The sequence below is a fragment of the Prochlorococcus marinus str. MIT 0919 genome (genome assembly GCF_027359375.1).
Taxonomy (GTDB): Bacteria; Cyanobacteriota; Cyanobacteriia; order PCC-6307; family Cyanobiaceae; genus Prochlorococcus_D.
Genome location: NZ_CP114779.1, coordinates 1 through 461373, shown reverse-complemented (window position 1 = coordinate 461373; position 461373 = coordinate 1). Strand labels below are relative to the sequence as shown.

Genomic DNA, 461373 nt, shown 5'->3' with positions numbered 1-461373 from the left:
CTTATATCTTTAGATGCTTTATTAGTTCTACACCAATTCCCTATTAATTCAGGTCTGTACAAAAGATAATCATCAAAGGCTTCACTAATTGATTTAGCCAATTGCCACTTTTCTGCAGTAATACTTAGGTCTTGATCACTATAATTATCTAGCCAATTGAGTAAAACAGCGGCTTGATTTTTTTTAAGTAGCTCAGGTAATGATTCGATAATTCTCCAGGTAAGTTGCTCTGCACTCCAAGGATTATCTTTTCTTGTAAATTCTGAGCCTAGAAAATCATGAGCTAGTTTTCTTAAATATGTACCAGGGAAGGGGAAATTAACCAAGGCATTTATGCCATTAACTGAAGCAACTTGTTCGCTAAGCCATCTACCAGTTGGCCAAGTATTAACAATTACATCTACTTCTTCAAATAAATCTGGAGGAGTTAGTCGTAGTTGCTCTGCCAACACCTCCGCCAACCACTCAGCTCTATTGCTCCTATAGATTGTTAACAAGGTTCCTGAATAGTAGAAAGTGTTACAGAGATGTTTTGAAGATCGTAATTTTAAATTGTCTTTTAGTCATTTTACTAATTCTGAAACTTTGTGCCTATAAAAACATCTCTATTCAACTATTTTATAAATAAATTGTCTTGGCGAGGGTTTTTTACAAGTTCTTTCATTTCTCTAACAGCGTCTTTAAGTCCGACTGCCAATGCTCTAGCAACTATCGTATGTCCGATATTTAGTTCTTCTATTCCATGGATAGAGGCTATTGGTTCAACATTTTGATAGGTAAGACCATGCCCAGCATTTACATGCAAACCAAAAGATTTAGCGCGTGCAACACTCTCTTGGATTTTGGCTAATTGCTTTGTTTCCTCCTCCCGCTTTGCATTCGCATAGCAGCCTGTGTGTATTTCAATCCATCCCGCTCCAATTTCTTTCGAAGCTTCGATTTGACTCTCTAGTGGATCAATAAAAAGGCTGACTTCTATACCTTCGGATTGAATTCGATCAACTTTTGGTTTTAATAGTTTTGTATTTTTAAAAACATCTAGCCCCCCCTCTGTGGTTATTTCTTCTCTTCTTTCAGGTACAAGAGTAACCATATTAGGTTTTGTTTTAATAGCTATTGCAACCATTTCATCTGTCGCAGCCATTTCTAAATTCAACTTTGTATGAATAGTTTTTCTTAAAAGACTGACGTCTTCATCTTGAATATGTCTTCTGTCTTCTCGAAGGTGAACTGTAATTCCATCCGCACCTCCAAGTTCAGCAAGAAATGCCATTTGTACTGGATCGGGCTCATTTGCTAGGCGTGCCTGTCGCACGTTTGCAATGTGATCAATGTTTACTCCAAGACTTGCCATAAAAAAAATCACTCATCTAACAGTTTATTAACTGACTTGCACACATTTAATTAAATTGTTTAGCCGCTGCTTTAACTGCCCAATATCTTTAGTAGGGAAATATTTCCAGACTCTACTTCTCAAAAAAGCTTTTTAGCATTTTATCCTTCTTGAGCCAGGTTAATCGCGAACAACATTTATGCCTTGGGGTAGATCCCCTCTGGAGCAAACTTGCAATGCTTGCAACTCAAGATCTAGCCCTAAAGACTTTCTTTAGTAGAACAATTGTCTTAGGAAAACAATATTTGCCATTAAATGGACCTTTGGTTTTAGCTCCAACTCATCGTTCTCGATGGGATGCTCTTATGTTGACTATGGCAGCTGGAAGGAGGGTTTCTAATAGAGATTGTAGGTTTATGGTTACTCTTTCAGAAATGAAGGGTTTGCAGGGCTGGTTTTTAAATCGATTGGGGTGTTATCCAGTAGACCAACTAAGACCATCACTTATTTCTTTGAGGTATTCAGTTGATTTAATGATGGCAGGGGAGCAATTGGTTGTTTTCCCAGAAGGTCGAATTAATCGAACAGGTGAACCTTTGAAATTGGAGCAAGGTTTAGTGCGTCTTTCACAGCTCGCTTCTAAGAGAGGTGTTGACGTGCAAGTTTTGCCAATAGGCCTTGCTTATAGTGAAGTTATTCCTAAACCTTTTGGAACGGCTGCGATTAGTTTCCAAGAACCTATAGGAATCTCTAAATTAGGAAAGGAAGCAGCTCACGAATTTAACGTCACGCTATCTCAAAGGATGCATGCAGCTGAACAAGCTGCCCTTAGAATTGTGGGACGTATTTAGTAAAAGTCTAAAGTCATCTTAAATCTCTTTTGTATATGAGTTGTCGTCATCCTTTAGCAGCATGTGCCATTTTTGCAGGTTTGCTTTTCTCTGATATTTCTGCATTCGCTGAAACATCTTCTCCTGAAAATTACAAAGTTCTTTCTACTGAACGATCAGGCTTGAATCTAGATACTGTTCAAACTTTTTTGGACAAAGGTGATGACTTATTTTTAAAAGGTGATCTAGACAAAGCAAGAGTTGAATTTGATAAAGCTCGGGATGTTTCCAAGCAATTACTTAGTTTTTATAGGGATATTGGAAGTGCCTTTAAAGGAATGGATGCCCGAATTCCCCGTGAAATGGATTCAAATGGTCGGAAAGTACTTGGAATGCTCGCAAAAAGTAACCTTAGGCTGGCCAACCTATTTCGGAAGAAAAACCAGCCAGAAGTTGCTGTTCCTCTTCTAGTTGAAGTGGTCCGAGTAATGACACCAGCAAAAGCTGAAGGTCAACAGGCATATCAAGCTTTGGTTGAATTGGGATTTGTGAATATTCCGTATGCTGGTGGAAGAAAAAATGTTTACTAAATAAAATTTTATAAATGGTACATTCCAATCAAGTTATTGAATCAATTAAAAAGGTTCTACCTGATGCAAAAGTAACTGTTGAGGATTTAAGCGGAGGTGGTGACCACCTACAAGTAAATGTAGTTTCACCATCTTTCATTGGTCTTTCACGAATCAAACAGCATCAATTAATCTATGCAGCTCTTAAGAATGAGCTTGCTTCTGAAGCGATTCACGCTTTAGCTCTAAATACATCTGTCCCTAAGCAAAATTAAAAATGGATTTAAATACACGTACTCAAATTGAGTCTTTAATCCAGTCCAATCCAATTTTTGTCTTTATGAAAGGCAATAAATTGATGCCTCAATGTGGGTTTTCTAATAATGTTGTGCAAATCCTGAACTCATTAGGAATCTCTTTTGAGACTTTTGACGTTTTATCGGATGCGGACATAAGAGAAGGTATTAAAGAATATTCCAATTGGCCTACAATCCCTCAGGTATACGTAAAGGGCGAATTTATCGGTGGTTCTGACATCTTAATTGAGATGTATAACTCTGGAGAACTTAAGGAGAAGTTAGAAATTGCTTTGGCTTCTTAGGCTTTTAATCCCTTTTTAAAAAATAAAGGTTGTTTATATCTCCATCTGGACCAACAAAGCTAGAAGGATCCAAAATCCATCTATTTACGAGTTTTTCAAGCTTTTCTTGGTCTTTAGAATTTAGTCGTTTTGTTTTTCTTAATGCATCTATGTATCCATCTGCATAAAGCTTGAGTTCTGATGGGCTATGGTATCTGCTGATCAGTTCTTGGCATGCATCGCATATTGCTTGGAAATGCTTAATAGCTTCTGGGTCTTCGAATGTTTGTGATGTCATTTTTTGCTATTAAGGCTAGGTTTTTTCTCATCTAGCCTATTAATTGGTTATTTTAAAGGAGCTTTGTTCTGGCCTGTGACAACAACTTCAGACCTACTTTCGGATGAGCAAAGCGCTCAGTCTTTAACTAGTAGTTTTGCTATTCAACCAACCTCTGAAAGCCCTTCGAAGGTATTGGTAGTAGAGCCTCACCCAACTTTGCGAACGGTTTTGGTCCAAAGGCTTAGGCAGGATGGTCATCTTGCAGCAGCGGTTGGCTCAACGGAAGACGCAATAGATTTATGCAGAGATCAGTCCCCTGATCTTCTTGTAAGTGCTGAATTGCTTGACAAGAGTTCAGCTTTGAACCTTGCTCAACAACTTGGTTGCCCTGTAATAGTTTTAACAGCAAGAGCAGGTGTGGAGTCTCTAGTAGGGCTTTTAGATGATGGTGCAGATGATGTTCTTCGGAAGCCGTTTGGTCTTGAGGAGCTTGCAGCGCGATGTAGGACTCTTTTAAAGAGAGGGAGAGTTGGACTTCAAGAACGAGTGACTGTTGGCCCGCTAGAAGTTCATCTTCTTTTGAGGCAAGTAACTCTAAGAGAGAAACCAGTTGAATTAAGTCCTAGAGAATTTGCTCTTCTTTGTGCTTTGCTTATGCCACCTGGAATGGTAAGAAGCAGGCATGAACTTCTAAGAATGGCCTGGCCACCATTTAGTGGAGGACCTCGATCTGTAGATACTCAAGTCCTTACGCTTAGAAGAAAATTAGAGCAGGCTGGTTTAGGAGATGGAGGAGGTATCACTACTGTTAGACAACAAGGTTACAGATTTAGCCTTGATAGCCTGCCTGGCTAGAAGAATATAAATACCAACAAATTATCAATTAAGACAAATTTGATTATTTTGCACAATTACATTTACATTTTTTTTGTTTTTGTAGAGATCTTGAATTAATGCCTTTGCGATAAGATTTTCCAGTTCATTTTGAATAGTCCTTTTCAAAGGTCTTGCCCCGTAAACTGGATCGTATCCCTTTGAGCAAATCCATTTAATTGCTTCAGTGCTAATATTTAGCTCAAGCCCCTTACCTTTAAGTCTTTCGCTAATCCTTTCAAGTTGGATTTCTACAATCTTTTCTATATCATCTTTATTCAGACTATTAAAGATTATCGACTCATCAATCCTGTTAAGAAACTCAGGCCTGAATACTTTATTTAATTCCTTTTTTATCAATATATCAATTTCCTTCTGTTTAGATACATCATTTGACAACTCAATGATTGATTGACTTCCAATATTGCTTGTCATGATAATTATTGTATTGGTGAAATTTATTGTCTTTCCTTGATTGTCAGTAACTCTACCCTCATCAAGTATTTGTAGCATTAAATTAAATATTTCTGGATGAGCTTTTTCTATTTCATCAAATAACAATACTGAATAAGGACGCCTTCTTACTGATTCTGAAAGTTGCCCACCTGCTTCATAACCTACATATCCAGGAGGAGCACCTATTAGCCGACTGATGGAATGTTTCTCCATGTACTCTGACATATCTATTCTAATTATTGCCTTATAACTATCAAACAATTCGTATGCTAATGATTTAGTAAGTTCTGTTTTCCCCACTCCAGTTGGACCTAGAAATAAGAAACTTGCAATTGGCTTGTTTGGATCACTTAAGCCTGTTTTGGATCTAAGAATTGCATTAGAGATAGATTTAATTGCATTCCCTTGTCCAATAACTTTACTGCTTAACTTATTATTTAACCCAAGTACTTTTTCTACATCAGATTTTGTAAGCTTTGATATTGGTATTGAGGTCCACTTAGAAATTACCTCTGATATATCATCTTCTGTCACTTGCTCTCTAAGGAGTGATTTGTTACTAGATTTTATTTCATTTTTAATTTGATCTTCTTTTAATCTGAGTTCATTCTGTAATTTAACTAAAGTCCCAAATTCTAGCTCTGCAGCTTTGTTTAAATCATAATCTCTTTTTGCTTGTTCAATAAGTAATTGTACTTTTTCTATTTCTTCTTTTATTAAAGAGAGTTCACTTATTGAGCTTTTTTCTTTTTCCCATTGTTTATTTAATAAATATTGCTTCGAAATTAAAACTTCTAATTCAATCTCAATAATGGAAAGCCTCTCTTTGCTTATAGAATCTGACTCTCTTGTTAAAGATAGTTTCTCCATCTGTAATTGCAGTATTTTTCTATCAATTTCATCTACTTCCTCAGGCTTAGATGTTATTTCCATTTTTAATTTTGCCGCTGCTTCATCTATAAGGTCTATAGCTTTATCTGGTAAAAATCTTTCAGCTATATATCTATTACTTAAGGACGCTGCAGCGACTAAAGCATTGTCCGATATTCTTACTCCATGATGAACTTCATACCTTTCCTTGAGTCCCCTAAGTATTGATATAGTGTCTTCTACTGATGGTTGACTTATAAGAACTTGTTGAAATCTCCTCTCTAGTGCTTGGTCCTTCTCAATATGAATTCGATGCTCATTAATAGTTGTTGCACCAATACATCTCAGTTCACCTCTTGCCAACATTGGTTTTAATAAATTACTTGCATCCATTGAACCTCCTGCTGCTCCAGCGCCAACGACAGTATGTATTTCATCAATAAATAGAACTATCTTCCCTTCCGAGGAAGTTACCTCTTTTAGAACAGCTTTAAGTCTTTCTTCGAATTCTCCTCTGTATTTTGCACCTGCTATCAGTGCTCCCATATCAAGAGCAATTAATTGTCGTTTGTTCAGTACTGATGGGACGTCACCATTCACTATTCTTTGGGCTAGACCCTCAACTATTGCTGTTTTCCCTACGCCTGGCTCGCCAATTAATACTGGGTTATTTTTTGTTCTTCTGCTAAGGATCTGAATAGTACGGCGAATTTCTTCATCTCTTCCAATCACTGGGTCAACTTTGCCTGCTAAGGCTTCATTGGTAAGATTTCTGCCATATTTCTCTAAGGCTTGATAGTTGTCTTCTGCATGTTTGTCTGTCACTTTTTGATTACCTCTTATCTCCATTATTATGGAATAAAGGACCTTCTTATTTAGATTTACTCTGCTGAATATCTTTTCACAGCATCTTTTGTCTGTGCATAGTGCTATTAATAAATGCTCAACAGATATATAGCTATCATTTAGAGTAGCTTTCTCCTGATCAGCTCTGTCTAATGCCTTGTTTAAATTTTCACCTATAAATATAGATTCTGCCTTCAATCTTAATTTAGGTTGTTTATCTAAATATTGACTTGTAGTAACAGTGATAATTTCTGTTGATACGTTGGTTTTTTGTAGAATCCTCTTTGTAAGATCGTTTTCTGTTATGAGTGATAGAAGTAAATGCTCTGTTTCAATATATTGTTGGTAATTTTCTTGAGCAATTTCTTGGGCTTTTAAAATAGCACTCCAAGCATTTTCAGTAAATTGTTCTTGTTTGGGAGTCATCAATATTTTATTTAATTCTCTCGTTATTATGTTCAAGCATTTAAATCTTTAAGTGGGTTTACCGAATTAAAATAGATCGGTAATCATTAAGAGGTTCGGTTTTTACTTTGTAGGATTTGTTTTAGAACGAATTTTTTAAGGGTTTAATTTTGCTTTGCAAATGCCATTCATTAATTCTCTCGCTTGTTAAATCTTCTCTAAGATCGTTGTAGTTAATTTTGAATCCATATTTAGAAGCCAAGGTTAATAATCCTTCTTTATCTCTGCATCCCATTAATTTTGTTCTCAAGGACAAATTTCGTCTTGATGCATAAATAAAATCAGATAACTCTTCTTTAGACATGGGGCTCAAGTCTTAATTAATTTTATCTTATATAATCCTTTAAAAATATCAACTTGCCAATAAAAAAGGCAATAGCCCTTATAGGGCTACTGCCTTTTTGCTAATAAAACAAAATTAATTAATTAACAACTACCTTTCCTACCATTCCAGCACCTCTATGAGGCTCACAATAATAGTCATAGGTACCAGCTGCTGAGAATGTTTCTTCCCAAGACTCACCAGGAGCAAAGGCTAGATCTGGATGACTTAGTTCTTCATGCCCTTCAAATACTGCATTGTGAGGGGCGAGTTTATTGTTTACGAATTTAACAGTGTCACCAGTGCTAATTGTTACTGTGCTTGGCTCGAAAGCAAGCATTCCGGCATCAGTACCAAGCTTCACTTCTACAGTTTTGGCTTGTGCAGAACTAATCCCAAAAGAAAGAACTAGAAGCAATGCAAAGCTTGCTGTGACTATTGAACGAAGGATAGATAACATGTGAACTTAATTTTTCTTCTAGTATAGTAACCGCTTTATAGAATTTTTGTCTTTCTTGGCAAGCCAGATTTAAATAATATTTCTTTGAGGGTTTTGGCAAAACTTTTCCCCCCAAAGCTTTCTGGGTTCGTTACTGGTTTGTGTACAAAATGCCTTTGCTTAATGCTAAATCTGTCCCAACTGCTGATTTTTATTGGAAGAATTATTATTAATGCTCTTATTAACCATCCCCAAAGGGGGAGACTAGGTGTCTTTCTTAAACCTCTCCAATGTAGGAGTGTCTCTATTGCCTGATCAATTGATATGGCGGGCTGACCTAGAACAAGCTTAGGTATTTCTTTTGAGGAGCTTTCTAGAGTTGGCAATTTGTTCTTTGTACAAAGCTGTCCGCATATGAATGCTATGTCAGCTGCATGAATGAAATGAAACCTAGAGTAGGCTTTGAACCATCTAGCAAGCCAAAGCCAAGAAGCGGCTTCATTTATTCCCTCAGTTAAATAACTTCTTGGATAAATTCCCTTTCCATCGCACCTCCCACCAAAAACAAGAGTAGGAAAAATAGCGATTGTTTTTTTGGAAAGCTTATGATTCTCAAGTTCTTCCAAGCATTTGGCCTTGGTTTGGATGTATTCTGTACCATAGGCCAATGCTTCAGGTAAAGGTTTGAGAGAATTATTGAGAATGCTTGCAGTGGAAAAATAGATAATTCTTTCTATCTTTAATGGATTCAGAAGAGAAAGCATTTTCTTGACGGCAATTAAATTGACTTCATTTGCTCTAACTGGATCACCCCAAGCAGTTGCTGTATGGATCACATGCGTTATTTCAGATAATTCCTCGCGAAAAACTTCTATTTCTCTTAAGTCACTAATTAAAAGATTTACTCGATCTTCATTTTGATCAACAGAAGTTAATTTGCGAGGGTCCCTAAGTAATAAATATAAATCTGCTTGGGTATTTTTTAAAAGCCAGTTAGATGTGTATTGACCTACGCAGCCAGTTGCCCCAGTTATTAGAATTTTAGTCTCTTTCACATTTGTCCTATTAAATCGTTTACATTTTTACCAGCCTCAAAGAATACTCTTGCATTTTCTTCAGGTGTCCCAGGAAGTATTCCATGACCAAGATTAAGAATGTGTTTCCTTCCTTTGGCTTTTAAAACAGTATCTACAATCCTTGCTCTGATTGCTTCTGGCGTCCCAAAAAGTAATCCTGGGTCAATATTTCCTTGTATTCCTATATTTTTAGGAAGTCGAGAACAACCTTCCGCCATATCAACTGTCCAGTCCAAAGATATAAAATCAATACCGGTACTAGCCATTCTTTCTAAGACACCCGCACTTCCTGAAATGTACAAAATCATGGGGGTCTCTGGATGTGTTTCTTTTACTAGATCAATTACCTTCTTTTGATAAGGTGCAGCAAATTTCTCATAATCTATAGGGCTTAATTGTCCAGCCCAGGAATCAAACATTTGTACCACTTGAGCTCCAGAATTAATTTGATACCTCAAATAGATTGCGATCGATTCTGCAAAATGGTCTAGCAATTTGTGCAGTAATTCTGGCTCTTGAAATGCCATCGATTTTATAACTGCATAGTTCTTGCTGCTTTTCCCTTCAACAACATATGCTGCAAGAGTCCATGGAGCACCAACAAAACCTAGTACAGCGGCTTGATTGCCAACACTTTCTCTTAAGCGTCCAAGAACTTCACCAACGAAAGAAAGGCTTTGATCAGGGTTTAATTGCTTTAAAGAATTTACTTGTTGAAGATTTCTAATTGGATCTTGTATTAAAGGCCCTTTGCTTTCGACGATATCAAAATCAATTCCCATCCCAGGTAGAGGGGTAAGTATATCTGAGAAAAGAATTACACCATCAGGTTTAAATTCCCGAAATGGTTGCATTGATATTTCGTAAGAAAGATCTGGGTTCTCTGAACGTTCTCTAAAACTTGGATGTCGATCCCTGAGGTCTCTATAAACTTTCATATATCTTCCAGCTTGACGCATCATCCAAACAGGTGGCCTGTTTACAGATTCTCCTCGGGCGGCCCGAAGTAATAATGGTAGTGAGTCGGTCATGCGTCCTTCATGTCAATGGAAAAACTTACTTGAGATAGACCTCTAAAAGTGCTTTAAAAGACTTTTAAGACGTTCTTCGTCACACCTTTTTGGATTTCTCATGCTTTTTTTTAGTAAAGCAGCTTCCTATATCCATAGATTACTTAAGAGATGTGGTTTCCTTTGGATCATGCTTAAGAATGAGAACACTTAAAGCTGGTAGAGCAAGGTCAATTGCATGTGCATAATCATGTATGTTGCATTTTTCAGAAAACTTGCCTCCTAAGTTGCCCGTATTAGATCCACCATATTTATCTGAGTCAGTGTTAAATATTTCTTTGTAATAGCCTTCAATAGGAACGCCCACTCTGTAGTTTTGGTGAGTCTCTGGAGTGAAATTAGCTACAACAATTAACCATTCCCCATTCTTACTCTCTCTTCTCATAAAGCTAATTACCGAATTCTTATTATCTTTGCAATCTATCCATTGGAATCCATATTCGTTAAAGTCCTCCCTCCATAAGGCGGGTGTTGATTTGTAAAGTCTATTTAAGTCATCAATTAATCTTTGAATACCTTTATGGGGTTGATACTCTAGAAGCTCCCATTGAAGATCATCCCAAACATTCCATTCTTGCCTTTGGCCAAATTCCATCCCCATAAATATTGTTTTCTTCCCAGGATGTGTCCACATGTAAGCAAGCAATGCTCGAGTATTTGCATATTTTCTCCAATCATCACCTGGCATTTTATGAAGTAAGTGGCTTTTACCATGCACTACTTCGTCATGGCTTAGAGCAAGCATGAAATTTTCTGTGTAGTTATAACAAATTGAAAAAGTTACGTTGTTTTGATGGAATTGCCTAAACCATGGATCGATTTCAAAGTAATCGAGCATGTCATGCATCCATCCCATATTCCACTTGAGATTAAAACCTAGCCCACCTGAATCAGTCGGCTTAGTTACTCCTGGCCATGTAGTTGATTCTTCAGCAATAGATAGGGCTCCAGGAAAGTGTTCAAAGAGAACATGGTTTGCTTGTTGAAGGAATTTCACTGCTTCGACATTTTCATTGCCACCATCATCATTAGGGATCCATTCTCCTTCTGGTCTTAGATAATCTCTATAAAGCATTGAAGCTACAGCATCAACACGAATACCATCTATATGAAACTGTTCAAACCAAAAAACTAAATTAGCTACTAAGAAATTCCTTACTTCATTCCTACTGTAGTTAAATATCAAAGTCCCCCATTCTTTATGTTCACCTATCCTTGGGTCTGAATGTTCATAAAGGTGTGATCCATCGAAGAATGCAAGACCATGCCCATCCTTTGGGAAGTGACCTGGGACCCAATCAAGAATTACGCCAATCCCTTCTGAATGACATTTATCTACAAAATATCTAAATTCGTCTGGGCTTCCATATCTACTTGTTGGCGCATACCATCCAGTAACTTGATATCCCCAGGATCCATCAAAAGGATGTTCGGAAATTGGCATTAGTTCAATATGAGTAAAACCTCTTTCTTTTACATAAGGAATAACTTTTTCGGTTAATTCAGGATATGTAAGAAGTCTGGTCCCTGGTTTTAGATCAGCTGCAGGAACTGGTTTTCTTTCTTGCCCATTTCCTTCTATGAATGGTCTATCTGCTTGTGCATGCATCCAACTCCCTAGGTGCATTTCATATACAGATATAGGCTTGTCTAAAGGGTTGTTTTCATCTCTTTTTGATATCCATTCTTTGTCTGTCCATTTGAAAGAATCAATCTTTGCGACAACTGAACTTTGTGCAGGCCTTACTTCATGCTCAAAGCCATATGGGTCTGCCTTCTCATAGCAATGTCCCTCTTCAGTACGTATTTCGTATTTATATAAAGTCTTCTCTTTTACATCAGGTATAAATAATTCCCAAATCCCTCCAAGTCTTTTTTGCATGGGATGTTGGCGACCATCCCAGGAATTTATTTCGCTGATTACAGAAATACTTCTAGCATTAGGCGCCCATAAACAAAACATTACCCCTTTGATCCCTTCCCTATCGCAGAGGTGTGCACCCATCTTCTTCCAAATGTGATGATGGTTACCTTCAGCGAAAAGATGTCTGTCAATTTCTCCCATCCATTCTTCTCTAAATGACCACGGGTCATATTGTTTATGCTCGATACCACCTCTGAAGACTTTAAATTGGTAATTATTCCCAGGGTTTTTATCTAGTAAGGTTTCGAATATCCATGGATGATTTGGATTTGATAGGACAATTTCAGAATTCTCAATTACAACCTTAACGTTATCTGCTTCTGGCATCCAAGCTCTAACAATCCATTTGGTTTCAAATTTATGAACACCTAAAACACTAAATGGACTGTCATGTCTGCAGTCAGCAAGCTTTTGACCTTCATCAGACATCCAGTCAACAACAAAACTGGTGGTCATGATTCAAGGGCAATGTGGAACAGGAGCTTATCTGATTAGGTGCAATCTTGTTTGATTATTTGGACAGATGTGGACAGATTTCAAGCTTGGCTTGCTTAAGGTCTAAGAAAATTGTCGTTATCAATGAATGGATTGAGGGAGAGCCTGCATCTTCCATTGAAAGACCAGGGTTTACTCCTATTGCTGGCCAGCATCCACCTGCTATCGATAAGCGAAGTCGACAGCCTTTTGAAATAGAAGCAAATAGTGGCTGCATCGATATTTCCTTTAAACTAGAAATATTTGCTTCAAGATCTTGTATACGTAGTGTGCCTGTTGAGAGCTGATCAACTCTTGTTTGACTTTCATTCACTATCGATAAAGCAACGCATAAATCAAAGCTTTCTCTATCTGTATGAGCAAAGATCTTAAGTTTAGGGATGCCTTCTATATCAAATGCGTTTTTACAAGGATTTGTTGTGAAGGTGGCTACATCATTCCTTTGATCAATTTCGATTCTATTAACTAAGCCTGGCTCCGGACTTAGATGCCCACCAATCCCAGGAGTAGGACGCCAAGGATCATAAACAATAACTTGTAAACCATTGCTTTCTTTATTGGTAATTAGTAACCCATCATTAATATTAGAAGAAGCATTCCCTGTACTTTTAAGACTAAAATTAATTACTGAACTTTTAATATTCTCGTTAATAAACCATTGTTTACTTGTTATATTCCAAATCTTCTTCAAAGGTTTAGGGCTTAATTCTTTATTTGATGTCTTGAGGTGCTTATTGAAAAAATTTAAGTGTAGTTCTTGGACACCATTCCACCATTTTAAATGTGTTGCAGGACCGATATGTAGTTCTGGTATTCCACCTACTTCAAGGGATTGTTTATAGATATCAAGTATTCCATTTAAATGTGGGTCCCACCACCCTCCAATTATCAACATTGGACTTTGTAACCATTGTTTTAAAGGAATATGAACTAACCATTCTCCCTGCTTATTTTTGGAGGCTTTGAACCATTTGTATGCCATCCCCTTAGGGTCATAAGTTTCTAGAAGCTCAGGACCTTTAGACAGATAGGAATGGTTTGCCAAGCTTTCTCTAATCTGGTTCCATCCAAATTCATTGTTTTCCCTTTTTAATTTTTGAGCAGCTAATTGTAATCCCCATGCCAATCCTAGATGCCACAAATAAGCTCCTCCTTCACAACTCCAATGAATTTTTTCATTTAATCCTGTCATGGCAGGAGCCATGCAATCTGGAGGAGGCGTCCCTTTCTCAGCTACTAATTGCGTAAACCCTTGATAAGAGAATCCATATGTTCCAATTTTACCGTTGCATTCAGGTAATGATCTTACCCATTTAAGGGTTTTAGTTGTGTCTGAAGCTTCCTGAGCAAAACCAGAGAAGGAACCTGTTGAATCTCCTTGGCCTCTTACATCTTGGATTATTACTAAATATCCATGACTAGCAAACCAAGTAGGATGGGCATATGTAATTGTCGATGCAATTTCTTTTCCATATGGCTGCCTCATGAGTAGTGCAGGCCATGGACCTTGTCCTTTTGGGAGCCATATTCTTGAAACGAGCTTGTCGTTTTCACTGATTAAAAGTTCTTCTACCCTGCTATTTATTTGATCCACAATGGCAAACCTTGTCACTTAACATCAGGGCAGTGAATTCCTATTACGTATATAGAAAGAATTTCGGCATCAGTTTCAGACAAGTTTTTTGTAAGGCTAATTTCTTTTATCGCCTCTTTCGAACCTATTGAAATACCCTCTGAATTGAGACTGCGAAATCTCTTGCACATTGAGAGTGCCTCTGAAGGATTATTTTTAACATTTTCTAAAAGACTTGGTTTTGCAAAAGCTTTATAAGTGCTAAAAAAAGTTGCAAGGATGATTAGTGCGGCATAGCTTTTCATAGCACTTTTTATTTGCATGTTTATATTTCAGACCTGACAATAGGCTAAATGAGAAAGCATTAGGTCACTTGATATTCTGCCTAATTTTAGCTTTGCGTATTAATTCGCTTGCTCTTTTAAGCGAAATCACAGGTTCTCGACCTGTTTTGATTAGCCGCTCAAAGCGACCTGTTTTTAAAAATAATTCTTGTGGTGTCAGGTTTAGCAAAGCTTTTATGGATGCTATTCCTGAATGCATCAAGAGTGCAGCTTCGTTTTCAGAAAGCTTCAACTCGCAAACTAATAAAGCTATGCATCGTAGGCGTCTTAGATTTCTGCTCGAACAGTATTCATCTCTCACAAGATTCAAAATCTCATCATCACTTAATTGTTTGATACCCTCCCAGCTATTTATTTTTTTTAAGCCAAGTTTTTCTTTTTCCCTGCGAAAGTTTTTAGGAATTCTATTCAAAAACATTTATATCATCGTCGTTATTATTTTCCAATAATAGATTCTCTCTTGTGCTATCACTTTTACTAAAATCAAGACTATTTTTACTATAAGTGCTTGTGTCAACAGTTACTGTTGTTTGATTTCTTATATCTCTAATAACTTCTCCTAGAATTACTGGTTTACTAATACCTGGTTCTAAAGATTCTATTTTCCTAATTCTTACATGTACATTTGCACCATTCCTTCCACCACCTTTCAAATTCCCAGCTATTTGTTCCAAGGATACCTGAGTTGACTCATTAGGAAAATCCTCAGAAGCTTGGGCTACAACAAGATCATAGCCATTGTCATAAACGATTGGAGTGTAAATAGCACCTTCTACAACTGTTGGAGGGGTGTAACTTTCTGAGAATGCCCAGCAACTTCCTGATAATAAAAGCGTAAATACAGTTGCTCCTACAAGCCTGAATTTGAAATTCCAACCTATAAGGAATGAAATTATTGTTATGGCAGCAAGACCTAATCCTGACCATGCCAATAATTCGGTTGCTTGTTGTAGGAGCTGAGAAGTTGACATAACCTGGTTAACAATACATTCACTCCTTATAGTTCGTCTGCCCCTCAAAGGCATCCATTACTCCATGGGAGTGAAACCTAGGTTATTAAAATTTAAACGATTGCTTCTCCTTGGGGGATTGGTAGTTTGTGGTGGCTCGTTTTTTTATGTTGCGACTAATAGAGCCCTGAAAAATTATGTTGATCGTAATACACCAATTTTAGAGAAGGAATTATCTGCTCAACTAGGGCATCCTTTAAAAATAGGACCTTATAAAGGTCTTCGTTCTTGGGGAATTGCGATTGGTCCAACAAGTTTACGGAGAGGTTCACACGATAATTCAAATATAAGTTTCTCCAGCTTGAAAATACAGTTAGCACCATTAGCAAGCTTAAATTCCAGGAGGCCAGTCGCGATATTGACACCTAGTCAGGCAAAGATTAATTTGAGGTCTAAAAAAAATAAATCTTATTGGGTTTTTGGAGAAGAAGATCTTACGAATATTCCAAATTTCGATTTAAAGATTCGTTTTGAAGATCCGGCTCGTGTCTCCATTGGCTCAAAAGAGGCTGAACTCGCTATTAAGGGTGATTTTCACCTGGATTTTAAAAACAAACATATTTCAACTAATTCACGATTTGACTTTGGTGACAATGGATTATTGGTCTTTGACGGAAGTGGGCATTTTAGTGACTTGAACTTTCAGGCAAAAACTCGTGCAAAAAATTTAAAACTTGGAGTTTTACAAGATGTCTTTTTGAAACGTCGAAAACATATAGCTAAAGGGATATTAAATGGAGGTATTTACTTTGCTGCTCAAAATGGGAGTCTCAATTGCAATGGACGCCTGACCTTAAAAGACCTAAATCTTTACAATGACCTCAACGGTTATAATTTCACTTCTAAAAGTACATCTATTGGCTGTCGTAATGATGTTATAAACTTATCTTCATCCGAGTGGGACTATGGTCCTTTAGAAGGCTCAATTAAAGCAACCTTACCTCTAAAGAAATTACCTAATTATCAAATTAATATAGACACCCTTGCAAGTCTTAAAAAGATAGATCAATCTGTTCTTAAGGTAAATGCAAATATTCCACTTCTCTTATCAAAAAATTCTTTAGATATAGGTCAAATGATCGCCAAAATAAGTCTTGATTCTTTTAAATTGTCTAATTTTGAACCATCTCTAGGGATCCCACTAGATGGCAAGCTCTCATTAGATGGCACTGTTAGTGGCCGCTTTAACTCCTTAAGTTCAGACATCGCAATTGTAGTAGACAACCCTCAATTAGGCGTTGTACGTATGAATGAAAAATGGATAGGCAAGTTGACTGGAATTATAGATAAAAATACATTGATAACGCTAGATACTGATGGTGCCCCTATCCCTGGGAGACTTTCTGTTCAATTTAATTCATTTTTTACACTAAATAGACTTTCTCTTACCAGACGAGCGGGTGAAAATTATGGCCCACTTATACTTAAAAAGAATGAAGATGAATATGTATGGAATGCAAAGGATTTTAGGCTAGATCGGATTGAGGTCTCAACACCGCTGAAAAAGAATTTTCAACGTGTTTATGGTGCATTAAATGGTCAAGGGAGTATCAAGTTCGATCCTTTATTTGTTGAGGGTGAAATTGTATATAACGCCTTAAGAGGTATTGGCTTTCGAGAGCTTGCAATTGCTGGCAAATATTCCGAAAAAAATTATTCTTTAACCGGAAGCTTCCTTCCAGATATAGGTCAAGGTACGATTGATATTATCAGTGATGGTCGCATTGGTGAGAAAATTTGGGCTAAAGCAAGTGCGTCCAACCTTAGCCCTGCCTGGTTGGTTGAGAATGCTATAAAGCTCTCTAGCATTGATGTCGAACATGCATTGGCAACTGGGAGTGCGAAAGATCTAAAAGGACTTGTAATTGCTTCGCCTTCGTGGGCTCTGGATAGTCAATTGATCAAATGGGTTAATGCACGCATCTCCGAGGACAAGGCCAAGAAATTAAAGGCTAAGAATACTATTATCAACCCTCAAATTTTAGATGGTAATTTAAATGCATTTGTAGAGGTTCAGGGTGAGAATCTTAAGAATTTAAACTTAGACATCAAATCCTCCGGTAAAATCTGGATTAGGGGTGAGGATCTTAATGTCACAGAAATTAAGCCATTTACTGCGACCTTTTCTGGCCCATTAAATGAAGATTTAGGTGAATTTTCATTAGTAAATATTCCCTTTTCCTTGTTGTCATTATTCATCCAAACACCTGCTTCATTGACAGGTATGTTTGGTGTTAATGGAAGGTACAGGATAAAAAATGGATCTCCTGAAGTTACGGCTGAACTTGTATTAAATGAAGCACAAATATCTAAACAACCATTTTCACTTGAAAAGGGGAAAGTCTCTATTCTTTCATCTTTGATGGAACTTGACCTCTCGCTTAAAAGTCAATCCTCTCTAGAACCAGTAACTATTTTAGGTACAGTACCTTTAAATAACTATTTGCCTTTTGATTTGAGAGTTAAGAGTCGTGGTGATGGACTAACTTTCTTAAGTGGTTTTACAGATGAAAATACTAAGTGGATCAATGGTACGGCCGACCTATGGTTATTTATAAGAGGTACATTAAAGGAACCAATTGCAAATGGTTACTTTGTCATAAAGAATGGTGATTTATCTATAGGAGACAAAGAGCTTCGCAATCTTAATAGTGAAATTTTCTTTGACTTTAATAGGCTTGAAGTGCAACAGCTAAGTGCTGATATTGGGAAAAGAGGCAAACTTAGTAGTTATGGCGGCATCGCTTTTTTTGAACAAGAAAAGAAGGAAAAAGAGCCTCTTCAACTTAATCTACAAAATGTTGATTTTAGTGCCAATACATCTACATTTAGTCTTTCAACAAAACTGACACTTAGAGGATCTTTGGCTAAGCCGATAATTGCTGGAGAAACGTTTATAAGTAATGGAGCAATTTCAACTAAACGCAGTCTCACCTCTCCTAGTAATCGTATTAATAATAATGGCAATACACAAGCAACTTCAAGACAGAACCTGCCTGAACAGCAATGGAAACGAGATAAGCCTCTTGTTCTTTTTATTCAAGATGACAAATCCTCTTACACGACTAATGCATTGTCATATACCCTGCCACAAGTATTCTCTAAAATAAGTTTTGATTCTTTAAAGTTGTATTTAGGACCCGGCCTCCGATTAGTCTCGCAGCCGATAGCAACATTCAATGTTGATGGTCTTTTGAGCTTATGCGGTCCCTTAAATCCTCAAGGGATGCTTTTAAGGAACAAGACCTTGAAATGTTTAGTAAATGAAGACTGGGAGGAAGGGCAAGAGAAGTTTAAAAAGCTTGCAGTCACTGGAGTTGTTAAACTAACTAATGGCTTGGTTAATTTATTCACTACGAGTTTCTCTCTTAAACGAAACGAGCAGAATGTTGCTGTTTTTACACCCTCTAATGGATTAACACCATATGTGGATTTAAAAATGACTACTCGTGTCCCGGATAAAGTTCGAGATCAGAATACTTTGCCTTCTGATGATGAATTGGCCTTAAATGGCTCTGGCTTTGGTGGAATAGGAGGCTCTCGATTTATCAAAGTTGAGCTAATTGTTGCTGGTCGTGCAGATCGTATGGCTGAGAATTTTGAAATTCGTAGTCAACCACCTCTTCCAAGAAATCAATTGCTTGACCTTATAGGTGGAAATTCTTTAACAATGCTGTTGAGTGGAGATGAAACACAAGTACTAGCAAACCTTTTCAATAGATCCTTTGTCTCTCCAGTGCTTGGGAACATAAGCGGTGGTTTTAGTGAAAAATTGCAATTGTCTGTTTACCCAGCCTATGTACGAGGCCCAGACGTTTCAAGTGAAGGTGATAAAGGTCAAGCAGAATATGCTGATCATGATTCCTTTCAGAAGGCCTGGGTTACTGAGGTAGGCATTGATATAAGCGAAAGAATTAATTTTTCTATTCAGGCAACCCCCTCTCGTGAAGATGTCCCTCCTCAAGGAACTATCAAATATCAATTTAACCCAAGCTTAGGAGTCCTTGGTTCAGTAGACAATGATGGTAATTGGCAAAGTGAATTCCAAATATATTTAAGGTATTAAGTGATCAAAATAATATTCTTAACTTTATACATAGAAGTAGTTATCAAAATATAGTTGGCAATAACTTATAACGTAAATATAATCAAACATCGAGCTGAATTTGTGAATAGGTAAAGCTTATCTTGAGATTCCCCTGGGAGAATGTCTATCTCGAATTGGATTATATAGTTGTCTGAACTTTGAAAAGCATTTACTACGTATTTAAATGGATGCTGATAACAAGAGCTAAATTTCGTTTTGTAGTGTTAATTTGGCTTTATACCGATGTACGATTTAATTGTATCTTTGATAGGTGATAACTTAGTAAACCTTCTACAAATTAATGAATGATTCTCATAAGGTACCTGAACCGTCTGACGAGCTCCTCGAATTAGCTCTTTCAACAAGAAAGGCTTCGATCTCTTTGGGACAGAGTGGGAATACTACAAGGCAAGAAGCCTTAAAAGCGATTGCAGATTCCTTAAGAGACAAGGCCAAAGAAATCATTGATGCCAATCAGCAAGACGTAAAAAGTTCTTTAGAGGCTGGTCTAAGTCAGTCCCTGTTGTCAAGGTTAAAGCTCACCGACAGGAAGTTAGAAGCAGCTATAGAAGGCGTTAGGAAAGTATCACTCCTGCCTGATCCCGTTGGTATATGTCAGCTAAAACGCGAACTTTATAAAGACCTATGTCTTGAAAGGCGTACTGTGCCTTTGGGTGTCCTTGGGGTTATTTTTGAAGCTAGACCTGATGCGATGATTCAGATAGCTTCGCTAGCCATTCGGTCTGGTAATTCGGCGATCCTTAAGGGAGGTAGTGAAGCGAAACGTACAAACCAGGCAATTATGACTGCTATTCAGTATGGGTTAAATAACTCCTCTGTTAGCTCAAAATCTATATGCTTACTTACTACTCGTGAGGAAAGTATGGCACTACTTCGAATGGAAGGATTAGTTGATTTGATTATTCCACGTGGAAGTAATGAATTAGTTAAATTTATTCAAGACAATACAAGAATCCCAGTACTAGGTCATGCAGATGGTATTTGTCACTTATATGTCGATTCCTCAGCAGATTTGACCAAGGCATTGAAGATTGCCGTTGATAGTAAATGTCAATACCCTGCGGCATGCAATACTATTGAAACATTATTAGTTCATAAAGACATAGCACCTTCGTTTCTTGCAGAAGCTATACCTGCCTTCAATAAATCAGAAGTAAAGCTTTTAGGGGATAAAATGGCTTGTTCTTTTGGTGTTTTGGAAGAAGCACATAGAAGTGATTGGTCAACAGAGTATCTAGATTTAGTTCTTTCAATAAAAGTTGTTGAGACTATTGATGATGCAATTCAACATATAAATCGTTATGGATCACGTCATACCGAATCAATCGTTGCAGAAGATAAAAATGCCGCTGATAAGTTCCTTCATTCAGTTGATAGTTCAGGTGTATATCATAATTGTTCTACACGCTTTGCAGATGGTTTTCGTTATGGTTTTGGGGCCGAGGTAGGTATTAGTACACAGACACTTCCTCCGCGAGGGCCTGTTGGTTTAGAAGGGCTTGTTACTTATCGCTACTACTTAAGAGGCGATGGACATATTGCTGGTGACTTTGCGTCTGGTAGTAAAGAATTTATTCATAGGGACCTTCAATTGTGAATAGTCTTAGCAATTCAGGATGTATAAACGTTCAGGGTTTGAATCTTTGGGCGCATGTAGGTGCTTTAGAGAAAGAACGTACTTTAGGACAATACTTCTCCCTAGATTTTTGTGTTTGGATAGATTTAGAGAATGTCTTGTTAGATGATGATGTCTCTTCAACTGCAGATTATAGTATTGCAATAAAGGGATTGCAGGAGCTTTCCTTTACCATTGAATGCAACACTATTGAGAAATTTAGTGAGGCAATTTTAAATTACTTAGAAAGCTTGTATGGTTTGGTGCCAGTTAAAGTCTGTCTCACAAAATGTAGCCCACCTATAAGTGGCTTTTCTGGGAAGGTGTCTGTTTATAGAACAAGAAATTTTCAATCTGATGAAAAATGCGCTTTTTAAAAAGGCCTTTGGTTCTAATACATGGGTTATGGGATACACCTTCAATTTTTGATCGTTTAATACATTGTTTAGATGTACCTCACCGAATGATTTATGCACCGCATTTGCCCCATCAATTTGGTAGAAGATCTATTTTTGAATTGGCTACAGATTTTGAATCTTTAATTTGTAGACGTTTTGCTAATAACGTCTCTATAGACATTCTTGGTTTCTCAATGGGTGGACTGATTGGAAGGACTTGGTTGCAAGAATTAGGTGGTGCTAATAGGACCAGTCGCTTTATAAGTGTTGGCTCACCACAGAATGGGACTCTTACTGCACAACTTGTTCCTTCTTTTATCTTCCCGGGTATTGCAGATATGAAACTAGGTAGTCAATTAATCATTTCTCTTGATAAGAGTTCACATGCTTTAGATAATGTTGAATGTATTAGTTATTTTTGCGGCATTGACTTAATGGTTTTTCCGGGTTGGCGAGCCACCCTTCCCTGTGGAGAAACTAAATCTGTTCCAGTTCTTTCTCATAAGGCATTAATTGCTCGTTCCACTGGAGTTGATTCTTTGGTAAAAGAAATCTTTAACACGAATTAAAGCCCAGTGTGTCTAATTAAGGCCTTGGTATTAGCTGACCTACCTCTGAATAGCCTGAATACTTCAGATGGGTGTAGGCTCCCACCAAGACTTAAGACCGTTTCACGGAATTTTTTGCCTTTAGCTTTGATTTCATCTTCATGATCTATTCCCACTTCTTCAAAAGCTGAAAAAGCGTCTGAGCTAAGCACTTCCGCCCATTTGTAAGAATAGTAACCTGCTGCATATCCTCCAGCAAATATATGACTAAAGGCGCATAGAAAATTATCTTCGGGGATAGGCCTACATACAGTTGTCGTCTTTGCAATCTCCCTCCTAAAGTTGTCAGGGGTTATATTAAGGTCTTTATTCCATTGACTATGTAGCCTTATATCGGTCAAGGCAAAATGTATTTGCCGTAAAGTCGATAAGCCTGCATTGAAAGTTTTGTTTAATCTCAATTTCTTTATTTCTTCTTCTGGTAATTCCTCTCCTGTTTGCCAGTGCTTAGCAATATCTTTAATTGTTTTGGCCTCTAAACACCAATTTTCCATAAATTGACTTGGTAATTCAACTGCATCCCATTCGACATTGTTAATACCTGCAGCTTGTGGCTCTTCAACGGTTGTAAGCATATGCTGTAGCCCATGACCAAATTCATGAAAAAGCGTCTCCACTTCTTCAAAGCTCATAAGACTAGGCGTGTCTACTGTTGGTGGTGTTTGGTTGCATATTAAATAGGCAATTGGTAAAGTTATGGATTCATTAGTTAATACGTCTCTCGTTAGACATTCATCCATCCATGCTCCTCCTCGTTTGCTTTGAGGTCTGGAATATGGATCAAGATAGAAGGAAGCTATTTTTGAATTGTCGGAATTATATACGTCAAATAGATCAACATCTTTATGCCATTTAGGGAAGTTTCCATTAGCAGGTTTGATTGTGATGTCAAAAAGTCGATTGCTGAGTTTAAAAAGGCCATTTAGTACTTGAGGAAGGGGAAACCATGGCCTTAAATATTCTGAGTCCAAATTAAATTTTTCTTTTTTTAGTTTTTCTGACCAATAGTTAATATCCCAAGGCTTAATAATGTAAGTGTCTTGATGTGTTTCTTTTGATGCGATAGCAGTAAGTTCTTTAAGTTCCTTTTTTGCTGATTTAATCGCTGCAGCTCGCAATTCTTCTAGTAATACCTCTACTTCATTTACATCGGTTGCCATTTTATTTGCGAGACTAACTTCGGCCCATGTTTCATAACCAAGAAGTTTTGCTTGGCTAGTTCTCAGGGTAAGGATTTCTTCAATTATTTCTTTATTATTTTTATCTCCATTACTGGCTCTACTGACGTATGCCTTAAATACCCTCTCCCGTAAAGATCTGTTGTTTGCATATGTGATTATAGATATATATGTTGGCATATCTAAACTAATTAGCCAGGGGCCTTGTTCTGAGGTAATTGAGTGATTTGATAAATTTGGGAGAGAGTTTTTTGCCGCTTCTGAAAGTGCCTTTCGAGTCCTAAGTGGTATTCCATCCATCTCAGTAGGGCTCTCAATTAATAGAGTCCATTCTTTTGTAGAGTCAAGTACATTATTGCTAAATAAAGTTGATAATTCTGCTAGCCTTTCACTATTGGAATTGAACTCATTTTTCTTTGAATTCTCTAATCCTACACCCCTTTGACTCATCTTCGTCAATTCAATATCTAAGATACGTTTTTGAATATCATCAAGTTTTTGATGCCTTTCTGACTTAAGTATAATTAACGCTTCATATATTATTTGGCTTTGTCCAATTTGATTAGAGAAACGTACAATATCTGGCTGTATACTGGCAAATACTTCTCGCATCTCTTCCGAATTACATACACCATTTAGATGTCCAACAGCACCCCAACTCCATCGAAGAGATTCACCTATTTTGTAGAGAGGTATCATTGTATTTTCCCAATTCAGAATTTCTTGTTCGTTGGTTTTAGTTTTAATAGCCGTATGAATTTTTTGTTCTTGCAATTTAAAATCGTAAGAAAGTTTTTTTAATAGATTTGGAAGATTAGCTTTTATTTGCCCGGGAGTGATTTCTTCATAATTTGGTATTCCCTCGCCAACTAGAATGGCTGCTTTTAAATCTTTTTTATTCATTTGAGGTCAATTAATTACTTGACTTATTGATAATAAGGTTTGTGGCTCCAATGCATTTGCTAGTGCATTTGTAGAGTTTTCAAATAAGTTGGTAGCAACCTTAGGCCAGAAACCAATTATTAAAGTTGGAACTAAAAGGCTAAGACCTATTGATAACTCTCTCGAATTCATTTCTGTAATCGTTGCCAAAGCTGGTATCCTTGGCCCAAAAAACACTCTTCTGCACATAGATAAAAGGTATATTGGAGTTAATACGAGACCGATTGCGGCAAATAAAATTGTTATTGATCTAAAAACAGATGTAAAACCTTCTTGGCTTGTAATGCCTAAAAAAACTGTTATTTCACTAACGAAACCACTCATACCTGGCAGAGCAAGTGATGCTAAAGAACTGATTAGAAATAATGCAAATGTTATAGGAAGTACTTTTGCTACACCACCCATATTTGGTATAGAAAGAGTATTTGTCCTTTCGTAGAAAGAACCCGTTATAAAAAACATTGAAGCGGCAATAAGACCATGGCTAATCATTTGCAGCATAGCCCCACTAAGACCTAGAGCATTTACAGCACCAATACCTAACAAAACAAATCCCATATGACTTACTGAACTACAAGCAATTCTTCGTTTTACATTATCTTGTGCAAATGCATTAAGTGCACCATAAATTACATTTACTATCCCAATTATTATTAATGCAGGCGCAAATCTCAAATGAGTTTCTGGGAACATCTGTACATTAAACCTAAGCAAGGCATATCCACCCATTTTTAAAAGTATTCCTGCAAGAAGCATGGATACTGGGGCGTTTGCCTCACCGTGAGCATCTGGGAGCCAAGTATGTAAAGGGAAAATGGGAAGTTTTACACCGAAACCTATCAAAAATCCAAGGTAACAAAGTAAAGCAAAAGTTCCTGAAGGCTGTCTTAAGGTTAACTCTGTCATGTTCAAGGTGAAGTCAGAACCTGACAGTGCAAGTGCAAGCCCACTTATTAAAATTAAAAGTGAGGCTAGAGCTGTATAAAGTATGAATTTAGTTGCGGCATATAGTCTTTTTTTTCCGCCCCATATAGCTATTAAGAGATAAACAGGTACAAGTTCTAGCTCCCAAGCTAGGAAAAATAGGAGAAAATCTTGTGATAGGAATACTAATGATTGGGCAGAAGCTTGTATTAGCAGTAAAGAGAAATAGAGCTTTGGCTTATTTGTTATGTTCCAGCTTGCTAATGCTGCAAGGAGTGTTATTAAACCACTTAACACCACAAGAGGAGCTGATAGACCATCTGTGCCAAGCGACCACTCGAGCCCTATAGAAGGAAGCCAGCTAATCCTTTCAACCAATTGAAGATCACTTGACTTGTTGTCAAATGAAAAGAGAAAAGCATAAATTATGAGCAAGAAGTCAGTTGCTAAAAAGGCTATTGCCAAATTTCTATGAATACTAATATTCTTATTTTTATCTTCCTGGAAGATTTGCAATATGAGAGCTCCTATTGCAGGAACAAGAACTATTGCTGAGAGCAAAGGGTATTGGGTTTGGGACGCAGCAATTATGCCCATTTTGGCGCCCATAGATTAAAGGATTATGACACCTAACTTATCAGCCTTTGTGCCTTTGTATGAGTATAACTACTTATTAGATTTATTTATACCAGCTGCTGCCTGAGGTTTGAAGACTTAAAAGAGGCGCTCTGCTAGCAACTCCTTCGACTTCCCATGCTTTTACCATCGCATGACTAATGCGTTTGCCTAGATCATCTTTGTATAAGGCGAGAATGCTTGGACCTGCTCCACTTATTGCGCAGCCAAGAGCTCCTGAATTAATAGCCGCCTCTCTTACTGCCAGACCTCCTTTTATTAACTTCCATCTGTATGGTTCATGCAGTCTGTCATGCATACCTTCAGCTATTAAATCTCCTTTGCCGGTTCTCAATCCATTTAGTAGAAGAGTAAGAGATCCTAAATTTGTAACAGCATCACTTATTGGGACATCCTTGGGCATTACCCTTCGAGCTTCACTGGTACTAAGTCTCAATGAAGGTATCGCAACAACAACCTTAATTGAACTATCCCATTCGCATCTAACTATTCTCCATTGATCAGAGGCTCCTTTGGCCGTAAAACATAGTCCTCCTAATAAAGATGGCACTACATTGTCTGGATGACCTTCTATATCTATTGCAAGTTCAAGAAGCTTTTCTTTGCTCAAGGGGCAATCAATCAGTGCATTTGCCCCGACTAGGCCTGCAACAATTGCAGTGGCACTACTTCCAAGGCCTCTTGCAGGAGGTACAGCAAGCTTTACACGTGCTTCTAATGCAAAAGGCTCAACTTCAGCAGCCTGCCATACTCTTTGAGCAGCTTTGTAAAAGAGGTTCTCAGGACCTCCTCGCAAATGATTACCTTCTGTACTTTCCATAATTAATTCAAATCTTTCACAATCACCGTCAATCCGTTGGATCGAAAAAATATTTTTTAGATCTAAAGCCGCCCCAAGACAGTCAAACCCTGGTCCAAGATTTGCCGTTGTAGATGGAACTTCAACAAATACTTTTTTGCCTATGACCGGCTGAACCATTTTTTTATTTTTTATTTGAATTTATTTTGACACTCGAGCTGGCTATTAAATGAGCTTTGCACGCTGCACTAAATAGACCTATCTCGGGATCTGTCAAAATAAATATAGGTAGCTCTTTAATAAACTCCGAAAAGCGTCCCTTGTTTGTCATGGCTGACTTAAAAGTTGCAGAAGTTATTCCATCTATATTTTTTGAAGCTGGTCCTCCCGCTATCCATAGGCCACCTGTGCAAAGTTCATTCAATGCAAGATCTCCAACTGCTGAGCCATAAGCACTTAGCCAAATATGTAGAGCTTGTAGCATTAATTTGTCACCTTTTTGCGCATAAGAACTTACTAGTTGTGGTAACTTTTCAAGTTCATCTTTAGAGGGATCTATGGTGAATTTTCTCAAAGGGTGTCCCTTTCCATCAGATTTTAATAATCTCCAAATTGCTATATACCCAAGCCCTTTGCCACTTACAATTCTTTCAAGGGAAACCCTTTCTAAAGAAAGGTATTCTTTAATCCAATTAGTTAAATCCCACTCTTCATTTGTTCTGGCAGCAAATTCTTTATGACCACCTTCACTAGGAAGAGATATAAAACCTCCTTCAGTTATTACTCCTCTTGCGATGCCAAGCCCAGTTCCAGCACCAATAATCGTAAATACATTATTACTGTGATTTGAATTGTAATTTATAACTTTAGTATTTTGAATACTTATATATTGTTTATCCTTTAGGAAGGGTATTCCATATGTTAGTACTGAGAAGTCGTTTACTAAACCTAACTTTTCAAGACGAGATGACAGCCTAATTTCTTCTTCGTTTAATATCCATGGAAGATTAGTTGTTTTTATAATTCTATCTTTGAGGTTACCTGCTACACCAATGCATCCATATTTTGGAAGTGTAAGATTTCCAGGCAAAGATTCAATAAAATCAGTAAGAAGTTCGTTAAAGGATGGCCAATCCTTAGAGGAGTATTTCTTTTTATATAATTGCTTTAAACCATCTTTATATGTATAGATACCAAGAAGTGTTTTAGTGCCACCTATATCGCCTGCTAAGAGATTCATGCTTGAAAATTTAGTAGTGGCTTCTGCATTTATTTTGCTATATTAATTCATTATCAAGATATCTTTTATGATTGATCTCGTCAATTAGACTTTTCTGAAATTGATTTATTGAGAATAGAAATAAATTCATTTATATTCATAGCACCTTTGTCCTCATTCCCTCTTGCCCTCACAGATATTGTGTTTGTAGCTTCTTCTTTGTCTCCAATAACCAATATATAAGGCGTCTTATTTATTGTATGTTCTCGTATCTTAAAGCCAATTTTTTCATTCCTAATATCCAGTAACACCCTAAAACCCTGATCCATTAGTTGTTTATAAACCTTATTAGAAGTAGAGGAGTTCCTATCTGTAATTCCCATTACTACAACCTGTATAGGCGCTAGCCAGGTTGGGAAATTACCTGCATAATGTTCAATTAAAATACCTATAAACCTTTCAAAAGATCCTAGGATTGCTCTATGGAGCATTACAGGGACTTTCTTTTCATTATTTTCATCAATGTATTTTGCTTGAAGGCGATCTGGCATAGAGAAATCAACTTGTATTGTCCCGCATTGCCATACCCTATTTAGACAATCCTTGAGAGAAAATTCTATTTTAGGTCCATAAAATGCACCTTCTCCTGGTAAGTAGGACCAGTCAAGTTGTTTTGCATTAAGAGCATCTTCAAGAGATTTTTCTGATTTGTCCCAAATAATCTCACTTCCAACTCTCTTTTCAGGTCTTGTTGATAACTTTATAATTACTTCTTTAAAACCAAATGATTTATATACTTCAAATACTATATCTATAAAAGAACATACTTCGTCTTGAATTTGGTCCTCTGTGCAAAATATATGAGCATCATCCTGTACAAAGTTCCTTACACGCATAAGGCCATGCAGGGCTCCAGATGGCTCGTTCCTATGACAGGACCCAAATTCTGAAAGTCTAATAGGTAAATCCCTATAACTTTTTAAACCTTGGTTAAAAATTTGAACGTGACATGGGCAATTCATAGGTTTGATTGCATATTCTCTATTCTCAGAAGTAGTTGTAAACATATCGGCTTTAAATTTGTCCCAATGACCAGATTTCTCCCAAAGAGATCTGTCAACAGCTTGCGGTGTCCTAACTTCTTGATACCCATTCTTGGTAAGAATATTTCTAATATATTTTTCCAGTACCTGGTAGATAGACCAGCCATTAGGATGCCAGAATATCATTCCAGGTGACTCCTCTTGAGTATGAAAAAGATCTAATTTCTTGCCGAGCTTTCTATGGTCTCTTTTTTCTGCCTCTTCTAATGTTGTTAAATACTTATTTAGCTCTTTTTTGTTATTCCAAGCAGTTCCATATATTCTTTGAAGCATTTGATTGTTGGAGTCTCCACGCCAGTAAGCACCTGATACTTTCATTAACTTGAAAGCTTTTAAATGCTTTGTATTAGGGACATGAGGACCTCTGCACATATCAATATATTCCTGATGTTTGTACAACTTTATAATTTCTCCATCTGGTATATCTTTTATTATTTCTAGCTTATAAGGCTCATCTCTTGATTTAAATACATCTATTGCCTTTTGTTTGCTTACTATCTCAACTATTACAGTATAGTTCTGAGATATAAGTTCATTAATTCTTGATTCGATTTTGCTTATATCTTCTGGTACAAAGTTTCTTTTATAATAGATATCATAATAGAAACCATTCTCAATTACTGGACCTATAGCCATTTTAGCTTCTGGATATAATTGTTTTACTGCATGCCCTACTAGGTGTGCAAATGAGTGTCTTACAATGTTAATTCCTTCTTGGTCTTTGGCCGTAATAATTTTTATTTTTGCATCATAATTTATAGGTATTGATGCGTCTATTTGTTGATTATTTACTAATCCAGCAATAGCTGCACTGGCTAACCCTGGACCAATAGAGTAAGCAATATCTGCAATTGAAGCAGGGTCCTCGAAGTATTTTTTTGTACCATCTGGCAATGTATAGGTTGGCATGATGTTAACTTTCTGAAAGAAATCCTAAGGAATTTTTGACTCTATTTAATGTCTCATTAGCGATTTCTTTTGCTCTACTATCCCCTTCTTTTAATATTCTATTTAGTTCTTGTTTGTCGTTGACAAGTTCTGTATATTTTTCTTGTATTGGTTTTAGCGAGTTTATAATTGCATCTGTCAGAAGAGGCTTGAATTTACCCCAACCTATATCCGCACATTCCTTTTGAGCTTTTTCTTTCCCTAAACCACTAACAATTGCGTAGATTGATAATAGATTATTGGCTTCAGGTCTTTGAGGATTACCAAGTTCCAATCCCATAAAAGAGTCTGTTTTTGCGCGCTTTATTTTTTGTTGGATAGTTTCTGGAGAATCTAATAATGCAATACGACTATTTTCATTTGCATCACTTTTACTCATCTTACTAGTCCCATCAGTAAGGCTCATTACTTTTGCACCATCTCTAATAATAAGTGGCTTCGGTACTTTTAAAATTTCTTTTTCTCCTTTGGCAAATTGAGAGTTTATCCTTTGCTGAGCGATATCCCTAGCTAGTTCTAAATGTTGTTTTTGATCTTCACCAACAGGGACTAAATCACTATCATATAAAAGAATATCTGCTGCCATTAGTACTGGATAATCTAATAGTCCTATTGAGACGTTATCTCCTTGTTTGATGGCTTTTTCTTTGAATTGAATCATTCTTTCCATCCAATTTAAAGGTGTAACGCAATTTAATAACCAGCAAAGTTCACTATGGGCTTTTACATGGCTTTGAATAAAAATTGAACACAATTTGGGATCCATTCCACAAGCAACATATAAAGCTGCTGTCGACAAGGTGTTTTTAGTTAATTCTTTTGGGTCATATGGAACAGTTATTGCATGAAGGTCAACTACACAAACAAGAGTTTCATAGTCATTTTGTAGGTCTACCCAGTTTCGAATAGCACCTAGCCAATTACCAATGTGCAGAGCACCTGTTGGCTGAACACCGGAAAGAACTCTCTTTTGATTCACAGATTACGCTGCCTTGTTTTTTGAAGTATCCTCATTGTTCTTTTATGAGTTCTCTGAAGAATTTAAATCATTATCTGAAACTTCTTTAGATGCTTCAGGTAGGACCTCCTGAGTGGAAACCTTATTATGATCTTCTGAATTTTCAGCTTCTTCTATATTTGTTTGTTCTTGTGAATTTACACTTGGTTTGTCTGGCCTGGCAAAAGGATTTGGCTTTGGATTTTTATTGAAATTCCCTTCGAAATTCTTTTTGCCATCCCTTTGATTAAAACCCTTGTGATTGTAATTACCTCTTTGTTCTTGATTTTGGTATTCACTTAGAATTTCCTCAAGTTTGCCTTCTTGAAGCATTTGAGCAAGTGTTCTTAATGCAAATCCAAGAACGGCAACAGTAGAACGAAGATTGAAAGCCTCTTGTAGAGAGCGCGCTGCTTTCATTTCGTTGTCACTTAAACGTATTCGAAACCCTCCAGTGTCACGGTTGCCAGGGGGGCGTCCCCCTCTAAAACCTCCTCTCCTTCTGTCAAAGTTGCTTGAGTTTTGTTGAGGATCTCCGTAGGAATCGCTCATAACCTTTTTTTTTAATCAAAGGCAAGTGTGCCGCATCGTCGGCCTAATTGAGAAGCTTTATTTAAAGTCGTTTAGCACATTCACACTTACGAGATAACTAATATCTATCGAGTTCAAATCTGAATGAATCCCTTCTCTTAGGTTTTCCTTTGTAAAGCCAGGCTTTTCACTCTCTTTTGAGCGTAGAATTTGCCTTAATATTTTGAATGAGTTAATAAGAAGTAAGAGAAAGTAAAAACTGTGAAAATTCTTCCATCCTCTCCTGTAACAATTCCCTCACTACCTGCTGGGAAAGTTGGTTTTGTCTTGGGGGGCTTGATTTTTACTGAATGGGCAATTAACGACCTTATTCACTTGCCAGCAGGCGGTCTCGCGGTAATTGCAGCTGGTGCAGGTATTTGGTTCTTGACCAAACAAAAGTCCTCAAATTTTAATTCTCCCTCTAGTGTTAAAGGTTGGGTTGATCGTTGCAAGGATGTATTAGCTCAATTTGAAGAACTAGAAGAACATGAACAATTTTTGAAAAATAACCCTGAAAGAATTCTTGTTTTAGAGCAGATACTTAAAAGAGACAATCCACAGAAGCTCTGTTTGCTTGGTACAAATGGAGTTGAATTGCCAGAAATCGAAAGTATTCAATCTTCAATTAATGAATCAAATGATTTAAACCTTTCTTTCTTCCCTTCTTTACCGATTCAAGCTTCCTCATGGGAAATTCCCGAGCAGCTTTTTAAGCAAGATGCTCTTATATATAACTTGCCTTTACCCCTAAGAGCTGTTGACTTGCTTTGGTTGAAGAATATTCCTGATGACCAGCCTGCCTGGATAATGATCACGTGGAAGGATGCAGACACTTGGGATAATCATTTCAAAGCCCTTATATCTCAGCTGCCTGAAAGATGGGCTAATCGAATCTTGAAATATAATGGTGATAGAACAACTATGAAGGATGTCCTGAGACCAGTTAGGCGTTTTCTAGATCACCCTAGTAAAAATATTGATTTAACCCGTCAAAGGTTGCTATCTAAATTTCATACCGTTTTGCAGTCCCATTTAGAGCAAATTAGAAGGGAGAAGTTTAAAGCCATTCAAAACCGCTCACAATGGCTTGTAGCAGGAGCTGTATTCGCTTCTCCAGTGCCCTCTACTGACCTTTTGGCTGTTGCAGTTGTAAATGGCTTGATGATTCAAGAAATGGGGAAATTATGGTCATGCAATATTCAACCTGATTTATTGAAAGTAGTTGCAAAGCAGCTTGCGATTGCAGCTCTTGCTCAAGGAGTTGTTGAATGGAGTGGTCAAGCATTACTGGGATTTGCAAAATTACATGGTGGCACTTGGATCGCTGCTGGGACAATGCAATCTTTAAGTGCTGCTTATTTAACTAGAGTTGTTGGACGATCAATGGCAGATTGGATGGCTTTAAATAATGGTGTTTCTAAACTTGATTTAGATTCACTTAAGCTTCAGGCACCGGAACTTGTTTCTAAAGCTGCTGAATCAGAAAAGGTAGATTGGTCATCATTCATGACTCAAGCTAATAATTGGTTGAAAGATCAAATTCAAGAGCCTATTTCTCAATTAAATCCTTCTTAGAATATTAACTTAAAAGCTTAGGATTTGTTTATATGAAACTTAAACTTTTAATTATAAGGTTATTAAAATTAGATTATCTTTCTATTAAATCTTTTATAGGATTTATTATATTCATATCTCTTTCTTTTCCTACAATTGGTTGTAGGCAAAGTACTAAAATTGAAAACAAATTAATTAATTCAGAAAAGCCTCTCGTCTTAACTACATTTACTGTTTTAGCTGATATTTCTAGGAATATTGCTGGTAACAGATTGATAATTCAATCAATTACTAAACAAGGCTCAGAGATTCATGGATACCAACCTACTCCTAGTGATTTAATTAGGGCCTCCAAAGCCGATCTGATTGTAGAGAATGGCTTAGGACTTGAGTTATGGGCAAAAAACTTTATAGCCTTAGCAGGTGATGTACCTGTAGTTGTCTTAAGTGAAGGGATGAAACCATTATTTATTTCTAGTGATATATACAAAGGAAAGCCTAATCCCCATGCCTGGATGTCACCCAAGAGAGCCATTTACTATGTAGATAGATTACTTGATGCATTTATTTCTCTAGATCCTGCTGGCGAAGAAATCTATAAACGAAATGCTGATCTTTATAAAAGGAGGTTGGATCTACTTGATAAGCAATTAACAACTTCCTTGAACGCCATCCCAGAAGATCAAAGATTAATAGTAAGTTGCGAGGGAGCCTTTAGTTACTTGGCTAATGACTACGGATTACAGGAAGCTTATTTATGGCCTGTTAATGCTGAAAGTCAGGTCACCCCTAAGAGAATGATGAATCTTATAAAAGTTGTAAAAGAAAAAAAAGTTCCTGCAATCTTCTGTGAGAGTACTGTTAGCTCCAAAGCACAACTGGAAGTAGCACGTATTACTGGAGCAAAGTTTGGTGGTACGTTCTATGTTGATTCTTTGTCGGATGATGATGGTCCGGCACCAACCTTTATTAAGCTACAAATGCATAATGTAAATCTGCTCTTGCAAGGATTAGGAAAGTAATTTTTCAAATATGAAGGATTTATTTGGCACTAGTCCTAAAGGTGATTTCTACCGAATAGAGGCAGAAGAGATATGTGTTGATTACAACGGCACCCTTGCTTTGTATGACGCTAGCCTGAAGCTTCGTTCTTCATCTATATGTGGTTTGGTTGGAATGAATGGCGCAGGCAAATCTACCCTTTTCAAGGCTTTAATGGGTTTTGTCCGTCCTTCAAGGGGGAAGATAAGAATTAATGGACTTTCAGTGGCTAAGGCTCAATATGATCAGGCAGTAGCTTATGTTCCTCAAAATGAAGGGATTGATTGTTCTTTCCCTGTAAGTGTTTGGGATGTTGTCATGATGGGTAGATATGGGGCGATGAATTTCTTGAGAATCCCAAGGGAATCAGACAGGAGGGCTGTAATACATGCTCTAGAAAGGGTTGATCTTACAGATTTTATTCATACGCCAATCGGGGCTCTTTCAGGTGGGCAAAGAAAGAGAGCTTTCTTGGCCCGAGCTATTGCGCAAAGAGCCTCGGTGTTATTACTTGACGAACCTTTCAGCGGGGTTGATGTTCGTACAGAGAAGCTTATGGCTGATTTATTCCTTCAATTTCGTCAAGATGGAAGAACAATTTTGATTTCTACTCATGATTTAAGTCATGTAAGAGAATTTTGTGATCTTGTTATTCTTATAAATAAAACGGTTTTAGCATATGGGGAGACATCAGAAGTATTTACCTCCGAAAATCTTTCTAAAACATTTGGAGGTATCCTTCCTGAAACTATCTCTGGACCTGCTTCAACAAATATGTTTAAGCAATGAACCCTAGTTATATATTTCTCTTTTCAACTCCTTTTTCCTTTCTGCTCGACCCCCTAACTCATGAATTCATGAGACGGGCTCTTTTTGTAAGTGCCCTAGTAGGTGGCGTATGTGGCCTCCTCTCTTGTTACATGACTCTTAAGGGATGGGCATTGATGGGAGATGCTGTTTCTCATGCCGTTATGCCTGGAGTCGTGGTTGCGTATGCTCTTGGCTTGCCTTTCTCAGTTGGAGCTTTCGTATTCGGTGTCGGTTCTGTCGCTTTGATTGGATTTGTTAAACAAAAATCAAGAGTTAAGGAAGATACTGTAATTGGGTTAGTCTTCACTGGCTTCTTCGCACTAGGATTAGTTTTAGTATCTAAAATTAAGAGTAATATTGATTTAGTGCATATACTCTTTGGGAGTCCTTTAGGTATATCTAATTCAGATTTAAAGCAAACTCTTTTTATATCTTTTCTTGTTGTAGCAGTATTGTTAATTTATAGACGAGATTTAATGCTATATTGTTTTGACCCAACTCATGCTAGATCCATTGGTATAAATACTGGTTTCTTGCATTATTTATTGTTATCAGTGTTGTCATTAGCAGCTGTTGCAGGGCTTCAAACAGTTGGAATAATTCTTGTTGTAGCAATGCTTATTACACCAGGAGCTACAGCCTATTTATTAACTGATCGTTTTGATAGAATGACGATTTTAGCAGTACTTAGTAGCTCTATATCTAGTGTATTGGGAGTGTATATCAGTTACTGGTCAGATATAGAAACAGGTGGTTCTATAGTCCTTGTTCAGACTATTATTTTTTTATTAGCATTTCTATTTGCGCCAAGATATGGGATCCTAAAGTTTAACAATCAAAACTAATATTCATATTAAGTACATGAAAGAAAGCATAAGTACTAAGAAAAGTGTTAATAAAGAAAGCCTTAATTGGCCATGGTGGCCTCTGTTCCCCTTGTATCCATATGGCTTACGAAAAACTTTCTTCAAGGAGATTGTTCCAAATAAGATATGGTCTTTTGAGCAACTTCAGGGTCTTTATTATGTTGCAGTGCCTGTTCGTTTAACGGTCATTAAGACAGCAGAGGGGCTAATGCTAATAAATCCCTTGCCTCCTACTGATGAGCTCATTCATGGAATTCATGCTCTTGAAGATAAGCATGGACCAGTAGTTTCAATTGTTCTGCCAACAGCTTCTGGTTTGGAACATAAAATTTCTATGCCAGCTCTATCAAGATCTTTCCCAAAAGCCATCTTATGGGTTTGTCCAGGTCAATGGACTTTCCCGATTAACTTGCCTCTCTCTTGGATTGGTTTGCCCAAAGCTCGAACAAGAACTTTGTTTATTGATGGCCTACCCCATTCAGAATCATGCGATTGGATATCTCTTGGTCCTTTAGATATAGGCTTGGGAAGGTTTCAAGAAGTTGCTTGTTTTCATAAATCTTCTGGTTCATTAGTGGTTACAGATGCATTGGTTGGTATTGACGCTAGTCCTCCCGAGCTATTTGACTATGATCCAACGCCTCTGTTATTTCATGCGCGTGAATCAGGCGAAGAGCCTTTGGTAGACGATCCCTCTCTTAGAAGAAAAGGGTGGGCCAGATTAGTTTTATTTGCCTCCTTTTTGAAACCCGAAAAATTGTCAATTCCTCCAATTTCAGTTGTTATAAAAAATGCATTCAAGCCTGGTTTGAGAACTTTGAGAACGCATTATGGTATTTATCCATTCCTTTGGGATAAGGATTGGGAGAATTCAACGAAGGAATTACTTGGTCAAACTAAACCCCTTTTACAAGTTGCCCCTGTTTTAGAAAGACTTGTTTTCCCAAGGGCAAAGTCTGAGTTCTTGAAATGGCTTGATAAACTTATTAAATTAAAGGGCATGAGAACTCTTATCTCTTCTCACTATTCAGCTCCTATAGCTTTCAATACTTATGATTGTAGACAGTTAATTAGAAAAATAAGTTTGTCTAATTGGTCTAATGGTGAAGGTAATAGGTCTTTTTTAGATTCAGTTGATAAAAATCTCCTAAAGAAAGGAGTAGTACCAAGAGACCCTTTGGCTATTTTTAAAGATTAAGGTCTTCTGGATCAATAGACATTTCTTGATCAGATAATAAGGATTCTTCTAATTCTTTTCTTTGCTCCATTTGCCTAAGAAAATAACCTGTCATCATTGCTGATGCGAGAAGATTTGCGAACTGATCTCTTGAAGAAGTTACTTTTACTTCGAACTGGTCTCCAGGCAACATTCCTAGAAGACCCTGAACATTGTGCCTAATAATATCTTGTATATCTGTACTTGCTGATTTTGCTACTCTTTGCAGAACATCCGGTGATTGATCTTGTAGGTACTCGATAAGAGCATTACCTTCATGACCATCATTGTTATCTGTAGTTAAAAACTCCGGGTTAAACATCCTGTCATCTCTCAATCTATTTAAGACCTTATCGCATAATGGTCTTTTGTAACCTGATTTTCCGATGGAGAGAACCGAATAGAACCAAAACTTTGTAAAGGCCAATATCTAAAAACAGCCGTCCCAATAATGTTCTCTTTTGGTAATGCTCCCCATAAATGTGAATCTAGACTGTTGTTTCTGTTGTCTCCAAGTACCCAATACGAATCTGCTGGAACTGAGATTTGATTCATTTCATACTGGATTGATTCTTTTATCCATGGTTCATTTATTACAACTCCGTTTCTGACTAAGTTCCCTGAGTGAACTTCTATTTTGTCTCCCGGGATTCCTACAACCCTTTTTATAAGTGCTGAATTATTCTCATAGCCAGCATCAACTAGTGCTTTAGGAGCCCTGAAAACAACAATTAATCCCCTTGGATAATTTTCATTATAAATTCCTTGAATCTTGGGGCGAACTTTTTCAACCAATATTTTGTCTCTTATTTGCAATGTAGGTAACATCGATCCTGATGGTATCCATCTAGGCTCAATTACTTGCCATCTCAATATAAGGGCTAGCAATACCCAAAATACAATGCTTATAAAACCGTTTTTCTTTATTTGAGTGTTGTTTGTATTTGATGAAGTCATTTAAAATTTCTTCAGTTAGTAAATATTTGGAGTTTTTATCAGAGGATTGTATTAGTTACTGGTCCTTCCCTGTCTTTATCACGCACGAATTTATTTATATGTCTAGAGCTCTTGAGAGGCTTAAAAGCCTTAGGAGTGTCTGATTTTGTATTGTGTCCTGGAAGTCGTTCAGCACCTTTGGCAATAGCAGCTGGCGGTTTGTCTAAGTCTTCTGAGATAAACCTTTTTACTGCTATTGATGAAAGGTCAGCAGGATTTCTCGCTGTTGGCCTTGCTGCAGCTAGAGGTCGTGCGAGCTTAGTTATCACCACGTCAGGAACTGCAGTTGGTAATCTTTTGCCTGCCGCTATAGAAGCAGATCGGTCTTGTATCCCAATCATTTTTATTACGGCAGATAGACCTTCACGATTAAAGAATTGCGGATCAAATCAGACTGTTAATCAGGAGGATTTCCTCAAAGCGGTTTCTCGTTCTGTTTTGTCTGGCCCAGCAGAGGGGGTCCATAAACTTGATTCTGATTCTCTTAGGGAACTTCTATTAAAAACATGCAATTCTCCTGGTTTACCACCTGGGCCAATTCACTTTAATTTGCCTATTGAAGAACCCCTTTACCCTTCATTGGTTCATCAAAAGGAAGTTTGGGAAGGTTGGAAGCCTAGTTCATTTTATTTAAATAATTATTGCCCAGAGATTCCTGATCATATAGATGAACAGGAACCTTCTGTATTCACTGAACTAGACGCGTCGCATCCAGGAATAGTGATAGCAGGCCCATGGAGAGGATCACCTCGTAAACTTAAGAATTACCAAAAATGCCTTGAGAGATGGCATGAAATAAGTGGATGGCCAATTTTTGCTGATCCTCTTTCTGGTATCTCTTTCACTCAAAAAGGCTTAATAAAATATTGGGAATTAATACTTTCCTGTGAAGTTGATTTTTCAATTCAAGGGTTGCAAATACTTAGATTAGGTCCTCTTCCTGCAAGTAAAATTCTTGAGCATTGGTTGAGTAATGTGACTGCAAAACAAATACTTATAACGGAAGATGATGATAGGCCTCTTGATCCTTTAAAGCTTGCGAGTCAATACTCAAAAGGGTTTGCTAATTGGTTTGACTTTTTCCTGAACAATCCCTTAAAAAATGATAAGTCAAATATTAATAAATCAAGTAAAGAACTCACTACTAAAATTTTATCCTTTGATAAAGAGGTTGATTTATTATTATCAAATATATTCACTTTAGAAAATAATATTAGTGAGCCATTATTAGCTTATTCTATTCCTAAAATAGCACCTATAGATATATCGATAATGCTTTCTGCTAGTTCTCCCGTTAGAGATTGGATAACTTTTTCTGGTTCAGATATTAAATCAAGAAGATGTTTTAGTTTTAGAGGTGCTTCTGGTATAGATGGAACCCTATCTTTAGCAGAAGGATTGGCTTCTTCCCTGGGTCCTACACTTCTAATTACTGGTGATTTAGCATTGCTTCATGATACTAATGCTTGGCTATTTGCTCAGTCCAACAGAATTCCTTTGATAGTCCTTTTAATTGATAATGAAGGAGGAGGTATTTTTACTAAACTAAATAGTGAACCATTATATAAAGGAGACTTTGATGAACTTTTTATAATGCATCAATCTGTTGATCTTATTGAATTAGCTTCGGCATACAAAATACCCACTAGAGAAATTACTTGTTTTAATGATCTTAAGCCTTCTTTGGATTGGGGTTTTGCTCAGAAGAGAACTGTTTTACTTCGCGTTTCTACAAACTCTTCAAAAGATAATTCGCTTAGGAATAATATCTTAGATAATGTTTATACACAGATTAGAAGCTCCATTACAAAAACTACAAATCATTCTTAATCAATATGGCTAGTGATTTTCACACTGATACACCAAGAAGGAAAGTCCTTCCAGGGAAGGAGATCCTTGATTGGATCCCCTGCGGTAATTATGAGGATATTTATTTGGACAAAAGTAAAGAGGGTATTGCAAGAATTGCAATAAATAGACCATCAAAACGCAATTCTTTTAGGCCTCAAACAGTACAAGAGCTCTGTCACGCATTTACCCATGTTCGTGATGACGAAAAGATTGGGGTAATTTTATTTACTGGTGTTGGCCCAGCAGAAGATGGAGCCTTCGCTTTTTGCGCTGGTGGAGATCAGAGTGTAAGAGGGGATGGTGGTTATTTAGACGAAAAAGGTTTGCCGCGATTAAATGTCCTTGATCTTCAGAGAATTATTCGAAGTATTCCAAAAGTTGTTATTGCCCTTGTTTCTGGTTATGCCATTGGAGGTGGTCAAGTCTTACATCTTCTTTGTGATCTGAGCTTGGCGGCTGAAAATGCTATTTTTGGGCAAACTGGACCGAAAGTAGGGAGCTTTGATGGTGGGTTTGGATCAGGCTATTTAGCAAGAGTAGTAGGTCAGAGAAAAGCTAGAGAAATTTGGTTTTTATGTAGGCAATATTCAGCAGATGAGGCGTTAAGTATGGGTTTGGTAAATATTGTTGTTCCTCTTAATGATCTCGAAGCACAAGGCATTATGTGGGCTAGGGAAATACTAAGAAATAGCCCCACTGCGATACGGTGTCTTAAAGCCTCTTTTAATGCTGAAACCGATGGATTGGCTGGGATTCAGGAATTTTCTGGTCATGCAACTCATATTTTTTACAGAACAGAAGAGGCTAAAGAAGGCCGTGATGCTTTTTTAGAAAAAAGGAAACCTGATTTTTCAGGATTTGATTGGTTACCTTGAGCGCTTATTATTCCCTAACCCTCTAAAACTAATCCTTTTTTTATTCAATGCGCGTTCTATTTGCTGCAGCTGAATGCGCCCCGATGATAAAAGTCGGAGGCATGGGAGATGTTGTGGGCTCCTTACCCCCAGCTCTTGCCCGCCTGGGTCACGATGTTCGTTTAATAATTCCTGGTTATAGCAAGCTTTGGAGCTTGCTTGAAATTCCTGAGAAGCCTATCTTTCGTGCTCAAGCTATGGGTGCAGAATTCTCAGTTTATGAAACAAAACATCCTTCCTCCTCTTTGCCTTTGTATTTGGTTGGTCATCCTGTATTTGATCCAGAGAGAATTTATGGAGGAGATGATGAGGATTGGAGGTTTACATTCTTTGCAAGTGCTACTTCTGAGTTTGCATGGAATTACTGGAAACCTCAAGTTTTACATTGCCATGATTGGCATACTGGAATGATTCCAGTTTGGATGCATCAAGATCCAGAAATAAGTACTGTATTTACTATTCATAATCTTAAATATCAAGGACCATGGCGGTGGAAGTTAGAAAGAATGACTTGGTGCCCTTGGTACATGCAGGGAGACCACACAATGGCAGCGGCAATGCTTTATGCAGATAGAGTGAATGCTGTATCGCCTACATATTCAAAAGAAATACGAACTTCAGAATATGGAGAGAGACTAGAGGGATTGCTAAATTATATATCTGGGAAATTGAGAGGAATACTTAACGGGATAGACCTTGAGGAATGGAATCCTGAGACTGATAAATCATTGCCATCGAATTTTAGTGTGAAGGATATTTCAGGTCGTAAAAAGAATAAAGAAGTCCTTCAATCACAAATGGGATTAGAAGTTAACCCTGACAGGTTCCTGCTTGGAATGGTAGGGAGACTTGTTGATCAGAAAGGTGTTGATTTACTTCTACAAGTTGCGCGACGTTTGCTTGCTTATACCGACTCGCAAATTGTAGTCCTTGGAACAGGTGATTCATTATTAGAATCTGCATTATGGCAATTGGCAATTGAGTACCCTGGTCGATTTGCTGTGTTCTTAACTTATGATGACTACTTATCTAGGTTGATTTATGCAGGTAGTGATGCTTTTCTGATGCCTAGCAGATTCGAACCTTGTGGTATTAGCCAAATCTTAGCCATGCGTTATGGCTCAATACCAGTTGTTAGAAACGTAGGTGGTTTGGTTGATACCGTTTCTCCCCATGATCCCATTAAGGATGTTGGCACGGGATTTTGCTTTGATAGATTCGAACCAATTGATTTTTATACAGCCTTAGTTAGATCATGGGAAGCTTTTCGACATCGTAAAAGTTGGGGAGAGTTGCAGATACGAGCGATGAATCAAATTTATAGTTGGGATAGATCCGCAATAGAATACGAAAATATGTATAAGGAAGTTTGTGGTGTAAAGGAACCTTCCCCTGATGCACATGAAGTGGAAAAGTTCTCTGTAGGACAGGAAGCAGACCCTTTATATGAATCAATACCTAAGAAGTAACAAGGATATATTTTGCTTAATCAGGTTATTAATATCTAATTAAATGCTTTTTTCTTTAGGAGATTTAGAAAAACTATGGGGAAAACCTATTACGCCTATACCTTCATCAATTTATAAAAAACAAATTCATTGTGTATTTACAGATAGCCGTAGGGTAGTTGAAGGTAGTTTCTTTGTCCCTCTTAATGGCGAGAGATTCGATGGCCATAATTTTTTGCAGGAGGCCTATAAACGAGGAGCAATAGCTACAGTTGTGGCAAATATATTTAAGGATTCGATACCGGACGGATTTATTTATTGGAAGGTACAAGACACCTTATACGCCTACCAGCAACTTGCCCAGTTATACAGAAAAAAACTAAACATTCCTGTTATTGCTATTACTGGGTCAGTTGGCAAGACGACAACCCGTGAGTTGATTAAAGCTACATTAACTAATCTGGGAGAGGTTACTTCTACTCAAGAAAATAATAATAATGATGTTGGTGTACCTTTAACTCTATTTAACGCAACATCAAATGATGCTGCCTTAGTTGTAGAGATGGGTATGCGTGGATTAGGACAAATCAAGCGACTCTCAAAATGCGCTTTGCCGGACATGGCTGTTATTACAAATATTGGCAACGCTCATATTGGCTTGTTGGGCAGTCGTGAAAATATTGCTATAGCAAAATGCGAGATAACTTCTTACCTGAACCCTAATGGGATGGTTGTCATGCCTGAGGGGGATAACCTTTTAGAAGATACTTTAACTAGAGAGTGGAAAGGTCAAATTGTTAGAGTAGGGCTTAGAGAGACTCCAGCATCATCTAATAATTTAAATATTTTATCTAAATGTAAGCCTGTTAAATATTTTGGCCAGCTTGATTTGGCCAAAGGTTTACTCGTCGTTAACGGAGAAACATATGTTTTACCACTTGAGGGCAAGCATAATGCTATGAACTTTATGTTGGCTTTGGCTGTAGCTTTTGAACTTGGATTGAAACCATCTTCTATAAGGAAAATGATTTTGTCTCTTCCCGCGGGGAGAAATAGTCTTTTAAAATTTGGCAACCTCTCAGTTTTGGATGAAACTTATAACGCTTCTCCTGAGTCAGTACTAGCATCTCTAGATCTTTTAGTAACTAAGCCGGGCCGTCGTTTTGCCGTCTTGGGCACCATGATGGAATTAGGGGATAAAAGTATGGAATTCCACTCTTTAATATTGGAAAAAGCCGTTGAATTACAACTTGAAGGAGTTGTCCTAGTTTCTAAGGAGATATATGTAAAACAATTAGCAAAAATTGGTAAAAATCTTGCTTTATTTCATGTAGTTGGTGAGCCTGAAGAAGCTTTTATTCTATTAGCATCTAAATTGAAGGCTGGTGATAATTTGCTTTTAAAAGGTAGTAGAAAGGTTGGTCTTGAAAGATTATTACCGTTGTTGAAATCAATGAATCTCTAATCTTTACTTTGCCAACCCTCCCTTACCAATTGTTTTGACCTTGCAATTGCTAATGATCCATCTGGAACATTTTTAGTTAGTGTTGAACCAGCACCTACAGTAACACCTTCCCCTAAAGTTATAGGCGCGATAAGTACACTATTAGCTCCTGTTTTGCAAAAATTTCCTATATATGTCTTGTTTTTATTGTACCCATCATAATTCGCCGTAATAGTTCCTGCTCCAATATTTACCTCTTTTCCAATCTTTGAATCACCAATGTAACTTAGATGGTTTACTTTTGTACCTTTACCTAGTTCACTTTTTTTTATTTCTACAAAATTGCCAATTCTACAATTGTCAAATATAACTGCTCCTGGTCGTAAATGAGAGAATGGACCTATTGAAACACTATTGCCAATATTTGATTCTTTTATCACTGAGTAAACTGCTTTTACATTGTTTCCTAGAAAAGAATTTTCTACCAATGTATTAGGTCCTATAATGCAATTATCTCCTATACGACACTCTCCTCTTATGTGTGTCTGTGGCTCTATAATTATGTCCCTACCTAAATGACAATCTTCACTAATTGTACAGCTTTTAGCATCAATGAAAGTAACACCAATATTCATCCATTTTTCCCTTAACTCTATTTGGATTAATTCCTCACAATTAGCTAATTGTGACCTGTCATTAATACCAACAACCTCACTTGAATTTTCCACACAAAAATGCATAGCTAAAGGCAAATTTTTGATTACATCAGTTAAATAAATTTCATTTTGCTCGTTGTTACTTGATAATTTTGGCAGAACAGACCTAAGTGCTTTCCACTTGAAGCAGTACACTCCCGAATTGGTTAGATTGTTTTTTCGCTCTTGTTCTGAGCAGTCTTTATCCTCAACAATTTTTCTTACTATACCTTCTCGATTTCCAAATACTCGACCATATCCTTTTGGATCAGATAGGCTTGCTGATAAGAATGTAACATCTGCTTTTGAGGATTTGTGTTTTGAAATTAATTTTTTAAGTGTAGATGTTTTTAATAAAGGAACATCACCATTGAGTACCAATAAATCACCTGCGAAATCTTCTAATAAAGGAATGAGCTTTTGCACTGCATGACCAGTTCCAATCTGAGGCTCTTGAAGTACGTATTCAATCTTTGAGAGTTTATTCAGATGCTGCTTGACTTGGTCGGATTTATGTCCAACAACAACTATGCAACGATCTGCTTTTAAGTCATTGCAGCTACCAAGTACTCTTTTTATAAGGCTTTTACCTGCCAACTTTTGTAGAACCTTAGGCAGGTTACTGTGCATTCGAGTCCCTTTCCCGGCAGCAAGAATTGCTATTGCAAGCATAAGAATTTCGTATTTTGATGGAATTTAGTTCTAATGACTAGTTTATGCATTGATCCATTTCTTTTTCCAGGAATTGGTGCTTTTTAATGAGCTTGACTTTTGTTCTGCCTCTCTCCTTTTATGAATTTTATATGATGTCGAATTACCTGATGGATCCCTGTATGGAACTGAGGCACGTGTTTTAAGATGCTCTTCTTCCATAATGGTTAAGGGCCTAAAATAATGACTTGAATTGGATTTGATTTGTTCAGAACCAGGAAATATTCCTATTGTTCCTGAAGTCCAATCTTGTTTATTAGTTGTAATGGGTAAAAGGGACATAATCTCTAGTCCGGAATCCCTTAGTGTTTTCCTTATAGAAGCAGCAGAGGAATATGTAATTAAGCGTCCATTTTTAGCAAGTCTTTGAGATAGATTTACAAGAAACTCAGCACTCCAAAGTTCTGGGCATTTTACAGGTGAAAATGCATCAAGCATGATGAGATCAAAGCGATTATTGATTGGAATTTCTTTTATCCCTTTCCTTGCATCACCCCAGATAATTTCCCCTTCGAAACCCTTTTCATTCCAGTAGCCATAACTGTTTATTGAATCAAGCATACGTAGTTCTCTGCTGGACCAGCTCTCTCTATAGGTTTTATTTTTTAACGCAATTTGCAATGGCCTTTTGTCAATTTCAAGTCCCCACCACTTAAGTTGTAAATCTCTTCTTTGACTTGGTTCAAGCAGTACGCCAGTGTTGTAGCCAATACCAAAGCAAACATCTAGAACAGTGATGCTTTCTTTGTTTGGATGTTGGCTTATTTCGGCCGGGTTTAGAAACTTCTCTGTTGCTTCTTTCCTAGCACCTGTTTCGCAATGAAATGATTCTCTATACTTATTACTTCTTAGGCTAAGAGTTCCATCTAGAGTCGTAAAAGAGATCAACTCTTTTGAGGAATTCTCTTTGTAATGATTGCTTTTACTGTCTAAGTCTTTCAAAGTCCTTCCAAAAATCTGGGTACGAAATTGAAGCCGCATCACTTCTCTTAATTGTCGAAGCTGACTCGGCAACCATTGCTGCTATAGCTAGACTCATGGATATCCTATGATCTGTTTCGCTGTCTAGATCACACCCTGTTAATTTCATCGTTCCATGAATTGTTAGGCCGTCAGGGTATTCATCAATATTTGCTCCCATTCTCTTTAATTGCCTCGTCATTACTTCTAATCGGTCAGTCTCCTTTACTCTAAGTTCTTTTGCACCTCTAATATGACTAGTTCCATTACAGAAACATGCCGCAACCGCAAGTATTGGTATTTCATCTATTAGTCGAGGAATTATTTCAGAGCCTAGAGAAAATGGTTTAAGCGTATTGCTGTGACATACTTTTAGATCCCCTACTGGTTCTCCTGCTACCTCTTTTGCATTTATAATTTCTATATTTGCCTCCATTTTTTTTAGAACATCAAGAATTCCTGTACGTGTAGGATTTAACCCTACATTTTCTATAGTTAATTCTGAGTTTGGTGTAATACTTCCAGCAATTAACCAAAATGCTGCAGAGCTTATATCGCCTGGAATGACAATGTTTTGAGCCGACAGCTTTGAGCCAGGTGATATGTTTATATGTCTTCCTCTCTCACCAGATACCTCTAGATTGGCTCCAAAAGCTTTTAACATTCTTTCGCTATGATCTCTTGAGCATGAAGGTTCAATTACTTTTGTTGATCCTTCAGCTGTTAACCCAGCTAACAGAATTGCTGATTTGACTTGAGCACTTGCTACAGGGGTGCCAATAACTGCACCATGCAGTCCTTTCCCGATAATTGATAATGGAGCCAAATTCCCTTTACATCTTCCATTAACTGTTGCTCCCATTAGTCTTAATGGTTGACTTACTCTTTGCATTGGTCTTTCCTTTAGTGAATCATCACCAGTCAGCACAAAATGTTTATCTTTGCGACCAGCCAATAAGCCAATTAACAATCGCATTGTTGTTCCTGAGTTGCCGCAATCAAGTACTTCACTAGGCTCTTGTAATCCATCTAGACCTACTCCATTTACTTTTACAATTTCACGATCCTTTATTGGACTTATTTTTACACCCATTTTTCTTAAGCAGTTTGCTGTGCTTACGGGATCTTCAGCTGGAAGAATGCCGTCAATTGTTGTTTCGCCCTCAGCTATTGCACCAAAGAGAAGAGCTCTATGAGAAATGGATTTATCTCCAGGGACCTTTACTCTTCCTAAAAGCTTTCCTCCAGGTTCTATTTCACGTATTGATGGATGGGTTTCGTGTTTATTCAATTTTCAGATATTGGTCTTTTAATAATATTATTTTATTAGTTCGAATTATTTATTAAATACATATTTAATTGCATTTATAAGTTCTTGATCTCGTTTTTTCTTAAAAGACTATCAAGTACATACCCAAATAATGAAGGATCTACTTTATTGGTCTCTAGATCAGATAAGCCTAGCTCATCCCATCTTTTATCAACATTCATTTGCATCTTTTCTGAATGTTTAAGAGGTTCGCCCCATTCATGATTTTTTTCGGGACCTATTTTTGTCGTAGCATCTATTGCCATTCTTCCTCCTAGCCCTATTTTATTACTAGCAAAATCTAAACTGTCGAAAGGAGTGTTTTCCATAATTAATAAATCCCTTTGTGGGTCAACTAAACTTGATAGTGCCCAGACGACTTGCCGTGGATCTCGAACATTAATTGTTGAGTCAACAACAACAACGAATTTTGTATACGTAAATTGAGGGAGAGCACTCCAAAATGCCATTGCTGCCCTTTTTGCTTGACCTGGGTATGACTTATTAATTGAGATAACTGCAAGCTTATAGCTTAAAGATTCCATTGGTAAAAAGAAGTCGACAATTTCATTTACCTGGCTACGGAGTATTGGTGTATATATACGGTTAAGAGCTATTGCCAGCATGGCTTCCTCTTTGGGCGGCCGACCACTGAAAGTAGTATGAAAAATCGGATTCTTTCTGTGAGTAATACAATCTATTCGAAGCAGGGGAGATCTCTCCACTCCTCCGTAGAACCCCATGTGGTCCCCAAAAGGGCCGTCATCTAATTCTTCTCCAGGTGTGATAGTGCCTTCCAAGACTATTTCGCTATGACTTGGCACTTCCAGATCTACAGTTTTGCATCGTGTCAGTCTCACCCCTTCTCCTGCATATAGCCCAGCAAAAAGCCATTCACTTAATTGGACGGGGATAGGAGTTGCTGCAGCCATAATTATTAATGGGTGTACTCCTATCGCTACTGCGACTTCTAATTTCTTTCCCATTTCGGCAGCCTTTTTTAGATGACGTGCCCCCCCTCTAACGCTCAACCAATGTATGGTCATTTCTTTATTTGATTGCTTTTGTAATCTGTAAATCCCTACATTAGGTATTTTCGTTTCAGGATCTTTTGTTATTACCAGCCCAAATGTGATTATTTCTGAAGCATCTTTTGGCCATGGCTTTATTAATGGGAATTTGCTTAGATTTACATCTTCTCCTTTTAGAATATTTTGATGGCAAGGTGGAGTTAAATCAAAATCTGGACGTGCTCTAACTAGGCTCCATAAAATATTACTTGCTTCTATAGTTTCACCTAGGCCCTTAGGAGGCTTAGGTTGTTGTAAAAAAGAAAGTTTTTCTCCTAACTTTTCAAGATCTTCGACTTTTTCAAGACCCATGCTCCAAGCAACTCTTTCTGTTGTGCCTAACAGGTTTATTGCAACTGGAATGGATGATCCAATGACATTCTCAAATATTAGTCCTGGGCCACCAATTTCAAGAACCCTATCGCTTATCGCTGCAAGTTCAAATTCAGGATTTACTGGCTCTTTGATTCTTCTTATTTGTCCTTTCTTTTCTAGAAGAGATAGGAAGTCCCTCATGTCTTGAGAGCCAGGTCCTTGACGAAAAAAATTCATTTGAGTCAGGACTAACTTTAAAATATTTATTTACTCTGACGCAGTAAGCGACAAATTGTGAGTATGAACCTTTTTTATTTTCATGTGTCTAATGATGTTCCTTTAGGGCATCTGCCTCAGGCTGCCGTTGTGATTGATGTTCTTAGGGCTACAACAACAATTGCATGTGCTCTAAATAACGGAGCAGATTCTGTTGAAACCTTTGCTGATATTGAAGATCTTAAAAAATCTGCTTCAAATTGGCCAAATTCATCAAAAATTCTTTTAGGAGAAAGAGGTGGTAAACCTTTAAAAGGCTTTGATTTAGGTAATTCACCTAATGATGTAACAAGTGATCTGGTAAAAGGCAAAAGGCTTTTTATGAGTACTACAAATGGGACACGGTCTTTGAGCCGGTTAAAAGAAGTTCCTTCTCTATACACCATGTCATTAATAAATAGGAAAGCTGTTGCTGATCAGTTGCTATCTAAAAAGCCAGAAGAAGTCTATTTACTTGGTAGTGGATGGGAAGGTTCTTATTCTTTAGAAGACTCTCTTGCCGCTGGTTCTCTTGCCTCTTACCTTTTAGAAAAGGATTCAATTAATGTAAATATTTTGAATGATGAACTTAATTCTGCATTGTCCCTTTGGGCTTATTGGAAAAATGATCTAGAAGGTTGCTTACGCAAAGCTACTCATGGACAAAGACTGGAAAGACTTGGAAACCATGATGATGATTTTGCGACTTGTTCAGCCCTAGATAAAATTGAAGTTGTTCCTTCTCAGAAAGAACCTGGTGTACTACGTTCATTATGAGATCTAAGTTTTATTGCTTTTAAAATCTTGACGGACTTTTTGGCAGCAGCCTTGCAATTGACAAGCACTTCAGATGTTGATGCGAATTTATCTGCAGCAGAAGAACAAATTGAGATTGCAGCTCGTAGGGGTGCAGATTTGATTGGCTTGCCTGAAAACTTTGCTTTTATCGGAGATGACCAAAAACGTATAGAAATTGCATCTTCTTTGGCAGATAAGTGCAAAAGGTTTTTGGTAACTATGGCTAGAAGATATCAAATTGTCCTTTTGGGCGGGGGCTACCCTGTTCCTTCAGGAGATGGATTGAGAACTATAAATAGGTCAGAACTGATTAGTCGTGATGGTCAGGTATTAGGTAGGTATGACAAAATCCATCTTTTTGATGTTGATCTTCCTGATGGAAATAAATATAGAGAGTCTGAAACAATTGTTTCTGGTACTGAATTGCCTTCTGTTATAAACGTTCCTGGCTTATGCAAGGTAGGGCTGTCTATTTGTTATGACGTTCGTTTTCCCGAATTGTATCGACACCTTATTGATCAAGGAGCAGAACTTTTATTTATTCCAGCAGCTTTCACTGCATATACAGGCAAGGATCATTGGCAAGTTTTACTTCAAGCAAGAGCTATTGAGAATACAGCATATGTTGTAGCACCAGCTCAAACTGGAGAACATTATCGAAGGAGACAAAGCCATGGTCATGCAATGATAATTGACCCCTGGGGTACCGTCCTTGCAGATGCTGGAGTTCAGGAGGGGGCTGCTATAGCTCCTGTTGATAATTCAAGAGTTAAAAGTATAAGAGAGCAAATGCCAAGTATTAAGCATAGGAAATCAGAACTTTTTTAAATTAATGCGTATTTCTAAATTCGGATTAGTTTCTTGTGTGTTTTCAAGTGTTGTAGCGGTTAGCAATTTAGTTTTTCCATTGTCTTCTGAGGCAGCAAGTTCATTAGCTGCATGGCTAATTAGAAGTAATGGAGTCCTTGAATTTAGGACAGCTAGGGATACGAAGTTAAAAGCCTTCTATCAATCTTCTAGTGATGGTAAAGGAGACCGTGTTTGGATTGATTTTCCAGGGGAATTGATACGACCTAGGACTCTCCCTGGGAATGGTCCTATCAAAGAAATACGACTTGGCAAGCCAAAAGATGGGTTCACTAGGTTTGTTATTGAATTCAACCCATATGTTGATATAAACCCATACAAGTTGATTTTGAAGGGAACAGCTCCTGATCGATGGGAACTTGATTTCATCACTCTTCCTGCTAGGGGTTTGAAGCAGATTGGTGAGGGTAATATAAGTAAGGCTTTACCAAAATCCTCAAGATATTCTTCCTTAAAACCATTCAAGAATCTAAAGCTTTCAGCTCTTCCAAATGTCACTAAAAATCGATTTCTTGTTGTAATTGACCCTGGCCATGGAGGACCTGACTCAGGAGCTATTGGTATTGGTGGTCTTAGAGAGTCGGAAATTGTTTTAGATGTTTCTAAGCAAGTAGTAGATATCCTTTATAAGAAAGGGGTTAAGGCTAAATTAACTCGAAATTCTGAAATAGATTTAGATTTACCTCCAAGAGTTAATATGGCTAATAGAATAGGAGCAGATGTTTTTGTAAGTATTCATGCAAATGCATCTAGAGGCTTTCAAAAGGATGTAAATGGTTTAGAAACATATTATTTTTCTGGATACCAAGGTTTCAAATTAGCCAAGAATATTCAAAATGAGATCTTAAAAGCTGATCCTAAATCTCCTGATAGAGGAGTTAGACAAGGTAGGTTTTTCGTTATAAGAAGGACAAATATGCCTGCAGCTCTGGTGGAAATTGGATTCTTAACAGGTATAGATGATGCAAGAAGTCTTTCGCAAGCAGATCATCTTAAAAGGGTTGCTTTTGCAATTTCTAAAGGCATACTCAAATATCTGAAGGAGGCTTATTGACATCCACTTTAGGACTTTTTGATAGTGGGGTAGGCGGCTTTAGCGTCCTCAAGAGTATTTTGCAACGTCATGCAAATTTGAATGCAATCTATTTAGGTGATACAGCCAGAATCCCTTATGGCACAAGGAGTTCAACTGAAATAAGAGACATTGCTCTTGAAGTTGTCAAATGGTTGGATCAACAGGAAATAAGTGCTCTGGTTGTAGCTTGTAATACTACGAATTCACTTGCAATGGATATCGTTAAAGAACATTCTTCAGTACCAGTGTTTGGCCTTATAGATTCCATAAGTAAATGTTCTCTGAAATCCAGAATTGGAGTTCTGGCTACAACTTCAACAGCGAAATCACATGGTTATACTAAAAAAATAAAATCCATAAACCCAGATATATTCGTTATTGAACAAGGTTGCCCTGCATTTGTCCCTTTGATAGAAACTGGACAAATAAATACAGAAGATATGTATAAATATGCAAGAAAATACTTAGAGCCTCTTATTCAATCTGATGTGGAAATAGTTCTATTTGGTTGTAGCCATTACCCTCTATTGGCAAATATTCTCCGTGAGTTACTCCCTAAAAACATTGAATTGTTGAATCCCGCAATTGATCTTGCTAAGAGATTAGATGACTTGTTTGGAATTCCATCTACTGCCTTAGATACACCCCCCAGTTTTTCAAACGTTAGCTTTTCTGTTACATCAGATCCTGAGGGTTTTGCAAGTAGGGCACAGTATTGGTTGGGTATCCGACCAAAAGTTGAATTAGTTTCTCTGCGAAAAAAGGCTTGTGTCTTCTAATATCTTTATAGAAAGGATTTGTATGGCCACTGTTACAGAACTACTTCAACCTGTAGAACTGGATCTAGAGCATTTGCTTACAGATCTGAGAAGTTTAATTGGTGCTGGCCATCCAATACTGCAAGCGGCTGCTGAGCATTTGTTTAGTGCAGGTGGAAAGCGAATAAGGCCTGGAATTGTTCTTCTTCTAGCGAGAGCTCTTTCTCCTGATGGTCAACTTTCACCAAAGCATAGGCGTTTGGCTGAAATTACTGAAATGATTCATACCGCTTCCTTAGTCCATGATGATGTGGTAGATGAGGCTTCTACTCGTAGAGGAGTCCAAACGGTTCACAATAGGTTCAATCATCGTGTTGCAGTATTAGCTGGCGATTTTTTATTTGCACAAGCAAGTTGGCATCTTGCCAATTTGGATAACCTTGAAGTAGTAAAGCTTCTTAGCAGGGTAATCATGGATCTTGCTGAAGGCGAAATCAAGCAAGGCTTATATAGGTTTGATTCTGGGCAAAGTTTCTCCACTTATCTAGAAAAAAGTTATTGTAAAACAGCTTCTTTAATAGCTAATAGTTCGCAGGCAGTTGGTGTGCTAAGTGATATTTCTAGTGATCATATAAAATCTCTATATCATTTTGGTAAACAGCTTGGCTTGGCGTTCCAAGTTGTTGATGACATCCTTGATTTTACAGGTAATGATAAGCAATTAGGCAAACCAGCTTCTATTGATTTGGCTAGTGGCTATCTAACCGCTCCAGTTCATTATGCTATTGAGGAACATCCATTCCTAGAGACTTTAATTGCTAGAGAGTTTTCTTCAGAAGGGGATTTAGATCAAGCTTTAGACCTAGTTAGAAACTCTCAAGCCATAAAACGGTCAAGGGCTTTGGCGGAGGGATTGGCTAAGGATTCCTATGAATCCATAAAATGGATCCCTGAATCAGCATCTCAAAGAGCACTTCTTGAGTTGCCAGAATTTATTTTAAGTAGAATTTATTAAATAATATTTAATTGAAGAACTTGTTTTTCTTCCTTTAACCTCTTTATTTGCTTTTACTCAGTTAATAACATGAATAATAATTTTGAGTTTATAGCTTGTTTATAAAAGTATGTATGTTTAAAAGATTTTATATATCCTTTGGGTATTTTTTCTAAAATGAAATTAATGGCTTAATAGCCTCCTGCTACTCTTTTACATTAGTGTCATGCCTTCCGACCCATCTATTTCTATTGAGTCGGTTCTACAAGAAGAACGAGTATTTGAACCTGCTTCGCATGATGTTGACCAAGCAAGGATTAAGGGTATTGATTCATATGAAAAATTGGTAAAAGAGGCAAATAATGACCCGGATAAATTTTGGGGAGATGCAGCTTTAAAAGAATTACATTGGTTTGAGCCTTTTCATACCGTTCTTGATTGGTCTAATGCTCCTTTTGCTAAATGGTTTGAAGGTGGCAAGACAAATATTTCATTTAATTGCTTAGACCGACATATCTCAAATGGAAATGGTGATAAAGAAGCAATTATTTGGGAAGGTGAGCCTGGTGAAGTTAGACGTTTTACATATAACCAGCTACTAAAAGAGGTATGTAAGACATCAAATGCACTAAAAGAACTTGGTGTTAATAAGGGAGATCTAGTTGCCCTTTATATGCCTATGGTTCCAGAAGCTGCAATAGCAATGTTGGCATGTTCTCGAATTGGAGCGCCGCATTCAGTAGTTTTCGGAGGTTTTTCTGCAGAAGCTTTAAGGGATAGATTAATAGATGGTCAGGCAAAAGTTGTCATCACTGCTGATGGCGGTTATAGGAAAGATAAGATTATCTCTCTTAAATCTGCTGTCGATGCAGCTTTGGCTGAGAATGCTTGTCCAAGCGTTAAATCCGTATTAGTTGTTGAAAGAACAAAAGATTCAATCACTATGGAATCTGGACGAGATATCTGGTGGCAGGATATCGTGCCGATGCAAAGTGATTTCTGCTTGCCAGAATATATGGATAGCGAAGATAGATTATTCGTTTTATATACTTCAGGATCAACAGGTAAACCAAAAGGAGTAGTTCATACAACAGCAGGGTATAACTTATGGGCTCACCTTACATTTCAGTGGATCTTTGACATTCGCGATAACGATATCTATTGGTGTACTGCAGATGTTGGGTGGATAACTGGTCACAGTTATATTGTTTACGGACCTCTTTCCAATGGAGCAACTACCCTTATGTATGAGGGTGTTCCACGTCCCTCTAATCCCGGTGCATTTTGGGAAGTTATTGAGAAGCATAAGGTTAGTATTTTCTACACTGCACCTACAGCGATTAGGGCATTCATGAAAGCGGGACGATCAATACCAGATAAATATAATATGTCTACTTTGCGATTACTTGGGACAGTAGGTGAGCCGATTAACCCTGAAGCATGGATATGGTATCGAGATGTTATCGGAGGAAATAAGTGCCCAGTCGTAGATACATGGTGGCAGACTGAAACCGGTGGTGTAATGATAAGTCCTCTTCCAGGTGCAACGCCAACTAAGCCTGGATCAGCTACTTTACCTTTACCTGGGATAGATGCTGATATCGTGGATTCAGAGGGCAACTCTGTTCCGGCAGATCACGGAGGTTATTTAGTAGTCAAAAAGCCTTGGCCAGGAATGATGCGAACTATTCATGGAAATGAAAAAAGGTTTAGGGAAAGTTATTGGGAATATTTGAAATCTAGTAAAGGAGAATTAATGTACTTTGCTGGGGATGGTGCAAGAAAGGATTCCGACGGTTATTTTTGGGTTATGGGAAGAGTAGATGATGTAATTAACGTCTCAGGTCACCGTTTAGGAACTATGGAAATCGAATCTGCTTTAGTAAGTCACCCATCAGTGACAGAGGCAGCTGTTGTTGGACGAGAACATGAATTGAAAGGAGAAGCAATCGTAGCTTTCGTGACTTTAGAGGGGGCGACTGTCCCTAGCTCCGATTTAGTTAATCAATTAAGGACTCATGTTGGATTGGAAATTGGAGCCATCGCTAAGCCGGAGGAAATTCGTTTTACAGATTCATTACCTAAAACTCGAAGTGGGAAAATTATGCGCAGGATACTCAGATCTCTTGCTGCTGGGGATGAGGTTAAAGGAGATACAAGTACTCTTGAAGACAAAAGTGTTTTGGAGCTTTTGAGAAAATAGATTTTTTTAGATAGGTTTTTCAGCCGACCATACCCTTGTCATGAAATGAGATTTGCTATCCAGGTCTATAAAGCCTGCGTCTTCCATTCGCTGATTTATATCATCTTTGACATAGTCTAAATAATATGGCTCATGAAAGATTTTTCTAAAGTTCTCCATTACAGGAATAAATTCAGGAGAATCACTCATTTGAATAGAATCAGCTATTACTATGGTTCCGCCTGGTTGAAGTATTCTAAAACATTCATTGATAACGTTTTGTCTGGCTTGTCTTGGTAGTTCGTGGAATAAGAAAACGCAACTTATGCCATGAACACTATCGTCAGGCAAAGGTACTTTTTCTGCATTGCCTTTTATTAATTGAACCATATCTCCTTCTCTGTTATTTAAATATTTGCTTGCTTTTTTTAAGTAGGCACCAGAAAGATCTAATCCTAAAAGTTCTAATTTTGGGAATGCTATCCTTAACTGTTGAAGTGTTCTGCCAGTACCTGTTGCGATGTCAATTACTTTTAAGTTCGATTGGTGATTATTTTTAAATTTATTTAACCCCTTATTTAGTGGGGCAATTATCCTTCTCCTCATAGAATCTGCCGTACCATTAAATAATATCTCTACCTGAATATCGTAGATTTCTGCTGAATAATCACTTAAATATCCATCGGTTTGGTGGTGAAAGTTTTGTAGGTAATATTCTGGATAATTTGTTTTATTAACATCTTTTGGTAGATCTTTGATGTTGTTTTTTCTTCTTCTATTCCATGTAGAAGGCATATCAAGCCAAACTAACGGATACTTTGCAAACCATTCAAGCCATGGGGCTTCGAATAATAATGATTTTGGATACAGGCCTAACTCCGCTTCGTTCCAATCTGTTTTTTCCAGCTCTGCCATTGATTTGCGAAGTTCCTCAAGTAAATCCTTCCCTACCTGTGTTGTTTGTGGAATTGCTTCAGGCGCAAAAAATTCCATTAACTTTGTACTGAGTCCTTTATGTGCTAAGCCAGCAAGGCTTTTGCCTTGTTGAAGGGTTAGATAGGCGAGTTTTGTAAGATTCTGTTCTGCCATGAAGTTATTTGCTGCTTATATTCCAGCAGATTTTCTTATTTTCCGAGAGGATCAATGCGCTTTTTAGCAGAAATCATCAATTCTTGTAAATCAAATTCTTACAATTTACAGAATTCTTTGGGGATCATCAATAGGACCTCCCTGATCTCGTCCCAGGAGTAATTCGGCTCAAGTATCTGAAATTCATATTTGTTTCTTTTAATCAAATTTGCAGCAGTTATGGATTCTTTGCAGGTTGATTCCCAATTCAGCTTTTCCATCTGCTCTTCTAGAGATTCAAGCTTCTTGTTGAAGATTAATAAATCTCCTGCACTTTTTTGAAGCCTCTCTTCTTTTTCATGTTGAATATATTTTGAGGAAAAGTATATAGATGTTGTTATTGCAGCGATAAGAACTATTAGTTTTCTTAACTTATTCGTAAATAGATTTGATGAGAATTTGATCAATTTTTTAAGTCTCATGTATAAATTTACTTGGGTCTAACTAAGCTTTGTAATTAGACCCTTTCTGCTCTATTGTTCAGCTTTAAATTTTATATAAAGTACTATTTTATGCATCGTAGTACATAAAGAATTCATGAGGATGTGGACGCTGTCTTAGCTGTTGAACTTCCTCATACTTTATTTCTATAAAGTTATTTATAAAGTCTTGATCAAAAACACCACCAGCTGTGAGGTATTCATTGTCAGATTTGAGAGCGTCTAATGCGTCGTTTAAAGATGAAGGTACTGTAGAAATTCTCTCTAGTTCCTCTGAGGGAAGCTCGAAAAGGTCTACATCTACTCCATCACCAGGATCAATTTGATTTTTTATTCCATCTATTCCCGCCATCATCATTGCACTAAAAGCTAAGTATGGATTTGCCATAGCATCACCTGATCGGAACTCTAACCTTTTTGCTTTTGGGCTTGGACCAGTTAAGGGAATTCTCACAGCTGCAGAGCGGTTACCTTGTGAGTAAACCAAATTAACTGGGGCTTCGAATCCTGGAACTAATCGCTTATAACTATTTGTTGTTGGATTTGTAAAAGCAAGGAAAGAAGGTGCATGTTTCAGAATTCCTCCTATATACCATTTAGCAGTCTGAGAAAGGTTTGCATATGTCCCCTCTCCAAAGAATAAAGGCTGACCACCCTTCCATAGGCTTTGGTGTACATGCATTCCTGTACCGTTGTCATTCCACACTGGCTTAGGCATGAATGTTGCTGTTTTCCCATACTTTTTGGCAACGTTTCTGACTACGTATTTGTAGGTCATGACATTGTCCGCTGCATTGATCAATGAAGCGAACTTCATTCCTAATTCATGTTGTCCAGGTCCAGCCACTTCGTGATGATGCTTCTCAATTGGAATTCCCAATTGAGCCATCAATAGAAGCATTTCAGATCTAATGTCTTGAGCTGTATCATTTGGGGCTACAGGGAAATACCCTTCTTTGTATTGAATTTTGTACGCCAAATTACCTCCTTCTTCCACTCTCGCTGTATTCCAAGGTGCCTCAATAGTGTCAACGCTATAGAACGAGTTGCCTTCACTTGAGTTGTATCTGACGTCATCAAATATAAAAAACTCGGGTTCAGGACCAAAGAAAGCTGAATCGGCCAAACCAGTTGAGGATAAATATGAAAGTGCTTTTTGGGCTAATGCTCTTGGGCATCTTGAATAAGGCTCACCACTTCTTGGCTCTTGTATAGAACAAATTAGACTGAGAGTCTTATGACGATAGAAGGGATCTATCCATGCAGTACTGGCATCTGGCACCATTGCCATATCAGACTCGTTTATAGCTTTCCAACCCCTAATTGATGACCCGTCAAACGCCAGACCGCTTTGAAAGGCTTCCTCGTCGACCATATCTGACGTTACGGTCAAATGCTGCCACTTCCCGTGGATGTCTGTGAATTTTAGATCTATAAGTTCTATGCCTTCATCTTTGATTTGACTGAGAACTTCTCTAGGGGTTTTGCTCATGGATTTTTATAAAACCTTATTGATCTGAAAGTAATTAGCGTTCGTAACTAGTTTTGTATCAATAAGTACCTTTTTGCACACTTTCCTCATAAAAAGCCATCTCTTCTTATTTTTTTTTATTATTTACATGCTTTTTTCCGTAAAAAACAGTTATTACCCATTGCAATACCTAAAAGAAATTCACGACCTGGCCTATAGGTGTTTAGGCTCATGTAATAGATAAGCTCTTTCTGGTCTTGACGACTACAAAAGCCATCCCCTCAGTTGATAAATCTCACAGATTACCTGTGCACAAAATTATTGTTCCTGAAAGGCTTCTGCTCGGCCCAGGCCCTTCAAACTCAAACCCTGAAGTCTTAAAAGCAATCTCAAATCAACCTGTAGGCCATTTAGATCCTTACTATGTAAGTCTTATGGCGGAAGTTCAGGAGTTATTGAGATATGCCTGGCAAACAAAAAACAGGTTAACCCTTCCTATGAGTGGGACAGGAAGTGCTGCAATGGAGGCAACCATTGCGAATGTAATTGAGCCAGGTGACCAAGTTTTAATTGGTGTTAAAGGCTATTTTGGTAACAGGCTTTCAGATATGGCAAGCAGATACCGAGCAAAAGTCGACACCATAGAAAAAAACTGGGGAGAAGCTTTCTCTCTAGAAGAAATAGAAGCTGCTCTTTTAAAATATAAACCTTCTTTATTTGCTTTAGTTCATGCTGAAACTTCAACAGGTGTTTGTCAGCCTATGGAAGGGATAGGTGAACTTTGCAGAAGTCATAATTGCTTGCTTCTTTTAGATACTGTTACTTCTCTTGGTGGTGTACCTCTGTTCTTAGATGATTGGAAGGTTGACCTTGCATATAGCTGTAGCCAAAAGGGATTAAGTTGCCCCCCTGGCTTGGGTCCTTTCACTATGAATGAAAGAGCTGAGGAGAAATTAAATAACAGATCAGATAAAGTACCAAATTGGTATTTAGATGTTTCTTTATTAAATAAATACTGGGGTAGTGACAGGGTTTATCACCATACGGCCCCTGTAAATATGAATTTTGGGATGAGAGAAGCTCTTCGTTTGCTGATGGAGGAAGGTTTAGAAAATACATGGGAAAGGCACAGAGAGAATGCAGAAAATCTCTGGCATGGTTTGGAAGAAATCGGTTTACATCCCCATGTAAAAGAGGAATTACGTTTGCCGACCCTAACAACAGTTCGAATTCCAGAAGGCGTTGATGGCAAAGCATTTGCTACTCACTTGTTAAATAATTTTGGCATTGAAATAGGAGGAGGGCTTGGAACACTTGCAGGTAAAGTTTGGAGAATCGGTTTGATGGGATATAACTCTACGAGTACCAATGTTGAGAAAATATTAGATATTTTCAAATCAGAAATACCCAAATTTAAGGCGTGATATCCGTTTTTTTTCACGCTGTGCCTTAAACCAAGAACTTAAAAGTATTTCGGCTTCAAATTGAAGTACCCCTCTTTCAATTTCCATTTTGTGGTGAGAACTCTTCAGTTTTGATAGGTCAATACTTCCTCCTAACCCACCTCTCTTTTTATCTTCAGCCGCGAAAATAACTTTACCCATCCTTGCCTGTATGAGTGCCGCTGCACACATTTGGCATGGTTCAAGAGTGCAAATTAATGTGCATTCATTAAACCTCCAATCATCTTTTAATAAGGAAGCCTGACGAAGAGCCACTAACTCAGCATGACCTAATGGGTCACGATTTTCATTTCTTGTATTTTTTCCATGTCCAATACAATGCCCTCTTTCGTTCAGAATTACTGCTGCTACAGGAACTTCACCTTCGTCTCCTAATGCACTTGCCCTCTTCAGCAGTCTAGTCATCCAGGATCTTGTTTTTGTTTCTTCAAGCTCGATAGGTTTTGCTATTTGCATAATTTACGAATATACATTGATAAATAAAGCTTCAACGTTGGAGAATGGTTGTTGAACTTGTTTAACTATTGATTGGCAACAAAGATATAGTCAAATATCCAGAATTGGATTATTTCCCGTCACCAGATCAATTTGATCCAGACTTGCAGTCATTTTTAGAAGATGCTTCTGAAAAACTTTGCAGGTGGTTCTCAAGTGCTAATAAAACTGGACCTTTACCAACTTATAGATATTTACCTGAAATTGCCCCTCGTGTAGAAGGTCTTTCTTATAAAGAATTGTTGGATGATATTCAGGAAGTTATGAATGGCTCATATCAACCTTCTCATCCTGGCGCATTAGCTCATTTAGACCCTCCTCCACTTTCTGCTTCTATTGTTGGCGATATGATATGCGCTGGACTTAATAACAACCTATTAGCTGAAGAACTATCTCCAAGTCTTTCAAAATTAGAGAGAAATCTTTGCAAGTGGATTGCTCGAAAAATTGGGATGCCCGCATCAGCTGGTGGCGTAGCAGCTAGCGGAGGAAGTTTAAGTAATCTTATGGGTTTAGTTTTGGCCAGGCACCAATTGGACCTTTCTTACGATTCTAATATTGTTGTTTTTGCTAGTAGCGATGCTCATGTTTCTATTTCCAGGGCTATTAAGATAATTGGTCTTCCACAAAATGCCTTATGTGAAATTCCAACGGACTCAAATGGCGAAATCATTATTGAATCTTTGCGACAAGAAATCATTAATTCAAGAGCCCAAGGTCGCAAGTGTTTCGCAGTAGTAGCTACAGCAGGAACAACTGTTAGAGGAGCTGTAGATCCGATAGCATCACTTTCTACCCTATGTAAACAAGAAAATCTTTGGTTGCATGTTGATGGAGCAATTGGAGCAGTCTTTGCTTTATCTGATGACACTAGTTCTGTTGTGCCAGGTTTGGGTTTAGCTGATTCAGTTACTATTAATCCTCAGAAACTAATCGGAATTGCAAAGACATCTTCTTTATTGCTAGTGGCAAATGCCACACAACTTTCTTCCTGTTTTTCTATTGGGTTTCCATATATTGAGCCTTCTTGGGGGGATTCTCCTCATGGAGGAGAAATTGGGCTCCAAGGGTCTAGGCCAGCCGAAATCCTTAAACTTTGGCTTGGCCTTCGTCAACTTGGAGAGAATGGCATCTCTTTTCTTCTTAGTAGTTCTCTTAAGAGAAGAACATATTTCCAAGAAAAATTGGATGCTAACTTGTTAAATATAATTTCTGGACCTTTGCATTTAATTTCATTTACTCCCAGTGATTTAAACACTTACGATGCTGAAAAATGGGCACTTAAAACTAAGAAGGATCTGATCACTTGTAATTTTATGCTTTCAAGGCCATTCCACAAAGGTAGATATTATTTAAAGGCTGTAATGGGTAATCCAAATACTAAATTTGAGCATCTAGATAAACTTGCATCTTTAATAAATAATTCTCAATAGACTTATTATGAGTGAAAAGAATAAGCGAGGTAAAATTGTTGCAATAATTACTGGAGCTTTTTCAGTCTTAATAGCATTCATTTACTTGATCCTTATTGTAATTCTTGATGCGAGAGGTCCTATGGCTCCTCCTCCCCCTGAGGCATTCGGTATGGTGGCAACTCCTTCCTTTCCTTTTTCTTTAAGGGCTCTACAACACGTTTTAATGCTGTTTCTATGAAAATCCTTAGATTTAAATCCTTACTATTTAAATCATAATGTTTTTGAACGACCTCTTGTATGCCACCATCACCCCAATCTTGGTCCTGTCCAAAATAAGTTATAAAGCTTTCTCCAGCAACCTTCGTAAGCCAGGCAGCTGTAATGCTCTGAATAGCACGTGATATTAATAGAGTCGGTAGACTTAAATTTAAAGAGTTACTTATAAGTGAAACACCACCCTTTACAATTCCAAGTCCTGCAAGAGTCCTCCCAACTGACAAAGCTAATTCTTGAGCACGCATCTTAGTTAACTCTACTCCAAAGATTCGTGAAATCTCCATTACCATTTGGCCATTAACTGCCGCTGCGCCAATCAGATCAACACCTGGCAGTGGATTTATAACAACAACTCCACTGCTAATCCATGCATAACGGTCTACGCACTCTATGGCGACTTTTTTTCGTTGTAAATTAAGAAGTTGTCTACCTGAATCTCCAAGATTTTTACATTGCAAAAGAATATTGTTAGCTATCAGCTCTTCACCTTCTTCATGCAATACCCTCGAAATTTGTTTAATTAGTAGGTCAATCTCTGGGACTGGTTGTATTGGGTAACTTCCTGGCATAGGGATCGATTGAGGCGAAGCAGTCGCAGGGATCACCTCTTTAGGACTTATAAAATTACTTGTACGTTTCCTTAGGAGTAATAAGAGCCTTTTTACATCCTCTTCCCCTCTTAAATCACATTTGTTAAGCACTAACAGTAGGCGCTTTCCTCCTTTAGCAAGACTGGAAATTAATTTCATTTCAAGTTCTCGTAAATCTGTGTCCACGACAACGATTATTAAATCTGCATGTCTAGCTTTATATAGCGCATCTTTTTCTCGATCGAGCCCAATATCTCCGCTTTCTAAGATGCCAGGTGTATCAATTATTTGAATCCCTCTGCTTAGACCCTTTAATCTCATTCTATATACCTGACTCTTTTTAGTGGTTCCCATCTCTGCAGAAACTTCACCTACAATTTCATTAAGCATTGATCTTACAAGAGAAGTTTTCCCACTTGATCCACTCCCAAATAAAACTATTACTAAATCTCCTCTTAATAGTTCTTCCTCTACTAATTGTTTTCGTTGGTTTAAAGCTTCGGCCTCAACTTTACTTTGTATCCTTTCGATAAGCCTATCGATACTTTCTAGGCTTTTCTGAGCAGCTTGCCTTCTATCTTTAGGTACTTGTTTTGGGGAACCCTTTTTGTAAGGATTTATAATATTGTTAATTACAAAATTTTTCCACCAAAACCAACCTTTCTGATAAAAAAGTAATCCTAGAAAGAAGCATGTAAGTACTACTGATAATGGATTGATCAGTTTAAGTATTGCTGCTATTACTCCAGAGAGGATTAGGACTAAAAATAATCCGACTATCACAACTATTATTTTCTTATTGCGTCTTTTCATTTTCAGGAAGTTCTTATCATGTGTTTAAGTTGTCTAAATATGACGAATATGATTGTATCCCTTTGATTTTATTATTTTGCTCAAAAAGAGCAGAATTACTCCTATATTAATTGCAATGTCTGCAATATTAAATATTGGAAAGTCTATGGGTATTAAGTCTATAAAGTCAATGACATAACCTAATAACCATCGGTCGATACCATTCCCAATGCATCCTCCTAATAGAAATGATAGACCTAGCCCTTGCAATTTATGCATGGGCTTAGCATAGCGGGTATAAATTATAATAACGCTTGAGGCTATTAAGCTTATTATGGCTAGTAGTAGAGTAGAGCTAGAAAGTATGCTAAAAGCCGCACCATAGTTTTTTGCTATTCTAAATTGAATCAATTTTGGTAATACAACAAATATTTCTCCATCTTTTAGAATTGAATAAATAAAGAACTTGCTAATTTGGTCTATTAAAGCAACGAGACAGCCTATTAAAAGAATATAGTTTCTATTAATTATGTGACTTTTATTCATCTTACTAATATGAATTTAAGACTTTTAGAAATTATTGCTATAGCTGGGCATACTATAAATTGGGATGGCAAAGTAGAGATAGTATATATATAAATAAGATATAAAAAACCCTCAGACCATCTAGAGGTTAATGACCCAAAGATTATATTGACAATGCCAACTGAGTGTATTACCAATAATCCTAAAAGTGCATAATAAGTTAGCTCAATTAGTGAAGTTTGTTTTTTACTTTCTGAGAGCTGACCTACAAGCCATATTGCTGGAATAAACCCTATTAGATAACCCATTTCTGGTGTCATCAAATAACCTGTACTCCCCCCCCCATGAAAGATTGGCAAATAAAAAATGCCAATGACAAGGTAGGCAACTGTAGATATGAACCCTGTCTTTTTCCCACAAACTAAACCAGTAATCATTAAAGCAGGTATTTGCCAGCTGCTAGGGAGAGCTATTATATTCGCGGATAAATCAGTTTTTGGAACTAGTAAAGCAGTAGGTATCATCATACCCATTATTATGAAGAGCAATCCTGCTATAGCCCCACTCCATAAAAATAAGACTTTCAACAGTCGTAGGCAATTACTATTATCCTGCAATACCAAAACCAGATTTGCTAGCAATAGAAATATATTTTTTTTCTCAACAAACCAACTTATGTAGTTTGAATGATGAATTATATTTGAATAAAGATTCAAATTTTAACCGTTTCAGTTACATGAAGGTATCAATTGGAGATAGGGTCTCATTGACAATTGCTCTGCCTTATTTGAAGACTACTGATCCAATGCCTATGCTCAGGCCTCCAGACTTGGTTTCCATGGATGAGTTTGGAGTTGTCGTTGGATTAAGAGCAATCAATTTAGTTGAAGTTCGTTTCAGAAGAGGAACATTCTTAATACCGTTAGATAACTTATCTCTTGTATAATGAGACAACTAGAAAGGCTTATGTAGCCATTGGGATTGAATTTTGTTTAATGAATTTTGATGGCCACAGATACTAAGCTTAGGTTTTTGTAAATATCTGTTTGCTATTTGATTTATTTCCTTGGAAGTTATTGAATTTATTCTGTCAATGCAAGTCTCATCATAATCAACTCTCATTTTGAATCCCATTAGCTGAGCCTTCCTCTCAGCTCTTTGACTAATAGTTTGTGAATTTTGTGCCATGTTCCCTTTAAATTTTGCTCTTATCAAATGCATATCGTCTTCAGATAACTCATTTTCCATTAAGCTCCTCCAGCAGGATATAAGAAGTTCGAAAGATTTATTTGCTTTTTCTTTAGTCGTAGATGCGTGCACTATAAAAGGCGCATTATATTCTCTAATAGGGTGATATACCCCTACGTCATATGCAACTCCATACTCTTCTCTCAATTTTCTGAATAGTAAGCTCGACATCCCTGAACCTAAATAGCAACTTAAAAGTCTGAGTAGTAAATCATCATTATGAGAATGAGCTATCGTCTTTGTTCCAAGTATGAGTACAACTTGAGATATATCTTGCTTTGTTAGCACTATCGTCTGCTTATCTTCTTCTTGTTTAAATTTTTCGATCTCATTCTGTCTCTCTGAAACATTTGACGCTCCATTGGTTAAAAGATTTATTTTTCCAATTGTTGATATGTCATCAATGTAACTTTCAGGTATTGAACCAGAAAGAATTAATGTCTTTTCACTACTAGGTAATTTTTTTGCTTTGCCTACAATATCATCTCTGTTTATGAGTGCTATATTGTCAATACTACCTAAAGGGTCATGACCATATACCGAACCTTTGTAGACAAGTTCCCTCCAGCTATTGAAGGCTAGGTGGAAAGGACTCTCATTTTGTCTTTTTAATCCTTGAATAGATAACTCACGTTCAATATTAATTTGACTAGTCTCAAGAATTGGAGATGTAATCATCCATCCTAGTAAAGGTAATATTGTTGAATGATCTTTTGCAGCACATTTGAGACTTATTAACAAGCCATCCTCAAATGTATCGCATCTCAATTCAGCCCCAGAGCCTTCAATTAAATCTGCTACTTCTATGTGGTTATAAGGACCACAACCTCGATTGATTACGCCACCTAGTATTTGATGCAGGCCTTTTTTAGAATAAGGATCTGCTCGGCTTCCTTCTCTTATCCATAACTTTCCCGCTAGAATGCCTGTTGTATTTCGTGGATCAAGAAGTAACTGAACGGGTGACATTAATTTTTGCCTTTAGGTTTAGCTAGTAGTGTGAACCCGAGCTCAGGCTTCAAATGATTAAATATGTTCTTTGTCAATAAATTGCTAGACCATGTACTTACGTATTCTAGAGGTTTAAGGAGGGGTTGATTTCTTGACCATAGCGCTTGGACTCCTGCTAATGATGCAACTTGACTTGGTAATTCAAGGCCGAAGCACAGGCTGTTTTGGACCAGTTGACATGCTCGTTTTAATTCTTTTTCGCTAGGTGGATTATTAAAACTATCTTTTAGAATTTTATTAATTTCATCTTCAACTTCCCTTAAATTACTTTCTATACAACAGGCCTCTAAAATAACTATTCCACCTTGTTCAAGTGCTGTTATATCCACATCTATAGATTCTACAATTTGAAGTTCTTCTCTTAATTTATGTACAAGACGACTACGCCTACCTTCGCCAAGAATAGTCGTTGCTATATCGTAACCCATTATTTTCATCTGATCACTTGCTGGTGGAATTGGCCATGCCATTAATATCCTCGCAGATTCTAGCCTTCTTATTTCTATTTCTTTGTGTCCAGAGCAGAAAATTAGTTGTTTTGATAAAGTCTCTCCTGCTTCCAAATTTTGTTGAGAAGTCAATTTACTTAACTCAGTATTATTAATAATTTCTTTTATGTTTGATGGAATTTCCCCTGCAATTGATAAGGTAATATTATTCGCTCGATAGAAATTTCTATGAAATTTTCTTAATGAGTTAGGAGTTATATTCCTCAGACTTTTAGGATTACCTAATATACGTCTACCATACGGATGTTCTTCCCAACAATTTTCTAGGAAAATTTCAAATATCTGATCTTCTGGCTGATCGTTACTTTGAGCAATTTCTTCTAACACCACATCCCTCTCCAAATTAAATGCTTTGTGATTAATAGACGGCGAAAGCACGAGGTGAGTAAGCAATTGAACGGCCTGTTCAACATTTTCAGAAGGTACCAATACATAAAAGTGAACATCATCTAATCCAGTGGCTGCATTACTTGCTCCTCCTAAAGCTTCAATCTTTAAGTCAAATTCCCCTTCTTTTAATTGATTTGTCCCTTTGAATATCATGTGTTCTAGGAAATGTGCCATGCCTTCCTCACCTTTCTTCTCAAAGGAACTTCCTGCTTTGCACCAGAAATCAATACATGTAATAGGGGCCTCTTTCATAAAAACAGAGACACATCTAGCCCCGTTGTCTAGAGACCACATTTCTACTGTCGGCCCTTGGATCAATTTTTTAGATTTATTTGATGTTCCATTCTGAACCTTTTTGGCATATTCTTGATTACTTGTTTCTATAACTTTTAACTCTGGAACCTCTTTTAGAGTCAGTTTCAAATCTAATCAGGCTGAAGAGAAACGGCTTGACAGATTTAATTCCCTTGGACTTAGATCCAAAACTAAGGAATATATATGGAAAGCTGGCAGACGATGAATTACTTATTGTCAATGAGGTTCACAAATCTATTGGGTTCAGAAAGATTCATTTGGAAATAGCAAAGATTGGGTCAGCCTTGGAAATATTACACTGTGTTTTCTTTCCCGACCCAAGGTTTGATCTCCCCATCTTCGGAGTGGATATTGTTGCAGGAATAGATGGCATTTCTGCTGCAATAGTTGATCTATCTCCTGTTGATGAATCACTTCCTAGTTCTATAAGGAAGAATTTAGAAGAATTGAATTTCCCATTTTTTAAAAATACTAGAAAACTACCTGAATGGGGAGATATCTTTTCTGATTACGTGCTATTTATAAGACCACAGGGGAGTTCAGAAAAAAAGAGCTTTCAAGAGATAGTTAATTGGTTTTTGGATATACTAATTTTTAATGCTAAATCCATTAAGCCCGATTCAGTATCTTCACCACTCACGATTGCACGATATAATAGGCAGAGGAATTATTGCCTTCAACAAAAACGCAACGACAAGACCCGCAATGTTCTAGCGAAGACGTTTGGTCCAAATTGGGCAGACGAATATATAGATATGGTTCTTTTCAATTGTCCGAAAGATTTCTTAGAAAAATTAATTTGAAAACCATTTGGTTCCCTACCATAGGAATCCTATTAATAGTTGCAGTTCTAATTTTAAATAGAAAGAATGAGACCCTCCCTGAAGAAGCTCCTGTTTCATTAAGTGCGGTAAGGGTAGTTGAAGCAGTAGCAGCTCTTGGGCAGTTAACCCCCAAGGGAGAATCAAGAGTATTAGCTGCACCTGTTAGTAGTTTCGGTGGCACACCTAGAATTGCAGAATTATATGTAGAGGAAGGTGATCCAATTAAAGAAGGACAAATACTTGCCATTTTTGATAATAGATACAGACTTTTGGCAGATCTAGAAATTAGTCGAGTTCAGTTGCAAACAATAAATAGCAATATACTTTTTCAAGAACGAGAAGTGGCCAGATACAAGAAAACTTCTCAAGAAGGAGCATCTTCAGAATCACTTTCAGAATCTAAGGAAGATACTCTACAAATCTTGCTTGGTAAGAAACAACAAATAGTTGCTGAGATTAAAGGAATAGAAGTTGACCTGAGTCATACACAATTAAAGAGTCCAATTAATGGCATAGTTTTACGAATTAACTCACGCGTAGGAGAACGTCCAGGCTCAGAAGGTGTTTTACAAGTTGGATCAATTGACGTTATGGAAGCTTTGATTGAAGTCTATGAATCCGATATCAACAGGGTAATCGTTAATCAACAAGTAACTTTAATTAGTGAAAATGGAGGTTTTGATGGAACTCTTTACGGATATGTTTCTAAAATTAGCCCTCAAATTCGGCAACGAAAAGTTTTATCAACAGACCCAACAGGAGACGCAGATGCAAGGATTGTTGAAGTACGAGTTATTCTTGAAGAATCATCATCAGCAAGAGTTTCAAGATTTAGTGGCATGAAAGTTATTGCCAGATTTAGCTCACAGTGAATATAAAATTTTGGATAAATAGGCGAATTCCACTGGCGTGGTTACTTTTAACTCGCCAACCTGTACGTTTAGTTGTAGCAATAGCAGGAATATGTTTCGCAGGTATTCTTATGTTTATGCAGTTGGGGTTTAGAGATGGATTGTTTGATGCAAGCGTGACTGTTCATAAACTATTTGATGCTGACTTGGTATTAATGAGTCCACGCTCAATGAGTTCAATCAGCATGAGTGGATTTCCCAGAAGAAGACTTGTTCAAACCATGGCTCATAAAGATGTAATTGGGATTACACCGGTTAATTGGAATTTTCTTTTGTGGAGGAACCCTCAAACATTATCCACCAGATCAATACTCGCTCTTGGTTTTGAACCTAATGATGCACTTTTAACTGAACCAAACTTTGCTTCAAAAGCACTCTTGCTTAATAGTAAAGGCCGAGTTTTGTTTGATGTTTTATCTAGAGATGAATTTGGACCAGTTGCTAAATGGTTCCAGGAAGGCAAAACAGTTGATACAGAAGTGGCTGGTAAAAGTGTGCGCGTTGTAGGTTTAGTTAGTTTAGGACCATCTTTTGGAGCTGATGGAAATTTAATTACTAGTAGAGAAACCTTTTTGCATCTTTTACCAAGTACTTCTCCTGGGAGTATAGAAATAGGACTTGTCAGATTAAATCCATCTGCTAATAAGGAAAATGTTGTTAGATCATTAACATCTATCTTGCCCAATGATGTAAAAGTTTTAACAAGAGATGATTTTATCGAATTTGAGAAAAATTATTGGCGGAGTAGTACTTCAATAGGATTTATTTTCACTCTTGGAGCTGGAATGGGATTTATAGTTGGTTGTGTAATTGTTTATCAAATCTTATATAGTGATGTTAGTGACCATTTGCCAGAATATGCAACTTTAATGGCAATGGGATATCGTTTGAAAACGCTATTTGGTGTGGTTGCTAGAGAAGGTTTGTTCCTTTCTGTTTTAGGTTATATACCTGCTTATTTGAGTGGTCAAGGTTTGTATGCATTAGTTAGAAGTTCTACAAAATTACCTGTTGCAATGGATTCTGGGAGAGCGCTACTAGTTTTTTTACTAATACTTTTTATGTGTATGACATCAGCTTTCTTTGCTATGCGTAGGCTTGTTGATGCAGATCCAGCCGAGATTTTTTAATTCTAAATATCATGATTAATAGTAATTAAGTTCACTAAATGAATCTATATTCTCATTCTGTTGATATTCAGGAACTCAGTCATTGGTATGGCAAAGGATCAATGAAGAAGAAAGTTCTACATTCTATTTCTTTAACAATTTCCCCCGGCGAAGTTGTTTTATTAACTGGTCCATCTGGCTGCGGGAAAACTACTTTGCTTACTCTTATTGGTGCTTTGCGTAATGTGCAGGAAGGTCAACTGTTTGTTTTAGGGAGACAGCTTAAAAATTCATCAAGAAAAACTCGTCAAATCTTACGAAGAAATATTGGAATGATTTTTCAGGGACATAATCTTCTTAGATGTTTAACCGCAGAGCAAAACGTTCAAATAGGAGCTGATTTACTAACTGGGTTTTCTTATAGAGATCGCAGGAAACAATCTAGAAATTGGTTAAAAGAAGTTGGCCTCACAGAACATATGAATAAACTTCCACACGATTTATCTGGAGGTCAAAAACAAAGGGTTGCGATAGCAAGAGCTTTAGCTGCAAGACCTAAATTGTTGCTTGCAGATGAACCTACGGCTGCGCTTGATAGCGGTACAGGCAGAGAGGTTGTTTCATTACTTAAACGCCTTGCATTAGAGCAATCTTGTGCGGTTTTGATTGTTACTCATGATCCAAGGATTTTAGATGTGGCAGATCGTCTCTTAAAAATGGAAGATGGAAGATTAATTGCACTTTCATGAGTAAAGTAAGCGGACATAGCTTTTAAAAAATGTCTAAGCGAAGAAATCTCAAGAAAGAAAAACAAGAAAGGAATAGAGCCTATGCCAGAAAATTTAAGAAGCGTAAACTAAGTTCTCGTGGAGAAGGAGCAGGTAATGGTGTTACAGGCACTGCAAATAATGGTGGAGCCGCCGATTAATTCATTAAAATATCTTTGTTCTTCTCTAGATCTAAAAATTAATTCGAACAAATAACCATAAAGTAAAATCTCAAGCATGCATATAAGTGTAATTATCCCTACATACAATCGGAAGCCTATTTTAGAAAAGTGCTTAATAGCGCTTGAAAACCAGAAATATTCAGCATTAATTAATGACTATGAGGTTGTAGTAGTAGACGATGGTTCTACAGATGGTACACCTGCCTGGATTAAGGAAAATAAGAATATTTTTAAGCATGTTACTTTGATAGAGCAAGAACATCAAGGTCCAGGTCAAGGACGCAATAATGGGGTTTTACATTCAAAAGGGGATGTTATTGTATTTATAGATAGTGATTTAGTCGTAACGGATTCTTTCTTAGAGTCTCATGCCCTTTCTCTTAGTAGGTTTTGGAGAGTAAATCCTAATAGAAATTGCTTTACTTACGGCGCTGTTGTCAACACTTCTAATTTTGATAATCCTATTTCCGAACCCCATAAATTAAGTGATTTGTCATGGGCTTATTTTGCTACAGGAAATGTGGCAATTGACAAGAAAGTTCTTCTATCAGCAGGGTTATTTGACCCAGCATTTGTTTTATATGGCTGGGAGGATTTAGAGTTAGGTGAGCGCCTTAGAAGTTTGGGTGTAAGACTTATTAAATGTCCTAACGCTGTTGGTTATCACTGGCATCCATCTCTAAAGTTGTCTCAAATACCCGACTTGATACGAGTAGAGAAAGAAAGAGCAAAAATGGCACTTGTTTTTTACCGAAAACATCCAACTCTTCGAGTACGTTTTATTATTCAATACACATTTTTACACAGAGTTCTATGGGAAACACTAACAATTGGAGGCCTTTTTAATGTATCTAGGATCAAACCTTTACTTTATATATTTATTAAATATGGTTACCCAGCATTGGCCATGGAGATTTTGCGAATTCCGTTGAACTTAATTGGGGTTCGTGCAATTTATCGTGAAGCCAGGAAACTTGGGCTGCGTTAAATCAAACTTTTTGATAGATTACTTGAGTACTTTTACTCCGCACACCTGACTGTTTCGGGTGATCATTAGCTTTTACTTCTTTAAAGCCTAAAAGCTAATCCCTGTCAGGTGGAGGCCAACCCGAAACCTAAAAAGATGGCTGTTGTAACTCTTTCAGAGATGATGGAAGCTGGTGCTCATTTTGGTCACCAGACAAGAAGGTGGAATCCTAAAATGTCCCGCTATATATATTGTGCAAGAAATGGAGTCCATATCATAGACCTCGTGAAAACGGCTGTTTGCATGAACAATGCATACAAATGGACTAGAAATGCCGCTAAAAGTGGCAAGCGTTTTCTTTTTGTTGGTACTAAAAAGCAAGCTTCAGAAGTCGTAGCGCAGGAGGCGGCAAGATGTGGTGCTTCTTATGTTAACCAGAGATGGCTTGGTGGAATGCTTACTAATTGGACCACAATGAAAGCAAGGATTGATCGCCTTAAAGATCTTGAAAGAATGGAATCAAGCGGAGCTATAGCGATGAGACCTAAGAAAGAAGCTTCGGTTCTGCGCCATGAATTAGAAAGATTACAAAAATATCTTGGTGGTCTGAAGGGAATGAAAAGATTGCCTGATGTTGTTGTTCTTGTTGACCAACGACGTGAGACCAATGCAGTTCTTGAAGCTAGAAAGTTAGATATCCCATTGATTTCAATGCTTGACACAAATTGCGACCCTGACTTATGTGAAGTACCTATTCCTTGTAATGATGATGCTGTTAGATCTGTTCAACTTGTTCTAGGGAGACTTGCTGACGCTATAAACGAAGGTCGACATGGTTCAAATGAAGGCAGAGGGGGGCAACGATCAAGATAACTATCTCTTTATATGCTTTATTGTCGCAAAAGCTATTTATAAATAAGCGGCCAAATTTATTCACTTATTACTAAACATTTTCTAAACCCATGCCGGACATAACAGCCAAGCTTGTAAAAGAACTTAGAGACAAGACAGGAGCAGGCATGATGGACTGTAAAAAAGCTCTTGTTGAATCTGATGGTGATATGACTAAGGCAAATGAATGGCTTAGGCAAAAAGGTATCGCTAGTGCAGAAAAGAAATCTGGTCGTGTTGCTGCAGAAGGATCAATTGGCAGTTATATCCATACAGGTGCTCGAGTAGGGGTTTTAGTCGAATTAAATTGTGAAACTGACTTTGTCGCTAGAGGTGATTTGTTTCAGGGATTACTAAGGGATATATCAATGCAAATAGCCGCTTGCCCAAATGTTGAATATGTAACTGTAGAAGATATTCCTTTGGAAATAACTAATAAAGAAAAATCTATTGAAATGGGTCGTGATGATTTATCCGGTAAACCTGACCAAATCAAATCGAGAATTGTAGAAGGAAGGATAGCTAAAAGACTTAAAGAACTAGCCTTGGTTGAACAGCCTTTTATTCGAGACACATCTATTACGGTAGAGCAACTTGTTAAGCAGGTTGCTGGTCAGATTGGAGAAAATGTGAAGATCCGCCGATTCACGAGATACACTCTTGGTGAAGGTATAGACATTGAGGAGACTGATTTTGCAGCAGAAGTTGCTTCTATAAGCTCTAATTGATTATTAAATAAACGACATTAATTGAGTGGCTAATTTAGATCCTTTTAAACAAATTGAATTGCTTAGAAAGCAATCTGCATCTTTTAGGCCTGATTTATACAAATTATACGCCTTATATCTCCAATTCCTTAGAGAATCTTTGCCTAATGTGGTGCACCAATCCGTTATAGAGTTAATAAATATAAGTTCTAATCATTTAAGTGACATGCCCGAAAAGAGCTTCCAAGTTTCTTTTCAGGCTAAAGTAGATGAACTCGTTAACAAAGCTTGTTCCTTAATTACAATAGAGCATTTAATTGATCTAGCTAATACTGTAGAGAAGGAACAGAAGCATTATTTGGACAATATTAAAAACCAACTTGCTAAAGAAGAACAGAATAACTCTGAACTGTTAGAAGAATCAAAACCTACTATAGAATCTATTGAGCTTGGACTTGGCTTACCTATTAGTGAAAAATTAGATATTGATATTTGGGATACATCTAACACTACTCAATTCCAATCCACTAACAGCGTAAACCGAGGAAAAGATACAGGCCTTCCTCTTAACAGCAACGATAGTGTTGTTAACGATATTGAATATAGTCCAGGAATTAATAGTAGAAATGATATGGATATATTTAAATCTATATTTTCTATGGCTGGAGATATATTTGCTTCTAATAATAATACTAAGAAGACTAATGACGATATTTCTGGCGATAGTAAGGCAACCCTTAACGACGATCTATCCACATCTTCTCTCCTCCCAGAGATGCCAGAAGAAATTTTTCATTGGGCAAATTCTATAGAAACTTCATTAGTTATTAGGCTAAGGAACTTGTCTCATTTAATTAATATTGAACTCCTTAGGATCGGTTTAATTAACAGCTATATTCCTACTTCACTTTTTGAAGGAGTTTTATCTGGACAAATACAATCACTTCATGCTCCCTCAAATATCCTTAAAATACGTATCCCACTTCAAGACAATGCAGTAGATGCTTCTTTAGATGTTCTATGCATTTTTGTTCGTCCTTCTGAGCTTGAATTCGATAATTTCAAGCTTAGGCAGTGTAGGCAAAAGATAATTGATCAACGAAAAAAATTATCTAAAATGGTCAGACAGCAACGTTATTGGAGTAAGCGTTCTTTAGCTAAAGAAGTTAAGGAGAATTGGTGGCAAATACCACTAAAATAATTTACATCTCAACTAGTAGGGACTTATAGAAACAAGAAACTCTCAATTAAGGAAATGGCTAAGGCCCTTACAGCAGGCCTTAATATTAGAGTCTGAGAACGAATTTCACAATGTAAAAGGCAGGGTTGAAAATTTTAATTCTTTTTTATCTAGAGAACTTTTAGCTATTGAGCATGAATTTCTTTCTGAAGACCAGATTAAACATTTAACTTTCTTATCAGAGTCTTTTGGTGACTATGTTTCATTATCTGATAGCCAAAGACGTAGATTAGTTGTTGATACTAAGAAATTCCTTTATAGGCTTTCAAAAATTTACGCCTCCCCTTCGGAGATAAAGCCTCCCCGATTGAATATCTCGCCTCTTAGAGCTGATTCCAAGTCAGACAACACTACAAATAAATCAAAGTTCTCCTTAGAAACCCCCCTTTCCCATGTCAATGGAATAGGAACAAAAGGATCAAGTACTTTGGCAGGCTTTGGAATGATCTTGATACGTGATCTATTACTGCACTTTCCAAGAGATTATATCGACTACTCTTCATTGAAAAGGATCAATTCATTAGTTGTTGGTGAACATGCCACAATTGTTGTGCAAGTGAGAAGAGTTAATTTCTTTACTAGTCCACGAAACAAAAACCTATCTATTCTTGACTTGCAGGTTCAAGATGTTACTGGTCGAATAAAAGTAACACGGTTTTTTGCAGGAAGTAGACTTTCTAAAAGTAGTTACCTTTATAAACAGGCAAAACTCTTTCCTGTAGGATCTACCCTCGCAGTTAGTGGTTTAGTAAAAGACGGTAAGTATGGGAAATGCTTTGTTGACCCTATTCTTGAGCTCCTGGAGAGAAGTAACTCGATTGTTAAATCCAATGTGATAGGTCGCTTGCTTCCTGTTTATAGTCTATGCGAAGGATTAACAGCTGATAAATTTCGTAGATATATTAATTCGGTTTTGTCATTAACTTCTTCATGGCCAGAACCTTTATCTCTAGAACAACAGAAGAAATTATCTCTTATGTCCATACAGGAAGCGATGTATGAAATCCATTTACCTACTAATAATGAATCATTAAAACAAGCTAGACGAAGAATAGTTTTTGATGAGTTCTATTTTTTGCAATTAGGCCTTTTACGTAAAAAATATCAAGTAAGTACAAGCATTGCTCCTTCTCTTGAAATTACACATTCTCCTGAGACTTTATCTAACCGATTTTTGAAGCTTCTACCATTCCATTTAACCAGTGCTCAGCAAAGGGTTCTTGATGAAATTAAATCTGATCTTTCTTTAACAGAGCCTATGGCCAGGTTGATTCAAGGAGATGTAGGGAGCGGAAAAACAGTTGTTGCAATATCGGCTCTATTACATGCAGTAGAAGCTGGGTGGCAGGGAGCTTTTATGGCACCAACAGAAGTTCTAGCAAATCAACATTACAGAAATCTCTGCAAATGGCTTCCACAATTGCATGTAACCGTGGAGTTGCTTACTGGTTCAACAACTATTGCGCGCCGCAGGAATATTTTGAATGATCTTTCATCTGGCTCTCTTAAAATCATAGTAGGCACACATGCATTAATAGAGGATAATGTTTCTTTTGCTCGTTTGGGTTTAGTTGTTGTTGATGAGCAGCATCGTTTTGGGGTCAATCAAAGAAATATGTTACTGAATAAGGGCCTTCAGCCTCATTTGCTTACCATGACGGCAACTCCTATACCAAGGACTTTAGCCCTTTCAATTCATGGAGATTTGGATGTAAGCCAAATAGATGAATTGCCTCCCGGAAGAACGCAAATTAAGACCACATTATTCTTTAATAGTCAACGTAAACGTATTTATAGTTTAATTAGGGATCATGTCTCGAGTGGGCAACAAGTTTATTTTGTTCTTCCACTTGTTGAGGAATCAGAAAAAGTTGATTTAAGATCTGCAGTTAATGTATTTCATGACTTAAATGAGAAAATCTTCCCTGAATTTAGCGTTGGTTTGTTGCATGGCAGAATGAAAAGCCATGAAAAGGACTCTGCAATAAGAAATTTTTTATCAGGAGAGCTAAATATCCTTGTATCTACAACTGTTATTGAAGTAGGTGTAGACGTTTCAAATGCCACGTTAATGATAATCGATAATGCAGATCGATTTGGGTTATCCCAACTTCATCAATTACGTGGCCGAGTAGGCAGAGGAGCTAAGTCATCAGAATGTGCTCTTGTTGATTCAGGAAAGAATCCAATGTCAATTAAAAAATTAGAACATTTAGTTGCAACTAACGATGGATTTCAGATATCTGAAATAGACCTAAGCTTAAGGGGGCCAGGACAATTTCTGGGTACCAAACAATCGGGTCTTCCTGATTTTGCGTTGGCTAATTTGATTAATGATTCAGCAGTATTAGAACTTGCAAGAAAAGAAGCTTTGTCAGTTTTGGAGGATGATCCTAATCTTTCTAGAAATAAATTCCTTTCTATGATGCTTGATGCACATCTGCAAAGGTTTGTAGGCCAAATGAAATTGAATTAATAATTTTCCACAATGTTGAGTCTCAATCAAGACACGTTGTACAAGAAAAGCGCTTGAATGTATTATTGGTCACAATGTTTTTAGTGAAATTGTAATATTTATTTTTTTTTAATATTAGAATTCCTTTGACTACTATTTTATGAGCCCTGTTACTGCAGGCTTTTATGGGGGTAATAACATTAACTAATGTGTAAAATTGTCAATCCTTATTTTTCGCGAACAATATCTGAATTTCACTTGTAAAATTATTAAAATCTTAATCAGTCCTTTTTCACGAGATTAGTTTTGTGGAAAACACACCCCTGGCTGTGGAAAGTCACCTTGTATTGGGTGTAAATTCGTGACTCGACCTTGGAATCATATACCTATCTCTCCGTCTGATGACCCTTTGGTAGAGCTTCCTGGTACCATTCTTCGACTTGAGCCACATCCCTATTTTGCTCTTGGTGCTCCTTATGGAGGAACACTTCACCCTTGGTTTCTAAGATCAAGGGTAGTCACCAAATTAATAAACGCTCAGAAATTTCTTTCCGAGAAAAAATTTTCTTCTTATAAGTTGGGTATTTTTGATGCTTGGAGGCCCATTCGTGTACAAGAGTTTATGGTTGACTTCGTAATTAAAGATCAATGTCTTAAGAAGGGGATTGAATTTTCACCCCTTAACCCAACTACAGATTATCTCAATGTCATAGATGAGGTTAAGCAGTTTTGGGCTCAGCCGAGTACAAATCCATTAACTCCTCCACCTCATAGCACTGGAGCAGCTGTGGACCTAACACTAGTAACACACGATCAAATACTTGTTGATATGGGCGGGGATATCGATGCCTTAGGTGATATCTCACACCCTCAATATTATGCGAGTCATCGAGACATGCAAACATCTTCTAAAGCTATTTTATTTCATTCAAGAAGAAATCTTTTGCGGGACATTATGCTTGAATCTGGCTTTGTACAGCATCCTAAGGAATGGTGGCATTTTAGTTATGGAGATCAACTCTGGGCTTGGGAATCAAGTTCGCCTTGCGCTTTATATGGTGCTTATGAATTAACAGACAGTAGGCCTTGAATTCTTTGCTCACCTATTTGAATCAGATGGTCGCCAAAACTGATATTTGCCTTTGAGTTTTTCCAACTAATTAATAAAGGAGTTATTGTTTCTTCTAAGGACGACAATGTCATTTTTTGTAAAAATGGTTTTGCTAATCTTTCAAGGTTTGGACTGCCTCCAAGCCATAGTTGATATTGATCTGCACCACTACCAACCAATGCTAACTCTGCCATATATGGTCTAGAGCAACCATTTGGACAACCAGTCATTCTAATAAGGATTGTTTTATTAATTCCTATTTCCTTAAGAAGAACTTTCATTCTTTGAAGAATATCTGGCAAAGCTCTTTCGGCTTCTGTTATTGCTAGCCCGCATAGGGGAAGTGCCGGACAAGCTAACGCATGCCTTGATATTGCTTCAGGCGATTCAGGACTACTAATCCCTATTCTACGAAGATCATCTTTAATGGATTTAATTTGAAATTTCCCAATGTTGCAAAGGAGAAGATCTTGGTTGGGTGTAAGACGGATTTCTAATTGGTACTTATTAATAATTTCTTTTAAACCCTTTTTAATCTCTCCGCTTATCCTTCCTGATAAAAGAGGTATGCCGACAAAAGCTTGGTTTTTAGACTGGCTATGCCAGCCAAGGTAGTCTTTCAGCTCAGCTTTTTTTTCTTTCTTTAATGTATGAATTGTATATTTAAAATATTCCGCCTTAAGTTTCTGTATAAACCAGTCTATTCCTTTGTCGTGGATTAGGTATTTCATCCTAGAGTGCTTTCTAAGTTTTCTGTCTCCATAGTCTCTTTGCAAGGCGAGTATTGATTGTACTAATTCAAATATACGGTCACCTTCTATGTAACCAAGCGGCTTGGCAGTTTGAGCAAATGTCTGTTCATTGTTATGTGTACGTCCCATGCCGCCACCAACATAGACGTTACAACCCTTTAACCTCTGCTTGTCATCAGTAAATACCACTATGCCTATGTCTTGTGTTAATAGATCAACAGAATTGTCACCAGGTACAGTAACTGCACATTTAAATTTTCGGGGTAGATATGTTGCTCCATATAGAGGTTCTTTTTCATCTCCGCTATATAATTGCCCTTTGAATTGTTTTTTTCTCATTTCTATTACTTTTTCTGAGGGAGCTATTTTATAACTCAAATCTCCATCAGCCCAAAGCTCAAGATAGGTGTGTTCTGCTTTGCTAGGACTCAGTAGATCAGCAATGTCATTAGCCAGCTTTCTTGCAGCTGGATAGCCATCTTTGATAAATGGAGCCGCAGGAGCCATTACATTCCTATTTATGTCGCCACAGGCAGCAAGGGTTGAACCCATGGATTTAACAATTGTATTTATGACGGTTTTTAGGTTTTCTTTTCTAATTCCATGCATTTGAAAAGCTTGCCTAGTTGTGACCCTAAGGGTTTGATTCCCAAGTTCTTCAGAAAGACTGTCTAGAGCACAGAATAATTTTGCCGATATCAATCCTCCTGGGCATCTAAGTCGTAGCATCATTTGCCAGTCTCTACCTTTCTCTTTACTTCGATTCTCCCTGTGATCCTGTTGATAACTGCCGTGAAACTTTAATAGCTGTACCGCATCATTTGTAAAATGGTTAGAGTCATTTCTTAATTCTGTATACAGAGGTTCTCGCAAGTAATCACTATCAGCCTTAAATTGCTCGAACTTTGACCGATCCTGGCCATTTGCAATACAAGGTGACAGAGGACCATCATCCATATCAGCTGATTTTTGGATTCTTTTTGTCACGAATTAGCTTTTTGGCTATCTAGCTACATCAATAATACTTTTTTAACTCGTTATTCAATAAAGTGTGATATCTATCTAATCTTTTGTTTGTGTCCTCACTATTGCTGGAGATCGGAACAGAGGAATTACCGGCAGATTTCGCTCGACTTGTGATTCCACAGCTAGAACAGATGGTTGCTACTGATTTTAAGTTAAAAAAATTGGATTATGGATCAATCACCTGCTCAAGTAGCCCAAGAAGAATATCGGTTTTAGTTGAGGGTTTGCCACCTAAGGCACCTGATTTCATTGATCAGAGGAAAGGACCACCCGCAGCTAATGCTTATAAAGATGGCCAGCCCACTTCTGCTGCAATAGGTTTTGCGAAAAGATATGGTGTATTGCCCGAGAACCTTTTGATCAAAAAGACCTCAAAGGGTGATTTTGTATTTGCAGAAATTTTAGAAGTTGGTTTAACAACTCAGGATCTATTAGTCGAACTAATACCTAAATGGATTGACGATTTACAGGGTAAAAGGTTTATGCGATGGGGTGTAGGAAGTCTTCGCTTCTCTAGGCCTATAAGATGGCTTGTATGTTTACTTGATAAAAGCATTCTCCCAATTGAACTTTCAAATATTGACCCTAAAATTAAGTCCAGTAATATTACTCGAGGTCATAGATTATTCAATCAGGCTATAACCATCGCAGAGCCAAAAAAGTATATTAACTTGTTAAAGGATTCAGGTGTAATCATTAACCGAAAAGATAGGTTAAATCTTATTAAATCATTGGTTGAAAAAGAATCACTTAGCCTTAAGGCTTATCCTGATCTGCCAGAGAACTTATTAGAAGAGCTAACAGATATAGTTGAATCACCTTTCTTAATTAAAGGCCAATTTAACAGCTCGTTTCTTGAACTTCCCCCTGAGGTCCTTATTAATGTTATGCAAGTTCATCAGAGATATATTCCTTTATATTCATCAAATGAGGAAAAAGATCCATTACTTTTGAACTCGAAAAATACATTAGAATCAAGTTTCTTTTGTATTTCCAATGGACTTCAAGACTCTTCAGAAAATATTACGAATGGTAATCAAAGAGTTCTAATAGCAAGATTTTCAGATGCTAAATTCTTTATAGATATTGATTTAGCTATAAAAAGTAAACAAAGAAGGGAAAAACTTTCAAATGTAGCTTTTGCAGAAGGCCTAGGAACCTTACTTAATCGCGTTGAACGTATAGAATGGATAGCATCTAAATTATCTAATTTTATAGGTATTTCTTCTTCGGAAGCATCTCATTTAAATAAAGCAGCCTATTACTCAAAACATGATCTTGTTAGTCAAATTGTTAGTGAATTCCCCGAATTACAAGGAGTAATAGGGGGTAAATACCTTCTTTTTGAAGGAGAGGATAGAAAAGTTGCTCTAGCAGTTTATGAACACTATTTACCGAAAGGTGCAGGAGACTTCTTACCTAGTTCCTTGATAGGTTCTTTATTAGCAATTTCAGATAAAATGGAAATTTTACTCAGTATTTTTGCTAAAGGCGAAAGACCTACAGGATCTTCTGATCCATATGCTTTACGTAGAGCAGCTAATGGTATCTTGCAAATTATTTGGGACAAAGATTTACAGTTTGATTTTGCTACTTTTATAGACCAAGCATCCACCTATTGGCAGTCTCTTTTCCCAGCATTTAATATTAGCAACTCTCGATTATCTCTAGAAATAAAGCATTTTTTCCAATCTAGGATTGTTAGTTTGTTGGAGGAAATGTCTTTTGACTATGACTTAGTGCAGGCTGTTTCTGGTAAATCACTTAAAATTGATACTTTATTAACAGATTTAACTGAAATATCTAATAAGGCAAATCTTTTAGTTGAGATGAGAGCCTCCGGAAGGCTTTCTAGCCTCCATTCAGTCGTTACACGAGCATCAAGACTTGCGGCAAAAGGAAATCTAGACTTGGAGGTCTTGTCTTCAGAAAATATTGTAAATCCTCAATTATTTGAGAAACAATCCGAGGTCAAATTATTTGAATTATTAAACAAGATTGAACCTATTGTTAAATCTTCCGATAGAGATAGGCATAGGCTTTTAGCTGAATGTCTTGAATCTGGTAATGAAACATTGGCCAATTTCTTCGACGGTCCAGAAAGTGTGATGGTAATGGTAGAAGATAAGAAAATACGAGATAATCGTTTAAATTTATTATCTATATTACGTAATCAAGCATTTACTATCGCTGATTTTGATTTGATAAAAGCTTAGAAAATTTACTTAAGCTGCTCATTTTTAACTTTAATTCCACCCTTAATAGTACTTACAGCAAGCATCTTTTTGACTTCATCGTCCTCCCTTACAGCACTTGGAACTGGTTGATATGATTTTGGAGCCAAAGCTCTACCTCTAAGAACTGAACCAAGCGTAAGGAAAGTCAATTTTAATTGTTGCCAAGGCTTCATAGCTACAACTGTTTTGTATAAATAACTATCAAAAGTAAGTCTTTGAACATCCATGTCATCACACATTTCTACAAATGCTTCCCTAGCACCATCATTTGAATAGAATATGTTTTGAAGTATTTCTAAAACCTTATAAGTCGCACCATATTTTTTATCCCATTTCTTTATATATTGCTTGAGTTGTTGTTCTGAAGGAACTTTTTCTCCTTTATTGCTCGCCACAACAATTTCCTCTGCACACATTCGACCACTTTTCGCAGCAAAATATATTCCTTCTCCTGAACTCTTAGTTACATATCCAGCGGCATCTCCTACTAATGCCATTCTTCCGACTACTCTTCTTGGCCTTGGATGTTCAGGAATAGGATGAGCCTCAACCTTAATTACTTCGCCATTTACTAACCTTTTCTTTGCTCTGTTCCTCACACCTTCTTGAAGACTTTTTATCAATGATTGGTTCTTCTGCATAGTGCCAGTTCCCACAGCTACGTGATCATATTTAGGAAATACCCATCCATAAAAATCCGGAGAAACATCTGTACCTACATACATCTCGGCCAAATCTTCGTAATAGCCCATTTCCTTTTGAGGAAGTTTAATTCTTTCTTGGAACGCAATAGCGACGTTATAGTCGCCGGCATCCATTGCTTTTGCTACACGGCTGTTAGCACCATCAGCTCCAACTATTAGATCAACTTCAAGGGTTTTTGTTTCTCCTGTAGATTCACCGCTTTCAAAATCTGAGTATGTAAGTTTATAAGGACCTTGCCTATTATTTCCAGTCTCTATTTTTGTTACCAGTCCATTAACTAATTTTGCACCTAGCTCCGCTGCTCGCTCTCTCATAAATGCGTCCATTACTTCTCTCCTGCACATACCTATATATTCATTCTCGGTCTTTCCATATACCTTATCAAGACTAATATCAACCTCTCGATTAGAGGGTGAAATCATCCTCATATTTCTTACCTTTCTGTCAATTATCGAGTCAGGTAAATCAAATTCAGAAACCATGCAAAGAGGAATAGCACCACCGCATGGTTTTGCGTTATCCAATTTTCGTTCGAATAACCACGTATTTATTCCTGCTTTTGCAAGAACTTCTGCTGCACAGGAGCCACTTGGCCCCCCTCCGATAACTGCTACGCGCAACATCTTTTTAAATTAAACTTGATATCTTTCTAAAAACTTACATCTATATACCTTTTCTCGTCTCAACTAATGTGCAAGACCGTTACGATCGAAACATGAATTTTAAGTTATTTTGTGAGTCGGGCAGATACAGCTCGTAATAAATCCAGTGATGAGATACCTCTCGCGCTTAGGTCTAGGCCAGTCAGGCCTAATAGAGCTGTTTATAAAAAATTTCTATTGATTGCTCTTTCTTCAATTGGTTTGTTTTCTTTTTTGTGGATATCCAATTTCTTATCAATTAGAGATGTTTTTTATAAACAAATAGCAGTTAAATCATTGAATGATGAGCGTTTGCTTGGGCATTACCCTTACCCAGAAGCTTTAAAGAAGGATCTTGTTGAAGTTTATCCAGGCTTAGAAGTCCATAAAGATACATATTTTGCTCTAGATAGAATGAGATCAGCTGCGTCTAGAGATGGAATCAAATTGGTTCTATTAAGTGGTTTTAGATCTGTTGACTTGCAAAGATCAATATTTTATGAAAACAAGTCTTTAAGAAATCAGATCGCAATTGAACGAGCTAGAGTTTCTGCTCCTCCAGGCTATTCAGAGCACAGTACTGGATATGCAATAGACCTAGGGGATGGTACAAGAAGGGATACCGATTTTGAAGTTTCATTCGAGGCAACACCAGCATTTCGTTGGCTTAAGGCCAATGCTGCTAAATATCACTTTATACTTTCTTTCCCTAAGGGAAATAGCCAGAAAGTTAGTTATGAACCTTGGCATTGGAGATTTGAGGGCACAGTTGAGGCTCTTGAACAATTTAAAAGGACCAATCAAGAGTTATTACGTCAAAGCTCAAAATATTGAAAATGACTTTTTTAGTAAATGTACTCACTTTGAGATATTGTTTCGGCACTTGTTACTGCTTTATTTTTGGGACGGCGTTTATTAAATGAATTCTGATAGACCATCAATTCGCAATATTGCAATAATTGCTCATGTTGATCATGGCAAGACGACTCTTGTAGACGCTCTTCTCTCTCAATCAGGTATCTTTCGAGATAATGAGTCTGTACCAACCTGTGTCATGGACTCTAACGATCTTGAACGAGAGAGAGGCATCACAATACTTTCTAAAAATACAGCTATCACTTTCAAGGAAACCCGTATAAACATTGTAGATACTCCTGGCCACGCAGACTTTGGTGGAGAAGTAGAACGTGTTCTTGGGATGGTAGATGGTTGCTTGTTAATTGTTGATGCGAATGAAGGCCCCATGCCACAAACTCGTTTTGTTTTGAAGAAAGCACTAGAGAATGGACTCAGGCCCATTGTTTTTGTTAATAAGATTGACAGAGCACGAGTCGACCCTGAAATCGCTGTTGACAAGGTTTTAGACCTTTTTATTGAATTAGGAGCAGACGATGATCAATGTGACTTTCCTTATCTATTTGGAAGTGGTCTAGGAGGTTTTGCAAAGCCTGATATGAAAACTAAAAGTGAAAATATGATGCCATTATTTGATTCTATTATTAGACATGTACCACCTCCAATTGGAGATAAGGACAAACCTCTCCAGCTTCAGATAACTACATTAGATTACTCAGATTTCCTTGGAAGAATTATTATTGGGAGAGTGCATAATGGTTTTATTCGTAGTGGCCAAAAAGCATCTCTTATCAAAGAGGATGGCACAATAAAACAAGGTAAGATATCAAAATTATTAGGATTTGAAGGCTTACAAAGAATTGAGAAGACAGAGGCTTATGCAGGAGATATTGTCGCTGTAGCAGGTTTTGATGATGTAAATATTGGAGAGACTATTGCTTGCCCAGATGAACCAAATGCTCTTCCTTTAATTAAAGTCGATGAACCAACTCTTCAAATGACATTTGTTGTAAACGATTCACCTTTTGCTGGGAAAGAAGGTAAATTTGTTACCAGTCGTCAATTAAGAGAAAGATTATATAAGGAATTACTTACAAATGTAGCTTTGCGCGTAGAGGATACTGATACCCCAGATTCTTTTTCAGTAAGTGGCAGAGGCGAACTACATCTTGGAATTTTGATAGAAACAATGAGAAGAGAAGGTTACGAGTTTCAGGTCTCCCAGCCTCAAGTTATTTTCAGGGATATCGATGATATAACTTGTGAGCCCTATGAGACACTTGTTCTTGATATCCCAGAGGAATCGGTTGGTATTTGCATTGAGAAACTAGGTACTAGAAAAGGAGAAATGCAAAATATGTTTAACAGTAATGATGGCAGAACTCAGCTAGAGTTTCTTGTTCCTTCAAGGGGCCTAATTGGCTTTAGAGGAGAGTTTATTAGGGCTACAAGAGGAGAGGGAATAATGAGTCATTCTTTTTTCGAATATCGTCGAATGATGGGTGAATTTGATTCACGTAGGAATGGTGTTTTAATTTCGTTTGAGGAGGGTGTTTCTACTTTTTATGCTCTTAAGAATGCAGAAGATAGAGGTCAGTTTTTTATTAAGCCAGGCACTAAAGTATATAAAGGCATGATCATAGGTGAGAATAATAGACCTCAGGATCTAGAACTAAATATTTGTAAAACCAAACAACTTACTAACATGCGATCATCTGGTGCCGAAGAATTAGATACTTTACAGTCCCCTATAGAGATGAACCTAGAAAGAGCTTTGGAATATATTGGACCACAAGAAATGTTGGAAGTTACGCCAGAGTCAATCAGGCTAAGGAAAGTATCAACCAAGAAAAAATAAAATGAATGTATACAATCCTCTATTTAACGAGGAAAATATTTTACAAGATACACGATTTGCTGAAGCAATTAATCTATTTAATTCTGGTGAGTGGTACTTAGCCCATGACTTGTTCGAGGAGATTTGGCATGAAACAAATGGATTGCCAAGAATAACCATTCAGGGAATTCTTCAAATTGCAGTAGCTCAAGTTCACTTGGAAAGCAATAATATCAAGGGAGCTATGATCCTTTATGGTGAGGGCTTGGGAAGATTGAAAAGACCAGATTCGCCACATTTAGGGTTAAATATTAAAAATTTATGTGAGATAGTTGAACTTAGGTTGCATAGTCTTCAACATCAAAACAATGTAAAGGAATTGGCAGTTCCAGTAATTATTAAAAATATCTACTAGTCTTAAAAACGCGAAGATATAGTTTTTATTTTAATAATAAATTACTTGCTATATGTATATCTGGTGAAGTAGTTTAGAAGAATGAGTCTGCAACTAAAAAAAATAACCTTATCTATTTCAGGTAGAAAGGTAGTAAATAATATTTCTTTAGACGTTCTTCCAGGAGAAGTGGTTGGTCTTTTAGGCCCTAATGGAGCCGGGAAAACTACAACATTTAATTTAATCATTGGATTGCTTAGCCCAGATATTGGCGGTGTTTTCCTTGAACATCAGCAAATTACAAACCTTTCCATGCCCCACAGGGCTCGTTTAGGTGTTGGATATTTACCTCAGGAATCAAGTGTGTTTAGGCAGCTAACTGTTCAGCAAAATCTAGATATAGCTCTGGCTCAAGGATCTACATCTCACTCTCACTCTCGTATACGCCGAGAAAGAATTGTAGATGAATTTAATTTAAGCTCTTTTATTCAAAGACGGGGTTATCAACTTTCAGGCGGTGAACGTAGAAGATGCGAAGTCGCAAGGGCTTTAGCGTTAGGTCAATCAGGTCCTAAGTATCTACTCCTTGATGAACCTTTTGCAGGTGTTGATCCTATGGCGGTAGTTGATTTACAGGGACTTATTCAAAAACTTAAATCTAGGGGTATGGGCATACTTATAACTGATCATAATGTACGAGAAACTTTAGCTATTACGGACAGGTCTTATATATTAAGTGACGGCAAAATTTTAGCCTCAGGCTCATCATATGAAGTAGCTAATAACCCTTTGGTCAAGACTCATTATTTAGGTAAAGATTTTAAATTATAATTTCTAATTACATGAAACCTTTAACTCTAACAATATCTTTCCTACGGTCATTTGTGAGGAAATGGCGGCAGATACCACTCCTAGATAGGTGGCTTTTAAGTGAATTATTCCCTCCTCTATTTTTTGCTATCTCCGCATTCACAGTGGTTTCTCTGTCTGTCGGTGTCATGTTCGATCTTGTTAGACAGATTGTTGAATCTGGGTTGCCATTTAATATTGCATTAAGAGTTTTTCTTTTGAGAATACCGGGATTTATGGTTCTTTCTTTCCCGATGGCTGTTCTTATGGCTACTTTGCTTGCCTATAGTAGATTGTCATCTAATAGTGAATTAAAAGCGCTTAGAAGTATTGGTATATCTACTACAAGAATGATAGCACCTGCGATGGTACTTGCTTTATTAATTACATCTTTAACCTTTATATTTAACAATAGTATTGTTCCACGTTCGAATCGAGCATCAGAATATATACTTCAAAATTCTCTTGGTAAAGCTATCTCAACCCAGATAGGCGAAGATATTATTTTTTCAAAGAAAGGTCGTGTTGAAGGATTTGATGAAGATAAAGGAAGGAAGACGCTTACGCATTTATTTTATGCTGGTAAAATTGATAAGAAACAAATATTAAATTTAACGCTTTTAGATTTTTCTAAAAAAGGATATACGCAAATGATAGTTGCTGAAAAGGCATTATGGAATGAGTCGCAAGATTTTTGGGAATTTTTTGATGGGATGATTTTAACTCTGTCTCCTAATGGAAATTCTACTACTACTAAATTTGAGAGTTATTCTTATCCCCTTGGTACTGGGCCCATAAATATAGGTTCTATCCCAAAGGATGCAAATGATATGACCGTTGCAGAAGCTTTACAGGCTGAACAACTTTATATAAAAAGTGGAAATATTAAAGAAGCGCGAAGAATGAAAGTAAGAATTCAAGAGAAATTTACCTTGCCCATGGCTTGTATTGTTTTCGCTTTGATTGGTTCTTCTCTTGGTGCAAAGCCAAATACCTCAACAAGTAGAAGCCAAGGTTTTGGTTTGAGTGTTGTCTTAATACTTTTTTATTATGTTTTGAGCTTTACTTTTAGTTCTTTTGGAGTAAGTGGTGCTGTAAACCCTGTCATTTCAGCATGGGCTCCAGTTTTTATATCGCTTCTTAGTGGAGCCTATTTATTAAAACAAGCTAATTAAAGCCATTCATAATAGAATAAGAACATATTTAACAATAATGACTATCCCTTTTATCACTAGTTTCGATGATCCTTCATTAATTCTTGGTTTTATATCCTTTTTATTTATATTATTTGCCTTGCCTTTCGCGTTTTGGGGCATTGCTTCTAACCGTACATCGTCCTTTGTGAAAGTATTTATAGCCATCTCTAATCTTACTCTCGCTTCTCAATTAACTTTAAGGTGGCTTCAATCTGGTCATTTCCCTGTAAGTAATTTATATGAATCACTATGCTTTTTAACATGGACCTCTACATTACTCCAACTGTTAATAGAAAGAAACTATAACTCTCCCGTTATTCCAGCACTTTTCACGCCATTTTCCTTATTGACTATCTCATTTGCTAGCTTTGCCCTTCCAGAGCAATTACAACTTACAGGAAATTTAGTTCCAGCTTTAAGATCTAGTTGGCTAGTTATGCATGTAACAGTAATTATGTGTAGCTACGCTGCTTTAATGCTTGGCTCTCTTCTTTCCTTGGCTGTTTTATTCACCAATGTTTCAGAAGAGCTTCAGATTCGAGGCAGCTCAATAGGCATTGGTGGATTCAAAACCAACTTCTCTAATTTAACAAAACCTCTTGTCGAAAACTCTTCTAAATTATTCTCAGATGCTGAGTATTTAGATAATTTGAGTTATAGGATTATAACTTTAGGTTTTTTACTTTTAACTTTCGGTCTAATTAGTGGTGCTGTTTGGGCTAACGAAGCTTGGGGTACTTGGTGGAGTTGGGACCCTAAGGAAACATGGGCTTTGATCTCCTGGTTAGTGTATGCAGCTTATTTACATGCGCGAATAACAAAAGGTTGGCAAGGTAGAAAGCCAGCCTTAATAGCTTTGTTCGGCTTATTTGTAGTAATTATATGTTATCTAGGAGTGAATTTATTAGGAATCGGCTTGCATAGTTATGGTTGGTTTTTATCTTGATTACTTTTCAAATTAATTTATTAATTTTTCGAAAGTACATTCCCTGATTGTGCATCAATCGCTACCTTCCGCAGTTCATCACAACCTTCTTTTAAAGATGGATATGCAAACATACCGCTACCAGCTATGAAACAATTAGCTCCTGCACCTGCGCATTGAGATATTGTCCAATCTGCTTTAATTCCTCCATCTACCTCTATATCTACATCTAATGATCTGCTTGTAATAATATTTCTCAACTCACTTATTTTTTCTAGCATTGTTGGAATGTAAGCTTGGCCACCAAAACCTGGATTAACTGTCATTACAAGAACATGATCGACCATATCTAAAATATTTTTGACCATTTCAACAGGTGTATGAGGGTTTAACGCTACAGAAGGTGATCCTCCAAGTTGTCTAATTTTACCAAGGATCCTATGGAGATGAACATTTGCTTCTACATGGGCAATTACAACACCAGGTTCACCGTTGGGACCTTTTGTAGCATTTACGTATGCTTCAAGCATCGTTTCGCAGTTGTATTGACTAACCATTAGTTGAGTTTCGAAAGGTACATTGCAGTATTTTCTGCAGGCAGCAATCATTTCGGGGCCAAAAGTTAGATTTGGTACAAAATTTCCGTCCATTACATCAAACTGAATTCTGTCTACGCCTGCATTCTCTAGGTCTTTTACGCACTGGCCCATATTGGCCCAATCAGCTGGTAGTACAGACGGAATTATCTGTACAGGCCTATGTGGGTGAGAACCGATGGATGTGTTTGAAGAGGTCATTATTTTTATGATTGGATGTCAGAGATTCTATTGATTCATTGATCATTTCAAAGAGTTATTCCTTCCACTGATAAAGTTGTCCCCGCTCGACCAATAATTCAGGTAAACGGAAATTTCTATTGATTGGTTTTTTTACTAATCACAAGAATCCATCCTTTCTGGCCTAGCTCTAAATTTCCCCCAACTTTTGTTTCCAGTGGATCGCACTCTAATTCAAGAAATTCTCGAGGTTGTAGAACAGGCAGCAATAGCTTCTGCTCAGTTAACAGGCTTAGGCAAAAAAGACGAAGCTGATGCTGCAGCCGTTGAGGCAATGCGAAAGCGCATGGGTCAAATTGAAATGCAAGGGAGAATAGTTATAGGAGAAGGAGAAAGAGATGAAGCTCCTATGCTCTATATAGGCGAAGAAGTAGGAACAGGCTCTGGTCCAGGTGTGGATTTTGCCGTCGATCCTTGTGAAGGGACAAACCTTTGCGCTAATAACCAAAGAGGGTCAATGGCAGTTCTTGCTGCATCTGATAAAGGTGGCCTCTTTAATGCTCCTGATTTTTATATGAAGAAACTTGCTGCTCCTCCTGCAGCTAAAGGGAAGGTTGATATTCGTAATTCTGCTACTGAAAACATTCGTATACTTTCTGAATGTTTGGGCTTATCCGCTGATCAGTTGACAATTGTTGTTATGGATAGAGCTAGGCACAAAGAATTAATTTCTGAAATTCGTTCCACTGGAGCTAAAGTTCAGCCTATTTCTGATGGAGATGTTCAGGCAGCTATTGCTTGTGGCTTTGCAGGTACCGGCACTCACTGTCTAATGGGTATCGGGGCAGCTCCTGAAGGTGTTATATCAGCGGCAGCGATGAGGGCTCTTGGCGGACATTTCCAAGGACAGCTTGTCTATGACCCAGCAATTGCAATGACTTCTGAATGGGCTGACTATACAAAGGAGGGTAATATCCAACGTTTAAATGAAATGGGTATTACAGATATTGACAAGATTTATGAAGCAGAAGAACTTGCTTCCGGGAATAACGTTGTGTTTGCCGGTAGTGGAATTACAGATGGTTTGCTCTTTCATGGGGTGAAGTTTGAGAAAGATTGCACTCGAACTAGTAGCCTTGTAATCAGTACTCTTGATGACACAGCGCGATTTACTAACACTGTCCATATCAAGGATGGCGCACAAAGCATTGCTTTGAATTAAAACCATTTAGCCCTTTTGGAATTAGTTTTATGAACATTGCTGTCGTCGGTCTTAGTCATCGGACAGCACCAGTTGAAGTCCGAGAAAAGCTCAGTATTTCTGAAAACGATATTGAAGGAGCATTTAATGCATTAAAACTAAATCAACAAATTGTTGAAGTTTCAATACTTAGTACTTGTAATAGGCTCGAAATCTATTCATTTGTAAGAGACTCCGAACAAGGAATAAAAGAATTAAAGAACTTTTTAAGTTCTCATTCAGGACTAGATAATGCTCATTTAGAGCCTCATCTATTTTCATATAAACACTCTGAAGCAATTCGACATGTAATGAGGGTCGCTGGTGGTCTCGACAGTCTTGTTTTAGGAGAAGGTCAAATACTCTTACAGGTTAAAAAAATGGTTCGATTAGGTCAGGAAAATCATTCTATGGGGCCAATACTTAATAGACTCCTGACCCAAGCTGTTAGCACTGGAAAAAGAGTAAGGAGCGAAACAAACTTAGGTACAGGAGCAGTATCTATAAGTTCAGCAGCTGTTGAGCTTGCCCAACTTAAAATAGGCCAAGCTCAGGGCAAGGATGAGCTAGTTAGTCTTTCCTCTGAACGTATATCTGTGGTTGGTGCAGGAAGAATGAGTCGACTCTTGATACAGCATTTATCTTCAAAAGGATGCGCTGATTTAACGCTTTTAAATAGAACTCTTGAACGTGCAGAATCGTTGGCGAGTGATTTTACAGAACTAAATATTAAGTGTAAGCAGCTTGATCAGTTGGATGATTGCTTGCAAAACTCAAGCTTGGTATTTACTAGTACAGCTTCAGACAAGCCTATAATTGATGCTTCTCGAATAAGTTCTTTAAACATTAAAGGCAAATTACGATTGATAGATATAGGAGTCCCAAGAAATATTTCTGACGATGTTGGAAGCATCATTGGAATAGATTCTCATGATGTTGATGATCTTCAAGAAGTAGTTTCACGAAATCAGGAAGCTAGGCAATTAATAGCTCAAGAAGCAGAAAATTTAATAACTGAAGAAGTCACAACTTTCCTTCAGTGGTGGGCAAGCCTAGAAGCTGTTCCAACTATTAATCTCTTGAGATCAAATTTAGAATCTATAAGAAAAGAAGAGTTGCAGAAGGCTCTAAGCCGCATGGGACCAGATTTTTCAGCCAGAGAACGTAAAGTTGTAGAAGCTCTGAGTAAAGGGATAATTAATAAGATCCTTCATACTCCTGTAACAAACCTCAGAGCTCCTCAACAAAGCGCTCAACGAAAAATCGCTTTAGAAGTTATTTCATCGCTTTTTGAACTCGATTCAACAGATTCGAAATAATTAAAAAGTTCCCTGTAATAAATTTTCTCCTATAAATCTTTCCGAAGTGTCTGTTTTATTTTTATTTTCGTCAATCATCCGTTAGGTTTGCACCGCAAAGCCTATTAGTGGAACGGAATGAAGCGTGTCCTGGCAATCATTCTTGGAGGAGGTAAAGGTTCTCGCCTTTATCCTTTAACCAAAATGAGGGCAAAGCCTGCCGTCCCTCTTGCAGGTAAATATCGATTGATCGATATTCCAATCAGTAATTGCATTAATTCGGACATCAACAAGATGTACGTCTTAACGCAGTTCAATAGTGCTTCTTTGAATAGGCATATTTCACAAACCTATAATTTAAGTTCTCCCTTCGCTCAAGGTTTTGTTGAGGTTTTAGCAGCACAACAAACACCTGAGAGCCCTTCCTGGTTTGAAGGTACTGCCGATGCGGTAAGGAAATATCAATGGATTTTTCAGGAATGGGATGTTGACCAATATTTAATTCTTTCTGGTGACCAGCTCTATAGAATGGATTACAGCCAATTTGTTAATCATCATCGTTCTACTGGAGCAGATTTAACAGTCGCAGCATTGCCAGTTGATGCAGAACAAGCAGAAGGGTTTGGTTTAATGAGAACCGATGAAGATGGAAATATAAAAGAGTTTAGAGAGAAGCCAACAGGCGATTCTTTGAAGGCAATGGCAGTAGATACCTCGAGATTCGGATTAGATGAAGAATCATCGAGAGATAAACCCTACTTGGCTTCAATGGGAATTTATGTTTTCAGTCGAGAAACGCTTTTTGATTTGTTAAATAAGTACCCATCTTACAAGGACTTTGGTAAGGAAGTTATACCTGAGGCTTTAACTAGAGGGGATTCTTTAAAGAGTTATGTTTTCAATGATTATTGGGAAGATATAGGAACAATAGGAGCATTTTTTGACTCAAATTTAGCGCTTACTCAGCAACCAAAACCTCCTTTTAGTTTTTATGATGAGAAGTTCCCTATATATACACGTGCTCGATATCTACCACCTTCTAAATTGGTTGATGCGCAAATAACTGAATCAATAGTTGGTGAAGGTTCAATACTTAAATCATGTAGTATCCATCATTGCGTTTTAGGAGTTAGAAGCAGGATAGAAAGTGATGTTGTATTAAAAGATTCTCTTGTAATGGGATCAGACTTTTATGAATCAGGAGAAGAGAGAATTGCTCTCCGATCTGGAGGTGGCATCCCTCTAGGAGTAGGAAAGGGAACAACTGTCAAGAGAGCTATCCTTGATAAAAACACTCGTATTGGAGATAACGTAACTATCGTGAACAAAGACAGGATTGAAGAAGCTGACAGACCTGAAGAGGGTTTTTATATCAGAAACGGTATTGTTGTTGTTGTAAAAAATGCAACTATTTCTGACGGAACAATTATTTGAAACTATCTTTAAATATTTAAAACAAAGTTTAAATTATCCAGTTAGTAGAGATTTCATAAAGTAATTCATCATTCAATGCTGACATTTATGTCTAAATAGCAGCACTTTCCCAAAGCTTTAGTCACACTTGTCAAAGTTGAATTTTTGTCTTTATGTCCAAGGCTCATTTTGGTTTGGTTGGTCTTGGCGTTATGGGAGAGAATCTCGTCCTTAATGCTGAAAGGAATGGATTCTCTAGTGTTGTTTTTAATAGAACTTATGCAAAAACGGAGGCTTTCCTTCAGGGAAGGGGCGCTGGCAAGGCAATATCTGGTGCAAGCAACCTACAAGAATTTGTAAGCAAACTAGAGCGCCCTAGAAGAATATTGTTAATGGTGAAGGCTGGACCGGCAACCGACGCTGTTATTAATGATATCTCTCCTCACCTAGAGAAAGGAGACCTTTTAATTGATGGTGGCAATTCATTATTTTCAGATACTGAAAGGCGTGTTCAACAACTAGAAAGTAAAAGTTTCGGATATATCGGAATGGGAGTTTCAGGTGGTGCAAAAGGAGCTTTTGAAGGTCCTAGTATGATGCCAGGTGGCACCAAAGAATCATATGACGCTATTGAAGGCTTGTTAACTAAAATGGCAGCTCAGGTAGACGATGGCCCTTGTGTTGCCTACATAGGTCCAAGAGGATCAGGACACTTTGTTAAGACAGTTCATAACGGCATCGAATATGGCATTCAACAAATCTTGGCTGAAGCATACGATTTGATGAAGAGGTCACTAAAAATGTCTTGTGATGATATTGCAAATGTTTTTAAAGATTGGAATGAAACTGAGGAACTTTCTTCTTTCTTAGTTGAGATTACAGAAATTTGCTTAAGAACAAAGGACCCTTCCGATGGCTCAAATCTTGTAGAAAAAATTGTGGATAAGGCTGGTCAAAAGGGTACAGGGTTATGGACCGTAGTTAGTGCACTGCAATTAGGTGCTTCAGTTCCAACAATATATGCTGCTCTTAATGCCCGTGTTATGAGCTCCTTAAAAAAACAAAGAGTTCTGGCAGACTCAATGTTTAAGTCTCCCTCGTTAGACACATATGAATTAGGCACATCCTCAAATAACACTACGGCCATTATGGATGCTGTTGTCTTGTCTACTATTGCAAGTTATGCACAGGGCATTGAAATTATGACTTTAGCATCAAAAGAATATGACTACAATTTGAGCATGCCTAAAATTGCACAAATTTGGAAAGGCGGATGTATTATTAGATCAAAATTGTTGAAGCGTATTCAAGAAGCTTACAATTTAAATCCAGCACTCTCAAACCTCTGTATGGATCCTTGGTTTTGCACTCAAATCCAAAAAAGGCTGCCAGGACTTTCAAAGGTTGTATCTCATGCCAGTAGTCTTGGAATACCAGTCCCATGCTTTAGCAGTACATTAGACTATTTAAATAGCTACAGAACTTCTCGGTTGCCTCAAAATTTGATACAGGCGATGCGTGATTGCTTTGGCTCCCATACCTATGAGCGTATAGATATGGATGGTGTGTACCACACTGAATGGTTGTAATAATTTAATATATGTCTACTTACACTATTCAATCATTCCCTGATAAGAATTCTCTTGCGATTAAAACTTCAGAGATTATAAAGCACCATATATTGCTTAATTTAGAACAACATGCCAGATGCCGTATAGCTCTTTCTGGTGGTTCTACTCCTTCTGCTTCATATTCTTTACTTGGCAAGGAAAATTTGGCTTGGAATAAGGTAGATGTATTTCTTGGTGATGAAAGATGGGTTGATTATGATCACCCTTTAAGTAATGCCTTGATGATTAAAAATACACTGCTTTCATCTCCTCCAGGCTCAGAAGCGAACTTTTACCCAATTCCTACAACCCAGCTGGAAAGTCCTAAAGCAAGTGCATCTGCATTTGAGATGTTATTAAAATCCTTCATTGACAAGGGTACTCCTCTTTTTGATTTGGTTTTGTTAGGTCTTGGAGAGGATGGCCATACAGCTTCTTTATTCCCTGGAACGCATTCTCTTCATGTACTTGACTCATTGGCGACTACTAGTAGTGGTAATAACCAAGACAGGGTTACCCTTACATCTACTGCGATTAATCTCTCTAGAAAAGTTATTTTTTTAGTGAGTGGTAGTTCCAAAAAGCTTGCTCTTAAAAGACTTGTAGATCCGTATGAAGAATATACAAGAACACCTGCAAAACTTATCAGTACATCCGCTGAAATATTAATACTTGCCGATTCAGCAGCAACAGCTCATATATAGATCTTGTTGGAATCTAGAAATTTTATTTATAATTAAAGTATTGCTTAAAACTGGTATTTCAAGATTCAAATTTCTTCTACCATCCCTTTTTCTGATTGGACTCCTTTAAATGACACCATAATGGGGGGTGCAAGCCAATCCAATTGTGAACCACTTTCTAATGGACTTCTATTAAAAGGTTTTCTTATTGAAGAAAATGGTGGTTTTGTCAGTTGTCGTTCTCCTGTTTTGGAGCCCCCATTAGATCTGTCACCTTTTAAAGGTATAGAAGTTAAGATAGATGGATATGGTAGAACTTTAAAATTTGCGATTTCGTGTAAAACTCAGTTTATGAATTTTATGCCTGACTTTTATGATCGAATTAAGTGGGTTGCTGAATTCAAGACTCAGAAGAATGGCACATCAATAATTAGATTACCTTTTGAAAAGTTCCAGCCAACAATTCGTACTAGGCCGGTCACTTCAAATATGGACTTCAGAGTTAACCATGTAAATCAGTTTCAACTCCTTTACTCGAAGTTTGGTATGGCTGGCAAAGCAAATGAATCTTTCTTGCAGGGCCCTATTCAAATTCTTTTAAGGTGCTTAAGTGCCTACATTTGAACTCTTGGATTTAAACCCTTTGACAGAAATAGCAAAGGTCGCTGATTTATGCTTTAAGCCATGGAAGCATTCTGTTGTTGATATCTCTACTGACGATGATTCTGTTCAGAATGATCAAAACTCTTTAGATTTAATTGTCATTATTGAATGTAGAGATGTGCATGGAATTCGTTTTAAGGAAAGAGATCTAGAATGTGAAATATTTAGAAGTGGAAATGATTTAAGTATTACATTGTCGTCCTCTAATTCAGAAGAAGCAGCTATTCTTTGGCAAGGAAGGCATCCTGTTTGGATGGACCCTACGACGGGTAAACGTTGTCATGCCCCACAGGACAACCCATCTTTAGAGGCTTTTACAAGAAGACTAAGAAGTTTGTTTTTATTAGAGAGGGATAATTAATTAGATTTAAGGATTGTCCGTTACTGCTCCTTTACTAGAGCTACTAACAAGTCGGGCATATTTCCCCAAAACTCCTGAATTGTATTTAGGTGTAGGCTTCTCCCAGCATTGTTTTCTCTTTAACAGTTCACCCTCTTCTACATGCAACTCTATTGATTTATTATTTGCATCTACTGTAATTAAGTCTCCTTCTTTAACAAGAGCAATATTTCCTCCAACTGCTGCTTCTGGGGCTATATGACCAACTACAAGACCATAAGTTCCACCACTAAATCGTCCGTCAGTTATTAATGCTACTTTGTCACCAAGACCTTGACCGACTATCGCAGATGTTGGAGCTAGCATTTCCCTCATGCCGGGACCTCCAACTGGACCTTCATTCCTTATAACTACAACATCTCCAGAGTTGATTTTGTTGCTTAGTATTGCTTCTAGACAATTTTCTTCGCTTTCAAAAACTCTTGCTGGGCCCTTTAACATAGGAGTTTTTATGCCACTGATTTTTGCCACACAACCTTCTAAAGCTAGGTTCCCCTTCAAAATAGCAAGATGTCCTTTTTTATAGATTGGATTTTGTAGTGAAGAAATTACTTTTTGGTTTGTGGGAGGAATGGAAGGTACTGAACTTAATGATTCCTCAATTGTTATTCCCTCAATAGTTAAGCATTCTCCATGAATTAAACCTTCATTAAATAAAAGCTTCATGACTTGAGGAATGCCTCCTGATTTATGTAGATCTACAGTGACGTACTTACCACTCGGTTTTAAATCGCAAATTACTGGTACTTTTTGACGGATTTTCTCAAAATCATCAATATCAAGTTTTACTCCTGAAGATTTTGCAATTGCAAGTAGGTGAAGAACAGCATTTGTAGATCCTCCTATTGCCATAACAACGCTTATTGCATTTTCAAATGCTTTTCTTGTCAGAAGATCCCTTGCTCTAATGTTTTTCCTTATTGCCTCTACCAACACTTGAGCACTCTTTTTTGCGCTCTCTGTCTTTTCTTCATCTTCTGCAGCCATGGTTGAGCTATATGGAAGACTAAGGCCCATTGCCTCAATAGCGGCTGACATTGTATTTGCAGTAAACATACCTCCGCAACTACCAGCTCCAGGTATACAGTTTTTTTCTACAGCAATTAATTCTTCTTTAGTTATTCTGCCACTGGTTAATTTTCCTACAGCTTCAAATGCACTTACAACAGTTAAGTCAGATCCATTTAGCTTGCCTGGCTTTATAGTTCCTCCATAAACAAAAATTGCAGGTATATTCATTCTCGCCATGGCGATCATTGCCCCTGGCATATTCTTATCGCAACCTCCAATTGCAAGAACAGCATCCATACTTTGTGCATTGCAAGCTGTTTCTATTGAATCGGCAATTACCTCTCGTGAAACAAGTGAGTACTTCATTCCTTCTGTACCCATAGATATTCCATCACTAACAGTTATTGTTCCAAATAACTGAGGCATTGCCCCTGCTTCCTTAGATGCCAATTCTGCATGCTTAGCTAGGTTGTTTAAGCCAATATTGCAAGGTGTAATTGTGCTATATCCATTTGCAATACCAATAATTGGTTTATCAAAATCGTCATCTCCGAAGCCAACAGCTCTTAACATTGCCCTGTTAGGAGACCTTTGGATCCCCTGCGTTATGGCATTTGATCGAAGCATGATTTGTCTATAGGAGTTGTTTCGTGATTTGGCTGTTTAATCTTGCTCGCCTAGCTCTTCGAGTTGTCTCCTGACATCAGCAATAGCATTGTTTAGTTGCTCAACTCTTTTTTCGAGGTTGTCGCTTTTTTGTGTGCCAGAAATTGTTGAAGAAGTATCGATCGCCTCTGAACCATCCTGGATTCTAGGTGCGTACAACATTGCCCTCTGCTTTTTAGCTTGTTGTCTTTTGTCGGCTTCTGAAAAAAGCCATAGTGCAAGTCCAGCTGCTCCCAAGACTGCTCCACTAATTAGTGAGCCTAAGGTACTTGTTGTTGATTCTCGATATTGATCCATAGAAAATATTATCCTTTTTTATTCTAATGCTATTAAGCAACTCTAGTATTAATTCTATATTGAGGATCTCCAATACCTGGTATCAATTCATTCTCGTTTGCTATATCTGGATCTATACAAGTTGAGTAAATGGTTAGTTGGGGAAAATCCTTTGCGATATTTATAAGTCCTTCATTTGACGTCAAGGCAGTGATAACTCTGATTTGATCCATTCCAATTCTATATTTTACGAGAGTTTCAAGGCTTGGAAGTATTTCATCTCCTTTTATAATTTGGTCAACGTAAATAATCACACCACTTTTGTCATCAATATTATGTGGAATAGTATCTAAGCATAATGTTGCGTTTGGTAATAGTTCCCTTGCTCCCATCCATAATTGCAAGCCATTTTTGAATTTTGTTAAACCTAATATTGGAATAGCACTATCGATAATTATTCCCTCAGTTTCGCTTTTGTTCGTATCGATTTTTTCAGTTCTATATGGTATCCATTCTCTTAAAGCTTCATAAGTCAACCACTTGCCTATTTGCTCTAAGCCAGTCGAATATATTGGACCAGGAGTTGTTTTGTGGCGAAGTATAGATAGCCAATGGCCTATTAATGGATGTGGAGGAATAACAACACGTAGTGTCATGGACATGATTCTTTTTGGCTTATTTGCAATAACGTGAATAAATAAACTACTAGTTAAGAGTACTTTTTACTTTCTATGAAACATAAAAATTCTCTATTTGCTTCTATCTCAAGCCTTGTTTTGGCGATAATGATTGCCTTCCTCTTCATCCCTGCTAGCGCCTCTTGGGCGAAGAGACCTCCAGAGATTAGAAATCAAGAAGAATTAAATATCAGCAAAGATATGCATGGTCAGGATTTAAGTGGACTTGAATTTGTTAAATTTGACCTAAGAAATATAGATTTTAGTCAATCAGACTTAACAGGAGCCGTTTTTAACAATAGTAATTTGTCTGGAGCTATCATGACTGGCTCTGATATGCATGATTCCTTGGCATATGCAACCAATTTTGATGATGCAGATCTTTCAGATGTGAATTTTACAAATGCTCTTTTAATGGAAAGCTCTTTTGATAATGCTGCTATTAAAGGGGCAGATTTTACAGACGCAGTTATTAGTCGAATTCAACAAAAACAACTTTGCAGCATGGCTGAAGGCGAAAATTCAACTACAGGCGTTGATACCTCTTACAGCCTTGGTTGTTAATTAATCAAATTCTCCCTCCCATGCAAGAAAGATTACCTGTAACTGTAGTAACTGGATTCCTCGGAGCTGGTAAAACAACTCTTCTTAGAAATCTTCTCCAAAAAAGTGGTTTAAAACTTGCCGTTGTTGTTAATGAATTTGGAAGTGTAGGAATTGATGGAGATTTAATTAAAAGTTGTGGTTTTTGTCCAGAGGAAGAAATTGAAGACCGTTTGGTAGAGCTTAATAATGGATGTCTGTGTTGCACAGTTCAAGATGATTTCCTCCCAACGATGGAGAAGCTTATCGCTAGATCTCAAAATCTTGATGGAATAATTATAGAAACCAGTGGATTGGCTTTACCCAGACCTTTGTTGCAAGCTCTAGAATGGCCAGAGATTAAAACTAGCCTATTTGTTAATGGGGTTGTAACTCTTGTTGACTCTGAAGCATTATCTTTAGGTAGCCCTATAGGTGATCTTTGTTCATTTGAAAAACAGCGGAATGAGGATAAAAGTCTTGAACATATAACACCTGTCAATGAATTATTTCATGACCAATTGAAATCTGCTGACCTTGTTCTTTTAAGTCGTGCTGATCTCGTTAGCTCAGAAACTATAAAGGCAATAACAAAATCTATAACTTCTTACGTGAGAGATGGGACCGCGATTTTACCTATCAGTCAAGGAGATATACAACCATCATTAATTATAGGATTATCTAAACGATTGAGTGTGTCCCAACCGTTTAGATCTAACTCTGAGAATTCCCATCATGATCACAATCACATCGATGTAATTTCAGACTCTCTTAGATTTGAGTCTGAAATTGATCAACTAGACATAAAAGAAGCGTTAGTTAAGATCTCTATGAAATATCAAATACTTAGGTTGAAGGGTCGGTTCTGGTTGAGCGGTAAAATATTACCTCTCCAAGTTCAAATGGTAGGTCCGCGTTTTCATGCTTGGTTTGAGGATGCTCCTCCTAACACCTGGAAGCCTAAAAATGGAGGTGCCGACTTAATTGTATTAAGCCTTAAGCAAGGAGCTTCAGAAGCCATTTACAATTTTTTTAATTAATTTTTTATATATTTGGTATTTATATAACTTTTTGGTTGCATTATTCTTGAAAGTAGCGATTCTCTAGTGAGAGTTGATTCTTCTTTTACTTTTCGTCTGCTTTTTCTGCGGTGAGTACATCTTTCACATCTCATAAGACTGAATTAGCAAATTCTCCCGTTAGTCAGCCCCTCAAGTTTGTAACTTGCTCAGATTGTGGTGGTAATGGCTACAGAAAAACAGGTCCTAATTGCTATCACACATGTCTGAAATGTCTTGCAAGGGGATTTAAGACTATTATTGAGGATTAAGAATTTCTTTAAAAATAACTTCTATGAATCATTTATCTTTTAAATACATTCTCTAAATAACACTTTTAGAGAACTACCACTACTAAGTAACAGTGTCACATTTTCATGCAAAGGTTTTTGTAACCCTTCGCCCCTCAGTTTTAGATCCAGCTGGAGAAGCAACAAGATCTGCAGCTTCGAAACTTGGTCTTGAAGGGATAAACAAATTACGTATTGGTAAGGCTATAGATATTGATTTGTCTGCCGAGTGTGAACAAGATGCTCAGGAAATCATTAAATCCCTAAGCGATCGTTTATTAGCTAACCCAGTTATAGAGAATTGGACTTTTGAACTTTCAGAAACTAAATCTGAAATTCTTAATTAATAATTATGGCTATAGGAATAATTGTTTTCCCTGGATCTAATTGTGATCGGGATGTTAGGTGGGCAACAGAGGAGTGTCTCGGATTACCAACAAGATTTATTTGGCACGAGTCAACGGATCTTAGTGGTTTTGATGCGATTGTTCTTCCTGGAGGTTTTAGTTATGGAGACTATTTAAGATGTGGAGCAATAGCAAGGTTTGCTCCAGCAATATATTCCTTGAGTGATTTTGTAAAGAAAGGAGGTAAAGTTCTTGGTATTTGCAATGGTTTTCAAATTCTCACAGAGTTAGGGATATTACCTGGAGCTCTCACTAGAAATCAACATTTACATTTTATTTGTAATACAATTGAATTGTCTATTTGCAGTTATAGGACTGATTGGTTCTCTACTTATCCTCAAGGAGAGATCATTAAACTACCCATTGCACATGGAGAAGGTAGATATCAATGTGATATTGATACATTGAAAAGACTAGAAGATGAAGATTCTATCGCTATACGTTACAAAGACAACCCTAACGGATCTATTTCTGATATCGCAGGAATTACTAATAAGAATGGTAATGTTCTTGGATTGATGCCACATCCGGAGCGTGCAACTGACCCTTTAATGGGTAATATATTTGGTGCAAAAATTCTACGAGGTCTTCTTTCGCAATAATTATGTTCAAAATTTCTTATTAAAAAAGGGGGGAATGTTACCCCCCTTTTTTTGGTTAAATTGCAGCTAGTTTGTTATGCAGCAACTGATGTCTTAGGTTCAAGTGAACCTTTGGCATAAAGCCCAGCATAATAATTAATGCTTTGCTGTTTGATCTTACTTGCATTACCAGCGCACCAGAATTGTTGGTACCTGTCTAAACAAACTTGCTTCATGTATTTTCTAGCAGGTTTGTTGAAATGTCTTGGGTCAAAGTTCGTAGGATCTGCAGATGCTGCTTCTCTTACTGCTGCTGTGAAAGCAAGACGATTATCAGTATCTATATTTACTTTCCTTACACCATTCCTTATTCCTTCTTGTATTTCTTCAACTGGAACTCCATAAGTTTCTGGAATTGCACCACCATACTTATTAATCATGTCAAGCCATTCTTGTGGAACTGAACTAGATCCATGCATAACAAGATGAGTATTGGGTAAGGCTTTATGTATCTCTGCAATTCTACTTATCGCAAGTACTTCTCCTGTTGGCTTCCTTGTGAATTTATAAGCGCCATGACTTGTTCCAATAGCTATTGCTAATGCATCTACCTTGGTTTTCTGAACAAAATCAGCAGCTTCAGCTGGGTCGGTGAGCAACATGTCCTTTGACAACTCTCCTTCAAAACCATGACCGTCTTCAGCTTCTCCCTTTCCGGTTTCTAAAGATCCAAGACAACCCAATTCGCCTTCAACGCTTACACCTACTGAGTGTGCAAAATCAACAACTGTTTTTGTTACTTCGACGTTGTAGTCATAGCTTGCGGGTGTTTTTGCATCAGCCTCTAATGATCCATCCATCATTACTGATGTGAATCCGTTTATAGCTGCTGAATAACAGGTTGATGGATCATTCCCATGATCCTGATGCATAACAACAGGGATATTTGGATATGTTTCTGTAGCCGCAATGATTAAGTGGCGAAGAAATATCTCACCTGCATAGCTTCTTGCTCCTCGAGATGCTTGAAGTATTACAGGGCTGTCGGTTTCTGAAGCAGCTTCCATTATTGCTTGTACCTGCTCAAGGTTATTGACATTGAAAGCAGGTATTCCATAGCCGTTCTCAGCAGCATGGTCAAGAAGGAGTCTTAGTGGGACAAGAGCCATTTGTTTTAGTAGTCAGGTAGACCCAGCCCTTAAGTAGTCCAGGTCAAACGGACCAGGACTTTAGAAGATAAAGGTATGAAATGTCACGTACTCATGAGATAAAAATATCTCTTTTGAGTAAAAGTTATATATTTCTTTGTATTTGCCAATTCAATATTTATAGCCAGCTACAAAAAGAGCTTCATCTGACGATGGCTGAGACCCTGCACTATAACAGCCTTTTGATGCCTCTGAATTTGCTCTAGCTCGTGCCTTTAACGCTTTCTGTCCATTTTTAACGTCAGTGCCTTTCCATTCCTTTAAGCAGGAATGTTGTAATGCCCTTCCGTAAGAAAAACCGATATTCCATTTGGCTTTTCTCTTAACTTTGTTCATTAAATTCAAATATATGGATGCTGCTTCCTCGCTTAAACCACCAGATAGGAAGACAATTCCAGGCACACTCGCTGGGACAGATCGTTCCATTGTCCGAATTGTAAATTCTGCTATTTTTTCTGGATTTGCCTTGTCAGTACATTCCGCGCCTTGAACTGTCATCGAAGGTTTTAAAAGAGTTCCTTCTAGGAAGACATTGTTCATCTGACATGCCATATAAACCTCCTTTATTACTTCCTCTTGTATTTCTGCTGTTTTATCTATTTGATGAGAGCCATCCATAAGAATCTCAGGCTCAATTATTGGAACTAGCCCAGATTCTTGAACTGATCTAGCGTATCTTGCAAGACCCCATGCATTTTCTTTTATTGAAAGATTTGATGGGCATCCATCATCAGTAATTTGAAGGACAGCTCTCCATTTAGCAAAGCGAGCACCTTGAGAATAATAATCTGATGCTCTTTCCACTAAACCGTCTAGTCCTGAACAGAAAGTTTCAACATCATTGGCTCCAGAGAGAGGTCGTAGTCCTTTATCTACTTTAATTCCTGGAATTATTCCTAGCTTTTCAAGCTTTTTGACCATTGAATCACCATCAAGGTGATTCTGATAAAGAGTTTCTTCAAACAGAATCGCTCCACTTATATATTCACCTAATCCTTCAGTAGTAAAAAGCATGCCTCTATATGCTTTTCTATTTTCCTCTGTATTTTCAACATTTATTGAAGAGAGTCTCTTCCCAATAGTTTTAGTAGATTCATCTACTGCTAAGATTCCTTTCCCAGTTTTAGATAGCAAAAGTGCTGTTTGCTTTAATTCGTCTTTGTAATAACTTAATGTCATTGGGCTCAAATTATTCTTGTAGATCATTTCATGCTTAGCCTCTTCAGTAATGAACTAAATAACATTTCTAATGTATAAAAAACTACATTTTATAGAGGCATATTTGCACATGTTAATTTAATAGTTTCTAATTATTTCTTTTCTACATAAAGTTCCCCTGTTGTTACTTTACAGATAATTTAAGACCTGAAAGGTTGGACTCTTTCATTTTTTCACAAACTTTTTGGCTTTCTAAACCCTCTTGAAGTCCTGGTATTATCGGTTTTTTGGTTCTTATACTTTCTGCCCAGAGACTATGTATCCTTTTTACAGGGGCTACTCTTCCATCTTCCCAAGTTTTATTAAATAAATATTCTTTGTCTGGATTAATAGATTGCGCTTGCTTCTCACGATCTCCTACCCATAGACCAAAGCCATGAACATAATCTTTTTGATTATTGCTTCCTAAAACTAAATTACCATCACTTCCATATACTTCTAACCAGAACCCTCTTCCATTTAATGATGTTGACGAAAGACTTATTTGACATGGTATGAGTTCAGTCGAGTACATATTTTCAAGTTCTACATACGACAAGCAAATATCTTCACTAGTTACGTTTTTTAAAATTCCATTAGATAAGGACTTTCTATTAGTGATTGAGGTGGAATTCAGTGCTGAAACATTTTTAGTTGGGCCTATTAGCCAATGTAATATGTCAATTGCATGTGTTCCAAGAGCTCCTATTACGCCTCCACCTTTATCCGAATCAGAATACCAATTCCAAGGCCTACTATAGTCCGCCCTGCTACTCATTATCCATTCTAACTTTATTAACCAGGGATTGCCAATTGCGCCACTATCTAATATTTTCTTAGCATGTAGAAAATGAGGCACTACTCTATATTCAAAATCAACAGCTACTGAAAGTTGTTTTTTAAGAGCTATTTTCTGCAACTCTATAATTTGAGCTGATCTCAAGGCAACTGGCTTTTCAAGTAGTAAATGTTTTCCATAACTAAGCGCTTCCTTTGCTAGCAGGAATCTTGGTTCTGGTGGTGTTGCTATTATTATTCCTTCAATATTTTGATCCTTTAATATTGAATCCCAATTGTCGTAGAATTTTATTTCATGCTTTTCGCCCCATTCTTTGAACTTATGTTTATTAGGGTGCCAGATGGCAACTGGTTCCATTTCATTGCTGTCCAATAAGGCTTTTAAATGTACTTTTTGCCCAAATCCCATTCCTGCTATGGCAACAGGTATTTTCTTAGCAGAATCCATGATTAAACTAGGTAAATGCTTTTTTGCAAGAATCATCAATTACGCGCTTGATTAATATATCCCCATCTGGTAATGACCATTTACTATTATTTTCACTTGTTATTCCATTAACCTCTATATCTCGATATCGCTTCCCGTTACAATCTATATCCATTCTATAAATTATTTCTTCAGTATAACTTTGATTAACAGGAACAAATTTACTAACAATTATGATTTCACTTTCATCTAATATTTCAAGACTTCTGATATCCCAATATTGCTTTCCATTGTAATTATTAGCTACTTCTGTCCACTTGATAGGTGTTCCATAGACTTCATTTAAGGGAAAAAATAAGACCAATACTAGGACCATTAAAACAATGTGATTGATCATAATAACTAGATGTTTAAATGTACTAAATGTGGATTTTGTTAAATAGTACAACCATGTAATTTTAGAATCTTACTCAGAGTCTTTTTAAGTTTTGTTCGGGGTATTATTTTATCTACGAAACCATGTTCTAACAAATATTCAGCAGTTTGAAAATTGTCGGGCAGTTTTTCCCGTAGTGTTTGTTCTATAACCCTTCTTCCTGCAAAACCTATCAGCGCTTTTGGTTCGGCAAGTATTAAGTCTCCAAGCATAGCGAAGCTAGCCGTTACCCCACCTGTTGTTGGATGAGTGAGCAAAGGCATATACAAGAGGCTTGCCTCTCGATGTCTTTCAAGCGCTCCTGAAATTTTTGCCATTTGCATAAGGCTAAGCATGCCTTCTTGCATCCTGGCTCCTCCTGAAGCACAAACAATAAGAAGAGGTAGCTTTTTATCTGTTGATTTTTCTATAAGGCGAGTTATTTTTTCTCCGACTACTGACCCCATTGATCCGCCCATAAATCTAAAATCCATAACTGCTAGTGCAAGTGCTATTCCTTCAACCTTGCATAACCCAGTTATCACTCCATCTTTCATTCCAGTATTTGCTTGACTTTCTCTTAGACGATCTGCGTATGCTCTGCGATCTTTAAATCCAAGAGGATCTGTAGGAGTTAAATTTCTGTCGAGTGTAATAAAACTATCTTTATCGGCAATTAAATCTATCCTCTCATCACTATTTATCCTGTTGTGGTGACCACAGTTGCTGCATACGTTGGCATTTTCAAGTAGGTCTTTTCTATAAACCACTTGGCTGCATTCCGGGCATTTGCCCCATAGACCATCACCTTCATCAGTCTCTTGGGTGACTTTGCCAACAAACTGATCTTTTCTTCTTGCTGCAAACCAATCAAATAAAGACACAGGAAAAATGTTTCTTCTAATTGTTTAGCATTACTATCCTATCTTATAGCGATTTTGATTACTTGATGATAATTACATTGAACACAAAATTACACGCATTTATCTATTCAATTTACCTTTTTCTTCAATCATTTTGTGGATTATAGGTGTCAAAATTAGTTCCATTGCGAATCCCATTTTCCCACCATTAACAACGATACTAGTTGGACTTGACATGAAAGAATCATTAATCATACCAAGTAAATATTGAAAGTCTATTCCCCACTTTTCTCTTGCTCCTTTCCTAAAATGAATTATTACGAAGCTTTCATCTGGAGTAGGAATATTTCTGCAAATAAATGGGTTTGATGTATCAATTGTAGGTACTCGTTGAAAGTTAATGTCTGTTTTGCTGAATTGTGGGCAAATATGATTGATATAGTCAGGCATCCTTCTAAGGATTGTTTCAACAATTGTTTCTGCCGAATACCCTCTCTCAGCATTATCTCTATGTATTTTTTGAATCCATTCAAGATTTGTTATTGGTACAACGCCAACGAGGAGATCAGCAAGGGATGCGACGTCATACCCTTCTCCAGAGACACCGCCATGAAGACCTTCATAAAAAAGAACATCAGTACCTTTAGGAATATCTTCCCAAGGAGTGAATTGCCCAGGACTTAGGTTTGTACCTAAACGACTATTATGTTCTTCTGCTTCTTCTTGACTGTGGAGGTAATAACGCTTTTGACCACCTCCTGTTTGTCCATATTCTTTGAACAATTCTTCTAATTTGTCGAATAAATTTGCTTCAGGTCCGAAGTGAGAAAAGTTTTCTCCTTTTGCAAGAGCATCAGACATCGCTTGCTTCATAGGTGCCCTTTCGAATCTGTGATAACTATCTCCTTCAACTACTGCTGGAATTATTTCTTCCCGAGCAAAAATATGCTCAAAAGCTCTCTTTACTGTGCTTGTTCCAGCTCCTGAAGAACCAGTTACAGCTACTACCGGATGAAGCTTCGACATCTAGAACTAAAAGATTACTTAAAGATTTTCGCAGGTCATATGACCATGTGATTATTTTTGACAGACACTTTTGGATCTTGTTATTTAATCAAACTGAGATTTTCAAGAATTTTCTTCCCCATTTCTTTGCATCCCAATGGATTTGAGTTGTCTGAAGCTAAATCTTTCGTTCTATATCCCTGTGCCAATACATTGTCAATTGCATCTTCTATATCTTGAGCTGCTTTAAATTCCTTCAAAGCTATCCTTAACATCATTGAAGCAGAAAGAATCATAGCTATTGGATTAGCAAGATTTTTGTTTGCTATATCTGGGGCTGATCCATGTACAGGCTCGAACATTCCTGGTCCATCTGAAGATAATGAAGCAGAAGGCAACATTCCGATAGAACCAGTTATCATTGCCGCTTCATCGCTAATAATGTCACCAAATAAATTTCCTGTGAGAATTACATCAAATTGATCTGGTTTCCTTACCAGTTGCATTGCAGCGTTATCAACATATTGATGTGTTAATTCTATGCCTCTAAAAGCTAGTTGAATTTCGTTTACTCTATCTCTCCATAATTGGCTTACATCAAGAACATTTGCTTTGTCAATTGAACAGACTTTACCTTTTCTATCTTTTGCTAATTCAAATGCAATCTTAGCTATTCGATCAATTTCAACAGATGAATAACTCATAGTATTAAATGCTCTTTCCCCTTCCTCAGAACTGATGCGTCCTTTTGGTTTGCCAAAATAAATTCCACCTGTTAATTCCCTAACCACTATCAGGTCTACCTTTTCTACAATCTCTGGTTTCAATGTACTTGCACTAATAAGTGATGGAAATATCTTTACGGGCCTTATATTTGCAAATAAATTCAATCCTGATCTAAGTTTAAGCAGACCACTCTCTGGTCGAGATTCTCTTGGTAGCTCGTCAAACTTCGGATTACCTATTGCGGCAAGAAGGACAGCATCACTTGATTTACATGCTTGAAGTGTTTCGTCTGGCAGGGGGTTGTCAAAGGCCTCAATAGCTGAACCCCCAATTAGCTTAGTTTTGAATTCAATATTGAAATCATATTTTGCACTTACGAATTCAAGAATAGGTGTTGTTGCCTCTGTTATTTCAGGACCGATTCCATCACCCGGAAGCAAGACGATTTTGTGTGTTCTCATTTTGCTGGTTGAAATTTTATGGGAAAAAGGTTAATGACTTTTGGGATCCTTTGCATTTCTAATGGACTTGGCAATGTCGGGTAATTTTTTAAAACTTGCTGAACACCTAAGCCATAATTTGTTCGGCATTGCTGGGAATCCGCTAATTACTTGGCCAGGTTCAATGTCTGCATGTACACCACATTTAGAACTTGCAATTACTCCATCACCAATTCTTACTCTATTACCTACACCTACTTGCCCAGCAAGTATGACCCCATCTCCAATTTTTGCTCCACCTGCTACTCCCACTTGTGATGCCATTGCACAATTCTTTCCAACAGCAACACCATGTCCTATTTGAACAAGATTATCTAACTTAGTGCCTTTGCCTATTCTTGTTTCACCAACAGAGGGCCTATCTATTGTTGAACAGGTTCCTATCTCAACAAAATCTTCTAGAATTACATTTCCTGTTTGAGGCATTTTCCTCCACCCATTTTTTGTAGGAATAAAACCAAAACCTTCAGAGCCTATAACTGCATTAGAGTGAATGAGACAATTGTTCCCAACAATAGTTTTTGGATGTAAGACGCAGTTTGCATGAAGTTCCGAATTGGAACCCACTATCACATTGTTATATATAACTACCCCTGGATGAATTAAACTTCCTTCACCGATTTTACAGTTATCACCTATAAAAACATTTGCACCTATACTTGCTTCTTTTGAAATATCTACATTTGACCCTATTACTGCTGTTTCGTGAATACCAGGCCTTGCAACCATTCTTGGGTTTAGTTCGTCTAAAACCTCAGCAAAGGCTAATTTTGGATCTAAACACGATGCCCAGGCGATTCCTTTTTCATTTGCTAGGTCTTTAATTTTAGTTTGGTTAGGTATAAGTATTGCTGAAATATTGGTTGAAAATATACTTTTCAATAAATAGCTATTTTCTTCTAGAAAGCTTATTTCACCAACTTGACCTTTATCTAATGATGAGGCTTTTAAAATATCAGGATCGTTACAAATATTTTGGTCCAAAATATTTGAATCTCCCTGACGAAGTTTCTTTAGTAATTTACTAAATAGCATGATAAGTTAATTACTGATTGTTAGTTAATAAGTTCACTTAATAAAACCAGTACATCTCTATGAATTACAATAGGTGACTTTTCAGAATTATTTTGTTTATTTATTGAATTATTAATCGCGTCACTACTCATTGAACTAATACCTCTTCCAAGTTCTACTCCTTCCTGGTCTGTCAACTTGACTGCTTGATTTGCAGAAAAATTACCGATTACATTATTCACGCCAACAAGAAGAAGAGAGGCTCCTTTATTCTGGATAGCATAACAAGCTCCTTTATCTAAAGATAATATTCCTACCGGATGCAATGCATGTGCAAGCCAGCTTTTTTTATTCCCTATTGGTTTTGGGTTGGGATGAAATACTGTTCCACCACGATTTCCTTTAAGAATTTTAGAAAGCATTTCAGGATCTCTACCATCTGCCAATTGAACTCTTATTCCGCTTTCTGTTGCAATACGAGCTGCAATAAGCTTTGTTTTAATTCCACCTGTACCCCAGTCGGAGCTAATAGTAGATGAAGACTCTAAATCTAATAACTCTTTTGGATTATGTATGTCAGTTATTGGCTGTGCAGTAACTGAAGACTTAGGATCTTGCGAATAAAGTCTATCTATATCAGTTAAAAGTACCAATTCGTCAGCTTTTATTGATGTTGCTACAAGAGCTGACAAGGTATCGTTATCTCCATAACGCAATTCGTCGTTAGATACTGCGTCATTTTCATTAACTATAGGCAAAACATTCCAATCTAATAATCTTTGCAATGTTAAGGAGGCATTGCGGTAAGTCTCTCGTGACTCGAAATCTGATCGTGATAGAAGTATTTGAGCTACCTTGAATCCATAAGAGCTCATTAATTCTTCGTATAAGGACATTAATTGAACTTGTCCAATAGAAGCTGCTGCTTGCAAAGAGGCTAGATCTCTTGGCCTTGATTTAAGCTCAAGTCTATTACATCCTAGGCCTACAGCTCCACTGGAAACTATTACAATTTTATCTCCACTTTTAATAGCATTTGATAATGACAGACAATACTGTTCTATAACTTGCTTGGTAGAGTAATTACTATTTCCCCTTAATAGACTAGTACCAACTTTTATAACCCAATTAGTCATGGAAGCAATCTAGATATAATCTTAGACAGAATAATTTCAACATTTTGGAGATTACTTTCTTTATCTATAAATCCATTTTTTCCTATTGGCTTTACTAAAATTGTATATATTCCTAATCTATTACCACCCAAAACATCAGTGAGTATGCGATCACCTACTATTGCTATATTAGAAGGATCTAAATCCAAAGCATTAATTGCTGACAAAATCGATTTTCTACGAGGCTTTAAAGCAGAATGTATATAATCCAAATGTAGTTGTTTTGCAATATTACTTATTCTTTCCTTTGAAGGATTATTACTTATAAGGAATAGCTTTAGGTCCTTTTTCATTACTTCGATCCAAGTGATTATACAGTCATCTACCTTATTATAATTACCTGCTATCACTGTTCCATCAACATCTATTAATAGACCTTTTATGCCCCTGGATTTGAGGTCATCTTTTTTAATGTGACTAAGTAGATTTCCAGTTTCCCAATTCGGTAATAGTAAATTTCTTGTCATGAAATTATAATTCTCTTTCTTCAAGTTCTGATTCAATACGAGGCTGCATTGCATCAAACTCTTCCCCTTCAAGAACAGTAGCCCCCCCTTCTTCTAATTTGCCGACGACGAAGAAGGGATCTAAAGGTATATATAGTCCATATTCGTTGTCTTCATATTTAAAGCTGATTAATAATTCATAGGTTTCTGATTCGTCATCAAGGTCTTTATCTTCTAACTCTTCAGGTTCAGGTTCTTCTAATTCGCCAGATACGGTTAGGGTGACAGCAGATCTTATTAATTGTAATTCGTGTTCTTGTAGAACAACATTTGCAACTTCTAGAATAGGGTCATCATTCTCAATTGTGATTATCAATTCAGGATCACCTTCATCTAATAATTTAAATAGACATACAGGAGTATCAACTGGTGTCAATAGTACATAATCAATGCTATCTATAGGAACAACTTGCTCTAGAAAGCATAAAAGTTCTCTACCTTTGCTATCTCTTACTAATAATGTAGGAACATCGCTATTTTCTTGACTAATTTGTTCAGACATAATGTGAATAATACGTTTAAAGGTTTTTATTCCTAATAATTAGGAATGTAATGGTTTTAAATTGAGAAATTGCAATTCGGGCCCATCTTGTAACCATTGGGATAAGAGAATGCTCGCAGCTGCACTATCTAGTGATCCACTTCTGTCATTATATAGCTTGTACTTTTGAGCTGCTTCCCATGTACTGCTATGTTCATTAACCCATGCCAATGGTAGTTGAAGTTCTTTTGCTAATTTGCATCCATATTTCTTGCAATAAGTAGATTGTTTGGTTTTAACCCCAGATTTATCAAGTGGTAATCCAACAACTAGACCTTTTACATTCCTTTTTATGCATAGTTTTTTAAGTTCCGTTAGTTCTTGCTTAAAGGATGACCTGTGAATAGCCCCAAGTCTTGTAACAGTTAGTCCTAAGGGATCACAACCAGCAAGACCTATACGTTTTTTGCCAATATCTAGGGATATTACTGATTGAGGTTGTGGCCCGGGCATCTTTAGCGTGGTTCCAAACTTGGGGACGGTAGGGGAGGAGTTCGTGGATTTAACTTCTCAATCATTTTGTTTATGCTAGACGTTGATGTATTCAACTTTCTAACATCAATGCGTTTTAGGGTGCTTTTACCTAATAGAATATATTCATTAGCTTGCTTGAAACCTAGGCCTTTTAGAATCTCATTAACTTTGATATCTTCATTAGAGACTTCAATACTAAATGCTCTATTTCTATCTTCAAACTTCTTAATTAAATAACTTATATTACTTTTAATTATACTATCAAATGCTAAATCTCGTACTAGTTTTAGGTGTAAATCTTCATCAATACTAACCTGTAGAATCAATCCTAAGATTATATTTTTTGTATTTAGCCTATACTGGACTAATGCACCACAATAATTATTTATACGTTGTCCAACATCACCTGGATCCCTGTTAATAATCATTCTTACACTAGATGTTTCTGAAACTTGCTCCAACCTCCAGATCTGATTTATATTTTTCTGATTAAGGCTTTCCCAATTAGCATCAAAATCTAATTGAGATGTATATTGTGTTGAGTTGTTGAGTTTACTCTTGGCTTCAATCAACCACTGTGTATATGTTGATAAAGGCTGAAAACCAATCTCCCTTAGATTACTTATGTGATCTTTATCATTAATTTCGGATTTGGCTATTAGATTTTTTGATTTAATAGGAGAGATGCTACAAGCTGATTTAAGTAAGACACTTTTAGCTTTCTTAACTGTGTTATATTTTGGCTTATTAAAGAATCTAGGCTGTGAGATTGACCAACAAGTCCCTGTATTATTTTCTGGAGAAAGAGCTACAAATCCAAGAGGGATAGATTCTTCACTTATCACTAAGCATATTGGTTGTCTTGAGGTGAATAATCTAGAAAATTGCCTTTCTGTCTTACCTATTAATCCTTTCACAAGTAGTGTTTGTAGCCATTTAGATGTTTTATGTTGTATATACGGACTAAAATCCAAAACATGCTTGAGGTTCAAAAAGTCCACAATTAGGTTTTTATCGGGGTTGTCGACCAATTTCTAATCAGAGATCTTTCTATAAATGTATCTATACTAAAGGCTTTTTGCTTAGATTATCTTTTAGAGGCCTAAGAATTAGTAGAGGTGTTTTCTCATCTCCATTACCTGCAGGATTAGAAGTAAGAACATGTTTTAAGAAAGGAACAAGCCTTGGGTTACTAGTTGCTAATACTTTTACTTTTCCTAAATCATTAACATCTACTACAGAGACATCTAGTCCTAGCGCTTCAGTCGCTTTACGACAAAAGTTCTCTGGATTGTTTGGCCCCAATACGATTGTCTGATCATAAGGAGGTGTTGTACCAGTTATGTCATCTATTAAACGAGCCTGTTTACCAGCTAAGCGGTAAAAAATACCTTTTATATTTGCTAGCTTGAAAACGGCTCCTATAAACCATGCTGCAATTACGCGAGTAGGTCCTACATCATTGATAAGTGTTTGCATCCCACATGCAGTAGCCAAGCTACTTGTTGGATGAAATGCTCTACATAGAATTTTCGAAAGTAAGCCTGTTTCTAACATTTCAGGGAGAAAATATCTGCCTTGCATTATTGCTAACGGTGTCTCACCTATAATTATAAGGTCGCCTGGATTAGTTAGATTAGAAGTATATCTATTTAGAATATCTATTGGGTCATCTAATAACCCTAGTATATGAGTTTTTATTGGTTGAATGATAACTTCATCATATTTGTATGTTGGTACAGTAATTTGCTTTGAATTATTTGAGGAATTTAGAGGTACAGTAAAACCTTTTTTATATTTGTTGTAACCTGAAGGTCCATATTCTATCCAATCTAATTCTACCCATATAACATCTATTGATTCTATTAAATTTGATTTTGTATTAGATTTGATGTTTATAGTAAAATTTGCTTGAGTGGAAGATTTAGATTTGACTATATATGCCTGCCAATAATTATCCATACGATTTGGAGCATCTATGTGTGAAGTATTAACTTTGGTTGTTATATTAAATTGGTCCAATTGAACTAATGTGTCTTTTGCAAGAAGATTTGGCTTGACTGAGAATTTTGGAACCATTAACTCTATACGTTTATTATTATTTGAGAAGTTTACGATTCCTGTAATAGCTAGTTGATTGTCATTGAAAATTAAATTTATCTTACTTGGATATATTGCTAATGAAGATTTCTTTGCTAAAGCATGTGATATTTCTAACAGTAGTATAAGGATAAATGGGATTAAGAGATACATCTTAACTGTTAAAGATTTTATTTTCGTGGATCAGTATATCCATCTTTAGAGGCATCACTATTATATTCATTAAAACTTTTAATTGTAATAGTAAAATCAGGTGTATTCAAACCTGTAGATTTTGTTATGGCTTGATTTATTTCTTCAATGGAAACCTGTCCTTCTTTGTCAAGTTGTATATTGCCCTCTCCATCGAGTACGACAATCTGAGGAATATTCCCATGCCAATAAAATGAAGGATTCGTTGGATCTTTGGAAGCTTTCTGGTCTAGTTCGTCTGTAGTTAAGGGTAGTAAATCAATAGATGAAGTCCAGAGTAATTTTAGTCCTGATACGACAGGCGCGAATTGCTTACTATCTGCACTATCATCTAAATAAAAAACTATTACTGAGGTTCTATGATTCTTGAGTGACTCAGCAATAGTTGACTGTGGAGGAACTAGTGAGCCATTCCCTGCATAAATCGGAAATATATTTCCATCAAAACTGTTAGTATCTCTAGCTGCATTTACTGGTATGGCTAAATAGAATATAACTAAAAGCGATGATAATAACGAAGTTAAATTTTTAATCATTTTATAGACATAATAGAATAGACGAAGTAAGGATTGCTTATCTATTGATTGTTCTACCCATACCTTGTGCAATTCCTTTACCAATAAGTCCTATAGCACGGCCTAGGACGTTTGTTAGCAATACAACCATTAAATCTCCAATATGCTTAACAATAGACTGCACTTGGGGAGATAAAGCATCTCTAGTTTCAACTAGTAAAGTTACTTGTTTTTGAAACCAGGGCAACTCATCCAATTCATTGTCTCTAGGCTCAGTTATTGTGAATGATTCGATAGAACTCTTATTCAATCTATAGAGCTGGCGCTTACTCTCATAAAGTTGAACTGGTCTTTTGAAGAGTTCATTAATACGATCTTGTGTATTTAACTGATTCCTAAATCTTTCTAGTTCTCTAGTAGAAATTAATTGGTGTTTTAGGATGTATTGTCTTAGAGCTGACCATTCATAACAAGTATTTAGAAGTTCGCTGCTTACAATATCTGCTGTTCTAATTAACCAGTTAGAAATAAGTATTTCTATTTTTAATAAAGCTTTTGGATGGTCTGATGGCAAAAATTGTCCGTCAACTAATAATGGCTTATCCAATACTAACGTATCAAGCATATTGTCTGGTTTAGGTAATTCCGAATCGCTTGCATCTAAGGAAACCATATCATTTAATTGGTCAGCTATGATTACACTATTACCTTTATAATCTGCCTTAGAATATTCATCTGCAATGTCTCTTAAGGTTTGTCTTCTGAGAACCTCCTGCAATAAATTCCATTCAGTATATAATTCATCTCCTTCATACTCACAACCCTTGAGTTTTGAAATAAGCTTTTCAAGTTGTTTTATAAGTGACAAGTAGAGGGCTCGCTGTTTTCTTGAAATTAAGGCCTCGGAAGCAAATATAGTATTAGTTTTATTGAGCAATTCATGATTTAGTGACTGCCTGATCCTTGCAAATATTGTTTCTCTAACTGTAGTAGATTCTGTGTTTGGTAATGTTATATCAGTATCATAATCATTATATGGGTAGTCATTTTTGCTTGTATCAACCTCAATCTCACTAGATAAAGAAATAGGCATTGGTCCCCAAATCCATAGCAGTAAATTCTTAGCTGCTTTTAATTCTCTCAATCTAGCGTTTACGATTGATCTGTTTAAAATATTACTTCTTGCTCTTTCTTTTATACAATTTAATTTTGCAATGTCTTTATCTATATCAGTGATACCTGATTTTATAAGGAAGTCAAGAATAGGTGAGTTCAGGGAGGCTTTGGTCTTTGAAACATCAAACGCATTTGTTAATTTAATCACCCTGCCGCCATTTAAAAGTGTTTGTATTGATGAATTTAGAGTTGCAATATCAGGATCTTGGACAATACCCTGACAATCAAGCTCTAATAAATTGCTTGGAGGTATTAAAAATTTAGAAGGGAGAATTATAAGGGTTGGTGATTTACTCCATCTTCTTGAAAGTCTTTTAATTTCTATTTTAATATTCTCAGGTGACTCAATGGTGTCTATAGACCAAATTACTAATGAGGGGTTCCTTGTAAGAAGATCATTACTAAGTACAACATTAATTCCAGGGTTACCCGAAGATAATTGCTTTGCTAAACTTTCACCAAGAAGAGATGGCGCTATCAATAGGATCTGAGTGTTTTCCTCCTCTTTCAAATTTTCACCTATATACTTCTAATTAGAATTTAACGACTATTCTTCTAATATTCCAGTCCTAATCATGTAAGTTTCAATATCCTTGAAAAAGAATATCAAGTATTCAGAGAAGAATTTGCCTGTGTATCCTCTAAATCGATATTTGATAAGACTTTTATAGCTTCTGATAAGTCAACTTTCTTATCGTAGAGTGCTCTTCCAACAATAACTCCATCTACACCAAGTTTTTTGAAAGGAAAAAGTGAAATAATATCTGATAAGGACCCAATTCCACCTGAGGCAATTATCGGTATTTTAGTTGATGAAGTAATTTCTCTAAGGCTTCTCAAATTTGGACCATTTAATGTCCCATCAGTTGATATATCTGTATAGATAATCGCTGAAACCTTAGAATTTGAGAACCGTGCAGCCAAATCGATTGCTTTCACTTGGCTTTCTTCAATCCAACCTCTTGTTGCTACTCGTCCATCTCTTGCATCAATCCCAACAATAATTTTCCCGGGGTAATCATTGGCAAGTTTCTCTACCTCTTCGGGATTTTCTATTGCAACTGTACCTAATATAACTTTATCAATTCCATAACTTATTAGTTCTGAAACTCTATCTCTGCTTCTGACCCCTCCGCCTACCTGTATTGGGATATCAATATTCTCTGCAATTGATCTAATAGTTTGGTTGTTTTGAGAATCTCCAATTTTTGCACCATCTAGATCAACCAGATGCAATCTCTTTGCTCCAAGTTCTTGCCAAGTGATTGCTTGATCAACTGGGTTACTACTAAATTTAGTTACTTTAGAATAGTCTCCTTGAATTAGGCGAACACAATTGCCGTCCAGCAAGTCAATAGCTGGGATAATATCCATAATAGAAAATGTATCTTTATCTATCCTGCATCTTCAAGCAACTTTTTGGTTACCCATAACGCGCTTCAATAGATAAGTTCATTTGCTTTAGGGTTTTGAAGATTCTTGTTATGGGAGGAACTCGCTTTGTTGGAAAAGCATTAATTCAAAAATTCGCAGAGGAAAATCATGATATTTTTATATTTACTAGAGGAAGAAATGAACTTCCTGGTTTTGCAGAACATATAAAAGGGGATAGGGACACAGACGATATTAATAAATTAAATGGAATGAAATTTGATGTAATAGTCGATAGTTCAGGTAGAGAATTAGAGCAGACCAAAAGAGTTATTCACCAAATTGGCTATCCTAATAATAGGTTGATTTATATAAGTTCAGCTGGAATTTATTCATCTAATTATAAATTGCCTATCAAAGAGGATGATATGCTAGATCCAAATAGTCGACATATTGGAAAGGCCAAAACAGAGCAGTGGCTAAAAAGAGAAGGTATTCCCTTTACTTCTTTTCGTCCCACATATATTTACGGACCTAATAATTACAACCCTATTGAAAAATGGTTCTTTGATAGGATAGTGAATTTTAAGCCAATCCCTATGCCTGGGGATGGAAATATTATTACCCAGCTAGGTCATGTTGAGGATTTGGCAATTGCTATTAATTTAAGTATAAGTAATAATAAAACTATTAATGAATGCTACAATATTAGTGGAAAGAAAGGTGTTACTTTAAAAGGGCTTATTTACGCTGCAGCTAAAGCTGCAAATATATCTCTTGACGATTTAGATATACGTTCCTTTGATTATACAGAATTGGAACCTAAAGCCCGAAAAGCATTCCCTGTTAGGCTCAATCACTTTTTAACTGATATTTCCAAAATAGAAAATCACTTGAGGTGGACACCATCCTACACATTGGAGAATGGATTAAGTGACAGTTTTAATAATGACTATGCTATTTCTGCTGCAACTAATCCTGATTGTTCTTTAGATAATTCTTTAATCGGGGATTGATATATACTAATGCCGAAATGACACTTGTATATAATGAAAGCCAATAGAAAAGAATACCTATATTTTGCAAGTTAAGATTAGACTCTAAATCTATATTAAAAGGTAATATCAAGAAAAATATTGAGCAAAATTGAAAAAAAGTTTTAATTTTGCTAATAGGAATAGATGGTTGACCACTCTTTTCTGAGGAACGTAGAAGAGTAACAGTCAACTCTCTACTAATTAGTAACCATAGAGACCAGAATGGTATTATCATATTCTGAGTTAGCCAAAGGTATATAAGTATTACTAACAATTTATCCGCCAAGGGGTCTGATACGGCTCCGAATTTCGAAGTACACAGAAATTTTCTCGCAAGATATCCATCGAAGAGATCAGTTAATGACGCAATTAAAAATAAGAACCAGGCAATGGTTAAATTATTATTATTCAAAGCTATACATATTGGTATGGTTAAAAAAATTCTTGATAATGTAATAAAGTTGGGTATGGATGATCTCAAATGTTGTAGCCTCCTGAACTAAGAGTGATTTATTCTAAATGAAAACCAGTAGTAATTTACTAATTTTTGATATCTATATTGATTTATATTAGATATCGTGGGATAATTGATTATGTGACCTTCTAATTTATGACAGTATTCTTACTACTTTTTCTTCTCGCATCATTGTTCGCGATGGTTTTCATCGTCAAAAAGCTTGAACAGAATTAATAAAAGCAAGTAAAAACCTTATTCCCAATATGCCAAATATTACACTTATAAATTCAACATCAGCATTTGATCTAGAATTAAAGCCTGGAGATGATATTAAGGAAGAAATAATAACTATAACAAGCCAACATGACCTGACTGGATACATTGGAGGAGTTGTTGGCAATCTATCAAAGGCAACATTTAAATGTCCAGCCACAGATCGCAATTCCGTTTCAGAAGGTAATCTCGAAATAATTTCGTTAAATGGAACATTTTCTGGCTCTACTTGTCATTTGCATTTAAGCTTTTCAGACTCGGAATGTAATGTATTTGGTGGGCATCTAGAAAATGGTTCAATTGTACTGAAGTCAGCAAATATTCTTTTGTCTATTTTAGATAAATCAACTATTAAGAAAGAACAGCATATTTCTAAACATACTGGTAAGACACGTCTTCAACTTGCGATAATTTCTAACTGTCCATGGTCCTCCAGAGCAATTAGAATATTAAATTCAAATAATGTACCTTTTGACTTAGTTAAAGTAGATAATGACATTGCATTTAACTCTATTAAATCAAGAAGTAATTCTACAACTTTCCCTCAATTATTTCTTGATGATAACTATATCGGTGGTTACCAGAAACTTAGCCAACTTTTAGATTCCGGCCAAATTAGCTCATTAAAATGACTTTTCCGACTCACAATATTTCTTTTTGGTCGGGAAAACCTTTTTGGTGTAGACCATGGTCAATACTATTAACAGGTCTTGTTATTATTATTTCCACTTATTTTTTTATAGAAATTCTATTTGTAGATATTTTAATCACCTCACTAATTATAATATGGTGGGTTTTATTTTTGTATTATGTTCCCAAAATATATACTAATAGTTTGGACTCAAGTTCCAGCATAGACAATGAATAATAATAACTTTATTATTAGAACACTCAAGTTAACTGATATTAAAACCATTACTAATTGGGCTAGAAACGAAGGTTTTGCCCCTGGAATTGGAGATGTAAGAATCTACAAGAATACAGATAGTCAAGGCTTATGGGTAGGTTGCCTATGTGATAAGTTGATAGGCTCAATTGTAGGAGTAAAGTATAATAAATCCTATGGTTTCCTAGGTTTATTCATTGTTCAGAAGGAATATAGAGGGAGAGGTTATGGTATCAATCTATGGAAACATGTACTAGATAAGTTAACTGATATAGAATGCATTGGCCTTGAAGCTGCTCCCGACAGAATTACTGATTATTCCTATTGGGGTTTTAAATCATCTTCGAAAACTACTAGATGGCAATTTATTGTAAACAACAAATCTGTGATTAATCAATTAAGGTTAACTACGGATATTTCCGGGTTGGTCTTATTACAGGACTCTGAAATTACAGATAATGTAATTCAACAATACGATGCAAATAAGGAACCTACCCCTCGTCCGCATTTCTTATCAGATTGGTTATTTCATACCTCCGGTACTGTTCTAGCTCTGGTAAATAGTGAAGGCAATTGTTTGGGATTTGGCAGAATAAGAAAATGTTTATTAAAGAAAGGTATAGGTTGGAGAATAGGACCACTTATCGCAGATACCCCTGAATTAGCTTCAATATTGATACAATCCTTTCTTGTTAGGCATCCTGGTATTGTTTTAATAGATACTCCTGGGCTAAATCCAACAGCAAACAAATTAATGAGTTCACTAGGCTTTACTTCGATTTCGCATACTGTGAGAATGTATAAAGGGAGTCAACCTCACATAACAATGAATGAAATTTATGGACTTGCTTGCTTAGAACTTGGCTAGTTTTACTCCCTTAATAATTTTTTTTCTGCAGATAATTCCTCTTCAAGTTGATTTATAAGTTTGGCGACTAAAGATTGAAACTCTGGTTGGCAACCTTTAAAGGCTGCTTTATGCCTAATATGCTCGTTTCTAGTTCTTAGATCCGTAAGCATTAACTGAAGTGAATCTATCTTTGGACTTGTTTGCATCTTAAAATTTATTGACTTGTTTATATTATCCTTGAAATGATTGTATGGCCTGCTTCATTGAAATATTCTTTATATCCTTTGAGCTTGTAATCTCAATAATTTGATTTATTGATTCCTGAGTTTTTAGTGCTTCTATACAACTCTTAGCAACTAGTCTCCTAGGTATATATCCCTCTTCTTGAGTATTTGCTTCAGTATATAAAATTGATAGATTCTTTAAATTATCTTCTTGTTCGTTTAATCCTCCAGGCCTAATAATCGTCCAGTCTAATCCGCTCTTTTGTAATGCTTTCTCTCCTATGGCTTTGAACAAGAGGATGAATCCAAAGAGATTTAAAGGATGTATTAACCTTCCGGTACATAATGAGCTAACCAAAATAATTCTCTTAATCCCTACCCTTTTACAACTTTCTACTTGATTTGAAACCCCTCTAGCGTCAATCTTGCATGGACCGGTAAGGTCTATGCTAGGTCTAGCACCTGTTGCGATAATGAGTGAATCGCAATTTTGAAGAGCTTGATCTAATGATTCTTTCGAAAAGATTGAAATTTCTACTTTCTCTTCTGAAAGCAGGGATTCTGGCAATACAGATCCAGCTCTAATTAATAATAAAACCTTGTAATTATTCTTTATTGCTTCTTCCGCAATTCTATATCCAGTTTTTCCCGATGCTCCACTGATTGCTATTTTCATTAACTTGATTGAATTAGTCTATTTCTTTTATTATAGTAACAATTGAATTAAAAGGTTAGATTTCTTGGTTAAGCCTTAAGTGTTTTAATTGGTTGCCTTCGTTTAGGATATAGTTCTGTACAAATTGGGCACTCTAAACCATAACACGATCTTGCTGTGCAGTATTCTCTCCCATAATAGATTATTTGGAGATGGAGTTTATTCCATATATTTATAGGAAATAACTTTTTCATATCTTTTTCAGTTTGTGTAACACTTTTCCCAGATGTAATTTTCCATCTCTGGGCTAATCTGTGTATATGTGTATCGACAGGAAAGGCTGGTATCTTGAACGCTTGCGAAATTACAACACTAGCCGTTTTATGACCTACCCCTGGTAATAACTTTAATTCTTCAATATCCCTTGGCACATTGCCAGAATACTTCTTAACTATCATTTTGGATAATTCAAGTGCGTATTTTGCCTTTTGTTTGGCAAGGCCTAGTTGTTTTATATACTCGTATATTTTTATTTGACTCAAACGACACATTTTCTCAGGACTATCGTATTTACAAAACAAGTCCTTTGTAACTTCATTCACCTTCTTATCTGTACTCTGAGCACTTAGCATTACAGCTATTAGTAATGTGAATTCATTGCTATGATCCAAAGGAATAGTTGGGTTTGGATAAAATTGATCTAATCTCTTGATAATTACTGCAGATAATTCTTCTTGGCGCATTTATATTATTGATAATTTCTAATTATGACGAGTTAATTCTACCATATAGAAAACGTAAGAAAATATAAAGTTATTTTTCTATTTTTTATATTGTTTACCTTCTCTTTTATACAGTATATATTATTATAATTACATGGTCTTATACTTCATTTCTCTTTTTTGACAGTGCCCGATATTCATCTAGGTATAGATAATGTAAGCCATAAGTATGGTCAGTCCGCTAATACTGAGCACGTAATTAGATCAATTAACCTCTCTTTGATGAGGGGTGAACTTCTAGGCTTGTTAGGTCCTTCTGGTTGTGGCAAAACCACTTTGTTGAGAATAATTGCTGGTTTTGAAAGACCACTCGAAGGATCTGTCACTTTAAACAATTCAATTATTTCATCTAGTACTTACGTTCTTCCACCTGAACAACGTGATATTGGAATGGTGTTTCAGGATTATGCTTTATTTCCCCATTTAAATGTTTGGAAAAACGTATGTTTTGGTTTAAAGCATAGAAAAGATACCCCACGAGCTTCTTGGCTTTTGGAACTTGTAGGTTTAGAACATTTAAGAAATAAGTTTCCTCATCAGCTTTCTGGTGGCCAACGTCAACGTTTGGCTTTAGCCAGAGCATTGGCACCTGGTACTTCCTTACTAGTTTTAGATGAGCCTTTCTGCAGTCTTGATGTTGAAGTAAGGCATACCTTACGGAATGTATTGTCCAACGTCCTAAAGTCTTGCTCTGCCACAGCAATTCTTGTTACTCACGATCCGCAGGAAGCATTAGGTATTTGTGATCGTGTTGCTGTCATGAAGGATGGAACTTTGCACCAATGTTCTTCTCCCTCCGAAATGCTTTCTAAGCCAGCTACTCCTTTTATAGGGAAATTTGTTTTCCAAAATAATATTATTCCTATTGATTTTGTAAATTCATCAATTTCTACACCATATGGAACAGTTATTGTTAAACCTCATCTGCTTGTTGATACGCCAAGGTTTCTAATGTTTGACGAAATGTCATTAGAAATAGTTCCCAATAACACTGGTTTAGGACTTGTTGAAAGTAAGGAATTTCGTGGATCCTATTGGATAGCTAGAGTTAAGGTAAATAATGAAATTCTAAGAGTTTGGCTTTCTCTAGATACTGATATCAAAATAGGAGAGCATTGTGATATAAATTTTGTTTCTGGAAAATATAGCTTTTTATATCCTGGCTGTATTTCTTGTATTTTGAAATCTAATGCTTGAAGACTTTACAACTTATTTATTTCGCACAAATACATTTTCCTCCTTTCCAATTCGAACACTTCTTCTTTTTGCATTGCTTTTTTTTATTTTTATAGAATATATTATTGCCTAATTTAATACTTAAAATATGATGTTTCATTATTTAGAATAAGCCTTCATAAAAGCTATTGAGTTTCATTCTCACTTTACAAGTATCTCTTTATATTCAGCATGATCCAATACGAACTGTCATTTTATTAATTATCTTGTATTATTTGAACAGATTCACATACTTATCACCCTAATACCTACATATTTTCCCCCTTTTAAGCCATGAATGACATAGCAACCAAAACTCTTTCAATAAACTCAGGGCCTTCTGGAAGAGCTATGGCTCAACCAATGGAAACTTCATTAGTTGAAGCCCTATATCAACATTTAAGTATGGAGCGTAACGCTAGTGCGCAGTACTTTGCTATTTCTCTATGGTTCGCTGAAAGAGAATTCCGAGGTTTTTCTCACTTCTTTAAGCATGAAGGTTTAGCAGAACATGAACATGCTTCTAATTTTGCTAATTATTTAATAGCCAGAGGCCAATCAGTACAACTTAATGAGGTGATTGCTCCTATTCAGAAGTGGAATTCTATATATGACGTTATAAGTCATGCTTTTCAGATGGAAGCAGAAGTAACTACTTCACTGCACCAGATATATTCAATGTCAGAAAGAGCTTTAGATACCCGAACTAATGTTTTCCTTGACCCAATAATAGATAGTCAAACAAATTCCGAGGATGAATTTGCTTATATCTTAGGTAAAGTCAAATTTGCAGATGAACAACCATCTGCCATTTTGATTATTGACAATGAGTTGGCTAATAAAAAATAAAAATTTAAGCTGCTACTTTAAGTGGTCTTCTACATAGTTCTAAGAGAAGTAGAGTTGATAAACCAAGTGTTGTTGATTTTAGGCTAAAACTCTTTGCAATATTTTTGAGTTCACTTTGTCGTTTGGTTAATAAGAATAGTTCTTGAGATAACCTCTTCTTTAGATTTTTATCATGGCAACAATCAAGAGAATTAACAATAGAGGTATATCTAAACCTTAGTTGGTCTACCTCTCTGCAAAGACTGCTTATTAACGAATCAGAAGTTTGGAGTGTATTTCTCATGTTATTAAAGGGTTAAAGGAGCTGCTTCTACAAATTCAGGAGCCAAGCTTATTGTTGTTTCACCTGTAGGGACTAATAAAAGATCTGCTGATCTAAGGCGACTGATTAACCTTGTTGATGTGACTCTTGTTGAGCCAATTAACTCCCCAATACGTTCGTGAGTAAGACGAAAAGGTAACTGACACCAGTCACCGCATCTTCTGCCCAATCTATTGACTAATAATGCTAATAAAGCTTGAAGTCTTTGTTCAGCATTACCTAAATGTCTAATTCTTAATAACTGAAGTGTCCATTCGTTAACTGCGTCATAGCCATTTGCCTCAGAAGCTTCAGTGTCACTTTTAAAGCAAAGTGGAGTTAGAGCTTCTACGCATATTCCTTCACTGCACAATCTAGCTGTTCTTAATTGATCTCCATTTTGAAGAAAGGCCAATGTCATTCCTTCAGTTTCCTCACAAGGACAATAAACTCTCGCTATTCCATCAAGAACTTCTAGACAGGAACCTTCTGACCTTGCTGAAGGGTCTATTAGTACTGTTTGACCTGGTGTCATCCTTACTTTTGGAACGGGACCATCAGGGAGAAACCTGTAGTTCATTTATTCAAATTCTTTGCAATTGAGAATCCATATCAAATTACATTAACGGGTAGCCTTTTTGCAACCGATTCTCAATAGCAACAAGTCAATTGAGATTTTACGTAAATTTTATACGTAGAATTAGGTTTTTTTATACATTTATGTTTGAGAATCGAAATTTAAATTGGAATCAATTGCAAGACGTTTTTTTTAATTAGGCAGTTTATCTGATCTATTCTTTCTTCGTATAAAAAAAGGGTCCATAAAGGACCCTCAGGAGAAAATAGCAATTGTATTGATGGAGTAATTTTCTAACCGGCAGTAATTTTCGCGTCTTCCATATTGTCAAAAGCCTTTCCGACTCGTCTAAAGTCAAATCCCATTCCTCTTAGAGCGTGCCATAAATGGCCTTGCAGGTAAAAGAAACCAAGGAAGAAATGAACATTAGCTAACCATGCACGAGATGTATGCATAGTGGCCGGTAGGTCTGTTGCTGTGTCAGCAAAATAAGGTGCGAATTCGAACTGTAATTTAAGGACTTCGCCATAAAGATCAGTTGGGTAAATAGTGGTATTTGTTGAACACCAAAATGCTGCTACAAATGCCATATAAGCTACTCCCGCTAGTGAATACGAGAGAACCGATTCGGCAGATAACAGTCCTTTACCTTTAAATTCAGTGTATTGACCATATTGCTTAGTAGCTATATGGAATGCGCCTCCAATGATCAGGAAGAATGCCAAGAAGGCATGACCACCCATTACATCTTCCAAACTGCTAATAGAAAGGAAGTCTGCTTGGTGATTCCAAATCATTCCAAGGTCAAGATTGTAGTTAACAGTTCTGGTAACACCCTGAGTGGAATCATAAATTCCGTGGATTCTTGCCCATTCAACAAATTGAATGTTACCAAGCCCAAGAAATATTAAATGATGGCCAAGAATAAAGGTCAACCTGTCTGGGTCATCCCATTCAAAATCGAACTTTTTGGCTCTTGATCCTTCTGGATAACTTCCTAGATCACCTTCATATCTCATTGAATGCAATAGGCCACCAGCACCTAGAACACCAGAAAAAATAAGATGCAAAACAGCTACGACTGTACAGCCATAGGGTTCTGTGATGACTCCATTTGAAACACCTCCAATACCTAGACCAGCTATGTGAGGTAGGCAAATTAAATGTTGATTACCCATCGGTATAGATGAGTCGTAACGAGCTAGCTCAAAAAGAGTGAAGGCTCCAGCCCAGAACATCATTAAGCCTGCATGAGCAGCATGAGCGGCTATGAATTTTCCTGAACGGTTTGTTGTCCCTGAGTTGCCTGCATACCATGCATAGGTAACGTTAGGGTTCCCGTAGGTCTGCACGAGAATAATTTTAAACGGCTTTATAAAATTATTTGAAATTTGAACTTTAACTATTCGCATTTCACATTGTTTATCACTAATGTAGTTTTTATACAGGGCAATGTATTTATCAGCTATTCCCTGTGTCTAATATCATTCAGAGCTATGTTAATTGCCGCTAATTACTGAAATTTCATCTTTTACAACGTATTAAATTTACTCTGTCAGACAATTGAACAATTTATCTGGTACTGCAATTAAAGAAATCATTGGCGGATTTTTTCCAGAAAGTATTTCCTCGAAATTAAACCTATATATTCTTTTAGGTGTTTTTGGAGATTTTGATAGCATTGAGTATGCGCAATCATTAGTACCCTTTCTTGATGCAATAGATAGAGCAGGGATAGACATGTTAGTAGTAGGTATAGGTGATGAAAAAGCAAAAGCCAGTTTTTCGGAATATACTTTATTTCCCAAATCTAGACTCAGGAATGTTAGCCAAGCCGATATTCATGACAAGCTCGGCCTAGAAAAAGGATTGAAATTTACTCGCTATCCTTTTTTAAATTTGCTTTTAATGTGTACTGGTATTAAATCACCTGGAACAATTCGTGAAGTAATAAGAGGTTACACTGGAGACGATAATGCTAATAAACTTTTTAGGGATGATGACATTATAAGCTTTAGCAAATTAATTGAATTTAAGGCAAAAAATTTTAAGCTGATTAGCAAAAAGTCAACTCTTAGGCCCTTTGAGCTTTCATCATTACGTCTAATGAATATGATTGAAGTTCTGAGCAATTGGTCAGACTATATACCTAATATTACTGATATTACTCAAAGAGGAGCCACCTTCCTGATAGGAGAAAAAGATGAGATTTTATATTCATATAAATCTAAGGCACTTTTAGACTTCTCTGAAAGAATGCAAAGACCATTATTTTTTCTTGATAACATATTAAATAATTAACTATGCCTGGTAAAAGATGCCAAAATTGTGGCTCTAACACATTAATAGCAGACAGAGCTCTAGGAGGAAGGCTTATATGTTCTAATTGCGGTTCTAAAAATATAGTTTCTGATATTAAGATTGTCAGATCAAAAAAACTCTTTTTTTGTCTCATCCTGCTTTTTGTAATCTTTATATTGATAATTCTTGCTTAGGTATTAACAGGTGTTGCATGCCAGAATCCATTGATTTTGGATACTTCTAAATTATAATCATAGAGATGACTAAGAATGTCTGATGTTATCACTTTTTCTGGTTTATCGTCGGCAATTATAACTCCTTTTTTTAAAAGAATAACTCTATGTGTGACATTTAATATGCAGCCAATAGAATTAGTGGTGTATAAGAGGGAAATTCCACTTCTAGAGATTTTATTTAGCATTAGTATTATTTGAAAAAAAGATTTTAAATCCAAGAATGATGTGGGCTCATCTAAAATAAGTATATCTGGAGAATTTATTATTGATCTAGCTAGTAATACTCTCCTTTTTAAACCATCGGATAGTTCTCGAAAATATTTGTCAGATATTTCCAATTGGTGAGTCTCTATAATATTATTTAAGGTATATATATGATCAGATGTTATCAGTTCGGGATTAATAAGTCCAAAAGTGCCTTGAAAACCAGAAAGTATTACGTCCTTCGCTAAACAATTCTCTTTTATCCGATCCTGAATATCAGTTAACAAAAAATTAATTTTGTTTCTGAAATCCCAGATATTCAAATTAGTCGAACCACATACTTTGATCTCGGAACTTTTCTTATATAATGGATACTTTAGTTTTGTAATTGCCCTTATTAATGTGCTTTTTCCTGAACCATTGGGGCCTAATATTGCAGTATTCTGATTGTAATCTAGTTTTAAATCTAAATTTTTAATTATAGTCTTGTTGTTAAACTCTAAATCAAGGTTCTTTATCTCTAGCCAATACTTATTCATAAAAGTCTTTGACTCCAAATTATATATAATTGCCAACTACTAAATAAAAATATTAATAGGTAGAGCCAATTAAGCCAGGCAGGCCTTCGATTTTGACTCATTAAAGAATTAATATAATAAGACCTATCGGTATTAGTAACCTTAGAAGAAGATTTGCATATATATCTATTTTGTTTTGTTTATCTAGCTTTGTGTTCGCTGGTGGATACAACATTGATATGTCCTGAAACACAGTATTAGTATCTGCGTTTGTTGGATGTAATTGCCAGGGTTGATCTATAGCCGTTGAATTTTTGAACCAATCCCAATAGTATTGAACCATTTTATCTTCACCTAACAATTTAACATTATCTTTTTCTACATAACCCATCTGATTATTATAGGTCTGAGTTCTTAAAATCATATAATCCTCTGAAAATACTTTATAAAATACTCTGTGTTGAAGTTGCCTAAAGAGTAATATGTTAGTAAGCACTTTATTTTTCATAAACTTACGATAATGTCTTACTATGACTCTGGATTGATTCTTTGAAAGTGGGATATGATCTAAGACTTGTATATACCTAGAATCCTTAGGTTCTCCCTTATAAATGACTATTCTTCCAGGAGGTAGAAATTTTATTCTAATAAATTCACCTTTTTGTTTATCCTTATACTTATATTTACTTTCAATCTGATCTTTCTCTTTGGTGATTTCTTGATTGAAACTTGTAATAACTTCCCTATTTACATCATTATCTGGAATTGTATCTCCATGAACCCAAAATAAATGCAGGATATCAAGATGATTTTCGATAATCCTCGCCCAATCACATTTAAAGTCGACACTTACCTCTTCATAAGCATAATCATTCTCTTTAAATCCATAAGAATCTATTAAACGGGATTCTAAACTATCTTTTACATCAAACTCGCTTAAATTTGTCTTAGCTCTTCCTGTATAATATATATAGATATAGTTGCTTACCTCCTTGCATATATATTGATATAAGTGAATCTTTGAAGCGTAGTTATCATAATTTTCGTCTACAATATGATTACAAGTTATTCTGCTTAGATTGGTACATTCACCGTTGGACGAAAAGCGTGCTCCATGATATGGACAGACTAGTTCTCCATTAACTACCTCACCATCGATAAATGAGGCGCCTCTGTGAGGACATAGATCCTTTACGCATCTAAGATTACTTTCTTTATCTCTATATATAATTAAGGGCTCATTATACATAGTAAAAAAATAAGGTTTATTTCCGTCTTTTAATTGCGTTGTAGTACAAACGGCATACCAGCCTAATAGTCCATTCTTTAATTGATTATTTGGCTTTGATGAGTTAACTTCTAACCTTTTCTGATTATTTGATCCCGATAGAGTTTTATCTATGGATTTTTGTGTTCCAATGTTGACCTTTTTAAATTGTGCTACACCTTCTTCGCTCATGGTTTGATGACCATTTATTAAAGCCAGAATTTCTGGCTTTAAGAATAAATCCGATACTACCGTACACCACGAAATAGGTGGGGATAGAAAGCTGAATTAAAAAGATCTGTAGCTTCATTAAACACTTTTGTTATATCAATCTTTTCTTTGTTTCATTTTGTATGAATATCACAAGCTTTTAAAATTATATGCTGAGAGTTACTTGGAACTTTTAGCAGGGTTTCGTGCTCTCGATATAGGTAGTAGCATCGTCTAATTCATTGAAGAACTTGCAGGAGCCTAGGTAGCATCCCAAGTACCTCATGAAAGATCTTTTCCCTCCGGTAAGCTGGTACTTATGTATTGTCGCTCCATGGGTTGAAGTGAAGACAAGCTCTGGGAGTGTTTTCATTTAAAAGAATATTTTCCCAAAATTGCGCTTATCTTACTTTTGAGCAATAGGTATTTTTCACTATTTATCTATTCTTAACTTTATTTTTACAGCAGCTCCTTCTGCTTTGAGTAAACATTGTGGCCGTAAATTTCCACATTATTTACTAAATATAAATAGAAATAGGATAAAACCCTTATTTTCACGACCTTTAGGCCTATACGCATCATCAAGTGTTATAATCATATATTATTACGATTTTAGTCTAATTATAATTATAGCTACATACTTATCTTTTTTTTTATCAAAACTAATTTGTAAGAAAATATACTAAGTGTTGGGCTTTAAGTATATTTATAGGTTAAATTAATATCAAGTTCTTGTAAAACTTGAATTCAACAATTCAGTCTTGGATAGGAGATCAATCAATCTTAACTTTTTTTAATAGATGGAATTGAGAACATATTCAATTAAGCGATGTAAATTTTCTCCCTTGTTCTCGCAACTTTTGTATATCTTGGATCAGTATTTTATTACATATCAACGTGCAGACCTACGGAGACCCAAACGTTTCCTATGCATGGTATGCGGCAAATGCTGGTGCAGTTACTAACAAATCCGGCAGATTTATTTCCTCGCATATTGCGCATACTGGCCTGATTTGCTTCGGAGCCGGTGCAAACACTCTCTTTGAACTAGCTCGTTACGACGCCTCATTGCCAATCGGACAGCAAGGCCTAGTTGTATTGCCTCACCTAGGAGGACTAGGAATAGGTGGCATTGCAAATGGCGTTTTCACTGACACTTATCAGTTGTTGGTTGTAGCTATACTTCATCTCATTCTTTCCGGTGTATACGCAGCTGGTGGAATGCTTCATGCCTTTAGGTATGAAGAAAAGTTGGAGAATTATCCTGAATCTTCAAGAGCTAACAAATTTAAGTTTGATTGGAACGATCCAGACAGACTTACTTTTATTCTTGGCCACCATCTTCTCTTTTTAGCAGCTGGAAACATACAGTTTGTTGAATGGGCAAGAGTTCACGGAATTTACGACCCAGCAGTTGGTGCAGTTCGTCAAGTTCAGTACAACCTAGACCTTGGAATGATTTGGAATCACCAAGCAGACTTCCTTTCTATTAGCAGTTTGGAAGATGTAATGGGTGGTCATGCCTTCTTGGCATTCTTTATGAGTATTGGTGGTATCTTCCATATTCTTACCAAGCAATATGGCGAATACACAGCTTTCAAAGGTAAGGATATCTTATCTGCAGAGTTCGTTCTTTCAACATCATTAGCAGGAGCTGCTTACACATCATTCGTAGCTGCTCTTTGGTGTGCAACCAATACAACTATCTACCCTGTAGATCTTTATGGCGAAATCCTTCAGTTTAAGTTAAGCGTTGCACCTTATTGGGTTGATACCGACACTTCACTAGCTGCAGATGCTCATACTGGTCGTGCATGGTTGACTAATGTTCATTACTACATTGGTTTTGTATATTTACAAGGTCACTTCTGGCATGGACTTAGAGCTCTAGGCTTTGATTTCAGAAGCATCACTAAGTTGTTTGACAACTTTGAAACTTCAGCGACAAAGTTAAACTAGTTTTAATATCTAAATCTAGTTTTCTATAAAATAAAAAAGTCCTGCATCAGCAGGACTTTTTTTTTTGGATTTACCTTATGTATTTCCAAACATGTGATTTTTGGTCTTACTAAATATTTACCAAAAACCAAAAAAGCCTGTCTTAGACAGGCTTATCTTTGGTGGCGGGGGGGAGATTTGAACTTCCGACCTTCGGGTTATGAGCCCGACGAGCTACCAGACTGCTCTACCCCGCGACGATGTATTCAGCATACATGGTATTGAATGTCATCAGGGTGAAAATTCAGGTTTCCTGAAAACGCAAATTGCCGTGAACTTCAAGTTGAAGGCCAGGCCACATCTTAAGGAATTGGTTTTCTAATTCATCTAAACCAGTAGGCGTAAGCCAATCAAGCTGTTTTAGAAGATGAAGTGCTACAGCGTGCTTCGCTCTTTTAGATCCATCCTCAGCTTTTATTGCTATTCCCATGCCTTCAGAATATCTGCTTAAGCATTGAATACCCTCCGCTCCCCCTTTGCTGATTAATTGGCCATGCGCTCTGGTTATCAACTCTGTATCAAACCTTTCATGACCAGCTATCAGGAATGGATTAGATAGTATTGCTCTATTTATCTGTTCTAAATCTGCATTTTGCGAACTGCTTAATTTGGCGTATAAGCTAGCCATTTGGGACAACTTCATTATTAGTGTTGGAGCTCCACAATCATCCCTAGCAGATACCAATTCATATTTGGATATACCCAGTAATTCTGATAAGCGACGGGAAATTTCGTCTTGAAGTGGATGAGAAGGTTCTAAGTATGAATCTGTAGGCCAATTCATTTTTTTGCATGTGGCAATGAATGCAGCATGCTTTCCTGAACAATTATGTTCTAACTTACTTTTTTTTCCATTAGGTACTGGACATTGCAATTGCTCCACTTCTATATCGGAATTCCATAGAATTTTAAAAACCTCTCTTGAGTGTTCCACAGAGCCTGAGTGTGAAGCACATGCAATTGCTATGCCCTGATCAAAACATTTAACCTTTTCAGCTGTACCACTACTAACGAAGGGAATCGCTTGAAAAGGCTTTAGGGCTGATCTTATAAAGGTGGAATATTCTGGGTTACCTGCCGCCATAAGAGTTCTGCCTTTATCATCACAAACAACTGCGTGTACTCTATGAATTGATTCAACATCTGTACCCCTTACAAGCTTGACTTCAATAGGTTCTATTTCTCTATTTGTTTTACTGGTATGGGAAAGATTCTTATTCATACTAATTTGTAAATAAACCCATAGGAAATGATCAAGGCAATAAAAGTAATAATAATATTCTTAATAAGTTTATATAGATAAGATAACACCGGACTTACTTCAAAGGAAGCTATAAGCTTATCTCTATCCTGCATATCTTTCGTTTTTACCCATTTTTGCCCATCGTGCCAATCTGACTCCTCATATTCTATATGTCTAAGATATAATCTATTATGTATGTAGTTCCATACAATTATTTGCCTAATTAACAATAATATAGGAACTATAAGTGAACTTATACATGTTAAAAATATTAATTGCATTAAGTGGGATTTTAGGTATGCACTAGCATTATAAATTATGCAAAAAATAGGAAATATAATAATGTAAGAAAGGAAGAGGAGCTTGATAAAAGCAGATTTATCTAAAAGAGGAAGTTTTAAAAACCATGAATTACTAAATTCTTGGTATTCATGAAGAGGTATTTGGCCAGAAGGCACAGGGCAATAATTAGCTGGAGAGTTGCTCATATGAATCTATTAATAGTCCATTACTCCAGAATGACTCCAATTCATAATAACTTCTTTCTTTAGGTTGAAAGATATTAATAATCACTTCCCCATAGTCTAGTAGAGCCCATTTAGCTTCTTGAATTCCTTCTTTTCTCAGCGGTAAAAGATTTGCCTTATTAGCTAAGCAATCTTCTACAGACTTACTTATCGATCTAACTTGGACATCTGATAGCCCCTCAGTAATTAAGATCCATTCTGCAATACTCGAAACCTTGTCAATATTAATTAACTTGATATTCTTAGCCTTTTTCTCATCACAAGCTTTAGCAGCGAGAAACAATATTTCTTTACTATCCATAAACATTTTCACTTGTAATAGATTCTCCCGACCCTTGCTGTTCTGCCATTTCTGCTCGTGCCTTTTCTGCACTTCTCCTTAAAGCATCAAGTCTATTTTCATAAAATGATCTTTGCTTCTTCTTCCGTGTTTTATCAACAAGCTCCTTCAAAGCACCTCCGAGACTCTTATATGCATTAGGTACGCTATAACCGAATCTACAAGCTAAATCAATAGCTCTTTCATCAGCTGAGATAGCGTCTTGCAACCTTTTTTCTGAATTATTTTTTAAATAAAGTCTGTAGCCAGCAAAACCTGATAAGCCTAAAGCCATCAGAAGAAGTAACCCATCCTGAACCCACAGTTCACCAATTGCGCCCCCAAGGCCAATAGCAAGAGCTGCCATTTCCCATCCATCTCTTGGGATAGTGTCATTTTGAATACGTCCTACTTCATGCCAAAAAAGTAGGTTTCTGTGATCTTGAGCCAAAAATTCCCATTGCTCTAGATCGAGTTGTATTTCAACCTCATCACTTCCAATTTCTTCAAGAGTGATTAAAGGTGGATCTATAGCGGCTGAAGCCTCTATAAACACCCAACTTTGATTTTCTGGTGGCAGCAACGCTTTCAGTCGCTGAAGCTCGCTCATGGTTCTTGTTTCAAAGTTAATCAACTTAGCTAGTATTTATATTGTAACTAGCTTTGGAATGGCCGATTTAAGTCAGCTATTTGTGAAGCTAACCGATTTAGAGCAAATTATTAAAGCCAATGCCACGGCGTAAAGATATACGTCGCATTCTCATTCTAGGTTCTGGTCCAATTGTTATAGGCCAGGCATGTGAATTCGATTATTCAGGTACTCAGGCTTGCAAAGCCTTAAGACAAGAGGGCTATGAGGTTGTATTGGTAAACTCAAATCCGGCTTCAATAATGACTGATCCGGAAATTGCTAATAGAACCTATATAGAACCCTTATCCTTTGATGTAATTAAACAAGTTATAGAGGTAGAAAAACCAGATGCTCTTCTTCCCACTATGGGGGGGCAAACAGCATTAAATATCTCAGTTGAACTAGCAGAGAAAGGTGTCTTAGACCAATTCGAGATAGAACTGATTGGAGCAGATTTGACCTCAATCAGAAAAGCAGAAGACCGACTTCTTTTCAAGGAGTCAATGAAAAATATAGGTATTGCTGTTTGCCCATCAGGTATAGCTTCAACTATTGACGAATCTATAAATGTAGGAAAAGAAATAGGTTCTTTCCCCAGAATAATACGACCAGCATTTACTTTAGGTGGAAGTGGTGGAGGAATTGCTTATAACCAAGAGGAATATGTTTCTATTTGCAAGCAAGGGCTAGAGGCTAGCCCAATGAATCAAATTCTTATCGAAAAATCACTTTTAGGCTGGAAAGAATTTGAACTAGAGGTGATGAGAGATATTTCAGACAATGTTGTGATCGTATGCAGTATAGAAAATTTAGACCCAATGGGTATTCATACAGGAGATTCAATTACAGTAGCTCCTGCACAAACGTTAACTGATAGGGAGTATCAAAGACTTAGGGATTATTCTATAAAAATAATAAGAGAGATAGGTGTAGCAACTGGAGGAAGCAATATTCAATTTGCAGTAAACCCACTCAATGGTGAAGTAGTTGTTATAGAAATGAATCCAAGAGTAAGTAGATCATCCGCCTTAGCAAGTAAGGCAACCGGTTTCCCTATAGCAAAAATAGCAGCATTATTAGCAATTGGATATACATTAGATGAAATAACTAATGATATAACGGGCAAAACCCCAGCATGTTTTGAACCTACTATTGATTATATAGTGACGAAAATCCCTCGTTTTGCCTTTGAGAAATTTGGAGGTAGTTCTAATATTTTAAATACCTCTATGAAGTCAGTTGGAGAAGCAATGGCGATAGGAAGGAGCTTTGAAGAATCATTCCAAAAGGCAATAAGATCACTAGAGATTGGCTTACACGGATGGAGCAGTAATGACAATGATCAACTAATACCTATAAAAGAAATTGATAAAGTTTTAAGAACACCATCTCCAGAGAGAATTTTCGCAATAAGAATGGCAATGTCACACGGGAAGACTGACCAAGAGATAAATAGTGTTTCGAACATAGATTGCTGGTTTCTTTCCAAGCTGAGAAATATCTTTAATGCTGAAAAAAATATTCTTAGTGGTAAACAAATATCACAGATAAGTGAAAATGAACTCTTTGAGCTGAAACAGTTAGGTTTTTCAGATAAGCAAATATCACTGTTGATAGATGTGGGCGAATTTGAAGTCCGATCTTTAAGAAAAAAATATAATGTAGTGCCTACATTTAAAACTGTAGATACATGTTCAGCGGAATTTTCCTCGTCAACACCCTACCATTATTCTACATATGAAAGACCTTTAAAGCAATTAATTAATAAAGACATTATCGAAATAAAGGAAACTTGTAGAGAGGTAGACGTAAGCTCCAATAAGAAAGTTCTTATTCTTGGTGGAGGGCCGAATCGAATTGGTCAGGGTATAGAATTTGACTATTGTTGCTGCCACTGTTCATATCAATTCCAAAAGGAGGGATTCTCTACGATAATGATAAACAGTAACCCAGAAACAGTATCAACTGATTATGATACAAGTGATATTTTGTATTTCGAACCACTTACATTAGAAGATGTATTAAATATTATTGAATATGAATCTCCTGAAGGAATAATTATACAATTCGGTGGTCAAACACCATTAAAACTAGCAATGCCAATATTAAATTGGCTTAATACAGCAGAGGGTAGAAAGACAAAAACAAGAGTGTTAGGCACCTCGCCAATATCTATAGATCGTGCAGAAGATAGAGAACAATTTGATTTGATACTCAACCAATTAGGGATAAGGCAACCCAAAAATGGAATAGCTAGATCAGCGATAGAAGCCCTCGAAATAGCAAAATTGATTTCTTATCCTTTAGTAGTACGTCCATCTTACGTTCTTGGTGGTAGAGCTATGGAAATTGTTTATGACGATGCTGAATTAAGGAGATATATGAAGGAAGCAGTTAAAATAGAGCCTGAACATCCCGTTCTTATAGATCAATATTTAGAGAACGCAATTGAAGTTGATGTAGATGCTTTATGTGATTCTAACAAAGAAGTTATTATTGGTGGATTAATGGAACATATAGAGCCAGCTGGTATACATTCAGGAGATTCTGCCTGTTGTTTACCTTCAGTTTCTTTAAGCCAGAAATCTATATCTATAATTAAAAAATGGACAAAGTCGATATCTCTTTCTCTTGATGTACTAGGTCTAATTAATTTACAATTTGCAGTTCAAAAAGACCTTAATGGAAACGAGCAAGTATTTATTATTGAAGCAAACCCAAGGGCATCAAGGACAGTACCATTCGTCTCCAAAGCAACGGGGATTCCCTTGGCAAGAATTGCCTCAAGTCTAATGTCAGGCAGATCACTCTCTGAGCTTGGAATAAACAAAGAACCGCAACCACCTCTTCAGGCAATTAAAGAAGCAGTAATGCCATTTAAGAGGTTTCCTGGAACAGACAGTGTACTTGGACCAGAGATGAGATCCACCGGGGAAGTAATGGGATCAGCCTCATCTTTTGGTATGGCGTATGCAAAATCAGAACTTGCTGCAGGGGAAGCTCTTCCTGTATCAGGAGTTGTATTTTTATCTACACATGATAGGGACAAACAATCATTAGTAATCGTCGCTAAAAATCTTATTAATCTCGGATTTAAATTAATAGCAACTTCAGGAACATCAAGTTACCTTAAACGATCTGGAATAAACGTGGAAACGGTCCTTAAGGTTCATGAAGGTCGTCCAAATATAGAGGACCTTATTAGATCAGGGAAAATACAATTAATTATAAATACACCAATTGGGAGGCAAGCAGCATTTGATGATAAATATCTTCGCAGAGCAGCGTTAGACTATTCTGTACCTACTTTGACAACAGTGGCTGGGGCTAAAGCGGCTGTTGAAGCAATAACCGCACTTCAAAAACAACGTATAACAATAAATGCCTTGCAAGATATCCACAGAATTTAACTCTCATTTACTTAAATAGGATTTATCTCCTTAAGCTTTTCATTTAATTCTCTTGCCATAGATTGCCTGCCAAAAGCTAGGACTTTAAGAGTATCCTCATGAAGTCTAAGTTGATTATCAGCTACCTGTAATCCTTTGATGAGTTCTTTGATATCGTTAGGTAATGTTTTAATTTCATATCTTTTTCCTTCAAAAGTTAAAATTGGTTCAGAATCGTTAATTGGCACATTATCCATGGTTTAAGTTAATGATTAGAAGTAGTAAAATTATATTTTTTATAATATCGTAGAATCCTACTTTGAATTTCTAATAAATTGCTTTTGACATAAATCACTATACATGCCACCTCTGCTAATGAGATAATCATGAGTTCCTATTTCCTCTATAGTGCCTTTATTTAAAAAAATAATTTTATCTGCTTCTTGAACTGTAGACAACCTATGAGCAATTATAAGTACTGTCCTACCTTTCATGGCTTGTTTTAGCCCAGTTTGTACAGCAGATTCAGCTTCTGCATCTAAAGCACTAGTAGCTTCATCTAATAAAAGAACTAAAGGATTGCCTAGTATTGCTCTTGCTATCGATATCCTTTGGAGTTGACCACCTGAAAGATTAGTACCTCTTTCTTCTATAAAAGTATTATATTTATTTTTCAAATTCATAATAAATTCATGTGCATTGGCAATCTTAGAAGCCTTTATTACTTCTTCTTCAGTGACGTTTCTGCCAAAACTAATAGCCTCTGATATTGTTCCTGACAAAATATTTACTCGTTGAGGTACTATTGCTACCTTTCTCCTAATATCTGATATTTTGAGATTTGATAAATTAATTTCATTAAACAATATTGACCCCCTATTTGGCAAGTTAAATCTAAGTAACATCGAAAAAATTGTACTCTTTCCTGAACCAGAAGGACCTACAAGAGCTGCAACTTCTCCTGGATTAATATCAAGATTTAAGTTATTGATTACCTGGATATCATTGTTATAAGAAAAACATACATCTTGAAAGCTAATATTACATATCTTCTCAGGCAGAATTATATTATCTTTTGATTCAATAGGGTCCATTGTTTCATTTTCTATTTCAATTAGTCTTTTTAATGATGCCTGCCCTTGTTGAAGCTCATTGAAGTTAGTAGTTAAATGGCTTATAGGATCAATCAACATTATTAAGGCAGCGAAGAAGCTACTAAAACCTTGACCATCTATATCGCCACTTTGTATTCTCAAAGCTCCAAAGGCTAAAACAAAGAGTATTCCAAATGCTTCTATAAAACCAATAACTGGATGTTGCAAGGCTAGTAACTTAAGTGTTTTAAACCGTGCCTTTCTATGAAGTTCTACTTGTTGGTCAAATCTAGATTGGAACCAGTCTTCAACTCCAAAAGCTCTTATTAAGGGCAAGCTTTGTATCCCTTCACTTAATAATCCGGCTAAGTTGCTCACTTGTTCTTGACTCTTTTCGGCTGTAAATAAAACTTTTTCACCAAACTTACCAACAAGAATAGAAATTAAAGGAGCTAAAAGTAGAGTTGCAAGTGATAGTTTATAGTCTAAAATAAGCATATATCCAAATACTGCAATTAACTGGAGCAAACAGGGCGCTGTATCTTGAATAGTTTTATATATTACTTCACCTACTCTATCGGCATCTTCTGTAAGTCTATAAGCTATATCACCAGATGAAAGTTTCTCAATGGATTGTATTTCAATTTTCTGTAACTTCTTAAACAAATCCTGCCTAAGTTGTTGACTTAATATTAATGAAGGTTTAGCGAGAAGTGTATCCTGAAAAAATTGTGCAAACTTCTGAATTAAGAAAACAATTAATGCTTGGCTAATTACAGTAATTACAAGTTGGAAATCTCCTGAACCGATTGCAGGTATGAGTTTTCCTGCAAGCCACGCTAAGATAGGCCAGCAGAGAACATACACAATCATTGCTAGAGCACCCCAAATCAATTCCCTTTTATGAGGGAATAACTTTGGAATGAACCGTCGAAAACTAATTTCAGAGGCTGTGTTCATTTCTTCAATTCAACAACTCTATTTACAAGACATTCGGATGAAATTAGACCAATTTTTAAAATGGAAGACATTTGTTGAAAGCGGTGGACAGGCCAAACACCTTATAAATTCTGGTTTAGTTTTTGTAAATGGCAATAAGGAGACTAGACGGGGGAGGAAATTGATTCATGGGGATTTGATATCTTTTGGCAATATTCAACACATCTTTTCAGAAGGAGACACAAAGCCCTAAGTTGGGTAATTGAGATATACAGGTAAGGCGTGAGGAAAACGGTAATCGCTGGAAACTGGAAAATGCACATGACATGTGCACAGGCAAAGGAATTTGTAGCGACTTATCTGCCTTTGGTCAGAAATACCCAAAATGACAGGGAACTTGTTATTGCCCCACCCTTTACAGCCCTCTCAACTCTATCGGACTGCACGCAAGGATCCAATCTTCATATATCAAGTCAGAATGTGCACTGGGAGGATAATGGAGCATTTACAGGGGAAATTTCTCCTACCATGCTTTTGGAATTGAATGTTAGATATGCAATTGTCGGCCACAGTGAGCCACGAAAGTATTTCAGTGAGAGCGATGAACAAATTAATTTAAGGGCAAGGTCAGCTCAGGCAAATGGTCTAATACCAATAGTATGTGTTGGAGAAACATTTGAACAAAGAGAAAGAGGCGAAGCAGAAAGAGTAATCAGAAGGCAGGTTGAACAGGGTTTAGAAAAGACTATTAAAGAGAAGCTTGTAGTCGCCTATGAGCCAATATGGGCTATTGGTACAGGGAAGACATGTGAGGCCAATGAAGCTAATAGAATTTGCGGATTAATACGTCAATGGGCTGAATGTCCAGACTTGATAATTCAATATGGTGGATCAGTTAAACCTGGAAATATTGATGAATTGATGACTATGAGTGACATCGATGGTGTATTAGTGGGTGGTGCATCATTAGACCCGAATAGCTTTGCAAGAATCTCTAATTACGAAAAGCTTAAATAGAAATATTTGGCCAAAACACTGGAGAGAAAAAACATGCATAATGGCAGTTATAAACTTGACACCAGATTCGTTTAGTGATGGTGGCTCATATCAAACGATAGATTTAGCAATTAAGAAAATAGAATCATGCATCGAAGATGGAGCAGATGTACTTGATTTAGGAGCTCAAAGCACAAGACCAGGAGCAAAAATAATTGAAAGTCAGGAAGAATTGGACAGGTTGATTCCAACCCTTAAAACAATCAGAGCTAGATTTCCTGAACTTATAATTTCGGTTGATACTTTTTATAGCAAAGTAGCCCAAAAGGCTATTGATTTAGGTGCTAATTGGATAAATGATATTAGCGGCGGGAGAATTGACCCAATTATTCTTGAGATTGTAGCTAATGCTTCCTGTCCTTTCATAATTACTCATAGCAGAGGTAATAGTCAAACAATGAATAACCTTGCTTACTACAAAAATGTATGTAATGAAGTTTGTGATGAGTTAAATAAGCGTACAGTTATTGCTATTGATAAAGGAATAAAAGAAGCAAATATTATTTGGGATCCAGGTATAGGTTTCGCAAAAGATACAGAACATAATTTGCAATTACTTAGTAATTTAGAATTTTTTACGAAGAAAAAGTATCCATTAATGGTTGGACCTTCACGTAAAAGGTTTATTGGAGATGTGATTAACCAACCAAATCCCTTATTAAGAAGTCAGGGCACATCAGCAGTTATATGCAGATGTGTACAAGCAAAAACTGACATTGTTAGAGTACATGATGTTAAGGAAACAAAAGAAACAATTGTTATGTCTTCTAAACTCTGGACTTAAAGTTGCTAATCTTTATTGACGCCTTCGATTTTGTCCTCAACTTCTTGGTAAAGCTCTTTTAATTGTTCAATGTTTTCATCTGAGGTATCCCAATAACCTCTTCCATTTACCTCGAGAAGTGTTCCAACAATCCTTCTGAAGCTGTGAGGATTCAATTCCATTAACCTCTTCCTCATTTGAGGATCATTTATAAATGTTTCATTAGACTCCTCATAAACAAAGTTATCAACCTGACCACTTGTAGCACTCCATCCAAGAGTGTAATTAAGTCGATTCGATACTTCCCTTACACCTTCATACCCAGAATTAAGCATCCCTTCATACCATTTAGGATTAAGTAATTTTGTACGGGAATCTAATCTAATTGTTTCACTTAAAGATCTAACTTGTGCATTAGCTGTAGTTGTATCAGCAATAAAACTATTTGGAGTTTTACCATCTTCTCTCAATGATTTTATAAGATTTGTTGGATCAGAATCGAAGTAATGACTTACATCTGTTAATGATATTTCTGAGGAATCAAGGTTCTGAAATGTCACATCGGCTGTTTTCATTACCGATTCAAATACATTCCGGTTTTGACTCATTTCACCTGGATTGTCTGCATCAAAGGCGTAAGTCTTACGTGATAAATACATTTCTTGAAGATCATTTTCCTCTTCCCATGAAGAATTCTCGACAGCTAAATTTACATTCGAACTATAACTTCCGCTAGCATTAGAGAATACTCTACAAGAGGCTTGTCTAATATCAATACCTTCTTTTTCTGCTTGTTCAAGGGAATGCTTCCTAACAAAGTTTTTATCTAAAGGTTCATCTGCTTCAGCTGCCATTTTTACTGCTTGATCAATTAATGCCATTTGATTAATAAAGAGATCCCTAAATACTCCTGAACAATTAACTACGACATCTATTCTCGGCCTGCCAAGTACTTCTAAAGGTATGAGTTCTAGTTTATTTACTCTTCCTACAGAATCCGGTTTAGGCTTAACTCCTACAAACCAAAGAATTTGTGCCAATGATTCTCCATAAGTTTTAATATTATCTGTTCCCCAAAGAACGCAGGCTATTGTTTCAGGCCAATTACCTTCTTCTTGCCTTTGTTTTTCTATTAATTTGTCTACAACACCTTTTGCAGCGGCAACTGCAGCGACAGTTGGTATTGATTGTGGGTCTAGAGCATGAATATTTTTACCACTTGGTAGAACAGCTGGGTTTCTTATGGGATCACCGCCTGGACCAGGAAGAACATAATCGCCATCCAAAGCTTTTAAAAGACTATCCATTTCCTTATCCGCACATATTTGAGTTAAACAGAAACTCAAATATTTAAAAAGATTTTCTAGTTCTATAACATTTATTTTATTAAAACCATTTTTCCTACAACTTGTTATCCAAGGTGAATCAATTTGAATACCGAGGTTGCGTAAAAAGTCTAAAAATCTTGTCCACAAATTTTTGTCAAGAGTAACTCTACCTTCCTTACCAGTTAAAGAGAAAACTAGAGATTGAACTGCAATTCTAGCTGTATCTGTAATATGTTTATTAAGCTCTACGTCCTTTAAATTGCCATTATTATTTCCTTTATAAATATCTTCGATAGTTCTATCTAAAGATTCAGCCAATAAACCCGGCAAGGATCTGATTTGCTCTTGTTCTCTCTCCAAGGATGCAATATTTACTAAAGTTGCTATTGCTTCTTCTGCTGTAGGCGGTTTACCAATTGTATGAAGCCCACAAGGCAATAATCTACTTTCTATCTCCATTAATTGTCTATAAACAGAACCAACTATTTCATCTCTTTCATCGAGTCCAATAGTTGAGGCATCTTCGCTAGGAAATCTTATATCTTTATCTAGATTACATTGTTTAGAAGTATCTATTATTGCATTGACAATTTGTACTCCTCTTGAACTTTCACGTAACTGTTGATATGAACCTACCAACTCACTTAATTCCTTAAGTCCTTTATAAAGCCCAGCATTCTCTGCTGGTGGTGTTAAATAACTAATGGTAGATGCATAACCTCTCCTTTTTGCAATCGTAGCTTCAGATGGATTATTTGCTGCATAATAATAAAGATTAGGTAGTCCACCTATTAAGGAATCAGGATAGCAAGTTTCACTCATTCCCATTTGCTTACCGGGCATGAATTCAAGAGACCCATGAGTTCCAAAATGAAGCACTGCATCAGCATTCCATATTTTTTCTAGGTAGGTATAATACGCTGCAAACCCGTGATGAGGACTTGCACTCTTAGAGTAAAGCAATCTCATTGGATCACCTTCATATCCAAAAGTAGGCTGTACACCTACGAAAACATTCCCAAAGTGGTATCCGTAAATTAATAAGTTTTGTCCGTCACTATTTAAGTTCCCAGGAGGCTTACCCCAGTTTTCCTCAAGTCTTTCCGAATACGGAGTTAATCTTTCATATTCTTCTACATTCATTCGATGAGCAATCGAAAGTTCTGGAGAACCTTCTAAGGCTTCAGGGTCATTGATTAATCTTTCCATCAATGATTTTGGGTTATTAGGCATATTTCTTACGTCATACCCTTGCTTCTTAAGTTCTTCTAAAACTCTAAAAATTGAACCAAATACATCAAGATATGCTGCTGTCCCAACATTACCTTTATCAGGAGGGAAACTAAATACTGTTATAGCTAATTTCTTCTCTTTTCTGTCTTTGATTCTTAAGGATGACCACCTTATTGCCCTTTCAGCAATTGCATCTACTCTGTCTTGTAAAGTATGCGCCTTTCCTGTCGCATCATCTCTTCCCGAAAGCACGATGGGTTCAATAGCTCCATCAAGTTCAGGTATTGCTATTTGAAGTGCTACTTGTACTGGATGAAGTCCTAAGTCACTAATCTCCCATTCCTGCGTTGTTTGGAAAACTAATGGCAATGCAACCATATATGGTCTATTCAACTTCTTTAATGCCTCTACAGCCTTCGGATGATCTTGTCTAGCCGGTCCACCTACCAATGCGAAACCTGTAAGCGATACGACTCCATCAACTAAAGGTAGTGAATTATTAAGTGGGTCATAGAAAAAAGTCTCTACTGGCTTTGAAAAATCTAATCCTCCACAGAAAATAGGGATAACTGTTGCCCCTCTAAATTCAAGTTCTTGAATAATTGCAACATAATGTGCATCATCTCCGGTGACTATGTGACTTCTTTGTAGGACTAAACCAATGACTGGTCCTTTTTTTGATTTGATTGATAAATCTTTTCTGCTAGCTGTCCAATTTTGATATTCATTGATATCTTCAAACATTTGTGATGACAATGGATGCCAAATACCTAAATCAGGGAAAACCTCAGGTTCTTCAACATCATTACTACCATTTTCACTTATATTCTCATCTTGTAAGACATATTTTCTAGATATCATTAAAAGAAAATTCTTTAAATTTTCTGGTGTTCCACCTAACCAATATTGAAAGCTTAAAATGAAATTACGAGCATCTTGAGCCTTATCTATAGGTAAATATTTAAGAATTGATGGAAGTGTATTTAAAAGTTTAATCATTGAATCCTGAAAAGCAGCTCCATCACTTTCCTTCTTCTTCTTCATAAAGTCACCAATTATACTTTTACTTTGACCTAATTGAGCCATAGAGAAAGTACCAAGTTTATTTAGCCTCATAACTTCAGGCATAGATGGGAAGATAATTGCTGCCTTTAAGTTTTCTCTATAAGGTTCAACTGCTTCGACAACTTTTTGGGCTAAATCTTCTATGAAAATTAGGGAGCCAATGAAAATATCAGCTTGAGCTATATCTGATTTGAAGTCATTAAAATTATTTTCGTTTCGAAGCTCTTCGATTAAATATCCATTCAACTCAATTCCTATCTCACTATCCATTTTATTTAGAGCTCTTGCTGCTTCAGATAAGGCATTTTGGTATTGAGGTTCTAAAACAAGGTATACAGCCTTAACTACGTATTTATGAGTTTGTCCCTCAACAGGCGATACTCTCCTATTGGCCGAGCGAACCTGAGTAAACATATCTTTCTAAGTATTTTGACCAAGCCTACTTTTATAAGGCGCAAACTGTGGTTTTTAATTGATTGCTGTTACAACTAATTTGAAAAACATCTGATTTACGTACTTTTTAAATTAATGACTAAAACAGAAAATACCAAAATCCCGATTCTTGTGGCAGGTGCACTTGGGAAAATGGGTTCAGAGGTAGTCAAAACTATTTCTGTATCAGAAGATTTTTCCTTAATAGCAGCAATTGATCTAAACAGAGATAAAGAAGGTCAAGACATTGGAGATGTTTTGAAAATAGGTAAACTAGATATTCACCTCAATAGTGACTTTGAAGGCTGTCTTTGCAGTGCAAGTCAGGCGTATAGAGACTCATCTCCTTTAAATACACCAGTCCTTATTGATTTCACACAGCCATCTGTTGTTTATGAACACACTAGAGCGGCAATTGCCTATGGAGTACACCCAGTTATTGGAACAACAGGATTAACCCCAGAACAGATAAAAGAACTTGAAATTTTTGCAAGTAAAGCATCTATAGGTACAGCAATTATTCCAAATTTCTCAATTGGCATGGTACTTCTTCAGCAAGCCGCCTCAGCAGCAAGTTATTTTTATGATCATGCAGAATTAATAGAATCGCACCATAACCAGAAAAAGGATGCACCTAGCGGAACTTGCATTAAAACAGCAGAGTTAATTGAGGAGTCTCAAAAATTCTTTAACAACGTCTCTCAAGAGGAGGAGGAATCTCTAACAGGATCAAGAGGAGGGAAGAGACAGAGTGGTTTGAATATCCATTCGATTCGATTACCAGGCTTAGTAGCACATCAAGAAGTCATTTTTGGATCAATTGGTGAAACATATGTTTTAACTCACAACACAATTGATAGGAAAGCTTATATGCCGGGTGTAAAGATTGCTGCTAAAAAAGTGAGGGATCTTAGTAATCTCGTATACGGATTAGAAAAGTTAATTTAATGATAATAAAACTAAAACCAGGTGAACTACAGAAATTGATTCCTGCTGTGGCAACAGGCAAACAATTCAATTCCTCTTCAGGAGATCCTCAAAAAATCCTACAAAGATTCATGATCTCATCTATAGGAGGAGTATTAATTCTATTAATTAGTCAAAGTCAAGTTACAAGCCAACTATATCCATTTTGGCTTATATTAGGTGTAAGTTGTTTACTTTATATATTATGGGGGCCTATTTTAGAAGCTAGTTTGAAGAATTCAGAATTAAGAAAATATAATAAGGCAGCATTATTCCAGGGAGAGATAACGAGTATATACACTAAGGAAAAAATTATCAATCGTCATGAGCAGGCTAATAAACTAGGTGAACTAGAATTAATTGAAAATAGGAGGACATGGATGGTTCTTGAACTTAGTGATGAAGATGGTTATTTAGTAGATTTAAAATTTCCCTTAGAAGATAAACATCAAAATATTAGAGTTGGTTCCAAGATTAGATGTCTTATCTTTTCCATTAATAATACCTATGAAAATCAAATAGTTACTAGCGACGCATGGCTACCCAAGCAGAAACTATGGGTTGGTGAATACCCTTATTTATTAAGGCCTGCATTTGAAGAATTATGCTTTTACAGAATTAACGAAGAAAGTTATTGATGAATTACATTCTCCCGTATAAAAAGATTAAAATAGTTGGTGCAGGTCCTACAGGATCACTATTGGCCTTAGCCCTTGCCAACTTAAATATAAAAATTTATTTATATGATAAAGAACCTTATAAAAATATAGTTAATAAAGATAAAACATATGCTATTACACAATCTTCATACAATTTCTTTAAAGAAATTAATATTTGGAGTGAATTAGTCTCTTCCCTCCAGGAATTCAATAAACTTATAGTAAGGGACAATATTATTAATGAAGAAATAAACTTTAATATAAAGGATATATATAAAGATAATAAAGATTGTCAAGCTCTAGGTTGGATAATAGAGCATACAAAGCTAATGGAATGCATAGCTAATCGTATACATAACCAAAAAAATATTCAATTTATACAATCAGTCGAAGGAATCAATGAATTAGACGAATTTGATTTGTGTATATCCGCAGATGGTTTTAATTCAAAAGCCAAGAAGTTATGTTCTGGGTTATCATTTTCTAATGTTTACGACCAAGCATGTATTTCTTTTAAAGTATTACTTAGAGGAATTAACGACACTACAGCAATGGAAATATTCTGTAAGGATGGACCATTAGCCATACTTCCATTAGGCAAGAATTTCTACCAAATAATTTGGACCTCATCCCATGCAATATGTCATAAACGTATTCAATATAGGTATTCCCAATTATTAGATGAGTTAGCAAGGTTCCTACCTGGCGGGGTAGAAGCTGATTACATAGTAAATTCTCCTAAAATATTCAATACAGCTTTATCAATTACACTCTTTATAAATAAAAAAAGGCAGCTTTTAATAGGAGAATCTTTTCACTGTGTTCATCCAGTCGGCGGGCAAGGGCTAAATCTATCTATTAGGGATATATCAGACTTGTACCATATAATAAGGAATTTACGTTCAAAAAACCTTACTTATAATAATGTTTCCTTCAAATATCAATTATATAGACTGCCAGATATCATTTCTGTAGCTTTTTCAACACATTCATTGCTTAAGTTTTTCTCAAATGATTACCTAATATTTATTTATTTTAGAAAATTAGTCATGAAGTTGATTCGCAAGTCTAGGTTAATTAAAAAACTTATATTATCCCAAATGACATATGGCTTTCTTAAGTTTAATTGATAGTATTAATTACATAAACGTATAAATAGATTTGGTACATTCAAGTCAGCCACCAGGGATGCCAAGTGATGAGCTATGTCTCTACCTTAAGAGAAAATTTGCTCTTACTGACAAAGCAATTGAGTTAGGAATCAAAAAATCCATAGAAGAAAATGCCCCACTTTCAATTATTCTCTGGTCTTACGGATTGATTACTGTATCCCAATATCAGACCCTCCTGGATTGGATTAACCAAAATTGAATACAACTACTCCATGATTCGTTTATGGAAATAGTAAATCTTAAACCTCTTATTTTAAGTTAGGGGATTGATATTTAGTTAGTCCTTTGCAACTAATTCTACAATGCTTGCTATGATGAGCATTAAGGACATTTATTATTTAATGCAAGAGGATATCAACTTTAAGAAACCACCACGAACTCCATCTAGAGCCCGCATTTCTAGAAGTGGTTTTCAAAGACTTGATTTATTATTACTAGCTATTGAGTCTATTGATGTAAATGCTCCGCAAATAATAGTCACTGCTATTAGGCAACTTGATTTAGTTAAAGCCTTCCCAAATACTGTTGAATTGTGGAAATTCCGTTGTAATAATCCTATGAGAAAGGCTTCTATCCGAGTAAAAGCCTCAAGGGATTCAGAAGATTCAATATTACTACTCTTGTCATTTCTATCAGATCATTTCTACCCACGTCTACGACAATTATTATCAACCAAAGAATCAACATTAGAAAATGAAAAGAGATGGACATCATTTAAAACCAGACTAAATGAATTAATAGAGGAAAGAATGAATATAAGTAGAGAGGCAGTTAAGTCCTATCTAAAACCTAATAATAACGAATTTTACAAAGAGATTATCTTTTCACTAGCCTTATCTTCAGGGCCAGGAGGCATGAACCGCTTAAGAGCGTCATTAATGGACAATTATAAATGAAGCAAGTATTTCGTTATGACAAAGGTGCAACAAGACTCGAGGTAGAAGGCATAGCGGATTCATCTCTCGGTCAGAATGAAGACTCTATAGGTATTTTATTCAATTGGAAACTAAATATAATAGGTAGACCTCAACTGGAAGGTAAAAAGGAACATATCCAATGTTTTATGAATGTGGTCCTTCAATACTCAAGATATAGACTCTCCGGACTTAAAAAGTCATTTGGTTCTGATACCGATTTTGTAACTATTAGTCCAGATCAGCCTCTGCATAAGCTTCTATTACGAAGTGGCCAAAACAATGTAGAGCCCATGAGCATATTGCTAGATGATGCAGAACTAGCTGACTTAACAAGGTGTTTTGACTTTCTTCGGAATGATCCAAGAGTTCATATCAAATGGGGTGTAAACGAGGATAGGCGATTGGGAATTATTGAGTTATTTAACCTCGGGAGATTTTCTAAAAGATTACTTTCACCTGTAATAGGACTACTTTCAATTACCCTCACCTCCTTTCTATTCTTATTAATACCTAATACTTCATATGAAGTTCCTACAGAGGACCAAAACCACAAAGTACAAAATTTACCAACTAAACTCTAGGCGTTGACTATTTAGATTTACTTGTCAAAATTGAACTAATTGTCGATTTCCATTAAAAGATAATCATGAATTTAAATGGAAAGAGAACAAAAAAGAAAGATAACCCTCACTACATTTTCAGAGGAAAGTCGAAAAGAAAGCCTAAGAAGCAATTAAGACAAATAATTGAAGCTTCACTAATGCTTTTAATTGGAATAAACCTTGTACTTTTTTTAAATCAAGTGCCAGGAGTTTTTGATTTCAACATATTTTTCGCTGAAATATGGCTTAATGTCTTCGAAAGCCTTAATCAATTAATAAGTTCCTTAGCAAAAATAAGTGGCGCAGTCATTGTTTTTATCCTTCTTATAAGTAGCTTATTTCTGATAGTTGGAGGGACTATAAGGTTACTTAGAATCCTACTTCTTATACAAAAACAGAAGTCAAAGCCAAAAGATAAGGTGTGACAATTGATTTCCTTGTATCGAACTTGTAATGCAGAACAAATACGACAAAAATATATCTAACCATGTAGATGTAAATTATGCTTTTTCAGATTTAACTTTTTTTATAAGTTTTTTCTTTTCTATATGTAAACTAGTTAAATTATTTTTAACCCAATCCGTTTTATGGGTAGTTATAGGAATTGCTCTTATTTTGGTATTTGCACTTTTCACAACTGATAAATTAGATACTAAAAAGATAAGATATCAACTTGGATTACCAGCTATCCTGACTAAATTTATATTTATTATTTCTCTTTCAATATTGCTAATATCATCTGTTTCATTTCTATTTGATATATATATATTATTTAATATTTCACATATATCAACATTGTATCCTCTCCTTATTATAATTCCTCTTCTATTCCTAGGTTCTACTATTGGTCTGTTAACAAAATTAAAGTAGTAATTGTTATGAAAATTTCTTAATATTTAATTGTAGTACTATCAAAAATGACTTAATTTAAAGAATATTAAGCAGAACTAATGACTTACACATTAATAAAGTTTAGCTCTGATGATTGTGGAACTTGCCATAGAATGGGACATTACGACTCTTCTGTGACTAAGGAGCTAGGTTGTGACTTTATCAATGTCATGTTGCAGGATACGAATGTATATAGAAAATACCGTAAAATCCTTCTAGCTCAATACCCAAGCAAGGAAGGAATGGGATGGCCCACCTATTTGTTAGTTAATAACATTAACGATGATTTTGAAATTCTCGGTGAAATTAAAGGAGGTATGCAAAAAGCAGATTTTCGGTCAAAGTTGACAAACCTCTTAAAACAAAAAAATTAACTAATCAAACTTTCCTATTTCATTTTTCATCTTCATAAACCAATCCTTTAATTCACTTATCTGCTTTTCTGTTGCTTGTAAGCCCAAACCTCTAACTACTACTTCATTAATATTTGACCCCTTTTTATAAATAAATCTAGTATGCAAATTGCTAGGGATACCATTAAGAAGTAACTTAAAGGCAGATTTCTCCATTTTAGTTTCGAGAAGAATATTTGGTTTTACAAGCTTGATACAACTTATCCCGCACGACTTTGCTAACAACTTTAATTGCATTACTTCAATTAAAGTGATTACAGGTGCTGGTAAAGAGCCATATTTATCTGACCAATTAAGACTCAATTCTATAAGTTTGTTAGAAGTTTCGCAGTCTGTTACAGCTTTGTAGGCTATAATCTTTTCTTCACTGTCAGAAATCCAACTATTTGGGATAAATGCTGTTACTTGTAAATCTATTTTAGTTTCATCGACTTTAGGTATTGTTTGTCCTTGTATATCTGAAATTGCTTCATGTAAAATCTCCATATACATTTCAAAACCTATTGCCTCCATTTGACCACTTTGCTGCATACCTATCAAATTACCAACTCCTCTTATTTCCATGTCTCTCATGGCAAGCTGATAACCGCTACCTAATTCACTAAACTCTTGAATCGCTTTTAATCTACGTATAGCTTTTTGATTAATTAAGACCTCTTTTGGGTAAAGCAGCCAAGCATGTGCCTGAACACCACTTCTACCTACCCGTCCTCTTAATTGATATAGCTGTGAGAGTCCAAAAGAATGAGAGTCTTCAATGATTATAGTATTTACTCGAGGAATATCTAAGCCACTTTCTATAATGGTTGTACACAACATTAAATCAGCTTCTCCATTATTAAAGGCAATCATTGAATTCTCTAAATCTCCTTCATCCATTTGACCATGAGCAATTAGTAAATTAATATTCGGGACCATTGATTTTAATTCTTTCACAATATCTTGTATACCTTCGACTCTCGGTACGACATAAAAGATTTGACCACCTCTGTCAATTTCCTGGCAAATTGCACTTCTTATTGCTTCTTTCTCATATGGTATTAGATGAGTTTTAATAGCTCGCCTTAATGGTGGAGGGGTTGTAATTAGACTAATTTCTCTAACCCCAGAAAGGCTCATATATAAGGTTCGTGGTATTGGTGTTGCTGTAAGAGTTAGAACATCTACATTCGTTTTAAGTTCCTTAATACGTTCTTTCTGACGAACCCCAAATCGTTGCTCCTCATCTATAATTAAAAGACCTAAATCCTTAAATTTAACAGTTTTACCTAATAATTGATGGGTACCAACTATTGCATCTAATTGACCACATTCAAGTTCTTTAATGATATTTTTTCTTTCATTATTAGTTTTAAATCTATTTAATAGTCCAATTTTAATAGGATAAGGAGCAAATCTTTCTGTAATTGTTCTCCAATGCTGTTGAGACAATATTGTTGTAGGGGCTAATAAAGCAACTTGCTTTCCAGCAATAATTGCTTTGAATGCAGCTCTAATGGCAACTTCAGTCTTGCCATATCCAACATCTCCACAAATAAGTCTATCCATAGGCTTGGGACGTTCCATATCGGTTTTAACGTCGCTAACTGCTTTGATTTGATCGGGTGTAGGTTCATATTGAAAAGAATCTTCTAGTTCGCCTTGCCATGGTCCATCAGAAGGAAATTTATATCCCTTGACCTTTTCTCTCTCTGCATACAGTTTTACGAGATCTACTGCTACTTTACTAATAGCTTTTCTAGCTTTTTGGGTAATAGAATTCCAACTACTACCTCCCAACTTATTAACCTTAGGTGATTTGTCTGTAGAAGCTCTGTATCTACTTAAGGATCCAAGTTGATCTGCTGCAACTCTTAAAGTGCCATCTTGATATTCTACAACTAAATAATCTCTACTAACATTATTCATAGCAAATTTTTCAATTTTAATAAATTTACCGATACCATGATTTCTATGAACAACAAAATCTCCTTTTGTAAGTCTACTAGCCTTTATTGACTTACTTACAGCACTTTTACGTCTACGAACGTAACCACTATAACCAAGAAATTGTTGGCCGAAAATTTCCTTATCTGTAAGAATTAGTATTTTCCAGGGAGCAAAGTTAATACCTTCCAACTCTAAGCTAGAAGGACACTTAATAACTGTTGGGGCAAGTAATTTATGATTATCAAACGAAGCATTTATGTCTTTAGTTTTATTAAACTGAAATACATGACAATCATGTTCTTCCAGTAATGCTATAGTTCTAGAAGGTTGTGCTGATAGTATGTATATTGAATATTTTTGAGTTAAGAAGGTATTTATAAACTGAGCAATCCTACCAAATTGATTCGCCATAACTTCAATTTTTTTAGCAGCAATCTCAAATTTATTATTAGAAGAATATTCATTAATAAAATTAGTTGTTTCATAACCAATATATGTATCTAAAGAAGCAAAGTTTAATGCTGCTGACCTTTGAAGATTATTATTTATATTCGAAATATCTAATTGAAGATTGCTTTCAACAGGGGCGATAAGGCTATTATAAGTATCATTCACATGTTCTACCCAAACTTGGGAATGAGTAAAACAATGATTCCTTTCATCAACTAAAACAATAGTATTTTCAGGTAAATAGTCTAAAAGGCATGAAGGTTTCTCCCAGGCAAATCCAAGTAAAATACGAATATATTTAGGTAAATTATCTAGTGAAAGTGAGTCTTTATATGCTTGAGAAAAAAATCTGTCAGATTCTACATTATCTGTATCTCTTAGCTTGTTCCTTATTAGATAACTAAGGTTAGTTGGAGGAATACATATCTTATTAATAGTATCAAGAGATCTTTGAGAAACAGGGTCAAACTCTCTTATTTTATCAATTTCATCCCCATACAACTCAATCCGTATAGGGAACTCATTGCTGACAGGGTAAATATCAATAATATCCCCTCTTCTACTCCAATGACCTTCCTGATCAGTTGTGTTTGTCTTTTTATAACCTATAGAAGTAAGTTGAGTTGAAATAGTCGAACTATTAATTTCAATTCCTTTTTCTAGAAGAATACATTGTTTAACAAATTCTGATTTAGGAGGCAAATGTGGTTGCAAGGCTCTTTCGGTAGTTATGATTACAAAATTGCGATCTCGGGGGTTAATTAAGTCTGTTATAACTTGTATTTGGCCCCAAAGTATCTCTGATGTTGGGTCATTCTGTTCATAAGGGGAAATCTCAGATGTAGGATATAGATGTACAGTTTGACAACCTATTCCTTGGAAGAGAGCATTCCATCTAGATGCTTCTTCTAAAGTAGAGACTACTATTAGCAAAGGATTTTGTTGATGTAATGATATTGAACTAGCTAAAAAAATCTTAGCTGACATGCCTCCACCACTTAATGTTAACCTTTGATCTCTCGACATTCTATTTATCAACTCCTTTGTAATCAGGGAATTAGATAAGTTTTCAATAATTGGTAAGAGAGACATTTTTATATATAAATAAAAGTAAAAAGTTTCTAATTAGTTAGAATGTCTGCTTAACATTAAATTGAATAATAATAACTGTTTAATATCCAATTCAGATCTACTATTTACGTTGAATTTTTCAAAAAGAAAGGTCCTTGCTTTTTCAGTATTCCAATCTAAACTAGATAATAAGTTGTTAGAGGAATTAATTACATAATCCCTCTCAATATATCTATTAATATCTTCTGGATTAGCACCTTCATTAAGTTTTGACAACATTTCTATAGCCAATAGCATCTCATAATGATCAGTAATTCTATTTCTGCTTCTTACGCCTAGGATTTTGCTTAAAAATATATTTTCCGACTCGCGATCCCAGCCAAGGCGTTTGACAATAGTATCTAATTGATCTAATTCTTTGCTCCAGTCTTCAACAGGAACATCATTCTGGGCAACTGGATTTCCTGAATTATGCTGGGGGAGACTAGTCTGATCACCTGATTTAGCAACTTTCTTATATAGAGAGGTTGGATCCTTAAGTTTAGCCCTAGATAAAGGTGTCTCAGGATTTGATTTAAACCTTTCTGTAAGTCTTTTTATAGCGTTATCCTCAGCTTCATATACGGTTGTGCCCTGTCCCAGAGCACTTTCTCTATGACCATTGTCATCTATGCTCACCACCTTCACAATTATCAAATCTTCAATAATATGAACTAGTTCCGAATCATATCCCATGTTTTTACTAAATTTATCTAACCTAAAGTCTGGTTAAATTCAAACATTATTTTACCTCATACTAAGACTGTATTTTCTAATTTATGGACTCTGCGTCATTAAATTTATTTACACCTGTATTAGATGGTATAGATCGATGGGCCCAACTGGCTCCCCTTTTACCAGTGATAGTAGTATTAGAATTAATACTTTCTGCTGATAATGCAGTTGCTCTAGCTTCAATATCAAGAAAATTACGAAATATCAGTCTTCAAAGAAAGGCTTTGAATATAGGTATATCTATATCTCTAATTCTACGAATAATATTGTTATTAACAGCCAATATAGTGATAAAGTATACAATTATCAGAGTAATAGCATCTATATATCTATTTTACTTGGTCATATACTACTTTGTTCAAAAGAAAGACCAAAGTATTAGTGACAAAAACGTAACTACAGAAGATGATAATCATAATACACTTATTTCAACAATACTCCTTCTATCTATTACAGATCTTGCATTCTCGATAGATAGTATTACTACAGCTGTAGCTATTAGTGATCAAATTCTGGTAGTTATCATTGGTACCTTAGTAGGTGTAATTGCTTTAAGGTTTACAGCAGACTTTTTTGTTAAATGGTTGGAAATATACGTTAATTTAGAATCTGCTGGGTATTTGGCTGTAGGACTAGTTGCAGTGAAATTAATTATTGAAACTGTATTTAGAACAAATGATATTACAGATTATAGCTTTTATTTCATACTCATTATTATTTTTATTTGGGGATTCTATACGAAAAAAGAGACATCTTAATAATCTCTTATAAGTAGCCTTCAATATGTAAAAAGAAAATATAGAATTCTGCGAAGCAGTAAATGCGAACTAGGCTTTATAAAGTTGATCTATCTCAGTGACAGATTCTGGGAACGAAGGTTCTCGTCGAATATCCGTTGACCTCCCAAATAATTTAATAGAGCGCTTTGACGAGCTGAAAGTACAATGGGGCTTACGAAGAAGAGGAGCAGTGCTAGAAAGACTACTTGAAGTTGTATTAGGGGATGATAATGATATAGAGCAGGGAAAGCAGGATAATAATTATCTAGATAATAAAAGTAATTTACAAAGTTATTCAGGCATAGTTCAATCAGAGGAGTACAACGAAGAAAATGCAATTGTTCTTATAACTTCATCGGAAATAGAATATAGTGAAGGAGAAATTAAGAACTCAATTCAACCAGAAAATGAACAACCTCTAAAAAAATATGGAAGCGTAAATAGTGGAATTAATCTACCAGGCTTTGTAAGAAAGAAAACAGAAGGTCTTAGAACTAGTCTAGGTAAAAACACTACTAAAGTTATAAATAATGAGCCTATCCTTCATAACGTAAAGAAAGACTATGTGGACAATTGTCTTAAAGAGACTATGAACCATTGGATTTCATTATATGGAAGCAAACCAAAAGAAAACGTTGTAGAGGCAGCAATGATTTGGTTAGCAAGAGATATTTGGTCACATTTGGAAGGGACAGAAAATCTACCTTTTACATGGAAGGCCGCTACATCAGAAATGGAAAAGTTCTGTACTGGCTGGGCAAACCTAGAACCGAAATTTGATCGCATTATCGTTATTGCTGGAGTATTAGAAGACCCGTTTGCAACGGATACTCTAAAAAATAGAATTCCAACATTAGTAAGACGTTTCGTAAATAGCTTTAAGAGACGACAAAATGTGACCTCTTTTCAAACACTAGAGTCAACAATGACAATTCATGGGGCATTAAAATTATTAGATTTGCCAACCACTGCAGGAGCGTCGTTGTCCCTAGCAACTATAAGAGAGGCATATAAATCTAAGGCTGTAACCAATCATCCAGATTCAGGAGGATCAACAGAGATGATGCGCAAGGTAAACGAAGCCTACCAATTGCTTAAAGAACTTTATAGAAAAAAATAAACTACAATCATCTCAGTCTAGTCCCAGAGTAAGACTAGAGATAAGACCAATTCTAGAACCGTAAGATAGGATTGTGAGCAATGCTTATCCCATGGCAGGATTGACGAAATACATTCATCTCTCTCTCAATACCTTATATACAATAAAAGCTTGGGATTAATATCCTGCATTCAATATCACTGATATCAGGATAGACTTATTATGAGTCTAGAATCTGGTCTAATAATAGATTGTTAAGGATGGATTAAATCTTCAAGGCTGGTTGGCTGAAATCGCTCAACTTTTTTATTCGTGGTTAAGATATTAATTCCAAAAACCATATAAAATTAAATGTACAAATATACATAAGGTAGGTCAATACAAATAAAAAAGGATTGCCACCCAAAGTCCACTTTTTGTCCACAGAAAATCTAACTCCTCTAATTGACCGTATTGCAATGATTTATAGGGTTGCGTAACTGTTATAATAACAGTTACTCCCAACTAGTATTCATAGAAAGGATTATCTGCAGAAATTCCTCTCTAGTCTCAGCCTGGTCTATATATTGGTCTCGCTATGAGTACCGTTTGGTATCAAGTAGATTTTATATTTAGCTCAGCAATTCATTCAAGCAAATAAATTGTTCCGCAATTAGTTCAGATAAATTACTTTCTATATGATGCATTTATTTCTCTCCCTAGGCTCAGACTAGACCCAGTTCAAGACCAAATATGGGTCTCTTGTGAGAATAGTGAAACATCTATTTCCTTATTTCGGCATCAAACATATCAGTTAATGCATTCTGTATTTTTGTATGTAGTGGATTTATATCCTTTTCTTTGAGAGTATCCTTTTTATCTCTATAAGTAAGCCTAAAAGCCAAACTAACCTTTCCTTCCCCAATGATGTCGCTTTCAAACCTATCTATCAATTCAGCATTCTCGAGTAAGGGAGAGCCTAATTTTTGAATGTGCTTCGTAATTTTAGAAGACACACAATCTTTAGAGACTATGCACGCTATATCGCGTTGCATGTATGGAACAGTTGGGTATTCCTTAAAGCTTACATTTAATTTATTCTTTCTTGTTGCCGCTTGCAATAACTTTTTCAAATCAATATCAAATATAAAAGTATTGCTATTCAGGCTTAATTTCTTACTTAGTTTTGGATGTATTTGTCCAAAACATCCAAGATTGCGACCTTCCAAAATTAATGTAGAGGCACGTCCTGGATGAAGCCTATCATCGTTTATTAGGGGAATATCCGTTATAGAAAGCTTGAGTCCTTCAAGCAGTTGCGATAATTTCCCTCTTGCTTTGTAATACCCTAGTTCTTTTTGCTTTCCTCCACTTGACCATTTCTCTAAAGTTTGATCTCCGGTCAAGAGGCCGCTCAAAATATCCTTTTCTACAATCATAGAATCCTCTTCAATATATATTTTAGCTATTTCATATATCCAACAAGAGTCTCTTCCTGCATGGATATTTCTTTTAGATATAAGTAAGTGCTCTTCCCATAAATTTAATCGTAAGTGACTTGTTTCTGCTAACAATGGATTTGATATAGGAATAAGAGTCTCATTCTTTTTAGCTCCAACCAGTGAATATGTGACTACTTCATAAAAGCCAAGGTTGGATAAGCTATTGGAAATCAGTCTTAAAACTTTCTGATTAGCTGTTAAGCCACCAGGTAATAGTGGTTCTGGAAGGTTGACATCAAATTTGTCATAACCAACAAGTCTTGCGACCTCTTCAACTAAATCAATTTCTCGGGTTAAATCAAAACATCTATTAGGAGGAACTTTTACATCCCAACCATCTTCATTTGTAGAAACAATACATCCTAATAGCTTTAATGAATCAGTTATTTCATGATCATGAAGTTTCCTTTTAGAATTGTAAATTAGTAAAGATTGATCATTGTTATCAGAATTACTTTTAGATTGTGGTTTATCTTTAATCAGACCTAATAGTTCCTGTAATCGATTCCGACGTAATTTAATACTTTTTATTTTTGATGTAAATTCATTTGTAGTCCACCTACTGCAAAGTTTACATTTAAAAACCTTATCTAACAAATCTATAGCTCTATTACTAGCTTCAATTGTTAACAAGGGTGAAATTCCCTTTTCATAACGGCTACTAGATTCTGTTCGAATACCTATATCTCTAGATGAAATCCTAATAGAGGGCGAAGTAAAAACTGCTGCCTCTAACCAAATATTTTTTGTGTTTAGGTTAACGCCACTATTCAATCCTCCACTAATTCCAGCTATTGCGATAGGTATTCCCCCGCAAGTTATAACAGGAGACTTATCTGATAACAAATGCTTGTTGCCGTCTAATGTTAAAAATTCTTCGTTATTTTTGGCCATTCTGATACCAAAGTCTGAACTTATAGCTTTTCTTCCTAATAGTTTATTCAACAAATCAGCATCAAAGGCATGCAATGGCTGACCATACTCGACCATAACGTAGTTAGTTATATCTATGACAGCATTAATGCTATTTATTCCAGCATTTTTTAATCTATCTTTCAACCAACTAGGAGATGAAAGTCTACCATTTACTCCTTCAATATAATTTATTGTGTATATCTCATTAGAGGAAATAATCCTTTGGTCAATAACATCTGGCTTGAATAACTTGAGTTCGCCCTGATCTTTTATATGGGGACATTGCAAGGAAGAACCTGTGATAGCAGATAATTCTCTTGCTATACCAAGCATAGACATTCCATCTGGTCTATTAGCTGTAATAGCGAAGTCGAGTACAACGTCATTTAAACCAAGCAACTTAGAAGGGTCATCAGTTAAAAGAGGAGTCTCAGATAAGATTTCCTCAATTATCGCAATCCCATCACATTTAGATTGAAGACCTAATTCGTCCAAGGAACAAATCATCCCTTCACTTTGTATTCCTCTAAGTTCACTTGACTTTATTTTAATTCCAAGCTTAGGAAGGAACGCACCTTCTCTAGCTACTAATACATGTATTCCCTCTCTAACATTTGAAGCGCCACAGACGATTTGAAGAATTTGTTCTCCAGCTACAAGTACTTTGCAAACCTTAAGTTTATTAGCGTTCGGGTGGTTGCTAATTTCTTCAATTCGGCCTATAACAATATGTTCAAAACCTTGTGCTAAATCTGTTATATCTTCGACTTCAAACCCAGCTATAGAAAGCGATTCTGCTATTTGCTCGACATTAAAATCGGTACTAACAAGTTCTTTTAACCAGGAGAGAGATACCTTCATTGTCTAGATATGTATGGCATAGATCCTACTTTTAAGCAGTAATTTTTTTGAAATTACAAATAGCTTGTAAAGTCATGGCTTGTTAGCTTATATCTAAAGCGACCTTAAATTCGCATGACCGCAAATAAGGTCCATCGGCATCCATTAACAAAGAGTGCATCGAAAGGCGTTAGAATAGATCTAAACGTTCATGAGGTGTACCATTCTACGCCAAACTAAAGAACAGGACTATTGCAGCTGACAAGTTGTTCAAAAAGTTCTTTCCAGATTTCAAACAAACCACTTCACTTTAGGCTTGTTTGTAAAGCTAAAAACTTGAAAAACATTAATTATGCCTAATTCAGTCTTTAAAAAGAAACTTTCTCCAATCAAGCCAGGGGATCCAATAGATTATAAGGACGTAGAAACCTTGAAAAAATTCATAACGGAACGTGGAAAGATTCTCCCTAGACGAATGACAGGTCTCACCTCAAAGCAACAACGTGATTTAACACTCGCCGTTAAGAGGGCTAGGATAGTCGCATTACTACCTTTTGTTAACCCAGAAGGCTGATATGAACTTTTAATTTTTGAAATTACAAGTTACAGATAGTCCTGTTGCAATGAAACAGAAGAACTCTAATGAATCTCTAGTAGAACAAATTAAGGATATAAAGAATAAGAGTCTAGAACAGATTGATTATAGCCTGAAAGACCTAACAAGTTTAAAAACATACACTATTGATGATATAAGAAGCAAAGAAATTGATGATGCTATTTCGTTAGAATATTTAGACAATAGTTATAGGTTATGGGTTCATATAACAAGTCCCTGTGAATATTTCGATATAGCAAGTCAATTAGATGTATATGCAGAGGAAAGAGCTGCAAGTACTTATTTGGCAACAGAAACCATTTACATGATGCCATATGAAATAATAAGTGATTTGTTATCTCTAAAAAAAGATAGAATCTCTTATGCTATTAGCGTATTTGCTGATTTAAATAGTGATGGCAGCATTAATAATAGTGGAATCTTTAGAACTATAATAAAGCCAAGCCTTAAACTAAGTTATGATGACGCAGATGAAATACTAGATATACAACCAAAAGAAGAATTAGCCCTAGTCAAATTTAAGGAAATTCTAAAGAGAAGACGAAACTGGAGATTAAGAAATGGAGCTATAATTATTGAAGAGCCACAAGGAAAATTTATATTAGAAGGTGAGAAGATAACACACGAAATTATCGAGCCTACAGAGTCTAGGAAGCTTATAAGTGAGTCTATGATTTTATTTGGTACAATAATCGCTAAATATTGTAGATCAAATAACATTAGTATTCCCTTTAGAGTACAAGGAGGTATAAATAAAAATAACGATTCCTATTATACTGGGAATAATAAGCATGTAATAAACTTTATTACAAAGCAAACACTTTCTAAATCTTATATATCTTCAATTGCTGAAAAGCATCATTCTTTAGGTCTTGACGAATATGTACAAGCAACTTCACCTTTAAGAAGATATATAGATATTATAGTACACTTTCAATTAATAAATGACTTAAAGTCTACAAAATTGATGAACCAAGATATTATAAATAATAAAATTAATAATTATACAGTAAAAAATAGACAGATAATTCAGCGTGTAAGGGATAATAATAGAACCATTGCAAACAAATGGTTTCTGAATAATAATAAAATTTGTTGGGCAGCAATATTTTTAAGATGGCTTCATAAACCATTAAATATTGCCCTTATCTACTTTAGTGAATTGGAAATTGATATCGCTTGTAAACTAGATGGCTGTCAAAATGCTGTATTAGGCACAAAACTAGAACTAAAATGTTCAAGTTCAGAACTAAAGAGTGACAAAATCAGCTTTGAGGCTCTTAAGGTATTAGGATGATTATAATGATTGTACTAATTATCATAATAAAATGAATAATTCCTCTAAGCAATCAGTTATATGAATTTTACTGTTACTACACCACTATATTATGTAAATGATAAACCTCATTTAGGAAGTACATACACAACTATTGCTTGTGATGCGTTGGCAAGATTTCAACGCTTGCAAGGTAATGAAGTCAATTTTGTAACGGGGCTCGATGAGCATGGTCAAAAGATTCAACTTACAGCTGAATCAAATAAAATAAGTCCTTTGGATCACTGTAATAAAGTTGCTAATTTATATATTGATTTATGGAAAGAGTGGGATATAAGTAACAACAGGTTTATTCGGACAACATCATCAAGACATAGTCTTCTTGTCAATCAATTCTTTGAAAGAGTGAAGGATTCTGGGGATATAGTCCTTGGGAATCAAAGAGGTTGGTATTGCATTGGTTGTGAGGAATATAAAGACGAACCCCAGCAAAGTATAAAACCAATCTGTCCATTGCACTTGAAAGAACTTGAATGGAGAGATGAGGAGAATTTATTCTTTAAGCTCTCAAATTACCAGAGTAAAGTTGAGTCTTTAGTCAGCAAACCAGATTTTGTACAGCCAGATTCTCGAAGAAATGAGATAATTAATTTTGTATCTCAGGGTCTCAGAGACTTTTCAATCTCACGCACAAATGTTAAGTGGGGCATACCGGTACCTGGCTATAAAGGCCATACTTTCTACGTTTGGTTTGATGCCCTTTTAGGCTATTTGAGCTCATTGGTTACTACAGAAACGGAAATAGATATTGCTAGCCTTAATGAATTAGGCTGGCCAGCAAATATCCATGTAATTGGTAAGGATATTCTGAGATTTCACGCAGTATATTGGCCAGCGATGCTTATGTCAGCCGGTTTAGATATACCAAAAAAAATATTTGGCCATGGATTTCTCACTAGGGAAGGACAAAAAATGGGTAAAAGTCTAGGGAATGTTCTAGACCCACACTTACTTCTTGAACAATATGGAAAAGATCCTATTAGGTGGTATTTATTAAGTGATTTTAAATTTGGACAAGACGGAGATTTTCAAAAGCAAAGGTTTATGGACTTAGTTAATAATGATCTTGCTAATGTTATTGGCAACTTATTAAATAGAACATCTAGTATGTCTAGAAAATGGTTTGATAATACTACACCCACTTTATATTATAACGATAAGTCTAATCTACAGAACCTATCCTCTCAAGCGATTAGTAAAACAATAGAAGCCTATGAAAAATTGGATTTCAAATATGCATGTGAGAGTATTTTACAATTAGCTAATGAAGCAAACTTGTATTTGAGTGAAGAGCAACCATGGAAATCAATAAAGGACCCACTTAAAAGAGATATAGTAGCTACTCAAATATACGCTGTTCTTGAAACATGTAGGATAATAGGATTACTACTACAGCCGGTTATCCCTGAAACGAGTGAGAGTATTCTTAAGCAATTAGGTTATTCAGAAGTACCAAGTATTTGGACTAAAGAACTAGTTTGGGGATTATTAGTTAAAGGGAAGGAACTACCGATACCTAAACCTATTATCAATAAAATCGATTTTTAACAATGGATAGACTTAGTTCACTTAATAAACTTATCCAAATACCATTAGTGATTATATTAGTATTTCCTAGTTATAGCTGTAGGACTAAAGACCTTGTTAAAGACAATACACTATATGAAATGAAGAGTTTTACATTAGATCAAACTAGTGATAAAGGGGAAAAGTTGTTTAACCTTAAAAGTCCTAAAGCATTTATTGATAATGTTGATAAAATAATAAATACAAATAAAACTGATATTACTTTATTCGAACTAGATCAACCTACCTATAAAATAGACGCTGACAAATCGAAAATTAAAATGAAAGGAGATCATATAATACTTAATGGTAATGTTGTTATGAAAAAACTGAAGCAACAGAAGATAAGAGTTACAGCAGATCAAGTAGATTGGTACTCCGAAACATCATTTATAAAGTTTTCTGGTAATGTTACTGGAGAATTTAAAAATAGTACAATAAAATCAAAAGAAGCAAATTATTATTTAGATAAACAAGAATTACACTTTGAGGATTTAACTGACTTCTTCGTTATTGATCAAGAACGTAAGAGAAAATATTTCAAGGTAGAAGCGAAAAAAGCATTATGGGACGGAAATTCAGGTATTTTTGAGTTTTTAAATAATGGAGAATCAATAAACAGTAAGGTATTAATAAAAAATTAATATCAATCATTCATCACATTTGCTATAAGTTTCTGAGACCATCCTTCTATCCATTTTTCATCTGATTTAGTAAAACACCTTGCCTTCCAACCACCAATAATAAGAAACCCATTCTGTGCTAAGGGATAAATTAAAACTGAGGGTAGGTTTGGTAATACAGGATCAAATTCTGAACTTCCTGGGTAAAACCTTGTATTTACTAGTGAAACTAATAATTGTTCCCTTTGGGCTCTAAGACATATATCCTTTGGGACAAATTTAATATGTGAAATCAAGCCTCTTCGTAATATTGTATCTCCTTCCCAATAAATCAAAATAGTAGATGCAGCCGTTGCTGTTAAAAGCATTTGACTGCCCCAGGCTAACTCGAGCTTCTGAGATGTCGTGAGATCTTTTTCAAGGAAAAAGCCCTCTACCCCTTGTAAATCCTCCCTCGTAATTTTCTTGGGGTTAATTTCAGACCACGTTATTCCAATTAAGAGGATTATTACTGAAGCAAGGGCGGATAAGACTTCTGATCTTTGAAGTGATGGGGTTATCCTAGAGATAGAAAAAAAATTGGCAATATTAAGGAGAGAAAAGATAATGCCTAGACTAATAATAATGTTTCTACTCATAGTTTATTAATTAAATAAATATCGATGCCTAGTATTCTTGTGAATTAATTATAACAAATCCTTCGTGGTAGGTTAGTACAATCTTAATTTTATAGACAAAATTGCCTGTTAATGCGAAAATAGGGGTAATCGACCTATAGCTCTGTGATTAATCAAAAACTACTTTTACAAATTCTATCAATATGTTTAGTGGGATTCATTATCATGATGAATCCTACAATTTCAATAGCAAACGACCTATCTTTCTCTTCGCCACTACCTAATAATACTCTCTTAGCATCACTTAAGTATGAGGCAAAGGAAAACACTTCATTAGAAAATCCAATACTAGATCCAAATTTTAATACGCTAAGAAATAAAGATATGAATAAAGGACAAGCCGTTATATTAGTAGGAGGAATACTACTTATAGCTGTATTGGCTCCATTAGTTACCTGGTGGTATTTCTCTAATTAACTACATAGTAATTTGAAATACCTATACAAGAAAGGTGTAGTTCATGTCACAGGGCCTGCTAGGAGTGGAAAGAGTAGATTTGCAGAAAATTTTCTTAAAAACTTAGACAAAGTAGCTTATATAGCAACATATCCAAAAATAGAAGATGATATCGAGTGGAAATTACGTATAGAAAAACATAAAAAACGTAGGCCAAAGGATTGGCTACTATTTGAAAACTACAATGATATCAATGATATTTTACTCAATGAAAACGGGCAATATAATTTCCTAATTGATTCACTTGGTGGCATAGTTTTTAGCTGTCTAGATAGAGATGCAAAATACTGGGAAAAAATTACATGTCAATTCATGGAGTTAATTTTTTCATATCAAAAATTAATAATAATAGTCAGTGAGCAAGTAGGCTGGGGTATCTCACCTCCAAGTAAAGAAGGTAATTTGTTTAGAGATAGATTAGGTTCATTATCTGAAAGTATTTCATCGAAGGCTGAAGACAATTGGCTAGTTGTTAACGGAAGGGCATTAAATCTTAATGAGTATAGTATTAAAATAGAATGAGTAGTATTCGTATAGCACTTTATGAGCCAAGGATACCTCAGAATACTGGTAACATTGGCAGAACATGTGCTGCTTTTAAAATACCATTAGACCTAATATGTCCACTTGGTTTTTCACTTGATAGTAGGTATCTTAAAAGAGCTGGATTAGATTATTGGGATTATATAGATCTTAATATTCATAAAGATTTTAAAACATTTTATAAATCAATCCCAGGAAGAAGGTTAATAGGATTCAGCAAGACTGGAGAAACTAAACTTCAAAAGCTGTTATTTGTTCAAAATGATGTACTCCTTTTTGGAAGAGAGGATATAGGACTGCCAAATAACGTTAGAAGTCATTGTGACGTACTAACCTCTATACCTATGCCTGGTGAAGCTAACAGTGAAGGGAAAAATGGAGTAAGAAGTCTAAACCTTTCATCAGCTTGTGCTATTGGCGCGTATTCAGCCTTATTTGCGATTAAAGGTAAGACCCTTTAATTTTGATTGAATTAAAAAAAATAGTTGATTCAGAATTTTCTTCTATAACCATTCAAAAAATTTAATAAATAAATTAAATCATACTGTTTTCAAAAAATACAAAAGAAGGAAGGGCAGAAGCTACTAAAGGTAATTCAGCATAATAGGGATTGAACAATGTCTTATGAGATTGCGATAATTTGCATGAGTACAAAATGCTTGGTGATGCACCGGGTAGTGATTAGAATATAGTAGGAACATTCATCGATAAAAATCACCTGTAAGCTTTGTAGTATTACGGGGACTCAAATCCATGAGATTCCTTCTGTCAGTGTAGCTCAGCTGGTTAGAGCACAGCATTCATAACGCTGAGGTCGGGAGTTCAAGTCTCCCCACTGACACTTTATTCATACTTTTAATTTCCTTGATAAGGAATGAGTTTATTCCAAAGCTAGGTTTAGAAGAAAATTAAATATGATCAAGAATTATTTATTAAAGCCATCTTAACTCAAATGAAGTCTTTTCTCTACTCTTCTTCTCTTAGTAGAAGATAGCTATAATATATTTAGTATCTATACCTGTAAATCTACTATAAGGCTCTTATATATTAACTATTTTTGTATACTTTTCAGAGTATATTTAGCTTACCTAAGATCTATATCATTAAGCCTTTCTATAAAGGTTTTATTTATTTCCTTTTCTCCCAGTAATATTTGATCATCTTGATTCTGATATTGATCTATATTATTCAAGTTACAACGGTAAGTAGAATGTGAATCTTTTTTTTCTGGCTTATCTTCAGAAGTAGTTCTACTATTACTACTTTCTATATTGTTATTATAAAGAGTAGTATATGATTTTTCATTAGCTGTTAAATGACTTTTATTGTTTATGATAGACTGCTTTTCTTTAGATTTATAATTCGTTTGCTGCTTGTTATCCTTATGATTTGACCTTTTTATAGGGTAAGCTTTTAATTCTGACTTTAATTGAGATAAAAGCCTAAAATGAGATAGTGAATTATATTTTCTTAAAATAGAATTGTCCCAAAAAGAATTTGGCATCACTTTGTTTTTTATGATATAAAGATTTTAAAGCATAAGGTATTTCATAAGGACATTGTCTAGTTGTATGATGAAAGACAACTAGTCCTATAACCTTGGACTGAAAACCTCTGGTTTAACCTACAACAAATCACACGTTTAAAACATTATGTCTAACGAATGTATCCAAGTTGGTCAGAAAGCCCCAGATTTCTCAGCTACTGCAGTAATTGACCAAGAGTTTAAAGACATTAAACTAACTGACTACAAAGGGAAGTGGGTAGTACTTTTCTTTTACCCTCTTGATTTTACTTTTGTTTGCCCAACTGAGATAACAGCCTTTAGTGACAGGTATTCTGATTTCTCTTCTAAAAATACGGAGATACTAGGCGTTTCAGTCGATAGCAAATTCAGTCATCTAGCTTGGATCCAAACACCTAGGAATCAGGGAGGTATCGGAGATATAAACTACCCGCTAGTCTCAGACTTGAAAAGAGAAATTTGCTCTGCATACAATGTCTTAAATGAAGATGGTGAAGCTGATAGAGGCCTATACCTTATAAACCCTGAAGGAATTATTATGCATTGCACTATTAATAAGGCTCCGGTAGGAAGAAATGTAGATGAAACATTACGCACTCTCCAAGGCTATCAATATGTTGCTTCTAATCCTGACGAGGTATGTCCTGCCAACTGGACTCCAGGTGACAAAACAATGCTTGAAGACCCAGAAGGAAGCAAAGAATATTTTTCAAGCTTATAAGCCTTTAGTTCCCATTAGTCCAAAATAATACATAAAAATAGCTGGCAGTAAAACCAAGCCTTTAAAAAAATGATTTAAATATACCCTTTGAAGTTTAATGCAATACCAATCAGATATTGAGTCAAAGTTAATAAAGTACCTATATATTGCATAGATTAAATTAAATGTAAAAAAAGCCGTAAATGTACAAATAGGTTGAATTAAGAACGATATATTTAAACTTTCTATAGAGTTTTGATGAGCTAAGATGTGAAAATTTGTATTTACAGTCCAAAATCTCATATAAGTAATAATAAAAATAATATAAGAAAGAATTAAAGGTATGTTCGAAAGCCTCTTGAATATACTAAATATAAAAAGAATAATAAATAAAATAAAATGAACTAAAATGCTTAAGGAGTAATAGTTTAAAAAGGGTATATTGATACTATTATTTAATGTGTAATCTGAAAATGAAAAAATTAATAAGTTAAACAAATATGAAAATGATAGATAAATAGATAAAGACAAAGATATTAATAATATGTTAAATGAGTTGCTACTTATCAACTTTTTAGTAGGTTTGTTATTGATTTTGTTGTTTAAAAGAACATTCCAATCTAAATTCCATTTATACAAATATAATGATGTTAATAATATAAAAAAAAGCGTGATGGCAAATGATAATAAATGATATTGATGAAATGAATTTGCTATATTATGAGATAGTTTAATAGTTTCAGATGTAGATAAACCTAAGACAAAGCAAGTAAGCAATAGATACGGATAGTTATATTCTGAACTAATAAACCTGAGGAACATATAAATATTTACTTAGAGGGAGTTTGCTTACGATCTATATCAACAATGTGAATAAATTTATCATAACTTAGGGTCTCAACTTCTAGGAGTTCCTCGGCTAATAGATCCATTTTATTCATTAATGGTTTTAGAAGTTCAATTGCTTTACTCATGGCAGTATTGATTAGTGAAACAATCTCTTTATCTATAGCATGTATAGTTTTTTGAGCTATAGGCTTAGATGATCGGACTAAGGCGCCAGATAAAAATGTTGATCTTTCATTTAAATCTAATGAAACGGGTCCTAAAGTAGAAAAACCATATTTTGTGACCATCTCTCTTGCTAATAATGTTGCTTCTTGAATATCATTTATTGAAACTTGAGTGATCTCATTCTTACCGAAAACTATAAGTTCAGCTGCTCTACCCCCTAATGCTCTAATTAACCTTGACAAAAGATAACCTTTTGTAATTAGTCCGCTATCTATAATTTCCTCGTCTGGAGTGAATCTAGTAAAACCAGATATACCTCGTGCATTAGGCAGTATGGAAATTTTATCAATCTTTTCCGTAGAAGGTAAAGAATAAGCTACTAAAGCTCTTCCAGCCTCATGATAGGCAAGTACAATTTTATTTTTTGAATCACTTAATGGAGATTTCATTGGTCCCAATGACAATTTGTCTAGGGCTTCATTGAGTTCATTATTGCTAATTCTATTTTTGTTTTTTCTAGCTGCTAATATTGCTGCTTCGTTCAAAAGATTACTTAAGTCGGCACCTGAGAAACCAGAGGTTTTAAGGGCCAGTGGAGCTAAGGTAATATCAGGTTCTAACGGTTTAGTTCTTGCATGTACAGAAAGTATATCTAGTCGTCCTTGCCTATCTGGCAAAGGAATATCTATAGTTCGATCAAAGCGTCCTGGCCTTGTCAAGGCAGTATCCAATACGTCAGGTCTATTAGTTGCAGCGATAATAATGACTCCTGAATTATCAGCAAAACCATCAATTTCAGTAAGCAATTGATTTAATGTCTGTTCTCTTTCATCATTGCCTCCTCCTATCCCTTCTCCACGTTGTCTGCCAATTGCATCTATTTCATCTATGAAAATAATGGACGGAGAATTAGCTAAAGCTTTTTTAAATAAACCTCTTACTCTACTTGCTCCTACTCCAACAAATAATTCAACAAATTCAGATGCTGAAATGGAAAAGAAAGGTACATTTGCTTCTCCAGCGATAGCTCTAGCTAGTAAGGTTTTCCCTGTACCAGGTGGGCCTACTAATAAAAAACCTTTAGGCAATTTTGCCCCAATTTTCTCAAAAACCTCAGGAGATTTTAGGAAGCTAACAATTTCTTTTATTTCAATTAGTGCCTCTGATATTCCAGCAACATCATGGAATCGTGTATTTAAATGATTAGGTTCATCTATTGAGTCCTTTGAATTTAGGAATCCGAAAGTTTTATTGGCAATATTAGAAGATCTGCGAATTAATAAAGTTATTGCGATAAAAAAGATAAAAAAAATACTTAAGCTTCCAAATAAGGAGGCTAAAGCTTGTTCCTGCCTTAGATCCTTGACTGTTAAAATAGTATTATTTTCTTGAGCTAGTCGTAATATCCTTTGGTCATTTGGCAAAACAGAAACTTTGGCGCTTGAACCATCGTTGTAAGTTACTACTACCTCTCTTCGAGCAGGTATATACACAAGAGATTCTATATTACCTGAGGAGATATCTTTTAAAAGGTTGCTGTAGCTTGACATTGCAGATGTGACTTACATCGATTTAAAGAATGATTGAACTCTAATAATTCTATTATATATCTAATCTTATAATTAGCTAAACAAACAAAGAATTAGAGATAAGCCACAAAATACATTACAAACAAGATAAGGTATTGACTAAATGGCTAATTGCAATGGATTATAGAAGATTGGTACAAAGTACAAAGCTATGGCAGTTCCAAAAAAGAAAAAATCTAAAGGCAAAAGGAACCAACGTCATGCCGTTTGGAAATCAAAGGCTGGGTTAGCCGCACAAAAAGCATTATCTCTAGGAAAATCTGTTCTAACTGGCAGGGCTCAAGGATTTGTATATCCGATGGATGAGAAAGAAGATGAAGATGAATAGAATAAAAAACTTGGCAAATAGAGTCACGATCCCAATTTAAAGGCTTCTAGCACAATCGCATAAGTGATACCTATACGAAAATTATCAAGTGAAATCAAAAATATTGAGCTACTCTTACTAAATCGTGATTTCAAACGAATAAGAATTTCAATAAATAAAACCAGAATAGCAACAACAAAAATTCTTTGGCCGGATTCCTGCAGGTAATATGGTGCAAGACTACTAGCAATGTAGAAACCTATTAATAAACTTAGCAAGCTAAGAGCTCTTATTTTCCAGGGACCTAGAAAATAGTTAAAAGCAAAACTGCGAATACCTGATGATAATTCATTATAATTTGTATTGTGTTTAACCATGATCTTAATTAAGCAAAGAAGATAATAATTGAAAATTAATAGTGCTTGCTTTATATGAACCAGAAAAGAATTTGTTCGGTTTATTATAGTCTCCTAAATGGTCAACCACTAGTTCGGCACTAAAAAAACTACTTGAAGGTTCCTTGATCCATGGAGAGAGTGAAACAAGGCATCTTAAGCCAGCTGACTTGGCTGCTGTCAATCCTTCTAATGAATCCTCAATAGCTAAACAATTTTTTGGGAGTGAACCGGATAATTCAATAGCTTTTAAATAACTTTCAGGATCTGGTTTTACGGTATTAACAATGTCAGAGCTTATCAAACCATCAAATGGATATCGATGACTATCAAAGGAAGAATTTATAAGGGTTTCAGCAGATTTATGGCTACTACTAGTAACTATATATTGTTGAATTCTTTTATCCATAAGTTCATTAATTAGACGATTTACTCCTGTACGATTTTGAATAGAACCTGATATAACCAATTCTTTATAATAATTTGTTTTTGTAGAATGAATTTCGTTTATAAGACTTTTGGATAAATCTAATCCCTTTATTCGAGAATATTGACTTATTCTATTCTTACCACCAGGATAAACCAACAAATCTATATATTCCTTTTTACTCCAATGCCAATCTAAAGAATGAGAGCTAAATGCTTTATTAAAAGCTATTCTATGTCCAAATAGCTCCGTATCTGCTATAGTACCATCTAAATCCCAGAAAACAGTTTCTAATTTGTTCATCATTAATTCTATAATGAAACAATATTACTTAAATATATAGTTAACTTATCTCAAGACAATTGAAAAGACAAGAATTTAACTGGCAAACACCAACAGAAATTGAATCTACTTTTACAATACCTTATGAATTCCCAAGGCAAATTCAGGAAGTCCTTATTAGAAGAGGTATATCGGACTTAGAAGATTTTAAACAATATATCGAACCTGCTAAACTACCAAATCCAAATAAGCATTTTAAAGACCTTGAGAAGGCAACTAAACGGATAATAAATGCTCGTCAAAATAAAGAGAAAATTGCAATATGCGGAGATTATGATGCAGATGGCATGACAAGTACAGCATTATTAGTAGATTATTTTAGAAAGATAGATATTAATGTTACACCAATAATCCCATCACGTAAAGATGATGGCTATGGGATAAATGAGTCAATAATAAATCGTATAAATCAATCTAATATAAAATTAGTAATTACAGTAGATAATGGAGTTTCAGCATCTGGAGCATTACTACTAGCTAAAGAGAATGAGATAGATGTTATTGTCACAGATCATCATATAATAAAGGAAGATCTTCCATCTATATTTTCCTTAATTCATCCAAGCAAAACACCTGACGAGTCTCCATATAAATTTCTTGCGGGAGTTGGCTTAGCATATTTATTAGCTGAATCAATAGCACAGAAGACATCAACAGAATACCAACTTGGATTTGCCAGAGATCTTTTTTGTATTGGAACAATAGCTGATATGGCAACATTAAAAGGAGCGAATAGATACTGGTTAAAGAAATGGATGAAACATTTAAAAAATACTGATTCGTATGGTTTACAAGGGCTAATAGGCAAATCAAAATTAAAAAATAAGATAATTACTTCAGAAGATATAGCTTTTCAACTAGCACCAAGAATAAATTCAGTAGGTAGGATAAGTGAACCAAGTTTAATCCTGGAATTATTTCTTGAATCCAAGAAGGAAAAGGCGGATAAACTCGCAACTGAAGTGGAGAAAATTAATAAAGAGCGAAAATTACTATGCAAAACTACAGCCAATGAAGCAATTGATATTCTAGAGAAAGATAATTTGAAGTTAAATTCATTTATACTTCTTGCTCAATCACATTGGCATCAAGGGGTAATAGGTATAGTAGCCGCAAGAATAATGGAAAGGTATAATCGGCCGACTGCAATCCTTACTAGTGATAGTAATGGAACCTTAAGAGCTTCTGTAAGGGCTCCCAAAGGTTTTAATGTGTTTGAAGCTCTAGATAAATGCAAACTTTATCTAGAAAAATATGGCGGTCATGCCGCAGCTGGAGGTTTCACGGTAAAAGCCGAAAATATATCTAATTTAGAGAAAGATCTGAATAGTCACGCTGAAAGTTGGCTCATATCAAACACAAAAAGAGTAATTAAACCAGATTCATATATAAAACTCTGTGAAATAACAAAAGATTTTTGCATAAAAATACAAGAACTTGAGCCATTTGGACAAGGCAATTCGAAGCCAATTTTCTGGACTAGGGGCTGCAATGTACTAAGAAATCAATACCTATACGGTGGATGTCAAAAGATAGAGATAGAGCAAGGAAAAACTATATTTGAAGCAATAAATTGGAATAATAGTTTAGCAGTTAATTTGCCTAAAAAAATTGATATAGCTTTTTACATTGATTATGATAAGTTAATAGAAGAGGACAAATTGCAAATAACATTGTGCGGAATAAAAGAATACAAAAATATAGAATCCTTTAATATAAACAATAGGAGGTATAAATGTAGTAAAACCAACGAGGGTGGATTATTGATTGAGAATGAAAAAGGAGAAGAGCTTACCTTTACAAATAGGTGTAATTATAATGAAATAGACAATAGCTATATTAAGAGTTTAGTTTATACATCTATATCTATACTAGGTTTGTAGTATATAAAGCAATTATTTATTATAAAAAGAGTACCTGATATTAGTGGCCTTTTTAAAACTTATTTGAATTTTAAATCAATTAGCCCTATCTTCTGTAAAAAATTAGAGCGATGATAGCTGGTCCTGAAAGAGCTACAGCAACAAAAGGAAGTAAATTTCCCATTTTTGTATAAGGATTGAATTTATAATAAAATTATATACGACTGAAGGGATGGCTGAAGATGAATTATATTTTTTGTAATTTCATCATGAAATCCCCACGAATACTGAGTTCTCGGAGATAGAGAATGAAACCAAAAGCTCATAAATGGTCGTGCATTGCAAATTGTGGCGCATGTTGCAGACTGGCTCCCGAGGAACGAAGTGAAGCAGTACAAGCACTTTCTACTGCTGAAGAAGAAGAATATTTCAGAATGGTTGGTAATGATGGCTGGTGCCGTCATTACGATAAGGCAAATAGAAAATGTACTATTTATGATGAACGACCCAGTTTCTGTAAAGTAGAAAATTTCTCAAAGTTCTTCGAATTAAATCAATATACAACCGATTATCTAGCAATAAAATCATGTAAAGAGAATATACGTTCAATCTATGGAGGAAAAAGTACAGTACTTAAACGGTTCCAGAGGAACCTAGATAAAACAAATAAATAAACATCATGAATACTCTTAATGCTAATAAAAATGAAAAAAAGCAAGATGAAAAGTTTGCCATAACACTCATTACTACATTCTCAACTGTATTCATTGCTGAACTAGGAGACAAAACACAGGTTGCAACTTTATTATTATCAGCAGAATCTGGGCATCCATTAATTGTCTTTATTGGAGCTGCTTTAGCACTAATTATATCCAGTTTATTGGGTGTACTTCTTGGCAAATACATTTCTAATAGGATACCAAGTAATGTATTTGAACTGTTATCTGGTACGCTGATGATATTAATAGGTTTTTGGTTATTAATAGATACTTTTCTCTTTAAAAGCTCACCTTTTGATCTTCTATGAAAATTATAGATCCCATACTACTCTCAACATTTACTACTATTTTGCTGGCTGAGTTGGGAGACAAGACTCAAATTGCGACAGTTGCCATGAGTGGAAAAAGTAATAAGCCTTTAGCTGTATTCATAGGTTCATCCACCGCGCTAGTTCTAGCATGCCTACTAGGAACACTAGCCGGGGGTTCCATCTCAAATTTCATTCCTACAGTTCTGTTAAAAGCCCTTGCAGCAGTAGGGTTTTTATATATTGGAGTAATTTTGGTGATTAGTTCAACAAAGCAAGTAAACGAATAATTTTATGAGTACCAAGAATCACATCACTTTATAGCTACTCAATGTATCTATATTTTATGTGCATTTTGAAATATAATTTTCACTATAGATTACATATAAGTTACCACCACTCTTAATTGATCATGCTTTCGGTAGCCAAAATTCTAGAACTGCTACCCAATGAACGGGGTATAGAGGTCAATAAGCTTGAGAAAATGCTCAAGCTTTCCAAAAAAACTGAAAAGCATCAGTTAGAGATAGGTCTGAATGCTTTAGCTAAAATAGGACTTATCGAAAAAGAAGCTGACAACTCAATAAGAACCGGAATAGTAGAGAATGCAATATCAGGCTTTATTAGATGTAGTAGCAAAGGTTATTGTTTTCTTGTAAGAGACGATGGTCAAGACGACATATACATTAGAGAACAATATTTAAATCATGCATGGCATGGAGATAAAGTATTAGTGAAAGTATTACGTGAAGCAATAAAGAGAAGATCTCCTGAAGGCTCTGTTATATGTGTACTAGAAAGATATAATCAATCTGTACTTTCAACAATTGAATTAATTGATAATGAACTAATAGCAAATCCCTTGGATGAAAGAATACTAGCCAAAATTTCTCTTACACCAAACAGTGAACTTAAAAAAGAAATATTAGAAACAAATAATATATATGAAGTTAAGATAAATAAATATCCAATCGGACAATATAAAGCCAGTGGATCAATAGTTAAAACATTAAGTCTTGAATCTGGTTACCAAGGTGATATTGAGATAATAAAAGCAAAAAATAATATACCTATAGATCAGGATCATACTAAAATATCAATAAAATCCCCATCAACTAAAAATAGAAAAGACTTCACCGACCAAGACTGTTTAATATATACAAGTTGGGTCTCTAAGAAAAGCCCAAGCTTATTATGTATATATACAGAGCCATTTAATGGAGGATCTAAAATATATATCCATGTTCCTACAATTGCGGAAAGAATTGGTGCTAACAGTAAATTACATAAAATACTTGAATCGAAAGCGGAAACTCTTTTTCTTGGGGATAGTTGGGTGAACCTGCTTACTGAGGACTTACAAAAAGTATCAGGTTTTACTACAGAAAAAAGTAACGAAGCAATAACACTAGAATTACATATAGATAAAGATGGTAACTTCCTAGAATGGCAATTCCACCTTTCGAAAATTCAACCAAAAGCAATTATTAATGATGAACAACTCGAATTAATTTCAAAAAGAAAGCCATCCTCTAGAACTACACCTTTAAAACTTAAACCTATCAAGGCTTTCATAAATCAAGTAGAGACGACAGCTTTTACCAGTAAAATATTAAATACAAAACTTTATAGTATAGGATCTATAAGTATAGAATCCAGTAATATCAATCACGAAAAATTAAAGGATAATCTATATATCAATCCAGGCATATCATATAAAGCATGGACACCTAAATTAGATCTGTCACAAGCAAATTCAATAGTTAATGTTTTTACTCGTATAGCTAATATAATTTGGAATAGGCATCACACTTCACTTAATCTGCCAGGTATTTCTCTCTCAAGCAAAAATATAGATACTAATCAACTTAATGAAATAGTAAAATCTGCAATAATATTGAATGCAAAAGTCGAGTTAAATGAAGAAGGTATAACTAGTCTTCCTGACTTTGTTGAATCAATTTCTACTATAGAAAATAGAAGTATTATTGAAAAGGCACTCAAAAGCTCTCTACCATTAAAACAGTTTTATTTATATGAGCCCATAAGCTCTAGTACTATAAACAAATCATCTAATTCAAGTAATGATCCATTGGAAGAGTCACCATGGTCTTCGCCATTTATGTCATATAGTGATATTGTTAACCAACATGTAATTTTTAGTTTACTATCAGAGGCTAAATCAAAACCCAGAACAAAAGAAAAGACCCTCTTTGGTCAGAAAGGAGTTCATCAATCCATAGATTGGGAGTTTTTTAGCCAAATACAAATAACATCCTTTAATAAACTATTAAACAATAGAACAGTAAGAATTCTAAATTCTTCGGCTAAAAGGTCAAACTCATTTTTTATAGATTTACTTTCAATGATAGAAACAAGATCTATAGAAAGTAAAATAGGGGTAACATTAGATGGACTGGTAACTGGGGTTCAAAGTTATGGCTTCTTCGTAGAAATTGATTCTTACCAGATTGAAGGTTTAGTACATGTTAGCTCTCTAGATGATGACTGGTATGAATATAGGTCTAGGCAAAACATGTTAATAGGCAGAAAAAGTAAAAAGACATATCAAATTGGAGATAAAGTAAAAATAAAAGTTCTCAGTGTTGATCTTCTAAAAAATCAAATAGATTTAGATGTTGATCTCAAATATTCTAATCAATTAGATCTCACTAAAAAATAAATCTAGCGTTATGATATTAAGTTAATGTATAAATTAGTTTTTGCAATTACAGGTGCTTCTGCTCAACCTTTAGCTGAAAGAGCTTTAGAGCTATTATTAAATAATAACATAGATTTACATCTAATTATTAGTAAAGGTGCCTATGAAGTATGGAGTTCAGAACTAAAAGTAACATTGCCTATAGATCCAATCAAGCAAGCTGAATTTTTTCGTAAAAGAATAAATACTAACAAAGGTAGTTTAACTTGTTATAAATGGAATGATAATGCAGCTTCAATAGCAAGTGGAAGTGTAAAAACTGATGGTATGGTGATTCTTCCTTGTACAATGGGTACTATTGGAAGGATAACTAATTGCTTCTCATTAAATTTAATAGAAAGATGTGCTGATGTTCATCTAAAAGAGAGACGAAAACTCGTAATTTCACCCAGAGAAAGTCCTTTTAACATAATCCATTTAAGAAATATGCTTTCATTAGCAGAAGCAGGAGCAGATATAGTTCCTTGTATACCAGCATGGTATGGAAAGCCTACATCACTCGAAGATATGGTTGATTTTATGGTAGTTAGATTATTTGATAGCTTTAATTTAAATCTGAAACCAATAACAAGATGGAAGGATTCAAATTATGAGTAATTTAAAACAAATTACATTAACAATAACTCTATTGCCATTAATATTTCTTTTGATAGTGTCTGGAATTAATTTAGAAAAAAAATCTAAACTTAGAATACTAATATGGACTACTCCAGAGATATCAATTGGTACGTCAATAGCAATTACAAGTTCTTTGAGTTTTATCGTAGGGATACTACCTTACTTACTTTTGATTGATCCAAAAATAAAAAAACGGAGAAAAGTAAAACTTACACAAAAGGATATTTACTCAAGTCAGGTTTATGAAAGTGATGATATAGAGGAAAAGACAGACTTGCATAATGTAAATGAAAACGAAATTAATTATATAGAAAGGGATGTCAGAGACCCTTTGCCAACTGTATCTGTTTCATATCGAGTGCTAAATCAACCTAGCAAACAAAATGCTAAAGATGTTAGTAGTTCTTCAAGTCTATATGAAGAGGAATCAAAACTTAAATCAGCTCAACCCTGTAATTATTCAGATTCAACAAATAGTTCAGATAACGATTGGAATAATGAACTCGATAACAATTGGTGACTTATTGTTTACATTGTAAAATAGAGATTTACAGCCTATAATCTAACTAGCAAAAAGATTTACCTTGGAAGAAAGCAAAGGCAACGAATTAATCAATAACAATGTCCCACAAGGTAAAGATATTAACATCTCTCCTGACGAGAAAAAAATAAAGCCCCCTAAGCTTGAAGACAAGCCATTCGAGGATTTTATTAAGGATGATTTTATTCCTGGGCTCCAGTCATCTTTGAAGAAACATGGCTTAGACAACTCAACTATTGTCTTAAAAGAGGGAGAAAGACCTGTAACAGGAGGCACTTGCTGGCAAGTTGAAGCTAGCCTTCCTCAAGGTAGAAAATTTTGGGTTTGTTTCTCTAGCAATAAACTTTCAGCTCAAAAGTATTTTTCACTTGCAGAATCAGGAAATCAGCCAAGCCTCCTTGAATCCTTCCTCATTGACGAAAGGAAAATCACACTCCCACTACTGATCTCACGAACTCTACAAAGATTAAATGGTCAGAAGTGGCTCGGCAAAAACTAGTCTCTCATTAGGATTTATGCTATATGACAAAATCAACTCACATGAGCTTGTCACGACAAAGTTAATCAATTAAGTAATTTTTTCAAAAAATTTCCGTTTATAGCACTAAAATCACTTATCAAATCAAGAGCAGATAATGACTGCAACAGTTTCAGCGGGAAGTTCAACAGATTCCTTAGGAAGGAATGAACTTCCACCTCATCTTGACGAGAACCTTTTAACCCCAAGGTTTTACACTACTGAATTTGAGAAGGCTGCTAAAACAGATCTTGACATAGCCAGAAGAGATTTTCAGGCTATGTTCAACGAAATGGAAGCCGACTACAATCTAAAACACTTTGATAGGAAAGCATCTCTTGAAAGATTAAATGAGTTGTCCCCAGAAGATAAGTCAGTATATGAAAGCTATTTAGTGAGATCAGTAGTATCTGAATTCTCTGGCTTCCTTTTGTTTAAGGAGATCTCTAATAGATTTAAAAAAGCAAACAGGCCAGAACTTGGTCAGTTTTTTCAATTCTTAGCAAGAGATGAAGCACGTCATGCAGGTTTTCTTGGGAGAGCACTAAAAGCCGAAGGAATTAATATTGATCTCCCAAACCTTCCAAAGAAAAGAGCTGCAACATTCTTCCCTCTTAGCTGGGTACTCTACTCTTTATATTTATCCGAAAAGATAGGTTATTGGAGGTACATTCTTATAAATAGACATCTAGAGTCTAATCCTGAAAAAGCTTGTGCACCTTTATTTGATTTCTTTGAGCCATGGTGTCAAGACGAAAATAGGCATGGTGACTGTATAAATATGATGATGAGATGTTGGCCAGGAATGACAAAAGGATTAAGGGGTAAGCTTTTAAGCAGGTTTTTCCTTTGGTCAGTATTCCTAACTCACACACTAACTGTTTGTGAGCGAGGTGATTTCTACAAATTACTTGCAATTGATCCTATAAAATTCGATGAAGAAGTAATTATTCAAACAAATAATACTTCTAAAAATGCTTTCCCATGGGTATACAACTTTGATGATGGCAAATTCTTAGAGATGAGAGTACAAATTCTAAATGCTTTTAAAGATTGGAGAACAAGCCAAACATTATCTAAGCCAATCAAATTTATAAAATTTGCCACTCTAATTTTAAAACAATTTGCTTTACCAATGGAAAAGACGGAAGCTGTCAGATACGGATAAAGTAAGTTATTATTGATATATTAAAAAAGTTAGCATTATAATTATCAATTTAATACTACATATCAAAGGGGTTGCCGGCTTCTTTGTTTATGTTCTCAAGAAATTTACCAAATTGAATTTCGTAAACTTCGTCTTCTTGCTGAGTTTCAACTTCAAGAGGTCCATTCGCTCTAGCTATGCAAAGTAAAGCGTATCCATAATCTTGCATTTGCTTGGAAAGGCCAATACCTAGTGACTGATCTAAAGTTCCTGAAATAATCTTAACTGCGCAAGTTGTACAGCATCCATTCCTGCAAGAGAAGGGAAGATTTTCCCCTTGAGATTCAAAAAAACGTAGAATGTATTCACCATCTGGTACATCTAAAGTTATTGTTTTCTTAAGCTGCCTGTTGTGGACGGTAATCTTGTGATATTCCATGATCTTATGTATTTAGTTTAAATACTTAATTAAGCATACTAATATCTCTAATTTCAGCCGCGGGTGGAAGTTCCATCGCATTTTGAAGTAATTCAGACTTTTCCATATTTAATGGCTTAATTTCTCCACCAAACCTTAGTCTCAACCAATCTATTGCGGTTGGATCTTCAGCTACAACTGCTTCTGAGCTAGATTCTGAAATTTTATATTTGGCTACCAATTCGGGTGATAAATACCAAAAAGGAACATCTGCGCCTTTCCTGTTCCTTCTTTCTGAAACAGTTTCTCGCAATTGTCCATTGCCAGTTAATTGGCCAGCTGGAGCAACTAATGCATATAAATTGAATTCATTCATGAAATAGTCAATACTTGGCTTAGTTAATCCTAGATCGAAGACCTAAAAATAAGGGTGTTTAAATAAATTTGTTTTTTATAAGGTCATTTTTGCTCATGATTACGTAAAATATTTATCTAAGTAATACTTTTTTGACTACCTCAAATACTTCATCCCCAGATTTTCTTGATATAGAATCCTTGGAAGGGAATCTAAAGGTAAATCTTGAGGAGCTATTAAATTATGGCGTATCAGCAGGAGCTGATTTAGTAGAAATATTTCTAGAGCATGTTGATAACACAGGAATATTAGCTGAGCAAGACATTATTACCAGCGTTAGTCCATCTATTGGGAAAGGAGTTGGAATAAGAGTATTCTCTAATAGAAAAGATGGTTTTGTCTCAACTAATGATCTCTCAAGAGCAGGATTAATACTCGCGCTTAATCAGGCTCTAGCAATGCTTGGATTGGAAATAAATATAAAAAAGACAACGAATTTCAATGGCCTGAAAAAAGTATCAAATTACGGATTGTACAAAGGAGATCTATCAAAAGATTGTCCGAAGTTGGAAGATTCCACACGAAGAATTCTTGAAGGGACAAGTCTTTTACAAAAATATGGAAGTCATATACAAGTTAGAAGGGGAACTTATTCAAGAACAATTCAGGAAGTTGTTGTAGCTGCAAGTGACGGAACTTTTGGAAGAGATTTAAGACTTTATCAATCAGTAGGTCTAAATGCATTAGCATCTGATAAAGAATATAGATCGAGTATTGGGAGAAGATATGGTTCTACAGGGGATCCAAATCAAATACATAACTGGGATATAGACCAGTCAGCTCAAGAAATATGCGAAAGTCTCAAGAATATGCTTTATGCAAAATATGTTGAAGCAGGACAAATGCCTGCTGTATTGGCTAATCGTTTTGGAGGGGTAATATTCCATGAAGCTTGCGGGCACCTACTAGAAACAACCCAAATAGAGCGAGGTACAACACCATTTATAAATCAAATTGATAAACAAATTGCAAATGAATCTGTTACAGCTGTGGATGAAGGGATATCAGAAGGGGCATTTGGGTCAATCTCAATGGACGATGAAGGAATGGAATCTCAAAGGAATGTACTTATAGAGAAAGGAATATTAAAAAGATTTATAAGTGATAGGGCTGGTGAAATGAGGACTGGATTTAAAAGGACAGGCAGCGGACGAAGACAAAGTTATGCATTTCCAGCTGCTAGTAGAATGAGAAATACTTATATATCATCAGGTCAATATTCACCTGATCAATTAATAGCAAGTGTAGACAAAGGAATATATTGTAAATCAATGGGAGGTGGAAGTGTTGGAGCAACAGGTCAATTTAATTTTTCAGTCGAAGAAGGTTATTTAATTGAGAAAGGAAAATTAACAACTCCTGTAAAAGGGGCAACATTAATAGGAGAAGCAAAAGAAATATTACCAAGGATATCTATGTGTGCTAATGATCTGGATCTTGCTGCAGGTTATTGTGGTTCAGTAAGTGGAAATATAAATGTAACTGTAGGACAACCTCATATCAAAGTAGATTCCATTACTGTAGGAGGAAGATAATGCCAGAAAACACACAAACAACTGTCTTAGATCCTAAATTAATTAGAGAAAGTATAGATTATCTGGCTAATAGGCTTTCAATAAAAAAATGGGATCTAAGTGCGTCTTCTAGTAAAGATATATCTGCTCAGGTTTTCAAAGGAGAAGCTAAGCAACTAAAAGCATCTCAAAGAAGTGCAATAACATTAAGAGTATGGAATAAAAATAATCTTGTAGGAATAACTAGCACTTCAGACTTATCAAGAAATGGTCTAGAACTTGCTCTTAAAACAGCTTATGAAGCTAGTAATTATGGTAATAAGAAAGAAATACCTGACTTCTCTCCAATGGCGAGAACAGTTCTAGAATCTTTTGAAAGACCATTACATAAATCTGTTGGTGTTACGGAATTATTTAATAGGCTAAGAGATGCTGAACGATTATTACTAGCAAAACATAGGTTAATAAGTTCTATTCCATATAATGGATTTGCAGAATGTGATTATGAGAGAGTCTATTTAAACAGTGATGGAGCTTTAAGAAGCTTAAGGAATACTCACGCAAGCATTTATTTATATGCAAAGGCGCACCAGGATGGAAGGAAACCAAGAACAGGTGGATCAATAAGAATAGGTCATGGTTGTTCTGATATTGATGTACAAGAATGCATTAATGAAGCAGCTGAAAAAACAATAAGCCACTTAGACTATGAACCTATAGAGACTGGAAAATACCTTATTTGCTTTTCTCCAGAAGCATTCTTAGAATTAGTGTCTTCTTTTAGTAATATATTCAATGCTAGATCTATAATAGATGGAACAAGCTTATCTACAAGAGAAACACTTGGTCAGCAAATAGCTTCACCGCTACTTAATATTAATGATAATGGATTACATCCATCAAATATCGGTGGTTTTAATTTCGATGGAGAAGGAACACCCGTACGAAACATATCATTAGTTGAAAATGGGATACTTACAAATCTATTGCATTCAGAATCAACTGCAAAATTATATGATGTAGAACCAACCGGACATGCGGGAATTGGATCAAAAGTTTCAGTATCACCAGACTGGTTAATAGTTAGTAGAACAAAAGATTATAAAGTTGCTAATACCCTAAATCATAAGAAGACAAAAATCGAATTCATACTTATTGAGAACCTACAAGCATTACATGCTGGGATTAAGGCAACTCAAGGAAGCTTCTCATTGCCATTCGATGGGTGGCTAGTAAGAGAAGGAGTAAAAAAATCAATAGAGTCAGCAACAATTGCCGGGGATATAAAATCATTGTTAAATAACATAGTTCAAATAGAGGAAGAAATAAAAAACACACATTCTGGTATTTCACCCCATGTATGGGTAGAGGGGTTATCAGTTACAGGAGAAAAGTGAAAATTGTTTTTTGGGGCACGCCTAACTTTGCAGTTCCAATTCTTCAATCATTGTTAGACTCTAAACATGAAGTAATTGCAGTTGTAACCCAGCCAGATAAAAGAAGAAATAGAGGGTCCAAGCTAAATAGTTCACCTGTTAAGGAATTAGCAAATAAAAATTCTATAAAAGTAATAACTCCAAAAAATATAAAATCAGAAAAAGATATACTGTCAGAAATAGAATTTACTAATGCAGATATATTTATTGTTGTAGCCTTTGGTCAGATACTCCCTAAAGAAATATTGAGGAAGCCTAGTTTAGGATGTTGGAATATTCATGCTTCTCTACTTCCTAAATGGAGAGGAGCGGCACCTATTCAAAGATCTATATTAAATGGAGATAAAGAAACTGGTGTAGGAATAATGCTTATGGAAGAGGAATTAGATACTGGTCCAATATTGTTAGAAAAAAAAATAGATATAGGAATTCTTAGTAATCTACAGAGAGTTACTAAGGATTTACAAGATATATCATGTATAGCATTAAAAGAAGCTCTTGAAATTATTGAGTCAAGTGGTATTAACAAAGAATTAAACCTAGAAAGTAAACTGAAATTAACATCACAAAGCTTATTGAATAGAAATTTATGCTATGCAAAAATGATAAACAAATCAGAATTGGCAATCAATTGGAATGAAAAATCGATAGACATTCATAGAAAAGTAATGGGTTTTTCTCCTAGTGTTTTTACCTTTTATAAAGCGAAAAGGATAAAAATAAGTAGTACTGTTCCTTTAGAATATAACTTAAAGCCTGTATTGAAAAATTACATTGATCTTATCGAAAAATATAGTGTTAAGAATGGCAGGCCAGGAGAAATTATAGGTATTGAAAAAGGTATAGGTATAATAGTCAAAACTAAGTCCTCTGCGATTATTGTTCAAAATGGACAAGTAGAAGGTAAAAGGTTGGTTTCATCAGATGTACTTATACAACAACTGTCTTTTTCAGTCGGAGAAGAGTTTTCATAGTTCTAGTTAAATCGTAAAAAATTCTATTTTTAGAGTTGAAAAGTCACAGATGCAGCAATAACCTATTAACATATACATATTAGAAAAATTAAGAAGATGATCACTGAATTTTGTTCTGCAAACGATACCAAACAGAAAAGGAGGCTTTTTCTTCATGAACGTAAACTGGAAATTCTTATTTATTACAGAGATTCACTTGAGCGAAGGATTGCTGCACTAAATGCATCAATAGAGACGCTACAAATGCAAATAAGTAGGGATAAAGAAGTTCAGTAAATTTGCTTATAGTTATATAATAGGAAATACAACATTTTCCAACAGACTGACAGGTCCATTTTTTTCAAGCCAGTCTAAATTAGAATTATCACGGCAAAGTAAATAACCTGCAAATCCTAAAGCATTAATACTAAAGCCATATGCACATTCTTTTGACCTTCTGATTAATGCCATCCAATTAGAAGTAATCAATAAATTGTAAGGATATTTTGGCTTTAAATCTTTTTCTGGACTTCCGATATCCATTTTTTTGCACATTCCTAGATAGTTTTCATAAAGGTAGTCACCATTATGTAAAAGATTAGTGTGGCTAATTAATCTAACATCACAACTTCTAGAAAGTATTGAATCAGAAATTGTTGATGAATTTAACAGATTAGTAAACCAATTATCTCTGGGGCAAGCAGGTGATTCTGTTGTTCTTCTAAGAAGTTGCAAATGCCTGTGAGGTTGACTCGCGCCAGCTAACGGACCACTATTAAAAAACCATAAACCTTTGGTATCTTCATTGACTTTGGATAGAGCACTCCAATCATTAAGAGTTAGCCATCCATCCTGTGGCTCCCAATTTTTTGTAATTAACAACATATGACCTGGCTGAACAGGATACTTATTCAAAATTAATACATGCTTGTCTAATATATTAGATATTTCTAAATTAGTATCCCAAGGATGAAAAGGATTGTGATGAGGTCCATAATTAAGCGTGTTAGGAGTATAACTAGAGACAAGGGTACGTATTTCGAATATTTCTTCTCTTGTATTAGGAAAATATCTAGTTAAAGTTTCTAAAGGTATTAAGGATTTGACAGCAATTGCTGTTTTCGTTAACTCTAATGCTTTATTCCAGAATAATTCATGTGTCACTTGCCTATTTAAATCGGGAAAGGAAAACCTTTTGCTTATAGCAAAATATAATGATTAATAGAGCAAGATTAATGAGATTTCTATCATATTTAAATGAAATCAAATAAATTAGTGCGATTTAACAAATTTTAAAATGGCGAATCTCTAAGATTTATATCGCTCAAAATGACTAACGACTGAGCCTTAACTAAAAGCTTTACTCGATCACAAAGCCATCCTTAAGAGCTTTAATAGTTGATGTTGGATACAGATGGGCTCAAAATGTCTTCTTAATCCCTCTAAACGAATAGCGAGGCAAATGGGAGGCCTGCCTATCTCATTCCAGATGGGTTTAAGCAAATGATATGAGAAGACCTTTTGTAGATTGTTTTGGAACTGATCAAAACATAGACCTAAAGAATGAAAACTAGAAATATTCTCCATTTAAAAATTGCAAATTCGCCTAATTAGGCAAAAAAGTGAAAATCCCTTTCAGGGAAAGGGATTAGACAATTAGCATGACCAGAATATGACTTTGAAATTACAAAATAGTGACACATTCTGCTGAAATAAGGTTGACGAGTGCGGGGGGTAAAGGTTTAAAGATCAAACAGTAATATCTCTTAAATGGAGTGGGAGTTTTCTGAAGACGCTGCTTTCTTAGCTTTATGCGATGCATTTCGCGAAAGCGGGGAAACCTCAGCGATGGAGTTCTTAGCAAATGGAGAGGGTGCCTTCCATTTTCAAGAACTTACTCAAAATGCCGCTGGGGAAGGAATAGACCTCAGCGACTCTGATGTAATGGACGATTTTCAGCAAGAAGTTATTGAAACTTTAGAGAAACTCTGCAATGATTGACTTAAATTAAAAATTTCAAGCACTAAAATACTTGGCCTGACTATGTAAAGCAATTATTGCTGTTGTACTCTGTTCAGGATGTAACTGGTCTGTCTCGTCAATACTTAGGCCTATACGGGAAGCTTCAAGCCATTTAAGTTGCAGGCTTGAATCACTAACTGTTGGACATGCTGGATAGCCAAATGAATATCTACAACCTCTATATTTCTGAGCTAAAATCGCTTTAAGTTCAGCGGGTTCAAATTTAGAGAACCCACATTCCTTTCTAATCAAAGAGTGATTATATTCCGCTAGTGCTTCTGCTAGTTGGACAATAAGACCATGAAAATATAAATAGTCCGTATACTTATTTTCTCTAAATAGTTGTTCAGCAAATTCACTAGCCTTATGGCCCATAGTAACTGCCTGCATGGGTAGAAAGTCTATAGGTTTGTCATTTCTAAGATCAGAAAAGAAATCAGAAATACACAGTCTATTTCCAGATTTTTGTCTAGGAAATTGGAATTCTCCTAAATATTCACTAGCTTGTTCATCAAATACCTTTAAAGAATTTTGAAATCTACCGCATGGGAAATAGCCATATACAAGTGATGGGTTAACAAGTTTTTCTTCTTGTATTTTTAATAGCCATTTATTTAATATTGGGACAGCTTTTGAACTGAGAAAATCCTGATATTCTGATTTTGATTGATTTTTTGTTCTCTTTAATTGCCATTGACTAGAGAAAAGAGCATTAAGGTCTAAATAAGATGAAAATAAATCAATAGGCAGATTGTCAGATTGAATAACTTTGGAACCTGTAAAAGGAGGAGAAATTGATGGCTCTATATTAATAAAAGAAGATCGATGAAAAGTGGTCTTCATATTAAATTTTTTAGAAGCCTGTTTATTATTATTATTATTAGAGGAAGAAGTTGTACTAGCCTTAGGAAGAATATCATTATGTTCATCACATGATTCTAAGAATCCTTGAAGATTATCCCATTTTGAATTAGATTTTGCTGACATATATAAATCCATGAACCTTAAGTCTGTAAATGCATCCTTGCCATAGATCACAACACCATTATATACAGAATTACAATCTTGATTAACAAATTTAGGGGTAAGTGCTGCTCCTCCTAAAATAACAGGTACAGATATATCCGCTTTATTTAGGGCTTGTAAATTATCCTTCATGAAAGCAGTAGATTTAACTAGCAGGCCACTCATTGCTATACAATCAGCATTAAATTTCTTTTGAGCTTCTATAATTAAAGAAATGTCCTGTTTTATACCCAAATTAATCACTTCATAGCCATTATTACTTAAAATTATATCTACTAGATTTTTACCTATATCATGAACATCTCCTTTAACAGTTGCTATAAGAAATTTTCCCTTTGAAGAGTTAAGGTCTTCTGTTTTCTCCATATAAGGTTCAAGTATCGATACAGCATATTTCATTGTCTCGGCTGATTGTAAAACAAAAGGTAGTTGCATTTGTCCTGAACCAAACAATTCACCAACTACTTTCATTCCATCCAAAAGAAAGGTATTAACTATCTCTAGCGGTTTGTAATCACGAAGTGCTTCAAATAAATTTTCTTTAAGGTCCTGTTTTTCCCCTTCAATAATATGTGTTTTTAGTCTTTCATCTATAGGCAATAAATTAAGATCTTTTGTAGAAGAGAGTGACTTATTTGTAACCCCATCAAAAGCAGTAGTTAATGCTGTCAATGGGTCATATGTACAGATAGTATCTTTAAATACTCTCTTGTCATAAATTAGATCGAGGCATATTTTTAAATTCTCCTTCTTAATTTTATTTAAAGGAATTATCTTTGATGGTGAAATTATCGCTGAATCTAAACCTGCTTTAATACATTCAGACAGAAATACTGAATTTAGAGTAGCTCTAGCTGGTGGGGTTAATCCAAAACTAACATTAGAAATTCCTAAAACAATATTTACATCAGAAAACTTTGACTTAATCTGTTGTATAGCTGTAATAGTTTCCTTAGCATTACTTCTATCTTCCTCTATTCCAGTAGTAATTGGGAGAACTAAGGGATCAAAAAATAGATCTGATGGTTTAATACCATAATTTATTGCTGCTTCATATGACCTCTGTGTAATAGTAAATTTCTTTTGAGAAGTTCTGGCCATTCCGTCTTCATCAATAGTACCAATAACTACTGATGAACCATGAGTTTTAGCTAGGTCTAATATATTAAGAAATCTAGTGGGACCATCTTCAAAATTCGTAGAGTTAAGAATACATTTACCTCCTGCTATCTTTAAACCACTCTCCATCTTTTCTGAATCAGTCGAATCAAGCATTAATGGGAGGTTGATATTAGTAACTAGTTTTGAAACAAGATTATGCATATCAGAGACTCCGTCTCTGCCTACATAGTCGACATTGACGTCTAATATATGTGCATTCTCTTTCAACTGGTTTTTTGCTATTGAAACCAAACCATCCCAATCATCATTATTAAGAAGTTCTCTTACTTTTTTAGATCCACTTGCATTTAAACGTTCTCCTATTATTAAAAATGAGTTGTCCTGTTTAAAATTAGTTTTCTCATAAATGGATGAAGCAGATGGTTCAATAATCCTTGAAGATTTAGACTCTAAAGTATTTAAAATCTTTACTTCATCAACTAGTTCACATAGAGATCTAATATGTTCAGGTGTAGTACCACAGCAACCTCCTACAACTCTAACTCCTAAATCATTTATAAAATGCATAAGTTGCATTTTTAATTCTAAAGGTTTTAATCTATAGTGAGCTTTTCCTCCAACATTTTCAGGTAATCCTGCATTAGGAATACAACTAGTTATAAAAGGAGAGTGTTTAGAAAGGTACTTAATATGTACCTTCATTTGTTCAGGGCCTGTTGCACAATTTAATCCTAGTATATCAATATCAAATGGCTCAAGAATTGTAAGAGCTGCTGATATCTCGGTACCAATTAACATAGTACCTGTAGTCTCCATTGTTATAGAGACCATCTTAGGTATATTTATACCGTGAGTTTTTTGAACAGAGTAAATTGCTTTTAGAGCTGATTTAATTTGCAATACGTCCTGACAAGTCTCAACAATTAATAAGTCAACACCACCTTCTAATAAAGACTCTATCTGCTCTTTATAACTTAATGTCATTTCATCGAAGGTTATATGACCTAAACTAGGCAACTTAGTAGTAGGACCTATTGAACCAGCAACGAATCTTGGTTTTTCTACAGTAGAGAATTCTGCTGCGATTGATTTTGCTAACTTGGCATTTAAAAGATTTATATTATAAGCTTGACTCTCTAAACCATACTCTGAAAGTACAACTGAAGTTGCTCCAAAAGTATTAGTTTCGATAACATCACATCCAGCATGAAGATAATCGCGATGAACTTTTTCTACTGCTGAAGGGCAATTTAGAATAAGAGCCTCATTACAGCCTTCAAGATTATTGCCACCAAATTGCTTTGCTGTTAATTCTTGCTGTTGGAGTGCAGTTCCCATTGCACCGTCAAAGACTAATACTGTATTATTTTTTGAAAGATGAGAACGAAAGTCCATATTTATATGTAGTAACTACGTAATATATATGTGCAAATAGTTTAGCAATATAAAGTTATTGAATGTGATCATTTTAGTCAACTTTTATTCTATTAGCCCATGAATCAAATTTATCTGAATTACCCTCAGTTATAGAAATAAGTCTATTACGTATTTTTGACATTATAGGGCGTTGGCTATTTAATACTGTTGATTCGATTCTTTTTATTGGTGTTATCTTTGCTGCTGTACCAGTTAGGAATACTTCATCTGAAATAAATAACTCTGTCTTATCTACAGGTCTTTCTATAACCTTAATACCCATATCTTTAGCTAACTCAATAACACTAGCTCTTGTAATACCTTCTAAAATATCTTGATCTACTCCGGGCGTAATTAGGTTAGAATCTCGAACTATAAATAAATTCATACCACTAGCCTCGCTAACTTTACCTTGTGAATTTAAAAGCAAAGCTTCATCGAAGCCTGTTAACGTTGCTTCTGTTTTGGCTAATGAGCTCGTGATATAAGCTCCACTTATTTTCCCTCTCAAAGGTAATGAACAATCCTGCTGTCTCGTCCAACTGCTTATTCTGCAGGTAACTCCTTCAGGAGACAAATAGTCTCCAAGTTCTAAGCCATATATGAAGAAATCTGTTTCAATATTGTGCAGTCTAGGGGCTATTCCCAAGTCACTTGTATATACGAAAGGTCTTATATATATAGGTTTATTAGGTTTATTGGCTCTGAGGAACAAAGTAAGACTTCTAAGTACTTCTTCCTCATCAAGCTCAGTTAAGAGTAATTTTGCACTCTGGCACAACCTCTTGATATGTTTATCAACTCTAAAAAAAAGAAAAACCCCTGGGGATTTTGGATCAGGTATAGCTCGCATACCTCCAAACGCAGCAGTACCATAATGAAGAGCATGAGTTGCTATAGAAACCTTTGCATTATCAAAGGGTATACATTCACCCCTAAACCAAGCAAAAGGCAAAAAATCATGCATCACTGTTCAGTACCGCCAAAATAGAATTTTTGCACTTTCCACTTTTTCGCATAAGAAAGGATTGAGGTAAATGATCTAATGCACCGCATAGCCAGTCTCCCAGGTGAAGACTCCTCTGAGAATTTAGCACTTGTAGAACAGCCTTCAGCTCCGGTACTTCTACTTACAAGTGCCAGGACTGACATCTCCACATTAGCGAAAGTTCTCAATAAAGAACAAAATGAGCACTGGGGCAATCGATTAAGGGCATTGCCACTGGAATATCTAACACATAAGGCTCAAATCGATCACTATGTTTCCACAACAGCATTATATGCAAAGATAATTATTGTCAGAATTTTAGGAGGAAAAGGGCATTGGTCGTATGGACTAGAAAAACTTAAACAATGGAGTAGAGAAGATAGTACTAGAAAATTAATTGTTCTATCAGGAACAAAAGATCATGAAATAGAACTAAATGGAATAAGCAATATACCTTTGAAACTAAGCCTAATACTTGGAAGATTAATCAGAATAGGGGGATTAATGAATTTAGAAGAATTCTTAAGAGTAATAGAACAAATACTGCTTGATAAAAGCATTTCAACTTCAACAATAAATATTACACAAGTAGATGATCCTCAAATATGGGATTGGAAAGAAGAAAAAGGAAATAGGGTAGGTATCATTTTATATACTTCATACTTGCAGGCAGGGAATGTAGAACTTATAGAAAGGTTAAATAAAGAATTAAGAAATAATGGTCTTGTTCCTAGGGCACTTTGGGTAAGTAGTTTAAAAGACAAAGAAATACAGAAAAAAGTCCTTGAATTATTTCAAGTAGAAAAAGTTAATTGTGTAATTAGTACCACGTCATTTGCTACTGTTAATTCAGAGGAGATATATTCAGAAGGATTAATATGGGACGAATTAAACAAGCCTATATTTCAATTACTCATATCAAATAGGAATAAGAAACAATGGTTAAGTTCACATAGAGGTTTAACTCCAATAGACTTTTCACTGCAAATCGTATTACCAGAACTCGATGGAAGAATAACTACTAGAATCGGAGCTTTTAGAGAAAAGTTAACTAAAAATGATAGCTTGTCAATAACTATAGAGAATTATAAAGTAAGTGACTTCGGTATAAAATGGATTGTAAAACATATTAAATCATGGCTTTGCTTATCTGAAAAGGAGAATTCAGAGAAAAAAATATCTTTAATACTGGCTAATTACCCTATAAAGGATGGAAGGATCGCAAATGGTGTAGGTCTAGATACACCTCAAAGCCTAGTAAAAGTATTAAGCTGGTTGAAAGAGGATGGTTATTATTTAGGAGAAAAGGTAATCCCAGATAATGGAAAAGAATTAATGAAACTAATATTATCAAAAAGAACAAACTCTCCAGAATCTTTTAACAGGAAACCACTTGATTATTTAACCTTAGATGAATATATGAATGAATGGAATTTTAATGATAATATTACTAAGTTAAAAATAGTAAAAAAATGGGGTGAACCAAACAATAATTTGCAACTTGAAGAAAAGGGTTATCCTATCCATGGTATTAGATTTGGCAATGTATGCATATTAATCCAGCAATCTAGGGGGTATGAGCAAGATAATCTAAAGGATATACATTCTCCAGATCTACCTCCAAACCATAATTATTTAGCTCAATATATATGGATTGATAAAGTATTCAATTCGGATTGTATAATTCACTTTGGGAAACATGGTACCGTGGAATGGCTCCCTGGCAAAAGTGTTGGTTTAAGTAAGGAATGCTTTCCAGAAGTTGCCTTGCCAAATATTCCACATCTATATCCTTTCATTGTTAATGATCCAGGAGAGGGATCCCAAGCAAAGAGACGTACTCAAGCGGTAATAATAGATCATTTGACCCCTCCTATAGGAATGGCAAAATTATACGGAGATCTAATTTTAATAGAGACGCTTATAGATGAATACCAAGAGGCAATTCTTGTTTCTTCTAATCGAATAGAGGAGATAAGAAATAAACTAATTTCATTAATTAAGAGCAACAACCTATCAAACAGTAAGTTGTTTGACAAGTTAAACAAATCACCAACTATCGAATTTGAATCACTTCTAGAAAATATAGAAACATATCTTTGTGAATTAAAAGAATCTCAAATCAGGACAGGTCTCCACATATTTGGTAAAGACCTTGAGTACTCTAAACTGTGTGAAATGTCATTATGTATTTCTCTCGCACCTAGATTATTCCATAAAGGTCTTTCTCAATCATTATCTGAATACATTGGTCTGGAATTCGACCCTTGGTCTGACAAAGAAGGGGAATTATTACTAAAGAACGATATTGAGAGTCTATCTAATTATTCGATTAAAAAACCAAGAATTATAGGAGATGGGACTACAATTATTAATGATATTTCCCTAAAGATAATAGAATTATTAGTAAGTAGGATAAATGGTCAAGAAGATAGTAATAAAAAACGGAGTAGGCACACAAAACAAACTTATATAGCAAATAAATTTATTGATGACTCTGAAAATTCAGAGATTGTTCAATATATAAGTGATAAAATTATCAAGAAATTAAAAATATCTCCTAATAAAGAGAAAGAAGCATTATTATCCTGCTTAAAAGGTCATAGAATTAAAAGTGGGCCTTCAGGTGCTCCATCACGTGGCAAGGCAGAAGTATTACCTACTGGACGTAATTTTTATAGTGTAGATCTCAGAGGTTTACCAACAGAATCAGCATGGGATCTTGGTAAAAGAAGTGCGCAAAAAATAATTGATTTATACCGCCTAGAAAACGGTGAGAATTTATCGAATTTAGCTATGTCTGTATGGGCAACATCTACTATGAGAAATGGAGGTGAAGAGATTGCGCAGATGTTCTCATTAATGGGAGTTAAACCTATTTGGGACTCATCAACTAGAAGAGTAATAGGAGTAGAGGCAATCCCTTATTCAGTTCTAGAAAGGCCTAGAGTAGATGTAACACTTAGAATCTCTGGCTTATTTAGAGATGCCTTCCCGAACCTTATAAATTTAGTTTGCGAGGCTCAAAAGGTTATTGCATCACTAGATGAAAGTTCAGAAATTAACCCACTAGCAAAAATTGTTAAAGAAGGAGGTTCTCATGAAAGAGTATTTGGTTGTGCTCCAGAAACATATGGCGCTGGTCTTCAAGAACTAATAAACCTAGGGAATTGGAATAATAAGAATGATCTGGCTGATACGTATTTAGAATGGAGTAAATATATCTATAAAGATTCAGAGACACAAAAGCCATCAAAAATAGAATTGGAGAATTGCTTGAAAAGAGTTCAGGTAGTGTTACATAGCCAAGACAATAGAGAGCATGATATTTTAGATTCAGATGATTATTATCAGTTCCATGGAGGATTAGCAAGTGCCGTAGAAAGAGTAACTAAGAGTAAAACTAATATATATTTTTCAGATAATGCAAACTTTAGCAAGCCAAAGGTTCACAGAATAGAAAAAGAAATTGATAAAGTAGTAAGAACTAGATTACTAAACCCTAAGTGGATAAATGGAATTATGAGTCATGGATATAAAGGAGCATTTGAAATGTCTGCTAGTTTAGATTATTTGTTTGCATACGATGCAACTTCTGAATGTGTTCCTGATTGGTGCTATAAGGGTATTTATAAGCATTGGTTAATCAATGAGAAAGTAAGCGAATTTCTGTCCAAAGAGAATCCTTGGGTCTTGAGAGATATGGCTGAAAGGTTATTAGAATCTCATAACAGAAAACTTTGGAAGTCTGCTTCTGATGAAGATTTAGATAATCTCAAGAGGATAATAAATCAATCAGAGAAGATTATCGAACTAGAAAGATATCAAAGCTAGAGTATTACCTAGAAAATAAAGAATAACCGTGAGAATCAGTGCCACAAGAAGATAACAAATCTAATGATTTGACAAGTTTGTCAATAGAACTACACAAATACATTGTTGGCTTCCATTGAGCAGACATATCATAATCATACCAAGTTTCCACTCCATCTATACCAAGAGAATGTGCTTCTAGTATTAGTTCCTTGTAGTTAAGTCTATATCGAGCTGGATGAGCCAAAATAGAAAGGCCTGAAGCGTTGCGAATAGAGCTGATAACATTGGAGGCATGAAGATGAACTCCTTGAGGTGCATCTCCTGTTGTGTATGGCTTTAAATAGGATGAAGTTGGATCAAAACCTAAACCTAATACATGAACCAGGCATCCTTTCAATAAACAACTGATCTCAATACCACTCCAAAAATTAATTGAATTGTAAATAGAATTATGCTGAAATAACCAATTAGTAATTAATGGGAAAGAGTGAATGGAGTGATGATCTGTTACTGCTATGTTGCGAACATTATTTAAACATGCTTGATGAATTAACTCCTCGGGTCTCATGCTGCCATCACTATATATTGTATGGCAATGAAAATTAATATCGTTAGGACAACTTTGTGGATTAACTTGTAGTAGTAGATTTCTTAATGTTGAGACATCATTTTTCATATTAATGAATTATTTTTCTTGTAATAAACGTCTATATCTAGCATAGAATTGGATAGATAAAGCCATAAATATTATTAGTGCTACGATAAACCAAGTAGCGGCTCCAGTTGGAAAATTATTTTTAAACACAACAAGCATAACAACACTAACCAATAACAAAGTAGGTAATTCATTCAGAACTCTTAATTGCTTACCTGACCATCCGCAATCATTCTTCTGGAGTTTATTCATAATACGATAACAGAAAAAGTGATACAAAAGCAAGGCTAAAACGAATAACAACTTAGCTTGCATCCACAATTGATTGAGCCATGCTGGTTGCATATACAAAAGACCTGCCGCCATAGTTACAGTTAGAATCATTCCAGGCGTAGTAATAATATTGGCGAGCCTAAGTTCCATTAAGGAATACTGTTTATCAAATGCTTCTTTTATGTCTGGTGATAATTCCTTAGCTTCTGTATGATAAATGAAAAGCCTAACAAGATAAAACAAACCTGCGAACCAAACAACAACACCAATTATATGGAGAGCTTTAAACCATAAGTAAGCCTCTGGAGGCAGGTTCATGCTAAAATTAAATATATACATAATTATATTAAATTAAGATAGAAGTAGCTAAATTTATATACATAGCTTATTAAACAATAGTTATCAAATGCTAGCTAATACAGAATATTTATTAAGGATGGAAATACTTCCAAATAGATAATGCTGTGTCATTCCCAAATCCTGATATAGAAGATATCTCATCAATAGTTGCCAATTGTATAGCGTTAACAGAATGAAAGTGTGATAACAACAAACGTATTTTTTTGGGGCCTAAGCCAGGGATATCAATTAACTCTGATCTCTTTAAAGATAACGACCTCTTTTGTCTATGGTAACTTAAAGCAAACCTATGTGCTTCATCTCTAACTCTTCGCAAAAGCTGTATACCTATCTGATCTTTGTCTGTATCTAAGAAATTTTTTTCGCCTGGTACATAAACGACCTCGTTTTTCTTAGCTAATGAACAAACATTGATATCAGATTCAAGATTTAACTCTCTTAAAGCTTCAACAACAGCCTTTAACTGACCTTTCCCTCCATCAATCATTATTAAATCTGGCCAGTCGGTAATAAGCAAAGGATCAAGTTTGCTTTTTTTGAGATTTTTTATATTACTTAAATCTAAGCCTTCTGATTTAAACCTCGACCATCTCCTAAATCTCCTACGTATAACTTCAGCTAATGCCATATAATCATCGCTATGTCCACTACTTATTGAAGAGCTTTTTATAGAATATTTTCTATAATGTTGTTTAGCAGGTATACCCTCTACAAAAACCACCTGAGAACCTACTGCATTTGAACCTTGAAGGTGACTTATATCATATCCCTCTATTCTTCTTGGCAGTTGATTCAATTCTAAAGCCTGAGCCAAATCCTCAATAGCTTCATTCTGCCTTGATTGCCCCTCAGATATTCTATTGAGTTCTAAAAAGGCATTTTTTCTAACAAGCTCAATTAAATCTTTTTTTTCACTGCGCTTGGGTTTATGTATTTTTATTTTTTTACCTCCCAACTCTGAAAGCCATTCTTGGAAATATTCAAGTTGAGGTATATCTATTTGAATAAGTATCTCTGGAGGTATTTCGACGGAATCAACATAACTATAATGTTCTTCTAAACATTTCCTAATGATAACGTCTGAATTTAGATTTATTGAATCATAAATGTAGCCAATGCGTCCAACTAATTTACCAGCACGCATTTGAAATAACTGTATACAACATATTGATTTGCTGGAGGCAAAAGCCACAACATCTCGGCTAATAGTCGAGTCTGGCAGAGTGACTTTCTGTGACTGACTAACTTGAGCTAAACTTCTAAGTTGATCTCTAATTGAAGCTGCATGTTCAAAATTTAATTGATCAGAATATATTTTCATTTGTTTTAGAAGAATCTGTTTAAGTTCTTCTGTTCTTCCATCAAATATCATTGCTATCTTTTTAATTATCTGATGATAATCAGAAGAACTAATTAATTTCTGACAGACTCCAGGACATCTATTAATAGAATAGTTAAGGCATGTCCTATCTTTATATAGAGGCCTAGGCCTCTGTCTTAAAGGAAAAACTTTTTTAACTAAAAATAACGTTTGGCGTAAACTTGTGACATCTACAAAAGGTCCGTAGAATCTGTCTTTAAGATTTCTCTTTCTTCTTTTGCGAGTGATAAATATTCTAGGGTATTCCTCACTCCATGTAATGCAAAGATATGGATATTTTTTATCGTCTTTTAAAAGCACATTAAAATAGGGTTGATGAGACTTAATTAAATTAGACTCTAAAGTAAGTGCTTCTATTTCAGTATCTGTGACTATAAATTCTATGTCAAAAACCTGCCTTACCATTAACGATATACGGGGTGTCAATTCTGCATTCGAATTAAAATAAGACCTAACGCGTGATTTCAATTTTTTAGATTTTCCTATATAAAGCAAATTATCTTCTTTATCTCTCATTAAGTAGCAACCTGGCGATTGAGGAATATTTGCTAAAACCCTTTTGCACCTTTCTTTATCAATAATTAATGATTTAAATGACAGACTTGTGGCCAAGGTTTATCTAGCCTCCATAAGACCATCCAGTTGAAGAAAGGTTTAAAGCTTCTCCATCCTTATTTAGATTAGCTGAAAGAACTTCTGCCACAAAAACTGTATGGTCACCATGTGCTACCTCTCCAACTACCTTACATTCGATTCCACCGATAGCATTTTCTAAAAGAGGAAGATCGAATTCTCCATCCTTGTAACTAGTGGATTCGAATCTCCCCCCTAAACCCTTTTGAGGTTTAAAGAAAACAGCTGCTAAATCCTTTTGATCAGAACGTAGAACATTAAGAGCAAAAAGCTTTGTCCTTTGGATTATTCCATGACTTGAGCCTTCGGATCTAACAGCCATAACAACTAGAGGAGGAGTGAAAGAGCCTTGGGTAACCCAGCTAGCTGTAAACCCATTAATTTCATCACCTTCTCGAACTGTACAAATAAAAATCCCATGCGGTATCTTTCTAAGAAGAACCTTTTTTGCTTCTAGGTCAAGAGTCATAAGCTTTCGATCAATAAATCAACTTTAGTCATTATCAAGGAATAAGATCAAATTAGATAAAACTATTCTATGAAAGCCCTATATCCTGGAAGTTTTGATCCACTTACATTAGGGCACCTTGACCTTATCAAAAGAGGCTGCAAACTATTTGGTGAAGTAGTGGTAGCAGTACTAGAGAATCCAACGAAGACACCAACATTTAGTTTGCAGAGACGAATGGAGCAAATTAATGAGGCAATAAAAGATATCCCAGGTGCAAAAGTCTGCAGTTTTAAAGGGTTAACAGTTCAATGCGCAAAGCAAAGACAAGCAGATTTAATCTTAAGGGGGTTAAGGGCAATGAGTGACTTTGAGTATGAATTACAAATTGCCCATACAAATAGTTCTCTAGATTCTTCAATAGAAACACTTTTCATGGCAACAGAAGCACATCATAGTTTTTTAAGTAGCTCTGTAGTTAAAGAAGTTGCTATGTTTGGAGGGGAAATAAAACATATGGTGCCAAGTATAGTTGCTGTTGATCTAGATAATATTTATAAAGCAAAGATTACTGAAAGCAAATAGAATCAGTATTAATTGTGTTTAATATCTCTGCGATTACTGGGTCAACTTCACTTAATCCATTAGAAATAATACTTATATAATTTATAATATTATCTCGAAAGAGATACCCAGAAACTGATCTTACACCATTTAAAGTACCAGTTTTACCATAAAAAATACCGTGTAAATTAACAGAATCTGGAAAGTACTTTAAAGTACCTCTAGTTCCTAATATGGAAAGAGAAGAAATATAATAAGGACTATATCTATGCTTATCCATAAAATAAAGGAGGTGAGAAATTCCATTTGTAGTAGCAAGGTTATCCCTGGAAAGACCGCTTCCATCAGAAACAGAAAAACTTTCAGAAGGTATTGGCAAACTTCTAATCCATTTTTCAAGTATTAATGCTGCCTTTGAGGTATCCCAGGTATTAGAAGTAGTTTTTAACAAAACCTCTGAGGTGAAGTTATGACTCTCAGAATTTGATAATGCTAACAATGAAAAGAGGGGCGCAGATTCAATTTTATTAATTAACGAAAAAGACTTAGAACGATTGAATAATTGATTATTATTAGATTCAATTGTTGAGAACCTAATTGGATAATCTAAAAAGGAGCGAACAGTATTCTTAAACCTGTCTAGAGGGTACATAAAGGAATATTGACCGGAATTACTTGTTAAAGCTAATCTTGTAATAGGGGCTCCATATGACTCGTATCTATCTGCATAAGCCCAAGTATTAGGCCACCAGGTTGAACGCGGTTCTTCTTTAATCAGGATATTGAGTTGATTAAGTCCATGCTTTACGGAGTGTTCTTTGATTGATTTTGTAAATTGCTTAACACTAGAAAAGCTTAAATCAGGATCCCCTTGACCTGTAAAGATATAATTACCATTTTTGGATGCATATAGAGCTGTTTCTAAGATATGTGTTGGACCTAACTTATCCAAAGCAAATGCTGTAGTTAATAATTTTTGATTTGATGCTGGAATCCTCTTTACATCTCCATTAATATGGGAAGTAACATTTCCATCAGAGTTAATAGTTGTTATACTCCAATTATCTCTATTTAAAGAAATAATTGACTCCAATTTATTCTGAAGTGAGGGACATATTTCAATAGATTCCTTGAAAGGCTTTATTAGTAATAATAATCTTCTAAAGTTAAATCTTAGAAAGGGTATTTGAGTAAGTAGCTGAAAGATAATTATGAAAGTTAGGAGAAATAATGATTTCTTGTAGAGGTTAGTAAACATGATATTATATTTAAATTAGGAATTGATTAAAAGAAGTGTCAATTTCTTCATCATTTGGCTTTTTATCAAATGAATTGACATATTGATAGCCTGCATTAGATCTATAAAACAATGTCCATTTATATGGATACATATACATAAGCGCTCCCATATTAAGAGGTTTTAGAAAATAGCTAGGGGCCCAAGAAGCGACAAAGCCAGATTTCCTATCTCTTCCAACACTACCTATACCTACAGCTGTATCTTGTAAGCGTCCATTAAACATTAAGATTGAAATATCAATACTATTACAAAGCTGTGAAAACTCCTCGAAATCGTACGGCTGAGGAGATACAGCAATTAATATATTAGTATCTTGATATAAGTTCTTATTTGATAAATAGTCCTTGAAAGTTATAATATTAGACTTGAATGTTGGAAAATCGCGTTGAGCCAAAGCTGATGAGCCAAAATCAGGAAACAATAATAATGGCTTTATATCATGAGATAAGAGAGTATTAGCTAGTCTTATGACAATAGGTGTAAGCTTTAATCCCTCAAAGAATAAGTTGGCTGAAAATTTAGTCCGGGGATACTTTTGCAAATAAGTTAAGGTTGACTGATATAACTGAGTTTCTGCTTGCTTAAGATCTTGGGGTAGTATGAGATTCATAAAGAGTAAGATATTTAGCCTATAAATTCCTTAAAGATTGTATGGCATCTTTAAGGATTGAAGGTACTAAATTAATATCATCATTAGAAATCCATGGGCCAAGGCTTATTCTTAAGCCAGACTGGCGAAAGGGTTTATTTACGGATATTGCTTCCAAAACATTGCTGTCAAGAGTAGTACCAGACTTACATGCAGTGCCACTACTGACATAAACCCTTCTTTTAGATAGTTCACGTACAAGATCTCTACCTAAAATTGGTTTACAAGAATCATTGGTTACTATATAGGAAAGATGGTGAGGTAGGCGTTTTTCAGGATGTCCAGTAAATCTAAGAAAATCGAAATCCCTTAGCAAATTTCTAAGTTCTTTGGTTAGTTTTGAAGTAGTGCTCTCTTCTATAATTGTCTCATCGTTAATTAATTTGATTTTAGAACTCATACAAGATAAAGCCTTTGCCATTCCGGCAATAAGAGGAACTGCAGGCGTTCCGGATTTAAAAGCAATGGCAAATTCATTATCTCCGCTATAAATAGAAAATTTATCTGTTATTTTTGGACCTAATATCAACATACCTATTCCTAAAGGTCCTTGAAGTTTATGAGCAGAAAGAGAGATGTAATCAAAATCAAGTTGATCCAAAGGTAAAAGTCCTTGAGAAATCAATTGAGTTGCATCAGAATGAAAGGTAATACCTCTTTCCATACATTCTCTAGAAATAATACTTACGGGCTGGATACTACCAATTTCACTTTGAGCCCATATTATTGAAACAATTTTAGTTGGGTGTGATAAAAGTTCTTCTAGGCAATTTAGTTTTAATATACCTTTATTATCTACAGGCCAAATTGCAACATCCCATCCAATACTTTTCAAGTAATTTGCTGCTAAGTATACAGAAGGATGTTCTACGGCACTTATGACAATACGTCCAGGCGTTAAATTCTGGTAATTATTATTTAAGGCTAACTTTATAGATTCAGTCGCTCCAGAAGTGAAAACCACTTGTTCTGATCTAATATTCATCAGGGTAGCTATCTTGTTTCTAGACCTTTCTATAATTTCTGAGGATCTTAATCCATAATTATGAAGACTTAATGGATTTCCCCAAAAAAGGCTTTGAATTCTAGAGACCTCTCTTACTACTGATTTTAACGGTGGAGTACTAGCACACGCATCTAGATATAAATGGGTATTACTTTTCATTAGGAAATTGTTAGTTGGCCTTTATAGACATATTCTGCTGAGCCAGACATATATATAGACTCTCCAAATTGAGGCCAATGAATACTAAGTTCACCGCCTGGTAATTTAACAACTGAATTTTGACTACATTTACCTAGCTTGGAAAGAATAGCCACTATTGCACATGCCCCTGTTCCACAAGCAAGAGTAGTTCCACATCCCCTCTCCCAAACTAAGGCTTCTATATAATTTTCTCTAATTATTTTAATAAAGTGAACATTAGTATGTTTGGGAAATTTTGGATGTATTTCTAATTCTGGACCAAGAAGATTGATATCACAATCATAAAGCTGATCTACTTCTACTACTGCATGTGGATTTCCCATACTTATTGCAGAAACAAATAAGCTTTTCTCTCCGATGGTTAACCAATCTTGAGGTATTCCATTTTTACCAATTTTTAAAAATGTTGGGATTTCAGGAGGGGTAAGGATTGGAACTCCCATATCTACTACAATATTATTATTAATATCTAATTTTATAGGAATATCTCCCGCTAAAGTTTCAACCTTAAAATCATCAAGGAGTTTTTCAGGTGTATTATCCAAAATATATTTAACCAAACATCTAATTCCATTGCCGCACATTTCCGGTTCTGTACCGTCTGAATTAAATATTTTCATTTTAACATTACAATTATTAGTATTAGAGGGTAAAATTAATATTATACCATCAGCACCAATGCCAAAATTTCTATTAGTGATTTTTTTAACAAAATCCTTTTTAGGGGAAGTAATATTATAAGGTAGATTACTATCTTGCCCATCTATAATTATAAAGTCATTACCTATTCCATGATATTTTTGAAAGTTAATAGGTTCCATTCTGATTCTCAATAAAACAAGTTAGCAAAAATAGTAAGTTAAGGTTCTAGTTCTTTGTTTGTAAAATACCCCCTAGATGGCCCAACCAAGGGTAATATTAACCTGTAAAAGTCTTAAGTATCATTTTAATCAAATTAAGTGACAGGTTCAACAACAATAAAACCAGACTCTAATTTCTCACAAGAGAGCTATAACCCTCATAGTATTGAGGGTAAATGGCAGAAAGAGTGGAATTTGCAAGGGCTATATAAAACACAAGAGCCGGTTGATAAGCAAAAAAGTTTTTACGCTCTGTCGATGTTCCCATATCCTTCTGGGAATCTTCATATGGGCCATGTGAGAAATTATGTAATAACGGATGTCATTGCAAGGCTACAAAGAATGAAAGGAGATGCTGTACTGCATCCTATGGGATGGGATGCTTTTGGCTTACCTGCAGAGAATGCTGCTATAGAAAGGGGGGTAAGGCCTGATTTGTGGACAAAGAAAAATATCTCCCAGATGCGTATAGAACTTAATAAACTTGGGTTATCTATAGATTGGGATAAGGAGATAAATACTTCTGAGAGCGAATACTACAAATGGAGCCAATTTATATTTCTTGAACTATATCAAGCTGGTCTTGCTTATCAGAAGTCTGCAAATGTTAATTGGGACCCAATTGACAAAACAGTCCTTGCAAATGAACAAGTCGATGCTGAAGGTAAATCCTGGAGATCAGGTGCCATAGTTGAGAAAAAAGAATTAAAGCAATGGTTCCTTAAAATTACAGAATACGCTGATAATTTGCTAAGAGATTTAGAAAATTTAGATGATTGGCCAGAGAAAGTTAAAACAATGCAACAGAATTGGATTGGCAAGTCTAATGGTACAAAAATAGATTTTAAAGTAGAAGATCAAAGCAAAGAAATTATAAGTATATTTACAACCAGGCCAGATACACTATTTGGTTGTACTTATATTGTTATGTCCCCAGAGCATCCTTTGGTAGATAAAATAATTGCCAAAGATTTAAAAGACAAATTAAAAATATTTAAGCAAAATATAGCTAGTCTAACTGATAGTGAAAGGACTGTAGGTAATAAAAGTAAACTTGGCATGGACCTTGGCATAAAAGCTATAAACCCTATTAATAATTCATGTATACCAGTCTGGATTGCAAATTATGTATTAGCTAGTTATGGGACTGGATCAGTAATGGGAGTACCTGGTCATGATGAAAGGGATTATGAATTTGCACATATATATTCACTTCCTATAAAGTATGTAATAAAACCCTTAAAAGAAGGCTTAAATAACAAGCAAGCTGCATATACTCAGCCTGGAATAATGATTAATTCCAATGAATTTAATGATTTAAAATCTACAGATGCCAAAACACTTATTACAAAAAGAGGAATAGAGTTAAACTGGGCACAAAAAACAACAACCTACAAGCTAAGAGATTGGTTAATCTCTAGGCAACGATATTGGGGCTGTCCAATCCCAATTATTTATTGTTCACATTGTGGTGTTGTTCCGGTAAAAAAGTCAGATCTACCAGTTGAACTACCTCTCGAAATCAAATTATCTGGGAAAGGTAAATCGCCTTTATTAACTTCCGAATGGATAAATACTAATTGTCCAAATTGTAAAAGAAAAGCTACAAGAGAATCCGATACTATGGATACTTTTATTTGCTCTTCGTGGTATTTCCTAAGGTATCTAGATCCTAAAAATAAAGATAAACCATTTGACAAAGAACTGGTTAACAAATGGATGCCTGTAAATCAATATGTTGGCGGCATAGAACATGCAATTCTGCATTTGTTATATTCTAGGTTTTTAACTAAAGCATTGAGTAAGAGGAACTTAATATCTGTTAAGGAACCTTTTGTAAAGTTATTAACTCAAGGCATGGTACAAGGAATTACATTTAAGAATATCAAGACTAATAAATATATAAAAACATCCGATATTACAGACACAATAAAACCTAAAGATCCAGTTACAGGTGAGCCACTACAGAAAATATATGAAAAAATGTCAAAATCAAAATATAATGGAATTGAACCATCTGTAGTTATAGATAAATATGGTGCAGATACAGCCAGAATGTTCATACTTTTCAAGGCTCCACCTGAAAAAGATCTAGAATGGGAAGATGCTGATGTTGAGGGCCAATATAGATTCCTACAAAGGATCTGGAAACTAGCGAGTGAATGTAATCAATTAAATAATATAAACCTAAGCATGGATTATTCATACAACATAGAAGAACTTAATGAGAGCGAAGTCAAACTTAGACGAATTACTAACCTAGCAATAAAAGAGGTATCAATAGATTTAAATGAAAACCAACAATTTAATACTGCTATTGCCGAAATAATGAAATTGAGCAATGGCATGAATGACCTCTTTAAAAAATGCAATAACCCTATAATAAATGAATCACTAAGTATATTGTTAAAGTTACTATCTCCTTTTGCGCCTCATATTTCAGAAGAATTATGGAAAAAATTAAAGGGAAAAGACAGTATCCACAAACAGAGCTGGCCAAGCTATGATGAATTAGCTCTTGTAAAAGATAGTTATGAACTTGTTATACAAATAAATGGAAAGCTTAGGGGTAAAATAATAGTTAATTCTTCAGCAAGTAAAGAAGAGCTTGAAAATTTAGCCTTAGAGAGTGATATTTCACGTAAATGGTTACAAGGTAAAACTTACAAAAGAATTATTGTTATACCTAATAAATTAATTAATATAGTTTGTTAGGTAGTTCTAGTGATAGTAATTTCACCAGGTTTACTCCATAAACCATTGACAGCATAAGTTTGACTGTTAGAAGTTAAATGCCTCAAAATCAAGAAAATAGATTCAGGTGATGATTCTTCAATTTCAGTAGATAATTCTTCGATAGAATATGTTTTTCCGTCTAGTAATAGTTGTTCGACTTTACTCTGCAAAAATAATACATCAGCTGCAGCTTTCTTACCTGCTTCTACACCAGGTTGATGATATGCATTTATGTTAATTAGTTCGGCATATAAGCCAACTGCTCTTTCGAAAAGAGCAATTAACGCACCTAACGAACAAGGGTCAAATTTTTTAATTGAAATAGTAATACTTTCCCGGTTATTTTGACTTAATGCTAAACGAGTCCCTTGAAAGAAGCCTGATAAAAAATCTCCAGGGGATTTACCTTGAATAAGAGGTAGATTATTGTCAGTCAAAACTTCTATGAAGGTTACGAAGAAGTTATCAAGTCCATCACGTAACTGCTGAACATATGCATGCTGATCTGTTGACCCTTTATTCCCATAAACAGCAAGCCCTTGGCAGACCTCTTTAGAATTTCTGTCCAACTTCTTACCTAAAGATTCCATAACGAGTTGTTGAAGATATCTGCTGAAAACTTCTAAAGAATCTCGATAAGGTAAAACAACCATATCTTTTAAACCTCTAGCTTTTCCAGATGAATACCAAGCTGAAGCCAACAGTGCAGATGGATTCTCAGAAACGATTGTATTTCTAGTAATTAAATCCATTTTGGAAGCTCCTAAAAGAAAAGATTTAATATCAGAATTGATAAGACCTAGTGGCAACAAGCCTACAGCTCCAGTAATACTTGTTCGACCTCCTACCCAATCTGGCAAATCAAATGACTTTAGCCATCCTTCAGAAGTTGCTAAATTGTAAAGACGACTTCCTTGCATGGTTACAGCAACTGCTCGGGAAGACCATTGTAGATTTTTATTTTTGACATAATTTCGAGCTTGATCCATTGCAATTTGAGGTTCTGGTGTGCCTCCAGATTTACTAACTACAACAAATAATGTTTTTGAAATATTCTCACCTAAAGAATTAAGTGTCTTTTCCAAACCTATAGGGTCAACATTATCTAAGAAATGAAAATTAAGTCCTTGATTTAATTCTTGGAGTGATTGAGTGATTAAAAGTGGTCCAAGACCACTACCTCCTATTCCAATCCAAAGAACATCTGTAAATGATTCACCTTCTTCTGTTTTAATCAAAGAAGATAATATTCCCTTTGAAAAATCAATAATTTGATCGATTTCTTCACTTATTAATTTAGTTATATCTAAAGTTGGAGCAAGTTCTGGACATCTAAGCCAATAGTGACCAACCATTCTTTTTTCATCTTGATTCGCTATTGATCCATTTTCTAAAGAAGAAAGTGCCTCAAAGGCTTTTATAAATTTTGGTTCTAGCTCTTCAAGATGGTTCTTATTAATTTTCATTCTGCTTATATCTAGCCAAAAACCAAGCTGCTCATCATGCCATAAAAGCTCTTTAAAGCGATTCCATTGATCTTGGCTATTAGTAGGGTTAAAGTCAGGTAGGTTCATATTTGAACGATAAATTAAAAAGCCAAGTCAGTATCAGATACAGTATGATATATCCCAGGATAAATTACTTGCTTCATCAACAAAACACAGTAAATAAAAACATTAGCAAGATACATTAAAATATAAATGTGCTATATTATAAGAAAATCAAGGATTATCACAGAAATAAGTTAATATATAATGAATATAGATTCAGGTAAAAGCTTAATATTCCCTAAGATCGATAAACTCCCAAGTTTTAAACCAAAATTAAGATTAGGAGTTTTAGCTTCTGGAAAAGGAAGTAATTTTGAAGCCATAGTAAAATCAACACTAGATAAAAAACTAGATGCAAATATCCAATGTCTAATAGTTAATAAAAAGAATTGTGGTGCAATTGAAAAGGCCAAACATTATAAAATACCTTTTCATTATTTAGATCACTCTAGTTTCAAATATCGAGAAGATCTAGATAATGAAATCATTAGATTATTACAGATTTATGATGTTGAAGGAATAGTAATGGCTGGCTGGATGAGGATCGTTTCCTCTGTACTAATAAATAAGTATCCAGAAAGAATAATTAATATACACCCTTCGCTCCTTCCGAGTTTTAAAGGTAAAGATGCCTTAACGCAAGCATTAGATCATGGTGTAACTATTACTGGTTGTACTGTTCATATTGTCAAAGAAGAAGTAGACGCCGGTCCCATCTTAATTCAATCTGCAATACCAATACATAAAAAAGATAATGAAAATTCTCTCCTAAAAAAAATACAAGAAGAAGAGCACAAAATACTATCTACAGGTATTGCTTTAGCGGCTATTAAATGGAGAAATATTGCTAAGGATAATAAGTAGTTAAAGGTAACCCCAAGTCATGATTATAGCCTGACATAATATTAAGGATTTGTATTGCCTGTCCTGCCTGACCTTTCATAAGGTTGTCAATAGCTGAAAGGATTATCAAACGACCATTTCTTTTGTCAACCTGCAGTGAAATTAAAGCCTTGTTTGTATACCTAACCCATTTAGTAGAAGGGTACATTCCTACTGGAAGGATATCTACTGTATTGTAATTTCGATAAAATGCATCTAGGACTGTCCGACAATCCTCTGCCGTTAAGCCTGGGTCTCTAAGCCTTGAATAAATAGTTGATAAAATGCCCCTAACCATAGGCACTAAATGAGGGGTAAATTGAAGCTCTATAGATTTGCCAGAGACCAAACTAGCCTGTTGTTCTATTTCGGAAGTATGTCTGTGACCTAATACTGCATATGGGGAAATAGATTCAGAAGATTCAGATAGTAATAGGTTCTCTTTAGGAGATCTTCCAGCTCCAGATGTTCCGCTTTTGGCGTCAATAATAATGCTCTCATTCTCAATTAAGCCCTGCTTAAGGAATGGCATTAAAGGCAATAATGAAGCTGTTGGATAACAGCCAGGACTTGATACTAATCTTGCAGTTTGAATTTCTTGCTGGTTCCATTCTGGAATGCCATAAATTGCTTCTTTACAAAGGGAATCGTCATTTCTGTCGAATTCATTGGATTCATTCTTGTAAACATGCTTCCATTGATACAAAGAGCGGTAACGATAATCAGCAGACAGATCAATAACTCGTACATTACGACTTAAAAGTTCTGGCGTTAATTGTGATGAAAGACCATTAGGAAGACTCAAAATCGCAAAATCCGCTTTGTTAGAAATAGCGTCAGGATCTGGAGTCTGAACTTCTAAATCGGTATTAAGTTTCAGGAAAGGTGAGATATCATTCCATTGACGACCAGCCGTCTTGTGACCTGCTATTAATGAAATTTGAAATTTAGGATGTGAGCTTAAAAGCCTGATCAACTGCATGCCTCCATATCCTGAAGCACCTATGATCGCGACGCGATTTGCATTATTGTTTGTATGAGACATATGAAATTCAAATAGGAGGTCCAAATTTTAATGGACTTTAAATAAGTGCCTAAATCCTTATTATGACTTTATTCAGCTAATTCTTTACTTACAAGGAGAAAACTTGAAATCAGAAGAGTCTATAAATATTATTTTTGATCCCATCGCGGATGCATTAGCAGCTATTCGTAATGGAGAATGCATTGTTGTAGTAGACGATGAAAGCCGAGAGAACGAAGGTGATTTAATTTGCGCTGCTCAATTTGCTACTCCTCAGCAAATAAATTTCATGGCCACTGAGGCTAGAGGGCTGATATGTCTCGCAATGGATGGAGAGAGGCTGGACAAGTTAGATCTACCTCTAATGGTCGATAGAAACACAGATTCAAATCAAACAGCCTTTACGATAAGTATTGATGCAGGACCAGAATATGGAGTATCAACTGGTATATCAGCCGAAGACAGAGCAAACACAATACAAGTAGCTATAAATCCGAATACAAAACCAAATAATTTAAGACGACCAGGCCATATTTTCCCCTTGAGAGCAAAGAAAGGAGGAGTCCTAAAAAGAGCAGGCCATACCGAAGCGGCAGTAGATTTATCATTATTGTCTGGTTTGGCACCTGCAGGGGTGATATGCGAAATACAAAATGTTGATGGTTCAATGGCTAGATTGCCAGAATTACAAAAATACTCAAAAATATGGGGCTTAAAAATTATTAGCATTGCTGACCTAATTCGATATCGATTAGAAAATGAGAGGTTTGTCTATAGAAAAGCAATAACAAAACTTCCAAGTTTATTTGGAGATTTCGAGGCGATTGGTTACCAAAATGAATTAGATGGTACTGAACATGTTGCTTTAGTAAAAGGTAAGGTTGGTGAATTTAAAGAACCGGTACTTGTAAGGATGCATTCAGAATGCCTTACTGGAGATGCTTTTGGATCTTTAAGATGTGATTGTAGACCTCAACTAGAAGCTGCCTTATCTCGAATATCGAAAGAAGGTGAGGGTATTGTGGTTTATTTAAGGCAAGAAGGGAGAGGTATAGGCCTAATCAATAAACTTAAGGCATATAGTTTGCAAGATGGAGGTTTAGATACAGTCGAAGCTAATGAGAAATTAGGTTTTCCAGCAGATTTAAGGAATTACGGTGTAGGTGCTCAAATACTTTCGGATCTAGGAGTTCACAAATTAAAGTTGTTAACCAATAATCCTAGGAAAATTGCTGGCCTAGGAGGTTATGGAATCAAGGTAGAAACAAGAGAACCACTCGTAATTTGCCCTGGGGATCATAATGCTGCTTATCTGGCTGTAAAAAGAACAAAACTAGGTCATTATATAAATGAAAAAGATATCGAAGAGACACAGAAGATAGGAAAATCTATAATATTACATTGGGATGGTATATGTAAATTTGATAGATTATCTAAGCTAGAGAAAGAAATAAATATATATGCAAAAGGTCTAAATTTAAGATTAGTTTCAGAAACCAACCCTAGATTAAATGCATTACTTGAAAGGCCTTTATTATTATGGAGACTTATGCAAGATATTAAAAATCAGGATGATGATATAAATACAGACAAAATTTATATTATCCTAAAAGAAATATCTTCATGGGATACAACATCAAAGATAGGAATACTTATATCAAAGAATAAAGAACAAGCATTTCATCCATCTCACAATGTACAAAATATCTATTACCCTATAGAGGAGCTAAATTCAGATATAATTAAAGAATCTATTGTTGAACACGACATTGAAGATGTCTCAGTTGGATTGAATTGGCTAACTTAAGAATATGTTAATCGTTAATGGTCACTTTGATAATTCTAGATCCATCGACCAAGGACAAAACGACATCCATATCAGAAGTATGCCCGAAAACGGTATGAACACCATCTAAATGTGGCTGAGATTCATGGACGATAAAAAACTGACTTCCACCAGTATTTTTACCAGCATGTGCCATTGAAAGCGATCCAGGAAGGTGCTGCTTAGTGTTAATTTCACAATCAATCTTATACCCTGGCCCTCCAGTCCCAGGCATTCCTGTCGCTCCTTCGCGAGTATTAGGACACCCTCCTTGAGCCATGAAGCCTTTTATAACTCTATGAAAAGCTAGGCCGTCGTAAAAGCCCTGGTTTGACAATTTTACAAAGTTAGCAACGGTATTGGGAGCATCATCACTAAACAATTCTATGTTGATTAATCCTTTATCAGTTTCAATAATTGCTTTAACCATTAATTTAGAATTAGACTAAGTTTTTTTATTATAATGGAAAATTAATTACATGTCTATAATCTTCTTATATCAGAAAGCTTATTAAAATATAATACTAAGTTTCAAATTTTCTTAAAAGAACTTATTGATTCTCTTAAGTTGAAATTATTATTTTCTAATAAGTGTTCAGCCGAATCTAAATCCAACTCAGTAAAGGCTATAAGAAGAGCTAACTTAACAGAGCCTTTGGATCTTTCTAATAGAGCTATAGACTCTGTACGTTCTAAATTTGCTAAATCAGATAAAATTCTAATTGAGCGGTCTAATAGCTTACTGTTAGAAGCAGATAGATCAATCATTCTATTCTTATAAACCTTTCCTAGGCGAACCATTACACAGGTAGAAATTATATTTAGAACCATTTTTGTTGCTGTTCCTGCCTTAAGCCTTGTCGAACCTGTTAGTACTTCAGGTCCAGTAATTATTCTGATATCGATATCAGAATTAAAAGAAGCCTGTTCTTTTGGAACAGAAGCAATTGAGATGGTTAGAGAGCCTATAGATTTTGAATGGTCGATAGCAGAAGTTACATAGGGAGTAGTTCCACCTGCTGTTATACCTACTAAGCAATCTTTGCTAGAGAATCCCTTTTTGACTAAATCAGAAATTGACAAGCTTTGGCTATCTTCTAAGTCTTCTGAGCTTCGAAGGAGTGAATTGTAGCCGCCAGCAATAATACCTTGCACCATCTCAGGGGGAGTGCAAAAAGTAGGTGGGCATTCGGCTGCATCAAGGACTCCAAGACGTCCTGACGTACCTGCACCTATGTAAAATAATCTTCCTTTATTTTTTAACCTAAAAGATATTGAATCTATAGCTGAAGCAATAGTAGGTATAACCTTCGATACTGCAACTTGAGGCATCAAGTCTTCTTTAGAAAATAATTCAACAAGTTCTAGAGTACTTAAATTATCTAAATCATAAGAATTCTGATTCGACTCCTCTGTTAATAAATGCCCTCTATTGGAAATTTCCATAAAATCAAGTATTGAATATGCTGATTTTATTTTATAAAAGATCTTCTAGCTTTTTTCTAAAAGAATCTATATCTGATGAATCTTTTTTATCTGTACAATCATCTTGTTGCGAAATAGTTTCATCCTGCCATAAACTTACATCTAAATTACTTTGTGGTGGAGATAAAAGCAGTCTTTCTTCATCGGTTTTAGGTATGAACCCTTTATGGACTAGTTTTGAAGAATAACCAGAATCCTTACAAAAAATCTCAACTTCATCACTATTAATTAGTTCAATATTAGGACGAGGAAAGTCTTGGGCTTCTAATAAGCCACAATATCTATCTGCATCATCTCGATCTTCAAACATTAAAACTATTGTTTCTCCTTTTAATTCTAAAGAGTGAATTCCTTCATTCTCTGTGCCTGACGAATAAAGAAGAATATATACAAGCATAGCTTAAATTTATATTGTATAATTAATTATATAAATTGTTCATGCCTTAAATCTGTCGAAAGACAATTCTTGTAGTCTTCTGTATAAAGCTAATTCAGCCTCTGAAAGATCTTCTGGTATGACAACAATAATTTCTACAATTTGATCTCCGCATAATTCTTCATATTGTAAGCCTCTCCCTCTCAATCTCAATAATCTGCCTGAAGATGAATTAGGTGGGACTTGTAAAGTTACAGGTCCATTTAGAGTTGGAACCTCTATAGCACATCCAAACAATGCATCCTGAGGGAATAATTCAAGTTTATAAAATACTCTTAGACCATCTATTCTTAAATTATCTTCAGTTTGGACGCGAAGTTGTAAAAAATGATCTTCGCCACCTATAACAACTCCAGAAAGTCTCAATCTCCAACCATCGCCTGCAAATGGTGGCGTATTAACTTCAACAAGAGTTCCATCTACCAACTCAATTTGTATTGATGATCCTAATAGGGCCTCTTCTGGTGATAATTCAACAAGTGTTTCAATTTCAGTTGCTTTTCTTACAGGAGGGGATGGCTTTGGAGACTTAGCAGGGACAAAATTTGATTGATCATATTGAGAACTATTGTTATATAAATCATCCTCTAGTTCATCCTCTAGTTCATCCTCAAATTCATCCTCTAATTCATTTTCGAAATTATTATCAGGTTCTGTTTCTTTTGATTGATATTTATTATATGGATCATTCTCTATTTCTATACCTAAAACAATCTTTATATATTCATCATAAGTTGGGAAACCATTTGAAAAAATATCATCAGAAGCCTTAAAAGAAATATTTGAAGATTCCCAGGAGGCTCTTTTCTTAGGGTCAGAAAGAACTGCGTAAGCTTCATTAACTAGTTTAAAACGATCCTCTGCATTGACATCATTTACATTTAAATCTGGATGCCATCTTCTAGCTTCTTTCCTAAAGGCTGTCTTAATTTGTATAAGATCACTACCTGGAGAAATACCAAGTATCGACCAATAATCTGGTTTAGTAGTAGATGTCATTATCCCATTGATCTAAATCTCTACGTCTAGAAGTTGAGTTTGTATCTCGTCGACTGGGAGTGTAATCCCAAGGATCGTCATCCCAATAATCCTCTGAGAATAGTTCGTCTTTTAATGAACCAAAAGTGTTTCTAATGCCTTGAATTGGATTTGAATCGGAATTTTTTTCTGCTGAAATCCGTCGATTTAAACCAAAAAGAGCTTCTTGCAGTGAAGAAACTGCTAAATCCAACTCGGAAAGATCATTACGCTCGAGGGAATCTTCCACATCCCTTATAGAGACTTCAACGGCGCGTTGCTGGCGCTCTGCACCATAGGGACCTAGCTCAATTGATGCATCTCTTAGCCGCCTTTCAGCTTGAGCTAATAAAGTCAAGGCATTGTTCCTTTGATCTATTGAAGCCCGTTTACGTCTGTCTTCGTTTGACTTTTCTTTAGCTTCTATAATTAATTTTTTAACTTCATTTTCATTAAGATTAGTACCTCCTGTAATACTTACTGATTGCTTTCTACCAGTAGTTCTATCAGTTGCACTAACTTCTAATAGACCATTTGCATCTATATCAAAAGCAACTTGAACCTGAGGGATTCCTCTTGGAGCAGGTGGGATCCCACTTAAACGAAATTTCCCAAGTGACTTGTTATCAACAGCTAATTGCCTTTCTCCTTGCCAAACATGTATCTCTACAGAGGATTGATTTGATTCAGAAGTACTAAAAACATCTGCTTGCCTAACTGGAATTGGTGTATTTCTTGGAATTAAAACTTTCATTAGACCTCCTACTGTTTCCAAACCTAAAGAAAGCGGAGTTACATCATTTAAGAGCAGGTCCCTAAGTTCACCAGTTAATATTCCTGCCTGAACTGCAGCTCCAATAGCAACAACTTCATCTGGATTAACAGATTGACAGGGAGTAATGGGAACAAAAGATTTTACTAATTCTTGAACCATAGGCATCCTTGTACTGCCTCCAACTAAAACAACTTCATCTATATCATTTGTTGTCCAATCTGAATCTCTAAGTACAGATTCAACTGGATTTAAAAGTCTACTTAATAATTCTGAGCAAAGTTTTTCAAAAGTTTTTCTATCTAGTTTGGTCTCAATATGAAGTGGGCCTTCCTTTCCAGTAGCAATAAAAGGCAACGAGATAGGTGTTGTACCTACACCAGAAAGTTCTTGCTTGGCTTTCTCGGCTGCTTCTGAAAGTCTCTGAAGAGCCTGACGGTCTCTTCTTAAATCAATTTGATATTGCTTTAAAAAATCTTCAGCAAGCCAATCAACAATCTTTTGATCAAAATCATTTCCTCCAAGTTGGGTATCACCAGAGGTTGCCTTTACATCAAAAACTCCATTGGAAATTCTCAACAATGAGACATCAAAAGTACCTCCACCCAAATCAAAAACAAGGACACGGGAAGAGGAGCTCTTATCAAAGCCGTAAGCCAATGCAGCAGCTGTAGGTTCATTTAGAATTCTGTCAACATTTATACCTGCTAATAAGGCAGCATCTCTTGTGGCCTGTCTTTGGGCATCATTAAAGTAAGCAGGTACTGTTATTACAGCAGAATCTATAGATTCACCTAGATAAGTTTCTGCGTCATCAATAAGTTTTCTGATAATACTTCCAACTAATTCCTCCGGTGCATACTCTCTTTCAGTAACAGGGCAAACAGCTCTAACATTGCCTTGATCATTGGATTTAACGGTGTAAGGAACAGAAAGGCTGTTTTCATCAAGTTCATCCCAGCCCCTACCAACAAAGCGTTTTAAATTAGAAAAAGTGTTACGAGGGTTTAGTACTAGTTGTCTCCTTGCTTGCTGACCTACCAACAATTCAGATTCTTTTGTATAACCAACTACTGAAGGAGTTGTTCTTGCACCTTCCGCGTTGGCTATCACGCAGGGTCTACCTGCCTCCAAAACTCCTATGACGGAGTTGGTAGTACCAAGATCAATTCCAACGATCCTGCCCATAGCAGTAACTATTGAACCCCCACGGTAACGACGATTAAGAATAGAACCAATTTTATTTTGTACTGATGTCCACAAATATTTGTTTGCTTAAGAATTTATTAGTGAAAAAAAACAATATATCAAATAAATTTATTTTAAGTTCGATCATGAGAAGTGACTGATGCGACACCAAAAAAATATACCAATAAGACCAGACCAATCACTGAAAAGCTTCTTGACAAAGGCTTTAAAAGACTCACTGTAGTTTTGGCCTCTATGGTTGCAGTTGTTCTAATATCAATACTCGCAGTAGTTTTTATAGAATCAATCGGATCAATGAGTAGATATGGATTTAAATTTTTAATTACTTCAGACTGGAACCCCGTTACTGACGAGTATGGAGCATTTACAGCAATTTATGGAACCATGCTGACTTCTTTAGCATCTCTTTCAATAGCTGTTCCATTAGGGGTTGGAACAGCAATATTCATTACTGAAAATATAATTCCTCAAAGAATAAGGACGCTTATTGGGTTAATGGTAGAACTTCTGGCTGCAATACCTTCTGTAGTTCTTGGGCTTTGGGCAGTATTTATTATGGAACCTTTTATAAGGCCTTTTTTACTTTTTATATATCAAAAATTTGGATGGATTCCATTCTTCAGTTCAGAACCAGTTGGACCAGGACTTGCACCTGCAATACTGATTTTGGTTGTGATGTTATTACCTATTATCACTTCAATTGCAAGAGATTCATTAAATCAAGTACCTAGTAGATTAAGAGAGGCAGCATATGGAATCGGAGCAACAAGATGGAGCGCAATATTTAACGTGATTCTGCCAGCAGCAATATCTGGAATCACAGGTGGGATATTACTTGCACTTGGAAGAGCGATGGGAGAAACAATGGCAGTAACAATGATAATAGGAAATTCAAACAACTTTAGTTGGTCATTATTATCTCCCGGTTATACTATATCTGCAATGTTGGCAAATCAATTTGGCGAAGCAGATGGCAGCCAAGTATCTTCACTAATGTATGCTGCATTTGTACTGATGTTATTAACATTAGGAGTAAATATACTCGCTCAGTGGATTGTGAAGAAATTAAGCCTTAAATACTAATCAATTAATTCTATAATGATGAATAAAGACCTAACATTCAAACCAGGACTTAAACGCAATATAACTAATAGATTGTTTACGATATTAGCATTTATGTTTGCGTCAATAGCAATACTTCCATTAATTCTGGTTCTATTCTATGTTGCAATAAAAGGATTATCTATTATTAGTCTTGATTTATTAGTGCTAGAGCCACAGCCACCTGGCGATGACTTAACTACAGCAGGTGGTATTGGTAATGCAATAGTAGGAACAGTAATAATTACAGGGATTGCTTCTCTAATTGCAATACCAATAGGAGTAGGTGGTGGTATTTATCTTGCTGAATATGCGAAAGAAGGTATTTTTTCAAAATTCATAAGATTTGGTACAAACGTTTTATCAGGTATACCTTCTATAATTGCAGGGGTGTTTATATACGCACTAATAGTTGTTACCAAAATACTATTTGGAAGTATGTTTAGCGGGGTTGCAGGGGGAATTGCTCTTTCAATACTTATGCTTCCTACAGTAATTAAAACAACAGATGAGGCCCTAAAACTTGTTCCAGATGACCTTAGGAGAGGTTCATTAGGATTGGGTGCATCAATGTTTACAACTATCATAAGGGTAACATTGCCAAGTGCATTTAGATCAATTAGCACAGGTATTGTTCTTGGAATAGCTAGAGCAGCAGGAGAAACTGCTCCATTAATCTTTACTGCTTTATTTTCTTACTATCATATAACTGGTATTCAAGATATTCTATATGAAATGAGCTCATTATCAGTTCTTATATATAACTTTGCGCTGGAACCTTATAAAGCCCAAAATGATTTAGCATGGGCTGCTTCATTTGTACTTGTTATAATATTGCTAGGAATTAACTTACTTTCAAGATGGATAAGTAGTATTGCTGCAAAAAACTAACTTATTCCTAAAATAAAACTAATGAAGTATGTAACTAGATGAAATCCCAAGTAAATAAAAAAAAGAATAAGGGGATCTCAATCTCATTTCAAAATGTAACTATAAGTTATGGAGAATTTGATGCTGTAAGGAACGTTTTCTTTGACATTCCTAAAGCAAAGGTAACTGCTCTAATTGGCCCTTCAGGCTGTGGAAAGTCTACTGTTCTTAGAGCCATGAATAGAATGAATGATTTAATACAAGGATGTTCCTTAAAAGGTCGAGTTCTTTTTGAAGGTATAGATATTTATGATAAAAATATTGACCCTGTTGAAGTTAGAAGAAAGATTGGTATGGTTTTCCAGCAACCAAACCCATTTCCAAAAAGTATCTATGAAAATATTGCATTTGGTGCAAGGATCAATGGATACACAGGGAATATGGATGAACTGGTTGAGAGCTCTCTTCGTAAAGCTGCTGTTTGGGATGAGTGTAAAGATAAACTAAGTGAAAGTGGGTGCTCATTGTCTGGTGGCCAACAACAAAGATTATGTATAGCTAGAACAATTGCAATTGAACCAGAAGTAATACTTATGGACGAACCATGTTCTGCACTTGACCCTATATCAACTTTGAAAATTGAGGAAACAATTCATGAACTTAAAAAAAGTTATACGATAGTAATTGTCACCCACAATATGCAACAAGCATTAAGAGTAAGTGACATGACTGCTTTTTATAATGCTGAAGAAATAGAAAACTCTTTAGGTGGAAAAGTTGGCTATCTTGTAGAGTTCAATGAAACTGAAACTATATTCAAATGTCCTTCACAGAAACTTACTCAAGATTATGTTTCTGGAAGATTTGGGTAGAGACCTTCACTAACATGAAGGTTAAAAATAAATAGTTATCCCTTTAGAAATGAAAAAAATAACGGAGAGAGAGGGATTCGAACCCTCGATAGAGTTGCCCCTATACAGCATTTCCAGTGCTGCGCCTTCGACCACTCGGCCATCTCTCCAAGAAATCTCTTATGAGTTTTATGAATCTAGCAGGGAGTTAGAATAAAGTTAAATATAAATAACCAAATAATCGGATAATGAAAACATACCTAAATTTCATATAGCAAATGGAAAAACTTATTTGCATAAAAGCTTTTGAAAAGTCAGGTCTCAAAGAGTCTGACTTACTCTTTTTAACTGAGATAGCTAAAAAAGCAGCTATAAAAGGAGGAGAAATATTAATGAGGTATTACGGTGATATAAATACCATAAAAACCAAAGGGAGAATTGGAGACCTTGTTACTAATGCAGATATAGAAGCAGAAGAAGAAGTAATAAAACTACTAAGTGATGCAACTTCTGAAATAGGTATTCTGGCTGAAGAGAGTGGATTAAGTGGTAAAAAAAAAGATTTAATGTGGTGTATAGACCCACTTGATGGAACTACTAACTTTGCTCATGGTTATCCATTTTTTGCTACATCAATAGGTCTAGTTTTCAATGATCTACCTATACTTGGAGCAATTAATGTTCCATTTTTAAAAGAGCTTTACTCAGCTTGCCCCACTTTAGGTTCTTTTTGCAACAACAAACAACTTAGGGTTTCAGAAACAACTTCATTAATTGATTCACTTTTAGTGACTGGATTCGCTTATGACAGACAATCAGTTGTAGATAACAACTATGCGGAATTTTGCTGGATGACTCATAAAACAAGAGGTGTTAGAAGAGGCGGCGCAGCAGCAGTAGACATGGCGTTTGTGGCTAGTGGAAGATTAGATGGTTACTGGGAAAGGGGTTTATCAAAATGGGATATAGCTGCTGGCGTTCCAATTGTTGAATTAGCTGATGGCAAAATTAGTGACTACAAATCAAATCAGTTTGACCTTAACAATGGAAGAGTACTAGCTAGTAATCGATTAATCGAGAAAGAGTTAATTCAAGAACTTTTGAAGATAAGGCCATTTGATGAGAAGTCATATACTCAAAACAACCCAAAATAAACTAATCATTCATTTCTAAGAAGTTTATGCCAATACAAAATGTCTCTGGTAGCAAGGACCTAAATCCTCAACAAGTCGAGGAGAACAATTTTCTGTTATCAAAGCTTGCAGATGTATATAAGAGATGGGGTTATCAAGAAATTTCGCCAACAAAGGTTGAGACTCTAAAAACATTAACTGCTGGTGGAGCTATCAAAAGCAAAGAAGTACTAAAAATTGTCGGTGATGAGCCATTGGGCTTAAGGCCTGAAATGACAGCGAGCATTGCTAGAGTAGCTGCAACTAGATATGCTAAAAGGCCAAGACCATTAAGACTTTGGACCTCTGGAACAATCTTTAAAAGCAGGCAAGAGAGTGACGGGAAAGTCTCGATAGATGAAAACTTACATAGTGGTGTCGAAATTTTTGGCGACCAAAGTATGGAAATAGAGGTCGAATTATTATCTCTATTGATGGATTCACTAAAAGTTCTAGAATTAAAAGATTCAGTAAATCCTGTACTACTGATAAGCCATACTTCCTTAATAGAAATAATAACTAAACGTTATAATGAAAATATTAAGTATAAAATTAGAAATATACTTACAGGTTTCAATTTATTAGAGCTTGAGAGCTTGGACATAGATAAAAAAGATATAAAGCATCTTAAAGATCTATTAAAACTAAGAGGAAAGCCTGAATTTGTAATAAAGCATTTGACAGATATTTATGGAGAAGAAAAATCCTTTAAGGAGTTAAGCTACCTTTTTGAAATAATTAGTCAAATGAGTAATTCGTGCAACATAGAGATACAATTAGACCCTACATTTATGCCACATTATAAACTTTATAATGGAATTACTTTTCAATTAGTATGCCAAGGTAATAATTGTCCAAAAGTTATAGCATCAGGCGGTAGGTATGATGAACTAGTGAGGATATTTGATGCTAACAATAAAGAACACAGTGGTGCTGGCTTCAGCTATTCAATTGAAAAAATAAAAGAGTTAGATATATTGAGTGAACAAATTAAAAATAAGACTGAAAAGATACTTATAGCGTATTCTCCCTCCAAGAATATAAAAGATGCGCTTCGGTCTCAACATTTGTTTCATCTAGAGGGTAAAATTGCCATTATTGAACTTAAATCATGTAAAAACGAAAATACAGCCAAAGAGTTGCTAAAACTAAGAGATTGCAACAAACTTTACTGGATTGATAATTAAGCAAAACATGCCACATACTATAGTTAAGGATATTTGCGAAGGGGAAGGTACATGTGTTAATGCATGTCCAGTAGCCTGTATAAAACAAGGAATTGGTAAAAACATTAAATCTAAAAATTACTATTTCATTGAATTTAGTACTTGTATAGATTGTGGGGTATGCCTTGAAGTTTGCCCAGTCAAAGATGCAGTAATATCAGAAGAACGGCCAGATTTGCAAGGCAACCAAGGTAATTAGGTACGGTGAATACTCCTATCGTGAAATTCAACAAGTCAATAAAACGACTAAAATTCAGAAAATAAGAGGTTTTTTTATGTCCTTAATTGAAGAAGGTCGCATTCAAATTCATACAGAAAATATATTCCCCATTATCAAAAAGGCTGTATATTCAGATCATGAGATATTCTTAAGAGAGCTAGTTAGTAATAGCGTTGATGCTATAAACAAAAGACGTATGGCTTCTATAGCTGGTGACTGCGAAGAAGGTGATCAAGGTAAAATAAATATTACTATTGATAGAGAAAAGAAGACATTAACATTCTCAGACAATGGTATTGGAATGAGCTCAGATGAAGTTAAGAAGTATATTAATCAAGTTGCCTTTTCAAGTGCTGAGGAATTCCTGGAAAAATATAAGCAAAATGATGAAGGTATTATTGGACACTTTGGACTTGGCTTTTACTCTAGTTTTATGGTTGCGAAAAACGTAGAGATAATAACTAAATCAGCAAATACCGACCATGAAGCTATTAAGTGGGCTTGTGATGGTTCACCAGCCTTTGTTCTTGAAAAAGCAGAAAGGGAAAAACCAGGTACAGATGTAATCCTTTATTTGTTGGAAGACGAATTGGAATATATAGAACCTTCAAGAATCAAAACACTTATTCAAAAATATTGTGATTTTATGACAGTAGAAGTATGCCTAGAAGGAGAAGTTATAAACAAAATGGATCCTCCGTGGAAAAAAAGTCCTAGTGAACTTAAAGATGAAGACTATATAGAACTGTACAAATACTTATATCCATTTCAAGGTGATCCTCTTTTATGGATTCATTTAAACACAGATTATCCTTATGATCTTCAAGGGATACTTTTCTTTCCAAGAATTTCCGGCAGAGCAGACTGGGAACAAGGTGAGATAAAGCTTTATAGTAACCAAGTATATGTAAGTGATTCAATAAAAGAAGTTGTACCTAGGTATTTATTGCCACTAAGAGGGGTTATTGATTCAACGGATATACCCCTGAATGTAAGCAGGAGTGCTCTTCAAACAGACAGGAAAGTAAGGTCTATTGGAAATTTTGTTGCAAAGAAAATTGCCTCTAAATTGAAAGATATAAAAGAAACATCTCCCAAATTTTATTCAAATATTTGGGATTCTATAGCACCCTTTATAAAAATAGGAGCTATGGAAGATGAAAAGTTTTCAGAACAAGTAAAAGACCTTATAATTTTTAAAACTACATATCATGGAGAAAAAGATGAAGAAGTCATAAACAATGAAAAAGATAATTTTACCACTTTAAATAGTTACATCAATCGCCTCAAAGATAGTTCAAGCAAACGAATCCTTTATTGCACAGATGAAATTGGTCAAGCCAATGCACTGGCTCTATGGAAAGATCAAGGTAATGAAGTGCTTCTAACAGAAATGGTAGTAGACTCTCAATTCATACCATGGCTTGAAAGTAAAAACGAAGAAATTAAGTTTCAAAGAGTCGACTCAGAACTTGATGAAAGTATTACTGAGAAGAATCCCGAAATAAAAACCCAAGACGGAGAGAGTCAGTCCGAAAATATTAAGGAGTTAATTAAAAACGCTTTAAAAAATGAGAAGGTGACTATTCAAGTCCAGTCTTTAAAAGGTAAAAACCCTATCCCTGGAATGATTCTATTGCCAGAGCAAATGAGAAGGCTCAATGATATAGGCGCTCTTATGGAGCAAAAACTGCCAGGGCTTCCTGAATATCATGTACTACTAGTAAATAAAAACCACCCCTTAGTAGAAGGCCTTCTAAAACTAAATTCAACTGGGATTATCGTAGAAAAGAGTGGTAAGTCACAAAATGAAGAGCTTACAGAGGAAATAGCTCAACACATCTATGACATGGCACGTTTAAGCATAGGTGGGCTTAGCCCTAAAGAAATTTCTGAGTTTCAAGCTAGAAACGCAAATATAATGGGCAAGCTGATTTCCAAAGCAACTTGAACTACTGATTATTTGTTATCATATTTTCTATACAAATACCCTACTCGGAAGAACTAAATGTCAAGAGTATGTGATCTGTCTGGTACCAGGGCTAATAATGGAATGGCTGTAAGTCATTCCCATATCAGAACAAAGAAATTACAGCAAGCCAACCTTCAAAATAGAAGGCTTTGGTGGGAGGAAGGAAAAAAATGGATAACTGTGCGCATAACTACTAGAACACTCAAATCAATTCAAAAAAAAGGCCTAGATGCATATGCCAAGTCAAAGGGTATTAATCTAAATAAAATTTAAGGCTATAGTTATATTATACTTAAATGAATTTTTTAAATAGGTTTTTTTTTAGATTAATAGCTAGTTTAATTGTTTTTCTAATATTTTCTAATTCAATATATGCCGTTGAGAATATAACTCCAGATATAGGTAATAAAGCCCCTGAATTTATACTGGAAGGGTATTCATCCCAATTTCCAGAAAAGAATTTATGGAAACTTTCGGATTTATCTAATACATGGGTTGTTCTATATTTTTATCCAAAAGACTTTACGAATGGATGTACAATTGAAGCAAAAGGTTTTGACAAGTTAAATAAAAATTTTATCAATAGGAATACAACAGTAATAGGCATAAGCAATGATCAGGTAAATGAACATGAGTCATTCTGCTCAAAAGAAAGTCTATCAATAGTTCTTTTAACAGATGAGGATGGAAAAGTTAGTGAGAAATATGGTTCTTGGAACCCTCCCTATAGCAAGAGGAATACATTTCTTATAGATCCAGATGGAAATATAAAATATAAATGGCTGGGAGTTATTCCATCTAAGCATCCTCAAGAAGTATATAAAAAATTAATAGAGTTAGAGAAATAAGCTATGCATTCATTATCACTAGGAACTTGGGTAATACATATGGCAACACTTATAGAATGGACATTAGCAATTTTTCTGATTTCAAAAGTTGCTGAAAAAACAAAAATCAAAGCATACAATTGGCTTGCTATAGCAATGCTCCCAAATTTAGCCAGTGCCATGGCCGCAATTACATGGCATATATATGACAATTCTGAAAAACTTATTGGCTTAGTTGTAATACAGGCAATACTTACCACACTGGGGAATATATGCCTTGCTATTGCAGCATTACATCTTTTGCGTACCGAGAAGAAGAAGGCATGAACTTTCTTGATTCCTTATCTATTTTCACATCATTTGAATCAATAGATCCAGGTCCTTTCTTCGTTATTTCCTTAATACCTTACTTGGCATTTCTGTACTGGGCACAACAAGGCTCTTTAATCCCAAAAACTTCATTGCTGGGATTTAAACTAACTCTGTTATTCGTTTTGGTTTCTATAATATGCTCTGTTTTTGCTAAAACACTTTACAACCAAGATTTATCAAATGTAGACCCATTGCATGGGGGCGCAGAACTTTTCTTAGCCATAAGCGATGGCTTAGTAGTGCTTGGATTTTTTAAGCTACTTAATGAAAAGAGTTGAAAACTCTTAAGAGCTAGGACTAGTTTGTGGTCAAATGCGCTTTATCGACGAGAATATGTATGGTGATTTAAATGTGTAATGATCACAACCTTATTAGCTACAGCAGATCCCGTGACTTTTCATTGGTCTCCTAAGTGTGCTGTAGTAATGATCCTCTGTAATGTTCTGGCATATGCAATTGCCAGGGCCAACATCGCAAAGCCTAATGAAGGCTTTGAACTACCAAACTCAAAATACTTTGGTGGATTGAGTCATGCCTCTGTAGTTGCAGCAAACTGCTTAGGACATTTATTAGGGATAGGCTCAATCCTAGGGCTGGCAGCGAGGGGTGTCTTATAAGTTGAAATACCCCTATTTTTTATCTCAAACCAAATAAATAGGGTATCAACCGCAGGCCAAACCTTCCAAATTTATATTCAAATAAGACATTACTAATGTCCTCCGCGTTTGCTTTTTTATAAAGTCCGTGGAGGATTTTAATTATTCTCTTGTCTGCTTTTTTATCAGATAGTCCCCACCAAGTTTTCTTGGCTATCTTGTTCGAAATAATCCAACGCCATCCAAACTTTCTATTTAGGTCATGCTGATATTTGGATAATTTATAAAATTCATTGATACTATTAAATTCATTCCCTTTGCAAAAGTCAATTAATATTCTTGACAAAATATTTGCACTTGTAATTGCATGTCGAATGCCTTCTCCACCTAAAAGATTTGAAGTGCTAATCGCATCGCCAACTCCCAAAACTCGGCCCTGGAAGTGAACCTCAGAACGCATAATAGTACTTCTAATTATTCCCCCATGTTTATCAAGTATTGGCATATCATTAAGACTGTTGGCTTTTAATAAGCTTCTTAATTGAGATAAATTTGATCCCATATTGTTATATGGTGGTAACTGACAAACCCCTATTTTAATTCTATTATTTGACATCGGGAATATCCAACCATATCCATGTTTAATCCATTGCGAACCAATGAAAAAACTAAGACTTGAGCCCCATTTCTTAAAACTTTGTTTACTACATTGTAGTATCCACTCTATTCCATTCCCAGCGAGAAGCTGATCTCTTTTGTCGTGATTTACTCCAAGTAGAGAGCGCTTATAGCCTGTTGCATCAATAACAATATTTACTTTAAGCGTTTTCTTAACACCATTTTTCGAAACTAAAAAAACAGAAGCATGACTTTCAAAAGAAATAACTTTTAAAACTTTCCACCCTAAAAGAAGATTTACGCCAGATTGTTCAGCTTTTTCCCATAAGTATTGTCTATATTTTGCGAAATCCAAGACAACTCCCAAGTTGTCAACTGAACTCCACTGAAAGCACTGTGCATCTGGTCCATAGATATGCCAATTTGACCAATAACTTGATATGGCTTTATGAGGAATTAGATTCTCATTAACTGCACTTATAGGTATAGCAGCACTAGAGAAAGCGTTTTTCGCAGGATCATCTAATCGTTCTACAAGTATTACATTTAAACCAAAATCCGAGAGGATATTTGCCAAAGTAGACCCTGCTGGTCCGGCACCTGCAATTAAAACACTCACTAATTAATTAAGTTTATATAGATTGAGAGCTTTTATTACTTAAAAATAATTTCTCTGAGTTATCCCATCCAAATCTTTTTTTAATTGATTGAGTCATTTTATCCGGCGTTAAGCCTAGTGATTCCTTGCTTTGTTGTGGGCTTGCATGATCAACCAATTTATCAGGTATACCAATTCTGAATGTAGGTACCATAAGATCTTGATCTGAAAATGACTCAACTACTGCTGATCCAAACCCACCTAAAAGAGTTCCTTCCTCCATGGTCACAACTTTCCCAATTCTTCTGGCGAGCGGATGAATCAGAGCTTGATCGAGAGGTCTTAAGAAGCGGGCGTTAACGACTGTAGTACTAATACCTGAGTCTTTAAGTAAAGATGCTGTTTTAATAGCTGGAGATACCATTGCCCCATAAGCCAAAATCAATAGATCATCTCCTTCTAGAAGAAGTTCACCTCTACCAATCTTCAAAGGTTCCCAACCTTCTTCCATCAAAGTAACTCCTTCACCTGGCCCTCTTGGTATTCGTAAAGCACAAGGTCCATCATGCTCTAAACACGTAATCAACATTCTCTGGAGCTCGCTCTCATCTTTTGGAGCCATAACGGTGAAATTTGGAACAGATCTTAAATAACTAAGGTCATATTGGCCTTGATGAGTTGGTCCATCAGCTCCAACAATACCTGCTCTATCAAGGACAAAAGTAACTGGCAACTTCTGTATACCTACATCATGAATTAATTGATCAAAGGCTCTTTGAAGAAAAGTACTATATATAGCCACTACGGGTCTCAATCCATCACAAGCCATTCCAGCTGCAAGCGTTACAGCATGTTGCTCAGCTATCCCAACATCAACATATTGATCAGGTATGGCCTTTTGCAAGAGATCTAGTCCTGTACCTGTGGCCATGGCTGCTGTTATTCCGACAACTTTATTATTCTGCTCGCATATTTTGACCAATGTTTGACCAAACACCTTGCTATAACTAGGAGGTTTAGGAGATTTTGAAGGAATAGACTTTCCAGTAGTTAAGTCAAATGCAGATTGGGCATGGTATCCAACCTGATCTACTTCAGCATATGGATAACCTTTACCCTTAGTAGTAGCAACATGTACTAGAACTGGTCCTCCTACTCTATGAGCAGCCTGAAAACTCCTAACCATCTGCCCAATATCATGGCCATCTATTGGGCCCATATAAGTAAAACCTAACTCCTCAAAAACAGCACCTACTTTAGGAACAGCCAACCTCTTTACACTTCCTGTTAGAGATTTAAGCTCTGGTGGTATGTCCTTCCCTATAAAAGGTAAATTTTTCACACTTTCTTGAACACTGTCAGAAATAAACTGAACTGGTGCACTATGCCTCATACGATTCAGATAAGTTGATAACGCTCCGACTGGGGGCGAAATCGACATATCGTTGTCATTTAAAACAACTAGAAATGGAGTATTAGGAAGATGCCCAGCATGATTAATAGCTTCTAATGCCATTCCACCAGTGAGTGCTCCATCTCCTATTACCGCAACGCATTTATAACTTTCTCCAAGCCTATCTCGAGCAAATGCCATGCCTAATGCCGCTGATATAGACGTGCTTGCGTGACCAGCTCCAAAATGATCAAAAACGCTTTCTGTTCTTTTTAAATAGCCCGCAACACCATCTTTCTGTCTAAGAGTATTGAAATTTTCATAACGGCCTGTGAGCAATTTGTGAGGATAAGCCTGATGTCCTACATCCCAAACAACTTTATCCACATCCAAATCAAGTGTCTGATATAAAGCAAGTGTCAACTCAACTACTCCAAGCCCAGGGCCTAGATGCCCTCCACTTGTTGAAACAACTTGAAGATGCCTTTCTCTAATCTGGCAAGCGATGTCTTCAAGCTGAGCAGTAGTCAAGCCATGCAATTGATTTGGATGTCTAACATCGCTCAGGCGCATAACCTTTTAATTTATTTATAACAATCTACGAGGTCTTTACTATTTTCGTCCAAAATCTTACTTAATCGAAAATTGCTTAAAAAAAACAAATAACTGCTGAAATTGGCATAATCAAGTAATGGAGGACTATTTGCAAAAAATCCTAAGAGCTCACGTCTACGATGTAGCGGTAGAAACCCCTTTAGAAAAAGCAAAAATTCTAAGCAAAAGATTGAAAAACCAGGTTTGGTTGAAACGGGAAGACCTTCAATCTGTATTTTCATTTAAGTTAAGAGGCGCTTATAACAGAATGACTCATCTAACAGAGGAGGAATTACAAAAAGGGGTTGTTGCCTCAAGCGCAGGAAATCATGCTCAGGGCGTTGCACTAAGTGCTGCTTACCTAAAATGTAAAGCTGTAATTGTCATGCCTATAACAACCCCTGAAACAAAGGTTTCAGCGGTTCGAAATCTTGATGCCGAAGTAATCCTCCATGGAGATACCTATGATGATGCTTATCACGAGGCTAAAAGAATAAATCAAAAGGATGGATTGGTATTTATACATCCTTTTGATGATCCAGAGGTAATAGCAGGGCAAGGAACTATTGGTAGAGAAATTCTTTCTCAAATTGAAACTCCCCCAGATGCAATCTACATAGCAGTCGGAGGGGGAGGACTAATTGCTGGAGTTGCGGCTTATGTTAAAAATCTCTGGCCTAATGTAGAAATAATTGGAGTAGAACCCTATGAAGCATCTGCCATGACAGATTCTTTAAAAGAGGGTAAAAGGATAGAATTGAAGGATATAGGTCTGTTTGCAGACGGAGTTGCCGTTAGCAAAGTTGGAGTACATACCTTTGAGTTAGCTAAAAAATATGTAGACAGGATGATAAATGTGAGCACAGATGAAATTTGTGCAGCAATAAAGGATGTATTTGAAGACACTAGATCCATTCTTGAGCCAGCTGGAGCCCTATCAATAGCTGGTCTTAAATCTGATGTTCTAAATAAAAAATTAACTGGAAAGAGCTTGGTTGCTATAGCCTGTGGCGCAAATATGAATTTTGAAAGACTTAGGTTTGTAGCAGAAAGAGCAGAGCTTGGGGAAGAAAGAGAAGCAATGTTTGCTGTAGAGATACCAGAAAAAGCCGGTAGCCTAAAAAACCTCTGCAAGATTTTAGGAAAAAGAAGTCTGACAGAATTTAGTTATCGAATGTCAGAAGCTGATAATGCTCAAATATTTATGGGGGTAGAGGTAAAGGGTAAATCTGATAAAAACGAACTAATTCATCAAATAAGATCTTTTAACTTTAAATGTCTTGATCTTAGTGAAGACGAACTATCTAAAGTTCACTTGCGACACATGGTTGGCGGAAGGCTGCCAAAAGCATTAAATAATTTGTCCAAAAGGGATTCAAGTGAATTGCTTTACCGCTTTGAGTTTCCAGAAAGGCCAGGGGCTTTAATGCAATTCGTCGATTCCATGAGACCTGAGTGGAGCATAAGTATTTTCCATTACAGAAACCATGGTGCTGATATTGGGAGAATTGTCATAGGGGTAATTGTTGACAATCATGATATGAATAATTGGAAAGCCTTTCTAAAAGAGATTGGATATAAAAGCTGGGATGAAACAAAAAATCCAGCTTATAAACTCTTCCTAGGTGCACACAACGGCTAATCAAGTTATTTTTTAGATAATCAATTGCTTTTTGACCTATCAAAAAAGATGTCGCCCCATTAAAGAGCAATGTCATGCAAGACATCTCACTACCAGCAAAGTTGGAAGCTGTGCTTTATTTAAAAGGGAAACCTCTCAGTATTTCAGAAATGGCTGAGATCGTAGAGCAATCAGAAAAATTGATAGAAGAGGCATTATTTGCATTAATGGCAGGCTATTCTCAAAGAGATACAGCTCTTGAAATAAATGAAAAAAAGGGCAAATATAGTCTTCAACTTCGCTCAGGTCTAGGAGAACTAGTGAAAAATCTCCTGCCAGTTGATATGACTGGCGCAACTTTAAGGACTCTTGGAACAATTGCTTTGAAGAAGAGAATACTTCAGTCAGAGCTTGTTGATTTAAGAGGCTCAAGTGCATATGAACATATAAAAGAACTTGTAGAAAAAGACTTTGTTGAAAGGAAGCGCCAGCGCGAAGGCAGGTCCTATTGGTTAACCCTTTCAGAAAATTTCCATAGAACATTCTCAGTACTTCCTGATATCAAATCAACCAATGACCAGAAAGTGGCCTAAAATAATCCAAATTACTTAAAAGATGGCAGCAACTATTATTTCCAATATTTTTGGGGTTCTAAATCAAACACTTTTGATTTATTCCTACATATTAATTATCAGAGTATTGCTTACCTGGTTCCCAAATTTAGATTGGACAAATCCTATTTTGAGCAATATTAGTGCAATTACAGATCCTTATCTTAATATGTTTAGAGGTATAATCCCTCCTTTAGGAGGCTTAGACATATCTCCTATACTTGCATTCTTAGTTCTTAATCTATCAACAAGCTTAATAAATAATATCCGATTCGCTTTCTTAAATAGCAGTCTATTAAATTACTAATCTTAATTTGCATATCACCTCATATCACCACTGCCCTTAATCCTTCCTCTTTTGGCTCTGCTAGACAACTTATCAAGATTTGTTTGTGCAACATCTTCCAGGGTGAATCCAAATTCTGTAGATAATTGAGCCAAGTACCATAAAACATCCCCAAGTTCATATTTTATTGAATTTTTAACTTCACTATCAAATTTTCCTTGGTTGTCTCTCAATACCTTCTTAACTTTATCAGCGACTTCTCCAGCTTCGCCTACTAGGCCAAGTGTTGGATAAATAGGGTTTTTCCCTGAATTTGGGTAAAGAGCTGTCTCTCTTGATTTGTGTTGGTACTGATTCAGGTCCATGATAAGTAATTAGAAAAGCAAAGAGGAATTTCCGTGTACTCCAAATCTTATTTTTCTGAGTATCAAAGGTCCAGCTAATGACAAAAATACCTTTTAGAAGAAGAACTAAGATCGTTGCAACTATTGGTCCTGCAACAGAAAGCCATGAGAAGATTTCTGAACTTGTCAGAGCAGGAGCAACAACCTTTAGGCTGAATTTTTCTCACGGAGACCATAGTGAGCATCAGCAACGCATTAAAACTATTAGGGAAGTAGAAGCGGACTTGGAAGTAAAAATAGGGATTCTCCAGGATTTACAAGGTCCCAAAATAAGGTTAGGCAGGTTTAAGGATGGACCAATCAAGCTATCTGCAGGGGATGAATTCCTTTTGACATCAAGAGAAGTTGAATGTAATCAAAAAGTAGCAAATGTTACCTATGAAAAATTAATTGATGAAGTTTCAGAAAATAAAAGGATTCTCTTAGATGATGGCAGAGTAGAGATGGTTGTTGAAAAAATAGATAAAAAGGCAAAAACTCTTCATTGCAAGGTTGTCGTTGGAGGAATACTTTCAAATAACAAAGGTGTAAATTTCCCAGATGTTCAATTATCTATAAACGCTTTAACAGAAAAAGATAAGAAAGATCTTGCATTTGGTCTTTCTCAAGGAGTTGATTGGGTCGCCTTAAGTTTTGTAAGAAACCCAGCTGACATGAAAGAAATAAAAGAATTAATAAGATCTCATGGCTTTACTACTCCAGTAGTAGCCAAAATAGAAAAATTCGAAGCTATCGACCAAATCGATTCAATACTCCGTTTATGTGATGGGGTAATGGTTGCGAGGGGAGATCTAGGGGTTGAAGTCCCTGCCGAAGAAGTTCCTTTACTCCAAAAAGAATTAATCAAAAAATCGAACAGTCTTGGGATACCCATTATCACTGCAACTCAAATGCTTGATTCAATGGCATCAAGTCCAAGACCAACTAGAGCAGAAGTTAGCGATGTCGCAAATGCAATTCTCGATGGTACAGATGCAGTAATGCTTTCAAATGAAACTGCTGTTGGAGACTATCCAATTGAAGCAGTGAAAACGATGGCAACTATTGCTAGAAGGATTGAGAAAGATTATCCCCAAAGAGCCCTAGAGAGTCATCTTCCTAGTACCATTCCTAATGCTATAAGTGCAGCTGTGAGCTCTATTGCTAGACAATTAAATGCAACCGCAATATTGCCTTTAACCAAAAGTGGATCTACAGCTCATAATGTTAGTAAATTCAGACCTCCTACTCCAGTTCTTGCTATTACAAGTGAACCAACTGTCGCCAGAAGACTTCAATTAGTTTGGGGTGTAAGACCATTAGTAGTTCCAACACAAGAAACAACAACTAAGACTTTTGGTTTGGCTATGGAAATAGCACAAAATTATGGTCTACTCAAACCTGGCGATCTTGTTGTCCAAACGGCAGGCACACTCACTGGCATAAGTGGTTCCACTGATTTAATAAAGGTTGGGATAGTTAACGATGTTATTGCTAGAGGTAAATCTCAAAGTAATAATTCAATAAGTGGCAAAATAAGATTAATAAAAGAAATTGTTGATCTTTCAGAAATAAAGCAGGGTGAGATAATAGTTATTCATAAAAAATTGGTTGATCTTCCAAAAGCAATTAAATATGCAGCTAGTATAATTTTTGAAGGGGAGAAGAGCAAAGGAGTCACATTAGATGTACCTTATATTGAAGAAGTTGAAGGAATAACTGATATCGTAAGGAATGGAGATATAGTTACAATAAAGATGAAAGATGGTGTTATTTATAGAGGTAACTCGCAAAGTATATCGCCAAGATTGTAATTGAATAATGTCAAGGAAGATATCAATTAAAGAGATTTTGTTAATGTCAGTAAGGACATTAAGAGCAAATAAGCTGAGAAGTTCCTTAACAATGTTAGGTATTATAATTGGCAATGCATCTGTAATAACACTAGTAGGGGTAGGGAAAGGTGCGCAAAATCTGGCCGCGAACCAACTTAGCAATTTAGGTGCAAATGTACTTTTTATAGTTCCAGGTAATAATGACACAAGGCGTAGAGGAATAGCTTTTCCAAGAAATCTTGTACTAAAAGATGCACAAGCAATAAGAGAGCAAGTCCCAACAGTCAAAAGAGTTGCACCTCAAATATCTTCTAACGAGGTTATTCAATTTAAGTCCAAAAGTTTTAGTTCATCAATTCTTGGAGTTACTCCAGATTTCCTACAAGTTAGAAGTTTCGAGATAGCTAATGGAAGGTTTATATCCAAGGAAGATATAAATTCTGCAAGAAATGTTTCTATAATTGGCTCCGATTTAAATTCGGAGTTGTTTAAAAATAGTAAAGCTATTGGAAGAAAGCTAAGAATAAAAGATCAATCTTTTGAAATAATAGGAGTTATGGAACCTAAGGGAGCAGTTTTTGGAAGCAATCAGGATAAAAACGTATATATACCTCTTTCAACTATGGTAAATAAGATCACTGGCAAAGACCCTACATTTGGTGTAAGTTTAAGTTTTATAAGCATAGAAGCAATCAATGAAAAATCAATCAATCCTGCTAAGTTTCAAATAACTAATCTACTTAGGCAAAGACATAAGATAAGTAAGGATGATGATTTTGCAGTTAGGTCACAGAAAGATGCACTAAGCATTGTCTCCTCAATAACAGGAGGCTTAACACTTATGCTAGCTGCTATTGGTGGAATATCTTTAATAGTTGGTGGCATAGGAATTATGAACATAATGCTCGTATCTGTAAGTGAAAGAACTGAGGAAATAGGATTAAGAAAAGCCTTAGGTGCTAGAAGTACCGATATTCTGCTTCAATTCCTTATTGAATCTCTAATACTTTCTATTCTTGGTGGTGTTGTGGGGACAATTGTAGGTATAGGTTCAGTTGGCTCAATAGCTCTTGTAAGTCCTTTACCAGCAGAGATTGGGGCAAAAATAATACTAATCACAGTTTCATTATCTGGATCTATTGGTTTAGTCTTTGGAGTATTACCAGCAAAAAGAGCTGCAAAACTTGATCCAATTGTTGCCTTAAGAAGTTTATAAAAATTACCTAGGGTTACATCATCTCCTAAAAACTTTTATTAAATACAAGCAACCATTAAAAAAAACCAACAGTCAAGGGGCAAATCACCCTAGAATAAAAAAAAATCTTTATTTATGAATCAGAGATTAAGGCTAATACTTCTTTGGTTGCTCCCTATAGGCATGATTGTCCTAATAAGTTGGCAAGTTCTTGGGAATGGAGGGACTCAAGTAATCAGTCAAAGCAATTCTTCTCTTAGTTCAAGAAACTCTGCAGTCTCAAGAATGAGTTATGGAAGATTCATTGACTATATAAATTCAGGTCGTGTTACCTCTGTAGATATTTTTGATGGTGGTAGAAATGCAGTTGTTGAAGCTATAGATCCTGAGTTAGACAATAGGGTTCAAAGAATAAGAGTAGACCTTCCTGGCTTAGCCCCAGAACTTATAAATAAGCTTAAGGAGGAAGGCATAAGTTTCGATATACATCCAACAAAAACACCTCCACCTGCCCTTGGAATAATTGGTAACCTCTTCTTTCCAATTCTTTTAATTGGAGGATTAATATTTTTAGCTAGAAGGTCGAATTCAATGCCCGGTGGACCTGGGCAGGCTATGCAATTTGGTAAAACAAAAGCAAGGTTTGCAATGGAGGCGGAAACAGGAGTGAAATTTGATGATGTAGCAGGAGTAAATGAAGCAAAGCAAGATCTAGAAGAGGTGGTCACATTTTTGAAACAACCAGAAAGGTTTACTTCTGTGGGTGCTGAGATACCAAAGGGGGTTCTACTCGTAGGTCCTCCTGGGACTGGTAAAACACTTCTAGCAAAAGCAATTGCTGGCGAAGCAGGGGTACCTTTCTTCTCTCTATCAGGTTCAGAGTTTGTTGAAATGTTTGTTGGAGTAGGAGCAAGCAGAGTAAGAGATTTATTTAAACGGGCAAAAGAGAATAGTCCTTGTTTGATTTTTATTGATGAAATAGATGCAGTTGGAAGACAGCGAGGTGCGGGAATTGGCGGAGGAAATGATGAAAGAGAGCAAACTCTTAACCAATTGCTTACAGAAATGGATGGTTTTGAAGGAAATAGTGGGATAATTATTATTGCTGCAACAAATAGGCCGGATGTTCTAGATTCAGCATTGATGAGACCTGGAAGATTTGACAGACAAGTATCTGTAGATGCACCTGATATAAAAGGTCGACTATCAATACTAGAAGTTCATTCAAGGAATAAAAAACTTGACAAGGTTTTATCTCTTGAAAATATAGCAAGAAGAACTCCAGGTTTTACAGGAGCAGATCTTGCAAACTTGTTAAACGAGGCAGCTATACTTACAGCCAGGAGAAGAAAGGATTCAATCAGTATTTTAGAGATAGATGATGCAGTAGACAGGATAATTGCAGGAATGGAAGGTCAACCTTTAACTGATGGAAGAAGTAAACGATTAATTGCATATCACGAAGTGGGACATGCAATTATTGGTTCACTTGTAAAAGATCATGACCCTGTACAAAAGGTAACTCTAATTCCTAGAGGTCAAGCAAAAGGTCTTACATGGTTCTCTCCCGATGATGAACAAATGCTAGTTAGCAAGGCTCAATTAAAAGCAAGAATAATGGGAGCCTTAGGTGGAAGAGCAGCGGAAGATGTTATTTTTGGAGACGGAGAAGTAACTACAGGAGCAGGGGGAGATATTCAACAAGTTGCATCAATGGCTCGTCAAATGGTTACAAGGTTTGGGATGAGTAATTTAGGTCCAGTTTCACTAGAAAGCGGCTCGCAAGAAGTTTTTATTGGAAGAGATTTAATGACCAGAAATGATATTTCTGATGCAATAGCCAAACAAATAGATGACCAAGTTAGAAAAATAGTAAAAGGCTGTTATAAAGAAACACTAGAAATAATCAGAAACAACAAAACAGCAATGGATAAACTTGTAGATATACTTGTTGAGAAAGAAACTATGGACGGAGATGAATTTAGAAAGGTTCTATCAAACTATTCAAATATTCCTAATAAAAAGAAAGTAGAAAATGAGTAATTGCAAAGTAAATAGACAAGTAAGATATATTATAAAAATCTAAACAATATTTACAGGTCTCTTGCTAAAGACATTATCTATTAACCCATACTTAAGTGCTTCTTCAGGAGACATATAAAAATCTCTATCAGTATCTTGTGAAATTCTTTCTAGAGGCTGATTAGTTCTTTCAGCTAATTCTTTATTAAGGCGATTTTTAAGGAAAAGAATTTCATCTGCTTGTATACGTATATCGCTTGCTTGGCCTCTTGCTCCACCTAAAGGTTGATGAATCATGATTCTCGAGTGCCTAAGACTACTCCTCTTTCCTTTGGCACCGGCACACAGAAGGAAAGCTCCCATACTTGCTGCGAGGCCGACGCAGACGGTTTGGATGTCCGGCTTAACGTGTTGCATCGTATCGAAGATACCAAGGCCATCATAAACAGAGCCGCCTGGGGAATTTATATATAAAAAAATATCTTTTTCGGGATCTTCAGCTTCCAAGAATAAGAGTTGAGCAACTATTCTATTAGCAGAATCACTGGTAACTGGCTCTCCAAGGAAAATAATTCTTTCTCTTAAAAGGCGAGAGTAAATATCAAAGGCTCTTTCCCCACGACCTGTTTCTTCAATTACAATCGGTATCATTTTAAATTGATCGGTTTCCACGATATTAGCTAGCCAAGTCGTAGAGCTATGGTCTTTTAAGAATTAAATTAAGAAATTGGGTGAAAGACAAACTGTATCTGAAAGTAAAGCCATATTCCACAAGGAGTTCCCTTTTGTTGTTCCTGCAGTCTATAGAAGACTTATTGACGAATTGATCGTTGAATTAAATCTTTTAAGCCACCAAGAAGATTTCGAACCAGATGGTATGTTTTCACTAGGTTTAACAAGTATTTTCAACGAATTCTCAAAAGGATATCAACCTGAAACACAGAAGTCAAAAATTCTTCCAGCAATTTGCAAAGCAACAGGATTATCATTCCAAAAGATCCAAGACTTTTCAAATAATGCGAAAGATCTAGCCAATAAAATAAGTATTGAAGAAATAAAAGACGCTTCTAAGGGGAATAAAAACAAAGAAGAAGCTAATTTAATAAAAGGTATTATTAAGGTGAATAATCATTACTCAAGAATTATTGCTATTGGATTGTTCAAATTTTATGAGGCCATGGATGTGCTAAAAACAAGCAGTCAAGACGATACTCTCATAAGAGACTTGAGTAGTTATATCGGTATAAAGAAAGAAAGGTTTGATAAAGATGTAAGTATATATAAAAGCAACATAGATAAAATTGAAAAAGCGCTGGAACTTATACAACTAAATATAAAAGACGAGAAAAGGAGATCTAAAGAAAAGAAGGAAAATCAAGAAGCTAACACAGAATAATTAAAATTATTTGTTAGGAATTTTATTTCTTCGTTTGTCTTTGAAATCAATAAAAGTAAGGTAAATAATAGAAAAGGTTATAAATAGAAGCAAAAATATAACCAAGAATGATATATATGAGCTTAAACTAAGATTAAAGATATAATCAAAAAAGTTAGAAATCAATTGTTCCATCACCATTCCTACCCCAAACTACCATAGCTATAGAAAAGGTAAAGATAGCAGCTAAAGAAGCCCAAGCGAAAGTAAATAGCATTTTAGACCTATTTTTTAAAATTATAGCGCATCAAAAAAGCTATATTCAAATTGGGAGGCAAATTAAGAAAAACCAAAAAAAATGGGAAGGGTCGTACTAAATCACAGCACACATATAAATGGCCTAATAAAAATCCTAAAAAAACTTTCAAAAAATGAAAAGATAAAATCAATAACTCCTGCGGTAATTTCAAATGGGAAGAAGGCACGCCCTAGACTGGAATTAAGAGTAACTAGAAAGGTGCTTGGTGGATATAAACTAATTGCAAGGAAGGGGTCAATGGCTCAAGTTGTCTACATAATTGCAAGTCTTGACAAGCCAGAGCTAGAGGAACTTATAGCAAATAATATTAATGATTAGTTTATAACGCAAGAATGCAAATGAAAACAAGAAATAATATTAGTAGCTATTAGAATTAAAAAATATTATAATTAATTCATGATGATAAGAAAAATGGAAAAATCATATTGCTCTATCTTATTAATTCTTATAGGATTCAACTATTGTATGCCAACTTACGCAATAGAGAAGATAGAGATAATACGTTTTTGCAAACGCTCAAGAAACTACACAATGTGCGTTAGAGAGTTTGAGAGTCTAAAAAAGATTAAGAATAGTGATAATAAGAAAGGTGGTCCTATTAGAATAAGAGTTATACCTTATAAGAAGTAAAAATCTAACTTGAAGAGTTTAATTATCTACTATTTTTATTGAGTGATTACAAATATAATCTACCATGATTTTCTCAAATTCCAACCTAGGCATTTCCCAGCCAAGCCAGGAAAGGTCGCTAGAAGTAACATTTATAAGTCTTTTAGGACAGTTTATTGCTATGTAAAAAAGGTTACCCGTTTTTGATGAAACAGGGAAAATAGTATTGTTTCCTTGTGATCTAATATAATTTGAATAAATGATTAAGGGCCCAAAATTAGGTAAGTTTTTCTTCTTAGTTGTAGCATTTGATAGTAATATAGAATTTGAAAGTGGATTAAATGCTACAAGATTATGATTAGAGAATAGAGATGAGGATAAAGCAAAATTAAAATCAGAATAAAGAAATATGTTGACAACTATAATAAAAATGTTATCTCTTGTTAATTTAGTAAAAAGTGACATCAAATTTCATACTCATTTATAAATTTCTTTAATGAGTCTTCATATAAAAGCATTAGAGTATCTGAATCTTCGGTAAAGCCAGTCGAGTCATATGTAGATTTAATATAAGAAAGTTTGGATTTGACTGCATAAAAGGCTGTAGTATATTCATCCCTAATATCATCTTCCTGTATGTCATTGATTTTAGCCAAAATAAGCTCTACGTCCTTTAGTGACTTTGCAATCTGCTTTTCGTAATCCTTAGACAACTTTCTTCTTTTTTTAGCCATGGATATAAAGCTTTTTTTGACATTACAATAAATATTATCCAAATTCAAGGCTTATTAATTAGTACCTATGATTTCATGAAAATCGAGTTAAAGTTAAAAAATCACAATTTTAGTGTTCATGAACGCTAAATTCAAGATATATTTAATTTAATTAACTAGAAAGTAATGAGTGAATCCAAGGCAAGCCCCAAAAAAGATAAGGCAGAAGATAGAAATGAAAAAAATGGGAAAAGGAACCATATATTATCTAAAAACAAAAATCAAAAAAGATTGCCTTTGTGGGTTGAGGTATTTTTTGTCCAGTTAGGATTACCAGAAAAGTGGTTAATTTCAATACTTGCAGTAAAAAGGAACGGGTTTAATAACTTTAAAGAAAATTTGGCAGCAAATAAGCTTATAGTGATTGTAGGTATAGTTTTAATATATTGCTATCCAATAATACAGTTAACAAAAAATCAGAACGATTGCGTTAGAGAAAGTATGGATGTATTAAAAGAGAGCTCAATCTCTAATAATTCAGTTAAGTCGGTAGCAGTAAACTATTGTAATGGTGGGAAGTTATTAAACAATTAAATTAACTAATTACTTTTTCTGTATTCACTGGGAAGCTTGAAGGTTGGCTTAGTCTTTGATTGCCCACCTTCAATAAGGGAACTAAATAGATTTAAAAACCTGCCGAGCACAGGAACCCATATTTTTTCATAGGCAAGGGATAAAATCTTATACAAAGCAAAAACAAGTATGTTCCCTTAACGCTACTCTGAAAAAATCTAAATTAGCTTAAACTACAGAATTATGATACAGTTAGAAAATATAAAGTTAATATTATAAATTAACTTTTTCACATCTATCAAAAATTTTAAAAGCTATGGCTACAGCTAAAGAAAAAAAAGAGGAAGTAAAAAAACACCTTAAAAAACTAAGGGCAGAGCTTAGGACAATACATCTTGCTGTAACAGATGAACTAAAGCTACCAGAAGCAGATGAAATAAAGAATCTAATGACAGATATGGAGTTATTACTATCTGTAGTCGACCCCAAATCTGCTAAAAAATCTAAGAAGTAGTAAATATATCTCTAAAAATAATAAGGACTAAGCATTACAAGAGGCTCAAAAGGAATTTAAGTAGTAATATAAACATATAATTTTAAAATTCTATATGAATAGAAAAAATCTCAAACTTTTATTTGTAGTCCCAATAGCCACCCTTATTGCTGGATGTCCAGTTAAAGACTATATAGAAGATTTTAAAACCAATAACTTGGGTAAAGAGTCTATAAAAAACAAAATTGAAGTCAAAGAGACTTTAGAGGTTTCAATTTCGTGTAACAAAGACACAATACAAGGCTATTTAGATGAAGGCTGGACAATTAAAGATTCAACAAGTAGTGAGGTGGCATGTAGTTGGAAAACACAAAAAGCAACCAAGAATTGTAATGAGAAATTAGATAAAGCCTGCAAGATAACAGTCCCTGATATCATTGGTGAAGAGATAAGGTACACCTTAGAAAGAATAAAAACTGATGATTCTGAGTAAACGAAACCTGTTTTCCCACCTGCCTAATTTAATTTAAAACAAAAGAAAATAGAAAAAAATTTGAATTCTAATTAATTATCGTTATGATTAAAAAAACTGTTGATGCATTTATGAGAATGCTTACTACGGAAACCAGAAGAAAGATAGAGATTATAATAAAAAATTTGGAGAAAGGTGAAAATGTAACTCTAAAGGAGCGTATAGAATTAAATAAGTATGCTACACATATTCCATTTATTGCAGGCAAAGTTAATCAAGCAATGAGGATGAGGAGCACATTAGAAGAAGAAGGTTTAATTTAGTCAAATTTAATCAATAATGGCAAAATAGAAATTCAACCTATGAGAATTAGATTTTACTTAGTATCTCTTATATCTATTGTTTTTGGTGGTTATCTATACGCCACTCCATATTTTTCTATCATTTCACTTAAAAACGCAATTGAAGATAAAAATAGCGTTGTTGCTAGTAGATATATTAATTACAAAACAGTACGGGAAAGCCTAAAGAAAGAAGCAAAAAAGGTTGTCATTGCCAATCTTACTTCTAACAGTTCATCACGAAAATATTCTTCATTAGAACTAATATTATTAGAGCCAATTATCAATAATCTTACAAACATATTAATAGAGTCAACTGTCACACCTAGTGGCTTAAACTATCTACTAAATACTGGAAGTCTTGCTAATTCAAAAAGCATTTCAGGTGTTAATGACTTATCTTATAGAGAAGATACAAATATTTCCCAGGAACCTAAACCTAAGACTAATGAGAACGATATTTTTCTTGGTTACATTTCTATTAATAAGTTTATATTAAAAAAAGATATTGAATCTCAAAGAAGAACAATTACAACCTATTGGGATAGGTGGAGGTTTATAAATTGGAGACTTTCACAGATTAAAATAGTACCCTATCCCTAAAAATTCTTAATCGTAAATACGCCAAGTGCGATCCATGCTTTATAATTTCTTTAGGATCTTCACTACACATGAACTTCTCTTTGCTAACTGCCATGGCTGCAATTGGCCTGATCCTTATGAGTACTACCTTCTTAGTAGTTGTTTCTATAGGGTAAAAATCTAATCTGAAAAGGAAATAGCAGTAAATTATTTCATACAGCTCAAATCTTTTTGAGCTAATAAGATTCATTCATTGCAAAAGACATGTTCCATACACTTTAGAGTGTTAATTTTATGTCATAGAAGTATCAACCGATACATCTAAAAATAATAGATCTTTTAGAAAATAATAAATTCAAACCAAAATGTCATACGAAGCTGGAAGTAGGGAGTGCAGAATGATTGTCGAGGCAAAAGACAATCTTTTAAAAGTCATGACCTCCCTAGAGAATCTAGAGTCTTCAAACCATCTCAACCTGAAGCTAAAAGCTATATATGAAGAATTAGAAATTATTCATGAGAAAAGAAAAGATCTTGAATCAAAGAAAAATCCTCTTTGACTTGCACCACCAAGTAACTAATGATTAATTAATATCATCGGGAGTTCTTAAGTATATTAAACGAGAAAATGTCTTATCATTAGATTGGCTCCTAAGGAGAATATATAAAAAATTGCTTTTTATATATTCTCAACTTCCAAGCATGTTCCTTCAGGCTGGGTATTCAAGATTCAATCTACCCTCTACAAATTGATAATTGTAATATTTATCACATACTTATGCAGTAGACGTTACAGCAACTGCATACTCAAAAGCAGATTTCTTTTTTTTTATATCTATAATTGGGTGTCCTTAGTGTGAGGAATCCAAATGAAGCTATTCCAGCAATTGCTGGTGGCTCCTGCTGCTTTGGGTCTTGTGGCACCTTTGGCTGCTAACGCAGTTGAAGTAAACATCAATGATGTTGCAAATTACGCCAACCCCGAAGAACAGCTTGTTGAAACCACAGCTCAATTCTCTGATGTTGTACCAGGAGATTGGGCTTATACAGCTCTTCAGAACCTTAGTGAAAGCTATGGTTGTGTAGATAATGCTTACAGCCAGAGCCTTAAGTCTGGTCAAGCTCTTACTCGTTTTGAGGCTGCTGCATTAGTTAATGCATGTCTTGATGGTGGCCTAATGGCTAGCGGACATGGTTTAACTTCTGAAGCTTCACGTCTTACCAATGAGTTTGGTTCAGAAATGGCCATTCTTAAAGGACGTGTAGACGGTCTTGAGTACAAACTTAACGAATACAATGCTGGTCAATTCTCTTCGACCACATTGATGTCCGGTGACGCAGTCTTCTCATTAGGTGCTGTTGACGGATCTACTGCAGGTGAAAAGCTTCACTCTGTTTATGCTTACGGTCTTAACTTAACTACAAGTTATACAGGTAAGGATTCACTAGACGCAAGAATCATCGCTGGTAACTCAGGAACTGAACCTCTTGCTTCTTTAGATAGTGCAGAGAGCACAACTAACCAAGCTCTTACCATTGACGAGCTTTCATATACATTCCCTGTTGGTGACTTCACAGTTACTGCTGGACCTGTAATGAAGCAAGACGGTGTTATCTCAGCAACACTGTCAACTTACTCAGACGCTTTCTACATTTCTAACCAACCTTATTCAACAGGTGGTACAGAAACTGGAGCTGGTGTCGGTGCTACATATTATTTTGCTAACGACTGGAATGCATCTCTATCTTTCGTAGGTGCTGACTCTTCCGACGCTGATAATGGTATTGGTACAAGAGAAGGTGATGATGTAATCACAGCTTCACTTGGTTATGACGGAGACACCTGGGGTGGTGGTTTGCTTGTCTCTGAAGGAGACAAGAATGGTTCCGATGCAGACTATGACTCATGGGGTTATGGTGTTTATTGGTCACCAGAAGGCAACTACCCAACATTCAGCTTTGGTTTTGACACCAAAGACAATGAAGGTACAGCTGATGAAGAAGCTTGGACAATTGCAGTTGATTATGCTGGATTCGGTCCAGGCACACTTAGTGCTGCCTACCAAAGCGTAGACGACGAGACAAACCAGCTAGCAAAATACGAAGTTTATTACAACTGGGAAATTGCTGATGGTATCGCCATACAGCCTGGCCTCTTCACAAACGAAGTAGCTAACGCTGATGACGAAATTGGTGTTGCTGTAGAAACTTTCTTCAAGTTCTAAGAAGCACTTTTCTCGCCAATAAAAACCCCTCACATTTAAAGCTCCCACTTTGTGGGAGCTTTTTTATTAATTGATTCCAACAGGATTAAGCTATTAATTCCTAGATACATGATCTTGTACTTATATTGGTTGCAATGTTTGCTTACTTGAAAACCCTATAAGAAATTAGCAAAATAGAATTCAGAACCAACTATCCACACAAAGAATCCAGAGAAGGCTATAAAGGGACCAAGGGCATATGGTTTGCCTATCTCTATCTTTTTTAAAGTTAGGCCTATGATTGCATAAGTAGCAGAGATTATAAAAGTCAATACTATTGCTATATAAGTGCACTTAATTCCAAGCCATAAACCAAGCATAGAAATCAGTTTCGAATCACCTTGGCCTAAAACTTCCTTAGAATAAATTTGTCTTCCTACTAATCGAATAAACTCAAATATTATATAAGAAAAGAATGCTGCTAAGAAATGATCAAAAAGATAAGAAAGATTAAAGTTAAAGTAAATTAAACTAACTAATAAATAAATAGTTCCAAACATATATCCAAGACTTATTAAACTCTGCGGAAGTATTAAATGAGTAATATCAATAAATGTAAGCGACAATAAAATACATACTAATATCCAACCTGATACCAAAACAAAGAAGTTTAATCTTATATCTTCAGTATATAAATAACTAAAATTACAAATTACAAATAATAGTGCTGTGAATAATTCAACAATAGGGTATCTAGGACTAATTACTCCATTGCAAGAATTACACCTACCTTTTTGCATCAACCAACTTACAATAGGAATATTCTCAAACCAGAAAAGCCTAGATCTACATCTGGGGCAATAACTTCGAGGTAATATTGGCGATTCACCCCGAGGTAGTCGCCAAATCAGGACATTAATAAAGCTGCCAAAGCATAGTCCTATTAAAAAAGAAGCAACAAAAATCACTGTCATAAGTTGTATCCACTGAAGTTTCTTGACATACCTTTTCTAATCAATCATATTATTAGTATGTTTAATTTCTCTCGTAAAAAAGTGAATCTCATTCAAGCATATCTAACAAGCCCACGAGTTCAAAAAATCCTAAGCGAAAAGTCATCACAAAAAGGCTTTTCACTTGTTGAGCTAGTTGTTGTAATTGCTGTGTTAGCAATTCTATCAGCAGTTGCCATTCCAGCTTTTGTTGGAGTTCAAGCCAATGCAAGAGCATCAGCTATAAAAAATGGTCTCGTAAATACATTAAAAGAGTGTGTTGTGAGGGAAGCGAGTATGGACACAACAACGCTGTCAGATGCTCAATCTGCGAATGGTAGTTATTCTGGCTACAAAATTATTGCGACAGTAGCAGCTGATGTCAGTGGTGCTAAGGGAAATGGTTGGTCCTCTGCTGATACATGTTTTGCAGCCAAGGGTCAGGCTGATGCTGCTAGTACAACAGATGCAGATTTCGTAATTTCCATGAAAAAGGCTACAGGAGAGATATACAAATGGTGTGAAAAGGAAGCACCAGGCTGTACTTCTTCTAAGACTTGGAAATAATTAAGTTTATTCCTATTTCATTTTCAAAAAGGCGTCTAGTTATTCTAGATGCCTTTTTTCTTTTTAATTAATCCTATAAAACTGAATGAGAACTCTACAATTAAAAACTATGGTTAAATTTTTATTGTTATTTATCTCCCCAGTACTACTAATTAGCTGTGTAAAAAACAATACAGACAATACTCTTGACAATACCAAAAGCCTTGAATCCCTTATAGCAGCTAATAAGAAAACCATCCAAACTATTAATGATACAAAACCCTCCAGAGAAATAGATACCAGTTTTATTCCATTAAAATCAGCCAAGAAATTAAAGTCAGACACCAATTTTGGGAAAACAGACCCATTCTCTGCTTATTCGGACTCATCTAGCAATATACTTTCCAATAGTCTAAAGTTAAAAGGAATAATATATACAGATAAAGTTAAATATGCTCTTATAAAATATAAAACAATGAGTGGTCAAATAAAGCAAGGTGAAATTGGTGGTCAAACAACTAAGTTATTACCTATGGGAGTTAAGGTGAAAGAAATTGATGTTAAAAATCAAGTTGTTGTTTTAACCTTAAAAGGTAAAAATTATCAACTTTCATATTAAGCATATTTAAATAACAACCTTATTTAAATAGATACAAAAGCAATAATTTTACCTTTTAGAACTTGGTTCTCATTGACAAGTTAAAACTCTTGACTTTTTCATGAGTTGTTGCTAGGTGTATAAAAGGAACATATATATATGTCTCTTCTTCAAGCATATTTAATGTTGAAGGTTCTTATGAAGAAGAAATTAAAATCATTATTTGATATACGTGCTTCAGAGCCCGAAGGATTCACCATAGTTGAAGTTGCAGTAGTAATGGGTGTAATTAGTATTCTAGGCAGCTTTGCAATACCAAATGTTCTTAACACAATAAAGCTTTCTCGGATAGAAGAGGCTAAGGCTTTAATGAATTCTTATGCCGCTGATTGCCTTGGACAATATAGGATTTCAACTGATATAAAAGAATTCAATAAAAAAGCACCTGAAAATCTAAGCAAAGAAAAATTGAAAACACTTGGATATTCCGTTAATCCAGAGAAATCAAAATGCAGCGCACTGTCTATCAAGCCTCTTAATGAAAGGGATAAAGACCTTTTATATCAAATGGGATTCCAAATTTATGAAGATAATGAAATTGGCTCAGTAAAAGTGTTTAAAGAAGCAATCCCATCTGACAATCCAAATCCTAGATCTCTTCCTTCTTGTAGAGGTTGGGCTGGAGATAATTGCGGACTGAGTCCTGAAGCATTGGCAGCTATTGCACGCTTAAAACAAATAGCGATAAACAAAGCAAATTGTGGATCTGAAATAACAAAGAAAGGAATGGATAAATGGACAGGTCCAATAAAAACTTGGGTACCTCCTGAAAAAGGAAATGCCAAGGATCTTGGCTCCTGTAAATTTTTAGATCCACCTAAATGCATGTTTGAAGGGAATGAATATAGAAATTGCGAAGAAGTAGAAGCAGCTAGAAAAAGAAAGTATGGAGCTTTATGCGAAGAATGGCAAAGATCCAAAGTAGTCAACAAAGCATATATAACTTCAAACGCAAATGGTGAGACTAAAAGTCCAGAATGTGCTGGGCAATTATTTTGGTTCCATACAGGCCAACAATTTGACACTAAAGAAGACTTCGAAGAGAAAAAAGAATCAGTCAAAAAAACGCAGTGTGATATAGATAAATCAAATAAAAAGAATACACAATTTACGGGTATTTATAAAATACAACCCGCCGATGGAATAAAAGAGCCTTGTGGAACTACATATCATTTTTGTAAAGGAGAGGCATTGACATCTGTTGAATATCAAAGTTCATCTTGCAATAAATCATCTGGTGGTGGTGGTGGTGGTGGTGATGGTGATAATGATCAGAAAGAAGATGATCGTGGTAATGTATGTCCAAACAAATCGTATAGAGATAATCAAGGTATAAAATGTTGTCCAGGTAGGATAAATAGAAATTGCATAAAATCAAGAAGTTATAGGTCGAGAACTAACATGTGTAAGTGTTGGTATTAATATATGGCTCAAAATTCTATAACTACAATAAGAGATTTAGTTGATAAGTACTTTTCACTTCAATGGTGTAGAGATAATTTAGTTGTACCAATTGGAATTGAACCTTCATTACCACCTAATCCATCTATCATTACAATAGCAGTAGGAAACATAGTATTTTTAGGTACAATTGGCAATACGATTAAAGATCGTGTAAAGCAATCAGGACTTGAATGCAAATTCGTAGAGAAATCTCCAGATAAGATACAAGAACTTCTTGATTTAGCAGCTGAAGAAAGATTTATAAGTGGAGAAAGTATAGAAATATCTGAGTTTACAGAAGAAGCTGTAATTGCGGCACTACAAGACTCTGCAATAGAAGATAGTGAAAATGAATTTTCTCTTGAATTTGACGAAATAGAAGAAGAAGAGATGGTAGATGATGCATTAGATCTGGGCAATGAAATGCTGGAAAGTAAAACTCAACGAGCGGCAGGCATGATACTTATAAATGCTCGTAAATCTAATGTCTCTGATATACATATAGAGCCAAAAGATGAAAATTACAAAATAAGAGTAAGAAGAGATGGAGTTATGCAGAAGTATCTTGCTATGCCAAAAAGAGCTGGTATACAATTAGTAGCTTGTTTAAAGAACATGGCACATATGGATATCGCCGAAAGAAGAGCAAGCCAAGATGGAAAGATATTACGAAAATATGAAGGTAATCGATTAGAATTCAGATGCTCAACTGCCCCTGGCAAACATGGTGAGGGGATGGTTCTCAGAATATTAAATAGTGAAGCAGATCAGCTTGATTTAGATGTACTAATAAATATTGAAACTGTAAGAGAAGATTTTAGAAAGATTATAAACAATAGTAATGGCATTGTAATTGTATCTGGGCCAACAGGATCAGGTAAATCGACAACACTAGCAGCTGCTCTTCGAGAGAAGGATAATGGAGAGTTGAAAATTGTAACGGCAGAAGACCCAATAGAATATGACCTTGCTGGAGACATAATGCAGCATCAAGTAAATAGAGCAAAAAATCAAACTTTTGCAAACTTACTTAGGACCTTTTTGCGGCAAGACCCAGATGTAATACTTATTGGGGAAACTAGAGACCCTGAAACTGCAGAGTCCTCTATGGATGCTGCGGAAACAGGCCATTTAGTATTTACTACTTTGCACGCAAATACTTCATCAAGTTCCTTAACAAGGTTATTAGATATGGACGTGCCTAAATACAAATTAAATGCTTCTGTAAGGGGGGTTTTAGCCCAAAGATTAGTAAGAAGAGTATGCACTGAATGCAGTGTAGAAAGACCCATTCAGGATCACGAAGCTAGACTTACTGGCATAAAAGGAAACACATCAATAAGGTACGCGTCTGTATTATCTTCAGAAGAAAAAGAAAAAAGGAAAAGAGAGAATACCCTTTGCAGGCAATGTTCTGGAACAGGATATAAAGGTAGACTTGGAGCTTATGAATTATTAGTAATAAATAGACGAATACAAAATGCTATTTCAGCAAATAAAACAGAGAAAGAGATTGAAGAGTTGGCTGTCGATAGCAATAATATGCTTACTTTGAAGCAATATGGAGTAGAATTAGTAAAGAAACAATTAACGACACTTTCAGAACTTGAAAGAGTTTGCAAAAGTGATGACTAGTTCCATTGCCTAATTAAGTATGTCAATATCAAAAGAGATCGTTGCCTATGCAATACAAGCTGGTTCTTCAGATATTCATTTAGAAGAAGGTTCACCTATAGCTGTAAGAGTTAATTCTGATATAAAGATAAGCCCTCAGAAGTTAAGAAGTAAAGATATGGATGAACTTCTTTTAGAGTTGTTAGATAAAGAGAAGATTAGCGAATTTAATGAAACTGGTGATGTAGATAGTTCTACAAGTATAGAAGGTTTATCAAGATTAAGAATAAATGCATATATAGCAAATGAAAAAAGATGCTTAACTCTCAGACTTCTGCCAGATAATTTACCCAAATGGCAAGATCTTGGTTTACCAGAACCATTTGTTAAACTTTCTACGCTTGAACGCGGAATGGTCTTATGTACTGGTCCTACAGGTTCAGGTAAATCTACAACCTTAGCTGCTTTTATTAATTGCATATTAGAAACTCAGAAAAGACATATACTAACTATCGAAGATCCAATTGAATTTATCTTTGAACATACTGAAAATTCAATTATTCATCAACGAGAAGTTAAAAGAGATACCGATTCATTTGCAAGGGCATTAAAGGCGGCCTTAAGAGAAGACCCTGATGTAATTTATATTGGAGAGATGAGAGATTTAGAAACAATCCAACTGGCTATTACAGCTGCGGAAACAGGGCATTTAGTATTAGGTACTCTCCATACATCCTCTGCTGCGAAAACAGTAGAAAGAATAGTTGATGTTTTTCCAGGAGATCAACAAGAGCAGGCACGGCTACAAGTCTCAACATCGTTAGCAGGGATAATGTCGCAAACCTTGTGTAAAAATACTTTAGGGAAAAGATCACTTGCATATGAACTACTAATAAATACTCCTGCTATAGGAAATTTGATAAGAGAGAAAAAAGTTAGTCAAATATACTCACAAATTCAAACTGGTAGCAATGATGGTATGAATACATTAGAGCAGTGCCTTAATGACCTCGTTATTAAAGGCCTAATTACAAAAGAGCAAGCTCTAAACAAAGCCTCTGTAACAAAAGCTATAGACTAAGAAGATATAAAATTATGGCTGAATATGGTAGTAAAAAGACATTAACTCAAGCTAATACTCAAGCTAATATCAATAAAACTGATAATGCATTCCTAAGCATTACATTGTTTAATGAAGAAGCGAAGCCTAACCCTAAGTTAAAAGTACCTCAAAAGGAACTTCTAGTTTTCTTCAGGCAATTATCAGTGATGCTCCAAAGTGGGGTTCCACTTGCACAGGGTTTAGAATTATTATCTGAAAATATGATAAATAAGAAGTTCGCCGTATGTATATATGATATTTCCAGAAGATTAAGTGGTGGTCAAGAACTTTCTAGTTGCCTAAGAGTTTATCCAAGAATATTTGCACCTATAACAGTTGGATTAATTGAGGCTGGAGAAGCTGGTGGAATACTATCTAAAGTTCTCGAAAGAGTGGCAATATTGCTAGAAGCAAAGGCTAAATTAAAGGGTGAGATAACTGGGGCTTTAGTATATCCAGTAGTTGTATTTGCACTAGCACTTACTATTAGCCTTGCTCTATTAATATTTATTGTACCGACATTTAAAGAACTTTTTGATGGTCTTGGTGCAGAACTACCAGCTTTGACAAGCTTTATGTTATTGCTATCAAGTATAGTAACCTCTACAGGTTTCTATTTAGGTGCGCCAATAATAATTTTTACGCTCATTTATCTCTTTAAAAATATTTACAGTACAAAGAAAGGGAGAATTTTAGTTGACAGTATAACCTTAAAAATACCCTTATTTGGCGACTTAATCCTCAGATCAGAGATAGCATCATTTAGCGATACATTAAGCACATTAGTTAATTCCGGTATACCTTTAGTAGAAGCATTGGAGAGATGCCTATCAGCATCAGGGAATGAAATAATTAAGCAAGCATTAACTAAATCTATAACATTGATTCAACAAGGTCAGTCTCTAAGTTATGCACTGTCCTTATCTAAAGTAATGCCCAAACTATTATTTTCAATGATTAAAATTGGTGAAGAGACAGGTGAATTATCTTATATGCTAGAGAACCTGTCTAATTTCTATAAACGTGAAGTTGAAGAAACAGTTTCTGCATTGACAAAAGCGATGGAGCCATTAGTTATAACTGTAGTTGCGTTAATTGTAGGAACAATAGTAATCGCTTTATATCTTCCAATGTTCGATTTGATAAATAAAATGGGATGAGTGAAAATAATTTAATTTAGATTCGATCTAATCTTTATCATCCAAATCAAGAAAAGAGGGATCTAATTTAAATTCCTTAGAAAGATCTTCATCTTTATTAGAATTTTTTTTGCTTTGTTTAGAATTATCTTGATTTATTTCCTGAGCATTAGCTTCTAATCTATCTACTCCAAGAAACGAGGGATCCATTTGGAAATTTGAATCTAAAGTTGATTCTTTTATCTCTGATTTAGATTTGGACTTTGGAATTGGTGATAATTTGTCTACATTAGTTTTTATACCTATATTTGATGATACATTTAAAGAAAGATTAGTTTTTGAGTTTATGTTGCTGGACGTATTTGCATCTTCCTTATAATCAATTTCTCCAGGTAGAGTCATATCAAGATTTTTTTTAGAACTTTTTTCCTCTTGATAATGCGGAAGTTTAGACAAGTCATTATTCTGTTCCTGAGATGATGATGAAGTACTAAGGGTGTTTGCTATGGAGTTTGGGAGAGGCTTACTTGATGGCTTCTTCTTCATTGAAGAATCATCTTTGGTGATTAACTTTTCTGAGCCATTAAATTGTTTGTTGTCTTGATCAGTCTTTCCTGTAAAACTCTTATTTAATTGAGCATCATGGGAAGTATTTTGTGCTGGTACTTTATTAGAGACATCTAAATTTTTATTATTATTGTTAGTTAATTCTGAAGGGGTAATACTTTCATTCCTGGGAGTTACAACACTTCGTAATTGATTATTTTGTTTACTAGAGGTTTTTCTATTTCGGATAGACTTAAATTGATTATTTTTTAAGAAAGATGATATTTTACTGGGATTTTCAGGTGAATAGTCCTCTATTATATTGCTATTAATTGACAAACTAGTTTTAAGAGTTGGAGTAAAAGCAGAAAGTGAAAGGCCTAATCCTAGCAACCTAGATAACTCTTGCTCATTGAATTTCTCAGGGTCATAATTGACATTACCAATGCCTGGCGAATTTATAGGTGAAATTAAACTTACTGGCAGATTAAGTGATTCACCTAAAACCCTAACCAAACCAAGATGTTGGCTATTTGGACCTGTTAGAAAGAGGGAAGCTTGACCCTCTAAAGAAAGAGTGGTAGCTAATTCACCTAACAATTGAATAATTTCACGTACTAAGACTCTTATATCAAGTTTAGATATTCTCAAGGATTCTTCATCAAAGCGAGAAGTAAAACTTCCTTGCTTAGCAGTATCTACTTTCTCTTGCTGTAAACTATCTTGTTCTTGCTTTAAACTTGGTGTAATAAAATTTCTTATTGCTGCCAATCTTGAAATATAAATAGGGCCTTGGCTGTCTGAAACAACGACATGGGTACATTCACTAACTAAGTCAAGTAAGATAATATACTCATTAGTATTTAAAGAGGATAGGTGAGGATTAAGTAATCTAAGCTGAGCGGTAAAGCTAACATCTAAATTGAGTACATCTAATTGTGATTTATTTACTGTTTCTAGTACTGCTTCGGTAGATTTTTTTGGTATAGAAGTTAATAAATAACGTTTATATTCAATTTTATTCTTAATTAATGGAAGTAGATCTGTAGAATTAATATCAAAATCAATCTGGGAAATAGGGATCGGTATTTGAAGACCTGAGGAAGGGTTTAATACATAATCAAATGCTTCATCTATAGACAATTTAGATGGAATATCAATAAGCCTATTATAAGAAATGTCTGCTGATAAAACAATAGATGCTCTAAGAGATAATATATTTAAATCAGTAATAGTTTCTTTAATTAAGTCGGCCATTAAATCTGGTGAAGTAGGAATAGATTTATCTAAGGCTTCTTGAGGAAGAACTAACCTAATAAACTTGTCAAAATTTATTTCGTTATTTTTACCAGAACTTGCTACAGCTAAATTAATAGAATCATATCGGAAATCCATAAGGATAACTCTATGAGATATTTGTTTACGGTAAACAAGTAGACTACTAATAATATCCTTAATAGTTATATTAGATAAGTTAACTTTTGCTGGTGTGTTTGTCATGCGATTTTTCTTCTAACAATAAGGACTAGGTCTGCAGAAAATCCGTCTCACTGGTAATGATTCTCCTGAAACACCATGTATAGGGACTGCAAAGAGTATATAAATACCAGGCTTAGATTTATCTGAAGTTGATGAAAGTGATGCTAATGGACTTTCAATCATATTGGTACTGCTAGTAATACATATATTATATCCAGCTGGAACTAGAGGTCTATTTTTCCCAGGTAGCTCCCACACTTCGTAAGGATTATTTGTACATTGAAATTTGTCTAATTCCTCCCTTGAATAACCTGGTTGAGCAAGTATATCGGTAAGATTATCCATTATAACTTGCAAATCATTGAAATCATTTAGATAATCGTAAGGTTTAGAGTTAACAGATTTTGCCATAGGTTGAAAAAAGCCTGCTGTAAATTGAGAAACGAGGACAAAAACAGCTGTAAAAGTAGTTAACATAGCAATTGCCAGTGTAACTTCAGGAATTGTCATCCCGTTATTCTCAGATTGATTAATAGTATTAGTCATAAGTACTTAAGTTGGTGTTTACTGAGCTTTATTATCTAAAAGGAGCTGGTCAATTTTTACATAAATTTCCTGGCTTAAGATATCACTATCAGTTGCTTTATTATATCCAGCATATTTTAAAATATTTTTTTCATAATTAGTCAAAGGATACCTTTTGGTGTTATCCAAAGCATTTTGTCCTAAACGAATAGCTATCAAAAGAGATGATGTTGCTAAAGACATAATTACAGCTCCTAATATAGATTGAATCATTTCTATTGTTCAAAAGTACATGTATTATAATTTTTATTTTTTATACAAGAGTAATATTTATACTTCTGATTAATATCTGTGATAATTATTCGATGATTGGTAGTTAAATTTTCTATTAGACATGCATTTAAAAATCTACTATGATTAGAATCTATATATTTTCCTGTTGATGGATTTAGCTGACCTAGCTTATAGTCAGTCTTTGAATTTTGAGTTAATACACTTTCACATATGTTGCTTGGCTTAGTAGAGCCATTTTCAGTATCTATCAGAATTTTAATAGCATCTTTATCAAAGTCCTTAGCAATAGAATTTAACTGGTAGTTATTTGTCTTGCTGTAATTATATGTATAAATATTATTAATATTACTTGCTACCTTGAGCATAACCATAATGCCGCTCATCATTGCAATCCCTAAACCAGCGTAAAGATAAGTCATATTATAATTTATACAATAAAGATATAAAATAAAAATTCATTTGGAGGGCATAATATTTTGTCTACCATATGCATAAATTAGAAATTTTAATTGTAATGAATTTGATGTTGAGTTAATATCATTTTGATCTGATTCAAAAATAAAGTTCTTAGTAATTATTATATTTTCAATGAGCTCTAAATCCCTTATAAATTCTAAAAGGTTAGTATAAGGAGCAGATAAAATAATTTCGGCAGTGTATTTTTCCAAGCCTTTGGAAAGCAAAGGGTCACCGTTGACGTTATCAGCATCACTCAACTCTTCTGATGGTTTAAATCTTTCTATACTTGATGGTTTTAATTTGACAATATCAATTAAATTAATACTACAAAGGTAATTAATTTCTGCAAGCAATGTCTCTAGGTTATTGTTACCAGCCAAAAGAGTAATTAAATTATTATTTTGGGTCTTAAGTTTTGTATATTTAGAGTTTATAATTTGAAATTGAGACTTTAACTTATTCAAATCAGATTTTTTACGTTGATACTCTCTTAATTCAAAATATGTTTCATTCATTGATAAAGCTGTTGGAAGTAAAAGACCCACTAATAGAAAAAAAGCTAATAAGATACCTGAGAATACCGGTATATAAAAAGCTGCCCTCTCGGGTGTTAATAATCTATTGCGTGAATTAATTTTAATTGAAGAGTAGCTCATATAGTAAGTCCTAACTTATCTAAATATTCAACCCTATTAGCATTCCCAAGAGAACCAAGTCTAATCAAAGTCTCGGAGTCTAAGGTTTGTAATTCTGAATTTACTGATGCTCTGATTGTAAATTTCAACTCGGCTGATTCTTCTGAGCTTATAGATGTATTATTTCTTTCTATATTTTGAATAAATACTTCATTATCAAAAAATATAGAATCTGATATATTTAATGCAAAGAGATTTACTAATTCCAATCCGTTCTGCTCTTTGACAGAGCCTTTGAATTCTACAAAGTTTGATTGTATAGTTAAAAGAGATAACTCTATATTAGTAGGAATAATATTGCTGATTTCTGTTAAAAAAGCTGAACTTGAAATTATTTTACGTATATTACTAGCAAGCTTTTTATTAAAACTTGCAATCTTTTTCATTTGTGAGGATTTATCATTCAATTCATTTTGTAAGTTGTTATATTCAACAACAAATGCTGAGATCTCTTTCTTTTGATTTTCATACCCAATTTTTCTTGAATAAAGGGCTCCAGTGATCAATAAAACAATAGACATAATTATCCCTCCTATATAGCTTCCCTTAGCAATTAGTTCTCTTTTCCTAGCAAAGAAGTTTGTTTCAATTCCTCCTTGTTCTCGTCTATTCTTTAATAGATCTATTCTGTTGAAATTATTATTTTTATTTTGCATAGTTAGTTATTCTCAATCTCCAAATTTCCATTAATAAAATTTGCACTGACAGTATCTTTAATAACTTTTGGAGTTACAAGTATTATCAACTCACTTTTCTTTCTGACAGTTGAATTTGTTCTAAATAATCTTCCAAGCAAAGGTATGTCTCCTAGAATTGGTGTCTTAGTAATAGCTTTTGTATCATCCTCCTTTATAACGCCAGTAAGTACCAAAGTATCTCCATCCCTAACTCTTATAGTCCCAGTGTCTAATCTTCTAATACTCAAAGTTGAGATATTTCCACAATCACCTATTGATTGAGTTTCAGAAACTGCTGATATACTCGGGCTAAGGCTAAAGGAAACAAAGCCGTTATCATCAATCTTGTGCACTTTTGCACCAAAGGTGATTCCAGCTATAGAACTAGTGGGTTCACAAAGGTTTGATCCATCTTCTTGAGGAGTAACAGAATAATTTGTAACTACAGAAGTACCTACTTTTACAAAAGCTTCATTGGCATATGGCCTGCCAATTGATGATTCAGATATACCATCAGATGCAGACACTTCTGCTCCACCCAAAACTGATTCTTGTGTCTCGCCTAAGATTAATGTTGGATTCGCAAGTATTTTGGCATTATTAGTCAATACCTTTGACCTGAACCAGCCCATAAACTTTCTACTAGCTAAACTGAACGAATCTGTAACAGCAAAATCAGCAGGGCTAAAAGACTTGTTCCCGAACATATACATTAATCCCTTTGACTCGGAATTAATAATATAATTATCTCCTATTCCATATTCAAAAGCATTCTTCATATCAGTAGTGTTATTTAAAAGTACATCAATTACTTTTACAGATAAAGCTACTTGTCTCTGGCGTAAATCTAACTGTTTTAAATACTTTTCTGCTATAGAAATCAAATAAGGGTCCCCTATCAGAGTAACTGTCTGTAGTCGACTGTCAGTAGTTCCAATCAACCCCTTAAGTGGCCCTGAATTAGATGTATAACTAACTATTTCAGCTCCTGTTGAAGAAGATGTTGATTCCGTTATTCCATTTGTCGATTCAGAGCCATTAAACATATTTGTCTTTGTCCAAACTTTTTTCATCTCAGCTCCAAGACTTCCTAAATAATCTGCCGCGGAAGAAGCAGAAGTCTGGTTTAATCTATATACTTTTGAGACCTGAGGTCCAAAGCTTTTACTTAGAATATTTTTACCAACCATAAGGATATTACCCTCTTGTTTACCTTGAAGTCCTGATGCCAAAAGTATGCTATTTAAGATTTTCTCATATTTTTCCTTCTCGAAAGATAAGGTGATATTGGGATTTTCAGAATTTTCAGAGTTTTGAGAGTTATCTGGAACATATAAAAAGCCATAATTGCCTAATTTGGATAATGTAAGCAATGAATCTATAGGATCGGCATTTATTAATGTGATACTAGTTTCGGGACCATTTATATCTACAAAACCTCTACTATTAATAAAAATTTCACCAACGGCCATATCGCCTAAAGGAGGTGCCTTAGGTCTCCTAATTTTAACTTTCTTCTTAGTTGCATTATTACTATTACTAATATTTCTAGATACTTTATCTATATCTTCACTGTCTTCGGAGTCGATAGAGTTGGCTATAACAGGAGAAGAAGAAGCTAAGTATAAAATTAATATACCTAATTTTAAAAATCTCTTACTAAGTTTCCTTAATGTGGATAATTCAGCAAAGTATTTTTTACTCATATTATTAATTACCGATAAATGAATTAAATGGTGAAGGTAAATCCTCAGTTATTATTGGCTCATCTAATAATTGGTTTTTCATAGCCTCTTCATAAAGCATGTGCATAGATTCAGCATCCCAATTGGATGTTGTGTCAGGGAAGGCGAATCCTGAGAACTGACGTCCTGTACCAATCCCAAACAACTCTTTTAACTGATAATTAGCTTTTTGAGAAGAGACTGTTGGTTTTGTATGCCCGTAAGCCTCATTGTCAAATCGTTCTGGTAGATCTACAGCTGTAGCTTCTGAAAAATTATGGCTAATTAAATCACCTGCCAAAGTTGTGTTAGCAAGAGAGGTAAAGGCGCTAAGAAGTAAAAGGTAAAACCCTAATAAATTCCAATAATTACTTTTCTTTTGTTTTCTCCTCATTAAGGCAATTGCTTTGACCTCGAGATTATAGTTGCTAATAAAATATTAACTATAAAAATTTATCTCAAGCCATATAATCTTAATAATCACTTTCGCAGGTATATAAATTTATGCCCATCTCGTTGAGCCTACTAGTAATTTTCATTCTATCTATCTTTTTAAGACTATGGGCTAATTTCAGCATCCGCTATCTTGCAGGCGTCGATCTCAAGCAAATCAGCATTTTGAAAATTATTCAGCATTGGCTGATTTCCTTTGTAATAGCTGCAATCGTTTTTAGAGGTCTTAAAATATTTTATATATTTCTAAGCTAAAGCCTTAAATCATTCAAATTGAATCATCATTACTCATTACAGTCTTATCTTCAAAAGCTGAGGGTTTAACAGTTGCCTTAACACAGTCAGCATTAATCGTTTTGATCTCGCCTGTATCAATATTACTCACTTGGAAAAGCGTGCAAGCACTAAAGGACCTTGCACTTCCTACACAATAAAGGACTACGCCAATATAGGGATCCAAAGTAGCGTCATCTTCAATCAAAACGTAGTCTCCACAAGCAACATCACGAAAATCGAATCCATGAGTCACAACAGTCTTTGGCAATACTAATGTACTAATGATAATTCTTTTGTATCAGCTATGGAATACTGGCGCAGCCATTAAAGCAAATTAAAACATTAGCAAAATGAAGAGGCTTTCACGGATATGATGAATATCTGTTTGTAGTCCTAAATGTTGCGTAAGATATTCTTTTACGCATCTAAAAAGTTCACTTATTAGCTTAGTAAATGGAAAGAATAATTAGTTCTAGTCGTAATGAGCAGAAGTCAAAAGTAGTTTTTTGGGGTTTAATTATTTTAATTTGGCTAGTCTCTACCTTTTTAGATAGAAACTGGTGGCTAAATAGTAATCAAATACCTTCTTGGGATCCAGCTGATTACTTAAACAGTGCGATGTCAAACGGTAGAGCTTTAACAGTGTTACCGGGTGGAGAATGGGAAGGTTTTAGAGGTTTAATCAATCACTCATCAAAAATCCCACCTCTAGCATCTTTTGTAAATGGAACAATAATAGCTTTGGCTGGGGATGCTCCCTATAAGGCTGCATGGAGTCTTAGCCTTTGGCATGCTCTATTAATATATAGTGTTGCTGGTATAGGAATAAAACTAAAGGGAAGATACTTTGCTTTATTATCAGTTTTATTTGTTGCTATAGCTCCAGCTCTCGCATCGTTAAGATTAAACTATGTATTAGAAATGCCAGTTTGTGCTAGCAGCACATTAGCTTTATGGCTACTTGGAAACTGGGCAGATCCAATAAAGGGTGGGAATAGAAATCAAGCAATTATTGCTGGAATAAGCTGTTCAATAGCTTTATTGATAAAACAAAGTTCATTACTAGTAATTGTACCTCCTATTATGTGGTTAACTTTTATGGTAATTAAGCCTAGCAAAATTAAACTCAAAGATTTTTTTATATTTTTTGTTATTATTATAGGCAGTGTATTGCCTTGGCTTAAACATAATTGGATAACAGTTATTAGTGGTACAAATAGAGCTGTTATAGCTTCTGCTGCAATTGAAGGCGATCCTTTGATTTCTTCTATAGACAACTGGTTGTACTATGCAAAAGTAATTCCTCAACAAATAGGATTATTCTTCCTCTTAATTGGTTTAACTGGTCTAATATACGCATATTTGCAATCAATGAAAAAATATGGTAAGTCTAATCTAATAAGTATATATATATTTAAATCTGACTATTTCTTCTGGAATTGGTTAATTTTAAACTCTATAGCTTGCTGGCTTCTTACTACACTAGTACCAAATAAGGATCCTAGGTATATAACACCATTACTTCCATACATCATCATTTTTCTATCTCTTGGTTGGTTTTTTATCCTAGAATTTGTTCTAGTCAAAAATAATAAATATAAATTTCTAGCTAATATTCTTTTAATTCCAGCGATCTATCTTGTAACAAATCCTTTATTCCAGGCAATGAGAGTTTCAGTTACAAATAGTGATAGGGAATGGCAAATTAGCAATATAATTAAAGAGGTGAGTTTACTAATATCTTCTACAGAAAAAGAGACCTTAGTTGTAGTTCCGAGCTTCGCAGAATTAAACCAACACAATCTTAGTTACTATGGCAGAAGAAATGGAGGTAATATTTTAGCAAGGCAACTAGGGAGGCACATAACAGACATAGAGCCTTGTCTAAATAGATGTAATTTAGTATTACTAGCTGAAGGTGATTTAGGCGATGATAATTCTGTAAGGGAGTCGGCTTACAAGTTAGACAAAGCAATAAGAGATAGTAAAATATTTTACAAGGCGAAAGAATTCGAAAGGGTCAGAGGTGGGACTTATTCATTATGGATGAGAAAATCTAATTACAAAAACAAAAGCAACTTTGCTAACGAGTTCGCTACTTTAGCTAAAGGCATGGAGAATGGTCCCGCTGGGGTAAAGAATGTATTTGATGTTATTGCAGTTGAACACATGATTGATGGTCATAGAAAGTATCAAAAAGTTGCCAAGCTAGAAGCATTAAAGAATTTAAAAGAAAATCCTAAAACTATCAACTCAAGATGGACATTAGGATTAATCGCTATCTTAGAAAATAAACCTAAGGAAGCTGACATTCATTTTGCTGCACTCGAGCAAGAGCTGATAAATAATCCTTGGCCAAGCGCATATCGAACAATAGTCAATATTGCAGGTTGGAACCCATTGAAAGCGAGCTATATTGCAAACAAGGCTTCACTTAAGCATAATAATTATGTTTTGATTGGGCTTAAAGATGCTAGTGAAATACTATCTGGGAAAGTATGGAGTATAAAAAGTGCATATATCTCAATCCCAAAGGCAATTGAATATATAAACAAGATATCCAAAGAAAGTAATTAGTAATTGAGAGGAATTAACATTTCAAATGCTAAGCACATTGATGATTAGGCTAAAATGTAAAACTTAACCAATCAGGCTTTGCAAAATGATTAGTATGTTAAATTAAAAGAAAAGTAGAATTATATGTTGGAACATCTGGCAGATGCAACATGGAGGAACCCAATATTTATGTTGGTTTTTTTTGGTGCTATTTGGTATTTACCAGGAATAGTCATAAGAAGAATGGCCGAGAAGAAAGCTAAGGCAAATAAAGAGAGAGTTCAGTCCGAAAAGATAGCTCGTCTATATCCTAGAGAATAGAAAACCTAAGTTTGGTAGGCATTGACTTGAAGTCAGGAAGAAAATGATATATCTATTGGATTTTTAACTTTAATTAGGAGAGGCTAGAAATGCTGGGTCATATACCTGCTGCATTAACCCCCCATCTCCACCATTATCATTATTATCATCATCATCAAAACCAGAAAAAAGTATCTTTATCCCTAGAAAAGCAAATGATCCAGATAGTAGAAGTACAAGTAGGTCGTTGTTCACGTTCTTAAAAATTTTAAGCACACTAAAGGATTTTTCTATTGAATGGGGTTGAAAAGGCCAGTTAGAAAAATAACACTAGGTCCTGGGTGTCATAGAATTGCTTGATGGTTTAAAGTTTGATGTCAAACATCTCAATAAGCCTCTATAAATTGATGAACAGAATAATTTTATATTTAGAGAATAAGCATGTTTGGCGATTCATATGAACGTAGGGATAATAAGATGGATATATTCAATAAAGGAATTTTGTAAAATCTTAAGCCTGTTATGAAAATAGTACATCTAGTTATTTCTGGGTTATTCGCAATAATGCTCTGGTGGCAGTATCCTGTACTTGCCAGTGAGGAAATAGAATTCAAAACATATATGAATAGCTGGAACGAAAATATAGAAAAAGCAAGTAGATATCTTAAAGAAGCTGAAGCTGAATTCAAGAGAGGTGATGAATTGCAAGGCTGCGTAAAACAAAGACAAGCTGCTAAGTATGGAATTAAAGGTACTGAATCGCTAATAAAAGCCTTTGAAATAAGTGAAAGTACGAGTGATTTATCAAATATTCAATCTGGTTTGGATAAATGGAAAGAGTTACGTGATTTCTGCTAAACAGAATAAATAATTAAGCTGAAATTTCATTATTAAAGAAGGAAGGCTATAAAAATCTAATAAAAGCAAACGATTTAAGGGGCAGAAATCTATAAAAAAATTATGGCCAAGAGGTAATAAGTAATTTTACTCATACGCAATGGTCATTATTTTTGCCATTTTTAAAGAGGTTCTTATTTTTTTAATGGGACGTACGTTAAAAAAAAAGCAGCTTGGGGTCCTTCAATTTTATTTAATGACACTAGCTATTGTCTCGATATTTTTTGGAGCCTATAAGTTCTGAGCACAAGTATTGTTTATCGATAGAAATTAAATATAGCGTACTTTATTGAACCTAGAAATTCAATTTCTAAGGTAATAAAAAATATTATAATGCACTCTTTAATTTAATATGTTGTAATTAGTTCTCGATTTTTCCTTTCAATATAAACCCTTTGTCCACTAGCTCTTGGTAAAGATACCGAGCTTGAAAAGTAAATACTTGCTCTTCTATATCACCCCTCCTTATGTGGAAATAATTGCTATCTAACTTATTTCTACTAAAAGTTACTTCTAAGATCCCTTTTTGCATTATCCATTCATCATTACTTTCGTGTATCTGGTTAGGGCCTCCATCCCAAGGTGCTATTTCAGGATACTTTACTTTTTTCATTAAGCTAAGAAACTATCGATACTATAATAACAAAGAATCTTCAAAAGTAGCAATAGAAAAGATACCTAGAGTTAATAGGATGCAGGTTTGAGCAAGTAAAGGCTGAGAAGGTGAAGGATTTCGAAGCTACGAAATCAGACAATTATTTTTATCAATATTAATAGATTATTAGCATAAAGGAAAAATAAAGGTTTTTAGAGTATGGAAATACTACTAAAATGTTTCTCAATTATAATGAGTTATCTTTCCAAATTGTAATCATATTTTATAAGGTTAAGATACTATTCTTTGGCCTGGAATAATTCTACTAGCTTAAAGAATTCTTCCTTATATTTAATCAAAAGTTGGACATCCGAGAAACCATCCTTTGTTAATAAATTAATAAAGCTAAGTTTTATTGAATTAATTTCTTTCTTACCTTTAACTTTACCCAGAATTTCATCGTTATACAAAAAGTCGAGCCTATTTAAAAGTAAATTGTATGCATCACATTTAGATTCACTACTGAATTTAGTACCATCTATTGCAGTAAATGATTTACTAGATTTACTACTAGAAGAAAACAAAAACCAAAAAAATAAAATCGTGCCAGTCAAACCAACGATTAGTAGTAAAATTTGAACAACTGGATTATCCATTTAAAATTTCCTAGTATAAACACTCTTATTATAATTAAAACAGCAGGACATCATGTTGATTGAGATCTTTAGTCAAAGTACGCCTATCCTGGTCATACTTCTGATCATTCTGATTGGCAACCTTGCCATTAGAAGCTTTAGTAAATCAAAAAAGTAGTCTCTTCTCAAAAAATTCTCAAATTAAAAGCTTTCACAGCTTTATTTATAAATGCTGCGGTGAATAAGTGATTATAGAGTTTTAGCAGGCATTTAAGACTTTTAATCTTAGAAAGTGATTGTTCTCATAAGATAAAGGCATATTAAATACTTTCATTCAAACGAAATCGTTGTCAATCAAAGGTTTATTGCAAATAAAAGAAAAGGATATTTGGACTAATACTCTTATTGAAAGTTTGAGCTAAAAGTACTTGCTTAGGCAGAGAATTCTCGTTTTACTGAGACAAATGCATAATCTCATGACAATTAACGAAAAAATTCAAACTGCAGAGCAGAGAATCAATGAACTACAATTATTGATTAATCATTGGAACGCCTGCAATGGTTTGGATTCAATAAAGGATTCAAAAGTAGTCAGATTGGAGAAAGCAAAAGAAACAAAAACCTGTGCAGCTTGAATTGACAACACTCTGCCTAGCAATTACTCGCAATGAGCGGCTTTCTAAATCATTATTTATTTTTCATTCAAGGTAATGGCTATCCCTAGTAGATGTTCACGTGTCAATGCCGAATATGATAAGTCACTACTTAAAATAAAATCAGGATAATATGACACTAGAGTCAAAATACCTATATGAAGGTCGTCGTATCTTGGCATGCTGTAAGAAATAAACTATCGTTCATTTCTTAAATCAATGCATTGGGGTTTTGTGACACTTTTTTTTCTTTGGATTGTGCATAACTTGGCAATGTTGAATTACAGAATATATCACCACGGAAAGAAGCAGATGGCAGAGAATGAAGAAAAGCGCTTAAAAGCAATAGAGCGTCTCTATCCAAAAGGTACTTATATCGCAAGATAAATCAATCCTTTTTTATTGGCGAAAGGCTATCATCAGCACTCTTTATACAAGATGGTCCTCACGAGAATGGTGCTTCAAATATTCTACCTAACTCATTTCCAATAAAAAACAACAAAATACTTGCATTTCTCGATTTATCTATTATCTTCTAGTGTGATGAATGATAAAAATGTCTAAAATTTCAGCAGCACCCTGTGAAACCATATATATAGCTGATGTAATGGCATGCAATGTAGTGGATGGTTGCTTGTCAAAAAATGATGCTTATCTTTTATTTAGAAAGCATGGTTCAGCCTATGAGGAGTTCGTCAAGAGGTATGGTGAGGTATTAGATGCAAAGTCTATCCTTGAATGGCTGGGGTATTAAGTTCCTAAACCTCGCGCAAAAAAAAAACATTATAAAATTTAAGCAATTAACTAACAACTGCCTATAAATTAATTTTAGTTATTCTAAGAGCAATGCTTCACCAGGCAGATTTTCTGAGAGAAGTGGAAAATAGCTTGAGCTATAAACCATACAAAGAATCCCTATTAGCAACTTGTGATGAGAATGGAGTATTAACTATAGAAGACGCAAATAAAATGCTTGCTGATCATGGTCATGATTTTGAAGAGGTACTAGAGGATCCTTATGACAGTGACCAAATTAAACTTCGAGAAAGAAATGCCCATGAATTACTTGCTTGGTTAGGGTATTAAATTTTATTCTAAAATAAAATGACCTTCTTATTGATTATACAGAAAGATTTTTTTATTAAAATAAATTTACTATTTATTGAATCAAATAACATTTCCATTGCCAGCCTAACCCCATTAATAATTAAATTTATATGGGTAGTAGCCTTCCTAGGCCCTGTATCAATTGCAATAATAATCTATATCCTTAAACAAATTGAGAAAGAAAATCCAGAAAGGGTTCGCTGGCGTTAAACGAGCAGCTATTTAGCTATCTTCTTTTGCATTTAGGAAGAGAGTAATAGAAGTAATCTGTCTATAATAAAAATTATTTGGAATTTTTTAATCTAATATTTAATACAATCTAAAAAATAAGTTTCTTTGTTATAGGTGTAATTATAGATTATTTAAATTACAAATGATTAAAGAGTGATGTCTAAGTTGATATGATTATTCCAATCTGGATAAATTAGTTTTACTCAATTAAAAAACAATCAAGGTATATGATTGATAAGTTTACCCTCGAAGAATGTAAAAGAGACCCAAAAGTCCTTAGAGCTAAAATAAAAAGTCTTGCGTATGCTATCGAACAATCTCAGAAAATGATTGATGAATCTCTAATGAGTGCAAAATCACTTACTTTCCTCAAGCGAAAAGTTGCTGATTCTCAACAAGATCTAGAAATCCTATACTTGCTCAAGTAAAATAAATCTTCTTATAAGAGATAAAAGATTAATTAGTGTTTTCAAAATATTTAGCATGCTCTTTAGATTGCTAAATATTATGCGCAAAATATATCTCTTATTTTATAACAAAGTTAACCATATGCATAAAATTCGATATTAATCGAAGTCTTAATCTATAGATTATAAAATTACGTTATTAGTGGGAATATTACATTTTTAAATTCTGTAAAGGGCTGATCAACATATTTTATTTTGCTTGTGAAGCAGTACTAGAAGCTCTTCTTGCCCGTCTGGCTTTTCGAGGTTTCTTTTCTGTAGTAATAGGTCCTAGTTTTTGCCCAACGGCTTTTGTTTTATCGGTATTTTTGACAACTTTTTTAGATTCGGAAGTTTTTTTTGTCTTTGATTTATTAGAAACTGTTTTAGGTGTTGGCTTCTTAGCACTTGCTACCTTACGAGTACGATGTGAAAGAATTAGAGCCCATTCTTCAGAGCTGATATTAGCGGGCTTGTTGCCATGTACCTCAGTTTGTTTTGCCGCTTTCTCAATATCTTTTATTAAATTTTTCCAAGAAGCAGCATAGCGCTTATCAGATTGAGATTTTGCTGCGCTTTCCACTAAAGTCTCGACTACACCTTGAGCAGTAACTTTCTTACGTCGCCGATTAAAAATTTCTTTCTGTAGTGAAGCAATCATGGCATCAGCCTTAGCACTCACTTTAATCGTTAGTTGAGACATTTAAAGTAGTTATCTATTTCTAACATCTAGCACAAATTGGTATATCTTCAAAGTAGGCAAGCTTCATAACTTCTGTTATTTAGAAAGTTATGATTTGATTAAAAGCTTTTGCATGCGATAACGCTTAAAACATACACCTGCGATCTTAATCGATTCTGGACTCACAACTTCCCATCCTAGCCTTAGAAATAATGGGTAACTTATCAAACTTGCCTCGGTAAACAATCTCTTGTGACCTTCAATCGTTGCGTCTGTCTCTATTTGCTTTAAAAGTCTGGTCGCATGACCTTTTCTTGAATAAGAACCTAGCGTATAAAGCAGAGCTACACGGTTTAATGGATGGCGAACCACAAAGGAAACAATCTTTTCACTATCAAGAATTATCCAACCATGTCCTAAATCAAAAACCCTATCAAATAAATTTGGTAGCCATACCTTGTCAGACCATACTTGAATCTGTTCAGGAGTATAGACACTAGATTTTTGGTCTTCTATAGCTTGAGAATAAACAATCTTTAGTAAATTATGATCCTTTTTATTTATAGGTCGAATCGAGAATTGATTTGATGAAGGCACAGTAATCAACTTTTATGATGAAAAGGTACACGAACAAAAAATAACTATAGGTTCTATTTAATTGCTTCTTTAATTAAGAACCACCCTGCCGTGAGGCCTCAGAGCATCGACCTGGGAAAACCAGAAGAGGAGTCAAAGTGGAGATCCGTTTCCAATTACATGACTGGTTTACTTCACTGTCACGACAGACTCCTCAAATCGAAAGAGAGTCAGATCAGAGCACTTAAGGAAGGCCTTCACCAACAAAGCAGTTCTAGGCAAATCTAATTGATATTGGGAACATTTATAGGCCATATGGACCGTATTTTTTGGATGAGTTCTCTAGCAGTTTTTATTCGTTTAGAAGGATCTTTCTCCATCAAAGGAATGGTCATATGTCCTAATTTGCGACCAGGTGTTTCTTTCTCCTTTGAGTACCAGTGAAGCTTAGCTCCTTTAATTTTCCTTAACTTAGTTAAACGTTCTTTCAGCGAATTACCTTCTATAGGTAAGCCCAATAAATTAACCATTAAAGAGCCTGGTACTTCTAGACTAATTGAGGGAGTGGGAAGACCAGCAGCTATGCAAATTTGTTGATCAAACTGACTACTGCTACAGGCATCAATAGTAAAGTGTGCTGAATTGTGTGTCCGTGGAGCTATCTCATTTACAAGCAATCCTTCATCACCGTAAAAGAATTCTATTGCAAGTACACCTACATAATCTAGTTCTCTCAACAAGGAGGCACCTACGTTATAAGCCATAGCTTGAGTAGCATGACAAACATTTGCTGGAGCTAAAACCCAATCACAAACTTGTTTATGCTGGAAGGTCTCGATTAAAGGGAATGAATTAATACAGCCAGACGAATCTCGACTAGCAACAAAAGCTAACTCTTTTTCATAGGAAATCCATTTTTCCAATAACCATGTCTCTGGATCCACAGTAATTAGAAGTTCCTTTAGCTCCTTATAATCGTTAATTTTCCTAGTGCCCTTACCGTCATAGCCTCCACGCCCTGATTTAGCCATTAGTGGGAAACTCCATCCATCAGGAAGTTTTAAACTCGTTATTTTTAAACAAGAAAGTGAAAACCATTCAGGACTAGGAATATTTAATTTATTCAAAAGTTTGCGTTGGGAAATTTTATCCACAAGTGGACTCATGGACTTCAATTCAGGCTGGAAGAGAACTCCTTGCTCCTCTTCTAAAAGACTTAGTGTTTTTACATCTATCCATTCATTTTCAAAAGTTATACATCTACATTTGCTTGCCAAATCTCGAGTTCCATTAATATCACTAATATCAGCAAGAACTAATCCATTAGCATAAGAAACTGCAGGGTCAGTTCTTGAACCTGTTTGTACAATTAACTTGATGTTCCTTTGTGCAGCAGCTTTTGCAAGCATTTGTGCTAGCTGACCACCTCCTACAACACCAATCTTCTGGCATGAATTGCTATTACTAGTCAATGAATCATTTTTCATACATCCAAATTAAACAACTCAGCCTAAAGAAGTTAGGCGATCAACCTTAAAAATCATCTCTAATATTGTGAATCAAAATACTATTCGTATTAACGTCAAATTAGAACGCAATCCATACGAGGTTGTGATTGGAAGAGAAAGCCTAAAGAAGATAGGTGCTGAACTTATAAAGTTAAAAATCAAGGAGAAAACAAAAGTTCTTGTAGTAAGCAATCCAGATGTGGCGAATCCTTATGGAGAATTGTTTATTAAAAACCTAAGAGACAGTGGCTATGAAGCTCATTTGCTTGTAATTGAAGCAGGGGAAGACAAAAAAAACCTTAGAGCAATAGAACAAATTCATGACGTCGCATTTGAGAAAAGGCTAGAAAGAAGTTCTCTAATGATTGCCTTTGGAGGAGGAGTCATAGGTGACATGACAGGCTTTGCTGCTGCCACATGGCTGCGTGGTATTGATTTTATTCAAGTCCCTACCACATTGCTAGCTATGGTTGACGCATCAATCGGAGGTAAAACAGGTGTAAATCATACAAAAGGTAAGAATCTAATAGGTTCTTTCCACCAACCAAAGCTAGTTTTAATAGATCCAAATGTATTAAAGACTCTGCCTGAACGTGAGTTTAGAGCAGGCATGGCAGAAGTTATTAAATATGCAATTATTGGGGATGAAGTATTATTTAACAACTTAGAGAAGATTCCTGACTTGACTAAATTATCAAATATTAGTGACGCTAATTTATTAGAAGTACTAAATAGATCAGTGCGATCCAAAATAGATATCATTGTTAAAGATGAATTTGAAAGTGGAATTAGAGCAATATTAAATTATGGACATACTTTTGGTCATGTAATAGAAGCGTTATGTGGTTATGGAGTATGGCTTCATGGAGAGGCTGTATCGATAGGAATGGTAACAGCCGGTGCACTTGCTCTTGAAAGAGGTCTATGGAGCAAGAAAGATTATCAACGACAAGAGCACGTGCTGAAGAGAGCAGGTCTCCCAACAGTTTGGCCAGAGATGAATTTAGCAAATGTCATTAGATCATTAAAAAGCGATAAAAAAGTAAAAGATGGTGGAGTTCGTTTTATTCTTCCTACTAAAATTGGTCAAGTAAATATTTATAGTGACTTCAGTGAAGATGAAATAAAAGAATGTTTATCAAAACTAAAACAAGCTTAAATCATTTTGGGTCGTTTAAAAATTTGGTTTTGAGAGAAGACTCTTCTTCTACGTTTGCTTTATTGAACTCAAATACATGCCATTTAAAATTGCCTAAGCATCTAGGGTCTACAAGTCTTAAAAGTGCTTCTCTTTTTATTAAAGCATTCCCCAGTTGGTTAGATTCTAAAAAGCTAAGTTCACTTATTTTCTCTGCCAAACCTAATGCGAGAAGTGCTTCCCCTTGTTTTAAAAATCCACAAGATTTCCAATTATTTCTTGATGCTTGTAATTGCATAGATTCAATACATAAATGAGAAGTGATATCACATTCTCCTGGGTCATTGAGTATATTTGAAGAGGCTATTTGATTCTTATATGAAATAATAGTGCCTGAATTCCTTATTGGATTATAATAGCGGCTTGACTCAAGTGCATAATCAATAACTAAGATTATTCCATGATTAAAGATACTAGCCAAATTGCTAAACCAATTTTCATAGCCTGTATGAAGCTCAGTGGACCAGCCCTCCTCTGCACCCTCAGGAGGAATACTAAATCCAATCTCTAATGTTAATTGATCTAAAAATTCAATGAGCATTGGAGGTAAATCTAAATCAGTGTAGTCATAGTAATATTTATTACCTTTCTCGATCAATTTTAGGCCTTGTTGAAAGACTTTATCTTTTCTTAAAATAATCCTTTCAACAGGGAAGGTATCAAGCAGTTCATGAGCAATTAACACTCCATTAATACGGTTGTTAGATAATTCTTCTAATGTTTTCCAATTAATAGACACATCATTTATAGACTGTAATTTTAATTGCTGGCGCTTTTTCATAGCCTCATTTATCTCAATTAAAATAAATTCAATATGAGAGATAAGAGAAGGTGAAAGTTTCCTAAATGCAGAAATCAAGCCCAATGTAAGATCCCCTTCTCCTGCCCCAGCATCTATTAAGGTCAATTTATCTGATGTTTGCTTTGTATTTTGGAGTTGCTCAAACCATTCAATTAGCTGGATAGCAATAAATTCTGCAAAATCTGGGGATAAACTTGGAGATGTCACAAAATCTCCTTTTTTCCCAATAGAAATGGTTCCCCGCGAGTAAGCTCCATGATCACTATCATTAAGAGCTAAGTCCATAAAATCAAAAAAAGTAAGTACTCCGCCAGCTTCCTTAAAGCGGTCAACCAACCAGTCAGGACATTTCTCAATCATGCAATCCATTCAAGACAATAAAAATAATTAAAGATACCCATGAAAATTTTTTCTAAACTAGTTGTAATTTCAAGTATTTTCTACTTCATATTTTCATTAATACTAACTGATCCGGTTTTTGCATATAACAACCCTGATCTACTACCAGACCATGAAACTCCTGTAATTGACTTAGCAAAATCCTTCAATAAGAACCAGGTTGCTGATTTAGAGGAATCATTAATCAACTACGAATCAAATACCGGGTGGAAAATAAAAGTCCTTACTCAATATGAAAATACACCTGGCTCGGCTATTAAAGATTTTTGGGGACTTGACGAAAGGACTCTTCTTGTCGTTGCTGATCCAAGAGGTGGTAATTTGCTTAACTTCAATGTTGGAGAAGCTTATTTTGCTCTTATGCCAAGACTATTCTGGGTTGAACTACAAACACGCTTTGGCAACCAATTTTACGTAAGAGATTATGGGGAAGGAGGCGCAATAATTGATGCAATCAAATCTGTTGAGCTTTGTCTTGATCGAGGTGGTTGTCAAGTCGTACCTGGACTTCCTAAAGAGCAATGGCTTTGGACCTTATCTACCTCAATACTAGGTGGAATCATTGCTGGGATTGCATCCTCACCACGTAAAGAGAATGAATTTATTGCATGGAGATGGCTACTATTAATATCACCTTTATGGATAATACTTTTTGGTGTATTTGGAATCACTCCAGTAATAACTAGAACCAATGACATCCTTCCACTATTGAGAAATGTAATGGCATTTCTAGGGTCCAGTATTGCAGGATATTGGTTTGCTAGAAACACTTTAGCCAAGGATTTCAATACATAATAAAAACAACAGATCCAATACTTCAAAGTGCAGTATTGAGCAAAGTTTCTTGATACGCAATAGAAGCATCTTTTCGATACCACCTATGAGAAGCATGAGCTATTTGGCCATCTAAGAATTGCACCCATGAAAAATGAGAAAGCAATTCGCCAGATTCATCTATACCCTTTCTAGGAACAGATGCTGCATTTAAATAAATCGTACCTAAACTATCTCGATAGTAAGTTTGCCTATAACCTTTGCCCAATCTTAATTTGTGATGCATATGGCCAAAGACAACAAGGTCAATACTTCTTTCTTTACGAATTAGATCTATAGCCATAGCCAAATCTTTATCACCCCAATCTAATGAGGGATTTTTCCAATCTCTTCCACAAATACTAAAAGCCTCAGAACCCAACCCGCTAGGACCTGAATGAGCCAACAGAATTAAAGGAATTGATTTGGATGCATTTTGAGACGCTTGGAAAATCCTTATTGCTGATTCTTCCAATGAAACTGGTCCAAAGACTCCTTTGACCTGGGTTGTCAAAAAGTAGCCGCCTCCTGGACTACAAGGACGGCCTCCTACTACAGATATAGGTGGATAATCCCAATCTCGTAATCTCCATGAACAATTACTATCTCCCAAAATTGCCAATTGAGACTGCAATTGATCACCAGAAGCATCAGCCCCTCTATCGTGATTACCAAGCATTACAGCCGAAGGTAGTGGCAGGTTTGCTTATTGACTTAACTAACCTGAAATCACCCTCTCCAAGATCTCCTACAAAAAGAATTGCATCCGGATTAACCTTTAGCAGAAGTTCACGATCATCATCTCCCCAGGCCCCATGAAGATCTCCAGCAATTGCGAGATTAATTACTGACAAAACTTCTTAGCTAACAAGCTATTATACTGCCCCAAATTGCTCAAAGACTCTGTATTTAGAGAAAGCTCTCCAAAAGACGGATACTCCGACTCACTTATCGAGGGAAGTGTTAAGGGAAAAAGTTGTGCGCCTTTGTGAAGAAAAAAACGCTCTAATTCTTGCTCACTACTACCAAAATGAGGAGATACAAGATATTGCTCATTTCATTGGAGACTCACTTGAACTCTCAAGAAAAGCATCGAAAACAAATGCGGATGTGATTGTCTTTTGTGGTGTTCATTTCATGGCTGAAACAGCAAAAATATTATGCCCAGAGAAAATAGTTTTAATACCAGATATGGATGCTGGATGTTCTCTAGCAGATGACTGTGAAGAGAATGCATTTAAGGCCTTTCGGGAAAGATATAAAGATCACTTCGTAATTAGCTATATAAACTGTTCCGCAGCTATAAAAGCTCAAAGCGATTTAATATGTACAAGTAGCAATGCTGTTGACCTAGTAAATCAAATTCCTAAAGATGTAGATATATTATTTGCTCCAGATAAGAACCTAGGTAGGTGGGTTGAGAAGCAATGTGGTAGAGAAATGACTTTATGGAATGGTTCATGCATAGTTCATGAAACATTTAGTGAGGAGGAGGTTATTAAATTACAATTAAAATATCCCAATTCAGAAATTATTTCACACCCAGAATGCGAGCAAAATCTGTTAGATTTATCTAATTTTATTGGGTCAACAAGTAAACTACTAGAATACGTCCAGAAAAGTAATAATCAGGAATTCATAGTTTTAACAGAACCTGGCATTCTGCACCAGATGAGAATAAAAGAGCCCACAAAGTTATTTATAGAAGGTCCTAGTATAGACGGTTGTAGTTGCAATGAATGTCCTTATATGAGACTGAACAATATTGAGAAATTAATAACTTGTCTAGAAAATTTGGAACCAAGTATTGAAATGGATGAAAATACAAGGCTAAAGGCATATAAACCTATTCAGAAGATGTTGGAAATGAGCAAGTAAGAAGTAATTAAAAAATGGGAATTTCTGATCTTGAGCAGTCTCTTTTCTTAGTTGTCTTAGGAGGTAAACATAAAAATTCTAATACAGAGGTGCATGATGCAAGATGGGTAGTTGGTATAAATATTAGAGAGACTTTTAATCAGTTGAAAAGTCAATGGTTTGGCACTCTTAAAGGTTTACATATTGATAGCTTTATTAAGATCAAGTACATAGATGGCTTTCTAGTTAAATTAACAGAAAGAGTTAACTTTGAAGGCATTGAAGATGACAAAGATAGAAGTAATAAATTATGGTTTGTTAATATAGGAAGTTATAATTCAAAAGAATTAAATGAGAGGCATTCATTTAATTTTGTAGTCGCAAGATCAGGTATTGATGCAAGGAAAAAGGCTAAAATCAAATTATTAAAAGATAAAGAGATTGGTCATATTGATAATGTCAAGCTTGTGCAACAAATAAAAGCTAACGATTGTATACTAGAAGAAGAGATAAACTGGGAAGTATCACTTATTCGAGATGAACTAAACAGAGATCAAGAAATGATTCCAGATTGGTATGGATATATGAGGATAGACAAATAATTTCAACCTCAATAAGATAAAGCATACTTTAAATTGGAATTAGTTGGAAGATAAGTTGTATCAATTGCCTTTGATAATATTCTAACCAATTCATTTTCAGCAACAACATACTGATTATCTTTCGGGGTTCCCAAATCAGAACTAGTTAAGGGATTATTATTTTTGATATTAAGGGTAACTTCTATATCAGGTTTTATTCCATTTTTATTAATATCTGTGCCTTTAGGTGTTAAGTATTTTGCAACAGTTACAGTAATACCAGATCCGTCTACCAAGGGTCTTACAGATTGAACTAATCCTTTGCCAAAAGTTTTAGACCCTACAAGTATCCCTCGTTGATTATCTTGAATTGCTCCTGACAAAATTTCACTAGCACTTGCAGAGCCTTGGTTAACTAATACTACAAGAGGTTTTCCTGTTAAAGCATTTCCATTAGCACGTCTTACATCCTTTATTCCATTTCTAGTTTGAGTGCTAACTATTATTCCTTTATCTAACCATTGCCTAGAAATATCTATACTTGATTCTAAAAGACCTCCTGGATTACCACGCAAATCTAATATATATCCATCGGAATTAGCAGATTCCAATTTGCCAATTGCTACCCTCATTTCTTTTGCAGCATTAGCACTAAATTGTTTCAAGCGTATATAACCAACCTTTGCACCAATACTAGTCGAGTTAATTCGACTAATAACTGATCGAATCTCTATCCTTGATCTTACTAAAGAGAGTTTAATATATTTTTCGCCTCTAAGAATTCCCAATGAAACAGTTGTACCTTTTTCCCCACGAATTAATTTAACGGCATCTTCAATTCCCATTCCTTCAGTATTATTATCATCGATAGATATGATTATGTCATTAGGTTGAATACCTGCATTGTATGCAGGCGTATCCTCTATTGGGGAAACTATTACAAGCTTATTTGTCTTTTCATTTAAGGAAAGTTGTATACCAATTCCCATTAATTCACCTGATGTATCTATTCTCATTTCTTTATAATCTGCAGGGTCTAAAAAACGGGTATAAGGGTCTTGCAAGGTTAACAGAGTATCTTTTATTACTTGATGAGCTTCTGAAGAGTCAAAATATGTGTTTGATAGAAGTTTTTTCCTAATACCTAACCATTCCTTTTCTGTATATGCTCCTGAAGAGTCTAAAAAATCTCTATAAATAATTTGCCAAACTTGATCTATAACTTCTTTAGGACTATCTCTAATAGTTAAAGATGACTTTTCAGGCAAAGCCGAGACTGGAGATACAACTATTATGAAAATAAATAAGGCTCTAGCTAATTCTCTTCTAGCCCTAGAATTAAAACAATTATATAGCAAGTTTGTATCTAATTTAAGTTTCATGATTGTTTTGGTTCAAACCATTTACCATCTTGTTTAATTAAATTCACAAGTTCATTAACGCCATCTTCTTCTGGAACTTTCTTGATCTCATCTCTACCTCTATAAAGAGCTATAACACCCTTACCTTTGCCAACATATCCATAATCAGCATCTGCCATTTCTCCAGGTCCATTAACAATACAACCCATGACTGCTATGTCTAAACCTGTTAAATGTGATGTTGCATCTCTTACTTTTGCTACTACTTCTTCTAGGTTAAATAGAGTTCTACCACAACTAGGGCAGCTTATATATTCAACCATAGTTTTTCTTAAACCTACTGTCTGCAAGATTGAATATGCAACAGGTATTTCTTTCTCGGGAGCCTCTGTTAGCGAGACTCTTATCGTATCGCCTATTCCTTCAGACAAAAGTGTTCCTATTCCAACTGTGCTTTTAATTCGACCATAATCTCCATCTCCAGCCTCTGTTACTCCTAGGTGAAGTGGATAGCTATAACCTTCTTTATCTAAAGTATCTGCCATCATTCTATAAGCAGCAAGCATAACTGGAGGCCTAGAAGCTTTCATTGAAATAACAATATTATGAAAATCTAATGAATCACAGATTCGAACAAATTCCATTGCAGATTCAACCATCCCCAAAGGGGTATCTCCATAAGCAAATAACATTCTTTCTGCTAATGACCCATGGTTTACACCTATGCGTAGAGCTTTATTTTGAGATTTTAAAGTATCAACAATAGGTTTGAAATTTTTTACTATTTTGTCTTTGATTCCATTTATTTCATCTTTAGAAAATTCAGTTCTATTTGGATCTGGTCTTTCAAAAACAAATAGGCCTGGATTGATTCTTACCTTGTCGACATGCTTTGCAACTTCCAAAGCTATTTTCATACCATTGTGATGAACATCTGCTACAAGGGGTACTGATTGATAAGTTCTTTCTAATTTCTCTTTAATTTCTCCAACTGCTTTTGCATGAGATAGAGAAGGTACTGTTAAGCGAACTATTTCACATCCTATTTCATGCAATCTACGAATAGCTGCTGTAGATCCTTCAACATCCAGTGTATCTTCATTGATCATTGACTGAACGCAAACTGGATGGTCACTTCCTATTGCTATTCCACCAACCATTACTGTCCTTGTCTTACGTCTAAGAATTTGTGTGCTGTAACGACGTGAGGTTACGTCTGTCAAAGTTGTGGATGAATTTGGAGTCATAAATCACTAATCGGTACAACAGCCAAAAGGGACTTCGCTAAAGATGATTTAACTGTGTCCACTTTTTTCTGACCTCTTCTAAATCTAATCTTGTTAGATCAATAGGCGCACCTTCCGCTTTGGAGGGATTTCTTAATAGATATGAGGGGTGGAAAATTGGCATGACAGGTATTCCCTTCCAATTTTGCCATGTACCTCGTAATAGAGTTAGTTTGGTCTTAATACCTAAAAGAGCATACGTAGCAGTTGCTCCAGCTAAAACAATTACTAAAGGCTTCACATCTTTAATTTGCTCCAGGAGCCAAGGGAGGTGAAGCCGAATCTCCTTTTGGGTAGGCTTTCTATTCTTTGGTGGTCTAGTTTTTAAGACGTTACATATAAAAATCTCTTCTTCCTGATCAATTCCAGCAATTTCTAATAAATTATCTAATAATTTCCCTGACCTCCCTACAAAAGGCTTACCAGAAATTTCTTCATTTGCTCCAGGAGCCTCACCTACAAGCATTAAACGAGACAGTGCATTACCTCTGCTTATAACAAATCTGTTAGATCCACATTGAAAAGCAGGTGGCATATTCTGAGAATGCAGCTCTGAAAAAGCTTTTTTAACCACAAAGCAAATTAATTAGTTTTGACATTTTAAGAATTAATTGGGTAAATATTGAGGAACAAAAATCAAAAAGTTATTTCCTTGAGGATCTGCAATCCAAGCTTCCGAACCGAAAGACTCACTAAATGGTCCATCAGAGAGTTTCCCTCCAAGCTTAGAAATTTCTTTAATCCATTTCTTTATCGCAGAAAAAGAGTCTGAAGATGGCTCCTTAGCGAAACAAATAGAAACAGAAGATTGAGGTCTTGTAGTTAAGTGCTTATCTCGAGAAGGAGTATAAATCTGTAATTTACAAATCTTTTTATAAATGACCAGATAATGCTTATTACTCAATCCCTGAACAATCTCTGTTCCCAAAAGTAAGCTGTAGAACTGTGCGAGCTTAAGTGGATGGTCAGAAGCAATTAAAAAGCTAGTTTCATTTACAATCATCAAAGAATTTATATAGTTGATAAAGTTTTTTTAGATGGCAAAATCAGGCACAATGTCTTGATCAAGATAACCTCAAGGAGAAAATACCAGAAAATGCATGAACATGAGCTGATATCCGAAAGGGCAAAAAGTTTAGAACCATCAATGACGTTGGAAATAAATGCACTTGCAATGTCACTAAAAAAAGAAGGCAAGGATATATGTAGTCTTAGTGCAGGAGAACCAGACTTTCAAACACCTGATTTCATTGTAGAAGCTGCTATAAAAGCGCTTAGAGATGGCATAACACGTTATGGTCCTTCAGCAGGGGATCCAGAATTAAGGCAAGCAATTGCCAAGAAAGTAAGTGATACAAATAATTTCCCAACAACAGAAGAAAATGTGCTTATTACAAATGGTGGGAAGCAAGCTATTTTCAATCTCTTTCAAGTGATCCTTAACAAAGGAGATGAAGTAATTATTCCCTCCCCTTACTGGCTTAGCTACCCAGCGATGGCAAAGCTAGCTGGTGCTGTCCCAAAAACAGTAATGACAGCACCAAAGGATGGTTTTAAATTAAATCTACAAAAATTAGAATCACAAATATCAACTAAAACAAAGTTGCTAATCATTAATTCTCCAGCAAATCCAACTGGAAGAGTTATGCAAAAAGAAGAGCTTAATGGTATTGCAGATATATTACGAAAACACCCTCACGTATCAATAATGAGTGATGAGATATATGAATTCTTAATATCAAAAGAACAGATACATCACAGCATAGGAGCTATTGCTCCGGATCTGCAAAAACGAATATTTATCGTCAACGGGTTTGCAAAAGGTTGGGCAATGACTGGGTGGAGAGTTGGCTATTTAGTAGGTCCCAGAAATGTTATAAGAAAGTCAATTGCACTACAAAGTCAAAGCACAAGTAATGTATGTAGTTTTGCCCAGAAAGGAGCTCTAGCAGCAATGCTGGGACCTAAAGAATCTGTACAAGCAATGGCCACAAGTTATAACGAACGTAGAGAAGTTCTTACAAATGGGTTAACTGAGATTGATGGTCTTACTCTAATGCCACAAAAAGGGGCATTTTATGCATTCCCAGAATTACCAGAGTCATGTCCAGACTCAATAAGTTTCTGCAAGTTAGCTTTAGAGAAAGAAAACTTAGCAATAGTTCCAGGCATTGCATTTGGCAACGATCGCTGTGTAAGGTTATCTTGTGCAGCTTCTTTAAGAACAATTGACACTGGTATTACTCGATTAAAAAATCTCATAAAAAAGATCTCACTCAATTAATGAGAATCAAATCACTTCCTAACTACTCTTTAAAAAGTCTTTTTTGGTTAGTTTTATTTTTAATCTTTCAATTTTCAGGCAAAACCTGTTTTGCTCAGGAAAAATTGATCTTGAGTGCAATACCAGACCAAAATCCTGAGCGATTGAATCGTCTACATACAGCACTCGCTGAAGAGCTTAGTGAAAAACTGAATGTAAAAGTTATATATAGACCTATTATCAGCTACGCTGCAGCCGTAAGTGCCTTTAGGACAGATAATATAGACTTGGTTTGGTTCGGAGGATTAACAGGTGTTCAAGCAAGAATTCAAAAACCTGGTGCCCAAGTCATTGCTCAAAGAGATATTGACGCAAAATTTCGTAGTGTTTTTATAGCAAATCACAAAAGTAAAATACCTGATATTAAAGGTATTTCAGAGCTTAAGGTTCTAAAAGGAAAGCGTTTCACATTTGGATCGGAAAATTCGACCTCAGGTAGATTGATGCCACAGTATTACCTAAAGCAAGCAGGGGTTGCAATTGAAGATTTCAAAGGAAGAAAGCCTGGTTTTAGTGGGAGTCATGATGCAACATTAGCTCTGGTTCAGAGTGGATCTTATGAAGCAGGTGCTTTAAATGCACAAATCTGGGAAAAAAATCTAGAGAATGGAAAAGTTGATATCAAAAAAGTAAAGGTTATTTGGCGCACACCTACATATGCAGATTATCACTGGTTAGCACAACCAAATCTTGACTTGCGCTTTGGAGAAGGTTTTACAAAGACATTAGAAAAACAACTACTTAGCTTTAACAAAGAAACAAAAAGGCAACGATTAATTCTAGAATTATTTGGCGCAGACAAATTCATACCTGCTGAAGCATCCCAGTATAAGGAGATAGAAATGATTGGGAGAGAACTAGGTAAAATTAATGACTAAGCTTATAGGAGTAAATAATGTAAGTGTCAGTAGTGGATCCAAGATAAGACTTAAAAATATAAATTTATCGATACATGCAGGAGAAAAAGTGGCGTTGATTGGCCCAAGTGGTGCTGGCAAGACTACTCTTATTGAAGTAATTAATGGTTCATTAAAACCAACCACTGGGGATATTTCATGGAAAGGTAGAGATATAAATAAAATTACAAGAGATCAAAAAGTTCGTATAGGAACTCTGTGGCAAGATCTAAGATTAATAAATGAATTGTCAACCTGTCAAAATATCAATGCAGGTGCTTTAGGTAGACATAATTTTCTTTGGGCTATAGGCAACCTGCTGAATTTAGTCAACCAAAAGGCATGCATAAACTGTCTTAAAGCAGTCCAATTGCCATTAGATATAATCAATATTTCCGTAGAAGACCTGTCAGTTGGACAGCGACAAAGAGTAGCTATAGCAAGGTTACTACGTCAACAAGCAGATCTTGTTCTTGCAGACGAGCCTTTATCAAATCTCGATCCTAAAAGAGCAAACCACATACTAGATCTATTCCTGAAACAGAAAGTAATTCATTCACTACATCTTCCTGATACTTGCCTAATAAGTCTGCATCGCCCTGAAATACTGAATAGGTTCACTCGTATTATTGGAATAAAAAAGGGTCAAATTTCTTTGAATTCTCCAATAACAGAAATAAGAACTGATCACATTGCATCAATATACAAATAAATGTGAAAAGATTAACTATTGCAAAACCATTTTTAACGGTATTACCTGCGCTAGCAATAGTACCTGTATTCATAGGAATAATTCATGGTTTCCATGCCGGAGGGATGGACATTGTTTATAGATTCTTTACTGCTAGTATTACTCCTTCCTTAGATCAACTTGTAATTAAAAGTGCTCTACAAGGCCTTCAAACAACAATTTTTACAGCCTTGTTTGCTTGGAGCATAAGTATTATAAATGCTATATTTTTTGGAATTATATGCTCTAATCTCTTTTCAAGTATATTTGAAATCCCTAAATTCTATACTAATATTATCAAGTACTTCCTAATACTTCCAAGATCAATTCATGAAGTGATTTGGGGATTGCTTTTACTGCAATTATTTGGCTTAAATCCTTGGGTTGCTATTTTTGCGATAGCGATACCTTATTCATCTTTAATGTCTAGGGTAATTTGCGATCAGATTAATACATTAAACGAAAAAGAATTCATTGCAATAAAAGATTCAGGTGCTAATCCATTAGAGGTATTAATAATAATATTAATACCAAAGATTCTTCCTATTATATGGGTTTATGGTTTTTATAGACTTGAATGTGCACTTAGGGGAGCAACAATGCTTGGAGTATTTGGTTTAGGAGGCATAGGAACTGAATTAAAGTTAAGCATTCAATCGCTTCAATTTAATGAAATGTGGACTTCTCTTTGGCTACTAGCATTAATAATGATAATTTTAGAAAAATCAGTGGAATATATGCAGCAACGAAAAATATCAAAAAATGGTAATGACAAATATCTAATTTTTACAGTATTTATTATTTTAGGATCATCTTTAGTCAGTTTTTTTGCACTAAGGTATATAAACAATGACTTCGCTGTTCCAATTAGTTTTCACCCTATTGCAATGCCTAGTGTCAACTCTATAGTTCTATCTTTTAGAACTTTACCAATGTTCAATTTAATTGGTGAAACCCTAGTGCTGACAATACTAGCAGCAGGAATAGCTATTGGGACGCCTCCTATACTACTTATTCTTTGTCGAGCTAAGCTTTTAGAAGAGTTGATCACCTATGGTTGGTTGTTTTTTAGATTAATTCCTGCTCCTTTATCTGCTCTTTTAATACTTTTCTGTACTACCCCAGGAATTTCAGTAGCCTCACTAGCATTAGGCCTTTACAACATGGGTGTAATGGGGAGGCTTTTAAAAGAAAATATAAATAAGAATACCGATGTTTTTTATCATGGATTTTTCGCTGCCGGGGCGAGCGAACGAGCTGCTTGGTTGTATGGGAAGCTATCGTCTCAAACTAATAGCTATTTAGCATATTCTGCATATAGATCAGACGTAATATTGAGAGAAACAGCTGTTATGGGTTTAGTAGGTGGTTCTGGACTAGGATGGCAATTACAAGAATCGCTAAGTTCTTTTAACTGGTCAGAGGTTTTTGTGATATCAGCAATGTTTACACTTCTTACAATAATTGGTGAGACATCAAGCTATACCATGCAAAGGCAATGGCAGAGTAGATTAAATATAAATCAAGGTTTTCATCTCAAGGCAGTATCTCAATAAGAATGGATAAAGCACCTAAGCAGTTAATTGTTATTGGAGATAGCTCAGCATATGGATGGGGAGATGTAATTCAAGGAGGTTGGTGCGAAAGGCTTAGGCGCAACTGGATGAAAATAGAAGGTGCCCCTATAATTTATCCATTAGGTATTAGAGGTGATGGCCTGGAAAAAGTAGCAAAAAGATGGCGTTCAGAATGGCAATGCAGAGGTGAGCTTAGACGAAATTTACCTGACGCATTATTGCTTACAATAGGGATAAATGATACTGCAAAAATAGGAAGAAAAGATGGAAGGCCTCAACTCTCGTCCGACGCTTTTAAATTCGGATTAGGCAGCTTGTTGAGAGAGATGAGCAAAGAAGCAAACGTCATGGTGATGGGACTGACAGCCGTTAAAGAAAGTGAAATGCCATTTGCTAAATGTCTTTGGTACTCAAACCATGCTTGCGCTCTTTACGAACGACAGATAGAAAAAAGCTGTCTAGATTTTGATATCCCCTTTCTTCCTATTCATCAAGCAATGTTAAATGAGCCTTTATGGGAAACATGGCTACATTCGGACGGAATTCATTTGAACCCATTAGGACATGAATGGGTCTACAAAAAAATACTTAATTGGCCAGCAATGATAAAATGGTCTGAAGTGTTATTGCCATAAGAATATAAATCGACTATTTAAAAAGTATTTAAAATTAAAGCCTTTCAATGAGATTCAAAAAAGAATAAGGTATGAAGTACATATAGCTATCAATGAGGCAAAGCTTGTCTGAAAGCTATTAACCAACTCATTGCTCAGCCAATTAAATCGAGATTGAATAGTAGCTCCTATAACACTTTCTACAAGAGTTGATATAAAGCCAGCTATAACCACTATTGCAAATTCCTGTGCACTTGAGACGAAAGAGAGAAACATCATTACAAGGGTCATCAAGAAACAGCCTAAAAGACTGGCCAATGTACCTTCAAGGCTTATAGCTCCATCGGTACCAGGCTTTACCTTTTTAAAGGACGTTATTAAAAAAGTTCGGCGTCCCCATCTTTTCCCAACTTCACTACCAAAAGTATCTGCCAACTTTGCAGAGAAACTTGCCGCAAAACCAATTAATAAAATTTCTTTCTCAACAAAATTTGAACTTGTATATAACATTGCTAAAAAAGTACCTGTAGCGGCCGAGCCCCATACATTCTCTGGTCCCCTTCTGCCGCCTCTTGCTTCTGCAATCCCTTGAGATTGCTTAAACTTAAATCCTAGTTTAGTAACAATTGAACCACATAAAAGGTAAACAACTACTGATAGCCATCCTTTCCAGCCAAGACAACCCCAAAGGATCGTACCAAGTGCACCGGCATGTAACCAGCCGGATTTAGTAAGCATAGGTAACCTTTGAGCAATCAAAATCAAAATCAAGTTAATGCTAAAAGCTATTAACCACTCAGATTGCAAGGGAATTGATGAAAACACAATTTTTAAAAATAACTCTTAGAAAGGGAAATATCTTAGTTAACTCTAGTAAAAAGTTGAAGAAGCGTCTAATGATTAAATCTTCTCCATGATGCCATTAATTGAGAAGCTGAAACTGCTGCTGTAGATGTTCTTAAAATTGACTGACCAAGTTGAACATTGCTACAGCCCTTCCTTCCAGCCAATCGCAACTCATCCTCACTCCACCCCCCCTCAGGTCCTATAATTATCCACACATCACTATTATCTCTAGGCGTTGTTTTTAACCACGATTCAAATTCGACATACTCATCTATTCTCGTAATACCTAGCGATAAAGAAGAGTTTAACTTTGAAATATGATCGATCCAATCTTGAAACTCAATAGGAGTTCGTAATTCTGGTTTCCAAAGCCTTTCAGATTGTTCCACAGCCTCAGAAATAATAGACTCCCAACGACTAAATTTAGAAGAACCTATTCGTTTTACACAACCTCTTTGTGAGGTTAGTGGTTGAAAAATATCAATTCCTATTTCCGTACCCATTTTAAGAACTTCCTCAAAGCCGTTTTTAGGCACAACAACAGCTAGAGATAGAAGTGGAAGGATTCTCTTTTGAGTTTGTTCTGGACTTTTATAAGACGATAATATTTTCAGTACTGCTGATTGCAGGAAACACGCCTTCCACAAATTACCCTTGCCATCAACTATAAAGATTTCATCTCCTTTTCTTAAGCGTATTACCCTAGCAAGATAGTGAAGCTCTTTTTTAGTTAATAATAAAAAAGGATTTTCTTCATCTAATAAATCCAATCTTCGCTGATCAATTAATAGACGTCTATATTCAGCCACAACAATTAGTTATCGGAAGTAAATATAGCATCTGGGTGTTCCTCAACCGGCCAATCATCATTACTTCCGCCAATCAGCATCTGATTAACTTCAACAACATCACCAGTTATTTGTAAAAACATATTTATCAACACATCAATCGCAATCGCATCACACGTACCCAAGTCTACCCAACACCTAGCCCACTCTCCTTGATATTCTAAATGGCCTAAATTATGCATTAGTGCTGGCATCACATTGATTGCTTCTTGAGTTTCATAGTTCATCCAACTAAGATCTGAGCCAGCTTCATGAGCTTGAAGGTTCTCTGCATTAAATCCTCCCAGTCGACCTATAACGTACCAACTATCGAAAACACCATCAAGATAACTTCTCTCTCCTTCACTGGGAACATCAGAAAAACGGAGCCAGATCCAACAATTAAATGGATCGATCTCACGAAAACGAACTTCCATAACCATTCCTAGTTTTTTTAACTAATGAAAAGTAGGATACTATTGTTTTGTATGACTTTAATTGATGCAAGGGAAACAAATTCTTTATAGACATTTCCACTTATAATGCTAGAACTAAAAAATATTTGTTATCAACCTGCCACCTCTTCGGTACAAGTACTTAAGGGAATTAGTTTTAAAGCAACAACTGGCATGCCATTGATAATTGCTGGTGCTAGTGGAAGTGGGAAAACCAGTCTTTTAGAAATAATTAGTGGGCTCACAAAACCCCAAAATGGAATAGTCAATTGGCATAGGAAAAAAACAAATGAGAGAATTCGGCGGGCGATTAGTGGCGTAGTGTTTCAATTCCCAGAACGTCATTTTATTGGATTAACTGTTCTGCAAGAGTTAAGGGTCGGCCATCGACGACTATCTGTAGAGGTACAAGAAGAGGTTTTAGAAAAAGTAGGCCTAAAAGATCTAGACTTAAAACAACCACCAGAATGCTTAAGTGGAGGCCAACAAAGAAGGCTGGCAATTGCCGTTCAGTTGCTTAGGAATCCAAAAATCCTTTTACTAGACGAACCCACAGCAGGTCTTGATTGGTCGGTCAAAGATGAGGTTTTGGACTTAATCAAAGAACTTTCATATGAAAAAGTCTTAATAGTTGTCACTCATGAACCTGAAATAATCTCAGGTTCGCCAATCTACACTTATAGACTTGATGAGGGCAGATTAAATACATCAGAAAATTATGCGCAGTGAATTAAAAAAATGACTGATGCCCTTGTAAGAGCCACAGCTGCAGATGGAGGGATAAGGCTTGTTGCTACTACGACCACACAGGCAACAATTGAAGCTAAAAGAAGGCACAAACTTTCCTATTTAACTTCTGTGCTTCTTGGAAGAGGGATGAATGCTGGCTTATTATTGGCGAGCTCAATGAAAGTATCACATGGGCGAGTAACGCTCAGATTTCAATCAGATGGTCCTATAAAAGGATTAGTCATTGATGCAGGAAGAGATGGCACAGTAAGAGGATATGTAGGGAATCCTTCTCTAGAACTAGACCTACTTGAAGATAGCAATGGGGGGTATTTATTTGACTTTGCAAAAGCAGCAGGCACAGGTTATCTCAATGTTGTCCGTGATGAAGGAAAAGGAAATCCATATACCAGTACAGTCGAATTGGTTAGTGGCGGTATAGGAGAGGATGTTGCCTCATATCTTCTACATTCAGAACAAACCCCATCTGCTGTTTTTGTCGGAGAGAAAATCCAACATAATGAACTAATTTGTACTGGGGGGTTACTTGCTCAAATTCTTCCAAAAGCTTCAACAGACACATCATTAATAAATCTCTTAGAAGAGAATTGCAGAAAGATAAATTGCTTTAGCGACATACTTTTAAAGAATAAGGATAATCTTCAAGCACTAATTAAAGAACTTTTTAGTAATCTAGACCCACAGCTAATTGAAAGTCCAAAATCTTCTCAGGAAATTAAATTTAAATGCAGGTGTTCTAGATCTAGAAGCATATCTGCCCTTACATTATTAGGTCATGAAGAATTAAATGAAATAATTACTAAAGATAAAAAAGCTGAACTGACTTGTGAGTTTTGCAAAGAAGTCTATGTAATAAAAGAAGAAGAGTTACAGCTGATTAATGAGAAATGAATTCACTTCAAATCTTTTCCGTTATCCTAAGCTAACAACAAGGTTCCCATCCAAATAATAATTAGTGAAATAAAACCTTCTATTTTATCAGGTGAAAAAGAGCTTGGGTGATTTGCCATACTATCAATTCCTCCAGCAACAAGTCCTCCTAAGATCAACCCAATTGATAAGAATACAACGCTCCAACCTAAAGACTGGAATATACCAATACCACGTTTAACCTGACTGATAAACAATCCAATTGTTGATAAAGAAAGAATTATCTGAATACTTTCATCAGGAGATATTAACAACAGTACCAAAGCCAAGAAGCCAAGTGCCAATCTAATAGTTAAGCCCTGTCCTTCAGGAATGAATAGATTTGGAAGCAATCTTTTATCACTACCCTTATTATCTGAGAAGTCAAATTTACCTATGCGCGTAAGCAAGGACTTCCTTACAACTGTTCCAATTTGATTGCTAGACTTTTCTTTTATGGAAGCATCTACGGCTGCATTGCTAACTTTCCCTAACTGCCGCGCTTTCAGACTATCCATCAATAGAGCATCATAAGATGACTCAATCTTTGCCTTAAGTATTGGATCATCTACTATCTCTGAAAGCCTTGCATCTCTTGCCTTCTGAACCTCATCAAAACTTGCTCCTGGTTGCAAACCAAGCATTTGATAAGCATCTTCTGAGCTTTGATTAGAATTGAGATCTTTTTCAGCCAAAATCGCAAATAATCCAATTTACTCTGAAAGTAACTTTCAGCGTAGACAAAGGTAAAGCTTTAATTTACAGAGTTATTGGATCTACACCACTAACAACCGGGGCAACAGAGCTTAAAGCTAAGGACGGATGGTCTTCTTTAAGTTGATTGAGATTCCATTCATTTTTAAAAAGCAACACTGGTCTATGCCATGAATCCTGAACCGTTTTGCAATTAAAAATTCTTCCGACCAATTCAAGCGAAGGCCACCCTCCAACAACCCACCTGGCAACTTGAAACCCTAGAGGTTCAAGTCTTGTTTCCACACCATATTCACTTTCAAGTCTATGTTGGACCACTTCTAATTGCAGTTGTCCAACAGCAGCCAAAATCGGATCTCTTTTACTTTGATCACTGTCATAAAGAATTTGAACAGCCCCTTCTTCCCTTAATTCATTAACACCTTTTCTAAAATTCTTGAACGCCGAAGGATTAGGGTTGCGAAGCCAACTAAATATTTCAGGGCTAAAGCATGGGATACCTTCATATTCAACTCGTTTTCCAGTATAAAGAGTATCGCCTATTGCAAACATTCCTGGATTATTTAGACCAATAACATCTCCAGGGTAAGCATCCTCAACAACAGCACGATCCTGCGCAAAAATTTTCTGGGGTCTAGATAGACGAATATTTTTCCCCGTCCGAGCATGCTTAACAGTCATATCTTTCTCAAAACGACCGCTACAAACCCTCACGAAAGCGACCCTATCTCTATGCTTTGGATCCATATTTGCTTGAAGTTTAAAAACAAAGCCACTAAAAGATTCGCTCAAAGGGTTTACAGGGCCATCAAAACTATTTCTTGCTACAGGACCTTGGGCCAATTCCAAAAAGCTATCAAGAAATAATTTCATGCCAAAGTTTGTCATTGCCGAGCCAAAGTAAACAGGAGTTAGTGCACCTGATCGAATTTCCTCCAAGTTTTTTTCTGCTCCTGCTGCATCTAATAACTCAATTTCTTCAAGGGCTTTTTCCAAAAGATCCTTTTCAATCAGATCATCAATTGCAGGATCATTTAACTTCAAACGTTTTTCAATAGACTGCTTGCCACGCTCTGCTTTTGAATAAACAAGGATATCTTTAGTACTCCTATCAATAAGTCCTCGAAAGAACTCACCACTACCAATTGGCCAATTAACAGCCCAAGTTGAAAGTCCTAATTCAGACTCAATTTCGTCCAATAAGGCAAGGGGTTCTTGCCCAGGCCTATCCATTTTGTTTATAAAAGTAAAAATGGGAATATTTCTTAAGCGACATACCTCAAATAACTTTCTAGTTTGTGGTTCAAGACCTTTTGCTGCATCTTCAAGCATGACTGCATTGTCAGCTGCTGCAAGGGTTCTATAAGTATCTTCAGAAAAGTCTTGGTGACCAGGAGTATCTAATAAATTTATTGTGGTTTGACTATAATCAAACTGTAAAACAGTAGAAGTAATTGATATTCCCCTTTGCTTTTCAAGTTCCATCCAATCAGATGTAACCTTCCGTTGTTCACCACGTGCCTTTACAGCTCCTGCCTGTTGAATAGCTCCTCCATAAAGAAGAAGTTTTTCTGTCAGTGTTGTTTTGCCTGCATCCGGGTGAGAAATAATCGCAAAGTTCCTTCTGCTCTCTACGGCTTTAGCAAGGTCGAATTTACCTAATAATTCTTCTTTTGACCTTGAAGGACCATTTTGAGGAGATAAGGAGTTCATTAAAATTCAATCAATCTTCCATTACCTAAAACGAATCAGCAGATCCCAACAATTTCAAGATAGCGGTCATTCAGCTCAAAAACTTTCAAGTGATCTAAACCGGCTATCTTCAGTTGATCCTTTACTTCTGAGACAGTAAAAGCAGCATAAAGGGAAGCATGATAATCATCAATTAATACTTGAGGAGCCTTTGGAAGATATTTTCGTTGCAATGCCAATACCTCCTTCGCTGAAGAAGGACGCCTCAAATCCCTATGGACCTGAAGAGAACCTGAGAAGGAAATCCTTTTAATAGCCTCCCAAAAATTACTTGGATTATGCATATGGTGCAGGAGACTATTACTAATAACAAAATTTGCGAAAGGAATTTTGTTTGAACCTTCTGAACACATTTCCGAAATATTTTGCTTTATATAAGTCATTCCGGACAATCTCTTATTTTCTCTTGAGGAGTATTTTCTTTTAATTGCTACATCAATCATCTCTTGAGAACCATCAATGCCAATGACCTTTGCCATTGGCCATTTAAGAGAAACTCTCTCAGTAATATTTCCTGGACCACAGCCAAGATCCACAATTACGTTGTTAACGCAAATTTGCTTGCCAAACCTGCAGATATATTTCTCAATATCAGATACAAACTTCTTGTCCCCAATAGAGAAATCAGCCTCTGAATAAGCCTTTACATTCAAAGGGCTGTTCATTAGCTCAGGTTCTGTAACACGTTTCACTCGTAAGCGCGGGTACTGTAAGCATTCTCATTTATACACTCTTAATGGTGTTAAAAAAACTTGCAGACGCTACTTGTGGCGTTAGCGTGCTCTTACCGACCGAATAAAAGATCTTGACACTCGCAACTAATCGTTCTGAAACCAACAGTCAATCATCCAATCAATTAAAGGATTTCCCTTCCACTGCTCCTGCGGCCAATCCAGTCTTTTATAGGACATATAGCCGAAAGAACTCACAGGGTCGTGAAAGCTGGGCTCAGGTAAGTGAACGAAACCTAGGAGGATTGCGTGAACTTGGTGGACTTAATAAAGAGGAGCTTGAATTAATGGCTCGCATGCAAACTGAAAAGAAAGCCTTACCTTCTGGGAGATGGTTATGGATTGGTGGAACGAAATGGATCGAACAAGAAAAGAATTTTTCAGGGGCTTACAACTGCACTTCAACAAACCTTGTTGATTGGGAAGCCTTTGGATTAATGATGGATCTCGCCATGATGGGCTGCGGAACAGGAGCAATAATTGAACCTCATTTAATAAATAAACTCCCTGTAGTTAGGAACACACTAAAAATTAGAAGTGTTTCAAACATAGGAATTACAGAGTCAAGTAATAGGCAAGAGAAAACTAGTTTTAAAGTTGATGGGAACGAAGTTCTGATAAAAGTAGGAGATAGTAGGAGAGGGTGGGTAGACAGTTATCAATTTCTTCTTGAACTAAGTAGTGACAATAGTTTTGAATCCGAACCAATTTATATTGATATTGACTTAACTGATATCAGACCAGCTGGTGAGTCTCTCAAAGGTTTTGGAGGGATGGCAAACCCAGTTAAATTAAAGGATTTATATGAACGGGTTTCAGGGATTTTAAACAAAAGTGTAGGAAGAAAACTTACCTCAGTAGAGTGCTGTTTACTTATTGATGAAGCCGCTGTAACCATTGTTGCTGGAAATATTAGGCGTAGTGCTGGCATGCGCCAATTCTTATCAAGTGATTTATCAGCAGCTGGAGCAAAAGAGAATTTATGGCAGCAAGACAAAGAAGGTAACTGGCGTATAGATCCTGAAAAGGACGCTTTACGAATGGCAAACCATACTCGGGTGTACCATTCTCGACCTACTCTAGAAGTTGTAACAGAAGCAGTAACCAAACAATTCCACTCGGGTGAGGGAGCAATACAGTTTGCTCCTGAGGCTATTGCGCGTGCAAATGCAGATATCCTTTCTACGCAGGAGCTGCGTGAAGAGTTTATTGAAATTTACTGTTCTCAAGGAAGAGAAGAAGCTGGGAATTGGCTGCGAGAGAAATATGGCGAAATTGATTTATACGAACTAGAGCATCGCCTTGGTAGATACGGACTTAATCCATGTGGAGAAATACTTGGCGCAGATTTTCACTGTAATCTTGCTGAAGTTCATCTCAATCAAATAAGTCCTTCTGATGAAGAAGGCCAACGTGATGCCTTTAAAGCAGCTGGCCTATCAGTAGCATGCTTACTTAATCACAATTTCGAAGTTGATAGATATAAAACAAGTCGAGCATTAGATCCAATTGTTGGCGTTAGTTTTACAGGTCTTTTTGATTTCTTTGTTCATGCATTCGGTACAAAATGGCTTCGATGGTGGGAAGCAGGAAGGCCTAGTACTGAAGAAGGAAAAGAATTTAAAATTAAAGAGGCTGCATACTTGAAACGTTGGAGGGAAATTGTTAATGAAACTGTATGGAATTATTGCGACAGACATAGTCTTCGTCGCCCAAATAGATGTACAACAGTTCAACCAGCGGGAACTAAAAGTTTACTAACAGGAGCAGCTCCTGGCTGGCACCCTCCCAAAGCCCAAAGATTTATTCGTAGAATTACATTTAGGAAAAGTGATCCTGTAGCAATGGCTTGCATGGATTATGGCTACACAATTGTTCCATCACAGTCTGATAAAGATGAAAATGGGCGCCTCCTTAATGATCCCTTTGATCCAAAATGCACAGAATGGCTTGTTGAGATACCAACTGAGGTCAGCTGGGCGAATATTCCAGGGGCTGATGAAATCGAAATCAACAATTTTTCTGCTCTGGCACAATTCGATTTTTATATGCAAGTTCAAAGTAATTACACCGATCACAACACCTCTGCAACTATCGAATTCCGTGAGGAAGAAATCAAACCTCTTTCAAAAGCAATTTATGAAGCAATACAAAACAACCATGGATATATTTCAGCCGCATTACTTGCAAGGTTTGATGCTAACGCTACTTTCCCAAGACTACCCTTTGAGCCTATAGATGCTAAGACCTACGAAAAGCTTCAATCAGAAGTAGTTGAGAGAAGAGTTAGTACAAATTTCTTCGAAGCACTTGGCCGTTATGATCAGGGAGAGCTAACCGAAGCAGGTCCCGCTGGATGTGATTCAGATAAATGCTTGCTTCCTCTGGAAAGTCCAAAATAGTAATTAGAGCCTAATTTTTTAACAAGATGGAGATTTTGCAAGGATTTCCATCTTTAAATAAAAAAATAATTGGCAGATCCTTAATTAAGAGCTAAGTGTGTGTAAGAAGTAATTCATTTGTCCGAGGTCAAAATGACAACAACTGCTCAAAAGAGTTTTAAAATAATGAGCAATGGGACCCACGATGCACTAATAGACCAACTGAGAGCCTGTAATACACCAGAGGAAATATTGGAGTTTGAATCCTGGTTTAACTCCAATGCCAATGGATTACGTTTGTATTCCGTAATATGCGAACTGCTAAGGGAACGATCTATTTCAAGAGCAACAGCATCTAAATGGTTTGAGACACTTCTAAAAGATAGAGACAATAAAATTGATAATTTAAAAGTTTAAACAACAATCTGAATTCAATCGAGGGTGCCTAAAGAGTCAGAAAGGGAAAGGTCCTGTAGCGCCTGAGGATGAAGTAAACCCAGTCAGAGCCCATATACCAAATGAAAACAAGCCACAACCAATAAAAAACATTAGATGGGATATATAACGAATCTTCTCTTTTTCAGAGATTTCACCTTCCATAGGCAAATCACCTAAAAAACGAGATTGATCACTCTTTGAACTTGACATGAAAACTGAGTATATATAAAGCAGATTATGGCACAGAATATAGATATCGAACTAATATTCAAATTGGCTGAAACCTTTTTGCTTATCAGCAAGAAGCATTGCTAGGATTGAATGATTGGATCGTCCAGTCCAAATTTGGAGGGGTGGTCGAGTGGTTGATGGCTCTGGTCTTGAAAACCAGCGATGTGAGAGCATCCGTGGGTTCGAATCCCACCCCCTCCGTGCCTAAGAAAAGACAACTATGTTCAGTTCATTGCTGGACATAGTTGTCTTTTCTTAAGTTATTTGCAAAATTTTTATAATAGTAATTACCTTTTCATGGCCTAATTATCTCAATATATTCTTGGCAGGCCTTAATTATGAGCGCATATTTCCTTTAAACCAATAAAATTCAAATCCATTACAGATGTGCAGGAAAAAATTTCAATAACAAAGGGATGAACCTAGCCAGGTCTCTATCAATTTACTGGCAAGTTACCTTAATGCGGAAGAATGACATAAGAAGTCTCGAATCATTTATTTATTACAAAAAGTCTGTTCAAGCATTAAAATAGATCCTCAATATAACTGAGTGCTTCTAAAAGTAATGTGATTTTCATTGCAGCTATGGAAGTTCAATCGATAAAAAGGATAATTTTGAAAAAAGAGCTCAAAACCTTTTAAGAAAAGGCACAGAAAGAGCATTAATTGCTTAGATTAAGAGATAGGCTGCAATTGAGGCAAAATGAAGAACTCTATTCAACTCCATAAAACGGCGGTGATTCAAAAAGTCACTAAGGTTGCATCTATTCTATTTCACTCATTACTTGTTAGTACAATTCTTTTTTTTGGTTGGGTTGAAAATGTAGGTGCTTTCGAAGAGATGGCCTCAAAAGTAGTTGCTGATAGCGATTCGAAAGAAGTACCTAGTGGCCCTAAGACGGGTTTTATAGAAGAGGAAAATCAAAAAATAAATGAGGAGGAAATTAATACTTATCCAGACTTGGGCGATGATCAAGTCTTCCCTTTTGCTGCAGGCCTAGATTCTTACTGATAATCACTAATGCTTATCAAACTAGTGATTAAATTTAAAACACTTATATCTTAATAAAATACTAGATATATTCCTATATTTTATTATAAATATCTTTATAATTTCTGGACATTAAAGAAATAGAAAAATTACATCTTTGGATAATCTGAGCATTTTTCCCTAAATTCATTCTTAATTCATAATCATTAGAAATTTTCCTTAAGTAGTTAATAGCTTGACTTATATTTCCAAGGTCATAGAAATAACCTGAGGAATCATGAGAAATAGTATCAATATTACCAGGAACTTTAGAAGCAACAATAGGAAGACCGACAGACATTGCTTCCAAAACTGACAAGGGGTGTGCCTCCCTGAAAGAAGTAGTTAAATAAATATCTGCAGACTTCAAGTAATCAATAATATTATTTTTATACCCCGTCAAAACAATATTTCTAATTTTTCTATTGGCAATTATTTTCTTTATTGCCGGAGTTAATGGTCCATCGCCTAACATACAGAAAATCATTTCAGGAGTTAAGCTGGCTATCTCTATAAACTCAAATAAATTTTTAACTTCAACAAACCTTGATGATGTGATTACTATTGTTTTTTTTATATCTTTTAATATGGAATGCCTAATATGTTCTTTAAGGAAAAAGCCTGACAAGGGAGTATTTTGAACAGCAACACCATTAGCTATGATTTTAATATTTCTTTTAGGTAGAAAGTTATAACTTGCAGCCATATCAAGCTCTGATTTAGATACGAAAATATTATAATTATTAAGCTTTAATGTAATTTTCTCATATAAAAGATAAATAGTCCTAGGAATATAATCCTTACCTGTTACATGTATACCGTGAAAAGTATGAACTAGTTTTACGCCTGTAAATACCTTAACTAGTCTAGCAATAGCGCCTGCACCTTTTCCGTGTGAATGGACTACTTGAACTGAATTAATAAGTATAAATTTAATTATAGATAGAATATCTAAGAAGGCAATTTTTCGCTCATTAATAATAATTATTTTTCCAGTGATAGTTTTCTTTAATTCATTTATATATAAATATGTTGATGGACAAGCAACATTAATATCAAAAGTATTGGAAAGCTCCTGTGCTAAGTTAAATAATTGTTTAGGGCCACCTCCATTGGAGCTAGAGGTAATCATCAAGATGTTTTTTCGCATAATTTTTCAAAAAAAGATGTACATAAAGGTCACTTAAATTGATAGTCTAGCGAGCTTTTATTTCTATAAAACCTAGAAAGAGCTCTCATGATTAAAATTGGCTTTAACTTATTTCTGCTTGAAAACCTCATTATACAGAGAAAGGCTACCCAAAAAGAATATCAATGATGTAATAAAAAATGTGCTTTGCTCTGCTTTACTGCCTTGCATATACAAACTAACTTGAATAAAACCCTTATTGATAATAGAAGCCATTAAAAACCAACCAAGGAGCCAACAAAGTAAATAAATCAAGTGTTTAATGTATTTATTCATAAAATCATTTGTGCATAGATCATTTAAGTTTATTCATGATTATTACTCAAGTATTCGAATCTTATCTAAAAAAATACTAAATCTAATTAAAGATAATGATACTTAAGGATTCTTAACTAGGCGTAATTATAAAAAGCTTTTTGTTTTTTTTTACTTCAACTCTTTTAGTTAAAAATTTTCTATGCAACCAAGCAGAAAAGGGTGTGATAATTACACCCAATTCTCTAGCCAATTTCTTGAGCCGTTGCAAATCAGCACCATATCCTGAGGATTCTATCCAAGTAGCCATAGTAGCGATATCATGCTCTATTAAGCGGATTACATTCCTGGGAATCATTGAATAAGTAATGTTCGTCCTATAATCTTCTTTTAAAGATTGAAGTACTACTGCCATTTGATTTCCAGTTAAATCTTCACCTGCAAGGTTAATTGCTTGTCCCAAAAGTTGACTTGGTTTTAATAATGCTGCTCTTGTCCATGCTCCTACATCATCAACAGCGATAGTTTGCCATGGGAAATCAGGTCCAACAACACCAGCAAACGTACCATTATTTATATTTAAACCAGGAAAATCAATATAAAAATTTTCATAATAACTAACTGGTCTAAGAATTGTTGTTATTTTACTGAGACCAGCTTCAGCAATAAACTCTTCTAGTTCCCACTTATTTAAAAAATGTCCAGGAGCAGGTACTAAATCATTAACTTTTGCGCCTTTACATATAGAACTAAATACAAAATGCTTTAAAGATCCCTTATCTTTTGATTTTTTAATAGCTTCTATAAGATTTCTGCCTTGAATCATTTCATAATCTCTAACAATACTTCCTCTTAATAATCTCCACCCTTTTGTTGGAGTTGTATTCCCAAATACTGCATAAGCATCTTCAAAAATATTGTCCAAAGTATCTCTTTCTAATAAATCTGCTTTGACTAATTCCACATTGGGATAAGCCAATAATTTCTTAGCTCTTTTAGAAGAAGGATATCTAGTTAATGCTCTAATTCTAAAAGCATCTGTTTTTGCTAAATGCTTGACAACTCCTTTTCCCTGAAGGCCTGTAGCCATAGTTACAACAACAACTGGTTTCGCTAATGGCTTTTCAGTTTTCTTGTAATCGTTTTGGCTATAAAGCCTGTTTCCTAAACCTGAGGGCACCTGCAAAGAGAAAGGAGCCTAAAATATAAAGGGAATATAACGGAACCGCGAAATCATATTTTACGCCTTCAACGGTCATCCCCAGAGCCTTTAAGCGTAAAATATTTTGGCATCTGGCTAGAATGGATACAGACTCTATGGACAATCTAATTAGAATCCAATAGAATTAAAATAGCTCGATTCGTTTATGGAAAGAAGCTGGAAAAAATCAAAGGAAGAGTGGCTTGGTAGCACTATTCTTTCTAAAGAAATTTCCTTGTGGGCTCTAGCCGCAGTAGCAGAGGCCGAGAAAGAGATTTATTCTCTCGAAGCGTCTCTTGAAACCAATGAAAAAGACTTAGCAGAGAAAAAAGCTAAATGTCTTAAAAGAACTATAAAAAATGAGTTTGTAAAAATAGAGAACTCCTTAGATGATTTATCACTTAGCACTCCCAATTCTTATAAACTTCAAGTCTCAATTCCTGCAAGTCTGAATTATTTAATGAAAGCTTGGGCGGCTGCGGAAGGCAGAGATCTTTCCAGTGTTGCTTTGCAATGTCTAGAAACAGGTTTGCGAGCAATTCAAAGCAAGGGATCAATTCCTTCAGCAGCCATGAAAAGATATGACATAGCATGCGAGAGAAGGATAGCATTGGCCGAGATAAACAATGCATTGGAAAATTACGAATCTATTCTTGTAGAAAGGTAAACAAAACCAATGAAATATCAGTTATATCAAAGAGCCTTAATCAAACCTGTAATGCAAAGCATTGCACATATAAACGTATATAGAAACAAGAAAAAATCTAAAAACAATGTAATTTTATATAGCCTATATATTAAAGACAAGGATATGATAAGAATTGGTTATGCAGATAATATCCACAGTCTTAACAAAATCATTAAAGAGGATATCAACTATGAGTTAGTAGATCAAAGAATTGGAACAAAAAGGGAATATGACTTAATTAAAATAACAATCAAAGAGACAGTTCCTGATTCTGGAATCCTAGATGATAATTATAGTAAAAATACTTTAAAAATTCTAAGTTTACTAGGTTGGCCTGTAGGAATCAACAATAATACATATAAAAAGAAATTATATGCTTCTTAGATTTGAAAGAAACTATCTTTATCTATTGAGTATTACAGTCAAGGGTATCTATAGTTTTTTTATTACTTACAGGGTTTACTCCATTTGCTATTGAACATAGATACTTATGTTCTTCTCCAGTTATTAAAACATTAGTAAAGTCACTTCCAGATATATTGACATTTTTAAAGCGAGTACTAAATGCAAATGCGTCTTCCAGGAAAGCATTGCTTAAATTAGTGCCTTCTAAAAAGGCAGAATCAAGAGTTGCATTGCGCAAATTAGCGTTACTCAAATCAGTATCTTGCAACTTTGCTCCAAAAAGACTGGCACCTTCTAGATCACTTCCCGAAAGATTGGCATTTTGCAAATTAGTTAGATAAAAAGTTGCCCCTCTAAGGTCAGTATTAGAAAAGTCAGCTCCTACCAAAGACTGCTTCCCATAATCATTCTCTAGGGCTAAGACGGGCTTGAACGGTATGAATAAAAATAAAATCAGGAAAATGCAAAAGAATCTATTTATCATGAAAGCAACAGTTTTACAGAAGCTAATCGATTTTTAGCTTCATTAGCACAATACAGGTATTTAATTTTGACTACAACATAACTAGTTACTAAAGAATCTGAAATAAATATATAAATCTTGTTAACAATTACATAAGGATCCGCTAAAACTATAAAAAAACTTCAGATGCTTTCCCCATCAACTCTTAAAGAATTAAAAGATATCCTGAACAGAATTTCTCGTGGAGAATCTATAAACCTCGAGGAAAGGCTTTTAGTTCAAAGAGTTGCAGATAAAGATCAATCAGTTAGTTCTTGGTTAAGGCGTGCTCAAAGGATGCAATTAGATGATAGAAGTAGAGATTCAGTAGATGATTTAATTCAAAACCTTGATTTATGTTCATCTGAACCAAATTCTTATTACAAACCAGATCAAGAAGATCTTGGAGACTGGTTCATGGGTGCACCATCTTGGCTAGGGAGAAGCTAATTTGAATTAAGTGTTTTTAAGCAAAAGTGATTTATTATTATAAAATTGTTCTTGGATTATTTAATAAGAAGTACCATAGAAATAACCTTAAAGGTCAGCAGTAAATCCCGCATATAAATTGTGATTGAACATCAATACGAAGCAATAGTGATTGGTTCGGGTGCTACCGGAGGTGTTGCTGCCCTCACACTAGCCAATGCAGGCATAAGAGTTCTAGTAGTAGAAGCTGGTCCTAAACTCACTCTCAAAGAGGCCATGGGTGCAGAGCCAGTAAATACATTAAAAAGGTTTTTAGGAATTATAAATGGAAAACATCGAGTACAAATCCAACACCCAGGCTATTGGAAAGCTAATCCATCTTTATATATGAATGAAAAAGATAATCCTTATTTTCACCCTGCATCAAAACCTTTTATTTGGACTCAAGGAAGACAAGTAGGTGGAAGAAGTCTTACTTGGGGAGGAATTACTCTCAGACTCTCCAATGATGATCTTAAAGCAGCCACCAAGGATGGTTTTGGCTCAGAATGGCCTATCGGTTATAAAGACCTAGAGCCTCACTATGATGAATTAGAGAATCTTCTTCAAGTACATGGAAGTAAAGATGGTCTAGAGCAGATACCAGATGGAAATTTTATTAACAACTTACCTTTTACCCCTGAAGAGTCATTTTTTGCTGAAGAGGTGAGATCAAAGCTCGGTTATCCAGTAATCCACTCTAGAGGTTTTGATGTTCATTCCGTTGCAAATAATCATTGGCCTAGATCAAGCAGCTTAGGAAGTACATTGAAAAGAGCATTGGAAACTGGAAAAGTAGAATTGCTTACAAACCATATAGCTGATTCCTTAATAATAGAAAAATCAGAAAAGTCTGCCAAAGGTATAATAGTAGTAGATGTTAAAAATTTTTCTAGGAGAATACTGAAAGGGAAACTAATAGTTTTGTGTGGTTCAACTATTCAGAGCTTAAGATTTCTACTGAATTCACAAGAAAAGTGTTCTAAAAAAGAATTAATAGATGAATCTGGGAAATTAGGTTGTTACTTGATGGACCATATTTCTAGCTGTAGATTTTTCTCATTTTCAAATAAAAATTCAACTCCTAATAAAATATACAAAACAAATACTCCGCTTTCTGGAGCTGGTAGTTTTTTTATTCCTTTTGGGAGCAAATTAGACCCCCATAATGAAATTGATTTCATAAGAGGTTACGGTATTTGGGGAGCCATAGGTCGATTCGAACCTCCGGAAATATTAAAAAAGCGTCCTAATGCAAAAATTGGATTTTTAATTGGTCATGGAGAGGTACTTCCATATGAAGAGAATAAGGTTACTCTCTCAAATAAACTTGATAAGTGGGGCATCCCCATTCCAAAAATAAACGTTGAATGGCGACAGAACGAATTAAAAATGGTTAACCATATAAATAAAACAATAGAAAGAACAATCTCAGCTGCTGGCGGTGAAATATTTCCTTTAAAAGAGCTTGTGATGATGCCTTTTATTAGTCCAATCATGGATAAAGCTTTGGCAATTCAAAAAGCGCCTCCTCCTCCTGGGTACTACATACATGAAGTTGGAGGAGCACCTATGGGTGAAAATCCTTCATCTAGTGTTTTAGATCCTTTCAATAGATTATGGAACTTTTCAAATGTACTTGTGGTAGATGGTTCATGCTGGACAACCTCATCTTGGCAAAGCCCTACTCTGACAATGATGGCAATCACAAGAAGAGCATGTATTCAAGCCACTAAGGATTTGAAAGCTTAAACAAATCATTTAGATATCTCTCCGTCACACTCCTATCATCACAACCGCTCTGGAATAAGAAGTTTGCCAAAGCAGAACTCATAACACTGTATTGGTCCCAATTGGGATTATCGCCAATAAATTCCTTCATGCCTTGATATAGCGCCTCAGGTATTTCAGTCTCAATACTTATACATTCGTTTATCTCAATTTCAGGAAGAGATAAATCTGATACTTCAGTCAAGCTTTCTAGAGGTGCATCTGATACTTCAGTCAAGCTTTCCAATTGGTTTAATTCCATTGAACTTAAAAGTGCTTCTAAAAAAATTCTCCATCAAGGATCCTCAAAGTTGGCTCATGCGTCAAAGATAAAAAAAACATTAGCGAGACAAGGGAGACTGAATAAGAACGATTGTTATTACAAGCTTTTTAGATGACAAGCAAAATATCAACTGAGCAAAAAAAAAAATTTCTAAGGATGTCAAGCATCATTGAAACTTGTTCTAAAAACCACAGCTGAACAGTTTTAAAGGTCTCTTGCGAAAATACTCGTGGAAAACCCCTAATTATCTGTGGAAGAGGCTGGGGAAATCATTTATAAATAAAAGATTAGTCATACTTATAACTAACGAGTCCATTGCGACGCATGCAAGAAAGAGACAGGTGAGGCAGGCATTTATACCTATTCTCTTCATATTTTGGTTTGCTTTGGATGGCGAAGCGTGACAGGACCAAGTGGATGCTCTGAGTTTGGATAAGGCATTCGTTCATGGTCATGGTCATGGTCATGGTCATGGTCATGGTCATGGTCATGGTCATGGTCATGGTCATGGTCATGGTCATGGTCATGGCTGCTTGGTGGAACTTTTAATTCGCATTCTCCTGTGCATTCTTCTTCGCAAAGAATGCATCCATCTGAAACCCCTTCAACATGGTGATGATGACTTTTTTGGGGGAATCCTACTTCGTGCTCAAAACCCAATAAATTTGACCTGTATTTGCAAAGTGAGCAATTCATAGAATTATTTCCATTCAGAACCTCGTTTATTCTTTCCAATATTGTCTCTAGGACTAAATAGTGACTGCCTAAATATTTTGCATTTAAAAATTCAAACGTGGGATGATCCCTTGCAACCATAAGCGTTTGGTTTCTTATCCTACTTACAAGAACCCCAGAGAAAAGAAAGTATGGGAACACGACAATCCTGGGGAAATCCAACTTAAGTGAATGCCTTAGCCCTGGTTCAACTAATGGGAATGTAACTCCTGAGAAAACTGTCTCTCCCCAGCCAAAACCCATACCTTCCACTAAAAGCCTTGTAATTTTAGAGACATTAGAATTTGCGTCAGGGTCAGAAGAGCCTCTTCCAACAACTACTAATAGTGTTTTTTCTATTGGGAAAGAATTATTAGAAGAAGAGCTAATTGCTTCGGAAACTCTTTGACCTGCTGCCCCAATCATCAAATTATTTATTCCCAACTCGCGTCCATAGCAAATTTCCAAGTCATGCTCAAGTGAATATGAATTAAGCAGAGCAGGGATATCATTTTTTGCATGTGCTGCAGCAAATAGCATTAAAGGTATAGCAATAACCTTCTTAATTGATTTATTCCTAAGCCGGTCTAAAGCCTCTGAAATTACAGGTTTTGCAAATTCAAGGTATCCATATTCAACAGTGATGCCTGGAAGCAAAGATTTCAACTGAGAAACAAGCTCTGCAAACTCCTTTATTGCCAAATTATTTCGACTGCCATGACCAACAATCAAAATGCCAATATTAGAATCAAAATCACCTAAAGCTGAGGGAGCCAAAAAAACAAAAATACCTATCTATTAATCTATCGCGATTAGAGATTAAAATCTAATTTCAAAATTTCTTGTATTCCATATAGCATTATTGAAAAATGATTAAAAAGCTACTAAATGTTCCTAACACACAAGCAGAAGACTATGATATAGAAGGAATAATTGATTATATTGATGATGATTTCATTGAAAACTTAAAGAAAGATAAATTTTGTAAAAAGCCATTAATGATATGTAGTGGTGGCACTTCAAGTAGATGTGCCGCAAAGGAACATATAACTATCGACTTTCGAAAAAATTATACCGAAATTGATTATATTGATTTTAAGAAAGAAGTTGTTATAGAACCAGGCACAAGAATGCAAGATTTAGGAAAATTTCTGAAAAGCAAGAACAGGAGCTTCCCAACAGGTTTATCAGGTTTGACAGGGTTTGGATATATCTTAACCGGTGGTATTAGTCCTACAAGTAGGAAATATGGTTTAGCCATAGATAATATTTTGGAAATTAATGGTATTTGGGGTGGTGGAGAAAAATTCAACATTATAAAACCAGATCAAAACTCAAGTAAATTAGAGAAAAAACAATGGAAAGGTCTATGTGGAGCTGCTCCTTTCCTAGCAATAGTTACCCAAGTAAAACTAAAAACATATGAACTTAATTCAATATATATTTGGGAGGCATCTATAAGTTCCAACCAACTTGCAGAAATCATAGAAAAAGCTGAATTATGGCCTGATAATGCGAGCTTTAACTGGATATGGTCAGATTATATAAAGGGTTTAGCAATAATTGAAGTAAGTAATAAGGAGGAATTAGAATATATGAAAATAATAGTAAAGGAGTTACCGAAGACATCAGATCTAAAAATTTCTAAAATAAATGGCCTATCTACTTTTAAAGGTATGGAGTTACCTATTTCAAATAATCAAGTAATAAGTAGATATTATTCAGAAGTTCTTGGCCTTCTGAGTAATTCTCTTAAGGGCCATTCTTATGTTCTGGTGCAAATGATAGAAGAGGAGATAAGAAATCGACCAAACAAATTCTGTTACATAGCGGCTCAACAATTAGGAGGGTCAACTATAAATAATGCTGAAAATTTGACATCTTTTATACATAGAGAATCAGCATGGAAGCCATGGATAAATGGATCTTGGGAACCTAATAATAAAAGAGAAAGAGACCAAGCCATCATTTGGATGGAAAATGTATGGGAAAAACTAGAGCCTTATTGCCCTGGAATTCATCTAGCCCAACTTCATAATCATCTGCCTTGGCATGCAAAAGAAATAAATTGCGCTTTTAAAAATTGGCTTCCAGAACTACGGCAAATAAAATCAACTTTTGATCCAAAAGAAATTTTGCCACCTCTTTGATATACGGTCTCAAGAGAGAGGAAATGTTTTAATGCCGCAGAAGAACAATCAATCATTAATTAAACAATGGTTGCAAAACCCCAAACAAGACATTTTGTCAGGGCTTGTTGTCGCTTTCGCAATGATTCCAGAGGCAATTGCATTCTCAGGGATAGCGGGAGTAGATCCTGAGGTAGGACTATTTGGTGCTTTTTGTTTGTCAATAACAATCGCTCTGGTGGGGGGGCGCATTGGAATGATTACCTCTGCGACTGGTTCAACAGCACTTTTAATGACTGGAGTAGTTGCCACAGGGAATGCCCAAGGAGAAGGTCTAGGACTTTCATATTTGATCGCTGCTGGATTATTAACTGGGGTTTTTCAAATCCTATGGGGATATTTACGACTGGCATATCAAATGAGATTTGTTCCAACAGGAGTTCTCAGCGGTTTTGTAAATGCATTAGCGTTATTAATTTTTCAAGCCCAACTTCCTCAGTTAGGCCTGAATTTCCATTATGGGGAAAGTATTCATACCGAAAATGTGAATAACGTTTTACCTCATGGGATGCAAATACCTATAGTGTGGGTTTTAGTTCTAATTGGCCTATTTATTATTTATGGACTACCTAAGATAACAAAAGTAATCCCATCACAGTTAATTGCTATATTAGTATTAACTATAATATCTATAGGACTTAACCTAGACATTCCAACTGTAAAAGATTTAGGCCAATTACCAACAGGTTTGCCATCTTTTTCAATCCCTTTTGGATCAATCTCAAATGGGAAGGTTCCTTTTAATCTTGAAACCTTTGGTATTGTCCTTCCAACTGCTCTTGCAATTTCATTAGTAGGACTGATGGAAACATTTCTTACACAAGATATTTTAGATGATATAACTGACACAAATTCTAATAAGAATATAGAAGCCCGTGGACAAGGGATAGCAAATATAATTTCTTCTTTATTTGGAGGAATGGCTGGCTGTGCACTTGTAGGGCAATCAGTAATGAATGCTGAAAATGGTGGCAGGTCAAGACTTTCCACACTTTCATCGGGAATAAGTCTTCTTATATTGATATTACTTTGTAAGCAATGGCTAAAAGAAATTCCTATGGCTGCTCTTGTTGCTGTAATGATAACAATTGCAATAAGTACAGCCGATACAAATGGTATTAAAAATATTAAAAAAATTCCCAGAAGTGATACTGCTGTAATGTTGATGACATTTTCGGTCACGATGTTAACAACTCCACATAATCTTGCTCTTGGTGTTATTGCTGGTGTAGCGCTGGCAGGAATACTATTTAGCAGAAAAGTGGCAAAAGTTATAAGTGTAACATCGCAGAGAATTAATGAAGAAGAAATTTTATATAAGGTTTCAGGGCAATTATTTTTTGTAAGTAAAATATATTTTGCACAAGGCTTTGACACTCATGATCACCCAGAGAAAGTAACTATTGATATGTCAAATGCACATATATGGGACCAAAGTGGAGTAGCTGCTCTTGATCAAATAATTAGAAAGCTTGGTCTTGGAGGATCTAAAGTTGAGGTTATAGGTCTTAATAAGGAAAGTTTAGATCTTTTTGAAAGACTAGGAGGACAAGAGCCTTCTCATGGATAAAAAATAAAGCTCAAAAGTGTGTTTAAAAGTAAAGCTATATAAAGAACAACAAAACATTTTATAACTACAACTAAATAGCATACTTTTTATATGTAGAATTACAGCTAGTTACTATTGAAATTATGGCCTACAATGAAGCACTGGTCATAGCTGGCGGTGTTGCGCATGTACCTATTCTGATAACCATACTAAAATTCTTTGATGGTAAAACATCAAAAAGCTACAACCATCAAAAAAGCATAGAAGCAGTTGCCAAGAAGAAAGCTCTAGAGGAGGCTCAAGCAGCAAAAGCCAAGGCTGAAACAAAAAAAGCAGCTGAAGCAAAAGCTCAAGCTGAAGCCAAAGCCAAAGCAGAAGAAGCTAGTAAAGCCGAATCATCAAATAACGAGCCAACTTCTTAATCTCCCATATAAAGAAACTAGTTTTAAAGAGTTAATATTTACTGTTTTCTCTTATTTATAACATCGAAAAGTTAGGTTAATTCTTAATTCTTTAATCTTCTTTCTTGAAGGCAAGCAATGTAGCCAATTCCTTTGGCATTCTGGATGCATTAAAAGCAGGTCGCCATCTTTTAGAAGAAGGCTTTCTTTAAAAGAATTATTCCTATTTTTAAAAAATAATTCTCTTGAAGCACCAAAAGAAAGAGAAGCAATTGATTTTTCATTGTCAAGTTCTTTTTCATTGTCAGAGTGCCATCCCATTCTGTCATTACCATCTCTATATAAATTTATAAGGCAGCCATTGAAATTTGTTTGGCAATATCTATTAAGGCTTTGAACTAATGGCATAAACCATTTGGGCCATATTTTAGCAATATGGTCCATTCCGCTATATCTATATTTAATAGGCTGATCAGCAATAAATGAAGTTAATCTTGGAACAAGAAATCTCTTAGAGTAAACTTGAACAATTGGTCTTGAAAATTCTAAATTATTAATAATAGAATTCCTCCAAATGTACGTTTCATCCTCGCTCATCCAGGAGGGTATATATATCCATGGGTATTTCATAGGTAAAATATATTTTAGAAGGTAATAATATTTTATTAATTAAAATAGTTTATTAATTTATAGAATTTTCTAAGCAGTTTCTCAGTACTGCAAACTGACTCTTTGATAACAAAACCAAAGCCATTGTTGGAAAAGTAAATTTCTATGAGATCTCCAAGAAGTATATTGTTCTTCAGGATTGAAGTTTTCAGGAGGCGGAACATCACCTCTTTGTCTATCTCTTTCCATTTCAGATATTAACCGTGAGACATTATATTCAGGGTGACCTAAATGCATCAATTGTTTTTGGTCAGTAGTTTCAAAAATTGTATATCCTACTTTTTCACCGTAGGCTAATAATCTTAAAAGACCATTTCTTTGAGCATTTTCCATATCTGAATCAGGCAGCCCTGCATGACGACTCTGTGGACAAATGAAATTATCATCTTGCGTACCCATAATAGAATGTCCCGGCACAAGACTTTTCAATGAATAGATTCCAAATAATTTTTTTTCAAAGACTTTTTTATCAACACCAGCCATATATGCCATGGCAAAACCAGCCCAACAAAGGCCTAATGTACTAGCACAATTTTCCCTTGCATCTTCTATTAGATTTACAAGCTCTGGCCAATAATCAACCTTTTCAAAAGGGAGGTGTTCTACTGGTGCGCCTGTAATAATTAATCCGTCTAATGGAACTGGATTCATGGCCTTTTCCCATTCAATATAAAGGTTATCCAAGTGATTTATATCCCAGGTTTTATATTTATGAGAGGTCAAACGAATCCAAATAGGTTCAATTTGAAGTGGTGAAAGGCCAAGTGGATGTAATAAATTAAACTCATACTGTTTTCCTAAAGGCATAATATTTAGGATGCCAATCCTTAAAGGTCTAATGTCTTGTCTTTCCGCAAGTTCAGGCTCTATCCATGAAATATGATTCTTCTCTACAGAAGAGATTTTATGATAACTACGTGGAAGTATTAGAGCCATATAGTTGTCTCCAGAGTTTAATTAACTTGAGCTAAAGCATTTTGAAAGTCATTCTTTATATCATCAATATGTTCTAGACCTACAGAGACCCTAACCATTGTAGGAGAAACTCCTGCAGATTCTTGCTCTTCAGCTGAAAGTTGTTGATGAGTTGTTGAGGCAGGGTGTATGACAAGAGTTTTTGAATCACCGACATTTGCTAAATGACTTGCAAGTTTCAAAGAATTGATAAAAGAAACTGCATCATCAAATCCACCTTTAAGAGAAAACATCAACATACAACCCATTCCTCTCCTAGAAAGATACTTCTTAGCACTCTGATGATATGGATCTGATGTTAAACCTGGGTAACTAACACTGGAGACTTTTGGATGATCTTTAAGCCAAGTGGCCAATGATAAAGCATTAGAACAATGTCTTTCAATTCTCAAACTTAAAGTTTCTAATCCTTGCAGCAACAAAAACGAATTGAAAGGACTTAATGCAGGCCCCCAATCTCTGAGACATTCAAGTCTTGCTCTCAAGGCAAATGCAATATTTCTACTTAAAGGGACGCCTAACATTTTACAAATATCACTACCAAAACCAAATGCATCCCAATGGACCAAACCATGATAAGCGGCACTTGGTTCACTCATTAAGGGAAATTTTCCATTACCCCAATCAAAGGTTCCTCCATCAACAATCACACCTCCAAGAGTGGTTCCATGACCTCCAATCCATTTAGTAGCACTTTGAACAACAACATTAGCGCCATGATCCAAAGGTCTTATTAATGCTCCAGCAGCACCAAGTGTATTATCAACAATTAATGGAATATTATATTTTTGGGCCAAAGAAGCGAGTGCTTCAAAATCAGGAATGTTAAACCTTGGATTTCCCATAGATTCAACATATATTGCTTTGGTTTTTGAATCAATTTGTCTTTCAAAACTATCAATTTCGTCTCCATCTGCAAACTTCACTTCAATTCCTAACCTTGGGAATTGAACCTTAAATTGATTATATGTACCTCCATAAAGAAATGAGGTGGATACGAAGTTATCACCTGATTGCATGCAATTACTAATTGCCAAAAACTGAGCTGCCTGACCAGAAGAAGTGGCTACAGCAGCGACCCCCCCTTCCAGAGCCGCAATGCGTTTCTCAAAAACGTCTGTAGTTGGATTCATTAGACGGGTATATATGTTCCCGAATTCCTTTAAGCCAAACAAATTGGCACCGTGCTCGGCATCATTAAAAACATAAGAACTTGTCTGATAAATTGGTACAGCTCTTGAATTAGTTACAGAATCGGGTTCATGTCCAGCATGTAACTGAAGAGTTTCGAAATGATGAGATGTCAATGAGTTTTAGCTATCTATATTCCTTTCTAGCTCAAGAATTTGATTCTGGTATCCAATCTTCTGGAGGATTAGGTTTATCTGACTCTGATAAGGAAGGAAGGGTAGTCCTAACTAAAGGTGCGAATTGCTCTCTTACTTGTTTCCTTAAGATTTCAACCTTATCTTTTTTTATAAGAGGATATGATTTTTCATTAATATATTTATCTTCTCTAAGAGGTAAGCACTTCTTATTACTTTTTTCTTCTAAAGAAGAAGTTAATACATTAAAATCAAACTCTCTCATCTCTGTATCTTTTTTATAACTCTCAAGAGCAGAAGAAATAAATTGCTCTCTAAAGGGATTGAAAGCTTTGGCTTTTAGAGTATCTGGCAAGCCTAAAACAGGTTGAAAGTAATCTAGGAGTCTTAACTCTTCTTCAAGCAATATTGTCCAAAGACCCTTTGTACCTTTAGGGACATCTAACTCTTTCTCCATGGTATTCATGGTATCTAAGAAAAAAAGAATTCTAGTGTAATAATTCTTTTCTTTTAAAGGTTTTTTTACTGAAACCTTTTGCGTTTGGATCTTTGGTAGAGCGGATTCGGCTTTGCGTAAAAATAGCCTATCATCTCTTTCGAGATTTATAGCTCCCCAACGTTGTCTATAATCCCAAAGCTCGATATAACGAAAAATATCTTGCTCAGACCAACCAAGCTCTTTAAGTTCATGACCTCTGTGAGTTAATTCCTTTGACACTGCTAAAAGAGAAAATGTTTATCTTATAAAGAGTAATAGGAAAAGAAGATGAATGTACATATTTAAGTCATATTAGGAAATAAGTTTGGGTAAGCTGACTACTGAAAGAGATTCTTGAATCCATTTATAATTTTCATCAACGAGTCATTTTTCATCTCAAGCAGTTTAAGCAATTTAATTTGCACTTCAGCTCTAAGCAAATTTTGGGTTGAGAAATCAGCTTTAAAATAATTGCTCCCCTTTAGGAAATCAGTAAAAAACCTTAAACAAAGTTCAAAGCAAATATAGGAAACAAAATAAGGTATATGAATTAAGTCGGCCGAATTCAAACGTTGGCCAGGGGAGGCTATATATCCTCTTAAAAAGGATTCAAAGATGTCTAAATCAAAGTCTACTAACTCGATATTCAAAGTGTCTTCGCCTACTTTATTACAGATCGAACGAAGACAATCAGCAAGGTCAAGGATCAAGTACCCTTCTTGAATGGTATCAAGATCAATTATAGATTTAACGGATTCATCTGATTTATTGAAAAGATAGTTGGTTATTTTTGTATCCCCATGTATTAGACCATAAGATAGATTTTCCTTCTTACCCAATTCAACTAAACTTGTATATTTAGTCCGATTTTCTATAATAAAGGCTGCTATTTTACTAACTCTGACAAACAAGTTAGATTGTAATATAAATTTCAGTTGAGAAGAATTATGCATTTGATCATACTCATATAAGTAATAATCAATATTATGGAAATTTTCTATAACTCGAAAAAGTCTATCTAGTGGAAATTCTCTAGTTAATCTATGAAATACATTAAGAGAATTTCCCAAATTCTCTGCTTGTCTTGTGGAAGTAATTGATTCAATGGTAAGCGTATTCTGTATATAATGAATGCCCCTCCAAATATTTGTTTTATATTTAAGAAAATATTTACCATTATCTAAATTAGGTAATAGTTCAGGGAAAAGTAAAAAATCAGAAGAAGTAGGATTTGAAGATGAATCAATATGGTTATCAATAATATCCAAGAATATTAAATAGTTATCAATAATCATTTCTGGTTTTTGAAAAACCAAAGGGTTTATTAATTGCAAAATAAAACTACTATTATTATCTTTAGGTGTTGGCGATACTAAATATGTATTATTTATATTTCCAGACTTAAGCTTTTTTATATTAAATATAACATTATGTTCACAAAAGTAAGAAGCTATTTCTTGCAATTGATCATGGCTAAAGTAAATATTATCAATCATTTATTAAAAGACTTTAAAACAATTCGGCTTGAATAATATTTATTAATTCTACTGAATGACTATATGCATTTGATATATCATCTGGAATTAAATCAATAAAATAATCATTAGATTCAAGCAATGAAAAAGAATTATTCAAAATAGAGTTAACAATAATATTTTTGGATTTTTCGATATGAGCATTATCTAATAGCTTAGAAAGGTATTGACCTTGAGATAGCTTTACTGATTCTTTGCAATAAGCTATAAGTTCTCTACTTTCAGTTAAGACTTCGTAAGCAAGCTTTTTACAGTCATTACTGCCAAAAATACTTATATATAAAAGTGTTATCATTGAAGAGTCTTGAAAGGGTATTAAATAAGCCTTAAGGATTTCAGGTAAATATTGCAAAGAAGTCAAACCTTCTAAACCACCGCGCCTAAGGCCTGCATCATCACACCAATTAAAAAGCTCATCAATATCTAAAGGGCAACGCTTAAGTGCAAATAGCTTCTGAGCTAAAACCTGACCAACTTGAAAATTGCGAGTTGGGCTTCCAGCCTGGGGGAGCATCATGCTTCCTTTAACATCTGCAACCATTGCTGTTAACTGAGAGAAAGTATGATCTCTCACTTGCTGCATGTCACCGTCTCTAATAACAGCCGCCTCTATTAATTGCACTCCATAACCGAGTTCAGTTATCGGGAATGGCTGCTTGGAATATAAAGAGCTTCTATCAGGCCTACTCATGGAAACAATTGCTGCTTGATTTAGGCATTGATCTAAAAGCAAGGTAAGCAATGTAGGCAACAAACCTGGATTATCCTTATGAAATGTATGAGCAAATCCTGCAAAAATTGAAGACATGTTCTTAGAGGCCTTAACATACTGGCCCTCTAAATTATGAACACCTGAAACAACCTGAATATTTGGTGAAATTTTATCTAACAACCTAGCTCCAAACAAGGCAGTAAAAGCATCTGGATGACAAAAATTTGCTGTAAAGCTGTCTCTTGGATTGCGTAAAGCGCCATGCCTATGAAAACCTGAAAAAAAAGCCAAGTTTGTCTCTTTTTGGCAAAGTAAATATGCTTTAGATGAGGATTTCTCATAGCAAAATGAACCTACTAGACATGCTATGACAACTTCTTCTCTGCTTAGATTCTTGCGAATTTCGATAGCTTTTATAAGATCTTCTTCTATATGATTACTATTAGCACTTAAGATAACTAATTCACATTTTAAGAATAAATATTCTAGGGAGTTAATAACTGAACCTTGTAGTTCAGTGTGGGTTGACATATTTATAACTTTGTCTATGTATTTATCTTCCATTCCCGAAAGGATAGAATCATCAAAAGCTCCCATAATATCTCGTCCTTCCCTTGGAGCCAATAAAATATCTTCTCCACCTGTATGAATTGCAGAATTATAAGCAAGCGAAGCTGGATACAAGCCAACACTATAAAAACCTATTTTGCCTTCTTCTAATTGCTTTAGCCTTAAAGCAATTAATTCTGGGTCTTTGGAATTAACAAAAAAATTGTTTCTCATGCAATATCAAGCTCAATTAAATCCTTTTAGATCAAGGTAGTGCATTTTACTATTTTAGCTAAAAATTGATAATAAATCATTAGCATGTCAGAAGAGAATAGTTAAGATTTAACTATAGTTTGGTAACTATCATAATGAAACATATAGATATCGGTCTAAGAAAAGGCTTTAATATACTTACATCAATAAAATCTTAAGTAGTATTTTAAGATGGAAGTCAAAGAGAAGAAGAAGCTCTCTCTCCTGAGAGAACTTCAAAGATTAGAATATATTCTTATAGTTCAAGATATTGATGGAGTTTGTATTCCATTAGTTAAAGACCCCCTCAAAAGAGTAATAAACAAAGACTATGTGCAAGCTGTATCTAAATTTAGGAATGAATTTGCTGTTCTAACCTGTGGGGAACATGAAGGCTTCAGAGGGGTGAATAGGATAATTGAAAGGTCAATAGGTTCTAAAAAGGGCGCCAAGGAAAAAGGTCTTTATCTCCCTGGTCTGGCTGCCTGTGGTGTTGAATATCAAAATAAATTTGGTGAAAGTAGTTGTCAGGGAATAAGTGAAGAAGAAAAATTTTTCTTGGAGGAGATACCCAGAACAATGAAAAAATTAATGTATCAAGAGTTAAATATTTTAATGCCATCCTTAGATGCTAATGATTTACATAAAGAAGCGGAGAAAGCAATATGTGACACCAGGTTTTCACCAGCTATAAATTTAAATTCGCTATTTAATCTCGTGCCTAATCAGGTTGACATGCAAATCAAATTACAAAAAGCTATGGAGTCTGTAATGGCAAAAGTTATGGAAGAAGCAAAGCATAAAGGTTTAGAGGATTCATTTCATCTACATATTTCACCTAATCTCGGTAGAAATGGAAAAAAAGAGATTATTAAATATTCAAAATCTGGAGATATTGGCACAACTGATATTCAAATTATAATAAATGGTGCTTTGAAAGAGGCAGGCTTACTTGTATTATTAAACAAATTTTTCCAACAAGTTTATAAAAGATCTCCTTTTGGCGAAAACTATAATGTTAGGTTTGCACCTGACAATGTTGAAGAATGTGTTAGAGAGGCAATTAACAAGATACCCAAGAAATTTATGCCTACGATTATAGGAGTTGGAGATACTATTACTTCAAACAAATCTTCATCAGAGAGAAAATGGTTGAGAGGTGGCAGTGATAGAGGTTTTCTTACTCTTATTCAAAGATTAGGAGAAGAGTTTCAAACTCAGAATAAGATTATATTTGTTGATAGCAGTCATGGAGAAGTAGAGAGACCATCCTCTAGTATAAGTCTTGAGGGTATTACTGATGCAGAAGATCCATTAAAATTTGATGTTATAATGAGTGGTGGGCACAATGAATATATAGAGTGGGTTATTAATCTTGCGAAAAGAAGATATGAGAAATTTAATACATAGGAAGTTTCCTAGTTTTAAATCCATAGGAACTTAACATTATACAATTCCCAACATGTAGCAACATGATTAATCATACGTTCCCAAGAGTAAAAAAAAAGGCACTTTCTATTCTTCAGGTAAACCTAGGTTATAAATGCAACCAAGCTTGCAAGCATTGCCATGTAGATGCAAGCCCTAACAGAAAAGAGATGATGGAGAAGAAAACTGTTGATCTTATCCCTAAAGTATTAGAAATGTATGAAATAAAAACTTTAGATATTACAGGGGGAGCACCTGAGATGCACCCTTATTTTAAAGAATTAATAGTGAAATGCAGAGCACTAAATGTAGAAGTAATTGATAGATGTAATCTAACTATATTGAAAGAGTATGGATATGAATACTTATCAGAATTTCTCGCAAATAATAAAGTGAAAGTAATTGCCTCATTACCTTGCTATGAAGAGTCTAATGTAGATATTCAAAGGGGTAATGGCGTTTTCAAAAAAAGCATTGAGGGTCTAAAAGACTTAAATAAACTTGGGTATGGTAATAATGGTAGCAACTTAACTCTAGACTTAGTTTACAATCCACAAGGTGACAAATTGCCACCTGACCAGAAGGGTCTTGAAGCTATTTACAAGAAAGAGTTATGGGATAGATATAAAATCAGATTTAACAATTTATTGGTAATTACAAATATGCCTATAAAACGTTTTGCAAATCAACTTAAATCAGAAGGGAAACTAGATTCATACAGAGAGCTCTTAATAAAGAATTATAATTCGAAAAATCTAAATTCAATAATGTGTCTAGAAACTATTAGTGTGGACTGGAAGGGGGATTTATATGACTGCGATTTTAATCAACAACTAGGAATTAATAATATAGTTGGACCAACATCTATTGCAGAGCTAATTCGAAATAAAAGTCTAATCGAAGGCCAATTGATAAGGGTAGGTGAACATTGCTTTGGCTGTACAGCAGGTAATGGATCCAGTTGCGGAGGTTCTCTTTCGTGAAATCATATCTTTAATTAAAAAGAAATAATTTCAAAGGCATTTAGGGCAGATACCTCGAACATTTAGTGTTGATTCAATTAGCTTAAATCCTTCTCTATTAGCAGCTTCCCTGCCAGCAATAACAACTTGCTCACTTTCAAATTCCTCTGTTCTTCCACAATTAATACAAACCAGATGGTGGTGATCGGGATGATCCTGGCTGAGAAGTTCAAACCTATGACCGCCCTCAGAAAGTTCTAATTCATGGATGAACCCCATTTTAACCAACAGCCTAAGTGTTCGATAAACAGTTGCCAGAGATACCCTTGATTTAGATTGAATTAATTTTGCGTGGACTTCCTCTGCACTCAAATGTTTTCCACCTCCAATTCTCTGAAAGAGATCCAATACTTTCTTTCTTTGTGGTGTCAACCTCCTACCTTCTTGGTGCAATTCGAGCTCTAAAGGCGTTGGGACTTTTGAGAAAGATACTTTCAATTGCAAATACCAATACCCCTTTCTCAATAATAACAGCTAATGAGAGGGGTGAGAGTAAGATCTATAGGTATATGAACTTATTATATAGCGAAGGGCATATGATAGAAAGCTTTCCCGGCAGGCAAGGAATTATAATTTTAATAAATAGGATAAGTAGAATTCTATGGTGAAAAATTTCATTAAACTTCGAGGAGTAAGGGCGAGGGATAAAATCTATAGAAACAACTTGGTTATGAGCCAACAAAATACTGCGCTTATAATTATTGATGTGCAGGAAAAATTGGTGACTTCTATTGAAAACAAAGAGTTAATTATGTGGAATATAAATAGATTAATTGATGCCTGTAAAATATTTAATATGAAAATATATGTGACTGAGCAAAATCCTGAAAAGCTTGGCAAAACAATTGAACAAATAAATAAATGTTTAGACTTTCAAGCCTATAAAAAAATGAGTTTTAGTAGCTTTCATTGCAAAGATCTATCAAGAGAGTTAAAATCAAATGCATTCGAAAATATAATAATTTGTGGGATTGAATCGCATGTATGTATCATGCAAAGTGCTTTGGATTACATAAATAGTGGAAAGAACATATTTATTCCTGTTGATAGCATTGGCAGCAGAAGAACTATTGACCACGAAACATCTCTACAAAGACTCTCGATGTCTGGTGCAATAGTTACAACAACAGAAACTGCTATTTTTGAATTATGCAAATCAGCTGACTTCGAAGACTTCAAAGCTGTTAGTTCAATAATAAAGAGAAAAATGGAATAGTCATAATTTTTTTTACAAGCTTAGCAAAGCGAAAATATTTATAAAGTTAATCAAGGATTCATAGCATATAGTAAAATTTCAGCTAAAAATAAAGTAAGTATTTTTAATTTAATGAATGAGCTATACACAAAAATTTTAATAGCTGGTTGTGCTTTGTTGGCAGGGTTAATCTCAACCCTCTTAATCTCTCGGTTCCTAACGAATTCCTTAAGCAAACTAACATCAAGAACCAGAAGTAAAACAGATGATTACATACTAAAAATATTATTAGAGACAATTAAACCACTTGGATTAATAATAAGCGCTTCTATATCCTGGAGAATCCTTGAAATATCAGGTGATTTCAATCAAGTTTTTGTTGCCTTATCAAAGTTAATATTTCTCATTTTAATAGTAAGGTTAGTTAACAGAGTAGTCATAAGGTTTATACAAAGTTGGGGGGCAAAAATAAATGACCCAGCAGTTGGAAGCATGTTGAGATCGTTAAGCCCAATGGTCAGAGCTGCTGTATGGAGTGTGGGTAGTGTCTTTTATTTGCAAAACATGGGCGTTCAAATGGCTGCCTTATGGGCAATATTAAGTGCTGGTGGAATTGGAGCTGGGCTTGCGCTTAAAGAACCAGTACAAGAATTTTTTGAATATATAACTATACTTTTGGACAAACCTTTTCAAAATGGTCAGTTCATTCATATTGACGGAGTCTGGGCAAAAGTTGAAAGAGTTGGTGTTAGATCAACTCGGCTAAGGAGTATTAATGGAGAAGTAATTGTCATGAGCAATAGTAATTTGACCAATGGAATAATCTCAAATTATGCAGAAATGGAGAATCGTAGATTAGTACATAGATTAGGTGTTGTATATCAAACCTCCCACTCAAAGATGAAGAAGATACCAGAGATAATTAAATCAATTATCGACAAAACTGAAAATGCTGTATATGATAGATGTCATTTTGTCGAGTTTGGTAACAGTAGCCTAGATTTTGAATTAGTTTATTACATACCAACTAATGACTATCTATCAGCAATGCGAGCCCAAGAAGAGATAAATCTTGAGATTATGCGTATTTTTGAAGCAGAAAAAATAGATTTTGCCTTCCCTACACAAACAATAAACCTTTTAAATTCAAAATGAGCTTAAGCAAGACATTAGATAGTTTCAAATTGACAATATAGTTTTATTAGCTTATTAGTTAGGTTCCATAAATCCTTTGCCTTGGAGGTATCCTTAGCTTCAAAACTAACATCCGATAAAACAAAAGAATTTTCACCAAAGATATTAACTTTATTGCTATAAAACCTAAACTCTGGACTACTATAATGGTCATCAACAGATAGATTCATAAGGATTTCACCAGCCACAGAAGGACGTTCTGTGATTCTCAACAAATCTCTCGCTATAAAAGCAAAAACCCTTTGACCAATCTCATTATATTTTCTACTATACCGAAAAAATCCATTGTCACTTCTTGGTATAACCAATCCAGGTGCCCAACAAATCACAGGAGTTTTTATTCCTAATTGTTTTATTCTAGAAAATAATTCTTTGGCAAAAAGAACATTACATAACTTACTATCTTTATAAGCTTTATCAGCATTAAATACTTCTGAGCCATCAACCATTAGAAAATCATTCATAGATTTCAAACCTGAAAGATCGCCTAGCCCAGCTGGCATACCAACCCTTCCACCTGGGAGCTTTGGATTATGAACCTCTGATGAAGTAATTACGACCCTTGGGGATTTAGACTTAACTAATAAATTGAATAATTTCTGAATAAGGTATTGATGGCTTACGTGGTTTACTGCAAAGGTAAGTTCTATACCTTGCTTAGAAAGTCGTATTGCTTTTGCCCCTGTATATTGAAGACCTGCATTAAGTACTATAGTATCAATTTTGCAATCTTCTCCTAGTAACTCTTCTGAAAATAACTTTATACTATTTAAATCTGATAGGTCACATAATCTTAAATCTAATCTATCTATATAATTATCTATATCAGGAATATCAAATTTAAATTTCTCATAAGTTTCTTTAATTCTTAAATGATTTCTACATAAAAGTATAACTCTAAATCCATTGCATAGCATTCTAATAGCAGACTGATAGCCAATACCTGAGGTTCCTCCTGTTATTAGAATAGTTCGATTTTCCTGAAGATGTATGGCATTTTCATTTTGCATGATAGAAGTAAATTTCTAGCATTAGTGGTATAACTAGTATTATAATATTTCATGTTATGCAATGGTTTTTATTTCTAAAAGCAAATATATAAATTATATTAAAATCATAAATCTTTGAGAAATATAATAAATACATCTAGTAACTAAAATTTATTGATTCGTCTTTAAAAGAATTTATCAGCTATTGTCAAGTATATGACCTGGAGGAATTCAAAGTGGGGGGCGGAAATAAATTAATAAAATTCATAAACCCAGGTGATCTTTCTAAAAAATATTATCTGGTATTGCTATGAGCTCTAATGCACATATAGATGCATTAGTACTTGGGGCTGGCCCAGGAGCATTAGCAATTGCCGCAGCGCTTGGCAATGAAAACCTATCGGTATATGTACTCTCTCCTAAAGATCGAAGAGAAACATGGCCTTATACATATGGAATTTGGGGCGAAGAAGTTGATGAGCTAGGTATTAGCAATCTTCTAAAGCACAGATGGACCAATACGGTTAGTTTCTTCGGAAGAGGTTCTCAAGAGCCCAATTCGCCAGAGAATGCACAAACAAATCATAGTCATGATTATGGCTTGTTTGATAAAGGCAAACTGCAATCCTATTGGTTAAAGCAATGTGATGATGCAAAAGTTAAATGGGTTGTTGGCCTGGCTTCTAATCTTAAGGTAGATAATTCAATTAGTAGAGTTACAACTTCGACTGGAATTACTTACAAAGCAAGGCTGGTAATTGACGCAACTGGTTACCACCCTGTATTCCTTAAAATTCCAGACAGAGGAGAAGTCGCAGTACAAACTTGCTTTGGAATAGTTGGTACATTTACATCCCCTCCAATTGAAAATGACCAATTCGTTTTAATGGATTATAGAAGTGATCATTTAAGTCCATCAGAAAGGAAAGAACCACCAACTTTTTTGTACGCAATGGATATGGGTAATGGAAAGTTCTTCCTAGAAGAAACTTCATTGGGGCTTGCTCCTCCAGTCTCTTTGGAAACTCTTAAAGCCAGGCTGGAAAAGCGCCTTAGCCATAAGGGTATAAAAATTAAAGAAATAGAGCATGAAGAACATGGTCTATTTCTTCCAATGAATATCCCAATACCTGACCTGAAACAACCAATTCTCGGCTTTGGGGGTGCAGCTGGTATGGTTCACCCTGCTTCTGGCTATTTAGTAGGAGCTTTATTAAGAAGAGCTCCGGATGTTGCCAAAGCGATTTCATTAGCAATGAATGATAAAGAGAATTCTCCTGCATTAATAGCAAAGCATGGATGGGAAGCTTTATGGCCCAAAGATTTAAGGAGGAAGCAAGCTTTATATCAATTTGGCTTGGAAAAGTTAATGCGATTTAAAGAATCTCAACTTAGACAATTCTTCGATGGTTTCTTTAGCCTATCAAAAAGCCAATGGTATGGTTTCTTGACAAATTCATTAACATTGGGTGAACTTGTAGAAGCGATGTGGACTATGTTTAAAAAGGCTCCATTAAATGTAAAGTGGGGATTATTTGAAATGAAAGGTAGGGAAGTTAAGCTTCTATTAAAATTCCTAAACCCAAGTATATAAAAAGTTGAGAAAGATTCTAATTACAGGAGCGAGTAGAGGTATAGGTAGAAAGATTGCAGAGCAAAGTTTTAATGATGGACACTATATAAGTTTAGGGCTAAGAGAGACTGAGCAGGTAAGTAATACAAAGCTTGACCCTCTTTTAAATGATTCAAATAGAATTTTAATTCACAAATATAATGCTATAGATAAAGATAGTGCGATAAAGTGGATTGAACAGACAAACAATAGTTTTGGAAGTATAGATACCATCATTCATTGTGCTGGAAAATTTTATAATACAGAGTTAAATTATGCTGAAGAAAGAGAAAAAGAAATTGAAGAGCTTTGGAAAGTTAACGTAATGGCTCCATGGTTTCTAACTAAAAGTTCTTGGAAGTATTTAATGAATAGTCAAAATCCAAGAATAATTACTTTAGTATCAATGAGCGGGAAAAGATCGAAAAGCAACTTGGCTGGCTATACAACAACTAAGTTTGCATTAATGGGTCTTTGCCAAACGATAAGAAATGAAGGTTGGGATAAAGGTCTTAGAGTTACCGCAATATGTCCTGGATGGGTAAATACTGATATGGCTAGTAACGTTAAAAGCATTTCCAAAGAAGAAATGACTCAACCTGAAGATATTGCTTCAATAGTTTCAACAATTTTAAAGCTACCAAATACTTGTGTCCCTTTCGAAGTTGCTGTTAATTGTAATCATGAAATCCTATAATAATCAATTCACTGCACCGATCTTCGTAACGAAATTAGATTAGTAATGTTAAATATAATTGATCTAATGTATTTGTGAACATAACTACGATAAAAGCCACCAACTGTTTTGCCTATTATAAAAATTCTTGAAATCAAAGTAATAACAAAGTTTAAAAACCAAAGAATTAAGAATATCGATATTAAAAGTGTTGCAGTGGAGTACACACCTGAAAGCTGATCTTGAATAGGTTCTATAAATTTAAGATAGCTAGCAATATTCATCGATTTAAAAAAAATATTAATCTATTTATATCTAGATATTTAAGTTTTTCAAGTACTTGTTTAAAGTAGTTAAAAATTCAATAAAACGTCGGTAAAATAAAATCTGATCAGTAGCGAAACGACAAAGATAGAAGCAAATATGCAAGAGCAGTAATTAAAGCAGCCAAAGAAAGAGCCTTGGTGCGATTTGCCCATGAGGAAAACAAAGGTAGATCTGATGTTTCATACCCTCCAAAATTACCAAGTATTAATAAAAGCCAGAAAGGCAAGGAGCCAATAGCAAGTGATATAGAAAGTTCTAGAAGAAAACCAAGTTTAAAATAATTAGATATAAGAAATACTAAGATGAATATCAAGATAGATCCTGTAAAGCTAATTGAAAATTCAGCAGCTAAACTTTTAGGTATTTGTGATCTAGTACCTAGTTGCTTTTTGCAATCTACAACCTGACTATTAGTTAGACTAAAATAAGCAGATTCAGGCAATCTATTTTTTTTGTATCTTCTAAACAACCTAGCTTCCAAGTTTTGCGGGTCTTCTAGATATAAAGTCTCTATTATTTGATCCGGTTTGATTCTTTTATTAATATCTTCAATATTTTTAGCATGTCCTATTGCATAAAGGTCCCCCTTCCTAACCAGGTAAACTAAGCCTTTCATTAATTAATCTTCAAATAAATCAATGTGATTTTAATGATAAACACTAGGATTTGAATGGATAGTCATTTGATAAGTATACATATGACTTCAGTATAAGCAAGTTTTATAAAGAGATTCAATTCAGAAAGTTTATATAAATAGTTTATGATTTGAATATGCATGAAAATATCTTATACAGCTTCCGACGGTGTCCCTATGCCATGCGAGCTAGGTGGGCAATAATGCGATGCGAGATAAAAGTTGAGCTTAGGGAAATTGATTTAAAAAATAAACCCAAAGAGCTGATTAAGTATTCTTCCAAAGGGACTGTACCAGTTTTAGTAACAAGTAATGGTAGGGTAATAGATGAAAGTATTGATATTATTAAATGGGCTCTAGGGATTAGTACTAAGAATACATTAGTTAGAATGAATGAATTTCATTCTAAAGACGAAGCTTTTGAAATTATTAAAGAAAATGATACTAATTTCAAATATCATCTAGATAGATATAAATATAGCAAAAGATATATTGAAGAAGATAAAGAAGCTCATAAATGGAAAGCTCTCAACATCTTGATTGATTGGAATAATAGAATTAAAGAAAATTCTGGATTACAATCACAGGGTTGGCTTTTATCTTCTAGTGAAAGTATTGCAGATTGGTCAATATGGCCTTTCGTTAGACAGTATCGTAATATATCTCCTGAAGAATTTGATAAAGAAAAGGGTCTTAAAGAATTAGGTAAATGGTTGAAATTCTATTTAAATCATAATTCCTATAAGTATCTAATGCATAAATATCCAGCTTGGAAACATGAGAACACTCGAAACTATTTCCCTGTTGATAGTTCTAAACTAATTCTCTAATCTCCTCTTATCTATAATTCTTGCTAATTCCAGAAAATAGCCTGCTGTGCAAAACTTACCTAGGTTTCTATCCCTATTGCCAAAATCACTCCTTAACTCAGCAGTTTCAGCCATTATCAGATCTAAATCTTGCTGAGGCATGTCATAGAGTTCTTTGAGTTCTATTTCTCGACCAAGAAGGTGACTCCTAAACCATTTTTCTCTTGACTCCTGCTGAGGAACCTCTTGGTAATTAATAGAATTCATTAGGAAGGAAGAAACTGAATCAGTTTTATTTCTTGAAAATTTTAAATCGATAGGTATGTAATATCAACATTAAAACTGTTCTTGGTATGTGCTATTTCGCATAAATATAGCAATTGAAATAACTAATATTGTCATTACACCGCAGAAACCTGTCCATGTTTTTAATCCAAACGAAGTAATTGCTATAGGAGCAATTACTGTAATCAAGCCTCCCGAAAGCAATGGTTGCAAAAATAATTGTTTTATTGAAAATACAGGTAAAGTTTTAGTCCTATCATCAGGGTCAGCCAGACGAAGTAGTAAGATTCCACTGGCTGCAACCCCAGTAGCATTGCCAAACTCTATAATCGACCTTTCAAACCACTTTTCTTTAAAAGATATACTTGAGAAAACGAATATTCCAAAAAGGTTCCAACTCAATCCTGTAATAGCGAGTATTAATAAAGTCTGCCAATCTTTTAATAAAAGAGGTATGTTTAGACCTGCCATCGCAGTGGTAATAAGAAGATCCGTAGATAAAATGCCAATTTCTCTTTGAAGTATCTCAGAAACAAGTTTTGTCTTTTCAAACCTTTCTAAAAGATATCTTACAAGTAGTGAACCTAATAAAGCCAAAGGAAAGACTGGAAAAACCGATACAACATCATTAAAAGTACCTCCTATAAGATCTCCAATAAATCTAAATAAAAGCAAGAAAGTTAACCCAATTAAAACTGCACAGCCTATTAAGCCAAGGTTTATCAAAATTGATTTAAATTGATCACTTAGTGTGATTTGTGTAACCTCAACCTCTTGCTCCTGATAAATATTTTTAAAAGGCCTAACCCAGCCAACAAAACGTCCAAGAATTATTACCCCACTCCCTATAAAAGTCGAAGAGAGTAAACCGACTGTTGCCATTGCCAAGCCAAGGTCTAGACCATCACTAAAGCCAATATTCTCAAAGCTTCTTCCCATTACAGCAGCCGCACCATGCCCACCCTCAAAACCCACTTCAATCAGGCAACCCATTAAAGGGTCAACACCAAGAAATGGCATTAACACCAATAGAACAACAACTCCTCCAACTAGGTACTGACCAAACCCTAATAGAAGTCCAAAAAGAGCTTGACTGAGAACTGGTTTTAAAAGGCCTTCTCTTGAAGGTATAGGGCTTCCAAGCATCAACGTTGCAAAAACCAAAGTCAATAATGGAGTGGGAAAATTTACCCAAATATCTGTCACATCCTGAGGCAAAAGAGGAACTGGTCCGAATGGCCCTAAGAGCAGAGATGTTGTCCCGGCAAGTAAAGCTATTGGAATACCAAATCTTTCCAGCTGAATAGCTGTGTTAAATCTCCGACCTATAGTTAACAAAATTGCGAAAATTACAAGAATTGCGAAAGCAATAAATAAATAGAAATTGCTTTCAAAATTTAAATCGATTTTTAATGCTTGGAGGATTGATTCCATATAATCAGAACAATATCCTCTTTAGATCAAAACAAAAAGTTCGTTAAAACTATCTTATAAATCCATAAAAAGAAAAAATAAAAAAAGACCTCACTTTTTAAGTGAGGTCTTTTTTTAGGCCAAAATTTATGACCTGTTAAATTTGAGATAACTAATCTGACAAGGTAACGCTAGCTGTTCCTACATTACTTAATGCATTAGTCACTCTCTTAAAGTCAAAGCCCATAGCACGTAAAGCATGCCAAAGATGACCTTGGATATAAAAGAAACCAAGATAATAATGGACATTTGTCAACCAGGCTCTGGAAGTATGAGCACCTTCAGCAAGGTCGACTGTATCAACCCAATAAGGAGCTACTCCAAACTTAATTTGAAGTACTTCCCCAAAGTATTCGACAGGATAAACGGTGGTATTAGTTGCACACCAGAATGCTGCAACAATTGCCATCCAGCCAATACCTGCTAAAGACCAAGAAAGTACTGCTTCTGCAGAAAGAAGTCCAGCACCTTTGAATTTGCTGTATTCACCTATTTGCTTAGTAGCAATATGGAATGCACCACCAGTAATTTCTAAGAATGCCAAGAATGCATGGCCTCCTAAAACATCTTCCAAGTTATTGATAGCAAGGAAGTCAAACTGGTGATCCCATATAGAAGCCAGATTGAGGTTGTATTCAACCTGCCTTACAGCTCCCAATGAAGGATCATAAATACCATGCCACTTTGCCCATTCAACAAACCAAATACAAGCGACACCAAAGAAAATTAAATGGTGGCCAAGAATGAAAGTTTGATTGTCAGGGTTATCCCATTCCAATTTAAACTTTCTGGCTTGGGCAACTTCAGAGTCCTGCATATCACCACTGAAGAACAGTGAATGAAGCAGTCCTCCAGCGCCATAAACCATTGAGGCAACAAGGTGAACGATTGCAACAGCTATTACACTGCTACCTCCAACAAAAGCGCCTGTTTCGTCATAACCAATACCTAATGTCGCTAAATGAGGTAGAGCGATCAATGGTTGGTGACCCATTGGTACAGATGGGTCAAAACGAGCTAATTCAAATAAAGTGAAGGCACCAGCCCAGAAAGAGATCAAGCCAGTGTGAGCGGCATGAGCTGCGATAAATTTGCCTGAGCGGTTGGTGACCCCAGAATTACCAGCCCACCACCCGTAGGTGACGTCCGGATTTCCATATGTCTGCATTAATTGTGCATTTAGGCAAAACCTGCCAGACATTAACTAAAAAAACGAGCCTAATACCAATAAAACCAATACCTTTTACATTGTGTAAGTTCTTTAGTGGGGAAAAGGACTTAGAAAAGGGCATCGGAATGTTTTATGAAAGGGTGAATAGCCTTCTATAAGTGGTTAGTTGCGTTAAGTACTAGAATTTTTATTGTGAAGTCAAACTTTCTGAAGAAAAATCTAAGAGATATTTAAAAGCTCTTAGATACTCTAGAATTATTTTGATCAGAAAAAAAAGAAATGTTTTTGAAATTATGGGAGTTCATTCTTCCACTTGTTAAAGATATGAGAATCAGGTTTGCTATGGCAATGCTTGGTAATGTTGTAATTCTTTGGCTTTTTATCACAATTTTTAAAAATTTCCTCCCTGATTTGCCAGATAATTTTATTGGATAAGTTCTTAAATTTTGATTCAAGTGTTTTGCAAAGACAAAACTTCCTGAAACTGAGAAAGGCGGGACTAGCTTAAAATCCTTACTATATCTGCTTTCTCGATTTGCTTATTTATTTAACTTCTGGTATTATTTCAAAAAAAACACACATACGACTTATTCAATGGAAATGTCCAAGTCTCATCAAAAGCTTTTGAAGCTGTCCAGGAAGGCTCAGGAGTGTAAAGATCGAAAAACTGCTCAGAAACTCATACGCAAAGCAGATAAAATTCATTCAAAGCTCTCAACATAATCAAGTAAAATTTTCTGCAAATAAAAAGTAGCGATTCTTATATTTAGATGATTCATAAGAAAATGTTTTTAAATCAAAAAAAAGATCGCCAAAAGTCAAGGTCCTTTAACACTAGGAAAAAGATTATGTAATAAACATGAAGAACTGATTCCCTTCGCAGGATAGTAACTAATAGAGGGTAGGGATACTTTGGAAACCATGGAACTATTAGGTAATTCAATCCATAAGAATGGGTTAGAGATGGCTACTGAAGATTTTTATAGAAATCAAGCAAAATGTTATAAGAGCTCTGAAGCTTATTTACGAATGAGAGGACTCTATCCAGTCTTGCAATCATCAATAAACGACTGTGAAGACGAGAAGCTTATTGATTAGTCAATTTTCTTGTACGAAGGAATTCTTAAATTAATCAGGCCGCAATACTGGATATAGGTGCATCTTTCTTTTGCCAATATTCGATGACTTCTTTACACCACCTTAAATGATAAATAACCTTAGGCGTCCATGGCATAGATTCATTATTAGGAGCACTTCGCCAATGGGTGCCTGGTTTTAAATATCCAATCTCTCTCCAAAGCTTCAATGTTTCTGGGTTTACTCCCAATTCCACACTTGCTCCAATTTCATCAAGCCATTGGGTGTCCTTCATTAAAACAATGAAAATCTACCCCTTCATAACGTACATATTCCAAACAAGTAAGTCTGCATAAGCAAAATAGGTAGAAATACGTGATTTCTACCTATTTTATTCGTAGTTTTCAAGAGTTGATTAGCTCAATGGCAATTGTTAAAAACCTACTTTCAACAAGGGCATCAACTATTACTCTTCTATAAAAACTTCCTATAGAAATAAGCAATCTAATAAAGTTTACTTGTTTCTATCAACATAATCTGCGTATTCTTTCCTTATTTTATTTAGCAGGTCTTTCTTTCTAGTCATCATTAATAGTTTATCATCCTCATCTAATTTTCTTCTCTGGCTTCGATCCATTAGCATCCATTGAGTTATATTATATTTATTTATTGATGGTTTACTTCTCTTTTTCTTAGAAAGAAGTTTCAGAGAAGTAAATATAAACAAGGTTAAGAGAATAATGGTGAAGATTAATTTCATAAGTATCAATTAGGTGGAGTAAGTTATTAGTTCAATTATCAGATAATACTTGAATAAGTTTCTCGAAATCAGAAATACTTATGTTATGTTCATTTGATTGATTGTTTTTATTATAAGTTGCAAGTCTTTTTAATTGTACTTCTCCTTTCTTGATCTCATCTTCTCCAATTATAATAGCCCATTTTGCATTTGAGCGATTTGCTCTTTTAAATTGTTTAGAGAATGCTGCCTGGGAAATATCTAAATCAATACTAAGTTTCTTGGCTCTAAGTTTTCTAGCCAAGGAAAGGGCTTCCAATTCTGCATCTATCCCACGATTAATAACATATGCATCCGGAGTATTTAGATCTTGATAGTTTTCTTGCAATAGCATCATTAGTCTTTCCATTCCAATAGCCCAGCCAATAGAAGGAGTACTTTTGCCTCCAAGCTGTTCGACTAATCGGTCATATCGACCACCTCCACAAATTGTAGACTGCGCGCCAAGTTGTTTACTTGTTATTTCAAATGCCGTATGGCAATAATAATCAAGACCTCGTACTAATTTGTCGTTTGTAGTGAACGGAATTTCAAGGTTCTTTAAAATATTTTTTAAATCAGAAAAACGTTTCAAGCTTTCATCACATAGGAAATCTTTTAATAGTGGGGCTTCTTCTAAAAGTTTTTTAGTTGAAGGTTCTTTGCTATCAAGAATTCTTAAAGGGTTCTTGTAAAGACGATCTTGTGAGTCTTTATCCAGTAATTTAAAATTATTTTCCAACCAAGAAACTAGATGTTTGTGATAATTCATACGATCATCAAATGTTCCTAAGGTATTCAACTCTAAAGTCAACTCTTTCAACTGCAGTTCGCTCAAAAGATCCCAGGCAATAGAAATTAATTCTGCATCTGCCATAACAGATTGAAGTCCAAAAAATTCAACCCCAACTTGATGAAATTGCCTTTGTCTTCCAGCTTGGGGGCGTTCATATCTAAACATTGGACCGGAATACCAAAGCCTCTGAGGCCCTTTAGCTAATAATCCATGCTGTATTAAAGCTCTTACAACAGATGCTGTTCCTTCTGGCCGCAGTGTACAAGACCTTTTACCTCGATCGAGAAATGAATACATTTCCTTGCCTACAACATCTGTTGCTTCTCCTATGCCTCTCGCAAATAAATCTGTAACTTCTATCAAAGGTGTTCTAATTTCTTGCAAACCTGCTCTTGAAAAATGCTTCCGAAAGATATCTTCAACCAATTGCCATCGCTCAGTATGCATTGGCAAAAGATCAACCATACCTCGCAAACTTTGAAAATTAGCCAAAATACGATTACTAGTAGTTACTATTCTAGTTGTATATGTATAGATCCCCAAAGAAGAAAAAACTTAAATATCATTAAGTAAACATATTGTTTTATAATCCATCTAAATTTAGAAAGTCCTACTACTTAATCTCAATACATAGAATTTACAAGGCATATTTTGCTATAAAAATAAGCAAGTAAATTCTATATAATAGTTTTTATTTGGAAGTTTCTTACTTTCTGCTCTCAAAATACTTATAAATAAGGTAGAAAGCTATTCCAAAATTTGCAAAGAAATTATGCCTCAGTCACAAAATCTTGTTGCAACCGAATATTTAATCAGCCAAAGATTAACTCTTTTTCTATATGAGCAAGGAACTTCTTGCAATAATTGCGTAAGCTCCAGAGCACCTAAGCGTTTCAATTCCCTTGATTCAACTTGCCAAAGATTCTCAGCTTCCTTTATCAAACGTGCCCAACTCCTTGCTTGCTGCCAATTCCGCAAGCGTCTTTTCATCTTATGGCGATCTTTCGAGCTTTTAAATATTCGATGTTTTTTTAAATTAATTCCATCCATATAACCACCATGGCAAATCATGATCAATAGGACTTAAAACATCAGACTGACTTCATATTTGGAATGCAGATATCAATATTCCTTGTTTATTCAACTAACACCACTGGAAAGTCAAGTTCTAAAGCTTCGGAATTGGTTAGTCGACGGGTCCAGGCACCCTGAATCGGTTCATTCCAACGAAAACCTGCATTTTTGGCCAAGTGTCTTTCATCATATGAGACTTCAGCTCGCATTAAGGCTCTTGGCTCAAGCCCTCTAACCAAAAGTTCTCCAAGCTCATCACATCTCCTAAAAACTTCTGCCAAGTAAATGCAATCAGTCAAAGCTCTATGAGCGCTCCAAACAGGTATCTCATATGCAAGAGCCAAATCTCTAACGGAAGGGCGGCTCCTTATTTGAAGATGACTTGGCCAAGAGATGTCTTCCATGGAACAAATCCAAGGTTTTTTAATTTCTCTAAGCCGGCCTAAGCCAAACCATTGGCTATCAAAAGCTGCATTATGGGCAACGATTGCATCAGAAGCTTCGACAAGAGCTTCAAAATATTGAATTCCTAATTCCCATGGTTGAGATAAATTTGTTATTTCAGGCGAAATCTTGTTAATCCTTTCTGCTGCATTTACATCAACTGGCATTAAAAATGATATTTGAGCCAATACTGATTTTGTGCCCACATCAAAAAGGATTGCGCCAACTTCTATACATTTATCTTTCTTAGGGTCAAGACCACTGGTCTCTGTATCTAGGATCAATATTTTTTCTAGAGATGCTCCCTTTTGTAATTCATCCGAATCAAAATCAAAGCTAAGGTTTTTTTGCATTCTGGGAACTTGGGAATTTTTTTAATCTGTATACTTAATAAGAAAAGCTCTATTTCCAAATAAGTCCAACTTTTATAAAATATTTATATATCAATTTCCAGGTATCCAAACTTAACAAAACAACAAACCAAGCTTTTCACTTCAAACAAGCATGTACCGCTGGAGATTAATAGAACAAACTTGGTGTTGTTGGCCAGCCAAGCCAATTGGACTTATCGAAATGATAGGAGGAAGTTATCTCGCTACTACCCCTCAAGTTGCCTATAAACGACTTTTAGAAAGCCTTACTCGAAGAAATATTGCAATCCATACTTGGATGTATATACCAAGCTTGGACCATCAATCTCAAGCGATTCAAGCTTGGAAAAACTTCAGAAAATGCAAAGAGAGACTCGAGGCAAGAGTTGGAACAATGCCTTTCCCAATAAGAATGGGGCATAGTTTAGGATGTAAACTACACCTTCTAGCTCCAGATTCTGGAAGAAATAGTCAAGCTTTTATAGGTCTATGCTTTAATAATTTTAATGCAGGTAAATCAATACCAATGCTGGGTAAAGTAACCAAGAAATTTAATATTAGAACAGAGTTCAGTCCTAGTCCTAAGCAGACAATTGAACTAATTAAATCGAAATATGTTCAGCCAGATAATCTACTAATAAAATTCAATAGGGATAAGCTAGATCAAACATATTTATTGTTTAATTCACTCAAAGCGAGAAGTAATGACCAATCAAGAGTACTTGAGCTTGAGGGGGATCACCTAACTCCAACTAGTACAGGTATTAAAAAGAATATTTTAGGGGACTGGTTAGAAGATAATAATAGAATTGATAACCTAGACACACTTATAAATACAATCGCAAAGTTCTTCCCAGGGTAAGTCATGGCAAACAAAAACTCAAAATGGAACCCTTCCACAAAAAAATTAGTAAAAGAACTTCATTCCAATCTGACTATAGATAATATTAATTGGCATAAGTTTAAAAATGATTCAGACCGGAGATCTGCAGAGTTGCTTATTTCTGCTATTTCTCAAATAGTCAATGATGGTGAAGTTGATGATATTCAATCACTTATTAATCAAGCTTTGCTATGGGCCAAGAAAGAAATAAAGGATCCCGGATGTCCCAAAGTTTAATAATTTAATTTCGCTTACAAGCCACTTGAAGCCTATTGCCATTACGACTCCAACGGACATCATCAAAACACTGGTGAATAAGAAAAAGACCGCGGCCACTTTCAGCATCCAACTCAGAAGGTAAACTTTTAACCCTTGCAGAAATGGGAAAACCACATCCCTGGTCTTGTATTTGCCAAATAAGCCAATTAGGTGTGGTAACTCTACGGACTCTTATGATCTTTTCTGGATTAGCCGAATTCCCATGTAAAACTGCATTTACTAATGCCTCATGCAAGCCAAGCTCAACCCTATCGATTGTTTTTTTGCACTGAATAGGTTCCAGTAATGGCTTTATAAGCGGAGCAAGTTTGAGAGTGGAAGGAAGAGTAAAATCTTCCCAACAAAATGATCGCACAAGAAAAAGAGATCAAAGATCAAATAAATTGCTTAAAAACAATTTATTAACTCCTAAGTATCAAAACCTAGATGTGTGAGTTTAAAAAGGAACCACCGCTATTAATTTAACTTTTTTCGGGCGTTAAGGCTTTATTTTTCTTCGAGAGTTTAATCCAGGATGGTTAAGTAATTCATCCATTAGACGAACACCTCTCAATTGATTGACTAGAGGCATATGTCCTTCAGGGGCACTAATCGACCAATTAAAGGCTTTCGGGTACCTTGTCCAAACACCATCTTTTTTCCAACCAATCTTTGGCCAAAGCATGTCGTATCTACCCTTTAATGAATCAAGAATTCTTGCTTGAACTGTAAAGCCAAATCTTCCTTGTGAATAGGCAATCCAGAGCCTGTCAAGGGTAACTAAATCAGCATCTGGAATTGATTTAACCTCACTAAAGTAAACATATCCTCGCTCGACTGCATCGTCGCCTGCCAACTCTCTTAAAAGTGCACTAGTAATCCTATCTGCATCTTCAAAACGTTCTTCTAAAAGAGACTGCTGCAATATTGAATAATCAATACTTCTAGCTGAAACTGTCTTAAACCAGCCCTTTGAATTTGAACTAATCAATTTAGAAATTAAAAGAGGTTGATGTCTTTGACAAACCTGTAAAATCCAACCTGCGCACCAGTCATCACTTTCATCATCAAAGTTTTGCAATAAATCTGACCCCATTGCAACAAAATCATCAGACCTTTCCTCGACCAATTGAATAAGTCGACGTTTCTGTCTCGAAGAACCGCTCGAGAATCTCTCAAGAAGCTCTTGAATAGTCATATTGGTTGAATCAGAGGAATCTGAAGGCATGGCTCGCAACCTGTTTCCTTAAATCAGCTTTGGCCCACTATGTCAGGCATTGGTCCCCCCCCCTCATATTGTCTAAAGACTTTCCGTAACAAAGAAGGTCCATTGATTGATATTCGCAGTCCAAAAGAGTTTCAGCAAGGGCATTTACCAGGAGCAACGAATATTCCATTGTTCAATAACAATGAAAGGGCGTTAGTAGGTACCTTTTACAAGAAAAAAGGCCGTGAACAGGCAATTATCTTAGGATTAAAAATCATTAAACCTAAACTTTCTAAATTAAAAGATTTTTTAAAGCATAAATTCCAAAGCTCTGCAGGCACATTCCTCAAAATATATTGTTGGCGAGGAGGACTTCGGTCTTTAAGTGTGGGCTGGCTTGCAAATGTCTTGGAACTTAATCCAATACTGTTAAACGGTGGGTATAAAGTCTATCGAAAATGGGTGTTAGAAGAATTTGAAAAAGAGTGGCCAATAAAATTACTAGGAGGGAAAACAGGTACAGGTAAAACATCTCTTCTATTAGCTTTGCAAGAGAAAGGCATTTCCGTCATAGATCTAGAAGGCCTAGCGAATCATAAAGGAAGTAGTTTTGGTTCTCTAGGGCTGCCATCACAACCAAGCTCAGAGCAATTTGAAAATTTATTAGCTGAAAAGCTTCAACTTTTTACAAGTAATAACTACCAAAGGATTTGGCTTGAAGCAGAAAGTGCAAGCTTAGGTAAATGCAGGATTCCCAATGGTTTATTCAATCAAATGAAGTCTGCAGACGTAGTTGAAATAAGTAGAAGCAAAGAAGAGCGGATCAAAATACTAGTAAGCCAATACAGTCAGCACTCAAAAAAACAACTTGAGTTTGCAACAATGAGAATAAGTAAACGGTTGGGTCCACAGAGAACTAAAAAGGCTATAGACGCAATAAAAGATGAAGACTGGAGAGAAGCATGCGTGGCAATGTTGGATTATTATGACAAGTGCTATGAATATGAGTTAAATAAAGCCAAGAGAGTAGAAACAATAGACTTGTCGGGATTGAGTTATGAATTAGGAGCTGAAAAACTTATAAAAGGTGGTCATGTCTATTAATACTAAATTTCCACAAATAATTTTTTTTCATTAATATGAGATTTAACTAGTGGGATTCATGAGCCAATCAAAAATCAATCCTGTCATTCAATTCTACAAAGGCGTTAACGAGGAAGTGGTTCCTGAGATTCGTCTAACTAGGAGTAAAGATGGAAAAACGGGGCAAGCAATTTTTATATTTGAAAAGCCAAAAGCATTATCTGAAGAATCTGTTGGCGATATAACTGGAATGACAATGCTTGATGAAGAAGGTGAACTCAAAACAAGGGAAATAAAAGCACGATTTTTAAATGGTGAGCCTAATGCTATCGAATCTACATATACATGGAAAACAGAGGCAGATTTTCAAAGGTTTATGAGATTTGCAAAACGTTATGCAGAAAATAATGGTTTGGGTTATTCAGAAAAATAAATAAATTGAAATTTTCTAACTGGTTATCACTCTTTGCACTAGTAACTTCAACTTTAATAATTTGGAGCCTTAGAAATGTATTTATAATACTTTTTGCTGGTGTAGTACTTTCAATATCTTTATGTACTTTTATAGGCAAGATACAGTCTATGTCAAAGCTACCTAGAATAATCTCATTTTTTATTGCCGTCTCAAGCTTAATTTTAATATTTTCAATCTCAATGGTAATTGTAATACCTCAGTTCACAGATGAATTTCAACAGTTAATAATTCAACTTCCATCTGCTGCTAAAGCTTTATGGGAAATAAGTGTAGAAAATATTAGCAAACTACTAGAGTTTATATACGGTAACAACGCAAAGAATATTATAAAAGAAAACTTTATTCTTAATGAGTTTAATTCATTACCAGATGGCGTTTCACTAGCAAACGGTATTACAGATAGCCTAAAAAGACTTTTAAATATAGCAGGTAATTTAGGAGTAGGTGCTGTCCAGATAGTCTTTGTTATCTCAATAAGTTTAATGATTGCAATTCAACCTGATGCATATAAGGAAGTATGCATATCTTTAGTTCCTTCATTCTATAAGCATAGAGCAAGGTTTATAATGAAGGAATGCGGCAATGCTCTTAGCAATTGGATGATAGGTGTAATAATAAGCTCATCATTTGTTGCCTTACTCGCTGGAATTTTCCTCTACATTCTTGGCATAAAACTAGTAGTAGCCAATGCATTACTAGCAGGAATATTAAACATAATCCCAAATATAGGGCCAACACTTAGCACTATTTTCCCAATGTCTGTCGCCTTAACTGATGCGCCATGGAAAGCTATAGCAATCCTAGGTGCTTATATAGTTATTCAGAATTTAGAAAGTTATATAATAACACCTTCAGTAATGCAGCACAAAGTAAATCTATTACCGGGCCTTACTTTAACTGCTCAATTTATATTTACAATTATTTTTGGCCCAATAGGTTTATTGCTATCACTTCCCTTGGCAGTTGTTATAAAAATACTAGTTAAAGAGATATTTATAAATGACATTTTAGATAGAGCAAAATTAGAAACCTAACTTATAATGTATAGCATTAATAAAATAATTAATTCTTAAACGATTTATAATACTCTTTAATTAATGATGGGCTAAAGATAAGTATTGTACTCGCAAGAGGATGATTCTTAATGGCAAAGGTTAAAGCCATGAACGTGAAGTGATCAAATATTAGTCTTATGTCTATACGCAACTCCCAAAATGCAAGCAGTATCAAAAAAACTGGGAACCAGAGATGTTTAATATTAAAAGCTAACGTTCTTTTACGATCGGATCTCATTAAGACAATTATTCTTTAATTTTTATATTCGATCTAAGAGTTAGCAATGAAGGTGCTAAAGCTATACTAGACCAACTTCCAATGACTACTCCAAGAGCCAAGGCTATAGAAAACCAAAACAAAGTATCACCTCCAAAAAATATCAAGGCACTTAAAGGTAAAAGTGTTGTACAGCTTGTATACAAGGTCCGAGCCAATGTTGCACTAACTGCCAAGTCAACCTTCTGGTTAATTTTTAATGTATCCTGAGATGAATTTATTTCTCGTATTCTGTCAAAAACAACAACGGTATCATTCACTGAATAACCCGAAATTGTAAGCAAAGCAACAGCAAATAAACTATTAACTTCAAGATTTAGAAAAATTCCCAACCAAGAGAAGATACCACACACAATTAACAAGTCATGCATTAAAGCTATAAGAGCTAGAAATGCAAAGGTCCTATCAAATCTATAGCCTATATATAATGCGATTCCAGTAAAAGCCACAATTAAAGATATAAAGCTACTCTTAAGCAATTGAGTGCCTAATGTAGGGCCAATAGTATCAATGGCTTTTCCCCCAGGCTCAAATGGTCCTGCGATAGGGATAAGTATGTCAACAATTTGCTCTGCTTGAGTTGGAGAGAGAAAAGGCAATCTTATTACAATTGACTTATAGCCGTCCAAAAATTGCACTCTTGCAGTTGAGATATTTGGTATAGAAGTTGATATTTCTTCTGGCAATGTCTTTTCTTGTAATTCCTTTGAAATAGCAGATATTTTCAATGGTGTACATTTATCCAAGCATTGCCGCTCAAGCTTAATTTGTGTGCCTCCTGTAAAATCCAATCCCGGACGCAATGGATACCTTATTGAGGGATTAAGCCAAGAACTTATTAGACCAACGCAACTAATTATCACTGCAAGTGCTGAAACTAGCCATATTCTGGATCGATAACGACTTACTGGGAAAGATAATTTAGCTCTATCAGGTGAAGAAGAAGTCACAGTTGCAACTTATTGGAGTGAGGATGGGATTTGATGCCCAGGCAAGAAATTAGACGTACGTCTCAAGGTTTTATAACTCATAAGGAAGCGTAATAACACCCGAGTACATGAAAGGGCTGTAAACAAGCTTATAACTACTCCAATACCTAGAGTTGCCGAAAAGCCCTTTACAAAGCCAGTTCCTAAATAAAAAAGTGCTATACAGCTAATTAAAGTAGTTATATGGCCATCAATAATCGAAGAAAAGGCCTGTGAGAAACCTGTCTCAATAGAACGAATTAATGTATTCCCTCTACGAAGCTCATCTTTAACTCTTTCAAAAATTAAAACATTTGCATCCACAGCCATGCCAATACTAAGAATAAATCCTGCGACCCCTGGGAGAGTTAAAGTCACAGGGATGAGAGCATATAAAGATATATTAAAAATGGCATAAAAGCTTAACGCTATAACTGCCACAAAACCAGGCACCCTATAAAAAATAATCATAAAGACGGCCACCAAAAACAAGCCTGTCATTGCAGCTATCAAACTTCTATTAATGTTCTCGGCACCAAGCGTAGGCCCTATAGTTCGTACCTGAACAATTTCCACTGGTAATGGCAATGAGCCGCCCCTTAACTGGACCTCTAATTCCCTAGCCGAATCTGCAGTAAAATTTCCACTTATAGTTGCCGAACCACCAGTAATTCCTGCAACATTAAATTGCTCTCCAACACTTGCTTCGCTAATTGATTCTCCATCAAGAATAATCCCTAGTAATTGATCCGTCCCTGCGATTGACTTTGTCAATTCTGCAAATTTATTTCCGCCTTCTTGGTTAAAAGTTAATGTTACCTCCCAAGTAGAGAGATTCTGCTCTTGACGTCTCCCAGCACTGATTAGATCTTTCCCAGTCAACTCAGCAGGCTCAAAGAGTTCTAAGATTTTTTGATTTAATGCCCTCTTTATTATTTTAATCTGCTCAGCATTGCTTCCAGCCCTGTCTTTGATGCTTAGAGAGTTGTTAAGCAATTCAAGCTGCTTCTTTACAAGTTCATCATTTTTTTCAATTCCTTTGCTTCCATCAGGGCTTGAATCAGAGTTACTAACTCTGATTAGTAAAGAGCGAAGGCTCTGAAGTTCTTTAATTTCATCTTTTGTTCCTTTCTTCTGAGCCCGGAATTCAAGAAGTGCTGTTTTACCTAAAACTCTTGATGCTTTAGAAGGGTCCTGCTCACCAGGGAGTTCTAAAATCAGTTGATTTGTTCCAATAGTTTGAAGAGTTGATTCTGATACACCTAATCCATTAACTCTTCTGTCTAATACTGATTTAACAGCTTCGACTTGCTCAGGCTGTATCTCCGTAATGTCTTTCGTTGGTTGAATCTCAAGAGTTAGTTGACTACCTCCACGAAGATCTAGTCCAAGTTGAAATGGCTGACTAAAACAAACTGAACTAGCAGCTATTACTAACGCAAGAATAAGAGCGAACCAACCTTGTTGACGAGCCATAAATTAAAGCCCTTTATTCATAATCTGTTCTGCAGTTTCAACAATTTGATGAGGCTGAATAATTGTTAAATTCTCTAATTGACCATTATATGGGGTTGGGATGTCCTGACTCGACAACCTAATAGGACGAGCATCCAAATCATCAAAACAGTTTTCGTTAATTAGAGCTATTAATTCAGCTCCTATTCCCCCTGTTTTCATACACTCTTCAACAATTATCACTTTGTTTGTTTTCCTAATAGAATTACATATTGTTTTCAAGTCAAAAGGCTTAAGACTTATTAGATCAATTAATTCTGCATCGATACCTTTTTCTGCTAATTGAGGCAGAGCTTTTAAGCAATGGTGTCTCATTCGTGAATAAGTCAATATAGTTAGATCCTTCCCTTCCTTTACAATATCTGCCTGATCCAAAGCACAAACATAATCCCCTCCAGGGATTTCCTCGCTCAAATTATAAAGAAGCACATGCTCAAAGAATAAGACGGGATTGTTATCTCTAATGGCGGCTTTCATTAGACCTTTAGCATTGGTAGGGGTGCTGCAAGCCACTATCTTGATACCAGGAACTGCATGAAAATAAGCTTCAAGTCTTTGACTATGTTCAGCGCCTAATTGCCTCCCAACACCTCCAGGGCCTCGCACAACTGTAGGGATTGTGTAATTACCTCCGCTTGTGTAACGCAACATCCCCATATTGTTAGAGATCTGATTGAAAGCCAGAAGAAGAAACCCCATATTCATGCCTTCAACTATTGGCCGCAGACCTGTCATAGCTGCTCCTACTGCCATACCTGTAAAGCTATTTTCTGCAATTGGAGTATCTAATACTCTTAGTTCTCCATATTTCTCATACAAATCTTTGGTGACTTTATAAGACCCTCCATATTGCCCTACGTCTTCGCCCATCACACATACATGAGGGTCTCTTGCCATCTCCTCATCAATGGCCTCGCGAAGAGCATTAAAAAGAAGTGTACCTTCGACAGTTTTCACAATCCAAACCAATCCCGCTAATTTATCCAAGCTATAACAAACTGTGCCAAATTAACCGCCTGCAGCAAATGTAGAAAGAATCAAGACAGAAAGCAGCATGCCAGGGCTTAGCAAAAGAACTAATAATCCAAGGTCATGAAGTGTCATCTGAGTCCTCCTTTAAGAAAACAGCTCAATATTTTATTACTTAAAAACTAATCACCTTCAACTCCCTTGACATCAAACAAACTTCGAATAAATACAATTACCAATCCTAAACCTATGAAACCAAAGCTAAAAGTCGCCAAAAAAGACATTCCTATAACTAATGTTTTAAAGCCAGAACCAATACTTTGAGCTATTGGAGAAGAATAATTTGGAGCGTGAATTGTGAAATAAATTACAAGCTTTTCACTTAGCAACAATGCAACCCACGCCAAAAGAAGGCTAGTTAAAGCACCTGACAAGAAACTTAAAGGTCCCTTTTTCAATGCTTTCTTCGCTTCTGCATCATTTTTGCTCAAGGAGTCCTTTAATTCCGACTCCCCTTTGTTTTCTAGAGGCAAATTGGGTTTGTTTTTTACACTCACTTACTAAGTCTTATTCCTTTTGAGCTAAGCCTGCAACACCAACCTTGTAATCCACATTTTTGAAGACCTTTGCGATTACTATCAAAAGCTTCTTTAGCGCTGTCAAAGTCAGGGAAAAGTCCAAAGCAACCAGACCCTGAGCCACTCATTGCTACTGCGAGATTACCGTTTAAAGAGACAAGAAAGCTCAAAGCTTGCTCAACTGCCGGAGTCACTGGTTGAACAACTGTTTGAAGGTCATTCATTAATGGTGGAGGATCATATTTACCCAATTCTCTCAACCAAGAGACTTCTCTAAGCTGTTTACGTTTCTTTTCAAAATCAACTTCATTACTCAAGTAATTTTTGCCATTAATTTCCCTATATCTTGCATAAGCCCAAGGCGTTGATACTGAGACAGATGGATCTTTAATAAGTACTAATCCCATCTTTGAGCTTGAGACATTTATCGGCTCTAAACGTTCACCCCTTCCAAAACAAAGTTGAGTTCCCCCTGATATACAAAAAGGCACATCAGAACCAAGGTCTGATGCCATTTCCTCTAATTGACCTTCTGAAAATTTTAATTTCCAAAACTTGTTAAGCCCCACCAATGCTGCTGCCGCGTCACTCGAGCCCCCCGCCAAGCCTGCTCCAATAGGAATATTTTTTGTTAAATGTATCAACGCACCTAAATTTTCCAGCCCGGAACGTCTTTTTATCAACTTTGCTGCTTTCACAATTAAGTTATCATCACCCACACTTAAATCTTTGTCATTACATACAAGTTTTATCTGACCATTATTTACCTCGGATATTTCAATCTGATCTTCCAAATCAATACTTTGCATCACCATTGCCAATTCATGAAAGCCATCTTTACGTAGGCCTAAAACTTCTAAATGCAAATTGATCTTTGCAGAGGCAAAAACTGTTAATGAGCTATCTAGAGATAAAGAGGTACTGTTCATAATCAAATGCTTCAAAAGCTGTTCCCAAAGCTTTCAATGCCTCTTGCTAAATCTACCCAGTTCATTGGAGACAATTCCTGAGGCCTTTGATCCAGACTAATCCCCAATTGTCCTAACAGGATCTCTAAATCATCAAGAGGCTTAATATTTCCCAGAGTATTTCTCAACTTCTTACGTCTTGCTAAAAAAGCCATTTTCAGCAAAGACTCAACTCTTTTTTCTAAATCAAGCCCCAATCTTTCTTCTCTAGAAAAAGGCTTTATAACAACTACCTTTGAATGCACTTTTGGAGCCGGTTTAAAACATTTTGGAGGAACATCACAAATACTATAAGTTTTGGCCATCAATTGAATCCTTACACTCATTGCACTAAAAGAACTTTGACCGGGTTTCGCAAGAATTCTTTCAGCAACTTCTTTCTGCAAAAGCAATACTAATCTTTGATAGTTTATCTCTGGGAAAACGCCTAATCTCCCAACCAATCTATAAAGGAGTGGAGAAGTTATATTGTAAGGAATATTAGCTACCACCTTGTTAACATTCATCCCACTAGGGGGCGCCAATGAAGCTGTTAACACATCACCTACCTCCAAACTAAAACGCGATTCATCAGAAAAGCGTTTCTTCAAGCCTTCAACTAAATCAATATCTAATTCAATTGCATGAATTAAAGACGCCTTTGAATTTAACAACTTTTCAGTCAAAGCACCTCTCCCAGGCCCTATTTCCAAAACTCGATCATTTTCACTTATATCTGCTGCTTGTACTATCTGTTTTAAGACAGCTACATCCTCCAACCAATGCTGGCCAAAACGTTTCCGAGGTCTATGCCCTACAAAAACCATGTTTTTGTTTTCCTTATCTTATAAACCCATCACAAATTAACAAATCTATGGGTATTAATAAAAGAACAAGAGCTTGTACCCATCACAATATGAGCGTAAGTTAATTGATGCCTGTTTCTGGTAAAACAGCTTGAATACATGAGTCTTGACCCACAAAACATCGAACGGCTTCAAGAGTTACGTCGACAACTTCCAGAGAAGCTTCCCGCGCCTGAAAAAGTGCCCAAGAAAAAAGATACCTCTAATCTACAACTCCACAGAATTGAAACAGAAGAGAACCCCCAAGAGCTTTTTAAAGAACTTATAAAAGCAAGTCCCAACGGGGAAGTCCCTCAACATCTTATATCTCGACTAAAAGAACTTGAAACCAAGTTTCTAGCTGACACGAATTCACGTGAAAGCAAGTCTAAAAAACTAATCAACTTCAATGAAAGCAGACAACTAGAAGATCTCTACGTACCATTCAAAAAGCTATTACTTGAAGAAGAAGAAGACTAAGGCTATTAATAACATCACACCAAACTAAATAATTTTGCTTAATCCATCCCGCTATAGAGTTATTGCTATAGGAAAAATAAAAAAGCTTTGGATTAAAAATGGAATCAATATTTACCTCAAAAGGCTGCCTGGATTAACAGTTACAGAATTACGCGATGGGGATACAAAGAAAGAAACTCTAGCAATTAAAACTTCGATTAAGGATGGAGAGATACTAATAGCCCTCGCAGAAGATGGTGAGAAATTAACTTCTATTGCTTTTTCAGAACATCTAGAAAATATAGCTTCACAACGGATCGTTTTTATCATTGGTGGAGCCAATGGACTTAGCCCTGAAATTAAAGCTATGGCTGACTACAAAATAAGCTTATCAATGCTGACCTTCCCGCACGAGATAGCCCGTCTTTTACTTTTAGAGCAACTCTATCGAGCGAGCACAATAATCCAAGGGGGGCCATATCACAGACATTAAAGAAGCTTATGCTTTCATGACTCAATTCTATGTATAGTATATTTGTACCATACGTAGAGTCGAGTCGTGGAGGCTTCTCAATTGCCAATCCGTTTAAAGGATCGCTTAAAGAAAGCATCCCTCCCTTTGGCTAATGAGTACGTAGCAGCAGGCTTCCCATCGCCTGCGGAAGACTACATTGACAACGGGATTGATCTCAATGAGCACTTGATCCGCAATCCTTCTAGCACCTTTTTTCTTAAAGTGAAGGGAGATTCCATGATTAATGCTGGGATTGAAAGCGGAGATCTTTTAGTTGTAGACCGAAGCATAAATCCTCAGCCAGGGTGTGTTGTAGTGGCCATGTTAGATGGGGCTTTTACTCTAAAGAAACTAGTTTTTCAAAAGGAAACTCTCTATCTAGAAGCAGAAAACCCTAATTATCCATCAATCAATCTCAATAATTACGACAATGTTCATATTTGGGGCGTAGCCATATATGCAATTCATAAGCTAAGCCGGATTGCCAAGTCATTTTAATTTATGGCAATCGTACTAATCGATGCTAATAACTTTTACGCAGCTTGTGAACAAGTTTTCGATCCGTCTTTAGTTGAACGTCCTTTAGTGATTTTATCCAACAATGATGGATGCGTTATAGCCCGCAATGCCAAAGCTCGACAACTTGGAGTCCTTATGGGACAACCGTATTTCAAAATACGTGCAACGTTAGAAAGACTTGACGTTGCAGTACGAAGTTCAAATTATGCCTTGTATGGTGACATGAGCCAAAGGCTAATGACTCTTCTTAAAATTCACTGTGAAGAAATCGAGGTCTATTCAATTGACGAAGCTTTTGGAGAAATCAACCGTCCTCCCAATAAAAACCTTTTCCCTTGGGCAAGGCAACTACGAGCAAACATATATCAAAGCCTAGGGCTCCCGATCTCAATTGGCATTGGCATAAACAAAGGGCAAGCAAAACTCGCCAACCACTTAGCAAAAACAATAACGAATTATGCGGGAATATTTGATCTAGAGAATGCAAGCAACAAAGAAGCGTTTTTTGAAAGCATTGCAATAGAAGATGTATGGGGTATTGGGAAAAAACTAGCTCACTGGTGTCGCATTAAAGGTATTCATAATGCCAGACAACTACGGGACATGCCAAGTAGTGAGCTAAAAGCAAAGTGTGGAGTTGTAGGGATACGTCTACAAAAAGAATTGCAAGGGTATACCTGCGTGCCTTTATCGGTTTACCCAAGTGCCAAGCAAGAGACTTGTGTAAGTAGAAGCTTTAGCAAGCCTATAACAAAGATAGAAGAATTGCGTCAAGCAATAGCAACATACGTTGTACGAGCAGGTGAGAAATTAAGAAAGCAAAACCAATATGCTGGCTCTATAACAGTATTCACACGCACAAGCAATTATACAAAAAACTTTTATAGTCAATCTGCCACAAGACAGCTATATCTTCACAGCAATGATACGGCCGTACTGCTAAGAGTTTCTTTAGACTTGGTAGAACGTATCTTTTGCCCATATCACAAACTTATAAAAGCAGGGGTTATCATGCAAAACCTGACAAGGAACGATCATCTACAGCTACATCTTCTGAAACAGCAGAAGCCCCAAAAGTATTTACAACGAGAACGATTGATGAGCGTAATAGACCATTTAAATCAACTCTATGGAAACGGTACTATTCAATGGGCTGCATGCGGAGTAAGCAGACATTGGGAAATGCGACGCCAGAACTTAAGTCCAGCAGCAACCACACGACTAAAAGACATCCCTATTGTCAATGCATAAATCCAGGCAAAAGCGTAGTTGGTTAAAAAAGAGGACCGATTATAATATTATTTGTTCTTTGAAAACCTCTTAAAACTTAGAGGCAGGGTATATCAAATGGAATTCCTTGTATTCTTAAATCACCATGAGAAAGAAATTCTAGAACTAATCTATAAAGCAAACTATTCAGTAGAAGAAAATAGCCCTCTGTGTCTATTGGGAGATAAATTTTTTGGATTCTTAAAGAAAAGGCAGCGAAAGATTGTCATATGTACAAAAAATGCAATGAAATATGGTGGTTATCAGTTTTCAAGAAATATGCCTAATAACGACAATTTCAAAACAGGCTTAATGATAAGAAGGGCCTTAAGGCATGAGTCAGTCCATATAGCTCAGGAGTGTAATAAAGGAGAACCGCTAAACCTAGGACTTAAAAGTAATGCAAAAATTAGTCAACAAAAAATTGAAGCCTATCGTGGCTCAGTAAAACTAACAGGAGAAAAAGAGAAAGAATACGAAGCATATTTAATAGAAGATCAACCTAGAAGTGTTATAAATGTCTTAAAAAAATACTGTTTCTAATAAAGAAAGTTTCCCTATACTAAGCATCAAATTCATGCTAAACGCGTCTCTTGATCATTAGAAATTGCACACCGTTGCTTATCTAAATAAACAAGGTGCTTGCGTTCACTGTAATAAAGTTTCTGAAAATTAATAGCATCAATATTTAACTCGTCAAACATTTTATCAATACGTAATTCCATCTCACATGACTCATTAGGATTATTTTTTTCTTGCTCAAGCAATGAAGCTATACACGTCTCAAGGGTTTCAAGCCGCTGACCACTCCAAGCTTCTATCAGGTGACGGCAACGTCTAAGAGACTTTTGCCGTTCCAAAACTGCGAGAATCCCACGAAGTTGCAAGATAGGCTTAGATATTGCGGCCTTTTGCAGTTCTCCAAGTTCTAGTAAGGGCATAAGCCTAGAAGAAAGAATACTATTATTTTCAAAAGCAAATTGATCTAACAGAAGTCTAGGAAGTTCTATCTGAGAAAGCTCCTCTCCTAGAGAGTCACCTCTACAAATAGACTCCAAAAGTGAAGCTCCTATATTGTTCTCTTCAAGTTCACTAATGGTTGACCACAGCAAGCGATGATGTTGAAGGGCAAAATCCTCTAATTCTCTTTGCCTTAATTCTCGACGAATAGTAGATCTATGAATAGGGCAATGGAGATAAAGCTGTATAATTTCAGCTTCATTACGTTCCCTGAGGCTTGCATCACCAGGTTTATCGAGTCGCGAAGATTGACCGTGCCAACGTTGTCCCTTGACCTGCCTGCGAAGGTCATCTTCCAACTGCAAGGCAATACGAGCTTGTCCCCCGCTTAATCGCTCAGCTACTTTTTGGAGATAATGTGTACGTACAGCTGACTGAGGCAATTTACCTAATAGTTGAACCAAGCCACTCACTACGCGTTGAAATTGATCAGCCTTAGAGAGATCATTGCCTATAAAAACCTGATCAATTTGCCAATCAATCCAAAGTGGAGACTTCTCTAAAAGAGCTTTGTAATCAGCGGGGGAATGTTCTTGAAGGTACTCATCAGGGTCCTTACCTGAAGGCAAATGTAAAACTCGAAGTTCTAATTGCCCCTGCATTGCCAAATGCTCAACCTCTCCTATTGCTCGATTAGCAGCACGAACTCCTGCTCCATCAGAGTCAAAGTTAAGAATTATCCTCTTACTATCACTACAACGACATAACTGCGTGATTTGCTTATTGCTAAGAGCAGTTCCTAGTGAAGCAACTGAATTAGCAATTCCGGCAGCGTGGAGAGCTATTGCATCAAAATATCCTTCTACAACAACAGCTTTATCGATTTTTCTGATTGAGTTGACCGCCTTATCTAAAGCAAAAAGGTGGCTACCTTTCTCAAAGAGTTCAGTCTCAGGAGAATTTAAATATTTTGGATCTGAGCCATCAAGTGTTCTCCCTCCAAAGCCAATAACCCTACCTTGCCGATCCTTAATAGGAATCATAAGACGATTCCGAAATCGATCATAAAAGCCTTCTCCAGACTTGCGCGCAATAAGCAAACCAGCCTCTTCCAATAGATTTTGAGAAATACTTTCTACATGCGAAAGATGCTTTAAAAGGCCATCCCAAGAGTTAGGAGCAAAGCCCAATTCAAATTCACCAATTGTACTCTGATTGAACTTTCGCTTTTTAACTAAATAATCAAGAGCCTGCTTACCTTCATTAGAGAACAACTGAGATTGGAACCACCCTTTGGCCAGATCAAGAATTTTATAAAGATTATCCCTACGAGATAGCTTTTGACGAAGACGTTCTTGCTGAGGGCCTTCTAAAGTTTCTACAGGTAGTTGGTATTTTCTAGCCAGGCCTAAAACAACATCTACAAAACTCTCTCTTTGCAACTCCATCAAGAACTTGATGGCATTTCCGCCTGCCCCACAAGAAAAGCAATAATAAAATTGCTTTGCTGGAGAAACAGTCATAGAAGGTTTACTGTCATCGTGAAATGGACAGATTCCGATATATTCCTTTCCTTTTTTCTTTAAAACAATATGTTCCCCTACAACATCAACGATGTCTGCTCTATCTTTTACAGCTTCAATTGTATGTGGATGAATACGAGGGTTTACCATTAGATTATTTTGAAGGTCATACAGGTTTTGGTCTACTAATTAGTTCTAAGTTCTAAAGAAAAGTGAACCATGTGATCTTTCCATTCTCGATTTTTCAATTCCAAATCAAAGCAAAATATGCTCTTGCCATTATGGGGTAACCATCAGAATCAAGAAGTTCAGGCATTTCAATCATTAATCATTAGTGCATTGGCATTTAGTCTGATGACTGTATGCGTAAAAAAGATTGGAGGAAGACTACCAGTCGCAGAGCTAATCTTCATAAGGTCTGTTATAAGCCTTGCTATTACAAGGTTTCTACTGAAGAAGCAAGGAGTTAATCCTTGGGGTTCAAATAAAAAGTTATTACTTATAAGAGGTTTAGCAGGAACAGGAGCGTTGTTTTGCATTTTCAAAGCCCTATTTTCCTTACCTATTGCTACAGCAACAGTAATTCAATACAGTTATCCAACTTTTACAGCAATTGCTGCAAAGATTTTTCTAAAAGAATCTATAAGAAAAAGAATCCTTATTGCACTAATACTTGGATGGATAGGGATAACCCTTGTCGCACAACCTCTTAAAAATAACTCACTAAATTTAGGGATGCCTATTTTCGCACTTGGAATTGCTTTAATCGGCGCAATACTGACTGCTTTCGCTTATGTATGCGTTAGGAAGTTATCCGAGAGGGAACATCCTTTAGTTATCGTTCATTATTTCCCACTTATTTCGGCACCAATTTGCCTACCAATTTTATTAGCAGAAGGTGTTTTACCAACCGAGGGAGAATGGATATGGCTTCTCGGCATAGGTCTTTTTACTCAAATTGGGCAACAATGTATCACTGATGGATTACGTCTGCTTCCGGCAGCACATGCTAGCTCGATCAATTACACACAAGTGATATTTGCCGCCATCTGGGGAGTACTAATTTTTGCAGAGCCCTTAAACAGATACCTTTTATCTGGAGCAATATGTGTATTTGGAGCAACATTAATTAGCGTATCTGCTAGAGCAGATCTAGATTTAGTAATAGGATCAAAATAATCCCCTAAAAAGATATGAAGATTTTATTTGCTTTTATTTTTTCCTTAGGGCTCTTCTCACCAGTTCTTGCCAATGAATCCCAAAGAGGATATGCAAGATCAAGGACTTGTACAAAAGAAGAATATAGGGAGGAATATTTCCCTGGGACTGCAGAATCTCCTGGCTATGTTGAAAGCTGGACCGAAACTGTTGAAGTGCCTTGCAGCTCAAGAGGGGCTAATAAGACTGTTAGGGAGGCAGTTCCGTCAAACGTAGACAATAATGACTGCAGTCAGGGTTCTCTTATTGGTGGCTTGCTTGGTGCAGGGTTAACAATGTCAGGCACTAGAGGTAAAGATAGATGGTGGGCTGTTCCGGCTGGGGGAGCGGCAGGCGCAATGATTGGTTGCCAAATGGATGGAGGCTAACACTAGCTAATTAATAAAATCTATTTATCTAATGATCAGCTGGCTTAAAGGTGACGTAATACAAAACTGGCACTATGGGACACGATCTGGGCTGGTATTAGCTTGCAATGGAGTTGGCTATGAAGTCCAACTTACTAAAAGGGGTCTTCTAACGATAAAGAGTTGCAAAGAAATAACTCTTTGGATTCATGAAATTGTGAAAGAAGATGGTTCGAACTTGTTTGGATTTAACCAACAACAAGAGAGAGACTTATTTAGAAAATTAATAAGCGTTAATGGAGTAGGGCCTCAGACGGGGATGGTACTTCTAGAAGATAATGACTTCGAACAACTATTACATACCATTATCAGTCAAGATATTAAAAAGCTAACTCGATCTTCGGGGATAGGCAATCGAACAGCCCAAAGACTGGTTTTAGAGCTAGAAAGTAAGCTATCTGACTTCGAATTAAAAGCAAATTTTCCAACTCCACCCCTCTCAATCAATGAACTTCCCAAAGATTTATCAAATGAGGTGAAAAGTACTCTTGAGAACCTCGGATTTTCTGATCCTGAAATTTTAGATGCTTTAAAAGCAGTTTCCATAGAACATTGCACAGAGACATACCCCAAAGGCAATAATGCTGTCAGTACTCAAAAGCTTGATTTTGATAGCCTTTTTAAAAAAACTCTCACAAAACTAAACCAACAAACTGGATAGAAAGCGACATTAGGAGTTAGATTAAGGACTCTTCAAACATTCCTACAGTTTAAAAGCAATTCAACAATGACGCTAAATACTAAAGAGAAGCAGGAACTAATCAACAAGCATCAAACCCATGGAACCGATACTGGTTCTGCAGAAGTTCAAGTCGCAATGCTAAGCGAGAGGATTTCGAAACTAAGCAATCATCTTCAAAAAAATATTCATGACTTCTCTTCTAGGCAAGGACTTTTAAAAATGATTGGGCAAAGGAAGAGATTACTTAACTATGTTCGAGGGAAAAGTGATAAGCGCTATAATGATCTAATAACAAAATTAAAAATTAGAGGTTAATTTTTAAGTTTTAAGGCTTAATTAAATGACTAACAATTTTAAAGCATCAGAGAAAGGGCCTCAAAAGCAGATTACTTTTGAAAACAAAACGCAAATTAGATCTAAAAACCTTGGCTCTAAAAAGAAGCGAGATTCATTTATACCGAAAGTAGTTGCAAATAGGATGGCTAGAAGGATTGCATTTACAACGGGCTTGCCAACTTTATCTGGGATGGGTGTATTCATAGGAAGTTATCTTCTTATTGTTAAAGGAATTGCAGATGTCCCACCAGCTATTACTCTGACCAGTTCAGCCCTATGCTTTTTTGTTGGCCTTTTAGGCTTGAGCTATGGCATACTTTCTGCAAGTTGGGAGGAGTCTCCAGGAAGCCTTTTAGGATTAGAGAATATACGTCCGAATATTGGAAGAATGCGAACAGCTTTTAGAGCTGTAAGTCCAAAAAATCAAAGCTAACTATTTAACTAGGCTCGCGCTACAGCTTGCCTGAAAGGAAATGCGTTGCAAAGATTCAACAGCTGCATCAGCATCTTTAACACAAAACTGATGTCCTAGACGTACATATTTAGGATGGTCTCCATCTCTAATAACTGCAACAACTGGTACTCTTACTCCTAACTCATCTTTTGAAGGACGATGGCTATATAGACATTCTCTAAGTCGATATTGATAGCTAATATCGGCTATATGTTCAGGCAATAAATCTACCAAAACAAATTTCATTTCATCTATTGAACGACAATCATCAACTATAAGCTGGACATTTTCATCTCTTCGATCTACGGAAGCCCAAACCAACAATCTTGCTTCAGAAACCAAGTGATCTAAAAGCCTTTGATAACTTTTCGGGAAAACCACAGCCTCGCAAGAACCGGTCAAATCTTCAATTTGCAGTATGGCCATCCTGTCACCTTTCCTGGTGGTAACGACCCTTATCTCATTAATCATTGCAATAACACTCACCTTTGATTTATCAATTTGTTCGTCCAATGCTCCTAGACTTATTGGTGCTATCAACTTTGCTGGGGAAGAAAGCTGCTTCAAGGGATGATCAGAAAGGTAAAAGCCTATCAATTCTTTCTCTAATCTCAATTTTTCTATTGGAGAGTAATCATCAACAGAAGGAGCTTGAGGAGGAGAGTAAATCATCTCAGCAGTTGAATCTTGAGAAGCATTAGAACTCATATTAAATAAATTCCCTTGCCCACTAATACGGTCACGAGCTCGAGATGCAGCCCAATCGATCGTCAAATCGAGGTTAGCCATTAGCTGGGCTCTATTTGACTCCTCATCAAATGAGTCAAGTGCACCAGAATGTATCAATGCCTCCAACCCCCGTCTGTTCAAAGTATTAGAAGGGATTCGATCACATATATCTGCCAACGAATCAAATGGTCCATCTTCTTCCCGAGACTTGATCAATTTACGAATTACTCCATCACCGAGATTCCTAACCGCTGAAAGGCCAAAAAGAATAGTGTTTTCTTTAGGAGTAAAATCAATTCCTGAAGAATTCACATCTGGAGGCATTATCTCAATTCCCATTGAATTGCAATTAGAGATATAGCGCTGAACTTTATCGCTCGAACCTGAATTAACAGTTAATAGAGCTGCCATGTAAGCAACTGGGTAATGCGCCTTCAAGTATGCAGTTTGATAAGTAACAGCTCCATATGCAGTTGAGTGACTTTTGTTAAAGCAATACTCAGCAAAAAGAACCATTTGATCAAATAAATCATTAGCGATTTTGGAATCAATTCCATTTTTCTTAGAACCTTCCAAGAAAAATGATCTATGTTTTTGCATTTCCTCAACCTTTTTTTTACCCATTGCTCTTCTTAAAAGATCTGCTTGACCTAATGAATATCCAGCAAGGTCTTGAGCAATTTTCATTATTTGCTCTTGATAAAGCATTATCCCGTAAGTCTCGCTGAGGATTGGAGCTAATGAAGAATGAGGGAAATCAACTTTTTCCTTCCCATGTTTTCGATTGATAAATTTAGGAATAAGCCCTGCATCCAAAGGGCCTGGCCTATAAAGGGCAAGTATTGAAGATATATCTTCTAAAGAAGATGGTCTTAAGTCTTTTACTATTTGGCGCATTCCACTTGATTCAAGCTGAAAAACACCCTCCAAATCACCCCTAGATAAAAGTTCAAAAGTTTTATCATCATCCATGCTTAAATTATTTATATGAATTTTTTCACCAACAGAATCTTCCACGAGACCTACAGCTTTTTCTATCATCGTTAAGTTTTTAAGGCCAAGAAAATCCATCTTAAGTAAGCCTAAAGATTCAATGTCTTCCATGAAATATTGGGTAATTATTTGACCATCATTATTTCTCTGAAGAGGGACTAAACTGTCCAAAGGGTCAGAGGCAATTACAACACCTGCAGCATGAACCCCAAATGTTTTATTTGTACCCTCAATCCTGATAGCCATATCTAACCATTTTTTAATTAAAGGATCTTTTTGATATTTATCTCTGAAATCAGTATTAGGTGTATCCTTCCCTATCATTTCAGAAAGCTTTGCTGGCTTACCTCTTACCACAGGTATTAACTTTGCCAACCTATCAGCATCTCCATAAGGTATATCCATAACTCTGGCGACATCTTTAAGTACAGCCTTAGAGGTCATCCTATTAAAAGTTATAATTTGAGCTACCTTATCCTCTCCATAACGCCTAGTCACATAATCAATTACTTCACCCCTTCTTTCAATACAAAAGTCAGTATCTATATCAGGCATAGATTTTCTTTCAGGATTTAGAAATCTTTCAAACAAAAGTCCATTACTTACTGGGTCGATATTAGTAATACCCAAAGAGTAAGCGACTAAAGAACCTGCAGCAGATCCTCTTCCAGGGCCTACAGGTATTCCATTATTTCTGGCAAAACGAATATAATCCCATACAACCAAAAAATAAGTTGGAAAACCCATCTGATCTATAATCTTTATCTCTGAATTTAATCTATTTAAATATTCTTTATCTATTAAATCTACTTTACTTATATCAAGTCTTTCTTTTAAGCCATCTAATGAAACTTTTTTCAAATAATCAATCGAACTAGTTTCCTCTGGCACAGGGAACTGTGGCATTTTATAAGTCCCTAATACATTATATTCTTCGACCTTACAAGCAACTTTCTCTGTATTATTTATTGCTTCATGTATTAGTTTTGGGTCTAAATGATCTAAAAAGAGTTTATTCATCTCTTCTTCTGATTTTAAATATTCTGTCCCGGTATATCTCAACCGCTTTTCATCACTAATCAGTTTTCCGGTAAGAACACATAACAATGCGTCATGAGCTTCTACATCATCTTTGGTGAGGTAATGTGCATCATTAGTAGCTACTAATTTAATATCAAGCTCTTTTGCTATGCGACAAATACCTACATTTACTATCCGATCTTCTACTGAGCCATGATCTTGAATTTCTAAATAAAAGTCATCATCAAAAACATCTTTATACCATTTAGCAACATCGACTGCAGTATCGTATCTACCTCGCAAAATAGCTTGAGGTATTTCTCCACCAAGACATGCTGTTGAAACTATTAAACCTTCTGAATAAGTTTTTAATAGACCCTTATCAATGCATGCTCTTGAGAAAATCCCTCGACCTCTCATCCCTTTTAAATGACTTATAGTTGTTAATTTAACTAAATTCTTATAACCAACATCATTCTTTGCAAGAACAACTAGGTGATATCTTTTCTCTTTTTTTTGCTGAGGGTCTTCAATTGAGCCATTAATAATATACATTTCATTGCCAATAATAGGCTTGATGCCTGCTTTCTTACATAACTTCAAAAGCTCAATTGCCCCATACATAACTCCATGATCAGTTAGCGCAAGTGCTGGAAATCCAAGCTCCTTTGCTCTCTCAACCATAGATGGCAACTGACTTGCTCCATCAAGCAGACTGTAATCACTGTGATTATGTAAAGGTACGAATCCCATAGCCACAATTCTATTGCCAGACGCAATATAAAGTGTACTTACTGAAAGAAAACACTATATATGGTGATCTTATTTTGTTGGTATTAATTCCCCTTCTGGGCAGCTGCTCATGATGTCAGCTGTTTGTTCATATTGATAAGCAACCTGAAGCAAACGTTGTTCCCCAAGGACATTGCCAATTAATTGCAGCCCAATAGGCAATCCAGAGCTATCAAAACCGCAGGGCAAAGAAATCGCAGGAAGACCAGCTAAATTCGCAGGAATCGTCAGTAGATCAGATAAATACATTGCTAGAGGGTCATCATTATGACTACCTGACTTGAAAGCAGTTGTTGGAGATGTAGGGGTCAAAAGTATATCTACTTTTTTGAAAGAGTTAGAAAAATCATTACTGATAAGAGTTCTCACTTGTTGTGCTTTTTTGTAATAAGCATCGAAGTACCCTGCAGATAATGCATAAGTTCCTATCAAAATACGCCGTTGAACCTCACTACCAAATCCATTTGCTCTCGTCAAAGATGTCATTTTTTCTAGATTATCTTCACTATTTGCTCTATATCCATATTTAACTCCGTCATATCTTGCCAAATTGGCCGAAGCCTCTGAAGGGGCTATTACGTAATAAGTTGCTATCCCATCATTAAAACGTGGGCAAGAGACCTCTATCAATTCAGCCCCTAAAGATTGAAGTTGTGTAGCTGCCTTAGTAACTGATTCTTTAATTTCAGGATCAATACCTTTTTGCTCAAGGCATTCTTTAATTATTCCGATTCGCAATCCTTTAATAGGTTTTGATAAAAGTTCAGAATAATTAGGAACAGATTCGTTCAGGCAAGTTGAGTCCAAAGGATCATGACCAGAGATAACTTGCAAAATCTCAGCAGAATCAGAAACATTAGTAGTAAATGGACCAACTTGATCCAAGGAGCTTGCAAAAGCAACTAACCCCCATCGACTTACACGTCCATAAGTTGGCTTTAATCCCACTACTCCACAAAAAGATGCTGGTTGCCTAATCGAACCCCCCGTATCAGATCCTAAGGCAGCAATACAAAGTCCAGAAGCAACAGCAGCTGCGCTGCCACCAGAACTACCTCCTGGGACACGAGATGAATCCCATGGATTTAATGTTGGTCCGAAAGCGGAAGTTTCTGTAGAACTTCCCATTGCAAATTCATCAAGATTTGTTTTCCCAATTAGTACCGCTCCTGCTTCCCAAAGTTTTTTTGTAACTGTTGATTCATAAGGAGGAACAAATTGCTCCAGCATTTTGCTGGAGCATGTTGTTGTAATTCCTTTTGTACAAAGGTTATCTTTGATAGCAATAGGGACTCCTGCTAAAGGAGGCAACCTCTTTCCAGAACTACGAGCTTCATCAATTTTTTTGGCAGTCTTCTGCGCACGCTCTTCGTCAACATGCAAAAAAGAATGAAGCTTTTGATCAACTTTCTTTATTCGAGAGAGTTGTTCATTTACTAGCTCCAGAGAAGACACCTCGCCGAGGTGAAGTTTCTGACGCCATTCGGCGATAGACATTATTGATTTGAATTTGGTTATTTAATTAAGACGCTATCAGGAGCGAGTCCCAAAACCTAACTTGTTAAAGGCTCTGCTTTCCGACAACGAATAAATGTATGACTAATTGAATCTGAGCCTTCTGCAGATAAGTCGTCCACAAAAACTAAAAGCTTCTTTGAAAGACTTCGCTTAGTTAAAAAAGGTCCAAACCAATAAGTCACATTAGGTTCATTAGTCTGAACTCTAGCCCACCAGGCCAGACCTAAACTGTTACCTAAATTTCGAACCGCCCTGATTGGGCCCATAACTACTTTGATGATCTTCAACTATTTTAATGGTGAAGTAATAAAAAAAGAAGGTTTTTCCTGACTCCAAAAAAATCCTCTCGATCAATAAGTAAATTGCATAGCTTCAAAAGGCGGGTCTAATAGAAATATTGCTACAAAATCTTTTACGCTGATTCAATTAAAAAAAACAAGAAATTCATCTGAAGAATTATCCTAAAACTTTTAAGAATCATATTTAAAAGCAAAAATAGATTTTATGGCACTATTTAATTAGATAATTTTGCTCGGACCAACTTAGGCGACGCAGCCTGCCCAGACATACCTTTCATCCACCCTTTACTTGCAATCTCATAGAGGAAAATAGAAGTAGCAACTGAAGCATTTAAGCTTGAAGTGACCCCTCTTAAAGGTATCCTCACTAACTGATCGCAAGTCCTTCGTGTTAAAACTGAAAGCCCTTTCCCTTCAGAGCCTATAACTATTACTAAAGGACCTTCTACATCTATTTCATTTAAAATATTCTCTCCTTCTTCCGCCAGACCAATAATTCTATAGCCAAATTTCTTCAGCTCCTCTAAAGATCTATTCAAATTAACCACCCTAGCCACTGGCAAATGCTCCAAAGCCCCAGCAGCAACTTTTGCAACTGAACCAGTTAAGCCTGCACTTCTTCTTTGGGGTAAAATCAAGCCATGGGCACCAAAAGCCTCTGCAGAGCGAACTATTGCCCCTACGTTATGAGGGTCTGTGAGTCCATCTAAAGCTAATAAAACAGGAAATTCTCCCAGGTCGGAACATCCCTTTATCAAAGTGCTTAAATCAAGTGTTTCAGATGCTGCTGTTTGAAGAGCTATGCCTTGATGAACTCCACCTTTAGTTATATGACCTAATCTGGCCCATGAAACTTCCTCAACGAGTACTCCTAAAGCTTTGGAATCTTTAAGAAGTTGTAGGAACTTAGATGAGGTTCTTAATTCAGGAGTACACCAAATTCTATGAAGGGGTCTTCCTGATTCTAAAATAGCCTGAGTGGAGTGTCGTCCCCAAAAAATATCATTAACATCCCTTTCATTATTGAAAGTTTCAGATGAGGTTTCTGCGTAACTACTGTCAAAACTTCCATGTCTACTAGAACGACCTCTATTTGAACTAACTAATTGATTTCTATCTTTGCTTTCTACAAATTTTGTAGAATTGTTTTTGTGTTCTGTTCGCCTAAAAGAATTTTGGGTTTCACTTGAAAAGTTATTTTTGTTTCTGGAATTCCTTCTAGAGCTATATGTTTGAAGTGATTGATTACTTTCTGTGAATGAATTTTTTAAAGATTTTTGTGAATTTAATTCTTCAGCCTTTGATTTAAAACTCCTTCTACGTTCTTCCAAATTAGAATTTTTCCTTCTTCTAGATGAATAAGTCCTATTGCCACCTTTTGGTTTTCCAGAAGAGGATGAAAAATTAGAGCCACGACGATTAGCAGGAGTCATTTTCTTAATAGTTATGGGCAAAAAGATTCGTTTTCCTCTAATCGATCCAGAATCTGCGCGAGACGAGCTGGATTTTTCAAAAACAACCAACCTATTAGCGTTTCAAATCCAGTTGCCTGTGAATATATTGCTACATCTAGTTTACGAGATCCGCGTCCAACTTTATTCCTACCCCGCCTAACCAATTGTTTTTCCACATCAGTTAAATAAACTTCTAGTCTAGATAAAGCCTTAGCTTGGCTTTCCGCATTGACCTTCGATACAACAGCTTCATGTAAGTCTTTTGATCGAGCAGGTGTCTTACAAAACATTATTCTTTGATGCATCTCCCAAACGGCATCACCAAGCCAAGCTAATTGCAAAGGCCCTAAATCATCAGGACACCCTGATGGCACCTGTAGTCGAAGCCAGTCAGTCAAGCTGCCAATTTGGTCAACGCAGTGTCTAGATCAGGCACTAAATGTAAAAAATCCTCTAATCGAACCAATTTAATGGTTTGAATCACTCTTGGATTGCCAACAACAACAAAAGATCTCTTGGATTTCTTGCATTGCTTTGCTGTATGCACCATCGCTCCTAAGCCAGAAGAATCAATGAAATCTATTTTTGAAAGATCTATCACCATTGGTAGTTGGTTAGAACTAAAAACATCATTGATAAAGTCTGAAAATTGTTTTTCTGAGTAAGCATCTAGCTGTCCAGTGAAATAAAACACCAAACAACCTTTACGCCTTTCGAAACCACCGCGTAATGAAACGGTCAATCGCTGTAAATCTTTTATGGGATTAAGCCCCCTTGTACTTCTGAAAAGAAGTGTAGTTATATCGAAGCGAATCAACCATTTTTCAGCGGCGTTCTAACATCAGTTCAACAAATCTTGAAAAATGATAATCCGCATCATGCGGGCCAGGACTAGCTTCTGGATGATATTGAACCCCAAAAACTGGCTTGTTAATCATTGCAATGCCTGCAACAGTTTTATCATTAAGATTTAAATGCGTTATTTCCACTGTTTTTTCACTCAGGGAAGAAGCCTTTAATGCAAATCCATGGTTCTGGCTAGTAATTTCAATTTGACCAGTTGAGCCGCATGGATGATTTAAACCCCTGTGCCCATAAGGAAGCTTAAAAGTTTGACCTCCAAGTGCCAAGCCTAGAATTTGATGCCCTAGACAGATTCCAAAAACAGGCAGATCTGTTGAATCAATAAGTTCTTTTGCTAATGAGATGCCCTGCTTAACAGCTGAAGGATCTCCTGGCCCATTTGAAAGGAAAACTCCTTCAGGAGATAAATTTAAAACATCTGCAAGTTTAGAATTTGCTGGTAATACTTCTACTTCGCATCCATAAGCTACTAATCGATTAAGTATTGACCTTTTAATTCCAAAATCAATAGCAACTACTTTTAGAGGCTTTGATTGATTAACTTTTAATCTTTTATCAAAAGAAGCTGCTCTGATTGAAGTCCATTTATAACTTCTTGGGGTTGTAACATCTTCTACAAGATTCAGCCCTTCCATCGATCGAGCATTTTTAAGTTTCTCCAGCAATTGAAATGGCGAAGATTTTCCATCTGTAGATATTGCAGCATTCATAGTTCCAAAATCTCTTAAATGCCTTACAAGAGCACGTGTATCAACACCATAAATGCCTACAACCTTTTCTTTCTCTAACCATTTCTCTAAATTGATTTGAGATCTCCAATTACTTGGTTCCTTAATTATTTGCCTTGCGATAACCCCTCTTACATATGGAGAGTTAGATTCCGAATCCTCTTCATTAACCCCAGTATTACCTAATTCAGGGTACGTAAACGTAACTAGTTGGCCATGGTAACTAGGGTCAGTTAAAACTTCTTGATAACCTGTAATTCCTGTATTAAAAACTATTTCACCAATTACAGTATCTCTAAAACCAAATGGTTTTCCTTCAAGAAAAGTACCATCTGATAAAACTAACAATGCAGAGTCTTTCAAAGAATAATTCATCAAAATAATTCTTAATCCTCAGAATGCGATTTAAGAAATTGTTTTAGATTCTCCAATTTTTTCCAGCCCATTGAAGTTTCAAGAGCATTTAAAGCCATTTTTACCCCTTTATTTAAATCATCTTCAACTGAAGATGCCCAAAGAACTAATGCAGTATTTAAAGCAACTACTTCCCTTTGAGAGCGCGTTCCTTCCCCTTTTAAAACTGAGGTCAGAATATTGGCATTTAAATTGAGGTCACCTCCTTTAAGGTCAGAATTAGAGCACGGAGTAAGACCTAAATCAGTTATATCAATTTCGGCAGAAGTTATTTGATCATCTTTCAGGAAACGAACTTGGCTAGGCCCTTCTAAGGATGCTTCATCTAAGCCTCCAGCCCCATAAACCACTACTGCACGAGTTAATCCTAATTCCTGTAATGCTTCAGCCATAGGGTCTAAAAGCTCTGGTTTGGCTACTCCAAGAACTTGAGCCTTAGGTCTAAAAGGATTAACTAATGGACCAAGAAGATTAAAAACTGTTCTAACCCCTAATTGTTTCCTAAAAGGAGCAAGGCCTGCCAAAGAAGAATGCCAAAGGGGAGCAAATAAGAATGAAATGTTTGTTTCTTCTAAAGCATTTACCACTTCGAGCAAAGGCGCATCTAATTTAATGCCAACTTTCTCTAATACATCTGCTGATCCGACTTTCCCACTAGCACTTCGATTGCCATGTTTTGCTACGGAGACTCCCAAGGATGATGCTAAGAAAGCAACCGCTGTTGAAATATTAAAAGTATCAGCACCATCTCCTCCAGTCCCGCATGTATCCACTAAAAACATTTCAGGTATAGCAAACGGGAAAGAGCATGCCTCTCTTAAGACCTTTGCCATGGTAGCCAGCTCTAGTCCGGTTAATCCTTTTGATCGCAAAGCAGCCAAAAAAGCTCCTGTCTGGGCAGGGGTAAGATCTTCATTCAGCCAAGCTTTCATAAGAGAACTTGCTTCAACTATTTGCAGTTCATTTCCTTCTAAAAGCTTGTCAAGAACTTTCGGCCAAGAAAAATTTGACATGGTCATAAACTCAGAAAAAAGCCCGGGTGCTTCTTTCGCACTCCGGGATATGTAGAAAGATCTTCAAAAGATAAAAACAAATTTAAACCAGACAATCCATTGTAATTATGTTTTGTCATCAAACTAAGGTTCTGACTTTTCAGAAGTATCAAAACCTGAACCAACTGTGTTATCTATGTTTTTACCTGGCCTATACCCTTTTGCCCAAATCTCACGAGTTTTCGAATTCAGTTGATCTCTATCCATTCCCCAAAGTTTTAATGTCTTGGTCATATCCTTTTGCAAAGTCTCAGCTCCGGGGAAGTCTGAATATCTGCTAAATAATCTTGCTAGATCAACAAGATCCTCGTCTGTGGGAGAAAGCTTTGAAAGCAAACGATCAACTAGTTCACGATCTATAGAATAAAGAGGGTGATTTTGATCTTTCATCAAAGGTTATCCTTAGTCAAACAGGCAAAAATGATCACAATAGTTCCCTAGAGCTACTAAGTTTGATCACATAGTAAACAAGGCTATGTTCGCTTTTCGCTTAGATCTAATAAATAGGTATTTAAAGCCTCATAGAAAGACATTGATACTTGGAGCAATAAGTCTAGTTGTCGTAAATCTTTTAAGTGTTGCAATTCCAATGGAAGTAAAGGGAATTGTTGATGCTTTAAAAGAAGGTTTCGCTTTTAAGGATGTTCTTAAGAATTCAATCTGGATTATTTTGCTTGCAACCATTATGGGAATAGTGCGGCTTATATCAAGGCAGCTTGTATTTGGAGTGGGTCGTCAAGTTGAAGTTGATCTAAGGCAGAAATTATTTGATCATTTATTGATCCAAGACCCAAGTTGGGTTCAAGAAATCGGCAGTGGAGAAGTAATAAGCAGAGCAACAAGTGATGTTGAAAATATTAGAAGGCTTCTTGGCTTTACCGTTTTAAGCCTTACAAATACCTTGTTGGCATATTGCTTTACCATCCCAGCCATGCTTGCAATTAGTCCATGGTTAACAATCGCAGCAATTTCTCTTTATCCATTAATGCTTGGGACAGTCGGATTATTTGGCGGAAGGATGGTTCGACAAAGGAGAAGACAACAAGAAGCTCTTTCTAGACTAAGTGAACTCATTCAAGAAGATCTTTCCGGGATTAGCGCTATAAAAATTTATGGCCAAGAGGCATCAGAGAAGCAAGCCTTCTCAAAGTTAAACAATAATTATAGAAATTCAGCGATTAATTTAGCTAGAACAGCCAGTACCTTATTCCCTCTTCTTCAAGGAATATCTTCAATCTCACTTTTGCTTCTAATAGCTTTAGGCAGTGGGCTGCTTGAAAAAGGTGCGCTTACTATAGGAGGCTTAATTGCCCTAATACTCTATGTTGAACGACTAGTTTTTCCTACAGCACTACTAGGCTTTACATTAAACACTTTCCAAATAGGACAAGTAAGTCTTGATCGTGTAGAAGAGCTATTAAATAGAAAGCCAAATATAAAAAACAAGTTTAAAACTAAAAGTCTTGCCAAGCCTGTTATAGGGAAACTAGAAGCTCGAGAACTTACTATCAATTACGAAGGGAGTAAAAGGGCAATACTAAACAAACTTAGTTTTGTCATTCAGCCTGGAGAACTAGTTGCAATAGTTGGTCCTGTTGGCTGCGGCAAAACAACCCTTGCAAGAGCAATTGGACGCATGATTAATGTATCCAAAGGACAACTGTTTCTAGATGAAAATGATATTATCGATTTAAAGCTTGAAGACCTTCGTAAAAACATCGCATTAGTCCCTCAAGAAGGTTACCTTTTTACAACTTCTCTTCAAGATAATCTTAAATACGGGGACCCCAAAGCAAGCAAAGATCAAGTAGAGGAATCTGCTATTCAAGCCAGATTAATTGACGATATAAAAGGTTTCCCAGATGGTTTTAATACATTAGTAGGGGAAAGAGGGATAACCTTAAGTGGAGGCCAACGTCAACGTACAGCACTCGGTAGAGCGCTTTTAATCAGTGCGCCAGTAATCGTTCTTGATGATGCTTTGGCAAGTGTTGACAATAAAACTGCTGCGGCAATACTTACATCTATCAGAAGTAAAACTAATAGAACAATTTTAATGATCAGCCACCAGCTTTCAGCCGCAGCTGCGTGTGATCGAATATTAGTTTTAAATGACGGAAGATTAGAACAAGAAGGAACTCATAAAGAACTAATAAGTATAGGTGGGCTTTACAAAAGGCTATGGGAAAGGGAGCAAGCCACGCAGGGGCTTAACTAAACTAAGTAGTTTTCCTTATGTAATTTTCTACCAAAATAGTTTAATTGATTACAACAAAAGACTTAACTCTTTTAGTTTGCTAAAGGTAAAGAAAATATGCTTAGGCAATGACTCCCACAAAGTACACCATCAGATGCAACCTTACATTTGGTGATATCTATATTCAAATCTTGGCATGGATGGCAGTCATTTTTGTTAGTCTTGCTGGGGGACTAGGTCTAATGGGCGCATCAAGGCCAATATTTGCACTTGTTGGTGTTGGTCTGATCTTAGTTATAAGCCTTCCATTCTTATTATTTGCCTTTGTAACTACCTTGCTGAATCATATAGAACTTGACCCACAACAATTAACTGAATGATTTCTCAATGTTTGCGAACTGGCTAAATCCAAAACCGATTAAAAATAAAACAATGAATTCCAAAGAGTGGTTCCACTATGTTTTAAAGACAAGATTAAATGAGCCCTTAAATCATGACGAAGAAGAAATATTTTTCGGTTGTGGGTGTTTCTGGGGTGCTGAGAAAGGGTTTTGGAAATTACCTGGCGTCAAAACAACTGCAGTCGGATATGCAGGTGGAGACTTTGATAATCCAAGTTATAAAGATGTATGCTCTGGAAGAACAGGTCACAGCGAGGTCGTTAAAGTTGTTTGGAATAAAAAAGTTATCGATTTAAGTGATCTTCTGAAATTATTTTGGGAATGTCATGATCCCACACAATATCATCGCCAAGGCAATGATAGAGGTACACAATATAGATCTGCTATATTCCCAACTAACAAAAATCAAATTGAACTAGTAATTGCTAGCAAAGAAAGATATCAAGAGCTTTTATCATTAAAAGGTTATGGAGCAATTCAAACTGAAATAAGTAATAATCAATTGTTCTACTATGCCGAAGAGTATCATCAGCAATATCTAGCAAAGCCAGGGAGCAGGCCCTATTGTTCTGCAATGCCTACACAAATATTGTTAGATAATTTTAAAGGTTCAAATTATAAGCTAGATAAATTAATTTGGTCTAACTTTGACTGGTCTATTAATCATTGTATACTTAGAAGCACAATTGAGCCTATAAGTCTTACAAGTATGAACAAGAATAAATAGCGATGAAAGAACCTCTTCCAGACAATACGGTTTTGTTAATTATTTTGGCTACGATACTATTAATATTTAGCTTTATATTTACCTTTAGGCCATCTAAATTCAATACAGAACCATCTATTCAATGGAAAGACTCATCGATAACATCGATCAAGTCAATGTCAGATCTAGAACAAACACTATAAATATATCCAAAGTAAATGTTTAAAGCTAATTACATGGATTAACAGAAATTGGATAATAAATTAAAAAAAGAAGACAGGAAAAGCTCAGTTGATATGAAACCAGTATCTAATAGTTTAATGAGGATTTATGCATTTTTTGCAATTTTATTAGTACTTATCCCAGAATGGTTGGCAGAAATTACAATTGAATTAGAAAACAAACATTCTCATAAAAAACTTCCCAAAACAGGGTTCGCTTGGAATGTGGAACCCGAGCTCAAAGTATCAACCTTACGATTCAGTGAATTAAGACTTTTAGCAAAGGAATTAAAAATAGAGGAATATGCAAGGCAATCTAAAAACTTGTTGGCAAAAAAAATTCTGCAGAAGCTAAAGAAAGAAATATCTACAAAAGGAAGTAGAAGATATTTTTTTGATTAGCGTATGATAACTTCATTTTACGGGGCGTAGCGCAGTTTGGTAGCGCACCACTTTGGGGTAGTGGGGGTCGTGGGTTCAAATCCCGCCGTTCCGATTAAGCATCATTGAATTTATTTCTACCCAATACCAATTTAAAGAGGTAATCAAAACCAGACGTTATGCAAAAGAAAGCATACTATAAAGGTTTTTATAGGTAAACAGTGGTTTTAAAATAGTTGTTTGAATAGAAAGGGATTAAGAGTAAATATAAAATAATCTCAGATATTAGTATTGTAGTTACGCAATAAGTTTGAAGAGTAAAGTATTTTTCTAAAAATATATTAATACCAGTCAACAAAAAAGAAAGATGTGATTCGAGCCTTAGTAATAGAAGACACTATTGGGCTATACGCTCAACTGCAGCACGAGATTTACTCAAGATGCTCCCCTTAAGAGGAACAAATCCTAATTCAGAAGCTTTGCTTTGTGCTTCATCAGTGAGTAAATAGTTCAATGACTCTTTAATGGCTTTTGTTTTAATACCATTCCCATTTTTATAGGCAAGGATCCATGTAAGAGTTGTAATTGGATATGCACCGCTTGCTGATGGGTTTGGATTAATACCCGCAAGGTTTTCATCTAAAGCAATTCCATTTAGTGCTTTAGATCCAGATTCAATGCTTGGCTTCAAGAATTCACCGGACAAATTCTGCAAAGCAGCTGCCTTGATGGAACCATTGATATATGACTGATTGAGATAGCCAATGGCACCTGGTGTATTTCTAATCACTCCTGCAACCCCTGCATTGCCTTTTCCTCCAATGCCAGAAGGCCATTTAACTGATTTACCAGTTCCTAATGTCCATTCTTCAGAGAAAGCCTCCATTGAATTAGTAAAAGCTTTGGTTGTCCCTGAACCATCAGAGCGATGGGCCCAAGTGAGTTTTTGGGCCTGGCAGCCAAGTTCACTCCAATTAGAGACTTTGCCAATAGCTACACGGACAGCCTGAACTTGAGTGAGCTTAAGTTCACACTCAGGGTTGTTGTAAGCAAATGCAATAGTCCCGCCAATCACGGGAATCTGAACAAGTCCTCGCGAGACCTTAGATATATCATTTAGTTTCATAGGATCATCAGAGGCGCCGAAATCAACAGTTTCATCTATGAAAGCTTTACGACCCGATCCCGAACCAACTGCTTGATAGTTAACCTTAGGACCACCAGATTTAGCCAGATCAGCAAACCAGCGCGTATAGATCTTGCTAGGGAATGAAGCACCTGCTCCACTCAATCTGGTGTTTGATATTGAATTAGATCCGCATGCAACAATACTAGTGGAAACTGATACTAAGCAAGCAGTTAGTAGGCTCTTTTTCGCAAAGGCCATAGTAAACTCGGGAATAAATCAAGCATCATTTATATAGCATTTCAAGGACAGCAAGAGCAAGATATAGGTTTTCTAAAAAGTGATTAATTTTGCAAGTTATTTCGAAAAATATTTAACAAACAATTGTATCACCTTAATTTATTATAAATTGTCAAAAACGTAAGTTTATTATCTGAAAATAAAACGATAAATAAAAGAAAATACAAGTGATTATGCAAATCAAAATCGCAAGGCTACTTTTGGCAAAAATAAGTAGAAACTACTATGGCATACTTCGAAAAATAAGGTTTTATTAATTATGAGTAGTTTCAAAACTTCCCAGATGTCTGCACTGGGAAGTTTTTTATTATAAATCTATAATCATTAAAAACTATTTTTCATCTTCTTCAAAAGCAGATTGTATTAATTTAAATGAGCTCAGTCCAACTGCCACGAAAATAAAAACAGTGATGGATAATAAAATAACAATCGTTGAGATTGGGAGGTCCAACTCACCAAATTTAACAGTAATGAAGTCGAAAATAAAATTCGCTATCATGCTGTGTTAATTAAATAAGACCAAACTAACAAAAATGATCCGAAAAAGAATCGGTAAATTACAAAAATAATTGTGCTATTCCTCTGAAGGAATTTTAAAAGGAAATCAATAGCAAACCACGATGTTATTGCTGCCGTAGCAATGCCAACGAATAAAGGTAAAAGACCTCCTGAATACCCTGAGTGAATTGCATCTTTAATTTCAACCAGACCGGAAAAAGTAATTGCAGGTATCCCAATCAAGAATGAAAACCTGGCTGCCGAATTACGATCTAATCCTCTTATCAGGCCTGCCGTAATCGTCACTCCAGAGCGAGAAGCACCTGGTATTAAAGCAATTACTTGAGCCAAACCAACAAAAAAACCGTCAAAGCCACTAATCTTTTCAAAACTTTTATGAGCACTAGAATATTTTTCTGCAATGGCAAGAATAGAAGCCATAATTATTGAGATAATTCCTATAGAAGAGAGCGTCCTTAATTGAGAAATCTGGTAGCCAGGCCAAAAAAACTTAACTATTACTCCTGCAAATAAAATTGGCAAAGTAGCCATTATTAAAGAATTTGCCAATATTGCGTTCGGTTTAGACCAATTCCCTCTTAAGAAAGTTGCAGAGAAACCTTTGGCTACAGATCTGAGATCATTTGAAAAATAAACAAAAACAGCAATGATACTTCCAAATTGTATTGCCGCAGTCACGGATACTCCTGGATCGCCCCAACCAAGTAGAACAGGGATGACCTTTAGGTGCGCAGTACTACTTATTGGTAAAAACTCCGTGCAGCCTTGAATAAAACCCAACACAAACTGTCTAAAACACTCTTCTAAAAACATTGAAGTATTTAAAAGTGAGCAAAACGAAGGTACATACATATATAAATTTGTCAGATAAAAATCAATTCATATGAACTGTTTCCTTAAAGGTAACTAGCCTAAGTAAAAGTGCTTTATTAAATGAGCAACACCATTCATAGAATCTCCTTCTCAACGCTTGCAATAATAATTGGATTGGCATTTTCCCCAATCAGAGCTCAAGCTGCCTACTGGTTGGTAATGGGAAGTTATCGACAAGGGCCAGGCTCAAGGCCAGAGGTTAGCGGTATTACTAGCCCATCACTTTATGCAATTCCAATGAAATCTCTTGAATTATGCCAACAAGCAGGAGAGAAAATAACCAAAGCAATTTACAAGCCTGTTTGGCAATTCGACAATCGTTGGACTTGCGTATATAACGGTGATCAATAACCAGCAATTATCATTTAAGCAAAAGACAATTCGACTTATCTAACTCAAATATTATCTCTTGACATCATGAGCGCAGCCGTCGCCTCCATATTTTTCTGTATTGTAATAACCATTCTTAGTTCCAAAATATATAGTTATGCCGACAAAGGGTATTGCTGACCATAATAAAATATTCCCAAGGTCCATAATAAAAAAATACTTTTCTTAAGTTAAACCTATTTTAAAACATAATTCGGCAAATATTAGGAAACTAATACTAGTCCTTAAAAGAATCTTTCAAAGATAGGATTAATCCCTAGTTTTATTATCAAGAAGAACAACGCTATCCACGAAATAAGAAACGTAAAAACAAGGGTCAATCCTTTAAAGATAGGTTCAAAATATGCCTTGTCTGCGTTCAACCTCATTGTATTCTTGCACTCTTCTACTTGTGAAGCATTTAACCTGAAATAATCTGACATTGGAATACGGCATTCCGAAAACCTTTGATACAGTTGTTTACAGATAAAACCAGAGTTATCAGTCTTAACATGGGCAACCAGAACCCCTGGTTTTAATAATTTTTGGGCTTTATCTATATTATTTGCCACCCCTATTATATGCAGGTCTTTATTTTTAATTAAATAGATATAAGATTCCATTGGTTTGTAATTACTTTTTAAAGTATAAAAATTATTATAGGGTAATTTTATCGAGAGAGTTGAAAAGTGAAATTTTGAGCTGAAGAATTCTAGGTTAGTTTAAGGGAAAAATAAAGTCATGTAATAGACACTTTGATAAAATATATTTGATAAAAACCTTTAAAAAACTATAAAAGGTTTTTATAGTATAATTAACAAGCTAGCTAAGCTGCCAAGGGGTATTCTCGTGAAGAAGCACTTATTCTAATTCTTTGCTCAAGGGTTGGACCGTAAGACGTATGACCCCAAATCTCAACTTTGGAGGCCTCTGGTGCCATAAATACTATTGTCTCAAAAGAAAAAATAACACGCTCTAAAAAATAATTATCTGGGCCAATACACCTAATGACTAGCATGCTACTAGTCTTATTTCTGTAAGAAAATTCAATCATAAATGCATATATGCAAAGCCACTAAAGCCCTAAATTAAAGAAATTGCTGTATAAACAATTACTAATATGAATATAAGCAATGAAAATTTTTTTCAAATTGCTCAGAAGGGTCTACCTACATATAAAATCTCACGTAATTGATTAATATCAATCAATACACTACTGTCAATAGTATTTAGACTTTCCTGAGGAATAGCAGTTTCTATCATCCTAACAAAAGTTTTTAAAGATTTTCCTTGCAATGCGCTTCCCCTTTGATGAAACATTTCATTCTCTTGATCTACTTTCCATTTAAATGTAGAAGAGAAATCAGTTGCTCTAATATGCCAAATTCTATGAATTAGTTCCCAAATAGGAAGGTATTGCTTAAGAGAGTGCTGGATTTTTTCTCTATATTTAATTTCTAAATCTGTTAATTTTGGTGTAAATAAATCTGTTTTGTTTCCTTTTACTTTTAATGGTTTACAACCCAGGAACCAACCTTCGATAATCAATATTTTAGGTTGGGTATTGATCCAAGTCGATCTGTCTCCCATTCCATTTCTTAAAGATTTATCAAACTTTGGAGCAAGTAATTTGCCAGAGTCTATCCATTGCAGAATAGTGTCTTCCAGAAGTTGTATATCATGACTTCCAGGGATTCCTCTAGGCACATTCCAAGGATTGTCCTTCATAACTTTATCGAGTTCTTCACCAGTAAAATAAAAATCATCTAATGAAATAACATTAATATCTATACCAATTTGGTTTGAAGATTCTTCCAACCACCTTCCTAAACTAGATTTACCACAGCCAGGTAAAGCTGATATACCAATGATTCTCTTGGAATTTTCGAGGTTGCAAGAATTTTTAATTTGAGTAAGTAAAGGTATTCCTAACCCCCAAACCCAATCTTTTCTTGTCCCTTTCGACCAATAATTAGAGGCTAGGTTCTCTGCATCTAATGACATCCAAAAAGATATCCAATCTGAAAATTTCCAACCCATATCAGCTAACAATTCATGAAACCCTTTTTTAGGAAATTTAATACTTGAATTTATACTCTCTGGCCAAAGACTAGATGAAGTTAATATTTCTTCTGATTTTTCTTTATTTAAATCCATATAAAATCTAGACAGAATTTAATAAATTTCTAATCGATATAGCCCATCCCTCTGCATGAGGTTTTGGAGCTAGAATATATTCACCTTTTTCTATCCCTTCTAATAAGAATTCATTAGGACCTTTATTTCCGGGAACAACAATTGAATAATCGGCAGCTTCTAATAAAGGGATATCATTATGAGAATCTCCTAGCCCTATTATTTTGACATCTGGTTTATTTAAATATTGCTTTAATTTAAGAACTGCTAAGCCTTTATGACTCGCTTGCGAAAGTAAATGACTCATCCTATTACCTTTATATATATTAGCATCAAATTTCTTTGCGATTTCAATTAATTTGTCTCTATCAGAAGATGGTGGATTTAAGAAAGGAACACTCCATTTTCTATCAAGAGCTTTCAATATCGCATCACCCTTTAGTCCTGTAAGGGATTTTATTTCTGCATGAGACAAGTCGTTAAGAGGTTTTAGTGAATAACCTATTTCTTGAGAAATTGAATCTAATATGAGCCTCAATTCCTTAAAACTTTTACCCAATATTAATTCCCATTCTTTTCTTTTTGATGCTTCAAATCCATATATTGCACCTCCATTTTCAACGATATAGGGATCATTCAATCCTAGTTCTTCCCTAAGACTTCTAACCTCTGTAGCTGTTTTACTAGTACAAGGAATAATTGGTATACCAATATCTTTGAGCCAGCTAATTGTTGGCAGTGCAGGATCATAATTATAGTCATGATCCATTAAAGTTCCGTCAATATCTGTTACTATCCACCAGTCTTTTGAAATAATCATGAGTTTAAAATAATGGAATCAGCCAATGAGCAGAATAAGGACTCAACTCGATGCGGTTTTGATGAGATTTAAAGTTATTCAAGCAATCTTTCCAAGAAGAAATAAATTTGCCTTCGACTCTTAAAATATTAGAAAGGGAATAGCATAACTTTGCATTTGTCATATTATAAATCGCCATCAAAGTATCACGGCCTTCTCCTCGAAATAGTATTACAAGATCACTACGATTCTTAGTAACACATTTCATTGGTTGATCTGGGTGAAAAGATCTTAGCTCTCTTCTAAGATTCATAGCTTTTTTTAGTAATTTCAAATTTCTGCTTGGCAAAGATTGTTCGTCTTCTAATTTGTTAAATAACGTAGATGCTTCAAATCTCTCTCTATTTAAGTCTCTCCTCTCACCAGATTTAGTAAAAGTTTTCAAGTCATTTTCAGATGCCATTAATGCTTGCAAGTAAAAAGCAGGTACACCTTTTAATGACATTACAAATAACTGACTTAAAATAAATCTCTCAAATTGAAATAATGAAGAATCTCTTCCATCATTTTTCATTGCACTCCACCAACTTATATTTAATTCGTACGGTTTATCTTCACCGTTAGATAATCTTCTATGGCTAATCAAACCGCCTCTATTTTCACAGGCTATTAATAAATTTCGCATTCTATTTTTATCCATTAACCCTTCTAAAGGTCGTAAACCTATACCATCATGTGAAGAAGTAAAGTTAAGAAAGCCAGTATTTTTCGGCAATTCAGGCCAAGAACAGAGCCAATTATTTAAGAGATCACATTTATTAGATATTAAAGCTTCAAGTAATAATGGTGGCAATGGAAAATTATATGCAAGGTGAGCCTCATCACCAGATTGGAGATAAGATATATTTTCCTTCTCAGGAACATTGGTTTCAGTAATTAAAACACCTTCCGAAAAAATTTGTTCCATTTCTATTCTTAATGACCTAACTAACTGATGAACTTGAGTCCTATGAAGACAAGTAGTTCCTGATTCTTTCCATATATATCCAACAGCATCAAGCCTTATCCATTTTATTCCAGATTTTATATACCTTATAATTAATTTTAAAAACTCAATAACTATATATGGTTCTTTCCAATTAACATCAATTTGGTCAGGTCCAAAAGTTGTCCAAACCTCTTTAGTCCCATTTATAGTTGCTAAGCTTGTAAAAAGAGAGCTACTTCTAGGTCTTATAACATTACTCCAATCATCAGAATGTTGTGGTGAAAATATATACTTACTTCCAGGTTCTTTTGACTTTATAAATTGCTGAACCCATGGATGTGAAGATGAAACATGGTTTAAAACCAAATCTGCCATCAATATATGTTCTTTAGAAAGATCATTTAAATCTTCCCAACCTCCAAAGCGAGGTTCCAACTTCTCATAATCAGAGACAGCAAAGCCTCCATCACTTGTAGAGCATAGGAAAGGTAGGATATGTATTACAGAAGAAAGATCAGTTAAGTAATTATCAATGAGTTTTTTAAGTGTCTTTAAGCTAGGTTCTCCTTGTTGATATATACCATCCGCATATGTGATCAAAACGGCAGTAGAAGAATCCCATAGCTCAGCTTTTTTTTCAGAGGCAATGTCTCGACAACCATCCTCATTCAAAATCTGCAGCAATTGCGACCACATATAATTGAATTCTTCTGCAGAGTGGTCGCTGTAAACTTCTTTGAGTAATCCACTCAACTTCTTTAGTGGCTGTTGCGATCCTGTCACTGAGTATTTACCAATACTTTGCACAGGATCATTAGAACACTACTTACATTCTGTTGCACTAAATACCGAATGGACTTTCAACAGGGTTTGATAACAACAATTCATGAGTATGGGGTTGCTGGAGATTCTCTAGACAACTTAAGGCAAGGGCTATCAAAAAGACCCACCTCCATCTTGATACCTTGCTTGTTCGAAGAATTCAGAAGGCCTGCTTTGAAGCTCATCAGAGATGTTCTGAAAAATTTAGATGGATTAAATGAACTTGTAATTGCTTTATCAGCCAACTCAAGAGAAGAAGTCTTAGAAGCCAAGGCATTCTTCGAAACAATGCCTTACCCAGTGCATGTTCAATGGACAAATAGTCCTTCTGTAATTGAACTACTCCAAACTCAAGCAAATAACGGCTTGGATTTAATTGGAACACCAGGCAAAGGCTGGGCCGTTTGGCAAGGCATTGGTATAGCCACTCGAAGTTCAGAAGTCGTAGCTCTATTTGATGCAGATATAAGAACTTTTAGTTCTGCATATCCGATCAGAATGCTTCAGCCCTTGCTTGAGCCATCTCATGGCATCTCATACGTAAAAGCTTTCTATAGTCGATTGTCTTTAGAAACAAATGCTCTTCAAGGAAGAGCAACAAGGCTTTTTGTTGGCCCTCTATTAACTTCATTGGAACAATTAGTTGGCCATGGTTCTTTCCTTGAATACCTAAAAGAATTTAGATATCCGCTTGCTGGAGAATTTGCTTTTACAAAAGATCTTGGAATGAATCTAAGAATCCCTTGCGATTGGGGATTGGAAATTGGACTTTTATCAGAGGTTTATAAGAATGTAAGGATTTCAAGGATTGCACAAGTGGATCTAGGGATATTTGATCACAAGCATAAAGGTATTGGACAGAACCCAAAAGAAGGTCTTCAAAAAATGTGTACAGAGATCCTCTCTAGTGTTTTAAGAGGATTAATGGAACATCAAGCTGAATCATTATCAGATTCACAACTTTCAAACTTAGAAGTCCTTTTTAGGCGCGTTGGGCAAGATCGAGTTAAACAATTCGGGTTGGATTCGGCCGTTAATCAACTTCCTTATAACAGGCATGAAGAAGAGCTGGCTATACAGAAATTTTCTAAAATCATTAGGCCAGCAATACTAAAATTCCTGGAATCACCCGTAACGCAACAATTACCTTGCTGGGCAAGAGTTTTAGCTTGTGAGAACAGACTCCAGGAAGACTTAGCAGAAGCTGGTAAAGGCTAAAGAACCACTTAAGAACAAATTAAAATCGTCTGAAAATCATAAATTAAATATTTTGATAAAAAGATCTTTGTAAAAAACCATAGCTAAATATTCCAAAGAAGTTATCTTAAGTTTGAGCCAATACTAGCTCTAATGATTCCTTGTTTCTTAACAAAGGGGGAGCTACATAGGCAGGCATTTTTAATTAATTTACAGACTAATTTTTCTGCACAAAAACAATGATTAATGATTTCAAATCAATCAAGCATAAAGATATAAATGATAATTATGTTCTTAATCTAATTGATTTCTTTGAAAAGTTTGATGCTGGCAATCCATACATGAGAGCTGCTATCTCAGAACTGCAGGATTCTATGCCAGAAAATTTATTGAAAACAAAATCTGATTGGTTTATAACTTGGTCTCAAGCAGGTAGAAGGTAATCCAAATAATAGGTATATTTATTTATTAGAGTTGCAAACGCAATCTAAGAAGAAAGTTAAACTTAATAATACTAGGCTAGGAAAATTCACTTAAGGCAACAAAATATTCATTTTGAGGGGATATATATCTTAATCAACCTTAGAGAAGTGCTAAGTCTTTGACTTTTGAAAATAAAGAATTTTGTTGGGTGATGCAAACTAAATATCTTGATTTGGTTAGGAGTTATTACGCATTGCTACTAGCCCAAATTCCAATAAAAACGCCCAGAACCAAATTAATACCGGCTTTTATTGCCCCCTTTGGAAATTGAGTGTCTAACCAATTGTAAATAAAAGGACACTACAAAAGAAGTTTTTGATGTATTAATAGCACTGTTTACTATCAGTCATGATTCCTCTTAACTTCGCATCTCTTCTTGGTACACCAGCTCCTTCGGCTGCTTACATTGGTATAGCTTTTATAGCTCTCTTCGCAGTAATGGCAGTATTAGTTGGTCCTGACTATGACCAAATGAATTATCCTTCCAAAAAAGATTAAAGACCAATAGAGATTATTTAAAAACCCAAAAGGGGCTTCTCACGCAAGGAAGCCCCTTTTAATATATGTAGATTTAAGGCAAGGAGGAGGAGCTGCTAGTCAGCTGATTTCTAACGAATATTCATACAAGTTTTAAAGTTAATAAACCCAATAGCTAATGTCAGCAGACCTTTCTTGGCTTATTAAAATTAAGCAGTAAACTTAGATAAATATATATTTTTTTGTTAGGAGCCACCTCATAAGTGCAAGTTTTAGGCAGCTTTGGATTTTTTAAGCTCTCTATGATGGTCCTCTAATGCTTGCAGGAGAGCCTGAGTTAAGCGCTCCTTGCCTTTGGACTTTGATTCATCTAATGCGCTTTCGAGAGAAGAACGAGCGTCCTTTTCCATGGAATGGGGGCCTTGTGATTGGATTTTCGATGACAAACGAAGGTATAAGTACAAAAAAGACTCTTTTCAAGTTCGGTTCCCCTAACCAGTTTGGATATAGAAAATTTTCTCTCCAAAACGTCTTTATTAGTTTTACTTTTCAAATCAACCCAAAAGAGATAGTTCAACCAAACAGGTTGGCTGAATGACCATCAATCACCTCCTCCATTACAACTCCACACTTTGTCAGGAAGTCCTTTGAAAGCGACTGTCCTCTCTACACAATCGTTTTGATTTCTGGCCCATTCGGAAAGTGGCATTAAAGAAGCTGCAATTGAAACTAAGCTTGCAGTGCTTAAGACGGCCAAGCTCGGAAAGGCATATGCCTGGATGATCTCCTTAATATTCATACGGAACCAAGTTGTTTAAAATAATGACCAATATTTAACATACCAAGCGACTGCATCAAGAAACATTTGCATCTAGCAAAGGCAAAGAAGAAGATATAAGCAACTTAAAACCATAAACTCTCGAAAAAAGGCTTGTAGAATCAATGTATCCTAAAGATTAAACATTGCATTCATTAGAAAAATTAGCTATCTATGAAATTAACCATAGTTTATTTCTAATGGCTGTTATTAATTTAAAAAGAAAGAAGTCAATTTTAGACAGATTGTTTGATGGCCCTCTAAATCCTATATACAAGCAAAAAAGAGTAGCTCCTAATAAAGTACTCGATATCAAGAAAGCAAACAGAGATGCAATTGATGCATATTTGAAAGTCTTATCGAAAGGTGGGTCCTGGCTATCATAAGCTAATAAATTTTTTGTTCTTCTAACAAATTGCCGAAAAATTCCATTATGCTAGTAAAAATATAGATAGTTTCTAGAGTCTAATGCAATTTTACGTTGTTACTTGTGTAGTTCCTTCTGAGACTCAAGATGAAGGCTACACCGCTTTCATAAAGTATATGGAAGATGGTGCAAAGATGGATAAGTTTGAGGGATTTGAATTAATAGCTAGATTGCATATGCCTGAATCAGGAGAACTTTGTATTATATGCAAAGCATCTGATTCAAAAGCGCTCTTTAAGCATTTTATGTTTTGGAGATCCGCGTTTGGTTGTGAATTCCTTTATAGGCCTGCTTTAACATGTGCGGAAATGGTTGAGATGCAAAAGCTTCACAATGCTGATCTAGAAGAAAAAGGTTTTTGATTTACTGATGAAATCTAGATTGGCTTATTGATTTAATAAAAAATAGAAACAAGTGATATTTTCAGTCTATTCCTTTAACAGTTCTAGTATTATCTCAAATTTAACAATAAAACCAATGCATTTAAGAAGTAATCCCAAGAAAATATTTAAAGGTTGTAAATCCAATTGTCGTAGGCAACAGGGTATACATTCTTATACTCAAAATATATATTTTAAAACAAATAACTATTTGAATTAACAACTATGATTAGTGATTCAAGATTTGCTTTTGAGAAGTGCATATGTCGCTTATCAGTCAAGAAGATCACAGAAAAAATTCAAATTAACTTTGAGCAAAGCATCAATATTAATTAAAACCTCTGATATATGTATAATTACTCTTAATATAAAAGTTATATCTTCTGATCTAAACAATCTAGAAAAAATCCAATGCAGGACCTTAGTCAAATCGATCTGGGATCGTCAATTCTTTCCATTGTCTTAATCATGGGTTTTGTAGCCTTTGGCTTTCTGGTATTAAGAGTATTGCTTATAGGTATATCAGCAGCTTTCAAAAAAATTCGAGGAAACAAACCCAGCTAAGACCTTCTCCTCTACTGATAACTAAATAAGACTTAAATAAAGCGCCCAGTTTAATGAATTAAAAAATATATCTATAACAAAAAAGAAGTTGGCTAAAACTGGACTTATTAAGCGAATTAGAAGTTAGTATATAAAACCATATTTATTGAGTTGTGGAAGGAGTAGACAATTTTAGTGACCTTTTTCAAATTGGCTCTGAGGTTTCCATAGATGTCAATAGAATCAAGGATAGGATCCCTGAAGAGCTTTTTAAAAAGCTTCAAAAAGACTCTTCTGGAGTGATCATCGACTATAAAATCACTGATGGAACTGACATTGGATTTTTCATAAAGTTAGATGATGAATCAACTCACTGGTTCTTTAACAAAGAACTTCGAGAGAATGCAGGCAAGATTAAAGCAATTAAAACAAATAAAAATACTAATATAAAGCCAAATAGAATAATTAGTTATCAATATACGGAACATTCAAAAGAGTTAGCCTATATCCTTAACCCTCTTAATTTTGCAAAATGGCTTATATACTCCTCCAAAGATATTTTCTAAATCAATTTGTTTTGGTTTCTTCTAGAGATTGGATTCTCTCAGAGCCTCCATTACGCAAACCCTTTGATAAATTATAGAGTTTTTGGTGAATATTTTCCTCTTTTTCTTGAGAAGGTTCGTAAAACCAAGAGTCATCGGGGTAATACTTAACTAAATTTCTTTCTCTTAATTTCAGTTCAAAGCTTGAGAGTATCTCCCATTTACTAGAAGGGGCTCTGAATCCAATTTCAATTAAAATAACACCGTCAGATATTGGTGGCTTAATCAAACACTTTCTCAAGTTCCTATTAATTTGAACTTCCTTCATGATGCATGTAGATATCTCCTGAGAGCTTTTAAGGGTTACATCAAAAATCCTTATGCCCAAACAAAAAACACCTCTTTGAAATAATTTAGATTTATCCGACATACTTAATTCCCATTTACATTCAAGAAGTCCATTGCTTAAAGACCTTGCTGACATACAAGTATTTTTATTAAAAGATTCTCCAAATATCGACTTTACTTTAGCCTTAAGCTTTGACTTCAATAAGGGAATTAAGTTCATTTCTATAAAATTTTTATTATTAATATAGGAGAAGCGAAAGGTTGGCACAAAAAAAAACGTCAACCAAAAGATTACGAAACAATGGCATCCCCTTTCCCTGACATAGGTTGTCAAGGGAGATTGCGCCAGTTCTTAAGCTCCGAACTATACCTATCTCTTTTAGCAGTCTGAAATCACAAGTGCTTCAAAGATTGGCCCTGGCAATCATTGATGTTTTAGTGTTGTAAGTATAAAAAGCTCTTTGATTAAATTTTTATATTTTTTAGATAAGTTAGTTGTCAGGGATAAGTAAAATTGTATTTTTACTTTTGATTTGAACGGAAAAATTGGGTTAATTTTAGGAAATTAATTGGCAATTATTTATTAGAAGAATTGAATCATTCTATAATTTCATTCAATTAATATTGATTATATACAAATTCCATATTAATATATACCAATAAAACTTTAGCTAAATCAAATAACCATTAAGCAGGATCAATGAATATATATATTTACGGGTTTCAAGGAATCTTATTTCTTGTTGCAATATTTGCAAATTTACTTTCCGCGCTATCGGGAGGAGGTGCTGGGTTAATTCAATTACCAGTTTTGTTATTGCTAGGACTCCAATTCCCTACTGCTTTAGCAACTCACAAAATGGCAAGCGTTGCACTTGGTATTGGAGCAAGCTTGCAATACTTTAAGAAAAGGAGTTTGAAAAGATCCTTTTCGGCTTTTATTCTTTTTTGTGGATTGCCTGGGGTTTTAGTTGGTTCGCAATTGGCTCTTGTGATACCAGAAAGAGCAGGTGCTTTGTCCCTCGGGACGTTAACTCTTTTCTTGGGAATATTTTCGGCAAAGTGTCCTCATATAAATAACTTATCTAATAAACAAGAAATTTCGTTAACTAAGAAACTAAGTGGTGGTTTTGTTCTATTCATTATTGGCTTAATAAATGGTTCACTAGCCTCAGGGACAGGTTTATTCGTAACAATTTGGCTGGTTGTGTGGTTTGGTCTGTCTTATACAAGCGCGATTGCTTACACGCTTGTTCTTGTAGGGGTTGTCTGGAATGGTACCGGGGCTGTTGCATTAGCCATGAATACAGCAATCCGATGGGAATGGCTACCAGCATTGATTGGAGGGGCCCTTTTAGGTGGGTATATTGGAGCTCATATAGCAATTGCTAAAGGAGAAAAACTGGTAAAAAAAGCATTCGAAATTATTTCATTTGCTGTTGGAACTTCGCTTATTTTAAAGGCGATTTAGCTAGCGCGTATATAAATACGGGCCAAACTCTTACTAATAAGTCAATTACCAAGGAAAAGCAATGGGCATAAAGGCTGATTGCTTTTTTTATTAGGTACCTTAAGAATATGACTATCGATCTCGGAGGCGCTGAAAATGGTAGACACTCCACCTGAGTATCTAACAGAAGCGATCTAACTCTGGCCCTGCTCCAACAGTCTCAATTTATAAGTAGGCTTATCGTCTGAAGCGACAAGGATCAACGATTTAGGTGCGTCAATTCAGTCGGTACTCTTATGCATCGTTTAGGTGCCCTCAGAAGAGTAAAGCCAAACACCTGGAAACTAGGCCCCAGGAGCCAAATATGAAAAGCTTCAAATAATCTTAAAAAAGGGGGTCGATTTGGCCCCTTTTTTTTATGAGTCTATGTACTAAAGTCCTCAAATAGAAGAATTATAAAAGGAATAAGCTATTAAGCTATTGTCCATAGAACAATTTTGAGTTTTTTGTTTTACTTTCAGGCTAAGCTTTATTAACTTTTCATATACTTTCACTAATGATAATAAGAAATATAAGAAAAGTTTTTTCATTTCCAAAGCTGCCTTTTCTGGGTCAAGCCAGAGTGTCCCCAAATAGAAAGATCATTCAATATAAATATTCATCTTATCAAACATCTTTGTTAAGCAAAATCCAATCACTAGATAGAGAGATTAATGAAACAACTAACGCAATATTAGAGGCGCAAACTGTAAGAGTTAGATCATTTTTTAGCCAGGAAGGTAATTTCTGGAATGGTTTACAACGTAAAATTGTAGACTCAAATGCTCAGAAATCTGTTGCTTGGCACCAAAGACAATTATTTGATCTAAAAATCGAACGAAATAAGCTTCAAGATCATTTTGATAAGTTAGCAGGTCGTTTCTGGTTAAAAAAAATCATCAGATTTTCCATAGCATTGGCTCTAATATTGCTTATAGTTTTAATAGTTACTGCTAGCTTATTTGCCTTTATTTCTTTATTACCAATACTTACATTATTTTTTTTTACTTTACTGTGCTTGAAGGCCTCCAAATCTAAGAATTAAATAATTTCAATCTGAACCAAGAGGCATTCTTTATAATTGCGCCAAAAATATTAATTAAAATTATTTATTCAGAAAGTTTCTTAAACTACCAACAAGTACAACTCTCTATGTTATCTATAGTAAATAAATATGGTTTCAATGAACGTGATTTGATTTAATCATTTGAGAACTTGTACTTGAAGTGGTTTGTGAAACTTCATGAGAATCGGCCAGTTTCTTTAGCGATCTTGATCCACATAGAGCCGTTAAAGCTATCAAAATTAAAGACAGCGTACTTAGGGTCTGAAGAACGATTGGAAGATGGGCATTAACCCTGTCTCGAAAAGTGGTCATTTAATAAAGGGGTAAACTCTTACTAATTAAAGCAAACAGGTCAAATCGGCTTGCCTGAGATAATCTGATGAACAGCTGGCACAGTTTTATAAAGAAGGTAGAGAATTACTACTAGGAGATTACCTCCTACTACTAAAGCACCAGTAATTAGATTCTGCCTACTTGAGGTGTAATCCCATTTTGGCTCATTATTTGTGGGTTCAGTGTTAGTCATTTTTTTTTGTTATTTAATAGAACTAGCATTAGATGAAACAAATAAGGGTGAAATGGTCATAAACATTGGTCATTGTGACAGGCTAAATGAGCTTGTCAGAGTTTCCTTTACCAAATAAAGGTAATCATGAGTAAAAAAGAGACTAAAAAAAGAATCCAGAAAATCCCTAGCGATCCTTCGAATCGCTCTCTAGGACTTGTAATTGCTGGAGTTATATTATCCATTACATCTATTGGTCTACTCTATTTTGTAATCTCCAACAAAATTTTTTCTGTTTCATAGCAAAGTGCTTTGATCTCTAAATTTGAAGGCTCTTGGTTAATAAAAGCTAAATTCGTCAAGCAAAAAGTTCTTATACTTCCTATATAGACTTGCTTTTATAGGAACATAGCTCCTAGAATTCCTCATTTCCATGACTAGCTAACTGGAAATTATTTTTCATATCAATAGGATGTCATGCAAAAATCACTAAAGTTTTAGTATCCCTTAAATCTTAAAATTGTATATTTTGCTATTAAAACAAATATCTTAAAAGGTTATTGCAAACCACTTGATAAATAATGTTATACGAGTGATCTTAAGACATATATTCTTTTAAGTTCATGATTGGATTCCTTTTCTTTATAATCCTTCTAATAGGCATCCCAACTGTAATACTGATTACTAACAAAGGGGAAAAAGCAGAAGAAATAAAAAATATCCTCAGAGATATTTTTAAGAATCTGAAAGACTTATTTGAGAATGCAAAAGACCTAATAACTGCAATACAAGGCCTGATTCAAGCTGAAGAAGAAAAAAAAGAAGCCATTACATCAAATAATCCCTTGGAAGAGGACTCAAATACAACCCAATCAGAAATCACTCCTAACCAAGAAGAATTAAATACAACCCAGTCAGAAATCACTCCTAACCAAGAAGAATTAAATACAACCCAGTCAGAAATCACTCCTAACCAAGAAGAATTAAATACAACCCAGTCAGAAATCACTCCTAACCAAGAAGAATTAAATACAACCCAGTCAGAAATCACTCCTAACCAAGAAGAATTAAATACAACCCAGTCAGAAATCACTCCTAACCAAGAAGAATTAAATACAACCCAGTCAGAAATCACTCCTAACCAAGAAGAATTAAATACAACCCAGTCAGAAATCACTCCTAACCAAGAAGAATTAAATACAACCCAGTCAGAAATCACTCCTAACCAAGAAGAAGAAGATGCTAACAAAGATAATTTCTACACAGAATCTCTAACTGATTTAAATCAACAGGAATTAAATTCAAATTATGAAGTGGAGGATAAGGAGATTGCATCCTGAGTAATTATTTAAAAAAATAGATATAAATTGATTTAAGCTCAAAGAATGATTAAAAGGGCTACAAATTGAACCAATTAAATAAACAGCAAATCCTGTCTTCCTCAGCCGGTTGGGTGGCTGCAATTTTAAATCTGTTTCCAGGCTTAGGAACAGGTTATATATATCAACGGAGATGGAAGGCTTACTGGATAACAACTATTGTATCGGCATTGTGGGTATCTATAGGTTCTCTTAGGGAATTAAGGGTTGATCCTTCAGATCCACTTCAAGCAGCCAATGAGTCCAACATTTTTTTAGGTCTAGTATGCATAGCCGTAATTACAGCCATTGAAGGTTGGTATGCTGCTAGGGATCCAGAAGAAAGAGATGAATTGTCAGAAGTATAAATACCTAAGTTTTTTATCTCATAGACAACATCCAATTCTTGATTTAGAAATAACATATGACCTTAAGGGAAGCTAATTAATCGCTATGGATAATTAGCTATTTTTTCTTAAGGGGTGGGTGCTTGTGCCCCTAGCTCACATCTAGAAGGAGGATCAAAAATGTCTGAACTCAGTCAAATTCTTCCTCTTGCTATTGGAGGTATTCTTTCTTGGTTAGTAATTGCTGGTATAAGAGAATTACTTAAAGAAGCTTCAGTGGCATTAACTAAAAAACTACAAACCTAATAAAGTTAACACAATAAATTATTCTATAAAAAAATAAACACTAGGCAGGTAATTATTATTAGCCCCCATACGTAAGGCTACATTGTTAAAAAAAATATGTACTTCAATAAAACTAGCGATTAATCTGAAGTCTCTTTCATCAGCTCTTTTAAAGCAAACTCAAGGTCTTCATCTGTTTCAAAGCCAAGGATCTCCTTTGGTTCAGTGCCTAAGGAATCAATAATAATGTTAGTCGTTGTTAGAATAGTCATTGGTTTTACATTGAAGGTATATACATTTAAAAAAAATATGATGGACTAATGTTGAAATTCAGACATTTAGAAAGATGAATGATGTGTATAGGACTCAAAATTATGAGTCGTAGTTTAAACATGCAATCCTATTTGGATTTAATGCGCATTCTCTTTCCCAAAAATTATTTTTTGGCAAGAGATCTTTTTTCCCTAATCTTCCTCCAAGTGCAATGGGAGCAAGCCCTATCGCGTCTCCATAATAATTACTTGATGCCCCTAGCATTCCCCAGAAAAGTGCTTTTAGCATCTTTAACCCTCAGGTGTTTTTTATAAAAAAACTCATTTAACTTGAGATGGCAATAGTAGTGATTACTTAATTGTCATAATAAGAAATTAACGTGGCTTGGAATTATGACTTAAAAGAATCTATCCCCCTCCTCTAAAAGCATACAAATCAATATCATGTGACTTAAGATACCAAAAACCTACTAATCCAAAAAGATTTAAGAAAAAAACAAATAGCCACAAGCCAATTGGCTGATTAGAGTCTGGCTTGACAAGCTTAAGTTTCTTAAGCCCTTTCTTCTCAGAGTGGCTATGTTTTTCTTTACTTGTCATTTTAAATAGTTAACTATTTTTCTTGACTGGCAATCAAGCATGATTTAAGAAGCAATTAAATTAAGAATTTTACTTGTTAAAAACTCATAATTAATCAATCCTTTTTCAAAAGAAAGAATAAATAAAGGGGTGCTAATTAAAGAGCCGACTATTCCTGCAAAAAAACCAAGCATAATTGCTTTATTTACTATTTCAGGACTTCTCTTTTTTTTCTCAAGCTTACTTAAAGGCTCAAGAACTTTCAGGCGCTCAGTGGGAGGACGTTGTTGTTGATGGCGAATGAGTGCTTCGAAATCAGGCATTGAACTTGTGTAGCAGTAGAGCAATAGGCCGACCATCCCGACATTCGTCGAGGATCGGAGCGACCTTTATCATCAACTGCATGTAAAACTGCAGATCCTTGATTCTCAGCTTTGTCAAATGCAGAAAGCAAAGGGATCTCACCTTGTAAAACTTTTAAATCAAATTTATTAAGAGCAGCTCTTGCCTCATCAGCTACTCGCTTCTGCCTAAAATCAACTTTAACCAAAAGAACTGCATGAAGAATATTTAATTCTTTAAGCAAAGATGCTAATTCAACTGTTAGTTCAACTGATCTTGCCTTGGGTGCAGTTGGCAAGATTACCAAATCAGAACCAGCAGCTAAATGCTTAAGTTCCTCTTCATCAGTACTAGCTTGTCCATCAGTAATCACAACATCTGCAAATCGAGTAGCTTTTGCTGCTGCCTCTACTGGAACAATATTGAAAGGTAAATTCCCTCTAGATCCATAAGCAAGGGCAGAGCGATTCCTATCTGCATCAACGACACAAACCTTTTTACCTTTAGAAGACCAAACACTTGCTAAGTGAATTGAAGTACAGGTTTTAGCTACTCCACCTTTCTGACCACAGACAGTGATGAACAAAATGATTAGAAAATCTACGCTCAAATTTGCAATGTCAATTAGGAATGTCAAGTAGATTGGTGCGAATTAAAGACATTAAGAGCATGAGAAGTTTTTAGTGATCATTTAAGAAAGTTATGATCCGGCCAAAATTTAGCTATTCAAGGTTCTTCAAAAAAGTTTTTCACAAAAACATAGTGTTACGAGATCTGTGGAGATGGAATCAAAAAAACTTAAATGCAAACTAGATTTATGAAATAATCTGAGCTCGTAAAAATAACATTATCAATGATCATTAATTTTCTTAAGAAAAAAGTATTGCTGATTAAATATTGGATAAGTTGGTAAATATAAAAAAAAATCAATGGTTTTAATCACTGCAACCGGTTTGTTTGGTATCTCCCCTAGTTCTGAACAGCTAATAATTGTCAATCTTTCTGCAATACTAGTAGCAACAACATTCAATGCTCCTCAAAAGTTTTTGAAGTGGGGAGGTTTAGTTGTTGCTGTAATTACCACAACATGTGGTTTATGGTGTAACCATTAACTAGCAATTAAATAAGTAAATTTTATCAAAAAAGTTAGCTTGTCTCCTATTTAAAATAAGGATAAGTTAATAGTTTATTGGCAGTTAGATAAATCATTTTTAAGTTGTATATAAAACAATTGGACCATCAAAGGGAACAAGCCATATGAAGTAGTTTTAAACTAAAAAAATTCCTTATTTTACATATATAAAAATCAAATTATTTATTGACAAAAATTTAAGTTCTTTACATAATTATTCCAATGCAGTGAGTATCGATCAGTGATTAAAGATTCTTCCAAGTTAAAGAATGGTCAAATTCTAAGGGTCGAAGTCTGCAAAGTTCAAGATCGTCTTCCTAGTAAGCTTTTAAAAGAGCTTTCAAAAAACTCTTTAGGCAAATTAATTGGCTATAAGATGGTAGATGGAAACCAGTTTGGTCTTGTTCTTGAACTTGTTGCTGGTACTAATCAATGGTTTTTCGAAGACGAGTTATCTGAGATTGATAATGAGTCCTTAGAAAAAATATGATGAGTTGTAAAATCGATTATTTATATTCTAATAATTATTTAATTCATTTAGCATCCAAGCTGGTCTATTTTTCTTTTCTTTCTTCCAAAGTATTCCTAAAAGTGCCTCAATAGCAATTTTCCTTCGTGGCAACTCACAAGTTAATGGGGCCTGAACCCTTGAATTAAAGTTCATCGTACAATGGCGCCTATTAAAGTTCTACATCAAAATTCTAAATTATGTAATTGGTAAAAATACGTGAGTGATTATTCTTAAGTTTTTATACCTTCTATTGATAATTTTACTTTTAGCATATCAATTTATTACTTAGATCGTCTAAGCTTCGACATCTCCATCTTGAGACAAATAAAATTCAGAGACATTATTTAGCATTTCAATAACTACTTCATTCGAGCAATTAGTCTTTTCTTGAAGACGCATGCAGGCTTCTTTTACTTTTATAAAGGCATCTTCGCAAATCTCGGTTAATTGATCCTTGGTGTATTCACGCATGAGAAAGCTAAGTTCTTATTAGAAGGATAAGGTTAAACAGGTATCCAATTGAATTAAGGTTATCTCAACAAACAGTTTTTCATATAGCCAAAATCATAATGTGGTATCAATCAGAAGCTTCAATCAGCCAGATTCATGCCCAAATCCCTGGAATAGCTTGAGTTGGTTCCCAAAGCTAAAATTTTCTGTCATCTTCGCGAGGGGAAGATGACAGAAGTTCTTAAATGAATTGATTTCAAACCAAAAAACAGGTTTGTTTCGATAAATAAGTTGCTTGAAACTGATTGCCTGTTAGGTTTAACAATCATCATCAAGAAAATTTGCTTTGACTACTGATAAAGCCCTTCTCAAAGAAGTGACCAAAGAGCTTTGGCACACAGTTAAGAAGCTGCGTCCTGAACTTGATAGAGATCCTAGACTGCAATTAGTGCTTAAAGCACTTATAACCATAGGTGACCTCCCTAATCAAGTTGAGGCCGCAATGATAGTAGGAGTCTGTGCTGAAATGGAAGAAAAAGATTCTACAGAGAATAAAGATGCGAATAAAACAAAGACCTCTGAAGAAAAAGAAAGTCCAGAGGGAAGAAGACTAGTTAGAAGAAGCTCTGCCTCAAAATAAAACAGCTTAGTTAGGGCAGAAACCTACAACAAATCTGTCTATGAGATTTGTTGTATCCATTGAAAGAGCATGAAGTCTATTTTTCAACTTTACAAATAAGACAATAAGACTTTCAAAAAAACGATCGCAAAGTTGCTATGGCAGTATTTACAGTATTGTTATCTTATACAATTTTCTATGGAGTACACTATTAGTGAAGAGTATGCAACAAGTTCAAGGAAAAATGCTCAAAAGCAATACGAAAGAGATCTGGATAAGTTTGCACTTCAATTTCTATCTATAGGACTAACTAAAATCAAATCAAATTTAACAAAGGCAGGTCTAGAGAAAGTTGTTGAGATTGAAGCGCAAATGGCAAGTAAAAGCTTTGAAAAAGATTTTTGTCAGAAATTAGAAGAAATACTCGAGGATTCCTTTTCTGATGCTTTAAATATCTTTGTTATAAAGATATCAAGACTATATGGATTAAAAAGAAACAAAGATCTAATTGATAGTTTTATCAATCCATTCGCAGATGATCCAAAGCTAGACTTTTTTGTATAAACCATATAACAAAGATCTGAAAAGAACATAACGATAATTCTAGTTCATTCTGCAAAGAACCTAAAACTAAGCAGTTAAAGGTCATAAAAAATCTCTATCGATTAATAGAATTTCCTAGGCCGCACTAGCAGGCTTTACTTGATTATCTGATCACCTTTAATTAAAAAGGGATGGCAGTCCGTACCATTAATCCAACTAAATAAGAAGATTTGCCGTGAATGACTAATACGTGAACGGTAACTTTGTAAGCTCGCTGGAATGTAATGCCAAGTTCTGGCTGCTATTCATGAATCTTCTTTCTACCATCACTTTAGGTGGCTTTAACCCAACTGCAGCAGGAGTTGGAGTCGCCTCCATACTTCTATTTGCGATTGTAGGAGTAATTGCAGGTCCTAACCTCGAGAAATTTGATACCGATGGTAAGTAAAAGCTAGTTATCTCGCCAACTGCTAACCATTAAGTTAAAAGCAGCTATTTAAGTTGGGTCTTGAAATTTTTCAAGACCTAGCTTTTGTTGAGAAAAAACTGATGCCTCTAATCACTTAATGCTTAATGCACATTGAAAAATGGTTTTAAATTAGCTCATCCTTGGCTTTCTAACTAAATCCCGCCAAAGACACGCCATAAAGTATAAAAATACTCCAACTGAAACAGAGAAAAGTAATACTGCAAACCTCATATCAGGCCTATAGATCCAGCTGTAAAACCAACTACACAGAAAAATGCAAACTCGACTAATTCTCGAAAAGGAGAGTTTAAAGCAACAGCAATGCGTTGAGCCATTTGAACCTTGTACTCGCAGGAATACCAGAGAAGCTAGTGAGATTTCTCATTAAGCGCGTAATAAAAAGAGAAGCTCCATTCTTTCTTAAGTTTCTTCTTGAAAATTAAGCTTGTATAGCTACCTAAAACAAGCATCGCCAATTATCCGAATCTTATCCATGCTCCCTTGATTTTTCTGTTTTAACAAATACTGAGGCGAAACAGCTAAAAGAGCTCTTATATCAGTACTGTCTTCTTGTGATTTAGCAACGATCTCTTTAGCACAACTCCAGTTCTCTTCTAGGAGAATGCCTGGCCAAGCGACCCAAAGCCCACCTAAAACGCCAAGTAGTATAAAAAAAAGATTCCTAATCATCTTAAAATTCTAGTTAATCAGATTTAAGCATCAATACTGTCTCTATCAACACCAATGCAAATAGAAGCTTGATCATTAAAAATTTAAGTCAACATGGCAACCTATCAAATGAGAGCATGATATCCCAACTTAAATTAGTCTATTACTTAATACTATCTCAATCAATATTTAAATAATATTGATTCAGTTTGAGCATGATATCAAGTAAAGATGGGTTGAAGTGTCAAATTATGATGCATACAAAAATCACAGGAAGCTAAGTATATAAGCCAAGCAATTAATTTAAAAACTATGCAAGGTGCTGATAAGTTTCGTTAAGTATTGTTTATGAGCACAGGCGGTTTTGCATTTATAAAAATTGATTTGCTAAAAGAACAGAATGGTATTACTTTCTATGATAAAAATAAGAGTCTGTTATTTTTTCCTGTAAGAAATATCTTTCAATTCATTCAAAATCATATAAATAACACCAATAAGTTATCAAATTTGATGAGCCTAAATTTAGCTAAGACGAAAAATTTTTAAAGAAAAATTTGTACAGTTATCGTAAAGATAATCTAACGAAATTTAATCCTGACTTTAACCAATCTTCTTATTTGTTTTATAGGTATAATTCTTTTCATCTGCTCCTCAATTTGTTGGTCCACCAGCCTTCTTAAAGTTTGAAAAAGGGATATCAGCGCTACTACACAAATAAAAAGGGTGAAAAATAATAAATTAGTCATAATTCTAATGATTAATAGTTCTATTTATATAGGTTATAAAAAGGCGTTAAGCATATATAAAAATTAATAGTGTATAAAACAAATTCAAAGGCGATCTAAAAAAAGAACGCTTTACCTTTAAGCTCTAGCAAAATAAATCCCATCATCCTTCTAGGATAAAAACCTAGTCTCTTCCATGAACCGTTCTTAAATCACCTTGAAAAGAATATTGCTCTGAATTACTACCTAGGTTTTGGACTAGCTTGGAAGACGTAAACTTTCCAAGCCTAGTAATAGTTCTAGGACGAGTTTTAGTTGCGACAGGCATGGCAATCAAAAGATATACATACCTAATCTTAAGTGAATTTACAAAAGATAAGTAGTCTCTTAGAAAAAAGTCAATATCAAATTTTTCTAACAAGCAAGTAAGGCTTTACTGAGAAAACAATCGAAGTAAAAAGAAGAAGAATCACTCAATACAAAAAAAAGAGAATATCTTCTAAAATCTTGTCAGGGATGAAAAGGGTATAAGAGCTTTAACAAAATTCTTGCAGAACATAGCTATAGAGATAAAAATGGCCTATAAACATCAAGCAATGAAGGAACCCATCTAGAATGAACAAAATAAATTGTCCAGAATGCGGGGAGTCTTTCAGCGTAGATGAGGGTGCCTACTCAAAGATTCTCAAGCAAATAAGAGATAAGGAGTTTGACAGTGAGGTAAATGAAAGACTTTTACTAGCGGAAAAAGACAAGGCCAAGTCCATTGAGCTAGTAAAAAAAACAACTCAAATGGAAATGCATGAATCTCTAATAGCAAAAGACATAGAAATACAAGCCTTGGGAACCAAGCTTGCTTCTGCAGAAATTGCAAAAAACTTAGCCCTACACGAAGTCAAGCGCTCTTCAGAAATAGAGTGTAGTCAACTACAAAATAAATTAGAGCGAATTGAAGAAAGCAATAAAATCACGCAAAAGCTTGCTATTACAGAAGCAGTAAATGAAATGCACAAAGAACAAAGTAATCTCAAGAGTCAACTAGAAAAAATTTCACTCGAGAGGCAACTAGCTGAAAAATCACTTAAAGAGAAATACGAAATTCAAATCAAAGATCGTGATGATGCAATTGACAGGTTGCGAGACATGAAGCTAAGACTGTCAACTAAAATGATTGGAGAGTCTCTAGAGCAACATTGTGAAATAGAGTTCAATAGGATTCGTGCAACTGCGTTCCCAAAAGCTTACTTTGAGAAAGATAATGATATAAGTAGTGGCAGTAAAGGTGATTATATTTTTCGTGAATTCAATGAAGGAGGTGTTGAAATAGTTTCAATTATGTTCGAAATGAAAAATGAAAGTGATATGACAGCCAACAAGAAAAAAAATGAGGATTTTCTAAAAGAATTAAACAAAGATCGCATTCAAAAAAATTGCGAATATGCGGTTTTAGTTTCTCAACTTGAGCCCGATAATGATTTCTACAATTCGGGTATTACTGATTTATCACACAGATATCCAAAGATGTTTGCAGTTAGGCCACAATGCTTCATTCCAATCATTACCCTTTTGCGCAATGCTGCAATGAAGTCTCTTGAATATAAGTCAGAACTCATGCTGGTAAAGGCACAGAATATAGATATAACTGATTTTGAAAATAACTTAGACGTTTTTAAAAATGCATTTGGAAAGAACTACAACCTTGCATCTAGGCGATTCCAGAGTGCCATAGAAGAAATTGACAAATCAATAGAGCATTTACAAAAAACCAAAGATTCACTTCTTGGCGCTGATAGGAATTTACGATTAGCCAATGACAAAGCTCAAGATATAAGTGTTAAGAAGTTAACTAAAAATAACCCTACTATGGCTAGAAAGTTTAGTAACCTAAAAAATCAAAATGCAGCCTGATAGTATTTTTGTTGAGTTAATACTTTCTAGCATTAAAGTATTTAATTGCAAACTATAAAGATATTTAAACATTAACTATTTTCACTAAATCAATTTTTAAACCATATTGCTAACCCCCCTCCCCTGCCTCTTGCCGTAAGCAACTTTCCATTACTTGCTAATTTTATTAAAGCAAAAAAAGGCCTATTTTTTTCATCTGGTATATCAAGTAAACGGCTGAAAATAGTTTTTTCACCTAATTTAAGCTCTATTCTTTGAAAGAAGAATAGCAGCAATGGCTGCTTCCCCTTTAATTCTCCAGCTCCTACAAAGTTTATATATAAACTACCAAAATTAATTGAATTACATAAGTTAAATTTAGATTCACAAGTTTCGTTCACCTGTCTCTCCAAGTGAAGCGATGCCGAAAATAACCTAAGTAAATTACTTGATAAGACATCCATATTTTCATCTCCCTGCTTCCAGACATTTATAAACTTCCAATTTCCTATCAATGAATCAAAAGTAATCCCAGTACCATCTTTCTTTGCACAAATCTCCATATCAATAAGCTCAGAGAAGGTTGGCATAGCTGGTAAAAGATTCTCCATACCTTTATCTAAAAGAACATTTTTTTTCTTTTGCAAATTTGTGAGTAAAAACCATAAAACCAACCCTATTAAAATAAAAACAAAATCAATAGCTATAAATCTCAGAAAAGTCATTGCTTAATGAAAGCTTAAATTGGTGAAAAAGTTTTACAAGAAGAATCAAATTTTAAATTGATTTTTTGTATCAAGCTGAACATCAGCCTTGCAAGCATAGCTCTAAGATATTTTTGTAGCAAAAGCTACTAAAACGTTCAACTCTCATACGAGAGCCGCAGTTCGACTCAAGCCATGGAACGGGGACTTGAGCTTATTTCGGAGACTCATTATGTCTTTAACTTATAGAGGTCAAAAGTACATTCAGCACAAAGCTGCGGTATCAAAGGAGCATGTAACTCTCACCTATCGTGGCAAGCAATACCAAAGCTAATTAATCCTCTATCTTTTTAAAAGCTCTTCTTAGAAGAGCTTTTTTTATGTTTTATTATGGTTTTTCAACATATAGAGTCTGAATTCACTACTACATAGGAAGTTTATTAATTTAGTCATGACAAAGGATAAACACATTATTTATTTGAGGAAAATGTATTTAAAGCTTAATATCTATATCTGTTAGATATAGATCATCCTGACTTGATAGATTAAATTTCAAGTATCCCCAAGATCGATATTATTTTCATAGAAACTAGTTTGGTACTTAAGTGCTATCAATGGAAGTAATCTTTTTGATTTTGCCGATTGATGCAAGATTCCCTAGTACTAATGATTTCATTTATATGTATCTTGGAGACAAGTTTAATTTCATGGCAGCATGGACACTAACGGATTTCTAGTCAGTTCTGACCTTTTTGGATTTGTAGCGGCTGCGTTGACAACTTTTGCTTTTTTCCCTCAGGTCGTGAAGACATGGAAAAGTAGAAAGACAGATGGGCTCTCCATAGTCATGTTAATAATGTTTATAACAGGTCTTATATTCTGGATCATCTATGCAATTCAAACCAAATCAATACCAGTTTTAATAGCAAACATTATCACCTTAATCTTTAATCTGACTATTCTCATACTAAAGCTGATCTATTAAAAGAACCTTGCAGTTCGTATAAACCGGCACACGTTTTTTCTAGAAATCATTTAAGTTCTTTCAAACAGTTGTACAAAAAATGGGAGAACTTCAATCTGCCGTAGAAAGTTTTCCAATATGGAAAGCCTTCGTTTGGTGTTTTTATCCAATGGCAGCTCTAATTTTACTAGAACTTATAGCAAGGGGTTTTGACGACGACGATGACCAGGGTGGTGGGATGATGATACCTGCCTATCAAGGTTTAAAATAATCTATCTCTTATTCAACTTGGCTTGTGGGCACGATTTCCATCAGGCAGAGAAATGAGCAAGCAATCCAAATGTTCTCTATCTGTAAAAGCATTGTAAATACTGTAATATCAACTTCCAATTAACTAGCCGCAGAAGAATCTCGAATTATCAATAGCAACAAATACATTAAACTTTATTTGCTGAGCAATAAGAATGACTGAATTCACAAGCGAGCAAATGATGGCAGCCATAGCACAAGAAGGAATTGTCAAAGAGTCTTATAAAAAGATCCAAGAGGCTTGCCAAACTTTGCAAAAAGAAACCAACTGCCCTGATGAAGACATAGATGAATTATTAAGGTTTCTTATAGGTCGTTGGCAGTAACAGGTTTTTCAGAAAAAAGCACTAGCTTCTAAAAAATTCTTCGCTATAAACGGTATGAACTGCAAGCTATTGATGTCCTCATTTGGCCGTCTATCCAGATCAGAGATAAATCATGGAAGAGCTGCCATGATTTTGATAGCAGTACTTATTATTTGCAAGAGTCTTGCTTAATTTTTACTAGCTTTTCACTACTAATTTTTCTTAAAGACTATTTACAGTATTAATACCTTAAAACCTATCCCAGGGTAGTTAATTAAGATGGTCTAGTCCAAACCTTCTTTTTCGTTGATTTTTTTGGACTTCTTAAAATAAAAAACATAAACAAAGGGGCAATGCCAACTAAAGGAATGAGGAGATTCATTGCATAGTTATGTTCCATTGTAAAAATGCACTTTTACTCTTTCTAGCAATTAGACGCAAATTAGAAAACAGTAATTGATCCTAGTAATACAGTCTTGTAAAATTTTATTTAAAAAAGGGACGTCCTGATCAAGTAAGAGCTGAAGACTAATCAACTTGCAAAGGAAGAATCAATGTATTAAGCAACATTTTGATTGATTTCTTAGTACGCTACGTTCTCTGGTATGGCCTAATCAAAATTTTCAACAAATGAGAGGATCTATTCAAAATACATCCATAGGAATCATTGTCTTGGGCATAGGCTGGATTGCTATCGAATTAATACCAATTTCTCGTCAAGCATCTCACTGGAACAAATGTTTTAAAACGCACAAACAATGGCTTGAGTCCATAGCTAGCCTGCCAGTCAAAGGTGAACAAGGAATTAATGCAATGTCAGTGGCAATGTGTAATGGAGCCGTCTATGAACCAAAATTTTCGCCAAAAAATAATTGAACCTTTTTTATTAAATTTGTACTAATAATCTAGTAGTATTTTTCAGATCTTCTTAAGGCTCTTATAGACCCTTTATAGTCTCCAGAGTTATATTTTTCTTCGCTTACTTGCTCAAGCTTAAATACAAGTTCTTCTCTTTTAGTGAAATCTAATTTCCCCTTGTAATCATCTATTAAATCATACTTAATTTTATCACCTTTAGACAGCCTAATTAATTTTTTAAATTGACCTTCTGCACCTTTTATATTTAAACATAAAGATATCAATTCTCTTGCCTTTCTTTTATCTTCAATAGCTCCTCTAAAATCTCTAAGTTTATACTTCAACTCACTGAGATGGACTAAGTGTTCAACTGAACTCCAAATTTGTTTCGGTATTTGATTAGACAAAGAATTAACTCCTGAAAAAAGAAAAGAAAGTAACCTAAACAAAATTGAGAAAAAGAAATCTGTAGTCAAAAGTTTATTGGTTGAAGAGAGATGATCTAAAGCAATTCACAAGTAAAAAACGAGCTGTTGGGTGAAGAGCTAATAATCTTCCTCACTATGAGAATCAGAAACTTTATCAAGCTCATTAGTAAAATGAGACAGATTGCATTTTATAGAACCATCATCTGCAGCAATTCCATATCCTACTGCGACGCACAATTGATCTCCATCCCCATGAAACTTATGTCCATTTTTTTTGATATAAGAAGCAAGCTCCTCTCCCTGAAGCCTTTTATGTTCATTTAGCATATTTAATTAAGTCCCTAACACCACTTTGACAAGAAAAAATACCTTTGGGAAACAAAAGCACTGCTTTTTATAAAAAAACTATAATTGGAATGAAAATACCGATATAAATATCCTTTTTAATCTGTCATGCAAATCAACTAGTCAGTCTGGAAATCAATTCTTTAATGCTTAATAGCTCATGTAGCTCTAAAATAATTTCTATTCGGGGCGTGGCGCAGTTTGGTAGCGCGGGTGCTTTGGGAGCACTAGGTCGCAGGTTCGAATCCTGTCGCCCCGACTAGGATTTCAGGGAATAGTAAAAACAGTTGTGCTAAAGGAGTGCTAAAAGCTTCTTGGGTATGACTGCTTTTTTATGAGGGGCCGATATTGGTTAGCACTAATTTCGACAGGAGTCTCGTGACATTAGTTTTATTTGCCTTTCTGGAAAGACAACAGCTAGTGAATAATCCCCGCGATCGTTTTGCCTGCTAGAACCACAAACAAACCTTCGGCAAATAGCAACCAAGCAATCGTGGAGTTGTTTAGACCCAACCTTCTATAGCGATCAATGGTCGAGTCATGTACTTGTCGGATGGTTGCAAGCATTACTTATTCAGTTGAGAGCGAAGAACTAATTGTCGCTTGAGTTTCACATTCTCATCCTTTAGTTCTTCCATCTCCTTCTGATATTTGTCGATCAAATCCAGCGTCCATTTCCAGTTCTTTTCAGTGCAATGCTTTCTGGCAATATTCCAATCAATAGTCATAGGAACCTCAACGATGAATGATTAGTCGCTCAATGATCAGAGTGAGGAATACTCCTTTAAAAAAAACAAACCAAAGCAATCCATAATCAGACAGACCAAGTTTCTCTTGATACCAAGCAATAAATTTCTTGTGCTGTTCAATCAATTGCATAGGTTGCTACCAGTCTGGATAGGAGAAGTCCTTTTCAGTAAGGACATAAAACTCTCCTTTTGCAAGTCGATGCTCCCATTCCAGAAATGAACTTTGGTAATTAGATGTAGGAGGTTCTCTATAACCTTTCATCTTTTTCCAACGTGTATACAGAGCGCTAAGAAACCAACTATCAGTTAATGACTTTGGACCATCCTTCAAAAACTTGTCTTCTTTTTGATTGAACTTTGCAGAGTCCAATAATTCTTCTCTCCAATTGATGTCACTCATTGTTTTGCCTCTTCTTCAATCGCTTGTATTCCTCATGGAGAGAACCAAGTTTCATTGCATCCATCAAACCTCTAGGCCCATCCATTAATAGTTTTATGTCTTTAGGTTTATGTGCTTTCATCTCTAAAAATTCTTGTTGCCATGAATTGTCTTGCCAATCAGTACTCATTTTGTTTTTTAGCAAAGATTGAGAAGGGACCTGCAATCTAATTCCAATACGCGTGAAGGGAAACTGCATCCATCCCCTCACTATTCCAGTACTACTTCTGATATAGATGCTGTAAATTCTGCGTAGGTATAAAATATTTTGCTTTTTATACCCCTATTTCTTCCAGTAATAGTCCCACTCTCCTTGAAGTTCAGTACTTGATAGTGAGTTATAGAAACCTCTCCACTTCTTTTCTGAGTTGAGGTCAGTCGCAACTAAGGACACCAACAGATCTATTGCTTGTTCTTGGTTAAAGGATTTGCCGTCATCAGATTTGAATATCACTTTTATCTATTGTTCAATACTAAAATTTACAATTTTCTAACGGGATCGACTGCATTCCTAGATTACCTAGGTAGTCAGACGGTCTGAATGAAATTCAGGAATACTGCGATTGCCTTAGGGATTGGTGCTGCTGCTGCTGCTGCTGGTCTTTCTTTGTTGAAAGTAGATAAACCAGTCATTATTGGATCGACTGTTGTTTTTTTTGCGGGAGGTTTGATGATTGCTGGAAGAGATGAAAAGGGACTGAATGCTCACCCCGAAAATCAAAGTCAAGACTCTAATAAAGAGAAGGAAAAAGAATTAGTTATGAATGCTATGGAAAAGTTGAAGGTTGGAGATCAAAACGGGGCACTTGATGAACTAAATCAAGCAATAGAAGTTAATGAGACATCCCTAAATGATCCTCAGAGTTCAGCATTGTTTAACATAAGGGGTGGATGTCAAATGAACTTAGGAAACCTTTTAGAAGCAACTAATGATTTCAATAAAGCAATAGACATTAATTCAAATAATGCTAGTGCATATTTTAATCGTGGTGCTTGCAATTATAAGAATAATGATCTACAAGGTGCAATTAATGATTTCAATAAATCGATAGAGATAAACCCTAATAATGCAAAAGCATATTTTAATCTTGGTAATTTATACTTGGATTCTGAAGGTGAAGAAGAAGCGATTCCTTTTTATACAAATTCAATAGAGGTTGACCCAAGCAACAGTGATGCTTACTTTAATAGAGGTCTAGCATACGAGGGAAATTATGACTTTGAAGAAGCAGTAGTCGATTTCAAAAAAGTTATCGAAATTGATCCAAAGCGTGCTGATGCATATTATAAATTAGGAGATATTCTTTACAGTGAAATATCTAACTCTGAAGCAGAATCAATCAAATATTTAGACAAAGCAATTGAATTAGATCAGACAAATGCTTATGCTTACTTTACTCGATCTAAAGCGAGAAACTACTTAAAAGACTATGAAGGAGCACTATCTGATGCACTTAAAGCATATAAAATTGATCCTAAATTAGATGATTTAGATACAGATATTGCATCATATTATAATGATCTAGGTAGACATGAGGATGCAATTAAGTGGATAGATGATGAAATAGCAGCAAATCGACTAACCAACATTGTTATTAACAATGTTGCATCTGGAGATGAGTATATAGATGCATCTTTTTATTTTGAGAGAGGTCGTGCACAAAAAGCATTAGGAGACCTCAAAGGTGCCTGTGAAGATTGGAAAAAAGCAGCAGATTTAGGTGATGAGGGTGCGGCGGAATTATTGAAGGAACATGCTGACTAATGATGGAAGAAGAAAGTCAACGTTTAATCGAAGAGTATTACGAGAATGGCAACAAAAAATTTAATTGCAATGATTACTCTGGATCACTTTTAGAATTCAATAAAGTAATTGAGCTGAACCCAAAAGATTACATTGCTTATTTCAATCGTAGTAATGCTAAGGGAAAGTTAGGTGACTATCAAGGTGCATTAGATGATTTAACAAAGGCAATAGAAATTAATCCAAAATATGCTCTTGCTTATTACAATCGCAGCAATGTTAAGACTCAGTTAGGAGATTTAAATGGTGCTATAGATGATTATACGAGAACTATGTTGGGTGGTACAGATGATTATACGAAGGCTATAGCCGTTGATTTAGACCTTATTATTGGGTCGTTTTTGAACCGTGGACTCTGCAAGTTTGACTTAGAGCAATATGCAGATGCTATTGATGATTACACTCAATCAATTAGGCTTGATCCACTTTTAGAAATTGCTTTCATTTATCGAGCGAATGCAAAAGTTCAACTAAATGATTTTAGAGGAGCAATCGAGGACTACTCGAAGGCAATTGAGATTAACTCTAACAATTATGATGCATTCAATAATCGGGGATACATTAAATTTACGCTTAATCAACTTCCAGATGCACTATCTGACTACACCAAAGCAATAGAAATTGACCCCCTAAAGGTACTTGCATATAATAATCGAGCTAATTTAAAGTTGTCTTCCGGAGACATCAAAGGTGCCTGTGAAGATTGGAAGAAAGCAGCAGAATTAGGTGATGAAGATACGGCTGAATTATTGAAGCAGCATTGTGAATGAATTGTTCCTAGCCTTTGTAATACCTGTTTTAATACTTGGGTTCGTCTATATCCTAATTATTGACAACAAAGGTCTGCCGTTATGGATGGAGAAGTTATCGGACAACAGTGGAACTATATGGACCTACGGAGTGATTGCAATTACTGTTCTATCAATTTTGAAGTTTTGGAGTGGTAATTAAATGACTTTGAGCTCGCATAGGCAACACAAGATTTATATAGCAGCGACTATGGGATATGGTCTTGGCTCAGAAGATCCTGAAGAAGTTGCTTATTACGAAAAGATCAAAGAAGAGATGAAAAAAGATAGAGAAATGGGAAACATGGGGATAACAAGAAGCGATTAATAAATGATTGACCTCAAAAGAAACGGCAAAAAAGAACCTGTAAAAGCAACTGGAGTCCGTAGTAGAGAATCGTCTTCTTATAAACCTAATCAAACAGCAGATTTCAAGATCAGTAGAGGTCGTTTCTCAAACTTCCTGACTTGTAAAAGATGCTTTTATCTAGATCGAGTCATGGGTCTTGATCCGCCTGGAACACCCGGTTGGACTCTCAATGAAACCACTGACCTTCTACTTAAAAAAGAATTTGATGAGTGCCGAGAAACTCAGACACCACATCGTTTATTTGCTGCTAATGGGTTAGGACATGTAGTTCCTTTTGATCATCCAGAAATGGATAACTGGAGAAATTCTCTTCATCGTGGATTGATGCTTAGACACAAAGACACCAGCATTATTTTGACGGGAGGAGTCGACGATATATGGCAGGACACCAGAACCAAGCAGTTAATCGTGGTGGACTACAAATCTCAAGCAAAGAATGGTGTTGTTGATAAGCAAGACTATTTAGATGATCCATATCACGATGGATACAAGATTCAAATGGATTTCTATGCCTATCTGCTTTCAGGTATGGGGTTTGATGTCCATCCAACGTCTTACTTCTTGGTCTGCAATGCCAAAAGAGATGACGATGGCTTCCATAAGACGATGAACTTTGACGAATACCTCGTTCCCTATAACTGGAATAGCTATTGGATCGAAGAAGAAGTTGATGAGATGGTTGCTCTTATGAATCAGCATCAAATCCCTGAACCGAATGAGTGTTGTAAAAACTGTGCTTATTCAGAACAGTATGCAAAAGCAGTTCATCAAGCTGACAGTAAGCAAAGGGAGAATGTCCAAGGCTCATTCTTTTCTTGATTCAAGAAGTAACAGTAAATATTATGAACTTGTTGCATGGGTCCTTTTATATCAATCTTTTGAGGGTATATTCGCACCTCAAATTTCAGCTAGCCACAGCTTTTTAAAGCATGGACAAGTTGACGGCAATTAAATATTTTACCGACAATTAACGAGTGTTTAAAGGGTTTTAACAGAAATAAGTACAGACACTTTTTTAAAACCAAAACCATTCCATCATGAAACTTTGTTCTATAGGCGAAACCGCCAAACAGTTGGGCTACAAGTCGAGATCACAAATTTATCGGATGATTTCTGATGGTTGGCTCGATGACTATTTAAAGGAGGTCAATGGGCGTAAATATTTGGAATTAGAACCTCGCGGCAAGGCTCCATTAAAGGAACACATGGCAGGGATTACACAATGGCGACCTACTGGAGTACTTCACAAGCAACTGTAAAGGTAACTTTGATTGAATCTACTTAACAAATTCATTAAATCCCTTTGTATGACTCTATTTCTGCTTGTGTCCCTACTTTAGAAAGCCTACGCTAAACAATTTGTCTGCCTTTCGGATAACCCACTGTTATAAAGCCCAGAAGAACCTAGACTTAGTAGGTCGACAGCGAAGGGCATGAGTCCTCCATCGACAAAAGCATTTTTTTTAATCTAATGAACATCACTAAAGCGTCCAGTAAGGACGAGGTGATTACTTCTGCTTGCGAGTTGGTCGATTTCTCATTCCTCGTCATCGTAGTCTTCTTCTTCTTCTTCTTCTTGTTTATATATGAAAGGCAGATGTCTTTGCGCAGCCCATTCAATATAAAACCAGACAACATCATTCTTATACTTGTTTAGATTGCCTTTGCTTTCCTCAAACAAATCGGTAAGGATACACTCATCCCAGTGATTAATAATATAGCTAACAATTTCATCTTCATGTTTATCAAAGAATGGAACAGTTTCAGCCTCAGTTTGATGACAATGTGCTGCTCCTCCAATGCATCTACTCCCGCACCAAATATTTTCTAGATCCTCTTCTTCATAGTCGAGGTAAAGTTCCCATAATGCAGAGTTGGGCTTAGCTTCATTGTAAATTTTCTCTGAAATCAATTCAATATATGTCGATACAAAATCAGTTTTGGCAAACACATTGAGATCAATTCCTTCCTTAAGCATATTGCTATTATCCATAACATATCTAACAATTTCATCTTCATGTTTATCGAAGAAATTAACGGTTTCGGTATAGATACTCTGCTGGGTATTTTCGACATACCAGTCAGTTATCTTTAAATTTAACCTATATACACCGGTCAACACATAATACCTTAAAGTATCAATATCACATGCATTCTTAATTGAATCGAAAGCAGTATCAGCTTCAGTCCATAGCCATAGTTCTTTTCCATCTTTATCTTTTAACAGAAAGTCATTCTTTACTTTTTTCATAATTCCAATAGCCCTCCTCTCTTATCCCCTTTATAGCTGACCTAGCTCAGGTCTTCATGCAGGGTCTTCAATGCTTTTACAAGAAGCTTCAAGACTAGCTCCATGAGGATATTTAAATCTCAACTTCAAAGTAGATCTATTGATTGTTGTCTCTCCGCCTAAATCCATAGAGACTCCATGGCCAGAAATGATGATATTAGTATCTGTAATTTCAACCTTGTCTGGTCCATATTTGACTGGCTTAGAGAAAGAATCTAATTGGCTATAAAAATCAACTGTATTCGCCTCAATATTGATGGCGTATTTTGTAATCCATTTTTCTCCATTGTCTTGAAGAGTCCTAGAGCACTCCAGATAGACAAGATCCTTTTCAGATTGATTACTCTTACACCCCACTATTGAGAGTGCCAGCGCAGCGAGTAGGGGAAGTAGTAAGCGTTTCATATCTGAATTATGCAGCCTTAGCAGTTTTATTTCTTTTGGCGTAAAGATCAGCAGTTCCATCAGGAACAAAGCGGGCATAACTTTCTAAGTGAACTTCAATCGTGTGCCCCATCGCAGCGGCAATATTAGAAACAGGGAAACCAGCAGCATGAGATTGTTTTGCATACCGATGGCGGAATGTGTAGGGGACTAAAACCTCTCCTATATGTTCCGCTTCTTTTTGGAGTGCTTTCCAAACAGCTTTACCTCTTAAGCGTGTACGAAGTGCTTCAGATCCTTTACCTTCTTGTCCTAAAGGTGGGAGTGATTCACCAGCTTTTAATCGCTTCTCTAACTTCCAATCAATAATCTCTCCATCCATATTGGTAAGCAGTAAAGGATGCAATCTGCGAGGTTCAGTTTTATCTCCTTTTGTTCCACCTTTTGATTTTTGATAGATCGACCAAAGTTCATTGCCTTTGAACCTTAAAAATCTCAATTCTTCAGGACGTAATCCATAAACGCTTAAAAGTTGTAGGCCGAATCTCCACTTCTCATCGGTTTCAGATTCAATTAATCGAAGTATCTGAACATCACTTAAAGCAAACCCTATTCTTTTAGGCTTCCTGATTTCTGGAACTGTTGCAGGCGGTGCATAAGCGGCTGGAAGCTTTCCACGTAAAACAGCCCAATCAAGAAAGTTCCTAAGACTACGGCGAGCAATTTGTCTTCCTCGTGTTCCTTGCTCCCATTGCTCTAAAGATTTGAGCATTAATGATTCACCATCAATCGGTTTACCTTTAGCCCGCTGCATTAATACGCCAGCTTTCGTAAGAACGGGTATATAACTTTTCTTCCACGTCAATTCCCCAGCATTAGGAACAAACTTTCTGAAGTCTGTAATTAGCTCATCCCATTTCAATTCATGCTTTGAATCTGATGCACTTGTAACTTCACAGGCTTGAGCAAGTGTCTTTTTCCCTTTGGCTAAAGAATATCTTTTGTAAATTTGCTGAATATAAGGAAGTGCTTTGGCTGCTCCTGATTTAGTCCAATCAAAAGGAAGGATTCTTGTTGAAACTTTTCCATCGACTTTCACTTGAAGGCGCATTTTGCCCTTGTAGTTAGTAACGAACCATTGATCGCCATCTGCAATAGAAGCTTTTAATAAATCCCTAAAGTTCCCTACCCAAGGATCAGTTTCAGTCTTAATAGGCATCTGGATTCTCCTTTTTATGTTGTCTTGCTTTGGAATGGCAACTATCTGGTGACCAACGATTTCTGATTTCTTCTAGGAAGTCATAGATAAATTCATCGGGACAATCCAGCGCTTTCTGCAATTCGTTCAGTTCATCGGTAATAAATTCATTGACGCTAGAGATCACTCCTGTCTGTTGCTCTTGGGTTGGTTTCCACTTATCTGGCATCACCTAGTGCTTGGGGGTCAATAGGTATCATTGTGCTAAAGGCGTGCTAAAGAAGCAACTTATTGTGATCTTTTCTGAACAAGAGTGGATTTTAATTTTAGCTGAGAACTGGCTTTGTAGCTTATAACTCTAGTAATGGCGGTAAGTACACCTAGTGTTTTGGGAGCACTAGGTCGCAGGTTCGAATCCTGTCGCCCCGACTAGGATCTGAGGGAATAGCCCTACACAGGGTCACGCAAAATTCACGCAAAAGGTAAGGAGGATCACCGAATTTAAAGGGATTTAACGGACTTATGGAAACAATCTTCCCAATGCTTTTGTTAGTTGGTTCAACCATTTACTTGGTTTGGATGTTCCAAAGGTTTTTTAAGAAGAAGGATTCCTAGCTGCATGAAGTGTTGAGCTGGATCATCTAAAAAGAAATAAAACTGCTAAGGCTGCATAATTCAGATATGAAACAGAAACTCTTATTACTGGTTGCCCTAACTGCTGGTCTGGCTTTACCTGTTCAAGCTGAAGTAAGTAAGAAGGTTCACAAGATGTGTCTACAAGCAAAGGATTATCAAGGTTGTGTCAATGCAAATGTTGGGAGATCCAACTCTGTAGAGGTTTTCAACAATCCAGGGACAGCTAGCTCTAGAGGCAATTCCTGTCCTTATGGTTATGCGTTTATCGGACAAGGATATTGCGCTGAGGTTATTTGCAAAATGGGAGGGCGGAATAATCCTTTACTTGCTGGAAAAAAATGGAAATGTACCCCGAAGCCTGGAGAAACAAGGGCTAATTTAGAACCAGGTCCAAAGGTTCGTGCTGGAAATAATAATCAATGTCCGAATGGGGATCCTCAAATAGGATGGTCGAGTACTTGTGAAGCTCCTTATAAAGAACCCCCTAAAGCTGAAAGAATAGAAGGTCGACGTAATTACACTTCAGGTTATTGATTCAGTGAAGGGTCCTTTCTGTATGACTTGCTCAATAAACTAAAATCATGCCTATCAATAAACCTATTCCTGACTCTGTTATTAGCTTTTGGAAAAAGTTCTTTAAAGACCTTAAGGCGAGATTTAAAAAATCAGGTTAAAGCTGCATGAAGAGTTCAGATAGATTCGCTAGAAGGTGATACGAGAAAAAGACTAATGAATGAAAAATCAGACGAAGAAAAGCGAGAACAGAGAATTAAGCAGTTATTACGTCAAGTAGAAGAGGACATAAAAGAAACGCAAGCCAAATTATTAGACCCCCAATGCTCTCCTGAATCTAAGGAGAAGTTAAAAGAGAGTCTAAAAGTTTTTGAAGATGCGAAGAAGTTGTTTAAAACTGGACGTTGGTATCCTGGTGCACCTGGACAACATTGGAAGATTAAAAATGGCAAATGGATTCACTTTGATGCTATTTCACCTCTGGAAGAACCCTCTTCTTTTTAATAGTAAAAAAAATCAAGTTACTAGTAACCCTGAAGTCTTTTCAATGCACCAGATTGTTCCTCTATGCAGAATTCAACCATTGAATAATCATCTCCCCACTCATTCAAACAATTATTTTTTATGTTGTTACCTGGACTTCTATAGACATTGTTTCGAGCTTTGGTCTGTTCTTCTATGCAGAATTCAACCATTGAATAATCATCTCCCCACTCTTTAAAACAATTTGATCGAATATCAGCATTAATTGACTCAGGACAAATGAGAGATATAAAGCCAAGCAATAGTGGACCTAAAAAAAACTTTTTCATAAAAAATAACTCTTACTATATAAGCTATCTTTACTAGCTTAATCGATGTATTCCCTGCAAAATAGATCGATCAAAGAAAAAGAGCAGAAGGACCTCTTGTCGCTTAAAAATAATATTCATAATTTGTCGAAAGAAGTCTTGCCAACATCGAAAGGTCACGGCAAGATTGGGAACCAACTCACAAATTGGCACGTCTGACAACTGTGTCCTGATGGGAAGCGAAATACCAGTTCCTTGGTCAAAAACAGAAGACCAGAGATTCATTGAATTGAATTGATTTTTCGCTAAATACGACTCCTCACAATTGAATCCAATGGAAGTTCTATCTCGCATAAGAGCTTTACCTCTTAATGCGGTTAAAATTATTCGGCGCACACCTCCTCTTGTTTTTGCCACGACAGTTTTATCAGTTGGCGGACTTATTGGATTTATAAGCGCATCAAAAATCTTGGTAGATGGACTCAAGCCTCCTGTGAATTACATCACTGTAACGGGAGCGAGTACAGAACCGATAGAAAGTGACATCGCAAAGTGGGACATCAAAATACAGGCAGAAGGGAAATCACAAGTGAACTCCTATAAAAAGCATCAGGAATCCATAAGAAAAACTATCGAGTTTCTTAATCGCAATGGGGTTCGAACGAATGACTCTCAATCTGTAGCCTTACTACCTGCTTCGACATCCGTGGTGAAAACCAAAAATTCAAAAACAGGTGAAATTATTTCCACAAAATGGATCACTACTCAATGGATAGAAATTGAAAGTAATGATGTTTTTAATATTGATAAGACATATCGAAAAATCAGTGCACTTCTTGGCCAGGGAGTCCTTGTAAAGCCTAGTCGGCCAAAGTTCACATATACAAAGCTTGCAGCAAAACGAGTCGACATGCTTTCTAAGGCAACTAAAGATGCACGAACGCGAGCAGAGGCAATTGTCCGGCAAGCAGGTTCAAGTCTTGGCACTGTGAAGAAAGTTGATACTGGTGTTTTTCAAATAACAGTCCCCAACTCAACCAAGGTCAGCAGCTGGGGTTCTTATGACACAACAACGATCAGAAAAGATATTACGGCCGTAATGGGAGTCACTTTCATTGTCGAATAAAACTTATTTTTTAAACCCCTATCACCGAAAAGTCCATGTGCTTAGAGCCCGACGTCTGGGAGGAGTGCTACCAAGACACATCAGCCCTCTCATACGAACAACTAATTGACCTGAATAAACATTATCAACGACATGGTGAATCTTCTATTGATGACGAGTTTCATCACATCGTAAAGTTGGTCATGAAAGAAAAAGAAACTCAAATAAAAAGTCTGGAAAAGTCTCTATTCCTATCTGCTTCTAAGACAAATCTATTTCTAAAACTAGGAAATATTGGGAAAAGTCTTATCTGGTTCTTTTCTCGCAAAGATCCCTATAGAAATGCAAAAAGGGATCCAGTAGAAGAAGACGTTTCGTCTTCCTACTTCTTGCCTGCAGATGATGTGTGGATTTTATAAGTAACCAATTAGATCATTTTCAGCAATTCTCTATTGATTAATAAAGGTCTGCTGCCATGCCTAAGAAAAGACTCATCAGGATCAATTATTCACACTTTCAATTACTTTTCGAAGCGGCCTAATTATTGATTCGAACTGAGTAGATCCACTAGCGCATGCTTTAGTAGTCTTGCAGTATCAAGGTTACGAGATTTTGCCTCTTTTACCAATTGAGCTTTAGAAAGTTGACCCAATAAGAACTTAGAAGTGTTCGGGACAGGAGTCGGAGCAGGTTCAAAGAAAAAGCCTGTTTCAACTAGAGGCCATAAAGGTTTTGTGAGCCCTGTTTTTGCACTGAACAGATGTTTGCTGAGAGACCAATAAATTCGATCCTCTTCCGCAACAATGGCTCTAGCGGTTGATAAGGCATCGATCTTCCTTAATTTCCCAGCGTCTGGTTCGATCTTCAGGCGCTGTATCTGATTGGCAATCTCGTCCTCTGAAGCACGATTTATATTTATAGGAGCTAATGGCTCTAACTCAGAGAGATCAGGTGATGCATATAAAAACTGTGAAAGTAAAGGAAAATTTGTTTTTGTGATTCCGCATTTTGCTTCACCCAAAATTTCTAGAGATGACCAAAATCTTCTTGTGGGGTCATTAGCAAATTCTTGGACTAGCTTTTCTACTTTTATCTTCGAAAATTTCTTGATCGTTCTTTGAATATATTCCAGTGCAGTTTCAAATTCATTGGCATCTAAATTGCAGATATTCAACCTAGGATTTGAAAGACCAAGTTCATACTTCCAGACTTCTCCTGAAATTTCGTCAACACCAATTCGGAGAGCGAGTACCCATTCTTTTCCGGCCTGCATAAGAGCATGAAATATTTCGTGCCCTTGAATCAGTCGATAATTACCACCTCTTTCTGGAATAACTGTAATAGGAATGAAATTTAAAGAGTCTTTATTCTCTAAGTAATTATTTGATAAACCTAAAATTTTAATGTCATCCATTTCTGGATCATCTTCAATAAAGATGTCCTTGGTTGGTATACGGATTAGATCAATAGATGTTTGGCTCATGATTAATCGGAAAATTCATTTAAAAGAAAATCAAAGGCACTTCTTGCCCTGATAAAACGAACAACGCCTGGTAGTCCCTTGGCATCCATGATTGACCTTGCAATATCTGCTGTCTCAACAATCTTTCTTAGTTCACGTCCTTTATTCTTATAAAATATTCGTTTTAATTCTATTTGGTTTTTAGTATTACTAGCAGCATCAATCTGTTTCTTCACGGAGTTTCTTGTCACAGTCGCAATCCATGTGGATCTCCATCTGTTAAACCAGATACCTAGGCTATAGGGACCACCATCTTTACGTATCTTTTGTGTAGATTGGATATGATCAATTGCAGCTCTTGCATAATTTCTTATTGAATTATCATTTTGATATAGAGCGACTGGAAGTATACAATCTGCTGCACTTACTGCTTCTTTGGAGAAGATGCTCTGCTCATAATTAGGAGGTGCATCTATAACTATGTAATCAAAATTCTTTGCCATTCTTAAGCATAATTTCCTTAGCGCTAATCTCTCATTAGCTGCAAAATCTTTAATATATTCACTACTTAAGCGACTTAACTCTTGATCTGCTCTAAGCACCTTGACTTCAAAGGAGAATCTTGGTTTTCTACCTTTAACTGGAATATTTGTAAATGAATGTAGAGAGTTGTTTATATCTTCTGTCGTCAACTTTTTTAAATAGTCTGCATCTAAAAGTCTTTTTGTTTCTCCTTCGCTAGGATCCATTTTGCAATTGGCTGTCAAGTCTCCTTGGTTATGATCATAATCAACTAACAAGACTCTGTTTTTTTCTTTGTTTCCATAAGTAATTTTCTCATTAAGTAAAATAGCAAGGCTTTGCGCAATGGTTGTTTTCCCTACACCACCTTTATTATTCCAAACAGTAATAATTGTACCTCTTTTATTATTATTCGTCTGAATATTCTGCTGGAGGTATTTAATTGTTTGACTGATGTTTTTCTGGTTTACAGATAATATTGGACTGATTGGGTAAGATAGCATTCCATGTTTTCTAAAGAGCTGTACATTTAGCCCATTGAAAATAATTCCATAACTAACTGACTTACATTTAATGCCTCGCAAATACCCTTGGAGTTGAAATACTGTGTCAGCATATTTCTTTGTCTCATCTGTAAAAGAAATCGAAGGTGATTTGCATTCAATAATTAAATCTGGTTTTGCGAAAGTTGAAGTTTGAACCGATGACTCAAACTTTGCTGCAAAGTCAACTTTTTTGCTCGCACCACATTGATAAGGAGCTTTTATATTTTCTTGGGAAATTCCTAAAATATCTAGAAGATGGAGAGTAAGAATTTCGACTTCCTTCTCAGAACCTTCGTAGACATTCTGATCTTTTTCCCAATACTCACATTTTTGGGCTATTTGATTTATTAAACTTTGAGTTTGCTTTGACGTTCCCATTCTTTCCAAAGAGCCTCCCTCTTCATATGGTCTAGCAGTCCTTTCTGGAAATTTCTTCCTTCCAATTTAAACAAATGCAATTCCCTGCTATTCATTTCAATTTGGAGAAAAAGCTAAATACAAGATCCAAACTATTGTTATGAAGAAGATCACGGTCGACAAGGGATGAAAGATGGCACCTCCACATACCAGCTTCTTGCAAGATTATTTGCATCGTCGAAAGCTCTTCTCAAAGGCTTGCTAAGACTGCCAAGGTTTTTGCTAGATGGTCCTACCCCATATCTCAAGGAGATCCAACTAAAGAACGAGCAGATCGCTTCTTTTGAATACAAACTGGAAACTAGTGAAGCCAAAGCATCAGAACGAGATCAATGCCTAAGCGAATTAAAGCAAGTCAAAAGGAAACTAGAGCAAGACAGTAAAGAAATCGTTGATTTGCGAGAGAAATTAGAGGCAAGTGAAGCGAAAGAATTAGAAGCACGTCAAACCCTCCGTAACCTCCAGGAGAGACAAGTTCGCGAATTACAAAACAGCAAAGAAGAAATCGCTGGATTAAAGGAGCACTTAAAAGACAAGTTGAAGCAATGTGATGACCAAGAAGTAGTAATCAAAGAAAACCTGCAAGCCATAAAACAAGGTAATGATGAAATATCTTCGTTAAAACAACAGCTGGAGATCAGCCAGGTAAAGGAACAAGAACTCACAGAAGAGTTGGAAGCTCAGGTTTCAAAAGGCTTTCCAGATCGAATAAGGGAATTTTTTACAGGTACAGCCAGAAGAGAGGGATCAGTTAGAAAAGATGCCTATCAGACTCTTGAAGTACTACTTAAAATCATTGAAGAATTAGAAGATGTCGGTGATGCCCTCGCCGCTGGGTATAAGGAGTATCAGACAGGAAGAAGAAATTATTCAGGTGGTGCACCGATCGCAGAATTGACTAATGCCGTAAGTAGCTTCAACAAAATTTGGAGTAACACCAAAGAGGAGATCAAGCCTTTACTTGACAAGCAAGGGTCAATGAAAGAGATACCCAAATAGAGCAATGGGACAGATAGCTGACGCTTTACGTGCAAATCTTCAAAAGGTTGCTCAATCAGATGCCAGAAGCCTTAGAGCTTTAGAAGAAGGGCTCAACAGTATTGGCAAGTCTAAAACAAGTCCTGACAATGCTTTACCTGAATCTGTTAAAGATCTTCTTGGCTCTGGAACATTTGAGAAACAGACAAACAAGACTCTTCAATCTCTTTGCAAAGAAAACGGGGTCAAAGGATTTAACAAGCTCAAAAAGGCTGGACTAATAACTGCTCTTAAAGAGAAGGGCGTAGAGCCACCAGCAAGGCCAATAAATAGCCTTTCAAAGAAAGAGTTGGTTGACCTGGTGAATCTGTTGATGTGAATTGGTTCAACCATTTACTTGGTATGGATGTTCCAGCGGTTGTTTAAGAAGAAGGATTCCTAGCTGCATGAAGTGTTGAGCTGGATCATCTAAAAAGAAATAAAACTGCTAAGGCGGCATAATTCAGATATGAAAAGCTTGTTGAGTATCTTTTTTTCATGTCTTCTAATAAAAAAGGTCAGAGACCTTTATCTAGTAAAAAAAGAGGTTATCTTTTAGCCATACTTGGTGGGACTCTTGGCGGGCAAATTGGATGGATTACATCACCATTGGTTTTATACCTATTAAATAAAAAGCTTAAGGAGAGTGATGAGAAACAACCAAATAGATTTAAGTATTGGGCATTAATTGGATTGATTGGGGCACCACTGAGTATGTATTTTTCGATATTAATTCCAGATTCCAAAAACTATGTAGATAAGGTGGAAGTAACTCCTTGGGCTACTACAAGTGAATGCATAAGACAATTTGACAAAAGTCTTCCAGAAGGTAGCCGTCAAATTCCAAAAAAATATAGCCGATACCTTTGTAATTGCCTTGTCAAAGCTGGTAGTGATGGTTTTATTACTAACGACGAAAGGTATGATTGCTATAAAAAAATTAGCAAAAAATACCCAGAATTTATTATTAAGTATGTAAAACCCTTATTGCCCGACTTCATGCAATAACTATCAATCAAAATATAAAACATAAATATTGCTATGGGGCTTTATGTCCCCTTTTTTATTGCTTTAAAAAATCAGAGAAATAATTGTTAGACCTCCTAAAAAATAAATAAGTGCTTGTTGTTGTTCTTTGAGGTTTTTGATTACCGCTTCTTGCTGATCGACCAACTCGCAAGCAGAAGTAATCACCTCGTCCTTACTGGACGCTTTAGTGATGTTCATTAGATTTAGAGAAATGCTTTTGTCGATGGAGAGCCAACAAGCTCTGCGCTACGACCTCCTTATTCTATGAAGCGACTACTACTTGCACCGCTGTTCTTAACCCTTTTGACACCTGCTGCTTTTGCGTCTGAGAAAGACTTCAAAGTTAAAGATACTTGTGCTCGATATTATGCAGCTCAATTCACAGCTAAGCAGGCATTAAAACGATTAGGACTTAAGAATATGAGGGGTTCAAAGTTACCCGATTACGAATATGTCTATCAATACTGCCAGGTTTATCTAGGTGGAGGTTTATCAGGCGGTACTTTATTGGATTGATTAAGGGACTGGCTCAAAGGTTCTTTAGCGTAGGTTTACTGTTGGGATAATTATGAAAAACTAATTGAAGAAGGTTATAAATAAAGAATTTTGGGAAAGTCAAAATTCCATTACTCATTGTTTTTATTGACATTTATAGCTAATGAACTGAGCTAAAAAAGAGGTGATATTTGATTAGTCAAATGTTTTTGAAGAGTTTTCGAGTAATCTATTTAATTCTAAGAGTTCTTCTTTGGTAAATTCGCGATATTTTCCTGTTGGTACGTCTAACTTAATATTCATAATTCTTACACGCTTTAATGATTGTACTCTGTAGCCTAAGGACTCACACATTCTCCTAACCTGACGGTTAAGTCCTTGAGTGAGTATAATTTTAAATTTTTTTGCCCCCAATTGTTTTACGAAACAATTCTTAGTTATGGTTTCTAATATTTTAACTCCATTACTCATATTTTGAATAAAGTCTCTATTAATCGGACGATTAACGCTTACGATGTATTCTTTTTCATGATTATTTCTTGCTCTGAGTATTTTATTTACGATATCTCCATCGTTAGTTAAAAAAATCAATCCCTCACTGGGCTTATCCAATCTTCCAATAGGAAAAATTCTTGTAGGATATTTAATGAAATCTATAATATTGTCGGGTTCTACTCTTCTATCGGTTGTGCAAACAATTCCAACAGGTTTATTAAAGGCTAAGTATATGTTTTTTGGGTTCGTTGATTTTTCTATTCTTTGACCTTCAACTGTTACTTGATCACCTTCCTCTACCTTGGTACCCATTTCTGGAATTTTACCATTAATGTCTACTTTTCCTTCTTCAATTAGTCTATCTGCGACTCTTCTAGAACAGTAACCGACTTCACTTAAATATTTATTTATTCTGGTAGCCATTTTGTCAAAGTTACCTTTTATTTATTTTAAATATGCGGACAAATATTGCTTTATTTGTCATGACAAACTCGGCAAAATTAAGCTAAAAAATAACTATAGCGTAAAAAACTAGTGTTACCAATATGCTGTTCGGTGCTTTGGCATGATGGATTGATAATTGCTTTTCAATTAATGGCTGACAACTGCGAGATGACGTGGCAACCAACAGAAGAACAAGTGGATAAAATCATTCTTCCTGGCATGCAGGATATAGCCAAGCAATGTGCTGGATATATCAATCAACTTCAATGTCCTCCAGAGTTTATTGCTGTAATGCTTAAAGATATTGCAGATGCCTTTGAGTCACCTGTCGCTGAAGGTGATGACGATTGCTCTTGTTGTTAAAACTCATTGCTTCAATAGTCAAAAGTCCAATGCCTACAACTGCTTAGGGAGCACTAGGTCGCAGGTTCGAATCCTGTCGCCCCGACTGGCTTTCAAGGAATGGGATTTTGGCTTTATCCCAAATTTATCCCAAAATAGGGTTTTAAGAGGAGTTAAAAGGACTTATGGATACCCTTTTCCCAATGTTGTTGCTAGTTGGTTCAACCATTTACTTGGTTTGGATGTTCCAAAGGTTTTTTAAGAAGAAAGATTCATAGCTTTTAAAACTGACTGAAGTGTTGCCCTTTGACAGGTCCAATATGAGATGCTCCTCATTCTTATACAAAATTTTCATGTCTAAGGGGTATTGGATCGTTACAACAACAGTCACTAATCCAGAAGGGTTTGGAGAATATGTAGAAGGCTTTGCTACCTGGATTGAATCAATTGGTGGCAAGGTTGCTGCTAAAGATCTAGATGCAAAAACTGTTGAAGGTAAAGGCGGTCATCTTGCTGTGATCATTGAATTTCCATCTAAAGAAGTAGCTTCAGAGGCTTATAACAGAGCCGACTATCAAGAGTTAAGTAAATTACGCTGGGCCAACTCTAGTGATACCAACATCATAATTATGGATGCCTCAGTAACTCACTAAAAGTAAAGGAGAAAATGATGGGTGAGATGCCAACAGTAGAAGCAGCAAATAGAGCAGTTGGGACTATTGGACTGTTTTTGTTTATTGGAACCTCTGCCTATTTGGCTTGGCAGTTCAAAAGGTTTTTGGGGAAATAAATAATGCAAAAACTGCTAATCACTCTCGGGCTTGGAATTGCCGCTATAGGTGTTCTCTACCCTTATTTAAGGCAATTAGGTTTAGGACAACTGCCAGGGGACATAATTCTGAAGGTAGAAAACTCAACTTTTTATTTTCCAATAGTTAGTTGCATTGCTATTAGTTTGCTTGTTTCGGTTCTCTTTAACTTGTTCCGGTCCTCCTAATGCCCTTTACAAAGCCTATTCCTGATTCTGTTATTAGCTTTTGGAAAAAGCTAATAATTGATCTCAAACGCAACGGAAAGAAAGAACCTGTAAAAGCAACTGGAGTTTCGTTCCATAGAAACGTCTTCCTAAATAATTAGGTTGAAACTTTCAATCGTTTTATTTCTTTTAGCGTAAAGATCAGCAGTTCCATCAGGAACAAAAAAAGGATAAGGGGCCATCACAGCCCCTTATCGCCTTGTCCTCAGTGATCCTAATCACCGAATATTGGTAAGCTTTATGCTTTAACTACCTCTTTCTCGGCTGGAGCTAGTGCTTTGAGTTCCTCCTTCAATTCAGTTTCACGTTCATCAAGAATTTTGATACGTGATTGATAATTGGCCTCAAGGCGCTTGCGTGATTCAGTGAGGTTGTCGAGTTCCTCTTGATGCTGTCTCTTTTTGAGCTCCTCTAGTTGACTATCAGAGACGACATAAACAGTTCGATAAGGAGCAAAGAAAGAATCAGAAAAGAAGCTATCAAAGAGTGATGTATGCATGGTGGCCTTTGCGAAGTACATAACTACTTTGCACCGAGTAGTTCGAATATAGAAGGATGTAAACCGAAGTCTCCTATTCGGTCTCTACTACTCAGATCGGTTGCCACTACTATAATGTTGGGTTAGCCGAAAACAGAAGGCCAGTTATCTAGACCACCGACATTGGTCTGCATAACGTTGAGAGATTTGCGCATATCCTTTTGAGACGAGTATCTTTTGAATGTTCATTCGATCTTTAGATATCTCTGAAACTGTTCGTCCAAAACGATCTATGTTTATTCGGCGAATCGAAACTTGTTCGCCAGCAACTAACTTATTGAGATAATCTCTAGCTGCTTTTGCTGGTACAGGATCAGCTCTTGAACCACGTAGTTCAGGTGTATCGATACATGCTAGTCGTATTTTTTCACCTTTCGTGGTTGTACAAGTGTCACCGTCATAACAGCTTTTAATAGTTACTAAAGCACTTCTGTTGGAGTAGTAATTGATCCCAACGATAACAATTAAAGCTCCAAAACCAATCTTGAACAAATCTGTTACGCAGCCGAAGCACCCTTTAATCATTGTTCTTTTTTTTCTTCATGTATCTAAATGTCCTGGACAAAACTCCTTAAAGGGTTAAATCACTTAATCAGATCCCTTAAAGAATAGAGTATTGGATATAAATCAACACCAATCTCTTGGTGTTGGAATATCTGGTTCACAACCAATAATATAGAATTTCTCGCTCTCAAAAGCTTCTAGAGTTAGCAAGCCCGATAAAGCTGGCTTGATTTGTTTTTTGCCACATATTAGGCATATTAGTAGCTTTCTAGTTACTAGAAAGCTACTACATAAACCAGGTATTTTGGCTAATTTCATGCTAAAGATCTCTCTCTTGCGAGCTTAAAGGCATTGCTAGTAGTTAATTATTTGAGTAAGGATAATTTCTATCGTGCAGCTCTATTGAATGACCCATGTGGGTTAAAGACAAAAAAAAGACCCTTGCGTAATACGCTGGGCCTGGGTGATGGGGAATCTATTTTTAGTCCATCTAAATCAAGAAATCAACCCCCACATATGTCGCTAAAACTTCCATCACACCACACTACGGATAGTGTCTACAATCTAAATAAATAAGAGATTCTACTCATTTGTATTTAAAATTTTATTAGTATAGTTCCAACCAAAAGGCCCGGGTGATGGGGATTACTCGGATCATTAAAACCCCTCTATTAGAAGGGTTTTTTTATTGTCTAAACACTGTCTTCATGAAAAAGTAGAATGGAAATGTGCTTTTGATCCAAATGGGATTCCCACACTGCCCTATTTGTGTCGCTCTAGGATTTTTATCCCTTTGTTTAGGTGTTACTCGCACTCACATGTTCTTTTTTCTTTTCAAGGAGTTTTTAAAGAGAAGAAAGACTGTTATTTATGCTTTGAGGTAGGTACAACTTAAATTTTATAGACACTATTGCCTAAACATATTGCAAGCACTTGGATCTCAGAAGTTAAGCATGGCACGTCCTGGCTCATTAATAAACTCAAATTATGCCTATCAACAAACCTATTCCTGACTCTTTTATTAGCTTTTGGGAAAAACAGTTTCAAAAGGGCAGAGAAATAATCATTAGACCTACTAATAAATAGAAAGTCCTTCATTCAGAGCGACCTTTTTTCTGCTAAAGAGGAAAAACTAAATTTGCGGAATGGAGATCATTGAAAATGCATAAAATTATTGATTGGCATAAGTCATTCGTAGAAAAAGCACAAAAACAACTAGGGATATCTAATTACGCTCTCTATTGGTATGGTTTTTTAGAAGGTGCGTTGGCATTTTGGATAGTAACTAAATTTGCTGGCCTGTTTGTTAACAAAAGTCCAGATCCTTTTTTTTGATTCTGGGCGAAGGGAATACAAGCCCCTCTCATGCATCAAAGCCCGAATCCAAACAACCCACCCACCCCCTCTTTGTGGTAGTCAATGCCTAGAGAGATGAAGATTTAAATTAAATAAGCTACAAAGGGAACTAGAGATATGACTAAATGGTTTTATGGACAAAAAAGGTGCCAAAGGTTATTGGATCTCAACTTCAACAATTATTAATCAAGACCTCTTTTCTGAATACGTAGAAAAGGTAGGGCCTTGGCTAAAAAAAATTGGCGGTGAAGTATTCGCAAAAGATACTGAGCCTCAAGGCAAAGAACAAACTCAGTTAGCAAACCTAGCAGTAATTTGTGAATTTCCTTCAATGCGTGCAGCAGTTGAAGCTTATGAATCAGTGGAATATCAAGAACTCAGCAAAATCCGTAAAGCTGCTACAGAGAATGCAACCTTCACGATCATGGAAGGCATGGATGAAGCAACAAAATTAAGAAGGGCTATGGGCAAATAGTGAATCCTGCTCAATCATCTATCGCTTTATTAGCTGGTGCCATTGAAGACATATCTCTTTGGTGAATTGTTATCACACTTAAAGAAGGGAAAATAGAACAACGGAGACAGGTAAGCACAAAGTTTCATGTACCTTTTAAGTAAGCCGCCCAGTAATCCTTCTTTAAAAGTATTGTCCTTTGAGAAACTTCTCCATGCATACGGTTTCACAATCATTGGTAGTTTCATCAATTGAACAAAAAGACATGCATTCAAAGTAATCATCTATCGCTTCTCTGTCTTTTGTATCACTAATCTCATTCCAAGCATTTTTCATAATCTTTTCTCCGCTTACTACTTACAAAATATCTGCTCGATACATAACTGCCATCGGCATTACTTCCTAAAAATTGAGAAAAAGCGAAAAAGTTTCAACACTTATAGCAATGGCCACAGTTAGGACATCGAGTAGAAAAAGTAAGACACGTTTCTTTACTTCTTTTTTAACATTTACTATCTACAAAAAACCTTGACATGTCCTCTAGAACCATTACCAAGACTTAGCTTTAGTAATACTCTGAAAATGGGAGCTGATAAATAAATTAGTTTAGTCTTCTTAAAATTTTGCCCCGTCAAGATGAACAACTGTAATGAGATACTCCGCCAGCATTAAAGAATTCAAAAGGTTTTCGTCTATCGTACTTCCTCTCCACCTCAGTTGTTTGCTCGTCATAGGGATTCCTAAGCACATCCTGAACCTCCTTGATCAGGCTGTAATCTCCTTGTTCAGCCTTCTGGTAAGCAGGCGCGATCAACCATTCACGCCAGGTGTACTTCGGGTTAACACGTTTCATAGCTTCAGCTGTAATTCTCATATCGCAATTCTTTGCGATGTGATTACGCCACCGTTTCAGCCAGCGATTCCACTGGGAATCGATCTCATCAGAACTAGCCATGTAAAAGCTGTCTTTTAAAGGTGTAAGTTCATCTGGAAGAAAAGACAGCTTTCGAAAAAAGATCGTGAAGTCGACCTTTGAGAGAAACATCAGTTGCAGAAGTTCATTGACCAAGGTTTCGTCATAACTAAACAGGCCGAGCTTCTTAACCCACATTGCCTCTATTTGCTGCTTCATTGCTTCCGCAAACCCCTCTCGGATCTGGTCGAGACTGACAAGAGCCTTCTTGTTACCAACAAGCAAGGGACGTATCGCTGAGCAAAACATCTGGTAATTAGCTTCAGCAGCAGCCATTTGGTTGAAGAATGAAAAGTGTTCGCCCCCTCCGGTCCAGGGTTGGAATTTAGGGTGGAACAATTCACAGAATCCGAAGGGACCGTAGTCGAGGGTGAAGCCACCCGCGGCGCAGTTATCACTATTAAAATTACCCTGGCAATAGCCAACTCGTATCCAATTGGCTACCAATGATGACAGTCGTTCGCGAAACAAATGCGCCAACTCCACCACTTGATCTATAAAAGCAAGTCTTGGATCAATCGCCTGCTGGTAGTTCCTCGCAATAAGGTGCTTTACGATCATCTGTAACTCGTTCAAAGAACCCTTATGTGTATTGCTACGTGCACGACGAGCGAAAAGCTCAAGTTGCCCAACACGTAAAAACGAGGGTGCCACTCGTGTTGTGATCGCCACAGGATTGTCCACCATAATATCGGGGTCGATAGACGTGGAGTCCTGAGAATACCAAGGCCTACGAACTGTTTCAGATCGAGACACATACAATGTGAGAGAACGTGAAGTCGGTATTCCAAGCGCCTGCATATACTCCTGCGCTAAAAACTCGCGCACGCTTGAACGGAGAACGGCACGTCCATCAGCACCTCGGCAATAGGGGGTCGGCCCGCCGCCTTTCAATTGCATCTCCCAGCGTTTGCCGTTGAAGAGGCCTTCAAAGACCGAGATCGCACGGCCATCGCCGTATCCATTGCCCGTTCCAAATGGGCACTGCTGTATATATTCCGTGCCATAGATCGAAAGAGCATAGCCCGTCGCCCAACCAAACGGTCGCATTGGCTGTAGTGCAACTGTGATGTCCCCGGAAAATAGACGGCGAAATTTTTCATCAAAAGCTAGCTCATAGCTCAAGCCAAGTTCATCAAACAAGCATTTACTATGAGAAATGTATTCCGGCGCTTGAATAGCTGTAGGGGTAACAGGCACATAATGGCCTGAAAAGACTTGGCGAGGGCGATGATCGTGCCCATCCGCAGTCGCATGAGGATCCGCTTGGAGTGAATCCAAAAGCGAATAGTCAGCACGTTGTGAAAACTCTTTAAAAGTTTTAGTTTTCGGCGATTCGAGCATGCTCGAGGAGGAGGACATGAGTCGATCATCCATTACTCTTAGTTTTTGGGCTGCCTTGATATGGCCCTGTAAAGGAGTTTATCCAAAACTGCATAGAGATTATCTTCAAGATACTTTTCATTTTGATTCATAGGTTTAATTTCTTTTTAGCTAACAAAGTATTTAGACTTGTTTTGCGTGACAATAGAGCTTCAAGTCAATAAGGAGCCTATTTGTATAGGAGGGTCCTTATTTGTTTTTTACACAATTTATTTCCTTCAAGGTTCTCAGCAATAATCTTACGAGTTTTGACTATCTATTAAAAAGGGACTCTTTCTCTACTCTAATTTTTTGAATAGCAGCAATGACTTTGCCCCACAAAGAATAAAGTTCATATCGATTTTGCGGGCTCAAGTCTTCAATTATTTATTAAGAGCAATCAAAATTGAAACTAATCTTTCATCCTCACTCACTATCGAAAATAATTTCTCTCACTCTCTTCAATTTTAGAGAATCATGCAGCAAAGGTGGAAGTCCTCATGCTGCTTTACAAATCAATTCATCACTGAAACCTACTTGAAATAGAACTTGAGCTAGAGAATAGCCTCCCTTATCTCATTGCTGAAGGTAAAATTGATTATCTATCCCCTCTTTCAAAGAATTAGGGTAAATACCACAGTTAAAATACTTGGGTGTTTGTGCACTTTTATTTCTTAGAAGTTTGAAGTAGATATCTATACAGAAGCCAAGGGCTGTGGGTGTTGGGCTTAGAGTCTTATGGCTTTAGGAGGGCTTTACGCCCTCCGCAAAAACCATATGGGCCAAAGAGAGCCTGAATGAACAGGAAGATAGCTGAGTGATAAATATCGACATTAGAGCTGCGACAAGAAGGAATTGAAAGCTTGTTAATTAACAGGTCGCTGTCGAGTTGGAGGGAATTGCAAGCCAGTAGAGGTTTTACTTGGCACTTTATTTGCCAATTGAGCGAGATAAGAATCAAGTTCTACTTTTGTACCCCCAAGATAGTTCCCACATTCGTCAAAAATATTGTTAGACAGAGATGCAGCTAAATCCTCTTTCGAGGCTGACATGATTTCTTTAATGATAGGAGAAAACAATAAGCCTTTTGATAATTGAGCCGCAGCACTCTCTCCGGCTTTTTCAGGAGTGTTCCCATTCCCAATAGAAGCACAAAACTTCTCTGAAAACTTCTTGCTTAGATCTGAAACCGCAGGTGACAAGCCTGCAGTAGATGCAAAAGTCACAATTGGGGTAAGAAAAAATGTTATAGCAATAAGCCAGGCAAGTACTAATCGTTTCATATTTCCATGTATGCCATAAATACTAATTATACCCGGATTCTCAAAAAGATTGAAACACAAGCCAGGCATAACAAGAGTTGTCGACTAGCTGTCGACTAAAAAGTTAGTATTGTCATTTTTTCTTGAGTGACAACTTTCATCTTCAGGCAACTGGCACCAACCACTTTCCCATACATTTTTGTCCTTTAGCTCAGCTATAGAAACTATGATTGAGAATTCTTTTTGAAGGACTGAAAATAGCTCTATCCATCGTTTAGCTCCCTTGCCACCATAATGTTTCACCTCGAAGTGGCGATACCCTTCTCGCTTTTGCAAAGAAGTCCAAGCTTTATTAGGTGGCCATCTCATTAAAACCGATGGATATAATTACCATCTTCTGCTTGAAGAAGGGGAAATAAGTAAAACAAGAAAGGGAAAACTTCTGGAAAATTAACTTTGCTCTTAATTAATTAAGAGTATAAAACTTCGCATTCCTTCGGAAGCGAAGCATCTAACTTCCGTTTGCATTCAATACACAAAAACAATCCTTTCCTAGACCAAAAGGAATTATTTATATCTTTCCTGCACAGTTGGCAATGGATTTTGGGAAGTTCTAGCATTTGTCAAAGCCAATTCTTTCTAGTCTCTTCAGCAAATTTCTTACTGATTTTAATTGCTTCAGTCCTTTCATAATTGAGTTCTACTGAAGCATATTTCTTCTGTTTTTGTTCCTTTGTAGCATTTGCCACTTGAATGCACCTGATAAAAATTCTTTTAGGACTATGATTTTTTCATAACGACTACCGTTTTGAGTACGTTGAATCATTAATTAATAGTTAAAAATCGCTTGCTAACAAGCCTAGAAAGAAAATGTCTGATATTTCCTTCAAGTGACAGTTGCAAAAAATAAAATGAATGTTGCTTTAAAAGTCGTTCTGGATCATCAAAGCGAACCTCGAGCATAAGGTGGTGAATTCGAAACTCATTACTTAATGCCCACCAATCATCAGAAGCTGATGCAAATGGTCAAGGGATAGCTCGAAGAAGCACACAGTAAAAGGACGGCTCGCCTAAGAAGGGAAAGGACATCCAGTCTTCAATCATTTATGAAGCAAGATATAACCGAAGATTCGCTAAAAGATATCTGGGCATCTAATTGCAAGTCTTTGTTGATAAAACGAGCCTTTAAAAGATTGATCATTTCAATTCTGCTTAGAGCCTTAGCAGTTTCTAGAAGCGTCTTCCAGCATTCCTTGAAAAGGTTAGTTTTTACTAAAAGCAGCTACTAATAAAACATATATTTTCGATCGATGCATTGACAACCACCTGACGTCAGGATAGTATATTTGTACCACTCACTTAATCGTGCCAAGTTTTTTCGAGAAGATGATTTCACTTGTTTCTTCAATGCCATTCAAAAAGCTCCTCACAGTTTCACGGACAACTAGAAGACGTTCGTCTAACGAAGCATGGCTCTCTTACTCTCACAGATTCTCCACAAAAAAATGATTCCAAACGGATGGCTTATAGACCCAAAAGGTAAATGCTTATTGCTATTCCAAAAAGAGCCTATGGGCCTCAAAGGATCACCTAAAATCTTTATGGACAAGTGGGATTCAACCTCTCAGGGAACACCTTCAAAATTCAGAAATAGAAGGAAAGTTGATATTCAGCCAGCAATAGAGACATGGAACGAGCTGATAGGAAATGGCTGGAGACACCTTCAATTCCACGATCTAGTTGCTTAAAACAGACTCTAATATGTCGCTGACCTTGTCTTCATTTGTAATTCTTACCCTATCTGTGATAGATGTAGAAAGTGGACTTAACTACTCAATATGTCTCAACTAACCATCAAAGTTTCAGCCAAGGCTGAGGCAATGATAGCCACTCTTCAGAAGGAGATCTTTAACCGTCGTCGTAAAAAAGTAACTGCACAAGGTGTAGTTGAAACTCTTGTCGAAAGCGGTGCAAAGTCTCAATCTGACAAGCGCTATGCAGCTTCTTGGAAGAATCTTATTAAGGACATCGAGAAGGCTGCCAAGTCAGCTGAAGTGCACGGCAACAAGCCTGCCAATGTTTCTTCCGAAGAATGGGCTTTAATCGTTGCTCATCGCACACGCAAAGGATCAGGTGTCTCGAAAGCAGCCCCTAAGAAGCGTGCTGTTAAGAAAGCTGTTGTGAAGAAGTCTGCAGCTAAAAAAACTGCAGCTAAAAAAACAGTTACTAAGAAATCTGTAGAAAAGAAAGCTTCACCTTTAGCAGCAGCTAAGCCAAGGAAGGCTAGACGTGCAAGAAGAGCAACCAAAGCTGTAGCAGCTAAGTAGTTCTTATTACCAATGGAATCAAGAGCTCAGAAAGTGAGATGCTTTCTGAGCTCTTATTATGTTCACCTATTGGCAAGATTTTAATGCTTTTATTAATTACTGCTCTTACATCCCTCATTTGAAGTTTAGAGTTATCAAAGAGATTATCTAAATTAGGATTTAAGTGCGAACCACTTCACTCTTATAAGTCTGGACTTGCAACTCTGAAAGCAATTTTTTCAGAAACTCTATCCTAAGCAAAATCTTTCAACCCTGATTGATAAATTGTATAGGGACTCAATCTTCACTAATAAAGAATTATCTCAAAACAAATAGATGTCTTGCTAAATTCCATAATTAAGCACATGTCAATTCAGCAAGGAAGCTTTGAATTAGCAATATTTGGAGTGATTTTCTTTGCTCTTCAGCTTTGGTGGATAAAAATGATTGTAAAGAATGGGCAAGAGCAAGAAGTAGTAGCAGGAACTACTAAAGACTCGTTAGCAGAGCAGAAAAAGCGATTAGAAGCTCTACTCAGAAAATAAGATGACAAAGACAATCATGCTCGGACTTCAGGTATAGCTTAACTAAAGGAGGGGTTCTTTATCCCTTGCTTTCGATATTATCTCCGAATAATTTGTCACTAGGATCTCTCTTAGCTACAAGAATCATTGCAATTGTTCCATTGCTGTTTTGAGGTTTGCGTCTGTTTAGGTTCTTTAAAGAACTAACAACCATGAAAACAAAGGGAGCAATCATCGCTGTCGCAGCAATTAGTGCAAAAATTTGAGTTGGCTTGACAACAGATCTCTTGATTAAAGGATCACCACATTGACCACAAACCATTACCCCGTCTGACCTTTGCTTATGAAACTGATAAATGGGTGAGCAATAAGGGCAATAGTATCGACTCATCAGGACAGCTCGCTTTCTTTCTAATTTAGGTTTTCGATGTCCTTTAGTAACTGTCCTGGTAACAAGTAATCGCTTCTTGTTTTGATCTTTTCACTTTCAAAGAGCTTGCAACCAGTGCTCATCGTCTTGAATGAACTAGTCTTTCCTAGTGTGGATTTTCCCGAATTTCTTTAAAGCCCATTGGTGAAGATAAAACTTTTGTGTTCGGTTGAGAATCAATGGTTCATTCCTTTTATTTCGAATAACTTGCAAAGCTATATATGCTTGAAGACCTAAAAAAGCAACTAGGAGTAAAAAGAGAGCTGTCAATGCTTGACTCCAGGCAAATATAAAACCCAATTAATTAGGCTTTTTTAAATATGGCATCAAACCCTAGGTAGTTCAAAATAATTCATTCTTCGTCTTCTTTTTCTTCTCTTTGAATATGGAACTCAATCCTCATATTCATTCCAAAAAAAAGAATAATCATTCCAACTACAGGTCCCCAAAGAGAGAGATGTCGTACTTGTTGAGGTGATTGAAAGATTTCAGGAATCATTTCTTAATTTTGGGCTGAACCCTCAAGGCAGCAAAGTAGGGATTTCCCTTTGTACTAGCAAAAGAATTTTTTTTGCCTAATGCTGAGGACGCATAGGCATACCTTCTAAATTGAATTTCAAGAGCATTGTTCCAAATCATGCAGTAGTTACCTTTTTGCAAATTGAGGCATCTAAAAAACAAATTCGGTCACAGGGTGAAATCTGTGAGTAAAGGCTTGGCAAGCATTTAGATGTTGCGCTTTGATATCAAGCAGGTAAAAATTTATTTTTACTCGGATCTATCCAATCCCTGGAAAATTAAAGGGAAGCTTGTCCAATTGAACTACTAGGTATTCATGAATGACTGGAATACGCAATAAAGCCAAAGGGATAACAATATTAAGGACAATCCAAGCCCCACCAATTATTGGAGCCCATTTACCGAACCTTTTGAGAAAACCTCTTTGTTTTTTCTCTTCTGTCATGGACTTACAAAAACACACATCATTTATTGTTTCTACCTCATCATTACAAAGCAACCAACCCGAAAAAAAATGATAAAAAAACGAAGTGACGACCCAATAATACTTTTGATATTGCGTTATTATTAAAAAATAAAATTTCCAGACAATTCTTAACCCAAGAGGAATGTCACTGATTATGCATTTGCAAGAAGCATGGAAGTATTAGACGACCTTGTAATTAAATCTAATAAGAGTTCTACATAATGAGAAAGCTGCTAAGAGTATTAGAACTATCTAAGCAAATAAAAAAAAGCACAGACGACATAATTGCCATCTGCGCATTGCTTGACATTCCAGCGACTTCAAGAATTAGTTGTCTAACAGAAGAAAACGCTCAGAAGATCATCGGGTACTACAAAGAGACTACTTAGCTGCTACAGCTTTGGTTGCTCTTCTTGCACGTCTAGCCTTCCTTGGCTTAGCTGCTGCTAAAGGTGAAGCTTTCTTTTCTACAGATTTCTTAGTAACTGTTTTTTTAGCTGCAGTTTTTTTAGCTGCAGACTTCTTCACAACAGCTTTCTTAACAGCACGCTTCTTAGGGGCTGCTTTCGAGACACCTGATCCTTTGCGTGTGCGATGAGCAACGATTAAAGCCCATTCTTCGGAAGAAACATTGGCAGGCTTGTTGCCGTGCACTTCAGCTGACTTGGCAGCCTTCTCGATGTCCTTAATAAGATTCTTCCAAGAAGCTGCATAGCGCTTGTCAGATTGAGACTTTGCACCGCTTTCGACAAGAGTTTCAACTACACCTTGTGCAGTTACTTTTTTACGACGACGGTTAAAGATCTCCTTCTGAAGAGTGGCTATCATTGCCTCAGCCTTGGCTGAAACTTTGATGGTTAGTTGAGACATATTGAGTAGTTAAGTCCACTTTCTACATCTATCACAGATAGGGTAAGAATTACAAATGAAGACAAGGTCAGCGACATATTAGAGATTTACAATGAGACTCCATAACTACTTGCTATTTCCTCTATATCCTCAATTGAAAGTTCTTGAAAGTAATGACATAGACTCTGATAGGTATTGAGATGTTCGCTAAAAGAATTCAAATTATCCTCAGGGCAACTATGCATCGCTAAAGAGATTATGAAAGCAAGTTGATCTTTAATCATCTTTTAAGCTACTTCGGGACAAAAACCATATTGATCCTCAGAACCTGTATGCCATAAAGGACATCTACAGGTCAAATGCGATCCTTGGGGGATAAGCTTATGGTGGGCACGGCATGTAAGTAGTGATTTGGAATACATATCGCATGCATAGCCAAAATATTGGCAAGTCATGCAAACGCAAGCTGAACGTGACATCCTGAGTGTTCCTTCTTCGAGATAGCCCCAACCTTCTTCTTCGGCGCATTTTTTGTTTGGTAGTACTTTTTGGGAGTTAAGCGAATGCATTGACCAATACCGATAGGAGAGGCTACTACAGGGCTCCAATCAGATGCCCTAAAAACGGCATAAGGTGAGGAAGCTGGAGCCATGTATCTTCTTTAGTAGTACAGGTATACTACTAGTTAACTATCGTACTTGTCAACAAGTCGAGCAAGAACCATCCCAAGGAGGAGCGCTGCTAGCGAGACTCCTTTTGCTAAAAGTCTTCAGTCAAAAGTTCGCATAGGAGGACAAGGAATTCTTTGTCTTAATGGTTTGTTGACTATTTTCGTTTACCAATATCGCAAGGAATGTAGCTACTGTTGAAGGTTACTAGTGCGACATACTCTCAGGAATGAATTGATCATTCAGTGTAATTTCACCTAGGCAAATCCACTACAAGGACATAACAATACTGATCATTAGCTATAAATAGTTAACCAGGTTGCAAATAAATTCATGCAGAAGCATTGAGAGAACTCATATGATTGTTCGTCATATTTGAGGCATCCTGTTCTCACTATTAAGTTCTAACTCTGTGAAGGCAGAATTAATATAAAGAGTTAAAAAGCCATAATTTGCTATTCATGCTTCAATAGCAAGCCTACAAACCGTTTATTTCTTTGAGTTATGGATTGGAATTCAGCTAGAACGCATTGTATTGAGCGTAATTGGGAATGGTCTTTAGCGTTAATAAACGAGGCAGAAAGAGAAGTTCAAGAGCTAGAAAAGAAGCTAAAAAAATGCGAAGATCAGCAGAAAGCTTATCGTTTATATGATGCATGCAACTACTAATGAAAAATTTTCTTGCCAATGAGAGGTCTAAATGGATACTTGTGATTGGAGCATTCGCAATAGGGACTAGTTTTACTGCAAGAAACGTCATACCCTATCCAACTGAATGCATTAGCGAAGAAATGGCATACCACTCCCCACAAGTAGAAATTGCCAAACGTCATTAATTTAGAGATTAGTCATTTTATAACGTAATGACTCTTGCAACTAGCTAAAATTTGATTCAGAGCCAAACAAAACTATTAATTTATCTCCAACGTTAATTTCTTAGAAGCAATCGAAATTAGCGTTTCTCAAAACAGGTGTTTTTGCTCTTGGAGTCTTTCAAAGTTCTTGCTAGAAAGTTGAAAGGAGTCCAAGCTCAAAGGTTGACAAATAAGGGCTGGACTCAAAGGGGGGCATCTCAATACCCCCCCTTCTTCATGCAAAAGAGAAATGAATCTAATCAAAACCGTTGTAATTTGTCTTGGCATTGGCTGGTTATTATCAAAGGCTTTTTTATTCATACTTATCCAAATGGGTTCAAGCAATGCTGTGCTTTGGTCGCAATAAACCCCAAAATGCATTGCATCAATTTATAAACGAGTATTCTTTTTAAAAAACCATATTTAAAAATCAAACCCACAAAAGATTTCTAAAGTTCTTGTCACTCAAAAAATGTAGAGTTCAGTAGAAAGTCAAATTGTTAGTATTCATCCTCTGGGTAAAAGCTCCAAAGGATGACTCCTATTGCAATAGCAATTGCAGCTAATCCAGCCCATCCAAAGAATTTATTTTCTGTAAACAAATTAGTGAGCATAGAGACTTCACTATATTGTGCTTCCATCTGGTTTTGATAGGTATCAACTACCAAGAAAAAAGCATTTTTCATTAAGGAGCATTCATTAGAGTATCTCATCCATTCTGCCAGTTCGATTAAACCCCAAAGCACAAAAGAGAAAATAAACTCATTACTGCATAAGGCCTTTGATAATCATTTTAAATTACTAGAGATCAAAAATGCTATCTTTCATTCCTTAATGCGATATAGTTATTGCATTAAAAAGAATAATTTATGACATTTAAAGATAAGATTCTTACAAAAATGTTCACCACAGAAGGTACAGAAAAGAATCGGGAAGGTGGAGTTGAGCCTATGAAACCTGACAAAATACTACCATTAGTTCGCATAGCAATAACAGCTCTCATAGCAGTTATTTGTATAGCGCCTATTGCTATAAATATAATTAAACAAGGAGGTTTTTAAATAAGCTCTAAATCTTTACAAGCCATATAGACAGAAATTGCATAAGAGAATTCGGTAGCATAGCTTTATAATATTTTGAATAAGTTTAATATGAATATTACAACTATTAATCCAGCTCTATTTGTAATCTATGATTCTAACTTTTAGAGTCCATAGATTTTAATCATTCCAGCTCTACAACAAATGCACTCCTAATCAAAAGGAAAATAGTTTATAGCTAAAATAGTTAATTTTTCATTTCTGGTTCTTGTCTCAATACCTATTGCCTGGCTAGAAAATTTCCCCGCCAAAGATTCTTTAGATTGGAAACAGCTTGAACTATCTATTCCAAACCTATCAAAGGCAGGCAACCACCCAAATCAAACAAAGATAGATTAATTAAATATTTCATTAAATAAGCATCAAAAAAGCCGTTTAAAAATGCGGCTTTTCTGATGCTTGTAAATAAGAATGCTTCAGCAATACCTATTTCTTGACGACTGCTGGATAAATATCCTTAGCATAGAAACTGGTATAGCCTTCTTTAGCCCTCCAACGGAAAAGGACTATATGCACTGGTATAACAAACAAAGCATGAAAAAAAGTAAGTAGGTAGAAATCCCATGGGACTCCTGGTTGGCCATACATTGCGAAGAGATTTAATAAGTGCATTGCTAAATGGTTCTGCCTTTAAAACATAGTTTGACGCAATTTCGTTTATTAGCAGAATCATTTGTGAAAAGTTAATGCCTTTTAAATAATTAAGTCTTCTTAAGGGTGCAACGACTATCCAATCTTGGAGCAATCTCAACGCTTCTTAAGATAAGCAAAATTTCATAGTGACTTTACTTTCTTTAAAAGTTCCTCATCGATCTCTAAAGGGGTTAAGCCTTTACAAGGTTGGGGAATCTCTGAACTCCTATCATCCCAAGGATCCAAGCCAATCTGATTGTTGTCAATCTCATTCAGCTTTCTTTGGACTGCAAGGCCTTTCCATTTAAGCCACATGTCACTAAGCATGAGCGTCTGACTATTACTTTTAGCTCCTTCATCAAGCAATTTAATTTGGTAAGGCTTGAGATTAGGATTCCATTCCTTGAATTCTTCTTTCCAATTCTCATCGTTCATACTCTTAACTTGAATTCTTATCTAATAATCCTTTAGATAAAAGCATATGCAAGTGCTTGCTTTGCGATTTCTACAAAAAAAGGACTGGCAAAATGCCAGCCCTGTGAAAATCTGATTGAAAAGTTTTTATCTAGTTTGAAGTCTTAAGGGCCTCTATCTAGACAAACAAGCATTTACAAAAAAGTTCTGAGATTTATTGAACTTTTAGAAAAGCCTATGTTGCATTACCAAAGTTCAATTTGGCACCTATGTCTTTAAAGTTGTACCCCATGGCACGGAGCGCATGCCAAAGATGACCCTGATATGCAAAGAAACCAGCTATGTAATGGAAATTAGCTGTCCAGCAACGTCCAGAATGGCCTAAAGGGGCTATGCCATTAGAGTAATCAATAGAGTCCACAAAAGCCGGAGCAACTATGAAAGCGCGGTTTAAAGGTTCTCCATAAAATTCAACTGGGAAAACGGTTGTATTTTGAGAAACCCAGAAAGAGGCCACAATAGCCATCCAACCAATACCTGCAAGGCTGAAAGATAGAATTGCTTCGGCAGAAAGCAAACCCTTTCCCTTTAGTTTGTCGTATGAACCAAGGCGTTTGTCTTCCCATTTAGTGGAGCCTGCAATTGCATGAAAACAGCCACCAATAATCTCTACAAATGCCAAGAAAGCATGCCCCCCCATGACATCTTCCAAGCTATCAATACTTAAGAAGTCAACTTGTCTTTCCCAAATCATTGACAAGTCAAGGTTGTAATTAACCTGCCTAACTGCACCAATGGCTGGATCATATATCCCATGTATTCTTGCCCATTCAACAAACCAAGCACAGGCTATGCCAAACAAAATTAAATGGTGACCAAGAATAAAAGTTTGGTTGTCAGGGTTGTCCCATTCCAACTTAAACTTTCTAGCTTGAGCAACATTGCTCTTCTGCATATCATCTGGGAAATAAATGGCATGCATTAAACCTCCTGCTCCATAAACCATAGAGAGGATTAAATGAACTATTGCAATAGTTAATACACCTGCCCCAGTCCAAACACCTGCTTCGTCAAAACCAACTCCAATGGTTGCTAGGTGAGGGAGGAATATTAACCCCTGATCACCCATAGGCAAGGAGGGATCAAAACGTGAAAGCTCAAACAAAGTGTTTGAACCGGCGCCAAAGGCAATCAAGCCAGTGTGGGCAGCATGCGAGGCAATAAATCGACCAGAAAGATTGGTAACTGAAGCATTACCAGCCCAATAGTCATAAGTGACATCTGGATTACCGTAGGTCTGCATAATCTTTTTTTGTGCGAAAACGGCGTTATACCTCACGAACACTACATGCAGCCAAATAAATATCTACAGAATAGTTAAAGGTCTTTATCTTTATTAGTTTGTCAATCTTCAGTTGACATTGCTTTTCTTTTATTAAACCTCATGTAAAGTCCCTCTGCGCGGGTTTAGCAAAGTGGCAACCTGCGGTTATTTATAAAAAGCTATTCATCCGAATTCCAATGATTGATCCTAACCACCTTCTTGATTTTGCAACCCAACTTCCTCATCCTTCGGACATAGGGATCATAAAGCCCTCAGGAGGTTTCAATTTGGGTCCAGCACTTTGTGGGTTGGGTGCATTTTTTGGGATGAGTCAATTCTTCTATTACGCAAGGCAAGAAGAGGAGTGATTTCTCAAAGGCTATATAAGTTATAAACAGTAGATCTGAGTTTCTAGCAAACAATCAAAGCTATAGCCCTCCTTCTGTTTATTTATAAAGTGAATGGATTGGCAAGTCCCATCAGATATTCATCTTCTAGATTTGCTTGTCCTAGAGGGTAAGTAGGTATATGTTTTGCTTGCTATTAGAGCGAACTTATCTAAGTAGCCTAAGTCACCTGATAAAATCACCTCATCCTAATTCAACTGTATGTAAAAAATATTTTGAAATCTAAGAAAATATTTCTAGCTTGCAACTATCTTTTAGGTGAATACAGAATATTTTCCTCATGAATGATTATATGAACAGATTCAAGCAAGTTTTCCTTATCCCTTTGGTTGTTTTTGCTCTAGTAATATTTGCTTCATCAGCAAGTGCATATGAAAAAGAACAACTGGTAGATTGTATTGCTAGCGCAAAAGAGAACATTGCAATTAAAGGTGTTTCTGAGAATTCTATAGAAAATTACTGTGATTGTGCCCTAGAGCTCATAGTGGACAAAAACAAAAACGTGCAAGAGTCAGGGTATGAGTGTGCTGTCAAAAGTTTTGAATAATAATTAATAAGGGAATTCCATTTACTACTCCCAGCCAGGCTTTCCAGCCATATATATCACTTCAACATTAACAAGACTCGCTTTAAGAGGGATCGTAACCAAGAGAGTTTTCAAGTCAAATAGCTATATCCATTAGGAAGTGAAAAGCCTACTAATGTATTGTGTGACTATGATTGAAATTAAAACGATTGCTTGGATTGGAGGATCATTTATTGTTTTTTTCTCCTTTGTCTTTATATACGTGATCCAAATAAAGATTCAAAAATGGAAGGATAAAAGGATTTCACCGCTTCCATTAGAAGGATTCTTATCGATAACAAGCTATTGCTCAATACTTGCTGGATTCACAATAATGTTTACAGGCGTACTCGAAATATTTACTTTCTCTCCCTTTAATTCATTTGTATCCTCATTAATACTGGCTTTTGCAACCGGTGCTCCCATGTGGGGCGTTGTAAGGGGTTTATTAAAAGAGATTGAGAAAGGAGAGCTTAAAGAAATCGTTCCAGAAAAGAGTGCTTAAGGAACAAAATAAAGTTCTCAAAGTTAATTTGTTTGATTTGGACCAATTGCCAAGGAATATTTTACTTTCAACCTGGTTTGATGTTCCTTGCCTAATTTTTATTTTTGCTGCCCCTTTTACTTCACTTGATATACCTTTGAGCGGCCATTACACTTTCTAACAGCCCAAGAAATAGGTGCTTTTTCAATTTGTTGTTCTACACAAATACTTTGATAATTAGCCCATTTAGCTAGAGGACGTAAACTCACAACAATCAAAGCAAGGCAGAAAGCACAAATAACTAGAGCAAATCCCGAGAGGATTTTGATCCAATCAAGTTTAGCTTCTTCTTTAAGATCAGCCATTAAAGTTGAATTAGCGGAATGACTATTCTCTACACAATATTTTGGTAAACCCCTTTTGCAACAAACTAAACTAATTATAAAAATTAATCTTGAAATATTGCCTATTAAAGGAAAAAGGATTATTTCAACGCAATTGGCTCATTCATTTAGGTAACACATCATAGAAAACTTGCCTTGAAGTTAAATTCAATTAAACATAGCCCTTGTTAATAATTTCTTAAAGAGAGAAACTTGGAGAGTAGTCATTCCAAATTCAATGCCATCTTTTGTGAATTTGTTGTTATACGTCATGGCAGGAAGTGCCTTAGGTGCTGTTCTTCTCCTCACAGGCATTCCAGCCGCTCCACTCTTGGGAGCAATCCTAGGAGCCGGCTTATTAAGCGTTAGTGGCCAACTAGAAGTAGCCGCATGGCCTTTAGGTACAAAAACAGTTTTAGGAATTGGTATAGGAACAGTTATTGGAACTGGAATTAATAGGGATACACTTGGGGAATTGCAATCTCTTTGGAAACCTGCGTTAGTTATAACCTTTACTTTATTGCTAACAGGAATTGTTGTTGGATTATTGATTAGTAAATACTTAGGCGTAGAAAAAGTCGTTGCCATTTTAGGAGCAGCTCCTGGAGGGACTATAGGCATGAGCCTTGTTGGCGCCGAGTTCGGCGTAGGCGCAGCTGTGGCAGCACTACACGCTGTAAGATTAATCACAGTACTCCTTTTAATACCTGCGGTATTAAATTTCCTTGACCCCTCAAGAAGCATTGGTTTGACAAAGTAATTTTGTCTTTTTTGTAAGGGATATATATATATATATATATATATATATATATATATATATTCTGAGAAAGATCTTGAACTATGATTGATTAAAAAGCTGCATATTTACAAATACTTCCAATCTATTTAATTAGCTCAATATTCATCTTCGAATCATTCCAAATCTTACCTAGATAGCTAATTAAATTAACGCAAGTACCAATCAGGGTCAATAAGATCTCTCCCACAAAAATAAGCTGCAGAGATAGAAAGAGTTAAAAATAATATATTTCTAAGCCAGTTCATTGCTGGTTAAAATAGAAGGAATTACAAAAATCATCAACATTTTTTTCAGTATTTAAACCTGTTTTTTTGGAAATCACTCCCCTCTTCAAGACAAGCTTTGAAGATATTTTTGAATTTTGAGATAGTTCATCTTTTTCTTTTGTGAGTGCATAGTATTCCCTGCAAAAATTAGAGAGTTCTTTTTCTCGACTAAAGGGTATGAGCTGGACGGCTATTACGCAAAGGGCCATGCAATTGACAAAGAGAAAAGCCTTCTGAAATGAATCACCCATTTTTTATCTTCTTGGGAATGAACTTAAGTGACTAATGATAGTTAGGCAGCCCTAAGATTTTTCTTTTCCTCATCACAGAAATCTGAAATAATCTTTACGGCTCTTGGATTGATTTTGTTGTAATACTTGAATGACCTTATTCTCGCGGCACCATCTAAAAAGAGATCATCAATGATTACATCAAATTTATTAGGAGTCATTTTAAAAGGGTGAGGGCTCCAAACGTAACCTCCTCAAGCAATCATTCAAGTAAGTCTTTACACCTATTTTTGCAACCCTAGAAGTAATACAAGAATGCAAGAGGTTTTCTTAAAGCAGTATGAAGAAAGAAGGATCAAATTTTGACTCACTAAGGAATTTATAACGATTTTGGAAATGGTTAATTTCAAAAGACTAGTTCTTTATGCGTTAAATATCTAATAGGATTTAATTGATTTAGCCCCTAGCTGAATCTCTAATTCCATTTTCCTCTCCAAAAGTCTACTTTCGCTACTTATAAATTTTATTCCCAGCCAAGCGACTCCTAAGCCAACAATAGAAGGAAAACCAATTTTAGAAATTTTCGAAAGACTATTCATTGACGCAATCTTTCTTAGATACTACAAACGAAATAATTTCAGGGCCAATAAGCTAACAATTAGTCAAAGAAGTTCAACGGGAAGGGGCCTAAAGTATCTGCATTTTTAGATTCTTCATTATATTGACATCCCAAAAGAATGCCTTCTCCTAATCCAAACTCAATGCGGACATGAATATCTCCGGTTTTTTGATTCGCTTTCAGGAATACTGGTCCATTTTCCTTTACTTGGGTCACTAATTTCATCGCAGTCCAATTAAACCTATTTTCCATTGTTTTTAAAGCAATAATTGCCTGCATAGACGATGAAGCCATTATCCCTACAGTGAACCAATCAGCCTTATTAAGGTATGGAGCTAATTCGTTTAACAATTTAATCTTTTGGTTTTCATGAAGCACTGGAGCAGAATTAATTCTTCTAAGATCACTGAGGAAGTTAATCTCTTGTTGTTTCATAGCTGAAGGGCCTCATCTCTGAACATATTTTGCTCTAGCTATCACTTCCTGACTAGTAAAATTTAAAAGTTAATCACAGATGAAAAAATTTCAAACTCTTTTTTATATTTTGAAGATTTTAGTTATTTAATAAGTTTTAAGCAATTATTTCTATTAGGAATCATATGTCTTGCAAGTTTGAGCTGTTGGATATTTTGCACATTCCCTCTGCCAAAATTCATCATGTGTTTCAGCTGGAATTTCATATAAAAAGTCATGCATTCTACCAATATCACTGATGAAATTTTGGATAACAGTGAAAGGAGTAAAAAACAATTTCATAATCCTCCTATTCGAACATTTTCTTTCTAAATGATTTTAATTGTTTTTTAAACCTCGGTTCTTACGCAAGTATTCTTACTCGGTTCTCAGAATAAGGCTTGAAGTTTCAAAAGAAAAGAAAAAAGATTTCTTCCAAAGAAGCCATTTCAGCAGCTCTTGCATTCCAAGACTTTGCCCTTAATGCATTGGGGAATCGATTGTGCCAATCCCTAAGTTGCCGCAATTTTTAGTTGCATTCTTAATATTGAATGGACCAGTCATGAAAGCCCTGCTAAATCTAAAAAGTAACAACTAATACTTTTCGGGTTACTTCACATGATTACTGACAATCTCACACAGATCCTTCTTGCTGCAATTCTTGTCTCATCAACTTACGACAAGAATGAGCCTGTAATAAAGTGGGGAGGAATTATTATTGCTGTTGGCGCTGTAGTCTCAGCAATATTTGGTTAAGGCTCTCATATTCATACAAATAAAAGCTAAAGCAAAATAAATGCTTTTGGCCCTTATTTAAATTCTCCACAAAGATTTTCAAATCACAAGGAACTCTTAAATCCCACCAAAACACGGATTTATGTACTAAGTCAAAACTAGGCTTGCACAAATCTATCAATAACCAAGGTAGGTTCCAGCAGGCTCCTTACTTTCAGGATGATTTTTCAAAGAGCCTATTTTTTCCAGCTTACCCTTTAAAATCTGAACATTTTAGAGTGACCTCTTGGAATTTTTAATTTTCAAATATGGCTAATGTATAGTGCCTTGTCACAACAACCGTAACTAATCAAGAAGGATTTAATGAATATGTTCAAGACTTTTCCTCTTAGATTCAGTTAATGGGTGGATCTATCTTTGCTAAAGACCTCGGGCCCAAAACAGTTGAAGAGCAAGTAGAGGAATTAGCCGTGATTATTCAATTTCCATCACAAGAAATTTACCAGAGAGCAGATTAGAAAGAATTGAGCACATTACGGTGATCCAATACCACTGACACAAATATCACCATCATGAATGGATCTACAACTAATTAAAGACTAGGAATATTTTAAAATAGTCTTAATTCTGGCAAAAAAAGATTAATCTTAGCTACTTTATAGATAGTTTCATTACGGAGGTGATCCATTGTCGTATCTACCGATCGGTCAAGAGTCAATGGGGATTAAATCAGTTGAGGTCTCAATGACTCACGCCTTGAAAGGTTTCATAATTAATAGGTTTATATAGGTTCTCTATAAAGACCTATTAATTAAAGAGTTGATTACTTTGTAATCAACTCTTTTTTTTATTTACTCTCGAGCTGAGAACTCTCAGCTTCTTGTCGATAAATCTTTTTTCTAATTCTATAAGCCTTGTGAAGCAGGCCTACAGCTTCCTTTCTCCCTACTGCCTCTTCAGCCTGGAGCATTAATTCAGCATATTCAATATTTAATAGTTTTTTAGCCATCAATACTCCTTTGGTATGTTGTGTTAATGAATTGGACTAACCAATATCACTTCTGCTTGAGAGTTTTATCCCTAGCTTTATCTCTAATGAGATCCATAGAACATAACACATTGCTTGCTAAATAGAAGTAAATAACCAAACAAAATAATAGTTTTAATATTTAAATCAAGATCAGCATGCATTCTCTAAACAGCTGTGGCTCAACAAGTGTTGATCGCATGATAAGAAAAGTAAAATGAGCTTTGACTGTATTTAATAAGAATCTTGACACCAGCAAAAACTCTTATGAAGTAGATCTATGAACAAAACTTAAAAACGGCATTAAATTAGACAGTCATCCTTCAACGGATTAATGTTGAAGTATTTATAACATTATTTAGTCTAGATTATTGAGGATAATTTATAGAAGATTATGTACTGGAAAGAGAAGCTAATCCATGAAGCATACGAGTGGTGGAAAAATCACCGAAAAATAATTACGTTTAGTGCGGTATTAATTATCTTTGGTTGGTATATCAATCCAGTCATAAAGCAAGCTCGTATACACAACGAAAAAGAAAAGAGTATTTGGCTAATTATTCATAGCAGTGCAAATGAAAGTTCTTTTAGTGCAAAAATAGAAATGAAAGGTTTTCCTCAATGTCAAGAGCAAGGGAGACGTTGGAGATCACCTAAAAGATCCTACCTCAGAGAGGGAAACAGGTCGTTTATTTGCCTTGAAGGAAAATAATACGCAAAAGCTAGAATGGACAAGAATCGCGAATTGTGAAGGTTCGAAGTAACTATTAACAAATCTACTTGAGTCTATTTATTAGAAAGTTCTAGACTAAATATTTGATAGAAAATTAATACAAGTATCAATGTGATTAAATATTTCGAAAACATAGAAATTATAATAAGAAAAAATAAGCGCTGTTGAAAGTGGAGAAAAAACCAAAATACAAAACATTAGATCTACTTTATGATATTGCTTATATAGCCGTCCTTGGAGGCGTTGGTCTTTTTGTTATAGGTTCTGCTCCAGACATACTTAAGGTTGTTCAAAAATTTATCCAATAACAGACTGCAGCAAAGAGTCCGGGCCTAAGCATAGATATTTATAGTCCCAAAAGGAAAGCGATCAGGTATTAATTCGATTCAATAGGATCAATATCAAAACATCCAGCCATTGAAAGCAGCTCTTTAAAAGAGAAGGCATCGAAATAATTATGCACAAGCTGGTAACAAGTGAATCTCTCTTTGAGATCATTACCTCTGTAAATCTGACGAGATATCCTTAAAACGAAATAATGTCTACTCATAACAGCTCTTAATTCTTCATTCAAGATAGTACAGGTATACTACTGGCGCCTTCTTGGCTTGTCAACCAGGTTTTTACGCAATCCTTCGAGAAAGTATAACTTGCGAAAAGTCCTTTTCTGCCAGTCAACTTGCTAGCCTCAAAGGAAAGGCCTACTAGATAATTCAATAAATGTACTCACTTATTTTTCATCATTAATCAAGTGAGATGCTCTACAAAATTTAAACTAATCACGTTCAATTGATTTAATAGCTCAATTGAATACTCGCCTATTAAATTTTTATTTAGCCAAATAAGATTAAGATTATTGCAAAACTATAGTAAAATTTTTAAAATTAAACATTGAAAGCAAATAGCAATTAAAGATACTGCACGTGTATTAAGATAAATACAATGAGAATTGGAAGATGATAGACCTTCTAAAAGCTATTCAACTAAATGGAACAAACAGAACCACTTCATGGGTTGTATGGTCCATGATGATATTCCTTGGCATTCTTATTACAGGATTGGGAATTGTTTTATTTAAACAAATACAATTAAAGTTGAGGGCTAAGAAGCATCCAATAAAAAATGATTTCCCTAAGGGATTTTCTTAAAGTTAAAAAATACAATCTACATCAATATACTTACTTGCACATCCTATTTTGATATAAGGTGTGAATTAGAAATCTCATTGAAAAAACCAGAATCCATGAGAAGGATTATCCTTGCAGTCATACTGACAGTTATTTCTTTGATATCAACTGTTCCAGGCCAGGCTGCACAAGATCTAGACAAAAACGTAGCTCAACTAGAAAATAAAGTCGCCAAAAAATTTGCTAAAACGTTTTGCAATGCCTCTGGATTTGGAATTTCAGAAGAAGGTTCATTGAAATTTGCAATTGGAGAAACAGAAGTGGAGTTCGCCAAAAACCCACTAACCGATAGCCTCAACTTACAAGCTGTGAAAAATAAAATCTTAGATGGACTTGCAGATACCTGTAATTACTATGAATTTGATATAAATGATTTGGATGATCTAAAATTTACATCTTAGTTAAGCTGATATCCTTAATTTCATAACTTAAAGGAAAGGGCGGTCAAAATACATTCAGGTAATAAACTAAAATATAAGCTTTTTCTATTTAAGATGTCTAAATACACTAAGTCAGGATTAATAAAGGATATCCTTGCTTTTATGTATATTTTATCTGTTGTCGCTGCATTGATTATTTGGCTAAGGAACTCTCTTATATTTTAAATAAATAATTTCTTATATTCAACATAATTTTTCCCTAATAAGCCTTTTCAGGTAGGTTATACTAAACAAGATTTAATCATTTTTTTCCTCAAATGTTAGCGGTTGAAAATAAATTTTAAAATTAACTCTAAAATCCTTTACAGGGATAGTTTAGATGTAAGTTATACAATGAGTATTTCACCGCAATGGATTCTAAAGTAGGCCTAGCAAAAGAATGGTTGGATAAATTTTTAGTGCTTAATTTTTTTCTTGTGGTGGCAGGGGCTCTCCTATTTTTAATATCTGTAATCTTTAGCCTAAATGGAGTAGACATTTTCTACAGAGTATTCCAATTGCTGTGGTTTCCCTTGTTTATCCCTGTAATTAGCATATTTTTTACGGCAGTCTTGATTGAAATCGTATTTACTGCAATCAATAAGAGAAAAGAATAGCTTTGACGTCCCAAAAGCGAAGAATTCTAAAATTAACAAGCTGGGAATTCATATGTGCATGAAATTGACAAAAGAGAACTATTTATATCTCCTTAACATAATTATGGATTAAGTAGCAGAATTGCTTTCAACAAACTCTTATGTTCCCATTTTAAGAGTACCTGCTTCTAAAAATCGCTTCAATAATCTCAGCAAAAGACTGTTAATTGCTTATTTTAAAAAAACAATTACTTAAAACACTACAGATAGCATCGTAGAAGATTTTAAAACACTATTTATGGGGCTTGTTTTTCTGCCTTACTTCACCTAGAAAGAAGATTCCCCATCACCCAGGCCCACGTAATACACGAGGGTCTTTTTTTTTGCCTCAAAACCTTCTCGGAGATAGCTCTCTAATCATAAGTAAGACATCAACTCTATTAGTCTTATGCTTCCAAAGGTCCTTAAAATCCATTAAAATTTTTCTTTATAGACTTTTTCCAATCCCAGGATTAGGTGAAAAGCAAAATGCTCAATCAAGTTGTAAACATCCTGCAAAATTCCGCTATAGAGTTAGGTTGATTTTTTTAATAACGGCAAAAGGTCCTCTGTAGATATACCGGGTTTAAATTCCCAAACCATTCCAAATTTTTCACGCCAAGGTCCAAATACTTCATATAAGACTGAAGCACTAGCCGCACGACAAATAACTGTTCCAGTACCATCTTGTGGTGTATGAATCCATGCCAGACGTTCATATCCCTCTGGAAAATCTTCTGATTTGCCACTCTCTACATAATCAATCAAAGCATCTGCTGCGAATGTCTGATCTTCAGATGACTCGAATTGCCAGGTGACTACGTATAGCTGCATTCAAAACAAGGGTGATTTTGTATCGTCCAAAGATAAATCAAAAACAGTGTAAAGAGAAAAATTCAATTTTAATTAAAATTTTAAAGGCTATAATTTTATCCCTCAATAACAAGGTCTAACTATTAGAAACCCAAGAGCGCAGCCTCCTTGTTACTCCAGCAACTCTTAATGCAAGCTGTCTTCCAGAACTCGCAAAAGTGTATCTCACGGCTTTACCAGATTTAAACATTGCCTCGCCTATAGCCTTTACCCTTAGGAGTTCCTGCTGGTAAGCCCTATTAATAGCCTTTTCAGCATCGACATTTGCCAACTTGGCTTGCTTAGCCAAACGCTGCGTCTTTGACTTGGGTATCACCGTCAAAACACTTTCTGGTTCGGACCATTTCCATAACCAAGGGGTACTTGTTTTGGAAATACCAGAGGATTTTTTATCCATTAAGGTTTAAACGCTTATTCTTAGGATGCAACTAAAAACTGCTTCTAAATAATAAAAGTTGCTCTCTGAAATTTCCTGTAGCACTAGTTAAAAATAAAGACTTTCAAAATAAGTAGTATTTAGCTTCTTAATTAGATCAAAATTTGAAATCTTAAAAAGTACGCAAAATTAAAATTTTGCAAGCCAATCAGAAAGTGAAAGCCAGATTAAAAGACTGAGTTGTTAATCAAAGCCCAGAAATATAACGATACATTGGCTCCAATAGCAACGACAACGGAAGCAAATTTCATTTTTAAACTCAATAGACATACTTAATGGAGCGAATGGCTTTTGCTAAGGCGAGCTTTTGTCAGGCACCCAACACATGCGATCTTGCTTCAAGTTTATTCTCCAGATGAATAAATAATGCTTGAACGGCATTTGTGAAGAGCATTTCTTAATTTCCCCATCAACTCAGGGCTAATCTCATAATTTTTTTCCAAGTACTGCGGATATAAAAGTTTATCTTGAGAATCAAGTCTTATTCGAGAACCAAACCATGAGCCATAACGAGGCATGGAAGCTCTGCAGAACAATTGATTTGTTTGAGATTCCACCTTTCTTTCTATAGTCCAATCGTCAAATTCATCTAAAGTTGTAAATGTATCAAGACCTGCATAAACAAAAAAGTTTGAAGCATAGAGAATTGAGATCGAATAAAAAATCAACCTAAATAAACCTATTTTCTTTCCCAGCATTTCAACAGCTAAAGATAATGGGTCGCCTGAGATTCGAACTCAGGACCAGCCGGTTAAAAGCCGGATGCTCTACCACTGAGCTAGCGACCCTTGGGAAGGAATGCCTTGAAGGCACGAAAGAAAACTATCACGTTACATGTTTTGATTTAAAAAGTTATTGCTTTTGGGTCATCAAATTTGAGTAACCACATAAAACAACGTTTAAAATGAAGACTGATAGAGCCCGAATAGGAGAAAAATTAATTATGGGGTTCATTTTTTTACATCTCTTCTGTAAAATCCAGCACTAATCTCAAATCAACTATTTAAGCCATGCTGAGCCTACTAGTCGTAACCCTTCCAATCCTCGCAGCAGTGACTTGGGTTGTATTCAATATTCAAAAGCCTGCTAAAGAGCAATGGCAAAGGCAATTTGACGATAACAACAAGGCTTTCTAGAGAAAAGTCCATTAAATTAGCATTAAACCAACGCACTTTCGCTCTTGAATGCTGACGATTCAATAACGATTGCTGGAGCAGGATTAGCAGGGGCAGAAGCCGCCTGGCAGGCTGCCAGTGCCGGTTTTAATGTGAATCTTTTTGAGATGAGGCCTGTTATGAGGTCTCCAGCTCACCACACAAGTGATTTTGCCGAGTTAGTTTGTAGCAATAGCTTTGGATCATTAAATACAGATCGTGCAGCTGGCTTGCTTCAAGAAGAGCTTAGACGTCTTAATTCATTTGTAATAGCTATAGCAGACAAATTTTCCGTACCTGCAGGTGGTGCACTGGCTGTTGATAGAAGCAGATTTAGTTCATATATCACTGAAAAACTTTCCTTACATCCATTAATCAACGTACATAGAGAAGAATTAAAGGTTTTACCTACTGATAGTCAAATCTCAATTATTTCGTCAGGACCACTTACTAGCGATGCTCTTGCGAAAGATCTGAAATCATTAACAGGCCTTGAAGAATGTCACTTCTTTGATGCAGCCAGTCCAATAATTGAAGGAGAAACTATTGATTTTTCAGTTGCTTTTAGGGGAAGTAGATATGACAAAGGTGATGCTGATTACATCAATTGTCCTATGGACAAATCTCAATATCTATTATTCCGCAAATACCTTGTAGAAGCAGAGCAAGCCGAATTAAAAGACTTTGATAAAAACTCAGCCAATTTTTTTGAAGGCTGCCTCCCTATAGAAGAACTTGCCAGGAGAGGGGAAGATACTATGAGATATGGGCCATTAAAACCTATTGGGCTATGGGACAGCAGGTGGGGAGATCTTAACGATCGAGATCTTAGACGTTCCAAAAGAGCATATGCAGTTGTCCAACTCCGTCAAGAAGATAGAGAAGGTAAGCTCTGGAATTTAGTTGGTTTTCAAACCAACCTAAAGTGGAATGAGCAAAAGCAAGTAATAAGAATGATTCCTGGTTTGCAAAAAGCTGAATTTGTTCGTTTTGGAGTAATGCATCGCAACACTTTTTTAGAATCGCCTAAATTATTGAATCCATCACTTCAATTCAGGAAACGTGAGCGACTTTTAGCTGCAGGACAAATAACTGGAACTGAAGGTTATGCTGCAGCAATTGCTGGAGGATGGCTCGCAGGAACTAATGCTGCCTTATTAGCCATGAAAGAACCTCCGATAATTTTCCCTAAAGAAACGATGATTGGTGCCCTAACCGATTTCATTAGTGATTTGGGGCTAAGTAAAAGTAAAAATAATTTCCAACCCATGCCACCTAATTTCGGACTTTTACCAGCATTGAAAACACGAGTTCGTGACAAACGAACTAGATATGGAAAGTATCGAGATCGTGCATTGAATAAACTAAATCAAATGATCAATGAGTCTGATCAGCTATCCAAACTCACAAAGCTTTCTAAGGAAAGCCTCTTAAATGTCAATTAAAATTTTTCTTCATTCAACCGACTAAACAGTACTAATTTGTTATGGCTACTAATGATTACAGCAAAACTTGGGATGCAATAGTCATTGGATCAGGTATTGGAGGTCTAGTAACAGCAACACAATTAGCTTCAAAAGGAGCAAGTGTGCTTGTTTTAGAGCGTTACACAATACCTGGCGGCAGCAGCGGTTCTTTTAAAAGAAATGGCTTTACATTTGATGTAGGTGCATCAATGATCTTTGGTTTTGGAGATAAAGGTTATACCAACCTTTTAACTCGTGCACTTTCAGATATTGATGAACAATGTGAAACAATACCTGATCCCACTCAACTCGCATATCATCTTCCAGAGGGGCTTGAAGTAATCGTAAATAGAGATTATAAGGAATTCATCTCAGGGTTGATTGATATTTTCCCCCATGAAGCTTCTGGCATCAAAGCATTTTATAAAGTTTGCTGGCAAATTTTCAATTGCCTTGATGCAATGCCTCTTTTATCTATAGAAGATCCTGCATATTTAGCAAAGGTTTTCTTTAAAGCCCCAATGGCATGCTTAGGACTAGCTCGTTGGTTGCCTTTCAATGTTGGGAAAATAGCCAGAAAGTATATAAAAGACGAAAATTTATTGCGTTTTATTGATATTGAATGCTTCTGCTGGTCTGTGATGCCTGCAGATCAAACTCCAATCATTAATGCAGGTATGGTTTTTTCAGATCGACATGCTGGGGGAATTAACTACCCCAAAGGAGGAGTTGGTGTTATCGCTGAAAAACTAGTTTCAGGGTTGAAAAAGAACAAAGGGGAAATTCTTTATAAAGCTAGAGTAAAGAGAATTCTCTTAAAAGACAAAGCAGCAATAGGTGTACAGCTTGCTAACGGAGAAAAGATTTTCGGGAAACATATAATATCCAACTCAACACGATGGGACACTTTTGGTGGTGAAGGGGTTAAAGAACCTTTGGTAGATGTAAAGAATCAACCACTACCAGAGCAAAAATGGAGGACAAGGTACAAGCCTTCTCCTTCCTTCCTATCACTACATCTAGGAGTCAAGAAAAATCTAATACCCTCTAAGGCACATTGCCATCATTTAATTGTCAATAATTGGAGTGAGATGGAAAACGAGCAAGGTGTGGTTTTCATTTCAATACCAACAGTACTCGATTCTTCTTTGGCTCCTCATGGGAATCACATCATTCATGCTTTTACCCCTTCTTCAATGAATAAATGGAAAGGATTAAGTCCATCGGACTACGCGAAAAAGAAGGAAGTTGATTCGAACCTTTTGATCCAAAAAATTAAACAAATTTTTCCTGATATCGAAGAGAGTATTACCCACAAGGAAGTAGGGACTCCTAAAAGTCATAGAAGGTTTCTTGGGCGACACAATGGAAGCTATGGACCAATTCCTACCAAAACTCTTCCAGGCCTATTAACGATGCCGTTTAACACGACCAGTATTAAAAAACTCTATTGCGTAGGGGATTCTTGCTTCCCAGGCCAAGGACTAAATGCTGTCGCTTTCAGTGGTTTTGCTTGTGCCCATAAGATTGGTGCTCACTTAGGGATAAATCCATGGAATCTACCAGATTAAAATTAAAAACTTAAAAGCCTGTATTCCCAGCCATTATGAGACCTGCTCCTAATACAACACCGCAAAAGATATCCTTATGAATCAACAAACGTTTAAGCGTCAAAATTCCGAGCCAAATAGCTAAGCTTTCACTAATTAAGAGTCCAAGAAGATATCCTGACAAAGGGCTCATTTCAACACCTATCATGGCATTGCCTAGAACATATCCATGTAAATAAATCATAGGAAAGATCAGTCTAATAGGGAGCTTACCTAAAGCTACTAACGCAGAAGCCACAAGGCTCAAGCTAATTATCAACTCTGCAGCAGGAAATAAAGGGAAGAACTGAGAGCTGATAGCACCTAGTAAGCCAACACTAACCAGAGGGGGGATTCTTTTGATCGGCGCCATCCCCCCAATCAAACCTATTGACATGAGAAAAAGAAAATGGTCAAACCCTAATACTGGATGTGCTAAACCACTTACAAAACCTTGAAGAAGATTCAAGTTCTTTTCCTGCCCTTCCCATGGATGATGAGCTTGAACAGGCAATGCAATAAAACAAGCAAGTAAAAAGAGCAAGCCTAATAAAAAATAAAAGTTTCTATAGGCACCTTTAACAGGAAGTGTTCTGAGCTTTGGCATTTAAGAAATCTCTCCAATTAAACACTTTACAGAGGATTCGCTTAATCAAATTTAAACCATTCAGGAATAGCACTAAAACATGCAGCATTGAAATCATTTTCAGCTGCTTCAGTACGAGTACAACAAGTTCGACCCTTGTCTATTTCTAATAAAATTGAATTAGCCCATCCCCAAATCAATTCAGCGGTGGACTCCATTCCGACATTTTTCATAATTCTCAAATCCAAAGCACCATTGGAGTGAAGCTCTTTCCATGTCGAAAGCAGCGGGTCATCAGAATTAACTAAAAAAGTGTGGTCAAAATGTTCCTTCAATTTTTCTTGCAATGATTGCAAATTTGAGAAGTCAACAATAAATCCATTCTCATCTAATTTTGTTGCACTAAACCAAAACCTAAAACTTCTGCTATACCCGTGAACAAACTTACAGTGACCAGCATGTCTCCATTGCCTATGGCAACATGGGAAGCCTTCAAAACGCTTACTGCAACTATAGCTTTTGTTTTTGATAGACATCTACTGCATATTTGAGGAAACTATTAAAGGATCCAAACATTTTTTCCAATTAAGGATATGACGCAAACGAGCAAAGATTTCATAAACCAGCTTCGTTTTAATGAAAACGGACTTATACCTGCTATTGCCCAAGACTGGCTAGATGGAGCCATTTTAATGATGGCTTGGATGAACAAGCATTCACTAGAAGAAACCATTAGGACGGGAGAAGTACATTACTGGAGTCGTTCAAGAGACAAATTATGGCGGAAAGGTGAAACCAGTGGGCACATCCAAAATGTCAAAGATATTAGATATGACTGTGATGCAGATAGCTTACTTCTCACTATTGAACAAGTCGGGTTGATTTCTTGTCACAAGGGGGCAAGATCTTGCTTCTTTCAAAGTGAAAAAACTCCTTCTTTGGATAAAGAAATTTTCTTACCACCACCAACAGATTCTTGCAGCGAGGTTTTCAAAATAATTAAACAAAGATGCTTAAGTCCTGAGGAAGGTAGCTACACAAATATTCTTCTAGAAGGAGGGGATAATAAAATCCTGAAGAAGATTGGAGAAGAGAGTGTGGAGTTCGTAATGGCGTGCAAAGACAACAACAAAAACGATATTGCGAATGAAGCAGCAGACTTGATATACCATTTACAAGTTGCACTTGCATCTCATGATGTTAACTGGAGAGATGTTCTTGAAGTATTGGCTCTGAGAAGGGCTACAAAATAAAAAATGTTTTCTTAATACCATTGTAAAAAAAATGGCTTAAAGACTTTTAAGGTTTAAATGATTATCATTCTGATCACTACTAGCAGAATTATTAAGCACAGAAAGCACAACAAAAAAGACGCACTATATTGAACAAAGATTCAACAGTAAAATATGACAAATGTTAATTAGCAACAAGTTCAATTTGGAACTCTTTATTACGACATAGGAAAGTTAACAATTTCGACCTAAATTTTAAGAATCAAGGAGGTACAAATCGTGAGCTCATTAAGTGACTTTCTTGGAGAAATCGGACGTCATCATCTACTAACACCTGAAGAAGAACTCACAATGGGGAGAAAAGTTCAGGCAATGGTTGCTCTTAATGAGAGATGCAACTTGGCAGGAGGCAAAGGACCAGCTTGTGACTATACAGATATTGAACGAAGAACTATTAGACAGGGAGAAAGAGCAAAGAATCAAATGATCACGTCGAATTTAAGACTTGTAGTCAATTTAGCGAAAAGATACCAAGGTAAAGGACTTGACTTACTTGACCTAATACAAGAAGGGACGCTTGGTCTTACTAGAGCGGTTGAAAAATATGATCCCAAGAGAGGACATCGCTTTTCAACTTATGCATACTGGTGGATTAGACAAGGTCTTAATAGAGCCCTTTCTACGCAAAGCAGGACGATCAGAATACCGGTAAATATCAATGAAAAGCTAACCAAGCTTAGAGCTGCAAAATCCCATTTAATGCAAGCCAATGGACTTCCACCATCCGCTGATTTACTTGCAAAAAAAATGCATCTCCAAAAAGAGGAAGTCGAAGAGCTACTGCAATGTGAACTTAGAAGTATCACGGTAAGTCTTCAGGGAGTTGTTCAATCAAAATCTGATCCTTCCGAATTAGGCGATGTACTTCCTAGTGAAGAAATACCTCCTATGGAAGTGGCTGAATTAGCAGAAAGGAATGATTCAGCCTGGTCATTACTAGACAAAGCCAATCTCACGCCTAAAGAAAGAACTATTGTTAGTCTTCGTTTTGGTCTTGATGGAAGCAATGAGTGGCGTACTTTGGCAGAGGTTGCAAAACACATGAATTGTAGTAGAGAATATTGTAGGCAAGTTGTACAAAGAGCTCTTAGAAAACTCCGCAAAACTGGCATCCAAACTGGTCTTGTTGAAATCAACCAATGACTTGTGTCATTCTGAATTTATAAAGTCTTGAAGAATCTTGCACTTAATTAGGGCTACACCAATTTGTACTTTTAAATCCTAAAAAGATATGTCTCAAAAAAACAATTTTAATCAAGAAGTTTTAGAAGCCGAGGTAATTGACAGCTCTGTAATTGATGAAGGGGCTTTCAGAAAAGTACTCAATAAAGCAGGAAGAATAATAGCTAAACCAGCCATAGAAGCATTTGAAATGGTTCTTGCTGATTCAACACCTCCACAAGCCAGAGTTTCATTAATCGCTGCGCTAACTTATTTAATAATGCCAATTGATTTAATGCCAGACATAATTCCTGTTGCAGGCTTTAGTGATGATTTAGTTGCATTAACAGCAGTAATAAGTCTATGGAGCCAGCATATGACTCCTTCAATAAAAGATCGAGCTCGTCAGAGACTCGATGCTTGGTTCCCCTTATAAAAATGGCTAAATGGTCAAAAGAAATTGAAGATGAGCTAACACTTTTTATAAAGGATTGGCTCAAGCAACAAAACAAAACACAAAAAGATCTGAAATTAATCCTTAATGCCAATTCTGAAAGGATTCCTGCTCTAATTGAAGTTCTTAAAAAAGATTACTTGAAAGGTGGAATAAGCAAATTGGCAACAAGGCTTTGCTCCATTGAGAAAACATGGTCTAATAAAAATTTAATTGCGCCAAAAGGGGAAGTCGCTTCTGACCCATTTGGGCAATTGGACCTTCTGCTAGAAAAGCTAAAAGAAGATTGCACTAATTGAGATGAATATCAGAATCAAGTATATTTTTTTTGAAAATTTTCTATAAAGTAATGAAAGCACTTTTAATTGTATCTTTAATATTTTTTTCAATAATTTCTATACCTTGCAAAATTTCTGCTCTTGATAGCAATAAAGGAGAAAGTCTTTTTATGCAACATTGCGCAGGTTGTCATATTAATGGCGGGAATGTAATTAGAAGGAATAAAACATTAAAAATAAAAGACTTACAGCGAAACAAACTTGATAATATCGAGAATATTGCCCAAGTAGCAAGAGAAGGGGTGGGAATAATGAGTGGTTACGAGGAAGTTCTTGGTCCAGAAGGAGATATTCTAGTTGCAGAATGGGTATTATCTAAAGCTCAAAAAGCTTGGATCCAAGAATAAATATCTAAGGATATCCAAATACCTTTTTTATAGTAAATATCATTTTCTAAGATTGTTCTGACTTCTTCAAGAGAAGTAGATTTGAAAATTCCAAAAACATATTTATTACATTTTGTTGGGCCTAGTGTAATAATTGTTCCTTCTTTCTTTAACTTGCCAAGTCTTTCAAGGTGCTCTTTTCGAAAAGGGACTCGCTTTTCAAGCGCGTTTTCACAGTATCTACCATAAAGTACAAATAGTTCCATAAATACACAATCAAAACAGAGTAGGAGTTAAGGCTAATAATTATAATCTAAGTCTTGATTACCTCCTAAAAGATTTTAAGAGCCTCCAAGAAGTTACCTAAGAAGCTTATCAAGATTAATCTTACATTTAATACTAAAAAAATACTTGTTAAATTATGACTATGAGTCAGCCGCTTTTCGAAGTTCATTACAAAACTCCCCTGCTACATCAACTGCCTTGTCATATTTAGCATTTGAAATTCTTTTAACCAAAGCACTACCTACTATTGCTCCATCGGCACCCCAACTCCTAACCTGAGAAATATGCTTAGGTTCAGAAATCCCAAATCCAACTGCTATAGGGTTAGATCCAAATTCCCTTAATTGGCTAATAAGAGACTGCACACGACTCTCCAAACCAGAACGTTCTCCAGTTACCCCCGTAACACTTACAAGATAAGTAAAGCCTTTACTCTTATTTGAGATCCTTTTCATCCTCTCAGGAGGTGTAGTAGGTGCAACTAGAAGTACTAAATCCAGCCCGTTGGCAAAAGCAATTGGAGATAATTTATCTGCTTCTTCCAAAGGCAAATCAGGTACAACTAATCCTGCCGCTCCTGATTCTGAGGCTACTTTACAAAAATTTTCCATCCCCAAATTCAACAAAGGGTTGCTATAAGTAAAAAGTACGACTGGAATGGTTAGCTTGCCTTGTAGGTTTGCCAACATTTCAAGAACCTTCCCAGGGGATGTGCCTGAAGAAAGTGCTCGTGAAGCTGCTAACTGAATTATTGGACCATCAGCAAGTGGGTCGCTATAAGGAATCCCTAACTCAATTATATCTGCTCCTTTTTCTTGTAATCTCAGCAAAATTTCTGCAGAGGTTTTCAAGTCAGGGTCACCAGCCATAACGAAAGGCATTAAGGCTGTTCGCCCTTCATTTTTTAACCGTGAAAAGCATCTATTAATGCTTGAGCAATGCATCGAGTCTTTTCGCAAAAAGATTTCCTTCGCTGTCATTAAAGAATACTTCTTTATAGAAGCAGAGAATTTTATAATTAATCTGATAAATCAATTGTTATCAATTTCAAGCTGATTTATTAATTTCTTCTGCTCTTCCTCAGACATTGAATCAAATTTTTCTTGAACTTCACGATTAGCTAACTGCTCATAAGCTTCTCTATAGCGTTTACGCTGCTCCATAAACGTCATTTTTCCTTGAAAAACTCGAAAAAAGTAAGAACTTATCCACCCTACAAGCAAAATGAGAAGCAAAGTCTCAGAGAATAATCCAGCATTAAAGCCATCAATTCCAAAAGCAAGCAGACTTACATAAGCCGTTGCGCCTAAGGCAAATACTAGAAAACCTAGTTGAATAACATTGGCACGAGTCAACTTCTAAATCTCCCCTTGCCCACGAATCCTAAGATTCAAAAACGGAGCAAACAGTATTAAACCTGGGAAAAATAGAAACACTAAAGAATAAATGGCTAACCTCTCAAACTTATTCATAAAATTCCACCTTGTGTCCATCCAAAAATAAAGAAATAATGGGATTGCAACCAAATACAAAAATCCTATAAATAGATAGGCTCCCAAGATAATTAAAGGGTTGTTGGCAATTTGGCTGACAACAATAAAAAAAGACACTATGAGAAAATTACAATTATGAATCTATTATCAGGATAAAGGTTCTCACCCAACCTTTTCAAGGGAGCATGGCGGAATTGGTAGACGCAGCGGACTTAAAATCCGCAGGTCGTAAAAGGCTGTGGGGGTTCAAGTCCCCCTGCTCCCATAAACAAAAGTATCTAAAAGATAATATTTTGAATTGCCTAGTACTAATGCAGACTGGTCAGAAACCAATTTAAAGACTCTCCAGCGTGAAAAGGAACAATGAAATCATCCTTTCTTGAGCAAGCATTGATTGTGAACTGTTTTGGAACAACATGAGACTTTTTCTCAAGTTCAATAAAAGTTTCATTCAAGGGTAGTCCATAAAAAACTGCACCAAATTCACTCGCAAAGCCTTCTAGGAGATCTAGGGCTCCTTCCTGATCAAAAACCTCTGCATAACTTTCAATCGCATTTAGAGCATTAAAAATACCTGCACAACCACAAGCCGACACCTTAGATGCTCTTAAATGTGGAGCAGAATCGGTTCCCAAGAAGAATCTAGGGTTTCCACTTGTTGCCGCGCGTCTCAACGAGCGTCGATGTCGCTCCCTTTTTACAACAGGCAAGCAATAAAAATCTGTTCTCAATCCCCCTTCAAACATTGCATTGCGATTTATGTGTAAATGATGAGGAGTTATAGTTGCAGCTAATTTGGACTTGCTTTCTCTTACATAATCAACAGCGTCTTCAGTGGTTATATGCTCAAGTACAACCTTCATTTCAGGGAACTGTCTTAATAAAGGGTCAAGATGACGTTCTATAAAAACTGCTTCCCTATCAAAAATATCCACATCGGGATCTGTTACTTCTCCGTGAATAAGTAATGGCAGCCCTATTTCCTCCATCGTCTCTAAAACCACGTTAATCTTGCTTATATCAGCAACCCCAAAATTGGAATTGGTGGTTGCATTGGCTGGATACAACTTTGCTGCAAAAAAAACATCCCGTTCTGCACCTTCTTTAATTAATTCAGGGCTGGCTTCTTCCGTAAGATATACAGTCATCAAGGGGTTAAATGTGCTCCCTTCGGGGATAGCCTTCAAAATTCTTTTCTTATAATTAATTGCATCTTGAATACTGGTTATTGGCGGCGAAAGATTTGGCATGACAATTGCTCGTCCGAAAACTCGAGCAGTAGGCACCAAAACCGCATGTAAAATTTCTCCATCTCTTAGATGTAAATGCCAGTCATCTGGCTGACGCAAAATAATTTTCTGTGGGGACAAATTCAAATCAGTCAGTCCCTAATGAGATCTGTAACTTAATTAGCATTAGTCTAAAAATGACTTGAATAGTTATGCAACCGAGTAACTATTCTAATCAAATTACAAGTCGAGCTTAAACGCAAGAACAGCGTTCAAAGTTATCCACAATGTCAACATTGATGCCCTCATCTATAGAAATAATCACTGGCATAATTGTGCTTTTTGGAGGTGGAGAACTATTTGTGCAAGGAGCTGCAAGACTCGCATTAATACTTGGGATACCTCAACTTGTCATTGGTCTCACCGTAGTTTCTCTCGGAACTAGTGCCCCTGAGCTATTTGTAAGTATCGGCTCTTTTTTCAAAAAGTCCGATTCACTAGCAGTAAGCAATGTTGTAGGGAGCAATATTTTTAACGTTTTGGTAGTCCTTGGAAGTAGTGCACTAGTAATGCCTTTAAAGGTAGAAAGTCGTTTAGTAAAGAGGGATGTTCCTGTACTTCTAGCTGTATCTGCAGCAGTGTGGGGAATGGCATCATCTGGCAAAGTAACTTGGCAAGCAGGGGTTGCGCTTCTTACTGCACTGGTAATAAATACAATTTGGGAAATTCGTACTGCGAGAGAGGAACCGAATGGAATAAAGGAAGCAGAGCCTAAAATAAATACTCAATCTGTGGCCAATGGATGGCTGAAGGCACTAGGGAAAATTTCCGCAGGAATGCTACTACTGGCATTAGGGTCAAATCTTTTAATTAACGGGGCCAAATCTCTGGCAACTTTATATGGTTGGAGTGAGGCAGTTATCGGACTAACAATTGTTTCAGCAGGAACTTCCATGCCAGAGTTAATAACATCCTTAGTTGCATCTCTTCGTGGGCAAACAGATCTTGCGATTGGAAATGTAGTTGGTAGCAGCTTACTAAACCAACTACTTGTTCTTGGAAGTTGTGCTTTTATTTCAGGGAACGAAGGGCTCGATATAGACAAGATATTAATAAATAGAGACTTCCCGATAATGGTTCTTACGACCCTGGCTTGTATGCCAATATTTTGGACTAAGGGCAGAATAAGTAGGCTTGAAGGAGGAATACTTTTAGCCCTTTATATATTATATCTAGGAGATCAAATTATTCCTCATACTCTGCCAACATTTCAGGCACAGTTCCGGTTTATAGCTGCATGCATTCTTCTACCATTAACAATGAGCTTTATAATTTTTAAAACAATTAAATACTGGAGGTATAAAAGAATTACCAACTGATAATTAAATTTCTTTAAAATTATTAATGCTCAATTAATTGTAACAAATTCCTCCGCAATAGTAGGATGCAAAGCCATGGTTTTGTCGAAGTCTGCTTTCTTTGCTCCCATAGAAATAGCTATAGAAGCCATTTGAATGATTTCAGCAGAGTCTTCGCCAGCGATATGGCAGCCCAATACCTTATCGGTTCTTATATCAATAATCAATTTTAATAAGACTTTGCTTTCACTTTTTTGAAGTGACTGTGACATAGGTCTAAACTTTGAACGGAATACTTTTATGCTTGATAATCCATTTTTTTCTATAGCTTCTTCCTCAGTAAGTCCAACTGAGGCTATCTCAGGCTGACTAAAAACTGCTTTAGGTATAAATCTATAATCAACCTTTCGACTTTTACCACCAAATAAATTATCAGCGAGCACCCTTCCTTCTTCTATCGCAACTGGTGTAAGGTTTATCTTGTCGGTTACATCACCTATTGCAAAAATACCTGGAATGTTAGTCGCATTATTAAAATCTGTTTTGATACTTTTTGAGTCATAGTTGATACCTACAACATCTAGGTTTAACCCTTCTAAGAATGGTCTTCTTCCGGTGGCAAACAATACTCCCTCACAATTAATTTCGTTCCCAGAATTAATTTCTACATTGAGTTCTCCTTTACTCCCTTTAATTGCTAGAAGTGATTGATTAAATTGCAAATTAATTCCTTTTTCCTGCATTCTCTCAGCAAGGAAGGTTGAAATTTCTTTATCAAAGCCTTTTAACAGGCGACTGCCCCTAATTAACTGAATAGTTTCAACACCAAGACCATTAAGAATACAAGCAAATTCACAAGCGATGAAACCTGCACCTACTATTAAAATTTTGTTAGGAAATTTATTCTGCAAAAACATATCATCACTAACCCAGCCCAAGGAAGAACCAGGGAGTTTTGGAAGTATTGGTCTTCCACCAACAGCTATTAAAATGTTTCTTGCATAGATATCTCGAGAAAGTTGAGAATCGCTAGCGTTTTCTACAGAAATGCAATTATTCTTCTTCAGGCTTCCCCATCCATGAATTAGTTTTACTCCACACTTCTTTAGAGATTGAATATGGAACTCATTCAATCGTTGGACTTCTCTCCTAACGTTAGCCAATAAAACACTCGAATCTATGCGAGCACTTTTAATATCAACTCCAAAACTTGATGCAGACTCAAGATATTCTCGATACTTTGATCCATAAACTAATAGCTTCTTAGGGACACAACCTCTTATAACGCATGTGCCGCCAACCCGATCGCCTTCAACAACTCCCACATGAGCTCCATACTTAGCAGCTCTCTTGGCAGCCGCTAATCCTCCTGAGCCGGCCCCTAATACAACCAAATCAAATTCTTTATCCAAGAAAATAAATCCTTTACTCGCTACTACAATTCTCCACCCCTTTCATGAAAGAAGCCATAAACCCCCTCAGTTGGGAAGAACTTGCAAAATTTGCACCACAAGACAAATCTTTAACGGAAGGGCCCAATACTTCCTATGCATTCAAAAGACTCTTTGGCCAATTGGAGCAAAATATTCGAGTAACGCTTTATAGGGATAATCATGCTTGGTGTCCATATTGTCAGAAAGTTTGGTTATGGCTTGAGTGGAAAAGAATCCCCTATGAAATAAAAAAAGCATCAATGCGTTGCTATGGAACTAAAGAAGCTTGGTACCTCAAAAAAGTTCCATCAGGAATGTTTCCTGCAATTGAAATAGAGAAGAGAATCTTTACTGAAAGTGACAGGATCCTTCTTGCGTTAGAAGATCAATATGGAGCTTTAGGTCGCTCTATGAAAGATCCAAAAACTCTAATTTTAAGAAGATTTGAGCGACTACTCTTTCAATCGTGGTGCAAATGGCTTTGTTCACCTTCTTTGACATCCAGCCAAGAAACTCACAAAGAGAATGAATTCAAAACTCTTGCAAAGGAGATGGAAGGTTATTTATCAAAAGCAAATGGGCCTTGGCTTGATCCAGCAGTAGACAATCTAGGTCAGTCAACTCCAGGGAGTGCAGATGTAATTTTCATCCCTTATTTAGAAAGGATGAACGCTTCGCTTGCTTACTACAAAGGTTTCAATCTTCGCAAGGAGTTCCCAGCTATTGACAAATGGCTATCAAGCCTAGAAGCAACAGATGTTTACCGGGGGACCCAAGGAGATTTTCATACACATGCACATGATCTCCCCCCGCAAATGGGAAGCTGTTGGGCAAACAACGAACCCATACAAAAAGAAATGTCATCTTTAATCGATAGTGGAAAAGGTTTAGGACCGCTTGAAACAACTTATGAACAAACAACTCCTCCCCCTGAAGCTATCGCCTTAGCAAGAGTACTGAAACACAGGTCCGCAATTATGAATTCAAACCCTATGGGAGCATTATTGATCGACCAACCGTTAAGAGCCGCTCTAAGTAGAATGATTTCCAGCAAGGCCTATTATCCGGAAGAAGGGTCTGCTATAGGTTTAAGATATTTGAAAGATAGAATCTCTGTACCTAGAGACATGCCAGTAATAGCGGCACGAAAACTACGTCAAGCCTTAGAATACACTGCTAGTCTTGACAGTAGCTTGCAAGGTCCAGCAATACCTATCAATAATCGCTTAGATCAAGATCCTCGTCGATTTCGGAACGAATAGAAAAAACTCCTATAATAATTGGAAATTGCTTAAAGGTAAAAGCTATAGAGAAAATTTCTTCCCACATGAAAAGCAATCTATTTGGCCAATCTAAATATGAGGAAATTCCAAAAGCTAGTTCAAGAAATAATTACTTAAAAGTCAAAATCAATTCCCTTCTCCCTACTCAAATGTGCATAGGATTAGCCGAAGTAATTAATAGAAAAGTTGACTTCTTAAAAGAAAGTAAGGAAGCAAGGCTTAATTACATAAAAACAAAGCCTGTTCCTCTCGTAAGTAATAGCTATGGTTCTTTCTGGATGCTTGACAGGCACCACCGACTAAGAGCCCTTCTAGAGATAGAAAAAGATGCAGAAGTGTATGGCTATGTTGTCAAAGAAATCAAAACAAAGGAAGACTCAAAGATACTTGAGTTCTTAGAAAGTAGAGGATGGTTGTATCTCTATAATTCGAGAGGGGTAGGCCCTCAACCTATACAAAATTTACCAAAAAGTCTTCTTAGTCTAGAAGATGATCCTTATAGAAGCCTTGTTTGGCAATTAAAACAAGAAGGTGTACTCACTTCTCACCCATTGGTCCCATATTACGAATTTAAATGGGCTAGTTGGTTAAGGCGCATGCCTTTACCACCGTTTACATCACAAAAGTTATCTCCTGCACTTCCTCAAGCTCGTAAGCTGATGACTTCTCAAAACTCGTCTACTTTTGAGAGACTTCTTAAATAAGAATGATCAGCGTCTATTGCGTGAATCTATTTGTAACAAATCTCTCACTTTCTGAACTTGACTTGCAAGCTGCGGGTCGCTAGACAATTTCTTTTCAATTTGCTCAATCGCATACATAACAGTCGTATGATCCTTACCACCAAAAACCTCCCCAATGCGAGGAAGGCTTAAATCGGTACCATGCCTCATTAGGTACATACCAACTTGCCTAGCCTGACTTACAGGTCGTCGTCTACTTGCACTAAACATTTCCTCTGAACTAACTTCAAAGACTTCTGAAACTTTTTCTACTACTTGCTTAGGAGTAACTTCAACACCCGAAGCACTTGGGTCTAACATTGGAGCAATCGACTCCACTGTCATTGGAAGGCCTGTAATAGAAGCGAATGCCACCGCTCTCGTAAGAGCCCCTTCAAGCTCGCGAATATTAGAAGTAAAGCGGCCTGCAATAAATTGAATAAGATCCCTAGGGAGCCTCACTTTGTCTTGCTCAGTTTTTTTGTGAAGAATTGCCATTCTTGTTTCCAAATCTGGAGATTGCACATCAGCAATTAATCCCATTGAAAATCTAGAAATCAAACGTTCTTGCAATCGAGGGATTTGATTAGGAGGTCTGTCACTGGCAAGAACGATCTGAGTTCCAGATTCATGCAAAGCATTGAACGTATGAAAAAACTCTTCTTGGGTATACTCTTTACCTTCTAAAAACTGAATGTCATCAACAAGAATCAAGTCGGCAGCTCTATATTTATCTCTGAAAGCTTGCATGCCATCTTGTCGAATTGCAAGGATTAAATCATTAGTAAAAGTTTCTGTAGAAACATATGAAACTTTTGCTCCCGGGTCGATCTCCAAACGATAGTGCCCTATTGCTTGCATTAAATGGGTCTTCCCAAGACCAACACCACCACAAATAAAAAGTGGGTTAAATTCACGAGCAGGAGCTTCTGCAACAGACATAGCCGCAGCATGAGCTATACGACTATTAGGGCCAACCACAAATTTATTGAAAACGTATCTTAGGTTGAGTCCAGGCTGTAACTGCTTAAGTCCATTTTTAGAAGGGTTATTCGAAAAATTCAACTCACTAGATCTATTAGCACTCGGAATAGTGACTCTTGCAGGCTGAAGCTGTTCAGATTGCTGAGAATTATTGTCCTGCACTATTACAACCACCTTTATGGGCTGACCAGCTATCGCCTCTGCAGCATCCTCTATCGCTCTAGAGTAATTATTATTGAGCATCACCTTAGAAAAACTATTAGGAGCACTAAGGGTCAATTCTCCTCCTTTAAAACTGCAAAATGTCGTGGGGCTAATCCAAGTCTCGTAAGAAGGCTTGCTTAGGTTCTCCCTAAGAGCCTGCTGAACTCTTGCCCAAAGCTCATTCCCAGTTAGCACTGGCATTACCTATTTAGACGATGAATCTAAGCATTTATTTGTGAAAAGACATTCTTTAATCAGAAGATGAGATCTTAAAAGATGTTCCTCAA

General features: G+C 35.7%; 518 protein-coding genes, 8 tRNA genes and 1 other RNA gene (1 of these 527 only partly in view). 273 read left to right on the top strand and 254 right to left on the bottom strand.

What is annotated here, in order from left to right; all coding sequences use genetic code 11:
• Both O5635_RS02615 and O5635_RS02610 read right to left on the bottom strand, forming a co-directional pair.
• Positions 1-497: the start of an exodeoxyribonuclease V subunit gamma gene (locus tag O5635_RS02615; protein WP_036902665.1), read on the bottom strand. It extends 2818 nt beyond the left edge of the window; only the first 497 of its 3315 coding nucleotides appear in the window; the start codon lies at positions 495-497; its stop codon lies off the left edge, out of view.
• Positions 498-613: 116 nt separating this feature from the next.
• Complete coding sequence (locus tag O5635_RS02610; RefSeq protein ID WP_036902666.1) at positions 614-1354, bottom strand: pyridoxine 5'-phosphate synthase; 741 nt, start codon at positions 1352-1354, stop codon at positions 614-616.
• Between the two features lie 149 nt (positions 1355-1503).
• Here O5635_RS02610 and O5635_RS02605 point away from each other — a divergent pair, with 149 nt between their 5' ends.
• Genes O5635_RS02605 through grxD form a run of 4 tightly spaced genes read left to right on the top strand, consistent with a single transcriptional unit; the run spans position 1504 to position 3333 of the window.
• Positions 1504-2184 carry a lysophospholipid acyltransferase family protein gene (locus O5635_RS02605; protein ID WP_052042997.1) on the top strand — a complete coding sequence of 227 codons (681 nt, stop codon included), beginning with the start codon at positions 1504-1506 and terminating at the stop codon, positions 2182-2184.
• A 35-nt stretch (positions 2185-2219) separates the two neighbouring features.
• Entirely contained in the window at positions 2220-2753 is a 534-nt protein-coding gene (locus O5635_RS02600) for a hypothetical protein (RefSeq protein WP_036902672.1), read from the top strand.
• 14 nt (positions 2754-2767) lie between these two features.
• A complete protein-coding gene (locus tag O5635_RS02595) occupies positions 2768-3007 on the top strand; it encodes a BolA family protein (protein ID WP_036902675.1) in 240 nt (79 codons plus the stop codon).
• A gap of 2 nt (positions 3008-3009) precedes the next feature.
• Positions 3010-3333: a Grx4 family monothiol glutaredoxin gene (grxD, locus tag O5635_RS02590; protein WP_036902677.1), complete on the top strand. Its 324-nt coding sequence runs from the start codon at positions 3010-3012 to the stop codon at positions 3331-3333.
• A 4-nt stretch (positions 3334-3337) separates the two neighbouring features.
• On the opposite strand, the gene O5635_RS02585 is transcribed toward grxD, so the two are convergent.
• Positions 3338-3610 carry a DUF6761 family protein gene (locus tag O5635_RS02585; protein ID WP_036902679.1) on the bottom strand — a complete coding sequence of 91 codons (273 nt, stop codon included), beginning with the start codon at positions 3608-3610 and terminating at the stop codon, positions 3338-3340.
• A 75-nt stretch (positions 3611-3685) separates the two neighbouring features.
• Here O5635_RS02585 and O5635_RS02580 point away from each other — a divergent pair, with 75 nt between their 5' ends.
• Entirely contained in the window at positions 3686-4447 is a 762-nt protein-coding gene (locus tag O5635_RS02580) for a response regulator transcription factor (RefSeq protein WP_036903645.1), read from the top strand.
• A gap of 24 nt (positions 4448-4471) precedes the next feature.
• Here O5635_RS02580 and clpB read toward each other — a convergent pair whose 3' ends face one another.
• The 10 genes from clpB to O5635_RS02530 all read right to left on the bottom strand — a co-directional run bounded on the left by clpB (position 4472) and on the right by O5635_RS02530 (position 15316).
• Positions 4472-7063: an ATP-dependent chaperone ClpB gene (clpB, locus tag O5635_RS02575; protein ID WP_036902681.1), complete on the bottom strand. Its 2592-nt coding sequence runs from the start codon at positions 7061-7063 to the stop codon at positions 4472-4474.
• Positions 7064-7184: 121 nt separating this feature from the next.
• Positions 7185-7406 carry a Nif11-like leader peptide family natural product precursor gene (locus O5635_RS02570; protein WP_036902683.1) on the bottom strand — a complete coding sequence of 74 codons (222 nt, stop codon included), beginning with the start codon at positions 7404-7406 and terminating at the stop codon, positions 7185-7187.
• Between the two features lie 118 nt (positions 7407-7524).
• Positions 7525-7884: a plastocyanin gene (gene petE, locus O5635_RS02565; RefSeq protein ID WP_036902685.1), complete on the bottom strand. Its 360-nt coding sequence runs from the start codon at positions 7882-7884 to the stop codon at positions 7525-7527.
• Between the two features lie 35 nt (positions 7885-7919).
• Positions 7920-8918, bottom strand: coding sequence for an NAD-dependent epimerase/dehydratase family protein (locus O5635_RS02560; RefSeq protein ID WP_036902686.1), 999 nt, complete (start codon positions 8916-8918; stop codon positions 7920-7922).
• Positions 8915-9970 carry a uroporphyrinogen decarboxylase gene (gene hemE / locus O5635_RS02555; RefSeq protein WP_036902687.1) on the bottom strand — a complete coding sequence of 352 codons (1056 nt, stop codon included), beginning with the start codon at positions 9968-9970 and terminating at the stop codon, positions 8915-8917. Before hemE ends, O5635_RS02560 begins: the two co-directional genes overlap by 4 nt.
• Before the next feature lie 139 nt (positions 9971-10109).
• Entirely contained in the window at positions 10110-12389 is a 2280-nt protein-coding gene (gene glgB / locus O5635_RS02550; RefSeq protein ID WP_036902688.1) for a 1,4-alpha-glucan branching protein GlgB, read from the bottom strand.
• Between the two features lie 55 nt (positions 12390-12444).
• Positions 12445-14022 carry a CocE/NonD family hydrolase gene (locus O5635_RS02545; protein WP_036903649.1) on the bottom strand — a complete coding sequence of 526 codons (1578 nt, stop codon included), beginning with the start codon at positions 14020-14022 and terminating at the stop codon, positions 12445-12447.
• A gap of 14 nt (positions 14023-14036) precedes the next feature.
• Positions 14037-14324 carry a hypothetical protein gene (locus O5635_RS02540; RefSeq protein ID WP_241462968.1) on the bottom strand — a complete coding sequence of 96 codons (288 nt, stop codon included), beginning with the start codon at positions 14322-14324 and terminating at the stop codon, positions 14037-14039.
• Positions 14325-14370: 46 nt separating this feature from the next.
• On the bottom strand, positions 14371-14763 hold the full coding sequence (locus O5635_RS02535; RefSeq protein WP_036902689.1) for a DUF4332 domain-containing protein: 393 nt from the start codon (positions 14761-14763) through the stop codon (positions 14371-14373).
• Entirely contained in the window at positions 14750-15316 is a 567-nt protein-coding gene (locus tag O5635_RS02530) for a Ycf51 family protein (RefSeq protein WP_036902691.1), read from the bottom strand. The genes O5635_RS02535 and O5635_RS02530 overlap by 14 nt, the downstream gene beginning before the upstream one ends.
• 64 nt (positions 15317-15380) lie before the next feature.
• On the opposite strand from O5635_RS02530, the gene O5635_RS02525 reads away from it, so the two are divergent.
• The 4 genes from O5635_RS02525 to O5635_RS02510 all read left to right on the top strand — a co-directional run bounded on the left by O5635_RS02525 (position 15381) and on the right by O5635_RS02510 (position 22045).
• A complete protein-coding gene (locus O5635_RS02525) occupies positions 15381-19421 on the top strand; it encodes a translocation/assembly module TamB domain-containing protein (RefSeq protein WP_036902693.1) in 4041 nt (1346 codons plus the stop codon).
• Positions 19422-19743: 322 nt separating this feature from the next.
• Positions 19744-21060, top strand: coding sequence for a glutamate-5-semialdehyde dehydrogenase (locus tag O5635_RS02520; RefSeq protein WP_269607857.1), 1317 nt, complete (start codon positions 19744-19746; stop codon positions 21058-21060).
• Positions 21057-21455: a dihydroneopterin aldolase gene (locus tag O5635_RS02515; protein ID WP_036902696.1), complete on the top strand. Its 399-nt coding sequence runs from the start codon at positions 21057-21059 to the stop codon at positions 21453-21455. The genes O5635_RS02520 and O5635_RS02515 overlap by 4 nt, the downstream gene beginning before the upstream one ends.
• Entirely contained in the window at positions 21443-22045 is a 603-nt protein-coding gene (locus O5635_RS02510) for an esterase/lipase family protein (RefSeq protein WP_036902698.1), read from the top strand. The genes O5635_RS02515 and O5635_RS02510 overlap by 13 nt, the downstream gene beginning before the upstream one ends.
• Here the strand turns inward: O5635_RS02510 and O5635_RS02505 are convergent.
• From O5635_RS02505 to O5635_RS02475, 7 genes are all read right to left on the bottom strand, one after another.
• Positions 22042-24165 (bottom strand): M3 family metallopeptidase, encoded by a 2124-nt coding sequence (locus tag O5635_RS02505; RefSeq protein ID WP_036902700.1) that lies wholly within the window; start codon positions 24163-24165, stop codon positions 22042-22044. The two genes, O5635_RS02510 and O5635_RS02505, sit on opposite strands and share 4 nt — an antisense overlap.
• Before the next feature lie 6 nt (positions 24166-24171).
• The gene (locus tag O5635_RS02500; protein WP_036902703.1) at positions 24172-25737 is read right to left on the bottom strand and encodes an NAD(P)H-quinone oxidoreductase subunit 4; all 1566 of its coding nucleotides are present in this window, start codon (positions 25735-25737) and stop codon (positions 24172-24174) included.
• Between the two features lie 70 nt (positions 25738-25807).
• Positions 25808-26743: a homoserine kinase gene (thrB, locus tag O5635_RS02495; protein WP_036902704.1), complete on the bottom strand. Its 936-nt coding sequence runs from the start codon at positions 26741-26743 to the stop codon at positions 25808-25810.
• 4 nt (positions 26744-26747) lie between these two features.
• A complete protein-coding gene (locus tag O5635_RS02490) occupies positions 26748-27803 on the bottom strand; it encodes a glucokinase (RefSeq protein ID WP_269607853.1) in 1056 nt (351 codons plus the stop codon).
• Positions 27804-27883: 80 nt separating this feature from the next.
• On the bottom strand, positions 27884-29794 hold the full coding sequence (gene thrS / locus O5635_RS02485) for a threonine--tRNA ligase (protein ID WP_036902708.1): 1911 nt from the start codon (positions 29792-29794) through the stop codon (positions 27884-27886).
• A 4-nt stretch (positions 29795-29798) separates the two neighbouring features.
• Positions 29799-30812: a tryptophan--tRNA ligase gene (gene trpS, locus O5635_RS02480; RefSeq protein WP_036902711.1), complete on the bottom strand. Its 1014-nt coding sequence runs from the start codon at positions 30810-30812 to the stop codon at positions 29799-29801.
• 42 nt (positions 30813-30854) lie between these two features.
• Positions 30855-31382, bottom strand: coding sequence for a hypothetical protein (locus tag O5635_RS02475; RefSeq protein ID WP_036902713.1), 528 nt, complete (start codon positions 31380-31382; stop codon positions 30855-30857).
• Positions 31383-31622: 240 nt separating this feature from the next.
• Here O5635_RS02475 and O5635_RS02470 point away from each other — a divergent pair, with 240 nt between their 5' ends.
• From O5635_RS02470 to O5635_RS02450, 5 genes are read left to right on the top strand one after another with little or no spacing between them, the layout of a single operon-like run.
• Entirely contained in the window at positions 31623-32978 is a 1356-nt protein-coding gene (locus tag O5635_RS02470) for a YcjF family protein (RefSeq protein ID WP_036902715.1), read from the top strand.
• A 32-nt stretch (positions 32979-33010) separates the two neighbouring features.
• On the top strand, positions 33011-33979 hold the full coding sequence (locus tag O5635_RS02465; RefSeq protein WP_081934296.1) for a metal ABC transporter substrate-binding protein: 969 nt from the start codon (positions 33011-33013) through the stop codon (positions 33977-33979).
• A 10-nt stretch (positions 33980-33989) separates the two neighbouring features.
• Positions 33990-34787, top strand: coding sequence for a metal ABC transporter ATP-binding protein (locus O5635_RS02460; protein ID WP_269607847.1), 798 nt, complete (start codon positions 33990-33992; stop codon positions 34785-34787).
• Complete coding sequence (locus tag O5635_RS02455) at positions 34784-35653, top strand: metal ABC transporter permease (RefSeq protein WP_269607846.1); 870 nt, start codon at positions 34784-34786, stop codon at positions 35651-35653. The genes O5635_RS02460 and O5635_RS02455 overlap by 4 nt, the downstream gene beginning before the upstream one ends.
• A 16-nt stretch (positions 35654-35669) precedes the next feature.
• Entirely contained in the window at positions 35670-36872 is a 1203-nt protein-coding gene (locus O5635_RS02450; RefSeq protein ID WP_036902721.1) for a DUF4336 domain-containing protein, read from the top strand.
• Here O5635_RS02450 and O5635_RS02445 read toward each other — a convergent pair.
• Together O5635_RS02445 and lepB are read right to left on the bottom strand one after the other, a co-directional pair.
• Positions 36862-37212 carry a DUF760 domain-containing protein gene (locus O5635_RS02445; RefSeq protein ID WP_036902723.1) on the bottom strand — a complete coding sequence of 117 codons (351 nt, stop codon included), beginning with the start codon at positions 37210-37212 and terminating at the stop codon, positions 36862-36864. The two genes, O5635_RS02450 and O5635_RS02445, sit on opposite strands and share 11 nt — an antisense overlap.
• A gap of 20 nt (positions 37213-37232) precedes the next feature.
• On the bottom strand, positions 37233-37847 hold the full coding sequence (gene lepB / locus O5635_RS02440; RefSeq protein WP_036902725.1) for a signal peptidase I: 615 nt from the start codon (positions 37845-37847) through the stop codon (positions 37233-37235).
• 111 nt (positions 37848-37958) lie between these two features.
• Here lepB and menD point away from each other — a divergent pair, with 111 nt between their 5' ends.
• Genes menD through O5635_RS02420 form a run of 4 tightly spaced genes read left to right on the top strand, consistent with a single transcriptional unit; the run spans position 37959 to position 43564 of the window.
• The gene (gene menD / locus O5635_RS02435; RefSeq protein WP_052043000.1) at positions 37959-39716 is read left to right on the top strand and encodes a 2-succinyl-5-enolpyruvyl-6-hydroxy-3-cyclohexene-1-carboxylic-acid synthase; all 1758 of its coding nucleotides are present in this window, start codon (positions 37959-37961) and stop codon (positions 39714-39716) included.
• A gap of 5 nt (positions 39717-39721) precedes the next feature.
• Positions 39722-40612: a 1,4-dihydroxy-2-naphthoyl-CoA synthase gene (gene menB / locus O5635_RS02430; RefSeq protein ID WP_036902729.1), complete on the top strand. Its 891-nt coding sequence runs from the start codon at positions 39722-39724 to the stop codon at positions 40610-40612.
• A 47-nt stretch (positions 40613-40659) separates the two neighbouring features.
• Positions 40660-42120 carry a glycogen synthase GlgA gene (gene glgA, locus O5635_RS02425; RefSeq protein ID WP_036902731.1) on the top strand — a complete coding sequence of 487 codons (1461 nt, stop codon included), beginning with the start codon at positions 40660-40662 and terminating at the stop codon, positions 42118-42120.
• Positions 42121-42163: 43 nt separating this feature from the next.
• A complete protein-coding gene (locus O5635_RS02420) occupies positions 42164-43564 on the top strand; it encodes a UDP-N-acetylmuramoyl-tripeptide--D-alanyl-D-alanine ligase (protein ID WP_036902734.1) in 1401 nt (466 codons plus the stop codon).
• Here O5635_RS02420 and glmU read toward each other — a convergent pair.
• The 4 genes from glmU to O5635_RS02400 all read right to left on the bottom strand — a co-directional run bounded on the left by glmU (position 43561) and on the right by O5635_RS02400 (position 48840).
• Complete coding sequence (glmU, locus tag O5635_RS02415; protein ID WP_036902736.1) at positions 43561-44910, bottom strand: bifunctional UDP-N-acetylglucosamine diphosphorylase/glucosamine-1-phosphate N-acetyltransferase GlmU; 1350 nt, start codon at positions 44908-44910, stop codon at positions 43561-43563. The two genes, O5635_RS02420 and glmU, sit on opposite strands and share 4 nt — an antisense overlap.
• Before the next feature lie 42 nt (positions 44911-44952).
• Positions 44953-45891: an MnmC family methyltransferase gene (locus O5635_RS02410; RefSeq protein ID WP_269607840.1), complete on the bottom strand. Its 939-nt coding sequence runs from the start codon at positions 45889-45891 to the stop codon at positions 44953-44955.
• Positions 45872-47200 (bottom strand): 3-phosphoshikimate 1-carboxyvinyltransferase, encoded by a 1329-nt coding sequence (aroA, locus tag O5635_RS02405; protein ID WP_036902738.1) that lies wholly within the window; start codon positions 47198-47200, stop codon positions 45872-45874. The genes O5635_RS02410 and aroA overlap by 20 nt, the downstream gene beginning before the upstream one ends.
• Before the next feature lie 74 nt (positions 47201-47274).
• The gene (locus O5635_RS02400; protein WP_036902740.1) at positions 47275-48840 is read right to left on the bottom strand and encodes a UbiD family decarboxylase; all 1566 of its coding nucleotides are present in this window, start codon (positions 48838-48840) and stop codon (positions 47275-47277) included.
• Between the two features lie 63 nt (positions 48841-48903).
• Between O5635_RS02400 and O5635_RS02395 the strand changes: the two genes are divergently transcribed.
• The 6 genes from O5635_RS02395 (at position 48904) to acs (ending at position 55553) form a co-directional block, all read left to right on the top strand.
• Positions 48904-49635, top strand: coding sequence for a 2-phosphosulfolactate phosphatase family protein (locus tag O5635_RS02395; RefSeq protein WP_036902743.1), 732 nt, complete (start codon positions 48904-48906; stop codon positions 49633-49635).
• A gap of 27 nt (positions 49636-49662) precedes the next feature.
• Entirely contained in the window at positions 49663-50484 is an 822-nt protein-coding gene (locus tag O5635_RS02390; RefSeq protein ID WP_036902746.1) for a carbon-nitrogen hydrolase family protein, read from the top strand.
• A 4-nt stretch (positions 50485-50488) separates the two neighbouring features.
• Entirely contained in the window at positions 50489-51577 is a 1089-nt protein-coding gene (locus O5635_RS02385) for an N-acetylmuramoyl-L-alanine amidase (RefSeq protein WP_036902748.1), read from the top strand.
• Positions 51574-52377: a glutamate racemase gene (gene murI, locus O5635_RS02380; protein ID WP_036902750.1), complete on the top strand. Its 804-nt coding sequence runs from the start codon at positions 51574-51576 to the stop codon at positions 52375-52377. Before O5635_RS02385 ends, murI begins: the two co-directional genes overlap by 4 nt.
• 22 nt (positions 52378-52399) lie before the next feature.
• The gene (gene sds / locus O5635_RS02375) at positions 52400-53371 is read left to right on the top strand and encodes a solanesyl diphosphate synthase (RefSeq protein ID WP_036903658.1); all 972 of its coding nucleotides are present in this window, start codon (positions 52400-52402) and stop codon (positions 53369-53371) included.
• Between the two features lie 205 nt (positions 53372-53576).
• Entirely contained in the window at positions 53577-55553 is a 1977-nt protein-coding gene (gene acs, locus O5635_RS02370; RefSeq protein ID WP_269607834.1) for an acetate--CoA ligase, read from the top strand.
• Between the two features lie 6 nt (positions 55554-55559).
• On the opposite strand, the gene O5635_RS02365 is transcribed toward acs, so the two are convergent.
• From O5635_RS02365 to glnA, 3 genes are all read right to left on the bottom strand, one after another.
• Positions 55560-56621 (bottom strand): class I SAM-dependent methyltransferase, encoded by a 1062-nt coding sequence (locus tag O5635_RS02365; protein WP_036902754.1) that lies wholly within the window; start codon positions 56619-56621, stop codon positions 55560-55562.
• Positions 56622-56719: 98 nt separating this feature from the next.
• A complete protein-coding gene (locus tag O5635_RS02360) occupies positions 56720-57082 on the bottom strand; it encodes a hypothetical protein (protein ID WP_036902757.1) in 363 nt (120 codons plus the stop codon).
• Positions 57083-57170: 88 nt separating this feature from the next.
• The gene (gene glnA / locus O5635_RS02355) at positions 57171-58592 is read right to left on the bottom strand and encodes a type I glutamate--ammonia ligase (protein WP_269607831.1); all 1422 of its coding nucleotides are present in this window, start codon (positions 58590-58592) and stop codon (positions 57171-57173) included.
• A gap of 236 nt (positions 58593-58828) precedes the next feature.
• On the opposite strand from glnA, the gene O5635_RS02350 reads away from it, so the two are divergent.
• Positions 58829-59995, top strand: coding sequence for a pyridoxal-phosphate-dependent aminotransferase family protein (locus O5635_RS02350; RefSeq protein WP_036902761.1), 1167 nt, complete (start codon positions 58829-58831; stop codon positions 59993-59995).
• Here the strand turns inward: O5635_RS02350 and O5635_RS02345 are convergent.
• Positions 59969-60490 (bottom strand): nucleoside deaminase, encoded by a 522-nt coding sequence (locus O5635_RS02345; RefSeq protein ID WP_052043007.1) that lies wholly within the window; start codon positions 60488-60490, stop codon positions 59969-59971. The genes O5635_RS02350 and O5635_RS02345 overlap by 27 nt on opposite strands.
• Positions 60491-60558: 68 nt before the next feature.
• Here O5635_RS02345 and O5635_RS02340 point away from each other — a divergent pair, with 68 nt between their 5' ends.
• Complete coding sequence (locus O5635_RS02340; protein WP_241462970.1) at positions 60559-61962, top strand: pyridoxal phosphate-dependent decarboxylase family protein; 1404 nt, start codon at positions 60559-60561, stop codon at positions 61960-61962.
• Positions 61963-62081: 119 nt separating this feature from the next.
• Here O5635_RS02340 and O5635_RS02335 read toward each other — a convergent pair whose 3' ends face one another.
• The 3 genes from O5635_RS02335 to O5635_RS02325 are packed head-to-tail and all read right to left on the bottom strand — an operon-like array spanning position 62082 to position 64654.
• Positions 62082-63623, bottom strand: coding sequence for a YcjF family protein (locus tag O5635_RS02335; RefSeq protein ID WP_036902767.1), 1542 nt, complete (start codon positions 63621-63623; stop codon positions 62082-62084).
• Between the two features lie 33 nt (positions 63624-63656).
• Positions 63657-64148 (bottom strand): signal peptidase II, encoded by a 492-nt coding sequence (lspA, locus tag O5635_RS02330; RefSeq protein ID WP_036902770.1) that lies wholly within the window; start codon positions 64146-64148, stop codon positions 63657-63659.
• Positions 64145-64654 (bottom strand): biotin transporter BioY, encoded by a 510-nt coding sequence (locus tag O5635_RS02325; RefSeq protein WP_241462971.1) that lies wholly within the window; start codon positions 64652-64654, stop codon positions 64145-64147. The genes lspA and O5635_RS02325 overlap by 4 nt, the downstream gene beginning before the upstream one ends.
• Before the next feature lie 209 nt (positions 64655-64863).
• Here O5635_RS02325 and O5635_RS02320 point away from each other — a divergent pair, with 209 nt between their 5' ends.
• Positions 64864-65073 carry an NAD(P)H dehydrogenase assembly family protein gene (locus tag O5635_RS02320; protein ID WP_036902772.1) on the top strand — a complete coding sequence of 70 codons (210 nt, stop codon included), beginning with the start codon at positions 64864-64866 and terminating at the stop codon, positions 65071-65073.
• Positions 65074-65081: 8 nt separating this feature from the next.
• Here the strand turns inward: O5635_RS02320 and O5635_RS02315 are convergent, their stop codons facing one another.
• Positions 65082-66344: a M16 family metallopeptidase gene (locus tag O5635_RS02315; RefSeq protein WP_036902774.1), complete on the bottom strand. Its 1263-nt coding sequence runs from the start codon at positions 66342-66344 to the stop codon at positions 65082-65084.
• Positions 66344-67708, bottom strand: a complete 1365-nt coding sequence (locus O5635_RS02310; protein WP_241462972.1) for a M16 family metallopeptidase — start codon at positions 67706-67708, stop codon at positions 66344-66346. The genes O5635_RS02315 and O5635_RS02310 overlap by 1 nt, the downstream gene beginning before the upstream one ends.
• A gap of 26 nt (positions 67709-67734) precedes the next feature.
• Between O5635_RS02310 and O5635_RS02305 the strand changes: the two genes are divergently transcribed.
• The 11 genes from O5635_RS02305 (at position 67735) to O5635_RS02255 (ending at position 78743) form a co-directional block, all read left to right on the top strand.
• The gene (locus tag O5635_RS02305; protein WP_241462973.1) at positions 67735-68403 is read left to right on the top strand and encodes a phycocyanobilin:ferredoxin oxidoreductase; all 669 of its coding nucleotides are present in this window, start codon (positions 67735-67737) and stop codon (positions 68401-68403) included.
• Positions 68400-69296: an HlyD family efflux transporter periplasmic adaptor subunit gene (locus tag O5635_RS02300; RefSeq protein ID WP_269607826.1), complete on the top strand. Its 897-nt coding sequence runs from the start codon at positions 68400-68402 to the stop codon at positions 69294-69296. Before O5635_RS02305 ends, O5635_RS02300 begins: the two co-directional genes overlap by 4 nt.
• Positions 69293-70465, top strand: a complete 1173-nt coding sequence (devC, locus tag O5635_RS02295; protein ID WP_036902778.1) for an ABC transporter permease DevC — start codon at positions 69293-69295, stop codon at positions 70463-70465. The genes O5635_RS02300 and devC overlap by 4 nt, the downstream gene beginning before the upstream one ends.
• A 38-nt stretch (positions 70466-70503) precedes the next feature.
• Positions 70504-71193, top strand: a complete 690-nt coding sequence (locus O5635_RS02290) for a DevA family ABC transporter ATP-binding protein (RefSeq protein WP_036902781.1) — start codon at positions 70504-70506, stop codon at positions 71191-71193.
• A gap of 29 nt (positions 71194-71222) precedes the next feature.
• A complete protein-coding gene (locus O5635_RS02285; protein WP_152557314.1) occupies positions 71223-71372 on the top strand; it encodes a hypothetical protein in 150 nt (49 codons plus the stop codon).
• Positions 71373-71448: 76 nt separating this feature from the next.
• A complete protein-coding gene (locus O5635_RS02280) occupies positions 71449-72381 on the top strand; it encodes a glycosyltransferase family 2 protein (RefSeq protein WP_036902784.1) in 933 nt (310 codons plus the stop codon).
• A gap of 135 nt (positions 72382-72516) precedes the next feature.
• Positions 72517-73233, top strand: a complete 717-nt coding sequence (gene rpsB / locus O5635_RS02275) for a 30S ribosomal protein S2 (RefSeq protein WP_036903669.1) — start codon at positions 72517-72519, stop codon at positions 73231-73233.
• An 89-nt stretch (positions 73234-73322) separates the two neighbouring features.
• On the top strand, positions 73323-73979 hold the full coding sequence (gene tsf, locus O5635_RS02270; protein WP_036902787.1) for a translation elongation factor Ts: 657 nt from the start codon (positions 73323-73325) through the stop codon (positions 73977-73979).
• 25 nt (positions 73980-74004) lie between these two features.
• Positions 74005-75159: a hypothetical protein gene (locus O5635_RS02265; RefSeq protein WP_052043010.1), complete on the top strand. Its 1155-nt coding sequence runs from the start codon at positions 74005-74007 to the stop codon at positions 75157-75159.
• A 25-nt stretch (positions 75160-75184) separates the two neighbouring features.
• The gene (recG, locus tag O5635_RS02260) at positions 75185-77674 is read left to right on the top strand and encodes an ATP-dependent DNA helicase RecG (protein ID WP_052043012.1); all 2490 of its coding nucleotides are present in this window, start codon (positions 75185-75187) and stop codon (positions 77672-77674) included.
• 340 nt (positions 77675-78014) lie between these two features.
• On the top strand, positions 78015-78743 hold the full coding sequence (locus O5635_RS02255) for a M15 family metallopeptidase (protein WP_036902790.1): 729 nt from the start codon (positions 78015-78017) through the stop codon (positions 78741-78743).
• Here O5635_RS02255 and O5635_RS02250 read toward each other — a convergent pair.
• Positions 78716-80473, bottom strand: coding sequence for an NADPH-dependent assimilatory sulfite reductase hemoprotein subunit (locus O5635_RS02250; RefSeq protein WP_052043117.1), 1758 nt, complete (start codon positions 80471-80473; stop codon positions 78716-78718). The two genes, O5635_RS02255 and O5635_RS02250, sit on opposite strands and share 28 nt — an antisense overlap.
• Positions 80474-80592: 119 nt before the next feature.
• Here O5635_RS02250 and glyS point away from each other — a divergent pair, with 119 nt between their 5' ends.
• Positions 80593-82758, top strand: a complete 2166-nt coding sequence (glyS, locus tag O5635_RS02245; RefSeq protein ID WP_036902796.1) for a glycine--tRNA ligase subunit beta — start codon at positions 80593-80595, stop codon at positions 82756-82758.
• A gap of 5 nt (positions 82759-82763) precedes the next feature.
• Here glyS and chlP read toward each other — a convergent pair whose 3' ends face one another.
• On the bottom strand, positions 82764-84107 hold the full coding sequence (gene chlP, locus O5635_RS02240; RefSeq protein WP_036902799.1) for a geranylgeranyl reductase: 1344 nt from the start codon (positions 84105-84107) through the stop codon (positions 82764-82766).
• 111 nt (positions 84108-84218) lie between these two features.
• Between chlP and O5635_RS02235 the strand changes: the two genes are divergently transcribed.
• From O5635_RS02235 to ccsB, 6 genes are all read left to right on the top strand, one after another.
• The gene (locus O5635_RS02235; protein ID WP_036902801.1) at positions 84219-84959 is read left to right on the top strand and encodes a M15 family metallopeptidase; all 741 of its coding nucleotides are present in this window, start codon (positions 84219-84221) and stop codon (positions 84957-84959) included.
• 85 nt (positions 84960-85044) lie between these two features.
• Entirely contained in the window at positions 85045-86838 is a 1794-nt protein-coding gene (gene typA, locus O5635_RS02230) for a translational GTPase TypA (protein ID WP_269607820.1), read from the top strand.
• A gap of 1 nt (position 86839) precedes the next feature.
• A complete protein-coding gene (locus O5635_RS02225) occupies positions 86840-87232 on the top strand; it encodes a DUF309 domain-containing protein (protein WP_269607818.1) in 393 nt (130 codons plus the stop codon).
• An 81-nt stretch (positions 87233-87313) separates the two neighbouring features.
• Positions 87314-88042 (top strand): LPS export ABC transporter ATP-binding protein, encoded by a 729-nt coding sequence (gene lptB, locus O5635_RS02220; RefSeq protein WP_036902810.1) that lies wholly within the window; start codon positions 87314-87316, stop codon positions 88040-88042.
• 11 nt (positions 88043-88053) lie between these two features.
• The gene (locus O5635_RS02215) at positions 88054-89235 is read left to right on the top strand and encodes an LptF/LptG family permease (protein ID WP_036902811.1); all 1182 of its coding nucleotides are present in this window, start codon (positions 88054-88056) and stop codon (positions 89233-89235) included.
• Between the two features lie 37 nt (positions 89236-89272).
• Positions 89273-90202: a c-type cytochrome biogenesis protein CcsB gene (ccsB, locus tag O5635_RS02210; protein ID WP_036902813.1), complete on the top strand. Its 930-nt coding sequence runs from the start codon at positions 89273-89275 to the stop codon at positions 90200-90202.
• A 20-nt stretch (positions 90203-90222) separates the two neighbouring features.
• Here the strand turns inward: ccsB and rpe are convergent, their stop codons facing one another.
• Positions 90223-90978: a ribulose-phosphate 3-epimerase gene (rpe, locus tag O5635_RS02205; RefSeq protein WP_036902815.1), complete on the bottom strand. Its 756-nt coding sequence runs from the start codon at positions 90976-90978 to the stop codon at positions 90223-90225.
• A 196-nt stretch (positions 90979-91174) separates the two neighbouring features.
• On the opposite strand from rpe, the gene glpX reads away from it, so the two are divergent.
• From glpX to O5635_RS02170, 7 genes are all read left to right on the top strand, one after another.
• Positions 91175-92179, top strand: coding sequence for a class II fructose-bisphosphatase (glpX, locus tag O5635_RS02200; protein ID WP_036902817.1), 1005 nt, complete (start codon positions 91175-91177; stop codon positions 92177-92179).
• A 29-nt stretch (positions 92180-92208) separates the two neighbouring features.
• Complete coding sequence (locus tag O5635_RS02195; protein WP_269607813.1) at positions 92209-93516, top strand: glutamyl-tRNA reductase; 1308 nt, start codon at positions 92209-92211, stop codon at positions 93514-93516.
• A gap of 117 nt (positions 93517-93633) precedes the next feature.
• A complete protein-coding gene (locus tag O5635_RS02190) occupies positions 93634-94929 on the top strand; it encodes a glucose-1-phosphate adenylyltransferase (protein ID WP_036902820.1) in 1296 nt (431 codons plus the stop codon).
• A gap of 152 nt (positions 94930-95081) precedes the next feature.
• Positions 95082-96497, top strand: coding sequence for an NADP-dependent phosphogluconate dehydrogenase (gene gndA / locus O5635_RS02185; protein WP_036902822.1), 1416 nt, complete (start codon positions 95082-95084; stop codon positions 96495-96497).
• An 11-nt stretch (positions 96498-96508) separates the two neighbouring features.
• Complete coding sequence (gene pgl, locus O5635_RS02180) at positions 96509-97222, top strand: 6-phosphogluconolactonase (protein ID WP_036902824.1); 714 nt, start codon at positions 96509-96511, stop codon at positions 97220-97222.
• A 63-nt stretch (positions 97223-97285) separates the two neighbouring features.
• Complete coding sequence (locus O5635_RS02175) at positions 97286-97825, top strand: CIA30 family protein (RefSeq protein WP_036902825.1); 540 nt, start codon at positions 97286-97288, stop codon at positions 97823-97825.
• Complete coding sequence (locus O5635_RS02170; RefSeq protein ID WP_152557315.1) at positions 97812-98225, top strand: hypothetical protein; 414 nt, start codon at positions 97812-97814, stop codon at positions 98223-98225. Before O5635_RS02175 ends, O5635_RS02170 begins: the two co-directional genes overlap by 14 nt.
• Positions 98226-98231: 6 nt before the next feature.
• On the opposite strand, the gene ilvD is transcribed toward O5635_RS02170, so the two are convergent.
• From ilvD to O5635_RS02155, 3 genes are read right to left on the bottom strand one after another with little or no spacing between them, the layout of a single operon-like run.
• A complete protein-coding gene (gene ilvD / locus O5635_RS02165) occupies positions 98232-99902 on the bottom strand; it encodes a dihydroxy-acid dehydratase (protein WP_036902827.1) in 1671 nt (556 codons plus the stop codon).
• Positions 99903-99938: 36 nt separating this feature from the next.
• On the bottom strand, positions 99939-100238 hold the full coding sequence (locus tag O5635_RS02160; RefSeq protein WP_036902829.1) for a hypothetical protein: 300 nt from the start codon (positions 100236-100238) through the stop codon (positions 99939-99941).
• Positions 100239-100270: 32 nt separating this feature from the next.
• Positions 100271-100873, bottom strand: a complete 603-nt coding sequence (locus O5635_RS02155; RefSeq protein ID WP_241462975.1) for a uracil phosphoribosyltransferase — start codon at positions 100871-100873, stop codon at positions 100271-100273.
• A gap of 75 nt (positions 100874-100948) precedes the next feature.
• Between O5635_RS02155 and O5635_RS02150 the strand changes: the two genes are divergently transcribed.
• From O5635_RS02150 to purQ, 4 genes are all read left to right on the top strand, one after another.
• On the top strand, positions 100949-101458 hold the full coding sequence (locus tag O5635_RS02150) for a pentapeptide repeat-containing protein (RefSeq protein WP_036902833.1): 510 nt from the start codon (positions 100949-100951) through the stop codon (positions 101456-101458).
• Between the two features lie 20 nt (positions 101459-101478).
• Positions 101479-102516, top strand: a complete 1038-nt coding sequence (locus O5635_RS02145; RefSeq protein WP_036903677.1) for a GTP-binding protein — start codon at positions 101479-101481, stop codon at positions 102514-102516.
• A 382-nt stretch (positions 102517-102898) separates the two neighbouring features.
• On the top strand, positions 102899-103171 hold the full coding sequence (gene purS, locus O5635_RS02140; protein ID WP_036902834.1) for a phosphoribosylformylglycinamidine synthase subunit PurS: 273 nt from the start codon (positions 102899-102901) through the stop codon (positions 103169-103171).
• 5 nt (positions 103172-103176) lie between these two features.
• A complete protein-coding gene (gene purQ, locus O5635_RS02135) occupies positions 103177-103833 on the top strand; it encodes a phosphoribosylformylglycinamidine synthase subunit PurQ (RefSeq protein ID WP_036902836.1) in 657 nt (218 codons plus the stop codon).
• A 74-nt stretch (positions 103834-103907) separates the two neighbouring features.
• On the opposite strand, the gene fba is transcribed toward purQ, so the two are convergent.
• The 17 genes from fba to hisA form a co-directional block, all read right to left on the bottom strand.
• The gene (fba, locus tag O5635_RS02130; protein WP_036902839.1) at positions 103908-104981 is read right to left on the bottom strand and encodes a class II fructose-bisphosphate aldolase; all 1074 of its coding nucleotides are present in this window, start codon (positions 104979-104981) and stop codon (positions 103908-103910) included.
• A gap of 150 nt (positions 104982-105131) precedes the next feature.
• The gene (locus O5635_RS02125) at positions 105132-106199 is read right to left on the bottom strand and encodes a class I fructose-bisphosphate aldolase (RefSeq protein ID WP_036902841.1); all 1068 of its coding nucleotides are present in this window, start codon (positions 106197-106199) and stop codon (positions 105132-105134) included.
• Between the two features lie 163 nt (positions 106200-106362).
• Positions 106363-107463, bottom strand: a complete 1101-nt coding sequence (locus O5635_RS02120; RefSeq protein WP_269607805.1) for a Gfo/Idh/MocA family protein — start codon at positions 107461-107463, stop codon at positions 106363-106365.
• 7 nt (positions 107464-107470) lie between these two features.
• Positions 107471-107839 carry a hypothetical protein gene (locus O5635_RS02115; RefSeq protein ID WP_269607803.1) on the bottom strand — a complete coding sequence of 123 codons (369 nt, stop codon included), beginning with the start codon at positions 107837-107839 and terminating at the stop codon, positions 107471-107473.
• 38 nt (positions 107840-107877) lie between these two features.
• On the bottom strand, positions 107878-108741 hold the full coding sequence (gene accD / locus O5635_RS02110; RefSeq protein WP_036902843.1) for an acetyl-CoA carboxylase, carboxyltransferase subunit beta: 864 nt from the start codon (positions 108739-108741) through the stop codon (positions 107878-107880).
• A gap of 99 nt (positions 108742-108840) precedes the next feature.
• A complete protein-coding gene (locus O5635_RS02105; protein ID WP_036902844.1) occupies positions 108841-109746 on the bottom strand; it encodes a phosphoribulokinase in 906 nt (301 codons plus the stop codon).
• A gap of 80 nt (positions 109747-109826) precedes the next feature.
• Positions 109827-110912, bottom strand: a complete 1086-nt coding sequence (gene leuB / locus O5635_RS02100; RefSeq protein WP_269607801.1) for a 3-isopropylmalate dehydrogenase — start codon at positions 110910-110912, stop codon at positions 109827-109829.
• Between the two features lie 30 nt (positions 110913-110942).
• Positions 110943-111986 carry a UDP-3-O-(3-hydroxymyristoyl)glucosamine N-acyltransferase gene (gene lpxD, locus O5635_RS02095; RefSeq protein ID WP_036902848.1) on the bottom strand — a complete coding sequence of 348 codons (1044 nt, stop codon included), beginning with the start codon at positions 111984-111986 and terminating at the stop codon, positions 110943-110945.
• Between the two features lie 20 nt (positions 111987-112006).
• A complete protein-coding gene (gene proB, locus O5635_RS02090) occupies positions 112007-113101 on the bottom strand; it encodes a glutamate 5-kinase (RefSeq protein ID WP_036902849.1) in 1095 nt (364 codons plus the stop codon).
• Positions 113098-113607 carry a YqeG family HAD IIIA-type phosphatase gene (locus O5635_RS02085; protein ID WP_036902851.1) on the bottom strand — a complete coding sequence of 170 codons (510 nt, stop codon included), beginning with the start codon at positions 113605-113607 and terminating at the stop codon, positions 113098-113100. Before O5635_RS02085 ends, proB begins: the two co-directional genes overlap by 4 nt.
• A 4-nt stretch (positions 113608-113611) precedes the next feature.
• Entirely contained in the window at positions 113612-114148 is a 537-nt protein-coding gene (locus O5635_RS02080) for a DUF3727 domain-containing protein (protein ID WP_036902852.1), read from the bottom strand.
• A 39-nt stretch (positions 114149-114187) separates the two neighbouring features.
• The gene (ruvX, locus tag O5635_RS02075) at positions 114188-114640 is read right to left on the bottom strand and encodes a Holliday junction resolvase RuvX (protein WP_269607799.1); all 453 of its coding nucleotides are present in this window, start codon (positions 114638-114640) and stop codon (positions 114188-114190) included.
• A gap of 2 nt (positions 114641-114642) precedes the next feature.
• Positions 114643-115662, bottom strand: coding sequence for a hypothetical protein (locus O5635_RS02070; protein ID WP_269607797.1), 1020 nt, complete (start codon positions 115660-115662; stop codon positions 114643-114645).
• A 61-nt stretch (positions 115663-115723) separates the two neighbouring features.
• The gene (locus O5635_RS02065; protein WP_052043014.1) at positions 115724-116914 is read right to left on the bottom strand and encodes a hypothetical protein; all 1191 of its coding nucleotides are present in this window, start codon (positions 116912-116914) and stop codon (positions 115724-115726) included.
• A 17-nt stretch (positions 116915-116931) separates the two neighbouring features.
• Positions 116932-117489 carry a thylakoid membrane photosystem I accumulation factor gene (locus O5635_RS02060; protein WP_036902859.1) on the bottom strand — a complete coding sequence of 186 codons (558 nt, stop codon included), beginning with the start codon at positions 117487-117489 and terminating at the stop codon, positions 116932-116934.
• Positions 117490-117526: 37 nt separating this feature from the next.
• A complete protein-coding gene (locus tag O5635_RS02055; protein ID WP_152557318.1) occupies positions 117527-119125 on the bottom strand; it encodes a DUF3685 domain-containing protein in 1599 nt (532 codons plus the stop codon).
• 125 nt (positions 119126-119250) lie between these two features.
• Positions 119251-120018: a 1-(5-phosphoribosyl)-5-[(5-phosphoribosylamino)methylideneamino]imidazole-4-carboxamide isomerase gene (gene hisA / locus O5635_RS02050; protein ID WP_036902864.1), complete on the bottom strand. Its 768-nt coding sequence runs from the start codon at positions 120016-120018 to the stop codon at positions 119251-119253.
• Positions 120019-120113: 95 nt separating this feature from the next.
• Between hisA and O5635_RS02045 the strand changes: the two genes are divergently transcribed.
• Positions 120114-121031 carry an NAD-dependent epimerase/dehydratase family protein gene (locus O5635_RS02045; protein ID WP_036902866.1) on the top strand — a complete coding sequence of 306 codons (918 nt, stop codon included), beginning with the start codon at positions 120114-120116 and terminating at the stop codon, positions 121029-121031.
• Here the strand turns inward: O5635_RS02045 and pgsA are convergent.
• Complete coding sequence (gene pgsA, locus O5635_RS09405; RefSeq protein ID WP_072013279.1) at positions 120988-121533, bottom strand: CDP-diacylglycerol--glycerol-3-phosphate 3-phosphatidyltransferase; 546 nt, start codon at positions 121531-121533, stop codon at positions 120988-120990. The genes O5635_RS02045 and pgsA overlap by 44 nt on opposite strands.
• Before the next feature lie 239 nt (positions 121534-121772).
• On the opposite strand from pgsA, the gene O5635_RS02040 reads away from it, so the two are divergent.
• From O5635_RS02040 to O5635_RS02035, 3 genes are read left to right on the top strand one after another with little or no spacing between them, the layout of a single operon-like run.
• Positions 121773-122414 (top strand): PCC domain-containing protein, encoded by a 642-nt coding sequence (locus O5635_RS02040; protein WP_052043019.1) that lies wholly within the window; start codon positions 121773-121775, stop codon positions 122412-122414.
• Positions 122411-122650 (top strand): DUF6737 family protein, encoded by a 240-nt coding sequence (locus O5635_RS09400; RefSeq protein WP_420063646.1) that lies wholly within the window; start codon positions 122411-122413, stop codon positions 122648-122650. The genes O5635_RS02040 and O5635_RS09400 overlap by 4 nt, the downstream gene beginning before the upstream one ends.
• Positions 122643-123536, top strand: a complete 894-nt coding sequence (locus tag O5635_RS02035; protein WP_269607792.1) for a GNAT family N-acetyltransferase — start codon at positions 122643-122645, stop codon at positions 123534-123536. The genes O5635_RS09400 and O5635_RS02035 overlap by 8 nt, the downstream gene beginning before the upstream one ends.
• Before the next feature lie 2 nt (positions 123537-123538).
• On the opposite strand, the gene O5635_RS02030 is transcribed toward O5635_RS02035, so the two are convergent.
• The 3 genes from O5635_RS02030 to nth all read right to left on the bottom strand — a co-directional run bounded on the left by O5635_RS02030 (position 123539) and on the right by nth (position 125140).
• The gene (locus tag O5635_RS02030) at positions 123539-123724 is read right to left on the bottom strand and encodes a hypothetical protein (RefSeq protein WP_036902874.1); all 186 of its coding nucleotides are present in this window, start codon (positions 123722-123724) and stop codon (positions 123539-123541) included.
• A gap of 25 nt (positions 123725-123749) precedes the next feature.
• Positions 123750-124418 (bottom strand): SDR family oxidoreductase, encoded by a 669-nt coding sequence (locus tag O5635_RS02025; RefSeq protein ID WP_036902877.1) that lies wholly within the window; start codon positions 124416-124418, stop codon positions 123750-123752.
• A gap of 68 nt (positions 124419-124486) precedes the next feature.
• Complete coding sequence (nth, locus tag O5635_RS02020) at positions 124487-125140, bottom strand: endonuclease III (RefSeq protein ID WP_036902879.1); 654 nt, start codon at positions 125138-125140, stop codon at positions 124487-124489.
• A 165-nt stretch (positions 125141-125305) separates the two neighbouring features.
• Here nth and O5635_RS02015 point away from each other — a divergent pair, with 165 nt between their 5' ends.
• Both O5635_RS02015 and O5635_RS02010 read left to right on the top strand, forming a co-directional pair.
• A complete protein-coding gene (locus O5635_RS02015) occupies positions 125306-126376 on the top strand; it encodes an ABC transporter ATP-binding protein (protein ID WP_036902882.1) in 1071 nt (356 codons plus the stop codon).
• Positions 126377-126688: 312 nt separating this feature from the next.
• Positions 126689-127243, top strand: coding sequence for a ferritin (locus O5635_RS02010; RefSeq protein ID WP_036902883.1), 555 nt, complete (start codon positions 126689-126691; stop codon positions 127241-127243).
• Between the two features lie 4 nt (positions 127244-127247).
• On the opposite strand, the gene O5635_RS02005 is transcribed toward O5635_RS02010, so the two are convergent.
• From O5635_RS02005 to O5635_RS01995, 3 genes are all read right to left on the bottom strand, one after another.
• On the bottom strand, positions 127248-127526 hold the full coding sequence (locus O5635_RS02005) for a hypothetical protein (protein ID WP_036902885.1): 279 nt from the start codon (positions 127524-127526) through the stop codon (positions 127248-127250).
• A gap of 4 nt (positions 127527-127530) precedes the next feature.
• A complete protein-coding gene (locus tag O5635_RS02000) occupies positions 127531-128124 on the bottom strand; it encodes a helix-turn-helix domain-containing protein (protein ID WP_036902888.1) in 594 nt (197 codons plus the stop codon).
• Between the two features lie 290 nt (positions 128125-128414).
• Positions 128415-129473, bottom strand: coding sequence for a chlorophyll a/b binding light-harvesting protein (locus O5635_RS01995; protein ID WP_036903685.1), 1059 nt, complete (start codon positions 129471-129473; stop codon positions 128415-128417).
• A 211-nt stretch (positions 129474-129684) separates the two neighbouring features.
• Between O5635_RS01995 and O5635_RS01990 the strand changes: the two genes are divergently transcribed.
• On the top strand, positions 129685-130422 hold the full coding sequence (locus tag O5635_RS01990) for an AhpC/TSA family protein (protein WP_052043025.1): 738 nt from the start codon (positions 129685-129687) through the stop codon (positions 130420-130422).
• Between the two features lie 190 nt (positions 130423-130612).
• On the opposite strand, the gene O5635_RS01985 is transcribed toward O5635_RS01990, so the two are convergent.
• Both O5635_RS01985 and O5635_RS01980 read right to left on the bottom strand, forming a co-directional pair.
• On the bottom strand, positions 130613-131401 hold the full coding sequence (locus O5635_RS01985) for an ATP-binding cassette domain-containing protein (protein ID WP_036902892.1): 789 nt from the start codon (positions 131399-131401) through the stop codon (positions 130613-130615).
• A gap of 100 nt (positions 131402-131501) precedes the next feature.
• The gene (locus tag O5635_RS01980) at positions 131502-132839 is read right to left on the bottom strand and encodes a Rieske 2Fe-2S domain-containing protein (RefSeq protein ID WP_036902897.1); all 1338 of its coding nucleotides are present in this window, start codon (positions 132837-132839) and stop codon (positions 131502-131504) included.
• Positions 132840-133754: 915 nt separating this feature from the next.
• Between O5635_RS01980 and O5635_RS01970 the strand changes: the two genes are divergently transcribed.
• The gene (locus O5635_RS01970) at positions 133755-134816 is read left to right on the top strand and encodes a chlorophyll a/b binding light-harvesting protein (RefSeq protein WP_036902899.1); all 1062 of its coding nucleotides are present in this window, start codon (positions 133755-133757) and stop codon (positions 134814-134816) included.
• Between the two features lie 159 nt (positions 134817-134975).
• On the opposite strand, the gene O5635_RS01965 is transcribed toward O5635_RS01970, so the two are convergent.
• The 5 genes from O5635_RS01965 to O5635_RS01950 form a co-directional block, all read right to left on the bottom strand.
• A tRNA-Met gene (locus tag O5635_RS01965) sits at positions 134976-135052 on the bottom strand.
• 47 nt (positions 135053-135099) lie between these two features.
• A complete protein-coding gene (locus O5635_RS01960) occupies positions 135100-136077 on the bottom strand; it encodes an asparaginase (protein ID WP_036902901.1) in 978 nt (325 codons plus the stop codon).
• A complete protein-coding gene (locus O5635_RS09395; protein WP_036902904.1) occupies positions 136074-136586 on the bottom strand; it encodes a CGLD27 family protein in 513 nt (170 codons plus the stop codon). The genes O5635_RS01960 and O5635_RS09395 overlap by 4 nt, the downstream gene beginning before the upstream one ends.
• Positions 136567-136926: a ribosome silencing factor gene (gene rsfS / locus O5635_RS01955; protein ID WP_036902907.1), complete on the bottom strand. Its 360-nt coding sequence runs from the start codon at positions 136924-136926 to the stop codon at positions 136567-136569. The genes O5635_RS09395 and rsfS overlap by 20 nt, the downstream gene beginning before the upstream one ends.
• Positions 136919-137554, bottom strand: a complete 636-nt coding sequence (locus tag O5635_RS01950; RefSeq protein WP_036902908.1) for a DUF3318 domain-containing protein — start codon at positions 137552-137554, stop codon at positions 136919-136921. Before O5635_RS01950 ends, rsfS begins: the two co-directional genes overlap by 8 nt.
• Before the next feature lie 119 nt (positions 137555-137673).
• Here O5635_RS01950 and carB point away from each other — a divergent pair, with 119 nt between their 5' ends.
• Positions 137674-140985, top strand: coding sequence for a carbamoyl-phosphate synthase large subunit (carB, locus tag O5635_RS01945; protein ID WP_036902910.1), 3312 nt, complete (start codon positions 137674-137676; stop codon positions 140983-140985).
• 11 nt (positions 140986-140996) lie between these two features.
• On the opposite strand, the gene O5635_RS01940 is transcribed toward carB, so the two are convergent.
• Together O5635_RS01940 and O5635_RS01935 are read right to left on the bottom strand one after the other, a co-directional pair.
• Complete coding sequence (locus O5635_RS01940; RefSeq protein WP_036902912.1) at positions 140997-141221, bottom strand: DUF6447 family protein; 225 nt, start codon at positions 141219-141221, stop codon at positions 140997-140999.
• Between the two features lie 57 nt (positions 141222-141278).
• On the bottom strand, positions 141279-143018 hold the full coding sequence (locus O5635_RS01935) for an ABC transporter ATP-binding protein (RefSeq protein ID WP_036902914.1): 1740 nt from the start codon (positions 143016-143018) through the stop codon (positions 141279-141281).
• On the opposite strand from O5635_RS01935, the gene O5635_RS01930 reads away from it, so the two are divergent.
• Genes O5635_RS01930 through folP form a run of 3 tightly spaced genes read left to right on the top strand, consistent with a single transcriptional unit; the run spans position 142981 to position 144837 of the window.
• Complete coding sequence (locus O5635_RS01930) at positions 142981-143250, top strand: RNA-binding S4 domain-containing protein (RefSeq protein WP_332299669.1); 270 nt, start codon at positions 142981-142983, stop codon at positions 143248-143250. The genes O5635_RS01935 and O5635_RS01930 overlap by 38 nt on opposite strands.
• Before the next feature lie 29 nt (positions 143251-143279).
• A complete protein-coding gene (tpiA, locus tag O5635_RS01925; protein ID WP_036902916.1) occupies positions 143280-144014 on the top strand; it encodes a triose-phosphate isomerase in 735 nt (244 codons plus the stop codon).
• A gap of 40 nt (positions 144015-144054) precedes the next feature.
• Positions 144055-144837 (top strand): dihydropteroate synthase, encoded by a 783-nt coding sequence (gene folP, locus O5635_RS01920; protein WP_036903690.1) that lies wholly within the window; start codon positions 144055-144057, stop codon positions 144835-144837.
• Positions 144838-144842: 5 nt separating this feature from the next.
• On the opposite strand, the gene O5635_RS01915 is transcribed toward folP, so the two are convergent.
• Entirely contained in the window at positions 144843-148856 is a 4014-nt protein-coding gene (locus O5635_RS01915) for a magnesium chelatase subunit H (protein ID WP_036902919.1), read from the bottom strand.
• Positions 148857-148970: 114 nt separating this feature from the next.
• Between O5635_RS01915 and dapB the strand changes: the two genes are divergently transcribed.
• The 8 genes from dapB (at position 148971) to O5635_RS01875 (ending at position 154455) form a co-directional block, all read left to right on the top strand.
• Positions 148971-149822, top strand: a complete 852-nt coding sequence (gene dapB / locus O5635_RS01910) for a 4-hydroxy-tetrahydrodipicolinate reductase (protein ID WP_036902922.1) — start codon at positions 148971-148973, stop codon at positions 149820-149822.
• Positions 149822-150478, top strand: a complete 657-nt coding sequence (locus O5635_RS01905; RefSeq protein ID WP_036902925.1) for a hypothetical protein — start codon at positions 149822-149824, stop codon at positions 150476-150478. The genes dapB and O5635_RS01905 overlap by 1 nt, the downstream gene beginning before the upstream one ends.
• Positions 150478-151629 carry an FAD-dependent monooxygenase gene (locus tag O5635_RS01900; RefSeq protein WP_036902928.1) on the top strand — a complete coding sequence of 384 codons (1152 nt, stop codon included), beginning with the start codon at positions 150478-150480 and terminating at the stop codon, positions 151627-151629. The genes O5635_RS01905 and O5635_RS01900 overlap by 1 nt, the downstream gene beginning before the upstream one ends.
• Before the next feature lie 58 nt (positions 151630-151687).
• Positions 151688-151870 (top strand): DUF2949 domain-containing protein, encoded by a 183-nt coding sequence (locus O5635_RS01895; RefSeq protein WP_241462976.1) that lies wholly within the window; start codon positions 151688-151690, stop codon positions 151868-151870.
• Between the two features lie 142 nt (positions 151871-152012).
• Positions 152013-152567, top strand: coding sequence for a DUF3038 domain-containing protein (locus O5635_RS01890; protein ID WP_036902933.1), 555 nt, complete (start codon positions 152013-152015; stop codon positions 152565-152567).
• Entirely contained in the window at positions 152564-153169 is a 606-nt protein-coding gene (locus O5635_RS01885; protein ID WP_269607777.1) for a DUF4335 domain-containing protein, read from the top strand. Before O5635_RS01890 ends, O5635_RS01885 begins: the two co-directional genes overlap by 4 nt.
• Positions 153170-153234: 65 nt before the next feature.
• A complete protein-coding gene (locus tag O5635_RS01880; protein WP_036902936.1) occupies positions 153235-153615 on the top strand; it encodes a hypothetical protein in 381 nt (126 codons plus the stop codon).
• 525 nt (positions 153616-154140) lie between these two features.
• Positions 154141-154455 (top strand): hypothetical protein, encoded by a 315-nt coding sequence (locus O5635_RS01875; protein ID WP_036902940.1) that lies wholly within the window; start codon positions 154141-154143, stop codon positions 154453-154455.
• Here the strand turns inward: O5635_RS01875 and mfd are convergent, their stop codons facing one another.
• On the bottom strand, positions 154456-157965 hold the full coding sequence (gene mfd, locus O5635_RS01870) for a transcription-repair coupling factor (protein WP_269607776.1): 3510 nt from the start codon (positions 157963-157965) through the stop codon (positions 154456-154458).
• 33 nt (positions 157966-157998) lie between these two features.
• On the bottom strand, positions 157999-158679 hold the full coding sequence (locus O5635_RS01865; protein ID WP_269607775.1) for a hypothetical protein: 681 nt from the start codon (positions 158677-158679) through the stop codon (positions 157999-158001).
• Positions 158680-158762: 83 nt separating this feature from the next.
• Here O5635_RS01865 and O5635_RS01860 point away from each other — a divergent pair, with 83 nt between their 5' ends.
• A complete protein-coding gene (locus O5635_RS01860) occupies positions 158763-159476 on the top strand; it encodes a DUF475 domain-containing protein (RefSeq protein WP_036902944.1) in 714 nt (237 codons plus the stop codon).
• Between the two features lie 97 nt (positions 159477-159573).
• Positions 159574-160617: a molecular chaperone DnaJ gene (locus O5635_RS01855; protein WP_036902946.1), complete on the top strand. Its 1044-nt coding sequence runs from the start codon at positions 159574-159576 to the stop codon at positions 160615-160617.
• Positions 160618-161357: 740 nt separating this feature from the next.
• Here the strand turns inward: O5635_RS01855 and pheT are convergent.
• Entirely contained in the window at positions 161358-163853 is a 2496-nt protein-coding gene (gene pheT / locus O5635_RS01850) for a phenylalanine--tRNA ligase subunit beta (RefSeq protein ID WP_269607773.1), read from the bottom strand.
• 331 nt (positions 163854-164184) lie between these two features.
• Here pheT and rpsR point away from each other — a divergent pair, with 331 nt between their 5' ends.
• From rpsR to lptC, 4 genes are read left to right on the top strand one after another with little or no spacing between them, the layout of a single operon-like run.
• Positions 164185-164406: a 30S ribosomal protein S18 gene (gene rpsR / locus O5635_RS01845; protein WP_036902949.1), complete on the top strand. Its 222-nt coding sequence runs from the start codon at positions 164185-164187 to the stop codon at positions 164404-164406.
• Between the two features lie 16 nt (positions 164407-164422).
• On the top strand, positions 164423-165745 hold the full coding sequence (locus tag O5635_RS01840) for a ribonuclease catalytic domain-containing protein (RefSeq protein WP_269607770.1): 1323 nt from the start codon (positions 164423-164425) through the stop codon (positions 165743-165745).
• A gap of 60 nt (positions 165746-165805) precedes the next feature.
• Entirely contained in the window at positions 165806-167332 is a 1527-nt protein-coding gene (gene metG, locus O5635_RS01835; protein ID WP_036902953.1) for a methionine--tRNA ligase, read from the top strand.
• Positions 167333-167334: 2 nt separating this feature from the next.
• Positions 167335-167994, top strand: coding sequence for an LPS export ABC transporter periplasmic protein LptC (gene lptC, locus O5635_RS01830; RefSeq protein ID WP_036902955.1), 660 nt, complete (start codon positions 167335-167337; stop codon positions 167992-167994).
• A 2-nt stretch (positions 167995-167996) separates the two neighbouring features.
• On the opposite strand, the gene O5635_RS01825 is transcribed toward lptC, so the two are convergent.
• Complete coding sequence (locus O5635_RS01825) at positions 167997-168611, bottom strand: cofactor assembly of complex C subunit B (protein WP_036902957.1); 615 nt, start codon at positions 168609-168611, stop codon at positions 167997-167999.
• 204 nt (positions 168612-168815) lie between these two features.
• On the opposite strand from O5635_RS01825, the gene O5635_RS01820 reads away from it, so the two are divergent.
• The 4 genes from O5635_RS01820 (at position 168816) to O5635_RS01805 (ending at position 170490) form a co-directional block, all read left to right on the top strand.
• Complete coding sequence (locus O5635_RS01820) at positions 168816-169067, top strand: hypothetical protein (protein WP_072013281.1); 252 nt, start codon at positions 168816-168818, stop codon at positions 169065-169067.
• 12 nt (positions 169068-169079) lie between these two features.
• Positions 169080-169628 (top strand): bifunctional adenosylcobinamide kinase/adenosylcobinamide-phosphate guanylyltransferase, encoded by a 549-nt coding sequence (locus tag O5635_RS01815; RefSeq protein ID WP_036902960.1) that lies wholly within the window; start codon positions 169080-169082, stop codon positions 169626-169628.
• Entirely contained in the window at positions 169625-170110 is a 486-nt protein-coding gene (locus tag O5635_RS01810; protein WP_036902962.1) for a tRNA (cytidine(34)-2'-O)-methyltransferase, read from the top strand. The genes O5635_RS01815 and O5635_RS01810 overlap by 4 nt, the downstream gene beginning before the upstream one ends.
• Positions 170111-170416: 306 nt before the next feature.
• Positions 170417-170490 (top strand) — tRNA-Met (locus O5635_RS01805).
• A gap of 243 nt (positions 170491-170733) precedes the next feature.
• Here the strand turns inward: O5635_RS01805 and O5635_RS01800 are convergent.
• A complete protein-coding gene (locus O5635_RS01800; protein ID WP_036902963.1) occupies positions 170734-171153 on the bottom strand; it encodes a hypothetical protein in 420 nt (139 codons plus the stop codon).
• Between the two features lie 148 nt (positions 171154-171301).
• Here O5635_RS01800 and O5635_RS01795 point away from each other — a divergent pair, with 148 nt between their 5' ends.
• Positions 171302-171895, top strand: coding sequence for a peroxiredoxin (locus O5635_RS01795; RefSeq protein ID WP_036902965.1), 594 nt, complete (start codon positions 171302-171304; stop codon positions 171893-171895).
• Between the two features lie 809 nt (positions 171896-172704).
• On the opposite strand, the gene ftsH (O5635_RS01790) is transcribed toward O5635_RS01795, so the two are convergent.
• Entirely contained in the window at positions 172705-174438 is a 1734-nt protein-coding gene (gene ftsH, locus O5635_RS01790) for an ATP-dependent zinc metalloprotease FtsH (RefSeq protein ID WP_036902968.1), read from the bottom strand.
• 190 nt (positions 174439-174628) lie between these two features.
• Here ftsH (O5635_RS01790) and O5635_RS01785 point away from each other — a divergent pair, with 190 nt between their 5' ends.
• Positions 174629-174805, top strand: a complete 177-nt coding sequence (locus tag O5635_RS01785) for a 50S ribosomal protein L32 (RefSeq protein ID WP_036902969.1) — start codon at positions 174629-174631, stop codon at positions 174803-174805.
• A gap of 23 nt (positions 174806-174828) precedes the next feature.
• On the opposite strand, the gene O5635_RS01780 is transcribed toward O5635_RS01785, so the two are convergent.
• Both O5635_RS01780 and O5635_RS01775 read right to left on the bottom strand, forming a co-directional pair.
• Positions 174829-175161, bottom strand: a complete 333-nt coding sequence (locus tag O5635_RS01780; RefSeq protein ID WP_036902970.1) for a DUF565 domain-containing protein — start codon at positions 175159-175161, stop codon at positions 174829-174831.
• Between the two features lie 4 nt (positions 175162-175165).
• Complete coding sequence (locus O5635_RS01775) at positions 175166-175912, bottom strand: HAD-IA family hydrolase (RefSeq protein WP_052043032.1); 747 nt, start codon at positions 175910-175912, stop codon at positions 175166-175168.
• 56 nt (positions 175913-175968) lie between these two features.
• Here O5635_RS01775 and recJ point away from each other — a divergent pair, with 56 nt between their 5' ends.
• From recJ to acsF, 9 genes are all read left to right on the top strand, one after another.
• Positions 175969-177831, top strand: a complete 1863-nt coding sequence (gene recJ / locus O5635_RS01770) for a single-stranded-DNA-specific exonuclease RecJ (RefSeq protein ID WP_036902972.1) — start codon at positions 175969-175971, stop codon at positions 177829-177831.
• A 287-nt stretch (positions 177832-178118) separates the two neighbouring features.
• On the top strand, positions 178119-178484 hold the full coding sequence (locus O5635_RS01765) for a YkgJ family cysteine cluster protein (protein ID WP_036902974.1): 366 nt from the start codon (positions 178119-178121) through the stop codon (positions 178482-178484).
• Between the two features lie 5 nt (positions 178485-178489).
• Positions 178490-178837 (top strand): TMEM165/GDT1 family protein, encoded by a 348-nt coding sequence (locus O5635_RS01760; RefSeq protein WP_036902975.1) that lies wholly within the window; start codon positions 178490-178492, stop codon positions 178835-178837.
• Entirely contained in the window at positions 178834-179127 is a 294-nt protein-coding gene (locus O5635_RS01755) for a TMEM165/GDT1 family protein (protein ID WP_081934309.1), read from the top strand. The genes O5635_RS01760 and O5635_RS01755 overlap by 4 nt, the downstream gene beginning before the upstream one ends.
• Before the next feature lie 194 nt (positions 179128-179321).
• Positions 179322-181520 (top strand): RNB domain-containing ribonuclease, encoded by a 2199-nt coding sequence (locus tag O5635_RS01750; RefSeq protein WP_269607763.1) that lies wholly within the window; start codon positions 179322-179324, stop codon positions 181518-181520.
• Between the two features lie 24 nt (positions 181521-181544).
• Complete coding sequence (locus tag O5635_RS01745; protein WP_036902980.1) at positions 181545-182156, top strand: flavin prenyltransferase UbiX; 612 nt, start codon at positions 181545-181547, stop codon at positions 182154-182156.
• Positions 182149-182697 (top strand): hypothetical protein, encoded by a 549-nt coding sequence (locus tag O5635_RS01740; RefSeq protein WP_269607760.1) that lies wholly within the window; start codon positions 182149-182151, stop codon positions 182695-182697. The genes O5635_RS01745 and O5635_RS01740 overlap by 8 nt, the downstream gene beginning before the upstream one ends.
• Before the next feature lie 64 nt (positions 182698-182761).
• The gene (locus O5635_RS01735) at positions 182762-183217 is read left to right on the top strand and encodes a DUF2996 domain-containing protein (RefSeq protein ID WP_269607759.1); all 456 of its coding nucleotides are present in this window, start codon (positions 182762-182764) and stop codon (positions 183215-183217) included.
• A gap of 136 nt (positions 183218-183353) precedes the next feature.
• Entirely contained in the window at positions 183354-184403 is a 1050-nt protein-coding gene (gene acsF, locus O5635_RS01730; RefSeq protein WP_036902987.1) for a magnesium-protoporphyrin IX monomethyl ester (oxidative) cyclase, read from the top strand.
• Between the two features lie 55 nt (positions 184404-184458).
• Here acsF and O5635_RS01725 read toward each other — a convergent pair whose 3' ends face one another.
• Complete coding sequence (locus O5635_RS01725; RefSeq protein WP_152557320.1) at positions 184459-184824, bottom strand: 2Fe-2S iron-sulfur cluster-binding protein; 366 nt, start codon at positions 184822-184824, stop codon at positions 184459-184461.
• Between the two features lie 22 nt (positions 184825-184846).
• Positions 184847-185176: a hypothetical protein gene (locus tag O5635_RS01720; RefSeq protein ID WP_036902991.1), complete on the bottom strand. Its 330-nt coding sequence runs from the start codon at positions 185174-185176 to the stop codon at positions 184847-184849.
• A 170-nt stretch (positions 185177-185346) separates the two neighbouring features.
• Between O5635_RS01720 and O5635_RS01715 the strand changes: the two genes are divergently transcribed.
• The 4 genes from O5635_RS01715 (at position 185347) to O5635_RS01700 (ending at position 189415) form a co-directional block, all read left to right on the top strand.
• Entirely contained in the window at positions 185347-186750 is a 1404-nt protein-coding gene (locus O5635_RS01715; RefSeq protein ID WP_036903701.1) for a TldD/PmbA family protein, read from the top strand.
• Positions 186750-188126, top strand: coding sequence for a TldD/PmbA family protein (locus tag O5635_RS01710; RefSeq protein ID WP_036902994.1), 1377 nt, complete (start codon positions 186750-186752; stop codon positions 188124-188126). Before O5635_RS01715 ends, O5635_RS01710 begins: the two co-directional genes overlap by 1 nt.
• Positions 188123-189139 (top strand): methionyl-tRNA formyltransferase, encoded by a 1017-nt coding sequence (gene fmt / locus O5635_RS01705; protein ID WP_269607755.1) that lies wholly within the window; start codon positions 188123-188125, stop codon positions 189137-189139. Before O5635_RS01710 ends, fmt begins: the two co-directional genes overlap by 4 nt.
• A gap of 96 nt (positions 189140-189235) precedes the next feature.
• Positions 189236-189415, top strand: coding sequence for a hypothetical protein (locus O5635_RS01700; RefSeq protein WP_036902996.1), 180 nt, complete (start codon positions 189236-189238; stop codon positions 189413-189415).
• A 12-nt stretch (positions 189416-189427) separates the two neighbouring features.
• On the opposite strand, the gene O5635_RS01695 is transcribed toward O5635_RS01700, so the two are convergent.
• On the bottom strand, positions 189428-190282 hold the full coding sequence (locus O5635_RS01695; protein WP_036902997.1) for a DUF4922 domain-containing protein: 855 nt from the start codon (positions 190280-190282) through the stop codon (positions 189428-189430).
• A 606-nt stretch (positions 190283-190888) separates the two neighbouring features.
• Between O5635_RS01695 and O5635_RS01690 the strand changes: the two genes are divergently transcribed.
• Complete coding sequence (locus O5635_RS01690; protein ID WP_036903000.1) at positions 190889-191119, top strand: hypothetical protein; 231 nt, start codon at positions 190889-190891, stop codon at positions 191117-191119.
• 15 nt (positions 191120-191134) lie between these two features.
• Here the strand turns inward: O5635_RS01690 and metH are convergent, their stop codons facing one another.
• Positions 191135-194683 (bottom strand): methionine synthase, encoded by a 3549-nt coding sequence (metH, locus tag O5635_RS01685; RefSeq protein WP_269607753.1) that lies wholly within the window; start codon positions 194681-194683, stop codon positions 191135-191137.
• 73 nt (positions 194684-194756) lie between these two features.
• Positions 194757-195671 carry a branched-chain amino acid transaminase gene (locus O5635_RS01680; protein ID WP_036903005.1) on the bottom strand — a complete coding sequence of 305 codons (915 nt, stop codon included), beginning with the start codon at positions 195669-195671 and terminating at the stop codon, positions 194757-194759.
• A gap of 78 nt (positions 195672-195749) precedes the next feature.
• Between O5635_RS01680 and cobN the strand changes: the two genes are divergently transcribed.
• Positions 195750-199526, top strand: coding sequence for a cobaltochelatase subunit CobN (gene cobN / locus O5635_RS01675; protein WP_269607751.1), 3777 nt, complete (start codon positions 195750-195752; stop codon positions 199524-199526).
• A 4-nt stretch (positions 199527-199530) separates the two neighbouring features.
• On the opposite strand, the gene O5635_RS01670 is transcribed toward cobN, so the two are convergent.
• The 4 genes from O5635_RS01670 to O5635_RS01655 all read right to left on the bottom strand — a co-directional run bounded on the left by O5635_RS01670 (position 199531) and on the right by O5635_RS01655 (position 203279).
• On the bottom strand, positions 199531-200184 hold the full coding sequence (locus O5635_RS01670; protein ID WP_036903008.1) for a PHP domain-containing protein: 654 nt from the start codon (positions 200182-200184) through the stop codon (positions 199531-199533).
• A 9-nt stretch (positions 200185-200193) separates the two neighbouring features.
• Positions 200194-200754 (bottom strand): protoporphyrinogen oxidase HemJ, encoded by a 561-nt coding sequence (gene hemJ, locus O5635_RS01665; RefSeq protein ID WP_036903706.1) that lies wholly within the window; start codon positions 200752-200754, stop codon positions 200194-200196.
• A 112-nt stretch (positions 200755-200866) separates the two neighbouring features.
• Positions 200867-202789 carry an excinuclease ABC subunit UvrC gene (gene uvrC / locus O5635_RS01660; RefSeq protein WP_081934313.1) on the bottom strand — a complete coding sequence of 641 codons (1923 nt, stop codon included), beginning with the start codon at positions 202787-202789 and terminating at the stop codon, positions 200867-200869.
• Positions 202790-202796: 7 nt separating this feature from the next.
• Positions 202797-203279, bottom strand: a complete 483-nt coding sequence (locus O5635_RS01655) for a flavin reductase family protein (protein ID WP_036903010.1) — start codon at positions 203277-203279, stop codon at positions 202797-202799.
• Positions 203280-203348: 69 nt separating this feature from the next.
• Between O5635_RS01655 and coaD the strand changes: the two genes are divergently transcribed.
• The gene (gene coaD, locus O5635_RS01650) at positions 203349-203843 is read left to right on the top strand and encodes a pantetheine-phosphate adenylyltransferase (RefSeq protein WP_036903014.1); all 495 of its coding nucleotides are present in this window, start codon (positions 203349-203351) and stop codon (positions 203841-203843) included.
• Here the strand turns inward: coaD and O5635_RS01645 are convergent.
• The 4 genes from O5635_RS01645 to dapF all read right to left on the bottom strand — a co-directional run bounded on the left by O5635_RS01645 (position 203827) and on the right by dapF (position 207799).
• Positions 203827-204915, bottom strand: coding sequence for a D-alanyl-D-alanine carboxypeptidase (locus tag O5635_RS01645; RefSeq protein WP_052043036.1), 1089 nt, complete (start codon positions 204913-204915; stop codon positions 203827-203829). The genes coaD and O5635_RS01645 overlap by 17 nt on opposite strands.
• 175 nt (positions 204916-205090) lie before the next feature.
• On the bottom strand, positions 205091-205732 hold the full coding sequence (locus O5635_RS01640; RefSeq protein WP_036903016.1) for a DUF1995 family protein: 642 nt from the start codon (positions 205730-205732) through the stop codon (positions 205091-205093).
• A 19-nt stretch (positions 205733-205751) separates the two neighbouring features.
• Positions 205752-206936: a cysteine desulfurase family protein gene (locus O5635_RS01635; protein WP_036903019.1), complete on the bottom strand. Its 1185-nt coding sequence runs from the start codon at positions 206934-206936 to the stop codon at positions 205752-205754.
• Complete coding sequence (gene dapF / locus O5635_RS01630) at positions 206936-207799, bottom strand: diaminopimelate epimerase (RefSeq protein ID WP_269607746.1); 864 nt, start codon at positions 207797-207799, stop codon at positions 206936-206938. The genes O5635_RS01635 and dapF overlap by 1 nt, the downstream gene beginning before the upstream one ends.
• Positions 207800-207937: 138 nt before the next feature.
• On the opposite strand from dapF, the gene leuS reads away from it, so the two are divergent.
• Entirely contained in the window at positions 207938-210553 is a 2616-nt protein-coding gene (gene leuS, locus O5635_RS01625) for a leucine--tRNA ligase (protein WP_036903023.1), read from the top strand.
• Here leuS and O5635_RS01620 read toward each other — a convergent pair.
• The gene (locus O5635_RS01620; RefSeq protein WP_036903026.1) at positions 210550-212148 is read right to left on the bottom strand and encodes a glucose-6-phosphate isomerase; all 1599 of its coding nucleotides are present in this window, start codon (positions 212146-212148) and stop codon (positions 210550-210552) included. The two genes, leuS and O5635_RS01620, sit on opposite strands and share 4 nt — an antisense overlap.
• Before the next feature lie 180 nt (positions 212149-212328).
• Between O5635_RS01620 and purN the strand changes: the two genes are divergently transcribed.
• Complete coding sequence (gene purN, locus O5635_RS01615) at positions 212329-212988, top strand: phosphoribosylglycinamide formyltransferase (protein ID WP_036903029.1); 660 nt, start codon at positions 212329-212331, stop codon at positions 212986-212988.
• On the opposite strand, the gene argC is transcribed toward purN, so the two are convergent.
• A complete protein-coding gene (gene argC, locus O5635_RS01610; RefSeq protein ID WP_036903032.1) occupies positions 212972-214051 on the bottom strand; it encodes an N-acetyl-gamma-glutamyl-phosphate reductase in 1080 nt (359 codons plus the stop codon). The genes purN and argC overlap by 17 nt on opposite strands.
• A 103-nt stretch (positions 214052-214154) precedes the next feature.
• Between argC and ribBA the strand changes: the two genes are divergently transcribed.
• Positions 214155-215837: a bifunctional 3,4-dihydroxy-2-butanone-4-phosphate synthase/GTP cyclohydrolase II gene (gene ribBA, locus O5635_RS01605; RefSeq protein ID WP_036903034.1), complete on the top strand. Its 1683-nt coding sequence runs from the start codon at positions 214155-214157 to the stop codon at positions 215835-215837.
• A 7-nt stretch (positions 215838-215844) separates the two neighbouring features.
• On the opposite strand, the gene O5635_RS01600 is transcribed toward ribBA, so the two are convergent.
• From O5635_RS01600 to dnaK, 5 genes are all read right to left on the bottom strand, one after another.
• Complete coding sequence (locus O5635_RS01600) at positions 215845-216285, bottom strand: peptidylprolyl isomerase (RefSeq protein WP_036903036.1); 441 nt, start codon at positions 216283-216285, stop codon at positions 215845-215847.
• A 101-nt stretch (positions 216286-216386) separates the two neighbouring features.
• Positions 216387-217301 carry an N-acetylmuramic acid 6-phosphate etherase gene (murQ, locus tag O5635_RS01595; RefSeq protein WP_036903039.1) on the bottom strand — a complete coding sequence of 305 codons (915 nt, stop codon included), beginning with the start codon at positions 217299-217301 and terminating at the stop codon, positions 216387-216389.
• 31 nt (positions 217302-217332) lie between these two features.
• Complete coding sequence (locus O5635_RS01590; protein ID WP_036903042.1) at positions 217333-217737, bottom strand: DUF3110 domain-containing protein; 405 nt, start codon at positions 217735-217737, stop codon at positions 217333-217335.
• A gap of 39 nt (positions 217738-217776) precedes the next feature.
• Positions 217777-218775, bottom strand: a complete 999-nt coding sequence (locus tag O5635_RS01585) for a DnaJ domain-containing protein (RefSeq protein WP_036903045.1) — start codon at positions 218773-218775, stop codon at positions 217777-217779.
• Positions 218759-220753, bottom strand: coding sequence for a molecular chaperone DnaK (gene dnaK / locus O5635_RS01580; RefSeq protein WP_036903712.1), 1995 nt, complete (start codon positions 220751-220753; stop codon positions 218759-218761). The genes O5635_RS01585 and dnaK overlap by 17 nt, the downstream gene beginning before the upstream one ends.
• 153 nt (positions 220754-220906) lie before the next feature.
• Between dnaK and pstC the strand changes: the two genes are divergently transcribed.
• The 3 genes from pstC to pstB are packed head-to-tail and all read left to right on the top strand — an operon-like array spanning position 220907 to position 223617.
• Positions 220907-221857, top strand: coding sequence for a phosphate ABC transporter permease subunit PstC (gene pstC, locus O5635_RS01575; RefSeq protein ID WP_036903047.1), 951 nt, complete (start codon positions 220907-220909; stop codon positions 221855-221857).
• Positions 221858-221872: 15 nt separating this feature from the next.
• The gene (gene pstA, locus O5635_RS01570) at positions 221873-222766 is read left to right on the top strand and encodes a phosphate ABC transporter permease PstA (RefSeq protein ID WP_152557321.1); all 894 of its coding nucleotides are present in this window, start codon (positions 221873-221875) and stop codon (positions 222764-222766) included.
• 38 nt (positions 222767-222804) lie between these two features.
• Positions 222805-223617 (top strand): phosphate ABC transporter ATP-binding protein PstB, encoded by an 813-nt coding sequence (gene pstB, locus O5635_RS01565; RefSeq protein ID WP_036903052.1) that lies wholly within the window; start codon positions 222805-222807, stop codon positions 223615-223617.
• A 62-nt stretch (positions 223618-223679) separates the two neighbouring features.
• On the opposite strand, the gene O5635_RS01560 is transcribed toward pstB, so the two are convergent.
• Positions 223680-223766 (bottom strand) — tRNA-Ser (locus O5635_RS01560).
• A 108-nt stretch (positions 223767-223874) separates the two neighbouring features.
• Between O5635_RS01560 and O5635_RS01555 the strand changes: the two genes are divergently transcribed.
• The 9 genes from O5635_RS01555 (at position 223875) to psaK (ending at position 230002) form a co-directional block, all read left to right on the top strand.
• Positions 223875-224750, top strand: coding sequence for an inositol monophosphatase family protein (locus tag O5635_RS01555; RefSeq protein WP_036903055.1), 876 nt, complete (start codon positions 223875-223877; stop codon positions 224748-224750).
• A 26-nt stretch (positions 224751-224776) separates the two neighbouring features.
• Positions 224777-225955: an ATP phosphoribosyltransferase regulatory subunit gene (locus O5635_RS01550; protein WP_036903058.1), complete on the top strand. Its 1179-nt coding sequence runs from the start codon at positions 224777-224779 to the stop codon at positions 225953-225955.
• Between the two features lie 7 nt (positions 225956-225962).
• Complete coding sequence (locus O5635_RS01545) at positions 225963-226193, top strand: indolepyruvate ferredoxin oxidoreductase subunit alpha (protein ID WP_036903714.1); 231 nt, start codon at positions 225963-225965, stop codon at positions 226191-226193.
• A gap of 76 nt (positions 226194-226269) precedes the next feature.
• Positions 226270-228165, top strand: coding sequence for a molecular chaperone HtpG (htpG, locus tag O5635_RS01540; protein ID WP_036903061.1), 1896 nt, complete (start codon positions 226270-226272; stop codon positions 228163-228165).
• 57 nt (positions 228166-228222) lie between these two features.
• A complete protein-coding gene (gene rpmB, locus O5635_RS01535) occupies positions 228223-228459 on the top strand; it encodes a 50S ribosomal protein L28 (protein WP_036903064.1) in 237 nt (78 codons plus the stop codon).
• 23 nt (positions 228460-228482) lie between these two features.
• Positions 228483-229034: a peroxiredoxin gene (locus O5635_RS01530; RefSeq protein ID WP_036903067.1), complete on the top strand. Its 552-nt coding sequence runs from the start codon at positions 228483-228485 to the stop codon at positions 229032-229034.
• A gap of 3 nt (positions 229035-229037) precedes the next feature.
• Positions 229038-229340 (top strand): DUF2499 domain-containing protein, encoded by a 303-nt coding sequence (locus O5635_RS01525; protein ID WP_036903070.1) that lies wholly within the window; start codon positions 229038-229040, stop codon positions 229338-229340.
• On the top strand, positions 229337-229663 hold the full coding sequence (locus tag O5635_RS01520) for a DUF3593 domain-containing protein (protein ID WP_036903073.1): 327 nt from the start codon (positions 229337-229339) through the stop codon (positions 229661-229663). The genes O5635_RS01525 and O5635_RS01520 overlap by 4 nt, the downstream gene beginning before the upstream one ends.
• A gap of 78 nt (positions 229664-229741) precedes the next feature.
• A complete protein-coding gene (gene psaK / locus O5635_RS01515) occupies positions 229742-230002 on the top strand; it encodes a photosystem I reaction center subunit PsaK (RefSeq protein WP_036903074.1) in 261 nt (86 codons plus the stop codon).
• A gap of 19 nt (positions 230003-230021) precedes the next feature.
• Here psaK and O5635_RS01510 read toward each other — a convergent pair whose 3' ends face one another.
• Positions 230022-231218, bottom strand: a complete 1197-nt coding sequence (locus O5635_RS01510) for an NAD(P)/FAD-dependent oxidoreductase (protein ID WP_036903076.1) — start codon at positions 231216-231218, stop codon at positions 230022-230024.
• Between the two features lie 13 nt (positions 231219-231231).
• On the bottom strand, positions 231232-233163 hold the full coding sequence (gene dxs, locus O5635_RS01505) for a 1-deoxy-D-xylulose-5-phosphate synthase (protein ID WP_036903079.1): 1932 nt from the start codon (positions 233161-233163) through the stop codon (positions 231232-231234).
• A 118-nt stretch (positions 233164-233281) separates the two neighbouring features.
• Between dxs and ilvA the strand changes: the two genes are divergently transcribed.
• The 3 genes from ilvA to O5635_RS01490 all read left to right on the top strand — a co-directional run bounded on the left by ilvA (position 233282) and on the right by O5635_RS01490 (position 235723).
• The gene (gene ilvA / locus O5635_RS01500) at positions 233282-234826 is read left to right on the top strand and encodes a threonine ammonia-lyase, biosynthetic (protein WP_036903081.1); all 1545 of its coding nucleotides are present in this window, start codon (positions 233282-233284) and stop codon (positions 234824-234826) included.
• Between the two features lie 74 nt (positions 234827-234900).
• Positions 234901-235398, top strand: coding sequence for an SMC-Scp complex subunit ScpB (scpB, locus tag O5635_RS01495; protein ID WP_036903084.1), 498 nt, complete (start codon positions 234901-234903; stop codon positions 235396-235398).
• Positions 235399-235420: 22 nt separating this feature from the next.
• Positions 235421-235723, top strand: coding sequence for a YggT family protein (locus tag O5635_RS01490; RefSeq protein WP_269607732.1), 303 nt, complete (start codon positions 235421-235423; stop codon positions 235721-235723).
• Between the two features lie 14 nt (positions 235724-235737).
• Here the strand turns inward: O5635_RS01490 and O5635_RS01485 are convergent, their stop codons facing one another.
• Positions 235738-236067 (bottom strand): nucleoside triphosphate pyrophosphohydrolase family protein, encoded by a 330-nt coding sequence (locus O5635_RS01485; protein ID WP_036903085.1) that lies wholly within the window; start codon positions 236065-236067, stop codon positions 235738-235740.
• Positions 236068-236144: 77 nt separating this feature from the next.
• On the opposite strand from O5635_RS01485, the gene pyk reads away from it, so the two are divergent.
• From pyk to ftsH (O5635_RS01470), 3 genes are all read left to right on the top strand, one after another.
• A complete protein-coding gene (gene pyk, locus O5635_RS01480) occupies positions 236145-237899 on the top strand; it encodes a pyruvate kinase (RefSeq protein ID WP_036903087.1) in 1755 nt (584 codons plus the stop codon).
• 7 nt (positions 237900-237906) lie between these two features.
• Positions 237907-239136 (top strand): ABC transporter permease, encoded by a 1230-nt coding sequence (locus O5635_RS01475; protein ID WP_036903089.1) that lies wholly within the window; start codon positions 237907-237909, stop codon positions 239134-239136.
• Between the two features lie 114 nt (positions 239137-239250).
• A complete protein-coding gene (gene ftsH, locus O5635_RS01470; protein WP_036903091.1) occupies positions 239251-241158 on the top strand; it encodes an ATP-dependent zinc metalloprotease FtsH in 1908 nt (635 codons plus the stop codon).
• Between the two features lie 39 nt (positions 241159-241197).
• Here ftsH (O5635_RS01470) and clpP read toward each other — a convergent pair whose 3' ends face one another.
• A complete protein-coding gene (gene clpP / locus O5635_RS01465) occupies positions 241198-241788 on the bottom strand; it encodes an ATP-dependent Clp endopeptidase proteolytic subunit ClpP (RefSeq protein ID WP_269608121.1) in 591 nt (196 codons plus the stop codon).
• Between the two features lie 76 nt (positions 241789-241864).
• On the opposite strand from clpP, the gene psb29 reads away from it, so the two are divergent.
• Positions 241865-242533: a photosystem II biogenesis protein Psp29 gene (psb29, locus tag O5635_RS01460; protein WP_052043041.1), complete on the top strand. Its 669-nt coding sequence runs from the start codon at positions 241865-241867 to the stop codon at positions 242531-242533.
• 154 nt (positions 242534-242687) lie between these two features.
• Here the strand turns inward: psb29 and petN are convergent, their stop codons facing one another.
• Positions 242688-242789, bottom strand: a complete 102-nt coding sequence (gene petN, locus O5635_RS01455; protein WP_012195394.1) for a cytochrome b6-f complex subunit PetN — start codon at positions 242787-242789, stop codon at positions 242688-242690.
• Positions 242790-242870: 81 nt separating this feature from the next.
• Here petN and O5635_RS01450 point away from each other — a divergent pair, with 81 nt between their 5' ends.
• A complete protein-coding gene (locus O5635_RS01450; protein WP_036903095.1) occupies positions 242871-243149 on the top strand; it encodes a DUF2103 domain-containing protein in 279 nt (92 codons plus the stop codon).
• A gap of 330 nt (positions 243150-243479) precedes the next feature.
• On the opposite strand, the gene O5635_RS01445 is transcribed toward O5635_RS01450, so the two are convergent.
• Positions 243480-243905: a hypothetical protein gene (locus O5635_RS01445; RefSeq protein WP_036903098.1), complete on the bottom strand. Its 426-nt coding sequence runs from the start codon at positions 243903-243905 to the stop codon at positions 243480-243482.
• Positions 243905-244174, bottom strand: a complete 270-nt coding sequence (locus tag O5635_RS01440) for a hypothetical protein (RefSeq protein ID WP_269607728.1) — start codon at positions 244172-244174, stop codon at positions 243905-243907. Before O5635_RS01440 ends, O5635_RS01445 begins: the two co-directional genes overlap by 1 nt.
• A 165-nt stretch (positions 244175-244339) precedes the next feature.
• Here O5635_RS01440 and O5635_RS01435 point away from each other — a divergent pair, with 165 nt between their 5' ends.
• From O5635_RS01435 to O5635_RS01405, 7 genes are all read left to right on the top strand, one after another.
• Entirely contained in the window at positions 244340-244747 is a 408-nt protein-coding gene (locus tag O5635_RS01435) for a hypothetical protein (RefSeq protein ID WP_269607726.1), read from the top strand.
• A 295-nt stretch (positions 244748-245042) separates the two neighbouring features.
• Positions 245043-245240, top strand: coding sequence for a hypothetical protein (locus O5635_RS01430; protein ID WP_036903104.1), 198 nt, complete (start codon positions 245043-245045; stop codon positions 245238-245240).
• 94 nt (positions 245241-245334) lie between these two features.
• On the top strand, positions 245335-245712 hold the full coding sequence (locus O5635_RS01425; protein ID WP_036903107.1) for a hypothetical protein: 378 nt from the start codon (positions 245335-245337) through the stop codon (positions 245710-245712).
• A gap of 83 nt (positions 245713-245795) precedes the next feature.
• Positions 245796-246014, top strand: coding sequence for a hypothetical protein (locus tag O5635_RS01420; RefSeq protein ID WP_241462977.1), 219 nt, complete (start codon positions 245796-245798; stop codon positions 246012-246014).
• A gap of 39 nt (positions 246015-246053) precedes the next feature.
• Positions 246054-246635: a DUF2939 domain-containing protein gene (locus O5635_RS01415; protein ID WP_269607723.1), complete on the top strand. Its 582-nt coding sequence runs from the start codon at positions 246054-246056 to the stop codon at positions 246633-246635.
• A 344-nt stretch (positions 246636-246979) separates the two neighbouring features.
• Positions 246980-247174, top strand: a complete 195-nt coding sequence (locus tag O5635_RS01410; protein ID WP_036903114.1) for a hypothetical protein — start codon at positions 246980-246982, stop codon at positions 247172-247174.
• A 309-nt stretch (positions 247175-247483) separates the two neighbouring features.
• The gene (locus tag O5635_RS01405) at positions 247484-248839 is read left to right on the top strand and encodes an iron uptake porin (protein WP_269607721.1); all 1356 of its coding nucleotides are present in this window, start codon (positions 247484-247486) and stop codon (positions 248837-248839) included.
• Positions 248840-248994: 155 nt separating this feature from the next.
• Here the strand turns inward: O5635_RS01405 and O5635_RS01400 are convergent, their stop codons facing one another.
• A complete protein-coding gene (locus tag O5635_RS01400) occupies positions 248995-249792 on the bottom strand; it encodes a prepilin peptidase (protein ID WP_036903117.1) in 798 nt (265 codons plus the stop codon).
• Between the two features lie 81 nt (positions 249793-249873).
• Between O5635_RS01400 and O5635_RS01395 the strand changes: the two genes are divergently transcribed.
• The 6 genes from O5635_RS01395 (at position 249874) to O5635_RS01370 (ending at position 256333) form a co-directional block, all read left to right on the top strand.
• Complete coding sequence (locus tag O5635_RS01395; protein WP_269607718.1) at positions 249874-250377, top strand: type IV pilin protein; 504 nt, start codon at positions 249874-249876, stop codon at positions 250375-250377.
• Positions 250378-250462: 85 nt separating this feature from the next.
• On the top strand, positions 250463-250975 hold the full coding sequence (locus O5635_RS01390; RefSeq protein ID WP_036903125.1) for a hypothetical protein: 513 nt from the start codon (positions 250463-250465) through the stop codon (positions 250973-250975).
• A gap of 138 nt (positions 250976-251113) precedes the next feature.
• A complete protein-coding gene (locus tag O5635_RS01385) occupies positions 251114-252436 on the top strand; it encodes a type IV pilin protein (RefSeq protein ID WP_269607716.1) in 1323 nt (440 codons plus the stop codon).
• A gap of 3 nt (positions 252437-252439) precedes the next feature.
• A complete protein-coding gene (locus O5635_RS01380; RefSeq protein ID WP_036903130.1) occupies positions 252440-254092 on the top strand; it encodes a GspE/PulE family protein in 1653 nt (550 codons plus the stop codon).
• Positions 254093-254111: 19 nt separating this feature from the next.
• The gene (locus tag O5635_RS01375) at positions 254112-255152 is read left to right on the top strand and encodes a type IV pilus twitching motility protein PilT (RefSeq protein ID WP_036903132.1); all 1041 of its coding nucleotides are present in this window, start codon (positions 254112-254114) and stop codon (positions 255150-255152) included.
• Between the two features lie 14 nt (positions 255153-255166).
• Entirely contained in the window at positions 255167-256333 is a 1167-nt protein-coding gene (locus O5635_RS01370) for a type II secretion system F family protein (protein ID WP_036903134.1), read from the top strand.
• A gap of 27 nt (positions 256334-256360) precedes the next feature.
• On the opposite strand, the gene pilM is transcribed toward O5635_RS01370, so the two are convergent.
• From pilM to O5635_RS01325, 9 genes are all read right to left on the bottom strand, one after another.
• A complete protein-coding gene (pilM, locus tag O5635_RS01365) occupies positions 256361-258358 on the bottom strand; it encodes a pilus assembly protein PilM (RefSeq protein ID WP_269607713.1) in 1998 nt (665 codons plus the stop codon).
• 12 nt (positions 258359-258370) lie between these two features.
• Positions 258371-258883 (bottom strand): hypothetical protein, encoded by a 513-nt coding sequence (locus O5635_RS01360; RefSeq protein WP_036903138.1) that lies wholly within the window; start codon positions 258881-258883, stop codon positions 258371-258373.
• 18 nt (positions 258884-258901) lie between these two features.
• On the bottom strand, positions 258902-259105 hold the full coding sequence (locus tag O5635_RS01355) for a hypothetical protein (RefSeq protein WP_193742033.1): 204 nt from the start codon (positions 259103-259105) through the stop codon (positions 258902-258904).
• Positions 259106-259137: 32 nt separating this feature from the next.
• A complete protein-coding gene (locus O5635_RS01350; protein WP_036903143.1) occupies positions 259138-259575 on the bottom strand; it encodes a hypothetical protein in 438 nt (145 codons plus the stop codon).
• 36 nt (positions 259576-259611) lie between these two features.
• Positions 259612-260271: a hypothetical protein gene (locus tag O5635_RS01345; RefSeq protein WP_269607710.1), complete on the bottom strand. Its 660-nt coding sequence runs from the start codon at positions 260269-260271 to the stop codon at positions 259612-259614.
• Entirely contained in the window at positions 260268-260966 is a 699-nt protein-coding gene (locus tag O5635_RS01340; RefSeq protein ID WP_036903148.1) for a hypothetical protein, read from the bottom strand. Before O5635_RS01340 ends, O5635_RS01345 begins: the two co-directional genes overlap by 4 nt.
• A gap of 2 nt (positions 260967-260968) precedes the next feature.
• On the bottom strand, positions 260969-262693 hold the full coding sequence (locus O5635_RS01335) for a type II secretion system protein GspD (RefSeq protein ID WP_052043047.1): 1725 nt from the start codon (positions 262691-262693) through the stop codon (positions 260969-260971).
• A 4-nt stretch (positions 262694-262697) separates the two neighbouring features.
• The gene (locus O5635_RS01330) at positions 262698-263105 is read right to left on the bottom strand and encodes a hypothetical protein (RefSeq protein WP_036903150.1); all 408 of its coding nucleotides are present in this window, start codon (positions 263103-263105) and stop codon (positions 262698-262700) included.
• A gap of 327 nt (positions 263106-263432) precedes the next feature.
• On the bottom strand, positions 263433-263708 hold the full coding sequence (locus O5635_RS01325) for a DUF3104 domain-containing protein (RefSeq protein WP_052043049.1): 276 nt from the start codon (positions 263706-263708) through the stop codon (positions 263433-263435).
• Between the two features lie 185 nt (positions 263709-263893).
• Between O5635_RS01325 and O5635_RS01320 the strand changes: the two genes are divergently transcribed.
• Both O5635_RS01320 and O5635_RS01315 read left to right on the top strand, forming a co-directional pair.
• On the top strand, positions 263894-266017 hold the full coding sequence (locus O5635_RS01320; RefSeq protein WP_052043053.1) for an ArnT family glycosyltransferase: 2124 nt from the start codon (positions 263894-263896) through the stop codon (positions 266015-266017).
• Between the two features lie 123 nt (positions 266018-266140).
• Complete coding sequence (locus O5635_RS01315) at positions 266141-266317, top strand: hypothetical protein (protein ID WP_193742034.1); 177 nt, start codon at positions 266141-266143, stop codon at positions 266315-266317.
• 69 nt (positions 266318-266386) lie between these two features.
• Here O5635_RS01315 and O5635_RS01310 read toward each other — a convergent pair whose 3' ends face one another.
• Entirely contained in the window at positions 266387-266551 is a 165-nt protein-coding gene (locus O5635_RS01310; RefSeq protein WP_193742035.1) for a hypothetical protein, read from the bottom strand.
• Positions 266552-266818: 267 nt separating this feature from the next.
• Here O5635_RS01310 and O5635_RS01305 point away from each other — a divergent pair, with 267 nt between their 5' ends.
• A complete protein-coding gene (locus tag O5635_RS01305; RefSeq protein WP_052043055.1) occupies positions 266819-267154 on the top strand; it encodes a HEPN domain-containing protein in 336 nt (111 codons plus the stop codon).
• Between the two features lie 400 nt (positions 267155-267554).
• Here the strand turns inward: O5635_RS01305 and O5635_RS01300 are convergent, their stop codons facing one another.
• Together O5635_RS01300 and O5635_RS01295 are read right to left on the bottom strand one after the other, a co-directional pair.
• Positions 267555-267806 (bottom strand): hypothetical protein, encoded by a 252-nt coding sequence (locus O5635_RS01300; protein WP_036903152.1) that lies wholly within the window; start codon positions 267804-267806, stop codon positions 267555-267557.
• 281 nt (positions 267807-268087) lie between these two features.
• Positions 268088-268444, bottom strand: a complete 357-nt coding sequence (locus tag O5635_RS01295; RefSeq protein WP_036903155.1) for a hypothetical protein — start codon at positions 268442-268444, stop codon at positions 268088-268090.
• Between the two features lie 455 nt (positions 268445-268899).
• Here O5635_RS01295 and O5635_RS01290 point away from each other — a divergent pair, with 455 nt between their 5' ends.
• The 5 genes from O5635_RS01290 to O5635_RS01270 all read left to right on the top strand — a co-directional run bounded on the left by O5635_RS01290 (position 268900) and on the right by O5635_RS01270 (position 270842).
• Positions 268900-269058 (top strand): hypothetical protein, encoded by a 159-nt coding sequence (locus tag O5635_RS01290; protein ID WP_193742036.1) that lies wholly within the window; start codon positions 268900-268902, stop codon positions 269056-269058.
• A 252-nt stretch (positions 269059-269310) separates the two neighbouring features.
• Entirely contained in the window at positions 269311-269463 is a 153-nt protein-coding gene (locus O5635_RS01285; protein ID WP_193742037.1) for a hypothetical protein, read from the top strand.
• A gap of 169 nt (positions 269464-269632) precedes the next feature.
• Positions 269633-269830 (top strand): hypothetical protein, encoded by a 198-nt coding sequence (locus O5635_RS01280; RefSeq protein WP_036903158.1) that lies wholly within the window; start codon positions 269633-269635, stop codon positions 269828-269830.
• 92 nt (positions 269831-269922) lie between these two features.
• Positions 269923-270162 carry a hypothetical protein gene (locus O5635_RS01275; RefSeq protein WP_269607703.1) on the top strand — a complete coding sequence of 80 codons (240 nt, stop codon included), beginning with the start codon at positions 269923-269925 and terminating at the stop codon, positions 270160-270162.
• Positions 270163-270641: 479 nt separating this feature from the next.
• Entirely contained in the window at positions 270642-270842 is a 201-nt protein-coding gene (locus O5635_RS01270) for a hypothetical protein (RefSeq protein ID WP_036903166.1), read from the top strand.
• A 229-nt stretch (positions 270843-271071) separates the two neighbouring features.
• Here the strand turns inward: O5635_RS01270 and O5635_RS01265 are convergent, their stop codons facing one another.
• The 4 genes from O5635_RS01265 to O5635_RS01250 all read right to left on the bottom strand — a co-directional run bounded on the left by O5635_RS01265 (position 271072) and on the right by O5635_RS01250 (position 273605).
• The gene (locus tag O5635_RS01265; RefSeq protein WP_036903169.1) at positions 271072-271563 is read right to left on the bottom strand and encodes a hypothetical protein; all 492 of its coding nucleotides are present in this window, start codon (positions 271561-271563) and stop codon (positions 271072-271074) included.
• A gap of 87 nt (positions 271564-271650) precedes the next feature.
• Positions 271651-272139, bottom strand: a complete 489-nt coding sequence (locus O5635_RS01260; RefSeq protein ID WP_036903171.1) for a GNAT family N-acetyltransferase — start codon at positions 272137-272139, stop codon at positions 271651-271653.
• 73 nt (positions 272140-272212) lie between these two features.
• Positions 272213-272396, bottom strand: a non-coding RNA gene (gene ssrS, locus O5635_RS01255) — 6S RNA.
• Between the two features lie 6 nt (positions 272397-272402).
• Positions 272403-273605, bottom strand: a complete 1203-nt coding sequence (locus tag O5635_RS01250) for a 5-(carboxyamino)imidazole ribonucleotide synthase (protein WP_052043057.1) — start codon at positions 273603-273605, stop codon at positions 272403-272405.
• 55 nt (positions 273606-273660) lie between these two features.
• Here O5635_RS01250 and aroB point away from each other — a divergent pair, with 55 nt between their 5' ends.
• Positions 273661-274785, top strand: a complete 1125-nt coding sequence (aroB, locus tag O5635_RS01245; protein WP_036903174.1) for a 3-dehydroquinate synthase — start codon at positions 273661-273663, stop codon at positions 274783-274785.
• Between the two features lies 1 nt (position 274786).
• Here aroB and O5635_RS01240 read toward each other — a convergent pair whose 3' ends face one another.
• The gene (locus O5635_RS01240) at positions 274787-275986 is read right to left on the bottom strand and encodes a class I SAM-dependent methyltransferase (RefSeq protein WP_269607701.1); all 1200 of its coding nucleotides are present in this window, start codon (positions 275984-275986) and stop codon (positions 274787-274789) included.
• Positions 275987-276025: 39 nt separating this feature from the next.
• Here O5635_RS01240 and O5635_RS01235 point away from each other — a divergent pair, with 39 nt between their 5' ends.
• Positions 276026-276820 (top strand): TPM domain-containing protein, encoded by a 795-nt coding sequence (locus O5635_RS01235; protein WP_052043060.1) that lies wholly within the window; start codon positions 276026-276028, stop codon positions 276818-276820.
• A 22-nt stretch (positions 276821-276842) separates the two neighbouring features.
• On the opposite strand, the gene O5635_RS01230 is transcribed toward O5635_RS01235, so the two are convergent.
• Positions 276843-277517, bottom strand: coding sequence for a TIGR04168 family protein (locus O5635_RS01230; protein WP_332299668.1), 675 nt, complete (start codon positions 277515-277517; stop codon positions 276843-276845).
• Complete coding sequence (locus O5635_RS09370) at positions 277507-277692, bottom strand: hypothetical protein (protein WP_332299667.1); 186 nt, start codon at positions 277690-277692, stop codon at positions 277507-277509. Before O5635_RS09370 ends, O5635_RS01230 begins: the two co-directional genes overlap by 11 nt.
• A gap of 106 nt (positions 277693-277798) precedes the next feature.
• Between O5635_RS09370 and nadA the strand changes: the two genes are divergently transcribed.
• Both nadA and O5635_RS01220 read left to right on the top strand, forming a co-directional pair.
• Entirely contained in the window at positions 277799-278716 is a 918-nt protein-coding gene (gene nadA, locus O5635_RS01225) for a quinolinate synthase NadA (RefSeq protein WP_036903180.1), read from the top strand.
• Between the two features lie 14 nt (positions 278717-278730).
• Complete coding sequence (locus O5635_RS01220; RefSeq protein WP_036903183.1) at positions 278731-279297, top strand: DUF1543 domain-containing protein; 567 nt, start codon at positions 278731-278733, stop codon at positions 279295-279297.
• A gap of 8 nt (positions 279298-279305) precedes the next feature.
• Here O5635_RS01220 and O5635_RS01215 read toward each other — a convergent pair whose 3' ends face one another.
• From O5635_RS01215 to O5635_RS01200, 4 genes are all read right to left on the bottom strand, one after another.
• Positions 279306-280658, bottom strand: coding sequence for a S41 family peptidase (locus tag O5635_RS01215; protein WP_036903185.1), 1353 nt, complete (start codon positions 280656-280658; stop codon positions 279306-279308).
• Complete coding sequence (ispG, locus tag O5635_RS01210; protein WP_036903188.1) at positions 280655-281884, bottom strand: (E)-4-hydroxy-3-methylbut-2-enyl-diphosphate synthase; 1230 nt, start codon at positions 281882-281884, stop codon at positions 280655-280657. Before ispG ends, O5635_RS01215 begins: the two co-directional genes overlap by 4 nt.
• Positions 281885-281921: 37 nt before the next feature.
• Complete coding sequence (locus tag O5635_RS01205; RefSeq protein WP_036903751.1) at positions 281922-282458, bottom strand: uracil-DNA glycosylase; 537 nt, start codon at positions 282456-282458, stop codon at positions 281922-281924.
• A gap of 72 nt (positions 282459-282530) precedes the next feature.
• Entirely contained in the window at positions 282531-282926 is a 396-nt protein-coding gene (locus O5635_RS01200; protein ID WP_036903190.1) for a glyoxalase/bleomycin resistance/dioxygenase family protein, read from the bottom strand.
• 93 nt (positions 282927-283019) lie between these two features.
• Here O5635_RS01200 and O5635_RS01195 point away from each other — a divergent pair, with 93 nt between their 5' ends.
• From O5635_RS01195 to O5635_RS01175, 5 genes are read left to right on the top strand one after another with little or no spacing between them, the layout of a single operon-like run.
• On the top strand, positions 283020-284207 hold the full coding sequence (locus tag O5635_RS01195) for a pyridoxal phosphate-dependent aminotransferase (protein ID WP_036903192.1): 1188 nt from the start codon (positions 283020-283022) through the stop codon (positions 284205-284207).
• Positions 284207-285124, top strand: coding sequence for a putative selenate ABC transporter substrate-binding protein (locus O5635_RS01190; RefSeq protein ID WP_052043064.1), 918 nt, complete (start codon positions 284207-284209; stop codon positions 285122-285124). The genes O5635_RS01195 and O5635_RS01190 overlap by 1 nt, the downstream gene beginning before the upstream one ends.
• Positions 285117-285854 (top strand): ATP-binding cassette domain-containing protein, encoded by a 738-nt coding sequence (locus tag O5635_RS01185; RefSeq protein WP_036903194.1) that lies wholly within the window; start codon positions 285117-285119, stop codon positions 285852-285854. The genes O5635_RS01190 and O5635_RS01185 overlap by 8 nt, the downstream gene beginning before the upstream one ends.
• A gap of 2 nt (positions 285855-285856) precedes the next feature.
• Positions 285857-287428, top strand: coding sequence for a PhnE/PtxC family ABC transporter permease (locus O5635_RS01180; protein ID WP_036903196.1), 1572 nt, complete (start codon positions 285857-285859; stop codon positions 287426-287428).
• Positions 287429-287430: 2 nt separating this feature from the next.
• Positions 287431-288084 (top strand): GDSL-type esterase/lipase family protein, encoded by a 654-nt coding sequence (locus O5635_RS01175; RefSeq protein WP_036903198.1) that lies wholly within the window; start codon positions 287431-287433, stop codon positions 288082-288084.
• 54 nt (positions 288085-288138) lie between these two features.
• Here O5635_RS01175 and O5635_RS01170 read toward each other — a convergent pair whose 3' ends face one another.
• The 3 genes from O5635_RS01170 to O5635_RS01160 form a co-directional block, all read right to left on the bottom strand.
• Positions 288139-288888: a DUF92 domain-containing protein gene (locus O5635_RS01170; RefSeq protein WP_420063645.1), complete on the bottom strand. Its 750-nt coding sequence runs from the start codon at positions 288886-288888 to the stop codon at positions 288139-288141.
• Between the two features lie 68 nt (positions 288889-288956).
• Entirely contained in the window at positions 288957-289718 is a 762-nt protein-coding gene (locus O5635_RS01165; protein WP_036903199.1) for a 16S rRNA (uracil(1498)-N(3))-methyltransferase, read from the bottom strand.
• Positions 289719-289723: 5 nt separating this feature from the next.
• Positions 289724-290173, bottom strand: coding sequence for a DUF3531 family protein (locus O5635_RS01160; protein WP_036903202.1), 450 nt, complete (start codon positions 290171-290173; stop codon positions 289724-289726).
• 105 nt (positions 290174-290278) lie between these two features.
• Between O5635_RS01160 and O5635_RS01155 the strand changes: the two genes are divergently transcribed.
• Complete coding sequence (locus tag O5635_RS01155) at positions 290279-290920, top strand: ABC transporter ATP-binding protein (RefSeq protein WP_036903204.1); 642 nt, start codon at positions 290279-290281, stop codon at positions 290918-290920.
• A 9-nt stretch (positions 290921-290929) separates the two neighbouring features.
• Positions 290930-291832, top strand: coding sequence for an Hsp33 family molecular chaperone HslO (gene hslO / locus O5635_RS01150; protein ID WP_036903207.1), 903 nt, complete (start codon positions 290930-290932; stop codon positions 291830-291832).
• A 26-nt stretch (positions 291833-291858) separates the two neighbouring features.
• Here the strand turns inward: hslO and O5635_RS01145 are convergent, their stop codons facing one another.
• The 3 genes from O5635_RS01145 to O5635_RS01135 all read right to left on the bottom strand — a co-directional run bounded on the left by O5635_RS01145 (position 291859) and on the right by O5635_RS01135 (position 294981).
• Positions 291859-292545 (bottom strand): CPP1-like family protein, encoded by a 687-nt coding sequence (locus tag O5635_RS01145; protein ID WP_036903210.1) that lies wholly within the window; start codon positions 292543-292545, stop codon positions 291859-291861.
• 64 nt (positions 292546-292609) lie between these two features.
• On the bottom strand, positions 292610-294277 hold the full coding sequence (locus O5635_RS01140; RefSeq protein ID WP_036903213.1) for a peptide chain release factor 3: 1668 nt from the start codon (positions 294275-294277) through the stop codon (positions 292610-292612).
• Between the two features lie 35 nt (positions 294278-294312).
• Positions 294313-294981, bottom strand: coding sequence for a class I SAM-dependent methyltransferase (locus O5635_RS01135; RefSeq protein ID WP_152557325.1), 669 nt, complete (start codon positions 294979-294981; stop codon positions 294313-294315).
• A 140-nt stretch (positions 294982-295121) separates the two neighbouring features.
• Here O5635_RS01135 and nrdJ point away from each other — a divergent pair, with 140 nt between their 5' ends.
• Both nrdJ and O5635_RS01125 read left to right on the top strand, forming a co-directional pair.
• Positions 295122-297449, top strand: a complete 2328-nt coding sequence (gene nrdJ, locus O5635_RS01130) for a ribonucleoside-triphosphate reductase, adenosylcobalamin-dependent (protein ID WP_036903219.1) — start codon at positions 295122-295124, stop codon at positions 297447-297449.
• Positions 297450-297581: 132 nt separating this feature from the next.
• Positions 297582-297845, top strand: coding sequence for an RNA recognition motif-containing protein (locus O5635_RS01125; protein ID WP_036903222.1), 264 nt, complete (start codon positions 297582-297584; stop codon positions 297843-297845).
• Between the two features lie 36 nt (positions 297846-297881).
• On the opposite strand, the gene O5635_RS01120 is transcribed toward O5635_RS01125, so the two are convergent.
• On the bottom strand, positions 297882-298076 hold the full coding sequence (locus O5635_RS01120) for a hypothetical protein (protein WP_036903225.1): 195 nt from the start codon (positions 298074-298076) through the stop codon (positions 297882-297884).
• Positions 298077-298213: 137 nt separating this feature from the next.
• Between O5635_RS01120 and O5635_RS01115 the strand changes: the two genes are divergently transcribed.
• Together O5635_RS01115 and O5635_RS01110 are read left to right on the top strand one after the other, a co-directional pair.
• Positions 298214-298298, top strand: a tRNA-Ser gene (locus O5635_RS01115).
• Positions 298299-298800: 502 nt separating this feature from the next.
• A complete protein-coding gene (locus tag O5635_RS01110; RefSeq protein WP_036903228.1) occupies positions 298801-299109 on the top strand; it encodes a hypothetical protein in 309 nt (102 codons plus the stop codon).
• A 73-nt stretch (positions 299110-299182) separates the two neighbouring features.
• On the opposite strand, the gene O5635_RS01105 is transcribed toward O5635_RS01110, so the two are convergent.
• On the bottom strand, positions 299183-300259 hold the full coding sequence (locus O5635_RS01105; protein WP_036903230.1) for a glycosyltransferase: 1077 nt from the start codon (positions 300257-300259) through the stop codon (positions 299183-299185).
• A gap of 445 nt (positions 300260-300704) precedes the next feature.
• On the bottom strand, positions 300705-301751 hold the full coding sequence (locus O5635_RS01100; RefSeq protein WP_072013283.1) for an NmrA/HSCARG family protein: 1047 nt from the start codon (positions 301749-301751) through the stop codon (positions 300705-300707).
• Between the two features lie 187 nt (positions 301752-301938).
• On the opposite strand from O5635_RS01100, the gene O5635_RS01095 reads away from it, so the two are divergent.
• Both O5635_RS01095 and O5635_RS01090 read left to right on the top strand, forming a co-directional pair.
• Positions 301939-302439 carry a VHS domain-containing protein gene (locus tag O5635_RS01095; protein ID WP_036903234.1) on the top strand — a complete coding sequence of 167 codons (501 nt, stop codon included), beginning with the start codon at positions 301939-301941 and terminating at the stop codon, positions 302437-302439.
• A 9-nt stretch (positions 302440-302448) separates the two neighbouring features.
• Complete coding sequence (locus O5635_RS01090; protein ID WP_036903236.1) at positions 302449-302844, top strand: hypothetical protein; 396 nt, start codon at positions 302449-302451, stop codon at positions 302842-302844.
• 22 nt (positions 302845-302866) lie between these two features.
• Here the strand turns inward: O5635_RS01090 and O5635_RS01085 are convergent, their stop codons facing one another.
• On the bottom strand, positions 302867-303349 hold the full coding sequence (locus O5635_RS01085) for a pentapeptide repeat-containing protein (protein ID WP_036903238.1): 483 nt from the start codon (positions 303347-303349) through the stop codon (positions 302867-302869).
• Positions 303350-303514: 165 nt separating this feature from the next.
• Here O5635_RS01085 and O5635_RS01080 point away from each other — a divergent pair, with 165 nt between their 5' ends.
• Together O5635_RS01080 and O5635_RS01075 are read left to right on the top strand one after the other, a co-directional pair.
• Positions 303515-303817 (top strand): hypothetical protein, encoded by a 303-nt coding sequence (locus O5635_RS01080; RefSeq protein WP_036903241.1) that lies wholly within the window; start codon positions 303515-303517, stop codon positions 303815-303817.
• 120 nt (positions 303818-303937) lie between these two features.
• Complete coding sequence (locus O5635_RS01075; RefSeq protein ID WP_036903244.1) at positions 303938-305587, top strand: GMC oxidoreductase; 1650 nt, start codon at positions 303938-303940, stop codon at positions 305585-305587.
• Here O5635_RS01075 and O5635_RS01070 read toward each other — a convergent pair.
• Entirely contained in the window at positions 305568-305867 is a 300-nt protein-coding gene (locus O5635_RS01070) for a DUF2811 domain-containing protein (protein WP_036903247.1), read from the bottom strand. The genes O5635_RS01075 and O5635_RS01070 overlap by 20 nt on opposite strands.
• A gap of 390 nt (positions 305868-306257) precedes the next feature.
• Positions 306258-307379, bottom strand: coding sequence for a sirohydrochlorin chelatase (locus O5635_RS01065; protein ID WP_269607685.1), 1122 nt, complete (start codon positions 307377-307379; stop codon positions 306258-306260).
• Positions 307380-307471: 92 nt separating this feature from the next.
• On the opposite strand from O5635_RS01065, the gene O5635_RS01060 reads away from it, so the two are divergent.
• The 3 genes from O5635_RS01060 (at position 307472) to O5635_RS01050 (ending at position 310762) form a co-directional block, all read left to right on the top strand.
• Complete coding sequence (locus O5635_RS01060; protein ID WP_036903250.1) at positions 307472-308752, top strand: FAD-binding protein; 1281 nt, start codon at positions 307472-307474, stop codon at positions 308750-308752.
• A 31-nt stretch (positions 308753-308783) separates the two neighbouring features.
• Positions 308784-310361 (top strand): SulP family inorganic anion transporter, encoded by a 1578-nt coding sequence (locus O5635_RS01055; protein WP_036903253.1) that lies wholly within the window; start codon positions 308784-308786, stop codon positions 310359-310361.
• Between the two features lie 122 nt (positions 310362-310483).
• Complete coding sequence (locus tag O5635_RS01050; RefSeq protein ID WP_036903256.1) at positions 310484-310762, top strand: hypothetical protein; 279 nt, start codon at positions 310484-310486, stop codon at positions 310760-310762.
• Between the two features lie 51 nt (positions 310763-310813).
• Here the strand turns inward: O5635_RS01050 and O5635_RS01045 are convergent, their stop codons facing one another.
• The 6 genes from O5635_RS01045 to O5635_RS01020 form a co-directional block, all read right to left on the bottom strand.
• Complete coding sequence (locus tag O5635_RS01045; RefSeq protein WP_036903258.1) at positions 310814-311371, bottom strand: alpha-ketoglutarate-dependent dioxygenase AlkB family protein; 558 nt, start codon at positions 311369-311371, stop codon at positions 310814-310816.
• A gap of 81 nt (positions 311372-311452) precedes the next feature.
• Positions 311453-312346, bottom strand: a complete 894-nt coding sequence (locus O5635_RS01040) for a homoserine O-succinyltransferase (protein ID WP_036903260.1) — start codon at positions 312344-312346, stop codon at positions 311453-311455.
• A gap of 17 nt (positions 312347-312363) precedes the next feature.
• A complete protein-coding gene (locus O5635_RS01035) occupies positions 312364-313692 on the bottom strand; it encodes an O-acetylhomoserine aminocarboxypropyltransferase/cysteine synthase family protein (RefSeq protein ID WP_036903263.1) in 1329 nt (442 codons plus the stop codon).
• Between the two features lie 31 nt (positions 313693-313723).
• Entirely contained in the window at positions 313724-314428 is a 705-nt protein-coding gene (locus tag O5635_RS01030) for a hypothetical protein (protein ID WP_036903266.1), read from the bottom strand.
• Between the two features lie 98 nt (positions 314429-314526).
• Positions 314527-315684, bottom strand: coding sequence for a phosphotransferase enzyme family protein (locus O5635_RS01025; protein WP_269607681.1), 1158 nt, complete (start codon positions 315682-315684; stop codon positions 314527-314529).
• 13 nt (positions 315685-315697) lie between these two features.
• Positions 315698-317218 (bottom strand): hypothetical protein, encoded by a 1521-nt coding sequence (locus tag O5635_RS01020; RefSeq protein WP_036903269.1) that lies wholly within the window; start codon positions 317216-317218, stop codon positions 315698-315700.
• 210 nt (positions 317219-317428) lie between these two features.
• Between O5635_RS01020 and stpA the strand changes: the two genes are divergently transcribed.
• Both stpA and arsS read left to right on the top strand, forming a co-directional pair.
• A complete protein-coding gene (stpA, locus tag O5635_RS01015; protein WP_036903272.1) occupies positions 317429-318646 on the top strand; it encodes a glucosylglycerol 3-phosphatase in 1218 nt (405 codons plus the stop codon).
• A 65-nt stretch (positions 318647-318711) separates the two neighbouring features.
• Positions 318712-319647 (top strand): arsenosugar biosynthesis radical SAM (seleno)protein ArsS, encoded by a 936-nt coding sequence (arsS, locus tag O5635_RS01010; RefSeq protein WP_206537197.1) that lies wholly within the window; start codon positions 318712-318714, stop codon positions 319645-319647.
• Between the two features lie 30 nt (positions 319648-319677).
• Here arsS and O5635_RS01005 read toward each other — a convergent pair whose 3' ends face one another.
• Positions 319678-320130 (bottom strand): Fur family transcriptional regulator, encoded by a 453-nt coding sequence (locus O5635_RS01005; protein WP_420063644.1) that lies wholly within the window; start codon positions 320128-320130, stop codon positions 319678-319680.
• Positions 320131-320356: 226 nt separating this feature from the next.
• Between O5635_RS01005 and O5635_RS01000 the strand changes: the two genes are divergently transcribed.
• Complete coding sequence (locus O5635_RS01000; RefSeq protein WP_193742039.1) at positions 320357-320902, top strand: isochorismatase family protein; 546 nt, start codon at positions 320357-320359, stop codon at positions 320900-320902.
• A gap of 111 nt (positions 320903-321013) precedes the next feature.
• On the top strand, positions 321014-322036 hold the full coding sequence (locus O5635_RS00995) for a mechanosensitive ion channel family protein (RefSeq protein WP_036903282.1): 1023 nt from the start codon (positions 321014-321016) through the stop codon (positions 322034-322036).
• Between the two features lie 14 nt (positions 322037-322050).
• On the opposite strand, the gene O5635_RS00990 is transcribed toward O5635_RS00995, so the two are convergent.
• Complete coding sequence (locus O5635_RS00990) at positions 322051-323085, bottom strand: SDR family NAD(P)-dependent oxidoreductase (RefSeq protein ID WP_052043067.1); 1035 nt, start codon at positions 323083-323085, stop codon at positions 322051-322053.
• A gap of 289 nt (positions 323086-323374) precedes the next feature.
• Between O5635_RS00990 and crtL the strand changes: the two genes are divergently transcribed.
• A complete protein-coding gene (gene crtL, locus O5635_RS00985) occupies positions 323375-324658 on the top strand; it encodes a lycopene beta cyclase (protein ID WP_036903285.1) in 1284 nt (427 codons plus the stop codon).
• Between the two features lie 4 nt (positions 324659-324662).
• Positions 324663-325373, top strand: coding sequence for an SDR family NAD(P)-dependent oxidoreductase (locus O5635_RS00980; protein ID WP_036903288.1), 711 nt, complete (start codon positions 324663-324665; stop codon positions 325371-325373).
• A gap of 370 nt (positions 325374-325743) precedes the next feature.
• On the opposite strand, the gene O5635_RS00975 is transcribed toward O5635_RS00980, so the two are convergent.
• Positions 325744-326295, bottom strand: coding sequence for a GIY-YIG nuclease family protein (locus O5635_RS00975; protein ID WP_036903291.1), 552 nt, complete (start codon positions 326293-326295; stop codon positions 325744-325746).
• A 155-nt stretch (positions 326296-326450) separates the two neighbouring features.
• On the opposite strand from O5635_RS00975, the gene O5635_RS00970 reads away from it, so the two are divergent.
• Positions 326451-327143, top strand: a complete 693-nt coding sequence (locus tag O5635_RS00970; protein ID WP_036903293.1) for a type II toxin-antitoxin system prevent-host-death family antitoxin — start codon at positions 326451-326453, stop codon at positions 327141-327143.
• Here O5635_RS00970 and O5635_RS00965 read toward each other — a convergent pair.
• The 3 genes from O5635_RS00965 to O5635_RS00955 form a co-directional block, all read right to left on the bottom strand.
• Complete coding sequence (locus O5635_RS00965) at positions 327132-327389, bottom strand: hypothetical protein (RefSeq protein WP_036903295.1); 258 nt, start codon at positions 327387-327389, stop codon at positions 327132-327134. The two genes, O5635_RS00970 and O5635_RS00965, sit on opposite strands and share 12 nt — an antisense overlap.
• Before the next feature lie 69 nt (positions 327390-327458).
• On the bottom strand, positions 327459-328841 hold the full coding sequence (locus tag O5635_RS00960) for a sodium/glutamate symporter (RefSeq protein WP_269607676.1): 1383 nt from the start codon (positions 328839-328841) through the stop codon (positions 327459-327461).
• A 151-nt stretch (positions 328842-328992) separates the two neighbouring features.
• Positions 328993-330048: a chlorophyll a/b binding light-harvesting protein gene (locus O5635_RS00955; protein WP_036903768.1), complete on the bottom strand. Its 1056-nt coding sequence runs from the start codon at positions 330046-330048 to the stop codon at positions 328993-328995.
• Positions 330049-330330: 282 nt separating this feature from the next.
• On the opposite strand from O5635_RS00955, the gene O5635_RS00950 reads away from it, so the two are divergent.
• A complete protein-coding gene (locus O5635_RS00950; RefSeq protein ID WP_193742055.1) occupies positions 330331-330486 on the top strand; it encodes a hypothetical protein in 156 nt (51 codons plus the stop codon).
• A gap of 486 nt (positions 330487-330972) precedes the next feature.
• A complete protein-coding gene (locus tag O5635_RS00945) occupies positions 330973-331149 on the top strand; it encodes a hypothetical protein (protein WP_193742040.1) in 177 nt (58 codons plus the stop codon).
• Between the two features lie 34 nt (positions 331150-331183).
• Here the strand turns inward: O5635_RS00945 and O5635_RS00940 are convergent, their stop codons facing one another.
• The 4 genes from O5635_RS00940 to O5635_RS00925 form a co-directional block, all read right to left on the bottom strand.
• Entirely contained in the window at positions 331184-331423 is a 240-nt protein-coding gene (locus tag O5635_RS00940; protein ID WP_036903297.1) for a hypothetical protein, read from the bottom strand.
• A 496-nt stretch (positions 331424-331919) separates the two neighbouring features.
• The gene (hisS, locus tag O5635_RS00935; RefSeq protein ID WP_052043119.1) at positions 331920-333194 is read right to left on the bottom strand and encodes a histidine--tRNA ligase; all 1275 of its coding nucleotides are present in this window, start codon (positions 333192-333194) and stop codon (positions 331920-331922) included.
• 285 nt (positions 333195-333479) lie between these two features.
• Positions 333480-333773 (bottom strand): hypothetical protein, encoded by a 294-nt coding sequence (locus O5635_RS00930; RefSeq protein WP_241462978.1) that lies wholly within the window; start codon positions 333771-333773, stop codon positions 333480-333482.
• Positions 333774-333838: 65 nt separating this feature from the next.
• Complete coding sequence (locus tag O5635_RS00925) at positions 333839-334573, bottom strand: 3'-5' exonuclease (RefSeq protein WP_036903304.1); 735 nt, start codon at positions 334571-334573, stop codon at positions 333839-333841.
• 151 nt (positions 334574-334724) lie between these two features.
• Between O5635_RS00925 and O5635_RS00920 the strand changes: the two genes are divergently transcribed.
• Entirely contained in the window at positions 334725-335453 is a 729-nt protein-coding gene (locus O5635_RS00920; protein ID WP_269607673.1) for a DUF1350 family protein, read from the top strand.
• 3 nt (positions 335454-335456) lie between these two features.
• On the top strand, positions 335457-335711 hold the full coding sequence (locus tag O5635_RS00915; RefSeq protein WP_036903309.1) for a DUF6439 family protein: 255 nt from the start codon (positions 335457-335459) through the stop codon (positions 335709-335711).
• A gap of 4 nt (positions 335712-335715) precedes the next feature.
• Here the strand turns inward: O5635_RS00915 and O5635_RS00910 are convergent, their stop codons facing one another.
• Together O5635_RS00910 and O5635_RS00905 are read right to left on the bottom strand one after the other, a co-directional pair.
• Positions 335716-336108, bottom strand: a complete 393-nt coding sequence (locus O5635_RS00910) for an ATP-binding protein (RefSeq protein WP_036903312.1) — start codon at positions 336106-336108, stop codon at positions 335716-335718.
• A gap of 123 nt (positions 336109-336231) precedes the next feature.
• Positions 336232-336960 carry a GUN4 domain-containing protein gene (locus O5635_RS00905; RefSeq protein ID WP_036903315.1) on the bottom strand — a complete coding sequence of 243 codons (729 nt, stop codon included), beginning with the start codon at positions 336958-336960 and terminating at the stop codon, positions 336232-336234.
• A 39-nt stretch (positions 336961-336999) separates the two neighbouring features.
• On the opposite strand from O5635_RS00905, the gene mnmH reads away from it, so the two are divergent.
• Genes mnmH through O5635_RS00890 form a run of 3 tightly spaced genes read left to right on the top strand, consistent with a single transcriptional unit; the run spans position 337000 to position 339531 of the window.
• Positions 337000-338043 carry a tRNA 2-selenouridine(34) synthase MnmH gene (gene mnmH / locus O5635_RS00900; RefSeq protein WP_036903318.1) on the top strand — a complete coding sequence of 348 codons (1044 nt, stop codon included), beginning with the start codon at positions 337000-337002 and terminating at the stop codon, positions 338041-338043.
• Positions 338044-338101: 58 nt separating this feature from the next.
• Positions 338102-338455: a photosystem II reaction center protein Psb28 gene (psb28, locus tag O5635_RS00895; protein ID WP_036903321.1), complete on the top strand. Its 354-nt coding sequence runs from the start codon at positions 338102-338104 to the stop codon at positions 338453-338455.
• A gap of 5 nt (positions 338456-338460) precedes the next feature.
• The gene (locus O5635_RS00890; protein ID WP_036903324.1) at positions 338461-339531 is read left to right on the top strand and encodes an AI-2E family transporter; all 1071 of its coding nucleotides are present in this window, start codon (positions 338461-338463) and stop codon (positions 339529-339531) included.
• 267 nt (positions 339532-339798) lie between these two features.
• Here O5635_RS00890 and secF read toward each other — a convergent pair whose 3' ends face one another.
• From secF to rsmA, 6 genes are all read right to left on the bottom strand, one after another.
• The gene (gene secF / locus O5635_RS00885) at positions 339799-340779 is read right to left on the bottom strand and encodes a protein translocase subunit SecF (RefSeq protein ID WP_036903329.1); all 981 of its coding nucleotides are present in this window, start codon (positions 340777-340779) and stop codon (positions 339799-339801) included.
• Between the two features lie 9 nt (positions 340780-340788).
• On the bottom strand, positions 340789-342273 hold the full coding sequence (secD, locus tag O5635_RS00880; RefSeq protein WP_036903331.1) for a protein translocase subunit SecD: 1485 nt from the start codon (positions 342271-342273) through the stop codon (positions 340789-340791).
• A 3-nt stretch (positions 342274-342276) separates the two neighbouring features.
• Positions 342277-343299 (bottom strand): pyruvate dehydrogenase complex E1 component subunit beta, encoded by a 1023-nt coding sequence (locus O5635_RS00875; protein ID WP_269607668.1) that lies wholly within the window; start codon positions 343297-343299, stop codon positions 342277-342279.
• Positions 343300-343463: 164 nt separating this feature from the next.
• On the bottom strand, positions 343464-343772 hold the full coding sequence (locus O5635_RS00870; RefSeq protein WP_052043121.1) for a DUF3082 domain-containing protein: 309 nt from the start codon (positions 343770-343772) through the stop codon (positions 343464-343466).
• Positions 343773-343834: 62 nt separating this feature from the next.
• Positions 343835-344794 carry a 4-(cytidine 5'-diphospho)-2-C-methyl-D-erythritol kinase gene (gene ispE / locus O5635_RS00865; protein WP_036903778.1) on the bottom strand — a complete coding sequence of 320 codons (960 nt, stop codon included), beginning with the start codon at positions 344792-344794 and terminating at the stop codon, positions 343835-343837.
• Positions 344795-344799: 5 nt separating this feature from the next.
• Positions 344800-345633, bottom strand: coding sequence for a 16S rRNA (adenine(1518)-N(6)/adenine(1519)-N(6))-dimethyltransferase RsmA (gene rsmA / locus O5635_RS00860; RefSeq protein ID WP_036903333.1), 834 nt, complete (start codon positions 345631-345633; stop codon positions 344800-344802).
• A 138-nt stretch (positions 345634-345771) separates the two neighbouring features.
• Here rsmA and O5635_RS00855 point away from each other — a divergent pair, with 138 nt between their 5' ends.
• The 5 genes from O5635_RS00855 (at position 345772) to O5635_RS00835 (ending at position 348955) form a co-directional block, all read left to right on the top strand.
• Complete coding sequence (locus O5635_RS00855) at positions 345772-346131, top strand: hypothetical protein (RefSeq protein WP_036903335.1); 360 nt, start codon at positions 345772-345774, stop codon at positions 346129-346131.
• A 34-nt stretch (positions 346132-346165) separates the two neighbouring features.
• On the top strand, positions 346166-346603 hold the full coding sequence (locus tag O5635_RS00850) for a 23S rRNA (pseudouridine(1915)-N(3))-methyltransferase RlmH (RefSeq protein ID WP_036903337.1): 438 nt from the start codon (positions 346166-346168) through the stop codon (positions 346601-346603).
• Between the two features lie 66 nt (positions 346604-346669).
• Entirely contained in the window at positions 346670-347122 is a 453-nt protein-coding gene (locus O5635_RS00845; RefSeq protein ID WP_036903339.1) for a LexA family protein, read from the top strand.
• Positions 347123-347125: 3 nt separating this feature from the next.
• Entirely contained in the window at positions 347126-348394 is a 1269-nt protein-coding gene (locus O5635_RS00840) for a Y-family DNA polymerase (protein ID WP_036903341.1), read from the top strand.
• Positions 348395-348490: 96 nt separating this feature from the next.
• Positions 348491-348955: a hypothetical protein gene (locus tag O5635_RS00835; RefSeq protein ID WP_036903781.1), complete on the top strand. Its 465-nt coding sequence runs from the start codon at positions 348491-348493 to the stop codon at positions 348953-348955.
• A gap of 32 nt (positions 348956-348987) precedes the next feature.
• Here O5635_RS00835 and dnaG read toward each other — a convergent pair whose 3' ends face one another.
• Complete coding sequence (gene dnaG, locus O5635_RS00830) at positions 348988-351045, bottom strand: DNA primase (protein WP_036903343.1); 2058 nt, start codon at positions 351043-351045, stop codon at positions 348988-348990.
• 117 nt (positions 351046-351162) lie between these two features.
• Between dnaG and O5635_RS00825 the strand changes: the two genes are divergently transcribed.
• The 5 genes from O5635_RS00825 to O5635_RS00805 all read left to right on the top strand — a co-directional run bounded on the left by O5635_RS00825 (position 351163) and on the right by O5635_RS00805 (position 353971).
• Positions 351163-352074, top strand: coding sequence for a DMT family transporter (locus tag O5635_RS00825; protein WP_036903346.1), 912 nt, complete (start codon positions 351163-351165; stop codon positions 352072-352074).
• 14 nt (positions 352075-352088) lie between these two features.
• Positions 352089-352481 (top strand): hypothetical protein, encoded by a 393-nt coding sequence (locus tag O5635_RS00820; RefSeq protein ID WP_036903349.1) that lies wholly within the window; start codon positions 352089-352091, stop codon positions 352479-352481.
• 31 nt (positions 352482-352512) lie between these two features.
• A complete protein-coding gene (ruvA, locus tag O5635_RS00815; protein ID WP_052043073.1) occupies positions 352513-353181 on the top strand; it encodes a Holliday junction branch migration protein RuvA in 669 nt (222 codons plus the stop codon).
• 66 nt (positions 353182-353247) lie between these two features.
• The gene (rpsO, locus tag O5635_RS00810; RefSeq protein ID WP_036903351.1) at positions 353248-353517 is read left to right on the top strand and encodes a 30S ribosomal protein S15; all 270 of its coding nucleotides are present in this window, start codon (positions 353248-353250) and stop codon (positions 353515-353517) included.
• Between the two features lie 25 nt (positions 353518-353542).
• Positions 353543-353971 (top strand): PAM68 family protein, encoded by a 429-nt coding sequence (locus O5635_RS00805; RefSeq protein ID WP_036903353.1) that lies wholly within the window; start codon positions 353543-353545, stop codon positions 353969-353971.
• Here the strand turns inward: O5635_RS00805 and O5635_RS00800 are convergent, their stop codons facing one another.
• The 9 genes from O5635_RS00800 to O5635_RS00760 form a co-directional block, all read right to left on the bottom strand.
• Positions 353972-357487 (bottom strand): DNA polymerase III subunit alpha, encoded by a 3516-nt coding sequence (locus O5635_RS00800; RefSeq protein ID WP_036903356.1) that lies wholly within the window; start codon positions 357485-357487, stop codon positions 353972-353974.
• Positions 357488-357556: 69 nt separating this feature from the next.
• Positions 357557-359023, bottom strand: a complete 1467-nt coding sequence (gatA, locus tag O5635_RS00795; RefSeq protein ID WP_036903360.1) for an Asp-tRNA(Asn)/Glu-tRNA(Gln) amidotransferase subunit GatA — start codon at positions 359021-359023, stop codon at positions 357557-357559.
• Positions 359024-359079: 56 nt separating this feature from the next.
• On the bottom strand, positions 359080-359310 hold the full coding sequence (locus O5635_RS00790) for a DUF1816 domain-containing protein (protein ID WP_036903363.1): 231 nt from the start codon (positions 359308-359310) through the stop codon (positions 359080-359082).
• Between the two features lie 248 nt (positions 359311-359558).
• Positions 359559-360776 carry a 23S rRNA (guanosine(2251)-2'-O)-methyltransferase RlmB gene (gene rlmB, locus O5635_RS00785; protein ID WP_036903366.1) on the bottom strand — a complete coding sequence of 406 codons (1218 nt, stop codon included), beginning with the start codon at positions 360774-360776 and terminating at the stop codon, positions 359559-359561.
• Positions 360777-360787: 11 nt separating this feature from the next.
• Positions 360788-361195 carry a Mini-ribonuclease 3 gene (locus tag O5635_RS00780; RefSeq protein WP_036903369.1) on the bottom strand — a complete coding sequence of 136 codons (408 nt, stop codon included), beginning with the start codon at positions 361193-361195 and terminating at the stop codon, positions 360788-360790.
• On the bottom strand, positions 361192-361539 hold the full coding sequence (locus tag O5635_RS00775) for an STAS domain-containing protein (RefSeq protein WP_081934329.1): 348 nt from the start codon (positions 361537-361539) through the stop codon (positions 361192-361194). The genes O5635_RS00780 and O5635_RS00775 overlap by 4 nt, the downstream gene beginning before the upstream one ends.
• An 82-nt stretch (positions 361540-361621) precedes the next feature.
• Positions 361622-362764: a glutamine-hydrolyzing carbamoyl-phosphate synthase small subunit gene (gene carA, locus O5635_RS00770; RefSeq protein WP_036903374.1), complete on the bottom strand. Its 1143-nt coding sequence runs from the start codon at positions 362762-362764 to the stop codon at positions 361622-361624.
• Between the two features lie 11 nt (positions 362765-362775).
• The gene (gene trpD, locus O5635_RS00765) at positions 362776-363816 is read right to left on the bottom strand and encodes an anthranilate phosphoribosyltransferase (protein WP_152557327.1); all 1041 of its coding nucleotides are present in this window, start codon (positions 363814-363816) and stop codon (positions 362776-362778) included.
• A gap of 123 nt (positions 363817-363939) precedes the next feature.
• Positions 363940-364245: a DUF3288 family protein gene (locus O5635_RS00760; protein WP_036903378.1), complete on the bottom strand. Its 306-nt coding sequence runs from the start codon at positions 364243-364245 to the stop codon at positions 363940-363942.
• An 85-nt stretch (positions 364246-364330) separates the two neighbouring features.
• Here O5635_RS00760 and O5635_RS00755 point away from each other — a divergent pair, with 85 nt between their 5' ends.
• The 5 genes from O5635_RS00755 to O5635_RS00735 all read left to right on the top strand — a co-directional run bounded on the left by O5635_RS00755 (position 364331) and on the right by O5635_RS00735 (position 367876).
• On the top strand, positions 364331-366073 hold the full coding sequence (locus O5635_RS00755; RefSeq protein ID WP_036903380.1) for an ABC transporter ATP-binding protein: 1743 nt from the start codon (positions 364331-364333) through the stop codon (positions 366071-366073).
• 107 nt (positions 366074-366180) lie between these two features.
• On the top strand, positions 366181-366432 hold the full coding sequence (locus O5635_RS00750) for a hypothetical protein (RefSeq protein WP_036903382.1): 252 nt from the start codon (positions 366181-366183) through the stop codon (positions 366430-366432).
• Positions 366433-366439: 7 nt separating this feature from the next.
• Positions 366440-367180, top strand: a complete 741-nt coding sequence (gene msrA, locus O5635_RS00745; RefSeq protein WP_036903384.1) for a peptide-methionine (S)-S-oxide reductase MsrA — start codon at positions 366440-366442, stop codon at positions 367178-367180.
• Between the two features lie 230 nt (positions 367181-367410).
• Positions 367411-367782 carry a hypothetical protein gene (locus O5635_RS00740; protein WP_052043075.1) on the top strand — a complete coding sequence of 124 codons (372 nt, stop codon included), beginning with the start codon at positions 367411-367413 and terminating at the stop codon, positions 367780-367782.
• A gap of 20 nt (positions 367783-367802) precedes the next feature.
• Positions 367803-367876 (top strand) — tRNA-Pro (locus O5635_RS00735).
• A 282-nt stretch (positions 367877-368158) separates the two neighbouring features.
• On the opposite strand, the gene pstS is transcribed toward O5635_RS00735, so the two are convergent.
• Together pstS and O5635_RS00725 are read right to left on the bottom strand one after the other, a co-directional pair.
• Entirely contained in the window at positions 368159-369148 is a 990-nt protein-coding gene (gene pstS / locus O5635_RS00730) for a phosphate ABC transporter substrate-binding protein PstS (RefSeq protein ID WP_036903387.1), read from the bottom strand.
• Between the two features lie 534 nt (positions 369149-369682).
• Entirely contained in the window at positions 369683-370519 is an 837-nt protein-coding gene (locus O5635_RS00725) for an undecaprenyl-diphosphate phosphatase (RefSeq protein ID WP_036903390.1), read from the bottom strand.
• Between the two features lie 120 nt (positions 370520-370639).
• On the opposite strand from O5635_RS00725, the gene O5635_RS00720 reads away from it, so the two are divergent.
• The gene (locus O5635_RS00720) at positions 370640-370930 is read left to right on the top strand and encodes a hypothetical protein (protein ID WP_036903392.1); all 291 of its coding nucleotides are present in this window, start codon (positions 370640-370642) and stop codon (positions 370928-370930) included.
• Positions 370931-371193: 263 nt separating this feature from the next.
• Here the strand turns inward: O5635_RS00720 and O5635_RS00715 are convergent, their stop codons facing one another.
• From O5635_RS00715 to O5635_RS00695, 5 genes are all read right to left on the bottom strand, one after another.
• Positions 371194-371571 (bottom strand): GIY-YIG nuclease family protein, encoded by a 378-nt coding sequence (locus O5635_RS00715; protein ID WP_036903395.1) that lies wholly within the window; start codon positions 371569-371571, stop codon positions 371194-371196.
• A gap of 203 nt (positions 371572-371774) precedes the next feature.
• On the bottom strand, positions 371775-372002 hold the full coding sequence (locus O5635_RS00710; protein WP_036903397.1) for a DUF1830 domain-containing protein: 228 nt from the start codon (positions 372000-372002) through the stop codon (positions 371775-371777).
• 101 nt (positions 372003-372103) lie between these two features.
• On the bottom strand, positions 372104-373105 hold the full coding sequence (locus O5635_RS00705) for a uridine kinase (RefSeq protein ID WP_052043078.1): 1002 nt from the start codon (positions 373103-373105) through the stop codon (positions 372104-372106).
• 7 nt (positions 373106-373112) lie between these two features.
• Positions 373113-373904 carry a mannosyl-3-phosphoglycerate phosphatase-related protein YedP gene (gene yedP, locus O5635_RS00700; protein WP_036903400.1) on the bottom strand — a complete coding sequence of 264 codons (792 nt, stop codon included), beginning with the start codon at positions 373902-373904 and terminating at the stop codon, positions 373113-373115.
• A 4-nt stretch (positions 373905-373908) separates the two neighbouring features.
• Positions 373909-375678, bottom strand: coding sequence for an alpha-amylase family glycosyl hydrolase (locus tag O5635_RS00695; protein WP_152557328.1), 1770 nt, complete (start codon positions 375676-375678; stop codon positions 373909-373911).
• 45 nt (positions 375679-375723) lie between these two features.
• Here O5635_RS00695 and O5635_RS00690 point away from each other — a divergent pair, with 45 nt between their 5' ends.
• The 3 genes from O5635_RS00690 (at position 375724) to O5635_RS00680 (ending at position 377871) form a co-directional block, all read left to right on the top strand.
• A complete protein-coding gene (locus tag O5635_RS00690) occupies positions 375724-376911 on the top strand; it encodes a glycosyl transferase (protein ID WP_036903405.1) in 1188 nt (395 codons plus the stop codon).
• A gap of 218 nt (positions 376912-377129) precedes the next feature.
• Entirely contained in the window at positions 377130-377333 is a 204-nt protein-coding gene (locus tag O5635_RS00685; RefSeq protein WP_081934331.1) for a hypothetical protein, read from the top strand.
• 388 nt (positions 377334-377721) lie between these two features.
• Complete coding sequence (locus tag O5635_RS00680; protein WP_193742041.1) at positions 377722-377871, top strand: hypothetical protein; 150 nt, start codon at positions 377722-377724, stop codon at positions 377869-377871.
• A 251-nt stretch (positions 377872-378122) separates the two neighbouring features.
• Here the strand turns inward: O5635_RS00680 and O5635_RS00675 are convergent, their stop codons facing one another.
• Together O5635_RS00675 and O5635_RS00670 are read right to left on the bottom strand one after the other, a co-directional pair.
• On the bottom strand, positions 378123-378260 hold the full coding sequence (locus O5635_RS00675; RefSeq protein WP_193742042.1) for a hypothetical protein: 138 nt from the start codon (positions 378258-378260) through the stop codon (positions 378123-378125).
• 191 nt (positions 378261-378451) lie between these two features.
• Positions 378452-378607, bottom strand: a complete 156-nt coding sequence (locus O5635_RS00670; RefSeq protein ID WP_269607655.1) for a hypothetical protein — start codon at positions 378605-378607, stop codon at positions 378452-378454.
• A gap of 206 nt (positions 378608-378813) precedes the next feature.
• Here O5635_RS00670 and O5635_RS00665 point away from each other — a divergent pair, with 206 nt between their 5' ends.
• From O5635_RS00665 to O5635_RS00655, 3 genes are all read left to right on the top strand, one after another.
• A complete protein-coding gene (locus O5635_RS00665) occupies positions 378814-379053 on the top strand; it encodes a hypothetical protein (protein ID WP_036903410.1) in 240 nt (79 codons plus the stop codon).
• 82 nt (positions 379054-379135) lie between these two features.
• Positions 379136-379456, top strand: coding sequence for a DUF3303 domain-containing protein (locus O5635_RS00660; RefSeq protein WP_036903412.1), 321 nt, complete (start codon positions 379136-379138; stop codon positions 379454-379456).
• A gap of 734 nt (positions 379457-380190) precedes the next feature.
• Positions 380191-380583 (top strand): DUF2862 domain-containing protein, encoded by a 393-nt coding sequence (locus tag O5635_RS00655; protein ID WP_052043079.1) that lies wholly within the window; start codon positions 380191-380193, stop codon positions 380581-380583.
• Position 380584: 1 nt separating this feature from the next.
• On the opposite strand, the gene O5635_RS00650 is transcribed toward O5635_RS00655, so the two are convergent.
• Positions 380585-381046: a hypothetical protein gene (locus O5635_RS00650; protein ID WP_193742043.1), complete on the bottom strand. Its 462-nt coding sequence runs from the start codon at positions 381044-381046 to the stop codon at positions 380585-380587.
• Between the two features lie 564 nt (positions 381047-381610).
• Here O5635_RS00650 and O5635_RS00645 point away from each other — a divergent pair.
• Both O5635_RS00645 and O5635_RS00640 read left to right on the top strand, forming a co-directional pair.
• Complete coding sequence (locus O5635_RS00645; protein ID WP_036903418.1) at positions 381611-382381, top strand: sulfite exporter TauE/SafE family protein; 771 nt, start codon at positions 381611-381613, stop codon at positions 382379-382381.
• Positions 382382-382982: 601 nt separating this feature from the next.
• Positions 382983-383444, top strand: a complete 462-nt coding sequence (locus O5635_RS00640; protein ID WP_152557329.1) for a hypothetical protein — start codon at positions 382983-382985, stop codon at positions 383442-383444.
• Positions 383445-383817: 373 nt separating this feature from the next.
• On the opposite strand, the gene O5635_RS00635 is transcribed toward O5635_RS00640, so the two are convergent.
• Complete coding sequence (locus O5635_RS00635; protein WP_193742044.1) at positions 383818-383991, bottom strand: hypothetical protein; 174 nt, start codon at positions 383989-383991, stop codon at positions 383818-383820.
• A 602-nt stretch (positions 383992-384593) separates the two neighbouring features.
• On the opposite strand from O5635_RS00635, the gene O5635_RS00630 reads away from it, so the two are divergent.
• The 3 genes from O5635_RS00630 (at position 384594) to O5635_RS00620 (ending at position 385981) form a co-directional block, all read left to right on the top strand.
• Complete coding sequence (locus tag O5635_RS00630; RefSeq protein WP_269607650.1) at positions 384594-385310, top strand: hypothetical protein; 717 nt, start codon at positions 384594-384596, stop codon at positions 385308-385310.
• Positions 385311-385375: 65 nt separating this feature from the next.
• On the top strand, positions 385376-385696 hold the full coding sequence (locus tag O5635_RS00625; RefSeq protein WP_036903426.1) for a hypothetical protein: 321 nt from the start codon (positions 385376-385378) through the stop codon (positions 385694-385696).
• Between the two features lie 159 nt (positions 385697-385855).
• A complete protein-coding gene (locus O5635_RS00620) occupies positions 385856-385981 on the top strand; it encodes a hypothetical protein (protein WP_269607648.1) in 126 nt (41 codons plus the stop codon).
• Between the two features lie 119 nt (positions 385982-386100).
• Here the strand turns inward: O5635_RS00620 and O5635_RS00615 are convergent, their stop codons facing one another.
• The 5 genes from O5635_RS00615 to O5635_RS00595 all read right to left on the bottom strand — a co-directional run bounded on the left by O5635_RS00615 (position 386101) and on the right by O5635_RS00595 (position 387739).
• Positions 386101-386232, bottom strand: coding sequence for a hypothetical protein (locus tag O5635_RS00615; protein WP_269607647.1), 132 nt, complete (start codon positions 386230-386232; stop codon positions 386101-386103).
• Between the two features lie 100 nt (positions 386233-386332).
• On the bottom strand, positions 386333-386521 hold the full coding sequence (locus tag O5635_RS00610; RefSeq protein WP_036903429.1) for a hypothetical protein: 189 nt from the start codon (positions 386519-386521) through the stop codon (positions 386333-386335).
• A gap of 119 nt (positions 386522-386640) precedes the next feature.
• A complete protein-coding gene (locus tag O5635_RS00605) occupies positions 386641-386832 on the bottom strand; it encodes a hypothetical protein (protein WP_036903432.1) in 192 nt (63 codons plus the stop codon).
• A gap of 44 nt (positions 386833-386876) precedes the next feature.
• The gene (locus O5635_RS00600) at positions 386877-387134 is read right to left on the bottom strand and encodes a hypothetical protein (protein ID WP_269607646.1); all 258 of its coding nucleotides are present in this window, start codon (positions 387132-387134) and stop codon (positions 386877-386879) included.
• Positions 387074-387739: a ParA family protein gene (locus O5635_RS00595; protein ID WP_036903798.1), complete on the bottom strand. Its 666-nt coding sequence runs from the start codon at positions 387737-387739 to the stop codon at positions 387074-387076. The genes O5635_RS00600 and O5635_RS00595 overlap by 61 nt, the downstream gene beginning before the upstream one ends.
• A 343-nt stretch (positions 387740-388082) precedes the next feature.
• On the opposite strand from O5635_RS00595, the gene O5635_RS00590 reads away from it, so the two are divergent.
• Positions 388083-388265, top strand: coding sequence for a hypothetical protein (locus O5635_RS00590; RefSeq protein ID WP_036903435.1), 183 nt, complete (start codon positions 388083-388085; stop codon positions 388263-388265).
• A 261-nt stretch (positions 388266-388526) separates the two neighbouring features.
• Positions 388527-388775, top strand: a complete 249-nt coding sequence (locus O5635_RS00585) for a DUF2862 domain-containing protein (RefSeq protein ID WP_036903438.1) — start codon at positions 388527-388529, stop codon at positions 388773-388775.
• Positions 388776-388802: 27 nt separating this feature from the next.
• On the opposite strand, the gene O5635_RS00580 is transcribed toward O5635_RS00585, so the two are convergent.
• Both O5635_RS00580 and O5635_RS00575 read right to left on the bottom strand, forming a co-directional pair.
• A complete protein-coding gene (locus O5635_RS00580) occupies positions 388803-388949 on the bottom strand; it encodes a hypothetical protein (RefSeq protein ID WP_193742045.1) in 147 nt (48 codons plus the stop codon).
• Positions 388950-389090: 141 nt separating this feature from the next.
• Positions 389091-389267, bottom strand: coding sequence for a hypothetical protein (locus tag O5635_RS00575; RefSeq protein ID WP_193742046.1), 177 nt, complete (start codon positions 389265-389267; stop codon positions 389091-389093).
• A gap of 325 nt (positions 389268-389592) precedes the next feature.
• Here O5635_RS00575 and O5635_RS00570 point away from each other — a divergent pair, with 325 nt between their 5' ends.
• The 3 genes from O5635_RS00570 to O5635_RS00560 all read left to right on the top strand — a co-directional run bounded on the left by O5635_RS00570 (position 389593) and on the right by O5635_RS00560 (position 390856).
• Entirely contained in the window at positions 389593-389886 is a 294-nt protein-coding gene (locus O5635_RS00570; RefSeq protein ID WP_036903441.1) for a TIGR03894 family protein, read from the top strand.
• Positions 389887-390063: 177 nt separating this feature from the next.
• Positions 390064-390429: a hypothetical protein gene (locus tag O5635_RS00565; RefSeq protein ID WP_269607644.1), complete on the top strand. Its 366-nt coding sequence runs from the start codon at positions 390064-390066 to the stop codon at positions 390427-390429.
• Between the two features lie 286 nt (positions 390430-390715).
• On the top strand, positions 390716-390856 hold the full coding sequence (locus O5635_RS00560; protein ID WP_193742047.1) for a hypothetical protein: 141 nt from the start codon (positions 390716-390718) through the stop codon (positions 390854-390856).
• 474 nt (positions 390857-391330) lie between these two features.
• On the opposite strand, the gene O5635_RS00555 is transcribed toward O5635_RS00560, so the two are convergent.
• Together O5635_RS00555 and O5635_RS00550 are read right to left on the bottom strand one after the other, a co-directional pair.
• Positions 391331-391567, bottom strand: a complete 237-nt coding sequence (locus tag O5635_RS00555; RefSeq protein ID WP_036903448.1) for a hypothetical protein — start codon at positions 391565-391567, stop codon at positions 391331-391333.
• Positions 391568-392455: 888 nt separating this feature from the next.
• Entirely contained in the window at positions 392456-392599 is a 144-nt protein-coding gene (locus tag O5635_RS00550) for a hypothetical protein (protein ID WP_193742048.1), read from the bottom strand.
• A gap of 287 nt (positions 392600-392886) precedes the next feature.
• Between O5635_RS00550 and O5635_RS00545 the strand changes: the two genes are divergently transcribed.
• Complete coding sequence (locus tag O5635_RS00545; protein WP_036903456.1) at positions 392887-394179, top strand: DUF2130 domain-containing protein; 1293 nt, start codon at positions 392887-392889, stop codon at positions 394177-394179.
• Positions 394180-394268: 89 nt separating this feature from the next.
• On the opposite strand, the gene O5635_RS00540 is transcribed toward O5635_RS00545, so the two are convergent.
• A complete protein-coding gene (locus O5635_RS00540; protein WP_269607639.1) occupies positions 394269-394883 on the bottom strand; it encodes a hypothetical protein in 615 nt (204 codons plus the stop codon).
• A gap of 211 nt (positions 394884-395094) precedes the next feature.
• Between O5635_RS00540 and O5635_RS09390 the strand changes: the two genes are divergently transcribed.
• From O5635_RS09390 to O5635_RS00520, 5 genes are all read left to right on the top strand, one after another.
• A complete protein-coding gene (locus tag O5635_RS09390) occupies positions 395095-395196 on the top strand; it encodes a DUF4278 domain-containing protein (protein ID WP_072013287.1) in 102 nt (33 codons plus the stop codon).
• A gap of 381 nt (positions 395197-395577) precedes the next feature.
• Positions 395578-395847: a SemiSWEET transporter gene (locus O5635_RS00535; protein WP_036903458.1), complete on the top strand. Its 270-nt coding sequence runs from the start codon at positions 395578-395580 to the stop codon at positions 395845-395847.
• 79 nt (positions 395848-395926) lie between these two features.
• The gene (locus O5635_RS00530; RefSeq protein WP_193742049.1) at positions 395927-396097 is read left to right on the top strand and encodes a hypothetical protein; all 171 of its coding nucleotides are present in this window, start codon (positions 395927-395929) and stop codon (positions 396095-396097) included.
• 193 nt (positions 396098-396290) lie between these two features.
• On the top strand, positions 396291-396461 hold the full coding sequence (locus O5635_RS00525) for a hypothetical protein (protein WP_193742056.1): 171 nt from the start codon (positions 396291-396293) through the stop codon (positions 396459-396461).
• Positions 396462-397070: 609 nt separating this feature from the next.
• Positions 397071-397316, top strand: a complete 246-nt coding sequence (locus O5635_RS00520; RefSeq protein ID WP_036903460.1) for a hypothetical protein — start codon at positions 397071-397073, stop codon at positions 397314-397316.
• A gap of 29 nt (positions 397317-397345) precedes the next feature.
• Here O5635_RS00520 and O5635_RS00515 read toward each other — a convergent pair whose 3' ends face one another.
• Positions 397346-397705 carry a hypothetical protein gene (locus O5635_RS00515; RefSeq protein WP_241462980.1) on the bottom strand — a complete coding sequence of 120 codons (360 nt, stop codon included), beginning with the start codon at positions 397703-397705 and terminating at the stop codon, positions 397346-397348.
• Between the two features lie 138 nt (positions 397706-397843).
• Complete coding sequence (locus tag O5635_RS00510) at positions 397844-398053, bottom strand: hypothetical protein (RefSeq protein WP_036903463.1); 210 nt, start codon at positions 398051-398053, stop codon at positions 397844-397846.
• 203 nt (positions 398054-398256) lie between these two features.
• On the opposite strand from O5635_RS00510, the gene O5635_RS00505 reads away from it, so the two are divergent.
• A tRNA-Pro gene (locus O5635_RS00505) sits at positions 398257-398330 on the top strand.
• 307 nt (positions 398331-398637) lie between these two features.
• On the opposite strand, the gene O5635_RS00500 is transcribed toward O5635_RS00505, so the two are convergent.
• The 4 genes from O5635_RS00500 to O5635_RS00485 form a co-directional block, all read right to left on the bottom strand.
• Positions 398638-398799, bottom strand: a complete 162-nt coding sequence (locus tag O5635_RS00500) for a hypothetical protein (RefSeq protein ID WP_269607636.1) — start codon at positions 398797-398799, stop codon at positions 398638-398640.
• Positions 398800-398956: 157 nt separating this feature from the next.
• On the bottom strand, positions 398957-399220 hold the full coding sequence (locus O5635_RS00495; RefSeq protein ID WP_269607634.1) for a hypothetical protein: 264 nt from the start codon (positions 399218-399220) through the stop codon (positions 398957-398959).
• Complete coding sequence (locus O5635_RS00490; protein WP_269607632.1) at positions 399213-399458, bottom strand: hypothetical protein; 246 nt, start codon at positions 399456-399458, stop codon at positions 399213-399215. The genes O5635_RS00495 and O5635_RS00490 overlap by 8 nt, the downstream gene beginning before the upstream one ends.
• A gap of 84 nt (positions 399459-399542) precedes the next feature.
• Positions 399543-399713 carry a hypothetical protein gene (locus O5635_RS00485; protein ID WP_269607630.1) on the bottom strand — a complete coding sequence of 57 codons (171 nt, stop codon included), beginning with the start codon at positions 399711-399713 and terminating at the stop codon, positions 399543-399545.
• A gap of 87 nt (positions 399714-399800) precedes the next feature.
• Between O5635_RS00485 and O5635_RS00480 the strand changes: the two genes are divergently transcribed.
• The 6 genes from O5635_RS00480 to O5635_RS00455 all read left to right on the top strand — a co-directional run bounded on the left by O5635_RS00480 (position 399801) and on the right by O5635_RS00455 (position 403480).
• On the top strand, positions 399801-401024 hold the full coding sequence (locus O5635_RS00480) for a tetratricopeptide repeat protein (RefSeq protein WP_269607629.1): 1224 nt from the start codon (positions 399801-399803) through the stop codon (positions 401022-401024).
• Positions 401024-401833: a tetratricopeptide repeat protein gene (locus O5635_RS00475; protein WP_269607627.1), complete on the top strand. Its 810-nt coding sequence runs from the start codon at positions 401024-401026 to the stop codon at positions 401831-401833. Before O5635_RS00480 ends, O5635_RS00475 begins: the two co-directional genes overlap by 1 nt.
• Complete coding sequence (locus tag O5635_RS00470) at positions 401826-402014, top strand: hypothetical protein (RefSeq protein WP_269607625.1); 189 nt, start codon at positions 401826-401828, stop codon at positions 402012-402014. Before O5635_RS00475 ends, O5635_RS00470 begins: the two co-directional genes overlap by 8 nt.
• Positions 402015-402179 (top strand): hypothetical protein, encoded by a 165-nt coding sequence (locus tag O5635_RS00465; protein ID WP_269607623.1) that lies wholly within the window; start codon positions 402015-402017, stop codon positions 402177-402179. It begins immediately after the preceding gene.
• A gap of 3 nt (positions 402180-402182) precedes the next feature.
• The gene (locus O5635_RS00460) at positions 402183-403040 is read left to right on the top strand and encodes a PD-(D/E)XK nuclease family protein (protein WP_269607622.1); all 858 of its coding nucleotides are present in this window, start codon (positions 402183-402185) and stop codon (positions 403038-403040) included.
• 218 nt (positions 403041-403258) lie between these two features.
• Entirely contained in the window at positions 403259-403480 is a 222-nt protein-coding gene (locus O5635_RS00455) for a hypothetical protein (protein ID WP_269607620.1), read from the top strand.
• A 278-nt stretch (positions 403481-403758) separates the two neighbouring features.
• Here the strand turns inward: O5635_RS00455 and O5635_RS00450 are convergent, their stop codons facing one another.
• The 4 genes from O5635_RS00450 to O5635_RS00435 are packed head-to-tail and all read right to left on the bottom strand — an operon-like array spanning position 403759 to position 406322.
• A complete protein-coding gene (locus tag O5635_RS00450; RefSeq protein WP_269607618.1) occupies positions 403759-404472 on the bottom strand; it encodes a hypothetical protein in 714 nt (237 codons plus the stop codon).
• Positions 404473-404526: 54 nt separating this feature from the next.
• The gene (locus O5635_RS00445) at positions 404527-404916 is read right to left on the bottom strand and encodes a hypothetical protein (protein WP_269607617.1); all 390 of its coding nucleotides are present in this window, start codon (positions 404914-404916) and stop codon (positions 404527-404529) included.
• Between the two features lie 7 nt (positions 404917-404923).
• On the bottom strand, positions 404924-406114 hold the full coding sequence (locus O5635_RS00440) for a site-specific integrase (protein ID WP_269607615.1): 1191 nt from the start codon (positions 406112-406114) through the stop codon (positions 404924-404926).
• Entirely contained in the window at positions 406104-406322 is a 219-nt protein-coding gene (locus O5635_RS00435) for a hypothetical protein (RefSeq protein WP_269607613.1), read from the bottom strand. Before O5635_RS00435 ends, O5635_RS00440 begins: the two co-directional genes overlap by 11 nt.
• Before the next feature lie 452 nt (positions 406323-406774).
• On the opposite strand from O5635_RS00435, the gene O5635_RS00430 reads away from it, so the two are divergent.
• Positions 406775-407263 (top strand): hypothetical protein, encoded by a 489-nt coding sequence (locus tag O5635_RS00430; protein WP_052043083.1) that lies wholly within the window; start codon positions 406775-406777, stop codon positions 407261-407263.
• A gap of 195 nt (positions 407264-407458) precedes the next feature.
• Positions 407459-407746: a hypothetical protein gene (locus tag O5635_RS00425; protein WP_036903464.1), complete on the top strand. Its 288-nt coding sequence runs from the start codon at positions 407459-407461 to the stop codon at positions 407744-407746.
• A 20-nt stretch (positions 407747-407766) separates the two neighbouring features.
• Here the strand turns inward: O5635_RS00425 and O5635_RS00420 are convergent, their stop codons facing one another.
• Positions 407767-408054, bottom strand: coding sequence for a hypothetical protein (locus O5635_RS00420; RefSeq protein WP_036903467.1), 288 nt, complete (start codon positions 408052-408054; stop codon positions 407767-407769).
• Positions 408055-408099: 45 nt separating this feature from the next.
• On the opposite strand from O5635_RS00420, the gene O5635_RS00415 reads away from it, so the two are divergent.
• From O5635_RS00415 to O5635_RS00405, 3 genes are all read left to right on the top strand, one after another.
• On the top strand, positions 408100-408252 hold the full coding sequence (locus O5635_RS00415; protein WP_269607611.1) for a hypothetical protein: 153 nt from the start codon (positions 408100-408102) through the stop codon (positions 408250-408252).
• A 115-nt stretch (positions 408253-408367) separates the two neighbouring features.
• Positions 408368-409159, top strand: coding sequence for an SIMPL domain-containing protein (locus tag O5635_RS00410; RefSeq protein ID WP_036903469.1), 792 nt, complete (start codon positions 408368-408370; stop codon positions 409157-409159).
• Between the two features lie 35 nt (positions 409160-409194).
• Positions 409195-409557: a hypothetical protein gene (locus O5635_RS00405; RefSeq protein WP_036903472.1), complete on the top strand. Its 363-nt coding sequence runs from the start codon at positions 409195-409197 to the stop codon at positions 409555-409557.
• A 122-nt stretch (positions 409558-409679) separates the two neighbouring features.
• On the opposite strand, the gene O5635_RS00400 is transcribed toward O5635_RS00405, so the two are convergent.
• Together O5635_RS00400 and O5635_RS00395 are read right to left on the bottom strand one after the other, a co-directional pair.
• Complete coding sequence (locus tag O5635_RS00400; RefSeq protein WP_036903476.1) at positions 409680-410621, bottom strand: hypothetical protein; 942 nt, start codon at positions 410619-410621, stop codon at positions 409680-409682.
• A 2-nt stretch (positions 410622-410623) separates the two neighbouring features.
• Complete coding sequence (locus O5635_RS00395) at positions 410624-412045, bottom strand: AAA family ATPase (RefSeq protein WP_152557333.1); 1422 nt, start codon at positions 412043-412045, stop codon at positions 410624-410626.
• 165 nt (positions 412046-412210) lie between these two features.
• Between O5635_RS00395 and O5635_RS00390 the strand changes: the two genes are divergently transcribed.
• From O5635_RS00390 to O5635_RS00380, 3 genes are all read left to right on the top strand, one after another.
• Complete coding sequence (locus O5635_RS00390) at positions 412211-413083, top strand: hypothetical protein (protein ID WP_036903482.1); 873 nt, start codon at positions 412211-412213, stop codon at positions 413081-413083.
• Positions 413084-413087: 4 nt separating this feature from the next.
• Complete coding sequence (locus tag O5635_RS00385) at positions 413088-413441, top strand: hypothetical protein (RefSeq protein WP_036903484.1); 354 nt, start codon at positions 413088-413090, stop codon at positions 413439-413441.
• Between the two features lie 158 nt (positions 413442-413599).
• On the top strand, positions 413600-414109 hold the full coding sequence (locus tag O5635_RS00380; protein WP_036903486.1) for a hypothetical protein: 510 nt from the start codon (positions 413600-413602) through the stop codon (positions 414107-414109).
• Positions 414110-414172: 63 nt separating this feature from the next.
• Here O5635_RS00380 and O5635_RS00375 read toward each other — a convergent pair whose 3' ends face one another.
• Positions 414173-414328 carry a hypothetical protein gene (locus O5635_RS00375; protein WP_193742050.1) on the bottom strand — a complete coding sequence of 52 codons (156 nt, stop codon included), beginning with the start codon at positions 414326-414328 and terminating at the stop codon, positions 414173-414175.
• A gap of 66 nt (positions 414329-414394) precedes the next feature.
• On the opposite strand from O5635_RS00375, the gene O5635_RS00370 reads away from it, so the two are divergent.
• Positions 414395-414646: a hypothetical protein gene (locus O5635_RS00370; protein WP_052043084.1), complete on the top strand. Its 252-nt coding sequence runs from the start codon at positions 414395-414397 to the stop codon at positions 414644-414646.
• A gap of 174 nt (positions 414647-414820) precedes the next feature.
• Here O5635_RS00370 and rluF read toward each other — a convergent pair whose 3' ends face one another.
• Entirely contained in the window at positions 414821-415543 is a 723-nt protein-coding gene (gene rluF, locus O5635_RS00365; protein ID WP_036903488.1) for a 23S rRNA pseudouridine(2604) synthase RluF, read from the bottom strand.
• A gap of 171 nt (positions 415544-415714) precedes the next feature.
• On the opposite strand from rluF, the gene O5635_RS00360 reads away from it, so the two are divergent.
• The 4 genes from O5635_RS00360 (at position 415715) to O5635_RS00345 (ending at position 416903) form a co-directional block, all read left to right on the top strand.
• Entirely contained in the window at positions 415715-415927 is a 213-nt protein-coding gene (locus O5635_RS00360) for a hypothetical protein (RefSeq protein ID WP_036903807.1), read from the top strand.
• The gene (locus O5635_RS00355) at positions 415905-416168 is read left to right on the top strand and encodes a hypothetical protein (RefSeq protein ID WP_036903489.1); all 264 of its coding nucleotides are present in this window, start codon (positions 415905-415907) and stop codon (positions 416166-416168) included. The genes O5635_RS00360 and O5635_RS00355 overlap by 23 nt, the downstream gene beginning before the upstream one ends.
• Before the next feature lie 91 nt (positions 416169-416259).
• Complete coding sequence (locus tag O5635_RS00350; RefSeq protein ID WP_036903493.1) at positions 416260-416559, top strand: DUF1330 domain-containing protein; 300 nt, start codon at positions 416260-416262, stop codon at positions 416557-416559.
• Between the two features lie 140 nt (positions 416560-416699).
• Positions 416700-416903, top strand: coding sequence for a DUF2905 domain-containing protein (locus O5635_RS00345; RefSeq protein ID WP_036903495.1), 204 nt, complete (start codon positions 416700-416702; stop codon positions 416901-416903).
• A gap of 277 nt (positions 416904-417180) precedes the next feature.
• Here O5635_RS00345 and O5635_RS00340 read toward each other — a convergent pair whose 3' ends face one another.
• The 3 genes from O5635_RS00340 to O5635_RS00330 form a co-directional block, all read right to left on the bottom strand.
• Positions 417181-417441 (bottom strand): hypothetical protein, encoded by a 261-nt coding sequence (locus tag O5635_RS00340; RefSeq protein ID WP_052043085.1) that lies wholly within the window; start codon positions 417439-417441, stop codon positions 417181-417183.
• Between the two features lie 144 nt (positions 417442-417585).
• A complete protein-coding gene (locus O5635_RS00335) occupies positions 417586-418005 on the bottom strand; it encodes a thermonuclease family protein (RefSeq protein WP_081934337.1) in 420 nt (139 codons plus the stop codon).
• 102 nt (positions 418006-418107) lie between these two features.
• Positions 418108-418302, bottom strand: a complete 195-nt coding sequence (locus O5635_RS00330; protein WP_052043087.1) for a hypothetical protein — start codon at positions 418300-418302, stop codon at positions 418108-418110.
• An 843-nt stretch (positions 418303-419145) separates the two neighbouring features.
• Here O5635_RS00330 and O5635_RS00325 point away from each other — a divergent pair.
• Together O5635_RS00325 and O5635_RS00320 are read left to right on the top strand one after the other, a co-directional pair.
• A complete protein-coding gene (locus O5635_RS00325; protein WP_193742051.1) occupies positions 419146-419319 on the top strand; it encodes a hypothetical protein in 174 nt (57 codons plus the stop codon).
• A 154-nt stretch (positions 419320-419473) separates the two neighbouring features.
• Positions 419474-419815 carry a DUF1330 domain-containing protein gene (locus O5635_RS00320; protein WP_036903501.1) on the top strand — a complete coding sequence of 114 codons (342 nt, stop codon included), beginning with the start codon at positions 419474-419476 and terminating at the stop codon, positions 419813-419815.
• Between the two features lie 162 nt (positions 419816-419977).
• Here O5635_RS00320 and O5635_RS00315 read toward each other — a convergent pair whose 3' ends face one another.
• From O5635_RS00315 to O5635_RS00295, 5 genes are all read right to left on the bottom strand, one after another.
• A complete protein-coding gene (locus tag O5635_RS00315) occupies positions 419978-420130 on the bottom strand; it encodes a hypothetical protein (protein WP_193742052.1) in 153 nt (50 codons plus the stop codon).
• 295 nt (positions 420131-420425) lie between these two features.
• A complete protein-coding gene (locus O5635_RS00310) occupies positions 420426-422129 on the bottom strand; it encodes a protein adenylyltransferase SelO (protein WP_036903813.1) in 1704 nt (567 codons plus the stop codon).
• Between the two features lie 866 nt (positions 422130-422995).
• On the bottom strand, positions 422996-423481 hold the full coding sequence (locus O5635_RS00305; protein ID WP_269607599.1) for a hypothetical protein: 486 nt from the start codon (positions 423479-423481) through the stop codon (positions 422996-422998).
• Positions 423482-423496: 15 nt separating this feature from the next.
• Positions 423497-423760 carry a TIGR02450 family Trp-rich protein gene (locus O5635_RS00300; RefSeq protein ID WP_052043088.1) on the bottom strand — a complete coding sequence of 88 codons (264 nt, stop codon included), beginning with the start codon at positions 423758-423760 and terminating at the stop codon, positions 423497-423499.
• A 254-nt stretch (positions 423761-424014) separates the two neighbouring features.
• Positions 424015-424140, bottom strand: a complete 126-nt coding sequence (locus O5635_RS00295) for a hypothetical protein (protein WP_269607598.1) — start codon at positions 424138-424140, stop codon at positions 424015-424017.
• A 756-nt stretch (positions 424141-424896) separates the two neighbouring features.
• Here O5635_RS00295 and O5635_RS00290 point away from each other — a divergent pair.
• From O5635_RS00290 to O5635_RS00280, 3 genes are all read left to right on the top strand, one after another.
• Positions 424897-425139 (top strand): DUF1651 domain-containing protein, encoded by a 243-nt coding sequence (locus O5635_RS00290; protein WP_036903820.1) that lies wholly within the window; start codon positions 424897-424899, stop codon positions 425137-425139.
• Positions 425140-425229: 90 nt separating this feature from the next.
• Entirely contained in the window at positions 425230-425718 is a 489-nt protein-coding gene (locus tag O5635_RS00285; protein ID WP_269607592.1) for a hypothetical protein, read from the top strand.
• A 344-nt stretch (positions 425719-426062) separates the two neighbouring features.
• Positions 426063-426242 carry a hypothetical protein gene (locus O5635_RS00280; RefSeq protein WP_036903881.1) on the top strand — a complete coding sequence of 60 codons (180 nt, stop codon included), beginning with the start codon at positions 426063-426065 and terminating at the stop codon, positions 426240-426242.
• Positions 426243-426300: 58 nt separating this feature from the next.
• On the opposite strand, the gene O5635_RS00275 is transcribed toward O5635_RS00280, so the two are convergent.
• The 3 genes from O5635_RS00275 to O5635_RS00265 form a co-directional block, all read right to left on the bottom strand.
• Complete coding sequence (locus O5635_RS00275) at positions 426301-426543, bottom strand: hypothetical protein (protein ID WP_241462986.1); 243 nt, start codon at positions 426541-426543, stop codon at positions 426301-426303.
• A 460-nt stretch (positions 426544-427003) separates the two neighbouring features.
• Positions 427004-427150 carry a hypothetical protein gene (locus O5635_RS00270; RefSeq protein WP_193742057.1) on the bottom strand — a complete coding sequence of 49 codons (147 nt, stop codon included), beginning with the start codon at positions 427148-427150 and terminating at the stop codon, positions 427004-427006.
• 279 nt (positions 427151-427429) lie between these two features.
• Positions 427430-427615 (bottom strand): hypothetical protein, encoded by a 186-nt coding sequence (locus tag O5635_RS00265; RefSeq protein WP_036903876.1) that lies wholly within the window; start codon positions 427613-427615, stop codon positions 427430-427432.
• A 242-nt stretch (positions 427616-427857) separates the two neighbouring features.
• Here O5635_RS00265 and O5635_RS00260 point away from each other — a divergent pair, with 242 nt between their 5' ends.
• Positions 427858-428025, top strand: a complete 168-nt coding sequence (locus O5635_RS00260; RefSeq protein ID WP_072013295.1) for a translation initiation factor IF-2 N-terminal domain-containing protein — start codon at positions 427858-427860, stop codon at positions 428023-428025.
• On the opposite strand, the gene O5635_RS00255 is transcribed toward O5635_RS00260, so the two are convergent.
• The 3 genes from O5635_RS00255 to O5635_RS00245 form a co-directional block, all read right to left on the bottom strand.
• Positions 428018-428506 (bottom strand): hypothetical protein, encoded by a 489-nt coding sequence (locus O5635_RS00255; RefSeq protein ID WP_269607592.1) that lies wholly within the window; start codon positions 428504-428506, stop codon positions 428018-428020. The genes O5635_RS00260 and O5635_RS00255 overlap by 8 nt on opposite strands.
• Before the next feature lie 86 nt (positions 428507-428592).
• Positions 428593-428769, bottom strand: a complete 177-nt coding sequence (locus O5635_RS00250) for a hypothetical protein (RefSeq protein WP_193741994.1) — start codon at positions 428767-428769, stop codon at positions 428593-428595.
• Between the two features lie 3 nt (positions 428770-428772).
• Positions 428773-429054 carry a galactose oxidase gene (locus O5635_RS00245; RefSeq protein WP_072013249.1) on the bottom strand — a complete coding sequence of 94 codons (282 nt, stop codon included), beginning with the start codon at positions 429052-429054 and terminating at the stop codon, positions 428773-428775.
• A 603-nt stretch (positions 429055-429657) separates the two neighbouring features.
• Between O5635_RS00245 and O5635_RS00240 the strand changes: the two genes are divergently transcribed.
• Positions 429658-429822 carry a hypothetical protein gene (locus tag O5635_RS00240; protein WP_193741995.1) on the top strand — a complete coding sequence of 55 codons (165 nt, stop codon included), beginning with the start codon at positions 429658-429660 and terminating at the stop codon, positions 429820-429822.
• Entirely contained in the window at positions 429822-429989 is a 168-nt protein-coding gene (locus tag O5635_RS00235) for a hypothetical protein (RefSeq protein ID WP_193741996.1), read from the top strand. Before O5635_RS00240 ends, O5635_RS00235 begins: the two co-directional genes overlap by 1 nt.
• 518 nt (positions 429990-430507) lie before the next feature.
• Here O5635_RS00235 and O5635_RS00230 read toward each other — a convergent pair.
• Positions 430508-430693: a hypothetical protein gene (locus O5635_RS00230; protein ID WP_036901883.1), complete on the bottom strand. Its 186-nt coding sequence runs from the start codon at positions 430691-430693 to the stop codon at positions 430508-430510.
• Positions 430694-430906: 213 nt separating this feature from the next.
• On the opposite strand from O5635_RS00230, the gene O5635_RS00225 reads away from it, so the two are divergent.
• On the top strand, positions 430907-431068 hold the full coding sequence (locus O5635_RS00225) for a hypothetical protein (protein ID WP_193741997.1): 162 nt from the start codon (positions 430907-430909) through the stop codon (positions 431066-431068).
• A gap of 465 nt (positions 431069-431533) precedes the next feature.
• Here O5635_RS00225 and O5635_RS00220 read toward each other — a convergent pair whose 3' ends face one another.
• From O5635_RS00220 to O5635_RS00210, 3 genes are all read right to left on the bottom strand, one after another.
• The gene (locus tag O5635_RS00220; RefSeq protein WP_036901116.1) at positions 431534-431719 is read right to left on the bottom strand and encodes a hypothetical protein; all 186 of its coding nucleotides are present in this window, start codon (positions 431717-431719) and stop codon (positions 431534-431536) included.
• Positions 431720-431881: 162 nt separating this feature from the next.
• Positions 431882-432175, bottom strand: a complete 294-nt coding sequence (locus O5635_RS00215) for a hypothetical protein (RefSeq protein WP_036901117.1) — start codon at positions 432173-432175, stop codon at positions 431882-431884.
• A gap of 214 nt (positions 432176-432389) precedes the next feature.
• The gene (locus O5635_RS00210; protein WP_036901118.1) at positions 432390-433457 is read right to left on the bottom strand and encodes a chlorophyll a/b binding light-harvesting protein; all 1068 of its coding nucleotides are present in this window, start codon (positions 433455-433457) and stop codon (positions 432390-432392) included.
• A 218-nt stretch (positions 433458-433675) separates the two neighbouring features.
• Here O5635_RS00210 and O5635_RS00205 point away from each other — a divergent pair, with 218 nt between their 5' ends.
• The 3 genes from O5635_RS00205 (at position 433676) to O5635_RS00195 (ending at position 434955) form a co-directional block, all read left to right on the top strand.
• Entirely contained in the window at positions 433676-433846 is a 171-nt protein-coding gene (locus O5635_RS00205; RefSeq protein WP_152557272.1) for a hypothetical protein, read from the top strand.
• Between the two features lie 331 nt (positions 433847-434177).
• On the top strand, positions 434178-434432 hold the full coding sequence (locus O5635_RS00200; RefSeq protein ID WP_036901886.1) for a hypothetical protein: 255 nt from the start codon (positions 434178-434180) through the stop codon (positions 434430-434432).
• A 169-nt stretch (positions 434433-434601) separates the two neighbouring features.
• Entirely contained in the window at positions 434602-434955 is a 354-nt protein-coding gene (locus O5635_RS00195; protein WP_036901119.1) for a hypothetical protein, read from the top strand.
• A 116-nt stretch (positions 434956-435071) separates the two neighbouring features.
• Here the strand turns inward: O5635_RS00195 and O5635_RS00190 are convergent, their stop codons facing one another.
• Complete coding sequence (locus O5635_RS00190) at positions 435072-435299, bottom strand: hypothetical protein (protein WP_036901120.1); 228 nt, start codon at positions 435297-435299, stop codon at positions 435072-435074.
• A gap of 256 nt (positions 435300-435555) precedes the next feature.
• Here O5635_RS00190 and O5635_RS00185 point away from each other — a divergent pair, with 256 nt between their 5' ends.
• Positions 435556-436077 carry an AbrB family transcriptional regulator gene (locus tag O5635_RS00185; RefSeq protein ID WP_036901121.1) on the top strand — a complete coding sequence of 174 codons (522 nt, stop codon included), beginning with the start codon at positions 435556-435558 and terminating at the stop codon, positions 436075-436077.
• A 597-nt stretch (positions 436078-436674) separates the two neighbouring features.
• Here O5635_RS00185 and O5635_RS00180 read toward each other — a convergent pair.
• From O5635_RS00180 to O5635_RS00165, 4 genes are all read right to left on the bottom strand, one after another.
• A complete protein-coding gene (locus O5635_RS00180; RefSeq protein WP_193741998.1) occupies positions 436675-436833 on the bottom strand; it encodes a hypothetical protein in 159 nt (52 codons plus the stop codon).
• 216 nt (positions 436834-437049) lie between these two features.
• A complete protein-coding gene (locus tag O5635_RS00175; protein ID WP_193741999.1) occupies positions 437050-437211 on the bottom strand; it encodes a hypothetical protein in 162 nt (53 codons plus the stop codon).
• 59 nt (positions 437212-437270) lie between these two features.
• Positions 437271-437666, bottom strand: coding sequence for a DUF1824 family protein (locus tag O5635_RS00170; protein WP_269607584.1), 396 nt, complete (start codon positions 437664-437666; stop codon positions 437271-437273).
• Positions 437667-437819: 153 nt separating this feature from the next.
• The gene (locus O5635_RS00165) at positions 437820-437987 is read right to left on the bottom strand and encodes a hypothetical protein (protein WP_193742000.1); all 168 of its coding nucleotides are present in this window, start codon (positions 437985-437987) and stop codon (positions 437820-437822) included.
• A 315-nt stretch (positions 437988-438302) separates the two neighbouring features.
• Here O5635_RS00165 and O5635_RS00160 point away from each other — a divergent pair, with 315 nt between their 5' ends.
• Entirely contained in the window at positions 438303-438440 is a 138-nt protein-coding gene (locus O5635_RS00160; protein WP_193742001.1) for a hypothetical protein, read from the top strand.
• Positions 438441-439266: 826 nt separating this feature from the next.
• On the opposite strand, the gene O5635_RS00155 is transcribed toward O5635_RS00160, so the two are convergent.
• Positions 439267-439428, bottom strand: a complete 162-nt coding sequence (locus O5635_RS00155) for a hypothetical protein (RefSeq protein WP_193742002.1) — start codon at positions 439426-439428, stop codon at positions 439267-439269.
• Positions 439429-439840: 412 nt separating this feature from the next.
• Between O5635_RS00155 and O5635_RS00150 the strand changes: the two genes are divergently transcribed.
• From O5635_RS00150 to O5635_RS00130, 5 genes are all read left to right on the top strand, one after another.
• On the top strand, positions 439841-440158 hold the full coding sequence (locus O5635_RS00150; protein ID WP_052042704.1) for a hypothetical protein: 318 nt from the start codon (positions 439841-439843) through the stop codon (positions 440156-440158).
• 191 nt (positions 440159-440349) lie between these two features.
• The gene (locus tag O5635_RS00145; protein ID WP_193742003.1) at positions 440350-440487 is read left to right on the top strand and encodes a hypothetical protein; all 138 of its coding nucleotides are present in this window, start codon (positions 440350-440352) and stop codon (positions 440485-440487) included.
• A 648-nt stretch (positions 440488-441135) separates the two neighbouring features.
• Positions 441136-441327 (top strand): hypothetical protein, encoded by a 192-nt coding sequence (locus O5635_RS00140; protein WP_036901125.1) that lies wholly within the window; start codon positions 441136-441138, stop codon positions 441325-441327.
• 95 nt (positions 441328-441422) lie between these two features.
• Positions 441423-441767 (top strand): hypothetical protein, encoded by a 345-nt coding sequence (locus O5635_RS00135; RefSeq protein WP_052042706.1) that lies wholly within the window; start codon positions 441423-441425, stop codon positions 441765-441767.
• Positions 441768-442156: 389 nt separating this feature from the next.
• A complete protein-coding gene (locus O5635_RS00130; RefSeq protein WP_036901126.1) occupies positions 442157-442402 on the top strand; it encodes a hypothetical protein in 246 nt (81 codons plus the stop codon).
• Positions 442403-442954: 552 nt separating this feature from the next.
• On the opposite strand, the gene O5635_RS00125 is transcribed toward O5635_RS00130, so the two are convergent.
• From O5635_RS00125 to O5635_RS00110, 4 genes are all read right to left on the bottom strand, one after another.
• On the bottom strand, positions 442955-443254 hold the full coding sequence (locus O5635_RS00125) for a DUF3303 domain-containing protein (RefSeq protein ID WP_036901127.1): 300 nt from the start codon (positions 443252-443254) through the stop codon (positions 442955-442957).
• Between the two features lie 115 nt (positions 443255-443369).
• Entirely contained in the window at positions 443370-443690 is a 321-nt protein-coding gene (locus tag O5635_RS00120) for a hypothetical protein (protein ID WP_036901128.1), read from the bottom strand.
• Between the two features lie 383 nt (positions 443691-444073).
• Positions 444074-444427, bottom strand: a complete 354-nt coding sequence (locus O5635_RS00115; RefSeq protein WP_081934263.1) for a hypothetical protein — start codon at positions 444425-444427, stop codon at positions 444074-444076.
• A gap of 18 nt (positions 444428-444445) precedes the next feature.
• Positions 444446-444517, bottom strand: a tRNA-Lys gene (locus O5635_RS00110).
• A gap of 222 nt (positions 444518-444739) precedes the next feature.
• On the opposite strand from O5635_RS00110, the gene O5635_RS00105 reads away from it, so the two are divergent.
• From O5635_RS00105 to crtH, 3 genes are read left to right on the top strand one after another with little or no spacing between them, the layout of a single operon-like run.
• On the top strand, positions 444740-444865 hold the full coding sequence (locus tag O5635_RS00105) for a photosystem II protein Y (protein ID WP_036901129.1): 126 nt from the start codon (positions 444740-444742) through the stop codon (positions 444863-444865).
• Between the two features lie 44 nt (positions 444866-444909).
• Complete coding sequence (trmFO, locus tag O5635_RS00100; RefSeq protein ID WP_052042708.1) at positions 444910-446328, top strand: FADH(2)-oxidizing methylenetetrahydrofolate--tRNA-(uracil(54)-C(5))-methyltransferase TrmFO; 1419 nt, start codon at positions 444910-444912, stop codon at positions 446326-446328.
• A gap of 41 nt (positions 446329-446369) precedes the next feature.
• A complete protein-coding gene (gene crtH / locus O5635_RS00095; RefSeq protein ID WP_036901130.1) occupies positions 446370-447920 on the top strand; it encodes a carotenoid isomerase in 1551 nt (516 codons plus the stop codon).
• Positions 447921-447930: 10 nt separating this feature from the next.
• Here the strand turns inward: crtH and O5635_RS00090 are convergent, their stop codons facing one another.
• Both O5635_RS00090 and O5635_RS00085 read right to left on the bottom strand, forming a co-directional pair.
• A complete protein-coding gene (locus O5635_RS00090; protein ID WP_052042711.1) occupies positions 447931-448545 on the bottom strand; it encodes a HupE/UreJ family protein in 615 nt (204 codons plus the stop codon).
• Positions 448546-448586: 41 nt separating this feature from the next.
• The gene (locus O5635_RS00085; RefSeq protein ID WP_036901131.1) at positions 448587-449060 is read right to left on the bottom strand and encodes a 6-carboxytetrahydropterin synthase; all 474 of its coding nucleotides are present in this window, start codon (positions 449058-449060) and stop codon (positions 448587-448589) included.
• Between the two features lie 57 nt (positions 449061-449117).
• Here O5635_RS00085 and hisIE point away from each other — a divergent pair, with 57 nt between their 5' ends.
• The 5 genes from hisIE (at position 449118) to O5635_RS00060 (ending at position 452116) form a co-directional block, all read left to right on the top strand.
• Positions 449118-449777 (top strand): bifunctional phosphoribosyl-AMP cyclohydrolase/phosphoribosyl-ATP diphosphatase HisIE, encoded by a 660-nt coding sequence (gene hisIE, locus O5635_RS00080; RefSeq protein ID WP_036901132.1) that lies wholly within the window; start codon positions 449118-449120, stop codon positions 449775-449777.
• A gap of 255 nt (positions 449778-450032) precedes the next feature.
• Positions 450033-450959: a sigma-70 family RNA polymerase sigma factor gene (locus O5635_RS00075; protein ID WP_036901133.1), complete on the top strand. Its 927-nt coding sequence runs from the start codon at positions 450033-450035 to the stop codon at positions 450957-450959.
• Between the two features lie 88 nt (positions 450960-451047).
• Entirely contained in the window at positions 451048-451413 is a 366-nt protein-coding gene (locus tag O5635_RS00070) for a YkvA family protein (RefSeq protein ID WP_036901134.1), read from the top strand.
• Between the two features lie 2 nt (positions 451414-451415).
• On the top strand, positions 451416-451730 hold the full coding sequence (locus tag O5635_RS00065; RefSeq protein ID WP_036901135.1) for a hypothetical protein: 315 nt from the start codon (positions 451416-451418) through the stop codon (positions 451728-451730).
• Between the two features lie 50 nt (positions 451731-451780).
• On the top strand, positions 451781-452116 hold the full coding sequence (locus tag O5635_RS00060) for a c-type cytochrome (protein WP_152557274.1): 336 nt from the start codon (positions 451781-451783) through the stop codon (positions 452114-452116).
• On the opposite strand, the gene O5635_RS00055 is transcribed toward O5635_RS00060, so the two are convergent.
• From O5635_RS00055 to O5635_RS00040, 4 genes are all read right to left on the bottom strand, one after another.
• On the bottom strand, positions 452092-452361 hold the full coding sequence (locus O5635_RS00055; protein ID WP_036901137.1) for a YciI family protein: 270 nt from the start codon (positions 452359-452361) through the stop codon (positions 452092-452094). The genes O5635_RS00060 and O5635_RS00055 overlap by 25 nt on opposite strands.
• A gap of 159 nt (positions 452362-452520) precedes the next feature.
• Positions 452521-453324, bottom strand: coding sequence for a tryptophan synthase subunit alpha (trpA, locus tag O5635_RS00050; protein WP_036901897.1), 804 nt, complete (start codon positions 453322-453324; stop codon positions 452521-452523).
• Positions 453325-453411: 87 nt separating this feature from the next.
• Entirely contained in the window at positions 453412-453735 is a 324-nt protein-coding gene (locus tag O5635_RS00045) for a DUF3007 family protein (protein ID WP_036901138.1), read from the bottom strand.
• 3 nt (positions 453736-453738) lie between these two features.
• On the bottom strand, positions 453739-453978 hold the full coding sequence (locus O5635_RS00040) for an NAD(P)H-quinone oxidoreductase subunit L (RefSeq protein WP_152557291.1): 240 nt from the start codon (positions 453976-453978) through the stop codon (positions 453739-453741).
• A 74-nt stretch (positions 453979-454052) separates the two neighbouring features.
• On the opposite strand from O5635_RS00040, the gene O5635_RS00035 reads away from it, so the two are divergent.
• Positions 454053-454138 (top strand) — tRNA-Leu (locus tag O5635_RS00035).
• A 43-nt stretch (positions 454139-454181) separates the two neighbouring features.
• Here the strand turns inward: O5635_RS00035 and pyrC are convergent.
• Positions 454182-455249, bottom strand: a complete 1068-nt coding sequence (gene pyrC / locus O5635_RS00030) for a dihydroorotase (RefSeq protein WP_036901140.1) — start codon at positions 455247-455249, stop codon at positions 454182-454184.
• Between the two features lie 140 nt (positions 455250-455389).
• On the opposite strand from pyrC, the gene O5635_RS00025 reads away from it, so the two are divergent.
• Positions 455390-456481, top strand: coding sequence for a calcium/sodium antiporter (locus tag O5635_RS00025; RefSeq protein WP_036901141.1), 1092 nt, complete (start codon positions 455390-455392; stop codon positions 456479-456481).
• 29 nt (positions 456482-456510) lie between these two features.
• On the opposite strand, the gene gorA is transcribed toward O5635_RS00025, so the two are convergent.
• Positions 456511-457872 carry a glutathione-disulfide reductase gene (gene gorA / locus O5635_RS00020; protein WP_036901142.1) on the bottom strand — a complete coding sequence of 454 codons (1362 nt, stop codon included), beginning with the start codon at positions 457870-457872 and terminating at the stop codon, positions 456511-456513.
• Positions 457873-457916: 44 nt separating this feature from the next.
• Here gorA and O5635_RS00015 point away from each other — a divergent pair, with 44 nt between their 5' ends.
• Both O5635_RS00015 and O5635_RS00010 read left to right on the top strand, forming a co-directional pair.
• A complete protein-coding gene (locus O5635_RS00015; RefSeq protein ID WP_036901143.1) occupies positions 457917-459155 on the top strand; it encodes a glutathione S-transferase family protein in 1239 nt (412 codons plus the stop codon).
• A 65-nt stretch (positions 459156-459220) separates the two neighbouring features.
• Positions 459221-459880 carry a ParB/Srx family N-terminal domain-containing protein gene (locus O5635_RS00010; RefSeq protein WP_081934264.1) on the top strand — a complete coding sequence of 220 codons (660 nt, stop codon included), beginning with the start codon at positions 459221-459223 and terminating at the stop codon, positions 459878-459880.
• A 6-nt stretch (positions 459881-459886) separates the two neighbouring features.
• Here the strand turns inward: O5635_RS00010 and dnaA are convergent, their stop codons facing one another.
• Positions 459887-461287: a chromosomal replication initiator protein DnaA gene (gene dnaA, locus O5635_RS00005; protein ID WP_036901144.1), complete on the bottom strand. Its 1401-nt coding sequence runs from the start codon at positions 461285-461287 to the stop codon at positions 459887-459889.
• Positions 461288-461373: the final 86 nt, after the last annotated feature.

Excerpts from the sequence above, each read along its gene's own strand:
- O5635_RS02030 (WP_036902874.1), bottom strand. The coding sequence starts at position 123,724 with ATGCAAACAAGTCCAAAGATAGATTCACTTCAGTTAATGCTTACGGAT.
- O5635_RS00940 (WP_036903297.1), bottom strand. The coding sequence starts at position 331,423 with ATGAAGGACACCCAATGGCTTGATGAAATTGGAGCAAGTGTGGAATTG.
- O5635_RS02280 (WP_036902784.1), top strand. The coding sequence starts at position 71,449 with ATGCATATAAGTGTAATTATCCCTACATACAATCGGAAGCCTATTTTA.
- secD (WP_036903331.1), bottom strand. The coding sequence starts at position 342,273 with ATGGCTCGTCAACAAGGTTGGTTCGCTCTTATTCTTGCGTTAGTAATA.
- O5635_RS00930 (WP_241462978.1), bottom strand. The coding sequence starts at position 333,773 with ATGATTTGCCATGGTGGTTATATGGATGGAATTAATTTAAAAAAACAT.
- O5635_RS00605 (WP_036903432.1), bottom strand. The coding sequence starts at position 386,832 with ATGACAAGTAAAGAAAAACATAGCCACTCTGAGAAGAAAGGGCTTAAG.
- O5635_RS01175 (WP_036903198.1), top strand. The coding sequence starts at position 287,431 with ATGGATAAAGCACCTAAGCAGTTAATTGTTATTGGAGATAGCTCAGCA.
- O5635_RS01690 (WP_036903000.1), top strand. The coding sequence starts at position 190,889 with ATGGAGTGGGAGTTTTCTGAAGACGCTGCTTTCTTAGCTTTATGCGAT.
- O5635_RS02040 (WP_052043019.1), top strand. The coding sequence starts at position 121,773 with ATGCCAAATATTACACTTATAAATTCAACATCAGCATTTGATCTAGAA.
- dnaK (WP_036903712.1), bottom strand. The coding sequence starts at position 220,753 with ATGGGCAGGATCGTTGGAATTGATCTTGGTACTACCAACTCCGTCATA.
- O5635_RS01905 (WP_036902925.1), top strand. The coding sequence starts at position 149,822 with ATGATAATAAAACTAAAACCAGGTGAACTACAGAAATTGATTCCTGCT.
- O5635_RS01875 (WP_036902940.1), top strand. The coding sequence starts at position 154,141 with ATGACTTACACATTAATAAAGTTTAGCTCTGATGATTGTGGAACTTGC.
- O5635_RS01655 (WP_036903010.1), bottom strand. The coding sequence starts at position 203,279 with ATGACTCTTGACCTAGAAGCAAAAAAGGTTCTTCTTAGAAAGATACCG.
- murQ (WP_036903039.1), bottom strand. The coding sequence starts at position 217,301 with ATGGAAATTTCCAATAGAGGGCATTTATTAACAGAGGAGTCGAATCAG.
- O5635_RS01895 (WP_241462976.1), top strand. The coding sequence starts at position 151,688 with ATGCCAAGTGATGAGCTATGTCTCTACCTTAAGAGAAAATTTGCTCTT.
- metG (WP_036902953.1), top strand. The coding sequence starts at position 165,806 with ATGAATTTTACTGTTACTACACCACTATATTATGTAAATGATAAACCT.
- O5635_RS02335 (WP_036902767.1), bottom strand. The coding sequence starts at position 63,623 with ATGAAAAGACGCAATAAGAAAATAATAGTTGTGATAGTCGGATTATTT.
- trpA (WP_036901897.1), bottom strand. The coding sequence starts at position 453,324 with ATGCATTGCTCAAGCATTAATAGATGCTTTTCACGGTTAAAAAATGAA.
- O5635_RS00245 (WP_072013249.1), bottom strand. The coding sequence starts at position 429,054 with ATGCATTCGCTTAACTCCCAAAAAGTACTACCAAACAAAAAATGCGCC.
- rpe (WP_036902815.1), bottom strand. The coding sequence starts at position 90,978 with ATGACCTCTTCAAACACATCCATCGGTTCTCACCCACATAGGCCTGTA.
- O5635_RS00690 (WP_036903405.1), top strand. The coding sequence starts at position 375,724 with ATGGACTTTCAACAGGGTTTGATAACAACAATTCATGAGTATGGGGTT.
- O5635_RS02510 (WP_036902698.1), top strand. The coding sequence starts at position 21,443 with ATGCGCTTTTTAAAAAGGCCTTTGGTTCTAATACATGGGTTATGGGAT.
- O5635_RS00375 (WP_193742050.1), bottom strand. The coding sequence starts at position 414,328 with ATGAACATCACTAAAGCGTCCAGTAAGGACGAGGTGATTACTTCTGCT.
- O5635_RS01710 (WP_036902994.1), top strand. The coding sequence starts at position 186,750 with ATGCCAGAAAACACACAAACAACTGTCTTAGATCCTAAATTAATTAGA.
- clpB (WP_036902681.1), bottom strand. The coding sequence starts at position 7,063 with ATGACTCCCAAACAAGAACAATTTACTGAAAATGCTTGGAGTGCTATT.
- O5635_RS01525 (WP_036903070.1), top strand. The coding sequence starts at position 229,038 with ATGCATTCATTATCACTAGGAACTTGGGTAATACATATGGCAACACTT.
- pstB (WP_036903052.1), top strand. The coding sequence starts at position 222,805 with ATGAAATCCCAAGTAAATAAAAAAAAGAATAAGGGGATCTCAATCTCA.
- O5635_RS00220 (WP_036901116.1), bottom strand. The coding sequence starts at position 431,719 with ATGCACTTATTAAATCTCTTCGCAATGTATGGCCAACCAGGAGTCCCA.
- O5635_RS00575 (WP_193742046.1), bottom strand. The coding sequence starts at position 389,267 with ATGCGTGAATACACCAAGGATCAATTAACCGAGATTTGCGAAGATGCC.
- O5635_RS02290 (WP_036902781.1), top strand. The coding sequence starts at position 70,504 with ATGAATCTATATTCTCATTCTGTTGATATTCAGGAACTCAGTCATTGG.
- O5635_RS00685 (WP_081934331.1), top strand. The coding sequence starts at position 377,130 with ATGATTAATGATTTCAAATCAATCAAGCATAAAGATATAAATGATAAT.
- ccsB (WP_036902813.1), top strand. The coding sequence starts at position 89,273 with ATGACTATCCCTTTTATCACTAGTTTCGATGATCCTTCATTAATTCTT.
- O5635_RS00555 (WP_036903448.1), bottom strand. The coding sequence starts at position 391,567 with ATGATTAGGAATCTTTTTTTTATACTACTTGGCGTTTTAGGTGGGCTT.
- O5635_RS00715 (WP_036903395.1), bottom strand. The coding sequence starts at position 371,571 with ATGGAATCTTATATCTATTTAATTAAAAATAAAGACCTGCATATAATA.
- stpA (WP_036903272.1), top strand. The coding sequence starts at position 317,429 with ATGGAAGTCAAAGAGAAGAAGAAGCTCTCTCTCCTGAGAGAACTTCAA.
- O5635_RS00645 (WP_036903418.1), top strand. The coding sequence starts at position 381,611 with ATGAATATATATATTTACGGGTTTCAAGGAATCTTATTTCTTGTTGCA.
- O5635_RS00340 (WP_052043085.1), bottom strand. The coding sequence starts at position 417,441 with ATGCATACATCACTCTTTGATAGCTTCTTTTCTGATTCTTTCTTTGCT.
- O5635_RS00525 (WP_193742056.1), top strand. The coding sequence starts at position 396,291 with ATGACTGAATTCACAAGCGAGCAAATGATGGCAGCCATAGCACAAGAA.
- pyk (WP_036903087.1), top strand. The coding sequence starts at position 236,145 with ATGACAAAAATACCTTTTAGAAGAAGAACTAAGATCGTTGCAACTATT.
- O5635_RS01360 (WP_036903138.1), bottom strand. The coding sequence starts at position 258,883 with ATGACTAATACTATTAATCAATCTGAGAATAACGGGATGACAATTCCT.
- O5635_RS00105 (WP_036901129.1), top strand. The coding sequence starts at position 444,740 with ATGCTGAGCCTACTAGTCGTAACCCTTCCAATCCTCGCAGCAGTGACT.
- O5635_RS01405 (WP_269607721.1), top strand. The coding sequence starts at position 247,484 with ATGAAGCTATTCCAGCAATTGCTGGTGGCTCCTGCTGCTTTGGGTCTT.
- O5635_RS02595 (WP_036902675.1), top strand. The coding sequence starts at position 2,768 with ATGGTACATTCCAATCAAGTTATTGAATCAATTAAAAAGGTTCTACCT.
- O5635_RS00945 (WP_193742040.1), top strand. The coding sequence starts at position 330,973 with ATGGAACTATTAGGTAATTCAATCCATAAGAATGGGTTAGAGATGGCT.
- O5635_RS01235 (WP_052043060.1), top strand. The coding sequence starts at position 276,026 with ATGAAAATTTTTTCTAAACTAGTTGTAATTTCAAGTATTTTCTACTTC.
- O5635_RS00240 (WP_193741995.1), top strand. The coding sequence starts at position 429,658 with ATGGATTGGAATTCAGCTAGAACGCATTGTATTGAGCGTAATTGGGAA.
- O5635_RS00270 (WP_193742057.1), bottom strand. The coding sequence starts at position 427,150 with ATGATTCCTGAAATCTTTCAATCACCTCAACAAGTACGACATCTCTCT.
- lpxD (WP_036902848.1), bottom strand. The coding sequence starts at position 111,986 with ATGCTATTTAGTAAATTACTAAAGAAACTTCGTCAGGGAGATTCAAAT.
- O5635_RS01345 (WP_269607710.1), bottom strand. The coding sequence starts at position 260,271 with ATGAGCTACTCTTCAATTAAAATTAATTCACGCAATAGATTATTAACA.
- petE (WP_036902685.1), bottom strand. The coding sequence starts at position 7,884 with ATGTTATCTATCCTTCGTTCAATAGTCACAGCAAGCTTTGCATTGCTT.
- O5635_RS02345 (WP_052043007.1), bottom strand. The coding sequence starts at position 60,490 with ATGCAAATAGCAAAACCTATCGAGCTTGAAGAAACAAAAACAAGATCC.
- O5635_RS01880 (WP_036902936.1), top strand. The coding sequence starts at position 153,235 with ATGAATTTAAATGGAAAGAGAACAAAAAAGAAAGATAACCCTCACTAC.
- O5635_RS01090 (WP_036903236.1), top strand. The coding sequence starts at position 302,449 with ATGAAATATCAGTTATATCAAAGAGCCTTAATCAAACCTGTAATGCAA.
- ilvD (WP_036902827.1), bottom strand. The coding sequence starts at position 99,902 with ATGCTTCGATCAAATGCCATAACGCAGGGGATCCAAAGGTCTCCTAAC.
- O5635_RS00320 (WP_036903501.1), top strand. The coding sequence starts at position 419,474 with ATGGACAAAAAAGGTGCCAAAGGTTATTGGATCTCAACTTCAACAATT.
- O5635_RS02530 (WP_036902691.1), bottom strand. The coding sequence starts at position 15,316 with ATGTCAACTTCTCAGCTCCTACAACAAGCAACCGAATTATTGGCATGG.
- gndA (WP_036902822.1), top strand. The coding sequence starts at position 95,082 with ATGTCCAAGGCTCATTTTGGTTTGGTTGGTCTTGGCGTTATGGGAGAG.
- O5635_RS00300 (WP_052043088.1), bottom strand. The coding sequence starts at position 423,760 with ATGAGATGGCCACCTAATAAAGCTTGGACTTCTTTGCAAAAGCGAGAA.
- O5635_RS01350 (WP_036903143.1), bottom strand. The coding sequence starts at position 259,575 with ATGACTTATCTTTACGCTGGTTTAGGGATTGCAATGATGAGCGGCATT.
- scpB (WP_036903084.1), top strand. The coding sequence starts at position 234,901 with ATGCAAGACATCTCACTACCAGCAAAGTTGGAAGCTGTGCTTTATTTA.
- cobN (WP_269607751.1), top strand. The coding sequence starts at position 195,750 with ATGCACCGCATAGCCAGTCTCCCAGGTGAAGACTCCTCTGAGAATTTA.
- msrA (WP_036903384.1), top strand. The coding sequence starts at position 366,440 with ATGTTTGCGAACTGGCTAAATCCAAAACCGATTAAAAATAAAACAATG.
- O5635_RS02465 (WP_081934296.1), top strand. The coding sequence starts at position 33,011 with ATGAAACTTAAACTTTTAATTATAAGGTTATTAAAATTAGATTATCTT.
- O5635_RS00330 (WP_052043087.1), bottom strand. The coding sequence starts at position 418,302 with ATGAAATTAGCCAAAATACCTGGTTTATGTAGTAGCTTTCTAGTAACT.
- O5635_RS00755 (WP_036903380.1), top strand. The coding sequence starts at position 364,331 with ATGTTCGCTTTTCGCTTAGATCTAATAAATAGGTATTTAAAGCCTCAT.
- ruvA (WP_052043073.1), top strand. The coding sequence starts at position 352,513 with ATGATCAGCTGGCTTAAAGGTGACGTAATACAAAACTGGCACTATGGG.
- O5635_RS00155 (WP_193742002.1), bottom strand. The coding sequence starts at position 439,428 with ATGGCTAAAAAACTATTAAATATTGAATATGCTGAATTAATGCTCCAG.
- O5635_RS01760 (WP_036902975.1), top strand. The coding sequence starts at position 178,490 with ATGAATACTCTTAATGCTAATAAAAATGAAAAAAAGCAAGATGAAAAG.
- O5635_RS01300 (WP_036903152.1), bottom strand. The coding sequence starts at position 267,806 with ATGAAAAAAGTAAAGTATCCTGAAATAGCACCTTGGGATGGAGGCCCT.
- lptB (WP_036902810.1), top strand. The coding sequence starts at position 87,314 with ATGAGTCTGCAACTAAAAAAAATAACCTTATCTATTTCAGGTAGAAAG.
- O5635_RS01550 (WP_036903058.1), top strand. The coding sequence starts at position 224,777 with ATGCCAATACAAAATGTCTCTGGTAGCAAGGACCTAAATCCTCAACAA.
- glgA (WP_036902731.1), top strand. The coding sequence starts at position 40,660 with ATGCGCGTTCTATTTGCTGCAGCTGAATGCGCCCCGATGATAAAAGTC.
- O5635_RS01680 (WP_036903005.1), bottom strand. The coding sequence starts at position 195,671 with ATGCATGATTTTTTGCCTTTTGCTTGGTTTAGGGGTGAATGTATACCC.
- petN (WP_012195394.1), bottom strand. The coding sequence starts at position 242,789 with ATGCTATTTACTTTCGCTTGGGCTTCTTTAGCTGCTATCTTTACCTTT.
- O5635_RS01960 (WP_036902901.1), bottom strand. The coding sequence starts at position 136,077 with ATGAATAAGAATCTTTCCCATACCAGTAAAACAAATAGAGAAATAGAA.
- O5635_RS02535 (WP_036902689.1), bottom strand. The coding sequence starts at position 14,763 with ATGTTTTTGAATAGAATTCCTAAAAACTTTCGCAGGGAAAAAGAAAAA.
- dapF (WP_269607746.1), bottom strand. The coding sequence starts at position 207,799 with ATGGAACCTATTAACTTTCAAAAATATCATGGAATAGGTAATGACTTT.
- purN (WP_036903029.1), top strand. The coding sequence starts at position 212,329 with ATGAATATAGATTCAGGTAAAAGCTTAATATTCCCTAAGATCGATAAA.
- O5635_RS00180 (WP_193741998.1), bottom strand. The coding sequence starts at position 436,833 with ATGACTCCTAATAAATTTGATGTAATCATTGATGATCTCTTTTTAGAT.
- O5635_RS01050 (WP_036903256.1), top strand. The coding sequence starts at position 310,484 with ATGGCCTACAATGAAGCACTGGTCATAGCTGGCGGTGTTGCGCATGTA.
- O5635_RS01410 (WP_036903114.1), top strand. The coding sequence starts at position 246,980 with ATGTCATACGAAGCTGGAAGTAGGGAGTGCAGAATGATTGTCGAGGCA.
- carA (WP_036903374.1), bottom strand. The coding sequence starts at position 362,764 with ATGAATTATTCTTTGAAAGACTCTGCATTGTTAGTTTTATCAGATGGT.
- folP (WP_036903690.1), top strand. The coding sequence starts at position 144,055 with ATGGCAGTTATAAACTTGACACCAGATTCGTTTAGTGATGGTGGCTCA.
- O5635_RS00345 (WP_036903495.1), top strand. The coding sequence starts at position 416,700 with ATGCAAAAACTGCTAATCACTCTCGGGCTTGGAATTGCCGCTATAGGT.
- glmU (WP_036902736.1), bottom strand. The coding sequence starts at position 44,910 with ATGCTTGCAATAGCAATTCTTGCTGCCGGGAAAGGGACTCGAATGCAC.
- O5635_RS02385 (WP_036902748.1), top strand. The coding sequence starts at position 50,489 with ATGCGTATTTCTAAATTCGGATTAGTTTCTTGTGTGTTTTCAAGTGTT.
- rpmB (WP_036903064.1), top strand. The coding sequence starts at position 228,223 with ATGTCAAGAGTATGTGATCTGTCTGGTACCAGGGCTAATAATGGAATG.
- O5635_RS00920 (WP_269607673.1), top strand. The coding sequence starts at position 334,725 with ATGTACCGCTGGAGATTAATAGAACAAACTTGGTGTTGTTGGCCAGCC.
- O5635_RS00055 (WP_036901137.1), bottom strand. The coding sequence starts at position 452,361 with ATGGAACTATTTGTACTTTATGGTAGATACTGTGAAAACGCGCTTGAA.
- leuB (WP_269607801.1), bottom strand. The coding sequence starts at position 110,912 with ATGAGAACACACAAAATCGTCTTGCTTCCGGGTGATGGAATCGGTCCT.
- O5635_RS00475 (WP_269607627.1), top strand. The coding sequence starts at position 401,024 with ATGATGGAAGAAGAAAGTCAACGTTTAATCGAAGAGTATTACGAGAAT.
- O5635_RS01305 (WP_052043055.1), top strand. The coding sequence starts at position 266,819 with ATGAAAATAGTACATCTAGTTATTTCTGGGTTATTCGCAATAATGCTC.
- ilvA (WP_036903081.1), top strand. The coding sequence starts at position 233,282 with ATGGAGGACTATTTGCAAAAAATCCTAAGAGCTCACGTCTACGATGTA.
- O5635_RS02190 (WP_036902820.1), top strand. The coding sequence starts at position 93,634 with ATGAAGCGTGTCCTGGCAATCATTCTTGGAGGAGGTAAAGGTTCTCGC.
- O5635_RS01160 (WP_036903202.1), bottom strand. The coding sequence starts at position 290,173 with ATGGAAGTTCGTTTTCGTGAGATCGATCCATTTAATTGTTGGATCTGG.
- coaD (WP_036903014.1), top strand. The coding sequence starts at position 203,349 with ATGAAAGCCCTATATCCTGGAAGTTTTGATCCACTTACATTAGGGCAC.
- O5635_RS00580 (WP_193742045.1), bottom strand. The coding sequence starts at position 388,949 with ATGAACTTTAATTCAAGGGTTCAGGCCCCATTAACTTGTGAGTTGCCA.
- O5635_RS02395 (WP_036902743.1), top strand. The coding sequence starts at position 48,904 with ATGAACCTTTTTTATTTTCATGTGTCTAATGATGTTCCTTTAGGGCAT.
- O5635_RS02400 (WP_036902740.1), bottom strand. The coding sequence starts at position 48,840 with ATGAATTTTTTTCGTCAAGGACCTGGCTCTCAAGACATGAGGGACTTC.
- metH (WP_269607753.1), bottom strand. The coding sequence starts at position 194,683 with ATGGACTTTCGTTCTCATCTTTCAAAAAATAATACAGTATTAGTCTTT.
- O5635_RS00480 (WP_269607629.1), top strand. The coding sequence starts at position 399,801 with ATGAAATTCAGGAATACTGCGATTGCCTTAGGGATTGGTGCTGCTGCT.
- chlP (WP_036902799.1), bottom strand. The coding sequence starts at position 84,107 with ATGTTGCGCGTAGCAGTTATCGGAGGGGGGCCAAGTGGCTCCTGTGCA.
- O5635_RS00390 (WP_036903482.1), top strand. The coding sequence starts at position 412,211 with ATGAAAGATGGCACCTCCACATACCAGCTTCTTGCAAGATTATTTGCA.
- O5635_RS02315 (WP_036902774.1), bottom strand. The coding sequence starts at position 66,344 with ATGTCACCCGTTCAGTTACTTCTTGATCCACGAAATACAACAGGCATT.
- O5635_RS01280 (WP_036903158.1), top strand. The coding sequence starts at position 269,633 with ATGTCTAAAATTTCAGCAGCACCCTGTGAAACCATATATATAGCTGAT.
- O5635_RS00560 (WP_193742047.1), top strand. The coding sequence starts at position 390,716 with ATGAATCTTCTTTCTACCATCACTTTAGGTGGCTTTAACCCAACTGCA.
- O5635_RS01025 (WP_269607681.1), bottom strand. The coding sequence starts at position 315,684 with ATGATTGATAATATTTACTTTAGCCATGATCAATTGCAAGAAATAGCT.
- O5635_RS01095 (WP_036903234.1), top strand. The coding sequence starts at position 301,939 with ATGGAAAGAAGCTGGAAAAAATCAAAGGAAGAGTGGCTTGGTAGCACT.
- O5635_RS01335 (WP_052043047.1), bottom strand. The coding sequence starts at position 262,693 with ATGAGTAAAAAATACTTTGCTGAATTATCCACATTAAGGAAACTTAGT.
- O5635_RS01820 (WP_072013281.1), top strand. The coding sequence starts at position 168,816 with ATGATGAATCCTACAATTTCAATAGCAAACGACCTATCTTTCTCTTCG.
- O5635_RS01545 (WP_036903714.1), top strand. The coding sequence starts at position 225,963 with ATGCCACATACTATAGTTAAGGATATTTGCGAAGGGGAAGGTACATGT.
- O5635_RS00620 (WP_269607648.1), top strand. The coding sequence starts at position 385,856 with ATGTCTGAACTCAGTCAAATTCTTCCTCTTGCTATTGGAGGTATTCTT.
- O5635_RS01080 (WP_036903241.1), top strand. The coding sequence starts at position 303,515 with ATGCTTTCCCCATCAACTCTTAAAGAATTAAAAGATATCCTGAACAGA.
- O5635_RS01980 (WP_036902897.1), bottom strand. The coding sequence starts at position 132,839 with ATGAGCGAAGAAGGTGTAGCACAATTTAAAAAGGTCAACATTGGAACA.
- fba (WP_036902839.1), bottom strand. The coding sequence starts at position 104,981 with ATGGCTCTTGTCCCACTAAGACTCCTTCTTGACCATGCTGCTGAGAAC.
- O5635_RS00425 (WP_036903464.1), top strand. The coding sequence starts at position 407,459 with ATGAATGAAAAATCAGACGAAGAAAAGCGAGAACAGAGAATTAAGCAG.
- O5635_RS00225 (WP_193741997.1), top strand. The coding sequence starts at position 430,907 with ATGTTCACCACAGAAGGTACAGAAAAGAATCGGGAAGGTGGAGTTGAG.
- O5635_RS01750 (WP_269607763.1), top strand. The coding sequence starts at position 179,322 with ATGCTCAAGCTTTCCAAAAAAACTGAAAAGCATCAGTTAGAGATAGGT.
- O5635_RS00060 (WP_152557274.1), top strand. The coding sequence starts at position 451,781 with ATGAAAGCACTTTTAATTGTATCTTTAATATTTTTTTCAATAATTTCT.
- O5635_RS01765 (WP_036902974.1), top strand. The coding sequence starts at position 178,119 with ATGAAACCAAAAGCTCATAAATGGTCGTGCATTGCAAATTGTGGCGCA.
- O5635_RS00510 (WP_036903463.1), bottom strand. The coding sequence starts at position 398,053 with ATGCTAAATGAACATAAAAGGCTTCAGGGAGAGGAGCTTGCTTCTTAT.
- O5635_RS00370 (WP_052043084.1), top strand. The coding sequence starts at position 414,395 with ATGAAGCGACTACTACTTGCACCGCTGTTCTTAACCCTTTTGACACCT.
- carB (WP_036902910.1), top strand. The coding sequence starts at position 137,674 with ATGCCACGGCGTAAAGATATACGTCGCATTCTCATTCTAGGTTCTGGT.
- O5635_RS00335 (WP_081934337.1), bottom strand. The coding sequence starts at position 418,005 with ATGATTAAAGGGTGCTTCGGCTGCGTAACAGATTTGTTCAAGATTGGT.
- O5635_RS00820 (WP_036903349.1), top strand. The coding sequence starts at position 352,089 with ATGAAGATTTTATTTGCTTTTATTTTTTCCTTAGGGCTCTTCTCACCA.
- O5635_RS00610 (WP_036903429.1), bottom strand. The coding sequence starts at position 386,521 with ATGCTAAAAGCACTTTTCTGGGGAATGCTAGGGGCATCAAGTAATTAT.
- O5635_RS02585 (WP_036902679.1), bottom strand. The coding sequence starts at position 3,610 with ATGACATCACAAACATTCGAAGACCCAGAAGCTATTAAGCATTTCCAA.
- O5635_RS01055 (WP_036903253.1), top strand. The coding sequence starts at position 308,784 with ATGCCGCAGAAGAACAATCAATCATTAATTAAACAATGGTTGCAAAAC.
- O5635_RS01940 (WP_036902912.1), bottom strand. The coding sequence starts at position 141,221 with ATGGATAATGTGCCAATTAACGATTCTGAACCAATTTTAACTTTTGAA.
- O5635_RS01265 (WP_036903169.1), bottom strand. The coding sequence starts at position 271,563 with ATGTCTCAACTAACGATTAAAGTGAGTGCTAAGGCTGATGCCATGATT.
- O5635_RS01795 (WP_036902965.1), top strand. The coding sequence starts at position 171,302 with ATGTCTAACGAATGTATCCAAGTTGGTCAGAAAGCCCCAGATTTCTCA.
- thrS (WP_036902708.1), bottom strand. The coding sequence starts at position 29,794 with ATGCCAACCTATACATTGCCAGATGGTACAAAAAAATACTTCGAGGAC.
- O5635_RS02150 (WP_036902833.1), top strand. The coding sequence starts at position 100,949 with ATGAAACATAAAAATTCTCTATTTGCTTCTATCTCAAGCCTTGTTTTG.
- lspA (WP_036902770.1), bottom strand. The coding sequence starts at position 64,148 with ATGAATAAAAGTCACATAATTAATAGAAACTATATTCTTTTAATAGGC.
- O5635_RS01600 (WP_036903036.1), bottom strand. The coding sequence starts at position 216,285 with ATGGTTAAAGCAATTATTGAAACTGATAAAGGATTAATCAACATAGAA.
- O5635_RS00170 (WP_269607584.1), bottom strand. The coding sequence starts at position 437,666 with ATGAAACAACAAGAGATTAACTTCCTCAGTGATCTTAGAAGAATTAAT.
- O5635_RS01400 (WP_036903117.1), bottom strand. The coding sequence starts at position 249,792 with ATGACAGTGATTTTTGTTGCTTCTTTTTTAATAGGACTATGCTTTGGC.
- O5635_RS00550 (WP_193742048.1), bottom strand. The coding sequence starts at position 392,599 with ATGCCTGTCGCAACTAAAACTCGTCCTAGAACTATTACTAGGCTTGGA.
- O5635_RS00275 (WP_241462986.1), bottom strand. The coding sequence starts at position 426,543 with ATGGTTTGTGGTCAATGTGGTGATCCTTTAATCAAGAGATCTGTTGTC.
- O5635_RS00710 (WP_036903397.1), bottom strand. The coding sequence starts at position 372,002 with ATGATTGAATTTTCTTACAGAAATAAGACTAGTAGCATGCTAGTCATT.
- grxD (WP_036902677.1), top strand. The coding sequence starts at position 3,010 with ATGGATTTAAATACACGTACTCAAATTGAGTCTTTAATCCAGTCCAAT.
- O5635_RS00415 (WP_269607611.1), top strand. The coding sequence starts at position 408,100 with ATGTATTCCCTGCAAAATAGATCGATCAAAGAAAAAGAGCAGAAGGAC.
- clpP (WP_269608121.1), bottom strand. The coding sequence starts at position 241,788 with ATGATACCGATTGTAATTGAAGAAACAGGTCGTGGGGAAAGAGCCTTT.
- O5635_RS01140 (WP_036903213.1), bottom strand. The coding sequence starts at position 294,277 with ATGAACTCCTTATCTCCTCAAAATGGTCCTTCAAGGTCAAAAGAAGAA.
- O5635_RS01900 (WP_036902928.1), top strand. The coding sequence starts at position 150,478 with ATGAATTACATTCTCCCGTATAAAAAGATTAAAATAGTTGGTGCAGGT.
- O5635_RS01800 (WP_036902963.1), bottom strand. The coding sequence starts at position 171,153 with ATGCCAAATTCTTTTTGGGACAATTCTATTTTAAGAAAATATAATTCA.
- thrB (WP_036902704.1), bottom strand. The coding sequence starts at position 26,743 with ATGGTTCAGCCGGTCATAGGCAAAAAAGTATTTGTTGAAGTTCCATCT.
- O5635_RS00490 (WP_269607632.1), bottom strand. The coding sequence starts at position 399,458 with ATGCAGTTTCCCTTCACGCGTATTGGAATTAGATTGCAGGTCCCTTCT.
- O5635_RS02250 (WP_052043117.1), bottom strand. The coding sequence starts at position 80,473 with ATGGATGATGGTCCTCTGTCACCTTGTATTGCAAATGGCCAGGATCGG.
- O5635_RS00565 (WP_269607644.1), top strand. The coding sequence starts at position 390,064 with ATGGAGTACACTATTAGTGAAGAGTATGCAACAAGTTCAAGGAAAAAT.
- rpsO (WP_036903351.1), top strand. The coding sequence starts at position 353,248 with ATGACGCTAAATACTAAAGAGAAGCAGGAACTAATCAACAAGCATCAA.
- O5635_RS00230 (WP_036901883.1), bottom strand. The coding sequence starts at position 430,693 with ATGAAAAATGCTTTTTTCTTGGTAGTTGATACCTATCAAAACCAGATG.
- O5635_RS00015 (WP_036901143.1), top strand. The coding sequence starts at position 457,917 with ATGAAAGAAGCCATAAACCCCCTCAGTTGGGAAGAACTTGCAAAATTT.
- O5635_RS09400 (WP_420063646.1), top strand. The coding sequence starts at position 122,411 with ATGACTTTTCCGACTCACAATATTTCTTTTTGGTCGGGAAAACCTTTT.
- O5635_RS02525 (WP_036902693.1), top strand. The coding sequence starts at position 15,381 with ATGGGAGTGAAACCTAGGTTATTAAAATTTAAACGATTGCTTCTCCTT.
- pgl (WP_036902824.1), top strand. The coding sequence starts at position 96,509 with ATGTCTACTTACACTATTCAATCATTCCCTGATAAGAATTCTCTTGCG.
- O5635_RS01785 (WP_036902969.1), top strand. The coding sequence starts at position 174,629 with ATGGCAGTTCCAAAAAAGAAAAAATCTAAAGGCAAAAGGAACCAACGT.
- mfd (WP_269607776.1), bottom strand. The coding sequence starts at position 157,965 with ATGTCTCTCTTACCAATTATTGAAAACTTATCTAATTCCCTGATTACA.
- nth (WP_036902879.1), bottom strand. The coding sequence starts at position 125,140 with ATGCGCCAAGAAGAATTATCTGCAGTAATTATCAAGAGATTAGATCAA.
- O5635_RS01185 (WP_036903194.1), top strand. The coding sequence starts at position 285,117 with ATGACTAAGCTTATAGGAGTAAATAATGTAAGTGTCAGTAGTGGATCC.
- rlmB (WP_036903366.1), bottom strand. The coding sequence starts at position 360,776 with ATGACTCCTGCTAATCGTCGTGGCTCTAATTTTTCATCCTCTTCTGGA.
- O5635_RS01290 (WP_193742036.1), top strand. The coding sequence starts at position 268,900 with ATGACAATTAACGAAAAAATTCAAACTGCAGAGCAGAGAATCAATGAA.
- gatA (WP_036903360.1), bottom strand. The coding sequence starts at position 359,023 with ATGTCTATCGCCGAATGGCGTCAGAAACTTCACCTCGGCGAGGTGTCT.
- O5635_RS02460 (WP_269607847.1), top strand. The coding sequence starts at position 33,990 with ATGAAGGATTTATTTGGCACTAGTCCTAAAGGTGATTTCTACCGAATA.
- O5635_RS02225 (WP_269607818.1), top strand. The coding sequence starts at position 86,840 with ATGAATGTATACAATCCTCTATTTAACGAGGAAAATATTTTACAAGAT.
- O5635_RS02195 (WP_269607813.1), top strand. The coding sequence starts at position 92,209 with ATGAACATTGCTGTCGTCGGTCTTAGTCATCGGACAGCACCAGTTGAA.
- rluF (WP_036903488.1), bottom strand. The coding sequence starts at position 415,543 with ATGGCTACCAGAATAAATAAATATTTAAGTGAAGTCGGTTACTGTTCT.
- O5635_RS00675 (WP_193742042.1), bottom strand. The coding sequence starts at position 378,260 with ATGGAAAAGGACGCTCGTTCTTCTCTCGAAAGCGCATTAGATGAATCA.
- O5635_RS00235 (WP_193741996.1), top strand. The coding sequence starts at position 429,822 with ATGAAAAATTTTCTTGCCAATGAGAGGTCTAAATGGATACTTGTGATT.
- O5635_RS01425 (WP_036903107.1), top strand. The coding sequence starts at position 245,335 with ATGAATAGAAAAAATCTCAAACTTTTATTTGTAGTCCCAATAGCCACC.
- mnmH (WP_036903318.1), top strand. The coding sequence starts at position 337,000 with ATGTCAGGCATTGGTCCCCCCCCCTCATATTGTCTAAAGACTTTCCGT.
- O5635_RS01620 (WP_036903026.1), bottom strand. The coding sequence starts at position 212,148 with ATGAACCTACCTGACTTTAACCCTACTAATAGCCAAGATCAATGGAAT.
- O5635_RS00150 (WP_052042704.1), top strand. The coding sequence starts at position 439,841 with ATGTACTGGAAAGAGAAGCTAATCCATGAAGCATACGAGTGGTGGAAA.
- O5635_RS00915 (WP_036903309.1), top strand. The coding sequence starts at position 335,457 with ATGGCAAACAAAAACTCAAAATGGAACCCTTCCACAAAAAAATTAGTA.
- O5635_RS02610 (WP_036902666.1), bottom strand. The coding sequence starts at position 1,354 with ATGGCAAGTCTTGGAGTAAACATTGATCACATTGCAAACGTGCGACAG.
- O5635_RS00855 (WP_036903335.1), top strand. The coding sequence starts at position 345,772 with ATGAGTCTTGACCCACAAAACATCGAACGGCTTCAAGAGTTACGTCGA.
- psaK (WP_036903074.1), top strand. The coding sequence starts at position 229,742 with ATGATCACAACCTTATTAGCTACAGCAGATCCCGTGACTTTTCATTGG.
- O5635_RS02025 (WP_036902877.1), bottom strand. The coding sequence starts at position 124,418 with ATGAAAATAGCAATCAGTGGAGCATCGGGAAAAACTGGATATAGAATT.
- O5635_RS00350 (WP_036903493.1), top strand. The coding sequence starts at position 416,260 with ATGTCTAAGGGGTATTGGATCGTTACAACAACAGTCACTAATCCAGAA.
- O5635_RS01230 (WP_332299668.1), bottom strand. The coding sequence starts at position 277,517 with ATGCTTGGTAATCACGATAGAGGGGCTGATGCTTCTGGTGATCAATTG.
- O5635_RS02475 (WP_036902713.1), bottom strand. The coding sequence starts at position 31,382 with ATGAGCGATTCCTACGGAGATCCTCAACAAAACTCAAGCAACTTTGAC.
- O5635_RS01320 (WP_052043053.1), top strand. The coding sequence starts at position 263,894 with ATGGAAAGAATAATTAGTTCTAGTCGTAATGAGCAGAAGTCAAAAGTA.
- O5635_RS00250 (WP_193741994.1), bottom strand. The coding sequence starts at position 428,769 with ATGATTAAAGATCAACTTGCTTTCATAATCTCTTTAGCGATGCATAGT.
- O5635_RS02500 (WP_036902703.1), bottom strand. The coding sequence starts at position 25,737 with ATGGGCGCCAAAATGGGCATAATTGCTGCGTCCCAAACCCAATACCCT.
- psb28 (WP_036903321.1), top strand. The coding sequence starts at position 338,102 with ATGAGCCAATCAAAAATCAATCCTGTCATTCAATTCTACAAAGGCGTT.
- O5635_RS00995 (WP_036903282.1), top strand. The coding sequence starts at position 321,014 with ATGAATGAGCTATACACAAAAATTTTAATAGCTGGTTGTGCTTTGTTG.
- O5635_RS00090 (WP_052042711.1), bottom strand. The coding sequence starts at position 448,545 with ATGCCAAAGCTCAGAACACTTCCTGTTAAAGGTGCCTATAGAAACTTT.
- pstS (WP_036903387.1), bottom strand. The coding sequence starts at position 369,148 with ATGGCCTTTGCGAAAAAGAGCCTACTAACTGCTTGCTTAGTATCAGTT.
- O5635_RS00530 (WP_193742049.1), top strand. The coding sequence starts at position 395,927 with ATGGGAGAACTTCAATCTGCCGTAGAAAGTTTTCCAATATGGAAAGCC.
- O5635_RS01520 (WP_036903073.1), top strand. The coding sequence starts at position 229,337 with ATGAACTTTCTTGATTCCTTATCTATTTTCACATCATTTGAATCAATA.
- yedP (WP_036903400.1), bottom strand. The coding sequence starts at position 373,904 with ATGATTATTTCAAAAGACTGGTGGATAGTAACAGATATTGACGGAACT.
- lepB (WP_036902725.1), bottom strand. The coding sequence starts at position 37,847 with ATGACTTCATCAAATACAAACAACACTCAAATAAAGAAAAACGGTTTT.
- rsfS (WP_036902907.1), bottom strand. The coding sequence starts at position 136,926 with ATGGATAGTAAAGAAATATTGTTTCTCGCTGCTAAAGCTTGTGATGAG.
- O5635_RS02325 (WP_241462971.1), bottom strand. The coding sequence starts at position 64,654 with ATGATGATACCTACTGCTTTACTAGTTCCAAAAACTGATTTATCCGCG.
- O5635_RS01555 (WP_036903055.1), top strand. The coding sequence starts at position 223,875 with ATGGAAAAACTTATTTGCATAAAAGCTTTTGAAAAGTCAGGTCTCAAA.
- O5635_RS00420 (WP_036903467.1), bottom strand. The coding sequence starts at position 408,054 with ATGAAAAAGTTTTTTTTAGGTCCACTATTGCTTGGCTTTATATCTCTC.
- O5635_RS01985 (WP_036902892.1), bottom strand. The coding sequence starts at position 131,401 with ATGAATAAGTATTGGCTAGAGATAAAGAACCTTGATTTAGAGTTTAAC.
- O5635_RS00680 (WP_193742041.1), top strand. The coding sequence starts at position 377,722 with ATGATTCCTCTTAACTTCGCATCTCTTCTTGGTACACCAGCTCCTTCG.
- O5635_RS02160 (WP_036902829.1), bottom strand. The coding sequence starts at position 100,238 with ATGGATCAATATCGAGAATCAACAACAAGTACCTTAGGCTCACTAATT.
- O5635_RS00990 (WP_052043067.1), bottom strand. The coding sequence starts at position 323,085 with ATGCAAAATGAAAATGCCATACATCTTCAGGAAAATCGAACTATTCTA.
- O5635_RS02285 (WP_152557314.1), top strand. The coding sequence starts at position 71,223 with ATGTCTAAGCGAAGAAATCTCAAGAAAGAAAAACAAGAAAGGAATAGA.
- O5635_RS01205 (WP_036903751.1), bottom strand. The coding sequence starts at position 282,458 with ATGCCACCTGCTTTTCAATGTGGATCTAACAGATTTGTTATAAGCAGA.
- O5635_RS01250 (WP_052043057.1), bottom strand. The coding sequence starts at position 273,605 with ATGAAAAATGATTCATTGACTAGTAATAGCAATTCATGCCAGAAGATT.
- O5635_RS01240 (WP_269607701.1), bottom strand. The coding sequence starts at position 275,986 with ATGATTGAGAAATGTCCTGACTGGTTGGTTGACCGCTTTAAGGAAGCT.
- O5635_RS00215 (WP_036901117.1), bottom strand. The coding sequence starts at position 432,175 with ATGAACGATGAGAATTGGAAAGAAGAATTCAAGGAATGGAATCCTAAT.
- hemE (WP_036902687.1), bottom strand. The coding sequence starts at position 9,970 with ATGACCGACTCACTACCATTATTACTTCGGGCCGCCCGAGGAGAATCT.
- O5635_RS00630 (WP_269607650.1), top strand. The coding sequence starts at position 384,594 with ATGATTGGATTCCTTTTCTTTATAATCCTTCTAATAGGCATCCCAACT.
- O5635_RS02520 (WP_269607857.1), top strand. The coding sequence starts at position 19,744 with ATGAATGATTCTCATAAGGTACCTGAACCGTCTGACGAGCTCCTCGAA.
- O5635_RS00115 (WP_081934263.1), bottom strand. The coding sequence starts at position 444,427 with ATGCTGGGAAAGAAAATAGGTTTATTTAGGTTGATTTTTTATTCGATC.
- O5635_RS02080 (WP_036902852.1), bottom strand. The coding sequence starts at position 114,148 with ATGTCTGAACAAATTAGTCAAGAAAATAGCGATGTTCCTACATTATTA.
- O5635_RS01220 (WP_036903183.1), top strand. The coding sequence starts at position 278,731 with ATGGGAATTTCTGATCTTGAGCAGTCTCTTTTCTTAGTTGTCTTAGGA.
- O5635_RS01780 (WP_036902970.1), bottom strand. The coding sequence starts at position 175,161 with ATGGTTAAACACAATACAAATTATAATGAATTATCATCAGGTATTCGC.
- O5635_RS01120 (WP_036903225.1), bottom strand. The coding sequence starts at position 298,076 with ATGTCAAGTTCAAAGAGTGATCAATCTCGTTTTTTAGGTGATTTGCCT.
- O5635_RS01485 (WP_036903085.1), bottom strand. The coding sequence starts at position 236,067 with ATGGACCTGAATCAGTACCAACACAAATCAAGAGAGACAGCTCTTTAC.
- O5635_RS00540 (WP_269607639.1), bottom strand. The coding sequence starts at position 394,883 with ATGACTTTTCTGAGATTTATAGCTATTGATTTTGTTTTTATTTTAATA.
- crtH (WP_036901130.1), top strand. The coding sequence starts at position 446,370 with ATGGCTACTAATGATTACAGCAAAACTTGGGATGCAATAGTCATTGGA.
- O5635_RS02600 (WP_036902672.1), top strand. The coding sequence starts at position 2,220 with ATGAGTTGTCGTCATCCTTTAGCAGCATGTGCCATTTTTGCAGGTTTG.
- ispG (WP_036903188.1), bottom strand. The coding sequence starts at position 281,884 with ATGACTCCAAATTCATCCACAACTTTGACAGACGTAACCTCACGTCGT.
- O5635_RS00925 (WP_036903304.1), bottom strand. The coding sequence starts at position 334,573 with ATGCAAAAAAACCTTAGCTTTGATTTTGATTCGGATGAATTACAAAAG.
- O5635_RS00460 (WP_269607622.1), top strand. The coding sequence starts at position 402,183 with ATGATTGACCTCAAAAGAAACGGCAAAAAAGAACCTGTAAAAGCAACT.
- O5635_RS01105 (WP_036903230.1), bottom strand. The coding sequence starts at position 300,259 with ATGATTACCTCTAGCTCCAATGGAGGTGGCCCTAAACAATTATTTAAC.
- O5635_RS02120 (WP_269607805.1), bottom strand. The coding sequence starts at position 107,463 with ATGGATTCTGCTAAGAAAATACCTGTTGCCATAGCAGGAATGGGATTT.
- O5635_RS01060 (WP_036903250.1), top strand. The coding sequence starts at position 307,472 with ATGATTAAAAAGCTACTAAATGTTCCTAACACACAAGCAGAAGACTAT.
- O5635_RS00280 (WP_036903881.1), top strand. The coding sequence starts at position 426,063 with ATGTCAATTCAGCAAGGAAGCTTTGAATTAGCAATATTTGGAGTGATT.
- O5635_RS01445 (WP_036903098.1), bottom strand. The coding sequence starts at position 243,905 with ATGTCACTTTTTACTAAATTAACAAGAGATAACATTTTTATTATAGTT.
- O5635_RS01810 (WP_036902962.1), top strand. The coding sequence starts at position 169,625 with ATGAGTAGTATTCGTATAGCACTTTATGAGCCAAGGATACCTCAGAAT.
- O5635_RS02105 (WP_036902844.1), bottom strand. The coding sequence starts at position 109,746 with ATGTCGAAGCTTCATCCGGTAGTAGCTGTAACTGGTTCTTCAGGAGCT.
- O5635_RS01950 (WP_036902908.1), bottom strand. The coding sequence starts at position 137,554 with ATGAGCGAGCTTCAGCGACTGAAAGCGTTGCTGCCACCAGAAAATCAA.
- O5635_RS00500 (WP_269607636.1), bottom strand. The coding sequence starts at position 398,799 with ATGACTATTGATTGGAATATTGCCAGAAAGCATTGCACTGAAAAGAAC.
- O5635_RS00760 (WP_036903378.1), bottom strand. The coding sequence starts at position 364,245 with ATGAAAGATCAAAATCACCCTCTTTATTCTATAGATCGTGAACTAGTT.
- O5635_RS01585 (WP_036903045.1), bottom strand. The coding sequence starts at position 218,775 with ATGACATCTACTACTAAACCAGATTATTGGTCGATACTTGGTATTTCT.
- O5635_RS01530 (WP_036903067.1), top strand. The coding sequence starts at position 228,483 with ATGAATTTTTTAAATAGGTTTTTTTTTAGATTAATAGCTAGTTTAATT.
- O5635_RS02145 (WP_036903677.1), top strand. The coding sequence starts at position 101,479 with ATGCAAGAAAGATTACCTGTAACTGTAGTAACTGGATTCCTCGGAGCT.
- O5635_RS00905 (WP_036903315.1), bottom strand. The coding sequence starts at position 336,960 with ATGCCTTCAGATTCCTCTGATTCAACCAATATGACTATTCAAGAGCTT.
- O5635_RS00430 (WP_052043083.1), top strand. The coding sequence starts at position 406,775 with ATGAAACAGAAACTCTTATTACTGGTTGCCCTAACTGCTGGTCTGGCT.
- O5635_RS01720 (WP_036902991.1), bottom strand. The coding sequence starts at position 185,176 with ATGAATGAATTCAATTTATATGCATTAGTTGCTCCAGCTGGCCAATTA.
- O5635_RS00200 (WP_036901886.1), top strand. The coding sequence starts at position 434,178 with ATGAACAGATTCAAGCAAGTTTTCCTTATCCCTTTGGTTGTTTTTGCT.
- O5635_RS00725 (WP_036903390.1), bottom strand. The coding sequence starts at position 370,519 with ATGTTTTTAGAAGAGTGTTTTAGACAGTTTGTGTTGGGTTTTATTCAA.
- O5635_RS01070 (WP_036903247.1), bottom strand. The coding sequence starts at position 305,867 with ATGGAATTAAACCAATTGGAAAGCTTGACTGAAGTATCAGATGCACCT.
- O5635_RS02360 (WP_036902757.1), bottom strand. The coding sequence starts at position 57,082 with ATGAGACTTAAAAAATTGATCAAATTCTCATCAAATCTATTTACGAAT.
- O5635_RS01740 (WP_269607760.1), top strand. The coding sequence starts at position 182,149 with ATGAGTAATTTAAAACAAATTACATTAACAATAACTCTATTGCCATTA.
- O5635_RS00185 (WP_036901121.1), top strand. The coding sequence starts at position 435,556 with ATGCCATCTTTTGTGAATTTGTTGTTATACGTCATGGCAGGAAGTGCC.
- hemJ (WP_036903706.1), bottom strand. The coding sequence starts at position 200,754 with ATGAACCTGCCTCCAGAGGCTTACTTATGGTTTAAAGCTCTCCATATA.
- O5635_RS00965 (WP_036903295.1), bottom strand. The coding sequence starts at position 327,389 with ATGAATTCTATTAATTACCAAGAGGTTCCTCAGCAGGAGTCAAGAGAA.
- O5635_RS01355 (WP_193742033.1), bottom strand. The coding sequence starts at position 259,105 with ATGTCTTTAGCAACATCATCTCTTTTGATAGCTATTCGTTTAGGACAA.
- O5635_RS00010 (WP_081934264.1), top strand. The coding sequence starts at position 459,221 with ATGAAAAGCAATCTATTTGGCCAATCTAAATATGAGGAAATTCCAAAA.
- O5635_RS02085 (WP_036902851.1), bottom strand. The coding sequence starts at position 113,607 with ATGACAAGAAATTTACTATTACCGAATTGGGAAACTGGAAATCTACTT.
- O5635_RS00720 (WP_036903392.1), top strand. The coding sequence starts at position 370,640 with ATGAGCAACACCATTCATAGAATCTCCTTCTCAACGCTTGCAATAATA.
- O5635_RS00615 (WP_269607647.1), bottom strand. The coding sequence starts at position 386,232 with ATGACTATTCTAACAACGACTAACATTATTATTGATTCCTTAGGCACT.
- O5635_RS01755 (WP_081934309.1), top strand. The coding sequence starts at position 178,834 with ATGAAAATTATAGATCCCATACTACTCTCAACATTTACTACTATTTTG.
- pilM (WP_269607713.1), bottom strand. The coding sequence starts at position 258,358 with ATGACAAACACACCAGCAAAAGTTAACTTATCTAATATAACTATTAAG.
- O5635_RS01045 (WP_036903258.1), bottom strand. The coding sequence starts at position 311,371 with ATGAAATACCCATGGATATATATACCCTCCTGGATGAGCGAGGATGAA.
- O5635_RS00495 (WP_269607634.1), bottom strand. The coding sequence starts at position 399,220 with ATGAGTGACATCAATTGGAGAGAAGAATTATTGGACTCTGCAAAGTTC.
- hslO (WP_036903207.1), top strand. The coding sequence starts at position 290,930 with ATGACTGATGCCCTTGTAAGAGCCACAGCTGCAGATGGAGGGATAAGG.
- O5635_RS02450 (WP_036902721.1), top strand. The coding sequence starts at position 35,670 with ATGAAAGAAAGCATAAGTACTAAGAAAAGTGTTAATAAAGAAAGCCTT.
- O5635_RS01440 (WP_269607728.1), bottom strand. The coding sequence starts at position 244,174 with ATGGCTAAAAAAAGAAGAAAGTTGTCTAAGGATTACGAAAAGCAGATT.
- O5635_RS00120 (WP_036901128.1), bottom strand. The coding sequence starts at position 443,690 with ATGGATAAAAAATCCTCTGGTATTTCCAAAACAAGTACCCCTTGGTTA.
- O5635_RS00265 (WP_036903876.1), bottom strand. The coding sequence starts at position 427,615 with ATGACAGAAGAGAAAAAACAAAGAGGTTTTCTCAAAAGGTTCGGTAAA.
- O5635_RS02445 (WP_036902723.1), bottom strand. The coding sequence starts at position 37,212 with ATGTTTAACCCGGAGTTTTTAACTACAGATAACAATGATGGTCATGAA.
- rsmA (WP_036903333.1), bottom strand. The coding sequence starts at position 345,633 with ATGGTTTTTGTAGGGCATAGACCTCGGAAACGTTTTGGCCAGCATTGG.
- O5635_RS00065 (WP_036901135.1), top strand. The coding sequence starts at position 451,416 with ATGGCTAAATGGTCAAAAGAAATTGAAGATGAGCTAACACTTTTTATA.
- O5635_RS01390 (WP_036903125.1), top strand. The coding sequence starts at position 250,463 with ATGAGAACTCTACAATTAAAAACTATGGTTAAATTTTTATTGTTATTT.
- O5635_RS00635 (WP_193742044.1), bottom strand. The coding sequence starts at position 383,991 with ATGACTAACACTGAACCCACAAATAATGAGCCAAAATGGGATTACACC.
- O5635_RS01890 (WP_036902933.1), top strand. The coding sequence starts at position 152,013 with ATGCAAGAGGATATCAACTTTAAGAAACCACCACGAACTCCATCTAGA.
- O5635_RS01110 (WP_036903228.1), top strand. The coding sequence starts at position 298,801 with ATGAAGAACTCTATTCAACTCCATAAAACGGCGGTGATTCAAAAAGTC.
- O5635_RS01085 (WP_036903238.1), bottom strand. The coding sequence starts at position 303,349 with ATGATAAATAGATTCTTTTGCATTTTCCTGATTTTATTTTTATTCATA.
- proB (WP_036902849.1), bottom strand. The coding sequence starts at position 113,101 with ATGACTAATTGGGTTATAAAAGTTGGTACTAGTCTATTAAGGGGAAAT.
- hisIE (WP_036901132.1), top strand. The coding sequence starts at position 449,118 with ATGACGCAAACGAGCAAAGATTTCATAAACCAGCTTCGTTTTAATGAA.
- O5635_RS00455 (WP_269607620.1), top strand. The coding sequence starts at position 403,259 with ATGAAACTTTGTTCTATAGGCGAAACCGCCAAACAGTTGGGCTACAAG.
- dnaG (WP_036903343.1), bottom strand. The coding sequence starts at position 351,045 with ATGGTAAACCCTCGTATTCATCCACATACAATTGAAGCTGTAAAAGAT.
- O5635_RS00750 (WP_036903382.1), top strand. The coding sequence starts at position 366,181 with ATGACTCCCACAAAGTACACCATCAGATGCAACCTTACATTTGGTGAT.
- O5635_RS02060 (WP_036902859.1), bottom strand. The coding sequence starts at position 117,489 with ATGATTAAAAATTTAACTTCGTTATTATCATCGCTTTTAGTTATATTC.
- O5635_RS02155 (WP_241462975.1), bottom strand. The coding sequence starts at position 100,873 with ATGACACTACGTGTTGTTATTCCTCCACATCCATTAATAGGCCATTGG.
- O5635_RS00385 (WP_036903484.1), top strand. The coding sequence starts at position 413,088 with ATGGGACAGATAGCTGACGCTTTACGTGCAAATCTTCAAAAGGTTGCT.
- typA (WP_269607820.1), top strand. The coding sequence starts at position 85,045 with ATGAATTCTGATAGACCATCAATTCGCAATATTGCAATAATTGCTCAT.
- O5635_RS02065 (WP_052043014.1), bottom strand. The coding sequence starts at position 116,914 with ATGTATCTCTTAATCCCATTTATCCTTATACTACTGTTAGAAATATCA.
- O5635_RS00805 (WP_036903353.1), top strand. The coding sequence starts at position 353,543 with ATGACTAACAATTTTAAAGCATCAGAGAAAGGGCCTCAAAAGCAGATT.
- O5635_RS01860 (WP_036902944.1), top strand. The coding sequence starts at position 158,763 with ATGGACTCTGCGTCATTAAATTTATTTACACCTGTATTAGATGGTATA.
- O5635_RS01885 (WP_269607777.1), top strand. The coding sequence starts at position 152,564 with ATGAAGCAAGTATTTCGTTATGACAAAGGTGCAACAAGACTCGAGGTA.
- O5635_RS00380 (WP_036903486.1), top strand. The coding sequence starts at position 413,600 with ATGTCTTCTAATAAAAAAGGTCAGAGACCTTTATCTAGTAAAAAAAGA.
- O5635_RS00975 (WP_036903291.1), bottom strand. The coding sequence starts at position 326,295 with ATGAAAGGCTTAGTTTACCTGGTTAGGAAGGGGGACCTTTATGCAATA.
- O5635_RS00355 (WP_036903489.1), top strand. The coding sequence starts at position 415,905 with ATGACGATTGCTCTTGTTGTTAAAACTCATTGCTTCAATAGTCAAAAG.
- dxs (WP_036903079.1), bottom strand. The coding sequence starts at position 233,163 with ATGCGCCTGAGCGATGTTAGACATCCAAATCAATTGCATGGCTTGACT.
- O5635_RS01700 (WP_036902996.1), top strand. The coding sequence starts at position 189,236 with ATGATCACTGAATTTTGTTCTGCAAACGATACCAAACAGAAAAGGAGG.
- ftsH (WP_036903091.1), top strand. The coding sequence starts at position 239,251 with ATGAATCAGAGATTAAGGCTAATACTTCTTTGGTTGCTCCCTATAGGC.
- O5635_RS01000 (WP_193742039.1), top strand. The coding sequence starts at position 320,357 with ATGAGCCAACAAAATACTGCGCTTATAATTATTGATGTGCAGGAAAAA.
- O5635_RS01275 (WP_269607703.1), top strand. The coding sequence starts at position 269,923 with ATGCTTCACCAGGCAGATTTTCTGAGAGAAGTGGAAAATAGCTTGAGC.
- O5635_RS00950 (WP_193742055.1), top strand. The coding sequence starts at position 330,331 with ATGTTTTTGAAATTATGGGAGTTCATTCTTCCACTTGTTAAAGATATG.
- rpsR (WP_036902949.1), top strand. The coding sequence starts at position 164,185 with ATGCCTAATTCAGTCTTTAAAAAGAAACTTTCTCCAATCAAGCCAGGG.
- O5635_RS00305 (WP_269607599.1), bottom strand. The coding sequence starts at position 423,481 with ATGCCTGGCTTGTGTTTCAATCTTTTTGAGAATCCGGGTATAATTAGT.
- O5635_RS00400 (WP_036903476.1), bottom strand. The coding sequence starts at position 410,621 with ATGAGCCAAACATCTATTGATCTAATCCGTATACCAACCAAGGACATC.
- acs (WP_269607834.1), top strand. The coding sequence starts at position 53,577 with ATGCCTTCCGACCCATCTATTTCTATTGAGTCGGTTCTACAAGAAGAA.
- sds (WP_036903658.1), top strand. The coding sequence starts at position 52,400 with ATGGCCACTGTTACAGAACTACTTCAACCTGTAGAACTGGATCTAGAG.
- O5635_RS00290 (WP_036903820.1), top strand. The coding sequence starts at position 424,897 with ATGATTCCAAACGGATGGCTTATAGACCCAAAAGGTAAATGCTTATTG.
- O5635_RS01190 (WP_052043064.1), top strand. The coding sequence starts at position 284,207 with ATGAGAATCAAATCACTTCCTAACTACTCTTTAAAAAGTCTTTTTTGG.
- O5635_RS02320 (WP_036902772.1), top strand. The coding sequence starts at position 64,864 with ATGAAGGTATCAATTGGAGATAGGGTCTCATTGACAATTGCTCTGCCT.
- O5635_RS00440 (WP_269607615.1), bottom strand. The coding sequence starts at position 406,114 with ATGCCTATTAAGACTGAAACTGATCCTTGGGTAGGGAACTTTAGGGAT.
- O5635_RS02010 (WP_036902883.1), top strand. The coding sequence starts at position 126,689 with ATGAATGACATAGCAACCAAAACTCTTTCAATAAACTCAGGGCCTTCT.
- O5635_RS00395 (WP_152557333.1), bottom strand. The coding sequence starts at position 412,045 with ATGGGAACGTCAAAGCAAACTCAAAGTTTAATAAATCAAATAGCCCAA.
- trpD (WP_152557327.1), bottom strand. The coding sequence starts at position 363,816 with ATGTCAAATTTTTCTTGGCCGAAAGTTCTTGACAAGCTTTTAGAAGGA.
- O5635_RS00410 (WP_036903469.1), top strand. The coding sequence starts at position 408,368 with ATGGAAGTTCTATCTCGCATAAGAGCTTTACCTCTTAATGCGGTTAAA.
- O5635_RS02455 (WP_269607846.1), top strand. The coding sequence starts at position 34,784 with ATGAACCCTAGTTATATATTTCTCTTTTCAACTCCTTTTTCCTTTCTG.
- O5635_RS00165 (WP_193742000.1), bottom strand. The coding sequence starts at position 437,987 with ATGAAATTGTTTTTTACTCCTTTCACTGTTATCCAAAATTTCATCAGT.
- dnaA (WP_036901144.1), bottom strand. The coding sequence starts at position 461,287 with ATGCCAGTGCTAACTGGGAATGAGCTTTGGGCAAGAGTTCAGCAGGCT.
- O5635_RS00255 (WP_269607592.1), bottom strand. The coding sequence starts at position 428,506 with ATGTCTCAACTAACCATCAAAGTTTCAGCCAAGGCTGAGGCAATGATA.
- tsf (WP_036902787.1), top strand. The coding sequence starts at position 73,323 with ATGCCGGACATAACAGCCAAGCTTGTAAAAGAACTTAGAGACAAGACA.
- O5635_RS01330 (WP_036903150.1), bottom strand. The coding sequence starts at position 263,105 with ATGAGGAGAAAACAAAAGAAAAGTAATTATTGGAATTTATTAGGGTTT.
- O5635_RS00405 (WP_036903472.1), top strand. The coding sequence starts at position 409,195 with ATGTGCTTAGAGCCCGACGTCTGGGAGGAGTGCTACCAAGACACATCA.
- O5635_RS00325 (WP_193742051.1), top strand. The coding sequence starts at position 419,146 with ATGCATAAAATTATTGATTGGCATAAGTCATTCGTAGAAAAAGCACAA.
- O5635_RS01380 (WP_036903130.1), top strand. The coding sequence starts at position 252,440 with ATGGCTCAAAATTCTATAACTACAATAAGAGATTTAGTTGATAAGTAC.
- pstA (WP_152557321.1), top strand. The coding sequence starts at position 221,873 with ATGATGAATAAAGACCTAACATTCAAACCAGGACTTAAACGCAATATA.
- O5635_RS09390 (WP_072013287.1), top strand. The coding sequence starts at position 395,095 with ATGTCTTTAACTTATAGAGGTCAAAAGTACATTCAGCACAAAGCTGCG.
- O5635_RS01125 (WP_036903222.1), top strand. The coding sequence starts at position 297,582 with ATGACAACAACTGCTCAAAAGAGTTTTAAAATAATGAGCAATGGGACC.
- O5635_RS02505 (WP_036902700.1), bottom strand. The coding sequence starts at position 24,165 with ATGAATAAAAAAGATTTAAAAGCAGCCATTCTAGTTGGCGAGGGAATA.
- O5635_RS01635 (WP_036903019.1), bottom strand. The coding sequence starts at position 206,936 with ATGAAAAGTAATACCCATTTATATCTAGATGCGTGTGCTAGTACTCCA.
- purQ (WP_036902836.1), top strand. The coding sequence starts at position 103,177 with ATGGCTATAGGAATAATTGTTTTCCCTGGATCTAATTGTGATCGGGAT.
- O5635_RS00360 (WP_036903807.1), top strand. The coding sequence starts at position 415,715 with ATGGCTGACAACTGCGAGATGACGTGGCAACCAACAGAAGAACAAGTG.
- O5635_RS00435 (WP_269607613.1), bottom strand. The coding sequence starts at position 406,322 with ATGCCAGATAAGTGGAAACCAACCCAAGAGCAACAGACAGGAGTGATC.
- O5635_RS01385 (WP_269607716.1), top strand. The coding sequence starts at position 251,114 with ATGTCTCTTCTTCAAGCATATTTAATGTTGAAGGTTCTTATGAAGAAG.
- O5635_RS01935 (WP_036902914.1), bottom strand. The coding sequence starts at position 143,018 with ATGAACACAGCCTCTGAAATTAGTTTTCGACGGTTCATTCCAAAGTTA.
- O5635_RS01430 (WP_036903104.1), top strand. The coding sequence starts at position 245,043 with ATGGCTACAGCTAAAGAAAAAAAAGAGGAAGTAAAAAAACACCTTAAA.
- O5635_RS00085 (WP_036901131.1), bottom strand. The coding sequence starts at position 449,060 with ATGTCTATCAAAAACAAAAGCTATAGTTGCAGTAAGCGTTTTGAAGGC.
- O5635_RS02365 (WP_036902754.1), bottom strand. The coding sequence starts at position 56,621 with ATGGCAGAACAGAATCTTACAAAACTCGCCTATCTAACCCTTCAACAA.
- acsF (WP_036902987.1), top strand. The coding sequence starts at position 183,354 with ATGACTGCAACAGTTTCAGCGGGAAGTTCAACAGATTCCTTAGGAAGG.
- O5635_RS00025 (WP_036901141.1), top strand. The coding sequence starts at position 455,390 with ATGTCAACATTGATGCCCTCATCTATAGAAATAATCACTGGCATAATT.
- O5635_RS01930 (WP_332299669.1), top strand. The coding sequence starts at position 142,981 with ATGAACCGTCGAAAACTAATTTCAGAGGCTGTGTTCATTTCTTCAATT.
- pheT (WP_269607773.1), bottom strand. The coding sequence starts at position 163,853 with ATGAAGGTATCTCTCTCCTGGTTAAAAGAACTTGTTAGTACCGATTTT.
- O5635_RS00465 (WP_269607623.1), top strand. The coding sequence starts at position 402,015 with ATGACTTTGAGCTCGCATAGGCAACACAAGATTTATATAGCAGCGACT.
- O5635_RS01420 (WP_241462977.1), top strand. The coding sequence starts at position 245,796 with ATGATTAAAAAAACTGTTGATGCATTTATGAGAATGCTTACTACGGAA.
- O5635_RS00535 (WP_036903458.1), top strand. The coding sequence starts at position 395,578 with ATGGACACTAACGGATTTCTAGTCAGTTCTGACCTTTTTGGATTTGTA.
- O5635_RS00450 (WP_269607618.1), bottom strand. The coding sequence starts at position 404,472 with ATGAAAAAAGTAAAGAATGACTTTCTGTTAAAAGATAAAGATGGAAAA.
- O5635_RS01195 (WP_036903192.1), top strand. The coding sequence starts at position 283,020 with ATGCATGAACATGAGCTGATATCCGAAAGGGCAAAAAGTTTAGAACCA.
- O5635_RS01490 (WP_269607732.1), top strand. The coding sequence starts at position 235,421 with ATGGCAGCAACTATTATTTCCAATATTTTTGGGGTTCTAAATCAAACA.
- O5635_RS01450 (WP_036903095.1), top strand. The coding sequence starts at position 242,871 with ATGGGAAGGGTCGTACTAAATCACAGCACACATATAAATGGCCTAATA.
- O5635_RS00070 (WP_036901134.1), top strand. The coding sequence starts at position 451,048 with ATGTCTCAAAAAAACAATTTTAATCAAGAAGTTTTAGAAGCCGAGGTA.
- O5635_RS01340 (WP_036903148.1), bottom strand. The coding sequence starts at position 260,966 with ATGCAAAATAAAAATAATAATTTCAACAGAATAGATCTATTAAAGAAT.
- O5635_RS00835 (WP_036903781.1), top strand. The coding sequence starts at position 348,491 with ATGGAATTCCTTGTATTCTTAAATCACCATGAGAAAGAAATTCTAGAA.
- dapB (WP_036902922.1), top strand. The coding sequence starts at position 148,971 with ATGACTAAAACAGAAAATACCAAAATCCCGATTCTTGTGGCAGGTGCA.
- rpsB (WP_036903669.1), top strand. The coding sequence starts at position 72,517 with ATGGCTGTTGTAACTCTTTCAGAGATGATGGAAGCTGGTGCTCATTTT.
- O5635_RS00135 (WP_052042706.1), top strand. The coding sequence starts at position 441,423 with ATGAGAAGGATTATCCTTGCAGTCATACTGACAGTTATTTCTTTGATA.
- O5635_RS01745 (WP_036902980.1), top strand. The coding sequence starts at position 181,545 with ATGTATAAATTAGTTTTTGCAATTACAGGTGCTTCTGCTCAACCTTTA.
- O5635_RS01825 (WP_036902957.1), bottom strand. The coding sequence starts at position 168,611 with ATGAGTAGAAACATTATTATTAGTCTAGGCATTATCTTTTCTCTCCTT.
- O5635_RS01590 (WP_036903042.1), bottom strand. The coding sequence starts at position 217,737 with ATGCTTGTATATATTCTTCTTTATTCGTCAGGCACAGAGAATGAAGGA.
- O5635_RS01215 (WP_036903185.1), bottom strand. The coding sequence starts at position 280,658 with ATGAAACTTAAATTAGATACAAACTTGCTATATAATTGTTTTAATTCT.
- O5635_RS09395 (WP_036902904.1), bottom strand. The coding sequence starts at position 136,586 with ATGAGCAACTCTCCAGCTAATTATTGCCCTGTGCCTTCTGGCCAAATA.
- ruvX (WP_269607799.1), bottom strand. The coding sequence starts at position 114,640 with ATGCCCGGGCCACAACCTCAATCAGTAATATCCCTAGATATTGGCAAA.
- O5635_RS01775 (WP_052043032.1), bottom strand. The coding sequence starts at position 175,912 with ATGATGAACAAATTAGAAACTGTTTTCTGGGATTTAGATGGTACTATA.
- O5635_RS00955 (WP_036903768.1), bottom strand. The coding sequence starts at position 330,048 with ATGCAGACATATGGAAATCCGGACGTCACCTACGGGTGGTGGGCTGGT.
- O5635_RS01315 (WP_193742034.1), top strand. The coding sequence starts at position 266,141 with ATGTTGGAACATCTGGCAGATGCAACATGGAGGAACCCAATATTTATG.
- O5635_RS00315 (WP_193742052.1), bottom strand. The coding sequence starts at position 420,130 with ATGAAAAATGCTTGGAATGAGATTAGTGATACAAAAGACAGAGAAGCG.
- O5635_RS01915 (WP_036902919.1), bottom strand. The coding sequence starts at position 148,856 with ATGTTTACTCAGGTTCGCTCGGCCAATAGGAGAGTATCGCCTGTTGAG.
- O5635_RS00125 (WP_036901127.1), bottom strand. The coding sequence starts at position 443,254 with ATGCAGCTATACGTAGTCACCTGGCAATTCGAGTCATCTGAAGATCAG.
- hisA (WP_036902864.1), bottom strand. The coding sequence starts at position 120,018 with ATGGATATTATCCCAGCTATTGACTTGCTGGACGGCAATTGTGTTCGC.
- O5635_RS01135 (WP_152557325.1), bottom strand. The coding sequence starts at position 294,981 with ATGAACAGCCCTTTGAATGTAAAGGCTTATTCAGAGGCTGATTTCTCT.
- O5635_RS01295 (WP_036903155.1), bottom strand. The coding sequence starts at position 268,444 with ATGGATAATCCAGTTGTTCAAATTTTACTACTAATCGTTGGTTTGACT.
- O5635_RS01475 (WP_036903089.1), top strand. The coding sequence starts at position 237,907 with ATGTCAAGGAAGATATCAATTAAAGAGATTTTGTTAATGTCAGTAAGG.
- O5635_RS00160 (WP_193742001.1), top strand. The coding sequence starts at position 438,303 with ATGATTACTGACAATCTCACACAGATCCTTCTTGCTGCAATTCTTGTC.
- O5635_RS02035 (WP_269607792.1), top strand. The coding sequence starts at position 122,643 with ATGAATAATAATAACTTTATTATTAGAACACTCAAGTTAACTGATATT.
- O5635_RS01155 (WP_036903204.1), top strand. The coding sequence starts at position 290,279 with ATGCTAGAACTAAAAAATATTTGTTATCAACCTGCCACCTCTTCGGTA.
- menB (WP_036902729.1), top strand. The coding sequence starts at position 39,722 with ATGGCTAGTGATTTTCACACTGATACACCAAGAAGGAAAGTCCTTCCA.
- ftsH (WP_036902968.1), bottom strand. The coding sequence starts at position 174,438 with ATGTCAAGCTACAGCAACCTTTTAAAAGATATCTCCTCAGGTAATATA.
- O5635_RS02420 (WP_036902734.1), top strand. The coding sequence starts at position 42,164 with ATGCTTTTTTCTTTAGGAGATTTAGAAAAACTATGGGGAAAACCTATT.
- O5635_RS00130 (WP_036901126.1), top strand. The coding sequence starts at position 442,157 with ATGGATTCTAAAGTAGGCCTAGCAAAAGAATGGTTGGATAAATTTTTA.
- O5635_RS01865 (WP_269607775.1), bottom strand. The coding sequence starts at position 158,679 with ATGGGATATGATTCGGAACTAGTTCATATTATTGAAGATTTGATAATT.
- htpG (WP_036903061.1), top strand. The coding sequence starts at position 226,270 with ATGTCCTTAATTGAAGAAGGTCGCATTCAAATTCATACAGAAAATATA.
- O5635_RS01415 (WP_269607723.1), top strand. The coding sequence starts at position 246,054 with ATGAGAATTAGATTTTACTTAGTATCTCTTATATCTATTGTTTTTGGT.
- O5635_RS00445 (WP_269607617.1), bottom strand. The coding sequence starts at position 404,916 with ATGAAACGCTTACTACTTCCCCTACTCGCTGCGCTGGCACTCTCAATA.
- O5635_RS00175 (WP_193741999.1), bottom strand. The coding sequence starts at position 437,211 with ATGAATAGTCTTTCGAAAATTTCTAAAATTGGTTTTCCTTCTATTGTT.
- O5635_RS00310 (WP_036903813.1), bottom strand. The coding sequence starts at position 422,129 with ATGTCCTCCTCCTCGAGCATGCTCGAATCGCCGAAAACTAAAACTTTT.
- O5635_RS00285 (WP_269607592.1), top strand. The coding sequence starts at position 425,230 with ATGTCTCAACTAACCATCAAAGTTTCAGCCAAGGCTGAGGCAATGATA.
- O5635_RS00600 (WP_269607646.1), bottom strand. The coding sequence starts at position 387,134 with ATGCCTGATTTCGAAGCACTCATTCGCCATCAACAACAACGTCCTCCC.
- O5635_RS02540 (WP_241462968.1), bottom strand. The coding sequence starts at position 14,324 with ATGCAAATAAAAAGTGCTATGAAAAGCTATGCCGCACTAATCATCCTT.
- O5635_RS01370 (WP_036903134.1), top strand. The coding sequence starts at position 255,167 with ATGGCTGAATATGGTAGTAAAAAGACATTAACTCAAGCTAATACTCAA.
- glgB (WP_036902688.1), bottom strand. The coding sequence starts at position 12,389 with ATGACCACCAGTTTTGTTGTTGACTGGATGTCTGATGAAGGTCAAAAG.
- lptC (WP_036902955.1), top strand. The coding sequence starts at position 167,335 with ATGGATAGACTTAGTTCACTTAATAAACTTATCCAAATACCATTAGTG.
- O5635_RS00790 (WP_036903363.1), bottom strand. The coding sequence starts at position 359,310 with ATGGGCCCAATCAGGGCGGTTCGAAATTTAGGTAACAGTTTAGGTCTG.
- O5635_RS00960 (WP_269607676.1), bottom strand. The coding sequence starts at position 328,841 with ATGGAATCAATCCTCCAAGCATTAAAAATCGATTTAAATTTTGAAAGC.
- O5635_RS02115 (WP_269607803.1), bottom strand. The coding sequence starts at position 107,839 with ATGATCAATCACATTGTTTTAATGGTCCTAGTATTGGTCTTATTTTTT.
- O5635_RS00260 (WP_072013295.1), top strand. The coding sequence starts at position 427,858 with ATGAGAAAGCTGCTAAGAGTATTAGAACTATCTAAGCAAATAAAAAAA.
- glnA (WP_269607831.1), bottom strand. The coding sequence starts at position 58,592 with ATGAGCAAAACCCCTAGAGAAGTTCTCAGTCAAATCAAAGATGAAGGC.
- O5635_RS02000 (WP_036902888.1), bottom strand. The coding sequence starts at position 128,124 with ATGAACTACAGGTTTCTCCCTGATGGTCCCGTTCCAAAAGTAAGGATG.
- O5635_RS00195 (WP_036901119.1), top strand. The coding sequence starts at position 434,602 with ATGATTGAAATTAAAACGATTGCTTGGATTGGAGGATCATTTATTGTT.
- O5635_RS00545 (WP_036903456.1), top strand. The coding sequence starts at position 392,887 with ATGAACAAAATAAATTGTCCAGAATGCGGGGAGTCTTTCAGCGTAGAT.
- O5635_RS02570 (WP_036902683.1), bottom strand. The coding sequence starts at position 7,406 with ATGTCTAAAGAAGAGTTATCTGATTTTATTTATGCATCAAGACGAAAT.
- O5635_RS01640 (WP_036903016.1), bottom strand. The coding sequence starts at position 205,732 with ATGAATCTCATACTACCCCAAGATCTTAAGCAAGCAGAAACTCAGTTA.
- O5635_RS01040 (WP_036903260.1), bottom strand. The coding sequence starts at position 312,346 with ATGGCTCTAATACTTCCACGTAGTTATCATAAAATCTCTTCTGTAGAG.
- O5635_RS00650 (WP_193742043.1), bottom strand. The coding sequence starts at position 381,046 with ATGTCAGCAAGGTCTTTAAGCAATGGACTTCTTGAATGTAAATGGGAA.
- O5635_RS01375 (WP_036903132.1), top strand. The coding sequence starts at position 254,112 with ATGTCAATATCAAAAGAGATCGTTGCCTATGCAATACAAGCTGGTTCT.
- O5635_RS00800 (WP_036903356.1), bottom strand. The coding sequence starts at position 357,487 with ATGGGATTCGTACCTTTACATAATCACAGTGATTACAGTCTGCTTGAT.
- O5635_RS02125 (WP_036902841.1), bottom strand. The coding sequence starts at position 106,199 with ATGACATTAAGTTATTACAAAGACGAATTAAAGCAAACAGCACTTTTG.
- O5635_RS00190 (WP_036901120.1), bottom strand. The coding sequence starts at position 435,299 with ATGGCTGATCTTAAAGAAGAAGCTAAACTTGATTGGATCAAAATCCTC.
- O5635_RS01435 (WP_269607726.1), top strand. The coding sequence starts at position 244,340 with ATGAGTGAATCCAAGGCAAGCCCCAAAAAAGATAAGGCAGAAGATAGA.
- argC (WP_036903032.1), bottom strand. The coding sequence starts at position 214,051 with ATGTCTCATACAAACAATAATGCAAATCGCGTCGCGATCATAGGTGCT.
- O5635_RS01270 (WP_036903166.1), top strand. The coding sequence starts at position 270,642 with ATGATTGATAAGTTTACCCTCGAAGAATGTAAAAGAGACCCAAAAGTC.
- O5635_RS00140 (WP_036901125.1), top strand. The coding sequence starts at position 441,136 with ATGATAGACCTTCTAAAAGCTATTCAACTAAATGGAACAAACAGAACC.
- O5635_RS00705 (WP_052043078.1), bottom strand. The coding sequence starts at position 373,105 with ATGGATTTAAATAAAGAAAAATCAGAAGAAATATTAACTTCATCTAGT.
- O5635_RS00840 (WP_036903341.1), top strand. The coding sequence starts at position 347,126 with ATGGCAATCGTACTAATCGATGCTAATAACTTTTACGCAGCTTGTGAA.
- O5635_RS02215 (WP_036902811.1), top strand. The coding sequence starts at position 88,054 with ATGAAACCTTTAACTCTAACAATATCTTTCCTACGGTCATTTGTGAGG.
- O5635_RS01200 (WP_036903190.1), bottom strand. The coding sequence starts at position 282,926 with ATGATTGTAAATGAAACTAGCTTTTTAATTGCTTCTGACCATCCACTT.
- O5635_RS02490 (WP_269607853.1), bottom strand. The coding sequence starts at position 27,803 with ATGAATCTCTTAGCAGGCGATATAGGTGGCACTAAAACACTTCTTGGT.
- O5635_RS00970 (WP_036903293.1), top strand. The coding sequence starts at position 326,451 with ATGCATGAAAATATCTTATACAGCTTCCGACGGTGTCCCTATGCCATG.
- O5635_RS01020 (WP_036903269.1), bottom strand. The coding sequence starts at position 317,218 with ATGAGAAACAATTTTTTTGTTAATTCCAAAGACCCAGAATTAATTGCT.
- O5635_RS00660 (WP_036903412.1), top strand. The coding sequence starts at position 379,136 with ATGCAATTTTACGTTGTTACTTGTGTAGTTCCTTCTGAGACTCAAGAT.
- O5635_RS00520 (WP_036903460.1), top strand. The coding sequence starts at position 397,071 with ATGAGAGGATCTATTCAAAATACATCCATAGGAATCATTGTCTTGGGC.
- O5635_RS00590 (WP_036903435.1), top strand. The coding sequence starts at position 388,083 with ATGGTTTTAATCACTGCAACCGGTTTGTTTGGTATCTCCCCTAGTTCT.
- O5635_RS00205 (WP_152557272.1), top strand. The coding sequence starts at position 433,676 with ATGATTGATCCTAACCACCTTCTTGATTTTGCAACCCAACTTCCTCAT.
- crtL (WP_036903285.1), top strand. The coding sequence starts at position 323,375 with ATGAGCTCTAATGCACATATAGATGCATTAGTACTTGGGGCTGGCCCA.
- O5635_RS00210 (WP_036901118.1), bottom strand. The coding sequence starts at position 433,457 with ATGCAGACCTACGGTAATCCAGATGTCACTTATGACTATTGGGCTGGT.
- O5635_RS02005 (WP_036902885.1), bottom strand. The coding sequence starts at position 127,526 with ATGAGAAATACACTCCAAACTTCTGATTCGTTAATAAGCAGTCTTTGC.
- O5635_RS00825 (WP_036903346.1), top strand. The coding sequence starts at position 351,163 with ATGCTCTTGCCATTATGGGGTAACCATCAGAATCAAGAAGTTCAGGCA.
- O5635_RS01670 (WP_036903008.1), bottom strand. The coding sequence starts at position 200,184 with ATGAAAAATGATGTCTCAACATTAAGAAATCTACTACTACAAGTTAAT.